Raw genomic sequence first — 448351 nt, 5'->3', positions numbered from 1 at the left:
CGATGACCTATACCGCCGAGCAGCTGTACTTCGGCCCGCTGCAAATGCAGGCGCGTAGCCCGGAATTCCTGGCGAAGTGGCAACGTATAGTGCGCGAGAAACGCAAGACATTGGCCAGCCTCGAACAAGCGCGGCAGGTGGTGCCCGAGCAGAAGGTGCAGGAGATCGCGCAACAGGTGAAGTGGATCGATCAGTTGCTCGCCTGAGCGACATTCGCGGCACTTCACCGCTACGCTGTAGTCTTCTCTTAAATCCCCCAAGGTGTTGCCTCGATGATCACTGTTCACCACCTCAACAACTCCCGCTCGCAACGTATCCTGTGGGCGCTTGAAGAACTGGGCCTGCCCTACGACATAAAGCGCTACCAGCGCGACGCCAAGACCAACCTGGCGCCGCCTGAACTCAAGGCCATCCACCCGCTGGGTAAGTCCCCGGTGATCGAAGACGGTTCCCGCGTGCTGATCGAATCTGCTGCAATCATCGACTACCTCATCCGCCGCCACGGCAACGGCCAACTGCAACCCGACCCGGCCACCGACGCCTACGATAGCTATGTGCAATGGCTGCATTTTGCTGAAGGCTCGGCCATGTTGCCGTTGATGCTCAACCTCTACGTCGGCCGCCTGGGTGAAGCGGGCGCACCGCTGCATCCGCGGATTGAATCGGAGCTGGCCAATTACCTGGGTTATCTGAACGACGTGCTGGGGCAGACGCTGTATCTGGTGGGCGACGACCTCACCGGTGCGGATATCCAGATGAGCTTTATCGGCGAAATCGCCCAGGCCCAAGGCAAATTACAGGCCTACCCGAACCTGGCCGCGTGGCTGCAAAAGCTCCAGGCACGCCCGGCATACCGCAAGGCGGTGGAGCGGGGCGGGGAATACGCGTTCGCCAAATAGCGGGCCCACCGACACACCGCCCCCTGTAGGAGCGAGCTTGCTCGCGAAAAACGTCAACGATAACGCGGGCTTCCTGGATGAACGCGGCGCCTTTGGGTTTTTCGCGAGCAAGCTCGCTCCTACAAAAGGTGACCAGGGTTCCCCTCTTGCCGGTTTTACAACCCGCTTCGCCAGGTGAACCTTCGAGTCTCCCGGTGCTCACTTAAAAGGTGGCACTGGCTTTTCTCGAAAGGAATCTGCATGCACTCCACCTCCTCAAGCGTCCCCGTAGAGCGCGAACTGAGCCTGCGGGCAGTCATCACCGGGATTGTGCTGGGTATCCTGCTCACCCCTTCCAACGTGTACGCGGGCTTGAAGATCGGCTGGTCGTTCAATATGTCGATCATCGCCTTGCTGATTGGCTATGGCATCTGGCAAGGCCTGGCCCGGCGCTCCGGTGAACACCTGCCGTGGACCCTCCACGAAAGCAATATCAACCAGACCGTGGCCTCGGCCGCAGCGTCGATTATTTCCGGCGGGTTGGTAGCGCCCATCCCGGCGTATACCTTGCTCACCGGCAACCAACTGGCGGCGCTGCCGATGATCGCCTGGGTGTTCTCGGTGAGTTTTCTGGGGATCTGGATCGCCTGGTACCTGCGGCCTTCATTGCTCAATGACAAGGCGCTGAAATTTCCCGAAGGCATGGCCACCCTGGAAACCCTGCTGCACATCTACAACCATGGCCGCGAAGCCGCCACGCGTTTAAAAGTACTGCTCGGCGCGGCATTATTGTCCGGCTTGGTCAAGTGGGTGGATACCTTCATGTGGGCCTTCCCGCGCTGGTCGCCGAACGCCCAGTTGGAGCGCCTGACCTTCACCGCAGACCCTTCGCTGCTGTTGCTGGGGTTTGGCGGCATTATTGGCATTCGCGTAGGCCTGACCCTGCTGCTCGGCGCCTTGCTGGCCTGGGGCGGGCTGGGGCCGTGGCTGTTGGCCAATGGATTGGTGAGCCTGCCCGCCGACAGCAGCGGCCCGCAATTTGCCGCGCTGGTGGAATGGCTGCTGTGGCCGGGAGTAAGCCTTATGGTGTGTTCCACCCTGGCGTCCCTGGCGATTCGCTTGTGGGCGTTGCATCGCTCAACCCGAGCGGCTGGCGGCACGCCCTGGGCGGTTCCCAAGCCTGGGCCTGCCGCCGGTTTTGCCCTGGCGATCGTGCTGGTGGTGAGCCTGCAAGCGCTGTTGTTCGGTATCAACCTCGGGATGGCGCTGCTGACCATTCCCCTGGCGATCTGCCTGGCCGCCGTGGCGGCGCGGGTGGTGGGGGCAACCGGTATTCCGCCGATTGGCGCCATCGGGCAACTGTCCCAGCTGAGCTTTGGCATCGTTGCGCCGGGCCAGGTGCCGATCAACCTGATGAGCGCCAACACCGCCGGCGGTTCGGCGGGGCAATGTACGGACCTGATGAATGACTTCAAGGTGGGCAAGGCGATTGGCGCTACGCCTCATAAGCAGGTCATCGCGCAAATCCTGGGGATTTTCGTCGGCAGTATTGTCGGTGTATTCGCCTACCTGGCGTTGATCCCCGACCCTCAAACCATGCTGCTCACCGAACAATGGCCAGCCCCGGCCGTCGCCACCTGGAAAGCCGTGGCCCAAACCCTGACCCACGGTTTGGATTCACTGTCCCCAAGCATCCGCTGGGCCATCGGCATTGCAAGCTTGTTCGGTGTGCTGCTGGGCATACTCGACAGCACATTACCTACCCATCGCGCCCGCTACCTGCCGAGTGCGGCAGCCTTGGGACTGGCGTTTGTTTTGCCAGCGTCGGTGTCGCTGATGATGGCCCTTGGCGCGATCATGACCTGGGCGGTGAGCTGTCGCTGGCCGAGCGTGACGCAGCGCTTTGCGATCACGGCAGCGGCGGGGCTGATCGCCGGTGAGAGCATTACCGGAGTAGGCGCGTCGTTGTGGCAGATGCTGGGCGTTGGGTGAGGCTACATGCGGCGCTCAATCGGCATCACCCATGTCGATATCAGACTCGATGATGGCGTAACCAGGCTACTTGTGCCTGGCCTCGGGCACTTAAGGTGAGGGTCATTGGCCGCCCGAGAACAACAAAAACAATGACTAGCCTCAACTGCAACGATTCCAACGGTCAGCTGGCGCAGGGCTTCAAGCCGCGCCATGTGACCATGTTGTCCATCGCTGGCATCATCGGCGCGGGGTTGTTTGTCGGCTCCGGTCATGCGATTGCCGCCGCCGGGCCTGCAGTGTTGTTGGCCTATCTGTTCTCCGGCCTGCTGGTGGTACTGGTCATGCGCATGCTGGGGGAAATGGCGGTGGCACGCCCGGACACCGGTTCGTTTTCCACCTACGCCGACCAGGCCATCGGCCCTTGGGCGGGGTTCACCATTGGCTGGTTGTACTGGTGGTTCTGGGTGCTGGTTATTCCCATTGAGGCGTTGGCCGCCGGGCATGTGCTCAACCAGTGGTTCCCTCAGGTGGATGCGTGGCTGTTTGCGTTGATCTCAATCGTTTTGCTGGTGATCACCAATCTGTTCAGCGTGGCCAAATACGGCGAATTCGAATTCTGGTTCGCCATGGCCAAGGTGATTGCCATCGTCGGTTTTATCGGCCTGGGCTTCAGCGTACTCATGGGCTGGATCCCGGATCGCGAAGCCAGCGGCTTGAGCCGCTTGATGGCGGAACACGGCGGCTTTGCCCCCAACGGCTTGTCTGCGGTGGTGGGGGCGTTTATCACCATCATGTTCAGCTTCATCGGCACTGAGGCGGTGACCATCGCCGCAGCCGAATCGAGCAACCCCGCGCAGAACATCGCCAAGGCCACCCGCTCGGTGATCTGGCGCATTGGCGTGTTCTACCTGCTGTCGATCTCCGTCGTGATTTCCGTGGTGCCCTGGAACGACCCACTGTTGGCCTCTGTGGGTTCCTATCAGCGCGCACTGGAAATTATGAACATCCCCAACGCCAAATTCATGGTCGATGTGGTGGTGTTGATTGCGGTGGCCAGTTGCATGAACTCTTCAATCTACATTTCCTCGCGCATGTTGTTCTCCCTCGGCAAGCGCGGTGATGCGCCAGCGGCGCTTAAAATCACCTCGAAGGCGGGCGTGCCCCGGGCGGCGGTGATCGCCAGCACCATCATCGGTGCGGGAGTTACGTTGCTGAGCTACTTCATGCCTGCCGGGTTGTTCCAGTTCCTGCTCGCCAGCTCCGGGGCGATTGCGTTGTTGGTGTACCTGGTCATCGCTATCTCGCAACTGCGCATGCGTCGGTTGCTGGTGCGGCAAAAGGTTGAGCTGACCTTTCGCATGTGGCTGTTTCCGTGGCTGACTTACCTGGTAATCGTGTTCATCTGCCTGGCCCTGGGGGTGATGATGGTGACGCCCGAGCACCGCACCGAAGTGTCCTCGACCATTGGCCTAGCGTTGGTGATTTCCTTTATCGGCCTGGTCACGGCGCGTCAGCACAACCGGGCACCCAAGCCGGTGGCGCTGGAACATTCCTGATCACGCCTGTGGGGTAGCGGTGATGGAAACCGAGGCACCTGTTTGCCAGACCATCGGCTTTTTGCTGTTGGACCAGTTCACCCTGATATCGCTGTCGTGTGCGGTCGAGCCGCTGCGCATGGCCAATCAATTGGCGGGCGAAGAACTCTACCGTTGGCAAACACTCAGCCTGGACGGCCAGCCGGTGTGGGCCAGCGATGGCGTGTCGGTGACCCCGGATGCGTGCGCGCAGGACCAGCGCGGCTTCGATGCGGTGATCGTGTGCGGCGGCGTGGGCATTCAACAGGCTATCAGCCCTGCGCTCATCGCCTGGTTACGCAGCCAGGCGCGCTTGTACTGCAAACGCCTCGGCGCGGTGTGCACCGGCAGTTGGGCACTGGCCCAGGCGGGGTTGCTCGATGGCTTCCAGTGCAGCGTGCATTGGGAGCTGATGGCGTCGATGCAGGAGGCGTTTACCCGCGTCAAAGTCAGCTCCAGCGTATTCACGCTCGATGGCAACCGCTTTACCAGCTCTGGCGGCACTGCGCCGCTGGACATGATGCTGCACCTGATCGGCCGCGATCACGGGCACACGCTGTCGGCGGCGATTTCCCAGATGTTCGTGTACGAGCGCATTCGCAACGAGCGCGACCACCAACGCGTGCCGCTCAAACACCTGCTCGGCACGCAACAGCCCAAGCTGCAAGAAGTGGTCGCCCTGATGGAAGCCAACCTGGAAGAACCCATCGACCTCGACGAACTGGCCGCCTACGTGCACGTGTCCCGACGCCAGTTGGAGCGCATGTTCCAGAAGCACCTGTACTGCACGCCATCGCGCTATTACCTCAAACTGCGCCTGACCCGTGCTCGCCAGTTGCTGATGCAGACGCCCATTTCGATTGTCGAGCTGGCGGTGATTTGCGGCTTTGTGTCCACGCCGCATTTTTCCAAGTGCTATCGGGATTTCTTCGGCGTCGCGCCCAGCGATGAGCGTTCGGACATGCGCCTGCATCCGCCGCCTGCGTTACGGCCAGAGGGGCAATCCCGGGCCCCGCAACAGCCCAGGAATGCACTGGAGCAGGCGCGTGATGAGCCGACGTTTGCCACGGTGCAGATTCAGAGGCGATAGGGCTTGCCCGCTTGCCCCCTGTAGGAGCGAGCTTGCTCGCGAAAAATTCACAGGCGCCGCGTTCATTCAGGCAGCACGCGTTATCGTTGCCGTTTTTCGCGAGCAAGCTCGCTCCTACAGGGTTCAGCGGCATACTCAAATCCACTGGTCATTCAACGCGGTACGCTCACCGCCTTCATGCCCGGTATTCAGAATGCCCCGTGGCTCAATCATCATCAGCTTGGCCTCTCCCTCGGCCGCCGTCCTGTGCTCAATGCCACGCGGCACCACATACAACTCACCCGGCTTCACATACACCGGGCCGTCCGGCAGGTCGATGCGCAGCGTGCCTTCGAGCACCAGGAAGGCTTCATCGGTTTCCGGGTGCGAGTGCCAAATGAATTCGCCCTCGATGCGCACCACCTTGAACTGGTAGTCGTTCATTTCGGCGACCACTCTTGGGCTCCATTGCTGGTCGATGAGCGAGGCTTTTTGCGCGAGGTTTATCGGTTGTGCGGGTTGCTGTACGTGAGTCATGCTGAGCCTTCCTGTCGGTGAGAAGGCCAGACTATCTGGGCCGACGGGCCAGAGGCTTGTACGATCCTGCAACCTCTCCACTCGTACGCCCCCGCATTCCCCACGGGAATGCAGCACATAAAATTAATGCATTTTTCTTACTGCCACGGTTAACGTAATTTGCGTCAAGGCCACGGAGAATCGCCTTGAACTCATCCTCACCCAACCCTGCTGACAAATTCGATACCTCAAGAGCCAACGAATACGCGCGACAAAGTCGTATCGCGCTGGCGGGCTATGACGCGTGCCAGGATCTGGCAGCTTGCATGCTCGCGGCGAGCCTTGGCGATGCCCCTTCGGCCAAGGTACTTGTGGTCGGCGCCGGCGGTACGGCGCAGGAGATCATCGCCATGGCCAGCCTTGAACCGGGCTGGCGTTTTATGGCGGTTGATCCCTCCCAGCCGATGCTCGACGCGGCAAGGCAGCAGTTGGAAGCCAACCACTTGCTTGATAGAACCACCCTGCATCTCGGGCAGCTCGAAGACCTGGCAGCAGACGCTTCATACGACGCCGCCACCTTGATCGGTGTGCTCCACCATCTGGAGGGCGACGGCGCCAAGGATCGGATGCTGAGATCGATTCGGGCGCACCTGAAACCTGGGGCACCGCTGATCGTCGCGGGCAATCACTATGCGTATGCCAGCCAGCCGTTGCTGCTGGCGGCATGGGGCCAACGCTGGCGTCAGCATGGCGCCACCCCGGACGAAGTGACGGCCAAGCTCGGCAAAATCCTTCAAGGCGCTGACCCTCCACATTCCGAGGCCGCAGTGCAGAAGCTGTTGCACGACGCTGGCTTCGGCGACGCGACCCGTTTCTTCAGCAGCCTGTTCTGGGGGGCTTGGCTGACGTGTAAGGTGCAATAGCGAAGTCAGCAACCCGTGGCACGATTCAGATCGCCCGGAGAGTAGCCAGCCGCCGACGCCAATCGCCGGCATGCCGAAGGTGGCATTCCTCTTCGGAGTCGAAACTGACGCAGCGGGCGATGTTCGGGACGTGCACGTCAACGTCATCCAGCGCGGCGGTAGTCAGCTCGCGCATACGGGCGTCCGCCCCGGTCGCGAGGGCGTGAGCCTTGCTCGCGACGCTGTCGAACACCCAGATCACCCGCAGGCTTTGGGGGAAGGCGCGGTAGTCGACGGTGTGCGTCAGCCATTCGAAGCCCGGGATTTCAGCTTTTGCGATCTCGCAGGCGTCGGTCAGGGCTGCGATGAGATGGCGTTCGATACGGGCGTGGTCGCGTGAGGCAGGTGGCATAAAGGAGTCCTGGGAGTGGGTTGGGGCGCTGATCAGAGCATAGCTATCTACACAACTTCGGCACGACGCTAAATCTGTGGCGAGGGAGCTTGCTCCCGTGACGGCCTGACAGTCGGCGCATATCCATCTGACGCTCCGAAATTCAAATGTGTGTGTGGCTTGCCTGCGATGGGGGCCTGCCAGCCGACACCAATCTACCTGACACTCAGCGATCCAACTGTGGGAGCTGGCTTGCCTGCGATGGCGGCCTGCCAGCCGACGCCAATCTACCTGACACCCCGCAATCAAACTGTGGGAGCGGGCTTGCTCGCGAAGGCGGCCTTCTTATAGGCGACACAGCTATACCGAGTACATATCCATTCCTGCGGTAACGGCCACTTAGGGTTCCGCCCTGACGGCGGCTCACTTTGCAAAAGCGGCAAAGTAAGCAAAACGCTCTTGCCCCACCACTCGGCACCTCGCCTAGGCTCGGTGTGCCCGAACACAGTCTTGAATCCGTGGGCCGCCGCCACGCGCCATCCATGGCGCGGGGCGGCTAACCCGGCGTCCTGCCGGGTTACCCACGAATTCAAGCCTGCGTTCGGCCAGCGTGGTTTAACGGGGCGCCTGAGATCAAGATCAAAAGCAGATCAAGATCAACAGCGGCTCGCTTCGCATCGTGGTTACCGTTGAGCGCTACAGAGTTGTGTAGATACCTATGCTGATCAGAGCGGGCGCTATTGAAGCGAGGGACGCAAGCGTTGCCACTCATTCCAGCAATCCTCGGCAACGATATCCGGGTAACCCCGCTCTTGTTCCATCGCCAGCGCAGTGGAGAAGGTTACCGCAATGCAAGTGGCCTGGTCGCGGATATCGCACACTTCGACTTCGCAGAGTGGGGCGCCATTTTTCGATTCGGCGGCTGTCAGCACGGCTGCCAGGGAGGGTACGAAAACCAGGCAGAGGGGGTCGGTAGGCATCAGCTTTTTCCCGAGTGCGGTGGATGGCGCGCTTATTCTCCAGGGTTGATCAATGATCTCAACGTATGGTCCTCCCAAACGCCAGCAATCTTCAGATAGGCCCGCGCATGTCCCTCCTTCTCAAACCCCAGCGATTCCAGGAGACGTTCACTGCGCACATTGTGAGGTAAATGATTGGCCATGATCCGATGAAGACCCAACTGCTCAAAGCAGTGACGGTTAGTGACCTGAAGTGTTCTTTTCATCAGGCCACGGCCTTGGGCAGATTCCGCTAACGAGAAGCCAAGATGACAGGCCTGAAAAACGCCTCTCACAATGTTCGTGTAGTTACAACGCGCTAGAACCTCTCCGCTCTCGGGTTCAAGCAAGAGGAAACACAGAGCGTTGCCAGCCTGCATATTGTTGACCTGCTGCTCCACCCTGGCCTTGGCGCTGCCAATGCTGAAATACTCCTCATCCCTGAGCGGCTCCCAGGGTTGCAGATGCCTGCGATTGACCCGCTCGTAACGGCTGACCCTCTCGAAATCGTCGCCCCGCAATGGCCGAAGGCAGTAGCCCTCAACGCAATACTCCATAAACCCCTCCAGATTTACCAATGGCCCATCTGCCTGCGTAGCCGCAAAGAATAGCGCCGCTGCGCGTAAAGCGACCCCTTTCAAGGCAAACAGGTCTACCATGCCAGCCCCGGCAGTGGTTTCACTCGCTCCCGAACTTCATTTTTCAAGGTAGCGATAATGTCCATCGACCAGATCTCCCTCCCCAAAGGCGTCGGCCCCCACGCCGCCAAGCTGCTTGACGCTATTACTGGCGCCTCCACCCATGAAGAACTCAACCGAGCCGGCGGTAAAGCCGAGGGTTTTGTGCTGGGTTTGGAGTCTACCAAGGCGATCAAAAGCCAAATCGCAGAGTCGTTGTATGTGGCGTATGACGACGCGGCGAGCAATCGGGCTGGTGAACTGAAGGGCTAGTACCAGTCAGCCCATGGTTCCGGAATGAGCGCCAATCGCCGGAATAGGCTGGCGAACATAATAATTGTCGAAGTCACTGCTTTCGATGAACTGGAAGCCATGGCGGGTATAAAAGCGATTCGAAGCGCTTTCTTTGAGAGCCCCTACTTTGATAGGCAGCGCAGCCGCATCCGCCTCTTTGAAAATCTGAGAGAGAACAGCAGACCCTACCCCTGACCCTTGCGCGCTCGGCCTGACATACAAGTGGTCGAGCAAGAGTTCATGGTGGTGACGTTTCACCACTACGAAACCCACCCGCTCTCCAGCTGCCTCGATATAGCGTGTGTCGCGAGCTTCAAAGCCGCCAACAAACCGCTCCCGCGCACGGGCTGGATCAAATCGCCCAACACGCTCCAGGCTTTCGCGCATGGCCTCAATTCGAATGGCTACCAGATTATCCAAGTCGCTTTGTTGAGCAGGGACCAAAATGATGGGGGAGTTTTGATTGGGTGCGACGGGCATATTGGGTGCTCCAACTACCATCCTGGGGGCTCAGTATAGAGAGCCTGATACTGATGAAGCGACCCGCATTATATGTTCACGGCATACATGGAGTAACGGACCCTAGGAAGGAAAGTGCAATGCCAGTGGATACCCACCCAATCCGTATTCTCTCGCAACGCCTGAGCATCGAGCCCTTCTGCGAGCAGGACGCTGTTGAGTCTTTCGCTTGTATCACACCGTCTTTGACTCGCTACATGTCCTGGGAACCGCCTGCCTCACTGGAAGAGTACGCGCAAGTCTGGGGGCAGTGGCTGCCTGCGATAGCGGATGGCAGCGACATCGTGTTCACAGTCAGGGAGCGGGTAGGTGCTCGTTTTATCGGCTTGGTCGGGCTGCATCATACCGGCAGTGAAACGCCGGAGTTGGGGATCTGGATCCGTGAAGATAAACACGGGCTGGGCTTTGGTGGTGAAGCGGTGCGGGCGGTTGTTCAATGGGCTAGCCAGTGGGTGGCAGCCAAGCACTTCATTTACCCTGTTGCGACGCAGAACCGTGCGAGTCGACGTATTGCTGAAGCTCTGGGGGGAGTCGTCATCGAAAGGCGGACGGCGGAAAAATATGATTCGGTTGTGTATCAGATACCGGGGGGTTAGCTCTGGGCATCGGGTTTGCGATTGCTGGCCTGCACGAACGGCAGAAATCGGCCATTAGCGGACGTTGAACTACGTCCGCTGAACCCCAAACCTGAATATCGGCTTGGCTCAGATTCAAATTCAGATTGAGCAAATCCGCCTCTCACCCAACCGCTCTACCAACCTGATGAGATAACCGTCGGGATCCTGGACGATGAATTCGCGCTGGCCCACTCCAAGATGGGTTAGATGCACCAACTATAGTTCGGTGCCACGAGGGGATCGTGGCGAGCATCATGATGCAAGGGCGGGAATTATAGTGACGCGTTGATGGCTGCTATTGGTCGAAGAGATTCTTGCACGCAGCTCACCTTTAGGCCGGTGGGCATCGATCAGACACGCTCGGGTGAGCTGCGATCGAAGCGCGTCAGGTCATAAAACATTTTTGGGGTGAACCTGCCAGCGGTTCGAATACGCATATACTGTGCGTATTGCGAATGGTAGCAGTTTGATATTGCCGGCTAAAGGTTGTGTAACTTCGATGAACAAGACTGATCTGCTTGAGTATTTGAAAGAGACCAGTTCGGAAATGACCCGAGACAATATAGATGAAGCTGTTCTGCTGCATTTCGATTTGGTCATGGAAAGCTATCGAGAAAAGCCTTCGTTTTATAAAAATTTGTTGAAATATGACCGATTCATGGTTGCCCTGTCTTTATTGAGCTTCAGCTACAAAGACGAGAAAGTTCCTTTGTCCAGAGTAAAGGCATTCTGCTACGAACGTGGCTATATGTCTCGAAATAGCCTGGATTCTTATTGTTCATTTTTGTCCATTGCCGGATATCTGGATGTTCGGTTACATGTGCAGGACGGGCGTCAACGTAGTTTCCGACCTACGGAAAAAGCGCTAAGCAATACCGTGCAGCTAATTAAATCTTATTTGCTGCCTTCGCAGATGATCTCTCCATACGACAGTGGGTTATCGGTTGTGGGGAAGAATGTTGATCTATTGCGCGTATTTTTTCGAGGGTTTGCCAAGATACTTGAAGGGGACTTCCTGCTCGACAAGCTGTTGCCTGAAGCGAAATGGATTCTCAATCGGGACGGCGGTCATCTGCCGATGCTCGCACTCTATGCCGATGCCCTGCGCACCGGCTCGTTAGAGACCGGCTACAACGTATCCTCTTACGTGGAGCTTTCATCGCGTCTGGGCGTGTCCAAAACACACATGCAGCGCATGATCAAAGAAGGCCAGTTACAGGGCTATTTCAAATGCGACAAACGTTTGGTGGGGTTGAGTCCGGCCTTTCTCGAATTGATGCGGCGGGCCATGTCAATCTACTTTGCAATTGCCCGTGTCAGCATGGAGTTGGGAGTTGATAAGAGCGAAGTAGGAAACGAGCCTGGCGGTATTCGCTGTGTGTGTGAGCGTTAGCGCGAGTTCGCTTGTTATTCTGGGGAGCGATTTAATCACTAAGCAATGTCCTTTTTGTTGTAATTTTTATGCCGGAGTTTAGCGTGTTTAATCGCCAGTTGAAGAATGCTCTTTTTACCTGCCAAGAGCAATTGTGCCTGGCGCTCGGGACAGTCGCTGACGTCGAAGCGGTGTTTCTTTCAGTACGTGTCGATGGAGCTGGTCGGATTATCTCGGCCAACCAGCAGTTTGCGCAAACGCTGGGATACTCGCTGGAACAGCTTTCAAAAATGGTAATGAGTGACATCAACGCGCAACCGCAGAATGATTTTGCACCCAACCTGTGCGCCATCGAACGGCAACGCTATCGTGCCTCCGACGGCCGTGCTGTGACACTCAATATAGGCTGGATCGCTGCAGCGAACCGGACGTTTCAAGGCTACGGCATGGTTGCACCTCCGCTGGCGCGGGACGAACAGGAGGTTATCGAAATGTTCAGCGCACTGAACCGCTCGATGGCGATGATCCAGTTCAGTCTCGCGGGTGAGGTCGTCTACGCCAACGAATCGTTCGTCCAGGCGATGGGTTACAGCCTTGCGGAGATACAGGGCAAGCATCACCGTCTGTTCTGCCTGGCGGAGGACGTGGCGTCGGCGCATTACGACGAATTCTGGAAGAGTCTGAACAAGGGCGTGTTTAACGCTGGTCGCTTTCGCCGGGTAGATAAAAGCGGAAAAGTGGTTTGGCTGGAGGCCACTTACAATCCCATCAGAGACGCTTCCGGTCGGGTTTATAAAATTGCCAAATTCGCCAGCGTAGTGACCGAGCAAGTTGAAAAAGCCGACGGAATCAAACAAGCAGCGACCATGGCTTACGACGTGTCGCTAGATACCGATGTGAAAGCTAACCGAGGGATGGAACTGGTCGCCGACTCCGTGCTCGGCACACAGAATATTTCCCAACAGATGGCCTTGGTGACCGACAGCATGACCGCGCTTGAATCGCAGTCGCAGTTGATCGCTTCCATCGTCGACACGATCGGCGCCATTGCCACCCAGACAAATCTCTTGGCGCTTAACGCCGCTATCGAAGCTGCACGCGCTGGAGTGCATGGACGAGGATTCGCTGTCGTGGCGGATGAAGTGCGCAAGCTCGCCGGCCGTACCAGTGCGGCCACCCAGGAGATTAACGGTGTGGTCAGGCAAAATCGAGAATTGGCCGGCGAAGCCGCGTTGCATGTCCAGTGCAGCAGAGACCAAGCCAACGTTTTATTGGAACTGTCCGAACAGGCAGGTATGGCGATGGCAGCTATCCAGTCAGGCGCAAAGCAAGTAGTGAAAGCCATTGGTAGAGTCACCAGCGATCTGCATTGAACGCTTTATCTGCGTCGCGGTAACGCCTCCTCCTTTGGTGAAAGCAATATGGAAGTTTTTGCGTACGGTTTTTCCGATTGATAACAGGAATTTGGATGCCAAAGCACACTTAATTCATTGATTAGGTATTGCCCAGACGTTGACATCACATTCAGGCCGTTTCGGAAAAGGAGTTTAGGGATGCCGGCGAATTTCAAAATCAGACCAAGAATGCGAACACTGCTGTCACCAGCGGTAACCAAGATTGAAATGGCGGGAATTGTTTCCTGGCTTTGTGTGTTGCTGATTGAGCCTGCGACAACGTTAAATCTGTTAAATATGTTGGTTACAGCATCGTTGTTGATTATATGGTACGTTCATCGCGTAGTTGCTGATTTTCGCATATGGAGAATACTCGGCGGCGTGTATATATTGATTTTATCACTCGGCTTTGCGCATGTGATTGACACCAATGTGCAGCTGCGCGTCTTTACGCTGCCCCTAGCTGTGATCATCGTGGTAAGCAGTGCTATCTTATTCGTCACGGTTCAGGACTATCTTCTCTCTACATTGCTGGTCTGGATACTGATGTGGCCCAATTTGGACGTTGGCTTTTACCGGGAACTGGAAGTTTATCTGGTCATTTTTTGCGTTGCTTCCATGTCCATAGGGTTTACTCTCAGCTTTACCTATCTAAGAAACATGCGCTCAGTGTTGTTGGTCGAAAGTGAATTCAGGACATTGGCGGAGACGGATTTTCTCACATCCTTACTTAATCGACGGGCCTTTATGGGGTTCTTCCAAAATGCATTGGCAGAAGGCCGCAGCGGCTACTTTATAATGTTGGACATTGACGAATTTAAATTAAAAAACGATCAGTACGGTCACGATGTCGGTGACAAGATTTTGTGTGCCATGGCCGCGTGCCTGAAATCCACCCCTGGCAGCCACAGTGTCGGGCGGATTGGAGGTGAGGAATTCGGTGTCTTGTTGTTGGGCGAAGATGATGCGGTTGCTCATGAGTACGCATTGCGCCTGCTGGGCAACATCCGTTGCAGTGTATTGCCTCCGCATCAGTTCACTTGCAGCGCGGGCGTCGCGCAGTTCCGAGCGACATCGGACATGTCCGCAGTGCTCAAATGCGCCGACAGCAATATGTATAAAGCGAAGCATGATGGTAAGGATCGGGTGTTTCAGGATGGAAGGCAGGTCAAACCGCTACGTCCTGTAACTACGTAATTAAGGTTTGACTGGAGGACGTCTGTGAAAATCGTTTTCGAAGAAATCGAATCTCCCCCTTGCTGCTTGCTTACTCTGGGCACCTTCACTTTAATGTTCCAGAACCGCTCAGAGGCTGAAAGCTTTCTCAAGCTCCTGATGGGGGCGCAGACATCGTTTAGCCCCAATCGCTGAACGTCTGCTTCGGCCGATTGCTGCCCTTCGTGGAGGGCAGGTTAGCGTCGGATGCTCTCCTTTGCCTCGTAGCATTCGATCACCGCCCAACTCAGTTTGTGACGGTGATCGTCGCAATCGTTATTCCTTCTCCAGCTCTGCAATACCTCTCACCGGATAGATCACTTCATGGGTGTCCAGATTTCGAATCTCGGATTCGATAGTAATGGTCGAGACCTGACGCCCCGGGGGCCCATTGATGTCGTCGCGGGTGGTGAAGTCCACGACATATCGCTGGCCTGCGCGGAATTCCACATCGCGAGCAACGAAGCCGCACTTGGCGCCACCGGTACCCAAGGCATTCATCGATACCCAACACCAGCTCAAGGAGTGTTTGCCTGGGGTCAAGCGCAGTGCCTGCTTGCCGGAAACGTCAAGGATTGAGCGCCGCCCGGAACCCTCTAGTAGTTGGTCGTCCACATGCGTGGCCAGCAGCAATCGATGGAATTTTACTCCCAATCCGCGAAAACGGGTGGTGGCGAAATACACCACTGGCGCATTGGCCGCGTTATTGGACAGGTCATATGGCGTCATCAACTCCGGTGCCCAATCGCCTTGGTAATCCTTGTAGTGGTAGTTGGAACAAGCGGTTGTGAGACCGGCAATCAGCAGAACAGCTGGGAGTTTGAGATACGACAGAAATGACGACGAGCGCATTATTCTTCCTTGTTTAACGAGTTGGTTAGGATACCGCATCGCGAAGCCAGCTAGTACTTGAGCGGATTAGCAAACTCATCGCCCATCAGTTTCGAGCCAGCGAAAGTACAAGCGCACTTTTAAAGCAGTCGTCGCTCTCGTCATCGCAGAGGGCTTTGTGCTGAGGCTGAATCCACCAAAGCCATCAAGCGCCAAATCGTCGAGTCGTTGTATGTGGCTTACAACGACGCGACGAGTCATCGGTTTAATGAGTCGAAGAGCTGATCATCAGCCAGCTCGGGGCGCTTCGCGGTCCAGGAGCCTAGCGGTGAGGAGTACGCCCAGCTCACTCAGTTGGTGGATGGCCAGGGCGATGTCGCGGTGTTTGCCGTTGAGGTCTTCGGACAGGTCGAGCAGCAGGGTGCTGACGCTGGTGAAGGTTTCGTAGCTGTTGGTGATGAGGGTTTCGTTGCTGGCGTTGGGGGCGACGGTGAAGAGGGTGGTTGAATCTGCTTTTAACATGAGTAGACATCCTGAGTGATGCCAGCACCTCGCTGCTACTAAACAGTGGGTGGCAGCTGTACGCAGGTTAGTAGACCGGTGGATATCTAAAGCCGGCGCGCCCGAAGACGCCCTACGCACAGCCACCATCGAGCACAGACGCACTGTCTGATTGGTGACGCTCATGCACTTATAGATACCCAAATTCAGGCTACTAAACCCGAATCACTGAACAATTCAGCGACTGAGCCACCTTAGAGACGGCCACCTCAGCGCACAAGCCGGCGGATTCTGACGCAGGCGTAGGCAATGGAGCAAGGTGCGGCAGGGGAATCGGATTTTGCCTTCAGGCACTGCGTGATCGTTTGGGGTTTTCGTGAGCAAGCTCGCTCCTACAGGAGTGTTCATCACCTCAAACGAGATTGTTAGCATTGAACGCGTTTCATATTGGAGGCAGGGATGGAATGAAACGATATGAGGTTCAACCAATCACATACCTTCCGCGCCAGATACAGGCGCTGGAAAAGGAAGCCGTTGGGGAGGGTTTCAGGTTTCTCACTCGTCTGATTAACGAATGGCACTCTGGAGCAAACCGCTTTGATGCACCCGGCGAGTGTCTGATGGCGGCCTATTTGAATCAGCAACTGATCGGCATTGGCGGTCTTTCAGTTGATCCCTATGCTGACAATAATGTGGCCAGACTGCGGCGGGTGTATGTCGCAGCTTCCTCAAGGGGGCAACACGTCGGGCAGGCGCTGGTAAAGGCGCTTGTTGAACGTGCCGCTCTCAGGTTTCAGGTCGTGCGTCTTTTCACGGATACGGCTCAAGGAAGCGCCTTTTATGAGCGCTGTGGCTTCAAGCGAACAGATGATGCCCAGGCGACTCATATCATGCAGCTTGGCGGTTTCTGAGGCGGGTAGCTGCACCAGTGGACTGCGGAGTCGAGATGAACGTGTTTTTGCTTTTCAGCTATGAAGGGCGTATCGAGCGTGCCCAGCGCTATCGACACCCAGTCGGCGAATTCCCCTTGAGACCGCGACCAGAACAATGCCGAGCCGCAGTGCGTGCAAAATTCGCGCAACACCGCCTCTGAGGATGCATAGGTTTTGATGCTGTTGGCACCGGAAAGTAGGCGTAATGCGTTACGGGGAACACTGCCGTAAGAAGCGAATGCGGCCCCGTGACTCTTGCGGCACTGGCGGCAATGGCAATGGCTCACTGATTTGGGCGTGGCGGATAGCTCGTAAGTGACGGCTGCGCATAAGCAGCTTCCTAGGTACACCTCTTTCATACGCTTTCCAGTCATGCGAAAAGCGTTAGCCTAACCGTCCCACGCTAGCCAGTCGACTGACAACTTCTGGTCGAAAGCAATCACCGCTCTCGTTACCCGGTTATTGGCTTTAAGGGCAAACTGAATATTCAACTGTTTTCAACAGGCTCGGCGGATTGTTAGCTAGTGCTCTCCCGTTTGTGCGCGCGGTGCATGACTTCTCTTAGTGCATCCAATAGAGCCGATGCAGCAGGTGATAATGTAGCGTCTCTTAATCGTGAAACACCGATTTGCTCAAGAATAAGAGGTTCGAAAGCGGGGAGGCGAACTAGCTCATTACTGTGCGCGGGGTCAGAAATAATTGATTGAGGTAATATGCCAAGAAGATCGGTTTGTTTTAATAACCAAAGTATATTGAAGAATGAGGCTGTTTCTATCGTTGCATGGGGTGGTTCAATTCCCTTTTGATGAAAGACACTATCGAACTGCTTGCGTAAAGTCGTTTCTATTGGCGGCAGAATCCATGCTTGGCGCGCGAGCTCTTCCAGTTTAACCCCAGGTTGCTGAGCAAGAGCGTGGTCGCGGCGCGCAACGATGATGGCGTTTTCGCTGAAGAGCGCCTCCTGAGTAACAACGACGCTTGAGCTGACATCAGAAAGTCTTCCAATCAAGAAGTCCAACTCGCCTGAGATAAGCCGAGGTACCAGTTCTGCGCTCACACCCTCGACAATTTTGATGCGGATGCTTGGTCGGCTTGCCTGGAGTCGCGCGATGGCGGCAGGCACAAGATAACTTGACCCCGTTAACACGCTTCCTATGGCAACACGCCCGGCATGCCCTTTTCCCAGCGCGTCGATCGCTTGGGATACATGATCCAGCTGGGCAAGGATCATCCGGCTGCGCTGCACAAAGTCCCGGCCAAGCTCTGTAGGTGTGACCCCCCTGCGATTGCGAGTGTAGAGCTGAGCCTCTACCGCCTCCTCCAGATCTTGTAGCAGTTTGCTCGCTGTAGGTTGTGAGAGGTGCAGCGAGCGTGCGGCGTGCAAAATGCTGCCATATTCAAACAATGCAATCGCCAAGCGGAAGTGCCTCACTGTCGCCCACTTTTCCAACCGTTCCAGACTCATGTGGTATTCCTATCGCCGATATCACATGCACTATATTATAGATTTACGAATATCAGAACCTCTTTTAGACTGTGCTTGACCGCTGGGTTGTTCCCATTAAACACATGTGAAGTGTGCGAGAGAGTTCTGTCCGTATTGATGGGTTTTCACAGGGTATGACTTCTTTTAAGTGGGGCAGTCTTTTATAAGATGGTTGTAATGGTTGCATATTATCAATGCAAGAGGAGTAAGTTGCGTATGAACTTAAAAAATCTAGAGACGGTAAAAAATTATTTTAAGCACTGTGTGGATGGTAAGGATGTTGAGCGGGTTTCTGAGTATTTCGATGTCGATGTAGTCGTGCATCGACCGGACTGCGATGCCCCGATAGGCGGGTTGGAAAATTTCAAGCGAGCCTTGAGCGCAAATGTAGTTGAGCGATATGAGACAATTAAAACTTCCTTCAGTAAGGAAGTTGTTACAGATGACGTTGTTGTCGTTGCGTTGACACACTGTGCAACGGGCTCCAATACATGGCACGGTTTTAACGTAGAAGGCAAGAGCTTGACGTGGACGGCCTTGACATATTTTCGGTTCAACAAGGAGGGTAAGGTGATCGAGGAGATCGTTGAACGGAACGAACTGTTTATGGCAAAACAACTTGGAATCATCAGCTACGGGTAACAATCAGGTAATTCTCACCAAGGCTCTCTAAAAGCCAACTCGCCGAGGCGTTATACGTGGTTTATGACGACGCGGCGAGTTATCGAAATATTGAATGAAGGGCTGATCATCAGCCAGGGCAGGGCGCTTCGCGGTCCAGGAGCCTGGCGGTGAGGAAGGGGAATCGGATTTTGCCTTCAGGCGCTGCGTGATCGTTTGAGTTTTTCGCGAGCAAGCTCGCTCCTACAGGAGTGGGTCAAGAGTGGGTTGTTATCAAGGGGCGGGTAGCCGGACAATAGATGCCGACGAGCCAGCAACGAAGCATCAGATGTGCGAACTTTTGGTTCGCTCCGCTGGGCTATACGAACTGCAAGATTACTGATCGGAAAAAAGACCAATGCTAGGGAAAGTCAGCAGTAAACATCTCGTCTGGGCCGCGATCGCACTTTGCGCGACGCTTCTGTCCGGGTGCGCTACGTCACGCTACGACGGCAAGCACGCACCGGACCCAAGTAAGGCGATCATCGTGGGTTCGGTTGGTGAGAGCTTTCCGATGATGCAGCCTCATGGGCTGGTGGTTGAGATCAAGCAACAGGGAGCCCCAGGCACCGCATTACGGCTGACGACGCTGGGCAATGAAGATGATCAGCCATCCCCCTCTGTGCTGGGCCATTACTTCATGTATGAAGTGCCGCCGGGTGAGTATGAGTACACGCAGTGGCATTACGTATATTACGCGGGTAAGTCGATGCCGCGCCCGGTGCCTGCGGTTTTCTCGGTGAAGGCCGGGGAAACCCTTTATATCGGCGATCTGCGCGTCGATGCCCTGCGCTTTTGCCTGTCCAACGTGAACAATGCTGAGGACACGGTGCCGGCGCTCAAGCGCAAGTACCCGATGCTCAAGGACCGGAACATCGTGAATCTGACGCCGAAGAGCGGTTTTGCGCCTTGGCCGAGTTCTGATGCCACTGACTTCGGTAAAGGGCTGTGCACGATCTGAATCCGGTAACGGTGACAGTCGTCGCCCCCGCCGCCCATTGATCCACGTTCAAGGAGTTTCATGCCATGCGCTGTACGCTACTCTGGGCCAGCCTGTTCGCAGGCCTGGTCTCACTGACCGGCTGCATCAGCGGTCCGGACCTCAAAGGCCAACCATTCTTCACATCACCGGCAGAGCCCCGTGCGGATGAGGCCACGGTTTACTTTTATCGCACGGCGGCGAGCATCGGTGGCGGGGTCGCCCCGACTATTCAGGTCGATGGCCGTACTGTCGGCAGCTTGCCTTCCGGTAGTTTTTTCAAGGCCGGCATTCCCGCCGGCAAACACAGCGTCGCCTCCACCTCGCCACCGATCATCAGCGGTATGGTTAACCAGCGTTTCGATATCACCGTCGAGAATGGCAAGGTGTATTACATCGCCGACCAACTCAGCACCTCTGACTACAAGGATGGGCAGACCTTGGGTGAAGTCGACGGCCGTCGTTTCAGTGGAACCATGTTTTACTCGCGCTACGCGCTTGTGCCTGCCGAGGAAGCGCTGCGTTCTATCAAGTGGTGCCAGGAGTTGCCGGCAACCGCACGGTAACCACGCGTCCAACTTCATCAAAAGCCAACTTGCCGACAGAAAACAACCCCACAATACCGCGGCATTGTGGGGTTGCTACGCCAGCGCCTACACCGCCCCGAAACGCACCTCCACCGACAGGCTGCCCTGGTTATCGCTCAGGCCAGCCCCGTAACGCCCGGCCAGGTCGTCATTGATGCACAACTGCAACTCCCCCTGCTGGCCACGCGGCAATTGCGCCTGGTTGCCCACCAGGAACGGCGCGCCGCTGGGGCCGATACGCCCGATCAACGCGCCTTCCGGTTGACCGGGCAGGGTATAGCCGGGCTTGGCGGTCAGGCCTGGGTGGCCTGCCGCGCCGACCATCCCGGTGCCCGGGTTGGCCGTCCACTGCCCACCGGTGCACACCGCCAGTTGCCAGCTCTGTCCGTTGACCTGCACGCCTGTGCCCTGCCAGGGGTCTCTGGCCTGCACCTGCACGGTACGCTTGAGCAGGTCGCTGGCGACCACGTCGGCGGCCTGAAAAGTCAGCGCGGTGATGGTCAAGGTCGGGTTGGCGGTGCCGGTGGAGGGGAACACGCCGTCGCCGACCAGGAACAGGTTGGGGTGGTCCCAGCTGCGCTGGTCTTTGTCCACCACCGACTTGTTGCGGTCCGAGCCCATGCGGTAGGTGCCCATCAGGTGGCCAGCGCCGTAGAAGGCGTAGTTCTGGTGATCGTAGTTGAACACCGTTTGCGAGCCGAGCGTGGGGTCGAGCGTGGGGTTCAGGTTGGTCAGCTCGGTGGCACCCATCAGTTTGGTGATGATATGAGTGGCGGCCAGGCGCGCCTGCTTGAAGCCCTCCTTGGTGTAGTCGGACAGTTCGTAGGCGATCTGTGGCCGAGGCAGGCCCAAGCCGTCGGTGAAATGCTTGCTACTCTCCACCCGGCACAGCGCTTCGTCGGGCTCTTTCTCCACCTGCTCAATCAAGAAGCCCAGGCGGAATTGGCGGGTCAGCACGCTGTTGAGCTGCTGCACCAGCGCCACGCCGGACAACGCCTTTTTACCAGGGTTGGCGCCGCCTTCGTTGGTGCCGTCGATGAAGTCGCATACGGCAGCGTACGGATCATTCGCCGACCAATTCCAGCCCTCGTTGCCGATCTCGATACGCCAGGCGGCACGCGTGCTGCGGAACGCACCATCGCGCATGTCCTCGATCCCCGAGGTGGACAATGGCCCACGGAACGGGAACACCGGCTTGCCTTCAGGCATCAGGCCCCAGGCCAGGTACACCGGATGGTCGGCCAGCGACTTGCCGACCTGGCCGCTGCTATTGGCCACGCCGTTGGGGCTGTGCGGGCCGATGGAGTTAAGCAGCAGCTTCGGCGTTTCGATCGCGTGGGCGGCGATCACGTAGCGCTTACCCTGAGCCGTGCCGTTCTGGCGGGTGCCATCGTTCTGGTACTGGATGAAATCGATCCCCGCGACCCCATTGGCATCGACCTGCACCTGGCTCGCCACACATTGATAGAGGATACGCACGTTGCCGGTATCCAGCGCCTTGGCCATGGTCACGGTGGCGTCATACTTGGCCTGGATCGGGCAGATCGGCGTGCAGCTGGTGTTGCCGGCGCATACCCGGCGGCCGTTGTCGTTCTGCGAGTTACGCCCGGCTGGCGTTTGCCGCACGTTGAGGGTGATGCCCTGGTACTGCGTGCCATTGATGGCCTTGCCCACACCCTGATCGACCAACGACGCAGGAATGCCGTGCATGCTGTATTGGTAGCCCTGGGGGAAGGTCACGCCCAGGTAGGTCTGTGACGCCACATCGGCAGAGACGCACATCTCTTCCTCGGCGCGGCAGTAGGCGGTCTGCAGGTCGTCGTAGCTGATCGGCCAGTCGACCCCGACCTTGTACTTGGTCTGCATACGAAAGTCGTTGGGTAACAGGCGCAGGGCCGTGCCCATCCAGTGCCACATGGTACCGCCGCCTACCCGCTCGTAGGTGCTGGCGAACAGTTGCGGCCCGTTCTGTACCAGATAGCTCTTCTGCACCTTGTCCTTGTCGTGGCTGCCGGCGGTGATCAAGTCCTGGATAGTCGCTCGCGGTGCGAACTGTTTGGCCGGGGTCTGCTCACTCTGCTCCGGTGGGTAGGGCGACTCGGGCGCCTTGAGCACGGCGGTATAGAAACGCTCCAGGTACTCGCTGCGGTTAGGCGGTATCGCCGGGCCCGACTCGAGCACCAGCACTTTCAAGCCGGCCAGGCCCAACTGATAGGCCATGACGCTACCAGCCATGCCGGCGCCCACGACGATTACATCGGCGGTTTCAATGTTCTGGGTGTTTAGAGTGCTCATGGCTGCTGCCCTTCCTTGGCGTCGACACCGGTGAATTGCTTGAGGGTCGGTGGTTGCTCGGCCCAGTAGCCGAAGTGGTACTCGCTGTAGCCCATGGGGTGGGATTGGGCGATCTTCCACGCCCAGCTTTCCTTGTAAGCCTGGTCGGAGACCACACGGATGTCACCCTTGTGGGCGGTGCCCTGGTCATAAGGTTGGTACCAGCTGCCCAGCAGCCACAGCTTCATGATCGAGCGGGCGCCCTGGGTGATTTGCGGGTCTGAGTTGCCGAGCACGGTGCTGGCGATTTGCTCAGGCGGTTGGCTCTTGATGCTGGCGTACAGCCCCAGCAGGTTGTTCAACGCTGCGGTACCCATGCCTTGCTGGGCTGTGGCCAAGAACAGCGGCGGCAGTTTGATCGGGTCGAGGGAGGGCGCCAGCAGTTTGGCTGACAGGCCAGTGAGCACGGCGGACAGGTCGACGAAGTCTTGCAGGTTCGGGTCGCTCATGGCATCACTCCTTGGCACCGGTGGATTGGGCACGTTCAAGCAGAAAGGTGAAATCGGCGAAGCTGGTGCGCGGTGACTGGGTCACCCGGGTGGTCGCGTTGTTGTGGCACTCCATGCAACTGGATGAAGCCTGCGGCGTAGTGCCCTGGTTGTAGGTTTCCAGCGTGGCGTTGGCCAGAAAGTTCGGCGCAGGCGTACCCAGCGGGTTGGTTGGCGACGGCACCAGGCAGTCATCGGCGGGGGCGGTTGGCCATTGAGTACTGATCAGTTGGTAGTTGGCCCACACCGTGCCCTTGAGCGCGCCTTGCCACTGCGCGTTGAGCTGGTGGGTTGCGGCGGTGAGCGGTATTTCTCGCACAATCTGCGAGGGCGTGGCTTTCTTCGACGGGTCCCACGGCTGTGCGGGCGGCTCGTTCACCGGGAGGTTGCTGGCTTGGGCGTTGTAGAACAGGTAGGGGCCCTTGCGCTCGTTCATGGGGGTGGTTTTTTCCGGCACGTTGCGCACGTGCTCGAAGCTGGACCACACCCACTGGGGCGCATCTTTGGTCTTGTGCACGATGTGCAGGCCGACCAGCCCGACCTTCTGCGCGTTGCACGATTCGGGGATCACCGCGCCCTTGCTCGGGTCGGCGTTGCCTGGGGTGTAGACCAGCGCGTCGATGGCGTGGAAGTCCTGCGGGTTGTCATTGCCGCCGAGTACCTTCCAGGCCGACTTGACCATGATCGCGCCGACCTGCTTGTCCTTCACGCCGCAGGAGAAGGCGATGCGGTTGTCGGCCTTGCTCAGGAACGCTTGCTGGCCTTCCTTGCTATAGAGGCCATTGTTGACGATGTTGTCGAACATTGGCTGGTTGACCATGATCGCGTTGCGCGTGTAAGTGCCGCTCTGGTCCACCAGTGGGCCGGTCTTGAACGGCTGGATGAATTCGTCGAGCACACCGGCAACCTTGCCCATCTGTTGCAATACGGGCAGGTCACCCTTGCCTTGGCAGGCGGCGGGTGGCGGCGTGTGCTGGTCCCAGGCGAGCGGCTTCTGGCCTTGGGGCAGGAAAATCGCGTAGCTCTCCTTCCACGACTCCCACACCGTCTGCCCCGGCGCGCCGATCTGCGCCGAGGTGTTGGCGCTGCCGTCGGCGTTGGCGGGCCAGTTCAGGGCGACGAAGGTCTGCCACGACAGCACGTCGAAATCGTGTTGCAGGTTGTCCAGGGTGAAGGGGGCATTGGCGGTGACGTCGAAGGGAATCGCAGGTGACAGCACTGGCGGGCTGGCCGCATCGGCCATGGCGAGCACGCTGGTGAAGCTTGCACCCAGGCACGCCAACCGTTTCAAGGTTATTTTCATTATCGTCTCCTCAGCAGATAAAGCGTCGGGACGACGAGGCGTACTGGCCCTTCATGGACCGATAGTTCAGCGTTATCCCTTACGATAGGCTGAAGGCTAGCCGTTGCGCTAAAACCCTCAGCAATATCCGACTAAAGGTAGGGATAAGCAGTATCGGCGCCCGGCGGCAGATGCACGTGTAGGCAATGGAGCAAGGTGCGGCAAGGGAATCGGATTTTGCCTTCAGGCGCTGCGTGATCGTTTGGGGTTTTCGCGAGCGAGCTCGCTCCTACAGGAGTGCCATATTCCGGTGTTATGGTTGGCGCTGACGATGGAGGATTGAACATGACATTGAGTGTCGACACCCTGCTTGAATTGGCGATGGCCAATCCGATCAATGCGCAAATCACGGCGCGGCTGCCGGAGCTTGGTGTGCAGCAGTGCATGCTCACGGCGGGCTGTTTGTTCCAGGCGGTGTGGAATCATCAGGCGAATCTGCCGGCGGCTCAGGGCGTGAAGGACTACGACGTTTTTTACTTTGACGAGGACCTGTCCTACGAGGCGGAAGACGCGGTAATTCGTGCGGCGCAGGTGCTATTCCAAGACCTGGGCGTGAACGTGGAGGTCAGGAATCAGGCGCGGGTTCACCTTTGGTACGGCCAGCGGTTTGGCCGGCCTTACCCGCAGTTACATTCGGCCCGGCAAGGGGTTGACCGTTACCTGGTGGCGGGTACGTGCATTGCGTTGGATATTGCCTCGGGCGAGGTGTATGCGCCTTATGGCTTGGAGGATGTGGAGCAGGGGCTGTTGCGTATCAACCCTTTGCATCCGGAGCCGGAGCTGTTTTTGCACAAGGCCAGGAGTTATCAGGCGCGTTGGCCGTGGCTCAAGATTGTAGCCCCAATACTGTAGGAGCGAGCTTGCTCGCGAAAAACTGACAGGCGCCGCGTTTATTCAGGAGGAGCGCGTTTTCGTTGACGTTTTTCGCGAGCAAGCTCGCTCCTACAAGTTCGGTAACGTGCCGAGTAGGCCGCCACTTATCACTACCAGCCAGGGCGGCAGTTTCCACACCATCAACGCCACCAGTGCCAGCAACGCCAGGGCGAGGTCGTAGCCGTTGAAGATCGCGCTGGTCCAGACTGGTCGATACAGCGCTGCCAACAGCAGGCCGACCACCGCCGCATTGACACCGGCCAGCGCCGCCTGGGTACGCGGGCTTTTGCGCAGGCTGGCCCAGAAGGGCAGCGCGCCAAAGATCAGCAGAAACGACGGCGCGAAGATCGCCAGCAGGGCGATCACCCCGCCAAGCCAGCCGCTCGGGGCGTGGCTCATGGAGGCGCCAAGGAACGCGGCGAAGGTGAACAGCGGGCCCGGCACGGCTTGGGTGGCGCCGTAGCCGGCCAGGAACACGTCGTTGCTCACCCATTGGCTGGGCACCACTTCGGCTTGCAGCAAGGGCAACACCACGTGGCCGCCGCCGAACACCAGTGAGCCGGTGCGGTAGAAGGCGTCTACCAGTGCCAGCGTGGGGTTGGACACCCAGCCGGCGAGGATCGGCAAGCCCATCAGCAACAGCACAAACAGCATCAACCACAAGGCGCCAGCACGGCGGCTGATGGCGATGGGCAGGGCGTCGGCTTCGGCACGGGTCTCGTACTTGAACAACAACAGGCCGGCCACGCCTGCGACGATCATGACCCCGACTTGAGCCCAGGCGGAGGGTGCCAGCAGCACCACGCTTGCGGCAATCAACATCAACGCCACCCGCAAAGCGCCTCGGCACAAACTGCGCGCCATGCCCCACACTGCTTGGGCCACCACGGCCACGGCGACAACTTTGAGACCATGCAGCGCGCCATTGGGCAGGGCGCCGCCGTAGTGGGCCAGCCCCAAGGCAAACAGAATCAGAGCGATGGCCGACGGCAAGGTGAACCCGGCCCAGGCCGCCAGGGCGCCGCCATAACCCGCCCGTGAAAGGCCCAGCGCGATGCCGACCTGGCTGCTGGCCGGGCCGGGGAGGAATTGGCACAGGGCGACCAGTTCGGCGTAGCTGCGCTCGCTCAGCCACTGGCGCCGAATGACGAACGCTTCGCGAAAATAACCCAGGTGTGCGATCGGGCCGCCAAAGGAGGTGAGGCCCAGGCGCAGGAAGATCAGAAATACTGACCAGGGGCTGCTACGGTGATCGGCGATAGGGGGCAAGGGATGCCTCGGGGCGAGCTGTTCAATCCAGCGCAGAGCGATAGGTTTCAGAACCTTAACCATTTTTTATGACGCGTAGAAGAGGCCGCCCGCATGTCATTTTTGCGCCCCACATTGAATTTATGCGCGCTGATTTGAGTCACTGAAAGCAGAGCGTTGTTTTCCACCCACTCGACCTCAAGGACCGACCATGACTTTCTTCATCTTCCTGCTTGCCTGCGCCGCTGCCGCCAGTACCGGGGTGATCTTCAAACCCGGCGCCTGGTACGAATCCCTGGTCAAGCCCAGTTTCACGCCACCCAATTGGCTGTTCCCAGTGGCCTGGACGATCATCTACCTGCTGCTGGCCTGGGCCGGTTACCGCTTGACCCTGATCCCAGGCAGCGAAATGGTATTGGCCCTGTGGGCGGCGCAGATTGCATTGAACACGCTGTGGACGCCGGTGTTCTTCGGCGCCCATCGGTTGCTCGCCGGGATGGTGATTATCGTGCTGCTGTGGCTGACCGTAGCAGCGATGGTGCTGCTGGCCGTGCGCCTGGACCTGATTACCGGCCTGATCCTGTTCCCGTATCTGGTGTGGCTGTGCATGGCCGCAGCGTTGAACTTCTCGATCCTGCGTAATAACCGCTGATGGCCTACCAGCATTGGCCCGCCAGCGAGCCCGAACTGGCACAGATGCGCCGCTTCAATCAGAAACTGGCGTGGACGCCGCGGTTCAAGATCCGCAACCGCGTCACGCCGCGCCTGATCCAGGCGCTGCTGCGCGCCAGCCAGACGTTCAAAAAGGCGCCTGTGGCGGAGCTGAAAAAGGTAGGCACGGTGCCCGTGCGCATCCTGCGCCCCAGCGGCAAGCCCAAAGGCGTGGTGTTGGATATCCACGGCGGTGGCTGGGTGATCGGCAATGCGCAAATGGATGACGACTTGAACCTCGGCATGGTCAACGCCTGTGACGTCGCGGTGGTGTCGGTGGATTACCGGCTGGCGGTCGATACACCGATTGAGGGGCTGCTGGACGACTGCCTGGTGGCGGCGCGTTGGCTGTTGGCCGACTGCCCGGAGTTTGCCGGCCTGCCGGTGATTGTTGTCGGTGAGTCGGCCGGCGGGCACTTGGCGGCGGCCACTTTGTTGGCGCTCAAGCAATGGCCCGAGTTGCTGCAACGGGTGAGCGGGGCGGTGTTGTATTACGGCGTCTACGACTTGACCGGCACTCCGAGCGTGCGCACCGCCGGGCCGGACACCTTGTTGTTGGACGGGCCAGGCATGGTCGACGCGCTGCGCCTGCTGACGCCGGGGCTCACCGATGAAGCGCGCCAGCAAGCGCCGTTGTCGCCCTTGTATGGGGACTTTGAAGGGTTGCCGCCTGCGCTGATGTTTGTGGGCGAGTTGGACCCGCTCAAGGATGACACCCTGCTGATCGCCGAGCGATGGGCGGGCGTTGAGGCGCACCTGCTGCCGGAGGCGGCTCATGGGTTTATTCATTTTCCGGTGGCGATGGCCGACAGGGTGTTGGCGTACAGCCGCCAGTGGATAACAGGTCGAATCCTTGGCAATGGGCGTTAGCATTCAGGCGGCCAAAGCCGCTGACATTCCCGAGGTGCTGAGCTTCGCTTTGCAGGCTCGCGATGAGCTGTTTCCAACGCTCAGCGCAACCGGAATGCCCCATGATCTGGCGCAGTTCGAAGCCGTTTACCTTCAGGGTGGCGGGCAGTTTCTGATTGCCCGCGCCGACGGCCAAATCGTGGCTGCGGTGGGCTATCGGCCTTATGACAGTCGTTTTCCCCAGTTGGACTACCGGGGCTGCAAGACAGTGGAAGTGGTGCGCCTGTATGTGCGCCCGGCGTTCCGTCGCTTGGGCCTGGCGGGCCAGTTATACCGCTCGTTGGAGGCGCTGGCGCGGGAGGCGGATGTGAAAGTGGTTTACCTGCACACCCATCCGTTTCTGCCCGGGGCGATTGATTTCTGGCGGCGGCAGGGCTTCGAGGTGGTGGATGTCGAGGCAGACCCGCTCTGGCAAACCACCCATATGCACCGCCTTCTGTAGGAGCGAGCTCGCTCGCGAAAAACGTCAACGATAACGCGTATTTCCTGGATGAACGCGGCGCCTGTGGGTTTTTCGCGAGCAAGCTCGCTCCTACAGGTTCAGTTTCAGTTGGAGCGCAGGCGCAGGATTTTTGCGCCGTCGAACGGGTCCGTCAGGTAATGCCCCTGCACTCCGAACGTTTCTTGCAAACGCTGTGGCGTCAGCACTTCCAGTGGCGTACCCAGCGCCACCAGTCGCCCACGATCCAGCACGGCCAGGCGATCACAGGTCAGTGCCTGGTTCAGGTCGTGCAGCGCAATCAAAGTGGTCACCGGCAAGCCTTGCACGCCTTTGAGGATCGCCAGTTGATGCTGGATATCCAGGTGATTGGTCGGCTCATCCAGCAACAAAATCTGCGGGCGCTGCGCCAGGGCGCGGGCGATGTGCACGCGTTGGCGTTCGCCGCCAGAGAGGCTGCGCCAGGCGCGTTGGCTCAGGTGGGTAGCGTCTACGTCGTGCAGCGCCTGATGCACGATGGCGTCGTCTTCACGCGACCACGGGCTCAACGCCGACAGCCATGGCGTGCGGCCCAGGGCCACGGCGTCGAACACGCGGATGGCGTCGTCGGTGTCGGCCTGTTGCTCCACGACCGCCAGCTGTTGCGCGATGGTGCGGCGCGACAACTCACCGAGGCGCTTGCCACCCAGGCGCACTTCGCCGCTGGCCGGCGGGCGCAAACCGGCGAGCAGTTTGAGCAGGGTGGACTTGCCCGAGCCGTTCGGCCCGACGATGCCCAGGGTCTCGCCCGCCTGCACGTCCAGGTCGATACCGTGCAGTAACTGCGCCTCACGCACCTTGAAACCCAGGCCGCTGCAACTGAGCACGCTCATCGGGCGTTCCTCCGGCCAATCAAAATCAACGCAAATACCGGCGCGCCTACCAGCGCCGTGACCACCCCAACGGGAATCACTTGGCCCTTGATCAGGGTGCGTGAGAGCACATCGGCGGCGATCAGAAACAGCGCGCCGCCCAAGGCACTGGCCGGTAGTAACCGCGAATGCCCGGTGCCGAGCAACAGGCGCGCAGCGTGGGGAATCACCAGCCCGACAAAACCAATGGAGCCGACGATAGACACCATCACCGCCGTGACCAACGCGGCGCAGGCCACCAGCACAAATTGCACGCGGCGCACCGGAATGCCCAGGGAGGCCGCCGAGTCGCTGCCGAAGGTGAACGCATCCAATGCACGGCGATGCCACAAGCACACCGCCAGCCCTAGCGCCGCCACCGGCACCGCCAGCCACACCGACGGCCAGCGCACGCCGCTGAGGTTACCCAGCAGCCAGAACATAATGCCGCGGGCTTGTTCGGAACTGGCCGACTTGGTGATGAGGAACGCGGTCAGGGCATTGAACAATTGCGAACCGGCGATGCCCGCGAGGATGATCTGCCCGGTGCCGCTGGACGATCCGCTGGCGCGGGCGAGCAGAATCACCAGCGCAAACGCGGCCATGGCGCCGACAAACGCCCCTGCCGACAGCGACACCAGCCCACCGCCCACACCGATCAGCACGACGAGCACGGCCCCGGTGGAGGCGCCAGCGCTGATGCCCAACAGGTACGGGTCTGCCAGCGGGTTACGCAGCAACGATTGCAGGATCACCCCGCAGGTCGCCAGCCCGGCACCGCAGGCTGCGGCCACCAGGGTGCGGGTCAGGCGGTAGTTCCACACCACGCCTTCATCGATCGGGTCCAGCGCGTAGCCTGCGGCCCAGAGCTTATTGGCGAGCACCTGCAGCACCACCTGCGGTTCGATGGCGGTTTCGCCGATGGCCACGCCGGCGAGCAGGGCGAGCAACAGCAGGGCGAGGGCAATGAGGGTGCGCATCATTGGCCCAGGTCGTAGCCGTCGATGGCCGTAGCGAGTTGTTCAAGGCCGTCGAACGTGCGCAGGCTGGCCTGCAGTGCCAGGGCGTCGAGGATGATGATGCGGTTGTGTTTCACCGCGTCCATGTTGCGGGTGACGGGGTCGCTGCGCAGGAAGGCGAGTTTTTTCTCGTGGTCGTCGGCGGGGTAGCGGCGACGGTCCATGCGTGCAATCACCAGGAAGGTGGGGTTGGCCTTGGCGATGGTTTCCCAGCCGACGGCGGGCCATTCTTCATCGGACTGCACCACGTTGTGCAGGCCCAGGGTTTGCAGCATGAATTGCGGCACGCCTTTATGGCCGGCCACATAAGGGTCGCTGGCCATCTCGGCGCTGGAGAACCACACCAGTGCGCTGGCCTGCTTCAAACCTTTGCCCTGGGCGGTGGCGATGGATGTGGCCAGGCGCGCCTTGAGCTCATCGTTCAACTGTTGGCCGCGCGCCTGCACGTCGAAAATCTGCGCAAGCTGGTGGATGCTCTGGTAAATCGTCTCGATGCGAAACGGTTGCAACCGCGTGCCGTCGGCGCCGACCAGATTGTCCTTGGCTTCGCAGTCAGAGGGCAGCACATAGGTGGGGATTTTCAACTCATGAAATTGCTCACGGGTGCCGACCACGCCTTGCGGGCCCACCACCCATTCCAGTTCGGCGGCCACCAGTTGCGGGCGCTTGGCGATCACAGCTTCAAAGCTTGGCTCGTTGTTGGCCAGGCGCTCGATGCGGTCGTTCTGTGCTTTGTACTGTGGCAACACGTTGTTGAACCACAGCGAGGTGCCTACCACTTTATCGCCCACGCCCAAGGCATAAAGCATCTCGGTGGCGGCCTGGCCGATGCTCACGCTGCGAGCGGGTGCTTGCTGGAAGGTCAGGCTGCTGCCGCAGTTTTCCACGATCAGCGGGTAGTGGCTTGGCGTGGCGTGGGCCAGGGCGCAGGCACTCAAGCCTGCGAGCAGGGCGGTAACACGTGGCAGCATGGGGCGATCTCCGAGTGAACCAGGGGTGCAGCTGGGGAGTTACGGCTCGGAAATACGCCCTGGGACGCTACAGGTGCGCAGGGCCAGGATGTCCTTCCCGGACACCCCGCCGGTTAGTGATGTTGCTGGGCCGGCAGGTCTCCTGACTGATGCGTCATCGCCACGCCCCCGCCTTCCCGGACGAGGTCCAGTGGCATTCAGGGGCAGGCTCAGCACCTACAGTTGCGGGGGCAGTTTCGATTGACGCCTGGGCGGCGTTTCGAATTCCCTATTAGTCCCACGTGGGAACCGGCGCCGGTATGGTAAGCGATCACGCCCTGTAGGAGCGAGCTTGCTCGCGAAGAACTTGAGAACACCGCGGGCCATCAGGCGCCCCTGCGTTATCGTTGACGGTCTTCGCGAGCAAGCTCGCTCCTACAGGCGGAGTGGTTAGAGTCGAATGTCTTGGGGGCCGCGGATCAGGGCTTCGATGCGCGTGCCGGTAGCGCGCTCTTCGTTGCTGAAGCCGTCGTAGTCAGCCAGTTGGCCGAAGCGAATGCCGGTCAATTGTTCGATCGCAATCACACTGCGTTGGTAGGTCCTGAGCTGGCCGAACACCAGGTCCAATTGGTCCAGCTCGCGGCGCTGGTCAATCATGTAGGCGCTGGCGGACGGTTTGCCGTCGTCGCTGAGGTAGGCCACCACTTTCCAGAACGCCTGGGGGATTTTTACCCCGCGATACACGCGGTCGTTGTCGCTGAACACCGGGCCGCTGAACACCGTGGCCCGGGCTTTCCAGCGCTGGGTGTTGTCGAGGATATAGTCCTCGAGTTCCAGCCAGGTCTTCTGATTGAAGCCGCTCATCTGTGGCGAGCAGTTGGTGAAGTGGAAGGTGTCGAGGTTGGCCGTGGTCGCGTCGTCGCCCCAGTTGGGGTCCTGGCGGCGCACCAGGTGGCCGCGGTCCAGGCCGTTGCCGGCGTACAGGTCTTCACCGACCTGCGCGTCGGTGGGCAGGCGGCCATCGTAGGCCCAGGAGTCGTTGCTGCGCACGATGTCCACATGCTTGGCGCCGTCGATATTTACCCCCACGTACAGCGCCAGTCGTCGAGAGCGCGACATGGTGATGGAGAAATGCGTGTAGTCCAGGCGCTTGGGTTGCACGTCGCCCGCCAGTGGCTCGCCAACCGTGGGCCATGGCACCACGAAGTCACTGAGGAAATCGTCGACGTAGCCAACGCGGTTTTTGAGGTCCTTGGCCGCTGTGACACGCGACGTCGCGGCTCTGGCTTCCAGCAGGGTGGGGCTGGGCGCGATCAACGGTCGCAGATCGGCGAGCCTGGGGCGGTGCGACAGGTCGATTTTGACTGTGCGGGCGGGCATGGGCATGTTCCTTATGGGCCTCGGATAAACACCACTGCAACACAAACTCATGACAATTTGGCCCGGGTGGCGATCCCAGGGCTATCCTGAAAAACGTTACCCGGACGTTCATCACACGCCAAAAAGGAGCCAGCTCATGTGTGTTCGCCAACCACGCAATCCGATTTTCTGCCTGATTCCGCCGTACATGCTCGACCAGATCGCACGCCACGGCGACAAAGCGCAACGGGAGGTCGCGTTACGCACGCGTGCCAAGGACAGCACGTTCCGCTCGTTGCGCATGGTCGCCGAACCCGCCAAAAGCCCCGCGCGGATGGCATTGGCGGCGGGCAGCGAAAAACAGCGCTCGATCTACAGCGCCAACAACACCGACAGCCTGCCCGGAAAACTGATCCGTGGCGAAGGGCAGCCCGCCAGTGGCGATGCTGCGGTGGATGAGGCCTATGACGGCCTGGGCGCAACCTTCGACTTTTTCGACCAAGTGTTCGACCGCAATTCCATCGACGACGCGGGCATGGCCCTGGATGCCACTGTGCACTTCGGCCAGGACTACAACAATGCATTCTGGAATTCGACCCAGATGGTGTTTGGCGATGGCGACCAGCAGTTGTTCAACCGCTTCACGGTGGCGCTCGATGTCATCGGCCATGAGTTGGCCCATGGCGTGACCGAGGATGAGGCCAAGCTCATGTACTTCAACCAGTCCGGCGCGCTGAACGAGTCGTTGTCGGACGTCTTCGGCTCGTTGATCAAGCAGTACGCGTTAAAGCAAAAGGCCGAGGACGCCGACTGGTTGATCGGCAAGGGGCTGTTTACCAAAAAGATCAAAGGCACCGCCCTGCGCTCGATGAAAGCGCCAGGCACCGCCTTTGATGACAAGCTGCTGGGCAAAGACCCGCAGCCGGGGCATATGGATGATTTTGTACAGACTTACGAGGACAATGGTGGGGTGCATATCAATTCCGGCATTCCCAACCATGCGTTCTATCAGGTGGCGATCAATATAGGCGGGTTCGCCTGGGAGCGTGCCGGGCGTATCTGGTACGACGCACTGCGCGATTCGCGGCTGCGGCCCAACTCCGGGTTTTTGCGTTTTGCGCGCATCACCCACGACATTGCCGGCCAGCTTTATGGCGTGAACAAGGATGAACAGAAGGCGGTCAAGGCAGGCTGGAAAGCGGTGGGCATAAACGTTTGACGAAGCCGCCTGGGCGGCGAGGAACAGCCATGCGAATTTCAATCAAGGAAAGCGGCGGGGCGGCGTATTTTCCGGGGCTGGCCAAGCCGCGTACGGTGGAACTGGACTCGCTGCCCGAACCCGACCAGCAGGAGTTACGGCAACTGATCGAAGCTGCCGATTTTTTCAAGTTGCCACAAAGTACCGATCCCGAGCCTGGCAACCCAGGCCGGGTGCATTACACCCTGACAGTCGCGGAGGGCAAGCGTGAGCACACGGTCTGTGTGCTCGCGCCGGTGAATCCCCCGGCACTGGACGGGTTGGTGCAGTGCGTGCGGCGGCACATAAATTGTTGAAGTGCGCCAAGGCTGATTTGTGGCTCTTGGCGAGCTACTTACGATCCAGCCACACCGTCTGCGCATTGCAAAACTCGCGTATGCCGAAGTGCGACAGCTCGCGACCGAACCCACTCTTCTTCACGCCGCCAAATGCCACCCGAGGGTCTGACACGCTGAACGAATTGACGAAGACCCCACCGGTTTCCAACTGATCGGCGATACCCCGCGCCTTTGCCGCGTCGCTGGTGAAGATGCTCGCAGTCAGGCCAAACTCGCTGTCGTTGGCCAGGGCGACGGCATGCTCGGCATCGCGGGCGGTGATGATCGACGCCACAGGGCCGAACAGTTCCTGTTTGAACGAGGTCATCTGGTCGGTGACGTTCGCTAACACGGTCGGCTCGTAGTAATTGCCAGCGCCAACGACTTTGTTGCCGCCCAGCAACAGGGTAGCGCCTTCTTCCAGCGTGGCCTGCACTTGGCCATGCAGCTCGTCGCGCAGGTCGAAGCGAGCCATCGGGCCCACATAGGTGTTGGCTGACACTGGGTCGCCCATCACCAGGGCGCGGGTGGCCTCAACGAATTTGGCGGTGAAGGCGTCCACCACACCGGCCTCAATGATCAGGCGCTTGGCGGCGGCGCAGACTTGGCCGCTGTTCTGGAAACGGCCGATCACGGCGGCTTGCACAGCGGCGTCGAGGTCGGCGTCGTTGAGCACGATAAACGGGTCGGAGCCGCCCAGTTCCAGTACACACTTCTTCAGGGCGGCGCCGGCCTGGGAGCCGATGGCGATACCGGCGCGCACGCTGCCGGTGAGCGTCACGGCGGCGATGCGTGGGTCGGCGATGGCGGTGGACACGCCGTCCTGGGTGACGTTGATTACTTCAAATACGCCTTCAGCAAAACCAGCTTTGCGCAGCGCCTGCTGGATCAGGTAGGCGCTGCCCATCACGTTGGGCGCATGCTTGAGCACATAGGTGTTGCCGGCAAGCAGGGTCGGCACCGCGCCGCGCAGCACTTGCCACACCGGGAAATTCCACGGCATCACCGCGAGGATCGGGCCCAGTGGGCGGTATTCGATGTGCGCGCTGCCGTTGTCCACCAGGGTGCGCTCCGGGGCGAGCATCGCCGGGCCATGGGCGGCGTACCACTCGCTCAGTTGTGCACACTTTTCGATCTCGGCGCGGGCCTGGGCGATGGGTTTGCCCATTTCCAGGGTGATCATTTGCGCCATGTCTTCAGCCTGTTCACGCAGGGCAGCGGCCAGGGCCAGCAGGTATTCGGCGCGCTGGTTTACCGAAGTGCGGCGCCAGGTACGGAAGGCCTCGGTCGCGCGGGTGAGGGCGGCATCCAGTTGTTCTGCGCTTTCATAGGGGTAGCTGCCGACTGTTTCACCGTTGGCGGGGTTGATCGACAGGGCGTGGGTCTGGTGGGAAATAGGGTTGTTCATGGCACCGTCCGGCTGAATGAGTGGAATGGGGCCAGCGTACGGGGCTGCATGTTTTCTGAAAACTGAATAATATTAAGCAATACATTCATGAATGGAGAATGATTTGGATCTGGTGCAGCTGGAAATTTTCAAGGCCGTTGCCGAGCAAGGCAGCATCAGCGCCGCCGCGCAGTTGATTCATCGCGTGCCATCGAACCTCACCACGCGCATCAAACAACTGGAGCAGGATTTGAGCGTGGAGTTATTCATCCGAGAGAAGAGTCGCTTGCGTTTGTCTCCGGCGGGGTGGAATTTCCTCGGCTACACGCGGCGCATTCTCGATCTGGTACAGGAAGCCCGCGCCACGGTGGCGGGGGAGGAGCCCCAGGGCGCCTTTGCCCTGGGCTCGCTGGAGAGCACGGCGGCGGTGCGTATCCCGGCGTTACTGGCGGCGTATAACCAGCAATACACCAAGGTCGAGCTGGACCTGAGCACCGGCCCCTCGGGCACCATGATCGAAGGCGTGCTGTCGGGCCGGCTGACGGCGGCCTTTGTCGATGGGCCAGTGCTGCATTCCACGCTAGAGGGTGTGGCAGTGTTCGAGGAGGAGATGGTGGTGATTGCACCGCTGCATCACGCGCCGATCACCCGTGGCCAGGATGTGAATGGCGAGAACATCTATACGTTCCGCTCCAACTGCTCGTATCGGCATCACTTCGAACGCTGGTTCTCACAGGATGGCGCGGTGCCGGGCAGGATCTTCGAGATCGAGTCGTACCACGGCATGTTGGCCTGTGTCAGCGCCGGGGCCGGGCTGGCGCTGATGCCGTGCAGTATGCTGGAGAGTATGCCGGGGTGTGCGGCGGTGAGTGTGTGGCCGCTGCCCGACACGTTTCGTATTTTGAATACCTGGCTGATCTGGCGGCGGGGCACGGTGTCGCAGAGTTTGAATAGTTTCGTAAAGCTACTGGAAGAACGCGATCTGGTGGCAACCTAAATCCAATGTGAAAGGGGCAAGCCCTGATACCTGTAGGAGCGAGCTTGCTCGCGAAAAACGTCAACGATTACGCGTGCTTCCTGAATAAACGCGGCGTCTGTGAGTTTTTCGCGAGCAAGCTCGCTCCTACAGGTATAGGGGCTTGAACTTCATCAGCCGCCAAATTGCAGGGTGCCCATGGCCAGCTTGGCCATGATCGCCGTTGCACCCAACTGCACCAGCCACAAGGCCAGCCCACCCAGAAATACCCCCAACGCCACTTGCAACACCAGGCTCTTCTGGCGCTTGGCTTGCGGTGCACGTGGGGCGTAGTCATGCAGTTCGTCGCGGTCGGCGCGCAGGTCCAGGTCGTCGTTTCTCATAAAGCTCTCACAGCAAGGGGCAGTCGGTGTTCAGTCTAGGTGTTCGTATCCAGTCCTGAAACAGGTTTTCACCCATTTCAGCCTAAAAACGCCCGGTGAGGCCGTTCGCTGTTATGTATTTGCACCGATTCTCCACCATTTGTTTGGTTTGAGCAGAGTCCTGAGTTCGATAGATTGCCTTTTTCTCGTGTTCATTACTCCCTCCGGGAAATGTGTCGGAAGGTATAAACCTTGTTCAGGGTGACATAGCTGAAATATAGAGTGGGCAGCTGTTCAAGGCTGTCGTTCGGAATAAGGCTTATAGCGAAAAGGTTGGAGAACCTGTCAAGGTTCACAGTTGTTGAAAGTTGTTTGCCAGGGGAAAGTATGGGCATCAGATCTTGGTTGTATAGTCATTCAGTCGTCAAATAATAATCCGTGAGCCAGGGCGGCTGAGCCTCATGTGCGCTTTCGGATTCTACCGAGGAGTATCACGATGAAGCACCAGTTGAGTAAGTTTGATAGGGGTATGAGTGAAATTGCGTACTCATGCATGTATAAAAAATCGTGGGTGGGTAAAGGCGTTTTAAATGTAGTGGCGTCGATTGTATTTGTAATTTCTACGGCTGCAAGCGCTGCGCCAGAATATCATGATCTGCATCTTCCTACTGCTCGCCCTGGACAACCTTATAACCAGCTACCCAATGCGCAAGCTAACCTGCAAGCCACAGGAACGGGGCCGGGATTTACCGTTCAGCTGGATCGTCATCACGTGATTCCAAATGAACTATTAACTCGATTTTACAATACCGTAATTGATCGAGCTGAAATTAGTAGGCTTTCTGGTTTTCTGACTGTGTTTGCTAATAATTTAGCGTACTATGGCGGGCCGGGTGGGGCGGGTGCGAGCTGTACTTTCCGTAATGAGCAGGACAATCATCATACGAGCGTCGTTTTGGCTGGAATGGCGAACGGTGGAGTTGTGCATAATGTTGTGCCTGGTGCACCCATGGAAGATCTGCTTGATACGTTTCGTCAGTTTTTTGCCTATATGCCTGGCAATTTATTTATTGGCCCCACAGGTGCTGTACGCTCAGATGATCCGCATAGTAGCTTTGAAGAAAATGCGGGAACAATTATAGGTCCAAATAGGCTGCATCAACTTCAAAATATTTATAATGATATGCATACTTATCTAAATAGTCCGCCGTCGAGCGAGGAGGCGCAGGCCGCATTAGGCCGTTTAAGTGAGCGCTTGGCTCGCGTGGCTGCTCGAAGAAGTATTACTCAATTAAATGCAGATGATTGGGTTTTTGAAAATGGTCGTTATCATATTAAGGTGCAAAGTCTTGAAGGTGAACATGCACGAAATGCACGTGAGGCGGAACATGAATATGCAGCTGCTAATGAAACTAATATCGACTGTATTTTGCCTGAGCCTTTCGAACGGCAGTTGGTTATAGATGAAAGTTTGTCCCGTTGTCTAGATAATGGAGTGGACGGGCGAGGAATTATAGCTTGGACGATCAAAGGAGGGGATCTTCCTAGCGATGCTATGGTTCATATCGCAACCGAAGATCCGGCAGTGGCCAAGTTAACTATTCAGGCCCAAGTTGGATCTGCGCCCGTGTCTTGGCAGTACAACGGTTGGGGGAGTAAGGAAGTGACCTTTTATTACCCGGTCTTATCTTGGGCGCCTGCGGGTATGGAGCGAATCATTTCTAATCGTCCAGCGTTGAAAATTATTCATGATGGGAAAAGTTGCAAAGTTGTTGAGTTGAAAACATAGCAGAGTGTTGCCTTTTCTTCGCTGGGCATGCAAACAGGCGGCAGCGAAAGTGCATGTGTGAGCAGTTGCCGATAAATCATCGCCAATAAAAAGGTGGAAGCCCATGACTTCCACCTTTCGTATAACGCTTGCCGGCTTGCTTACAGCACCTCGACAATCGCCTTGGTCACTGCACCAATGTTCGATTGGTTCAGTGCCGCCACACAGATACGCCCGGTATCCAGTGCGTAGATGCCAAACTCGGTGCGCAGGCGGGTGACTTGCTCAACGGTCAGGCCGGAGTAGGAGAACATCCCGCGCTGGCGGCCGACGAAGCTGAAATCATGACCTGGAGCCGCCTTGGCCAGCTCAGCCACCATCTGTTCGCGCATGCCGCGGATGCGCAAGCGCATTTCAGCCAGTTCGGCTTCCCACTGGGCGCGCAGCTCAGGGTTGTTCAACACGGCGGCAACGATGGCTGCGCCGTGGGTGGGCGGGTTGGAGTAGTTGGTGCGGATCACACGCTTGACCTGGGACAGGATGCGCGCGCTTTCTTCCTTGGACTCGCTGACAATCGACAGCGCGCCAACACGTTCGCCGTACAGGGAGAACGACTTGGAGAACGAGCTGGACACGAAGAAGGTCAGGCCCGATTCCGCGAACAGGCGCACCGCGGCGGCGTCTTCGTGGATGCCGTCGCCGAAGCCCTGGTAGGCCATGTCGAGGAACGGGACCAGGTTCTTGGCCTTGACCACGTCCAGCACGTCTTGCCAGTCGGCCGGGCTGAGGTCGACGCCGGTCGGGTTATGGCAGCAGGCGTGCAGCACCACGATGGACTGTGGCGGCAGGGCGTTGAGGTCTTCGAGCAGGCCGGCACGGTTTACGTCGTGGGTGGCGGCTTCGTAGTAGCGGTAGGTCTGTACCGGGAAACCGGCTTTTTCAAACAGCGCCTGGTGGTTTTCCCAGCTCGGGTCGCTGATGGCGACGACGGCGTTGGGCAGCAGTTGCTTGAGGAAGTCGGCGCCGATTTTCAGCGCGCCCGTGCCGCCCACGGCCTGGGCAGTAATCACACGGCCTTCGCTCAACAGCGGCGACTCAGCGCCAAACAGCAGTTTTTGCACGGCCTGGTCGTACGCCACGATGCCGTCGATCGGCAAGTAGCCACGGGCGGCGTGTTGCGCCACACGAATGGCTTCCGCTTCGGCAACGGCACGCAAGAGTGGAATCTTCCCCTCCTCGTTGCAGTAAACGCCCACGCCAAGGTTCACCTTGGTGGTTCGTGTATCGGCGTTGAATGCTTCGTTGAGGCCCAGGATTGGATCGCGTGGTGCCATTTCGACAGCGGAGAACAGGCTCATTTTTGCGGCAGCTCTATGGGGGGTAGGAGGGACGTGTCGCGCTCCAGCCGAATGCACTAGAGCGGTGCACAAACGGGGAGCTAGTATAGAGGCCATCACGGCTGAGAGCGACAACGGAAACGGCTTTTCGGCCATGTTTTTCGGTTTATTTGCTGACCGTTAGTCTTATTGCAACATTGACGAGAAAGGTCGTGTAGGACGACGGCCTTGAAACCCGTCACATTCGACACCACTTCTACAGCTATCATGGTTTTTTCCTGCAACCTGCGATGATTATTCGCGGGTTGCTGAGCTATTTCGTCCCTGGCGGTGTCGAGTCTGGGGTGACTTCACGAGGTACGTTATGTCGGATTTCCAGCTCGTTACCCGTTTTGAACCCGCCGGCGATCAACCGGAAGCCATTCGTCAGATGGTCGAAGGCATCGAAGCCGGCCTGGCGCACCAGACGCTGCTTGGGGTGACCGGTTCCGGCAAGACCTTCAGCATCGCCAACGTGATCGCCCAGACCAACCGCCCAACCCTGGTGCTGGCGCCGAACAAGACCCTGGCGGCGCAGCTCTATGGCGAGTTCAAGGCGTTCTTCCCGAACAACGCGGTGGAGTACTTCGTTTCCTACTACGACTACTACCAGCCCGAAGCCTATGTGCCGTCCTCCGATACCTTTATCGAGAAGGATGCATCGATCAACGACCACATCGAGCAGATGCGCCTCTCGGCCACCAAGGCGTTGCTTGAGCGCAAGGACGCGATCATCGTCACCACGGTGTCGTGCATCTACGGCTTGGGCAGCCCGGAAACCTATCTGAAGATGGTGTTGCACGTCGACCGTGGCGACAAACTCGACCAGCGCGAACTGTTGCGCCGCCTGGCGAGCCTGCAGTACACCCGTAACGACATGGACTTCGCCCGCGCCACCTTCCGAGTGCGCGGCGATGTGATCGACATCTACCCGGCCGAATCCGACCTGGAAGCCATCCGCATCGAACTGTTCGATGATGAAGTCGAAAGCCTGTCAGCCTTCGACCCGTTGACCGGTGAGGTGATCCGCAAGCTGCCACGCTTCACCTTCTACCCCAAAAGCCACTACGTAACCCCGCGCGAAACCCTGATGGGCGCCATCGAGGGCATCAAGGTCGAGCTGGCCGAGCGCCTGGAATACCTGCGCTCCAACAATAAGCTGGTGGAAGCCCAGCGCCTGGAGCAGCGCACCCGCTTCGACTTGGAGATGATCCTGGAGCTGGGCTACTGCAACGGCATCGAAAACTACTCGCGTTACCTCTCGGGCCGTGACTCCGGGGCGCCGCCGCCGACGCTCTATGACTACCTGCCACCGGACGCCTTGCTGGTGATCGACGAATCCCACGTCAGCGTGCCGCAAGTGGGCGCTATGTATAAGGGCGACCGTTCACGCAAGGAAACCCTGGTGGAGTACGGTTTTCGCCTGCCGTCGGCGCTGGACAACCGGCCGATGCGCTTTGACGAGTGGGAAGCCATCAGCCCGCAGACCATCTTCGTCTCCGCCACGCCGGGCAACTATGAAGCCGAGCACGCGGGCCGCGTTATCGAGCAACTGGTACGCCCCACAGGCCTGGTGGACCCGGAAATCGAAATTCGCCCGGCCTTGACCCAGGTCGACGACTTGCTGTCGGAGATCAACAAGCGCGTGGCCCTGGAAGAGCGGGTGCTGGTTACCACCCTGACCAAGCGCATGTCCGAAGACTTGACCGACTACCTGGCCGACCACGGCGTACGCGTGCGTTACCTGCACTCGGACATCGACACCGTGGAACGCGTGGAGATCATCCGCGACCTGCGCCTGGGCACCTTCGATGTGCTGGTGGGGATCAACCTGCTGCGTGAGGGCCTGGACATGCCGGAAGTGTCGCTGGTGGCGATTCTGGATGCGGACAAGGAGGGCTTCCTGCGCTCCGAGCGTTCATTGATCCAGACCATCGGCCGAGCAGCGCGTAACCTCAATGGCCGCGCAATTCTCTATGCCGACCGCATCACCGGCTCCATGGAGCGGGCGATTGGCGAGACCCAGCGTCGTCGCGACAAGCAGATCGCGTTCAACCTGGAGCACGGCATTACCCCCAAAGGTGTGTTCAAGGACGTTGCCGACATCATGGAAGGCGCCACCGTGCCCGGCTCGCGCAGCAAGAAGCGCAAGGGCATGGCCAAGGCCGCCGAGGAGAGCGCCAAGTACGAGAACGAACTGCGCTCACCGAGTGAGATCACCAAGCGGATTCGGCAACTGGAAGAGAAGATGTACCAGTTGGCGCGGGATCTGGAGTTTGAGGCGGCGGCGCAGACGCGCGATGAGATTGGCAAGTTGCGTGAGCGCCTGCTGGCTGTTTGATTTGTATTGATTGGGCTGGCGCTCATCGCGGCATAGGTATCTACACAACTCTGTGGGCGGTAAGCGCAGACGGTAACCACGATGCGAAGCGAGCCGCTCTTGATCTTGATCTGCTTTTGATCTTGATCTCAGGCGCCCCGTTAAACCACGCTGGCCGAACGCAGGCTTGAATTCGTGGGTAACCCGGCAGGACGCCGGGTTAGCCGCCCCGCGCCATGGATGGCGCGTGGCGGCGGCCCACGGATTCAAGCCTGTGTTCGGGCACACCGAGCCTAAGCGAGGTGCCGAGTGGTGGGGCAAGAGCGTTTTGCTTACTTTTGCGCTTTTCAAAAGTGAGCCGCCGTCAGGGCGGAACCCTAAGTGGCCGTTACCTAAATAACGGATATGTACCCGGTCCAACGGTGTTGACTGTCAGGCCGCCATCGCAGGCAAGCCAGCTCCCACATTCGGACTGCGGCGCGTCAGGTAGATAAGCGTCGGCTGTCAGGCCGCCACGGGAGCAAGCTCCCTCGCCACAGGTTCGGCGTCATCCCCAAAGTTATGTAGATACCTATGCTCATCGCGGGCAACCGGCTCCCACATTGATCTGTGAATGCGCTCAAAATGTGGGAGCTGGCTTGCCTGCGATGGCCGCGCCTCGGTTTTCCAGATATCCCCCAGGCTGTTACCATTCGCCCCTTGTTTGAATTTTCAGTTATATCGCCCATTCGAGACCTGCCATGACCACCGTCCGCACGCGCATTGCGCCATCGCCCACTGGGGATCCCCACGTCGGTACTGCTTACATCGCCCTGTTCAACTACTGCTTTGCCAAGCAGCATGGCGGTGAGTTCATCCTGCGGATCGAAGACACCGATCAACTGCGCTCCACCCGTGAGTCCGAACAGCAGATTTTCGATGCCCTGCGCTGGTTGGGCATTACCTGGGCTGAAGGCCCGGACGTGGGCGGCCCTCACGGCCCGTATCGCCAGAGCGAGCGCAGCGACATCTACAAGCAGTACACCCAGCAACTGGTCGATATGGGCCATGCCTTCCCGTGCTTCTGCACCGCCGAAGAGCTGGACCAGATGCGCGCCGAGCAACAGGCCCGTGGCGAGACCCCGCGCTACGATGGCCGTGCGTTGCTGTTGTCCAAGGAAGAAGTGGCTGCGCGCCTGGCGGCTGGTGAGCCCCACGTCATCCGTATGAAGGTGCCAAGCGAAGGCGTGTGCGTGGTGCCGGACATGCTGCGCGGTGACGTCGAGATCCCGTGGGACCGCATGGACATGCAGGTGCTGATGAAGACCGACGGCTTGCCGACGTACTTCCTGGCCAACGTGGTCGATGACCACCTGATGGGCATCACCCACGTGCTGCGCGGCGAAGAGTGGCTGCCATCGGCACCCAAGCTCATCCTGCTGTACGAATACTTCGGCTGGGAGCAACCGCAGCTGTGCTACATGCCGCTGCTGCGTAACCCGGACAAGAGCAAGCTGTCCAAGCGCAAGAACCCTACGTCGGTGACGTTCTACGAGCGCATGGGCTTCATGCCAGAGGCGATGCTCAACTACCTGGGCCGCATGGGCTGGTCGATGCCGGACGAGCGCGAGAAGTTCTCGCTGCAGGAAATGGTCGACAACTTCGACCTGTCCCGCGTCTCCCTCGGCGGGCCGATCTTCGATATCGAGAAACTCTCGTGGCTCAACGGCCAGTGGCTGCGTGACCTGCCGGTGGAGGAGTTTGCCAGCCGTGTGCAGCAGTGGGCGTTGAACCCCGAGTACATGATGAAGATCGCGCCGCTGGTGCAGGGCAGGGTAGAGACCTTCAGCCAGGTCGCCCCCTTGGCCAGTTTCTTCTTTGCTGGTGGCGTGAATCCCGATCCCAAGCTGTTCGAGTCCAAGAAGCTTTCCGGTGACCAGGTTCGCCAGCTGATGCAGTTGATCCTGTGGAAGCTTGAAAGCCTGCGTCAGTGGGAGAAGGATGCGATCACCGCGACCATCCAGGCGGTAGTGGAATCCCTTGAGCTGAAACTGCGCGATGCCATGCCGCTGATGTTTGCCGCAATCACCGGGCAGGCCAGTTCGGTGTCGGTGCTGGATGCGATGGAAATTCTCGGCCCGGACCTGACCCGTTTCCGCCTGCGCCAAGCCCTTGATTTGCTTGGTGGTGTGTCGAAGAAAGAAAACAAGGAATGGGAAAAGCTGCTGGGCGCTATCGCTTAAGCAGGCCGCTTGCGGCACGAAACCCCGGTTTTCCGGGGTTTCGTCGGTAAGTGATTGTTATCCCGGCAAAAAATTTTGGAAATTGTTGAAAATAAATTTGACACGTTTCCAAACCGCCATTAAGATTCGCCCCGTCCTCACCGATGAGGGGCTATAGCTCAGCTGGGAGAGCGCTTGCATGGCATGCAAGAGGTCAACGGTTCGATCCCGTTTAGCTCCACCAATTTACAGGTTCAAGGTTCCGGCCACACCGTCCTTGAATTGATCAGGTCTCAGCTCTGATCAGATGTACAGAAGGTTTTGTCCCCTTCGTCTAGTGGCCTAGGACACCGCCCTTTCACGGCGGTAACAGGGGTTCGAGTCCCCTAGGGGACGCCAGTTTCAACAAGCAGCTCGAAAGGTCTGCTGCGTCGCGAGACGAAAAATCCGGGGCTATAGCTCAGCTGGGAGAGCGCTTGCATGGCATGCAAGAGGTCAACGGTTCGATCCCGTTTAGCTCCACCAATTTTACAGGTTCAAGGTTCCGGCCACACCGTCCTTGAATCGATCAGTTCTCAGCGCTGATCAGTTGTATAGAAGGTTTGTGTCCCCTTCGTCTAGTGGCCTAGGACACCGCCCTTTCACGGCGGTAACAGGGGTTCGAGTCCCCTAGGGGACGCCACGATTACCCGCTCTGCGGGATTTTTAAGGGTCATTCAATTATTGAATGGCCCTTTTGTTTGTCTGGCGTTTGGCCAATTCCCTCCTTATTACTCATTTTTCTGTTCTGACCGGCGGTCGTGCTTGTCGCTTGCCAAATATTATTATGGTAATAATATTCAACCCATGAGAGACGGAGGCTTCGATGAGCGATAAAAAAGCGCAAACCCGCGAACGTATTTTGCAGGCTGCCAGCGCGGCGTTGATCCAGCGTGGCCCGGCTGAGCCTAGTGTGGGTGAAGTGATGGGGGCGGCTGGGCTGACGGTCGGAGGCTTCTACGCGCACTTTGAAAGCAAAGACGCCTTGATGTTGGAAGCGTTCAACCAGTTGTTGGCGCAGCGCCGCGCCTCCATCGATGACTTGGACGAACAGCTGACCGGCGAAGAGCGCCGCACGCTGGTCGCCGCGTTTTATCTGTCACGCAAGCACCGCGACTCCACGACCCAGGCCTGCCCGTTGCCCGCGACAGTGGGGGAGATGGGGCGCTTGCCGGACGCTTTTCGCGAGGTCTTGAACGAACACGTCGAGTTGATGGCCGCGCAATTGGCCGGCAGCCCCGAAGAGATCGATAAGGCCCTGGCGGACATGGCCTTGATGGTAGGAGGGCTGACCCTGGCGCGGGCGCTGGGGCCGGGCGAGTTATCGGATCGGGTGATACGTGCGGCCAAGTCGGCGGTACGCTGAAAAAGGGGACGCAAGATGGGCGCATTGACCTGGGTTCGTGGTTTCAATGGCACGGTGGGGCGCCTTGCGCCGCATGCGGTCGCCAGCAAGATGCGTCGCACCTTCATGACCCCGCGCGATCTGCCGCCGCGTGACTGGGAGCTGCCGTTGTTGGCGCAATCGGAGCGCATTACCCTGCGTTTCGGCCTGTCGGCGTTGCGATGGGGGCATGGCCCGGCGGTGCTGCTGATGCATGGCTGGGAAGGCCGGCCCACTCAATTCGCCAGCTTGATCACAGCGTTGGTCGACAACGGCTATTCGGTAATTGCCCTGGACGGTCCCGCCCACGGCCGTTCCCCGGGGCGTGAAGCCCATGTGCTGCTGTTTGCCCGCGCCATGCTTGAGGCGGCGGCCGAGTTGCCGCCGCTGTACGCGGTGGTCGGCCATTCCATGGGCGGCGCCAGTGCGATGTTGGCGGTGCAGTTGGGGTTGCGTACACAGGCATTGGTCAGCATTGCCGCGCCGTCGCGCTTTCTGGATGTGTTGCGCGGGTTCACCCGTATGGTCGGCTTGCCACCACGGGCGCGCTCAGCCTTTATCCAGGAAGTGGAGTTGAGCATGGGCATGCCGCTCAAGCACCTGGACGTGGCCCACTACCAAATGAACATTCCCGGCCTGATCGTCCACGCCGAAGACGACACCTTCGTTCCGGTCAGGGCGGCTCAAGCCATTCACGAAGCCTGGTTCGACAGCCGCCTGCTGCGCCTGGAGCAGGGCGGCCACCAGAAAGTGCTCGCCGACCCGCAGGTGATCGACGCTGTACTCGCCCTATTGGCCGGCTGCCGTCTACAGGAGCGCCAGAGCGCCTGATACACTGCCCCGCCGACATCAATCGACTGGAGCAAGGCATGGGCTGGGATTTGGCAACGCCGTTCATCATCGATCTGCAGGTTGCGGCTGAGGACATCGACGGCCTGGGGCACGCCAATAATGCGGTGTATGTCTCATGGCTGGAGCGTTGCGCCTGGCGCCACTCCCAGCGCCTGGGGCTGGACCTCACCGAATACCGCCGCCTGGACCGCGCCATGGCCGTGGTGCGCCATGAAATCGACTACCTGGCGGCAGGCTATGAGGGCGACGAATTACAACTGGCCACCTGGATCGTCGATTGGGACCAACGCCTGAAAATGACCCGTCGTTTCCAGCTGGTACGCCCCCGTGATGGTGCGACCCTGCTGCGTGCGCAAACCACCTTCGTGTGCATTGAATTGTCCAGCGGCAAGCCCAAGCGCATGCCCGCCGAGTTTATCGACGGTTACGGCCCCGCCCTGACAGGGGGTTAACGGTTGTCGCTGGAAACCCAGTAAACTGCGCCACGATTTTTGTTGAGTGTTTTCCATGCAAATTGCTTTGGCGCCCATGGAGGGGTTGGTCGACAACATCCTGCGGGACGTGTTGACCCACGTGGGCGGTATCGACTGGTGCGTGACCGAATTTATCCGGGTCAACGACCGCCTGCTCACGCCTGCCTATTTCCACAAGCTCGCGCCTGAACTGCTGCACGGTGCCCACACGGCGGCCGGTGTGCCGTTGCGGGTGCAGTTGCTCGGCTCCGATCCAGTGTGCCTGGCGGAAAATGCCGCCCTGGCCTGTGAATTGGGTTCTGAGGTGATTGACCTTAACTTCGGTTGCCCGGCCAAAACCGTGAATAAATCCCGAGGTGGCGCGGTGCTGCTCAAGGAGCCAGAGCTGCTCAACCAGATCGTCGAGCACGTGCGCCGCGCCGTACCCGCGCATATTCCCGTAACCGCCAAGATGCGCCTGGGCTTCGACAGCCCGGATGGTGCATTGGTGTGCGCCACGGCCCTGGCCGAGGGCGGCGCGGCGCATATCGTGGTGCATGCGCGCACCAAGGCCGATGGCTACAAGCCGCCGGCCCATTGGGAGTGGATCCCGAGGGTGCAGGACGTGGTCAAGGTGCCGGTGTTTGCCAATGGCGATATCTGGAGCGTCGAAGACTGGAAGCGCTGCCGCGAAATCAGCGGCGCCGAAGACATCATGCTGGGCCGTGGCCTGGTAGCGCGGCCCGACCTGGCACGGCAGATTGTGGCGGCCAAAGCCGGCGAAGAGGTGGTCGAGATGACTTGGGCGCAGATGCAGCCCATGCTTCAGGAGTTCTGGCGCCAGTCGGTGGCGCAACTCACGGAAAAGCAGGCGCCCGGCCGCTTGAAGCAGTGGCTGGCGATGCTCACGCGTAACTACCCGGAGGCAGTGGAGTTGTTCACCGCCCTGCGCCGCGAGACGGACTTGAACCAAGTCAGCCGCCTGCTGGGTATGCCGCATCCAGCAGCCGCCTGAACCCCTCGATTGGCAGCGGTCGGCTGTGCAAATACCCCTGGAATAAGTGGCAGCCGAGCTTTTGCAGGAACGCCAACTGCTCCAGGGTTTCCACCCCCTCGGCGATGACTTCCAGGTTCAGGCTGCGGGCCATGGCCACAATGGCGCGGATGATTTCCGCATCATTGGGGTCGTGGGTCGCATCGCGCACGAACGATTGATCGATCTTCAGCGCGTCCACCGGCAGGCGCTTGAGGTAAGTCAGGGATGAATAGCCGGTGCCGAAATCATCCATCGCAAAGCTCACGCCGAGTTTTTTCAGGCGACGCATCTTCACCACGGTATCGTCGAGGTTCTGGATCACGATGCCTTCGGTAATTTCCAGTTTCAGCAGGCTGAACGGCAAGCCGTGTTGCTTGAGGCTGTGCTCCACCCGTTCCACAAAGTCGTTCTGGCGAAACTGCCGGGGGCTGATGTTCACGCACAGGCTGAAATTGAGCGGGTCCACCAAGCCGTCGGCAATCAACTGGGCAAAGGCGCCGCAGGCTTCATCGAGAATCCAAGTACCCACCTCCAGGATCAGGCCGCTGTCTTCCAATACCTTGATAAATTCCGTCGGCGACTGCGCGCCCAATTGTGGATGCTGCCAGCGCACCAGAGCCTCGGCGCCGATTATCCTGTCGCCGCGCGCATCCACCTGGGGCTGGTAGTGCACGCTGAATTCGCCGCGGGACAAGGCCAGGCGCAAGTCGGTTTCCATGCGCAGGCGCTCGCTGGCGGTTTTTTGCATGCTGTTGTGGAACATCTGCGTGGTGTTGCGCCCGGAGTCCTTGGCGCGGTACAGGGCGATGTCGGCGCGCTTGAGCAAATCGGCAGGGGTGGTGCCGTGGTCGGGGATCAACGCCACGCCGATGCTCGGCGTGACCTGCAGCCGATGGCCGTCGAGAAACATCGGCTCCGAGAGCAATTCGCGCAGGGTATCGGCCAGCGCTTGCACCTGGCTGCTGACCGTCTGGCGGGTGCCCTCCAGGCCGCTGAGCAATACCACAAACTCATCGCCGCCCAGGCGCGCCACGGTGTCCTCCATGCGCACGCTGGCTTCCAGGCGCGCGGTGACGATTTTCAGCACGGTGTCGCCAACGGGGTGGCCGAGGGAGTCGTTGATGTGCTTGAAGTGGTCCAGGTCCAGAAACAGCAGGGCGCCGCGCAGGTTGTGGCGCTTGAGCAGGGCGATCTGCTGGCTCAGGCGGTCCATCAGCAGTGCCCGGTTTGGCAGGTTGGTCAGCGGGTCGTGATAGGCCAGGTGACGGATCTGCGCCTGGGCATTCTTCAATAGGCTTACATCCCGTGCGGTCAGCAGCAGGCAGGGGGTTTCATTCAGGGTGATCGGCTCCACCGAGACCTCCACCGCCAGCACCTCGCCACGCTTGTTGCGCCAGAGCATTTCCAGGTGGTGAATGCGCCCCTTGATCTGTAACTCGGCCAACAGTGCGGCGCGCTGGTTCTCGTCGGCCCAGATGCCGATCTGGTACAAGGTCAGGCCGATGGCCTCTTCGGTGCGGTAACCGGTCAGGCGGCAAAAGCCGTCGTTGACCTCTACATAACGGCCGGTGTCGCGTTCGGTGATGGATATCGCATCGGGGCTGGAGTGGAACGCCTTGGCGAACTTCTCTTCACTGGCCTTGAGTGCGGCTTCCGAGCGTTGCTGCTGGGTGATATCGCGCAGCGTAGTGACGATGCACGGCTGGTCGCTGACCTTGATCAAGCGGCTGGAAATCATGCAGGTCAGGCTTTGGCCGTCCTTGTGATGCACCACGATCGCCACATTGCTCAGGGCCTGTTCGCGTATCACCTGCTCGATGCGCTGCAGGCGCTTGCTGGAGTCGTCCCACAGGCCGATTTGTTCGGCGCTTTTGTCCAGCACTTCGGCGGCTGTAAAGCCAAACGTCTGGGTAAACGCCGGGTTGATCTCGATAAACGCGCCGCTCTCCAGGCAGGTGACGCAGATCGGGTCGGGGCTGGCCTGGAACAGGCTGGCGAACTTTTCTTCCGAGGCGGTCAGCCGTTGCTCGCGCTCGACCTGGTCGGTGATGTCCAGCAAGGTGCCGGCCATGCGCAGGGGCTTGCCCGACTCATCGCGATACAGGCGTGCGCGGCTCTCCAGGTAGCGCGGGCTGCCGTCTTCCATTTGCACGCGATAGGTCAGCTGATAGTTGCCCTCCGGGCCTTCGCGCAAGCTGCGGTACGCATGGCGCATGCCCTCGCGGTCCTCATCGGACATGCCTTCAAAAAATGCCTCGAAAGACTCATGGAACGGCGCTGGCTCCAGCCCATGCAGCTGGGCGGCACGCGCTGAGCCGTAAAGCATGCCGCTGGGGATGTGCCAATCCCAGGTGCCCAGTTGCGCGGAGTCCAGGGCCAGGTCCAGGCGCTCCTGGCTGTCCTTGAGTGCTTGCTCGGCGTTTTTACGTTCGGTGGTGTCCAGGAACGTGCTGATCAGGTACGCCTCGCCGTCCAGTTCGACCTTTTGCGCGCTGAGGGTGCCGTCATGGATCTGGCCGTTGCTGGCGCAGAACTGCACTTCCATGGTGATGGGTTCACCCTTGCGCTGCGTGGCTTTGACCAGCAGCGCACGCTGTTCCGGGTGGCGCCACAAGCCCAGTTCCAGGGTGGTGCGGCCGATGGCATCGGCCACTGGCCAACCGAACAGCATCTCGAAATACTGGTTGGCTTCGCTGATCAAGCCGTCAGCCTGGCGCGTCAGCAGTACCATGTTCGGGCACAGGTGGAACAGGGTGGCGAAGCGTTTTTCCGAATGGCTGAGGGCGTGTTCACGGTCGCGTTGGTGAGTGATCTCGCGGATCACCCCGATCATGCGCCGCCGCCCGGCCTTGTCGGGAACCAGGCTGCCGCTGATTTCCAGCCAGTGCTGGCTGCCATCCGGCCATTGGATGCGGTGATGCATGGCGCGGTCGAGCGGCTCTCCGGCGAGCACCGCATGAAAGCCGCGCACCACCCGCGCACTGTCTTGCGGGGCCAGCAGGTCGAGGTAGTCGAGGTCCTTGGGCAGAGGCTGGCGCGGGTCAAAGCCGAATAACGCCTGGGTACCCCGCGACCAGCTGATTCTTCCCGTGTCGATTTCCCAGGACCAGGCACCCAGCCGCGCGGCATTGAGGGCCGTCAGCAGTTGCGGGGCGCTGTCCCAGCTCTGTTCCGCCGCTTGGGGGTCCAGGGCATAGATGCGGGGCAGGGGTGGAACCGGGTCAACGGGGTTGCGCATTATCAAAGGGCCTTGGCTCATTGAGAAAATCGCGCGGTTTGACCTAAACCCCTGGCCCACACAGTGTCATGCCGGTAACCCTGGCAGATCGACCTGTGCATCCAACAGGCTCATGAAAGCCCGCGCAGCGTTCGACAGCGTCCTTTCGGTGTGCACGATATAGCCTAGCTGGCGACTGAGCTGTATGCCCGGCAAAGCGATACTTGCCACCTGATCGTCGAGCATGGTGCGCGGTAGCACGCTCCAGGCCAGGCCGATGGAGACCATCATCTTGATGGTTTCCAGGTAGTTAGTGCTCATCGCGATATTGGGCGTGAGGCCCTGGGCCTCGAACAGGCGGCTGACAATATGGTGGGTAAAGGTGTTGCCGCCGGGAAACACCGCCGGATGCCCGGCGATATCGGCCAGGCTGACGGAGCCGTTGCTGATCAGGCTGTGTTCTGGCGCCACTACAAAATCCAGGGGGTCGTCCCACACGCGGGTAGCGCGTACCAGGTTGTGGGGCTCTGGCGCCAGGGTGATCACCGCGACTTCCGCACGGCCGTGGAGGATTTCTTCGTAGGCCACTTCTGAATCCAGAAACTGAATATCCAGCGCCACATTCGGATATTGCCGCGTGAAAGTGCGAAGGACTGGTGGCAGGCGGTGCAGGCCGATATGGTGGCTGGTGGCCAGGGTCAGGCGCCCGCTGACCTCGCCGGTGAGGTTGGTGAGGGCGCGGCGGGTGTCGTCCAGCACGTTGAGGATTTGATAGGCGCGGGGCAGCAAGGCCCGTCCGGCCTCGGTCAAACCGACTTCGCGGCCCAGGCGGTCGAACAACCGTACCTTCAATTGTTGCTCCAGGCCGGCGATGCGCTTGCTGATGGCCGGCTGGGTCAGGTGCAAGCGTTCGCCGGCACCGGAGAAGCTGCCGGTCTCGGCGATGGCGATAAAGGCGTTGAGGTTGGCCAGGTCCATGGTGCTATTCCAGTTGGTAATCCAAAGCATAAAAAATATGAATTTGAGTTATTTAATGTAGCGCCATACCATCAGCCTCACAAGCCAAAGGGTTATTGAAAAGCCCGGCGTATAGAAGCACCGCTGATGAGGACCGACTGATGGCCGGCAAAACGCTTTACGACAAGCTTTGGGATTCCCATGAAGTGAAACGTCGCGATGATGGATCGTCGCTGATCTATATCGACCGTCACATCATCCATGAAGTGACCTCGCCCCAAGCGTTCGAAGGCCTGCGACTGGCCGGGCGCAAGCCTTGGCGCGTCGACTCCATCATCGCCACGCCGGACCACAACGTGCCCACCACGCCTGAGCGCAAGGGCGGTATCGAAGCCATTGCCGACCAGGTCTCGCGTTTGCAGGTGCAGACCCTCGACGACTATTGCGACGAATACGGCATCACCGAATTCAAGATGAATGACGTGCGCCAAGGCATCGTCCACGTCATTGGCCCGGAGCAGGGCGCCACCTTGCCGGGCATGACCGTGGTCTGCGGTGACTCCCATACCTCCACCCATGGTGCGTTCGGCGCTCTGGCCCATGGCATCGGCACTTCCGAGGTGGAACATGTGTTCGCCACCCAGTGTCTGGTGGCCAAGAAAATGAAGAACATGCTGGTGCGTGTCGAAGGCCAATTGCCGTTTGGCGTGACCGCCAAAGACATCGTGCTCGCCGTGATCGGCAAGATCGGCACCGCCGGCGGTAACGGCCATGCCATCGAGTTCGCCGGCAGCGCGATTCGCGACCTGTCCATCGAAGGCCGCATGACTATCTGCAACATGTCCATCGAAGCCGGTGCCCGCGTGGGCATGGTGGCGGCGGACGAAAAGACCGTCGAATACGTCAAGGGTCGCCCGTTCGCGCCGCAAGGCGCCGATTGGGACGCCGCTGTCGAAGCCTGGAAAGACCTGGTCTCCGACGCCGACGCGGTGTTCGACACCGTGGTCGAACTCGACGCTGCGCAGATCAAGCCGCAAGTCAGCTGGGGCACTTCGCCGGAAATGGTCTTGGCCGTTGACCAGAACGTGCCGGACCCGGCCAAAGAGGCCGACCTGGTCAAGCGCGGCTCCATCGAGCGCGCCTTGAAATACATGGGGTTGACCGCTAATCAGGCGATCACTGATATCCAGTTGGACCGCGTATTTATCGGCTCCTGCACCAACTCGCGGATCGAAGACCTGCGCGCTGCGGCGGTGATCGCCAAGGGCCGCAAGGTGGCCTCGACCATCAAGCAAGCCATTGTGGTACCAGGTTCCGGGCTGGTTAAAGCCCAGGCGGAAGCCGAAGGCCTGGACAAGATCTTCCTCGAAGCCGGTTTTGAATGGCGTGAGCCGGGCTGCTCGATGTGCCTGGCGATGAACCCGGACCGCCTGGAGTCGGGCGAGCATTGCGCCTCGACCTCCAACCGTAACTTCGAAGGGCGCCAAGGCGCGGGTGGGCGTACTCACCTGGTGAGCCCGGCCATGGCCGCCGCTGCTGCCGTCAACGGTCGTTTCATCGACGTTCGCGAATTGATCTGAGGAAAACCCGATGAGAGCTTTTACCCAACACACAGGCCTTGTAGCGCCGTTGGACCGTGCCAACGTAGACACCGACCAGATCATCCCCAAGCAATTCTTGAAGTCGATCAAGCGCACCGGTTTCGGCCCTAACTTGTTCGACGAGTGGCGCTACCTGGACGTGGGCTACGCCTACCAGGACAACTCCAAGCGCCCGCTGAACAAGGACTTTGTGCTCAACGCCGAGCGCTACCAGGGCGCCAGCGTGTTGCTGGCCCGGGAAAACTTCGGCTGCGGCTCCAGCCGCGAGCACGCGCCTTGGGCCCTGGAAGAGTACGGCTTTCGCAGCATCATCGCGCCGAGCTACGCCGATATCTTCTTCAACAACAGCTTCAAGAACGGCCTGTTGCCGATCATCTTGAGCGACGCTGAAGTGGACGAGTTGTTCCAGCAAGTGGAGGCCAATGTCGGCTACCAGTTGACGGTCGACCTGGCCGCACAAACCGTGACCCGCCCGGATGGCAAGGTGTACCACTTTGAAGTGGATGCCTTCCGTAAGCACTGCCTGATCAACGGCCTGGACGACATCGGCCTGACCTTGCAGGACGGCGATGCAATTGCTGCGTTTGAAACCCGGCACCGGGCGAGCCAGCCTTGGCTGTTTCGCGATGCCTGACGTTATGTAGGCCGCACTGGCCCCTTCGCGAGCAAGCCCGCTCCCACATTCGAACGAGTTTCTTCAGTTGAAATGCAATCAAATGTGGGAGCGGGCTTGCTCGCGAAGGCGGCAGTACAAGCAACACAACTCTCAAGGAAAGCCACCATGACCACCACCGCCCACACCCAAGTCGTGCAAAAACAATTCGGCGAGCAAGCCTCGGCCTACCTGAGCAGTGCCGTACACGCCCAGGGCACCGAATTCGCTGTGCTACAGGCCGAGCTGGCCGGGCAGGGCGCTGCGCGACTGCTGGACTTGGGCTGCGGTGCCGGTCATGTCAGCTTCCACGTGGCGCCTCTGGTCAAAGAGGTGGTGGCCTACGACCTGTCCCAGCCTATGCTCGACGTGGTGGCCGCTGCCGCCAAAGACCGCAACCTGACCAACATCCGCACCGTGCACGGCGCCGCTGAGCGCCTGCCCTTCGCTGACGGTGAATTCGACTTCGTATTCAGCCGTTATTCGGCCCATCACTGGAGCGACCTCGGCCTGGCCCTGCGTGAAGTGCGCCGGGTGCTCAAGCCGGGCGGCGTGGCGGCATTTGTGGATGTCTTGTCACCGGGCAGCCCACTGTTGGACACTTACCTGCAAACCGTCGAAGTGCTGCGCGACACCAGCCACGTGCGTGATTACTCCGGCGCCGAGTGGATGCGCCAATTAAGTGAGGCCGGCCTGCACGTACGCAACAGCAGCCGCCAGCGCTTGCGCCTGGAATACACCTCGTGGGTCGAGCGCATGCGCACGCCAGAGGTACTGCGGGCAGCAATCCTTGAGCTGCAAAAGGCGATGGGCCAGGAAGTACGCGATTATTACGAAATTCAAGCCGACGGCACCTTCAGCACCGATGTGCTGGTGGTCTTCGCCGAACGCTGATTGATTTTTCCCGACCTGCCCACGGGCGGGTCGCTTGATGAAATGAGGAACGCATGAGCAAGCAGATTCTGATTCTCCCTGGCGACGGTATTGGTCCGGAAATCATGGCCGAAGCGGTCAAGGTCCTTGAGCTTGCCAACAGCAAGTACAGCCTGGGCTTCGAGCTGAGCCACGACGTGATCGGCGGCGCGGCCATCGACAAGCACGGCGTGCCCTTGGCCGACGAGACCCTGGACCGTGCCCGGGCTGCCGATGCCGTGCTGCTCGGCGCCGTGGGTGGGCCGAAATGGGACAAGATCGAGCGTGACATCCGCCCTGAGCGCGGCTTGCTGAAAATTCGTGCGCAACTGGGCCTGTTCGGTAACCTGCGCCCGGCCATCCTCTACCCGCAACTGGCTGACGCGTCGAGCCTCAAGCCGGAAGTGGTAGCGGGCCTGGATATCCTCATCGTGCGTGAGCTGACCGGCGGTATTTACTTCGGCTCGCCACGGGGCGTGCGCGAGTTGGAAAATGGTGAGCGTCAGGCCTATGACACACTGCCATACAGCGAGAGCGAAATCCGCCGTATCGCCCGTGTCGGTTTCGACATGGCGCGCGTGCGCGGCAAAAAAGTCTGCTCGGTGGACAAGGCCAATGTGCTGGCTTCCAGCCAACTGTGGCGTGAAATTGTCGAAGAAGTCGCCAAGGATTATCCGGACGTCGAACTGAGCCACATGTACGTCGACAACGCCGCCATGCAACTGGTGCGCGCACCCAAGCAGTTCGACGTGATTGTCACCGACAACCTGTTCGGCGACATCCTGTCCGACCAGGCGTCGATGCTCACCGGTTCCATCGGCATGCTGCCGTCGGCGTCCCTGGACACCAACAACAAAGGTATGTACGAGCCGTGCCACGGTTCGGCGCCAGACATCGCGGGGCAGGGCATTGCCAACCCGCTGGCGACGATTTTGTCGGTGTCGATGATGCTGCGCTACAGCTTCAACCTGGGCGATGCGGCGGACGCAATCGAGAAGGCCGTCAGCCTGGTGCTGGATCAGGGCTTGCGCACCGGCGATATCTGGTCCCAGGGTTGCACCAAGGTCGGGACGCAAGAAATGGGCGACGCAGTAGTCGCCGCGCTGCGGAATCTGTAATCTCTCGGGCCCGCTTGCAGTTGTTGCTGCAAGGCGGCCCACTTTTTAACAAGGTGTAGTTGCGATGAAACGTGTAGGTCTGATCGGTTGGCGCGGTATGGTCGGTTCCGTGCTCATGCAGCGGATGCTGGAAGAGCAGGATTTCGATCTTATTGAGCCGGTGTTTTTCACCACTTCGAACGTAGGTGGCCAAGGGCCGTCCGTGGGCAAGGATATTGCCCCGCTCAAGGATGCCTACAGCATTGAAGAGTTGAAGAGCCTCGACGTGATCCTGACCTGCCAGGGTGGCGACTACACCAGCGAAGTCTTCCCCAAGCTGCGCGAAGCCGGCTGGCAGGGTTACTGGATCGACGCCGCCTCGAGCCTGCGCATGCAGGACGACGCAGTGATCATCCTCGACCCGGTCAACCGCAAGGTCATCGACCAGCAACTGGACGCCGGCACCAAGAACTACGTAGGCGGCAACTGCACCGTCAGCCTGATGCTGATGGGCCTGGGCGGCCTGTTCGAAGCGGGCCTGGTGGAGTGGATGAGCGCCATGACCTATCAGGCGGCCTCCGGCGCCGGCGCGCAGAACATGCGCGAGCTGATCAAGCAGATGGGCGCGACCCACGCCGCTGTCGCCGATCAACTGGCTGACCCGGCCAGCGCGATCCTCGACATCGACCGCCGTGTGGCCGAGGCCATGCGCAGCGACGCTTACCCGACCGAGAACTTTGGCGTGCCATTGGCCGGTAGCTTGATCCCGTGGATCGACAAGGAACTGCCTAACGGCCAGAGCCGCGAAGAGTGGAAGGCCCAGGCCGAAACCAACAAGATCCTGGGTCGCTTCAAGAACCCGATCCCGGTGGATGGTATCTGCGTGCGCATTGGCGCCATGCGTTGCCACAGCCAGGCGCTGACTATCAAGCTGAACAAAGACGTGCCGATCGCCGATATCGAAGGGCTGATCAGCCAGCACAACCCTTGGGTCAAGCTGGTGCCGAACAACCGTGATATCAGCATGCAGGAGCTGAGCCCGACCAAGGTCACCGGCACCCTGAATGTACCGGTGGGCCGTCTGCGCAAGCTGAACATGGGCAGCCAGTTCCTCGGCGCGTTCACCGTCGGCGACCAACTGCTGTGGGGCGCGGCTGAGCCGTTGCGTCGCATGTTGCGGATTTTGCTGGAGCGTTGATCGCTTGAGGCAATAACAGAAACCCGCGTTCTGGTGACAGGCGCGGGTTTTTTTGTTGCCTTTGTGATCGTTCCCACGCTCTGCGTGGGAACGCAGCTCTGGACGCTCTGCGTCGGCTTTAGATGCGTGACGCGGAGCGTCACAGGAGGCGTTCCCACGCAGAGCGTGGGAACGATCTGGGGAGCTGTAATTGCCTCACCCTCTACCACCCGGTAAAGTGCCGCTCCCCCGTAATGCCCGAGGCAATCCCATGACCCAGACCTTTGAAATCGCCGTGATCGGCGCCACCGGTACCGTTGGCGAAACCCTGGTGCAGATCCTCGAAGAGCTGGAGTTCCCGGTGGGCACCTTGTACCTGCTGGCGGGCAGCAACTCGGCGGGGGCTTCGGTGCCGTTTCGGGGCAAGAACGTGCGGGTCAAAGAGGTCGACACGTTTGACTTCAGCAAGGTGCAGTTGGCGTTCTTCGCCGCAGGCCCGGCGGTGACCCTGAGCTTCGCCCCGCGTGCCACCGCCGCTGGCTGCGCGGTGATCGACTTGTCTGGCGCATTGCCCGCCGAGCAGGCGCCGCAAGTGGTACCCCAGGCCAACGCCCATGTGCTGAAAGCGTTGAAGAAACCTTTTCAGCTCGGCAGTCCGAGCCCCTGTGCCACCTACCTCGCGGTGGTGCTGGCGCCGTTGCGGAGTGTGGTGGACATCCAGCGCGTCAGCGTCACCGCCAACCTGGCGATTTCTGCCCAGGGCCGCGAGGCCGTCAGCGAGTTGGCGCGCCAGACCGCCGAACTGTTGAACGTGCGCCCCTTGGAGCCGGCGTTCTTCGATCGGCAAGTGGCGTTCAACCTGCTGGCGCAAGTCGGCACGCCGGATGCCCAAGGTCATACCGCCCTGGAGAAACGTCTCGTACACGAACTGCGTGCCGTGCTGGAAACACCTTTACTAAAGATTTCCGCCACCTGCGTTCAAGCCCCGGTGTTTTTCGGCGATAGCCTGACTGTGTCGCTGCAACTGGCCGCGCCGGTCGACCTGGCCGCAGTGAACCGCGCCCTCGAGGCTGCGCCGGGCATCGAGCTGGTCGAGGAGGGCGATTACCCCACGGCCGTAGGCGATGCCGTTGGCCAAGACGTAGTGTACGTAGGGCGAGTTCGCGCGGGTATCGACGACCCGGCGGAACTAAATCTTTGGCTGACGTCAGATAACGTACGCAAAGGCTCGGCCCTGAACGCCGTGGAGCTGGCGCAGTTGTTGATAAAAGGCCTTGTGTAAAAGATACTTGGCGGCAATTTGTAGATTGATTCTAACCAGGCGCTATGCTTGGTCCCAAGTGAAACACAAGCGCGTCGGTGACCTATCGGCTCGCCATGCCTAATGGCAGCGGTTACCAACCTTCTCGCAGGGCGGGAAGCGTTCAAACAAAGGATGAGGCTATGGTTCAAGTTCGCAAACTGGTGTTAGCAATAGCGGCCGCCTCGGCGCTGTCCTCCGGTATGGCGCAGGCGCTGCAACTTGGGGAGATGACCCTCAAGTCGAAGTTGAACCAGCCGCTGTCGGTGGAAATCGAATTGCGCGATGTGGGCGGGCTCACGGCGTCCGAGATCACGCCCAGCCTGGCGTCGGCCCAGGCCTTCGTGGACGCGGGTGTCGATCGCCAGGCATTCCTCGATGACCTGACGTTCACCCCGGTGATCAACCCCGAAGGTCGCAGCGTGGTGCGCGTGACCTCCAGCAAGCCGCTGCCCGATTCCTATGTGCGCTTCCTCATGCAGGTGCAATGGCCCAATGGCCGTTTGATGCGTGACTACAGCGTGCTGCTCGACCCGGCCAAGTTCGACCAGCCGGCCCCGACGGCGAGTGCGCCGGCCAGCACCGCGCCGGCCAGTACTGCACCTGCCGCCAGCACGCCTGCCCAGCACACCACCACATCCCGCGACACCTTGTGGGAAATTGCCGCCAAGAACCGCAATGGCGCCTCGGTCCAGCAAACGATGCTGGCCATTCAGGCGCTTAACCCGGATGCCTTTCTTGACGGCAACATCAACCGCCTGAAAACCGGCCAGGTCCTGCGCCTGCCGGACGCTACGCAAAGCACCGCCCTGGCGCAGCCGCAAGCGATTGCCGAAGTGAGCGCGCAGAACGCCGCCTGGCGCCAGGGCCGCCGTGGCCCTCAGAGCCAAGTGGCCGGCAAGCCGCAGTTGGATGCGACCAAACGCACCCAGGCCGGCAATGCGCCGTCGAGCACCCAGGCCAAGGACAACTTGAGCCTGGTGTCGGCAGAGGCCGCCAAAAAAGGCGCGAAGGGCACCGTCGGTGACAGCCGCGCCCTGAGCGACAAGCTGGCGATGACCCAGGAAGAGCTCGACACCACGCGGCGCGACAACGAAGAACTGAAAAGCCGTGCCGCCGACTTGCAAAGCCAGTTGGACAAGCTGCAAAAGCTGATCCAACTGAAGAATGACCAGTTGGCTCGTTTGCAGGCGCAAACGGGTGAGCCACAGACCGCCGCGATGCCCGTGCAGTTACCGGGTGAACCTGCAGCCGAGCCTGCGGCTCCCGCTGCAACACCCGCGCCAGCGCCTGAGCCGGTTAAGCCAGCTGCCGCGCCGGCCAGCACTGAAGGCAAGTTCAACGACCTGCTGACCAACCCGATTGTGCTCGGCATCCTTGGTGGTGCGGCCCTGCTGGTGGTGCTGTTGCTTCTGCTGCTGTGGGCGCGCCATCGCAATGCTCGCCGTGAAGAAGAGAAGCATCTGCGCATGGCGCGGGCGTTGGCCGAAGAGCCTGGGTTCGTTTCCAATATCGATCAAGACCTGCCGCCTGACAGCTTCGAGGGCCTTGAAGTGCCGCCGCCGAGCGTCAAGCTCGACACCGCAACGCCGCCAGCACCTGCGCCTGCACCGGTGGTTGAGACGGTTGTGGCACCGACGGTCGCCTCCGTGCTGGCGCCGTTGGCGGTTGCCGTGGCTCAGGAAAACTCCAGCGACGCCCTGGCCCAGGCCCAATCCCATATTGATCGTGGCCACCTGAACCAGGCGGCGGATGTGCTTGAACAAGCCATCAAGCGCGAGCCCAAGCGCAGCGACCTGCGTTTGAAGCTGATGGAAGTCTATGGTCTGCAGAACAACAAGGACGGGTTCGTCACCCAGGAGCGCCAGTTGGTGGCCAACGGTGAGAACCATGCCCAGGTCGAGCAGCTCAAGGCGCGCTTCCCGGCCATGGCCGTGTTGGCGGCGGGTGTCAGTGCCGCAGTGGCCGCCGCAGCCCTGGATGCGCAGTACGTCAAGGACCTGCTCGACGACAAGCCGGCCCCGCAGGCAGATACCTTCGACACCGATTTCGACCTGAGCCTGGATGACCTGGAAGCCGCCTCACCGGCCGAGATCGCGCAAGACCAGCAAACCTTTGAATCGCTGCTCAAACAACAGACCGAGCCCAAGGCCGATGCGCCGGACCTGTCGGACTTTGACCTGGATCTGCAGTTGGACCCGCCCGCGTCGCAATCTGATGACGACTTCCTGTCGGGCCTGGAAGGGCAGATCAAGGATGTGCCGCCGGTAGAGCCGCCGACCCTGACGCCGGCCGCGCTGGACGAATTCGATCTGCCGGAAGATTTTGACCTGTCGCTGGCGGACGAGCCGAGCGCGCCTGCGGCCAAGCCCGATGCCTTCGCTTCGGAGCTGGACGACGTCAACGCTGAGCTGGATCGCTTGTCCCAGAGCCTGGAACATCCGCCGATCGAGCCTTCCTTCACGGCTGAAGATGCCGCGCTGGGTGCTGAGGATGAGCCGGATTTCGACTTCCTCTCGGGCACCAATGAAGTGGCCACCAAGCTTGACCTGGCCCAGGCCTACATCGACATGGGCGATCCTGACGGCGCGCGTGACATCCTGTCCGAAGTGCTGACCGAAGGCGACGAGGGTCAGCGTAGCGAAGCCAAGGAAATGCTCGGCCGAATCTAACGGCCGACGCAGAAAATGTGGGAGCGGGCTTGTTGTGGCGAGGGAGCTTGCTCCCGCTGGGGTGCGCAGCGCCCCTGAAAAGCCGGCTCCAGCTGCGCTGTCGGACGGGAGCAAGCTCCCTCGCCACAAAAACCCCAGATTAAAGCCCCCTCTCATGCACCCTGACGCCCTATAATGCCCGCCTTTGCGCAACTCATCAGGCTCACAGTTCTTGGCAAATATAGATAACGCGGCTGCCGAAATGGCGGCCGCAGGCTTTTACCGCATCGCCCTGGGCGTGGAATACAAAGGCTCGCGCTATCGCGGCTGGCAGCGTCAGGCCTCCGGGGTGCTGACGGTGCAGGAAACCCTGGAAAACGCCCTGTCCAAAGTCGCCAACTCGCCGGTGTCGCTGATGTGCGCCGGGCGTACCGACGCTGGTGTACACGCGTGTGGCCAAGTGGTGCACTTCGACACCCAGGCCGAGCGTTCGATGAAGGCGTGGGTGATGGGGGCTAATATCAATTTGCCCCATGACGTCAGTGTCAGCTGGGCCAAGGTCATGCCGGCGCATTTCCACGCGCGTTTCAAGGCCATCGCCCGGCGTTACCGCTACGTGATCTACAACGATCAGATCCGCCCGGCGCACCTCAATGAAGAAATCACCTGGAACCACCGCCCGCTGGATGCCGAGCGTATGGCCGAAGCCGCGCAGCATCTGGTGGGGGTGCATGACTTCAGCGCCTTCCGTGCCGGCCAGTGCCAGGCCAAGTCGCCGATCAAGGAAGTCCACCACCTGCGGGTGACGCGCCACGGCAAGATGATTGTGTTGGATATCCGTGCCGGGGCCTTCCTGCATCATATGGTGCGCAATATCGCTGGGGTGCTGATGACCATCGGCACCGGTGAGCGCCCGGTGGAGTGGGCCAAGGAAGTGCTGGAAAGCCGCATCCGCCGCACGGGCGGGGTCACGGCACATCCGTTCGGTCTTTACCTGGTGGATGTGGAGTACCGCGATGAGTTCGAACTGCCGGAACGCTTTATCGGGCCGCACTTCCTCACCGGTTTCAGCGAACTTGGCGGCTGACGCCCGGAAAAGCTTTTGTTACCATCCGGGACTTTCTCGGTCCAACCCTGAGGTTCCTACGACATGTCAGCCGTTCGCAGCAAAATTTGCGGGATTACCCGCATAGAAGACGCGCTGGCGGCAGTCGAAGCGGGGGCGGATGCCATTGGCCTGGTGTTTTATGCCAAGAGCCCACGGGCGGTGAATGTGCTGCAGGCGCGGGCGATTATCGCTGCGTTGCCGCCCTTCGTGACCACCGTAGGGTTGTTCGTCAACGCCAGCCGCTGTGAGCTCAACGAAACCCTGGATGCGGTGCCGCTGGATATGCTGCAGTTTCACGGCGACGAGTCGCCTGAGGAATGCGAAAGCTATCAGCGCCCGTACATCAAGGCGTTGCGGGTCAAGGCCGGGGACGATATTGCCGCAGCCTGCGCCGCCTATACCGGCGCTCGCGGGATTCTGCTGGACACCTACGTCGAAGGTGTACCCGGTGGTACGGGCGAGGCGTTCGACTGGTCGCTGATTCCCGAGGGTTTGAGCAAGCCGGTTATTCTCGCGGGTGGGCTCACCCCGGGGAATGTCCAGGCGGCCATCGAGCAGGTCCGGCCGTATGCCGTGGACGTCAGCGGTGGGGTGGAGCAGGGCAAGGGGATCAAGGACCCGAGCAAGATTCGCGCGTTCATGCAGGCCGTGCGCAACAGCAGGGGTGGGATGTGACGGCTGGCAGTCTGCCGCCGTCCATAACTACCACTGTGTAAAACAGCCCGGCGCCGCCTGTGGGTGGCCCGGAAACGAAGTGGCAACCCTGCGCTGGCAGGTTGTCTGGAAGGCTGAGGATACGGGCGGGAAATGGCAGGTCCAACGTCTGACCCCGTCCCGCCTGTGTCATCGCCACATATGAATTTAGCTCAAGGGCATACGCGGGGCTGTGTTCAAGCCACCGGTACTGGAGAAAAGAAAGCATGAGCAACTGGTTAGTAGACAAACTGATCCCTTCGATCATGCGTTCCGAGGTGAAGAAAAGCTCGGTTCCTGAAGGTCTGTGGCACAAATGCCCATCCTGCGACGCGGTGCTGTATCGCCCGGAGCTGGAAAAGACCCTGGACGTTTGCCCCAAGTGCAACCACCACATGCGTATTGGCGCACGCGCCCGTATCGACATCTTCCTGGATGCCGACGGCCGTAATGAGCTGGGCGCCGACCTGGAGCCGGTTGACCGTCTCAAGTTCCGCGACAGCAAGAAGTACAAGGACCGTCTGGTCGGCGCGCAGAAGCAGACTGGCGAGAAAGACGCGCTGATTTCGGTCAGCGGCAAGCTGCTGGGCATGCCAGTGGTGGTCTCGGCCTTCGAATTCTCCTTCATGGGCGGTTCCATGGGCGCCATCGTCGGTGAGCGCTTTGTTCGCGCTGCCAACTATGCCCTGGAAAACCGTTGCCCGATGATCTGCTTCGCCGCCTCCGGTGGTGCGCGTATGCAGGAAGCCCTGATTTCCCTGATGCAAATGGCCAAGACCTCGGCGGTACTGGCGCGTCTGCGTGAAGAAGGCATCCCGTTTATCTCCGTACTGACCGACCCGGTCTACGGCGGCGTATCCGCCAGCCTGGCAATGTTGGGCGATGTGATCGTTGGCGAGCCAAAAGCGCTGATCGGCTTTGCTGGCCCACGTGTGATCGAGCAGACCGTGCGGGAAAAACTGCCGGAAGGCTTCCAGCGCAGCGAGTTCCTGCTGGAGCACGGTGCGATCGACCTGATCATCCCGCGTGGCGAACTGCGCCCGCGCCTGGGCAGCTTGCTTGCGCAAATGATGGGCCTGCCGACGCCTGTGTACATTGCGCCTAAGGTCGAGCCGATCGTCGTGCCGCCGGTGCCTGCAAACCTATGACCCAACGAACCCTGGGCGAATGGCTCGCCTACCTTGAGCAGTTGCATCCGTCCGCCATCGACATGGGCCTGGAGCGCTCGCAACAGGTAGCGGCCCGCCTCGGGTTGGGCCGGCCGGCACCGCGTGTGATCACGGTCACCGGCACCAACGGCAAAGGCTCCACCTGTGCCTTTGTCGCCGCGCTGTTGCAGGCCCAGGGCCTCAAAGTCGGCGTGTACAGCTCGCCGCACCTGCTGCGCTACAACGAGCGGGTGCAACTCAATGGCGTAGAAGCCACTGATGCCCAGCTGTGCGAAGCCTTTGCTGCGCTGGAGGCCGGGCGTGGCGACACTTCCCTGACCTATTTCGAGATGGGCACCCTGGCGGCGTTCTGGCTGTTCGAGCGTGCGCAACTGGATGTGGTCGTGCTGGAAGTCGGCCTCGGCGGGCGCCTGGATACGGTCAACGTGGTGGATGCCGACCTGGCCCTGGTGACCAGCATTGGTGTCGATCACGCTGACTACCTGGGCAATACCCGCGAATCGGTGTCTTTTGAAAAGGCCGGGATCTTCCGCCAGGGCCGTCCGGCGCTGTGCGGTGACCTGGACCCGCCGCAACCCTTGCTCGACAAGGCGCGTGAACTCGATTGCCCGTTCTACCTGCGCGGTCGCGAATTCACTCTGGACATCGGCGAGACCCATTGGCAATGGCGTGGGCAGGATGCACGTGGCCAACGGGTCGAGCTGCTTGATTTACCGTTGCTGAACCTGCCGATGGAAAACGCCGCGCTCGCGCTGCAAGCCTATCTGTTGCTGGGCCTGCCGTGGGATGCCGCGCAGATTGCCGCGACCTTGCTGGCAACCAAAGTGGTGGGCCGCCTGGATCGCCGAACCTTCGACTGGCAAGGCAAGCGCCTGAGCCTGATGTTGGACGTAGGCCATAACCCCCATGCTGCGCAGTACCTGGCGCAGCGTCTGGCGCGTAGCCCGCTGGCGGGGAATCGCCTGGCGGTGTTCGGGTTATTGGTCGACAAGGACCTGGACGGCGTGGTTGCGCCACTGCTGGCCAACGTCCAGTCGTGGGCCGTTGCGCCGCTGGATACGCCGCGCAGCCGTCCTGCGGTTGAGTTGGAAACGGCCTTGCAGAACCTTGGCGCGCCGGTGACGTCGTATGCAAGCGTCACTGCCGCCCTGGAGGCGCAGTGCGCAGTAGCGACGGCCGAGGACGAAATCCTGTTGTTCGGATCATTTTATTGTGTTGCCGAGGCGCTTGAATGGCTGGCCCGGCGCTCCACGGAGGAAGCTGCACATGGCATTACTGGATAGCGCATACAAGCAGCGAATGGTCGGGGCCCTGGTGCTGGTGGCGTTGGCGGTAATCTTTCTGCCGATGTTGTTTTCCCGCCAGGACGAACAGCGCCAGGTGGTGGTTGAAGCCCCCGCCGCGCCCCAGGCACCTGTGGTGCCGCAGGTTCAGGTCGAGCCGGTGGTGGTGCCTGAGCCCCAGGCGTTGCCGCAAGAGCCTGTGCCCACCGATGAGGAGGTTGCCGCGCAAGAGGCGCCTTCGATGCCGGTGCAGCCAAGTGTCCCGGTGGTCAAGCCGGCGCCAGCACCGGCCGTTGCTGCCAAGCCGGCCGCACCGGCACCAGCGCCCAAACCGGTAGCGCCGCAGCCTGCGGCACCGGGCAAGCCGGATGTGGGCCAGAGCCGCATCGACCCTAATGGCCTGCCGATCAGTTGGTCGATCCAACTGGCCAGCCTGGCCAATCGCGAAAGTGCCGACGCCTTGCAGAAAAAGCTGCGTGCCCAAGGCTATAACGCTTATATCCGCAGCGCCGACGGCAAGAACCGTGTGTTTGTCGGGCCGCTGATCGAGCGTGCCGAGGCAGATCGCCTGCGCGACTTGTTGGGTCGCCAGCAGAACCTCAACGGTTTTGTGGTGCGTTTCCAGCCCGAGCGCGGCTGAACCACTGCCGGCTTTGGCTGCAATACGGCCTGAATGTGGGAGCTGGCCTGCCTGCGATCCAGTCAACTCGGTGATTCAGGTACACCGAGTCGATACCTTCGCAGGCAAGCCAGCTCCCACAGTCGACCGCGCCCGGCACACACTCCACGATGCGAAGCGAGCCGCTCTTGATCTTGACCTGCTTTTGATCTTAGGCGCCCCGTTAAACCACGCTGGCCGGAATTCGACAGGGATTTGGGGGGTAAACCGGCAGGGATGCCGGTTTAGCCGCCCCGCGCCATGGATGGCGCGTGGCGGCGACCCCCCAAATCACTGGCGGATTACGGGCACACCGAGCCTAAGCGAGGTGCCGAGTGGTGGGGCAAGAGCCCTTTTGGTTACTTTTGGGGCTCTTTTCCAAAAGTGACCCGCTGTCAGAGCGGAACCCTAAGTGGCCGTTACCGCAGCAATGGATATGTACACAATCCAACTGTGTTGACTGCTAGGCCGCCTTCGCGAGCAAGCCCGCTCCCACAGTTGGATCGTGGGGTGTCAGCTGTCGGTTCGTCACGGGCGGGAGCAAGCTCCCTCGCCACAGCTTCAGCCTCGGCCCTAAGCTATGTAGATACCGCTCCCACATTGGTTTGTGCCGGGGTTGAAATCCGATCGCCCCGTCACAATCTATTGATTTGCAAAGCACCCGCAATCACCGCTTACCGATAGCCCGGCGCTCTGCTAAAATGCGCCGCCTTATCCGTACGTAGGCTGCACTGTGCCATTTACCTGGGTTGATTGGGCGATCGTTGCAATCGTCGCCATCTCCGCTTTGATCAGTCTGAGCCGCGGCTTCGTAAAAGAAGCACTGTCGTTGCTGACCTGGATCATCGCAGGAGTCGTAGCCTGGATGTTCGGTGGTTCACTGTCGGTCTACCTGGCCGGGTACATAGAGACACCTTCGGCTCGCGTCATCGCGGGCTGCGCCATCATGTTCATCGCCACGCTGCTGGTGGGGGCAATGGTCAATTATCTTATTGGCGAGTTGATACGTGTCACCGGCCTCTCCGGGACCGATCGATTTCTCGGCATGGCCTTCGGGGCTGCGCGTGGCGCGCTGCTGGTGGTCGTGGCGGTCGGGTTGTTGAGCCTGGGGCCGGTACAGCAGGATTCGTGGTGGCAGGAGTCGGTACTCGTGCCAAAATTTCTATTGGTTGCAGACTGGTCCAAGAACCTCATATTGGGGTGGAGCAGTCAGTGGCTGGCCAGCGGAATCAGCGTACCCGCTGATCTTCCGTTCAAGGAACATCTCTTGCCGGCCAAAACGCCTCAGTAAGTTGTGTTCAGTCAAGATTCATTAAGTAGGGGTTGCGTCGCATGTGTGGCATCGTCGGTATCGTCGGTAAGTCGAACGTCAATCAGGCGCTGTATGACGCGCTAACCGTCCTCCAGCACCGCGGCCAGGACGCTGCCGGTATTGTGACCAGCCACGACGGCCGGTTATTCCTGCGCAAGGACAATGGCCTGGTGCGTGACGTGTTCCATCAGCGTCACATGCAGCGCCTCGTCGGGCACATGGGCATTGGCCATGTGCGTTACCCGACCGCTGGTAGCTCGACCTCGGCCGAAGCTCAACCGTTCTACGTCAACTCGCCTTACGGCATTACCTTGGCGCACAACGGTAACCTGACCAACGTTGAACAACTGGCCAAGGAGATCTACGAATCTGACCTGCGCCACGTCAACACCAGCTCCGATTCGGAAGTGCTGCTCAACGTGTTCGCTCACGAGCTGGCCCAGCGCGGCAAGCTGCAGCCGACCGAAGAAGACGTGTTCGCTGCCGTGATCGACGTGCACAACCGTTGCGTCGGTGGTTATGCGGTGGTGGCGATGATCACCGGTTACGGCATCGTCGGTTTCCGCGACCCCCACGGCATTCGCCCGATCGTGTTCGGCCAGCGTCACACCGACGAAGGCGTCGAGTACATGATCGCTTCCGAAAGCGTGTCCCTGGACGTGCTGGGCTTCACCCTGATCCGCGACCTGGCGCCGGGCGAGGCTGTCTACATCACTGAAGACGGCAAGCTGCACACCCGTCAGTGCGCCGTAGCGCCGAAACTCACTCCATGCATCTTCGAACACGTCTACCTGGCGCGTCCGGATTCGATCATCGACGGCGTCTCGGTCTACAAGGCGCGCCTGCGCATGGGCGAGAAGCTGGCCGAGAAGATCCTGCGCGAGCGTCCCGAGCACGACATCGACGTGGTCATCCCGATCCCGGACACCAGCCGTACCGCTGCGCTGGAGCTGGCCAACCATCTGGGCGTCAAGTTCCGCGAAGGCTTCGTGAAGAACCGCTACATCGGCCGTACCTTCATCATGCCCGGCCAGGCGGCGCGCAAGAAGTCGGTACGCCAGAAGCTCAACGCCATTGAGCTTGAGTTCCGCGGCAAGAACGTGATGCTGGTGGATGACTCCATCGTGCGCGGCACCACCTGCAAGCAGATCATCCAGATGGCCCGCGAAGCCGGGGCGAAGAACGTGTACTTCTGTTCCGCCGCGCCTGCAGTGCGTTATCCGAACGTGTACGGTATCGACATGCCGAGCGCCCATGAGCTGATCGCCCATAACCGTTCGACCCAGGACGTGGCCGACCTGATCGGCGCCGACTGGCTGATCTACCAGGACCTGCCGGACCTGATCGAAGCGGTTGGCGGTGGCAAGATCAAGATCGAGCAGTTCGACTGCGCCGTGTTCGACGGCAAGTACGTGACTGGCGATGTGGACGAGGCCTACCTGAACAAGATCGAACAGGCGCGCAACGACTCGTCGAAGATCAAGACCCAGGCGGTCAGCGCGATCATCGATCTGTATAACAACTGAGTAAACACCGGCCCTGAGGGGCCGGTTTTGTATCTTAAATAAAGAATTGAATAAGGAGTCGCAGCATGAGTCAGGAATGGGATGCCGGTCGGTTGGACAGCGACCTCGACGGCGTAGCTTTCGATACCCTGGCTGTGCGCGCCGGCCAGCACCGTACCCCGGAAGGTGAGCACGGCGACCCGATGTTCTTCACTTCCAGCTACGTATTCCGTACTGCCGCCGACGCCGCTGCGCGCTTTGCCGGCGAAGTGCCGGGCAACGTGTATTCGCGCTACACCAACCCGACCGTGCGCGCGTTCGAAGAGCGCATTGCGGCCCTGGAAGGTGCCGAGCAGGCCGTGGCGACCGCCACCGGCATGGCGGCCATCCTGGCCGTGGTGATGAGCCTGTGCAGCGCCGGCGACCATGTGCTGGTATCGCGCAGCGTGTTTGGCTCGACCATCAGCCTGTTCGAGAAGTACTTCAAGCGTTTCGGTATTGAAGTGGACTACGTGCCCCTGGCGGACCTGTCCGGCTGGGAAGCGGCCATCAAGGCCAATACCAAGCTGTTGTTCGTCGAATCGCCGTCCAACCCGCTGGCTGAGCTGGTGGATATCGCCGCGCTGTCGGAAGTCGCGCATGCCAAGGGCGCGATGCTGGTGGTGGACAACTGCTTCTGCACCCCGGCCTTGCAGCAACCGCTGAAGCTGGGTGCGGACATCGTGGTGCACTCGGCAACCAAGTTCATCGACGGCCAGGGCCGTTGCATGGGCGGCGTGGTGGCCGGTCGCAGCGAGCAGATGAAGGAAGTGGTGGGCTTTTTGCGCACCGCCGGCCCGACCCTGAGCCCGTTCAACGCCTGGATCTTCCTCAAAGGCCTGGAAACCCTCAGCCTGCGCATGAAAGCCCATTGCGCCAACGCCCAGGCCCTGGCCGAGTGGCTGGAGCAGCAGGACGGTATCGAGAAGGTGCATTACGCCGGCCTCAAGAGCCACCCGCAACACGCCTTGGCTCAGCGCCAGCAGCGTGGTTTCGGTGCGGTGGTGAGCTTTGAAGTGAAGGGCGGCAAAGACGGCGCCTGGCGCTTTATCGACGCGACGCGCTTGATCTCCATCACCGCCAACCTGGGTGACAGCAAAACCACCATCACCCACCCGAGCACCACCTCCCACGGCCGCCTGGCGCCGCAGGAGCGGGAAGCGGCCGGCATCCGTGACAGCCTGATCCGCATTGCGGTGGGCCTGGAAGACGTTGCTGACTTGCAGGCAGACCTGGCCCGCGGGCTGGCGGCCTTGTGATCGAGTGGTCCATGGAGGCCGCGGGGGCCAGTAACGGGCGCGTGGCGTTGGTGACGGGCGCGGCGCGAGGCATTGGCCTCGGGATTGCCGCGTGGCTGATCAGTGAAGGCTGGCAGGTGGTGCTGACCGACCTGGACCGCGAGCGCGGTGCCAAGGTGTCCAAGGTGCTGGGCGACAATGCCTGGTTTATCACCATGGACGTGGCCGACGAGAAACAAGTGGCCCAGGGTGTTGCCGAGGTGCTGGGGCAGTTCGGGCGCCTGGATGCGTTGGTGTGCAATGCGGCGGTGGCCGACCCGCGCAACATCACCCTGGAAAGCCTCGACCTGGCGTACTGGAATCGGGTGCTGGCGGTCAACCTCAGTGGGCCGATGCTACTGGCCAAGCACTGCGCGCCTTACCTGCGTGCCCATGGCGGTGCCATCGTCAATCTGGCCTCGACCCGGGCGCGCCAATCCGAGCCCGACACCGAAGCCTATGCGGCCAGCAAAGGCGGGTTGTTGGCCCTGACCCACGCCCTGGCCATGAGCCTGGGGCCTGAAGTGCGAGTCAATGCGGTCAGCCCTGGCTGGATCGACGCGCGTGACCCGGCGGCGCGGCGTGCAGAGCCGCTCACCGACGCCGACCATGCCCAGCATCCGGCGGGCAGGGTGGGGACGGTGGAGGACGTGGCCGCGATGGTGGCCTGGTTGCTGTCACGCCAGGCCGGGTTCGTCACCGGGCAAGAGTTCGTGGTGGACGGTGGCATGAGCAAGAAGATGATTTACAGCGAGTAGAGCCGGTGGCCGTCTTGAAGTCATTTTGTCTTTTTCAGAAAAACTTCAAGCAGGCTATTGACTTAGGTCCGCTACCTGCGTAAATTTCGCGGCCTCAACGAAGCAAAGGGTGATTAGCTCAGCTGGGAGAGCATCTGCCTTACAAGCAGAGGGTCGGCGGTTCGATCCCGTCATCACCCACCACTTCTTGAGAGTTTTGCCTTAGGGCAAGACGCAACGTTAAAGGTTGCACCGACGCGCAGCGGTAGTTCAGTCGGTTAGAATACCGGCCTGTCACGCCGGGGGTCGCGGGTTCGAGTCCCGTCCGCTGCGCCATATTTTCCAGGTTCGACATGTCGGGCTTGAGATTGAACAGCCAAGGCTGATCGGTCAGATGTTTAAAGGTGGTTGAGGGTTCATGCTCAATCAGCCAAGCGATACGCAGCGGTAGTTCAGTCGGTTAGAATACCGGCCTGTCACGCCGGGGGTCGCGGGTTCGAGTCCCGTCCGCTGCGCCATATCTGCCTCAAGGCCCACTGAACGCCTTGAAGCACAAGGAAAGCCACTGGCTCACCTTGATCCGATAGCAAAGACCCTGGTCGAAAGACCGGGGTTTTTTGTGTCTGGGGTTTGGAAAAAACCTCATCTTCTTCGCTGCCACCAGTGCTCATTATCGGCAAACGGCCGACAGATCTTTTCGATTCTGTCGGCCGTTTTGCGTTCTTGTGTCAAAAAATTTCAATGTGGTTATTTGCCGCAGGCGCAGAAACCTTTAAAGTTAACCCTTCGGTCAACTTTGCGCTGTCATCATGGCCTTTTGATTCGTCGAGAAAGGCTTCTGCAAGTCTCCAGATTCGGTGTACTTAACCATAAGGGCGGATTTATAACCGCTCAGAGGATGATCTATGTCCAACCGTGAAATAACCCGGCGCTCGTTCCTCCAGGGCGGGCTGGTAGCGGGTGTGAGTGTCACGCTCACGCCGCTCAGCACCCAGGCGCTGGCTGCCTTGATGGAAAACAGCGTGACCGTGCCGTCTGAAAAGTGGCTCGGCCATAACGGCAAGGCGCGCCAGCGTAACGATGCCTTGTCGAAAGTCTGCGGCAGCAAGGTGTTTGCCCGCGACATTCGATCCAAGGACATGCCGGGCTGGCCCCAGCAGCAAGGCCACGCCATGTTGCTCAAAACCATCAAGGCCGACCACATCTATGCAGGCTACGACCTGTCGTGGCTTGGCGCCGAGCTGCAGCCGGACCGTATCGTCACCGCTGCCGACCTGGACAAGGACGGTATCGTCTTTCCGGAAGAACATGCGCCGGACCCGTTGCTGCCCGAGGGCAAAGTGCCGATGTTCATCGGTCACCCGGTGGCGATCCTGATCTGGAACGACTTCGAGCGTTTCCGTCAGGCCAAGAACAAGCTCAAGTTCAATGACAAGGCGATTCGTTACGGTGCCAAAGTGCCGTATTACGAAGGTGACCCCTACGGCAGCTTCCGTTATGTGCGCGTGGGTGGCGCGACCTCGGCCGATGAAGACGAATTCGCCAGCCTCAAGGATTCGATCCTGTTCCCGATGCTGAAAAACCGTCGCCCGGTGTGGAATTCCCAGCCGAACCTGCACGGCAACCTGACTGAGCGCGGGTTGTTCTACGCCGAGCGCATGAAGAGCCAGATCAGCACGCCGCCGGACAACTGGCTGGTGTTTGACGAGCGCTACAAAACCCCATCGATCGAACCGGCCGCCATGGAGCCGGACAACGGCAACGGTTGGTACGATCCGGCGACCAAGACCCTGCACTTTGTGGTGGCCACCCAGTGCCCATTGGAAGTGGCGACCGAGACCGCCAAGATGATCTCGCCGTCGCGCTTCGGCCTGGCCCATCTGAACATGCACCCGGGTTACACCGTGGGTTACGGTTCCAAAGACCACAATATTTTCGTCTACTACGCCGCCCTCGCTGCGTTGTATGGCGCTGGTGTGCCGGTGCGTCTGGCCAATGACCGTTACGAGCAATTCCAGAGCGGCATCAAGCGCCACCCGTTCGATATCCGCTATCAGTTGGCGGTCGACAAAAACGACCACAGCTTCAAAATCTTCCTCGCCGACATGAGCGTCGACGGCGGTGGCCGTATCAACTACAGCCCATCGGTGGCTGCGGTCGGCGCCACGGCGGCGCAGTCGATCTACTACATGCCGCAGAATGACCTGCAAGTGACCGCGTACCACTCCCGTGGCGTTGAAGCCGGTTCGATGCGTGGCTACGGCACCCTGCAAAGCATGGCGGCGACCGAAATGATGGTCGACGAAATCGCCGGTCGCCTCGGTGTGGATGCCATTGAATTGCGGCGCAAGAACGCACTGCGTTCGGGCATGAAGAACACCCAGGGCGCGATCCCTGCCGGTGCGTTGCGCCTGCACGAAATTCTCGACAAGGCCGCTGTGCATGAGGTATGGAAAAACCGCGACGCGATCAAGCAACAACGCGAAGCCGCAGACCCGGATAACTGGTATGGCGTTGGTTTCGCCATCTGCCAGAAAGACTTCGGCACCGGTTCCGAAGCGCCGATGGCCAGTGTCGAATTCAGCGCTGACGGTCGTATCAGCCTGCGTCATATCGGGATCGAAATCGGCACCGGCATGTCCACTTCGCAATCGCTGGTGGTCGCCGATTTTCTCGGCAGCCCGGCCCACGAAGTGAAGACTGGCGAAACAGAGTGGCAGGAAATGCAGCTGGTCACCGGCGGCAACCCTTACACCATGAGCCAGGCCGAGCAGGACAACCTGCTGCGCAACCCGCGTTGGGTGGGCAAGCTCGCGTCGGCGTCTTCGGCGACCAACTCGGCGTACTACTTCAGCCATGCCACCCGTGAAGCGGCGCGTGTGCTGTTCAACCACGGCCTGTGGCCAGCAGCGCTGGAGATCTGGCGCCAGGGCCCGTTCGGCGGCCAGGCCAACCCCTACGTGGTGCGCCGCGAAGACGCGCATTGGGTGGACGGCAAGCTCACCGCCAACGGTATGCAGCCGTTGAGCTTTGAAGAACTGGCCAAGCGCGCGCACGAGCGCGGCCTGGTCACCGCTGCCACGGTCCACGGGTTCAACCGCTGGAGCTGGGCCGAAGCCGAATACAGCATCGACGGCGTGCGCGAGCGCCTGCCGCTCGACGGTCTGGCGGTGAAGTACGGCGACGGCGCACCGAAAGCCAAGCAGGCGCTGATGAGCACGGCCGGTTTCCACCTGCTCGATCGCCAGAACATCAGCTATCCCGCCACCCAGTTGAACAACGCTGCGGTGACGTACTACAGCCCCGTCGCCACGTTGGTGGAGTTGAAGGTCAACAAGGGTTCGGCGCAGGTCGAAGTGCTCAATCACCATTCGTGGATCGAGTGCGGGCGGGTGCTGGTTGAAGAGTTGGTCAAGGGCCAGCTCGAAGGTGGTGTGGCCATGGGCATCGGTCACGCCTTGATGGAAGAAATGCCGCTGTACGAGGGCGGGCCGGGGGAGGGTGACTGGAACTTCAACCGCTACCGCCTGCCAATGGCGCGTCACGTTGCCGTGTGGAAACAGACCTCGGAGATTCTGCCGGCGCTGTCGCCAAGCGACCCGTCCAAAGGTATCGCTGAAGTGGTGATGATCCCGATTGTCGGGGCCATTGGTAATGCGGTGGCGCACGCCATCGGTAAACGTGTTCGCGACCTGCCAATCACGGCTGCCCGCATCAAGGAGGCCCTCAATGGCTAACCGTCCGCTTCAACTGACCCTCAATGGTCAATCCGTCGGCCCGGTGGACATCCCTGATGACCTGCCGATGATCGACTACCTGCACGAATACAAAAACCTCACTGGCTCGCGGCTGGGCTGCGGCCAAGGCATTTGCCACGCCTGCGTGGTGATCGTCGACAACCCGGACGGCACCAGCGAAGAAGTGCGCACCTGCATCACCGGCGCGCATTACTTTGAAGGCAAAAAAGTGCGCACTATCGAAGGCCACGCCAAGCGCGATGAGTCGGGCCAGGTCACTGAGCTCAACCCGATCCAGCAGCGCTTCGTGGATGAGTTCGCCTTTCAGTGCAGTTACTGCGCGCCGGGCTTCGTCAATGCGGCCACCGTGTTGGTGGAGAAACTGCAACGCCAGCCGACCGTGCACAGCAAGCTGGAACAAGTCATCGAGGACAGCCTCGGTCATCATGTCTGCCGTTGTACCGGGTACGTGCGTTATTACAACGCCACCCGCAACGTGCTGACCGATCTCGGCCTGGTCAAGGAGGGTTAAGCATGAAGCTTTTTCTGACCCGCCTGGCCTTGGCGGTCGGCCTGGCTGCGCCGGTATTGTTTGCCCACGCTGATGATCAAGCCAAGCGCGGCGAATACCTCGCCCGCGCCGCTGACTGCATGGCCTGCCACACGGCACCGGGCGGCGCGCCGTTTGCGGGCGGCCTGCCGATTGTCTCGCCGTTCGGCACCATCTACGGCACCAACATCACGCCAAGCAAAGAGCACGGCATCGGCTTGTACAACGATGACGAATTCTTCGCCGCGTTGACTGAAGGCAAGCGTCGCGACGGCGCGTACTTGTATCCGGCGATGCCCTACACCTCGTACCACCTGATGCCGCGTGAAGACTCGGACGCGATTCATGCGTACCTCAAGACCATCGAGCCGATCGAGCGCGCAGCGCCGGTGACGAGCCTGAGCTTTCCGTTCAACGTGCGCCTGGGCCTGATGGGCTGGAACGTGCTGTACGGCAAAGCGCTGAAATTGGAACCGGCCCAAGGCAAGAGCGAAGCCTGGAAGCGCGGCCAATACATGGTCGAAGTGCTCGGCCACTGCGGCGAATGCCACACGCCACGCGGCCTGCCCGGTGCGATGGAGCTGGACAAGCGCCTGACCGGCGGCATCCTCAATGGCTATCTGGCGCCCAGCCTGCTCGCCACGGACCTGGCCGCACGCGGCTGGAATGAGCAGGACCTGAGCACCTTCCTCAAGCACGGCATGAGCGCTCAAGGCACGATGTTCAACGAGATGTTCCCGGTGTTCCACAACAGCACCCAGGGCCTGAGCGATACGGATCTGGCTGCGATGGCGACCTTCCTGCTCGGCGATAAATCGCCGGCAGCCAAGGCGTTGGTCGAAGTGCCGGTGGACAAGCTTGGCCCGAGCGCCCAGCGCGGTCGTCAGGAATACTTGAACGTCTGTGCCGGTTGTCATGCGGCAGGTGGCGAAGGCAAGCCGCACATCGCGGTGGCGATGCGCGGCAACACCACGCTGCGTCTGGAAGACCCGCGCAACCTGGTGCGGGTGATCGAGGACGGGATCGGCGAGCAGAAGTTCTCCGGGTTCGAGCACATGCAACCGATGCCGGGCTTCGCTGGAAAACTCAGCTCGGAGCAACTCACCGACCTGGTCAATTACCTGCGCCAAGGCTGGGGCGGGCAATCGGCGGAGCTGGCGGTGAGCGACGTGCAGAAGCTGCAGGCTGAGGCGCCGTCCATCGAGCACAAGGCGCACTGACATGCAGCATCTGGATCTGCAAGTGGTGCGACGGGCGCTGGAGTGGTCGGTGGCCGGGCAGCGCATCTGGCTCTGTACGGTGCTGGCCACCTACGGCTCGGCGCCGCGTGCGCCGGGTTCGCTGCTGGCGGTGAACGTCGCTGGGCAGTGGATTGGCTCGTTGTCGGGTGGTTGCGTCGAGGAAGACTTTCTCGAGCGCGTCGCCGACGGTGCGTTTCTCGATGCGGTCAACGTGGTGCGCTATGGCGCAGGGGACGATCCGCGCTCGCGGGTCAGCCTGCCCTGTGGCGGCATTCTCGATGTCCTGGTTGAGAAGCTCGAGCCAGACTGCGAGGTGCAGGCGCACCTGCGTGAAGTGGAGTCGGCGCTGCTCGGGCAGCGCCGCTTGATTCGCGAGGTGGGCCTGGCCAGCGAGGCGCGCAGCCTGTTTGTTGACCGCAAGCAGGGCGCGCGCATCGAGCGTGACAGTGAGCGGGTGCGCATCCGTGTTGGTGCGGCTCAGCGTCTGTTGCTGGCCGGGTACTCCAGTGTGGCACAGGCATGTGCCGAGTTTGCGGTGGGCCTCGGTTTTGAGGTGATCCTCTGCGATCCGCGCGATGAAGTGCTGGAAGGTGTGGTGCTCAATGGCGTGGAGATTCGTCGCCAGTTGCCGTCGGTGTTTATTGCCGACGGCGGCTGTCACCGTGATACGGCGGTGGTGGCGCTGACCCATGACCCGCGTATCGACGATCTGGCGATGATGGAAGCGGTGCGTACCGACGCGTTCTACATTGGCGTGATGGGGTCGTTGCAGACCTCGCAGAAACGCTTTGAGCGACTGCGCCGTATCGGTGGGTTAGGGGAGGCTGAATTGGCGCGGATACACGCGCCCATCGGGCTTAACCTGGGCAGCAGGACGCCATCGGAAATTGCGCTGGCAGTATTGGCCGATATCGTACGGATTCGTAGCGGGATTGCCCGCGACCAGCTCTGAAGCGCAGCCCTGTAGGTGTAGGAGCGAGCTTGCTCGCGAAAAACTTCAACGATAACGCGTTTATTCTGAATGAATGCGGCGGCTGTGAGTTTTTCGCGAGCAAGCTCGCTCCTACAGTGGTTACATCCCGAATTTATCCCGCAACCCGTAGTACCAAGCCCCCAACGCCGCAAACGGCGTGCGCAACATCTGCCCACCTGGGAACGGGTAATGCGGTAAGCCCGCAAACGCATCAAAACGCTCAGCCTGACCCCGCAAGGCCTCCGCCAGCACTTTGCCCGCCAGGTGCGTGTAGGTCACGCCATGGCCGCTACAGCCTTGTGAGTAATAGATGTTGTCGCCCAGGCGACCGACCTGGGGTAAGCGCGACAGGGTCAGCAGGAAATTGCCGGTCCAGGCGTAGTCGATCTTCACGTCCTTGAGTTGTGGAAATGCCTTGAGCATTTTTGGCCGGATGATCGCTTCGATATTCGCCGGGTCCCGCGCGCCATACACCACGCCGCCGCCGAAGATCAGGCGCTTGTCGCTGGTGAGGCGGTAGTAGTCGAGCAGGTAGTTGCAGTCTTCGACACAGTAATCCTGAGGCAACAGCGTCTTGGCCACTTCATCGCCCAGTGGCGCTGTGGTGATCACTTGGGTGCCGCACGGCATCGACTTGGCCGCCAGTTCCGGCACCAGGTTGCCCAGGTAAGCGTTGCCCGCGACGATAATGAACTTGGCCCTGACCCTGCCTTCAGCAGTGTGCACCACCGGATTGGCACCGCGCTCAATGCGCACTGCTGCCGATTGCTCATAAATCGTACCGCCCAGGGATTCCACGGCCGCGGCTTCACCGAGCGCCAGGTTGAGCGGGTGGATATGGCCGCCGCTCATGTCCAGCAGGCCGCCCACATAGTTGTCACAGGCCACCACTTCGCGGATGCGGCGCTCGTCCAGCAACTCCAGTTGCGTATGGCCGTAGCGTTCCCACAGGCGCTTCTGCGACTCCAGGTGGCCCATGTGCTTGCTGTTGAGGGCGGCGAACACGCCGCCGTCTTTCAAGTCGCACTGGATCTGATACTTGGCCACGCGCTCACGGATGATCCTGCCGCCTTCAAACGCCATCTGCCCCAACAACTGCGCCTGCTGAGGCCCGACACTGCGCTCGATCACATCGATATCGCGGCTGTAACTGTTGACGATCTGCCCGCCGTTGCGGCCCGAAGCACCAAAACCCACCTTGGCGGCTTCCAGCACCGTGACGCGAAAGCCGTTCTCCAGCAAAAACAGCGCACTGGAAAGCCCGGTATAGCCAGCCCCGATCACACACACATCGGTCTCGACTTCACCTTGCAACACAGGACGGGGCGCAACTGCATTCGCAGAAGCTGCGTAATACGACTGGGGGTAGGGGGTGTTCGCCATCCTGGAACCTCTGTTTTATATTTTTTACGAGTGCGCCGATCCTACCTGAGTTGAAAATTGCCTGCCAGCCACCCGTAAATCACGGGTGGACCCGTCGAAAATAAAAAATTCGCATATTCATAGGGTTAGCTGCAAAAAAGATGTTGACACCCCTTCGGAATTCCGTAGAATGCCGCCTCACAGCAGGCACGTAGCTCAGTTGGTTAGAGCACCACCTTGACATGGTGGGGGTCGTTGGTTCGAGTCCAATCGCGCCTACCAAACAAAATCCGCTCTGCTGGGCGGTCTAGAAGGGCTCACCGAAAGGTGGGCCCTTTTTTGTGCTTCGGATTTCATGCAGAACGTTCACAAAATATCGGGTTCGTTCACACTGGGCAATGTGAACGGCGAAAATGTCCTTTCAGCGGGGCGGCTCTGCCTCTGTATGACCAATCCTTCCAATCATCAGTTTTGCATTGCGTGGGCGCCAATACTCCGGTTTGTGCTGTGTGCGTGCGTCGTTCTGTATGTGTTGATGACGGCGAGCCGATCGAGGCGGTAAGCTCAAGCGATCTACGAATAGGACTCCCTCAATGAAGGCATGGATGGCGATAGCTGGGTTGGTGGGTTTGATCGTGTGCGAGAGTGCAATGGCTGAGGCAATGACGTACGGCCTTGGCACAACGACATGCGGTTTATTTGTTACGGCTGCTGAGGAAGCGCGGGCAGGCCAGCAATACGGAATTCAAGCTTACATGACGTGGTTTTCAGGTTACGCCACCATGGCAAGCGGTCAATCCAATATCGACTATTTCAAAGGCACTGACACAAAAAGCGTCCAGTTGTGGCTGGAGAATTACTGCCGAGCAAATCCGTTGAATACATTCAATGCTGCCGCTGTGAGTGCTATGGTCGAACTCCATAGGAAACAAAAGCAATGAGCGTCGAGGCGGCGATAACGATTGCACTGATTACATCTTGGGGTAGAGGTAATTGTAATGGCTGATGAGTACCTTGCGAACGCATTTGAAGTACTTGCAACCAAGATCAATAAACTTAACCAGTTCAAGAATGTAGCGAGCGAGGTATTCAGTGCCCAGCATGAGGAAGTTGTCAGGGTTCACGAGGCTCTGCCTGAATGGAGCTTGAAGCGCACAGAAGGCAGTTCGTATTTTCTTCATTATCAATCTCCCTCGACGGGCAGTGATCTTCTGGTTCCCCCGAAGTCATATCAGATCAAAGACGAGATTGAGCTTAACTCGTTGCAAAAGCTCAAAACGTACCAATGGCTTTTGGTTGATGCATATGAGGTCTTTGAGGATTTCGTCGAGGGGGCTTATGCCTATTGCGGCCTGAAAGGCCTGAGTATTTGGGTGCAGCCCGATGGTTGGGTGCGTGACGATAAAAAGGATATAGACGCTTACATCAAGGCGCCGTTTAAAGGGAAAGTGAGGACTCCTCATAGGCAGTTGAAGGCATTCCGGCAAGGTTCTCAACACTTTGCACAGTACGAAACAGAGAACCTGAACGGCAGAAACTATCGGGTGGTTCTTGTAATTATCGAAAAACTTCGTCATGCAATTGTTCACTTTGGTGGGTACTGCGAAGACCTCCAAAGTTTGCAGAACAAAGTGCAGGCGGACCTTGCTGATATGGATATCAAAGCTGTCAGAAAATATATTGATTCCCACTTCATGCCACATGAAGGTAATAATCTTGTCGATCTTTTTGAGTTCCCGGCATACGATATAAATGGCAATCCTAATGGTGGATATCATGATCCAATGTTAGGTTACTTTCGTACACTCGTAGAATATGCACAGCTTATTAAAGAGAGTATTCAAGTGCATCCTAAATTTGATTAGTCGTGATTTCTCGCTCATGCGTTAATGCCTTTTCGGCATGATTTTCCAAATCCCGCGAAAATCGGGATGGCACTTCTGATTAAGTTTCCCCAAATCCCGCCAAAAATAATGGATCCGAGTTTGGGAGGTTCCCCCCTTCTGAAAATGGCCGGCATGTCCCAGGTGCTAAGCACGTCACGAGTAGGCCAAATGGCAAGCTGCGGGAAATAGAAATAAGTTGGGCGGCTCTGAAGCTCTCACGGCCTCAGAATGAGACGTTGAAGGCGAGCATAAGGCGACGTACTGCTGTTGGGGTGAACGTGGCGCCACGGGCCGTACGCAAGCCTTTGGTATTGAGGCAATCAGCTACGGCCTGAAGCGTATTCAACTTGTTGTACAGGCAAGCCAGTAGGTGGGGCTGTACCGCCGCTTGATGCGCGTTCATGTTCTTCATGCGTTGATCATTGGCGACTGTAATATCAGCGACAGCACGGCCTTTGGCGAGCGCCTGAGAGCGGTTGTTGATCTTCTGTACTGCAACGGCATCACCATCGTCAGCACGCTTCTGAAGGGACGCCAGAGCCTCACGGGTACGGCTAGCGATGAACTCACGTTCTTGCTGTGCCAATGCGGCGAATAGGTGGAGTTCAAAGGTCTTGGCTTGCGGCATGGTGGCGACTTTGAATTCTGTCTGCTCCATCAGTCTTGCGATATGGTGGACCGAGCGTGAGAGTCGATCCAGCTTGGCTACCACCAACTGTGCGTTCTGTTCCTTGCACAGAGCCAGAGCCTTAGCACCTTCAGGGCGATCCTCGATTGCCAGCTTGCCCGATACCACGTCGATGAACTCGCCAACAATGTGCCATCCATTCTGTTCAGCAGCACGAGTGATGTAGTCGCGTTGTGCATCCAGGCCCAGACCACTATCACCTTGGCCTTTTGTAGAGACTCGAATGTAGGCGACGACTTTCATTTTCTGATCCTTGGCTCGCTGGCTGAGGTTCCATTGTCAGACTGAGGTCCATATTTGTCAATTCGAAGAACGACCATTCCAGCAAATGATAATTTTCGGCTGCACACCGATTCGGACAAAACTTGAATGTGCGAGTCAACAGAGTTGGTTTTTTCTGGTTGTATGCCTTCGATATTCTCCCTTAGGAGGGATAAGGGAGTTAAGAGCTGTTGTGGAGTAGTGCTCTGTATCGGTAAGGCATGTGGTGTCAGGCTTGCCGGCGGTTCGAGAGGGAGGCGGGATTACGATGGTAGATCATGTCACTATGGCATCAAGCTCCCTGTGTGTGTAACGATAGCTGTTGGACGCCTTGCCTTTGGCGAAATCTTGCACCCATTCAGGGACTGATGAAAAATATGAAGCCCATAAATGTATTTATTTCTTACAGTTGGGATGGCGAAGATCATCGCGCTTGGGTGCAGAAATTAGCAAATGATCTAGACCAATTTCAGGAGTTGCATGTCACTTTTGATATGTTCGATCTCGACAACTTTTCTGATAAAAACTTATTTATGGAGAAGGCTGTTCAAGAGGCGGACGTAATCATTGTTGTGACAACTGAGATTTATCGGCAGAAAGCAGATAATCGTACAGGTGGTGTGGGTATAGAAACCTATCTTACGGCTATTAGACATTGGGAAGAGTCTGAAGGTGGCGGAGCAAGCAAGATTTTGGTTGCTTCTCGAGAAAAATACAGTACGCCATTTTATCTCAAGGGTAAAATTAGGATCGACTTTCATGAAGATGACTTATATCAAAAAAGCGTTAGCTTTCTTCTAAAATCTTTAACGATGACCTCGAAGACTGCAAGGCCAGAAAAGAATAAATCAATCGAGCAAGGTGCTCAAAATTATACTTTTACTCGTGCTGAAGATATCTTAAAGCTTAATTACTCTAAGCGAACGGCCATTATTGATTCAGCAGCAGGGACGGATTATTCGGTTGGTAATAGAGTAAAGTTTGAATTGTGGGAAGCTAAAAATCCCTTCAGTTCCTATTTTTTAATACTATACCCCAATATCACAATTGGTCAGACCATTGGGCGATTCTGCGAGATTGTAAAGCAGAAGAATATAAAAATTAACGAGCTAGTGCTGCTGCGACCCTCGAGAGGGGACGAGTCACTTGTCCAACGCACAATTCAGAAAAACAACTTAGACATCAAGGTTGCGGAGTTGACGTACTCTGAATTTGTTTGGGAGTACTGTATAGATGAAAGTCTGAGAACCTCTTCTCTAGTTAGAGCAAATAAATTTTACACTGATCAGACTATCTTGCATATGAAAGATGCATCTGGCGAGGTAGCGAAAAGTGATTCTGCAATAACATATTTAGTCGACAAACTTTCCTCGGAGAGCATTTCTTCCGGGCAGTTGGTTATCGCAACTGGCGGAATGGGAAAAAGCACTTTGTGCCACGAGGTGGCAATTGCTCTTAATAAAAAGTTGGATGGGGGAAGCTCAGTAATTCTCATTAAGGCTGAGTCGCTTCGAAATAATCTCTCTGTCGAGTTGCTATCTAATATTGAGATTAAAAGCGTCTACGATCTTTACGAGCTTTATACACAGATCGGAAAGATGGAGGCCGTGTATGACCGCAATCAGTTTGAGTTATGTTTGCTCTGCGGGCGGATTATTATTGTTATCGATGGGCTGGATGAGTTTGTATCTATTCTGCAAGAGAGATTCGATTTGTCAGCGTTTTTGACTTCGATTCATGAGTCACACCAGCAAATGGGTAGAAGCCAAGTTCTGCTTACGTCACGAAATATGGCGTTTATTGAAAGTATCGCTTTGGATGAGGTTGGTATTCATTGTCATGAGTTGCTGGGATTTGATGAGAGCGCAAGGGAAAAATATATTAGAAAGCGATTTGGTCGATATCATAAGGCTGAAGAAATTGCTGAAATGTTTAGTAAGTATATTCAGCAGATGGAAAAGTTTGGGGACAGACACAAACGTATCGTTCCGTTTTTCATTGATATTATTTCCACGATTTTTGAAGAACAACTGGAAAATAGTGAGAGAGTATCTTTTGAGATAGCATCGGAAGATAAGGATTATGCTTGTAATTCTACGCTAACTGACTTAATGATATTTTCAGTATTAAGGAGGGAGAAAACCCGCCATGATATTGAGTTAGAAACCAAAGAGTTCATCGACCTTTTCTCAGAGCTTGCTGTTGAGTATGGTGAATCCATGCCAGTTGAGAAGCTTCGTGAAAAGCTTATGATTTATTTTGATGATAGCGCCGATACGTTGTTTTCAAAAGTTGTCGTGAATCCTTTACTTGTACAGGATGGTGATATTCTCAGGTTTCGATATCATTTCCTAAATGACTATTTTAAATCATTGTACGTAATTGCGGGGATACTGAGGGCGTCTTTCAGTAAGGATATGATCCAGTGTTTAGCCAGTTCAAAATCGGCAGATCATCAATCTATTTCTGAAGTGGTTAACTATTTTTGTCGCAGAATGGATAAGTTTCACAGCTCAGCAAAAGAGATGATTAGGCTAGCACGAAGCGTTTTGGTCCGGAAGGAAGTAGAGCCAAAAGAGATAGAGTCAATCAAGAAAGCCATCGGTTCGCTGTTAAGTTTGTACGCTAAAAGTGGGCAGTTTTCTAGAAAAGACTTGTCTAGGAAAATTAGAGATATATATCAGCTTGCTCCAGATCTAGAGACGACTGGGAAATTAGAGAGCCTATTTATATATGGTGACTTTCCCTCGCTGGATTTTTCAAATATGCAAGTTTGGAACAGTGGCTTCTTCAGTTATGAGAATTTTGTGACCTCGAAATTTACAAGTTCAAAATTTTATTACAGTGAATTTTCGAGTACCGGTGGTACGTATACGTCTGAAAGCTTTGATCCACAAATGTTTGATAGTACATGTAAGCTTGGTGACCTAAATGAAACTGTGGCTTATGTGACTGGGTCAGCGAAGAGTAATAAGGCGCTTTGTGAGTCGGAGCTTAAAAGGTTTTTGAGGAGCTTCTACAAGGGGTCGTCATTTGTTGATCAAAAAATGATCTACATGACGTTTTCTGATCGCGTAGAAAAGCTAGGGAAACGAAATTTTAATTTGTTGCTTAAGTATGGTTTGATTGAAGTGCTGGTTGAAAAGAATGTTGATAAGTTCTATGTCATAACTTCAGAGTATCAGGATAGTGTATTCAGATTTCTGACTGATAATTTTGCTGATGGAAAAATTCGATCACTGATTGACTATATAAAAACTTGATTATTTTTGAGTTATAGGATTTTATTTTTAGATACGTTATTTTGAGGAGGAGCTGCACAGGTAACTCATCTTCTGTGCAGCTCCTTACGAAGTAGTTAACTTAAGTCGACTTGTACCGTCTCAGCGGTACTTATTGACGGAGTTTGAGTATTCCAGCGGTGATGGCGGATGCGTTCGCATCGAGAGCCTCCATAGCTGCGATGGTGCGCTCATGGGCTTCGCTTGAGCCACTGGCTTTCGCCCACAGGGCTACTTCTTCGATTGCAGCGGCTAACGCATACTGGTTATGCAGTAATAGGGTTAGAACGTCCGCTGTGGCTATATGGGCTTCTGTATTTTCTGACACGGCTCATTCCTTGATTTGGTTTTTGGCGATCCCTAGAGCCCTTGTAGCAGCTCTGACAAGGTCATTCCCAATCCATCGGCAAGCACCTTTGCCGCATCTAGGCTGGGGTTGGCTGTGCCCGTCTCAATTCGCGACATATACGTTCGAACGAACCCGCACCGATCAGCGAAAGCCTCCTGACTGAAGCCCTGACTGTTGCGTAGCTCTCGGATTCTTTGGCCGAAGCCCTTTCGTAGATTCTGATTTGGTTGCATCGCCGAATGATGGTCGGTTGTATCTTGATCGTGAACACACTGGGTGATGACACACCAACTGATACATTGGTATCCTCAGCGTTTGCTAGCAAGCAACCCAGAAGGATGCCCCGTGAACGAAGAACTATTTGTACTCACCACCCAGAAAAAGAAAACTAATCACATCCTGCATGTGATCATGACTGTGCTGACTGGAGGGATTTGGTTGATCGTGTGGGGCATCATCATGCGAAGCAATGACGCCCACAACAAGAAACTCGACAAGCAGATCAATCGGATCATGCACTATAAGACTCAAGGGTTGAGTGATGCCGAAACTTACCAACAGATTAAGAGCGACGAACTGAACGCTGATGTATTTCAAGGTCGGGTGATTTTTGTCGTTCTGGTGGTCGTATTCCTTTATTTCTACCTGCGATAGTCGTTGCACACCGAAAGCAGTACCTCCTCAACCGAAACAAGGAATACGTAATATGAAGTCAGTAAAAGCATTGGTTTTTTCTACACTGATTATCTTTGGAGTTGCTGGGGGTTCAGTTGCTCAAGCTCAGACCACTGCTGGCTATTATCGGACGTGTGCAAGTTACAATCCAGACTACCAAGAGGTGTATGATAACTCTCAAGCTCTTCCATTTGCCGAACGCCGAAGTGATGATTTAACAAAGTATCTTCGAGACAGCGGGTGTCGCAAGCAAGTCATTAGAGCCGTAGATGTCATTAGAGACAAGAGCAAGAACTGCACAATTCCTCGTCACCCTGATTATGACACCTATCAACGTACTCTGATTGACTATTTAAAAGGGGATGGTTTCCAGAGCAATGATGCACTAATGAATACTTCGATTGAAATGGTTGCACCGGAAGTCATGAAGTATGTACTGAAGTGTTCGTAACTCCTCACTGGACTGCTCGCACCGAAAACGGCTGCGATCATGAGCTAGTACGGAGAATGGCAACGCCATAGATTTAGCACGGTACAGCGGCAAGCTGTAGTACTGAATCGCCCTTCAGGATTCCCTATCGAATTTTTAAAACAGGAATTAATGAACGTTAGTGAATCCTGTATTTGGAGTAGTAATTTTCAGACTTCGTCTGACTTGTGCTAATCGTGAACATGCGTTCACAAATATGATCAGCATCTAAGGCTAGCCTTTTGTAGTAACAACTTTATTTGGGCCATTCATTTCATTCATTAAATGGCCCTTACTATCTTGTTAGAATCAATTTTAAACTGTGCGTGACATCCGGCTTTCAGCCATGTTGAAGTTCGAATCGAGAAGTTCCTTCTTCGGTGCTCAGGCTGAAAGCTCACGCTTTCGCCCTGCATACTGTCTCGCCTGTCCGGCTCTAAAGTATGGTGGTCGCGGGCTGGACAAACGAAACTAATTCTCAATTATGCAAGCCTGCCTTCAACTTCTTTCATCCAGCCTTGAGATGCGACGAAATCGAGGAACGGGTCAGTACGTGACGGCTCCGGGTAATACTTCAGAGCGTCTGCATCAGGTCTGTAATGACCATCAGACTCCTTTGCTCGTACTTGGGGGATAAGTGAGTCAGGTGTCCCTTCAAGAGCGTCAGTGAGAGCTACAGAGCGTTCCAGCAGCTTGTCCAGTGGTTCTTTACTATAACCCTGAATAGCCAACTTCAGCAGGTGGTGCCTTGCCGCATACAGTTGCTTGCGTTGGGCATGGCCGGCTTCCTCGCTGTCTTCTCTCCAGCGTGTGGCGTGGCGTTCCATGTACTCGTTGACGTAGTCTTCAATTCGGCTCATTAAGTCGCCAGCGGCAGCTTCTAGAAACTCCCTACCCGCAGTCGGTGCTTCTTCATCTACCCAATCCATTACGAACAGGGCATTGCAACCTTCTTTGGCTGCTCGGAGTCTCACATTCTCTCGGACGCGCTTGATGACGTTGTTGTCGTAGTCGCTGACGTACCGGCCTGTAGTGGTGTCCCAGGTACTGCCATACTCGCGGTGCAAGATGTCACGTAGTTCGTAGTCACGAATACCACACGGCCTTACAGCCAAAGTGAACACGCATTCCGCTGCCTTAGCAAATGGTGTAACGATCTGCTTAACCTTGGCGACTCCCTTGGTTAACGCCTTGACTTGTCGTTCTGGCAGTCCGGTAGCTTTCATGATGTTGGCATAGGACATGCCTGCTTGGCGTAGCTCGACAGCTTTTTGTTCGATTGCGTTGCTCATTGTTCATTCTCCTTGTTCAAGTTGTTTTCATTGGCGTTACCTCGGGTATTGCCGGTTAGTGTTGGTAAATGACGCCCACAAAAAAGCCTCTTCTAAAACGCTGTCGTAACAGTGTTCGTGAGAGGCTATTCGAGGTGTCGGTCTGTCCGTCGAGACAGGCGAACATCATACACTTTCTAGGTAAAAAGTCAATCCACTCTATTGACTTTCTCAGTTGTTAAGTACTTCGAAAACCGGTTTTGAGCGGGAGAGAACGCCCCCTGCTTAGTCCATGCACCCATGCAAGCCCGTAAACACTAGGTAGAACAGAAGTGCTCGTCGAGAGCAGGCGAATCTAGAGCTGGTTTTGACGTGGTTTTCGGGGGTATTGGGTAAGTTTCTAGAGCTGGCAACCCTAAGTTCGTCAAGGTTGGCAGTCTGTTCGGTTGATCAGTCGATGAGGTGCAGTACGTCCCTGACGTTCAGGTGCGAGTATCGTGCGACGGATCGAGTATCCCTGTGGCCCGATACGATCATGATCTGTGCGTTGTTGAATCCTTTCTTCGCCACATTAGTGATTCTGGTATGCCTGAGCTGGTGCAGCCTTACGCTGCTATCAAGTCCAGCCTTTACACGCGCCAGACGTACAGCCTGTGATACTGCGTGTGGAGTAACTTGGAAGAGTATGCCGTGTGGGTAGCGTTCCACAGTGGCACATAGTTGGGCGAGTTCAAGAATCTCAACGGCTCGGCGGGTGAGAGGGACTGATCGTGTGCCGTTCTTTCCGTCGATAACATCGGCAATACGATCTTTGAGGTGTAAGCAGTCTTTCGTCAGTTTCAGGATTTCAGATCGTCGCATGGCAGTTTCATATGCCAGTTCAACAATCAGCTTCATGGTTGGTGATAGTTTCTCAAGCAGTCGTTCAAGCTCACTCGCACGGATCACCTTGTCAGAAGACCGATCAGGCTTTGGGAGTGCGATATCACTCACGGGGTTGTGAATGTCGATCAGCAATCCGCGTTTAGCGAATCGATAGAAACGTGACATGAATGCGAGCTGCGTTCTGCACGTGGACGGCTTGACCTTCTTCAATCGCATGATCTTGATGTTAATGGCCAATTAAACTGACCCACCTCTGGCCAACAATTTTGACCCACCCATAGTGGCATTGGCCACCGACCATGTAGCGTCACCCGCCTTATGCACAGGCCGGGGACAGATCATTGAAGGAGTGGGTTGTGATTCACAAGATCAAGGGGTTGTATGACCAGGGCCGAGGCCTGTCGGTCCGTGCCATCAGTCGTGAGCTGGGGATTTCCCGGAACACCGTACGCAAGTATCTCCACCTGGATGAGATGCAGATCAGCGCTACCATTGCTGACCCTTCACGCACCAAGGTGCTCGACGAGCACCGCGATTATCTGATTAATCAGTTGGGTCAGTTTCCAGCCCTGAGCGCAGTCAAGCTGGCCCGTCGCCTGAGGGAGCGCACCACCGAGCTGGCGGTGTCAGACCGGAGCATTCGCCGCTATGTGCAAGCGCTCAAGCAGCAGGTTGCCAGTGGCCAGTTGCGCTATTACGAGCCGGTCGTTGAGTCAGTGCCTGGCGTGCAGTGTCAGGTCGACCCCGGTGAGCTGCGAGGCGTCATGATTGGCGGCCTGGAGCGTGTCGTTCATTTTGTGGTGTTTGTGCTGTCCTGTTCACGGCTGATGTATGTCGGTCTGAACTTCCGGCCGCTGGATACCGAACGGTTTATCCAGATGCACGACGAGGCCTTCCGCTACTTCGGCGGCGTCACCGAGGAGTGCATCTACGATCAGACCAAGATGGTGGTGATCAACGAGCAGTACCGTGAGCTGACGCTGAACCAGCGCTTCCACCAGTATGCGACTACCGTCGGGTACCGCATCCATGCCTGCGAGGGCTATGACCCGGAGAGCAAGGGCAAGGTGGAGGCCGGGGTCAAGTACGTCAAGCGTGACTGCTTCTACGGCGAGCACTTCCAGGACGAGGCCGCCGTCCGACAGCACCTGAATGATTGGCTCGAGACTGTCGCCAACGCACGCGTGCACGGCACGACGGGGCAGCATCCAAGAGCGCATTTCGAGGCACTGGAGCGTAGTCAGCTCAAGCCCTATCTCGTCCCGCAGAACCTGCTGCACGTGGCGCCGACAAGGGAGACCCGCAAGGTCGACAAGACCGGCTTGATCTCATGGCAGGCCAACAAGTACTCGGTACCCATGGCCTGGCAGCAAGCCCGTGTCGGTGTCAGCGCACAGGACAACCAGTTGCTGATCCATGACCTGGAGAGCGGTGAACTCATAGCCACCCATGACCTGTGCAAGGCCAAGGGCCGGATGATCAAGAACAACAACCATTACCGAGACCATGCCCAGCGCATTACCGACCTGGAGCGCGGCATCGACTCGATCCTGCCCGATGCCCTTGGGGCAACCCTGTGCCAACTGCTCAAGCGTACTTCGCCGCGTATCTACAAGGATCAGCTGGTTGCTGCACGCGACCTGCTCATGGCCCATGCGCCGGTTGATACGGCGTTGCTCGGCGAGTTGTGCGAGCGCAGTGAACTGACCGCCACCGGGCTCAAGCGCTACCTCGAAGCATGGCAGCAAGCCAAGGCGCGGGGCCGGATCATCGGCGACCATGACTATGCGCCAGAGGCCGGTAGCCAGGTTAGTCACGCCGACCTGAACGCTTATGCCCGCATTGGCCAGTCGACTGGCCACGGGGTGACCCAATGAGCCTGCTCGACAGCACTATCGCGCAGTACCGAAGCCTGCGCCTCAGCGCGACCGCGGGTGAGCTGGCCACCCTGCTGGCCAGAGCCGAAGCCAATGAACTGTCCTACCTGAGCTTCGCCCAGTCACTGGTCGAGCATGAGCTTAACGCCCGCTCCAGTAGCCGCGTAAGCCGCAACCTCAAGCAGGCGCAGTTCCCCTCGGAGAAGCATCTGGAGGCCTTCGATTACCGGCACCAGACCACCATCACCAAGCGCCAGGTCAGCACCTTGCTGGACTTCAGCTTTATCGACAACCGCGACAACCTGGTGTTCATCGGACCACCGGGTGTGGGCAAGACCCACTTGGCCATTGGGATTGGCCACAAGGCGGTTCAGGCGGGCTACAAGGTGCTGTTCCGCACGGCTCTGGCGTTGGTCGAGGATCTGGAGCTGGCGGAAATGAAGGGCGAGCTGAAGAAGCGCCTTAATCAGCTGAGCAAATACGACGTGCTGATCATCGATGAGCTGGGCTACCTGCCGATGACGCGCCAAGCCCGGTACAACCTGTTCCAGTTAATCAACAACCTGTACGAGTACCGCTCGGTCATCCTGACCACCAACAAGGACTTCACCAGCTGGGGCGAGTTCTTCCATGACGACAACGTGGCCGTGCCCATCATCGACCGCGTGATCCACCATTCACACATCTTTATGCTGGGAGGTGAGAGCTATCGTTTGAAGCAGAAAACCGGCGGTTAGCGGTGAGCAAGTGGGTCAATTCTATTGGCCAAAAGTGGGTCAAAATTAATGGCCATTGACAATCTTGAAGTCATTGATCAACTGCGGCGTGATCTCATGAATAGGCTGGGTGAAATACCTGCCTAGGTGCTCAACGATCTTTAGGGCGTGGTTGTAGCTGCCTTTACCCTTGAGCATGGTTTCGCAGTAAATCATCCCGAGCGTATAGATAGTGTGGTGCTTGCGATCCAACGTCACGGCTTCGATTTGTTTCGCCCATGACTCTGCTTCGGCCTTGGTGCTGAAGGTTTTCGACTGGGGGGATTTGCCTTTAACCCGTACCTGAGCATTCCAGTTGCCGGACGGAAGTAAGCGGAAATTTGCCATTGTTGACGCCTCATAGATGTGAATGGGCGTTCTGTGAAGTCCAAGAGCAGCAGGGCTAGGAGCCTACTCCTAGCAGACCTTGACATGGTGGGGGTCGTTGGTTCGAGTCCAATCGCGCCTACCAAACAAAATCCGCTCTGCTGGGCGGTCTAGAGGGGTCATCGGAAACGGTGACCCCTTTTTGCTTTCTGCGATTTGCAAAACTTTTGCAAAACTTTTGCAAAACCCCCACCTCAAAACGCCAACTCGGCGCCCACCGGTTGCGAGATCGTCAGTACTTCCCGTTCGGGTAGGCTTGTCGGAAACTTTCTGTTTTGCAGCGCGCGGGGCCGGGCAGCCATCACCCAATCTCCAGCATCTTGGTCCGCTGTGGGGCACTCGATCTAATGACCGCCGCCTGCACGTCGACGAAATACATACAGCCTTTACCTGTCGGCCTCCATGATGTGTGGAAGCTCGACCGTAATTTGCGCCAGGACCTTTGCCATAGCTACCTCCCGCCGGCCGTGGACTGCACTGTCTTGATGATGTGGATAGCCAGGCCAAAGGTGATCAGCAGCCAGGCGCAACTCCCGGAAAATGTGTACAGCAGTTATTCCACGGTTCCGTTTTCCAGCAAGTCAGGAACCCTTATGGCGAACCAGCCGAGCGTTCCTAGCAGATACAGCAAAGCACCAAGTACTATCAGGGTGAGTGTCATAGCGAACATTGGTGTCCTTCCTTGCCGCGTTGGGCGGCAGTAGGAGGCCTCCCGCTTTTTGGCAGGCTTATTAAGAAGGATCAGCTTTTACATAGATGTGGCGAAATATGCCCCTGCAATTTGCCGCCGCAGATTTTGGCGTTCTTCAAGATCTATCAAGCCCAGCCGAAGCAGACGGTCGGACCATCGGTCGTATTCTCGAAAGAAGCGATTCCTAGACTTGCGAGTGCGTGTAGGGGCGACTGCGATGAGTACTTCTGCAAAATATCTCATGAGGCATTCCTAGTTAGATGAGCCTCAATAGTTCATGTACCGGAGTGTCGGTTTCCCGACTATTTTTTCCTCCCCCTCTTCATGAACGTGATCCAGTGAGTTTTCTCGCGCTTCCCGAACTTGTGGCCAAACAGCGGTTGTTCTTCGTGATGGGTACCGCCTGCGCTGCTGGCCGATACGGATTCATCCACGCCATGTGTGCTTGTGTGCCCACTAGTGGCTTTCAGTGGGTAACCTCTTACACGTCGGCTACGTAATGCGCTGTGTTTGGGTGGTTGGCGATGCACAGCCAGGGCGATTTGGTTGTGGTTCACGGCCACGTCCGGCTCCGGTATGTCCGTGCGATGCCGGTGTCGGTGCCGGCATTGCCGGCGGACAGGCCGACTAGCAGTTCCTTTTCGAACGGCAGGCCCATGCTCGGCTGGTCATGGATGAACTGAGGTAATTTCTGTTGTGCGGACATAGGGGACCCTCGCCGGTTATAGTTCCGAGATTTGCAGGAGAGCGGGCGATGAGCTGGGAAAGTATTTCTTTTTGGATCGAACATCACCCAGGATTAGCGTCATGGGTTCAGGCGATTGGATCGCTCTTGGCATTGGGTGTTGCTATAGGCGTTGCACGGCAGCAAGGACGCCAGTCGCAAAAGTTGTTTCGAGACCAGGTGAACCACGTATCGGAAGAAGCAAGGCTTCAGCGTATTGCGTCGCTGAGGGCTACAGTCGAGGTTGCTGAAATTGTTGCCAGGCGCGTCATTGAGGTAGCCAGGAAGATGCCAGACATCATCATTGAGGGGAGTGCACCCCTACATAGGGAAGCTCTTGAGGCCGCAGCGCTATGGATTGCAAGGCTTCCTATTTACGAACTCCCTGGAGCTTTGGTCGCTAGGGAAGTGCAGAACATAGCCCTGTACGCAAATCGAATGCACAAAGTTCTAGATCAAATATCCACTCAAGGGTATCAGTCTGATGAAAGCCTAAAGTCTTTGTGGATACTCCACGGCGCCCCCGAAAAGGCTTTAGTGAGCTTAACTTCTTTTGCAGACGAATATAGTGGCGGGGTCGAGGTAATCAGGGCTGCTGATTTTTAAGCTGCGCTCAGCGCAATCGGTGGCGGCTGATCAGGCAGCTGACTGCTCGGCGATGAAGTAGTCCCAGGCTGTTTTATCGCCTTGGGCCAGATACCATTTTAGCTCTGCGCTTTGTTCCGTATCAGTGACTGATCTGCACTGAGCCAAGCGGCCGGCGGACGCTACTGAACCGCGATACGTCCGGTTTACGCATGCGTCCGCCTCCATACGCACCGAGCAGGACGCAGTTTGCCGATTACCTAATCATGCGAGGATTGCAGGTTGTCGTATAGAGTAGTGGCGATTTGATTGTATTGTTTGATATAAATGCCTTCTACCTAAGGAGGGTTTATGCATTGGAAGACGGTGACAGGGGTTTGCATCGGAGGGGCGCTTTTTGCCCTCTTAGGGTTGGTTGTCGGTATTAATATGAACCCTCAATCAACAGTTCGTTTTGTTCCTAATTTGGGCAGTTTGGGTGATTGGTTGGCGGCAGCAGGCACATTCGCAGCAGTTTGGGTGGCTCTTTCTCAATCATCGAAACAGGCTGAAAAGGAGCGGCCGCGCGCTAAGGTTTATCAAGAATATGAGGGTAGTTCTTGGTCCGTGCGAGTGCTATCTGAAGGACTTGTGCCATTCACCGTCCTAAGTTCTGAACTCAAATACGATGGGCTGTCTCGCTCGCTAGATCTTTCAGCTTGGCTGCCAGCCGGTAAGTCCCTGCCTCAGAAGCTCGAGAGAGGAGACGTTCTTAATCTCATGGAGATGAGCGAACGGGATTTTGCCTCGCTCGCTCGATGTGTTGCTGATCCTGTCATCAAAGAACTTGGTGAAAAGGGGATTACTCCTAATGATCATGATTTGGGGGTTAACGAAGCGTTCTTTGATGACCTAAAAGCTTCTTCGGAAGGAGAGGCTAAATTATCAATTCGCAGCGGGCACAGTGACGACGAGCATCAGCTTCCGGACGGGCTTGTTGCCAAATTATTCGCGTTGATTGCAGAGGAAGAGCGAAACGATCGGCTTTACGAAATTACAAGAGCCAAGAAAGATCTTGCCGAGCTAAAAAAACTGTTCGACCTCGCGAGCTCTAACAACGGGAAGTCCCCGGAATAGAGGAAACTCGATCTATTTCCTGGATCGCTTATATCAAAGAAAAACCAACCTCGGCCATGCCGAAGTTTTTTATGGTGCGCCAGGCATGGAGCGTTGCGCGCAAGCGCAACCAGCTTGGCTGTGGTGGCCTCGCTGGTGACTTGGAGGTGAAAGTCCTCTACACACCCGGCAAGAGGGGAGTGTTAGCCAGAGGCAAGGGGGGGGCGCGGGTGAACTGCGAACATGAGGGAAGCCCGAGACAAAATGCTGGCCTGACGAACAGGAAGCGGATGAGGCGGCACGGCGTGGTGTCGCCAAAGCCCAATACTTGCACGGAACGCTGTGACGTAAATCCGACAGGCATAAGCAGGAAGGTCGAGCGAATTACCCTGGGAGATTTGGAGTTTTGCCGTTGTGCTACCAAGTGCCGAGAGGCGACGAGATGAACCTGCAGAAGTCAGCCGAAGCCGTAGTAAGTGGCGAATAACCACGCCATCAAGAGCCGAATAGGTTGTGCCGCCAGTGGGCGTCAGAGTCTCGTCGAAATTTGGGCACAACAAAGCCAAGACGCCTGGCGGCGTCCTTTCAGGGCTAGAAAGTCCAATCATGCGAACAGCGTCGCCACCGCCAGCAGGCAAATTACCTGGGCGAACAGTTGGCAGCGTATCTCGCCAAGCGTGGTCGCCATATTACTCATTTGTCCGGCATACATAGCGGGAACCCCTCATTGTCGGCATGACGCCGTGAATGAACTGCAAGTACACACAGCTGCATCGTGGAGTATAGGTGCTGATCAGGAATTTTCACTTCCGACGCCATAGCGAGCTCACCCACGCGATTTGTCCAAAAAAAACTGGGTTCAATTCCTTCCAGGCACCGTACCGCACAGTGTCTTCCCCCCACAAAAATTATTGGTTTGCAGCAACAATTTTTCTTGTTGGACACCCCAAGGCCCCAGGCAGCAAAGTTGCCGCCACTGACGCTCGACCTTCCAGGTCAACAATAAAAAACCGAGCCGACTGCACGCCACTTTCAAGCTGTGAGCCCTTTGCCCACATCCTGCTGTAATGGCGCCGCAGCGCGCACTAAAGGACCTCCCCGCCATGCAAACTGTTGTGAACTTATGGCCGTTGATCGGCGTACTTGTCATCGTGGTCGGCTTTGTATTGCGCTTCAATCCGCTGTTGGTGGTCACCGCGGCCGCCATCGCCACCGGGCTTGCCGCCCAGTTCCCGCTGGAAAAAATTCTCGCCACCATGGGTGATGGCTTCCTTCAGACCCGTGCCCTGCAACTGATTCTGTTATTGCCGCTGGCGGTGATTGGCCTGTTGGAGCGCCATGGCCTGCGTCTGCATGCGCAGAACTGGATCGCCCGCTTCGAACGCGCCACGGTCGGGCGCTTGTTGATCATCTATTTGTTTGTGCGTGAGTCCACAGCGGCCATGGGGTTGACCAGCCTGGGTGGGCATCCGCAGATGGTACGGCCGCTGCTGGCGCCGATGGCCGAGGGCGCGGCGGAAAAACGCTATGGCAAGCTGCCGGACAAGCTGCGTCACAAGGTACTGGCCATGTGCGCTGCTACCGACAATGTCGGGTTGTTTTTTGGTGAGGACATCTTCGTGGCCTTTGGTGCGATTGCGTTGATGCACACCTTCCTGCTCGGCTCGGGGATTGATGTGGAACCGCTGCACATTGCGGTGTGGGGCATCCCGACGGCGATCTGTGCTTTTATCATTCACGCTATCCGGTTGCATCGTTTCGACCGGCGCCTGACCCGCGAAATGAGTTCGGCCACCACCCCGGTGGAGGTCGCTCAATGATTATTTCCATTCAATACCTGTACTGGCTGGCGGGCGTGCTGTTGCTGATCACCGCCGGCATGATCCTGCTCGACCGTACCCACCCCAAGCGTTGGTCTAGTGCGCTGTTCTGGTTGTTGTTTGCGGTGCCGTTCCTTATAGGTGAGCGCCTGCCTTCGGTGGTCATCGGGGTGGGTGTGGTGGTGATGGCATTGATTGCGGGCTTGGGCGGCGTAGGTCGTGGCCAGCACGCCGAATTGCACGACAAGGCGTCTCGCGCCAGTGCTGGGCGCCTGGGCCATAAATTGTTCATCCCGGCGTTGGCGATTCCGCTGACCACGGTGATTGGTTCGGTGTTGCTCAAACACACCGAAATCGGCGGTGTACCGCTGCTGGACCCGAAGAACACCACCTTTGTCTCCCTCGGCATCGGTTGCCTGATCGCCCTTGGCCTGGTCTGCTGGCTGACCCGTGATACGCCGGTGCAAGCGTTGCGCGAATCCCGGCGCCTGACCGAAGCCCTGGGGTGGGCCATGGTGCTCCCGCAAATGCTGGCGATGCTCGGGCTGTTGTTTAATGAGGCCGGGGTGGGTACGGCGGTCGCTCATGTCACCACCACTTACATCAACCTGGACTACAAGTTGGTGGCGGTGATGGTTTATGTGCTGGGCATGGCCTTGTTTACCGTGATCATGGGCAATGGTTTTGCGGCCTTTCCAGTGATGACCGGTGGCGTCGGCGTGCCGGTGCTGGTGGGAATTTACGGTGGCAACCCTGCGGTGATGGCGGCCATTGGTATGTTCTCGGGCTATTGCGGTACGTTGATGACGCCGATGGCGGCCAACTTCAATATCGTACCGGCGGCGCTGCTGGAACTGCCGGACAAAAACGCGGTGATCAAGGCCCAGATACCCACGGCGCTGATGATGCTGGTGGTCAATATCGTGCTGCTTTACCTGTTGATGTGAGGTCATTGTGCAAAGCGTATTGCTGACGGGCTTCGAGCCCTTTGATAAGGCGGCGGTAAACCCCTCTTGGGAGGCCGTGCGCCAGTTGGACGGTGTGCCATTGAGCGAGGGCGTGACGATGGTTGCGCGTTGCTTGCCCTGCGCATTTGCCACCGCTGCCGAGACCTTGCTGCAGTTGATCAACGAACTGCAGCCAGCAATGGTCATCGCCACGGGCCTGGGGCCTGGGCGCAGTGATATTTCCATCGAGCGCGTTGCGATCAACGTTAACGATGCGCGTATTCCCGACAACCTGGGCGCGCAGCCGATTGATACCGCGGTGGTGGAGGGCGGCCCGGCGGCGTACTTTTCGACGCTGCCGATCAAGGGCATGGTCAAGGCAGTGCGTGACGCGGGCATTGCGGCCTCGGTGTCGCAGACGGCGGGGACGTTTGTGTGTAACCAGGTGTTTTACCGCTTGCAGCATGCGTTGGCGGGGACTGGGGTGCGCAGTGGGTTTATTCATGTACCTGGCTTGCCTGAGTCGGGCGAGCCTTCGATGGCGTTATTGACGACCGTGGAGGGGTTGCGGGTTGCGGCGCTGGCCGCCTGGCAAACCCAGGCGGATGTCGTCCTTGCCGGTGGCCAGATCAGCTGAGGCTATACGCTGTGTTGCAATTTCAACTACAGTTCCAGCACACCCTCGCCTTGGAAAGTCGCCATGCTAAAGCGTACGAAATTCGTATCGATTGCGTTGTCGCTTGCACTGTCTGTCACCAGTGGCCTTGCATTTGCAGATCCAGGTAATGGCAAAGGCCAAGGCAACAACAAAGGTGATGCCTATGGTGGGCAGGACACCGGCAAAGGTCACGGTAATAACAAAGGTAATGCCCAGGGTGGGCAAGGTAAGGGCAAAGACAAGGGCGGCCCATCCAGCAATGACTTCAGCGTTGATCGAGGTCGTGTGCTAAATGTGTTGGGCGGCCACCGCGATTATTGGCGCCCGGGCCCTGCCTTGCCGCCTGGCATTCAGAAAAACCTGGCACGCGGAAAGCCACTGCCGCCGGGTATTGCCAAGAAACTCGATGGCCGCTTGCTGGGGCAGTTGCCTCGCTACGACGGTTACGAGTGGCAGCAAGCGGGAACCGATTTGATATTGGTGACCATTGCGACCGGCATCATCTACGAAGTCCTTAACGGCGCGTTTGATTGAGTTGCAGCATCCTCAGGCTTCACGGCCAGGAAAAAACAACTCAAAACAGGTCACGCCATCTTCACTGCTGACGCGGTACCGCCCGTTATGCAGCTGCATGATGGTCGCCACGATCGAGAGTCCCAGTCCGTTGGACTGGGACGACCGCTCGCGGGACTCATCCACCCGGTAAAACCGTTCGAATAGTCGTGGCAGGTGCTCGGCTGGGATCGTCTGGCCTTGGTTACTGACTCTCAGGTTGATACCCGCGCCATCCGGCACTGCCTTGATACTCAGCTCCGAGCCCGGCGCGCCATACTTGATGGCGTTGGCACACAGGTTGGCCAAGGCGCGGCGCAGCAGCATCGGTTCAGCCCAGATCACCCCTTCACCCAGGGCGGTGATGTGCATGTCCACATCACCGGCCAGCCCTTCGAAGTAATCCGCGATGCGTTCCACTTCATCCGCCGCGTCCAGCGCCTGGCGTTGGCGCAGTGCGCTGGCGGGGTCGGTGCGGGCCAGGAACAGCATGTTGTCGAGCATCCGCGCCAGACGTTCCAGCTCTTCGACATTGGAGGCCAGCAGTTGCTGGTAGCTCTCGATGCTGCGCTGCTGTTGCAGGGCCACCTGGGTTTCGCCGAGCAGGTTGTTGATCGGGGTGCGCAGTTCATGGGCCATGTCGGTGGACACTTGGCCCAGTTGTACAAAGCCTTTGGCCAGGCGTTCAAGCATGGTGTTGAACGAGTCGATCATGGGCAGCAATTCTTTCGGTGCGCCGTGGCTGTCGAGCCGTTCGGCCAGATTGCTGACGCCGATCCCATGGGCATGCCGGGCCAGGCGGCGCAACGGCAACAAGCCACGATGGACCAGCAAGTAACCCACCAGCGCCAGGATAATCGCGGCGATACTCGCCAGGATGTATACGCTGAGTCGGTAACTGGCGAGCACCGCGGTGCGCTCGGTCATCAGCCGGCCGCTGGTGATTTGCAGGCTGCCCAGGTCGCCGGAGTCGATGGCCACGGCCACCATCGAGAAGGGAATACCGTTCAGGCCGGGTAAATGTTGTACGTCGTTCAACATGAGCTTGTGATCCTTGGGCAGCGGCTGGATCGACGGCAGCGCAATGTTCCCGGGGTTTACCAGCAGCAGCGGCTGTTGGCCGGGTGCGGCGATGCTCAGCACCGATTCGCGGTTGCCCAACATGTTCTGGAACAGCTCTGGCTTGGTCTTGATCAGGTCCAGGGTATTGCTGTCGTTGAGCAAGTTGCGTAGCTGATCCACTCGGGATATCAGCGCGGCGTCATCGCGGCGGATCAGTTCGCGCTCCAGTTCCCGGTACAGCGCCACGCCCAGGGTTGCCAGCAGGGCGAAGGCGAGCAGGGCGAAGATCAGCGCCAGGCGCAGGGTCAGGGAGTAAGGATGCCCGCGGTTCATGGCTGGGTATCGAAGCGGTAGCCAATGCCGCGCACGCTGTGAATCAGCTTGAGCTGGAACGGGTCGTCGATTTTCAGGCGCAGGCGGCGCACGGCGACGTCCACCACGTTGGTGTCGCTGTCGAAATTCATGTCCCACACCCGCGAAGCAATCAGCGAGCGGGACAGCACCTGGTCCTGGTGCGTGGCGAACAGATGCAGCAGGGCGAATTCTTTATTAGTCAGGGTAATGCGCGTGCCGGCGCGGGTCACTCGGCGTTTGAGTACGTCAATGTGCAGGTCGGCGATTTGTAGTTGTTCTTCATCCCGGCTCGGGCCGCGTCGGTTGAGGGTGCGCAGGCGCGCCACCAGTTCGGCGAACGAAAAGGGCTTGATCAAGTAGTCGTCGGCCCCCAGCTCAAGGCCTTTGATGCGGTCGGCGATGTCATCGCGGGCGGTGAGGAACAGCACCGGGGTATCGGCTTCTTTGCGCAGGCGGCGCAGTACTTCCCAGCCATCCATTTTCGGCATCATCACGTCCAGTACGATCACGTCGAACGGCGTCTCCAGGGCCTGGTGCAAACCGTCCACGCCATCGCGGGCCAGGCTCACGCAATGCCCCAGCTCCTGCAGGCCGTTGAGCAGATAATTGCCGGCCTTGGGTTCGTCTTCGACTACAAGGATGTTCATGGGAAGTGCTCTGCTTCAATAAGTTGCGCCAGTGTAGCCCGATCAATTGTCATTGGTGCAACCGGTGCCCTGGACTTGGTAATCCAGCACATGTTCGCGGTCTTGGTGGTCCAGGTAGCGCAGTTGCGCCGGCACAACCCCGCATTGGCCGTAGGTGTCGGTGCTCGACAGCACCTTGGCGACATCCAGATGGACGAAGAAGCCGGTTTTGTCATGGATCACGTTGGCAGCAGGGGCGGCGTCGGCAGCGAATACCGAGCCAGTGACGAGCAAAGCGGCGAAGCCTAAGGCGAACAGTTTCATGGTGGTGTCTCACGTTCCGGGTTGGTAGTGAGTTCACGGTAACCAGGCGACCCCAACAGCCAACCAACAGGATGATGACAAGTTCGTCATTTTTGCCTTGGCGCTGACGGGCCAGGTCTCGGCGTTTACAAGCGGCGAGGTGATCCGTAGATTGCAGGGGCCCAGCCCATGAGGAAGCCGCGCAGTGTCCAGTCCAAATCCAAGTGTATTTAGCCGCCGTTACCGCGCCTTCCTGTTTGATATGGACGGGACTCTGCTCAACTCCATTGCCGCTGCGGAGCGTGTCTGGGGTATCTGGGCTGCTCGGCATGGCTTGGATATGGAAGCGTTTCTGCACACCATTCATGGTGCCCGCGCGATTGATACGATCACCCGCCAGGCATTGCCGGGTGTCGATCCACAGATAGAAGCCCAATGGATCACCGAGGCTGAACTGCGCGATGTCGAAGGCATCGTGGCAGTTCCTGGCGCGGTGGCGTTTTTGGCCAGCCTGCCCGCCGATCAATGGGCGTTGGTCACTTCTGCGCCAAAAGCGTTGGCCGTGCGCCGGCTGCAAGCGGCGGGTATCCCCGTGCCGGCGGTACTGGTGACAGCCGAAGATGTGAAGACGGGTAAGCCCGATCCGGCCTGTTACGTGCTGGGTGCCAAGCGCCTGGGCGTGCCGGTGCAAGACTGCCTGGTGTTCGAGGACGCCACAGTGGGCATTCAGGCTGGGGAAGCGGCGGGGGCGGATATCCTGGTGGTGACCTCGACACACTTGGCGCCGATGGTGACGGCCCATGCTTGCATCGAGCAATACGGTGCGTTGAAAGCCGAGCGGGGGGCTGATGGCTTGCTGTCCCTGAGTCGGTTAGCGCCGTGACACGTGGAAGGCCGAGCCTGTTACCGGTCTCGGCCTTCCAGGCAGTCGATGGGATCGGACAACGCCTGCAGCCGGCTGTTTTTCATACCCTGACGCGACAACACCATTTCCCTGAGGATCTCGGTGGCGAGCCGGTTGATGGCTTCTGTACCGTGATAGTGCGCACGCACGATGCCGGTAACCGCGAAGTGATCGGTCCCTGGGCCGCTGAGAACGGCTGATAGCGTACCGTCGGCATGCAGTGTGCACTCAACGGTATAGCTGGGCAGGCGCGCTGCCAGTGCCGATTCGATTTGGGTTTTGCTGAGGGTGTCCATCTGTCTCTGCCCCTTTGACTGACTGCGCAAGCCCAATGATAGGTGGTGTGGCGGCGCTGTAAATACCGGTGATCCGATAACAGGCAGCAGCGCTCAGCGTGCGGCGTTCCCGCGGGCGCGATGGGCGGCGCGCTGGCGCAACTTGCGCAAGATCACCTTCTGGATGGGCTTGAGGCAGAACACAAGCAGGTAGCCGCAGAGCAGAAGCGCCAGATCCACCCAGGAATGAGTGTCGGGATCGGCCCCTTCAACTTCCATTCTCAACCCACACCCGAGTGCCACGAAGACCAGCCCTATCAGCAGGGCAAGCATCCAGGATCTTGAAACAAGGGGTTGCGACGCAGCTGGCCTCATCGACGTGTTCCTGAAATGCACTCGGATGGCAGGATAAAGTGTCAGAAATTGGGCTGCCAATAGCGCGACAAGTTCCGGATGCCCAGACAGTTTCATCTTGCAGCGAAGGGAAGACTCAAGGCGCGCTGGTCACGCGGGGGACGCGAACAGGCCAATGGGGTTTTCGCCAGCCGTTACAGTGAACGAAAAGGCTGGCTACTGGAGGCGTTTCAAGGCGTCTGGTTTTTGTCGGGTGCAGTCAGGCCGGCCTGGATACGTTGGTAAATCTCTTCGCGATGCACGGCAACATCCTTAGGGGCGTTGATGCCGATTCGTACTTGCTGGCCGCTAACGCCCAGGATGGTGATCGTAATGTCATCACCGATGTTTATGCTTTCACCAACTTTGCGGGTGAGTATAAGCATGGACTTCTCCTTGAATTACTTTTAAGGACACATGTTTCAGACAGGGCAGGTGTCGGATGTGTGTAGCTTACTGCGAAGCGCTTCCCTGTGACTGCCTCTTTTAGGACGCGTAGAGGCGACATTAATTCCCATGGCGGTATCATACAGGTCGCGATACATGATTCGCATTGTTTAAGCCAACGTTTATGACGGCCAGAATAGACAGTGAATGGTAAAGTTGCCTCTTTGATCCTCAAAGGAGCAGGGCAGTGCGTAAAGTAGCGATGGCAATTGTGGTGTTGGCGTTGGCCGGATGCGGTGAAGGTAAGTCGGTCGATACCCCCAAGGCCAAGCCTGCCGTGACCGAAAGCCTGCCGCAAGCCGGTGCGATTGCCGCCCAGGAATGGGATATCCGGGTCGGCCCGCCGGACCACAAGTTGCAGGCGATCACCGACCTGACCGCCTGGTTGCTGGAGCATGGCTTCAATTTCTATATCGTGAAAGTCGACGGCAAGGATGAGGTGCTGTTGGGGCCGTTTGCGACCAAAGCCGAGGCCGAAGCCAAGCAGGCGCTGCTAAACGAAAAAATGGCGCGGGCCAAGAAAAACGACACCGTGTCGGAGATTATCGAACACAAGGCTGCGCAGTAGCAGGCCAGGTGGGCGGGCACCCCCGCCCACGTTCAGCCGCAGGCCTTGAGGTTGACCGGGCCGACGAACTCATTACCACGCCCCATCACGCAAGCCACGGTCTGGTTGCGCTGGCGTTCCCAGGTTTGCACCGGGTAGGTCTTGTTCCAGGCTTCATACAATTGCCGGTCCTGCTTCGACAGGCGCAGGCCGTATTGCTTGCTCATATAAAAATACGTGCGCGCGATCATTCCGCGAATGGACGGGCGCGGCATGACCTTCTTCGCCTTGAAGTCCACCTGGGTCAGGCATGAGCCGTACTGCCCGCTTTGCACCGGCAGCCAGCCAAAGCTGAAGTTGTTACGGTCGCCATTCACTTCACCGATGCTCGGCACCAGGTTGTGCAGGTCGGCCTCGGCGCGCTTGAACACCTCATCATGGCGCGTGCAGTTTTTTCGCCCCCCATTTTGCCAGCATTGACGCAGATGCCCGATTTGCCAGGCCGGCACGATGTGTTCCCACTCGATGCGCGCGGCGCGGTTGGCGTTTTTGCGCGGGATGTAACCGCAGGCTTTCAAATTCACGCGGTTACCGGTGTATTTGCAGCCGCAATAGAATTCCGTGGATTGCGGCGCGTAGAGCTTCCAGGCGACTTTCTTGGCTTCGCTGAAGGTTCGAGGGGCCTGGGCGTTGGCGGTGACGGTAAAAAACAGACAGCACACAGCAATAAAACGGGCACTCATTGAATCAATCTTCCTTCGGCACAACCCAGAAAATCTGCACGCCACCGTCATCTCGATAGGCGAGGGTGACGTTGTCGTTTTCCGCAATCTCTTCCAGTAAACGTTGCCAATCGTTCTCCGGCTCATCAGGTAAACGGAAGATCAGCGCTGCCTTGGCTTTCTGCGCGTTGGTCGAATTGATGATTTTTTGCACGCGAATGGCCAGACGCTGATAGGCGTCAGGCGCTGCAGGTGCTGCGGAAGAGGGCTTTGCCACAGAGCATTCCTTAATTGGCTGTACGCACATACAGTATTTAACTGTAGGCAATTTCGCAACTGCTTAAATTTCAAGAAGTTCGTCTGACAGCGAATCAGGAAGTTTGTTAAGGGGGGCAAAGGAACTGTAGGAGCGAGCTTGCTCGCGAAAAACGTGATAGCGCCGCAGTGACTCAGGCTTTGCGCGTTATCGTTAGCGTTCTTCGCGAGCAAGCTCGCTCCTACAGGTAGATCAGCAGGGATCAGTACTCCCAGAAGATCCGTTGCAGTTCCTTGCTGTCCTGGGTCTTGGTCAGGGCGACCATCGCCAGGATGCGGGCTTTCTGCGGGTTCAGGTCAAGGGCGGCGACCCAGTCGTATTTGTCGTCTGGCTGTTCGGCGTTACGCAGAACCATGCCACCGGCGTTGACGTGGGAAGAGCGAATGATCTGCACGCCTTGTTTACGCAGTTCCACCAACGCTGGAACCACCTTGGACGATACCGACCCGTTGCCAGTGCCGGCGTGAATGATCGCTTTGGCGCCCGCTTGGGCCAGTGCCTTGTAGGCGGTGTCGCTCACGTTGCCGTAGCCGTAGGCAATTTCAACGTCAGGCAGGCTTTTGATGGTTTTGATGTCGAACTCAGAATCCATGGTGTGACGCTTGGCCGGCAGGCGGAACCAGTAGGATTTTCCTTCAACGACCATGCCCATTGGGCCCCATGGGCTCTTGAAGGCTTCGGTTTTGATGTTGATCATCTTGCTGACGTCGCGACCCGATTGGATCTCGTCGTTCATGGTCACCAGCACGCCTTTGCCGCGGGCTTCCTTGCTACCCGCGACCGCAACCGCGTTGTACAGGTTGAGCATGCCGTCTGCCGACATCGCGGTGCCTGGGCGCATGGAGCCGACCACCACGATAGGCTTGTCGGTTTTTTCTACCAGGTTCAGGAAGTAGGCGGTTTCTTCAAGAGTATCGGTACCGTGGGTGATCACGATGCCATCCACGTCCTTGTTGTCGGCCAGTTCGGCGACACGGCGACCCAGTTGCAGCAGGTTTTCGTTGTTGATGCTTTCCGACGCAATTTGCATCACTTGTTCGCCGCGAACATTGGCGATCTGGCTAAGCTCAGGAACGCCGGCGATCAGTTGTTCGATGCCGACTTTGGCCGCCTGGTAGGTGGCACTGTTGGCCGCACTGGCGCCGGCGCCAGCGATGGTACCGCCTGTGGCGAGGATGACTACGTTGGACAGTTTGGTCTTGCTTTCAACTTCCTTTGCCTGGGCGGCAACGGGGAATAGCAGCAGAAGGGCCAGGGCGCCCGGAATAACGTTCTTCAATGCAGATTTCATTATTTTTCTCTCTGGTTTTTGATGAGTGCTGTAGCAGGTTCATCTAGAACACCCGGGCGGTTCTGAACGCCGCGAGGTGCTGAGAAAGAGCAGGATTTGTACCAGGCTGAGCATGTTGGGTTTTTTAAATTAACTTATTGATTTAAAACAACTTAAAGTGAGGTTTCGGTTTGATGGGGCGGGGCGCTGTCCGGCTTTCCGAACGCGAAGGGCTGTGGTGTTCGGTTGTCCGAAAGCGTTCTCGATTTGTCCGGGCACCCTGTGTGATCATTCGCCGCACAGTCTGTCGTTTCAGAGAACGGTCAGGCAGGGCGAATTTGCTTAAACGTATCAGCGGTCAGTAGCTAAAGGGTGAGCTTGGAGGGCGCCCATGAAAGGCTTGCTGCTACCGTTGACAAATCTCGACAAGGTTCTCATAGTTTGCTCAACGCAAACGTTTGCGAGATGTTTCACTGCGCCCTTGGCACATCGTCACAACTCGTATCAGCCGCCCAGGTGGGAGGGCTGCCGGAGGGCTCTTCGGTGCAAGCGTTGCTCACAATAATCATAAGATCGGAGTGAACCCATGAAGCTGCCATTTGCTGGACGTCTTCTTGCTGTTGCTGTGCTTGCTGCCGCATCCGCCGCTTTGCCTCTCTCCTCTGCATTTGCTGATGACGCCGCTGCCAAACCCAAGGTTGGCCTGGTGATGAAGTCGCTCGCCAATGAGTTCTTCGTGACCATGCAGGACGGCGCCAAACAGTACCAGAAAGACCACGCCGCCGACTTTGACATGATCACCAACGGTATCAAGAACGAAACCGATACCGCTGCGCAGATCGATATCGTCAATCAGATGATTCTGTCCAAGGTCAATGCCATTGTCATTGCGCCCGCCGACTCCAAGGCCCTGGTCACGGTGTTGAAGAAGGCCTCCGATGCCGGTATCAAAGTCGTCAACATCGACAACCGCCTGGACCCGGATGTCCTCAAAAGCAAAAAACTCGATATCCCGTTCGTAGGCCCGGATAACCGCAAAGGCTCCAAGCTGGTGGGCGACTACCTGGCCAAGCAACTGGCCGCCGGTGACAAGGTCGGCATCATCGAGGGCGTACCCACGACCACCAACGCCCAGCAGCGCACCGCAGGCTTCAAGGATGCGATGGACGCGGCGGGCATGAAGATTGTTTCCACCCAATCCGGTAACTGGGAAATCGACCAAGGCAACAAGATCGCCGCAGCGATGCTGAGCGAAACGCCAGATATCAAGGCGCTGTTGGCCGGTAACGACAACATGGCCCTGGGCGCTGTCTCCGCCGTGCGTGCGGCAGGCAAGGCCGGCAAGGTGTTGGTGGTGGGTTACGACAACATTGATGCGATCAAACCAATGCTCAAGGACGGCCGCGTGTTGGCCACCGCTGACCAGGCCGCTGCCCAGCAAGCCGTGTTCGGTATCCAGAATGCGCTGAAGCTGGTCAAGGGTGAGAAAGTCGATGCCAAAGATGGCGTGATCGAAACCCCGGTCGAACTCGTCATCAAGCAGTAATCCTGGCAGTACCCAACAGCGCCCGCTCGTCCTGGGCGGGCGCCTGGAGATTTTCCTATGTCATCTTCCGCCCCGAACGCTGTCCTCTCGGTCAGCGGTATCGGTAAGACCTATGCCCAACCGGTTCTGTCCGACATCACCCTGACGCTCAATCGCGGGGAAGTGCTGGCGCTGACCGGTGAAAACGGCGCAGGCAAAAGTACCTTGTCGAAGATCATCGGCGGCCTGGTCACGCCCACCACCGGGCACATGCAATTCAACGGTCAGGATTACGCCCCCGCCAGCCGCACCCAGGCCGAAGCCTTGGGCGTGCGCATGGTCATGCAGGAGCTCAACCTGCTGCCGACGCTGACCGTGGCTGAAAACCTGTTCCTGGATAACCTGCCAAGCCGCTGTGGCTGGATCAGCCGCAAACAACTGCGCAAAGCCGCGATCGAAGCCATGGCCCAAGTCGGCCTGGACGCGATCGACCCGGACACGCTGGTGGGCAGCCTGGGCATTGGTCACCAGCAGATGGTCGAGATCGCCCGTAACCTGATCGGCGACTGCCATGTGCTGATCCTCGACGAGCCCACGGCGATGCTCACCGCCCGTGAAGTCGAGATGCTGTTCGAACAAATCACGCGCCTGCAGGCCCGAGGCGTGGCGATCATTTATATTTCGCACCGGCTCGAAGAGCTGGCCCGTGTCGCCCAGCGCATTGCGGTATTGCGCGACGGCAAGCTGGTCTGCGTCGAGCCGATGGCCAATTACAACAGTGAGCAGTTGGTGACCTTGATGGTCGGTCGCGAACTGGGCGAGCACATTGACCTGGGCCCGCGCACCATCGGTGGTCCGGCCTTGACGGTGACGGGCCTGACCCGTTCGGACAAGGTTCGCGATGTGTCCTTTGAAGTGCGCGCCGGTGAGATCTATGGCATTTCCGGCCTGATTGGCGCCGGCCGCACCGAATTGCTGCGCCTGATCTTCGGCGCCGACCCGGCCGACAGCGGTACCGTGGCCCTGGGTTCGCCGGCCAAGGTGGTGAGCATTCGCTCGCCGGTAGACGCGGTCGGTCACGGTATTGCCCTGATCACCGAAGACCGCAAGGGCGAGGGCCTGCTGCTGACCCAATCCATCAGCGCCAACATCGCCCTGGGCAACATGCCGGAAATTTCCGGCGGTGGCGTCGTCAACAGCCGCAACGAAACCGCTCTGGCCAAGCGCCAGATCGATGCCATGCGTATCCGCAGTTCCAGCCCCACGCAACTGGTGTCCGAGCTGTCGGGCGGTAACCAGCAAAAGGTGGTGATTGGCCGCTGGCTGGAGCGCGATTGCGCGGTGATGTTGTTCGATGAGCCCACCCGCGGCATCGACGTCGGTGCCAAGTTCGACATCTATGCCTTGCTCGGTGAACTGACCCGCCAGGGCAAGGCGCTGGTGGTGGTGTCCAGTGACCTGCGTGAGCTGATGCTGATCTGTGACCGCATCGGTGTGTTGTCCGCCGGGCGCCTGATCGAGACCTTCGAGCGTGACAGTTGGACCCAGGATGAATTGCTCGCCGCCGCCTTTGCCGGCTATCAGAAACGTGATGCGCTGCTCAACGAAGCAGCGCCTAGGAATACCCCATGAAAACAAGCATTTCCCCCGGTAAAACTGGCGGCAACTTCTATGGCCTGGGTACCTACCTGGGGCTGGCGGGTGCGTTGCTGGCGATGATTGCGCTGTTCTCGGTGCTCAGCGATCACTTCCTGTCCTATGACACCTTCAGCACCCTGGCCAACCAGATTCCAGACCTGATGGTGCTGGCGGTGGGCATGACCTTCATCCTGATCATTGGCGGCATCGACCTGTCCGTGGGCTCGGTACTGGCATTGGCGGCCTCGGCAGTCAGCGTGGCGATCCTGGGCTGGGGCTGGAGCGTGTTGCCCGCTGCTCTGCTGGGCATGGGTTGCGCGGCGTTGGCCGGCACTATCACCGGCTCCATCACGGTGGCCTGGCGCATTCCGTCATTTATCGTATCCCTCGGCGTGCTGGAGATGGCCCGCGGCGTGGCCTACCAGATGACGGGCTCGCGCACCGCTTATATCGGAGACTCGTTTGCCTGGCTGTCCAACCCGATTGCCTTCGGTATTTCCCCGTCGTTTATCATCGCGCTGCTGGTGATCATCGCGGCCCAATTGGTACTGACCCGTACGGTCTTCGGTCGTTACCTGATCGGCATCGGCACCAACGAAGAAGCGGTGCGCCTGGCGGGCATCAATCCCAAGCCTTACAAGATCCTGGTGTTCAGCCTGATGGGGCTGTTGGCCGGTGTGGCGGCGCTGTTTCAGATTTCGCGCCTGGAAGCGGCGGACCCGAATGCCGGTTCGGGCCTGGAGCTGCAAGTGATCGCTGCCGTGGTGATCGGTGGCACCAGCCTGATGGGCGGGCGTGGCTCGGTCATCAGCACGTTCTTCGGCGTGTTGATCATTTCGGTCTTGGCGGCCGGGCTGGCGCAGATCGGTGCGACGGAGCCGACTAAACGCATCATTACCGGTGCTGTGATCGTGATTGCCGTGGTCCTTGACACTTACCGCAGCCAGCGCGCCAGTCGGCGGGGCTGAACCATGGCAACGATCAAGGATGTGGCAGCGCTTGCAGGTATTTCCTACACCACCGTGTCCCATGTGGTGAACAAGACGCGCCCAGTGAGCGAGCCGGTACGCATCAAGGTCGAGGCGGCGATCAAGCAGTTGGACTACGTGCCCAGTGCCGTCGCACGCTCGCTCAAGGCCAAGACCACGGCGACCATCGGCCTGCTGGTGCCCAACAGCCTCAACCCGTATTTTGCCGAACTGGCCCGGGGTATCGAGGATTACTGCGAGCGTAATGGCTATTGCGTGATCCTTTGCAACTCGGATGACGACGCAGAGAAACAGCGCAGTTACTTGCGCGTGTTGCTGGAAAAACGCGTCGACGGCTTGATCGTGACCTCCGTGGGCGGCGATGACAGTGGCCTTGCGGCGGGCTTGAGTGCCGTGCGCACGCCCATGGTGATTGTCGACCGGGCGCTGGATGGGATTGATGTGGACCTGGTGCGCATCGATCACGAAGAGGGCGCTTACCTGGCGACCCGGCACTTATTGGAATTGGGCCACCGCGACATCGCCTGTATCGGCGGCCCGGGGCATACCCGCGTGGCGCAGATGCGCCTGGCGGGTTACCAGCGTGCATTGCGCGAGGCGGGTATCGAGGTGTTGGCCAGTCGTACCCTGGAGAGCGATTTCACCAGCACGGGCGGGTATGCCGCAGCCGTACAGTTATTATCGCAACACCCACCCAGCGCGATTTTCGCCAGCAACGATATGATTGGGTTTGGCGTGCTGCGCGCCGCCGCCGAGCGCAATGTGCGGGTGCCGGGCGAGCTGTCGGTCATCGGTTTCGATGACATTCAGATGGGGCGCTACGTCTACCCGGCGCTGACAACGGTCGGCCAGTCGATCCTGCAATTGGGTGAGACGGCCGCCGAATTATTACTGCAACGAATAGCAACACCCCAACTGCCGATCGATCAACGTATCGTGACGCCCAGTATTGTTTTGCGTGAGTCGACCGCGCCATTGGCTGATGTGTTCGCCCAATACCGCTGAACCGAATTGATGAGTACTGATGTATGCCAGCAAAAGTAGTGGTAATAGGCAGCTTGAACATGGACCTGGTCACCCGCGCCAGTCGCCTGCCGCGTGCCGGTGAAACCCTGATCGGCCAGACGTTCTCCACTGTGCCCGGTGGTAAGGGCGCCAACCAGGCCGTCGCCTCGGCACGCCTGGGCGCCAGTGTCGCAATGGTGGGGTGCATCGGTACCGACGCCTACGGCAGCCAATTGCGCGATGCGCTGCTGGTCGAAGGCATCGATTGCCAGGCAGTCAGCACGGTGGAGGGCTCCAGCGGTGTGGCGTTGATCGTGGTCGATGACAGCAGCCAGAACGCCATTGTCATTGTGGCCGGCAGCAACGGTGAGTTGACGCCTGCGTCGCTGCGAACGTGCGACGCTGTGCTGCAGACGGCAGACGTGATCATCTGCCAGCTTGAGGTGCCAATGGAGACCGTTGGGTATGCGCTCAAGCGGGCGCGCGAGCTGGGCAAGACGGTCATCCTCAATCCGGCCCCGGCAAGCGGACCGTTGCCCGCTGATTGGTATGCCTCGATCGATTATCTGATCCCCAATGAAAGCGAGGCCAGCGCCCTGAGCGGCGTGACGGTCGACTGCCTCGACAGCGCCAAGGTCGCCGCGACCGCGCTGATCCGGGCAGGTGCTGGCAAGGTCATCATCACCCTGGGTGCCCAGGGCGCGCTGTTTGCCGACGGCAAGAGCTTTGAGCACCTGGTGGCGCCGAAGGTCAAGGCGGTGGATACCACCGCTGCTGGCGATACCTTTGTCGGTGGCTTTGCCGCCGCGCTGGCCGCGGGCCAGAGCGAAGCTGAGGCGATCCGTTTTGGTCAGGTGGCGGCGGCGTTGTCGGTGACCCGTGCTGGCGCTCAGCCTTCCATTCCTACGCTGCACGACGTACAAGGTTTTGTGCCCGCATGAAAAAGACACCTTTGCTGAATATCGCCCTGTCGCGTGTGATCGCGTCCCTGGGCCACGGTGACATCCTGGTCATCGGCGATGCCGGCCTGCCCGTACCTCCTGGCGTCGAATTGATCGACCTGGCACTGACCCAGGGCATCCCGGACTTCATCAGCACCTTGCGCATCGTGCTTAGCGAAATGCAGGTGGAAAGCCATGTGCTGGCGCAAGAGATCCTGCTGAAACAACCGTCTGCGCTGACCGCGCTAAATGCGCTCACAGAGCAGGCTGCACTGGGCGAACGACGCCTGCTCAGCCATGACCAATTCAAGCAATTGAGCCGCAATGCCCGCGCCGTGGTGCGCACTGGCGAGTGCCAGCCGTACTGCAATATCGCGCTGGTGTCCGGCGTAACGTTCTAGCGTCCCCCCTATGACAAGGAGTGCTTTATGCAACGTGGTCTACCTACCCTGAAAAACCTGTTCCGGAGTGTTCTGCTTTTGTCCGCGCTCACTGCTGCAAGCGCCCAAGCGGCGGAAAAAATCGACCTGATCATCGACACCGACCCGGGTGCCGACGATGTGGTGGCCTTGCTGTTTGCCATGGCTTCGCCGCAGGAGTTGAGCATTCGTGCGCTGACCACCGTCGCCGGCAATGTGCGCCTGGACAAGACCTCGCGCAACGCGCGCCTGGCGCGTGAGTGGGCAGGGCGCGAGGACATCCCGGTGTACGCCGGTGCGCCAGCGCCGTTGTTGCGCAAACCGATCTACGCCGAGAATATCCATGGCAAGGAAGGCATCTCGGGCGTCACGGTGCATGAACCGAAAAAAGGCCTGGCCGAAGGCAATGCCGTTGACTACCTGATCAAGACCCTGAGCAGCGCCAAGCCGCACAGCATCACCATCGCCATGCTCGGCCCGCAGACCAACCTGGCACTGGCCCTGACCCAAGCGCCCGAAATCACCCAGGGCATCAAGGAAGTGGTCGTGATGGGCGGCGCGCACTTCAATGGTGGCAATATCACCCCTGTGGCTGAGTTCAACCTGTTCGCCGATCCGGTGGCGGCTGAGATCGTGCTCAAAAGCGGTGTGAAATTGACTTACCTGCCGTTGGACGTGACCCATAAAGTCCTCACCAGCGACGCCCGCCTGAAGAAGATTGCCGACCTGAACAACAACGCGAGCAAGGTGGTCAGCAGTATTCTGAATGAGTACGTCAAAGGCGATATGGAGCACTACGGCATTCCCGGTGGCCCGGTCCATGACGCTACCGTGGTGGCGTACCTGCTCAAGCCTTCGCTGTTCAGCGGTCGTGAGGCCAACATGGTGGTCGACAGCCGCGAAGGCCCGACCTTCGGCCAGACCATCGTCGATTGGTACGACGGCCTCAAGCAGCCCAAGAATGTGTTCTGGGTTGAGAATGGCGACGCCCAGGGCTTCTTCGATCTGCTGACCGAGCGCCTGGCGCGTCTGAAGTAAGGTGTTTTGCCGGGCGGCGCTCGTCGCCCGGTTCTTATTCGCGCCCTTGGGCGCCCCCGTAATCGGCCGGGTATTTCTCAAATATCTGGCCGATGAACGCTTGCGCCGCCTGGGTGCCCAGTTCCTTGACCAGCAGGTCGATACCAATGATCGCCAGTTCTTCCGGGCTTCCGGGGCTGTAGGAACTTTGCCCTTGGGGCCACTTGGCTTTGATGTCGGCTTGAAGCGTTACGGTGGTCATGGAAATCTCACGGGCTGAAAATGCGGGGCAGTGCACTGGAACGCTGTTCCAGAGGGGCGCAGTTAAGCATTTTGTACGGCATTTGGCACTGCTACTTAGGCATGACGTAGCGGCTGTGCGACACTGTCGGTCTGTTAAATGGCCGGGAAACACCGCGTGCAAATCGATTTGAGCAAGCCCGACAACCTGACGCTGGACGCCGTGCGCCAACTGCTTGGCAGCGCCAGTGACGACGAACATACCCAGCTGCGGGTGACCAAAAAAGGCGTGGCCTACATTTCGTCCGGCGTAGTCGGGGGTGCCGATATCGATGGCCTGCTGTTTCGCCTGGAGACCTGGGCCAAGGGTTCCGGCTATGTCGGCAAGGTGGCAGCCAGTGACGAAGTCTGGGTTATGCAGATTTTCAACGCGCTGAAGCAGAATTGGCCTACGCCTTCGTCGGACTACATCGACATCTACTGAATACGTTCATATCTAGTCACGATTCACCGAGCGATTGCAGGCCGGGACTCAGGCAGACTTGCCTACAGGCGGTTAACGTCTTGAAACCAATCGCTTTGACTGCTGTCGCACGATCTCTGTCCACTTTTTATCATAGGAGGCTTCATGCCTTGGAAGCTCGCATCATTCGGTACTTTGTTGGCTGCGCTCGCGTTGGCAGGTTGCAGCACCCCGGGTGCCTCTGAGCCAGGCAAAGCTGCCACCGCGACCGATGCCGGTCATAGCCGCTGTGAGTCGAAGGCTGCAGAGTTCGCCATCGGCCAGAAAGCCTCGCCTCAATTGCTGGAACAGGCCCGCACGCGTGCCGGCGCGCAGAATGCGCGCATTCTCAAGCCTAACGACATGATCACGCTGGAGTATCGCTCCGACCGCTTGAACCTGAACACCGACAACAATCTGGTGATCAACCGGGTTAACTGCGGCTGATGCGGCTTTTGCATCACCCATAAAAAACCCCGTCACATGGACGGGGTTTTTTTAGCTCAGCGGAGAATTACTCGCCGCGAACCTGTGCAGCTTGCATACCCTTTTGGCCTTTCTCAGCCACGAAGGAAACGGTTTGGCCTTCTTTCAGGCTTTTGAAACCGTCGCTTTCGATAGCTTTGAAGTGTACGAACAGGTCGTCACCGCCACCTTGAGGAGTGATGAAGCCGAAGCCTTTTTCATCGTTGAACCATTTAACGGTGCCGGTTTGGCGATTAGACATGGTGTATCTCCAAGAAACATATATTTTCAGTAGTGCTGTGCTGCTCAGGCCAACTGGGCACACAGGGCTATCATAGTCGAAATGTTCGGCTTGGGAGCCCCCCCAAGGCACTGTTTGCTAATCAATCGCTTTGCGTTTGATCCGTCTTCAGGCTGAAAGCCCCGATTTACGGGGCTTTGCGACGAAATATCAGCTGTTAAAAAAAGCCGTAAAACCTGCATAATTTGTGCGAAATGGCAGTTTTCAGGCTGTTTTTCCAGCGAAATGGCCGTCGAATCGTCAGCCATTCTTACTTTTTCTTCACCACTTTGCAGGACGAAATAGCCGCGACCGCTTTGTTTTTAAGCTCCGGGCTGGCGTTCTGGTTGGTCATCAATTCCTTGATCTCGGCAGTGCTCAATTCGGCATTGATCTTGTCAGCGCCACATTCACAGTGGGCTTTGGCAGTTTTGACGTCTACGTTCTGGCTGGCGGCGGCACTGCAGTCGTTGACGAAGGCGTCACGGGCGCCCGCTGGCCAGTTGGAAGGGGCTGCAGCCTGCGCGCCGAGGGAAAGGAGGCTCAGGGTAGCGGCGACAGCGAGGGTAGAGGTAAAACGCATCATGGGATGCTCCTTTGGGTCGAGGACGAACGGCGATTCTCAGTGGCTTTGAGGCCTCACGTACAGCTCAAGTTCACTTTCGCAGCTATAAAGCCATGAATTGCTCTTTACCCAGCGCTTGGCCGACGCGATGACCGTTCATCTGTGCTAGCATCCCTGCCTGGCTATTTCCCGGCGCGCCATTTGCCGCCTTGCCAGGTTCTTTTTGTTCACTCCAGTCACTCTGGTTCGATTATCGGTTGGCCGAAAGGCTCCTGCCGCTGTAAGGCAGGCGTTCAGCATTGAACGGCCTGGTGTTGGATCTTGTACTGGCTCATCCCAACCCACGTGACCTTTGGTAGGGGTCACCACTAGGAGAGGAGGCGCCATGCCAACTATTACTCTTCCCGACGGCAGTCAACGTTCATTCGATCATCCGGTTTCCGTAGCCGAGGTCGCCGCATCCATTGGTGCAGGCCTGGCCAAGGCCACCGTGGCCGGCAAGGTCGACGGCAAGCTGGTTGACGCCAGCGACCTGATCACCAGCGACGCCAGCCTGCAAATCATCACGCCCAAGGATCAAGAGGGGCTGGAGATCATTCGCCACTCTTGTGCGCACTTGATTGGCCATGCGGTCAAGCAACTGTACCCAACCGCCAAGATGGTGATCGGCCCGGTCATTGAAGAAGGCTTCTATTACGACATCGCCTATGAGCGTCCTTTTACTCCGGACGACCTGGCGGCCATCGAGCAGCGCATGCACGCGCTGATCGAAAAAGATTACGACGTCATCAAGAAAGTCACCCCGCGTGCCGAAGTGATCGATGTGTTTACCGCGCGTGGCGAGGACTACAAGCTGCGCCTGGTGGAAGACATGCCGGACGAGCAGGCCATGGGCCTGTACTACCACGAAGAATATGTCGACATGTGCCGCGGCCCGCACGTGCCGAACACGCGCTTTCTCAAGTCGTTCAAGCTGACCAAGCTGTCCGGTGCCTACTGGCGCGGTGATGCGAAGAACGAACAACTGCAACGGATCTACGGCACGGCCTGGGCTGACAAGAAGCAGCTGGCCGCCTATATCCAGCGCATCGAAGAAGCCGAAAAACGCGACCACCGCAAGATCGGCAAGCGCCTGAACCTGTTCCACCTTCAGGAAGAAGCGCCGGGCATGGTGTTCTGGCACCCGAATGGCTGGACCCTGTACCAGGTGCTTGAGCAGTACATGCGCAAGGTGCAGCGCGAAAACGGTTACCTGGAGATCAAGACCCCGCAAGTGGTCGATCGCAGCCTGTGGGAGAAATCCGGGCACTGGGCCAACTATGCCGACAACATGTTCACCACCCAGTCGGAAAACCGCGACTACGCCATCAAGCCGATGAACTGCCCGTGCCACGTGCAGGTCTTCAACCAGGGCCTGAAGAGCTACCGCGAGTTGCCGATGCGCCTGGCCGAGTTCGGTGCCTGCCACCGTAACGAGCCATCCGGTGCGCTGCACGGCATCATGCGCGTGCGTGGCTTCACCCAGGACGACGCCCACATCTTCTGCACCGAAGAGCAGATGCAGGCCGAGTCCGCAGCGTTCATCAAGCTGACCATGGATGTTTATCGCGATTTCGGCTTTACCGAAGTCGAAATGAAGCTGTCCACTCGTCCGGAAAAACGCGTTGGTTCCGACGAACTGTGGGACCGCGCCGAAGCGGCACTGGCGGCAGCACTCGACAGTGCGGGCCTTGCATACGATCTGCAGCCGGGTGAGGGCGCCTTCTACGGTCCCAAGATCGAGTTCTCGCTCAAAGATTGCCTTGGCCGTGTCTGGCAGTGTGGTACCCTGCAGCTCGATTTTAACCTGCCGATCCGTCTGGGAGCCGAATACGTCTCCGAAGACAACAGCCGTAAACACCCGGTTATGCTGCACCGGGCGATCCTCGGCTCGTTCGAACGGTTCGTCGGTATCCTGATCGAGCACTACGAGGGCGCGTTCCCTGCGTGGCTGGCTCCGACCCAGGCAGTGATCATGAATATCACTGATAAACAGGCAGATTTTGCCGCTGAAGTTGAAAAAACTCTCAACGAAAGCGGGTTTCGTGCCAAGTCCGACTTGAGAAATGAAAAGATCGGCTTTAAAATCCGCGAGCATACCTTGCTCAAGGTTCCCTATCTCTTGGTTATCGGAGATCGGGAAGTCGAGATGCAGACTGTCGCTGTGCGTACTCGTGAAGGTGCTGACCTGGGCTCGATGCCCGTCGCCCAGTTCGCTGAGTTCCTCGCGCAAGCGGTTTCCCGGCGTGGTCGCCCAGATTCGGAGTAATTATTATTAAGCGTGAAATGAGACAAGATAAACGAGCTGCACCGAAAGCCCCGATCAACGAGAATATCTCGGCACGCGAGGTTCGGTTAATTGGCGCTGATGGCGAGCAGATTGGCATCGTCTCGATTGATGAAGCGCTTCGTATTGCAGAAGAGTCCAAGCTGGACCTGGTGGAAATCTCCGCCGATGCAATCCCACCTGTTTGTCGGGTGATGGACTACGGCAAATCGATCTTCGAAAAGAAGAAGCAGGTTGCCGCAGCGAAGAAGAACCAGAAGCAGATTCAAGTAAAAGAAATCAAGTTTCGTCCAGGGACGGAGGAAGGGGATTACCAGGTAAAACTGCGCAACCTGGTACGTTTCCTGAGTGATGGGGACAGGGCCAAGGTATCCTTGCGATTCCGCGGCCGTGAGATGGCCCACCAGGAGCTGGGGATGGAACTCCTCAAGCGGGTTGAAGCTGACCTGCTCGAGTACGGTTCGGTCGAACAGCATCCTAAGATGGAAGGACGCCAGCTTATTATGGTCATCGCCCCGAAAAAGAAGAAGTAATCAACAGGGCACGGCAGGCCTTCTGATTATGTTTATCAACTGAATGCGGAGTACCGAACATGCCAAAGATGAAAACTAAAAGTGGTGCTGCTAAGCGGTTTCTGAAAACTGCTAACGGCATCAAGCACAAGCACGCTTTCAAGAGCCACATCCTGACCAAAATGTCGACCAAGCGTAAGCGTCAACTGCGCGGTAGCAGCTTGCTGCATCCGTCTGACGTGGCAAAAGTCGAGCGCATGCTGCGCCTTCGTTAATTTTGGTTCAAGAATAGAGGAAGTAACTCATGGCTCGTGTAAAGCGTGGCGTCATGGCCCGTAAGCGTCACAAAAAAATTCTGAAACTTGCTAAAGGCTACTACGGCGCGCGTTCACGCGTATTCCGTGTTGCCAAGCAAGCGGTAATCAAGGCAGGCCAATACGCCTACCGTGACCGTCGTCAGAAAAAACGTCAGTTCCGCGCTCTGTGGATCGCTCGTATCAACGCCGGTGCACGTGTTAACGGTCTGTCCTACAGCCGTTTCATCGCTGGCCTGAAAAAAGCGTCCATCGAAATCGACCGTAAGGTTCTGGCTGAACTGGCCGTGAACGAAAAAGCGGTGTTTGCTGCGATTGTCGAGAAAGCTAAAGCCTCCTTGGCTTAAGTACCCCCGACAGTCACCCTGGGCTACTCCTGTGGCCCAAGGTGGTAAACGTCATAAATAGGGGAAGAGCCTTCAAGCTCTTCCCCTATTTTGTATCTGGAGTCTGTACATGGAAAACCTGGACGCGCTCGTCGCCCAAGCCCTTGAGGCTGTGCAAAGCGCTGAAGATGTAAATGCCCTGGAGCAAATCCGGGTTCACTACCTTGGCAAGAAAGGTGAATTGACTCAGGTGATGAAGACCCTGGGAAATCTGCCTGCTGAAGAGCGTCCGCAAGTCGGTGCGCTGATCAACGTCGCCAAGGAGCGTGTCACAGAGGTTCTCAATGCGCGCAAGGCGTCGCTCGAGGAGGCCGATCTTGCGGCCAAGCTCGCCGCCGAGTCCATTGACGTGACCTTGCCTGGTCGTGGCCAGGCCTCGGGCGGTCTGCATCCGATCACCCGGACTCTGGAACGTATCGAACAGTTCTTTACCCACATCGGCTACGGCATTGCCGAAGGCCCTGAGGTCGAAGACGACTACCACAACTTCGAGGCGCTCAACATCCCAGGCCATCACCCGGCCCGGTCGATGCACGACACCTTCTATTTCAACGCCAACATGCTGCTGCGCACCCATACCTCGCCGGTACAGGTCCGCACCATGGAAGCGAACAAGCCGCCGATCCGCATTGTCTGCCCAGGCCGTGTGTACCGTAGCGACTCGGATATCACCCATTCGCCGATGTTCCACCAGGTCGAAGGCCTGCTGGTTGATCGCGATATCAATTTCGCCGACCTCAAAGGCACCATCGAAGAGTTCCTGCGGGTGTTCTTCGAAAAAGAGTTGGCGGTACGTTTCCGTCCTTCGTTCTTCCCGTTCACCGAGCCATCGGCTGAAGTCGACATGGAATGCGTGATGTGCAGCGGTAAAGGCTGCCGCGTGTGCAAGCAGACCGGCTGGCTGGAAGTGATGGGCTGCGGCATGGTTCACCCCAACGTGCTGCGCATGTCCGGGATCGACCCGGAAGAGTTCTCGGGCTTTGCCTTCGGCATGGGCGTTGAGCGTCTGGCCATGCTGCGTTACGGCGTGAACGACTTGCGTCTGTTCTTCGACAACGACTTGCGGTTCCTCGCGCAATTTCGCTAGTCGTAACGAATCTTTAGGAGAGCAGGATGAAATTCAGTGAACAATGGCTGCGTGGCTGGGTAAGCCCGCAGGTAGATCGCGACGAGCTGGTTGCTCGTCTGTCGATGGCCGGTCTTGAGGTCGATAGCGTTACGCCGGCCGCCGGTGTTTTCAGTGGCGTGGTGGTGGGCGAGGTGTTGAGCACCGAGCAGCACCCGGATGCCGACAAATTGCGTGTGTGCCAGGTCAGCAACGGCTCGGAAACCTTTCAGGTCGTGTGCGGAGCGCCTAACGTGCGCCCGGGCCTGAAGATCCCGTTCGCCATGATCGGCGCCCAGTTGCCGGGCGACTTCAAGATCAAGAAGGCCAAGCTGCGTGGCGTTGAATCCAACGGCATGCTGTGCTCCCAGGCCGAGCTGCAAGTAGGTGAGGGCAATGATGGCCTGATGGAACTGCCTGCCGACGCGCCAGTGGGTCAGGACATCCGTGTTTACCTGGAGCTGGAAGACGCCAGCATCGAGGTCGACCTGACCCCCAACCGCGGCGACTGCCTGTCCCTGGCTGGCCTGGCCCGTGAAGTGGGTGCGCTGTACAACGCGCCTGTCACTCGTCCAGTGGTTGCTGCCGTGCCGGCGGTACACGACGAAGTCCGCTCGATTGAAGTATTGGCGCCCAACGCTTGCCCGCGTTACCTGGGGCGTGTGATCCGTAACGTCGACCTGTCCAAGCCAACTCCGCTGTGGATGGTCGAGCGCCTGCGTCGTGCCGACGTGCGCAGCATCGACGCCGCCGTCGACATCACCAACTACGTGATGCTCGAACTGGGCCAGCCGTTGCACGCGTTTGATCTCGCCGAAATCAACGGCGGCATCCGCGTGCGTATGGCCGAAGAGGGCGAAAAGCTGGTGCTGCTCGATGGCCAGGAAGTCAGCCTGCGTGCCGACACCTTGGTGATCGCCGACCACGCTCGCGCCCTGGCAATTGCTGGCGTGATGGGTGGCGAGCACAGCGGTGTATCCGCGACCACTCGTGACGTGTTCCTTGAAAGCGCGTTCTTCGACCAGATCGCGATCGCTGGCAAGGCCCGTTCCTATGGCCTGCACACCGATGCGTCGCACCGCTATGAGCGCGGCGTGGACTGGAAACTCGCCCGTGAAGCCATGGAGCGCGCCACCGGCCTGCTGCTGGAAATCACCGGTGGCGAAGCCGGCCCGATCACCGAGACCGTCAGCGAACAGTACCTGCCGTCGATTGCGCCGATCACCTTGCGTGCCAAAAGCGTTGAGCAGATGCTCGGCCTGGTCATCGAGCCGGCTGAAATCGAGCAACTGCTGTCTGCGCTCGGCCTGGGTATTTCTGCGGGTGGGGAAGGGCAGTGGCAGGTTGCAGTACCTAGCCATCGCTTCGACATCAGCCTGGAAGTCGACCTGATCGAAGAGCTGGCACGTCTGTACGGCTACAACCGCCTGCCGGTTCGCTATCCGCAAGCACGCCTGGCACCGCAACCCAAGGCCGAAGCGCGTGCGCACCTGCCTGAACTGCGTCGTTTGCTGGTTGCCCGTGGTTACCAGGAAGCCGTGACCTATAGCTTCATTGATCCAAAACAGTTCGAACTGTTCAACCCTGGCGTCGAGCCGTTGCTGCTGGCCAACCCGATCTCCAACGATATGGCCGCCATGCGTTCCTCGTTGTGGCCGGGCCTGGTGAAGGCACTTTCCCACAACCTGAACCGCCAGCAAGACCGCGTGCGCCTGTTCGAAAGCGGCTTGCGTTTCGTCGGCCAACTCGATGGCTTGAAGCAAGAGCCAATGCTGGCGGGTGTTGTCTGCGGCAGCCGTCTGCCGGAAGGCTGGGCGCAAGGCCGTGAGGTCGTGGACTTCTTCGACGTCAAGGCTGACGTGGAAGCGGTGCTGGGCTTTGCCGGTGCGCTGGACGCCTTTACGTTTGTACCGGGCAGCCACCCAGCCTTGCATCCAGGCCAGACAGCACGTATCGAGCGTGAAGGTCGCCTGGTGGGCTTCGTCGGCGCCATTCACCCAGAACTGTCGAAAACCTTGGGTCTGGACCGTCCAGTCTTCGTGTTTGAGCTAGTCTTGGCTGAAGTTGCGTCGGGCAAGATGCCTAAATTCAGCGAGTTGTCGCGCTTCCCTGAAGTGCGTCGCGACCTGGCCCTGATCGCCGACCGCGAAGTCGCCGCCACTGCGGTTCTGGATGTAATCCGTGAAAATGCAGGGGAATGGCTGACAGACCTCAGGCTATTTGACGTCTATCAGGGTAAAGGCATTGATCCGCATAGAAAAAGCCTTGCAGTTGGCTTGACCTGGCAGCATCCATCGCGCACTCTTAATGACGATGAGGTGAATACCACGACGCAAAATATCCTCACCTCGCTCGAACAAAGGTTGAACGCCACGTTAAGGAAGTGACGTATGGGGGCTTTGACGAAAGCTGAGATGGCGGAACGTCTGTACGAAGAGTTGGGTCTGAACAAGCGCGAGGCCAAGGAATTGGTCGAGCTGTTTTTTGAAGAGATCAGACACGCTCTGGAAGACAACGAACAGGTCAAATTGTCCGGTTTCGGCAATTTTGACCTGCGAGACAAACGCCAGCGGCCTGGCCGCAATCCAAAAACGGGAGAAGAAATCCCGATCACGGCTCGCCGTGTGGTCACCTTTCGTCCAGGGCAGAAGTTGAAGGCCCGAGTTGAGGCTTATGCTGGAACCAAGTCATAACGACGAGCTACCCGTCATCCCAGGCAAACGCTACTTCACCATTGGTGAAGTCAGCGAGCTGTGTGCGGTAAAACCGCACGTGCTGCGCTATTGGGAGCAGGAATTTCCTCAACTCAACCCCGTCAAACGCACCGGGAACCGTCGGTATTATCAGCGCCAGGACGTGCTGATGATCCGACAGATCCGTGCGTTGCTGTACGACCAGGGGTTCACCATCAGCGGCGCACGCCAGCGTATGTCCGGTGATGAAGCCAAAGACGACACCACCCAATACAAGCAACTGATCCGCCAGATGATCTCCGAATTGGAAGATGTACTGGTGGTGCTGAAAAAATGATTCAAGCTTTAAAAATACTTCCACATTTCAAAAGCTTGCGGTATATTCCGGTTCGCTTCGTTAAGAAGCAAACCCAGTAACACGCCTAGTCGGGGCGTAGCGCAGTCCGGTAGCGCACTAGCATGGGGTGCTAGGGGTCGAGTGTTCGAATCACTCCGTCCCGACCATATTTTTCAATGACTTAGGCCAATGTTCACAGCATTGGCCTTTTTCATGTGCGTGACATTTGCGTGACTTCTCGTTTTTTCACGCCTGCTTCCTCTTCAAGATTGTCAGTATCGGTCCGCGAGAATCGGTTGCTGATACCATGTTCGCAGCTTCAATCAGATGCCCGAGCTCAGCGCCCGAGTAGTGACTGGTGATGCTGCCGTTCTTGTGCCCCAAAAGGGCCTTACGGTCTTCCTCGGTTACGCCTGCGGCGCGCAGCCGACGGCCAAACGTGTGTTTAAGGTCATGGATCCTGATGGATGCATACCCAGGGTGAGCGGGGCGAAGGTTTTCCTCCTGCCAGAGTTTCGCCGCTCTCACCCGCGCCTTCTTCCAGGCCGAGTCGTTCATGCGGTGCATCGCGGTGCCGTTGTATGGGAAAACCCATTCCTTGCTGATGCCGCGCTGCTTCTCGATGATCGACCTGGCCACGCTGTTCAGCACCACCAGCCTCTCGTCACCGTTCTTCACGCCAGAGCGCTCATGCCTGCCACCAAAGTCGGCCGGTATCAGAAAAACGCTGGTGCCCAGTTCCGGTACCGCGATCTCCCAATCCCACCTCAGCTTGCAGACCTCCTGCTCCCGCGTTCCGGTGTTCACCTTGAACAGCGCCATCGTTTGCAGGTGAGCCGGCAACTCGCCAAAAAGAATCGACTGCTCCGGCCATGACATCGGGTACGGCTTGCGGCTCGACTTCTTCTCTTCCAGTTTCGTGAGCATCGGCACGCTATCCAGCCACGGCCTGCGCTCATCGTCTCGCCACTTCCTGGCACACAACGACAAAACACGAACCACACGCTCGATCGAGATATTCACCGTTCTGTTGCTGACACCTTTCTTTGCCTTCCCGCATTCCAGCTTCTTTGTCGCCAGCCTGTCCTTGATGAAAGGCACCAGGGCCTGGTCATCGATGTGGGTCAGCGGCATGTCGCCAATGAATGGGTCGAGCTGTGAAAGGTGGTGCGCGGATAGCTTGATTGAAGGCTGATCCTTGAATTCCAGCAGGAAGCGAGTCGCCGCCTCCCGCCAGGTCCTGACCTTCTTCACACCGTACACCTTCTGCTGCCGGATCTGCTCCAATCTGAAGATCAGGTAGCGCTCCGCTTCTTCCCGGTCACCAGTTCCAGTGCTTTCGTAAAGTCGTTCTCCGTTGATTTTCTTGTCGATATGCCAGATACCTTTCCTTTGGGAGAGGCCTGTGATCGATTTTCGCGCCATGATTTATCTCCTTTCTGGCGCTCGCTGCGGGGCGATTGTTGCTCCGTTGCGCCTTTTTTATCAATCGCCTTTGCCTCGACGTACGCCGTGGCCCAGTCGTCAAGCTCCTGTCGATCAAAGCCAACGCCGCGCCCGCCGATGGGGAACTCGCTGACGAAGGGCCTGACGGTCTCGTCGAAAATTGCCCGGCACATGCCCAGGTACCCAGGCGCTTCCTTTGCTCGGATGAATCGAGGTATCAGTTGTTGCGCGCCCATACCTACCTCCCGCCCACCGTGGGCCGCGCTGTCTTGATGATGTGGATTGCCAGGCCGAAGCTGATCAGCAGCCAGGCGCAGGTACCGGCGAAGGCGTAGAGCAGTGCCTCGGTGGTGCCGGTGTCCAGCAGGTCGAGTCCGAGCCAACCAAACCAGCCGATGGTTCCTACCAGGTACAGAAAAGCGCCCAGCAGTATCAGGGTGGATTTCATAGCGAACATGGGGTGTCCTTGCCGCGCTGGGCGGAAGAAGGTGGGTTAGGGTTCGGCGGGGAACCACTCGGTGTCGTATTCGTGCGGGGTCACCAGTTCCGGGGCGAGGCTGGGGAGTTGTCGCTCGAACACCAGATATCCGTATGGCTTTTCAATCCAGGCTGGTGCCTCCTCCATAAACTTGGCCTTAAATATCCGAAGCAGGTGGTCAGCGGCTTTCTCAAATTCCTCTTCGCGATAGTTGCCTTCGCAAATGCTTCCGTTGCTGACACGCCAGACGGTTCGCTTCGACTGAGCCTCGGCAGCCTTGATCTTTTCCGCCATCCGGTCGCGGGCGTACCGCATCTGGTCCAGGGTCAGGGCTGCCACCCAATCATCTGTACCGATACTCATTGAGCAGCCGTGGTGACACTTTATTTCAGGCATGTGCGTAGCTCCGCCCGCCGCTCACCGGCAGGCATGTAGGGGGATTGGGGTTAGGGTGCTGCGGCGAGGTCGGCCTCTGCCATCTCGCAGAAGAACGAACAAGACGGGATTTTCTCGTTACGACGCACCGGGCCGTCGCCCAGCTCGCGGAGGGAAAACCGCACGTTGGTGGTGCGGTTGCGAAACAGATATGAACCCTCGCCGAGGTCGTCCTGCACCCGACACAGCGCTTCGAACTGCTCCGGGAAATCTTGCCTTATCGCGCGGAAATAGCCTTCACCACCTTTCACGCAGCCAATGCAGTTCGCATTGTCGTAGCCCAGGCGGTACATCAGCGGCAACTTGATACCTGCGCGCAGAACCATTGCCTTGCAATCCTCCTTTCCCAGACCGGCATCAATCAGCGGCGCAATCACCGGCCGGTCTGGGTTTCGGTCGCGGAAGTCCTCAAGGCGTTCAACCTCTTCGGCGGTGTAACCGAACACCATCACGTCTCCCGGCTGCTTCCAGGCATCCAGCAGGCGCCGCTTCAACAACTTGGTGCAGGGCGCGCCGTTCCGTCCCTTCATGAATCGCTCGCGGTGGAATACTTGAAGGATGTCGGCGCCGTACTTTTCATCTCGAAGCACAGTTACAGGGCGCCCGAACCAAGCTTCACAGTCCAGGGCGAATCGGCGGTTGTCTTCGTGCTCATTGGCCAGGAAGGCGTTGATTATCTGCACGTCGTGGGTTGCGCCATATTCGGCCAGAGCCAGCTTGGTAGCCACCGCCGAAGCAGCACCGCAGCTGAACTGGCAAACGATTCGATTGCTCATGGCCTTGGCCCCTTGTAGATGAAGACGTAGGCGAACCAGAGGGTGGCGATCATCAATAATCACCCCAGTTCAAGCCCTGAATGTATTCGCTTGGGATGGTCACGGCCTCGGCCGGTATGGTGCTTTCCACCTCATGGTTGCCGAAGTAGCCGATTGCTGCTTTGGCGCGCTCCATAGATAACTGGGCATGCTTCATCTGCCAGGACTTTCGGGCTTTGTACGAGCGCAGCGCTAGCGCCTTGTCGGTGTAGGCGAAGCGCCGGGCCCACTCGCCACCTTCTTTCAGCACGCGCTTGCGACGTTTCTTGATCGCCTCAGCAGTCCAGCTATATTGAGGACCTTTGACCAGGTCGCAGGTATGGGTATCGCCGATGTAGAAACACTGCGCCGTCTCGCCGATCACCTGATAGGTGATGCAGTGCACCTCCAGGCCTTCCGGGCCAATGGTGTCGATATAGCGGAAGTGGTCCGGCCAGGCTTTGTTGATCTCTTCAGGCATGACTTCGTCCTTGCCGCCATAGCGGCTATCAAATTCATAGAGGGGAGAGGTATCGTTGCCTCCTTAGAAATGGAGGTGAGATGTGGTCGTACACGGAATTGAATACCGTTTTTGCCGTGCCTCAAGCATCGTCGAAGGTCACGATGGCTTGGCTTTAGAGTGCTGGGAAGGTGACAGAACGCAGATGTTCGAGATCTTTCGGAATGACGAAACGTTGCGCTTTGAAGTAAGCCTCTTTGAGCAAAGTGTTCCCCTAGAATTGCTTGAGTACGCAGTAAAAATTGCCCGGGATAGCCTTGGAGACTTTTGCCCGTACCCGTGATGAGGTGTCCTTGCCGCTATAGCGGCTGACTTTGAAGGGGGAGGGGTTACAGGTTTTGCGGGTGGAGTACGGATGTACTCCTATCGGGATTTGGCGGCACGCTTGCGGAACTCGTAAACCATGCTGCGCAGATCTACCAGTGACTCCTGCAGGTCGCCGCGGGTTGAGTCGATATTTTCGAGCAACTCACCTTCACCATCGTCGCCGCCCTCATCGACGGCCAGAAGGGCCAGGCCGTATGCCTGGAACTTCGCCAGCACATCATCGGCTGACTTGGCCATGTACTCGGCATGCTCAATGGCATAGTCCTTGTCGGAACGCTCATTGGTGACAGGCGCTTCCGGAGCGGCGGCGAGCATGGCGGCCCAGCACAGTTTCGCGCGGAGCGCCGCTTGCTGGCAGCCGCTCATCTCTTGGTACTGCTCCCAGACTTCTTCATCGGAAAAGCACTCGTCCGGCTCCGACTCGAAGCCGTTTATCACCATGGTTTCGGTCGGTTCAACCGGCACCAGTTTCCATTGACTGCTCATATAGCCTCCCTCGTTACCAGATCATGGGCATCCACAACGGTCATGCCGAGCTTCTCGGCGATCAGGACTTCCAGTTTTGCGCCCTTTGAATTCTCCCAGCCGGGCAGGGTGGCCACGGTGTCGCAGTCCATCAGGGCGGCAATGTCGCGGCGCATACAGTCGGTCCAAGTGCCACCTTCAGGATTGATCTCGGCGGGGTTGGTGACTGTGTGGCCGCTGGCGCGGAGGCTAGCGGTCATGCTGTGGAAGGTGGGGAAGTTCAGCCCGGGCAAGCCGCTCATGGGCCCGCTGAGGTAAATTCGTTTCACGGGGAGTCCTTGCCGGGCCATGCCCGGGCGGTGGAGTGGGGGAGTTACAAGGCCATTTCGACCTGGGTTTCTCGCTGCCAGATAGGCGAGCTGTTGTGCGCCTCGATTCTGTCGGCGATGACGTTGGCGCGCTGACCGGCGGTCGGCGGGGCGTACATGCCGAAGCGACTGATGCTGCCGCCGTTTACCGCGGCGTTTGTAGAGTCGGCGGACGCGAAGGGCAGGTGCTGGAATATTGCAGGGTCGAGCATTCGCAGGCCATGAAGCCTGCAGGCCGGGCGCCCTTGGTCATCGCAGATGGCATCCATCGCGACGCCCATCCGCTTCCACCATGCTCCAGTGCCCGGTGAAGCCCATTGCCCAGAACTGCCCAGGGCGACCGTACGCCAACACCTTGCCAGACGCTGCAACCGCTCAAGCGATTCGTGCAAATGCCAGACAGGCACGCCGCGAAGCTCCTCTGGCCACTGCCGAACAAGGTCATCATTGGCCTCTTCATCACCATCGATGACATCTGGAATGAGCGCCCAGGTGAATCCAGGGTGTCGATGCCAGTCTTCTACCCAGCGCGTGTAGCCCTCGACGTCTACCTGGCCACCTTTTTTCCACACCGTGAACGCGCCGTTATCGAAAACAAACGATTTGCACACATCGGCGACGATCCCAAGATCGTCCTTGCGCGGGAATGGCACCAGCGCGTGCCGGCCCGTCAGGAACTTTGCCGCATCCTCTCGTTTACCGCCGACAGGCGTGCCGTGGTAATGGATCATCCGCTAAGCCTCACTGTTTCGATCTCGACGCCCTGGTGGGTAGCAATGATGGTTTGGTCGCCGCCCAGGGATTCCGCCAGACGATCGGCGATCTGTTCATGCCAGCCTTTTTTAATCAGCGCGGTGGCCGCCCGGATATGCTCGACATGGATCATCGACAAGGATTTCAACTCAAGGCGATAAACAATGGTTTCGCCGTCAGACGGGCATACCGCGGCGAACGTGTGTCGATACGTGTTCATAGGGGATCCTCGCCGTCTGGCGCTGTTCAGTGATATGGGTTATTACGGGTGACCGGCATGGAGCCGGATCAGGCGGGCTCTATGATCTCGTCGCCCGGGTCTTTCTGGATGGCGAGAAGGCTTTTATTGCGGAATTCCCGCGCCACGTTTTGCGATATCTCGATTTCGTGGCGCGGCGGATTCAGCAGCGGCTGGCACTTCGCGGAGCCCATCGCATGCAGGTGATGAATCATCAGCGTCATCGCCTCGCCTTGCTCAGTAATGCCTGACCACTCCATCAGGTCGGCCAGGGCCTGGCGCGTTCCGGGGCGAACCCTGAGCCTCAATTCCTCTTCGGCAAGTGCCACACGCTTTCTGGCAGACTTGGCCGAGCGTTCTTTCTGCGGTACTGCTGCCATGGCCTACCTCTTCTATTCCGCTGGCCGGCAGTGCGAGCCAGGTTTGACGTTTGCGTTGCTGGGTGCGGGCTATGCGGAGCATGAATCGACCTTCACCTGGTGCCAGGCGCCGACGGCTTCGAAGATCATCGCGGCGTGCGCCTCATCGAGCGACATCGCTTCAGGTATGGCAATCCAACCTGAAGCCACCATCTGGCTTTGATTGGCCTCGTCGCGCAGCTTCTTGTAGCAATGCTCGATCACGTCTTCCAGGTGGTCGGAGAGGTAAACGCCATCGGGCGCCACCTCCACCGATTTGCTGTACCGGTCGCCACGGGCGTCGATGCAGAGGGCGCTGAGGTAGATCGTCCACCGGTGGGGAATGCCGCAGACGGCCTGGCCAATCTCTCCCGGCGCGATGTTCTTCAGCGACTTGTAATTGACCATGCCCTGGCGGCCGCTGGGATCGATGTTCACCACCGCGACGTGGTTGGCAGCCAGCAGCGACCGGCATGACCGGTCAATGCGTGCTTTGAGATTGTGGGGTTTGCGCTTGCTCATAAAGCCTCCGCAAGTTTGCGCAGCGCTTCACGCTCGGCCCGGGTGATGAGCGGCTTGCGGCGCTTGAGAATGGTTGTCGGGTCGATGAATTCCGAACGCTTCGCCGGCGCTGGATTGATCGCCGGGCTATCACCGATTGTGAGCTTGCCGCCGGCGGCCAGGTGCCGAAGGACCTGACTGGAAAGCTCCAGCGCTTTCCCGCGCCGAAACTCGATGTCTGATCGGAGGTTGCTGATCATGCTGCCGCCTTGGCCAGCGTCACACCGGCCATGCTGAAGGTTGATCCCTGCGCCTCGACCATCGCGTCGAGCGCTTCCCAGTTGACCAAGAGGACGGTCATCGGCGCCTGACCATATGCCACGGCTTTCACCAGGGCCTCGAAGTCCGTCACGTTGGCCTGCAGCGCTACCTGCTCGACCACGTGGCTCGTTACTGGCTTTGTAGCCTGGGCGACGGGTGCCGTTGTCTCAACTGGCGTGGCGCGGACAGGCTCGGGCGCCGCCACTTTCTCCACGACTGGCTCTGGCTTGATGGCTGCCAGTCGCTGGGCTTCCTGCTCTTCGGCGATGCGCTTCGCGTCGGCCTTTGCCTGCTCCGCCTTCTGGTGTTCGGATATTCGGAATTTGATCAGCGTCACAAGGTCATCATTGGCCTTGGTAACCAGTTGCTGCACGTCACTGAACAGGAAGGCATGATCAACGGCGAGCTCCGCCAGACTGGTCAGGTTCAAGCGAATACTGTCCGCCGCCTGACTGGCATCGATCTTCGCCCGGGCCAGCTCGGTATCAACTGCGTCCTGGAGACTGGCGATGGTGCGCTTGTTCTTCATGGCGCCGGCGAAGTCGACGTGCACATTAGGCAGCGCCACCTGTCCCAAGGTCCTGTTGATCCCGGCAATATGCTCCGCCAGGGCGAGCTCGGCCTTTTGCTTGATGGAGGTCTTCACCAGCAGCTCTTGAGCCTTCACCAGCTTATCGACCTTCAGACGTGTCTCGCGGGCATGGGCGCTGATGCGATCCAGCGACGAAAATAGCTCGTCGATGCTTTGGGTCTGCGACAGCGCCTGCTTCTTGGCAGCCGCTACAGCCTCTTCAACATCGCCACACCACTTGACCGCCTTCTTGGCGTCGGCGAAGTCCTGGTCGGTGGAGAGCGTGGTTTTCACTGAGTCGATGACAGCCAGCGCGGAATCTTCAAACACCTTCAGATTGCTGGCGGTGACCATGCCGGTAAGTTCTATGCGCAGCGCTGGCAGCTCGTCCGGGGCTTTGCCGACGACGATTGAAGGGGCGTCGGCCATCTCGAAGTTGGCCAGGTCTGACTCGAACTGTTTCCAACCCTCGACCAACTGGGCCGCGCGACCGGCGACGGGCCGGTACTCCATGTGCACGAAGTTTTCTGGCGTCCCGTCTGAGCAAACAAAGATCACTCGCTCAGCGCCGCTTACCAGCAGTTGCTGCTCAAGCTGCCAGTAGTAGTGCGGAGCCAGGTCGCCAGCCTTCACCTGAGCCACGACCGACTCATTCCACAGCTTATGCTCGAACAGGGTCTCGCCGAGCATCGTGGTGCCGTCCATAGAGGCGAGCAGGTTGCCCTCGGTAACAACGACTGGATAAAGCTCTTCGCCGATCAAGGCCTCAGTCAGCGGGCGCGCCAGGGCTTCAGTAGCGTGGCCCTTCTCGAAGATAAACTGCTGAGAGGGCGTGACGTCCGGTGTAATGCCGGTCTTCTTGGCGATCAGCAGGTCGGTGCGGGATTGATACTTCGAGGCGCCCATCATCGCCGGGGCTTCGGAAGCGGTGCGGTACTGGGCGCGAAGGGCTAGCCACTCGGCGGAGCCTTGAGCTACGTTGTGAATTTTCATGCTGAATCTCCATCGAGGGCTTTGAGGTTTGTGATTTTTTCAATCTGCGCCGGGCTCAGCGTGTACTTGCTGCTGATGGTCGCAATGAGGTGTTCTGGGCTGGTGCGGTTCGAGTCGATCAGTGGCTGCCACTTCGCGATGTTCTCGGTCAGCAGGTCGTCGGAGTAGGCGGGCAGCGCTTCCTGCTCAGGCTGGGCGTGCTGCCGAGGGGTGACGTCGCGCGCTGGTTCCTCGAATGCCTTGCCTTCCATCTCGTCAGCCGTTGGCGCTGATCCAACTTCAGGGAAAGCTTTGCGCAGGGCTTGGGCCTCGGCGCATTTGGCGAGCTGGGCAAATGCCCGGCGCTTCCACATGGCGTTGGGCGCCGCACTGTCCTTGCTGGCTGTTGCGTAGTTTTCGATCCAGCGCTCGTTGGCCGTGTATTCGGCCACCAGGCCGTTGCTCATCTGCCGCTTGACCGTCACGCGGCACCATTCTGGATACGTGACTTCTACACCGCTCAACTTTGCCGTTACTGGAGGGCCGTATTCCGGCTCACTGATTCCGGCGTACTGGCCGGTGCGCGCCGCCTGAATGCGGTACAAGCCGATGCCAGGCATCACTGTGTCCTGCATCTTTTTCGTCTTCGAGTTCCAGATCGGGACGATGTGCACCGGCTTCAACATTGGGTCAAGGTGCGCGGCCTGGCAGTAAGCCAACACCATCACTACAGAGTTCTTTTCGGCGCCGGGGTAGAGGCTGCTGCTCAGTACTTCAACAAGCGCGGCCTCCGACATCGCAGGCGTGTTGTCGTCCTGCTTCATTACTGCGGACATGAGGAATCCTTGCCGCGATGCTCGCAGCGATTGAAGGTGTTGGTTAGTTGGTGATCAGGCCGCCAATGGCTGGGCCCAGTAGAACGATGGTGAGGAAGGTCAGGCCAACGATGGCCGACAGAGCGCGGATGGCGCGGCGCCGGTGCCGCTGGTGGGTGGTCATGGCGTCGCAGGCAGTGAGGCGGCTGCAACAGCCTCATCAAGCCGCTGCTTTGCCCGTTCGAATTCCTTTTGCGCAGATTCGATAATGCGCTTACGGCCCTCTACTTCGCTCTTGGCGACCTTCTCTCGCAGCTCATCGGATACAGGAATTCCGTACTTCATCGCTGACCTCGCCAGACTGATAACTACGTGATCCTGATTGTTGCGAGCGCAAGATGCGACCTCTTTGGCGTACCACTTTGCTGCAACCTGCCGAGCCTCTTCCTCTGAAGTTGCCAGGAGAACCTCGGTATTTGAACCGCTACCATCGGAGTAGGCGGCCATTTTCCAGCGGTAGTGATTTTTCGTGCCACCATAGATCGAGAGCAGGCGCATTTCCTTGTCGCTGTCATAGCCCAGGATCGACTCGACTGTGCCGATTAAGAAGCCGCTGTAGTGGTCGATCTTGACCAAGTGCGTCACCGCGCCGGAAATCCACAGGTCCAAGTTCCGCAGTTGGTCGTTCTCTTCATGGCGCTTGCGCATGCTGGCAAGATCGCTCTCCATGGTGCGCTTTTCGCTGGAAAGATCGTTCAGCTCTTTGCGCCGCTCATTGATTCGGGCTTCCAGCTCCTGGACCTTGCCGTGCAGCTTTGCAACCGGCGGTTCTGCGTACACTTCGGGCCACGACTTAACCGGGCCGTAGTGCGGCTCACCGTCTTCGTGTTCATAAATCGGCTCAACCGCATAACCGCTTGAGGTCTGCGCGACGAAAGACGCCGATTCGCCGTGGATGCTGTAGACCGTCTGACCTGCTTCAAATTGATTATTCATTACGCTTTCACCTCATAAGCGACAGTCCATTCACCGCACAGGCAGGCCCGGCGGCTCCAGGCGTGGACGTTTTCGATACCAGCGTCATAGGCCAGCGACAGGGCTCCGAGCCAGGACTTGTGGGTGAAAGCCAGGGTCATGCTGTTCATGCGGTCTCCTTGCGCGAAACCTTGTTGAGGCGTGCGCAGTAGTGGTTGAACTCTTCGATGGTGATCACATTGCCCTTGAGCATGTTGATGATCATCCGCTGTACGACTGCCTCGGCGCCGGGCTCGCTGGCAGGATGCGCCAGGGCCTCCAGCGCCTCATCGATCAGGATGTGCGGGCTCATAGGTCCGCATCCACGTCGCCTTCTGCCTCTTCCCGCTCGGCTGCAACCGCGTCGGCGGCGTAGGGCTTGAGAAGGGTCATGGCGATACGCTCGGCGGATTCAATGGGGCGTTGCTCGCCAATCAGGTCTGCGGCGTGGCCGCGTGAGTCGGCCTGGCTGCCCAGGATCGACGACAGGAATAACCGGGCGAATGAGTCGCGCTGGTCCAGGCTGTCGATCTGGCGCTGATTCAAGATGCCTTGCAGGTACGTGCAGTACCGGTCGAACGTGACGACCTGCGGACGACCGAAGCGACGCTTCCACTTGATGTCGACACCGCACACCAACTGTTCCGCCGAGTGTTCCAGCCACTCCTGTTCTGGGCTCGCCTCGCTGACCTCTGGAGGCAACTGGGCGTCGTACATCGCCTGACAAATCTTCAATGCTGCGTTCATAGTCGCCTCCAGGGTGGCGTTAGTCGGTGTAAGCGATGTATTTGAAGTGTCCGGTATCTTTGTTGAAGCGCTCAAACCTGCCGCCGAACGTTCCGCGCACCTTCTCCTCGACTTCCTTGGCCTCGGTGCCGATAGGGAAAACTCCCTCCTTAATCATCGAGCTGCTGCTGTGGAGCTTGTCCACCCAGTCGATCTTGGTGGGGTCTAGCACGCGAGGCTTTGTTTGGATGTATGGAACCGGGCCGCCCATGCTGATAGACGAGATATCGCGAACGCACAGCGGGTCATCAGCGGCGCGCCACCCACAGTCATGACAGTGCATGTCGGCGCTCTCATGTCGCCAGCACGGCGCTGATATGTGGCAACTACAATCCTTGACTGGCTCCAGCTCGATTACACCTTGGCAGCCATCACGGGCGCACACGTCGCCCTCGGAATATCCGAAATCGCTCATGGCGACCTCCAGTGTTTGGGGTTAGGCGGTGTGCAGGAAGGCGCGAGAAGCGAGCATTGCGTCCGCCATCTTGTAAGCGGCTTTGGCCGTGTGATGCTCGGCGTCGTCAAGGCCGAAAAGGCATGGCGCTGCAGCGGTGGAGATAAGTGCCTGCATAGCCTTGGCCGCGAAATAATCACGAACGGTTACGCCGTACTCGCGGCCAGACTGGTGGTCCGGAGCAGAAGGGAAGGCCGCTGCTCGGCCTGCCTCAAGCGCCTCGTCGTATGCGAGCTGAGCGCCTTCGATCTGGCGATCCATTTGAGCTGCCATGTATTCCATTGCTGATTCCTCAGTGGTTGGTTCACCTGTATTCGTGAACACTCATGCCTCCCGCTGGTTTCCGATTGGCGCGTGGGAGGAGTGCTGACGGGTAGAGGCGCGTAAAAAAGCCCAGTCGAAACCGGGCTTTTCCCTCTTTACGTACAAGCCTGCCGGGCGCATGTGGCGTCGGGCCGGGAATTTATCTACCAAGCAATCTACCAACCGCGCCCCACGTACAATTTATGGGAGGCCCTGACCAAGACTTACGTGCGCGCTTGGTGTCTGAGGTGGTGCGGGTGTCGGCGGGATGCCAGCCCGTCGAGATATGTGGAAGCCCTCCGTTGTTCGCTCACTGGGTTGGCAGTGGCCACCTATTGAATAAATCCGCATGTGCGGGCTGCTGCTACCTTTCGGCTCCCTCCCGGCGGGATGTGCAGTGGGCCCCGGGGCTTCCAAATACCTCCAGGGGGACTAGAGGCATTTGTGAAACCAGATGGCTACCTGAATCAGCAGGGAGCCATCTGCGCACGATCCAGCTACTGGCTACGGATCGTGGTAGGTCTTCATAGGTGTGATGCAGGGGACGGCATTGCGCCGCGTGTATTGGTCATCCGCATCGGGGTGTGCAATCGGCGGAGTCGAACCGCCACCTCAGGGGGATTTCTCGAAACAGTGATCAGTTGATCGCCGGCATCTAGTCAGCGGAGCAACCCGCCTAGTCAATGCCGCTGCCTCCAAGGTTGCATCCTGCGATTGCACACCCCGATGCGCTCTCATAGAGAGGATCGGGCAGTTAACGTCAGTGCTGACGTGGGTCAGGTCCATACATTCCGTTTCAAGTGCTGCCAATGACAGCTACGCGGACTGCAGCGGGGCCTGATCCTCTCTCAGCATCAGCCCTTTCTCGCGGCAGAACTGGATCTCTGCGTCGTATCCGGCTCGTTTCAGAACCTGCTGACCGCTCCGATCGTAGATCGCTCGGTGGTGGCCGGCTCCACTCTTGCGTGGCGTGCGCTCGACGTTATAACCGTGGCGCTGGAAGCAGCCGTTGGGGCTGTTTGGGTCTGCCATCGTCTTGCCCTCGGTGATTTTCAGGTTTTTGCGAGTTTGTTTGCTCGATCCATCAAGGCGGCGCAGACGCGCTCGTCGTATCGGTCAGTCGTTCGGTACCTATCAATCGCCTCGGCTATTACAACCGACTTAGCCTTGGCCCATGCCCGATGTGCATCTTCGGCAGTGTCAAATACTCCAAGTCCCACCTTTTCAGCGCCCAGCACGCGAATCATCGCCATGTAAGGACGACCTCTAAGCGTTCTTACGACCCCGACAGGTAGGCCTGCGAGGCTTGAAGGCTTTTCGCTCATCAACGTGTTGATGTACTGCGGAACAAACACGGACGTTTCTGGGCAGTAGAGTTTTTCCCATGGACGGAGAATGTCTTTATCCAAATGGTTGCCTTGCCAAGGCTGCTCAACCATCCAGGCCCGAAAGGCGCTGAACCTAAGCCACTCGTCTACCACGCGGCAGCCTTTGTATGAGTCAGGTACATCTCCGCTTTTGCTGTAGCAGCGCCTTAGAACTCCTTTCCATCGACTGTAAATCTGACATCCGTGATGGCTAGGCCAATCATTGATTCCTATGCCAAGAACTAAACCTCTTCCCATTACTGGCCCTCCGTATCACCAAAAACTTCTGCGAAAAGGCTTTGGTGATGACCCTGTCGCCAAGGTCATCGAGGAAATCTGTTCGCCGTGATCAGCTACTGGCTGCACTCACTGGCTTGAATCGAATGTGCCCGGTCTCACTACTGGTGACGGACCGGGTTTGTTGCGTCATCGGTGGCTCCCTCTTCGCTAGGGCGGCGCCGCGTATCCCGCCGCTGATTGCAGGGCTGGCCGTTCGTCTTCGTGGTTGGGCTTCGAGCTTCCTACTCACAGCGTCAAACAGCATCTATTCGCCGTGGATCACAGGTCCTTACAACATGCACGCTACAGCTCTGAGTGCCCGGCTGAGTGGGGCAGGGTGCATGAGGTCCGGCGATCCCAGCCGAGGCTATCGGGACCGCTAATTCGATTCGGTGTCTCTCCCTTCTGCCGCTGGGATTCGCGGGGCGCATTGCTTGCCGGGTCATTCGTGCCTACTGGGCATACACGGTTCTGGCGTTTCGCCATCGAGCAGTCGTCCAGGTTGTTCCTGTCGTTGGCAGGCTTTCGGGCCTGTCTGCTCGCCGGTCGCCGGTAGAGGCAATGCGGTCTGTTGTTTGTTGCGCTGACTGTTAAAGAGCGGGTCAGGCCCTGAGGCCCTGGCGAGTCCCTGTTGGGTGACTCGATGGAGTGAATATAAGCCAGCTTATCTAACCAGTCAATAAGCACGCTTATATTTTTTTAGGTGGGCGTAAAAAAGCCCGCAGGACGGCGGGCTCAGTCATTTCAATGGGCGGGGGGGGGCTAGAAGGGTTGTGTGTTCTGCTTTGATAGGCGGCTAGCGCAGGCGACAAATTCTTTAAAAGCTGCCGAAGACCCCTTCAAGGGTATCGTCCAGGTGGGCTCTGACCCTTTGGGAAACCCAATCTGCAAGAAATTCGAATCGCGTACGAGCGACAGGAACACATAGGTTACTTGCTCAGGGATCTGCATGTCGACAATTTTTCCATCACCATATGCAGGCAAGCTCAACGGCTGGTTATCCATGAAATCAATTGTGGTTGCTATCGTTTTGCCGCGAGGAATATCCCAAGAGTCCTTATAAAGCGTTGCGCTTACACGCCTACCCCCTCCGGCCCACTTGATAGAAATATTGTTGACGCCAGAGCTCAAGATGGGGCCGGCCGACATCGCGCAGATTGGCTTTCCACCTTTTGTTGGGGATTCAGAAAAAACCCACTGCGCCATGGTCGGATTTCCAGCATTAGTACCAGCCGCCGCCATTGATGCCAATAGAGCCAGTAGAACGCCAGGTAATTTGTATGCAGCCATGAGCCCCAGACCTACATCAGGAAAACAGATTTTGGCATTTTACCATCAACCACCGTGCCTATGATCTCCCAGGTGTCATCGACAGGCTTGGTCGGGTAGGCGGGGTTCAGTGGCTTCAGGTAAAGCTCTCCGGCATCCCTGACTAACTGCTTAAAAGTTGCCTCATTGGTATCGATCATCCTGGCTACTACGAACTGGTTAGGTCGTGGCTCTATGTCAGGCGCAACCAAAATCAGGAAGCCTTCAGGAAAGGAATGTCCGGAGGTGGAGCTCATGGAGTTGCCGACGACCTTGAGCCAAAACGCGTCCTCTCCAGCCCATACGTCCGAGTTATGCCGCGGGCATAGGGCCACGTTACCCATATCGATCGCCTCCTTGGCGCTCCCTGCCTGTACCCAGCTGATCTCTGGATAGCTAAATGATCTCGTGGGTTGCAGCGCCGACTCAACGTTCGACTGCTCTTCATCGAGCGCACTGATCTGCGCTTCGGAAGTATAGCTTCCGGTCATTGGGCCAATTTCTTCGGAAAGCCATATGGAATTAACCCGGCACGCATGAGCGATCTTGCTCAAGTGCGCGCTCTGAAGGTTCTTCCCGGTCTCCAGCTGAGAAATCACAGGCTGCTCAACACCCACCCGAGAGGCGAGGGCTCGCTGCGTGAGCTTTGCGTATTTACGTGCTTCTTTGATGCGTTCGGCGAGTGTCGTCATGAGAATAATTTATAAGTTCGCTTATCTGCTTGCAAATAAGCCTGCTTCTACATAGCATATAAGCAGGCTTATCAGGAGGGTTCTTGTATGACCCCTATCGAAAGGCTCGTCGACCACTTCGGCGGGCAGACCAAAACAGCATTGGCTCTCGGTGTATCCCAGGCTGCGGTTTCGTACTGGGTGTCCGGGATCCACTTTATGGGCGCGGAAAAGGCATTCAAAGCCGAAGAGCTAACTGGCGGCGCCGTAACGGCCCGCGAGCTTTGCGTGCGCCCCGCATCTCAATCAGCCGCTTAACCATTTCGAACAACCAAGGAGCCTCACCAATGGCATATGACGACACCCGCCACCTGAAAGACCGGGAGATCAAGTCCCGTTACGACGATGAGACCTACGAAGCGTTAAAGGCTGTTGCACGCCTGCACAAGCTGCAACTGGCCGTATTTGTACGCATGTGCGTTGAGGAGAAGTTGGAAAGCATCGTCGAGCCGAATGCTACCGGTAAACACATGCAGGCCTGAAGGCCCTGAAAGGAGGCTCTGTGCCTGAAACCACGATCTGCCATGGGATCGATGGGCGCCTCTACGAAAAGCTTGAACGGTTGGCAGCAGCGGCAGGGATGACCCCTGACGAGTACGCCGCAAAGCTTGGAGCAGAACGCTTTTTCGAGAAGACAAGGCCAAAAGGGGCTGGAAAGATCCGGCATCTACCAACAACAAGGCGAGAACCGCCGAAGCCCGGAATAGGGCCTGAAAAAGGAGGGCCTGATGAAGACCTCAACCAATAAACATAAATCGCAGGCACAAAAAAGCCGGGGTGCGATCCCGGCTTCTTTAACTGCGTACTGCAAAACAATCTGTGAGGCCGATTATGCATACCTCTAACACTGATGTACAGGCCCTGAATAATACCGCGCCACGATTTTCGATATCTGAAAACGTGGCGCGGACAATGTCATCGCGAGAAATCGCTGAGCTTGTCGAGGCTCGACACAACGATGTGATTGCCACGATTGAGCGGCTCTTCACCAAAAACCTTTTACGATCAATTCGTAAAAGCCGTCGCGAGTCCACTGGCGGCCGCCCGATCGACGTTTACGACCTCATTGAGCGCGATACGCACTTGGTGGTGGCCGGGTACAGCGACGAGCATCGCGCCAAGGTCATCGACCGCTGGCAGGAACTTGAATCGAGCGCGGGCCGGGTCATTGCAACCTTGCCCAACTTCGCTGACCCGGTAGCCGCCGCCAGAGCCTGGGCCGACCAGGTTGAGCAGAAGAACCAGCTGTCGATCGAGGTGCAGACCCAGGCCACGAAGATCCACTCCTTGGAGAACCTGTTCAAGGAAGGCATGACCCACACGCAATTCTGCAAGGGCCTCAATGGGGTCAACGTCATGCAGGTGGGCAATTACTTGGAAGGTCGTAGCTGGCTCTACAACGAGAGCAAGTCCGGTACCCGTCACCGTGTTGGGTCGTACGCCCGCGACAAGTACATGACCGAGCACCAACACGAAGTCACCCCGCACGGCAAAGACCCGTTTATCTCCTACACACCCATCCTGCTGAAGAAGGGCGCCGCACGCCTGTACGACCTGTACCTGGCTGGCGAGCTGCCCATGAAGAAGACCTGGGACGGCATGTTCACCCACGACAAGGCTATGCGGGGTGCAGCGTGAGTATGGAGTTGATGGTAAAGGCCATGAAGACCAAGGTCGGCAACCCTCTGCGCAAGCTGGTGCTGATCAAGCTGGCCGACAACGCTAACGACGTTGGCGAGTGCTGGCCGTCCTACCAGCACATTGCCGACCAATGCGAGATCGACCGCAGCACTGTTCGCCGCCATATCAAGCACTTGGAAGAGCAGCGCCTGCTGAAAATTGAGAACCGCGATGGCCCGAAAGGCAACTCATCGAACCTCTATTTGCTGACCATTGGTGGTATGGGCACAGAAAGCACACCTGTAGGCCCAAAAAGCACAGGTGTAGGCACACAGCCTACACCCCCTGTAGGCCCAGAAAGCACCAGAACCAGTCACTCTTTTGAACCAGTCAAGGAACCAGTAAAGCAGCCGGTCGCTGACGCTCCCTCGGCGAAGAAGAAGGCGACCAAGTTCGACCCGCTCACCTGCAAGCCGGCAAACGTCAGCGAACAGGTTTGGGCTGACTGGTGCCAGCACCGTAAAGAGATCCGCAAGCCGCTGACCAAAACCACCTGCGAACGCCAAGCCAAGACCCTAACCGGCCACCACTGGGCTGACGCTGTGATCATCCAGTCCATCAGCAACGGCTGGACCGGCCTGTTCCCGGACAAGGTGGTGCCTGGCGGCAAAACTGTCAGCAACGGCCCGGACTTCTACGATCAGTCGTGGCGCGCCGATACGAGTGATGACCTATGAAGAACGTCACTCAGATGATCCCAGGTGCAGCGCGGGCCCTGGCCACCACCACCCCTTATCAGGCCCCGGCGCAGACCGGAACCCAGCTGGGCGTTGTGGATGACGCCACCGGTGAAGTGGTCGAGCGCCTGTTTCGGCAGTTGCAGGCCATCTTCCCGGCCCACAAGCAGGCATGGCCGGACGACAAGGCCAAGGCTGCAGCGATGCGCAACTGGACAATGGGGTTCATGGCCGCCGGCATCCGCACGCTGGAGCAGATCCGTTATGGAATCGAGCAGTGCCGCAAAAGCGGCTCACCGTTCGCTCCCAGCGTCGGCCAGTTCATAGGCTGGTGCACGCCTGGGCCGGAGGCTTTCGGCTTGCCAGCGAGCGCTGACGCATGGGTGGAGGCATTGATGGGCGTCTACAGCCACGAAGGCGTGCGCATCGCTGCCAACGAGACCGGAATCTTCGACCTGCGCACCGCCAAGCAGGAAGACAAGGGCCTTCGTCAGCGCTTCGACCACAACTACGCCGTGGTGATCCGACGGGCCCAGGAAGGCCAGCCGCTTGACGGGAAGATCCTCACCGGGATCGGCCACGACAGCCAGAAGACGGCCTTCGAGCTCGCCAACGAGCTGGCCGACCAGCAGGTCCAGGCAAAAATCATTCAGCAGGGCATCCCGGCTGACGGCAAATCAGCGCGTGCGCTGCTGCTGGCAAAAATGAACATCAAGCGCGAGCCGGCGTGCGGCGCGGAGAAACGGACATGACCGTAACCAGCATTCGATACAGCAGCGCACAGACCAAGCCAAAGCCGCAGGCCGGGGACGAGCGTTTCCTCAAGGGCCGAGGCGTCCAGCAAATCCGCCAGCAGCAGTACAGCAAGCTGTACCGGGCCTACATGGTCAGCAACGGCCGTCCGGTGTGGGAGTGGGTCGACAAGGGCAGCGAGAAAGATCGCATGTCTGAGGCCTGGCTCCAGGCGCGCAAGTCGGAGCGCCTGGCATTGATCGCAGAAGCAGCGGAGAAGCAGACATGAACGAATTCGTAGAAGTGAAGACGCAGGACTTGTTGGGCTCGGCGCTGGATTGGGCTCTTGGGTATGCGGTGCGCTGGCATGACCCTGATAGTCGGGAAGCCTGGGCGCATGACTGGCTTCGTTGCTATTGCCCGTCAACCGACTGGAGCGATGGTGGTCCGCTTATCGAGAAGTACAAGCTCGACATCGGCGCGCCAATGGAAAACAACAACGGGCCATGGAATGCCGCTACCGAGTGGGGCCACCCGAATGGCTACAAGGGCGACACCCCGCTGATCGCTGCCTGCCGCGCCATCGTTGCCTCAGTTCTTGGCGAAACCGTAAGCGTGCCAAAGGAGCTGCTGTCATGACCGACAACGCCGAACTGAAGCGGCTGGCCGAGGCTTTCCCTGCCGACCTGGATTGGGACAGCAACACCGAACCGTTCTTCAACGGCCCATCAGGCGAATCGCTGGGTGGCGGATCAACTGGTTTCTACTGCGTCTATGGCGCCCCCTTCGAAATTGATGGCGAACAATACGACGGGCATACGTACGTCGAAACCTGCAAGGCCGACTTTGCCAAGTTCGTGGTCGCAGCACGCGATGGAGTCCTGGCCCTGATCGCCGAGAACGATCGTCTTGTTCCGTTTGAAGAGGCGTATGCCACAGCCTGCAATGTCCGCAATCGTCTGATCAAAGAAAATGAGTTGCTGGATCGGCTCGTCGTAACGAATAAGGCGCTCAGCGATTCGTTCCGCGCCGAACGCGACCAGCTCAAGGCTGAGAACGATGCTCTGAAAGGCCCGCATGACTGGCTGGCCGAAGACCTGATCAAGGAGCTGGTCGATAACGCGCAGGCGATTCAGGAAAACGCTGACGATGGTGAAGAAGATCGATTTGTCATCGTTCTCCTTGCTTCGGCATCACGCATCCGTAGGCAGGAAGCGAACATCGACCAGCTCCGCGCCGAAGTCGCCGGCCTCAAGGCCGGCTACGAAGCCTACGAGCGGGTGAATGCTGAGCTGAAGGCTGAGGTGGAGCGTCTGGACAAACTTTTGATAGACGCCTCAGGCACGCTGAGAAAGGCATCTAGCTGGATATGCCGAGAGGTAGAGGCAGAAACAAAGTCTGCAACTCACTGGGCAATTCGTCGGCGCGAGACGGCTGATCAGATCGACACATCCCTGGGCCAGGGAGAGCAGTCATGACTGACTTGAATCAGCTTTCGTCGGCGGCCCGATCCGCAGCAATGCGAGGCGGTACCGCTGGCTGGGGTCAGGTCGGTGGCCTGGCTGAGCATATTCGATACATGGAGCTGCGCCCAAAGCGCCCGGGCCGCAAGCCTAAATGCAGCTGCGGCTGCGGCACTCCGAAAACACACACGGGGTTCGCCAACGGCGTCTGCTTAACGAGTGGCTGCGAGATGTCCATGCGCCGCTGGGTAAAAGCCGCTGGAGTCAGGAGGGTCGCGCCATGACGGACAAGATCAGCGTCAACTGCCAGGCCAAGCTTTCCGAGGCAATCACCAGCCTGACCGCCATGTATCGCGACAAGAAGTACGTCGTGGTCTCTCTGCGCCCTGGAAAGGACCGCACCCTGGATCAGAACGCCCTGTGGTTCGCGATGTACAAGCGGATTGCCGAGATGACCCAGATCGGTGACGCCGCCGACGCCCGCCGGTACTGCAAGTTGCACTTCGGCGTGCAGATCCTGCTGAACGAAGACGCCGGGTTCCAAGCTGACTGGTACCAGGTCATGCGCCACCTGACCTACGAGACCAAGCTGGCCTTGATGGGCGGCTGCAAGCTGTTCGGCCCAGACGGTATGCCGGTGACCAGCCTGTTCAATCGCGCCCAGGGCATCCAGTACACCGACCTCATCGCTCACTACTTCACCGGCCAAGGTGTTGTGTTCAATGACCTGCTTAGCCAGGAGGCCGCATGAGCTATTGCCGATGGAGCAGTGAAGACTTCCAGTGCGATGTATACGCATATGAGTCTGTACACGGCGGATTCTCGGTTCATGTTGCTGGGAATCGGGTGGTATTTACCGAGCCTCTGCCTGAACAAGTTCTGCTCGAAAAGGAAAACATCCTGGCGTTAGTGGAGCGCAATCACAAAGTCATGAAGATGGTAGATGAGGCCAAGCGCCTACCGATAGGTCTTCCACATGATGGTGAGGATTTCTTCGAAGGCGATGCATCAGCCTGCGCGGATCGCCTTGAGTCTTTAAAAACGCTCGGGTATCGAGTTCCGCAATACGCCATCGACTCACTGCGTGAAGAAGCGGCAGAGGGTGACCAGCAATGAGCCTCCCAGCTAAACAGCCCCGTCCAAAGACCTGCAAGAACCCAGCGTGCAGGTCCTCATTCATCCCGCAGCGCCTCGGTCAGGCGGTGTGCAGTCCTAAGTGTGCGCTGGCCACCGTAGAGGTGCAGAAGGCGAAGGAGAAGAAGTCGCTGGCCCAGGCCGGGCGCCGGGATATCAAGGTGCGCAAGGAGAAGCTGAAGAGCAGGGCGGACCACCTCAAAGATACCCAGCACGCATTCAACGCCTGGATACGTGCCCGTGACGCCGGGCAGCCATGCATCTCATGCGGCACCACAGCGGACGTCCAGTACTGCGCTGGCCACTACAGAACAACCGCCGCAAGCCCAGAGCTCCGCTTCGAACCGCTCAACGTACACCTTCAGTGCAATCGCAACTGCAACATGGGTAAGTCCGGAAACCTCCTTGGGTATCGGCCCGGTCTGATCGAGAAGATCGGCATCCATGCCGTGGAATGGCTAGAAGGGCCGCACGAACCCAAGAAGTACACCGTCGAGCAACTGAAGGCGATGACCGCAGAATACCGGGCAAAGACCAGAGAACTCAAGAAGGGGCAGGCAGCATGAAACTGATCAACGCACGTCAAGCGTGGACTGATGCGCAGCACGAATCGAATGCCTCAATCAGTGCTGCGGCGGCTGATCGGGCCAAGTCCGCAACCGTAGTCAGGAAGGAAAAGGCAGCACTGCGCGAGATCATCTTCGCTGCCCAGGGCGAGGATAAGGAAGAGCGCATCATGGCCGTGCGCCAGAAGATCAGCATTGCCGAAACGCGGCGCGCACCGATTGGCCGCTCCACACATCGTGCAGCCCACCTTCTCACCATGGGCAAGGTGCAGAAGGCAATCGAGTCGCTGCCGTTCCAGGTGCAGCAGCTGGGGCATTATCTCTACCACCCGTGCATGACCGTCGTGCACATGCTCAACGCCGAAAAGCTCATTTGGGCGGATACGGACTTTGGCGCGCTTACCGACGCCAAAGCGGTGAAGGTTCATTGCCTCATCACGTGCGCCCTGCAGTCCTACAAGGTGGAGGTGAGCGGCGGTGACGCGTGGGGCCCAGCTCGAGTGTCCGACGCCATGATCAAGCTGTATGGGATCACCATCGAACCCAAGCACTGGGACCGCGACTGGCTCGACATCTGGAATTTCCTGCGAAAGGCAATCGAGGAAGTTGATATTCAGGCGCAAGAGCCAGTTTGGCAGGTGATACACGCGGAAAATTCAGAGGATGCGGCATAAATATGTTGCCATGGTGGGGAATTCGATGTACTTTTCCCACACTGCGCAACTTACCTCCAGCGCACGACCACATCGAAACCCGGCCACAGCGCCGGGTTTTTTATTGCCTTAATTCTACTGCCGGTAGGTGCGCATGAAGCTAAAAGCCAAAAGCAATCTGCTGGAGCGCGCCAGAACGGCATGGGAGGCGGTCGCACGCCAAGTTGGCGAGACCGATTTCTCGCGCCATCCGCGCACCGGCGAGTATCTGCACCCCGGTGTCGCCATGGGTTGGCGGATCCACAAAAAGAATCTGTAGTTTCACCTGTAGCCAGGACAGCCCTCGGGAAGGCCTGGACGTCGATAGCCGGATAGTGCGACGTACGGAATCAACACCGGCAGCCCGTGCACTCTGACCTCACATGCTTGTGGAGTGGCGCGAGACAGGAATGGCGAGATCGATGCATTGGGGCGTCGACGCTGGGATTGTCTTTGGCTGGCAGCGTGGGAAGACACGCGTACCTATTCAGGGCCTCGACATTGTGCGGGGCCTTTCAGTTTTCGGCCCCGCCACACTGTTCGCACTGAGAAGGGAGTGCTGCTGGAGCCGGATTTATCAATCTCCCCGAGGGGAGGCAACCCGGATGCCTACCATGCCTGACAAGCCAGACACATGGGCCAAGATCTGGCTGGCGTTGAGCAATCCGCTCTGGCAGGGCGCAATCATGGCCATCACAGTATCGTTGCTTCGAGTCATGTACGACGCGAAGGAAACCAGTAAGCGTCGGATCTTGTTCGAATCGCTGATCTGCGGATCGCTGAGCCTTGTTGCGTCCAGCGTGATTGAGTGGATGACCTGGCCGCCCAGCCTATCGGTTGCTGCTGGAGGGACTATTGGGTTCCTCGGCGTGACCGCCATCCGCGAACTGGTGACCCGCTTCCTGGGCCGCAAGGCGGATGCATCATGAAGGCCATCGCTGCTGCAATCATCATCGCCCTGGTCGGCCTGCTGCTCGTTGGCATTCAGCAGTCACGTGTCGTCGCCCTGCGCGGGGAGGTGGCCTTCGAAGCCGGCGAGAAGAAGAAGGCGGTCGACGCCAACCTCGAAAGCCAGGCGACCATCACTACGCTGCGCGCTGAAGCAAAGCGCAATGCTGAATACCAGGCAGACCTGGCAAAGCGCCTCAGGGCCAGCCAGGACAAAGCCAAGAAGGCGGAGAAGAACTTTGAAAACCTCAAGCGCAACAGCAAGCCTGTTCGTGACTGGGCTGCTCAGCCTCTTCCTGACGGCCTGCGCGGCAAAGCCGGCGGCAGTGACAAAGACACAGGCCGTAAGAATTGAAGCACCTGAGCTGATCCCATGCGAGCGCATCGACGACAGCGACGAAGACCTTCGTCTCAATGGAGATGTGTGGGAGCTGAAAGACAAGGCGGTCCGGCTGTTGGACACCTGCGCAGATCAGGTAGACGCCCAGATCCTCCGCAGCCAGAGCAAGTAACCCGCGCCACGTTTTCGAATGCGCCAAATCGTGGCGCGAGACAGGTCACATGAAAGTAATCGTCACCAAGCTACTGGGATCGGCTGAAGTCGAGTTCCTGCGTGAGGGTGTGGTCGTTCACCGCGAGCGGTTCACCGGTAAGGTCACCTCCGAGTACCGCCGCACCATTGCGTTCAATGAGGCGTTCGATACTCACAGGTGCCGGTTCGTGACGGCCATGCCTGCTGATCGGGCGTTCCAGTATGAGGTATCACCATGAGCGACCAGTCAGGCGAACATGTGCATTGGGCCGATGATGGTCGAGGGCGGCGCGAGGTCTTCCTTGGCGGAGAGCGCCTTGAGTGTGTGACCTACTGCGACACCATGTCGGGTATCGCTGTTGTTGCTGACCAGCCCATCAAGTCATCCGATGGCGAGCATGTCGACTTCCGACCCGTATGGGGTGAGATCAAGGTTATAGGCATCGAATGATCATTGAATGACGTTCGAATGCATTGAATGAATCGTTCTGCGAAAACCAACCCCATGAATGAGGCTGACTATGGCCCTATGCGGCGCATCCAAGCGCGGCAACGGGGAACCATGCAAGCGTCACGCGATACCGGGTTCCTCTCGCTGCAAGCTACACGGCGGCAAGAGTTCGGGCCCCAAGGAACAGAGGGGCAACAAGAACGCTGCAAAGCCCGGCTCGATCTACAGCCGATTCCTGACTGACGAAGAGAACGACATGCTTGCCAGCATCGAGCTGGGGCGCGTGGACGATGAGTTGCGGCTGACGAGAGTGCGCTTGATGCGTGCGCTGGCCAGGGAGAACGAATTCGGCAACACGCTGGAAGTGGAGTCGGAGAAGGAAGAGCCGATCCTGGTCAGCGGCAAAGAGACCGCGCTCGCATCGATAACGACTACGAGCAAGGTTCGCGATTACTCCAGCCTGATCGACCGCCTCACTGCACGCGTCGAGAGCCTGGAGCGGACAAAGGAAGACCTGGAGACGCGCCGCCTCACCAACGAGAAGCTGCGCCGCGAACTGGAAGACCCGAATAAGGGCCTGCCCGAGCCTAAGCAAGTAATCATCGGGGTAGAAGATGCAAGCGACCCTGAAGCTGAATAAGCCCCAGTTCGAGTTCATCAGTCACCCCAAGAAGTTTTCAGCATTTGTCGGCGGCTACCGTAGCGGCAAGACTTTCGTGGGCTGTGTTCGGATGTGCATCAACGCACTGGAGCATCCAGGCATTCCTCAGGGCTACTTCGCGCCGACCTATCCGCAGATCGCGGACATCTTCTACGACACCATGCCGGTGGTGGCCGAGGCTTTCGGTCTGTTCGCCGACATCGTGCCGAGCAAGAAGCGCGTGTACCTGCGCGACAACCGAGGCCGGTGCCTGTCGACGATCGTCTGCAAGAGCATGGAGCACCCGCACCGCATCGTCGGCTTCAACATCGCTCATGCGTTGGTCGACGAGATCGACTGCATGGCGATCAAGAAGGCTGACAGCGCTTGGAAGAAAATCATCGCGCGGATGTCCACGGTGTGGCCAACCCGAGCCATGAACACCATCGACGTCACTACGACGCCGGAGGGCTTCAACTGGGTCTATCGCAAGTTCGTCAAGGAGTTGGCCGCCAACCCAAGTCAGCGCCCTCTGTACGGCATCGTGCACGCCTCGACGCGGCAGAACGCGAAGAACCTGCCGAAGGACTACATCAAGTCGCTGCGGGAGTCGTACCCGGCCAACCTGGTGGACGCGTACATCGATGGCCTGTTCGTCAACCTGACGTCGGGCAGCGTGTACCCGAACTTCTGCCGCAAGCAGAACCACACGGACGCGACTATTCGCCCTGGCGAGCAGTTGCACGTCGGCATGGACTTCAACATCAGCCGGATGGCCGCGACGGTGCATGTCATTCGTGACGGTCTCCCGCTGCTACTCGAAGAAGCCACGCACCTTTTCGACACGCCGGCGATGATCGTCGAGCTGAAGCGCCGCTTCTCGGGGCACAGCATCACGGTCTATCCGGACGCCAGCGGTAAGAACCGCAAGAGCGTGAACGGCAGCGAGTCGGATCACAGCCTACTTCGTGCTGCCGGCTTCATGGTGATGGCGAACCCGTCGAACCCAGCGGTTCGCGACCGGGTACTGGCCGTGAACGCCATGTTCCTGAATATCGACCATAAGCGCCGCTACCTGGTGAACACCGACAACTGTCCAGTAACCACCCAGGTGCTGGAGCAGCAGGCATACACCGAAAACGGCGAACCCAACAAGGACGGCACTGAAGACCCGGTCGACGCACTCGGTTACTTCATTGTCCAGCGCTTCCCGATTGCGGGCAGCTATACACTCGCAAACGTGAGCAACTCATGAGCGCATTCAGCTACCTGAAAGACAGCCTGCAGAACCTGGTCGCAGGACTGGGTACTGCGCGCGACAAGGCATCTCACTCGCACTATGCGCTTCCGGTGATGGACGACCAGCAACTGCTGAACGCCTTCCGTGGTTCGTGGACAGCACAGAAGGGCGTGACCATCCCAGCGGTGGACGCGTGCCGTAACTGGCGCAACTGGCAGGCTGACAAGGACCAGATCGGGCTGATCGAGGCCGAAGAGGACCGCCTGAACGTCAAGGGCAAGATCCTTGAGGCCCTATTGAAGGCCCGTCTGTTTGGTGGTGCTGCTGTATTCATCGGCACCGGCGAGCGTGACACGGCATCCGAGCTGAACCCTGAGCGCGTCAAGCAGGGGGGCGTGAAGTACCTCACTGTCATGACCCGCCGGCAGCTGAGCGCAACCGAGATCGAGCAAGACCCGCAGAGCCCGCGCTTCGGAAAGCCCAAGGCGTACCGGCTGCCGGGCAGCGTGGTCGAGATCCACCCGTCGCGCTTGGTGATCTTCATCGGCGCCGCCCACCCCGACCCTGAGTTGGCGGTGGGCACCGGCTTCGGTTGGGGCGACTCGGTGCTGCTGGCCGCTATGCCCGCAGTGCGTCACTACGACGAGACAGTGGCCAACGTGGTCAGCCTGGTCTACGAGGCCAAGATCGACGTCATCAACATCCCGAACCTGATGTCGAGCATGCAGGACAAGAATTACGAGCGCTTGCTGTTGGAGCGCCTGCGCCTGGCCGCTACCGCCAAGGGTATCAACGGCACACTGATCCTCGACGGGCAAGAGACCCATAGTTCCAAGTCGGCGAGCTTCGGCAACCTGCCGGAGGTTATCGCCAAGACAGAGCAGGGCGTCGCCGGCGCGTTCGATATCCCCGGCACCCGCATGTTCGGTCAGTCGTCGACGGGGCTCGGCGCCAATGGCGAAGAGAACACCCGCAACTACTACGACAACGTCGCGTCACGCCAGAAGCTGGAGATCAAGCCAGCCATGAGCGTGCTGGATGAGGGTTTGATCCGCTCCGCGCTCGGCAGTCGGCCGAAAGAGGTGCACTACACCTGGGCGCCACTCTGGCAGGCCACGGCGAAAGAGCGGGCCGATATCGGCAAGACCACGGCTGACACCATCAAGGCGCTGAAAGACTCCGGGCTGTTCCCTGAGGATGCGCTCTCGACCGCCGCAGTGAACCTGCTGGTCGAGCTGAGCGTTATGCCGGGTCTGGAAGCGGCTATCGAGAAGTTCGGCGCCGAACTGTCCGATGACGATGATGACCTGCCGAGCACCGGTGCGGATCAGCCGGTGGCGAAGAAAGCGATCACTGACGCCGCGCCTCGCTCCCTGTACGTGTCCCGCAAGGTCATCAACGGCGCCGAGATCATCGAGTGGGCCAAGTCGCAGGGCTTTGAATCCACCGTCCCGGCTGCTGACCTGCACGTCACTGTCGCCTACAGCCGCAACCCGGTGGATTGGATGAAGGTCGGCGAGTCGTGGTCGGGCGATGGCAAGGGCCAGCTCAAGATTGCACCAGGTGGCGCACGGCTGATCGACAAGTTCGGCGAAGGCGCGGTGGTGCTGCTGTTCAACAGCTCCGAGCTGGCTTGGAGGCATGTCTCCATCGTTGAGGCTGGCGCCTCTTGGGACTGGCCGGACTATCAGCCCCACATCACCTTCACCTACGAACCCGGCAGCGTCGATGTCGACAAGGTCGAGCCATACCGTGGCGCGATTGAGCTGGGTCCAGAGATCTTCGAGGAGCTCGCCCCATGATCTTCACCGACTCCGTGCCAGTCACGGGAGTGCGGCGCACCGAGGACGGCTATCTGGTGGCCGAGGCTCGAGTCGCGCGCACCGGCATCCAGGACTATCTGGGTACCGAGATCGACCCGGACAACGAACACGGCCTGCGGGATAAGCCAATCGTTCGTGTGTACCGGCCGGAAAGCGCGGTCTTCCACGCTGACGCCATGCACTCGTACGCCTACCGACCAATGACCAACGGCCATCCGGGCGGGGACGGCGTCAACTCCAAGAACTGGAAAGATGTCGCTATCGGCCAAACCGGCGGCGAAGTCGTCCGCGACGGCCAGTTCGTCAAGGTGCCGCTGGTGCTGATGGACGCCAAGGCGATCGAGGACTACGAGTCCGGCAAGCGCGAGCTGTCCATGGGCTACGGCGCCGAAGTCGTGTTTCAGGATGGCGTTTCCCCCGATGGCGAGCAGTACGACTGCTTCCTCGGCCCTATGAAAATGAATCACCTAAGCCTTGAGCATCGCGCTCGGGGTGGCGAGCACCTTCGCATCGGTGACCATAAACCACACACCCCCCAAGGAGGCCATGACATGGCTGATTCACTGCGTACGGTCATCGTTGATGGCCTGTCCGTCCAGACGACCGACCAAGGCGCCCAGGCGATCGACAAGCTGACCAAGCAGCTGGCCGATGCCGGGGTAAACATCAAATCCCTGACCGACGCGCATACCGCTGCGCTGGCGCTGAAGGATGGCGAACTGGCGAAGAAAGACGCCGAGATCGACGCCCTCAAGGTCAAGCAGCTCAGCGATGCCGATATCGACAAGCGCGTCACCGCCCGCGCTGACCTGATCAGCAAGGCCAAGTTGATCGCTGACGCCGACTACACCGGCAAGACCGACGCTGACATCCGCAAGGCTGTTGTGGTCGCGAAGCTGGGTGATGCGGCCGTGGCCGGTAAGGCTGACGCTTACATCGATGCGCGCTTCGAGATCCTGGTCGAAGACGCCGCCAAGAACCCGGCAAATGACCCGTTCCGGCAGCACATGATCCATCAGGACAGTAAGCCAGGCGAAAACCCGGCTGAAGCCGCCCGCGCGAAGATGCTGGCCGACTTCAACTCCACTCAGCCCGCCAAGTAAGGAGCCATCATGGCCGCTTATCAAACGACTTACCCTGATCGTCCAGCCAAGGGCCTTCATGGCGCCTCGGCGAACGAAGAGATCAAGAACGACATCAGCCGCACCATCGAAAACGCTGCCGGCGTCCGCTTCGGCGAGCCAGTCCAGCGCGGCGCCGGCGACCATGGCGTTGTTCCATTCGCAGCCGGCGGCAAGTTCGTCGGTATTGCCAAGCTGACACCGGCCGTCCCTGCCGTGAAGGCAGGATCGACTCTGGTCGACGGCTACCCGCAGTACTTCACCGCGTCCATTCGTGAGCGCGGCCAGATGTACGTGACGGTGAGCACGCCGGTGGTCGATGGCGATCCGGTCTACTACGTGACCGCCACCAACACCTACACCAACGCTGCCGGCGCCGGCATTGTTGGTCCGATCCCGAGCGCGTTCTTCGACACCACTGGTGCCGCCGGCGACATCGTGGAAATCTCCCTCAAGAACCGGAGCGCATAACATGCGACAAGCATTCGCAGACGCTCAAGCAGCGTTGCCATTCGTTGTAGCCCAAGGCCGCAACATCGAAACCGCGATCTATGAAGCTCGCTACCCGGAATACAGCTACCGCGACCTGATGCCTGTCGTAACCGAAGGCAATCAGTGGGGGATCGGGACCCAGTTCTACAGCATGCAACTCGCGGGCGAAGCCAAGTTCCTGTCCGGCGCCGCCAATGACATGCCGTTCAACAACGTTTCGTGGGGCGAAGGCTCGCACGACTACGCCATGATCGGCTCCGGCTGGGAGTGGAATCTGGAAGAGGTCAATCAGGCCGCTCTGTATGGCCGCAACCTGAACGACCTGAAAGCCATGTCGGCAAGTCGCTCCACCGAGCGCCTGCTCTACGACATCGCCACCACCGGTAGCACCGAGAAAAACTGGCGTGGCTTTGTCAACCAGTCCAACGTGCAGACCATCACCGCTGCGGCCACCGGCACTGGCAGCTCCAAGCTCTTCGTCGACAAGACACCGCAACAGGTTCTGAACGACCTCAACACCTTGCTCAAGGTGGTGCCGCAGGCGTCGAACAACGTAGAGCTGGCCGATACCCTGGCCTTGCCTCTCGAGGTGATGGACTACATCTCGACCGTCTTCGTCGGTACCGAAGCGAATAGTCCGACCATCCTGGAGCGCTTCCGCACTTCCAACGTCTACACCGCGCGCACCGGTCGCCCGCTGACCATCCTGACGGCCGACTCGCTGTCGACCGCAGGCACTGGTGGCGGTGGTCGTATCGCCGCGTACCGTCGCGCTCTGGACGTGATCCGCTTCCACCTGCCAATGCCTCGCATGGTGCTGCCGGTTCATCAGAAGACCATCATGGGCTTCGAGACCGGCATCATCGCGCGCACCGGCGGTGTTGAAGTTCGTCTGCCAGGCGCCATGGCGTACATGGACGGCGTGTCCGAGCCTGCATAAGGGGGTTGTCATGAAAGTGAAAGTCACGAACAGCGGGACCTGCCCGCGCGGCCTCTGGTCCATGGGTGCGATCAAGATGATCGGCATCGGTGCAAGCCGGGAACTGACCCTGACCGAGGCAGAGCTCGAGCAGGCCAAGAAAATCGATGTCCTCAGTTTTGAGGCTGTCGAGGCTCCGTCCGGCGACGAAAAGGCTGAGCTGCTCGCCAAGCTGAAGGCGCTGGGCATCGATGCCGCTGGCAACAGCAAAGTCGAAACCCTGCGCAAGAAGCTGGAAGAAGCCGAGGCTGCTGCCGCTGCCGAAAAGCAGAAGGTCATCGACGAGCTGAAGGCGCTGAACGTTGAGTTCGACGCCGAAGCAAATCTGGAAGCCCTGCAGGCCGCACTGGCCGCCGCCAAGGCGTAATACCCCGCAAAACCGGAGCGCATGCCGCTCCACCTATTCGAGAATGATGATGGCTGACTACTACGGTACCGTGGCGGGCGCTGACGCTTACCACTCGGCCCGTGGCAATGCCGCTTGGGCGGCTGCCACAGAGCAGGCCAAAGAAGAAGCCCTGGCGCGAGCATCAGCCTACATCGATGGCATTGGCACTCAGTTGCCTACGACTGGATGCGTACTGTCATTCCCTGGCCGTAAGGCTGGTGGTAGGGCGCAAGCCCTGCAATGGCCGCGTACTGGAGCAGTCGATCGGTCTGGCGACCCTATCCTAGATGGCGAGGTGCCGCGCGAGATTGAGCAGGCTACCTATGAGGGGGCGCTGCGTGAGCTGGTCAAGCCTGGGAGCCTGAATCCGGACTACATCGCGTCCATGGCCATCAAGCGCGCTAAGGTTGGTCCGCTGGAAACCGAGTTCTTCGGGCCGGAGGATGGAGACGAACAGCCAAACAAGCCGGTGATCGGTATGATCAACAGCATCCTTGGCCCGATCATGATCCTTCGTTGCCCATTGCCTTTCGTGGTGACCGTGTGAATCAGACAGACATCCTGCGCCAGATCGAGGGTATGGAGCCCAAGATGCAGCGGGCTTACCTTGAGCAGGTGCGCGGTGTAGTCGATGCGGCGGTGATAGCGGAAATCGAGCGATACATCGAGTCGAATAGTCAGAGCGCCCTGGATGATGCTCTGACTCTTGGTGTGTTTGGGCTTCTGTTTGAGCTGATCCGGTCGGGATACATGGCCGGCGGCGCTTACGAAACCAAGCAAGTGCCAAAGGCGACCGGGAGACCTGAATTCGATGTTAGGGCGCCAGCCGCCGAGTCATGGCTTGGCGATCACATCGCGTCGCTCAAGGCTCAGATGGATCGTGACCTGGTTGACTCGGTGCGAGTAACGGTTTCGGCTGGATTGCAGGCTGGTAGGTCGCCCAGGCAGATCGCGCTGGACTTGGCTGGCAGAGTTAGCAAGCAGACGGGCAAGCGGACTGGTGGCTCTGTAGGTCTCCCAGGAAACTTCGCTCAGTACGTCGCCGATGCGCGCACCCAGTTACTGAGCGGTGATCGCGAGCAGTTGAAGAAGTACCTGACTCGCACCCGCCGTGACCGCCGATTCGACTCGATGGTTCTTCGGGCGCTAAAGGCAGGGAAGGCCGTCAACAAGGTCGATGTGGAGCGCATTGCTGGCCGCTACTCCGACCGCCTACTTCAAACCCATGCGGAAATGATCGCCAGGACTGAGGCGCTCGAGTCGTTCAGTGCCGGACGTGACCGTGTCTATCAGCAGTTGGTGGAGCGCGGTCTACCTATAGAGGCCATAACCAAGGACTGGGACACGCGTCGTGACGAGAAGGTCAGGCACAGTCACTCAGGCATGCAAGGGCAAAAGCGCCAACTTGGAGAGCCCTTTGTGAGTACCGCCGGAGCTCTATTGAATTATCCAGGTGACCGTTCGCTGGGCGCGGGATACGACGAAACCGCTAACTGCCGCTGCCAGGCCAGATATTCCATAAGGGCTAACTATGCGCGACGAGATGCAGGAAATCTTCGGGGCGTTATTCGATAGCGTATTCGCTGAGTCCGTGACCTCCTTTACCGGTGAGTATATGGGTCCAGGTGTTCGCGATACGATAACCGAAGAGACGACCTCCCAGCCCGTCACCTACACCGGTCGCGGCGTTCTGGACAGGTACGACAGCCGGCGCATCGACAACATCAACATCAAGGTCGGCGATGTACTGCTGATTTGCCTGGCCAACGAAACAACCGATATTCCTGCTGTTGGCCACAAGATCACGGCTCCCGACTTGCTCACCGGCGCGCAGGTCGCTTACCAGGTGGTTAGCCCTGGCATCGATCCAGCAAAAGCGCATTACGAAATTCAGCTGAGGAAATAGCCATGGCTGGCGGATGGAGTACCCCACCGGCGCTGTTCGCTGACGTGGTTGAACAGAACATCGTCAAGAGAGTGCGGATCATCGCCATGGCCATGCTGGGCGAAGTGGTTCTCCGGTCGCCGGTGGACACTGGGCGTTTCCGTGGAAGCCACACAATCAGCATCGGCAGTCCGGTTTATTCAGATTCCGGGCGACTGGACCGCAGCGGCGGGAGCACCACCAGTGCTGGGTTATCTGCCTTAACTGGGCTTGAGCCATTCACCCAGGTGTTCATCCAGACCAATCTGCCTTATGCCCAAAAGCTCGAGGATGGTCATTCCAAGCAAGCGCCCGCCGGTATCTACAGGGTGGCTTTCCATGGCGTTTCACAGGCGTACAGCTGATGACCTTTGAACAGATTCGCGGCATCGTCATAGGCCGCATGACAGCGTGGGCAGGAATTCCAGCAAGTTCCGTCGATTATCCGAACGCCCCGCAGCCTTTTGACCCAGCGGGTAAAACGATCTGGGCCAGACTCGCAGACGTACCGGGCCTATCCAGTGCCCCAGAGGTAGGGTTAGGCCCGAGCGTTCGTCGAACAGGGATCATCGTCATTCAGTTATTCGTTCCGGCCTACAAGGGCACTCTTGCCATCACGCGAGCCGCTGACACGCTTGTGCAGCACTTCGAGTACTACAGCGACCCATCTGGTCCTTTTGATTGCTTCGCCGCCTCTGCACAGGTTGTAGGCGACGACGGCCTTGGCTGGTACCAGGTCAACTTGCAAATCCCATACAGGGCTTATTGAGCCCGCCACACTCACCGCCACATGGCGGTTTTTTTACGCCTATTGATAGGAGAAACACCCCATGTCCAGTGGTGCCAAGGTCTCAACCGCGTGGAAGCGCGAGATCACCCCAGGAATCACCCCGCCCGGCGACTGGAATGTCCTGACCCGGGTCAGCTTCGGCCTGTTGCCGACTTACAACTCGGAAGAGAATAACGAAATCGGCGCTGACCGGATGGCCCAGGGCACAGCCCAGACCACCGTGGACGTGGGTGGCGACGTTGAGACCAAGCTGCGTTTCGGCGCGCTGGACGACTTCATGGCCTCCTGCTTCGGCAAGGATTGGGTCGGTAACGTCCTTACCATGGGCAATGACCGGATTTCGTTCTCGATTGGCTCGTACGCGAGCGATGTCGGCATTGCTGCCATTGCCCGAGGCGCCCAAGTGGCGACGATGAATTTCGAGATCCCGAACGACAACGAGATCAACGTAACCACCACCTTTGCCGCGATCGCCTGGGACGACAAGGCTGACAACACGTCTTTCATTGTCAACCCACTGTCGGAAGTCAGCCAGCGGCGCTACGGCTTCAAGGACGTGACTGGTCTGAAGATCAACGGCGTGCAGCTGGGCGAGGACAATGCCTGCGTCGACAGCTTCAACCTGCAGTTCGACAACAGCGTCCAGACTCAGCGCTGCATCGGTAACGGCAACCCGTTCCCGGGCAACATCATCCCGACCACCTTCACCCCGTCTGGCTCTATCACCATGAGCTGGTCGAAAGCCGCATACAACTACTGGAAGTCGCAGCAGGCCGGCGACGCACTGAGCTTCGAGTTCACGCTGAACAACGCTGACGGCGGCTACACCTTCCTCCTGCCAGAAATGGAAGTAAGCGGTGATTGGCCGGACGGTGGCTCGACCGACATCATCCAGGTTGAGCTGAGCTACACCGGTCGCCGCGTGCCGCCGAGCATCACCCGTCTGCCAGCGCCAATCGTCATCGCCGCCGTAGATATCAGCCCTGGCACCGCCAGCGTTGCCGTGGGCGCCACGGTGGACCTGGAGGCTGCCGTAACTCCTGTGGGCGCAAGCCAGCTGGTTACCTGGACCACTTCCGACGCAACCAAGGCAAGCGTCAGCGCCACCGGCCTGGTCAAAGGTGTGGCCGTTGGTACCGCGACCATCACCGCCACCAGTAAAGCGGATGTCACCAAAACCGACACCGCAACAATCACCATAACCGCTTAAACCCTTTGCCTGGTGCGCCCTGCGGTGCGCGCCGGGCCTTTTACCGCAGAGGAATTTATGGCTCTCGTCATTACTCAGGCTCCAAAGCTGGACCTTGAAGGCACGCGCTGGGTCGATATCGACAAGGGTGTGAAGATCAAGATCGGGTCAGCCGGCAACCCAAAGTTCAAATCTCACCACGCGCTGATCCAGCGGCACCAGGCGGTGGTGGATTCTCGCTACGGTGTCGGCACGGATGGTTTTGATCCAGCGAACACTGAAATATCCGAGATTGAGAGCATGGATGACATGCTGGTCGATCTAGTTTGCAAGCACCTGATTCTTGATTGGGAGGGAGTGGAGGAGGCCGAAGCGCCAGGTGTCGACACTCCATACACTCAGGAGCGCGGCAAGCTTCTCATCGCTGTGCGCCCTGACGTGTATTTCATCGCCCTCAAGGTTGCCAGCGACATCGCCACGCGTGCCGAAGAGAAGGTAGCCGGAACCGTGGGAAAGCCCTCGCGGCGTACCAGTGGGGGCGCGACTGGGCAGGCCAATCAAACGAGAAAAAGCGCTGGAAAGAAGAGCGCTTAGGGGGTGGCGTTCCAGAAGCGCCTGTAATTGATGGCGTGACCGCCGAAATACTTCAGGCCTACGCAATCATAGGCCGCTCTCGGCAGTACGTGGGAATGATGGGGGCGCCAGCTCCAATCGGTCCAGCCGCCATCGGCGACTACTTAGTCAGGTACCCATCTGCGATCAATCGCGAAGAGTTCGACTCCGCCATTTTTGCCCTTGACGATGACTTCCGCAAAAGCTGGGAGGCACAGCAGGAAAATGACGCGCCGAAGCCGCCGAAGAAATAATGTACATTGTGTCGTAACCGCCTGCCGAGGACACGAAATGAACTCCACTCAAGTAGCCGCGCTTTTAACCATGCAGCAATTGGTAGCAGACAGGGCGCTGGCCATCGCCAGATCGCTACAGCCGGAAATCCCTGGCGCAAAAGAATGGATTGTCCAGCCGAAAAAAGGCCGGCAGCAAGGCGCTGGTGAGTTGATGATCAAGGTCAACCCAGAGCCATAGCGCCAAAATAAACACCACAAACCCGCCACCGAGCGGGTTTTTTTACGCCTGGAGAAAGTTATGGCGCAGGAATCCCGGCTCGCGATAATCATCGACTCGCGAAGCGCTCAACAGCAGGTCGACGCGCTCAGAGGTAGCCTGAACAGCCTGCAAAACTCTGGTTCCCAGGCTACGGTCAGTGTTCGCGGGCTTGGATCGGCTGCAAAGGCTGCGGCAGGCGCATTGGCTGGGATCGGTGTTGGTCGCCTAGCCAGCAGCCTGCTGGAGATGACTGATCGATTCAAGACCATGTCCGGCCAAATCAACCTGGTCAGCACCTCGACCGCCGAGGCAGCCCGCACTTTCGAAACACTGAAGGCGATGGCGAACTCCACAGGCTCAAGCCTGGAAAGCACCGTAACGCTGTTCACCCGGATGTCGAACGCCACCCGTGGTGCAGGCTTCTCCCAGGAGCAGCTGCTCAAGGCGACGGACGCGGTCAACAAGGCGTTCCTGGTGTCGAGCGCTACCCAGGCTGAGGCTACAGCCGCAAGTGTTCAGCTTTCCCAGGCTATGGCCTCCGGCGTTCTGCGCGGCGAAGAGCTGAACAGCGTAATGGAACAGGCGCCGCGTATCACTCGCGCTCTGTCCGAGTACCTGGGCGTGTCCAATGGACAGATCCGCGCTATGGCTGCCGAGGGCAAGATCACATCCGAAATCGTGATGAACTCCCTGCTGCGCTCGCTTTCGTCCCTGAACAAAGAAGTGGCCACCATGCCGCCTTTGTTCGAGCGTGCATCGCAGGTGCTGAAGAACAACTTTCTCGCCGCAATTGGTCAGGTTGATACCCAGCCGGCCATTGATTCCGTGAAATCTCTGGGAGAGGCGTTTGCCTCTCCGGAGATCATCAGCAACATCAAGACCCTATCTACCTCCCTGTCGAGCATCGCAAGCATTGGGGTTCAAGGGTTCCAGGGCCTGGTGTCAAATATTGACGCCCTTATTGCAGTTACCGGCGCCTACGCCGCCCGGGTTGGTACCGGGCTGTTCATTTCTTTGGCGGCAGCAGCAAAGGCCCGCTATGACGCGATAGTTGCCACGCAAGCGCAGATAGTCGCAGAACGTCAAGCAACGCTTTCGGCAGCAGACGCTGCCGCACAGGCAAGCCGTAGCGCTGTCGCCGATCAGGCCGCGGCGTTGGCGACTGCGCAGCGGACATTGGTGGAAACAGCGGCAGCCAGAGCATTCCAGGCTAATGCGCTGGCGCAGATCCAGGCGGTTCAGGCCCAGCTTGTCGCAGATCGAACCCTTGAGCAGCAGCGTCTGCGTTCACAGATTACCGATGTTGGTCGTCAGCAATCCTTGGCTCGCCTGGCTGAAATCCGTTTGGCGGAGGCGGCAGTAACCACTCAGCAAACGGCAGCTCAGTCTGCACATAACCAATCCTTGAGCGCCGAGACCATCGCTCAATCTCGAGTGACTGCCGCAAACGTGGCATTGGTTGCCTCGCGAGAAGCTGACACCGCTGCAGTCGCGGCACAAAGTGCAGCACAATTACGCCTTAATGCTGCGCAAAGTACCGGCGCTCGAGCTTCTTCCGCATTGCTCGGCCTGGCAGGTGGCCCTATTGGCTTGCTGACCACGGCCATCACGGTCGCCGCCGGCGCCGCACTGTACTTCGCCACTAGCAGTGATAGCGCGACACAATCGCTAATCGACCAAAACCTCACGCTTGACGATTCGATTGATAAGTATCGCAAGCTGACAGCCGAGCAGCAGCGTTACCAGTCCGCAACGTGGATGGAGTCTGAGCGTAAAGCTCTGGAGTTGGCCACCAGTGCACTTAACGACTATTTCAATCGCGCACAGGCTGGCCTGTCTTCAGTTGGCGCATCCGGCGTCGAGTCTGTCGGCGAATTTCAGCGGATGTTCGATGAGGTTAAATCTGGACAACGCTCTCTTGACTCGCTTACAGGGTGGATTAGCAGCAACACGCAGGTATCCGCCGTTTACCGTGAAGAGTTGGTCAAGCTTGCTGCTTCGTACTCAAGCAGCAGCCAGAAGGCAGCCGATTTCCAGGCCTTGCTTGGGAAGAGCAAGGAGCCTCTTGACAAGGCGGCGGCGGGTGCGCGAGCTCTAGCTGATTCTCAGTCTGCAACCTCTGCCGCGGTATCGGGTGGGGCACAGGCATGGGATAAATACATCTCCCAGCTGACCCAGACCCGAGACCTGATTGGGGCGAACGCCGCCCAGGAGGCCGCTTATAGCGCTGCGAAGGCCGGCTTCAATACTCAGCAAATCGAATATGCGCGCCTGATTGGACAGCAGACTGACCTTCTGAAGAAGTATGAGCAGGCAGTCAAGGACGGCAAAGCCGAGGAGCAGTCGCGCCTCAAAGTCCAGCTGACAGCTTCTATAACTGCTTCGGAGGCGATAAAGGCTCAGACCGAAAGCCAAGCACAGTCCATGAAGAAGATGGCAGAGCAGGCGGAGTCGAGCGCGAAGCGCCAGGTTGATGCAATCCAGACGGTTATTGACCAGACGGTTCGCTATGCCAAGGGTCTATCGCTCGTAGAGACCTATCAGCCCAAGCAAAACCTTCAGGGCTCTTCGCTGCTTACCTTCGGCCAGGCTCAGCCACCGAAGCAGGAAGCAAAAGCGCAGACCAAAACTGTCGCGCAGATGGTCCAGGATGTTCTGGACCAGATCGACGGCAACACAGACACAAAGACCAAAAAGCCAAAGGCTGAAAGTGGCCTTGCCAGCAAACTAAGCGCCGCTCAAACGGCGTTTGATGGGCTGTATAAGGCAGCACAGCCAGCCAAGTTTGCGCTTCAGGAGTACGTAGAGAAGCAGGGGCAGTTGGCTCTTCTGCTGTCGAAAGGGAAAATCACTCAAGACGAATACAACCAGGCCCTGGCCCAGGTATCCATCAACTACGCCGCAGCCATCAAGGGTGCCCAGGGCCTGACCCAGGCCGAGCAATACCGGGCGGCGCTGGAGAAAAAGCGCAGTACCGAGAGTGAAGGGTATGCGCTCGACGCGGCCTCTGTAGGAATGGGCGATCAGCAATCCGAGCGGATGCGAAAACGCATCGAACTGGAGAAGCAGACAAACGACACGATCATTGCCCTGCAAACGGAGTTGTCGAATGCCACCACAGAGAAGCAGCGTCAGGACCTGCAAGGGCAAATTGACCTGCAGCGCGAGTTCCTTCCTCTACGCATAGCAGATATGCAAGCAGGTTGGGCTCAGATGGACCAGGCCATGCTCAACCCTATCAACGGGTGGACAGCGGCCATGCAGAACTTTGGCACGCAGGCGATGAACATCGCAGGACAGACTCAATCGATCTTCTCTGGGGCGTTCAGCAGTATCTCAACGAGCATTACCACGGCGCTGGCGAGTGGTTCGTTGTCGCTCAGCACGCTTGGTGATATCGGTCGCACGGTTGTCAGCGAGATCCTTTCCGGATTCATTCGGATGGGTGTGCAGATCGGCATCAACTCTGCTCTCAGTGCGGCCTTTTCCGCCAAGGAGATCGCCCAGTCAACCACCGAAACCAGCATCAAGGTCGGCGGCGCTGCAGCAGTCGCAACTGCCAAGGTCGCAGCTGACGGCGTAGCTACTGCCTCCAGCCTGGCAGCTACAGCAACCGTTCAAACCGCCCAGGTGGCAGCTGCAGGCAGCACGCTTGCCGCATGGTTGCCTGCCGCGCTCGTGGCCTCTGTTGGCTCCTTTGGTGCCGCTGCAATCGTCGGCGGGACTGCTTTGCTGGCTGCGTTCGCGCTAACCAGGGGCTTCAGCACTGGCGGTCACGTTTCCGGTCCTGGCACCGGAACATCAGACAGCATCCCTGCGCGCCTGAGTGATGGCGAGTTCGTTGTGAATGCTGCGGCAACAAAGCGTAACCGTGGACTGCTGGAGGCGATCAACTCAAATGAGCGGGTTTCCGTATCAGGTGGCAGCGGAGGTGGTGGCGTTTCACTCACTCAGTCTGCCGGGGTCGTGGTGAACATTCATGAGGATGCATCGCGTGGTGGACAGGTTCAAAGCCGAAACGAAGGTGGTCGGGATATCGTGGATATCTGGGTTGCCAGCGTTATGAGCGATGGCCCGGCGCACCAGGCCATGGCTGAAAAATATGGTTTAAGCACGGTGGGCTCATGATTAAGTACCCGAAAGAACTGCCGTTGCCACTCCAGGACGGATACAAGCTCAGCACTGAAAACCCAAAGATGGAGACTCAGTTAGAGTCAGGTCGATACAGGGAGCGCCGAAAGTTCACCTATGTCCCAACAACCATACGTGCGCGTTGGAACATGGATGAGGCGCAAATGGCGTTCTTCGAATCATGGTTTGCGCGGACGCTTGTCGACGGCACGCTATGGTTTGAGGCAGCGCTTAAAACCCCTGTGGGGTTTAAGGATTACATCTGCAAAATCAAAGGGATGTATGACGGTCCCGAGCTTGTCCAGGTGAACCGATACGAGATATCGGGCACGCTTCTTCTGCGCGACAGGCCATTGATAGAGCCAGGTTGGGAAAACTTCCCTGAGCTCTGGTTCGGCAAGAACATCATCGACATGGCGATAAACAGGGAGTGGCCCGAGGCATGAATCCACTCGACGTTTGCTACGCATCGCCAGGTAGCGAGGTTCTAATTCCGGCATTTGAACTGTTTAGCGATTCCTGGACTGAGCCGGTACTCATAACTGCTGGCTTTGAAAATCTTTTGCTTGGAACCGAAGATGGAAGGATGCTTTTGCACGAGGCCGGAGGTATTGATGTTTCATACCCCACGAAGGACAACACCGGCAGCCAGACGGTAACGTTTGCGATTGACGGTGTTACAGGGCGCGGCCAAAACCTTTTACGGCAGGCAATGGACGCCGACACAATCATCCGTGCCACGCTCCGGCTTTACCTGAGTACAAACCTCAGTCAGCCGGCGCAAAGGCCCTATTACCTGGTCGTGAGCGGCGGAAGCTTCGAAGGCGCGACAATCCGTGTTGACGGTGGCTACTTCAACCTCATCGACACGAACTTCAACCGCGAAACCTTCAACGCCCTCAACGCCCCCTGCATTAAGTACCTATAACCATGCCATCACGATACCTAACTGCCATCTACCAAGACGGCGGTCGCGAACTGCCGTCCGTAGATTGCTGGGGCCTGACGACGATAGCCAGGTCGGAGCTATATGGCCTGCCCGGGCTATCCAAGTTTGGAGAGGTGACGCGCCTGGGCATTCACGCATTCCAGCGCTCATACAGGGCTGAGGTTGGCAGGGCTCTTGAGCGTTGCGAACCTTTCCCGGGAGCAATCGCCGCCGCAATGAAGGGTGACATCTGCGCCCACGTTGCCCTGGTGGTGCTCAAAGACGACCGCCTGCAGGTGCTGGAGATCAACCCCGGCAGCGGGGCCAGGATCATCCGGCTTCAGGAATTCAAAGATAACTACATGACGGTGGTGTTCTATCGTGATCGAGTTCTATGGGAACAAGGCTGACCCGGTTGCTTTAAGAACTTATCGGGTGAGTTCGCCTACCACCGTTGAGCGGTGGCTCATCGAAAACATGAAGGCATACGAGCGCCGGGACGTGCCCCCAGTGAGCATATCGGTCAATGGGTGCCCAAGCACTCATCATTCCTGGCCTGAATTGCAGTTTGGTCCTGACGACTTCGTGCAGATCTGGTACGAGCCGAAGGGTACAGACCCGATCTCAATCACCATCGCCGCCATCAAGGGCGTGCAAGCGGTGATGAAGCTCATCACGCCGCGGGTGAAGCTTCCCAAAACCGGATCGCCGCAGCAGGGCAGCACGTTATCCAGTGCCAACGCCAAGGCAAACCAGGTGCGCTACGGCGACCCGGTGCGCGAGATATTCGGTGAGGACGAGATATTTCCTGACTATATAGTAGAGCCGCGCCGATACTTCAAAGGCCCGCGGGATGAGTGGCAGCACATGCTGTTGTGCATTACCCGTGGTGAATGCCAGGTCAACCCGAGCGATATCAAGATCGGGAACACTGCGGTCATATCGCTGGGTGCCAACGCGACCGCCAGGGTATACGGTCCAGGTGAAGACCTGAGCAACGAGCCAGCCGCCAAGTGGTGGTATCAGGCCCCAGAGGTGGGCGTAACCGCTACCGGTACGTCTGGCATCGAGCTGAAGACCACTGTCACGGTTCCACCGGTTCCAGGTGCCCAGGCTTATCAGTTCAACGGTGATTTGGTCGCCGTCCCAACTGCCGCCGGTGCATTCCCCGCTGGCTGGGCTGTTGGCATGATCCTGCGCATCGAGGTAATGTACCAATACATGGTCACTGCGGGCGGTGGCGCTGGTGGTCGTGATGTGATTTCCGGCCCGCTGGAGCAGCTTGGCGCCTTCCCTGGAATGCAGATCGAGGTGGTGGGGGCTAACGCTGGCCGCTATATCGTGAATGACTTCACGCCAGCGGCCGGCGGCGATCCGGCCCACATGACACTCAACACCACCAGCGGCGCGCCGGTATCTGGCCTCTTAGCCGGCATTGGCTGGGCTTGCATTGGGTATGCTGGCCTTCGGTACCGCCTCACGGCGGCGAGTACGTCTCAGATTGCCGTAGACCGCCTGACTGACGCTGGCGTTACAGACAATGACTGGCCAGGATTTGACTTCATCGAAAGCAACTCAGCTGTTCTAAGGCTGGACAATTCTAACCTTGAAGGCGACTGGGCTGGACCGTTTGCTCTGTGCCCGCCAGGCCTCAAGGCAACCAAGCTCTCCTTCACAGTCCTGTTTCCAAGCGGGTTGGCAGGGGTAAACAACAAGGGCGACCTTGAGCCTTGGAGTGTCACCTACGAGTTTCAGTACCGGGATAGAACAACCGCAGGCGCCTGGGTTTCGTTCACTGAAACGATCAGTGATCGAACGCTGGACCAGATCGGCTTCACGCGAGAGCTGACAACAGCGTCTGCTATTGAGCCGGAAGGCCGTATGCGCCGAATCGGTGCAAAGTCCACGCTGACCAACGTGCAGGACAATATCCAGTGGTATGACGTTCGGGCATTGCTTCCCAGCCCTACGAGTTACCCAGGCTGGACGATTCTGGCGCTATCGGCGGCCGGCGGCGGCAAGCTCTCAAGCCAAAGCGAGAACAAGGTTTCGGTCGTGGCCACGCGCAAGCTGCCGATCTTGGTAAATGGAGCCTGGACGCCAGACAACCGCGTAACCCGTGACATTGCTCCTGCGTTCAACTACATCGCCAAGGCGCCCGGCTATCAGGACGCCGACATAGATACCGAAGAACTGGCCGCATTTGACGCGGTATGCAAGGCCAGAGGCGACACCTTCAACCTGTCGATCGATTCGCTCATGACCGTCAAGGAGGCACTGAACACTGCGCTCGCCCCAGGCTTCGCAGAGTTCACCATCAGTCGTGGTCGGCTTCGCCCTGTGCGAGACCAGAAGAGGGAAGGCTTCGATACAGAGTATTTCCCTCCCGGCACGCAAGGTTACTCGGCCCAGAACATGAAGGGGCCGCTGCGCATCAGCTTCAAGTCTCCAGACCCAGGGTCAGAGCACGACGGCGTGGATGTTGAGTACAAGGATCGGCGCACCCGCCAAACCGAGACGGTTAAGTGTCGACTGCCTGGTCAGCAGGGCCTGAAAGCCGAGAAGGTCCAGGCTCTCGGAATCGGTGACCGTAACCGGGCATATCGCCTGGGAATGCGCCGAGCAAGCGAGACCAGGTACCGCCGATGGAGCTATTCGTTCGAGACCGAACTGGACGGAAACAACAGCGATTACATGGGCCTTGCAGGCGTTTCGGACGATACGCCAGGAAGAGGGCAGAGCGCCTTGCTGCTTGGCATATCCCTTGGCTCTGGCAGCTACATCCTCGAAAGTTCGGAAGCTTTCATATGGGAGCCCGGCGTATCCCACACGGTCGGCATAAGGCGTCAAGACGGCACGCTCAGCGGTCCATGGACGGCCACAAGGATGGGCGACTACCACCTTAGCATTCCGACGCTCGACTTCGTCCCTGACACAAGCTGGGACAGGGAGCCGCCACATCTGCTGTTCGGCCCTGTAACCAGGGAATGCCATCGCGTCCTGATCAGCAAAGTGACACCTAAAGGGAGCGAAAGCGTTTCGGTTCAAGGCTTCAACTATGACGACAGGGTTTACCTGTACGACAACGCGACTGCGCCCGACTAAATAACCAAAACCACACAAGCCCGCCACTGCGCGGGCTTTTTTTGTGCCTGGAGAAAACATGCGATATAACACGGGCAACCCTGTAGGGCCGGACGGTTCCAGCGCTCCTGAAGACCTCTATGACAACTCCGGCATCATCGACTTGGTGGTAACCGGACAAGAAAATACGACTGAAGACCGACTTGGCCGGGTTATTCTGACTCTGAAGGGCATGTCCAGTGCTGCCGGCGATGCAACAATTGCTATCGGTGCCGCCCAGGAAGCCTTGGCGTCTTCACAGAAGTCGAAAGTGTCAGCCGATCAATCTGCAGCTTCCGCGGCGGAAGCGGCAGCGTCTGCTGCCATCGTAGATGCTACTAACATTCAGGGCTATGTGGCAGAGGCCGAGGCTGCAGCTGACCGGGCTGAGCAGGCTGCAGCAACTGCTGGAATTTTTACTACGGTAGCCGCCGGCCTGGCAGCAACTACTACTGGCAAATATTTTAGCGTGCCGAGCGCTGACGATGGTGAGTACACCATTCTCTACCTTAATGAGTCTGGCGTAGCTCAGGAAGTTAAGCGCTACCCGAGCAAAAAAGCAGTAGACAGAGTCAGGCTTAGCTCCGGAGAAAAGTTACTAAGCGTGGAGTACTCAACACTTGCAGAGGCCATTAGTGGAGCGACCTTTTTAAAGCGTGGGGGTAAAGTAGTTGGGTTAAACTTTCCCGTCGGTTCGTCAGGCGCTAACTCGTATGTGATCCACTGGATTGAGCTTGACGCGGCCACGCAACAGGCGCTCGCCGGGTCAACAATTCGCTTAAAACTGGTAGCGGACTGCAGCGTTAACTTCTCAGCAAAAGTAACTACAGATTTTGTAGGTTTTGTTTGGAGAAACGGTGCAGGGGTTCAGGTCGGGACTTTAGCATCTCAATCAATTGTTAATTCAAGGTTTGTCAGAGAGGTTACCTATACGGTGACCGCTCAAGATGAAAAAATCGGATTAGTTGTGCAGATTGCAGGCGGGTCAACTACGGGTCACTTCTACAATGCCGCTAGTCTCTCTTACTCAATTGACAATTGGATCGACGGCACCACAAGCGCGGCCGATTTCTTAGTTGAGCAAGGTTTCGAGCCACAAAAACAGCAGCTTCTAGTTCGTCCAGATGGCACTGGTGATTACCTTACCCCGCTTGCAGCTACGAGCGTCATAACTTCAGCTGGTCGTATTAAAGAATACGACATTCTGGTAGGGCCTGGCACTTACACCGACAGGAACTGGTACGTAAAAAACCGCACTAACCTGATTGGGCAGCAGCGCATTGCGTCAATCATAGCCTCTGAGCTGCCGGATAACGTCAATCCTGTGACTATACAAGACGTACAAACGCTATGGGTTAACGGTACTACGCGCCTCTCCAACCTCAGTGTAACGGGTCGAAATGTCCGTTATCCGATCCATTCAGAGGGTGCAGGCTCCAATAAAAATACAGAGATGGTGATCGAGAACTGCCATATTGAGCACCTCGGTAATGATGGTGCTCGGCAGTACCAGATCGACAACGGAGGTAACCCTGATTTGGTGTGGCCGTTCACTACAGCCTGGGGCTGGGGCGCAGCTTCCGGACAACGATTTACGGCAATTCGTAGCACTTTTCGAAGCCCGACCGTTGCTTGGTACATACACACAAACTCTTATTTCGATAAAGCCTGCGTTAGCGTATTGGAAAACTGCGAATGCATAGCCGCTAACGCCGACGGCAAATCTATTCGCTTGCAACCACTTGGCTCGCTTCAAAGTGACCTGGTACAAGTCAATAATTGCCTTTTGGTTGGTGATATCGATTACATTCCTAGCCCATGGATACCAACCGCGTTAGCTGACCAACCTGCTGACCACTCGGAAATTTCCCTTATCGGATCAGGTAACAGCCCTGCTGTTTTTACGGTGTCTGACTTCGGGAGAGCTTTTAGGATTGATAGCGCCCTAGCTGGGCCAGGCTCTGCGATTTCTGCAAACGGATCGGCGGCCGACGCACTTTTCGGGCAGCAGAACTATGCCAAGAATGGGGTGCCTGGATTTGCAGGGTATCGTTATGGGTGGGCCGATATTTCAGGTGTTGGCGTAGGGCAGCTGGGTAACGTTTTTGTTACGAGCATGGGCAAGCGCTTGGGAGACTGCACTGGAACACCGAAAACCCTATCGGTGTTCGTCAATTTCAGCGCTACTCCGGTGAATATCGTGTTCAACCAGAACTACACGAACGCCACCAATGCCTCGATTCTGTCTACGATCAATGCCGCCCTTGCAGGGTCTGCGATAGCAAGTGAATACGCTGTTGGCGAGAGATACAGGCCGCGCTTTACAGACGAAGAGATGCTTCTGAAGAACGCCTCTTCCGAAGGCGTTCCCATGGGCGCAGCACTGGCGTTTAGCGGCAGTAACAAGCAGGTAAGAAAAATGACGTCTGTGGACGCGCCAGCGCTTTTCGCCGGTATCGCCTGGGAGGACATTTACCCAGGTCAGTTTGGGCGCGTAAAAACCAAAGGCTACCTGTCGGTGAAGGACGTGCTTGGCACCCTGTCTGGGCTTTCATATGGGCAGGCTCTGTATGTTGACCCTGCGTCGCCTGGAAGGGTCGTTACAGCGACAGGTACAAACCCAATTATGACGGCTATCCGAGCAGACGCGGTGCAGGTGTCACGTAAGTGATGGAGGTTATCTAGACAGGGAGGTACAATCCGCGCATTGAAAATGGAGAGTTTAATGCGCGGATTATTTTTATTACTGGCCTTGGTGCTTTCGTCATCGGCTTTCGCCGAAAAAAGCCAACTGGATGAGTCGGTATACTGCCCTAAGGCTGTGAAGGGTACTTACCGTATTTTATTTATTGGCGATAGCATTACTCGCCACGCAGTAAATCCAGGGACTATAAAAGACCTTAACTGGACTCACGTATCTGGAATGGCCGCGTCAACGCCGAAAACTGATTTTGTAAGCCTTCTGGTCTCAAAGATTTCTAAAGAACGAAAGCAGAAAGTAGTTGCTTGCTTTCACACGTATGGCGGTGGCGGATCAGTTGCAAGCAGAGTCGCAGGAATGCCGATGGTTCAAACCACAAGCCCTGACTTGGTTGTAATCCAAATCGGCGAGCATGACAGCGCTCTAAGCGATCCAGTCCTATTTCATCGCCAATACGCCACGCTTGTTCGAATGTCCAGAGCGTTGCCCAGCAACCCAAAGGTGATCGCTGTTGGACCATGGGCATTAGTGCCTCTCAACAAAAACGGGGAGTATTCTGACCCAGATGCTGCTGCGGTTGATCGAGAAATGTATAACGTCGCCATTGAAGAGTCGCTCGAGTATCTGTCGGTCCGGGATATCGCACAAATTCCCGAGGCGCATGGATATGGTACTGATGCTGGCGTGCAGTGGCACCCTAACGATCTTGGGCACGCAATGTACGCCGCCCGCTTGTTCAGACTCTATAAAGCAGTCGAGCAGTAAATAAACGAAAGCACCGAGCCCGGCCAGTGAGCCGGGCTTTTTTTCGCCTGGAGAAAAGCATGAACGCAACCGAGAAAGACCGGGACATCCTGGCGCGCACGCTGTACGGCGAAGCCCGCGGCGAGGGATTGGCCGGCCAGATCGCCGTGGCCTGGACCATCCGCAACCGTGTGTTCGACGGCAAGGCCAAGTCGTGGTGGGGTGAGGGCTACGCCGGCGTGTGCCTGAAGCCGTGGCAGTTCAGCTGCTGGAACCAGAACGACCCGAACTACGCCTACCTGAGCGGCGCCAAGCAGATCCCGGCTGCGCAGTTTGCCCAGGCCCAGCGTGCGGCTGATCAGGTTATGTCGGCTGCGGTACCGGATCCAACCGGCGGTGCCACGCACTACTACGCAACCACGATGCCCAAGGCCCCGGCCTGGGCGGCGAAGGCCAAGCAGACGCTGCGCCTTGGTCACCATGTGTTCTTCAAGGATGTGCCGTGATGACGCCGGTACAGAAGCTGATCGGCCTGGGGCTGGCAATCCTGCTGGCGCTGGGCATCGGATTTGGCGGGGCGTGGCAGGTTCAGGACTGGCGCCTAGGCAAGAAGCTGGCAGAGCGTATCGCGGAGCAGGGTGCCAGGCACCAGAAGGAATTGGATGCAATCACTGGCGAGGCCTGGCTTCAGCAGTCGGCCGAGCTGGATAAGCGCCTGGCCACCGAGGAAAAACTCGCGCTCCAGGACCAACAACACACAAAGGAATTATCAGATGAGCAACGCAAGCAAGCTATTGTCCGTGATCGCCTTGCCACTTCTGATTTGCGGTTGTCAGTCCTCCTCGAGGATTCAGCCAGTAGCTGCAACGTGCCTGCCGCCCCCGGCGCCGTCGGCGTGGTTTATGCAGCCCGTCGAGCCCAACTTGACCCAGCGCATGCGCAACGAATTGTCGCCATCACCGACGACGGGGATAACGCCATAATCGCGCTGCGCGCATGCCAGGCGTACGTCAGGGCTGTGGCTCCTTGAGTGCCCGCAGCTCTTCCAGCAATCGCTGGTTTTCCCTGAGAAGGTGGTCTCTCTGCTCCGTGATTATCGCCAACCCGTTTAGCTTGCGGCCCTGGCCTGAGTTTTCCAGGTTCAAGTCAGCAACTTGGGACAGTGCGGATTTCAGGGCGGCCTCGGCTTGATCCTTTCCGGTCATTAGCAGGTCATTCATCTGCACCAGCCCGGCGATATTTGCCCGCGCTCGACGCAGCATGCGCTCGGTCTGCACCAGTTCATCCACAAGGATCGAGCATTGGTGCTGGTACATCTCCAGCGGAGTGGGGCAGCCGAGCCAATCATCGGTGTCCATGTCTACGTTCATAGCGTGAATCTCAAGTACTGTATGTGCGTACAGTAATCGAGGTGGTGCAGGTTTGGGGAGTGGTGTTCGTCGGCAGGACGCCGGGGCGGGTGCGTGACATTTGCGTGACTCTCTCACGCGCTTGTAAGCTCTTGTGGGCATTCGATTGCAGCGAGCGCCAGTAAAAACGGCCATTTCACAAGGTCTTACGGTGTTACTGCGTGCATGGGGTGCTAGGGGTCGAGTGTTCGAATCACTCCGTCCCGACCATATTTATATTGAAAATCCAACTACTTAGCGGTGGTTGGATTTTTTTATAGGTTTTGGTTTTTGGTATAAATGAGTTTTGACCCCACTTTTTGCCCCACCGCTGATTTTTCCTCGGGGATTTTGAGAAAGTAGCGTTTCACATGTCCGATTTGCACTTCAGCCTGTTTGTTTGAACTGGTCGGTTTGGCTCAAGCCAAGAAAATCCTGTTCACAGGGCAAAGGCTGAACGCTGCTGAGGCGCAGAAGATTGGCCTGGTGGATGAGGTGTGTGAGGGGGAGTTAAGTCTGGCGCATCGGATGGGGCAGGTTCTCTCGGGCAATGCACCGAGGTCTATCAGTGGCGCCAAGACAATGCTCAACAGTCTGTGTGCTAATGTTGCCCCACTTGCTCCTGTTCAAGTGGCAGCAATCTTGGATCAGGCGGCAAGCAGTGAGGATTACGCATGTTTGGGAGTTAGCTGAGACTCAGCTCAGTTTCTAGGGGCTGTTGACGTTTCACATCGGTAGCCAGAGAAATCCGCAAGCCATGGCTACCACGCTTTCGTAATTTCGTTTCAGCTTGTCGTACCTAAACGCCACAGCCCGGTAATGTTTCAGACGCGTAAAGGCGTTCTCGACCAAGTGCCGGTAGAGGTAGAGACCCCTGTCCAAATCGGCACTTCCCTTGATCGAGTTGCTCTTTCGCGGGATCACCGAACGAGCGCCCTGAGCTTCGATTTGTTCGCGGATTCGCTCACTGTCATAGCCTCACCAGTAGCTGAAATGACGAGACTCTATGCGTCAAATAAGTCAGGCCCAAACACTTCGTAATGGATGTGCGTTTCGTTAACCCCGAGGTTCATCAATAAGTCATGCTGTATACGCATGAAGGGAATTGGCCCACAGATGTAGTAATCAGCATCTGGCAACAGAATTTCAACGCTGATGCCACGGGCAGCTGCTTCTCGGTCACCCAAAAATCAGCCTCGAAGAAGTTCGTACCCGCCGCGTTGAGGTGCGTGCGCTAGTCGCCCAAGGCATCAACGTCAATGGGCACTAGACGACGCTTGCCGTGCTCTGAGTAAAACTATCGTGCTGCGCCGAAGTAATGGCTAGAATCCAGGATGGCTTGAGCGGGCTACATGACACTGCTGACAGCGTACCGTCACAGGAGGTGGCTAGTAGAAGATAGCCATTCACCTGGTCGTTGCCCTTCAACGCCGTGCCTTGCCCAGTTCGGGCCAGAGCCCAAAACTTGCGACCGCCTTTGAGCACTCCAGCGGTTTCCAGCTCGTAGCCCGAGACCTCAGTCAGATCCCGGTAGAACTCCAGCACCTCGCGGGGCTGCACAACCTGGTAACGATTGGAAACCACCGACAAGGGGGCCTTGGTGTCGGAGCGGTACAGTACCTTCTGTTCCGGAAAGGAATGAATCGTGCCTAGATTGCCGACAGTGTCGGCCTTGAAGTGAACTGGACTTTCCTGAATCTGCCAGTTCATGCCAGCTTCGCGCTGCCAAACTTCCAGCGGTTGTTTTTGCGTCAGGCGGTTACCCAGCAGACCATGCCAAGGGGTACCGCCAATGTATGCCATTTGTTCGACGAAATGAGCCATGGGAGTGATTCCTTTGGGTGCGTACCGGCATAAATGCTGCGCATCGCGCAGCACTGGCCGAAGAATTTTGTAAGAGGATTAGGCTGGTAGGTTGAAGCGATGATTACAGGCGAGGCAGAGGTTGTTGGTGAACACATGGCGATCGAGTTTTTCGCCAAGCTGAGCACCGAGGGCGCAGCCGCCTGCACCTCCAGCGAGCCCGCCGAGGATGGCACCAGAGACTGTGCCCAGGGTGATGCCAAGCGGGCCGGCAATAGCGCTGACAGCAGCTCCCATCTGGCCTCCTGCCAGAGCGCTGCTCGCACCACGAGCGGCTCCGCCGACGGTTCCAACAGCTGCCCCAATCTTCATGGCTGTTTGTAACGATGCGATCTTGGGGGAGTTACACAGAGGACATTGCAATGACATGGTTCTGAGTTCCATGGGGTGGATGTCATGGCAGTGATGTAGGACTGAATTTTTTTTGAGTCAAATCGTAATTGGGCTCTATGACGATAAGGTGCAGCAATCGGCCAGATGCGTACACTGGTCACCTTGATGGCCACTCGATACTATTTATGTGTCTCAACGAGCGGCGAGCCAAAGGATAGGCAGCCGCCGCCAAAGTTACGCAGCAGGGGCAGGCGTCGATTGACATCAGCGGTCGGCGCATTCGGAAAATTTACTCGGGTAATACCTTGGGCGACGATGCTACATCTACGATGAGTGCATGAGCAGTGGCTATGCGCTTTTGGGCTGGGGTGATCAGGTGGGCTTCACCGGTTGTAAAGATTGGCAAGCCATACATCAACGCTTTGTTGAGGCCGGCTACAAGCTTGCCCCGGATACCTACAGCATCACGGCGGAAGCTTTTTTTGCTGAAAGTTAAACCAAGCAGACAAAAAATAAGTGGCTCGAAGGGGTTACCGATGACCGCCCAGGCATCAGCCCCCCCGCTTTAAACCAGCCTCAATAAAGCTGAACGAAAGGAGCTGGGCCGCGGATTAATTGCTAGCCCAACTCCCCGTCAGACAGATGACTCAGCCCTCTTGCAAGGCTCTTGGACGATTGCTGCGTTGTTCGGCTTCAGGGCTCGGCGCACGTTGCAACTGGAAGTCGAATTCAAGTTCAGCGTGATGCCCCACGATGCCAAGCTGTTCGGCCTGTGCACTACCCTCAACAAAGTTCACCTGACCGACCAGACCATCACGGGTGGCATAGGCAAAGTCGTCCCACAGGTACTTGTCCCCGGAGAGGTTGATCTGAGTCGTCAGATGACGGTGGCCTGGCGCAGAGATGAAGTAATGAATATGCGCCGGCCGCTGACCATGGCGGCCCAACTGGTCCAGGCATTCCTGGGTCGGACCCTGAGGGTTGCAGCCATAACCCGACGGTACGATGGAGCGTGCCCGATAGCGGCCTTCGGAATCGGTGACGATACGGCGACGCAAGTTGTACTCCGACTGACGCGAGTCGAAGTAGGAGTAAGCCCCTTGGGTATTGGCGTGCCAAACGTCAACCACAGCACCCGGCACAGGATTGCCATCGGCATCGCGCACCACGCCTTGCAGAAACATCGCAGTGGCGACACCATCTTCACTGCCGTCATCCATCCGGGCTTGTCCTTGGGACAGCGGAGCACCGGCCACATAGAGAGGACCTTCGATCGTACGCGGAGTACCACCGACAAGACCAACCTGCTCATCCTTGGCATCTTGAAGCAAGTCCAGGAAGTGCTCGATACCTAGGCCTGCCACCAACAAGCCTGCCTCGTTATTGCCTCCCAAGCGATTCAGATAGTCAACCAGTACCCAAAACTCGTCATCGGTGACGTCCAGGTCCTCGACGATTTTCGCGATTTCATTGACGACCCGAAACATCAGCTGCTTCAGGCGCGGGCTGCCTTGGTCATTACCCAAGCCGCTCACTTCCTTGAAGAAGGCCTGGACTTCGGGAGTATGGGTAATCTTCACGTTCATGCTGGTCAACCTCTCTTATCGGTCTTATGAATCAACGGTTTTTTCAATACTGGCCAAACGTCAACAGCGCTGACTCATGTCACGGGTGGGTATTGAGCCCAGGTCACCACCACCCAGCCGGCATCGGCCACGGTTTGATTAGGCGCGGCATCGATGAAACGGGTAATCCCGCCCTCAAAGCTCAATGCAATCTTGTGGTTCATGGCGACCTCGCAGAACCGCATTCAAAATGCCAATTCCGCAGTTGGCGGCATGCAGCAAAACGGCATGACACCCAGCGAAGACAACAGCTGAATACGGCCTCATTCACATGTGATAGATATCGATGACCTGGCGAACGTAGTCGTTCTTCAGTACCACTTTCTTGGCCTTGATCAGCGGCTGTTCGCCACTGACATCCAAGGTGTAGAAGCAGGTGCCGAAGTAGCTGTCGACCGTCTTGTAGCGAAAACTCAGGGTGTGCCAGTTGAAACGTACCCGGCAGGTACCTTCGCCATGCTCGATGATCTCGATATTGCTCAAATTATGTGAGGTACGGGTGTCGGGAATGCTGGCACTGGAGCGCTCGGTTTTGATCCGGAACACCCGATCTTCGAGACCCTCACGGCTCCCGTACCAGATCAACGAAATTTCTTTCTGCGGATCTTGTGTCAGCTCGTCATCGTCGTCCCAGGACGGCATCCAGAAACTCGCATCGACGGCGTAGAGTTCCAGCCAGTTGTCCCAGTCCTTGTCGTCCAGGTAGCGCGCTTCGCGGGAGAGGAAGTCGCACACTGTTTCGTAGGAAACGCTCATTGTGCCTCCTCCAACCGAATCAACCGGGACTGCTCGGCCGCTAGCGCCTTGAGCATGGTTTCCTGCCAGTACTTGTGTTGCAACACAAACAGGCCTTCGTCTTCGGTGCGTACGCCGCTGAGCAACGGATGCAGGTCGATTTCGCGAGCAGCATCGTCGGCGCCTTCAACCCAGTGTTCGGCGCCACGGGACATGTCGTTCCAGGCGGTCGTACTGCCCTGATAGCCCATCTGGCAAGACCGGAACTCTTCCAGGTCATCGGGCGTGGCCATGCCACTGACGTTGAAGAAATCCTCGTACTGGCGAATGCGCTTGGAACGAGCGTCGTCGCTCTCGCCTTTGGGCGCGATGCAATAAATGGTGATTTCGGTCTGGTTGACCGAGATCGGCCGGGCGATACGGATCTGCGAGCTGAACTGATCCATCAAGTACACGTTGGGGTACAGGCACAGATTGCGCGAGTTACCGATCATCCAGTCAGCGCGAGCCTGTCCGAAGCCACCGACCAGCTCATCGCGACGCTCGTACAACGGACGGTCTTCCGGGTTCGCCCAACGGGTCCACAACAGCATGTGACCTTTATCGAAGGAATAGAAACCACCCCCATTCTTGGCCCAACCGCCGGCGCTCATCGTCGGGTTGTTGTCGCCCGCCAGGCGCTCCTTGCGCTGGTTCTGGGTAGCCGCGTAGTTCCAGTGCACGGAACTGACGTGGTAGCCATCAGCACCGTTTTCGGCGGTCAGCTTCCAGTTCCCTTCGTAGATGTAGCTGGACGATCCGCGCAGCACTTCCAGGCCATCGGCGGATTGATCGACGATCATGTCGATGATCTTCGCCGACTCTCCGAGATGCTCGGCCAAAGGAACCACATCAGGGTTCAGGCTGCCGAACAGAAAGCCGCGATAGGACTCGAACCGCGCGACCTTGGTCAGGTCGTGGGAGCCTTCGCAGTTGAAACTCGACGGGTAGCCCGCTTCGGACGGATCTTTGACCTTGAGCAGCTTGCCGGAGTTGTTGAAGGTCCAGCCATGGAACGGGCAGGTATAGGACGCTTTGTTGCCGGTCTTGTGTCGGCACAACATCGCTCCGCGGTGACTGCAGGCGTTGATGAAGGCGTTGAGTACACCATCCTTGTTCCGCGCGATAAAGATCGACTGACGGCCCATGGTGGTGGTGTAGAAATCGTTGATGTTCGGGACCTGGCTCTCGTGGGCCAGATAGAGCCAATTGCCCTCGAAAATGTGCTTCATCTCGAGATCGAACAGGCGAGGGTCGGTGAACATTTCCCGCTTGCAGCGGTAAACGCCTTTTTCACGGTTTTCTTCAAGCAAAGAATTGAGATACTCGATGCCGATGGACATGGTCTGAGACTCCATTGTTGTTATTAGGTATCCACAGCGTGGAGAGTCGGCGGGCCGGCCAATATCCTATCCGTGCAGACCTGTATCCGTTTCATGCAGCTCCAGGAATCCCAGAGTGAAGCGAATAGTGATGAGTTTCACTTGGTAGGTGGAAAACCATAGGATCAGCTTCAACATTGATTTGAATCAATAAAACGACACGGACGGTGGTGTAAACAGCGCATCAACCTTGTGGGGATGCAGTTTTATGCACGAGTCCAACCAGACAGCCCGAATTATCTGCAACGATCGTGAGCTAGCCGATCAATTGCGCCAACTGTTGGTTCACATTGGGGATTCCATGCGCACTTGGACACCCATTCCACGAACACTTGGACAGCGATTCCACGCTGACTTGGACACTCATTCCACGGCCACTTGGACACTGATTCCACGAGCACTTGGACAGTGATCTCTCACTGATCCGACCCAAGCTCAGGCAAGCAGCAACGCAGGATTATTCACTACCATCGACCTCTTTTCTCGAAGCGAAGAGGTCGTCGTGGAGCGTATATCCATGCGTAAAATCCGAGAGGTACTACGCCTAAAGTTCGACGCCGGCCTGTCCGTGCGCAAAATTGCTACCAGCCTGCGCATTAGCAGCGGCAGTGCCGGCAATTACCTGCACCGCTTCAACGCTTGCGGGCTGACTTGGCCCACGCAGTTGTCGGACGCCGAACTGGAGCGATGTCTGTTCCCGCCAGCGCCGACGGTTCCCAGCGATCAACGTCCGATGCCGGACTGGGCTCATGTCCATGCCGAGTTACGTCGCCCCGGCGTCACCTTGGCCCTGCTCTGGCAAGAGTATCGGCTCACCCATCCGCAAGGCTTCCAATACAGCTGGTTCTGCGAGCACTACCGCCTCTGGGCTGCCAAGGTCGACGTGGTCATGCGCCAGGAACACCGTGCTGGCGAAAAGCTGTTTGTCGATTACGCCGGCCAGACCGTGCCGGTCATTGATCGGCGAACCGGCGAGATCCGCCAGACGCAGATCTTCGTCGCCGTCCTCGGCGCGTCCAGCTACACCTTCGCCGAGGCCACCTGGTCGCAGAAACTGCCTGACTGGCTGGGCTCGCACGTACGCTGCTTCGCCTTTTTCGGCGGTACATCGCAGATCCTGGTCTGCGGTTATGTGGCGCGCCACATAATCCGGCTTATGTTCCCTTCGCCGTTATGTGCCCGGCGCGGGCGTTTGGCCGTACCTGAAGGCGACTGTGCCGGTAAACGCCACATAACGTTTCACCTTAGTCGGATGATGACCTTCCACCCTGTTTCCTGGAATGGAGGTTGTCATGCTGGAACATTATTTCTTGAAACCGCAAACCGTCGATCGGATTCGCGGCAATTGGCTTGGCTCGGCAATCGAGCGTTACGTGGAGTGGCTGGAGGAGGAAGGCTATGCCGTTCGAAACGTCTATCGGCGCCTGCCCATGCTGTGCCATTTTGGCCAATTCTCCCAAGAGCACGGTGCCCAAACCCTGACACAGGCTGCAGCCTTGGTCGATGACTTCGCCCAGCATTGGCTCAGCGAACATGCGAAAGCAGGCGTGAGCAAGGAGGCCAGGGTCAAGATAGAGGAAGATGCCCGCAATCCGGTCAACCAGATGCTCAGGCTGGTCCTTCCCGAGCACCACGGCGGGGGCCGTCACCCGCAGCCTGAGCCATTTCTGGCAGAAGCCCCCGGGTTCTTTGCCTACTTGCGCGAAGAGCGTGGTCTCAAAGAGACATCGGTTCGACACTACCGGCACTATCTCAACCGCTTTGCGGCATTCCTTGCCCGACAAGAGGTGACATCGCTCAAACAGCTTTCGACCGCAATCCTGGCCGCTTTCGTTGTTGATAGCGCGCCCGAGCTCTCCCCCAATTCGCGCGTGGCCTGTGCGCAGTGTTGAAGGTGTTTCTGCGCTACTGCCAGCGGGAGCAGATTCTGACGCATGACCTCAGCCAGGCCGTCGAGATGCCTCAAGCCTATCGGTTGGCCGAGTTGCCGAGATCGATCAGTTGGGACGATGTCCGGCGGATGCTGGCCGTGGTCGATAGACGAACAGTGCGCGGCCGCCGGGACTACGCGATCTTGCTGTTGCTTGTCACCTATGGGCTGCGCGCCCACGAAGTCGCATCGCTCACCCTGGACGACATTGATTGGCAGCGTGACCGGTTGCAAGTACCGCAGCGCAAGGCTGGCCACTGGACAGCCTATCCGTTGGCCAACGTGGTCGGAACGGCCATACTGGAGTATTTGCAGCATGGACGGCCGCAGACCGCGGATCGGCATCTATTCTTCCGTACTCTGGCCCCCAGACTGCCACTGCGCGCCAGCGCCATCTCGTAGAGAGCAGGATTCTATCTGCGCCAAACCGGGATCACGGTACGGCGGGCAGGCGCCCATACGCTCCGGCACACCTGCGTCCAGCGCCTCGTCGACGCAGAATTTTCGCTCAAGGTCATCGGCGACTATGTTGGGCATCGCTCCCCATCATCCACTGAAATCTACGCCAAGGTCGCCACCGAAGCTTTGCGTGAAGTCGCTCTTGGCGATGGGGAGGCGCTATGAATACCCCTTTGGTTCCTGTCGGCGCCTCGGTGCATCAAGTGATCAATGCTTTCCTGACCTACAAGCGCTCTCTCAATCGCAAGTACAATACGGAAGAAGCCGCCCTGCACCTGCTGGAGCGATTTCTGGCCACCTCCGGAATCGAGGATCTGGCGGCCGTGACCACCCAGGACATCGAGCGCTTCCTCGCATCCCGCCCGCGATCAAGGCCTCGTAGTTACAACCATCTGCTTGGCGTACTGCAGCGCTTCTTCGGCTGGCTGGTGATGCAGGAGCTGATGACGAAGATGCCGGTGAGCGCTGGCCCGCGGCGGAACACCGGGCAACGCATCCCGTATATCTTCAACCTCGTCCAGGCACGTCGGCTGCTGGAAACGGCACGGCAGTTGCCCGATCGTCCAAAAGGCCGGCACCGCGGCTTGATTTATGAAACCGTGTTTGCGCTGCTTTACGGCCTGGGGCTGCGGGTTGGGTAAGTTGCTCGGCTCAAGGTCGGTGATGTGGACCTGTCCTGCGATGTGCTCATGATCCGGCAGACCAAGTTCGCAAAGGATCGCCTTGTACCGTTTGGCCCGCATATGGCAGCGCGGTTACAGCGCTATCTCGCCGAGCATTTTGGCACCTCGCCTCCCGATGCAACCCAGCCCCTGTTAGGCTTCACTCAGGGGCAGGCAGTGAGTTCGGGCACCATCAGTCAGACCTTTCACGCACTGGTGCCGAAACTGGCGCTGGAAAGTCGGCCTGGCGTCGCTGCGCCAAGGCTCCATGACCTACGTCATTCCTTTGCCGTCGGCACCTTGTTGCGTTGGTATCGGGAAGGGATTGATCCCAACCGCCGACTGCTTCACCTGGCCACTTTCCTCGGGCATGTCGATCCGGCCTCGACCGCCGTGTATCTGACGATCACGAGTGAACTTCTGGGGGAGGCCAGTGCACGGTTCAGGGACTACGCGCACCTGTCACCACCGGCCGGAGAACAGCCATGAACGAGCTCGGTACGGTGGTCAGGTCCTTCTTCGAGGACATCTGAAGGTGCAGAAAGGTCTGCGCCCCAGCTCGATCCGCAGCTATCGTGATGTCCTGAAACTGTTTCTCAAGCAGACTGCAGATCGGCGTCAATGTCCCATCACCCGCCTCAAACTCACGGATCTGGTGCCGACGAGGTGCTCGCTTTTCTCCGAAGCCTCGAGGCGCAGCGCGGCAACCAAGTGCGCACCCGCAATCAGCGGCTGGCCGCGCTACGCACCTTCTTTCGCTACCTTGCAAGTCGTGCACCGGAGATGCTGGCCGAGGCAGAACGGGTTGAGGCCATTCCCACCAAGCGCTGTCCACCACCACCGACCTATTACCTCGAGCGTGACGAAGTTGATCAATTGCTCGCGGCGATTCCGACGACGGCCGCCGGTCTGCGCGATCGCGCCATCCTGACCTTGATGTACAACACCGGCGCCCGAGTGCAGGAAATCGCCGATTTGCGCGTCCAAGATATCGATCTCGATGGCACTCATCGAGTGAGGCTCCACGGCAAGGGGGACAAGTGGCGCGCCTGTCCGATTTGGCCCGAGACCGCACAGTTGCTCAAGCAGCTCGAGTCGGTCCATGAAGGTAAACCCGACGCCCCATTGTTCTATTCTCGGCTTCACGCCCCCCTGACACGCTTTGGCCTGTACAAGCTCGTCAAACGGTACGCGGCGAATCTACCGCAAGCCTCACCCAATAGCGGCGAGGCTCGGCGCATCTCTCCGCATGTGTTCCGGCATACCGCAGCGATGCACCTGCTTGAGGCCGGAGTTGAAATCAACGTCATTCGGGCCTGGCTGGGTCACGTCGGTCTGGAAACGACGAACCGTTATGCTGAGATCAACATCCGGACCAAGGAGGCTGCCGTCGCCCTGTGCGCTCCACCCGATCAATCCTCGGCGGCATTTTCCCAAGCAGGCGCTTGGCACCGGGACGTCGACTTGCTGAAATGGCTCGATTCCCTTTGATTCTTATGTGCCCCTCGGCTCGAGCGCCACCCATCATTCCTGGGGCTGCCGAGCCAGTGCCACATAACGGCGAAGGGAACATAAACCGGACAATCTGCGCAGCGGCGTCACCAAGGCGCATCGCTACGAGCCGGATATCAACCCCAGTTACCGCGATCTCGCCGAGCATTACGGCGTAGCCGTGCTGCCCGCGCGCTCGCGTAAACCCAAGGACAAAGCCAAGGTTGAAGTCGGCGTACAGGTCGTCGAGCGGTGGATCCTGGCGGTGCTGCGCAACCGCCAGTTCTTCTCCTTGGGCGAACTCAACACAGCCATCGCGCTGCTGCTGGATCGCCTCAATCAGAAGCCCTTCAAGAAGCTGCCCGGCTCACGCCGCTCGGCCTTCGAGACCATCGACCAACCCGCACTGCAACCGCTACCAGAACATCCGTATGTCTACGCCGAATGGAAAAAGGTGCGGGTGCACATCGACTACCACGTCGAGGTCGACGGCCATTACTACTCGGTGCCGTACCAGCTGGTAAAACACCAACTCGAAGTGCGGCTAACCGCGAAGACCGTCGAGTGCTTCCACGCCAACCAGCGTGTGGCCAGCCATCTGCGCTCGCCGCACAAAGGCCGCCACACCACCCAAACCGAGCACATGCCCAAAAGTCACCGCGAACATGCTGAATGGACGCCGCAGCGACTGATCCACTGGGCTGAGCAGACCGGGCCGAACACCGCTGGTGTCATCGCTCATATCCTCGAACGCCGAATCCATCCGCAGCACGGCTTCCGCGCCTGCCTGGGGATCCTGCGCCTGAGCAAACAGCACGGCGAAGAGCGGCTGGAAGCCGCTTGCCAGCGAGCGCTGGCACTGGGCGCGTGCAGCTATAAAAGCCTGGAATCGATCCTGCGCCAAGGGCTGGAACGGCTGCCGCTTGCCCAGCAAAACCTGCCGTTACTGCCCGAAGAACACATCAACCTGCGCGGCCCTGGCTACTACCACTGACCTGAAAAAGGAGCACCAAAATGCTGCCCAACCCGACACTCGACAAGCTACAAACCCTGCGCCTGCACGGCATGATCAAGGCGCTTGGCGAACAACACGCAACGCCTGACATCAACGATCTTAGCTTCGACGAACGCCTCGGTCTGATGGTCGACCGCGAGCTGACCGAGCGCGAAGACGCACGCCTGACTACTCGTCTTAAGGCCGCACGACTGCGCCATAACGCCTGCCTGGAAGACATCGACTACCGCAGCCCGCGCGGCCTGGACAAATCTCTGATCCTGCAACTGGGTAGCGGCCAGTGGCTGCGCGACGGCCTGAACCTGATCATCGGCGGCCCAACTGGCGTAGGCAAAACCTGGCTCGCCTGCGCGCTGGCTCATAAGGCCTGCCGCGACGGTTACAGCGTGCGTTATCTGCGCTTGCCGCGCTTGATGGAAGAACTAGGCCTGGCCCACGGCGACGGCCGCTTCGCGAAACTGATGGCGGGTTATGCCAAGACCGACTTGCTGATCCTGGACTTATGTTACGTACCCCGTTATGTGGAGTTGAGCAGCAAACATGGCGCGTTGCGCCGACTCCAACCGCCCAAACTCCACATAACCACTCACAGCCGTTTCAGCCAATCGACCACATCGACCGCGGCCGGCGACAGATGGCCGGCACGTGGCGACGCCAACACGTCGGGGAACACCTGGGCAAGCGCTTGGCGTTTGATGTCCAAATCCACCCGGGCATAGACCATGGTCGTGTTCAGCGTCGCATGGCCCAGCCACTGGCTAATTGTGGCGAAGTCAACGCCAGCCTTGAGCAAATGAACCGCTGTGGCGTGTCGAAGCGAATGCGGATGAAGTCGCTTCTCTCGCATGGTGTTGGCCACCGGTGTGCCCGCTGCCACATATTTCTTGAGTAGGTAGCGAACACCGAACCGCGTGAGCTTGGCACCGTGGTGGTTGGTGAACAGAAACGCCTCCGGCGCGATGGTCTGTGCCGACTGCTGAGCCAGTTCCCGCAGCAGCGCCGCGGTATGCGGCCAGATGGGGCATAAACGAATCTTCCCGCCCTTGCCACGCAGACGTACTTGGTGCGGCGGCTCGGTTCTCACGTCGCGTACCTGCAGATCGAGTACCTCCTGCACGCGAGCACCGGTATTGAACATCAGCGCAAACAACGCATAGTCGCGCCGCCCCGAGTCGGTAGTGCGATCAATGCTATTGAGCATTGCGTCGACTTCATCAGACTCGAAATACGCTATTGGTGCGCTGCGGGCGCCGCGCTTGAATGGCAGCCCAAGCACCCGCTGCAACTCGGCTAGATGCTCCGGGTGTTCGCTGGCCAGGAATCGGGCAAAGGTGTGGATAGCCGCCAGCCGTGCATTGCGCGTCGCAACACCATTGTGACGCTCCTGTTCCAAATGCGTCAGGAATTGGCTGACCTGCTCTGCCGTAAAATCGTCGAGTTCCAAATCCTCGACGCCCCGTTTGCTGCGAGCCGAGGCAAATCGCAAGAACAGCACGACGGCATCGCGATAACTGCGAATCGTGTGCAGGCTCATGCCACGGAGCTCGGGCAGATATTCCCGGAAGAAGTGCGTGATGCAATTGCCAAGCGAGTTGGGCCGAGCGGGCTTCATGGCGCACCTCCAGCAATCAAATGGCCGAAGTGGGTCTGGAAGCGATCACTGGCCGCTGCCGCAATATCCGGCATCCAACGCAGGTAATAAGCGGTAGAGACGATCGACACGTGCCCCATATAAAGCGCTAGTTTCGGCAAGTTGGATTGCACATCGGCGCCTTGCCGATACCAACGCAGCAGTGCCTGGACGGCAAAGCTATGCCGAAAGTCATGAATCCGCGGCCGTCGGCCATCGCTACTGTGAACATCTGCAGCTTGGAATAGCGTTTGTATGCCACCTCTTATCCCTGTCCCCGTATAGCCGCGCAAGCCTCTGGCGCAGTTGCACAGCAAGGGAGAATTCGGCGTGATGCTGAAGGGCGGCGCCAGCCGCTGCTTGAGATAGGCGCGCAGCTCACGATGGGCGTCCTGCGATAGTGGAACGAAGCGGGATTTGTGGAACTTCGATTCGCGGATATGCAATACGCCTTTCGCCGAATCGGCATCGGCCAGGGTCAGCCGTAGCAGTTCGCCGCGACGTAGTCCTGCGGTATAGAGGAGCACGACGGCCAGCTGCAGGACCGCTGGCCGCAGAGGCGAGGTGGGCACCGGACCCAATTGCTCGGCAGCCGCGAGCATACTCGCGACCTCGCTCGAACCGAAGATGACGGGAGTAACAGCGGGACAGGGTCGCGGAAAGTGGTTGGGGTCGGGCACAAAGCACTGCGGTTCGGTGCGCTGTCGATACAGACAAAAGTTGCGCACGATGCGCTGCCGTTTGCGTCGCCCCGTGGCGCTAAGCCCGGCGTGCGTGTTGCACCACCCAAGGAAGCGATCGTAGTCCAGATCCGTACATGTCGCCGCCACCAGAAACTGGCGGACCGACGCGAGGACACGCTCTTCATTTCCATAAGCTCGACCAAGCGATCGCCGAAGTTGCAGATAGCGCGCAATGGTCAAGTCGAGTGAGGTCTCAGTGGGGAACATGGTGGTCTCCCTTCTGCGCAGCATGCCGGCATGGAAGGGGTAGTGCCACGTCACGTAACGACTCGGTTTGCAGCCGAAGGTAAACGCAGGTGCTTTCCAGCGAGCGATGCCCAAGCAAATCGCCGATCGCCTTGACGCCCACACCGCGCTCAAGCAGTCGCATGGCGAAAGCGTGGCGCAGGCAATAGGAAGAGCTGCCATCGAGCGGCAGTCCGCTTTGCCGCGCGCGCTTCTCGTAGAGTTCGCAGACCGCATAATGCTGTATCGGAGCCAGCGGTGTTCTTACACGCAGGAACAATTCCGGCCGAGTGCTGCCAGGCCGACCGCAATGCAAATACCGCTTGAGCAGGCGCAGTGTTGGATCGGATAGCGGCAGGATCAAATTCGAGCGGGTCTTACGCTGATCGACACGCAACGTTCGGGCTGTCCAATCTATCGATGCCACGGTGAGCGCCACGATCTCCGATGGCCGCAATCCGTAGTAAGCCATCAAGTGCAGGATGGCGTAGTCGCGCCAGCCGGCTTTGCTGTTGCGATCGACTGACTGCAATAGTTGCTGCACCAAATGCCAGGCAAGGGCACGCGGCGGGGCTTCGCCGCGATAGGTGCGCGGCGTGTCGATCGTATAGAGGCGCTCCCGGAGATGGCCGTGGTCGAAGCAGTAGCGGAGAAAGGCACGCAATCTGGCGATGGAATGCTGCAGGCTCTGGCGCCTGATCAGTTGGCCCTTGGTAATGACAAACTGTTCTACGGCCAGCGCCGACAGATCCAGAAGCGCCGCCTCGTGTGGCACGGACTGCGTCAGAAAGTCGGCAATGGTCGAGATATGCTGGCTTACCGTCGGCGGCGCCAAGCCGCGAACCTCAATAAGGTGATGGCGGTATGCCTTGAGTAGCGGGGCAAACCGATCGACATCGGGTTCTACGGTCAGAAGCCTGCGAGCAGCCAGGAAGCGTTCAAAGGCACGCCGGGTAGCACGGTATCGAGGTCGCGTTCGGACCGAAGTGAATATCGTATCGAGCCGGTGTACCGAGAAATTGGCATCCGGTGCGATCGATTCGACGCGCTCAAGCACCAGTTTAAGTCTGCGAACATGGTGGCAAGTGGGACTGCGTGCGTAGCCGACGGACATTAGCCAGTCCGCAAAGCCTTCGAGCCAGCAGCCAACGGGCGACTCGATATAGCGCCGATGTGTCTTGGGGAAGATTCGAGTGAGCATGATGTCCTCCATTGCGTTCGATGGAGAAATCCACGCTACCCCTGGGACTAGTTATGTTGAGTACGGACGCTCCAAAGTCAGACCAATGGCGGGCTGGAAGTCGCTACTCCACATAACGGGGTGCGCAACATAAGTCCAGTAATGTTGAGCTCAACATTACTGGACGACTGGGGCCTGGCACCGTTTACCGCTCAACAACGGCGCGACATGCTGGAACTGCTGGGCGACCGCTACGGGCATCGCTCGACGCTGGTGACCAGCCAGATGCCGGTGGACAAATGGCATGCGCTGATCGGCGATCCGACCTTGGGCGATGCGATCCTCGACCGGCTGGTGCACAACGCTTACCGGATCGAACTGAAGGGCGAATCGATGCGCAGGCGCTCGACGAAAATTGACGGCAACGGGGACTTCAGACTAACAATGCGAACCTGCGTCGCTGCGCTCCGACTGCCTGTCCAAGTGGACGTGGATCAGGTGTCCAAGTGAGCATGGAACGAGTGTCCAAATGATCGTGGGCTGAGTGTCCAAGTGTCGTGGAATCCGCAGAGGGACTCTTCCATCGCCGGGTCGCTGTAGCCGAACCAGTTTTGCATCAGATGAACCCGCAGCATGGCCATCAACGGATACGCCGGACGACCGCCTTCACCCTTCGGATAATGCGGCTCGATCAACGCAATCAGGCCTTTCCAGGGCACGACCTGATCCATCTCAATCAGGAAACGCTCACGGCGGGTCTGCTTACGTTTGCCTGCGTACTCGGCATCAGCGAAAGACATTTGCTTCATCGGGGCTCAACCGTTCAGTTCGTGGGACAGGCGTATTTCACCAGATTTGGAAGTCTTTTTCAGATGGTATGGACGCCTCCCCCCGGCAGCGGGCCGACCGCCGCACTGTGCACGACAAGCGGATCTCGCGGCCCCGATATACAAGTGTCAAAGTAACGCGTGTGAACAGCAAGAACACCTCTAACAGGAGGATCCACCATGAAACAGAGTGTGATTGGTATGGACATCGCCAAGAAGGTTTTCCAACTGCATACCGTCGATCAGCGCTCCGGAAAAATCGAACGTTTCAAGCTGCGGCGTGAAGAGGTTTTGGCGTTTTTCGCCGAGCGTCAGCCCTACTTGGTAGCGATGGAGGCTTGTGGCAGTGCGCACTGGTGGGCGCGCCAGCTTCAGCAGTTGGGGCATGAGGTGCGCTTACTGGCTCCTCGCTCGGTACGCCCATTCGTACTCAGGAACAAGACCGATGCGGCTGATGCCCAAGCGATATGGACAGCAGTGCAGCAGCCCGACGCCCACCAAGTCGCAATCAAACAAGCTGATCAGCAGGCCATCCTCTCGCTGCACCGCATCCGCGCTCAACTGCTGAAATTTCGCATTATGCAAAGCAATGCATTGCGCGGCTTGTTCTATGAGTTCGGGATTGTGTTGCCGGAAGGCTACACCCCGCTGACCAAGGCGGTGCCTAACGCCTTCGTCGATGCGGAAAATCAAGTACCCCATGTGCTGTTGGAAAGTCTGCGCGAGCAGTGGGCACGGGTAATCCGGCTGGACGAAGAAATCCAAGCGATTGAACTCCGTTTGAAACACTGCATGCGTGAGCGTCTCGATTGTCAAAAAATTGCAGAAATCCCCGGAGTAGGCTTGTTGACGGCCACAGCCGCAGTTGCCTCGCTGGGCGATGCCAAAACCTTTCGCTCCGGTCGGCAGTTTGCCGCTTGGGTGGGACTGGTTCCTCGACAGACAGGCACAGGTGGTCGAGTTCGGCAACTGGGGCTGAGCAAGCGCGGTGACACCTATCTGCGAACACTGTTTATGCATGGTGCCCGCTCAATCATTGCCAGGGGGCAGAAGTCTGAGTGGGTTGAGCGCTTGCTTGCCAGGCGACCGTATAACGTGGTGGTGGCCGCAGTTGCCAATAAACTCGCGAGAACCGTTTGGGCTGTGCTGGTCAAAGGCTCCCGATATCGCGCAGAACTCTTTACGGCATGCCCTGTAGGGCATTGAAAAAGCTTATAGACAAAAGGCTTCACAAGGAGCGCACGCGGTAGATACGTGATGGCGAAATAGGTCAGACCGTGACGAGGTAAACCTGGTAGGGAATATGAGCTATGGGCACACCATCAGCTCGATTTTCAGATGAGGGCCTCGTCAGCGGATTCCATCAGGGCCAGTAGGCTTGTCGGCCTGCACAAACAGGCCGGATATAAGACTGCTCCTACCTATACGTCAGCATGACTACCCCATTGAGCTTCGGGAGGCGTCCATATAAGTTTCCTTAGGTTTTCTCATTTGTTGTTGGGCAATTTTTAATCTCTTAGTGTCAAAAATGGATTGTCCACCAGAGTTTGATCGATGGCTAAGTATGTGTCGTGTAATAAATAACCTTTAAGGGTTCCATTTTTTCTCGGTCCCCTCACGTCGCAGGTCCAGATATTAAGGCCTTCAGGTTTTTTTTGATGTGCCTTCAATTTTTCAAAGTTTCTTTGAACGCTTCTCCATGTGTTTTCATGTTTTTCGTTTGGCTCATCGGCAACCCCAGGAAACTCCTGAACATAGCGTTGAAAAATGCCTGGGGTCACGAGAAACACAGCCCCCTTCACTATGTGCACCTTCGCTTTGCTGTCGTTGATGATCAACTTATGGCTCTGCATACCTTCCTTGACCCAATCCAAGAAAGCTTGGCCAGGGTTCTCCGAAGGGGGATTTGAGCTTTCGAGAGTTCTTTCTGATGGTGCTTCACTGGTCCTGGGCTCCACCGATTCGAACATGTCCAGCAACGTTCCGAGGTAGTCGGCATCCTCCATCGCCAGTGGATCGGGTTGCGATGGACTTTGAGTCGAGCTTGGGCTGACAACCTCGGACGATACTGGTGATGCCGGTTTGTTAGTCGACTGGTCCTCGACGGCCACGTTCACCGTGCCGCTGAAAGCTTCGGGGCGATCTTCGCTCCCCCAAATCAACGCCGGTTGAAGCCGGAGAAAAGTGAAACTCTGCCGCCAATCGCCCTGTGCCACCAGTGCGCTCCAGATGGCTTTGCCTTCCGGAGTGGACTCGACCAGCCCATGGGATTGCAGCTCGTCGAACACCGCGATATTGGACGAGGGGATGCCCTCGATCGACTGCGACAGCAGATACGCCCGCAACTTGTCGGTGACGACCTTGCTGACCAGCCACAGAGCGTCCTGAGTCAACCAACCCGCGGCACCCGGCTGGTTGAGTTTCAGTTCGCGTTGAACCAGATGCCGCAGTCCGCTGATCAAGTGATGCTGCAGGGCATGAATCGGCGCTTGCTGCGCCTTGCTTGCGTTGCCACCGATGTTCTGTGCGGTGGAGACCCGGTCGGCCTGAATGACCAACTCGCCCAGCACGCCGGCATGCTCGTACTGACCGGCTAGGACATACAGCAAGCTGGCCCACAGCGACGGAAATCCACTGAGCCAATCGAGAATCGGCCGGTCGAGAATCTGGGTGTAGAGCAAGCCGGCGGCGGCGCCGTGCAGGTGGTAGTCCCGACCCTTGAGGTAGCGAAAACGGTAGGGCTGATCCAAGGAACCCTGCCAAGGATGCCAAACACAGCCATCCTGGCGTTCGACCCGCAGGTCCACGGCGATCTTGCCGATGTCATGCAGCAGGGCACCATAAGCGATTCCGGCGGACCAGGCATCAGTCTGGGCGGCTTGGTCTTCGGGCGCGGCGCCGGTCGGAAGCAGATAAGACTGACGCAGTTTCAAACTACAAGCGACCAGTTCCAGTCCATGGTCGAGCATGCCGCCGAGATACGCATGGTGGTGCGCTTCACTGGCCGGGAGCTGCTGGACCTGTTCGGCGTAGCGCTGGATCGGCTGCAAGTAGAGCTGATTGAATTGCGCGTGGGAGAGGGCGGTGTACTGCCAGATGCGATCGAGCAACTGGCGGCGGTGCTCCGCGGCTAACAGGGTGTGGGCGGACTCGATGGGCAGGTAGCCTTCGGCGACGCTCACGGTCGGCGGCGGAGGGGGCTTCTGCTTTTTGTGGCGAAACAGACTGAACATCGTGACCTCCGGGAAGTGGCTGGGTCAGTGGCCTTTTAGCCTTTTCGGATAGAGCTCTTACCCTTGACTCCCCATTCCCTTCCAACCCTTACCCGTCCTTTTGGCTCGTGTCTCTTTGTGCGGCAATCGGAATATCGATACTGCAACGCATCGTTTTGTTGGGGGGGCTGGTACGAAAAAGAAAAGAGTCGGTACACTGCGGTGCATATTTTTTGGGTCTTGCCATGAACCTCACTGACGCCACGCTCGTGCTGCTGCTCGCGGCACGTATCCATGGGACCGACGAAGCCGTCAGGGCCTCGGCGAAGAGCGTGGTCAAGAAGTTGCCGCGCAGTAAACGCGATCTGATCTACAAGGTGATCGATAGCCAAAGCCCGCTCGAGCTGGTGGATTTTCTGGCGCAGAACTTGGATGACTAACCGCTAACCGCTAACCGCAAGCGCGTGACCATCTATTGCCCATTGTGTCAGGGTCCCGTAACGCGAGGCCCTCTGTGGTTCAGGGTAGAAAAAGGGCCCAACTCGCGTTGGGCCCTGTGAAGCGGTTGTAGCGGTGAGATCACGGTTAAGCTTCATCGTTCATGCACAGCGGGTCATCCAAGACCGCTGGTTTCAATGGCCGCTCCAGGTTGAACACATACTCTGATGCCGTTCGGGCTTGGCCACTGGCCCGAAAGATCGCGCGCTTGTCTGCCTTGAGCAGGCTGAGCCAGGACTCAATGTAACCCTCATGGCGCAGCTCTCCCTGAATGCCGCAATGAGCGCACAAGAATGCCGCCCCCATTTCAGCCACCAGTTCCTCGAAGGCATAACCTGGCGTACCGAATGGGCTAGGTGAAACCACCCCTTTGCGTTGCAGACGCGAGGCATGTCCGGTCCAGTGCGTCAGCTCATGCAACGCGGTGGCGTAGTAGCCGCATTCGTCGTGAAATTGGGCTTTTGTGGGCAGTTGGATGAAATCCCTGAGCGGGTGGTAAAAGGCTTGGTCGGCAGATCGATGAACGATCTTGGCACCAGACAGTAACAGCAGATTTTCTGCAGCGCTGTTGGCCTGAAAAGGATCGCTAGGCTCCGTTTCGATCAGGGTTTCATTGAAGGCTCTGAGCTCCTCCGTTTGCTCGATATTGAACAGGAAATGCGTCCGAAGAATGCCAAAGTGAGCGACCTTGGGCTCACCATTCTCATCGAGAACGGGTTGGCCTGATTCAGTCTGTTCTTCGCGTTCCATCGGCTTGTAAAGAACTGCCAGGGTGCTGTGCTCACCCTTACGGATGTGCCCACCGGCTTTTTTGGCTTGGTTGAAGGTCAGCCAACGATCTTGCGTGAATCCCTGCAACCGGGCCTCGGCCCAGAGCAACGGTAAATTGATACCCGAATAGGGACGATGCGTGATTGCATTGATGGGGTAGGGTTGATGACCGATGTAAGCTGAGCCACTTGAGGACCAGGGTTTGATCCAGGGCGCAACGCCTTGGTCCAAAGCGGTCACGATCTTGTCAGTCACGTCTTGGTAGATATCGCGCATGGCATTTTCCTCGAGAGAAAACGGAGGAACGCCTTGCCCGTCGGGGAGGGTTCCCCGGTGGGTGGTGGGTTGGATTGATGCAGGACTTGCATGCCGTCTGAGTGTGGATCTGAGTGCCGAGTACGGCCGTATGCGTTTAGCGTTGATGTTCTCCTGCAAGCGCTATCAGCAAGGCGCCAGGCTGACCTGGTTCTTGGAGTAGGCTGAGACTCAATCGCAGCAACGGGTCGTGGGCTAAGTGATCTGTTGGTTCAATGTGGACTACATCGAATAGCACATAGGGCTCGTGTGGATAGGCTAGGTGGGCTTCGAAGGCTGCGAGCAATACGTCGCTCAGCCGATCGACCTGCAGCTTCTCAGGATGACCTGAGCGCTCGAGTAGTACTGCGCGTTGCCACGCGCCAGGAGTGAACACAATGGGCAACCGAAGGGTGTTCAGAGCTTCCGGTGTAAGTGAGTTGGACATGGTTTGCCTCCGTTGAAAGCACGAAGAAACCTGTCCCGTGGAGGAAGAATTTCCCCGCAGTGGGTTGAAGAAAAACAAGAAGGTTTGCCTGGCGAGCAGAGCTCGAAAGGCGCTCAGGAGAGCAGTAGGCGTTCATCACCGTAGAAACGGTCACCGTGCGAGCTACCGAACGCTAATCGCACTTGGGGACAACCATCACCGAAGTGACATAGTCTTGAAGGTCCTGACTATCTGGGTAGGGTGCTGTCGGTCGCAGCGATCCGTACCTAGTATTTAGCCGGACGATTTATATGGGTCAACCACTGTAGAGACGCTGTTTCACGGGGTTTGTCTTCTGTCTTCCAGTGAAGATATTTCGGCTGGGAAAACTGATAAACGGTCAGATACGGGCCGTTTTCAGTAGTAGGCTGTTATCCTGTATCAACCATGAAAACGCTCAGAAGAGGGCGAGGCCATGCCGACTCAGCAACCTGTTCAGAAGTCACGTGCCCACCGCTGGGCGTACGCCTGTGGCATGTCGGTAAAGCGTGGTTATCGTAGGTTAAAAACGTTCGAGTCTCGCGTGGCCGAGCGTGCGGTGTCGGCAGGTATACCCGCAGGTAAAGGCATTGTTTGCGGAAGCTTTCTGGTTGCCAAACTGGCATTGATCGGAGGATTGCTCTTTGTCAGTGCTTGGCTGGTTACTTTCATTGTGATGATGCTGGCTGTCATTACTTTGCTATGGCTCAGGGCTTTTATTGGTGCCGATCAACAAGAGAAAAATCCAGGGCCAGACTATCTAGGTGCTGACCTCTACATCGGTGACTTCGACGACAACGGGCATTATATAGGCGACTGCAAGTCATCTAATTGAGCGCTTAGCAGCACCCAATATTTGATCTGTACCTTTGCTCGCTGAGTCACTTGCTGTTTTGCTACCGTTCGCCAACATGCCTTGAATCCCATTGCCGACTGAATACCCGGCCCAGCTCATTGCCCCCAGAAACAACATCGGCAGCACGATGAACATCGCCCCCATCACATACTCAATCACCTGAGCTGTGATCGTTCCATCCATGACGCCGGATGTCGGCAGCGACAACAACACCTTGTCGGACGCCGAAACCTGGTGGTACAGGGTATCGAGCATGCTGGAGTCGACCCAGCGTGCCAGCTCCCACCAGAAGGTCATCATGTGCAAGGTGAACAGCGCGAAGGTCACCGTCATAACGGTTTTCAACTGGTAGGTACTGACCAACAGAACCAGCGGCAAGCTGATGATGACGCCCATGATCAGGAACGCCTGCACCATCGGCAGGGCGGCGCGCAGTGCATTCAGTGCCGGAAAGTTGCTGAAGGAACCCAGGGCCAACCCGGTGTTGGTGGCCAGGTTGTTGAGCCCCTGATTGATCGAACCGCCGCGGGCGCTGGAGCCATAGTCCTGAAACACCTGTCCGGGCGACATGGACCTAGACTGCTGGCGCGGGCTGACCAGTTCACGCAGGGTGGCATCCTCGATCTCGTTGTTCGAGCGGCCAGTCAGCCAGCCTTTTAGCTGAGTCAGCAACGAAGGATCGACCTCTTTGATCAAGCGCTCGCGTAATCCGCCCCCGCTATCGCTCCACCACTGCTTGCAGGTGGGGTAGCCCGCGCCATTCTCCAGCCGCGGCAAGGACACATCGCGGTTGTCGTCATACGGCCAACTGACTCGCGGTGTACGTGAGCGATCGGTGTCGTAGTAGCCGGGCGTGTCGAGAAAATAGCTTGAGCCGATCCAGGACGCCTCATGACTTTGCGCCTTGCCCAGTTGTGGGCGGTTGGTGAACAGCCGAGAGCGGGAATAGCCGTAGCAGTCGCGGGTGAAGTCGGCGACTTCCTGCAGCAGCACCTGGCTGTCAATCCGTGAGCTGTCGATCTCCATGCGCATCTGCCGGATATCTGGGGCGCAGGGGATGGCGGCGGTGGCCGCCGCGGTCACGCCTTTGCTCACAGCATGCACCAGAAACCACCAGACCGGCACGTTGGCGGAGCGTTCACCGATGGTGTTAAAGGTGGCGCCCCAGGCGGTTTCCGCCGGCTTGGCAGCGCTAATGCCGCAGCGCTGGCTGGCCGCCGCGTCGAGCGTCATGGAGGCGAGGCTCAAGGGAGAGGCCGGCGCACAGCCGAACAACACGACGATGTAGGCCAGCCACAACCGGTTCTCGATTCGTGGCACCGAAAACAGTCCCTTGTTGCCTTCGTCCGCGCCTTGCTGACGGGCTGCCAGCCATTCTTGCAGGATGATGGCGCTGAAGGGCGCGGCGAACAGTCCGGTGTCGGACAAGACGCTCCAGATACCGTTGTTGATGATCCAGGCCAGCAAGGAGAGGTAAAACTCCAAGTAGCTGTTGGTGCTCATGAGCATAGCGGTGACCTCACAATCGGGAGAGTTCGACGAAGGTAAAGAGCACGAGCCCCATGGCGCCGACGCGCTGTACGCGAAGTCGATCCAGTGGCTGCTGGCGGTAGCGGCGAAGCAGATCCCACCAGAGCGCAAACAGCATGCTGTAGAGCAGGCCCCGCCATACCCGCAGATAAGGCCGTGCCGATTCGAGCGCCTGCTGCCAGACCTCAACGCTGCCCAGCGCCGTGCTGCCGAGCTGTGTGAGCAGTGCGGCGACCAGGAGCATCACCGCGGCAACTCCCAACGCCGAAAGCAACGTGAACAGCCGTGAGCGGTTCATGGCGTCACTGGCGCGCCGGTACCGGCGTGATTGAGTCGACCTGGCTCGGGGTCGCCTTGCTCAATGGTGCGCGAGGCATCGGCACCCCCGGCATGCCGATCGAGTACCAAGCTGGCGGTGTTGGTGGTCAGCATTTGCCGGACCTGCAGCTCGGTTTGCAGCAGGCGGATTTCACGCTCCAGGGCGTCGATATTTTTCGTCAAGGCGGTTTGGGCGGGCTCGGCGGAAGCGATGTTTGGTTCATGACTGCCGGCCAGCAGGGTGCGTAGCAGTAAGAGGGCTTTGTCGAGCACGCTGGACAAGGCTGTCTCGCTGGCCAAGCGCCGTGCCAGCAGATCCTGGTCGGGATCGTCACGCAGGGCTTCGATGACTCGGCGGGTGACCGGCAGCATCGGACTGGAGGCTTTGACCAAGTTGTCAGGGTTAGTCGGGAGTGAGCCCGACAGCAGCTGTTGCAAGGCTTTCAGCCGCTCGCTGTAGGCCTCCTGAATCAGCGGTGTCAATCCGCTGCCGGCGGTCGCCCGCAGGGTTTCGCAGCTGTCGCAGGTCGCCACTTCAGTCTCGCCCAGTACGCGGACGGCCCACTCGGACTGTTCCTGGGGCGACGCCCAGGTCTGGCAAATGGCGCCGCCCTGGCAGTCGTGGCTACTGATCGAAGCACTGTCATCCACCGTACGGTTATGCAGCAGGTTATAGCCGGCGCGCACCACGTCGGCGGTCAAACGAATGGGTGTCTGCCCGTTACCTCCGGCCCTTGAGCCGCCGACCCAGGAGACGCCTTTGTTGCCGTTATGGGTCTCGGTGTTTTTCACCGCCGCCACCGCATCACCGCCGGTTTTCTCCAGATTGCCCTGCATCTCCTGGTTCTTGGCCAGCGCGCCCCAGCCGGCTTGACCGACTTTGTCCGCCATCTTGTCGGCCATGGCTTGGCAGGTTAGCTTGGAGCGATCGAAGTCGATACGCCCTTGCATCACGCCGTTGCTGAGCAACTCATAGAGGCCAGGGTTGGCACGTTGGATGATCAACGCCGGCAGCGACATCACGGCTTGGGTCGCGTTCTGCACAATACTCCCCATGATCTGCTGGAAACCCTCGGTGACGCCGTTCAACTGGTTTTGCAGGGTATTATTGAGGCTCATGTTTCCGCACATCAGGTTCGCTCGCCAGGACCCGCCGACCCCGAGTCCGCTGGGGCGGTAGAACGAGCTCGGTGAGCCCACCGCCGAGCCGCCACCGATGGTGTACATCACCCGGTCATCGAGTACATCGCCTTGAGTGCCCAGACGGTAATCGTCCTCGGCGGCACGGGCATGCATAGCCATCACCAACAACCCGCAGAGCAACAGACGCATCCCCCCCAACCATGGTCGCGTGAAAAACTGACTCATGACGCACCTCCTTCGAAATCGATGCTGAATAGGAAGGTCTGCCCCTCACGTTTGCAGCAGCTATAGGGACGCCACAACGACCAGGCGTAGCCGCCATCCGCGCTCTGTAGCGGATCGCTGGGGAAGAGGGCGCAGGTGGGCTGAATCTGGGGGTAGAGCAATTGCCATTTGTGGGTTGAAGCATCGTTTTCAACGATCGGGCCAGGCGGCCAGTAGCCGTCGCGTTGCGCGGGCGTGAGCGGTAAGTACACATGCGGCTGCCCGTTACGGGTAATCACATCGCCGGCCCGTTGCGCCATGACTGCGGCTGCCTTGAAATCGTCGGGTTGTACCAGAAAACCCTGGCGGGGATAGACGTTGCCCCACATGTTTCCCGACGTCTGACTACCGATTTCACGGATCCCCGGTATGAGGGCTTCGGGATAGACACTTTCCGGGATGCCATGGCGCCAGGCCAGTGTGTCCAGGGTGCTCAGGTAGTAAGGCTTGAACGCGGTTGCGCCGCTGGCGCAGGCATAGCCGGATTGCGCCGCCAACTGTGTAGCGGCCGAGCCACCGGGGTGGCCGATGCCATCGACATTTTTGAAACGGGGCAGGTTGTAACGTCGGGTGTTGGGGGTGATTAGGTTGCCGCCGCCCTCCGCGCCGCTAATCGGGCTAGAGAGGGCAGCCATCTCGGTCCAGGGGCTATTGCCCGTGGTGGCGTAGCTCGAGACCACCAGTTCAGGAATGAAATGACGAACCTTGGTCGAGGTTTTGACTTTGCAGCCGAAGGGCGTGCAAAGAAGCCAGAAACAAATGCCGACGACCCGGTATGCGAGGCAATTTGGCGACAACACAGAGGACGTGATGCTGCCGGTATCCAGCGCCATGCTTGGGCCGCACGCCAGCAGGATGCTCAGCGCCAAGGGCCGAAGCTTTAGGGACGTGATTGACGAGCAGGCAGCAGGCATGATCCAGGCTCTCGGTGTATGGCCTGGGCAGGTTCGGTTACGGGCTGAAGACTGTCAGTGGAAAAAATGAAGGTGGATCTATCGGATTTGTGAGATGTGAGACTATTATTTGACGTGAAGGGCGCGGCGAAGGATATCGGGTTCTGTAAGTAGCTGATCTGCGGTTATTTCAAAAATATTGGCGAGCTTGCACAGGACCAGCAGTGACGGATTGCCCGTGCACCGTTCGATTTGACTGACGTAGGTACGGTCCACCTCGGCCATGAGCGCCAGCTGCTCTTGGGTCAGGTTTTTCACGCGCCGCATCAAGCGGATGTTCTCCGCCAGTTGCAGGCGAAGCTGTTCGTAGTCTTGAGCCATGCGCGCAAATTGCGCCTTGAGGGACTCTCAATCCACGGGATATAGTCTACATTTGCATTGAGCTAGGCTATTTGATGCTGATGCCTGTTATCGAGCGTTCATTTGGTTCCTTAAAGATGTCGAGGCTGGGTTCGGCGTTTAACAATAAATTAGAAATATTAGGGTGGGTATGGACGAAAACTACATTTCAATCCCGGCTGCAGACGGTTGCTCAAGCATTCTGACTCCGTGGGGCCGCGAATTTGCACCGATGATCGAGCGTGGCGTGCAATGTGCCCAAGCTTGGCTTGATACAACCGATGAGATTCCGCTGTGGTGGGAGTTAACGCAAGCCCGCAAGACTTTTCCTCAGGGTGATTGCCAGGATGCTTTTGAAGCCGGTTTTCTGTTGAGGATTCAGCAACGGCTGCGGGGCGTACGGCAATAGTCCGTTGTTCAGGTTCAACGGCGAGACGCCTGAATAAACCTTCCTATGTTGGATCTATGCCTCGGGTGCGATCGATCCGTTCCGCGACCTGATAGGCCGCGTCCAACTCCGAGCAACCGTTTTCCTGCATCAGGGTCCAGCGCTCAGCCTTTTCCTCGGGCTCGGTCATGGCTAAGGCTAGGTAGAGGCTGGGTGGAACCACCCGGAACAGGGTTTCAACCTTCTTCGACAGCACCACGCCTTCGGTGTATTTGCCTGGCTCCTTGCTGGCGGAGAGCAACAAGGCTTTCTGCGCCGGCGTGAGTTTTTTGAACCGTGCGATCTCCTCGATCTCCGCGGGCGGCATATTCAAACAAATCCACCACTCGATCATGTTGAGCATGGTCTGCGCGGCATTCGGGAAGTCGGCCAGATTTTGCGTGGCCAACCAGAACCAGGCGCCGAGCTTGCGCCACATCTTCGTGCCCTTGACCACGAATGGCGCCAGCAACGGGTTTTTGGTGATGATGTGGCCTTCGTCGGTGACCATGATGATGGGCCGGCCCAGGTACTGATCGCGCTCGGCGAGGTTGTTCACTGTGTTCATCAAGCTGATGTAGCTGATGGACAGCTGGGCTTCGTAACCTTCACGGGCGTAAGTGGCGAGATCAACAATGGTCACATCGCTCTCGGGCCAGGGTGTACCCACGCGATCAAACAGTTCGCCCTCGAAACCTTGGCAGAACAGGTCGATGGACTCGCCCATTTCCTGGGCGCGTTCGCGACGCTTCTCCGGTAGATGCGGATCGGCCGCGACCCCTAGCAAGGCGTTGCGTACGTCGCGGGTCAGTACCTGCCGGCCCGCGGCGACGCAGCCCTGTGCGGCATCGAGAATGCACTCGCGGATCAAGCTACGATCGGCTCGACTCAGGCGAGCGTCTTCCTTGGCTTCGCCGCCCGTGATCATCAGGCGGGCAGTGATTTCCAATTCGCCGAGCACATCGCGCTGGTCTTCGCGATTGCTGGCTGCCTCATCGTCCAACTCGTCGACCGACAGACTCGCCACCTGATCCGGTTGCTCGACCAGACGCCAGGCATCGGCAAAGGGCGCGAGGCTCACCGCGGCGCCAGGTTTCAATTGGACTTTGTTGACCGACAGGCCTTGCGTGGAAAAGTAGTCGCCTTGCAAGCCGAATGAGTTGCCAGCCTCGACAATAAACAGGCGAGGGCGGTACACGGCCATGACCTGCATCAGCAGGCTGACCAGAGTGGCCGACTTCCCAGCACCGGTCGGGCCGAACAACAGCAGGTGGCCGTTCATAGCCCGGTCCAGGCGGGACAGCGGGTCGAAGCTCAGCGGCGCCCCGCCTCGATTGAACAGGGTGATGCCCGGATGGCCGGTACCCGTGCTGCGGCCCCAGACCGGCGCCAGGTTTGCCAGGTGCTGGGCAAACATCAGGCGAGTGTACCAGTGGCGTTTATCACGCGCGGGGTTGTAGGCCATTGGCAGCCAGCGCAGGTAGCTGTTACAGGCGGCGACCTCATCCCCGTCACGTACAGGCTGCAGCCCCGCGCCCAGCAGTGCGTTGGCCAGGCTGACCGAGCGCTGGTGCAATTGCGGTTCGTCGTGACCGCGTAGGTAGAACGCCAACGTACCCCGGTACAGCTTGTGCTGGCGGCCGATGATCGTCCGGGCCTCTTCGACATCCTGGCGGGTCTGGGTCGAGGCCAGGTTTTCACCGATGGCTTTTCGGGCCAACCGGCTCAACTGATCCTCCAGGACATCCTGTGGTTTGACCACCAGGGTCAGGCTCATCACCGTACCTTCTGGCAACTGGTCGAACAGCGCGTTCACCGCATCGCCCTTGCGGGTTTCGCCCGTGAGTTGGCCAATCAACGGTGCGCGGCGCAATTTATCCACCACCATCACCCGGTGGGGCTGATCGTCGAAATACCAGAGTCCGCGCTGGGCATCCGAACGCGGCTCATTGAAGAACAGCCGCTCGGCGAAATCGTGATCGAAGGGCAGTTCCAGCGACTCGCCGTCGCCCGATTCCGGGTAGGCCACACGTTGGTAGAACGCCTCGGGCGCCTCATCGGTGAGCCTGGGCCCCGGGTTGAACCACGGCAGCAACCAGGCATACAGACCCCGACCGTCGACTCGCACCGTTTGTACCCCGCAGGCCTGCAGGGAGGCGCCGATCCGTTCGCAGGCCTGTTGCAGGGATTGCACCGACGTGAGCCCCGTCTCCTCAGCGTCCGACTCGAGCCAGCGATAGACCACCAGCCGCACCCGCCGGTTATTGCCGAGCCAGGGCAGGCGCGTGACCACTTTATCCTCGAATAGACCACCGGGTTTGGCGATGGCCTGCAGATGGCGGCGGCTGAGTTCTAGGTAGGCCTCGGTGAAGACCGTGCCGCGTGCGCTGTCCCGAATATAGTCCGTGAGCCGGTTCAGGTAGGGGGTGAAGTCATGGTCGTCCTGACAGAAAAACTGCGCCACCCACGGCGCCTGATCCCGTTCGTCAAAACTGTCCTGCAGGGCATCTTCGAGGGCGTCGCGGGCTGCCATTAGCCAATCGGGTTCGCGCCCTTCGGTGCCGATAGGCAGCAATTCGAACACTGCACCCACCGAGCGATTGTCATCCAGCAGAAAGCACTGCTCGGTATGGAGGTATTCAATCCAGGGCAAATGATCGGTGAAGCTGGGGTTGTGTGCGTAGAGCGCGGCTTCATCTGCCACGGTAGCGCGAGGACGCAAGGGGTTACGCCAGGCTTTCCACCTATGAGCGCGGTTGTCCGCTTCGTCGCTGCACATTACAAGTCTTCCTGACGTTCACCGGGCAACGCGTATTGCACGCGCTGGTAGAACGGAAACACCGTCGAGTACCCCGGAACCGGCGCCTGCTCGGTGCCACTCAAATGCGGATAGACGTACAGCAGCAGATCGGGGTTCGGCAGGCGAGGAAACAGACTACGAATCTCGCTTTCAGCCGTACGGGTGTAAGGCTCCTGCACGGTTGCAGAAAGCTCCACCTGAGTCAGCGGGCGGCGTAATTGCTGCCGGGCCTCCAGCAGTTGCTGCTGCGTGCCCTGTGAGCCGGCGCCATTCCAAATGTCGAGCATGGTCTGCTCGCCATGGGGCAGTAGCGTCTCCTTGTCGGTGGAACACCCGACCAGGACCACGCAGAACAGACTAATCCAAATCAGGCAGGGAGGCATGTGGTGGTTCATGGCGAACGCTCCGGCCGTTGGGCTCGTAGTCAATGGTGATTTCATGGTCGAGGTGCAGGGCGACCTGAGCGGCGGGGGGGACGTAAACCGCGGCGAAGGCCTCGCCATAGAGTTTTTTGACCCACTCGCGCATATCACTGACGCCACCACTGAGGATGGAATTCAGCGCACTGTTCCCCGTGCTGCTGGTGACTCCGAGCGTACTGCCGCCCGAATTGATCACGCTGGTGTTGTTTCGCTCATTCCCGAGCAGGGTAGCGACCCCCGCACCGGCGGCGGTGATCAGGCTCTGACTGCCGAGGTACTGCTGGGCATTTGAGCGGCGTTCGCCGGCAATGCACGGGATGCCATACGGATCGGACAGATAGCCGAGCCCTCCGCGGATTTTGTCGGTGTTCGTGCTCTGGGTGGAGGAGGCATTGCGACCGGCCACCGCCTGTGGCTGCGGCACGGTGCGGATGGTACCGTCGGTGAAGACAAAGGTGATCGACTCGACTTGCCCGCGTACGCAGGACAGCGTCCAGTCACCGGACGCCGTGCCACTCATCACGGCACCGGCTACCTCCGGCAGGTCGATGCCGTTGGCGGTCAGGTTCTCGGGGCCGACCAGCACCTTGAAGGGGTAGGGGTCATTTACCGTGCCGTCCACCGGGACCCGGCCGATCAGCGCGGTCATGGCGACCGAACCCATCAATGTAGCGTTCTCGGGAATGGTGTAGATCGGTTTTGCACCTTCGTTACGCTCGACGGAACGTGCCAGGTCACGCTCACCCTTAGTGACCGCGCGCAACTGTTTCTGGCTGCGATCGATGGTGCTGTCCTTCAGGCCTCCCAGCGCGTTAAAGGCGCTGGGCAGATTCAGCGCGGAGGTTGTTTTGCCTTTGTTATTGGTGTCGGCGGGCAGCGTATCCGAGGGTTCAATCCACTGCATCGCCTCACCGGCCGGACGATGCCCGTCGAACTGCTCCCCATCGCCCGGCTGCAGCCCCAGCCCGACCGGTAGATCCTGGCCTTTGCTGGTCAGCCCAGATAACTGCGTCTGCAGTTGGCTCAGCAAACCATGGGCCTGACGGCTGTCTTGTTCCGCTTTGAGTCGGGCGTCGTTGGCTTGTCGGCGACCTTCGTCGACCTGCTGGGTCACGCTGCCGAGAGTGGCCTGGATACGCGAGTCGACACTGCTTTCTCGTTCCCGCAGACGGTTGTTTTCGGTCTGCAACGAGTCATTGTTCTTCTTCAGGCTGAGCATGTCGCTGCGCATCGCTTTCACCTGGCCGACCAGGGTGGCCACCGTGTCGCGCGGGGTATCGCCCGCGATGCCGAGCGACTTGGCTTGTTCGGCGGACAGTTGGAGGTTGTCCTGATCAACCGAACTCTCCGGAGCGGGCGTGCTCCCCCCCGCGACCCAGGTTTTCAGGATGATCAGCACCACGGCCAGCAGCGCACCCGGTACCAGCCACTTGAGCAGCGCATTAGCTTTCATTGTCATCACCTCGCGTAGCGGGTGGCGGCAACACAATGGCGTGTTCGAGGCCCGCGCCGCGGGTGATGAGGTAGGCGACCGTGGTGTCTTCCGCACTGCCGACCGGACCGAGGAAGGCATGCTGGAAGGACGCGCCAAACAGCTGGGCCTGAAGCCGGCGCGGATCGAGTTGCACCGTCTCGGCACCCCGGTTGCGCAGCTTCACCGCCGTCACCCAGTAATCCCCAAGTCGCCAGGCGGCGAGGGGCGTGCTGGACACGTTTTCGCTCGGCAGCAGGGTCGGCAGCGTGCTGCGCCGCTTGAGCGGAACCCGCCGTACGCCGGGCAGAGACTCCACGGTGCGCAGCGGCGCGTACAGACTTTGTGCGGCATAGCGGGTCAAGGCCACCGGGATCGGCGTGCGTTCTGCAACGCGGGCGCTGCTCGGTTCACCTTCGCTGACTTGCCTCTCAGCGTTTTTGAGGATCCGCACGGGCTCTAGCGGTTGGTCATTCTGGGTCGTCGCGATATCTAGCAGGATGATCTCGCCCGTCGCCACCGATTGCAGTTGTAATCGGGTCGGTGCAATCGCTTCCGACGCTCGCAGGTACAGCGTGCCACCAGTGGATTGCACACGCAGTTTACCGGTCAGCGTTGAGGGCAGGCCGACGCGAACAGCCTCGTCGATAAAGACCACCCGTTCCTGATCGATCACCAACGGCACGGCGAGAGGCAGGCGCTCCCAGCGTATCAGCTCGATAGCCTGAGCCAGGCCCCCGTACATCGCCAAGACCATGGCTGGTCCGATCACTAACATTCGCTTCATGGTTCACCTCCGGGCAGGGAGAGTTTTTGCGGTGTACCCTGGTAACAATCCAGCGCCAACCCCCACTTGTTGCGCTCGGGATCAAGGTCAAAACGCACCACGCGCAATGGATAACGCACCACCACACGTTTCACCGGTTCGGCGGCGTAATACTCATCGGCATTGAGGTCGAGTTTGACCAGCCAGCTGTCGTGGTCGAGTTGTTTGACCCGTAAGGTCGGATCCTCGCTGTAGCCGCGACCGAGCACTTCATAGACCCCACGCACGCGCTGACGCAGCTCGCCGGCGGCCTTGCGGTACTCGTAGTCGCCATCGAGGAAGGTCTTGCAGGCGGGTGTCAGGTAGGACTGCAAGCTATAGATGGCACGGCGATAGTCCTGCTCGCCATCCGAAGGCCAGCGGTTGAGTTGGCCGAAGATGTATAGGGCAAAGGTATAGATATTTTCCGGGGGCACATCCCACCATTTGCGGGTACTGCCCGAGCGTAAATCGGGGGGGACATGCACGGTCAGGTCGGTCGGTGCTGAACGCCAGCCATACCAGAGCCCGGCACAGATCAGTGCCAGAACCCCTACCGCCAGACGTAGGCTGACGATATGCGCTTGTTGGGCATCGACCTTGTTCCGAAAACGGCTCATGGCTGCCACCGGGACAGGGCAGGGCACAGTCGACGCGAGCGACGAACCGTCCAGGCGCCGGAGTGGAGGATCAAGCTCCCACGGCCCAAGCGCCAGCGACTGGCCAGGACCCATTCGAGCTTGCGGTATAACCAGGTCTCGGGGCGGGCCCGTTTGGCCCGACGCAGGAGCGTGCCACCGGCCAAGAGCACCAGCGCCATGCCCGCGATCATGCCGGTCGGTGCCACGGCAATCGAGGCAGTGGCGATAGCCAGGGGGACGCCCAGCATCAGTCCAAGGACTGCGCCGGTACCTAAGGCGAGCCACATCTCATCATTGGTCAAGCCGCGCAGTACCGCCGGATCCCGGTTGAGCCGCTCCGGCAGAAAGACCAAGGTGCCGTCGGCGAGGCATTCGATAGTGTCGTTCATATCGACCTCACAGAATCGCCGCCGCCTTGGTCAGGAACCAGATGATGATCACCACCAGCAGGGCACCGATGCCGACCACCGCGCCGAGGTCCTTCCAAGTCTTGCGCTGGTTCTGCACGTCGGCATACACGGTCAGCGAATGCCAGGCCACGCCCAAGAAGGCGAGCAGGGCGATTAGCAGGCCGAGCAGGATGCCGCCGTCATAGGCGTAGTTTTTGATCGTCTCGATCAAACCGGTGCCTTCACCGCGGGAGGGGGCTTCCATGGTCGGTAGTTCGGCAAAGGCCAGGCTTGGGCTGAGTACCAGTAACAAACCGATCAGGCGTTGGTTGGCCCGGTCACGCAGGTTGTTTTTCAGGACGGCAAAGCACTTGAGCATGACGGCGATCTCCTGGATTAGGACAGGGTAAAGAACATCAGGATCAGCAACACCAGCAGGACGCGGGCGGCACTGCCGCCAAACGCGCCGAAGCGCACGCTGCCAGCCGCCCACCCCCGGTACGCCGTCCACATCACCCAGGTGCACCAGAGCAACGCCAGGACGAGCGTCAGGGAGATCCACAGCGACGAACTGCTCTGCGCTGAGAAACCGGAGGCGTTTTGGAACGCGGATGTCTGAGCGTCAGTCATGCTCATGGCGAGGGCTCCACGGGCGGCGTGTCGAGGCGGTAGTCGCCGACCAGTTCAGCGGGATCGCGCGGTTGGGCGCGGGAAGGGGACAGGTAACCTTGCACCCCTTGGCGGATGCGCTGGATGTCCTGGGTCAGGCGGGGATAGTCGAAGCGATAACGCTCGTCGGGTTCAGACGTGCTGGCGGCCTCGGCTCGTGTCGCAAGGCGTTCGACAGTGTCGAGTTGCTGCAGGATCAGACTGAACTGAGTCTGCTCATGGGCCGGTGCGGCATAGCTGCTGCCATGGACGATGGCCAGTGATAGCAGTAACCAGCAGCGAAAGGCGGTAGTCGGCATGATCCTGCCCCATGTGGGTATGGGCACAGAATCGAGCTAACGGTAGGAGTTGTTCAGTAAGAAAAGCGAGTTACGGTGGATCGCTTTTTCTGGGGGAAACGCTTGAGATGTTTACTTACAGCTATGTGGCCCTTCGGCCTTTGGTGGAAAGTGGCTGGGGCCCTTGGGAGACACCACTTGTTGGCGCCGACGCCGAATTGACCCAGTTGCCGAGATGTCACTGCCCCAGTCTGTTCCTCGCGAACCATTGCCTTTGCTGGATTTGTGCAGATTTGGAGATAGGTCAGTCTTTGCTTCAGCACGTGGGTCAATTCGGCGTCGGCGTCAACAAAAAGCAGTCACTCAGATGCCACAATTCAGCCGAGTTCGTATAAGCCAACGAAACCTCTAGCATCGGTTTTTGCCCAGGTTGCAGTTCCTACCTCGTACAGCCGCTATTGTTTCCGACAGTTTTAGCCTTCGTGAAATCGTTCTTGATCAGCGCGGGTGCGGTGCTCGCATACCTTCAGCGAGTGTGTCCCCCGAGGGGCGATGTGCAGTGGTTTAATAAACCGCCCCCCCTTCAGAAAGCCAAGCCTTACGGCTTCGGCAACCTTCAAATAGTTTGGGTAGAGGCCAACTGATGTTTTTACACAGTCTCGGCCAGAAGGGCGGTTCGAGTGGCAGCGGCGCCGGGACGGGAGCTGGTTCAAGCGCTGGCGGTGGCAGCAGCGGACAATGACCACCATGGCTCGACAAACTCCAGACTACCGGCTGCACGTTATTGATAGCTACCCCGGCACCGAGGATTTTTGCGCAGCCACACTGCCCGCCCTACCGGCGACTGCAAGTGCCACGCAACAAGCCAGTAACGAGAATGCGGCGAATGCGCCCATCACATGTAGATAAGGCAACACGTGATTCCAGGCTCGAGCCACCCCCAGGAAAGCGGTGAATAGCCAACCGCTCATGGAAAGCGCACCCAACAAGGCGAGCCGCGTGCGGCCTGCACTGCGCAGTGCGACGAATGGAGCCTTTTGCAGCAGCGGGAAGCCGACTCGATGCAATAATGCACCGTTCAGGCTAAGCAGCGCGACGACAGTCACCTTGGCCCAGAGTTTCTGATTGAGCAGATACGCGTCGCCTTCATTGAGATAACCCTGAAGCACCAGCAACAGTCCGCTTGCCCAAAGGGCCAGCAGTGCGAGGCTGACGATCCTCTGAGTTTCATCAAGGTACTCAAGCCTCGCCTGGTCCAGTATTTCCTTGCGCCAACTCCAAAGCTTGTGATCCGCCTGCAACACCCTCCCCAGGGCAATACACGTAGCGAGCAGATGACCGTATACGAGAAGCATTTTGAGCATTGCCTTGACCTATTATTGTTTTGGCGCTGCGTTCCCTGCTTCGCTGAATTGAAAACGAATGATACAAATTTGCAATTGCATTTTCAAGATGAGCATTCACTCATAGGTGCTGGCACCGACCGCGATACAACTGTCGTCACACATAGAGGCGGTCATTCCTGTGGCGGATGAATGTAGCCGGTCGGCAACCACCACAACACTGTTGTTCGAATGCAGGTCTCTGCCACAAAATTTCATCACGGCCCCCTCACAGCAAAAGTCTAAGTTCGCACCTTGAATTTTGCGCCACCTCTGTGAGGTGGGAAGGCCGGCCAGATGATTCTCAGATTTGTTTCGATTGCCTGACGCATGCGCCATTTTGAAGTCTGCGTTGCTACGTAAAATCTGCCAGCGTTTGGTTGTTCAGTTCGTAAAAGCGCGATTTTCATCGCGGTTCCGACAATCAAATTTGCGCTAAACGTTTTTCACACAGCATGGGTCGATATCAGACTGCCGAGAATGGCTGCTCGTGGCCCAGAGTGTGTAAAAACGCCTTTGCGAACACTTGCTATGATTTCTGAGGATTTCATCGCAGGGATCGCCCATGAAGCGCTTTATTCAAGGTGAACATCGAGGCCAAGGCACCTTACTTCCCGAGAGCCTCGACGACTACGTCAGCGATACCAATCCGGTGCGCGTAGTCGACGTCTTCGTCGACGAACTAGACCTGGTCAATCTGGGTTTTGAAGGTGCCATTCCAGCCGATACTGGCCGGCCTGCTTACCACCCCGCGATCCTCCTGAAGATCTACATCTACGGCTATCTCAACCGCATTCAGTCGAGCCGGCGCCTGGAGCGAGAAGCCCAGCGTAACGTCGAATTGATGTGGCTAACCGGCCGCTTGATGCCGGACTTCAAGACCATCGCCAACTTCCGAAAAGACAATAGCAAGGCCATCCGAGGCGTCTGTCGCCAATTCGTGGTGCTGTGTCAGCAGTTGGGACTGTTCGGAGAACATCTGGTTGCCATCGACGGCAGTAAATTCAAAGCAGTCAACAACCGCGACCGCAATTTCACCAGCGCCAAACTGAAGCGGCGAATGGAAGAAATTGAATCGAGTATCAACCGTTACCTGACGGCACTCGATGCTGCCGATCGGCAAGAACCAACAGCTTCCGAGCCCAGTGTCGTGCGGCTGGAAGAGAAAATCGCCAAGCTCAAAACTCAAATGAAAGAGCTTCAGGCGATCGAAATCCAGCTCAATGAATCGCCGGATAAACAGGTCTCACTGACCGATCCAGACAGCCGCTCCATGATGACGCGCGGCACGGGAATCGTCGGCTACAACGTGCAGACAGCGGTCGATACTCAGCACCATTTGATCGTTGCGCACGAGGTGACTAACGTCGGTTCCGACCGAGATCAACTCAGCTCGATGGCCAAGCAGGCCCGCGAGGCGATGGCGTCAGATACGTTGTCGGTAGTGGCTGACCGAGGTTACTTCAAAAGCGAACAAATCCTGGCTTGTCACGATGCAGGCATCACAGCCTATGTGCCCAAGCCGATGACCTCTGGAGCCAAGGCTGACGGGCGTTTCAATAACGATGCCTTCATCTATGACGCGGCAAAAAACCAATACATTTGCCCGGCTGGAGAGGCGCTGATCTGGCACTACTCCTACGTTGAAAAAGGCCTGAAGTTGCACCGTTACTGGAGTTCGAAATGCCAGGGCTGCGCGTTGAAATCGCAGTGCACACCGAGCACGGAACGACGAGTTCGACGCTGGGAGCATGAAGCCGTATTGGAGGAGATGCAGCTTCGGCTGAGCAAAGCACCAGAGATGATGCGAATCCGAAAACGGACTGTTGAGCATCCCTTCGGGACGCTCAAACAATGGATGGGTGCGACGCACTTCCTGACCCGAAAGCTGGCCGGGGTGAGTGCGGAGATGAGTTTGAATGTGCTCGCCTATAACATGAAACGGGTCATGAAAATCATTGGTGCTAACGGTTTAATGAAGGCGCTGTCGGCATTAAAAAGGCTGGTTTTGGCCCATCCCAGAGGCTGTAAAAACAGCGTTACGTGTTCCAGGTCGCGACCGATGCGACTCGGAGCATTGACCGTGCGATCGCTCAGCCAACAAACGTCGATGACCCAAGACGATGAGGTTATGAGCGTTTTTACACACTCTGGGCCGATAGCTGCCCGTCACGAACCCCCGCCAAAAAGATCGCTTAATGCTTGCGGTCCGGCATAACTCAGTTGTCGGCCATAACCAAATTGCGCCCATCTCGTCTACTAACCAATGCCATGATCAAACTCCTCTCGAAGCCAAACTCTTGAAACTTTCCCCACGTCATCCCGTCATGGATGTTGAGTATTATCAGGGAGCAAGGCCCCTGCGACCTGTGAGGGGTGTCCACTAACGCGGGACTGATGGCTACTCACGCCCGGGAGCTTGGGCATCTCATTAGCTCCGCTCCTGAACGCTTCAGCAGATAGCATTCGTGTCGCACTCAGAGATATTTTTTGAATGTCGCCGCCGTGATTGCCATGGCCACCCCGAGCATCACAGCGCAAGGCAAAAAAACGGCCATGGGATTGAGCGAAAAGGGCAGGGACAGGTAAATGATCCAGGGCACAAGCAGTAGTGGGGTTACCGCTCGCTTGGCACGGTGATAGACAAAGCTGCTTTCTCGGCCCGCACCGAATTTTCGCAGGTCGCGGCGCATCAGGCCGTCGATAAAGCCGGTGAACATGGCCAGCAGAAACAGGGGAGTCGCCAAGGCCAGAATGGTCAGGCGCACCACAAAGGTGAAAGTGACATATACCGCGGCCAGGGCAAAATCCTCAATGCTCACGTAAATCTGATTGATCCCACCCCACAAACCGTTGTCCTGGCTCGACACCCGCGCCTGCTGGGCGAATTCCGTAAAACCGGTCTTGACCAACAACCATTGGTTGAGGAAGTCCAGCCACTGGACAATCGTCTGCCCAGGCTGTTGGAGGATCAGTGACGATGTGAAGTGCTCACTGAGCCAGCCCAGTTCGCTGCTCAGCATCGCCTGACTGTGTCGCCAGCCCTGATCGCCCCAGAACAGCAGCAGACCGGCGAACTCGATCAGAATCGAAAACAGTAACGAGGCGATCAGCAAACCGATGATGCGCAAAACCAAGCCAATCGCCGAGACGAGCAGGCCAGGGCGTTGGATCGGTTGCGGTGGTGGGCGCTGCACTGACGTCACTATCCGCTACTCCTCGATGCGCACTGCCGGGCCGACGTCATCACGGCGCTGTTTGAGTGGGAGCAGGCGAATCCACCGCTACAGAGGTGCGGGGTGGCGTGACTCGATCCGGATCAAAGTCGAGCGTCGGTCCGCCACCGCTCGCACTCCACCAGTGTCCCGCTTGCTCGTTGTAGCTGGCGCGCATCCGCTGAGTCAGCTCCTGCAGATCCTTGGGCATGGCATCGTCCGGCGAAGGTTTGGGCAGTGGCATGCGGACTTTCCAGAGCTGACCACCCACCTGGAAGGAGAACATTTGCCCCTTGGGCAAGCTGACGATGTGAGCCGGCTCGATCAGCGGCACGCTGGTGCTGCTGACCCGGTCTTGGGAGGACGAGGTGAAGTCCGTGTTGGCCTCCGGGTCGGAGGTGTCGGTGGCCCCCGAGACCAGGGTTTTCGTCAGCACGTTGATCTTGGGCAACTGTTGGGTGAGCAGCTCAGCGGTGGCGGTTTCGCGCACCCGAAGCATCTGCAGGGTGTTGAAGTTACCGATGACCTGGCCGGCTTTGGCCCGGTTGCCGATGCGCGCCTCGATATCGCTGAGGGTTTGGGTGTATGCCGTCACCTGGATGCCCGCGCCGCCGCCCTTGTTGATCAGCGGAATAAATTCATCGCCCATCAACTCGTTGAACTCATCGGCGTGCAGGTTGATCGGTAGCTTGTCGGCGCTGCTGGCCGCGGCAGGCAAGCCATGGTCGATGCCATGCTTGTAAATGTGCCCAGCGACCGAGACCAGATCGGCGAACATGGAGTTGCCCACGGCGGCGGCCACTTCCGCGTCGGTCAGCGCATCCAAACCGACATAGACGATACCGCGTTTGCGGATGATCTGCATCCAGTCGAAGATTGGCCGTGGGTCATCCAGATCGGTGTAATTGGGGGCGAGCAACTGTGCGGTCTTGCCGGTGGTGAGTTTTTCCAACAGCGGCAGCAGCGAGGCAACGATCTTGTCAAAGTAGGTGCGGTCGTAGCGCACCGCCGAGCGCAGTCCATCCAGCACCGGATCGAAGACCCGTTTCGCCGCCAGGTATTGCTCGATGGCCACCACGCGTTTTTCGCGGCCGACCATATGCCGCGGAATATTCTTATCGTTGAGCTTGCCTTCGAGCTGGACGATGACTTCCCACGCCTGTGGGTCGGTCTTGGCGAAAAACTGCTGGGCGTATTCGATAAACAGCGCGTCGATGTTGACCACATGCCGTTGGATCTGCAGGTAGTCCGGGCGCCGGCCCAGCTCGATCAGGGCACGGGCGATGATGTTGACGAAACGCCAGGCGAACTCGCGAAAAGCGGCGGAGTTACCTTCGCTGCTGAGTTGCCCAGCGATGCGCGAGGCCACCTCTGAGATCCGTCCGAACCGTCCTACCGCGTTGTAGCGGGCCGAAATCTCCGGCCAGCCTAAATGAAAAACATAAAACTCCTTTTCCCGACCGGCCCGTTTGGCTTCGACGTACATGCGTTTAAGCAGGTCGGCATCGCCTTTGGGATCGAAGACAATCACCACCTCAGGTTCGACGCGGTGGATGTCTTGGGTGATGTACACCTCGGCCAGGCGTGTTTTACCGACGCGAGTCGTGCCCAGCACCAAGGTATGTCCGACCCGTTCGCCCAGCGGCAAGCTAACTTCCATTTCGTCGGGCTCGACCCCATGCAGCAGCGGCGAACCACCTACGGGGGACAACGGCCGCAACGGATTGAAGGCGCTGTCCCACGCGGTGATCCGCGCCAATATCGAGAGCGGAAACGGCGCATGCTCCAGATGTCGCTCAAGCCCGCGGGCCAGGCGGTAGCGGGTCGGCGGATCGACATAACGGGCCACGGCCGGTTCCTGGGCCTCGACCAGACGCTGGGTATGTAAGCGAGTCCAGCGAAAGCCGCGGCCCATGAACAAGCGCTGGCGGCTGACGGGAATCAGCCGACTGGTCAGTTCGTAGCGGGGTAGGCGCCGGATATTGCGCCGATAGCGCAGCACGTCCCAGGCTTGGCGCAAGCGGATGAAGCCGAACAAGGTATAGGCCAGCGCCGCGACCAGGCCGATTTCGGGTGATAGGGCTACGGCCCAGGGTGAATACAGACACAGCATCGCGGCGGCGATGCAGATTGCTACCGTGTACAGCTCCACCGCTGGCCGAAGCTTGGACTCCATTGCATGCTCGGCCATGGTCGGGACTCACTGTTCCAGTGCCGTGGCGTTGATCAAGACGGGGTAGTGCTCGATCTGCAAGCGGATGGCGATCTCGTTACCATTGACCGGGAGGATGGTGAGGCCCGGCGCCGCCGCTCGGATTCGGAGCAAGGCTTCAGTATCGGCGACTTCGACGGCCAGGCCGGCGGCGCCCATTTCGCGCAATCCAGCCGCGTGTTGACGCAACCAGGTCAGCGACAGAGGGTCGCCACCCACCAGGAAGAAGGGCTGTAGGCCTGGCATGTTTAAGGTTCGTGACGTGATCGGGCCGGGGCTCAATCGGGAACTGCTGATTGGCAGTAGCCAGGTCTCATCGGTAAACGTGGATAAATCTGCATGAGTGGTCCGATCAGGTTGAACCCTATTATTTATCGGCAACCCCTTCGCTCGAAAATAGGGCAGGGTGACGTCGTCAGGCGAATCGCCGACCACGGTCAAATTCGCTTGGGCGAAAGGTACCCAAAGCAGGATGCAATAACAGATGAGGGGTATGCGCTTCATGGTGGTGTGACCTCGTCGAAGGAAATCAGCAGTCGTTCGAGTTGCCGGGAAAACCCCGCGCGGTAGCGCGCAGCCGGTGCACCGCCCGCAGGACGGTGATAGCGCCCCGCAGCCAACCCCCAATCACCGGTGACGGCGTGATGCTCACTTAGCAGCGTGGCGGTCACGGCGAGATTGCGGTAGGGGTCGAGGGCTTCGCAGGGGCTGGAAAAGCGTTGTCCCTGGTAACCCCAATTGGTTTGCCCGAGCCCGACATCAATCCGTTTGGCGTCATGCTGGGCGAGCGCCTGGAGCAAGGCCTGGCACGCCGCTTGGCGAGTGGCGAATCGGTAAGGGGCCCCGGCAATATTCAGGGTCCAGGGCCAGGGCAGCAGTCGATCACGGACGCGGATGCCACTCTCCTGCAAGGCAATGGCAAACAGCACCGTCGAAGGGATGTCGGCGCCCTGTGCCGCCAACTGATAGGCGGGTGGCGGGAGCTCAGTAGCCTGGGCCACCAGCGTTATCGCCATGAGAACCAGGCCATTCAGTCGAGGCGTTGCCATTGTCCATTCACCTGTTGAAACGTGGCAGGCAATGACCCAGGCGCGCCCAGGCTGAACCAGTGACCCCGGTCATGGTTCAGGGTGATCTGCCGGCGTTGAACCCGGGCCGGGTCAATGCCGGCTTGTCGAGCCCAGGTGCGCACGCGCTCATCCTCACCTTGGCTGCCCACCAAGTAGAGATCGAATGCCACGTCACCGCTTTGCAGGCGCTGCGCTTCGGCGGTACACGCTGGGCATTGGTCTTCCACAAACAAGGCTGGGCGGGGGGCGACCGGTGAGCTGGTCGGGGGCGACGAAGCCATGCCCTGGATGGGCAGCAGCCCGGGAAACAGCTTGGCCCAGGCGGCGTTGTAAGCGTTTTGGTAGGCCAGTTCGCGCTCGGCCCGTTTGGCCTCCAGGGTGACTTGTAATTCGGCATAACGCTGGCGTGCCTGGTCGGTCTCGGCTTCGATCCCGAGTGCGGTCAACGGATCGAGGTTCGGGCTCCAGAAACCGCGCGGCCCGGCTTGGATGTACTCGAAGCGCGACCACTCCTGTTCGGTCAGTCCCCAGTTTGCCGCTTGCGCGGTGCGGGAGCGCTCCAAGGGAGTCGACGGCGTATCCTGAATCAATGACTGGGTCGTGACGGTATCGCCGACCGCAGCGCCAGTGGCAAGCAGCGAAACGAGGACGATGGCGGGCAGCAGCGTTCTGTTCATGATCGCTCCTCATGGCAGTGGCACGGTCTGATCCGGTTGATCCTTTACCGCGAAGATGGCGGATCTTGGCTCCAGTACTTTCAAACGCCAGGCGCCCATTTGCTCGCCGCTATGCAACAGCCGGATATCCGCGAGAGAGCGACTGCCATGCGGTGCGGTAGCCAGAAAACGCTCGCCCGCACGGGACTCGACAGCCAGCACCGAGAACGGTGGCGAGAGTGGGACAGGCTGGGGGCGAGCGGTGTTTTTCCGTTTGGCCGCCGAAGGTGCCAATGGAGGGGCTGACGGCGGAGTCTTGAACTGCAGAAACTGCTTTTCGACCTGTTCAAGGCGTGCGCGCAACGCCGTCATGTCAGTTTCGGTGGCGCGGGCGGCTAAACCCTTGCGCAGTTCCTGGAGCTCTTGCGCCCACTGATCCAACAGGGGGTCGAGGGTATTGGCTGTCTGCTCACCGGTATCGACTGCCAGCTTCAAGTCGTTCACCGCGTACTGCAGCTTTTCTTGAGCGTCCTGCAGTGCACTTACATCGCGTTGCAGGATGTCCAGGGTCTGCTGGCGTTGGGTGCTCGTGCTTTGCAGTTCGTTCAGACGCTGGCATTGGTTATATAACCCAGCGCTCAGGCCGGCGATCGCTAGGCAAAGCCCCCCAACGATGAGGGTTTGAAAGGTCGAGGCTTTCATGGGCGCGCCTCCGGTGAGCTGGACAGTACAGGCGGCGGGGTGGCGACATCGGTTTTTTGTTGGGTGAGGCAGACCGAGCGACTGACTTCGTCGACCGTGAGTGGCCAGGCTGGACCGACTAGCACTTGCAACGCATTCCGCAAGGTGATTGGGCCAAGCCGGTAATGGGCTGCCGGCAGCGGCCGAGTAAAGAGCACTTGAACCGATGGATTGGCCGGGCAGAGCGAATAACCCGAACGCTGTAGCACGTGGAGCAGGGCGTCCTGTACCGAGGGGCTCAGGTTGGAGGGGATGGTTACCTCGATGATTTGCGCGAGAAGATCCTGCTGCTCCGTGGTCGGCGTGGTGCTGACCAGCGTATAGCGGCCGTAACGAAGCGCTGTCTGATGACGTTCTGAGGCTACGCCGATCATGGCCTGGGCCCGATTGGCACCACTGTCGATCAGTGGCGGGGGTGGTGATGTGTTGGGTGCTTGCGCGGTGCAGGCGCTCAGCAGGCCCAGCAGGCAGACAGGCGTGAAGAAACGGCCCATGGAAAGATCCTCATGTCAGATTCAGTGCAGAACCTGACATGAGGAGCGGGACGATTCAGTGAGAAAGCCGACTCAGAGCGGGTCGTTTTAATACAGCCACTTTATGTCGTTACTCATCAAAAACGGCGAGTCCGGCCAAGACAGCGGCGTCGGGATCGAAGATTAGTAATCGCACATCGGCCAACGCCGCGAGGTGCAGCACTTTGATCAAGGCTTCCGGCGTGCCGGCATCGCGTTGCTCTTGTTTGAGGGCGGAATAAAGTTTGCCCTCAATGTTCAACAAGTTTTTGTCCGTCCATGGCGTGCCGATCAGCTTGCAACCGATACCGTTGCAATCCGGCAAGGTGAACAGTTCGAACAAGAGGCCGGTCAACTTGGGCGCGGAGTTATCTATCCACCTTTCCAGAAAACGCATCGCCTCTTCGGGCAAATGTGCGGTACTGATTTCCCAGGCTCGACTGTAGTGTCCTGTTTCGAAGCTCAGACGATGAATCACTGCTTGGGCTGCTTCCAGGGAGTACAGGTCACCGATGTGATGTCGTTCGTTGAGCGTTTCGTTGGTCACGGCGTAGAGCACTTGGCGCACCAGTCCGGTGGACTGGCAGTGTTCTTCCAATGCATCTGGGATGGATTGGCCTTCGCTAATCAGGGCGAAATCGTCATTGAACAGGCAGGGAAACAGTTGCAGCTCATCGTCAGGCAGATGGGCTTGCGAGTGATGGACAGGGCGAACGCAGGGCGGACAGTCGTTTTCATAGGTGATCAGCAACAGCCGTTCAATGCACAGATTGTCGTAGCCGCGAGCAAAAGGATTTTGGCCTGCCAGCAGGGTTGGGGCTTGGTGTATGGGGTTCATGAGGCTTCTCCAGGGTGAAATGAACAAGGCGCCCGAAGGCGCCTGTGAGGGTTAAAGCCAGCCATATTCGGCCAGGGAGAGGGAACGGCCTTCGCCCACGATGAAGTGGTCCAGTACACGTACCTCGACCAAGGCCAGGGTTTCCTTCAGGCGTGCGGTCAGGAGGCGATCTGCCTGGCTGGGTTCCGTACAACCTGAGGGGTGGTTATGAACCTTATGTGCCCCGTTTTCTTATGTGCCCGAAGGTAGCCACACCGGCGTAGATCAAGGGTTTCGGCCCAGCATCAGGGCACATAACCGCAAGCCAAGCGCAGCATGACATCTCCTTCGCTTTTCTAGAGAGGTGGTTGTCATGTTGGAACATCACTTTCGGTCGTTCAAGGCGATTGACCGCATCAAGGCCCTGTGGCTGGGCCCGCAGATCGAGCGTTACGTCCAGTCGCTCGATGAGCAGCACACGTCCAATGACACGGTTCGGCAGCATGTCCGGGCGCTCGCGCACTTCAACAATTTCGCCATCGCAAGAGGCGCTACGCAGTTGCAGGAACTTCCCGATCATGTCGATCCTTTCGTCGAACGATGGAAGGCCGAACATGGCGGCTGGTGCAAGAACGCCCAGGACAGGGCGGCAGTTGTCGCGCAAAGCCGTATTCCCGTGGAGCGGATGTTGTGCGTGGCCTTGTCCGGCTACACGCGACCGAGCAATAAGCCCGCCATGCCGTTTTCCATCTCCGTCCCGGGCTTCTTCACCTTTCTGGTGGAGGAGAAGGGGTTGCTCCGTACTACGCTGCACAACTACATCTACACGCTGCGTCCATTCGAGTCGTACCTAGCGCAAGCCGGTATCGCCTTGGCCGGACTGACGCCTGCTTGCATCACCGATTTCCTCAGCGAGCGCGCAAAAACCCTACACAAATCCGGCATGCTCAACAGCGCAGGGGCCTTGCGTGTCTTTCTCCGCTATCTGCACCGAGAGGGCATCGTGGTCACGGATCTCGTGCGCAGTGTGCCGCGCGGGCGCAGCTACAGGCAGGCCTCCATTCCTCGCGCCATTCGCTGGGAGGATGTCAAGCGACTGCTTGCCAGCATCGATCGGCGCTCGGACCTGGGCAAGCGCGACTATGCCATTCTGGTGCTGCTGGCCAGCTATGGGCTGCGTGCCAGGGAGATCGCGGCCCTCTGCCTGGACGACTTTGACTGGAAGCACGCCCAGGTCAGCATTCCCATGCGCAAAGGCGGGCACTCGACCCGCTATCCACTCTCGGCGACAGCCGGCGAAGCGGTCATTGAGTATCTGCAGGTTCGACGCACCGACGTGGTACATCGCCAAGCCTTTCTCACGGCCAGATCGCCCTACGCGCCCATGCAGCACACCACGGTTTCATCGATGGTCGGCATCCGACTACGAGCCGCCAACATCCAGGTGTCCCGAGCGGGATCACACACCCTGCGCCACGCCTGTGTGCAGCATCTCGTCGAGGCCGACGTCCCGTTCAAGGTCATCGGCGACTACGTCGGCCACCGCAACCCGGCCTCCACACTGGTCTACGGCAAGGTGGCGCTGCACAAGCTGCGCGAACTGGTCATCGCAACCGCGGAGGACGTGTTATGACCGCCCACTGGAATGGTTTTCACAGCCCCCTCGCATCTCACATCGAACAGTACTTGCGCGCCAAGCGGGCCATGGGATGCAAGTTCGCCAACGAAGACCGCCAACTGCGTCTGCTCGACCGGTTCCTGGATGAGCAAGACATCGACAGCATTGAGGCGATCGATGCCGGATGCCTGCAGGTCTTCCTGGTCTCCCGTCATCGCACCAACCCACGCAGCTACAACAACTTGCTGGGCAATGTGCGACGGCTGTTCGACTGGATCGTCAGTCAGCAGTTGCTCGCGGCGTCCCCTGTACAAGCCAAGGCGCAGCCGCAGACGGCCCGGCGGCTGCCTTTCCTGTTCCCGCCCGAGGCCATCCGACAACTGCTGGTCCATGCCAAGGCATTGCAGGACAACTCACGCGCGCCGCTGCGGGGCGCCACCTACGAGATGATCTTCGCCTTGCTGGCCGGCCTCGGCCTTCGGGTTAGCGAGGTAGCCCGCCTGCAATGGGGCGACGTGGACCCGGAGCGCGAAGTCCTGGAGATCCGAAACACCAAGTTTGGCAAGGACAGGCTGGTGCCATTCGGCCCCAAACTGGCCGCCAGGCTGCGCGGCTATTTGGCCCTACGCGAGGCGCGAGGTTATGCCTGCGCGGGTGCCTGCTTCCTGTTCTCCTGGAATGGACGAGATCCCATCAGCACGAACAGCATCCGCAATACGTTCCGCGATGACCTCCTGCCGCAATTGGCTCTGGATGTCCCGGCCGGCGTCTTCGGACCGCATGTCCACGGACTGCGTCATTCGTTTGCAGTCCGAACGCTGCTGAGGTGGTATCGCCAGGGGATTGCGCCTGCCGATCGCCTGCATCACCTGTCGACCTTCCTCGGACACCTCAACCCAGCCAGCACGGCCGTGTACCTGACTATCACCAGTGACCTGCTCAGTGCTGCCAACCAGCGCTTCGAGGCCTTTGCACCGTTGCTTGCCGAAGAGGTGGAGCCATGAAACTCCAGAGTTTTTCATCGGTCATCCATGGCTACATCCTAGACTACCTTCCCCGGCACAAGGGCTTGCAGCCCAGCACTATCCGCAGTTACCGCGAGAGCCTGCGCCTGTTTCTGGTCTTCGTCGCCGGAGCGCATCACCGGGGCGTAAGTGAACTGGAGCTGGAACATCTGGACTACCACGCGGTGCTAGCTTTCCTGCGCAACATGGAGGTCGAACGTGGCAACGCCATCAGCACGCGCAACCAGCGCCTGGCGGCGCTGCACGCGCTCTACGAGTACATCGGCCGCACAGTCCCCGAGAGGCTACCGTCCTGCGCAAAGGTCGCGGCCATTCCGATGAAGCGCTGCCCGCTGCCGGAGATGAAGTTCCTGGCACGCGATGAAGTCGAAGCCTTGTTCGCCAGCATCCCCGCTCAGGACAGGCTTTCGATACGCGATCGCGCGCTCTTGATGCTGCTGTACAACACGGGGGCACGGGTCTCCGAAGTAGCCCAGTTGACGGTCGGCCAGCTCGATTTGCAGTCGCCCGCCCAGGTTCGATTGCTGGGCAAAGGCTTGAAGTGGCGGACCTGCCCCTTGTGGAGCCAGACGGCGAAGGCCTTGCAAGCCATGCTGGACGAACGCGCCGCCTCCTTGGGGCCAACCGAGCCGGTGTTCGTTGGGACGGGCGGAGCGCCGATGACCCGCTTCGGTATCTACAAGCGCATCCGCCACCTTGCGCAGGCCTGGGAGGCCTCGGCCAAGCCCTTTTCGCAGGTCCGGGTCACGCCGCATGTGTTTCGGCATACCACCGCGGTTCATCTGCTCGAAGCTGGCGTCGAGGTGAATGTCATTCGGGGCTGGCTGGGGCACGTCAGGCTGGAGACGACCAACCGGTATGCCGAGATCACCATCCGCATGAAGACCGATGCTCTGGAGCTGTGCGAGCCCGTCGCTGCAAGCCTGGAACGCTCGCGAAAACCCACGTGGCAGGACGATGCCGCAATGCTGGCCTGGCTGTCGTCCTTGTAGTCGCTACCCGCTGCCGGGCTGGGCGATCTGCTTTCGCTTCGCTTGATCGTCCAGCCTCACAACAACCATCTATCTACCGATCGGGCGGGGATTCGCCGTCTTGGCGGCTCGCCCGTTATGTCTCCTACGACTGGGCAGAAATCCTTGATCTACGCCGGTGTCACCGCCTTCGGGCACATAAGAAAACGGGGCACATAAGTGTCATTTTGTGGCGCGCCACAAAATGAACCAAAATGGCAGCTGCCGCGTTATGCGCCATGGATCGCTTAACAACCTGTCGCGGGTAAACGCTGGCGCCGTCAATGCTGCCGTAAAACAGGATTTCGAACGCCAGCACCCGGTGCTTGGCATCGAGAAAAATCACCCCGAAAACTTCGTGCTCTTGTTGCGCAAGATGCAGTTTGAGATAGGCCGCCACGGCGTTAGGTGAGGCCAGGTCGGGACCGCGGGAGAACAGTCGACGATCCAGAATATGCAGGGCTTCGTCGACCACCCGGTTTTTCCTGGGCAATACGATCGGCCTCGAAATCCGTGTGTTCAATCAGCATGAGTTGTGTGCCCATGATAGTGCCTCCGATGGGATAATCAGGGGAGGCACTCCAGGGGAGTGGTCTCCCCAGGTGGGTATGAAGTCGCGGGCGTTAGCCGATGTCGCGTCGTTTACAACCGAGTGTATCGGTGCCGTTGACCCGACCGGGGCGAACCACAACCATCACAAGGCAGCGAGGAAAAGCTGTTGATCCCCCAGCCGGCCTCGGCATCGAAGTCGGCACTGAGGGGCATCAAGTGCATCAGTCCCCGTTGGATAACGGCGAGGCGTTTTTCGACTTCATCCGTCGTGTAGTAGAGCGATAACGCGCTGTAGTCCTCGTAAGCAGCAGCGAACAGGCAGTCGTCGCAAAGCCAGAAGGATTCCATGGCGGTGCTCCTGTGCTGAGTGAAGAACAGGCGCTCGACGGAGCGCCTGGGTGAGGAACATCGTGCACTGTTCAGACGGACTGAACGGTGTGGGTAGCGTCACGGCCAGCGGTGTGTGGAGTGGGTTGGGTTTCAGGTTCGAGCTGAGCCTCGGTTGGGATTTCGCTGACTTCAGCTTCAGCATCGGCCGACGTTGGAGAAGACTCATGATTGGGCGCGTGCTCAGCAGGGACTGTGGCTTCCTGCCGGACGGATGCTTTGTACTCGAGTGTGCCGTTGACCTTGATCCAGTCGATGAAGAGCAAACGACCTTTCAGACTCGCGCCCGGCTGGCCCTGTCTCTCACCTTTCTCGTAGAGAAATGGATCGATCCACAGATCACCGATACGAAACGACAGCAACACCTTTTTCTCGGCGTTGACGGCGTCCATATAGAGACGAATCAAGCGTTCAGCTTCGCCGCCAGCGACCTTGCAATCGAAGCGGGTGTATTCCACCGCATCGGTGGCACCGTGTAGGGCGGCGATATCGCAGGCCATGAACGGCTGGCCGCGGCGGACTTGTACTTCACGAACACGGTTGAGGTAGCCAATACCGACGGTGTGCAGGTTGAAGTAGGTGGTGGCTTCTTGGGGTTGGTTGGTGTGGGCCATGATGGTTCTCCTGTTTCAAGGAAAAACGGCGACGCACACTCCCTGGGCGGGAACGTGAGCCCCCGTCAGGGTGGGTTAACTAAAAGTCAGCAATGAACGACCCGCCACCGGCAAGCCGATGAAGAGCAGGACACTGCATCTGGGAATAGCGGTACGGCAGAAGAGCGTCCGCGGGAAAAGTCCGAGGACTTGGGGGAGTGGGCATTCATCACCGCTGAAGCGGTAACCGTGTGAGCTTCCGAACGCTGATCGCACTTGGGTCAACCACCACGAACGTGGCGTAGCCTTGAAGGTTTCGGCTACCTGGGCTGGGCTGTCAACGACAGCGAACCATACCCTTTCTATAAACCTGGCAATGTAGCGCGTCAAGACGCTGCAAGCCGATTTTTGACACCTGGAATACCGCGGTAATCACTGGAATGAAAAAAGTGAAGAGGGGGCCTGGCAGGGCGCCAGGCGCGGAACAGAAAAGCCACCTTTGACGGTCTTGCGCAGTCAACAGCTCCTCGCAAAGCTTGGTTTCACTGCGTCACGATTCGCCAACCAACCCTTGTCGTGGCCTGGGTCGGAACCTGCTGGCACGCATCCGCGCACAAAGGGTGCCCAGTGTTTCCCCGGTGGGCTCCGGGGCTGAATACGATCGCTGAAGCGGATGACCGCTATTGCCTGGCAGCGGCAACAGTGGTCATCCGCCACCACGATCAGGTCGAGCATGAAGTGGGAACATTATTCCACTGAGAAGAAGGCCCCGAACTCTGAGAGTCCGACCGAGCTGCCCGGAGCTAATCGGTCTTGGGTCGCCATTGGCGATGCACCGGAGTTACTACAGCAGAGACGGCGCGACAGCGTCAAGTCTGAGGCTAACACCGAGGTACCGCCGAGCGGTACGGTCAATCGTTCCACCCTTTCCCCAAGAACAATCCTGATACCTTGATGGCGCATCATTGGCGATTCTTGTCTTTTTTGAGGGGTAAAGTCCCCTTGCATGCGGGGTACTGGCAACACGACCAGAACAGTCCCGATTTCCCCTTACGCTGATGCATCGCCTCATTGCAAACCGGGCATGCCGGACCGGCTTCGACAGACACCGCCAAGGTGAGCGTCCCACAGTGTTCGATCAGTTGCGCAATCCAGCTCGCCTGCTTGGCAACGAACGCCTCGAGGGTCAGGCGTCCCGCTTCGATTTCGTCCAGGGCCTGCTCCCAGATCGCGGTCATCCCCGGATCGGCGACTGCTGCCGGTACGGCCTCGATCAGGGTGTGGGCCGCTGCTGAGGCCATGAGGGCGCGTTTGTTTTTTAGCAAATAACCACGGTCGATCAAACCCTTGATGATACTGGCGCGCGTGGCTTCGGTGCCGATGCCCGTGGTGTCGCGCAGTTTCTGTTTCAGGCGGGGATCGTTGACCAACTTGGCCACGTTTTTCATGGCCTTGATCAGCTCGCCCTCGGTGAGGGGTTTGGGGGCGGTGGTGCGCAGGGCCTTGAGTTCGACGTCGCTCACGGGGCACTGGGTGCCCTGTTGTACGGCGGGTAATACCTGGGTCTTCTGACGGGGCTCATCATCTTCGGCGCTGTCGTCGAGCAAGCTTTTCCAGCCGTGGACCAGGATCTGTTTACCAACGGCTCTTAACCGCTGGTCACCGCACTCCAGTTCGACCTGGGTGCGATCAAACTCATGATGCGGGAGAAATTGCGCCAGGTAATGGCTGCGGATCAGCTCGTAGACCTGGCGCTCTGGCTCGGACATCCGCGCCAGGTTGGCCGGTTCGGTGGTGGGGATGATGCCGTGATGCGCGGTGACCTTGGCATCGTTCCACGCCCGTGAGCGCAACGAGCGATCAAGTCTTCCGAATGCGGCCTGCAACGCTGGATCGGTGGTGAGCAGGGCCTCAAGGACTGCAGGTACCTCGTCAAACATACTCTCCGGCAAAAAGCGGCAATCACTGCGCGGATAGGTGGTGGCTTTGTGGGTTTCATACAGGGCCTGGGCAATATTCAGGACTTCCTGAACACCGAGCCCCAGCTTGCGCGAGCAGACTTCCTGCAGCGTGCTCAGGTCGAAGGGCAGGGGTGGCGCTTCGCGGCAATGCTCGGTCTGCAGCGAGAGCACCGTGGCGATCTTGCCGGCAGTGATCGCTTGGACCGCCTGACGGGCAAGTGCCTGCTGCAGGCAACGACCCGCTTCATCCCGTTCTGAGCTGGGCGGTACCCAGGACGAGCTGAAGCGCTGCTCCATCGAGGACAGGTGCACGGCCACGTCCCAATAAGGCACCGGGGCAAAACTGGCAATCGCACGATCCCGATCGACCACCAGGCGTAGGGTCGGAGTTTGCACCCGTCCCACCGACAGCACTCCGTCGTAACCCGCGCGCCGGCCGAGGAGGGTGAACAGCCGACTCAAGTTCATGCCGATTAGCCAGTCGGCGCGGCTGCGGGCGAGGGCTGCGTGGTAGAGCGAAAAGGTCTCCTCGCCGGACTTCAGTGCGGCGAGTGCCTTGCGAATCGACGCCTCGTTGAGCGCCGACAACCAGAGGCGCTGAAGGGGCCCTTGATAGTGGCAGAGCTCCAGTAACTCGCGGGCAATCATCTCACCCTCACGGTCGGCGTCAGTCGCGATGACGACGCAGGAGGCTTCGCTGAGCAGGCGCTTGATGACGTTGAACTGTGCGGCAGTTTTGGGCTTGACCACAACCTTCCATTGCGCGGGAATGATGGGTAGCTGATCCAGCGACCAGCTCTTGTACTGCGCGCCATAGGCTTCGGGCGAAGCAGCCTCGAGCAGGTGGCCGATGCACCAGGTGACGGTGGTGTCGGTGCTGATCAGGCAACCATCACCGCGCCGGTTGGCACCGAGCACTTTGGCAATGTCTCGACCTTGAGAGGGTTTTTCGCAGAGGAATAAACGCATAACACTGCTCCAGATGGGGTCCAGAGCAGCGTCATGGGAAACAGCTGGGGCGGGCTATGAGAAACCTGAATCCCAGGCTTCCCGCATTAGTCATGGCGGGAAGCCAGGCATCGGAGGGTGATTGTCAGGCTCACGAGAGACGAAGCACCACTGTCGCGGGGTGTCGCGCAGAGGAGCAAATGGCATGCCGGTCTCTATCAATACTGACCGATTACGCCTTGCGTTTCCTGGGTTTTGCGGCGGGTGAAGTACTCTGGCCATTGGCCGGCTCAGGGCTTTGCTCAACGTGTTTTCCAGGCGTTGCCTGTTCACTGGAACGTTCCCGCATGACCACACTTTGCACGCGGTGCGGCAGAATGCCGACGCGCCGGGCCTCGATCTTGAAGGTCACCCGCGCGTTGTCTTCGCTGTCCTCCCACTCGTCCTTGATCGTGCGGCCCTCGACCAGAATGCGCATACCTTTCTGGTACAGCGAGCTCCAGTGTTTGGCCTCGCGGTGCCAGAGTTCAACCGGTGCCCAGTACCCGCCGCGGTCTTCATAGCTGCCATCGCGGGGTACGGGGTTGTCGAAATACACATTCAGCCGGAGCAAACGGCGTGGTTCGTCATTGCCCGAGGTAAACTCCTGGAATTCTGGCGCACTGCCGATGTTGCCTTCGCCGACGAAAAAAGTACTCATCGTGATACCTCCACTGCGGTTGTGAGTTGGCGCAGCAACTGCTCGGCGCTGGCCATTTTGATCGCGCAGGTGCTGGCCTGGCGAAAGAGCGAATGCACCACGCTCATCTGTAGGTTCAGGGCAATGCGCTCGCATTCAAATCGGTGCAGCCCTTCGCGCATGGTCTGTGGCAGGGCTGGGTTGGCCATTTGCTGCTCCCAGACCGCAACGCCCATGCGGGCAAAGTCACGGGTGCGCCAGCGTAGAAAGGTGCTGCCAGCGCTGGTATTTTGCAGCACCAGACGCATATCCAGCAGTGAGTAAGGCGCACGTCCGGCCTGCTGCATGAAGGCCTCCATCAACCGGCATAACTGCGCCTCGATGTCCCTCGCTACCTGCGCCAGGTGTTCCAACTCCCCCTTACCCTTAAAAGGTTTTAAAAGGCCTTTTAGGGAGGCTGCGTGTTCGAGCTGTCGATAGGCATCCGGTGTCAGCACGTCGAGGGGCATCGATTGCGCCGGGGTCATGGGATTCATGCTTCACCCTCCGGCTCAGGCATGCTCGCTGGCGGATCTTCCGCGTCCTCTATTCGTGTCTCAGTGTCAGTCATGGGTACAGCACTGCCGCGAACGATCGGCGGAGCAAACTGCGAGCGACGCAGGCCTTCGAGAATGTCCTGCGGCGGCAGGCCGAACTTATCGATGGCCTCATGGGCTCGGGCGTTGTTCGCTGCCATGTCATCCCGGGTGACGCCGGCATGCCGAAAGCGTTGCGCCAGGCCGAACAGGCTGCGCAGCAGATGGGCACCGTTGTCGATCCAGGCTTCCAGGTCGACGCGTCCGATCAGCGCGGTGTGATGGGCCAGTAGGGTGCGGCGCACCAGGGTGTCGTAGTCAGTCAACAGGTAGACCGCCAGAAAACCCAGCTGACTGCCGATGTACAGCGGTAAGGTCACCGGATGGATGTTGAGGTTGTCACTCATGTCGATCTGGGTCGGCAGGTCCTGTTTGACTTGATCCAATTGCTGAGTCAGTTCCAGCATTCCGACCTTGGCCTGCAGCAGTTTTTCTTCGAGTTGCAACATGGCCCAGTCGGCGTAGGGATCGTCGTGAGCCGACGTCTGTTTGATCAGGTTGGTGACACTGATATAGCCGGCCATGCCCATGATCGGGTGAACGCCTTCGCGTGCCGTCCGGCCTTGCCAGATACGCGCGGCATGGTGGGTGTGCAGGGTCAGGGTGATGCTGCTGCGCAATGAGCCCAGGTTGAGTTGGTAGTGGTCGGCCACGGTATTGTCCTCGCAGGTGCTTGGGCGAAAGCATTGCGTCGGATGCTGTGCAAGGGCAGCCCAAAAGCTGAATGCGGTCTGTTCGGTTTGCCGAAGGTAGATGGATGCCGCTGATCGCTTACGGGCGTGATGCCTGTGGCATCAAATCCATTGAGGTCCAGGGTCGGCACGGGGCCACTGTCCTCCAAAGGATCTGGGGCCTCAGGGCGGCATCCGTCTTGATGCCAGTGGCATCAAATCCACTGATGTCCATGATCGGTTCGGGGCAACTGTCTCCCAAACGATCCGTTCCCCAGGGTGGAATCCGCCTTGATGCCACTGGCATCAAATCCACCAACGTCCACGATCAGCCCGATGACCTAACGAGTCGCTGAGTCGGTTGCTTTCCACGAGTGAAATGGGGCGCGCGGCGAGCTTGATTTGATGCCAGTGGCATCAAATCTACTAACCGCCAAGGTGTTTCGTGGGGAGCTGGCGCAACTCATCCAGGCAGGCTTGCACCAAGGGTGATAGGGGCTCGCCCGGTTTTCTGGATCGCGGTGATGGTGGTGGTGGTGGTGGTGGTGGTGGTGGTGGTGGTGCAGTCAGGCCTGAGCTGACGACGGGTGACGGTGCTGACTGACCCGCCCAAGGATGGAATTCACCGCGTAGCGCACGCTGGATCAGCCCCATCAGGTACGCGGTGGGTTTGCGGATGCCGCCGGCCGCGCAGCGGGCCCCCGCCTCGTTCAACACCGCCTGGCGATCACTGGGCTCCAGTTTGTTCAGCGCAATGAGCGCGGCCTGTTGCTCGTCTGGGCTCAGATGCAACGCAGAGGGCCACTGCAAGGTCGGCTTTTCCATAGCGGAGCTCACGTGCAGTACAGTACTAATACTTTCTTTTAATACAGTACAGGCGGCGTTCGGATTCCCAACGCTGCCGTGAATGTTGGGTTGCAGACCTGGTTCGGACTCCGAACTGGGGGTCGCACGAATCCGAACGGCGGAGACGTTGCCCAGTTCGGATTCGTGCAGGGGGACGTCGGGTACGGATGTATCCAATGCGTGCTGTGCCAAGCGTTCACCCAAGACATCCAGTCGTGTGGGCAGCCGGTGCTGATCTATATCGGTATCCCGCTGAACTTCCTCCAGAACGTGCTGGGCAACGATACGGACGTTCTTGGCGGCGTGCCCGAGGCAATGCCCGACCAGTTCTAAATAGTCCGGATCCAGTTCCATGGCTTCGGCAGGGGTCAGCGGCTCGTCGTGCAGCACATACAGCGAACCTTGCAGGCGCCCAGTGGTGGGATCGCGTCCACGCGCCACCAAACTGAGCCAGCGGGTGAGCCGGAGCACGGTGAGCACGCGGGCGATGGTCTCGCGGGAAGCCACTGGGCCATAGGGAACGGTTGACAAATAAGGCTGCAAATCCTGGTAGCGGGGGGTGGCCAAGCCCCGACCGTCCAATAACAAGCGAGACACCTGCCAGGCGTTGCGCTCTAGCGGCGTCAAGCGACTGTCCAGCAGCAGGCGACGTGGCACAGTATCGAGGGATTGGCCGCTGTACAGAAAGCCGGCCTGCAGGCCGTAGACGGAAGGTTTGGGGGACGGAGGACGGGCAGGCCACTGATCTTCTAACTGTCGGGCGCACTGTTGCAGCACCCGTCGCCAACGAGAGGTCGCCATAGCATTCACGGCTGAGGGCTGTGTTGCGCGATTTGCTGCCAGACCATCACCAGACTGATCTGTTGTTCTTCGGCCAGCATCATCATCGCGTCGAGTTGATCCTCGGCACCTTCCTGCTCACGCAACTGGCACCAGCGCCGCCAGAGCGCATGCTCTTGCGCTTCGCTGAGGTGATGAGGACGGCCCTTACGGGTTTCGATCTTCAGCAGTCGGCGACGCATGGCGGTTTCCGAATGGGCTAAGCCGAAGCACTGATACATGATGGTGCTGCTAGCACCCAGTTTGAGGGCCCGGTTGATCAGTCGTTCGTTCCGTTCGTCGCGCTCGGCTTGCTCAATCAGGCGCCGCAGCACCGGTGAATCAATGCGGATTTCGACCCAGGACACGCTGGCATGGGCCAGTCGCGACAAGGTGGTGGGCGGTAAGGCTTGCAACAGGGTGAGATCGTCTTCGCCCAAGCCTAACGCTTTGCAGCGCTGCAGGTTGCCCTGACGCAGCTCATGCAGCACTTGAGTCAGCATGGCCTGATTGAGCAGGTTGAAGGACAGGCTCATGACAGTTCCTCCGAAGGGGCGAGCGAAGGCTCAAGCGTCTGATCGATCAGGCATCGGGCCAGGCGGATAAGACGAAAGAGCTGGATCAACTGTTCGTCAGCCAGCCGCTCCAAGCCCACGTTCAGGGCGGGGCGATCATTCAGCGGGACCTCGTAGACACCAATGAGCAACTGTCCAAACAGAGCCGCTGGCAGTTGTTGACGATCCTCCCACTGGACGTCGTCATGAGCTCGCAACAGGGCGGTCAGCAGCAGCTGAATGCCGGTGGCCCGGGGTGAACTCCGCTCAAGCGGTTCCATTCGCAGGGCATAGCCGAGCCCGTCCAGCTGCTCGACCACGCTGTCGGCCTGTCCGGCGTACCTCGCCAGGTCCCGTGCCAGGTTGAAGATGGCGGTGCGTAACTGTTCGGGTGTGTCGTGCGCGGGTGTGATGTGCCAGAGATCACCTACCGAGTGAAACCCGTCAGCCTGGACCGGAGCGGGGGCACCGGCAGGTTGTTCAAGGTCTGACAACGGCTCGTTCATGGTCTCGCGAGCGATCAGCTCGCGGATGTTCTGTACCCGTGAAAGGGGATTGGGCGACGGCGCTATCTGGGCGTCCGTCTGCGCAGATGACTTCGCTGTTGTTTCGTCATCGGGAAGCTGAGAGTCAGGGGAGGAGGGGCGAGATTCGAGAGCGGGTGGGGCTGACGCGGGCTGGTTCGAGGATCGGCCGAGTTCGGGCGACGGGCTGACCACGATGCCTGGTAGTGGCTGGGGGCGTTGGCTGTCGGTCAGTTCCAACGCCAGCATGCGATAGGACTGCCCGAGCAATTGGCTCATCCGCTCAAGGAGTTCATCCTGAACACGCTCGACATCAAAGCCCTCCGGTTCGGCATCGAAACTGCTCAAGGTGTCGAGCCAGAACTCGTTGAATGCATAGGCGGTCGACGGGTAGCGGCTCCAGGTCTGCTCGGCCTGGCTGCGGAGGCCCATCAGGCGCTCGACCTGGGGTTTTCCCAAACCGGCATAGAGCACTTGTGGAATGGCCGGCAGCAGGTGTTCCAGAGTGCCGAGCATCCGGCTGAGGTGCGACTGTGAAATCGGATAACCGCCTGCTGCTAGGCGGGTGGCCAATTCGCGTTGGGGCAGCGAGGCGCCATCTTGTTCGAACATGGCCTTGAGTTTGGCGACCGCCAGCGCCCGTTCGATAAAGGTGAGCTGACCGTGCAGATCACTTTCGGCCAGATGGCCGATCAGGGCGGTGATTTCATTGCTCCAGGGTTTGAACAGGCAGTGAATGCGAAAAAAACGTTCGTCACGGCTCTCATGCCACAGCTCGCCGAGAATCGCCAGGCGGGTATTACCGCCATTGCGAATGATGAAGGACGTCTCGCCGGGACGACGGGTGATCGGGGGAGGCTGATCCAAACCACGTTCGCGGATGGAGGCCTTCAGATCGTCGTACAGGGGATTACGAAGGAAACGCGGGTTGTGTTCATACGGCCGTAGCTGCTCCAGAGTCACCAGCATAGGCGTATCGACGATAGGGTCGACGGCTTGATCCACCTCAAGGCGGTGCCCGAAGTGGCCGGCCAGCAGCTTGCCGGTGATGTCCTCCTGAGTCGGCTTTTTCATTCTGCTAGCCTCATGAGTGTGGGTGGCCCAAGGAATCACCGACTTGGAATCGGACTATTTCGACCGTCCCTGAGCGTTCAACGTGCTGGGACAGTTCGAGCAGAAACTCACTCATGGTCGGGCGCCCGCCTCGCAGGCGAAACACCACGGTGCAGTATTCTTCGTTCACAACATTCAGCGCCGGATGCTGAGTCGGTAGGCAGGTTTGTGAAAGGGCTTGACGCATCAGGAGGCTCCTTGCCAAACGCTGTTGGCATGCAGGGAGGTAAAGCGGGTTTGCTCGGCCATGAACAGGACTCGCAGGAAACCGGTCGGACCATTACGGTGCTTGCCGATGATCAGTTCGGCGGTGCCGCGATCGGCGCTCTCGGGGTGGTACACCTCATCGCGGTAGACGAAGATGATCAGGTCGGCATCCTGCTCGATGGCACCCGATTCGCGCAGGTCAGCCAGTACCGGGCGCTTGTTGCTGCGCTGCTCCAATGATCGGTTGAGCTGGGAGAGGGCGATGACCGGGCAATTCAGCTCCTTGGCCAGCGCCTTGAGACCTGCGGATATCTCGGCGATCTCCAGATTGCGAGTCTCGCGCCCCGGTGACCGCATCAATTGCAGGTAATCGACCATCACCAGGGCCGGCGGACCAAAGCGGCGAGCCGCGCGCCGGGCACGGGAGCGCAACGCCATGCAGGTCAAGGCCGGGCTGTCGTCGATGATCAAGCGCTCCCCATAGCCCTGCAGTTTGGCTGCGGCAGCCGTCAGGTGTGGCCAATCGTTGTCGCTCAGTTGGCCTTTCATGAGATTGGCCAGCGAGAGATGCCCCAGAATGGCCAATAGCCGATACACCAGCGCCCGAGCCGGCATTTCCAGGCTGTAGATCTGCACCGAAGCGCCGAGGCGAGCCGCGAGGGCGGTTTCGACAAAGTTCAGCACCAAACTGGTTTTACCCATCGATGGGCGTGCCGCGACCACCACCAGGTCGGCCGACTGAAAGCCGGCGGTCTTGAGGTCCAGCTCAACCAGCCCACTGGGGACGCCGGTGGTGATCTCGCCACTGTTGAAGTGCTGGTCGATCTCCTCGATCACCCCCAGTAGGCAGTGATTCAGATCGACGAATTCTTGCCGTTGTTGCGCCTGACCCAGCGCGAACAGCCGTTGCTCAAACAGCTCCTGGACCAATTGGCTGTTGGCTTGCGGTTCGGCGGCTTCGCGGCTGCAAGCGAAACCGAGCTGGATCAGTCGGCGCAGGTGGGCCCGTTCGCGAACAATCTCGGCGTAGGTCTTGATATTGGCCACTGAGGGCGTGTTTTTGGCCAGCTCGCCCAAGTAGGCGAGACCACCCCATTCGGGCTGATCGGTGAGTTGTTCGGACAGGGTCACCACGTCGAAAGGTTTGTTTTGCTGCGCCAGGACCGCGATGGCTTTGAAGATCGCCCGATGCTCGGAGCGGAAAAAGTCCTCGGCCATCAGCCGATCGGCCAGCAAATCCCACGTGCTGTTGTCCAGCATCAGCCCGCCGAGTACACCTTGCTCCGCTTCGAGTGAGTAGGGGGGCGTCAGGTTGGCGATGGTCATAACGGCCTCTCCGCACTGGGGCCGACCGTCGAGATAACGGCCTGCCATTCGGGGAACAGCTCGATGGCCAGGGCTTGCAGGGTTTCCAGTGCTGAGGGCGAGCGTCGACCGCTCGGACGTTGCGTTTCGACCCGGTGAACCGGCAGGCCCAGTGAGGCGGCATTCACGTAGACCACCCGATTGGGGATGACGGTGTTCAGCACTGCAATCGAGGTGGCTGCTGGGAAGCTTTCCCGTAATCCACGTACGATCATCCGCGCATCCAGCCTGACCAAGTCCACTTGGTTCAGCAGCAGGCGCAACGGAGGCACGGGGATGCCGAGGTGGCGGAAGGGCTCCAGGTCACCGAGGAGTTTCAGTGTGCCGCGACTCAGTTCACGGGCAGCGAGCATTTCCGGGTTGATCGGGGTGAGCGCCAGGTCAGAGGCGAGGACCGCCATTTCCAACAGCACGCTACGCGCGCCCTGCGTGTCAATCAGCAGTAGGTCATAATGATCGCGAAATCCATCCAGCAGGTGGCGCAGACGCAAGCGTCCATCCGGAGCATGCAACAACAACGTGTTGAGTTGTCCCTGATGGTCGTTGGAGAGAATCAGGTCGAGGTTATCCAGCCTTGTGCGGGAAATGATCTGGGGGGGATCAGTCAGGTTGAGCGCTATCAGCTCATAGGCCCCCGCTGGTGCGGCATGGCCCAACGGGTAGTAATTGGACAGCGTGGGCTGGCTGTCCAGATCCAGCAATAGCACGCGTAGGCCGGCATCGGCCAGGAGGCCGCCGAGATTGGCGGTCACCGTGGTTTTGCCCACCCCCCCTTTGGTGGATATTACCGACACCACGCGCATGGTCATCTCTCCTGCGGCGCCAGCCGTTCGGTAATCCAGCGCTCGATCTCCAACGAGTCCCAGCCCACGGCACGCAGGCCAATGCGCTTGGCTTGGGGGAAGCGCCCCTCCTTCATCAGGTTGTAGATGTGTGCTCGTTTAAACCCGGTTTTTCGCTCCACTTCATCGCGGCGCATGATGTGGCGTTCGGTCGGTGGTTGAGCGATGTCAGCGAGCGGGGTGGATGAATTGGACATGCTGGTCACTCCTGGCGCCGCCTGGCGCGTGATGGGAAGTGACCTGAATTGAATAGCAGAAATGGGATGGCGTCATTGCACTGCAATTGAGGGGATTGCAGTACAATGCGATGGTTTAGGTGTTTTTTTTGAGGGCGCGATTGGCCGCCGCGAATTTTGCGTCTAACGTTCGTTTGCTGAGACCGGGAGTGTCTGTAAAACGCGCGGTTACGGCATCGACGATCGCGGTTTGATTTTCGAACACGGACAGGGGCTTGCCGGCCGGTGATGAATCCAAGACGGTGTAGGTCAAGGCGCCAATGATCTGCAAGTAGGTGTGTTCGCTGCGCTCGCTGAGTTGCCCCTGCGACTTCACTAACGCGTTGAGGCTTTCCTGTTCCAGTCCCAGCGCTTGGAGGTCAGCTGTAACGTCCTGAAGCTGGCGTTGCAGCGTATTGCATTCTTGCACGAGGGCATCACGCTCTGCCTGGAGGGAAAGGTAAGCCGCAGGGCTTATTTGTTCACGGGTGTCATTGACGGACTCGAACAGAAATCCCGGCCGCTGATCGGGATAGTAACGTTGCATCCAGAGACGTAAGTCAGAATGGCGCACCGTTATCTGACCAGGCTCCAAGGGACTGCCCATTGGCACCGAAACACCAAGGTAGCCGTAAGGTAATTCGCCGTTACGCATCGCATCGTAAATTTTTTCGGTATTGGCGTGAAGGCAGGGCCATTGAGGGAATAAGGTCCCGAGCCTCTCCGGGCAGTGCCAGGCTGCTTGTAATATTTCTGCCTCATAACGTACGAGGCCGCACCATCGCAAGGCGGCATCGATCGGACGATAGAAGGTTTTAGCCTGCGGATTGAAATTGTCGGCGTACATGTGCGGATGGACCTCCATTTCTGATGGATAGGCCTCCCGCGGAACATCCCTGCATCGCCCACCTGCTGGGAAACTGCTGGCAGTGGTTGCTTTATTCGGATTTCTAACTCGGTGAGGTCATTCCATTTACCTACAATCCAAAGTGACTGTCTTCGATCTTCGTTCGACGTTCCGCCCCAAGCAGACGGATTGGGATCTCACTGCTTATCTCTGCGTCGTCCAATTGGCTCTGGAAAGGCAGGTTTTTAACCTGTCGATGCTATGAGGTCCAGTATGAAGATAGCCGGTTTCAGGATGAGTTCAATCCGTTAGCCGCGATTTATAGGGAGTCGATCGATTAGTTTGGAGGGCCTATTGGACTGCTGCCTGAAGGCAGATTGGAGATCTCAGAATGCCAATGAACCATTCAGTGAGCGAATTGCATGGTCTCAAAATTTTCAACATCGATCGGCGGGCGAGCCGCAATCCTCTTACCCAACCCTTGCCCGAACCGTCGGAGATTTACCATGTGCCTGGATGACTTCACTCACACACGTCGTGACTTCCTCAAACTCAGCGCCTAGCTGACCGCCGGCGGCGCCTTGCCCCTGCTCAACAGCCTGCAGGCCCGCGCCGCCTCAGAGCCCAATGCCCCGGTGCGGATCGGATACTTGCCGATCACCGATGCCACGCCCTTGCTGGTGGCCCATAACAACGGCCTGTTCGAAGCCGAAGGCATCCAGGCTGAACGACCGGTGTTGTTGCGCAGTTGGGCCCAAGTGGTCGAAGCGTTCATTTCCGGGCAGGTCAACGTGATTCACCTGCTGTCGCCGATGACGGTCTGGGCTCGTTATGGCAGCAAGATCCCGGCCAAAGTCGTGGCCTGGAACCATGTCGGCGGCTCGGGCCTGACCGTATCCTCGGGCATTACCGAGATCAAGCAACTGGGCGGGCAATCGGCGGCGATTCCGTTCTGGTACTCGATTCATAACGTGGTCGTGCAGCAGCTGTTTTGCGATAACGGACTTATGCCGGTGAGCAAGTCGGCCAGCAGCGTTTTGGCGCCGAATGAGGTTAATCTGCTGGTGCTGCCACCGTCGGACATGCCGCCTGCGCTGGCGAGTAAACGCATCGCCGGCTACATTGTTGCCGAACCCTTCAACGCCCTGGCCGAAGAGCTGAAGGTTGGCCGGGTGCAACGCTTCAGCGGCGGTATCTGGCGCAATCACGCTTGCTGCGTGGTGTTCATGCATGAGCAGGATCTGAACAATCGTCCCGAGTGTCGCAGAAGGTGGTCAACGCCATCGTCAAGGCCCAGATGTGGACCCGCGACAACCGCGCCGAGGCTGCAAAACTGCTGTCGAAGGACGGCAACAACCGTTACACGCCGCATGCCCAACAGGTTTTGAACCGGGTGCTGGCGCCGGAGGCAGCGGATCGCGAGCAATACCTGGCCAGCGACGCGATCCAGCACAGTCATTGGGACGAGCAGCGCATCGACTTCCAGGCATACCCGTTCCCCAGTTACACCGAAGAATTGGTCAGGCGCCTCAAGGACACCCTGATCGAAGGCGACAAAGGCTTTCTCGCAAGTCTCGACACGCAGCACACCGCCCGTGATCTGGTGGACGACCGCTTTGTGCGTAACTCCATCGCCGCCGTCGGTGGGATGAAGGCTTTCGGGCTGCCGGAGAGTTTCGAGCGCAGCGAGGAGTTCAGTCTCTGATGAGCAAGCAAACCTCATCGATCCTGTATTGGGTGTTGGGAGCGGCAGGGCTGTTGTGCCTGCTGTTTCTGTGGTGGCTGGGTGTGCGCTTGTTTGGCAGCGCCGACGGGCTGGCGGCGCGCTTTTCCCCTGAGGCGACGCTGGTCAGTCTGGTGGAGTTGCTGGGCCGTCCCGAGCTCTATGAGCATGTACTGGTCAGCCTCAAACGCATTCTGGTGGGCCTGTTGCTGGCCTTGCTGATCGGCGTGCCTTTGGGGCTGATGATTGGCAGCTACCGACACCTGGAAGCCGCGACCACTCCGGCGTTTCAGTTCCTGCGGATGATCTCGCCGCTGTCCTGGATGCCGGTGGTGGTGATGCTGATGGGTGTGGGTGTGGGTGACCAGCCAATCTACTTTCTGCTGACCTTTGCTGCGATCTGGCCGATCCTGCTCAACACCGTTGCTGGCGTACGCCAGCTCGATCCGCGCTGGATGCAGCTGAGCCGCAGCCTCAGCGCAACTCGCTGGGAAACCCTGCTCAAGGTGATCCTGCCCGGTGTGCTCGGCCACGTGCTGACCGGTGTGCGACTGTCCATCGGCATCCTGTGGATCGTGCTGGTGCCCTGCGAAATGCTTGGAGTCAGCGCAGGGTTAGGCTACTTCATCCTCGACACCCGTGATCGACTAGCCTAATCGGACCTGATGGCGATGGTGCTGCTGATCGGCGTGCTGGGGATTGCCCTAGATGCCCTGGCGCGAGGGTTACATCATCGCTGGGCCGGTACAAACCTGGCATAGAGGCTAACGCCAGATTTGAAAGTGCTTGTTGTAATGGCTCATCGCGTGAATCTGTGTCTGTACGTGGCGCAGTTCGTCGATCGCCTGCATCTGACAGGCGACTCGCGCACCTGCACCGCTGAACTGCCGACCGGCCCGGGAGTAACCCTGGAACGCGCCGTACTCCAGCGGCGAAACGCCAGCGAGGAAGAGTTTCGGGGTGTCGACGTGATCAACCCCGAAGCCTGGCCACGCAACCTTGAAGGTATGCGCGCATTGCGTTTCCATCACGAAGCGAGCCGGGTTTTTAGGGCGCCGTTACTCCGTTGCGTCAGCGAGCAGCGGCGCCAATGTTATTGACCATGTTGATCAGGCGAGGCCCGATATCGTCCACGAGCTGCTCACGGGGAAGCTGAAAGCTCGGTCCACCGCAGTTGAAGGTCAGCAACCCGTACTGCGGGTGCAGCAACGGCACTGCAACGGAGTTGACGTCGCGGTGCCACTCACCGACCGACAGGCAGAAGCCGTAGTCGGCGTAATCCCTGAACGCTCTGTCCAGGCCCTTGCGGATGGCTGGCCATTGCTCCGTTTCACGCTGGCGAATGTGGTCGAGCAGAAATTCCCGCTCGGTTTCCGGCATCGCCGCCAGGCACGCCCGGCCCACCGAACTCTGTGCCAGCGGCAAGTAGCTGCCGATCTGCCGGCGCATGGTCATGTTGCCCTGACCCTGAACCACATCCAGGTACACCATCTGCAGTCGATCGCGGGCAGCCATGGCGACGGCCGCCTGAGCGTGATTTGCCAATTCCTCCATCAAGGGATGAGCCACCGTGCGAATCGCCAGATTCGACAACATGGCGTAACCAAAGCCGAGCACACCGACGTCCAGCTGGTACTTGCCTGAATGCACTTCACGCTTGAGGCAGCCCAGCCGCATCAGCGTATTGGTCAGACGCGTCACAGTCGGTTTGGGCAGCCCGGTCATTCGAGCCAGGTCCTGATTGCCGAGAACATTGTCACGCGGCGTGAAGCACCTCATCAGCTCCAGCCCGCGTGCCAACGCAGTTACGAATTGGCCACTGCTTTCGTCTTCGCTCAGCGCACTGGCGGGATCGAGCATGCCCATCTTCAGCAAGCCGATTTCATCCGTTCCTTTTGTCTTTTCCGCGGCCTGGTGATCTGCATTGTCGCGACCCATGGTAGAACCTCATTTTTGAGAAATTCAAGTGAATAGAATGCAGTTTCGTCTAGCGAAATTGTATTCGCTGGTTTATGAAAAGCCAATTTATTTATTTTGATCTATTAACTTATTGTTATTAAAGGAATTTAACAGAATTTTTAGTTTTCTTGTTTACAGGGATTTGTCTGCGTACCTATGATTGGTTGTAATTATGGTATTAGGTTTCGCACAGCGAAACAAAAATAAGAGGTAGGTATGGGCTCCCAGCATAAATCTGTAGTGGATCTGCAAATCCGCGATGATGCCGTCGCTGTCGTACGGATTGAGCGGCCCGAGGTAAAGAACGCGCTTAACCGTGCAATGCGCGAACAACTGGCAGAAATCTTTCGCGCTCTGGCCGGCAATGACCGGGTGCGTGCGATCGTTCTTACCGGTGGTGAACAGTGCTTTGTAGCCGGTGCCGACATCCGCGAGTTCGCCGAAGCCAGCCCCATCGAGATGTATCTTCGACATACCGAATACCTGTGGGAAGCCATCAGTCGGTGTCCGAAGCCGGTGATTGCTGCGGTGAATGGTTTTGCTCTTGGGGGCGGCTGCGAACTGGCAATGCACTGCGACATCATCGTTGCAGGGCAATCGGCACGCTTCGGTCAGCCGGAGGTCAAGCTTGGCCTGATGCCGGGAGCCGGTGGCACTCAGCGCTTGATCCGCGCTGTCGGCAAATTCCAGGCGATGCGTATCGCACTAACGGGCTGTCTGGTCACGGCCCCCGAAGCCCTTGCCATGGGCATGGTCAGTGAGGTGGTGAGTGACGAGCGTACAGTGCCGCGAGCACTTGAACTGGCGACTGAAATAGCCGCCTTGCCGCCACTGGCTGTAGCGCAGATCAAGGAAGTGATGTTGCTCGGTGCCGATTTGCCCTTGGACAGCGCCTTGGCGTTAGAACGAAAGGCGTTTCAGTTGCTGTTCGACTCCAGGGACCAGAAAGAGGGTGCCAGTGCCTTTCTGGAAAAACGCAAAGCCACCTTCTTGGGGGAGTGATTCATGACACATGAGATCAACCATATGGCCGTTGTTGGTGCTGGCATCATGGGCACCGGTATTGCCCAGATTGCGGCCCAGGCTGGTATTCAGGTACTGCTGTTTGACAACCGCGAAGGCGCCGCCCAGGCCGCTCGCGATAATTTGAAGCAGACGCTGGACAAGCTCGTGACTAAGGGCAAGGTTCTCGGCACCGACGCCCAGGCCACCCTCGATCGTCTGCGGGTAGCGACCTCGTTGACTGAGCTCAAGGACGTCGACTTGGTGGTCGAAGCCATTATTGAGCGCCTGGATGCCAAGCAGGCATTGCTCGCCCAGCTTGAAGCGGTCGTCGGCGACGATTGCATTCTGGCAACCAATACCTCGTCACTGTCCGTGACCAGCATCGCCCGAGGATGTCGGCACCCAGAACGTGTCGCGGGGTTCCATTTCTTCAACCCGGTGCCGCTGATGAAAGTGGTGGAGGTGATCGACGGCTTGGCCAGCGATCCGCAGGTCGGCGACTGCCTGCAGGCGTTGGCGGCGCGCATGGGCCACCGCGGTATTCGGGCCAAGGACACGCCTGGTTTCATCATTAACCATGCGGGGCGAGCCTATAGCACCGAAGCCCTGCAAATCCTCAAGGAAGGCGTTGCCGAGCCAGCCGAGATTGACCGCATCCTGCGTGAGGGCCTGGGCTTTCGCATGGGGCCGCTGGAGTTGTTTGACCTTACGGCTCTGGACGTCTCTCATCCGGTGATCGAGTCGATCTATAACCAGTTTTACCAGGAGCCGCGCTATCGTCCGTCGGCGCTGACTCGGCAGATGCTGGAGGCCGGGTATGTCGGGCGTAAAGTCGGGCGTGGGTTTTACCGGTACGCCAACGGTCAAATGATTAATCCACCGTCGGCGCAGTCAGTGCCGGTAGTCGAGACTCTGCCGCCGGTATGGCTCGGTACCGAGAACGAGGATGATCGGGCCACCTTGAGCGCTCTGCTGGAGACGTTGGGCGCGCGGGTGGAGCAGGGCATCACACCGACCAGCGAGGCGCTGTGCTTGCTCGCGCCTTACGGCCTGGATGCCACCACTGCCGCTGGCTGCTTTGCCACCGACCCGGCGCGCACGGTGTGCATTGACCCGCTGCTTGACAGTCGCCGCTACCGCACGCTGATGCCGACACCGGCGACGCGAGTCGATATGCGCGATGCCGCTCATGCTTTGCTGGCCCGCGACGGAGTCGGCGTCAGTGTGATCAATGACAGCGTTGGTTTCGTCGCCCAGCGCGTGCTGGCCATGATCGTCAATCTGGCTGGCGACATCGTCCAACAACGCATTGCCAGTGTCGACGACCTGGATGAGGGCGTCCGCCGTGGCCTGGGTTATCCGCAGGGGCCGCTGGCCTGGGGCGATAGTCTCGGGGCCAAACGCTTGCTGACCATTCTCGAACGGATGACCGAGCTGACACGGGATCCTCGTTACCGCCCGGGCCCCTGGTTGCGCCGTCGAGCAGCCCTCGGCCTATCGCTGCGTCACATTGAACCGACGCTCAACTGACCTCTGACATTCAGGAATTTTCCATGCTCGACGCCTATATCTTCGCAGGTCTGCGTACCCCCTTCGGTCGTCACGGCGGCGCACTTGCGCCGGTACGTCCGGACGATCTCATTGCTCACGTCATCCGCGAACTGCTCGCCCGCCATGCCATCCCGGGTGATGCTATCGAGGACGTGATCCTCGGCAACACCAACCAAGCGGGAGAGGACAGCCGTAACATCGCGCGCCATGCCGCGCTGCTCGCCGGACTGCCGGTGACGGTACCGGGGCAGACGGTCAACCGCCTGTGCGCCAGTGGCTTGGCGGCGGTGATCGACGCTGCACGTGCGGTCACCTGCCGGGAAGGGGATCTGTTCGTCGCTGGCGGCGTGGAAAGCATGTCCCGCGCGCCATTTGTCATGGCCAAGGCCGAGGCGGCCTACAGCCGCGAATTCACGGTATTTGACAGCACCATCGGCGCACGCTTCCCGAACCCGAAAATCGTCGCCGAGTTTGGCAACGAAAGCATGCCGCAGACCGGTGACAACGTAGCCTACGTATATGGCATCGACCGCGCGCAAGCGGACCTTTTCGCCGCAGGTTCCCAGGCCCGTTACGAAGCAGCGCGACAGTCCGGTTTCTTCGCGGGCGAATTGCTCGCGGTAAGCGTACCCACCGGTCGCAAGACACCGCCCAACGTAATATCGGAGGACGAACACCCCCGCCCGCAATCTGATCTGGCGGCCTTGGCGCGGTTGAAACCTCTGTCCGAGGGCGGTGTGGTCACTGCTGGCAACGCCTCGGGCATCAATGATGGGGCTGCCGCGTTGCTGGTTGGCTCAATGGCTGCAGGCGAACGTCATGGCCTGGTGCCGATGGTCCGCATTCTATCTGCCGCCGCGGTGGGCGTAGCCCCTCGCATCATGGGCGTCGGCCCGGTCGAAGCGATCAATAAAGCGTTGGCTCGCGCCGGGCTGAGTCTGGCGGATATGGATATTATCGAGATCAACGAAGCTTTCGCCAGCCAAGTCCTTGGCTGCCTCAAGGGCCTCGGTCTGGCCTTCGATGACCCGCGTGTCAATCCCAATGGCGGCGCCATTGCGGTCGGCCATCCTTTGGGGGCTTCGGGCGCGCGTCTGGCGCTAAGTACCGCCCGCGCGCTGCAAGTGAGCGGCAAGCGCTACGCAGTGGTCAGTCTGTGCATTGGTGTCGGCCAAGGGCTGGCGATGGTTATCGAGCGCGTATGAACGCGGCAAACAAAGGTGAAATGAAATGGGTGCTTTGACTGGATACCGCGTGCTCGACCTGAGCCGTGTGCTGGCCGGTCCCTGGTGTGGCCAGACGTTGGCTGACCTCGGGGCCGAAGTGATCAAGATCGAACGGCCTGGCGTGGGCGATGATACCCGTGGCTGGGGACCGCCGTGGATGAACGATGAGAACGACGAGCCGACCCAGGAAGCCTCTTATTACCAGTCCACCAACCGCGGCAAGCTATCGGTGGCGCTTAACCTGGCCACACCCGCGGGTCAGGAAATGGTGCGCGCTTTGGCCGCCAGCTGTGACGTGCTGATCGAAAATTATAAGGCCGGCTCACTGGCCAAATACGGGCTGGACTATGCAAGCTTGTCCAGGATCAACCCACGCCTGGTCTACTGCTCGGTGACGGGCTTCGGCCAGACCGGTCCGCGGGCTGCCGAGCCGGGCTATGACTTCATCATCCAGGGGATCGGCGGGCTGATGAGTATCACTGGTGAGCGCGATGACCTACCTGGGGGCGGTCCGCAGAAAGTGGGAGTGGCGTTCTCCGATTTGATGACCGGTCTGTACTCCACCGTCGCCATTCAGGCTGCATTGCTCAGTCGCGAAAAAACCGGCCTGGGCCAGCACGTCGACATGGCCTTGCTGGATGTGCAGGTTGCCACCCTGTGCAACCAAAGCCAGAACTATCTGGCCTCCGGGAAGCCGCCGGGGCGTTATGGCAACGCTCACGCGAACATCGTTCCGTATCAGGTGTTCCGTGCCAATGATCGCGATTTCATCATCGCTTGCGGAAATGACAGCCAGTTCATCGCCCTGTGCGAGGCCATTGATCTTCCTGAGTTGCCCAAAGACCCGCGTTTTGCCCGCAACGCGGATCGGGTGACCAACCGCGAGGAGATCGTCAGGATTCTGTCGCAACATTTCCTCGGTGGCTGTGCCGATGAGTGGGTGCAACGGATCCACCCGCAGGGCGTGCCCGTGGGCGCGATAAACAGCATCGCCCAGGCACTGGACGAACCGCAGGTGAAGGCGCGCGACATGCTGGTGACCATTCCTCACCCGCTGAAGCCAGACTTCGTCACGGTTGGCAGCCCCATCAAGCTGTCCGGCACACCGGTGGAGTACCTGCGCCCCGCGCCGATGCTGGGGGAGCATACGGATGAGGTGCTCAAGCGCCAATTGGGGCTCGATGATGCACGCCTGGCCGAATTGAAGGCCCAAGGCGTGATCGAGCAGCTTGGCGACCGCTGAATGTGCGTCACCCCGAGCACGATCAGGTGCTGTCGGGTCAATCTTTCTGAATGGAGCCAGCCATGAAAGTCCTCGTAGCCATCAAGCGCGTGGTCGATTACAACGTCAAGGTTCGCGTCAAAGCGGACAACTCCGGCGTCGACCTCGCTAACGTCAAGATGTCGATGAACCCGTTCTGCGAAATCGCCGTGGAAGAAGCCGTACGCCTGAAAGAGAAAGGTGTTGCGACTGAAATCGTCGTCGTCTCCATTGGTCCGTCCACTGCTCAAGAGCAGCTGCGTACCGCCCTGGCGCTGGGTGCCGATCGGGCCATCCTCGTCGAATCCGCTGATGAATTGAACTCCCTGGCCGTGGCCAAGTTGCTCAAGGCTGTAGTCGACAAGGAACAGCCACAACTGGTGATCCTTGGCAAACAAGCCATCGACAGCGACAACAACCAGACTGGCCAGATGCTGGCTGCACTGACCGGCTACGGTCAGGGCACGTTCGCCTCGAAAGTCGAAGTCAGCGGCGACAGCGTTGCCGTGACTCGCGAAGTCGACGGCGGCGGCCAGACAGTTTCCTTGAAACTGCCAGCCATCGTCACCACCGACCTGCGTTTGAACGAGCCGCGTTATGCGTCCCTGCCAAACATCATGAAAGCCAAGAAGAAGCCTCTCGAAGTGCTGACTGCGCACGCTTTGGGCGTTTCCACCGCCTCCACCACCAAGACCCTGAAAGTCGAAGCGCCGGCTGCCCGCAGCGCGGGTATCAAGGTCAAGTCGGTGGCTGAACTGGTCGAGAAACTGAAAAACGAAGCGAAGGTAATCTAAATGACGATCCTGGTTATTGCTGACTATTCAACCGACCAGCAAGACAACAAAGTGCTGGCTCCGGCCACGCTGAACACCGTGGCTGCTGCCGCGAACATCGGTGGCGACATCCACGTGCTGGTTGCAGGTCAGGGCGCTGGCGCCGTGGCTGAAGCCGCGGCGAAAATCGCTGGCGTGACTAAAGTGCTGGTGGCCGACAACGCCGCCTACGCGCACCAACTGCCGGAAAACGTTGCGCCTCTGATCGCTGCTCTTGCTCAAGAGGCGGGGGGCTACAGCCACATCCTGGCTGCTGCCACCTCCAACGGCAAAAACATCCTGCCACGCGTCGCCGCGCAGCTGGACGTCGACCAGATCTCCGAGATCATCTCGGTCGAAAGCGCTGACACCTTCAAGCGTCCGATCTATGCCGGTAACGCCATCGCTACCGTGCAGTCTTCGGCTGCCATCAAAGTGATCACCGTGCGTGCCACCGGTTTCGACCCGGTTGCCGCTGTTGGCGGTTCGGCGGCTGTTGAAGTGGTCGCTGCTGTCCACGACGCGGATACCTCCAGCTTCGTCGGCGAAGAGCTTGCAAAATCTGATCGTCCGGAACTGACCGCTGCCAGGATCGTCGTTTCCGGCGGTCGCGGCATGCAGAACGGCGACAACTTCAAGCACCTGTACGCCCTGGCCGACAAGCTGGGCGCGGCAGTCGGCGCTTCTCGCGCCGCGGTCGACGCAGGTTTCGTACCGAACGACATGCAAGTCGGTCAGACCGGCAAAATCGTTGCGCCACAGCTGTACATCGCGGTCGGTATCTCCGGCGCGATCCAGCACCTGGCCGGCATGAAAGACTCCAAGGTGATCGTTGCGATCAACAAGGACGAAGAAGCACCGATCTTCCAGGTGGCTGATTACGGCCTGGTCGCGGACTTGTTCGAGGCGGTACCGGAACTGCAGCAATCGATCTGAAACGTCAACGCAATAAGGTCGGGCGCTATGTTCATTGCTTCAACATCAGCAACTACAGCTATTTTGTCAGCGGGCCGGTTTCGGCCCTTGAGGAACGCATATGATTCGTGACCCAGAAACCCTGCAACTTTTGCTGGATTCGATCCGCCAGTTTGTTAACGAGGCGTTGATCCCACGCGAAAATGAAGTAGCTGAAACCGACAATATTCCGGCTGACATCATCGTTCAAATGCAGGAAATGGGGCTGTTCGGACTGACCATTCCGGAAGAGTTCGATGGCTTGGGCGTGACCATGGAAGAGGAGGTGAGCATCGCCTTCGAACTGGGTCGCACCTCGCCGGCCTTTCGCTCCTACATCGGCACCAACAACGGCATCGGTTCCAGCGCTCTGGTCATCGATGGCACCGCCGAGCAGAAATCCCACTACCTGCCGAAACTGGCCAGCGGTGAGCTGATCAGCTCGTTCTGCCTGACCGAGCCGGATTCGGGCTCCGATGCCGCCTCGCTGAAAACCACCGCCGTACGCGATGGCGATCACTTCGTGATCAACGGCACCAAGCGCTTCATCACCAACGCCCCGCACGCCGGAATCTTCACGGTGATGGCGCGAACCAATCCCGAGATCAAGGGCGCGGGCGGCATCAGCGCCTTCGTCGTGGAACGCGCCACGCCCGGCATCAGCCTGGGTAAGTGCGACCACAAAATGGGTCAGAAAGGCGCCCACACCAGCGACGTGATCTTCGACAACGTCCGGGTCCCGGTCAGCGCGCTGATCGGCGGCGTGGAAGGGGTCGGCTTCAAGACCGCGATGAAGGTGCTGGACAAGGGGCGTCTGCACATTGCCGCGCTATCGGTAGGTGCCGCCGAGCGTATGTTGGCCGACGCCCTGCAGTACGCCATCGAGCGTAAGCAGTTCGGTAAACCCATCGCCGAATTTCAACTCATCCAGGCCATGCTCTCCGACAGCAAGGCGGAGATATACGCAGCCCGCTGCATGGTGCTGGATGCCGCACGCCAACGTGATGAGGGGCGCAACGTCAGCACCGAAGCTTCCTGCGCCAAGATGTTCGCCACTGAAATGTGCGGCCGCGTCGCAGATCGCTGCGTACAGATTCATGGCGGTGCCGGCTATGTCAGCGAGTACGCCATCGAGCGCTTCTACCGCGATGTGCGCCTGTTCCGTCTGTACGAGGGTACTACCCAGATTCAGCAGGTAATCATCGCGCGGAACATGATCCGCGAGGCGAAATCCTGAGTCGGATCAAGATCTGCCGGCCACGTTGAGAACCTCTCCAGCGCCCACAAATACAACAAGGTATGACTCATGAGTGTTAATGTTTCGGCTGCTGCTGACGCGTCAGTGAAAAACAATGTTTGGATTCTGGTCTTCGCTTTCTGCTTCCTCGGGTTGCTGATCGACGGTGCCGACCTGATGTTGCTGTCCTACAGCCTGACCAGCTTGAAAGCAGAGTTCGGTCTGACTAACGTCCAGGCCGGGAGTCTGGGCAGTTTCACCCTGGCCGGTATGGCCTTGGGCGGCATCTACGGCGGTTGGGCCTGTGACCGTTTCGGCCGGGTCAAGACCGTGGTCTGGACCATCGTCCTGTTCTCGTTCGGCACCGCCGTGCTGGGCATGACCCAGAACTACTGGCAGTTCGCGCTGTTCCGCTTTATCTCCTCGCTGGGTCTGGGCGCGCTCTATGTGGCCTGTAACACCCTGATGGCGGAATACGTGCCGACCAAGTACCGTACCACGGTGCTGGGCACGTTACAGGCTGGCTGGTCGGTGGGCTATATCGTCGCCACCTTGTTGGCGGGCTGGTTGCTGCCGATCTACGGCTGGCGAGTGCTGTTCTACGTGGCGATTGTTCCGGTGGTACTGGCGATCCTGATGCAGCGCCTGGTGCCCGAGCCGGCAGCCTGGGTCAAGGCCAAGGCTGAACAGGCCAAGGAACTGGCTGAAGGCCTGAAGAACCCCAGCGCCACGCCGGTCAAACGCGAAGGCGCCTACAAGATGATCTTTGGCGACCCGCGTGCGCGCAGCATGTTCATCTTCTGGTGTCTGACCGCAGGCTTCCTGCAGTTCGGCTACTACGGCGTGAACAACTGGATGCCGGCTTACCTGCAGACCGAAATGGGCATGGACTTCAAGTCCATGACCGCGTACCTGGTGGGTACCTATACCGCGATGATTCTGGGCAAGGTGCTGGCCGGTGTGGCCGCCGACAAGTTCGGCCGCCGCGTGGTGTACTCCTTCGGCGCCATCGGCACCGCGATGTTCCTGCCGGTCATCGTGCTGTTCCACAGCCCTGAGTCCATCCTCTGGATGCTGGTGGTGTTCGGCTTCCTGTATGGCATTCCGTACGGCGTCAACGCGACCTACATGACCGAGAGCTTCCAGGCCAAGTACCGCGGCACCGCCGTGGGTGGCGCATACAACATTGGCCGCATCGGTGCGGCCATCGCCCCGATTGCCATTGGCTTCCTGGCTACCCAGTACTCCATCGGTGTGGGCTTCCTGGTGATGGGCGCTGCCTACTTCATCTGCGGGGTGATTCCGGCGCTGTTGATCAAGGACAAGCAGTTCGATCCACAGAAGCAATAAATCCCTCGGCGCTCCCGCGTCTGTTACACCAGCCACGCCCCGTTTCCTGGGCGTGGCTGCGCATGGACGTGTGCTTTCGCAATATGTCACTTAGGTAAATCACAATGAAAAAAACAGCACTGGCATATGCCGTCGGCCTCAGCACTCTGAGCGCTGGTCTGGTGACATCAACTGCTACCCGGGCGGAATTCTTCGAGGACAGCAAAGCTTCGTTGCAAATGCGTAACTTCTACATGGGCCGTGACTATCGTCAGGATGACAGCGGCCGCCAGCCAGCCGTCCCCGGCAGTGGCCGCATGAGCGAGTGGGCACAGGGCTTCATCCTGCGTTACGAGTCGGGCTTCACCGAGGGGCCGGTCGGCTTCGGGGTCGATGCCATTGGCACCCTGGGCATCAAACTGGACTCCGGTCGTGGCTCGAGCGGCACCGGCCTTCTGCTGCGTGACGCCGAGACCAAGCGCGCCCAGGACTCCTACGGCGATCTGCACGCCGCCGCGAAAATCCGCTACTCGAAAACCACCCTGCGCCTGGGCAGCTACGACAAGCGCCTGCCGATGCTGCAAGGCAATGACTCGCGCCTGCTGCCCACAGTCTTCCAGGGCACCATGGTCCATTCCCAGGAAATTGCAGGCCTGGATCTGGACGCCGGGCGCATCAGCCGGGTCAACGCCCGTGACTCCCAGGATTACGAAGCGCTCAGCGTCACCAGCGGCAACCGCCGTAACATCAAAGTGTCGGACGGTAATGAGTCCACCGAATTCAACATCGCCCAGAGCGCTTACCGCTGGAACGATCAACTGAGCACCACCCTGGCCCTTGGCGAATTGCAAGGCCTGTATCGCCAGACCATGCTCAATGCCTTACACACCTTGCCGCTGGGCGATAAGCGCAGCCTGGTGACGGATATCCGTTATGCGCGCTCCACCGACGATGGCAACAGTAACGTCGACAATAACGCCTTCGGGATCATGTCGACCTACAAGATAGGCTTCCACGCTGTGGGTCTGGGCTATCAGGCCATGACCGGTGAAACCGGCTTCGCCTACCTGGGTGGCACCGACCCGTTCCTTCTGAACTTTGTGCAGGTCAACGACTTTGCCAACAAGGACGAAAAAAGCTGGCAGGTCCGTTACGACTACAACTTCACCGGGATCGGCCTGCCGGGTCTGACCTTCATGACCCGCTACCTGTCGGGTGACAACGTCGACCTGGGCGCCAGCCGTTCCGAAGGCCGCGAGTGGGAGCGCGACATCGACATCGCCTACTTTGTGCAGGATGGCCCGCTGAAGAACGTCAGTCTGCGCTGGCGCAACGCGGCGACCCGTTCCAACTTTGCCAACAGCACGGACGAGAACCGCCTGATCCTGAGCTACAGCCTGCCGATCTGGTAAGCCTCAGCGGTCAGACGCGCGATCTGTCGTAATGTGATCTCGACTTACGGTGGCCAAAATTCTCAAACCAAGGAAACAACGTAATGAAAAGCTTTGACGCGAAGGTTGTTCTCGTTACGGGCGGATCCAAAGGCATCGGCTTGGCATGTGCTCAACAATTCGTGGCAGAAGGGGCCCGCGTTGTGATCAGCTCGCGCTTGCAGACAAACATTGACAACGCACTTGCCTCATTGCCAGGCGCGATTGGTTTTGCCTCGGATCTTACTGACGATGCCTCGGCTTCTGCACTGGTCCAGCGCGTTGAGCAGGAGGTCGGCCCTATTGACGTGTTGGTCAACTCAGCGGGGGCGGCGAAGCGATTGCCACCTGAAGACCTCACACCAGCGTTCTGGCGCGCGGCGATGGATGCCAAATTCTTCTCTACGATTAATGTCCTTGATCCTGTGGTAAAGCTAATGGCTGCGCGCGGCAAAGGGGTGATCGTCAATATTATCGGTGCCGGTGGCAAGGTTGCGAAGCCAATCCATCTCGCTGGCGGATCAGCCAATGCCGCTCTGATGCTCGCCACAGCTGGTCTTGGAAATGCCTACGCTTCGTCCGGTGTGAGGGTGGTGGGTGTAAACCCGGGATTGACGGAAACAGGCCGCGTCGCGGAAGGAATGGCGGCAGATGCTCGTCACTCAGGCATCACGTTGGATGCGGCGATCCAGCGTAGCGTTCAAAAGATTCCAATGGGGCGAATGGCGAAGCCGGAGGAGATTGCCGACCTGGTACTGTTCCTTGCCTCCAAAAAGGCGAGCTATATCACCGGCACAACCGTCACTATGGATGGGGCGGAACATCCAGTCGTTGTGTAGGTATAGAATCGACCCCCGCATCGGTCTGCCATTGCTTGTGTAGACCGATGGCCCGGCTTTGCAAGGTCACTCAGAATTATCAGAGCGTAGCGGAGCCATTCCCCAAGCCCAACGCTCAGTTGTAGGAACCTTTGCCCGGCATTTTGATGCCATGCAGGTTCACTTTGCGATAGAGGGTGGCACGTGAAATACCCAGCTCCTGTGCTGCCAGTACGGGTTTCCACCGATTGCGCACCAATGTGTCGATCAAGGCCTGACGTTCCGGGCTTCCAGGTACCGTTTCCTGACCCTTTGCCGGGGCACTGATGCCGAGGGTGGCAGGCAGGTCCTCCACACCAATTACGTGGCTTGTACAGACTGCGCACGCGTAGCGCAGTACGTGGTGCAACTGGCGCATGTTGCCTGGCCAGCTGTAGTTCAAGAGCATTTCCAGCGCCGCTTCGCTCAGATCGAGCCGCTCGCCCGAACGCTGACACTCTTCGTCCAGCAGCTTGTTGATCAGCGCGAGCTTGTCTTTGCGCTCACGTAGCGGCGGTATGTCGAAGCGCGCCCCACTCAAACGAAAATACAGGTCTTCACGAAAGCCGCCGGTTTTTATCAGCGTAGAAATATCACGGTGGCTGGCGCAAATGACCTGGATATCGATGGACTGCGGCCGGGCACCTCCCAGCGGCGCCACCTCACCCTCACTCAGGACCGTGAGCAGGCGTGTTTGCAAGGTCAGCGGCATATCCCCGATTTCATCAAGGAACAGCGTGCCACCGTCGGCTTGCTGCAGCAGGCCGCGCATGCCTTTGCTGGATGCGCCGGTGAACGCGCCGGCGGCATAGCCGAACAATTCACTCTCAATGAGATTCTCGGGTATCGCCGCGCAGTTAACCGCGACGAAGGGCTTGTCACGTCGCTTGCTCGCGGCATGCAGTTGCAAGGCGAAGTGTTCTTTGCCCGCTCCGGTCTCGCCATGAATCAGAACAGGCAGCCCGCGGTCCTTGACGCGCACGGCCAGGTCCAGCGCTTGAGCTACCTTCGGATCAAGTGCCGAAACGACACTGCTTGCCGCGGGCACCCCGGTTGGTCTGCGTGGAGCCTTGAGGCGAACATGCAGGCCCATCGAAGGCAGGTAGTGGATGCTGTCATCGCCGGAGGCTGGAAGTCGTGCCGAGGCGAAGGCTTCATGAATACTAGTGGGAATCCCGCTGCAACGCTGCAACAGGAGCCGTCGTGCGGCGGGGTTGAGCGCCTGAATCACGCCATCGCGGTCCTAGGCAAACAGGCATTGTGGCTGGCTGTCGATGTAGCCGGGTAGGGGGTGCGCGCGCAACACCCACAGATCCTGGGTGCTGTACATGAAGTAGGCATTCTCGATTTCAGTGGCACTCTGGATGACCATCTGACGAATCAAGTGCTGGCTGCGCCGATCATCGGGAGAGCGGATCGAAGAGGCATCCAGAACAGCCAGGATCTCGCCGTTCGGCGAAAACACTGGAGCAGCGGAGCAGGTGATGCCGATAAAAGCCGCGCGGAAATGATCGTGCTTGTGCACCGTGACCGGGTGTTTGTTGATCAGGACCGCGCAGACGCCCGTCGTCCCTTCTTCGCTTTCGGACCAACAGGTCCCCACGTCCATGCCGGAGCGGCGGTATTCCCCGCGTATCGTCGACTCGATGCGGTAGTCGACTGTGCAGCCCAACGTATCGGTGAGCATCACGCAGTAGTCGGCGTCACGTACTCGATTGTGCAGGCGCGACATCTCATCACCCGCAAGATGCAGGAAGTCGTCGACGCGCTCACGGTGCTCATGGAGCTGGTGAGCCTCAAGAATCCTTGGTCCCTGCAATGAACCAGGGTCGAGTTTGTGATGCTGTACCGAGCGACGCCAGGAGTCGAGGATGACGTTGGGCACCGGCAGGGTCGGAGCACTTTCGGCAGTGCGTAATACTCGACTCACATGTTCGACGTGAGTCTTTGAGTAGCCAGAGGACATGGTACCTCCGAGGGTTGGATCTAATTTTTGTAGGTCCCATTAAATGCGTGTTGGGCAGCCCCCACAAGCCGAATCGATCAGCAGTCCGGGGGTGAGACATTACATCTCAGCATTCGCAGCCTGGCGTGAGGGACGAGAGCCATTATGTCTTAGCACAACGCCTTGACTCGATACGTGCCTTTAACGTTAAACCGCCCTATTTCAATGCTTTCAGGTCATTTTTCGGATCTTGGCATTCGACTTGCTCTGACTGTCTCAGTGGGCCGCGTCAGACGGCCGCATTCCAACAACAATAATGATTAGAGGCATCACATGAGCGAATCTACCGCTGTCGATTTCTCCCTTAAAGGCAAGGTTGCCCTGGTCACGGGGGCCGGACGAGGTATCGGGCAGGGCATCGCGCTGAGTCTGGCTCGGGCTGGCGCTGACCTGGTACTCGCCGATTATGACTTGAGTATCGCAGAAGAGGCCGCCGCGAAAATTCGCGCGGTGGGTTGGCGCGCAATCGCCCTGCAAGTTGATGTGAGCCAGGCCGACAGCGTTGCAACCATGATCGAACAGGTGAGACATGAGTTCGGTCGCCTCGATGTGGCGGTCAACAACGCGGGCGTCGTCAGCCTCGGCAAGGTCGACGAACTGCCGGTCAGCGAATGGGACCGAATCATGAACATCAACGCTCGCGGTGTATTCCTGTGCTGCCAGGCCGAACTCAAGCTGATGCGTGAGCATCAATTCGGCCGAATCATCAACCTGGCCTCGATCGCCGGCAAAGTCGGATTTCCGGACCTGGCACATTACAGCACATCCAAATTTGCCGTGATCGGTTTCTCCAACGCGAAGAGGGGCTTTGCGGACGGTGGCGCCAGCCAGGAGAAACGGAAGAGCAATCCTGGGAACGGCAGCAGTCAAGCCTCTTGCCCCAAGGGGAAGCGCAAACCGTCGAAGACATGGGCCAACTGGCGGTTTACCTGGCCTGTGCACCGCATGTCACTGGACAGGCGATAGCCGTGGATGCCGACTGCGCACGTATATTCGGCCTCTGACTTCGGCATCGATTCGATGCAGGGCCATGATGGGCTATTCGCGCGTCGGCTCCCAATCGCTTCTACGTGCTTTACGCACCTGGACACTTGAGGGTTTTGCCGACGCCGGTTCGACCGGCTCAGGCGGGCGTATTGGTCAGCTTCGCTTTGCACACCAAGTCAGTTTGAACTGGCGCGAGGGCCCTGGATTATTTCGTCCGAGGTTTTGAAATAGTTACAGCTGATGATGCGTAAGCAAGATAAGCGGCCGCAAGACGTTCCTCCTTACACTGGGCCAGCCTTGGTCCAGGCCCGAGATCGTGCGTCACCTGCTTGGCGCGATGCGCTCTGATCAGGACTATTTATTGCTCGCCGTGGCGGTCCGATTAAACCAATCGGTGAGAACTTCGTGCCCTTGGCTCGGCGCATATATTTACGGTCAGCTTAAACCCGTGACAGGGGCTGCCAAATCAAGGCTACTTCACTACACACTCTCGGAGTGTTGGCCAGTAGTTAGAATGGCCTCGATGCGTTCCCCAAGGAGTCGCCATGCTTCAGTCTTTTCTTTCGCGTAGTCGTGGTGAAGATAGTGCCGGCGAACCTTGGATCCGCCCAGGAGGTGATTCTGACAGCGGTCGATAATTTCTAGAGTAACGCCGAGCATCTGCATCATCGTCGCGCCGGTACGTCGCAAGTCATGAGGGGTCCACTCACCCTTTGTTCCTTTGCTCAGGACCAGCGAGTCGTTATGGTGACGTCCTGCCGGGGGCTTGCTGCGGTTCTTGAAGCGGCACTGGCGGTCACCGATCAGTTTGCTGATTGTCTTAGTGTCGACATGGTTTTTCTCGTCCTTGCCGGGAAAGCAGAAAGGGGTTTGCCCAGTTTCTTCTTTGAGGCGCTTGAACTCTCCCAGGGCAAAGACAGACAGAAACACGTGGTGATCCTGGCGTTTACCTTTGTGCCCCTTGGTAGCTTCAGCGGGGATGAACCAGGTCGCGTTGTCCAAATCGACATGACGCCATTCGGCTTTGAGTAGTTCGCCGATGCGGCACAGGGTGCTAAGGCAGATCCACACGGCACATTGCACGCGCTGATTGACCGGTCGGGTCCCGAAGTATTTATGTCCAGGCGGTAGCGCGAGGTAATCACGCTCTAGGCGAGCAAAGATATCGCGCAGTTCGAGGATCTCGTCAGGGGAAAGTAAGCGATCTCGCTGTTCTTGGTAGTCGTGGTCTAGCAGTTGTGTCACATCTACCAAGTCGGCCGGATTGCCGTCGGCCATCAGGGTGCGCCATGGTTTGCGCTTTTCAGCCCAGCGCAACATTTGCCCGATGTCTTTACTTCGGATCACCACAGCACGGTTAAGTCCGCGGGATTTGATCGATCGTAGAACAACCAACAGGTTTTTTTCGGTTAGATTCCGCAAATGCGTGGTGCCGATGATAGGCAGAACGTCTTTGGCAAAGCTGCGGCGCAGTTCGGCATTGCCATCCAGACGCGATACGCCGTCACGTAGCCACTCCTCGAAAAGGTCAGCTACAGTTTTGTTTTCGGCAGCCTGGCGTTCGGCTTCCGCAATGGTGGCTGCGATAGCAGCTTGAGCTTCTATTTTGGACGCTTTCCGCGCTTCGCTGGGGTCGATACCCTTCGATGCAGTTGAACGTATTTCTTCGCGTTCGGCCCGTATCAAAGCTAGTGATTTCTTGGGCCATGTGCCAAGGCGGTAGTCACGCTTGATTCCGCCCAGCTTGAACTCGTAGCGGAATTGCACCGTCACCCCGCGTACACCTGCTCGAACTTTGGCCACGATTCCACCATCCTCACGCATTTTCTTGCCGTCATCCGCAGCGGACAGTGATTCCAGCTGCTTGATAGTAAGCTTTGCCACTTCCGACTCCTTGTATCCCTTAGGCTTTCAGAATTTTGCCCCCACTTTTGCCCCACCGAATTGCCTGGCTATTGGTGAGCGCTGGTGGACGGCTGTGGATACTAAAGTAGCCTAAAGGTCACGGTTTTTGTAGGGTTTAGGAGTCTTTTGAAGTTTATGATCCTCCATGAAGATCCATTGAAAAAGTGCATGGGGTGCTAGGGGTCGAGTGTTCGAATCACTCCGTCCCGACCATATAATTCAAGGGGTTGCGAGATTTTATCTCGCGACCCTTTTTTGTTTTCAGGTGTTTTTACCCCCACAAAACGCCCGGCTCTTGATGGACATTTCGATGTGATACCACTATCGGAGTTTGCCCAGTGGACTTCGATCCTTTTTCGATATTGAGCTGTGTCGGTCGTAGTATGTGACGTTCGATGATGGGCTGAGAAATCAGTGACGACCAAAGGCACATTACGTTTGTCGCTATAAGAGATATCATCCCGCCATCAGCTCAAGAGGGGCTCCCTGGCCGCTCAGTTTCTGCACTCCCTTGAGCATAACGACAAGGATTGTTGCGCATGGACGATATCGTTCAGCCCCTCACACCCCAAGAAGAAGCCCCGCCTAAGGAAGTAAAGGTCCTTGCCACCTTGGTAGCAAAGCTAAATCTTGCAGATTTCCAGAACGCTATCCCTGTGATTCGCGAGCTTCGTATCTCGAACGAAACGAATAATCGTTTCGTCAATGCCACTCTTACGCTTAGCTCGGCCCCCGAGGTATTTAAGTCCAAGATCTGGCGGATCGACGAGATCGCTGCGGATAGCTTCCGGGTCATACCTGGGCTTGATCTTGTCTTGGACGGCCCGTTGTTGAGTCGCCTGACAGAGTCAGAAATGTCGACCTTTACGTTTGTCCTCGAAGCCGATGACAAGGAGGCGGAGAGCGGTCGCAAGGAAGTTGCTCGGCTTGAACAGGTCGTAGACCTTTTGCCCAGAAACCAGTGGGGCGGATTGCGGCATATACCAGATATGACTGCGGCTTTTGTTCAGCCGAATGATGCAGCAGTTGAGCGGTTGCTCAAACAGGCGGCCGAGTTGCTTCGTCTTAGCGATAAGCCGTCGGCACTTGATGGATATGAGGGTGGCCCCAAAAGAGCTTGGCAGTTGGCGTCGGCAGTGTGGGGCGCGGTGGCGCGCATGAAGCTCGACTATGCGTTGCCGCCGGCTAGCTTTGAACAATCAGGACAGAAGATTCGTAGCCCCAGTCAGATTGCTGACTCCGGGTTGGCTACTTGTCTCGATCTGACTCTGCTTTTCTGCGCAGCATTGGAGCAGATCGGTCTTAACCCTGTGATCGTATTCACCCATGGTCATGCCTTTGCTGGTTTGTGGCTTAAGCCAGAAGAGTTTACGACTGCCGTGGTGGATGATGTCACTGCAGTACGTAAGCGGGTGAAGCTTCAGGAGCTCGTGCTGTTTGAGGCCACTCTCATTACCCACGCCTCGATACCGTCATTCTCTTATGCGGTAGAGATGGGCACGAAACAGGTAGCCGAAGACGCCGAAAGTGTTTTCGAGATGCTGCTAGATATCCGTCGCGCCCGTTTGCAACGTATAAAACCGCTCGCCAGCTCAGAGGCTCAGATTACACGCGTCGCCGTTGCTGAGTCTGATGAAGCCCCATCGATTCTTGTGGAGGACGGGATCGGCATCTCCGATGACAATATTAAGGCACAGGTTGAGGATCTGTCTAAGCTCGACCCAGCAGATCGCCTCGGCCGATGGCAGCGAAAGCTTCTGGATCTGTCGCTTCGAAATAACTTGCTCAATTTCAAAATGGGTAAGCGAGCGCTGAAGCTTGAATCTCCTGATCCTGGTGCTCTCGAGGACATACTTGCAAGTGGACAGTCTCTAAAGCTGCTTACCAGGCCTGACCTAATGGATGGCGCAGATCCGCGTGAGCGCGCACTCTATGAGCAGCGTGAGCGAGAAGATGTTCGCCGCCGTCATGCTGAAGATGCTCTCAAACGTAGGGACGTATTCGTTGCGCTGACGTCCGCCGAAATGGATGTCCGGTTAACCGAGTTATATCGAAGCGCTCGTACTGCTTTGCAGGAAGGTGGCTCCAACACGCTTTTCCTGGCCATCGGTTTTCTAAGCTGGACGCGTGAGGATAGGGCCGGGCAGAAGTACAAAGCGCCACTGGTCTTGGTTCCTGTCACTTTGGAGCGTAAGAGTGCGCGTTCTGGATTCACCATGGTGCTGCACGATGATGAGCCTCGTTTTAACCCGACTCTGATCGAGATGCTGCGTCAAGACTTTGAACTGGGCTTGGGTTCACTGGAGCAGGAGCTGCCTCGGGACGACTCCGGTCTGGATATCGCGGCCATTTGGAACAAAGTTGGCCATGCTATCAAGGATATCCCTGGCTGGGAGCTGAACGAGGACGTTGTGCTCTCGATGTTCTCGTTTGCCAAGTATCTTATGTGGAAGGATCTTGCCGAGAATGCAGAGCACCTTAGACAGAGCCCTGTAGTCCAGCACCTTCTGGATACGCCACGTGATTCGTTCATCTCCGATACCCCGTTTCCGGAGGCGGAGTCACTGGACCGTGATTATGGTCCGACTGATGTGTTCTGCCCATTGCCATCTGATTCATCTCAGCTTGCTGCTGTGATGGCAGCAGCAAAGGGAAAAGATTTCGTTCTCATAGGTCCACCGGGTACGGGTAAAAGCCAAACGATTTCCAACATGATCGCCCAGTCCATCGCTCAAGGGCGCCGGGTACTGTTCGTATCTGAGAAAATTGCTGCCCTGGATGTCGTGTACCGCCGCTTGCGTGAAATCGGTCTGGGTGAGTTTTGCCTTGAACTTCACTCCAGTAAGGCTCGAAAAACGGATGTCCTTGCTCAGTTGCAGTCGGCTTGGGAAGCGAAAGGGGAGGTAGATGCTTCCGCTTGGGAGGTGGAAGCGCAGCGGCTGGCTTCCCTGCGTGACAGCCTTAATATTTATGTCGAGCGTCTGCATCGTCGGCACCGCAATGGCTATACGATTTACGATGCTATCGGGGCTGTGACATCGGGTGTTGATGAGGCAGTTGCTGCGCTTTCTTGGTCATCCCCGGACACTCATGATCAGAAGGCCATGCTTGCGCTTCGAGAGCTGGGCGACCGCCTTGAAGTGAACGCTCAGGCTGTGGGTTACAGTCAGCTGGCAGGCAACGCTTTGTCCGGGGTCGGCCAAGCAGAGTGGTCGCCTCATTGGCAGCAACAATTCGTGCAGGCGGCTCGTGACGTGCTTCCTGCTGTGCTTGAAGTCCATCGAGCTGCCGATCGCTTCGTTGAGCTGTCAGGGCTTCCTGTTACGGAGTACACCCCAACAGCGCTTGAGGGGTTGTCGATTCTTTCTCGAGTACTTCCCGCTGCCGCTGGGCATGATTGGCGGTTCGCACTGCGCCCCGATGCTCGCTCGATTTCTAAACGCCTGAGTGACGGCTGCACTTGGGTAGACGAACACCGGAACATTAACTCCAGACTCTCATCCTTCTGGTCCTCTCGTATTACTGCTGAAGCTAAACAAGGCATTGATCTGCTGCAGCAACGCCGCGCTACATTCGTTGATCTAGGCTCGGCCTGGCCAGTAAATGTCACTGACGTTCTCGGGCAAGCTGTCACATTGCTGCGTCAGATAGACGACCTCAAGCACCAGCTAACGGCGTCCTACGGGGATGCGATTGAAGTACTTGATACCGAACTCCTACTGCGCGAATGGAAAGAAGCGGAGGAGTCTTTCTGGCCTAAGTCCTGGTTCGGAAAACGCCGCATTGCTGGGCTATTGGCGCCGACGCAGACATCAACAGGTGAAATCGACAATGGCAAGGATCTCGCTACTTGGGAAGAGATTCGGTCGGTGCGTCGAGCAATCGATGAGCTGGAGCCAGGTCATGAGTGTGTTGCTGTTTGGCAAGGTGCCAAATCCGAAGCAATGCATCTCGCGACAGCGATCAAGCTGCAGGAGGCTATGCGGCTTCAGAAAAGTAATTCTGCTTGGATCGATGACGGCTTGCAGTTGGTTGAGCAGGGCCAGCTAGGTGATGAGCTGAAGGAGGAACTCCGCCGGCTGCGTGCGCTGACTCGTCTCGATGCTGGGTTAGATGAGCTGGTTGATCTCAGCTTAGCAACTAGCTCTCTCTGGAGCGGTTTGGCCACTGATATTGACGTGCTGACTGCAGCGCTACGTTTCCAGGCTGAACGACGTGACATTGAAGAACGTGGTCGGCTTGTCGACGATCATCCTCATGTGGAGGAAGGGCGTTGTGGCTCGTCGTTCAAAGCTGATTTTGAGCTGCTCAAGAAAAGAGCAGCAGTTGAACGAGAGTTGGTGGATCTGGCTGATCTGCGAGAAATCGTTCCTGTCTGGAATGACTTAAAAACGAAGGTTGACGTCGCACTTATGGCGGTAGCCTTCCAAGGGGAGATGGCTACCGCGGTAGCGAAGCTAGCACTCAATCCTGAGCAGGTCGCGGCCTACAAAGCGCCGCTTCAAACTTTGCTGGGTGATGGTAACGCATTACTTGAGCCGGAGGCTGCTATAGCCATTGCCGGCGCTACCCTTCGTGAAAAGCTCGAGCTGCTCCAGGAGCGAGCAACGCACCTGACTGCCGTCGGTCATTTCACCGAAATGGGCGTCATCGAAACTGCCAACCTGGCACTAAGTGATATCAAGAAAAACTGCGAAACTGTCGTTTCGTCTGAATCGCGCCTGAAGGCATGGTGCGCTTGGCGGAAGGTTCGCGATGAGGCCTACGCTGTCGGCCTGGCTCCGATTGTTCAATCTATGGAAACAGGAGCCATCAGCTCTGGAAAAGTCCGTCGTGTATTGGAAGTAAATTATGCCCGCTGGTGGCTGAACACGACGGTCGACAACGAAGAGGTGATCCGGACGTTCGTCAGCGTGGAGCATGAACAGCGCATTCGTGATTTCCGGGCTTTGGATGACAAGTTCACCGAGTTGACCAAGGACTGGCTCCGGGCTCGGCTATGTTCCGACCCTACCAAGCCAAGACAGTGTGAGTCGCTCTTCAGAGTGGGGAGTCCTGCGAAAGCCAGATGAGGATGTCCTGGCTTTTGCTCGTCCCCTTGAATATTTGATTTATAAAGAATCCGACCCTCGTCAGGCGGTAGGGTTGGTCGATCCAGATCAGTTCTTTGAGGCGAGTTACACGGAAACGTTGGAGCAGATGATTGCTCATGTCGTGGCGGAAGAGGGGCCGGTTCTGGACACGGCGCTTGCAAAGCGCATTGCCCGTGCTCATGGCTGGGTACGAACCGGCTCACGGATACGTGATCGGGTTGACCAAATTGCCCGGGCGCGATTCCGCTCACATGAAGAGGAGCAGACAGGAGTCTTTTTCTGGCCGACTCATATCGAGTCGGATGCCAGTGTAGTCTTTCGTAAGCCCGGCGATGAAGACACCACGAGAGGGCTATCTGAAATCTGCCTGCCAGAACTATGTGCTTTGGTTGACGAGATGGTGCAGCGGGGGCACGAAGGGGAGGCCCTAATATATGCGGTTGCGAAGGAAGCTGGTGTAAGCAAGCTTGCTCATGCGGGACGCCAGCGGATTGAGAGGGCCGTACGTCAAATGGCGGAGTAAGCAAGAAACAAGGGGGCCGTGAAGGTCCTCTGTAAGCGTCTAGGCAAAACACCTGGGCGAGGCCTTCGCGTCATTCGGTTTCGATGATGGCTTGCTTCCTCTATGCTTCCCGACTTGCCTAAGGATTAGTTGAAACAGGAAAAGGTGTGACGGCATGAGAGCAGATAAATCTTGTCCTGTGGTTCTGCGAGTCCGTGAAACGCTGGAGATCTTGGCATTTGAGCATCCATTGGCAGGGCTACAACTGGTCAAGGGCAGTGTGGAACCAGATGAGTCAACCGACTTGGCTGCCGTACGAGAGCTGATAGAAGAGGCAGGGATTCAATCCGCAGTAGGGCGAAATTTGGGTGAGTGGCGTGCCATTGAAACAGGTCACACGTGGGTATTTCATGAGTGTCATGTTGCCCAAGACCTTCCCGATACTTGGGTGCATTTTGCAGAAGATGATGGAGGCCATGAGTTCAGATTTTTTTGGCATCCACTAATGAGTGAGCCTTCTGAAAGATGGCATCAGGTTTTCAAGGATGCTTTAAGCTTTCTCAGGACTACCCTTGTTGAAGTCTAAGTGTGTATTCAGCTCTTCTTGAGTCAGTCAGGCCGGCGCCCACCTATGAGGTAGCAGTTGACCGATTTCACTCGCCCGCTGTGTCGGCAGCCGTGTCAGCACATCTTTCAGATAAACATACGGATCATGTCCGTTCATGCGTGCCGACTGGATCAGACTCATGGTCGCTGCCGCCCGTTTGCCACTGCGAAGCGACCCGGCAAACAACCAGTTTGAGCGCGCAAGGGCCCATGGTCTGATCTGGTTCTCCACTGGGTTGTTGTCGATGGGCACGGCCCCGTCTTCTAGGTAGCGCGTCAGCGCTACCCAGCGTTTAAGGCTGTAATCGAGGGCTTTGGCCGTTGCTGAGCCATTGGGCACAAGAGCGCGCTGGGTCGACATCCAGTCATGCAACGTTTTGATGATTGGAGCTGCCTTGTCCTGGCGTATTCGCCAGCGATCCTCATCGCTCATGTTTCGAGCTTGACGTTCGACTTCGTACAAGCCGCCAATCGACTACAGCGCTTGTTCAGCCAGTTGGCTTTTGTTCGCCACGTGCAGATCGAAGAACTTGCGGCGGGCGTGGGCCATGCAGCCAATTTCGGTGATGTCTTTCTCGAAACCGGCTTTGTAGCCAGCGAAATCGTCGCAGACTAGCTTGCCGCTCCACTGCGCAAGGAAGTTGCGCGCATGCTCGCCTGCACGGCTGGGACTGAAGTCATAAACCACAGCTTTGAGTACCGAAAACGGCGTGGTGCAGTAGGTCCAGACGTAAGCGCGGTGAGTTTTCTTCTCGCCTGGCGCAAGCATCTGAACCGGAGTCTCATCGGCGTGGATCACTCCCTGGGCCAACACTTGTTCACGCAGCGCATCGACCAGAGGCTGGAGTTGCACACCGGTCTGTCCGATCCATTGCGCCAGTGTTGAGCGGGCAATCGCCAGCCCGGCCCGACCAAAAATCTTCTCTTGCCGATACAGCGGTAAATGGTCGGCAAACTTCGCCACCATCACATGGGCCAACAGGCCTGCGGTCGGGATGCCCTTGTCGATCACTTGGGCCGGTACAGGCGCCTGGATTAGTGCTTCGCACTGGCGGCAGGCCCATTTTCCACGCACATGCTGTTCGACGGTGAACACGCCGGGTGTGTGATCGAGCTTCTCGCTGACGTCTTCGCCAATGCGCTGAAGTTGGCAGCCGCAGACGCACTGGGTGTTTTCTGGCTCGTGACGGATCACTGTACGTGGGAACTGCGGTGGCAGCGACGCACGCTTGGGTTTCTGACGTAGCTCGTCCGGTGCAGGTGGCGGATTGACCGCCTTCAACTCGGCCTCGATGGCCGCGATATCAGTGTCGAGCAGGTCGTCGAGCAAGCTTCCTTGGTCAGGGCTAAGCTGTTCGCTGCGCTTGGCGAACTTGTGTCGCTTGAGGATGGCGATCTCATGAGCGAGTTGCTCGTTGACCGTTTCAAGGCGGTGGATTTTCTGGCCCATCGAGTCGACTTGGTGCAGCAACTGCAAGGCCTGTTCGGCCAAGGCACGTAGCTGTTTCGGTGTCATTTGATCGAGATTGGGCGAGGAAGTCATGCCGCTGATTGTGCCAGAGCCGAAAGTCAGCAGCGATAAACCGATGGGCTAATGGCCGGCGTTACAACACTGTGATCAAGCCGCCAGCACCGACCCGTTGCCATGGCAAGCCCAGTACCAAAGCCTGAAGTTGCTCGTTATCGAGTTCGACCTCCGAGCCCTGCTGGCTGGTAGCCCGGCCCCGCGCCGTAATGCCGTTCAGTTAAGCGTATCGCCCTCTGTAGGAGCGAGCTTGCTCCTACAAAAAGCCTTAACTGACCGGCATCACGGCCCAGCTCCGGGCTATTTGTTTCGCCTCAAGGTTGCGTGGTTTAAGGCCGAGTAAAGTGTTAGTTTTTGGAAAACGAATTTCGAGCCACCAATGACCCCTGAAGAAATAGAGCTGGAAGAGGCTGCTTTTCAGTTTGCCATCGCGCACCGCCGGTCTCTGGCAAAGCAGATTGTCGACACCGAGGTTTTTATTCCAGAGCGCGCTCCGCTTACTGTCTTTATGGCAGGCTCCCCTGGTGCTGGAAAAACAGAGATTTCCATGGCAATGGTGGAGGCTTTGGAGAAAGGGCATCCGGAAGGCGAGGGGCGTCGAGTTCTCCGAATTGATCCGGATGATTTTCGAGAGCTCATCCCAGGTTATTCCGGTGGGAACTCTTACCTTTTCCAGCGAGCTGTTACCAAGATCCTCGAAAAGGTCTTGGATCGAGCCTTTGAGAAGCGTGTTTCGTTCATCCTTGACGGAACAATGTCGAATCTAGGTGTCGCGAAGCGGAATATTGATAGGGTTTTGAAGGGGAGTAGGACTGCGCAGATAATGTACGTCTATCAGCGGCCAGAACTCGCTTGGGAGTTCGTGAAAGCACGAGAAATAGCCGAGGGACGAAACATACCTATGGAGAAATTCGCTCAGCAATTCTTGGCAGTGCGTCGGAATATTGTTGAGTTAAGACAATCCTATGGACAGAATCTGCACATAGATTTGCTTGTAAAAAACACAGATTGCTCCGAAGAGTTCTATGAGGAAGGGGTGACAGTGGAGCAGATTGACGCCCTAATTCCAGAGACCTATGATTACCAGCAGCTCATTGAGCTACTGACTGAGGCAGATCATCATGCGTAAAACTAATACCGAAGAATCCAGCCTATTGGCGGATTTCTTCAGTAACGCCTCCTATGAAACCAAGCGTGAGGTTTTCCGGGAGGTACTTCACAAGGCAAGCGCTTCCCAGCGTGAGGTGGTTGCACGCGCGGCAAAAATCAAAGGCTCACTCTCCGCTGGTGACTCTGTCAGAAATAAAACGTCTGACGCCTAGTTTTGAGTAACCAGTAAAAGCCCGGCTTGTCTGCTGAGCTTTTTCGTTTTGCGCATCCGTTGGCGCAAAGTTGAAAAATGAGGTGAGAATTGAAACGCAGCCTGTTTGCCGAGCTGGTGCAAGGTGTGGAGGATATGAGCGAGCACCGCAAGGGAAATATTACTCTTCGTCAGTACGAAATGAGCAAAAGTGCTTGTCAGGCGGGTCAGGATGACGCGGGGTACGCTGAAGAGCTTGTAGTAGTCGAAGTCCAACCCAAATTCCCAGGCTGCGCTGCTGATTAAGTGGTCAGCGCGTCCCTGAAACCTTGAAGCCCGGCCATGCGCCGGGCTTTTTGCATCTGGCTCAAGGCTTTTCAGCGTTGGCCTTTTCAAGCTGGGCAGCTATGCCCTCAAGCAGCACCAAGTCTGACTCCTTAAGTCTTCCTGATGGGTGTACTCACCCTCGATCAATACCGGCCCGTACCATTCGGGTTGACCAGCACGCCAAGCGTGAGCTCTATTTTCTTCTCAAGGTTGAGCGCCGCCTTCTTACCCAATGAGCGGTGCCCACTTGGAAAGGCAAGATAGAATCCCCCGCATCAAAAACAAAGGAGGGTCGCGGATGTTCAGTCACATCACTGTTGGAACAAATAATCTTGATCAGGCTGCCGCTTTTTACGACGCCGTACTGATCCCCCTGGGGCTGTGTCGCCGTACCGTAACTCCTGATGGTGGACCGACGTCGGCATGCTGGGTCAAGCCAGATAGCGCTCTTCCTCGGTTTTATGTGTACAGCCCTTATGATCGCAACGAAGCCAGGGCAGGGAATGGCAGCATGGTCGCTTTCTCAGCTCCCTCTCCAGATGCGGTAGACGTTGCCTATGCCGCCGGGCTTCATGCGGGCGGATCGGATGAGGGAATGCCCGGCTTACGTCCGCAGTATGGTGAAGGTTACTACGGCGCATACTTGCGTGATCCAGATGGCAATAAGGTACATGTCGTTCATCGTGGAGATTTGTAAGTTCGGCACATTCTGGCTTGTACGGGGTGTTTGCGGCAGTGCCGTTCTGGCTGCCGCCTTACCTGGGGCTTCATGATCGCGTCTTCTTGGAACGGCTGACCGGGCGCGCCAACCCAAGGTTTTCACGCAGTGTAGTGCCGGTATATTCGCGACGAAACAAGCCACGCCGCTGTAACTCAGGAACGACCAAGCCGGCAAAATCCTCCAGCCCACCCGGCAAGTGCGGTACCAATATATTGAAGCCATCCGCCGCACCTTCTTCAAACCATCGCTGCAGTTCATCAGCGATCTGCATCGGTGTGCCGATCACACTGTAATGACCGCGTCCACCGGCAATGCGTCGGCCCAGTTGCGCCAGCGTCAGTCGTTCGCGTTGGGCCAGTTCGCTCAGCAGTTGCTGACGGCTGCGCTGTCCGCTGTCGGTCAAGGGTAGATCGGGCAGCGGCCCGTCCAGCGGGTAGCCGGACAGGTCGAAATTACCCAGCATGCGCCCCAGCAACGCCACTCCCACCTCGGGTTCGACCAACGCCTGGAACGCTTCGAATTTGGCCTGGGCCAAGGCTTCGGTTTGCCCCACCACCACAAACACGCCCGGCATGATTTTCAGCGAATCGGCTTCGCGCCCGTATTGGCCCAGGCGAGCTTTGAGGTCACTGTAGAAGGCCTGCGCGTCGGCCAATGAGGTCTGCGCGGTAAACACCACTTCGGCGGTCTGCGCGGCCAGTTCACGGCCGGTTTCCGAGGAGCCGGCCTGCACGATCACCGGCTGGCCCTGGGGCGAGCGCGCCACGTTCAGGGGGCCTTTGACCTGGAAGTGTTCGCCCACATGGTCCAGTACATGGCGTTTACTTGGCTCGTAATAGCGCCCGCTGGCCTTGTCGCGTACGAAGGCGTCGTCGTCCCAGCTGTCCCACAGCCCCGTCACTACCTGATGAAATTCCCGTGCGCGGCTGTAGCGTTCGGCATGCCCCAGGTGTTCGTCGCGACCGAAATTCAGCGCCTCGGCCGCGTTGTCCGAGGTCACCAGGTTCCAGCCTGCGCGGCCGCCGGAGAGGTGATCCAGGGAGGCGAATTTGCGCGCCACGTGGTACGGCTCGTTATAGCTGGTGGTGGCGGTGGCGATCAGGCCGATATGCTCGGTCACGGCACTGAGGGCCGAGAGCAGGGTGAGCGGCTCGAAATGATCTGAGCGCGCCATGTGGCTGGCGACCTCACCGGTGGCGGCGGCAATGCTGTCGGCCACGAACAGGGCGTCGAACTTCGCCGCTTCCGCCATCTGTGCCAAATGCTTGTAGTGGGCGAAGTCCAGGCCAGCGTTCGCCGGTACGTCGGGGTGGCGCCAGGCGGCCACGTGGTGCCCGGTAGCCATTAGGAAGGCGCCGAGTTTGAGTTGACGGCTCATGCTAGAAATCCTTGCGCAGTTGCACGCCGAAGTAACGCTCATCGTCACGAGGCACGGCGCGGTAGATGTAATTGCCGCCGCTGGCCAGCAGGGGGGAGTAGGATTTGTCGGCGAGGTTCTTCGCCAATAGCGCCACGCGCCAGCCGTTGGTGTAGTCAGCCAGGGCCACGCTGGCGTTCCAGATGCCGTAGGCGCCTTGTTTGGTGTCCAGGTTCTGGCTGATGTCGTACTGCACTTCGCTCTGCCAGCTGTAGTCAGTGCCCAGTTCGATATCCAGGCCGTTATCCAAGGGGATGCTGTAGTCGGCGCGCACGTAGCTTTTCCAGTCCGGGCTGAAGGGCAGTGGCTTGCCATTGACGTTGCAGGTCGCCGCCGCGCCCGGCGGGCACGCGAACTGATCGATGCGCGCCCGGGTGTAGGCCAGGGCACCGGAAAGCTTGAGTTGCTGGGTGGCTTGCAGGGCGTAATCGAGCTCGACGCCTTCGGTGCTGACGGTGCCGGCGTTAATCAGGCGCGTCACGACTTGGCCGGCGACGGTGTCGAAAAAGTTGGCCTGGTAGTTGTCGTAGTCACTGTGGAACACCGCCAGGTTGGTGGTCAGGCGGTTGTTCCAGGCCGTGGCCTTGATTCCGGCTTCCCAGGTATTGGAGGTCTCTGGCTTGAGCGCGTCGGTGTCGCGCGGCTGCATGTTGAAGAACACGTTATAGGCCGGGCCTTTGTAGCCACGCGAGTAGGTGAGGTAGCTGGTCACGGTGTCGCTGATGTCGTACTGCACACCCAGGCGACCGGACCAACCATCCTCGTCTACCGAACCAGAACTCGACGTCGCCGGTTGAATGCCGCTGACGGTAGTGGCAGAGCTGGACACGCGGCGATGGTCGTACTTCAAGTCGTCATGGGTGTAACGCAACCCGGCGATGCCGCGAAAGCGCGAGGTGAAGTTGAGCGTGGTCTCGCCGAACGCCGCGTAGCTGTCGCTGGTGGTGCTGTAGTCGGCAATGCCTCGATCGACCCGCGTCGTGGTGGTGAGGGTGCGCTGATAGGTTTCTTCATCCTTGCCATGCATGTAGAACAGGCCGCCGACGTACTCCAGAAACTCACCTTTGGGCGATGCCAGGCGCAGCTCCTGGGAGTACTGGTCGAACGCCAGGTCGCCTTTGTCGGCGGTACCGGGGAACGCCGCGGTGACCGTGCCCAGGCGGTCGCCATCCTGATATTGAGTGTTGTCCCAGCCACGCCAGGCGGTGATCGAGGTCAACGTATAGTCGCCCAGGTTCCAGTCCAACTGCGCCGACAAACCCTTGTTGGTATCTTCCACATGGCTGCGGGTATCGGTGTTGATATCGCGGTTGTCACTTGAGGCGCGCACCGGCCTCAAGGCATTGCTGAACGCCGGGCTCAGGGATTTGCTGACCACGCCATTGGGCGCGTCATCGTGGGATTGCATGTAGTCGGCGATCAGGGTCAGTGTCACGTCATCGTTGGGTGTGAATTCCAGCTTGCCGCGAATGCCCTTGTGGTTGTAGCCGTTGACCTCTTGACCGTTGTGGCGGTTGTCGACGTTACCGTCGTAGCTGCCGAACAAGGTGCTGACCGAACCCTTGAGCACCTCCGGCACCAGGCTGCCGCCGATGCCGAAGCGCGTGCGGCTTTCATTACCGCTGTAGAACGACTGGTCGATAAAGCCGTGGGTCTGGGCGGTCGGCGCCTTACTGGTGATATTCAGCACACCGGCCGACGCGTTCTTGCCAAACAGCGTGCCTTGCGGGCCACGCAGCACTTCGATGCGCTCCAAATCCAACAGGTCGAGTGTGGCCTGGCCGGGGCGTGCATAGACCACGCCATCGATCACCGTAGCCACCGTTGGCTCAACGCCCGGCGAGGTTGAAATGGTGCCCACGCCGCGCACGAACAATGAGGTGTCCTTGTTCGAAGCGCCGGTGCGAAAGTTCAGCGATGGCACCTGCTGCGCGATGCTCGCCACCCCGTTGCGATTGTCACGCTCCAGTTGCTCGCCATCGAGCACCGAGACGGCCACCGGGACTTTTTGCAGCGATTCTTTGCGGCGGGTGGCGGTGACTGTCACGGATTGAAGCGTGGGTTCCTGTTCGTCAGCCGCAACAGCGCCGCAGACGGGCAGGGCGCAGAGGCCAGCCAGAAGCAACAATTGGGTGTGCCGTGGAAAGTTATGCATGCTGTGCCCGCTCGAAAAAATACCCTGGTCCGCTGCGGTTCTGCGACCGTCAGCGCCTATGAAAATGTCTTGGGCATTCGCTCGAGCGAGTAGCAGACAGTGCGCTTTGTTAGCGCTAACATCTGGATTATTGAAGGCGACCGTTTAGAGCGTCAAATACTAAAAAATTAGTTTTATATTCCTTTTTGAGGATTGTGCCGTGGACGAACACAAACCGCGCAAGCGCCGGGGCGCCGGCCGCGTCACCCTCAACACCGTGGCGCGCCAGGCCGGGGTGTCGGCCATTACCGTGTCGCGTTACTTCAACCAACCTGAACAGGTTTCGCCCGAGCGCCGTGAACGTATCGCCGAGGTAGTTGCGCAGTTGGGGTATGTGCCGAATCTGGTGGCCGGTGGATTGGCCTCCGCGCGAGGCAAAATCGTTGCGATGGTGATTCCGAATATCTCGGGGCCGATTTTTGCCAATACGCTGCAGGGCTTCAGCGACACCCTCAGTCGTCACGGCTACCAGCTGTTGCTGGCCTCCAGCTATTTCAGCGTCGAGCAGGAAGAAAGCGCGGTGCGTGCCTTTCTCGGTTGGTCGCCGGCAGCGCTGGTGCTGACCAGCCGCTTTCACAGCCCTGGCACCGAGAAGATGATCGCCGAGGCAGATATACCGATCGTCGAAACCTGGGACTACGTGCCGGAACGCGCGCCGTTGCAAGTGGGTTTTTCCCATTATGAAGTGGGCGTCAGCGCCGCGCGCTACTTGCACGGCAAGGGCTATCGGCGCATCGCCTTCGTACAGAACAGCGCAGTAGGCGACTTCAGCGCGTTGGAGCGCCGCGATGGGTTTACCGCGACCCTCGCCGAGCTGGGTGTGCAGCCCTGGGTCTTTGTGCCGGACGCCGACCGCGCCCCCTTCGACGCCGGCAAGCAGGCCATGGAAGCGCTGATGGGGCAGGCGATCACGCCCGACGCGATTTTCTTCGCCAATGACAACCTCGCCGCCGGCGGTTTGCTGGCCGCTCAACGCGCGGGGCTGAGCATCCCCCAGGACTGCGCCATATTGGGATTTGGCGACTACCCGTTTGCCCCCATGTTGCTGCCCAGCCTCAGCACCCTCCAGCCACCCGCGTTGGAGATCGGGGTACTCGCTGCCACACGCGTTCTGCAAAGTCTGGGTGTATTAGCCACCGATGAGGAAGTTAAGCGCTTGAATCTTTTGCACTGTCAGTTAATTGAAAGAGAGAGCACCTGAACAGCCCTTCGTTATGGCTAAGTGCAACTAGTGGCTATTGGCTGCTAACGCTCTAAATCAGTGCATTTGGCAATGTTTTGTATTTAATTACCCCCTCATCCGGAACTAGGGCTATAACTTCCAGTCGATACACCCGGCTAACGCCTGCCTGGGCTATGGCGAACTAATGGCATTGTTCGGTAGTTCTAAATAGCCATACTTTTCGCAACGTTAGATGTTCCTCAATGATGTCGTCAGCGCCCATCGATGCTTGCAAAATGCAGATCCCGCACACCGACCAAGTGTGCGCGTGGTTGATGCAGCACGCCGGGCTCAAAACCGCTGATCTGGAACGCGCCCAGCGTTTATCCACTGAGCCTGGCGACCTGCTCGGTTTACTCACGCGCCTGGGCTTGGTGTCCGAAGTCGAGTTGGCTCGCGCCTGGGCCGATTTGCTGGACGCCCCCTTGCTGTTGGCCGACGCCGCGCCGCCGTTGCTTGACCCGCTTCCCGTGCTCACCGAGCGCTTCATGCGTCACTACCAGGTTGTGCCCATGGGGTGGCATCAGGGCGGGTTGCGCGTAATGGCCGCCAACCCCGCGCAGTTATATCCGTTCCAGACCCTGGCGTATGCCTGTGAGGTGCCGGTGTGGCTGGCCATCGGTTCGCGGACTGAAGTCGACACACTGATCGAGCGCTATTACGGCCAGGGCCGTTCCGCCATGGGCAGCCTGATCGAAAACCTCGATGAGCAGGGGGGCGCCCTCGAAGATATCGAACACCTCAAGGACATGGCTTCCGAAGCACCGGTGATTCGCCTAGTCAACCTGATCCTGCAGCGCGCGGTGGAACAGCGCGCTTCGGATATCCATATCGAACCCTTCGAAAACCAACTCAAGGTGCGCTACCGCATCGACGGTGTGCTGCACGACGCTGAAGCGCCGCCTGCCAGTTCGTCGGCGGCGGTGATCTCGCGGGTGAAGATCATGGCGCGCCTGGACATTGCCGAACGACGCCTGCCCCAGGACGGGCGCATCATGCTGCGCATTCAGGGCAAGGCGCTGGATTTGCGGGTGTCCACGGTGCCCACCAGCTTTGGCGAGTCGGTGGTGATGCGCCTGTTGGACCGGCAAACCGTGCAGTTCGACTTCCCCAGCCTGGGCTTTGATGGCCCACGCCTGGCGGCCTTTCTGGACCTGTTGGCGCGGCCCCACGGCATCCTGTTGGTCACCGGGCCTACGGGCTCGGGCAAAACCACCACGCTCTATACCGCGTTGTCGCAGCTCAACACCGCCGAGCGCAAGATCATCACCGTGGAAGACCCGGTGGAATACCAGCTTGAAGGCATCAACCAGATCCAGGTCAAGCCGGCCATCGGCCTGGACTTTGCCGGAGCGCTGCGCGCCATCGTGCGCCAGGACCCGGACGTGATCATGATCGGCGAAATCCGCGACCTGGAAACCTGCCGTATCGCCGTGCAGTCCTCCCTCACGGGTCACTTGGTGCTCTCGACCCTGCACACCAACAGCGCCGCAGCGAGCATCACGCGCTTGCTGGACATGGGCGTGGAAAGCTACCTGATTGCCTCCACGGTCAGCGGTATCCTCGCCCAGCGCCTGGTGCGCCGCCTGGACCCTGCCACGCGCGTGGCCTTCCAGGCCCCGCCGGAATTGATCCAGGAGCACGGCCTGGATCGCCTGACCGAGCAGCGCCCGATCCTGCTTTACCGCGGCGATTATCACGGTCGCAGCGCCCTCACTGAATTGTTGGTAATGAACGATGAGTTGCGGGGCCTGCTGATGGGCCGCGCCGACGCCGCCAGCCTCGAACACGCCGCCCGCCGCGCCGGTTTGCGCACCTTGTATGAAGACGGTTTGCGCCAGGCCCTGGCCGGTGTCACGTCCCTGGAAGAAGTGCTGCGCGTCACCCGTGGAGATGAGGTGTGAGCCTATTCAAGTTCCGCGCGTTGGACAGCCAGGGCGTGGCCCAGAGCGGCACGCTGCAAGCCATTGACCAGGCGGCCGCTGTCGCCGTCTTGCATCAGCGTGGCTGGTTGCTGCTGCACATCGAAACGGCCAGCGGCCCCTTGTTGCGCCAGGCACGCGGGCAGTTGAAGGGCGCAGCGCTGGTGAGTTTCACCCAGCAATTGGCTACGCTACTGGGCGCCGGCCAGCCCCTCGAACGCGCTTTAAACCTGTTGCTCAAGCAAGCCCGCCATCCCCAGGTGCGGGCCTTGATCGAGCGCATCTGCGACCAGGTCAAGGCCGGCAAACCGCTCTCGGCTGCGCTGGAGGAGGAGGGCGGCACGTTTTCCCCGCTGTACCTGAGCATGGTGCGCGCCGGTGAAGCCGGCGGGGCGTTGGAGGGCACCCTGCGACAGCTCAGCGACTACCTGGAGCGCAGCCAGTTGCTGCGCGGCGAGGTGATCAATGCGCTGATCTACCCGGCGTTCCTGGTGGTGGGCGTACTGGGTTCCCTGGCGTTGTTGCTGGCCTATGTGGTGCCGCAATTCGTGCCGATTTTCCAGGACCTGGGCGTACCGATTCCACTGATCACCCAGGTGATCCTGGCGCTTGGCGAGTTCCTCGGCGCCTATGGCCTGGTGGTGCTGGCCGGGTTGTCGATCAGTGGATGGGTCCTGGCTGCGCGCCTGCGCGACCCCCTGCGCCGTGAGCGTTACGACCGTCACCTGCTGGGCATCCGCGTGATCGGCCCGCTGTTGCAACGGGTGCAAGCCGCCCGCCTGGCCCGCACCCTCGGCACGCTGCTCAGCAATGGCGTGGCGCTGCTGCCCGCGCTGGTGATCGCCCGGCAGGTCTGCAGCAACCGTGCACTCCAGGCGCAAGTGGCGCTGGCGGCGCAACGGGTCAAGGGCGGCGGCACCCTGGCCGATGCGTTCGGCCGCCAGCCGCTGCTACCTGAGTTGGCACTGCACATGATCGAAGTCGGTGAACAGGCCGGTGAACTGGACAGCATGCTGCTCAAGGTCGCCGACATCTTCGACGTCGAGGCCAAGCGCGCCATCGAACGCTTGCTCGCGGCAATGGTGCCGACCCTGACCGTGGTCATGGCGGTACTGGTGGCGGTGATCATGCTCGCGATCATGCTGCCGCTGATGAGCCTCACCAGTCATATATGAACTTTCAAGGAGCAGAACCGATGAAAAACCGACACCGCCAAGGCGGCTTCACCCTCTTGGAAATGCTGGCGGTGATCGTGCTGCTGGGCATCGTCGCGACCATTGTGGTGCGCCAGGTCGGTGGCAATGTGGACAAGGGCAAGTACGGCGCGGGCAAGGCGCAACTGGCCAGTTTGAGCATGAAGATCGACAGCTACGCCCTGGACGTGGGCGCACCGCCCAACGACCTGCAACAGCTGCTCGACAAGCCAGCCAGTGCGTCCAACTGGGCCGGCCCCTACGCCAAACCTTCGGAGTTGAAAGACCCGTTCGGCCATGGGTTCGGCTATCGCTTCCCCGGTGAGCACGGCGCCTTCGACCTGATCTTCTACGGCCAGGACGGCCAACCCGGCGGCGAGGGCTACAGTGCCGACCTGGGCAACTGGGAATAACCCGCCCATGGCCCAGCGAGGCTTTACCCTGCTGGAGATGCTGGTGGTCATTCTATTGATCGGCATCGCTGCCGGGTTGTTGGGGCTGGGTGTACGACAAGGGTTGCAGGTGGCCAAGGAGCGGCGGGTGGTCGCGCAGATGGTCGAGGCCCTGCGCGCTACGCGCGCGAGCGCGATCGTCAGCGGCGAGGCGGCGCACACTCAATTCGACCTCCAGGGCCGCACGTTCCAGGCGCCAGGGCGTGCGTCTCAGCAGTGGCCAGCGCAGGTGCAAGTGACCTTGCACAGTGCCGAACAGGCCGGGGCCGCCGTGGTGTTCTATCCCGACGGCAGTTCTACCGGCGGCAACCTGCTGCTGGCCAACGGTAGCCGGCGTTGGCGCATCGACATCGGCTGGCTCACCGGCAGTGTGCAATCCAAGGCGCTGCCATGAAGCACCAGGCCGGTTTCACCTTGCTGGAAATGCTCGCCGCCCTGACGTTGATGGCGGTGTGCAGCAGCGTGTTGCTGGTTGCCTTCGGCCAGAGCGCGCGTTCGTTGTCCCAGGTGGCCCACAGCGACCGCCTCACCCATGCCGCGCTTACGCTGCTGGACCAGGAAGCTGCCGGCCCGCTGATTGAAGGAACCCGCCAAGGCCAACTCGACGGCATCCATTGGCAACTGACCAGCACCCGCCAACAGCCGCACCTGTTTCGTCTTGATCTGAACGTGCGTGAAGGCGTGCATCAGGCGCACTTCAGCACCTTGAAGGCGTGCCTGTGAAGCGCCGTGAGCAGGGCTTCACGTTGCTGGAAGTGCTCGTGGTGCTCAGCTTGCTGTCGGTGTTGTTGCTGCTGGTGAGCGCAGCGTTGCTGGGAGCCAATCGGGCGGTGGCCAAGGCTCAGGCCTACACCGCCAGCCTGGATGAAATGCGCGCCGCCCAACAGTTTTTGCGCACCTCGATCAGCGAGGCGCTGCCGTTAAAGCTCACTGACGACGACAGCCAGGCCGAGGGTTTCTTGATCGGCACGCCGGAGCGGCTGCAGTTTGTGGCGACCTTGCCCGGTGTGCTGGGCGGCGGTATCCAGCGCTTTACCCTGCAACGGGTCGGGCAGGACCTGCAGGTGGCTTTTTCACAGAGGGCCTCCCACGCCAACGCGCAGCGCGATGAGCCGCAGGTGCTTTTGCACAATGTCGAGGCGCTGCAGTTCAGCTATCGCGGTATATCGCCACTGGGCCAGCCCACCGACTGGTTGAGCCCGTGGCCCTGGCTCCGGCGCCTGCCCACCGCGGTGCGTATCGATGCCACCGTCGACGGGCCGGTGCCGTGGGTTACCCAGGTGGTTGCGCTGCGCCTGAACCTGTCCAGCGCGAGCAGCGAAGAATGAAGCGCCAACGCGGCGCGGCCCTGTTGCTGGTGCTGTGGGTGCTGGCCTTGCTCAGCGTATTGCTGGGTGGCCTGGCCGGGTGGGTGCAACTGCAAAGTCGCCAGGCGCTGTGGCTGCGCCAGCACAGCCAGACAGTGTTGGCCGCCCAGGCCGGTATCGCTCAGGTCATGGCTCAAGGGCATTGGGTAGCGGACGGGCGTTCTATTGCGCTGACCTTCGACGATGCGCGCTTGCAGGTCAGTGTGCGCAGTGAGCGCGGCAAGCTGTACCTGGTCAACGCCGCTTTCCAAGACCTCACGCGCCTGGCCCTGGCCTGCGGCGCTACAGCGGCCCAGGCCCAGCAGTTGGCCAAGGCCCTTGAGACTCGCCGTCATCAGGGCCTGGCGCCGTTTCGGGTGCTGGAGGAGGTGCGTCAACTGCCTGGTATGACCCAGGCGCTCTACAGCCAATTGCTGCCAGAAATCACCTTGTGGAGCGACCTCGACCGGCCCGCTCCGGCATTCGCCAGCCCTTTGATGCGCAAGGCGTTGAACCTGCCACGCCAGGACGCCGAGGGCGCCGACCCCGGGCAGGTCGTGGAAATCGACAGCCGCGCCGAGCGCCCCGGCGGCTATCAGGCACGCCTGCGACTGACCCTTTTATTGAGCCCTGCGGAGGACAGCGCACAGCCCTACCGGGTAGTGCGGTGGCAAGAATGATTCAACTCGAACCGATTGCCCGCTATTGGCGCGGCAGCCTGCTGCAACAAGGTTGGCGCCTGTGGCTCACGGAGCTGCGCGGTTGTGTGCCGAAGTGGTTGGCGTTTCAGGAACCGCCTGAGCAGGTTCATCACTGGCCGCTGACGGCGGCGGTGGTGCCAGGCAATGCGCGTCAGGTGCTGATACTTGCCCCCGACGCGGTGTTACAGCAAAGCGTGCAACTGCCTCTGGCCGCTGCACGTAACCTCATGGAAGTGGTTGGCTATGAACTGGACCGCTACACCCCGTTTGACGCCGAGCAGCTCTACTTCGTCGCCCGTCAGGAGCGGCGTACACCTAGCCATCTTGAGGTGAGGGTGGTGGCGATCCTGCGCGAGCGCCTGGACCAGATTCTCACCGACTGCGCTGCCCTCGGCCTGTACCCGCACCGCGTGGATGTGGCGGGCTTGGGTATTGATCTGCTGCCCGCGCCGTTACGCCCGCGTTCGCGTTCCGCCGGCAAGCAATTGCAGCGCAGCCTGCCGTGGTTGTGCGGCGCGTTGCTGATCGCGGCGATGCTGTTGTGGCTCAACGACCGCCAGCGGGTACTCGACAGCATGCGCGCCACTGTCCAACAGCAAAAAGCCGAGGTCGCCCAGGTGCACGCCCTGCGCCAGCAACTGCTCAATACCCGTGGCGCGGCGCAGTACCTCAGCCAGCGCAAACGGGCGCAACCGCCGTTGGCCGCGCTGCTGAATGACTTGACCAGCTGCCTGCCCGCCGACACCTGGCTCGACCAATTGGACGTCAAGGACGGCGAGGTGAGTTTCTCCGGCCAGAGCGCCAAGGCCAGTGGCCTGATCAGCCGCATCAAAGGCTGCCAGCGCTTGGACAACGCGCAGTTCGAAGGGGTGATCCAACCCGACGCACGCACCGGCAAGGACCAGTTTGCCTTGCGTGCCCACTTACGCCAGGAGGCCGCCGATGCGCCGACCCCTCACACCCCGTGAACGCCGCGGCGCCGCCTTGTTGACCCTGGCTTTGGTGCTCGGCGCGGCCTATTGGCTGTTGATCGACAGCTGGTTCGCCGGGCCGCTGCGGGCCATGGGTGAACAGGCCGAACAGTTGCGTGAACAGCAGCAGCGCTATGCCAGCGTCATACGCCAGGGCGATGCCTTGCGCGAACAGCTGGCGCAAGCACAGCAAGACCCGGCCAGCAGCGCCAGCCTGTTGCCGGGGGACGACCCGGACGTGGTCGCCGCCGACCTGATGCAGCGTCTTGCCGACCTGATCAACAGCCACGCCAACCTCGGCGGCGGCTGCAACCTCACCCAGCGCAAGCCGATCACGCCCGAACAGGACGACAGCGAACCCTATCGTCAGGTCAAGGTCAGCCTCACGCTCAATTGCGCCATCGAACCGCTGACCGCAATCCTGCATGGGCTGGAATATCAGCCGCCTTTTTTGTTCGTCGATGAGTTGCATATTCGTCGCGACAAACAGGCGCCGGCCAATGGCGGGGCAGGCAAGCTGGCGGTGCAACTGCTGGTGCGCGGCTACCTGCAACCGGCGCGGGTGGCACCATGATCGGCCCCTTGCGTCCTCTTGAATGGGGCTGGCTCGGCGTGGCCGGGCTCTTGGGGCTGTTGATGGCGATGATCCTCAGCAGCATCGGCGATGCCCCGCGGTGGTTACCCGATGCGCCGGTGCACGCGCCACCCTCGTTCCAGCTGCAGGCCGCTCCCACGCCGGCGTTGCAAGACCTTGCCGGCATCTGGCAAGAGCCGCTGTTCAGCCCGGATCGCCGCCCAGACCGGGAGGTGGGTAAAACCCAGGTGGCAAGCCTGGCCAACCTGACCCTCAGCGGCATCATGATCACCGGCAACCTGCAAATGGCCATGCTCAAGCAAGCCGGTGGCCCGACGCTCACGGTGCGCTTGGGCCAGGCGTTGCCCAACGGCTGGCGCCTGGAACACCTGACCCCGCAATACGCCCGTTTTGCCCTGGACGGGCGCACCCAAACCCTGAGCCTCTACGGTAAGCGGTTACCCCTGATCTCACATCCCCGCGAGTCTCTCCCTTGATCGATATGCGCACTTCGCTGTTTTGCCTGGCTACCGCCGTCTCCCTGGGCGGCTGTGGCTCTTTGCCCGACACCCTCGACCCGGACGACGACCTGCTGCACGAGGCCCTGCAGGGCACCGGCGCACAACGCCCGCCGCTTGAGGCACCAGTGGCCGAAAGCCCCCCACCTGCCACCCAGGCCCCGCCACAGCGCCAGTTGATTCGCGGCAATCAAGCGTTCGTGCGCCAGCCCAAGGCGCCTGTAAACGTGCCGGAGCAGGGCGGTGACATCGTGTTCAACTTCGCCGGCCAGCCCATCGAGGCCGTGATCAACAGTGTGATGGGCGACCTGCTGCACGAGAACTACAGCATCGCCGAGGGCGTGAAAGGTATTGTCAGCTTCTCCACTTCCAAACCCGTGGACAAACAGCAGGCGCTGTCGATTCTCGAAACCCTGCTGTCCTGGACCGACAACGCCATGATCAAACAGGGCAACCGCTATGTGATCCTGCCGGCCAACCAGGCAGTGGCGGGCAAGTTGGTGCCGCAGATGCGCGTGGAGCAACCGGCCAGCGGCCTCTCGGCACGTCTGTTTTCACTGCGCTATATCTCGGCCATCGAGATGCAGAAACTGCTCAAACCCTTCGCCCGTGAAAACGCATTCTTGTTAGTGGATCCGGCGCGCAATGTCCTGAGCCTGGCCGGTACGCCTGAAGAACTGGCCAACTACCAGGACACCATCGACACCTTCGACGTGGACTGGCTCAAGGGCATGTCGGTGGCGGTGTTCGGCCTGCAACGCGCCTCGGTGGCCGAGCTGATGCCCGAGCTGCAAGCCATGTTCGGCGCGGACAGTGGCACACCCCTGGCCGGCATGCTGCGGTTCTTGCCGGTGGAGCGCACCAACTCGGTGGTGGCGATTTCTTCCCAGCCCCAGTACCTCAGCGAAGTGGGCGACTGGATCCGCACCATCGACGAGGGCGGCGGCAACGAGCCGCAGATGTATGTGTACGACGTGCGCAATATGAAGGCCGCTGATCTGGCCAAGTACCTGCGGCAGATCTACGGCAACGGCGCGATCAAGGATGACGCCCCGGCGAAGGTAGCGCCGGGCTTGCGTACCACCACCTTGTCCTCGTCCACCAGTGCCGGTTTGCAGGCCAACGCGCCCGTGCCCGCAGCCGAAGAGCCTGAAGCCGAGCCTGCCGAAAACACCCCGGCATCGCCCACGAGCGACCTCGAAGCCGGCACGCGCATCACCGCGCAAAAGAGCAGCAACCAACTGCTGGTGCGCACCCGCCCGGCGCAATGGAAAGAGATCGAAGCGGCGATCAAACGCCTCGACAACCCACCGCTGCAAGTGCAGATCGAAACTCGCATCCTGGAGGTCAAGCTCACCGGCGAACTGGACCTGGGCGTGCAGTGGTACCTGGGCCGCCTGGCCGGTAATTCCACCAGCACCACGGTGGCCAACGCCTCCGGCAGCCAAGGCGCCCTGGGCGGTGGCGGGGCAGGGCTGGGCGCGGCAGACTCCTTGTTCTATTCCTTCGTCAGTTCCAACCTGCAAGTGGCCCTGCACGCCCTGGAAACCAACGGGCGCACCCAGGTGCTGTCGGCGCCATCGCTGGTGGTGATGAACAACCAGCCGGCGCAGATCCAGGTGGGGGACAACATTCCCATCAGCCAGACCACCGTCAATACCGGCGACGCCGACACCACCTTGAGCAGCGTCGAATATGTGCAGACGGGGGTGATTCTGGATGTGGTGCCGCGCATCAATCCGGGCGGGCTGGTGTACATGGATATCCAGCAACAGGTCAGTGATGCCCAGAACCCGACAGGTAACAGTGAGACGCCGGTGAACCCGCGCATCTCCACACGCTCGGTGTCCACCCAGGTAGCGGTGCAGAGTGGCCAGACGGTGTTGCTGGGCGGGTTGATCAAGCAGGACAACGCTGAGAGTGTCAGCGCCGTGCCTTACCTGGGGAAGATTCCGGGGTTGCGCTGGTTGTTTGGCAATACCGGCAGGTCCAAGGACCGCACGGAGCTGATTGTGCTGATTACGCCGAGGGTGATTACCAGTAGCAGCCAGGCGCGGCAGGTGACGGATGATTATCGCCAGCAGATGCAGCTGTTGCGACCGGCTCAGTGATCCGGGCTGTACCGAGTACCAATGTGGGAGGGGTCTCGCTCCCGATGGTGGCCTGACAGCCCGCAATCAAAAATGTGGGAGCTGGCTTGCCTGCGATGGCGGCCTGCCAGCCGGCACTTCCCTACCTGACCCCCCCACAATCCAATTGTGGGAGCTGGCTTGCCTGCGATGGCGGCCTACTAGCCGACGCCTATCAACCTGACACTCCGCAATTAAACTGTGGGAGCGGGCTTGCTCGCGAAGGCGGCCTAACAGGCGACGCAGTTATACCGGGTACATATCCATTGCTGCGGTAACGGCCACTTAGGGTTCCGCCCTGACGGCGGCTCACTTTTGAAAAGCGCAAAAGTAAGCAAAACGCTCTTGCCCCACCACTCGGCACCTCGCTTAGGCTCGGTGTGCCCGAACACAGTCTTGAATCCGTGGGCCGCCGCCACGCGCCATCCATGGCGCGGGGCGGCTAACCCGGCGTCCTGCCGGGTTACCCACGAATTCAAGCCTGCGTTCGGCCAGCGTGGTTTAACGGGGCGCCTGAGATCAAGATCAAGAGCAGATCAAGAGCGGCTCGCTTCGCATCGTAGTTACCGTTGCGGGGGGGGGCGTGTCAGTAAATGCATTTTGGCTGGTCCACTGTCATCGGTAGTACGCCCCCTCCTACATTTTGAGCGTTTTGCGCGCTCATATGAAAAATCATTTTTATGAATAATTTTTTTTAAAAATAATGAAAGTAGAGAATATTAGCTTATGCCCAAATAGCATTATATTTTTAAAATCCATTCCGTTATGTTTGATCCCAACAGCCTACCCCTGACCTCGGATGGTACCCAGCGTGATTCAGATTCTGCGCGCCTGACCGGGTAATCCTCCCGCCGCCGCAGAGTCGTTGGACGGGAGCTCAACGTATGTTGCCACTTCAAACCCCTCGCTTACCCCACACCTAGCCCACGCCGTATCGCCCCTTTGAACATCGGCTCCGCCGCGCCCGGCGCGTGCCTGCTCGACTTTGCGATTTGGAAAAAGCTGGGAATGGATATGAAGCACATTCTGCAACCTACTGCTGCCCTGACCCTGTCGCTGTTCGCCGCAGCTTCACAGGCCCAGGAAGACAGCACTTTGTCTACGGTCGTTGTGACCGGCAACCGTGGCGCCGAGCAGCGCACGGTCACCAGCAGCCCGGTGCCGATTGACGTGGTCAGCGCCCGGCAATTGCAAAACACCGGCAAGCCCGGGTTGATGGAGGCGCTGAGCGCGGTGATCCCGTCGCTGACCCTGCCGGAAAAAACCGGTTGGGACGCCAGCGGCATTGCCCGGGCACCGAACCTGCGGGGCTTGAGCGCCGCCGAAGTGTTGGTGCTGGTCAACGGCAAGCGCCGCCACACCAGTGCCACCTTGAATATCAACGGCATCAACACCGGCGCGGCGCCGGCTGACCTGGACCTGATACCCATCAGCGCCATCGACCATGTCGAAGTGCTGCGCGATGGCGCGGCTGCCCAATATGGGTCCGACGCCATCGCCGGGGTGATCAACGTGATCCTCAAGGCCGACACCCGCGGTACCTCGGTGACCAACGCCGGCCTTGGCTACGACGGCAAGAAACAGACCGTGCAGCAAAGCCTCAACAAGGGCTTCGAAATCGGCAACGGCGGCATCGTGCAACTGGCCCTGGATGCGCGCAGCCAGAACGATGACAACAAGGCCAGCGCCAACGGCTACACCTATGAGCAAGCCTATGGCCTGGCGGGCAAGTCCACCTATGGCGGCTACGGCACACCCAAGACCAACCTGCTGACCCTGGGCTACAACGCCGAGTTGCCGATCGACGACAGCCTCAGCCTCTACTCCTTCACCACCTACTCGCGACGCAAGGCCGAGCAGGGGCAGAACTTCCGCCTGCCGACCATCACCAACACCATCACTAGCGGGCCCAACGGTTACCCGGCCGGGTACACCCCCATCTGGTACATCGACGAGGACGACTTCCAGGCGGCGTTCGGTGGCAAGGGCACTGTGGGTGAGTGGGACTGGGACTTGTCTACCACCTACGGGCGCAACGAAGCGGAGCAGGGCACCACCCACAACCAGAACCCTTCCCTGGGCCAAGCCACGCCGAACAGCTTCACCTACGGCACCTGGATTTCCACCGAGCTGACCACCAACCTGGACTTCAAGCGTGGCTTCGACATCGGACTGCAAAAACCCTTGGACCTGTCCTACGGCTTCGAACATCGGCGCGACACCTACGAGGTGCAAGCCGGCGATTACGCGTCCTATGCCAATGGCGGTTACTGCGTGGCGCCAGGTAACTGCGCATCGTCCGGGGCGCAGGTCACCAATGGTATTTCATCGGACGAAGAGAGCAGCGCCTCGCGCAACAGCCTGGCCGGTTATGTGGACGTGGGGTTCAACCCCTTGCCTAACTGGTACGTCGGCACAGCGGTGCGTTATGAGCATTACAACGAGGGCGTGGGCGCTACCCGCAGCGGCAAGCTGACCACCCGCTACGACTTCACCCCGCAGTTCGCGGTGCGCGCCACGGTGAGCAATGGCTTTCGGGCGCCGTCCCTGGCCAACAGCCTGTTCAGTGCGCGCTCCACCACCTATGGCGTCGTCGATGGGGTGTATCAGTCGATCAACTATGGCGTGCTGCCGGTGGGTTCGGCGGCGGCCCAGGCACTAGGCGCGCAGGAGCTCAAGCCCGAGCGTTCTACCAACTTCAGCCTCGGTTTCACGCTCACACCCACCGACCGCCTGAGCTTCACCGCCGATGCCTACGTGATCAACCTGCGTGACCGCATCACCCTAACCGGCACCTTACTGGGCCCTGAGGTCACCCAGGTATTGCAGAACAACGGTATCAACTCCACCTCTGGCGGCCAGTACTTTATCAACGGAGCCGACACTCGCACCAAAGGCCTGGACCTGGTCAGCAGCTATAACCAGGACCTGGGCGCGTTCGGCGCGCTGAAGTGGACCGCCGCGTTCAACTGGAACCAGACCAAAATCCTCAACTACAAGGAATCTACCGACATCCTCGGCACCTCCTACGACCTGATGGACCGCCAGGCGCGCAACCTGATCACCGGCGTGCAACCCAACACCAAGCTGATCCTGGGCGGTGACTGGCGCATCGAGCGCTTCAATCTCAACCTGGCCCTGACCCGCTACGGCTCGTACAAGGAAGTGAACTCATCGGCCAATCGTGATCTGGACCGGGTCTACAACGCCCGCTGGATCACCGACCTCGACCTTGGCTACAGCCTCACCAAAGACCTGAACATCGCCATCGGCGCCAAGAACCTGTTCGACCTCTATCCCAAGAAACAAGGGGTGCCGAGCAGCACCATGGTTGCCAGCTACGGCACCTATTCGCCCTACGGTTTTACCGGCGGGTATTACTACACCCGGCTGACTTACGCCTTCTGAGGCCTGCGAGGAAAAGAACATGCCCATTGTTGCCAAACCCTATGACCTGCTGGATGAAGTCAGCGCCCAACCGCTGCGCAAGCGCCGTGCCGCCACGCCGATCAAGGCGTTGCGCGTGGTGCCGGCCCGGCACCCCTGGCGCTGGGCCGGGTCGATTTTCGCCGCGCTGGTATTACTCGGCATTGTGCACTCCCTGGCCACCAACCCGCGCTGGGAATGGGGCGTGTTCGGCCAGTGGTTCTTCTCGCCCTCGGTGCTGCGCGGGCTGGGCCAGACGTTGCTGCTGACGCTGCTGAGCACAGTGTTCAGCATCCTGCTGGGCACCGCGCTGGCCCTGGCGCGGCTGTCGGGTTCGCCGTTGCTGGCGGCGTTGGCCTGGGGCTATATCTGGTTCTTCCGCTCGATGCCGGCCCTGCTGGTGCTGATCATCCTCTACAACTTTGCCTACCTGTACGACCACATCGTGCTAGGCGTGCCGTTCACCGACCTGGTGTTCGTCGAGTGGTCGACGGTGGATGTGCTCAGCCAATTTACCGTGGCCGTCCTGGGCTTGAGCCTGATGCAGGCGGCCTACGCGGCGGAGATCATTCGCGGTGGGCTGATCGGCGTGGATGCCGGCCAGCATGAAGCCGCGGCGGCCTTGGGGTTGCCGGCCTCTCGACGCATCTTCCGGATCATTTTGCCCCAGGCGCTGCGCTCGATCTTGCCGTCGGGGTTCAATGAAATCATCGGCCTGGTCAAGGGCACCTCGATTGTCTACGTACTGGCCTTGCCCGAGCTGTTCTATACCGTGCAAGTCATCTATAACCGCACCCAGGCGGTGATCCCGTTGCTGATCGTCGCCACGGTCTGGTACCTGATCATCACCACCGTGCTCACCAGCGCCCAGTACTACGTCGAGCGCCACTTCGCCCGGGGCACCGCGCGGGTGCTGCCACCCACGCCGTTGCAGCGCGCGCGCCGCTGGTTCAAGGAGAAGGCCCATGCCTGAAGCACGCGCCGGGCGCATTCAGATCCAGGGCGTGGGCAAGCGCTTTGGCAACCAGCAGGTACTCGATCATATCGACCTGAGCATCGACCCAGGCAAGGTCACGGTGATCCTCGGGCCGTCCGGCTCGGGCAAGTCCACCTTGCTGCGCACCATCAACCACTTGGAGAAGATCGACAGCGGGCATATCACCATCGACGGTGAATACGTCGGCTATCGGCGCAAAGGCGACCTGCTTTTTGAACTCACCGAGCGCGAGATTCTCAAGCGCCGTATCGACGTGGGCTTCGTGTTCCAGAACTTCAACCTGTTTCCCCACCTCACTGCCTGGGAAAACATCGCCGAAGCGCCCCTGGCGCACAAGCGCTGGAGCCGGGTGCAGGCCCGTGACAAGGCCGATGAATTACTCGCCAAGGTCGGCCTGGCGGACAAGGCCGACGCCTACCCGCGCCAGCTCTCCGGCGGCCAACAGCAACGCGTCGCCATCGCCCGGGCCTTGGCGCTCGACCCCAAAGTGCTGCTGTTCGACGAGCCCACCTCGGCCCTCGACCCGGAACTGGTGGGCGAGGTGCTGGACGTGATCAAGGGCTTGACCCAACTGGGTGTGACCCTGGTGATTGTCACCCATGAGATCGGCTTTGCCCGCGAAGTGGCCGACCACGTGGTGTTCCTCTGCGACGGTCAACTGATCGAAGAAGGCCCGCCCGAACAGATTTTGCGCCAACCCCGACATCCCCGCACCCAGGCCTTTCTCGGCAAAGTGCTTTAGTTCAAGGAGTGACTGCCCATGTTTATCGCCACTGCCCGTGTCGCCCTGTTGGCAATTGCCGGGGCCACTGCCCACAGCGCATTCGCCGTGCAACAGGTGGACCTCAGCCCCGACCGCCCGCGCATCCATGCGCCACGCAATGAAGCCGCCATCGCGCAGATCCCGCCGGGCTTCAAGTTCGCCCAGCCGGGCAAGTTCACCGTGGCCGTGTCAGGCGTAGCCGGGCCACCGCTGGCGCTGCTGGCCAGTGACGACAAGACCACCATCGGCAGCGAGGCCGACACCGCCCAATTGGTGGCCGACAGCCTTGGCCTGCAACTCAATGTGGTGCAGACCAGCTGGGAAGACTGGCCCCTGGGCGTCAGCTCGGGCAAATACGACGCGGTGATCAGCAACGTCACCGTGACCGAGGCGCGCAAAAAGCGTTTCGACTTCGCCACCTACCGCCAGGATGTGCTCGGGTTTTACGTCAAGAGCACCAGCACGATCACTGAGATCAAGCAGGCGGCGGACATTGCCGGGCTGAAAATCATTGTCGGCTCTGGCACCAATCAGGAAAAAGTCCTGCTGGGCTGGAACGAGGCCAATGAGAAAGCCGGCCTAAAACCTGCGCTGTTGCAGTACTTCGACGACCAGGCCGCCGCGCAACTGGCGGTGCAGTCGGGGCGCAGCGACGCACTGTTCGGGCCGAACTCGGTGTACGCCTATTCGGCGGCGATCACCGGCGGCATCAAGCGCGTCGGCACCGTCAACGGTGGTTGGCCGTTGCAGGCGGATATCGCGGTGACCACGCGCAAGGACAACGGCCTGGTCAAACCGATTCACACCGCCCTGCAAGGCGCGATTGCCGGGGGGCAATACGCACAGGTGCTGCAACGTTGGGGCCTGGATGTGGAACGGGTCGACCAGTCGCTGATCAACCCGCCCGGGCTGCCGGATTAAGGAGGCACAGACATGGGACTGACACGACGTGAAGCGCTGTCGAGTATCGCAGCGGTGGGCGGTGAGAAAGCGGTCAAGGATGCACTGGCGGTGTTGGGGCTGGGCCCATCGTCACACCGCCGACCGCAACCGCTGAAACTCAAGGACGGCCTGGGGCAGGGCACCCGTGTACTGGTGCTGGGCGCCGGGATTGCCGGGTTGGTCACTGCGCTGGAGTTGACGCGCGCGGGCTTCAGCGTGCAGGTGCTGGAGGCCCGTGAGCGCGTGGGTGGCCGCACCTGGACCCTGCGTAACGGCGACCGCGTGGACTATAAGGACGGTCGCTCGCAGACGGTGGGGTTTGACCCAGGCCAGTATTTCAACGCCGGGCCGGCACGCATTCCCAGCCAGCACCGCACGATCCTCGACTATTGCAGTGAGCTTGGCGTGCCGTTGGAAGTGCTGGTCAACAGCAGTCATGGTGCCCAGGTGCGACCGGACCTGAGCCAGGCGGCGTTCAGCGTCGGCCAGGCGCTCAACGATACGCGTGGGCATTTATCCGGCTTGTTGGCCAAGGCGGTGCAACGCGATGCCCTTGACGATGTACTGAGTGGCGAAGAGCGCATGCGCCTGCTGGCTTTTTTGCAGGTCTATGGCGACCTGTCCCAGGCGTTGGCGTTTGAGGGCACCCTGCGTTCGGGGCACCTTGAATCCGCCGCTCACCCTGGCGCCTTGCCCGCCCGCCGCAGCCCGTTGACGTTGGAGTGCTTGCTGCACCCGGAACTGTGGGGGGCTTTACTGCACACCGAGTTCCCGGAATTTTCAGCCACCATGTTCCAGCCGGTGGGCGGCATGGACCGTATCACCGAGGCCTTCTACCGACGCGTGCAGGAGCAGGTGCAACTGGGCGCCCAGGTGCGGCAGATCCGCCAGCTGGAGGACGGCGTGGCGGTGACCTACCACGACCAGCGCAGTGGCCGTGATCAGGTGGTGCGTGGCGATTTTTTGGTCTCCACCGTGCCGCTGCCCCTGCTGGCCAAGCTCGATACCGACTTCAGCGCGCCGGTCAAGGCGGCCTTGCTCAGCACCCGCAGCGACCAGGCGACCAAGGTGGCCTGGCAATCCCCGCGCTTTTGGGAGACCGACTACCGTACCTACGGCGGCTTGTCGTGGATCGAGCATCCGGCGCGCCTGCTGTGGTACCCCAGCAACGACCTCAACACCCGCGAAGGCGTGCTGGTGGCCGGTTACGTGACCGGCGAAGGTGCCGACGTGTTTGGCGCCCAACCGCTCGATCAGCAGTACGCTGCTTCCCGGCAAGCCGTGGAGCTGTTGCATCCAGGTTATGCCAGGCATTTGCGCCATCCACTGGCGGTTTCCTGGGAGCAGATCCCCTACAGCGAAGGCCCGTGGTTGCAACGCGAACACTTCCCCGCCCAGGCCCACGCCTTGCTTGAACAGCCCCATGGCCGGGTGTACTTCGCCGGCGACGGCCTGGTGCAAAGCGGCGTAGGCATCTGGCAGGAATCGGCAGCCAACTCGGCGCGCCATGTGGTCGCACAACTGGCCGAGCGCATCACCCAACAACACCAACTCGCGGCGTTGGCCGCATCCTGAGGAGCCTCACCATGAGCGACAGCATCCAACGCACCAGCGTCGGCGAATTCCCCATCTCGCAAACCGTCACCGTGCCGGCCTCGGCCAGCCTGGTGTTTGTCAGCGGCACGCTACCGGACCCCGCCGACCCGAAGGTACCTGGGGTGTATGGCGACACTGAAGTGCAGAGCGTTTCAGTGTTCAACAAACTGCGCCAGATACTGCGTCAACACGACTTGGACCTGGGCGACATCTTGCAGTTACGGGTGTTTCTGGTCGGCGCCGAAGAGACCGATGGCAAACTGGATTTTGCCGGGTTGCAGCGCGGTTATACCCAGTTCTTTGGCACGCCCGAACAGCCGAACAAACCGGCGCGCACCGCGTTGCAAGTAGTGGCGTTGCCATTGCCGGGGGCGTTGGTGGAGGTGGAGGCGATTGCGGCCAGGGCGGTGTGAGTACGCTCTGCGTGGGAACGATCATCATGGCAGGGCTTCACCCTATTCCTGCAACAGCAACGCCCCCTGCTTGAGCCTGCGTTTGTGCGCAAACGGCAAGCTCTCATCGTCACCATACGGCGCGCTATACCAGTTGCCGTAGCTCGGGTTGGGCAGCAGAAACCAACGCTGGCCTAGCCAGTTCACATAGGGTTCGACGGCCTTGCGCTGCGCATCCAGGGTGTTGTGTTCGGCTTGCACGAAATCTCCCAGCGAGTCTCCGGCCATCAACAGCACGCGGGCATGGCTGGCGACCCACTGGCGGCGGCACTGCTTGCCGTAGCCTGCGCTTTCGCAGTGGCCGGTGGGGGTGCTGGCCGCCAGGATCTGTGCGTCGCTCTCAATCGGGAAACCGCGCAAACGCAGGTTTTTGCCCGTGGCCGCGACTTGGCTGTGTTCTCGGTTGGTGAGGTAGTAAACCTGGATGCCTTTTTGCCGGGCTGCCTGCAGGAACGCCACCGAGCCTGGCAATGCCTGGGCCTTGGCCTGCTCGACCCAGGTGTTCCAGCGGTCATAGGAATAGACCTGATTGTTGATGATGTCGCGGGCGTTGAGGGGCACGTTGTCCAGCAGGGTTTCGTCGATGTCCACCACCACCGCCGGGGGCAGGCCGGCCAGGTTGCGTGGGGCAAAGGGCAGGGCGTCCCAGCTCGGGTCGGCCAGGGCGACATCCAGTTGGCGGGTGGCATTGGCGAAGAGCTGGCGGTAGATCAACTCGTGCTCGATGGAAGTCTGGGTCCAGAGCACGGCGTCGAGTTGGTCATTGGCCGGCGGGTGTTGCTGGCAGCCTGCGAGGGCGGTAGTGAGCAAGCAGAGGCTGGCGAGGAACAGGTTGCGCATGGGCTGGGTCTCGAAGAACGGGGTGGCGTGGTCTGCACGCCAGTCTAATCACTTGCGAGGCTCGCGGCTCGTTGCCGTTTCGGAATCGTCTTAAAGCCAGGCTTCAGCCTTGGCGGGTAATGTAGCGAGCGTTGAAGGATCGTCGTCGCTGCCCATCTGCCAGGTTTGCCTATGTCCAATAAAGCGTTACGTTTTCTGATCGCCGATGGAGAGCATTTGCAGCGGGTCAAGATCGAGAAGATGCTCAACCAGTTGGGCTACTACCGCATCGCCCCCTTGAGCTCGTTCGACGAGGTGCAGGCGTTGACGCGTTCGAATGGTGTGATGTTCGACCTGTTGATTATCAACACCGCGCTGGTGCGTTCGCGCCAGGTCGACCTGCTGAAGTTCTGCCGGGAAAACCCGATGATCCGGCATGCACTGATCTATGACGGGCAGTGCGCGCAGCGGTCGGTGGTGCCGGTGTCGGCCAGCCAGACGTTGCATCTGTCGTTGTCGCAATCGCCGGATTTCAATTCCTTGTGCCGGTGCCTGGAAATGCTCGACCCGGCGGCGATGGCGTGCGTTGCCGGGATGCCCACCAAGCATTGAGCCTCAGCCACCCCAGGTGAGCAGGTTGTCATTGCTCATTCGCCAATGGGGCTGCCGAGGCCTCAGGCACACTCCGCCGACCCAACGCTCATGGCTGGCGTGGTCCATCCAATGGGCGTCGCCATTTATGACGGCGTACCCCAGTGGCGTCAATGCCAAGGGACGCTTAGGCCATGGTTGATCAATCTCGGTTTCCACCAGCAACGGCTGCTCGCCATCGATCAACGGCCGCATCAGCGCATGAAACATCAGGTCGCCCAGGAACGGCAGCGGTTCGCGCTTGGCCATCAACTCCGCGAAGACGCGGGCAAACGCCACTGGCCCGCTTTCAGCGAGATACCTCAGCGCCAAGCGCTCGGTCAGTGAGAGTCCATCCTCAACTCCTGGCAACTCCTGTAATTGGCGGCGTAGCGCCGGCGCAAGCATCGGCAGGCTCGGGTGAGCAGTTTTGGCCAGTTCTGCCAGCTTGATTGGCGAGGGGTCGCAGTAAGCCGACCAGGCTTGTTTGGCCAGGTGCACCGCCGCGTCGTCGATCAAGCGTCGCTGCGGCCACAGCCAGGCAAGCACGTCGGGCGCCAGTTGCCCGATGCCGATAAACCGTTCGACGCCAGGTATGCGGTCGACCTCGATCAACTCTAGTGTTTTCGGCGCGCACTCAAGGCTTGAGAGTGCGCGAATCAGGAACAGTTGGTCATAGGCATCCGCTTCGCACCACAGCACGCTATGTTCGGCGCCGGCCAGTGAGTCCAATTGGGTGTATTCATCGTCAACGCGGCGGTCTACATCGGCAGGGGCCAGGGCAAAGGCCTGGCTGATAAAAGCGCTGCGCAGGCGACGGAATTCGGCGCTGGGAAGGTCGCGTACCGGGCCCATGCACAGTGGGTCGCTGAGCATCTGAAAGCGGCCCTTGAACCCCGCCACTTGCAGGCTGTGGGCAATATCATTGCCACAGCGCCAATGGCGAGTGCGTGCCTCGTCGCTGGCCTCGAAACCTTGGTGGCGCGCAGCAAAGTCCAGGGCATCGATATGCGCCTTGAGCTTGGGCCAACTGGCAAACCCCAATTGCTTGGCGAGCTGCCACTGGGCCTGGGCCAAGGTGGCACTGGGGTCTTGGTTTTTCAGGTGCGACAACAGTTCCCTGGCACGTTTGCGCTGCTGCTCAAGGTTGAGGCGACCGTTGGTGGTGGAGGCTAAAGGGCGTTGCGACATACGAGCTCCTTGCACAAACCTTTTCCGCTTTAAGGTTGGGAGTCGTAGAAATGAGGTGCAGCTGGGATGTCTTGGGCGCAGCCCTTTCCGCGGAAGGTGGCGTAGAGAGCGCCAGGCGGGAAATATAGGCAGCATTGCCATTGCATGCAACCCCAAAAATGTAGGAGCGAGCTTGCTCGCGAAAAACGTCAACGATAACGCGTGCTTCCTGAATAAACGCGGCGCCTGTGAGTTTTTCGCGAGCAAGCTCGCTCCTACAGAAAAGCCTGCACCAAGAGGGCTTTTTTACCTGTCCTTGCGCGCATCCAGAGTCTTTTGATGCTCGGCCAGGAACGGTTGCTCCGCGGGGTCAAAACGATCAATCCCGGCGGTGAAGCGGTGCCAATAGGGGTACAACGGCTGACGGCGAGTGACGGCTTCGATGCGCGCCGACTGCGCTTCGGTGAGTTTCAGTTCGGTGGCCGCCAGGTTGTCGCGCAGGTGTGCTTCGGTACGGGCGCCGACAATCAGCGAGGTGATCCCGGGGCGATCCTTGAGCCAGGCCAGGCAGGTGCGGGCGACCGAGACGCCGTGTTCATCACCGACGGCGGCGAGGGTCTCGATAATGTCCAGCGCACGTTCCTGGTCGTGGACATAGGGTTCCGGCCAACCGCTGCCCTGGCGGGTATTGGCCGGCGGCTTGTGCCCGCGTCGGGTGGTGCCGGTCAGCAAGCCTTCGCCCATCGGCCCCCATACCAGCGTGCCGATTTGCTGATCCAGGGCCAGGGGCAGCAACTCGTACTCGGCCTCGCGGGATTCCGGGGTGTAGTAGATCTGCTGGGTAATCGGCTTGAGCATCCCGTGCAGTTCAGCCTTGCCCAGGGTTTTCATCATCTGCCAGGCGGTGAAGTTGCTGGTGCCGAAGTAGCGGATCTTGCCCGAGCCCACCAAAAGGCGCAGGGCTTCCAGGGTCTCTTCGATTGGCGTCATGCCGTCCCAGTTGTGCAGTTGGTACAAGTCGATGTGGTCGGTGCCCAGGCGCTTGAGGCTGGCTTCGCACGCGCGGATCAAGTGGTAGCGCGACGAGCCGGAGTTGTTGGGGTTGTCGTCCACCGGGCTGCGGCCTTTGGTGGCCAGCAGAATGTCGTTGCGCTTGTCGCCCAGCGCCTTGCCCACCACTTCTTCGGCCAGGCCGTGGGAATAGAGGTCGGCGGTGTCGACCATATTCACCCCGGCGTCGAACGCCATATCGAACATGCGCTTGGCCAGGGGCACGTCCACCGCACCGCATTTTTCAAACTCTGCGCGACCGCCAAAGGGCACGGTGCCCAGGATGATTTCCGATACCAGCAGGCCGGAATGACCCAGTTGTCGGTACTGCATGTTGCCTCCTACTTAACGTTGCACGTGAAGGTGTGAACGATGGGGAAGGCGATAGTTTGAATTTTTTCATGAAAGGCTCGCGGCAGGCTTGGCTGCGACGTGCACGAGGGATTGTTTCGCTGGATGAAATGCTGGATTGTGAATCCTGGTCATTCCGCCAGACAGGGCAGCGGTAGAACATCCCTGGCATCGATACCCACTCATTTGGAGCCTGTCATGACCCGGCCTGCGATCAAACTCTATGGTTTTCCCCTGTCTGGCCACTCCCACCGGGTCGAGCTGATGTTGTCCCTGCTGGGGCTGGCGAGTGAATTTGTCCTGGTGGACCTCAAGCAAGGTGCGCATAAAACGCCTGAGTTTCTCACCACCTTGAACAGCTTCGGCCAGGTGCCGGTGATTGATGACGGCGGCACGGTACTGGCCGACTCCAATGCCATCCTGCTTTACCTGGCCAGCACCTATGGCAACGGCCAATGGCTGCCCAGTGACCTTGTCGGGCAAGCGCGGGTGCAGCGTTGGCTCTCGGCCGCCGCCGGCCCACTCCATGCCGGGCCTGCCACGGCTCGTTTGGCCACGGTGTTTGGCGCCGAGGTGGACACTGTGAGCGCAATCAACCGCGCCCATGCCTTGCTGAGCGTGATGGAGCAGCAACTGAACCAGAGCCGTTTCCTCGCCAGTGAGCAGCCCAGCATTGCCGATATCGCCTTCTACACCTACGTGGCCCATGCGCCGGAAGGCAATGTGTCCCTGGCCGACTACCCTAAGGTACGCGCCTGGCTGGCCAGCATCGAAGCACTGCCGGGTTTCGTTGGCATGCCGCGTACGGCGGTGGGGCTGCAATCGCAATAACAACCGAGGGGCGCCGATGGACCGATTTCATGAAATGCAGGTGTTCCTGGCCGTGGCCGAGGAGGAGGGCTTCGCCGCTGCTGCACGCCGCCTGAACACGTCGCCGCCCAGCGTGACTCGGGCCATTGCCGCCATGGAACAACGCATCGGCACTCAGTTGCTGGCGCGCACCACCCGCAGCCTGCACTTGACCGAAGCCGGCCAGCGTTACCTGGAAGATTGCCGACGCATCCTTGCCGAGCTGGATGAGGCCGAGGAAGCGGCGGCGGGCAGTTACTCCATTCCGGGCGGTCAGTTGACGGTGACCGCACCGGTACTGTTTGGCGAGCTGTATGTGGCGCCGGTTCTAGGGGATTATCTGGACCGTTTTCCGTTGGTGAGTATCAACGCCTTGCTGGTCGACAGGGTGGTCAATATGACCGACGAAGGTGTGGATGTAGCGGTGCGTATCGGCCACCTGCACCAATCCGGACAGCAAGCGATCAAGGTCGGCGAAGTACGCCGGGTGGTGTGCGCATCGCCGGCTTATCTTGACCAACACGGGCGGCCCCAGCGCCCCGAGCAGTTGCGTGAGGCCAAGCTCGTCACGTCATCGTCCAGCCAACTGGTCAGTGAGTGGACATTTATCGACGCCGGCCAGCCGCTGAAGGTACCGATCGATCCACGCCTGGTGGTCACCGCCAACAATGCCGCGATCAACCTGGCCCGCCTGGGCTGGGGGATGACGCGGGTACTGTCTTATCAAGTCGCGGCAGCGGTGGCGGCGGGTGAGCTGGAGCTGGTGCTGGAGGATTTCGAACCGGCGCCGCTGCCGATCCACGTGGTGTTCCAGCAAAACGGCCGCGTGCCGGCCAAGGTCAATACGTTTGTGGATTTCCTCAGCCAGCGCCTCGGGCAGGACCCGGCCCTGAACGCGGCGACCAAGCGGCGCGCCTGATGGAGCGTTTTCGCGATATGCAGCTGTTTACCGCGCTGGCCGGGCAACCCAGCCTGGCGTCGGCGGCACGCCATGCGCAGGTCTCCGGCCCGACCCTGGTACGTGCGGTTGCGCGCCTGGAGGCACGCCTGCGTGTGGTGTTGCTGCATCGCAGCACCCGCGGCGTCAGCCTGAGCGACGCAGGCCAGGCTTACCTTGCCGACTGCGTGCGCCTGCTGGCAGCGGTGGACGCCGCCGAGGCTTCGGCCAACGGTTTGCATGTGCAGGCCCAGGGCGACCTGCGGATATTCCTGCCGTTGCTGTTCAGCCGCTATGTCATGGCGCCGCTGTTGGCCGGCTATGCGGATCGCTACCCGGCGGTGCGTGTGATCGCGCATTACCACGACTATTACCCGAACCTGCACGTAGAAGGGCTGGACGTGGCGGTGCTGGTCGGCGAATTGCCCAGTTCGTCGCTGATTGCGCGGCAGGTCGGGCAGGTGGGCACTGTCCTTTGCGCCAGCCCCGCTTACCTGGCGACCCGGGGCGAACCCCGGCATCCGGCTGAACTCAAGCAGCATCATCTGATTGCCAGCGCCGACCCGGTGCACTGGGATTTCCTGCATTACACCCTCAAGGCTCGCGCCCGGCTGAGTTGCGCCACTGTCCAAGGCGCGATCAATGCGGCGGTGCAGGGGGCGGGCGTGATTCGAACCTTGAGTTACCCGCTGCACGAACACCTGGCGAGCGGCCAGTTGCAGCGCCTGTTGCCTACCTTCGAGTTGCCGCCGCAGCCGGTGCATGTGGTCTACCGCGAAGGCCGCCATGCGTCGATGCGCGTGCGCAGCTTTGTCGACTACTGCGTCAGTGCGTTGCGCGAGCATCCGGCGTTTCAGTTGGCGTAATAGTGGATTGCCCAGGGTGGGCATTCTCTCCATCGCGACGTGGGCGCAGCATCTGCAGTCTCTAACCGGAGGTGAGCGCCATGCACTCGATTGAAGCAACCCCTTGGCATGTCGGCGAACGGCACATGCAGGAAAGTGCCGGCGTTTCTGAACGCATGGCCATGATCGGGCCCAAGGTCATTCGTGATCATTTGCCTGAGCAGCACCGCGATTTTTACCCGCTACTGCCGTACCTGATCGCGGGTGTGGTGGACGAACAGGGCATCCCCTGGGCGACGATGCTGGAGGGCGCACCAGGCTTCGCGCACTCACCAGATCCGCACACGCTGCAGATCGACAGCCTGCCTTCCAGAACTGATCCCGCCTGGGCTGGAATAACGGATGGCTCGGCCATTGGCCTGCTGGGCATCGACCTCAACACCCGCCGCCGCAACCGCATGAATGGGCGCATTGGAACGCTTGAGCAGGAGGGCTTCACCGTCGACGTGGTACACACCTTCGGCAACTGCCCCAAGTACATCCAACTGCGCCCCGTCGCCGGCATTGCGCGCAAACCCGGCAACCTGGCCGAGCGCAGCAACCGCCTGGATGACGCGGCTCAAGCACTGATCCACCACGCCGACACCTTCTTCGTCGCCAGCTACGTCGACCTGCACGGCGAACGCTCGGTGGACGTCTCTCATCGAGGCGGCAATACGGGATTTGTGCGGGTGCAAGGCAACGTGCTGACCATCCCGGATTTTGCCGGCAACCTGTTCTTCAACACCCTCGGCAACCTGCACGCCAACCCGGTGGCGGGGTTGTTGTTTGTGGATTTCGAGACGGGCGACGTGCTGCAAGTGGCCGGGCGTACTTCGTTGATCCTGGGTGGGCCGCAAGTGGCTGAGTTCGAAGGCGCGCAGCGCTTGTGGACGGTGACGGTGGAACATGTGGTCCGCCGCCCTGCAGCGTTGGCCTTGCGTTGGCAGTTCGCTGAGTTTTCACCGCACAGCCTGGCGATGGGCACCTGGTAGCCTGGCACGATAATGCCCTGTAGGAGCGAGCTTGCTCGCGAAAAACGTCAACGATAACGCGTGCTTCCTGAGTAAGCGCGGCGCCTGTGGATTTTTCGCGAGCAAGCTCGCTCCTACAGGGAATGTCATTGCCTGTTGGGTTTGCGCGTTTTCATCAGGCCGCCGGACACTCACGGTTCAGCGCTTCATCTACCAGCAACTGCGCAATCTCGATCATCTGCACCACCGCCAGCACCTGCTTGCGGGCGTGACCGTCAAGCTGTTCGGCACAGTCGTAGGCGCAGACGGTCGCGGACTCCAGCATTTCACTGGCATTGCTCAAGGCGGCTTCAGTGCTGAGTCCGGGGCGGACGGTGAAGATGACATCGGGGGATAGTTGCGGGTTGTCATCCGAGGGGGATGGTGGGGGATTGGGTGTGACTTTTTTCATGGCGAAGCTCCTATGAATGAGCACCTCCATTTCGCTACCACACGAAGTAAGGAGGCGACTGTACACGGGGTGGTAGACCGGTCATAGAAACCCGGCAGGCCGAAGCCTCCCATGCACAGCCGCCACAAAGCAGCCCGCATAAAAAAACGCCCTTGAGCGTTTTTGGGGTCTATGAAAGAACTGGGCTACCACACCCATTCGCTGATTTTGCAGCGACCCGCGAAGGTTAGCGGCGAGGTTCATCGGACGCAACCCGAAAGTTGTGTAAGAGCGGTCCGACAACCGCGCCATTGCGGGTACGCCGAATACCCCATGTAGGAGCGAGCTTGCTCGCGAAAAACGTCAACGATAACGCGCGCTTCCTGAGTAAGCGCGGCGCCTGTGGGGTTTTCGCGAGCAAGCTCGCTCCTACAGGGGATGTGATTGCCTGTTGGGTTTGCGCGTTTTCATCAGGCCACCGGGCACTCAAGGTTCAGCGCTTGACCCACGAACATGTTGCTGGATGTTGAACCATCATCCTGAGCGGTTTCTTTGGGTTAGCCTTGTTTTCCTACTGACAACAAGGATTGGTCATGCAACGAAACGTTATTAATCCCACGACGGTATTCAACTCCCTGCAATACGGTTTCAGCCAGGCCATGGAAGTGCCAGAGGGCCGGCGAATCATGCTGTCGGGGCAGGTGGGCGTGGATGCTCAAGAGCGTACGGTGGGCCCAGGGGTTGCCGAACAAACGGCCACGGCGTTGGACAATGTCGAAAAGGTGCTAGCCGCGGTGGGCGGTGATCTGTCTCATGTGATCATGCTGCGCTTGTATATTGTCGAATCTGCCCGAGAGCAGCAGGAGCCGATTGCCGAGGCTCTGCGCCAGCGCTTCGCGCACAACCCGCCACCGTCTTCGTGGATTATCGTCAGCGGGTTATCGTTGCCGCAGTGGTTGATTGAGATCGAGGCGGAGGCGGTGGTTCCGTTCAGTTAGGGCTTTTGTAGGAGCGAGCTTGCTCGCGAAAAAACCAGAGCCGCCGCCTTTATTCAGGATGCACGCGTTATCGTTGACGGTTTTCGCGAGCAAGCTCGCTCCTACAGCCATTCAATACCGAATCATCACCGACTTAAGCTCGGTGTAATCCTCAATAAACGCACTGCCAAACTCCCGCCCTAATCCCGAAGACCGGCTGCCCCCAAACGGCACTGCCGGGTCGAGCAAGGTGTGCATGTTCACCCACACCGTGCCCGCCTTGATCGCGGGGATCATGCGCAGGGCCTTGCCCAGGTCATTGGTCCACAGGCTGGCGCTCAACCCGTAGGCCCCGTGGTTCATCATCGCCAGCAGTTCGTCTTCATCGTCGTAGGGCAGGAAGGTGGCGATGGGGCCGAAGGTCTCTTCGTTGAGCAGGGTGTCGTGCAGGTGGTTGGCGAGGATTACGGTGGGTTCGACGTAGCAGCCGGGGCGGTCGATGAGGTGGCCGCCGTGGATGATCGTGTTGTTTTCGGCGCGGGCCTGGTTGAAGTAGCCGAGCAGTTTGTGTTGGTGTTGCTGGTGGGTCACTGGGCCGAATTCGGTGTGTTCGTCCAGGGGCGAGCCGATGGTCAGGCGGCTGAGACGTGCCGTGAGCTTTTCCAGCACGGCGTCGATCTGCGAGCGGTGCACGAAGAAGCGTTCGGCCGCCGCGCAGATTTGCCCTGAGTGCAAGAAGCCCGCTTCGATGATGCCATCTACCGCTTTGTCTACATCCATGTCGCGCAGGAAGCCGGCGGCGTTCTTGCCGCCCAGCTCCAGGGTCGCGCGGGTGAGGCCTGCGCCCATGGCACTGCGGCCCACCGCAATACCGGTGGGCACTGAGCCGGTGAACGACACCTTGTGGGTGCCAGGGTGTTCCACCAGCCCCTTGCCGACATGGCCGCCGCCGGTCAGCACGTTGAGCACCCCCGCCGGCAACCCGGCGTCGATGGCCAGCTCGGCGATGCGCAGCAGGGTCAGCGGCGTGAATTCGCTGGGCTTGATGATGATGCTGCAGCCGGTTACCAGCGCCGAGGCGAGCTTCCAGATGGCGATCATGGTCGAGAAATTCCACGGCACAATGCCCACCACCACGCCCACCGGTTCGCGCAAAGTGAAGGCGGTGTAGCGCTCGCCATTGAACGAAGGCAGCGACGGCGTGAGGGTCTGGCCGCTGAGCTTGGTGGCCCAGCCTGCGTAGTAGCGCAGGAAGTGCGCGGCCTGATCGACCTCAAAGGCGCGGGAAACCTGGATGATCTTGCCCGACTGGCAGGTTTCGATCTGCGCCAGTTCTTCGCGGTGGCGTTCCAGCAGGTCGGCCAGTTTCAGCAGCACGTTGCCACGAATGGCCGGTGCGGTCTGTGACCACAACTGGAAACCCCGGTTGGCGCAAGCGACCGCAGCGTCGATATCCGCCAAGTCAGCGTCGGCCACATCGGCGATCACCTGGCCGGTGGCGGGGTTGGTCACGCTCAGGCGTGCATCGGCGTGGCTGCGCACACTGGCGCCGTCGATGAATAGCCCATGACGGCGACGCAAAAAGGCTTCGACGTGAGGCAGCAGCGGGATATCGCTCATGGCAGGTTCCTGGCAGTTCACAAAAGAAAACTCGAGGTTAACCAACGCGCAGGTACGCGGCTTGACTGTGCCTGCCAGGTTTTATGCCTGTGCCTGCCGTGCCTGTGAAAAGTACAACCTTGCCTGCCGAACGTGCATGTTGTGCCGGCGCAAGCCGGTCGATACTGGCCCTGCATCCCGCGCCGTTCCACGATTTGGAGCGCCTGCCGGACTTCCAATAATAAGCAGGGCCGTCCATGAAAAAGCCAAACCCGCTCCTCGAAGACCTCAAGCCTCTTCTGCCTGCCATTGCCGCCAACGCCAGCCGTGCCGAACAGCTGCGCCGAGTGCCGGATGAGAATATCGCGCTGCTCAAAAGCATCGGCCTGCACCGCGCCTTCCAGCCCAAGGCATTCGGTGGCCTGGAACTGTCGCTGCCCGAATTCGCCGATTGCATCGCCTTGCTTGCCGGCAGTTGCGCCAGCACCGCCTGGGCCATGAGTTTGTTGTGCACCCACAGCCATCAACTGGCGCTGTTCTCGGCGCAGTTGCAGGAGGAGATCTGGGGCGCCAACCCGGATGCCACGGCCAGCAGCAGTATTGCGCCGTTCGGCCGGGTGACCGAGGGTGAGGGCGGCGTGTACTTCAGCGGCGAGATGGGCTGGAGCAGCGGCTGTGACCATGGTGAATGGGCGATTGTCGGCTGCCGTCGCCAGAATGTCGAAGGCACCCAGGACTACTGCTTTGCCGTGCTGCCGCGCAGTGACTATCAGATCCGCGATGACTGGTTTGCAGCCGGCATGAAAGGCAGCGGCACCAAGACCCTGATCATCGACAACGCCTGGGTGCCCGAGCACCGGATCCAGAAGGCCAAGGACATGATGGAAGGCAAGTCCGCAGGCTTTGGTCTGTACCCTGACAGCCAGATTTTCTACGCGCCGTATCGGCCGTATTTCGCCAGTGGTTTTTCCACCGTCAGCCTCGGTGTGGCCGAGCGCATGCTGGAGGTGTTCCGCGAAAAAACCAAAAACCGCGTGCGCGCCTACACCGGTGCCGCCGTCGGCGCCGCGACCCCGGCGCTGATGCGCCTGGCCGAGTCTACCCACCAAGTGGCCGCCGCCCGGGCGTTTTTGGAAAAGACCTGGCAAGACCACGCCGAACACAGCGCCGCCCACCGCTACCCAACGCTAGAAACCCTGGCGTTCTGGCGCACCAACCAGGCCTACGCCACCAAGATGTGTATCGAAGCGGTAGACCGGCTGTTCGCCGCCGCCGGTGGCAATGCCTGGTTCGAACACAACGAAATGCAGCGCCTGTTCCGCGATTCCCATATGACCGGCGCCCATGCCTACACCGACTATGACGTGTGCGCGCAGATCCTCGGCCGTGAGCTGATGGGCCTGGAACCCGACCCGAGCATGGTGTAGCCGCGTTTTCCCTACAACAATCAGGGCGGCCCATAGAGGCCACCCGGGAGTCTTGCATGTCTGACGTATTCGACCCACGAGCCTTTCGTCGCGCCTTGGGCAACTTTGCCACTGGCGTGACCGTGGTCACCGCCGCCACCGCTTCAGGGCGCAAGGTGGGCGTGACGGCCAACAGTTTCAACTCGGTGTCCCTCGACCCGCCGCTGGTGCTGTGGAGCATCGACAAACGCTCCAACAGCCATGCGGTGTTCGAGGAGGCCAGCCACTTTGCGGTGAATGTGTTGGCGGCGGACCAGGTGCATCTATCCAACAATTTCGCGCGCCCCCGTGAAGACCGCTTCGCCCTGATCGAATACGAGCCGGGGGAGGGTGGCTCGCCGGTGTTCGCCGATTGCTCGGCGCGTTTTCATTGTGAGAAATACCAGCAGGTGGACGGCGGCGACCATTGGATCATGATCGGCAAGGTGGTGGCCTTTGATGACTTTGGCCGTGCGCCGCTGCTCTATCATCAGGGCGCGTATGCCGAGGTCCGGGCGCTGCCTCCTTGCGCGCCCGAGGCGGTTTAGAACGGCACGGCGACCACCAGTTGGCTGTAGACATTGGTGCCGTTGCCGCCGACCTGGTTGCCGCCGTTGTCGGCTGATTTATTCGGTTTGTACAGGCCGAGCAGCGGCGTGATGATCAGGTGCTCGTTGACGGCCCATTCGGCATACAGGTCCAATTCGCGGCCATCCAGATTGGGCTGGTCACGGGTACTCACGGTGTTGTAGTCGAAGAACAGCGCCCCAAGGGTGACGTTCTCCAAGGGCTTGACCTTGAGCGCCACGTGCTGCACGGCGGTATTGCTGTTGAAGGGGCCGGAATAGTTGCCCGCCACTTCGCCCTGCACCCAGGTGCCGTAGCCACGGTTGAAGCCTGAGAACATGCCGTCCCAGTTCTTTGAATAGCGTGCATAACGATAGGTCAGGTCCGGTGACCACGGCAGGTTGGCAAAGGTGTAGCCGGCTTCGGCGTAGCCGGCATTTTCCTGGCCGTCGCGACGGCTTTGGCGCGCCAGTTCGAAGGCGAAGTGCGCGTTGTCGATACCGGCACTGCCGGCGCCGCGCAGGCTGTAGAGGTTCATGCCTTTGCGCTGGCGCTGCAGGTCGGTGGCGAAGCGCTCATCCACGTCGATGCCGTGAATGTAGGTCAGCCCCAGGGTGCCCGGCGCGGCAGTGTATTCCAGGGTGCCGGCGGCCATTTCGGTGAGGGCCTGGGCGCGGTTGTCGGACTTGATCCACATCAGGCTGCCGTGCACACCGTCCTTGCCGCCCAGGCGAATCACCGCCGTTTTATCGAAGGCATGGCGCGCGGCGATGTAGTAGGCGCCGCCGCGATTGAACTCGCCGTCGCCCACGCCATTGCCCAGGTTGGGGCCGTCGTCGTTAAGGATAAAACCGTCGCCGAGCATGATGATCTGGCGACCGAACGACAGGTCCAGGCCATCCTTGCCCAGCGCCGGTAACAACTCGCCAGACCGCCAGCCCGCAAAGGCCTCGTCAAACTTGGTGGTGCGCTCGGTGCCGTTGGTGAGCCCTGCCGCATCGCCATCGCCCCAGGTACCGGAACTCACCAGGTTGGCCGTGCCATACACGCCGCCCAGGTGGCCCAGGCTTTGTTCGACGCTCAAGCCGTACTTGATGAACGCCTCGCGCCAGGTGGAGCCGCCGCTGCGCCCATCGTAGTTCTTCGGGCTGTTGAACATACCGTACACGGCGAGGAAGTTGCCGGTGACCTGGGTGTCGGCGTCGGCATATAACTCGATGGCCTGCGCCTGGCCCACCAGCAGTGCCACGCCCAGGCAGACCGCCTGGCGCAGGCGGCGGTTTTTCAGTGTGTGCTCCATTGTTATTGCCCCCATCTTGGTTAAGAGTGAGGGCGCATTAGGGCGAGCGGTATGAGGCCAAGTCTTTTCCCTGCGTGCCAGGCAATTGACTCTGGCCGCCAGGCCACACGCCCTGGCAGGCAGCAACAAAACCGGCGGCAGACAGGGGCAAGACGATCAACGGGAGTGGGGCGCAGAGTGCCGACACATTAAAAAAAACCGCTTCGAGGACCCCTCCATGTCGATCAACGACCGACTCACCGCACACCTCAACCGGGGCACGGTAGGTTTTCCCACTGCGTTGGCCAGCACCATCGGCCTGATCATGGCCAGCCCGGTAATTCTCACCGCCACCATGGGTTTTGGCATCGGTGGCAGCGCGTTTGCCCTGGCGATGCTGATCGCCGTGGTGATGATGCTGGCCCAGGCCACCACCTTTGCCGAGGCGGCGTCGATACTGCCCACCACCGGTTCGGTGTACGACTACATCAACTGCGGTATGGGCCGGTTCTTTGCGATCACCGGGACCTTGTCGGCCTATCTGATCGTGCATGTGTTCGCCGGCACGGCCGAAACCATCCTCGCCGGGGTCATGGCCTTGGTGAACTTCGAACACCTCAATACTCTGGCAGAGTCGGCCGGCGGCTCATGGCTGCTGGGCGTCGGTTTCGTACTGGTGTTCGGCGTGCTGAATGCCTTTGGCGTCAGCGCATTTGGCCGCGCGGAGATCATCCTGACCTTCGGCATGTGGACCACCCTGATGGTGTTTGGTGTACTGGGCCTGATCGCCGCGCCCGCGGTGCAGTTGGATGGCTGGTTCGGTGAGTCGCTGGTGGGCACCGACCTGGTCACCGTCCTGTCGCTGGTGGGCATGGCGATGTTCATGTTCGTGGGCTGCGAGTTCGTCACCCCGCTGGCGCCGGACCTGCGCCAATCGGCCAAGGTGATGCCACGGGCGATGATGCTCGGGCTGATGGGCGTGGCCACGTGCATGTTCATCTATGGCGCGGCGATGAAGCGCCAGGTGGAAAACGTGGTGCTCGATGCGGCTTCCGGTGTGCACTTGCTGGACACGCCCATGGCCATCCCCCGGTTCGCCGAACAGGTGATGGGGCAGATCGGCCCGTTGTGGCTGGGCATCGGCTTTCTGTTCGCTGGCGCTGCGACCATCAATACCTTGATGGCCGGCGTGCCGCGCATTCTCTACGGCATGGCGGTGGATGGCGCCTTGCCCAAGCTGTTCACCTACCTGCACCCGCGTTTCAAGACGCCGCTGTTGTGCATCCTGGTGGCCATGTTGATTCCGTGCTTGCACGCGCTGTACCTGGGCGGCAACACTGACAACATCATGCACCTGGTGCTGGCGGCGGTGTGCGCCTGGAGTTTTGCCTACCTGTTGGTGACGCTGTCGGTGGTGATCCTGCGCATTCGGCGTCCGGACTTGCCTCGGGCCTATCGCTCGCCGTGGTTCCCGCTGCCGCAGATCGTCTCCAGCATCGGCATCCTGTTGGGCATGTGGTTTATCACCCCGCCCGGCATGAACCCGGCGGACATCTACGTGCCGTTTGGCGTGATGCTCGGTGTGACGGCCACCTACGCGCTGTTCTGGACCCTGGTGGTGCAGAAGGTCAACCCCTTCAAGCCCGCCTGCGTGGAAGAGGTGTTGGCCAGGGAATTCAATCATGAACCGGGGCACGCCCATGCCAGTTATAGCGACCTTGCGGCAAAAACTGTTTGAGCTGTTTCGTGCCGACCGCGCACCCAGCGGGTACCGGCCGGGGGTGACCCTGGCGCATCTGCGGCGTGATCTGGGCCTGGCCACCCTTGAAGTGGATGGTGTGGCCTTCGAGATTGTCGAGCGCACCGAGTCGCAGCTGTTGATGCACCTGGTGCTGACCGAATGTGTCCTGCGCGTTCCTGCTGCAGCGGGTGGCACCGCTCGCTTTGAGGTGCACCATGGCGGCGCGATCCGTCGCAGTGGCATTCATGTGCGGCGCCGCGCTGGCAACCAGGCACTGGGCCGTGAATTGCAGGCGCGTTTACAGGCTGACAGCGTGTTGTTCCAGGCGTTGATGCCGCTGGATTTCAAGCGCCTGCGCATCGAGCTGCACGACCAGCAATGGTGCGTGCGCCTGGAGCATATGGGTGGCAGCGAGGTGGTCAACCGCATGCCGGCGTTTCGGCGCTACATTGCGGTGAGCGCCGAGCAACGCGGGTACCTCTTGGCAACCCTGGCCGGGTTGCGGCGGGTACTGTCGGGTCTCTGATTGGCACCATTAGTGCTTCTGCAAAGGGCAAACAGGTTTGTTGTTGCGTGCATATAGATAACATGTTAACTATTGCACCAGAACAACAAGAATAACGCCACTGCGGAGACACCCCATGAGCATCCCACAGCATGCACCCGACGGGCTCGACAGCTGGAACCGCGAACTGCGCGCCGCGTGCGGCCACTTCGATACCGAACTGGCTTTCAACCGTTCGCTGTTTATCGGCGAGATCCACAACCTGTCGCGTGGCCTGGCCATCCTGCGCACCAATGCCGGGCTGATCAAGCGCCCGACGCACCACGCCGACCATGACAACGACCAGGAATGTTTCCTGGTCAGCCAGCGCAGCGGCTATTCGCAAATCACCCAGAACGACCAGACGGTGCAACTGGCCCCCGGCGAAATGCTGTTGATGGATTCGGTGGGCGCCATCGAAATTACCCCCTTTGGCCTGATCGAACACGCCTCGCTGTCCTTGCCGCGCACTGCGGTGTGCAAGCACCTGGGTGGCCAGGCGCGGGCCTTCGGCAAGATCTCCTCGACCAAAGCCTGTGGGCGCATGCTGCATGTGCTGATGGACCAATTGTGCAAGGACGATACCGACGAAGACGCCACGCAAGTGGAAGCGCTGCAAGCGGCGTTCGTCTCGCTGTTGGGTTCGGCGTTGGAGCAGGGCGATGAGTGCCGCGAAGGCGTGGCCGCGTTGCAGGGCAATAACCTGCGCAGTTATGTGCAGAAGGTCATCGACGAGTCGCTGAGCCAGCCAGGCTTGAGCCCGATCGGCCTGGCCAACCGCCTGAATATCTCGGTGCGACACCTGTACCGTTTGTTTGAAGAACAGGACGACAGCGTCTGCCGCTATATCCAGCGCGCGCGGCTCAAGCGCAGTGCGGATGACTTGACCAACCCGTTTCTGCGCAGTGAGTCGATTACTTCGATTGCCTACAAATGGGGCTTTACCGACTCGGCGCATTTCAGCCGGTCGTTCAAGAAACAGTTCGAGGTATCGCCCAAGGACTTTCGTTCGAGCCGGTTGCAGGCGGTGGGGGTGTAAACAGGTTCTTCAAGCTGCATGAGATCCAATGTGGGAGCTGGCAAGGCATTTTGTAGGAGCGAGCTTGCTCGCGAAAGACCCACAGGCGCCGCGTTCATTCAGGAAGCACGCATTATCGTTGACGTTTTTCGCGAGCAAGCTCGCTCCTACAGGGCATTGTGACAAGCCCCACAGTTAGTTCGGGTTTCAGGTTTCGGGAAGGGTAGCGCCGCCGTCCACCACCAGCGTCTGCCCGGTGATATAGCCCGCCAGGTCGGAAGCCAGAAACACCATCGCCCCGGCAATATCCGCCGCTGCGCCCAGGCGTCCCAGCGGCACACGGCGGGCGATGCTGTCATTCACGGCCGCATCGCCCAGGTTATCCATCGCCGGGGTGGCGATCATGCCGGGCTCCACGCCGTTGACCCGCACATTCAACGGCGCCAGCTCCAGCGCCGCATTGCGGATAAACCCATTCACCCCGGCCTTGGACGCCGCATAGTGGCTCAGCCCCGGATAACCGACACGGTTGCCGGTAACCGAAGACGTCACCAGCACGCAGCCCCCGCCTTGGGCGCGAAACCTCGGCAACGCCGCCTGGGTCAGCCAGAACAGCGCCGACAGGTTCACCGCCAAAGTACGCTCCAGAATCGCTGGGGTGATGTCGGCAAAGGCGGTCAGCGGAAAGTACCCGGCGTTGTGCACCAGCACATCCAGTTGCGCCAAGCCTTGGACGCAAGCAAACACCGCTTCGGCATCCGCCAGGTCAACGCCAACGGCTTCCACTTGATAGCCCTGCGCGCACAACTCGGCAGCCACGGCTTCAGCCTGTTCAAGCAGGCGGTCGGCAATCACCACCCGCGCACCGCGTTCGGCAAAGGCTTGGACGATGCCCAGGCCAATGCCCTGGGCGCCGCCGGTGACCAGCACGAGCTGGCCGCTGAAATCCAGGTCATTCGTCATGGGCAGGCTCCAGGCGCGTGAACGCCAGCGTCGGCACGTCGACGATGCTGGAGCCACCGTCCGCCACCAAGGTGGCACCGGTAATGATCGAGGCGTCGTCGCTGGCCAGGAAGCGGCACACCTTGGCGATCTCGTCGGCGCGGGCGGCGCGCCGCAGCGGTACATCGGCACACACACGCGCATAGGCCTGCTGCAAGGTCTCGCCGTACGCCTCCATCAACGGCTGCATCTCGGCGTCGGCCATCGGCGTGTGCACCCAGCCTGGGCACACCGCGTTCACCCGTACGCCATGGGGCCCATAGTCACGGGCCAGCGAGCGGTTGAGCCCGAGCAGCGCATGCTTGGCGGTGGTGTAGCCACACACCTCGGGGCCTGCCGCCAATGAGGCGATGGAGCCAATCAGCACCATGTTCCCGGCGCTTTCCTGTAACAGCGGCAGGCAGGCGCGAGCGCTGTAGAACGCACTGTCGAGGTTGCTGCGCAGTGCGCCTTCCCAGGTGGCTGGGCTGGTCTGGGTCGCGCTGCCCAGGCCATGGCCACCGGCACAGGCCAGCAGCACATCGAGGCGCCCGAAGTGGGTGCGGATTTGTTGGATGAAACCGTCCCAGGTGTCCGGGCAGGCGGCATCGCCCACCAGGATCAGCCCGCCGGTGTCCTGCGCCACCTGTTCCAGCGGCTCGCGACGCCGACCGATCAGCACCAGCCGTGCGCCTTCCTGTGCGTACAACCGTGCGCAGGCGGCGCCGATGCCGGTGCCGGCCCCGGTGATCACCACCGTGCGCGGCTCAGTCACGGGGGTACTCCGTGTGGTTGAGCACCTGGCAATAGGAACTGATCGGGAAGTTCGACAGCGCGTCGAAAGACGCCCCGGCATAGCCGAAGATCTTGCCGTCGCTGCGGTGCTGTTGCAGGTCGATCAGCACCAGGCCGAGGGTCGGCACGATCTTCTCTTGCCAGACGAACAGGTACAGCTGTTCGGCGATCTTGTAGTAATGGCAGCGGTCGGTGTCGCACAGGCCTTTCTCCACGCCCTCAAGGCATTGCCAGGCGTAGAACCGCGGGTTGAGGTAGATGTGTTCGTAGACCTCGCTGGGGCTGTAGCGATACTGGTTGCGCAGGCCGACCAACTCGTCGGTGGGGGCGTGCAGGCAGAGGCCGTCCTGCCACGGCCGGTCGAGGCTGCCGTGGAGGAAGTCGACCTGTACCGAGGTCAGCGGTTTGCCGGCCAGGGCACGGTGGTACAGGCCTTCGTGGGTCTCTGCCGGTTCTGGCATACGGCCAATCACGGCGGTAAAGGAGGCAGTTGGTGTGTCCAGCACCAGGCTGATCGACCAGCTTTGCCCGGCCTCGTGCTTGATAAAGTCCACCAGGTACAGGCCTGGGCGAATCGAGCTGGCGCGGTAGGCGGCGCTGCCGCTGGAGTGGCCATCGGCGGCGTGCCAGGCCAGGCGCTCCTGTTCGAAGCGGTGTTCGATCTGCCAGCCATTGGCAAAGTGCAGGGTGAAGGTCTGGCCGGCCAGGTCGGCCAGGTTCGGCAGAATGAACGCTTCAGGCGCAAACCCCTCAGCCAGGGCGCCTACGGTGATCCAGTCAGATGAATTCGACATGGCAACGCCTCCCTTACACGACGGCGAAGTAGTGTTTGACGAAACTCTCGCTGACCACTTCCCACAGCACAGGCGTGCCCTTGGTCACGAACCAGCTGTCACCGGCCTTGTAGCGGGTGGACTGGCCGGTGGATTCATCGGTGAGTACCACTTCGCCGGTGACTATCGTGGCCTGTTCGGCAAACGGGTAAACCATGCGGAACTTGCCCTGGGTGGTGCCGAAGTACGCACTGCTGACCGCATCGGTGGGCGCGCCGAAGGTCATCTTGCCGAAGGCGCGTACTTCGCCTTCGAGGATTTGCGAGCCGAGGTCGGCCACGGTGCCCCAGGCGTCGAGTTCCGACAGCTGGACGTTGTGTTTGATAGCGGTAAGGGTCATGGCAGATGCTCCTGATAAATACGAGATTTTTGTAGGAGCGAGCTTGCTCGCGAAGAACGTCATGGCAGCGCGATTTACCTGAAGGCCCGCGTTATCGTTGACGTTTTTCGCGGGCAAGCCCGCTCCTACAGGGGTTAGCGGCGACCGTTCCAGTAGCCGGAAAGTTGGTGCCAGGATTTGCCCGCCGTCAGCAGCAGGGGGCGGATCGCGTCCTTGCCGATGATGGTGGGGCGGGGGATCGAGCTGACCAGGTCATAGCGCGCCGAGCCCTCGCTCATGCCTTCGGCCAGCACCTTGCAGATGACGTGGCTGGGGGTGACGCCAAAGCCGGAATAGCCCTGCACGAAAAACGCATTGCTGCGCCCCGGCAAGGTGCCCACCTGCGGGAACAGGTTCGGGCTGCACGCCATCGGGCCGCCCCAGGCCAGGTCGATTTTCACGTCCTTGAGGTAGGGGAAAATCTTCAGCATCAGCTGGCGGTTCCAGGCTTTCAGGTCGCCGGGGATGTGCTCCACCAACGGCGTGGCGGCGCCGAACAGCAAGCGGTTTTCATTGGTCACGCGGTAGTAGTCGATCACCGGGCGGATATCGCTGTAGGCCCCACGGATCGGGCTGATGCGCTGGATCAACTCCTCGGACAACGGCTCGGTCATCATCTGGAACGCGTAGGTGTTGATGGTCGAGCGGTGCAGTTCCGGCTCCAGCTTGTTGAGGAAGCTGTCACAGGCCCACAGCAACTTGCTGGCGCGTACCGAACCGCGACCGGTGCGCACGGTGATGCGCTCGCCATAGCTGACTTCCAGGGCCGGGCTGTTTTCGAAGATCTTCACACCATGGCTGGCCAGCGCGGTGGCTTCGCCCAGCAGCAGGTTGAGTGAATGCACATGCCCGCCGCCCATGTGCAGCAGGGCGCTGGTGTAGGCGGTGGAGCCGATGATCTGCTGCACGTCGGAGCCGCCGAGAAAGCGGATTTCGTGCTGGCTGTTGATCGACTTGAAGTCCTTCTCCCAGGCGCGCAGGGTTTTTTCCTGGCGGGCGTTGAAGCCCATGTAGCCGTAGCCGTGGCAAAAGTCGGCGTCGATGTTGTACTTGGCGATGCGGTTCTTGATGATGTCGGCGCCCAGGTCGCTGATCTCGAACACCTGGCGCAGGCCGTCTTCGCCCACGTCCTTCTTGATCTTCTCCAGGTCATGGCCGATGCCCGCCATGATCTGCCCGCCGTTGCGACCCGTGCCGCCAAAGCCCAGGTAGCGCGCTTCGAGCACCACAATGTTGGTGATGCCTTTTTCCGCCAGCTCAAGGGCCGTGTTGATCCCGGAAAAGCCGCCGCCGATGACCACGACGTCTGCGTCGATATCCTGTTCCAGGGTGGGGAAGCTGAGGTTGTATTTCTTGGTGGCGGTGTAGTACGTGGGGGTTTCGATGTTGATCATGGCGCAGCCTGAAAAAGTGAAGGAAGGCGCTAAAGCGGATGCCTCCATTAGGGCCCTTGGCGGGCTGGAAGTCTTGATCCTGCGTGCCCGGTTTTTTGATTCAGCGCGCCACGGGCGAGGGCACCTATAAGTTATAGCGCGCTCGCCGGCCGGGAATGTTAGAGTTTCGTTAAACTATTAACTAAATACTTCGTGACCCTGAGCCCTATGTCCACACCTCGACAATCCCTGACCCTGGCCTTGCTGCAAGCGCGCGAGGCCGCGATGAGTTTTTTCCGTCCTTCCCTGAATGAACACGGCCTGACCGAACAGCAATGGCGCATCATCCGCATCCTTGAACAGCACGGTGAGTTGGAGATCTACCAACTGGCGGAACTGGCCTGCATCCTTAAGCCGAGCATGACCGGCGTGTTGGTGCGCATGGAAGCGGCTGGCATGGTGCACCGGCGCAAGGCCGAACAGGACCAGCGCCGGGTGCTGATTACCCTGGCGGACAAGGGCAAGGCGAGTTTCGAGTCCATGAGCCAGTGCATGGAGGCCAACTACCAGCGTTTGCAGGATCAGTTTGGTGAAGAGAAATTCCAGATGCTGTTAGGGTTGCTGGATGACTTGAAGAACATCAAGCGATAAACCAACAGCTGAATCACCACCGATCAAAATGTGGGAGCGGGCTTGCTCGCGAATGCGGCGTGTCAGTCAGCAGATTCATTGACGGATATACCGCATTCGCGAGCAAGCCCGCTCCCACAGGGGATCTCAATACACTGCGCCAGTGGTGGTGGCCTGTGGAATATCTTTGAACTTCCCGGCCAGGCTTTGCAGCCCCCGCATCAACACCGTGGTATCGACCCCCACCGCCACGAACGTCGCCCCCAACGCGATATAGCGCCGTGCGAGATTTTCATCCGCACTGAGAATCCCTGCCGCCTTACCCGCCTTGACGATACGCACGATGGCGTCCTCTATCGCGGCTTGTACCTCGGGATGCCCCGGATTGCCACGGTGGCCCATGGACGCGCTCAAATCTGCCGGGCCGATAAACACCCCGTCCACACCTTCGACGGCGGCGATGGCGTCTAGGTTGGTCAGGCCCTCGGCGTTCTCTATCTGCACCAGCAGGCACATCTGCGCATCGGCCTGGTCGAGGTAATCAGCGATGCTGTTCCAGCGCGAAGCGCGGGCCAGGGCGCTGCCGACCCCGCGAATACCCTGGGGCGGGTAGCGCAGGGCGCGCACCAGTTCCCGGGCCTGTTCGGCGCTTTCCACCATCGGCACCAACAGCGTCTGCGCGCCGATATCCAGCAGCTGCTTGATCAGCGCCGTGTCGCCGATCACCGGGCGAATCAACGCCTGGCTGGGGTAGGGCGCGATGGCCTGTAATTGCGCGAGCATGTCTCCCAGTTGATTGGGCGCATGTTCGCCGTCGATCAGCAGCCAGTCGAAACCGGCGTTGGCGGCCAGTTCCGCGCAGTAGGCGTTGGCAAGGCCGAGCCACAGGCCGATCTGTACCTCGCCGTGGTGCAGGCGTTGCTTGAAGCGGTTGACAGGCATGTCCATGACAGCACTCCTGGGTTCAGACGAAGCGGCAGGCAATCGAGCCGAGCAGGTCGTAATCGACGTGGAAGGTATCGCCAGGGCGGGCCGCCACCGGGCGGGTAAACGAGCCGCCGAGAATCACCTGGCCGGGCAGCAGGGTGACGTCATAGGGCGCCAGCTTGTTGGCCAGCCACGCCACGCCTTTGGCCGGGTGGTTGAGCACCGCCGCCGACACCCCGGACTCCTCGATCACGCCATTGCGATACAACACCGCCGGTACTTTGCGCAGGTCGATCTCGGTGGGGCGCACTGCGCGGCCGCCGAGCACCACACCGGCATTGGCGGCGTTGTCGGAGATGGTGTCGAACACCTTGCGGGTCGCGTTGGTGTGGGGGTCGACCTGCTGGATGCGGGCGTCGATGATTTCCAGCGCCGGGATCACCCATTCAGTGGCGTCGAGCACATCGAACACCGTGCAGTTGGGGCCCTTGAGCGGCTTGCCGAGGATGAAGGCCAGTTCCACTTCCACCCGTGGCACGATGAAACGCTCGAAGGGGATGTCGCTGCCTTCTTCGAAAAACATGTCGTCGAGCAAGGCGCCGTAATCGGGTTCGGTGATATTCGACGACACCTGCATGGCCCGTGAGGTCAGGCCGATCTTGTGGCCCTTGAGCGTGCGCCCGGCCTTGATCTTTTGCGCGACCCATTCACGCTGGATGGCGTAGGCATCCTCGATCGTCATGCCGGGGTAGTCGAGGGAAAACTGACGCACCTGTTCGCGGCTGCGTTCGGCGCGGTCAAGGTTTGCGGCGGCCGCGAGGATTTGCTGGGAGTCGAGCATGGCAACGGTCTCTAGTGTGGGTTGACGATGGCGGCCTGGGTGCGCAGCACCAGCAAGCCACCCAGGGCGATAAACAGGGCAAGTACGTACAGGGCCAGGCTGGCGCTCTGGGTGGCGTCGCGCATCCAGCCGATCAGGTACGGCGCGAGGAACGCCGCGATGCTGCCAAACGAGCTGATCATGGCGATGCCCGCCGCCTGGGTGGTGTGGGAGAGAAACGCCGGCGGCAGTTGCCAGAACATCGGCAGCGCGGCACTGGCGCCCATGCCGGCAACCACCAGCCCGCTCATCACCAGCAGCGCATTGCCGGGCGCCAGGCCCGCCACGGCGATACCGAGCGCCGCCATCAGCAACGGCACGCACAGGTGCCAGCGGCGCTCGCGGTGACGGTCGGACGAACGCCCGCAGCCGAGCATGAAGAAGCAGCCGGCCAGGTACGGCACGGCGCTGAGCAAGCCGACCTGGCTGTCACGGCCGATGCCGGCGCCGTGGATCAGGGTGGGCATCCAGAACGCCAGGGTGTTGACCGCCAGCATCACCGCAAAGTACACGGCCACCAGCAGCCACACCTGCGGGTCTCGCAGGATGCCGCCGAACGAGGTGATGGTCTTGCGCTGTTCCTCGTTGCTCAATTGGGTGCGCAGTTGCTGTTTTTGCTCGGCAGTCAGCCAGTGCACCGACTCGAAGCTGTCCGGCAACCACTTGAGCACCACCAGCCCCAGCAGCACCACGGGCGCGCCTTCGATCAGGAACATCCACTGCCAGCCTCGCAGGCTGCCGACGTCGTGGAAGTTCTCCAGGATCGCCCCCGAAATCGGCCCGCCAAGCACCCCGGCCATGGGCACCGCAATGGCAAACAAGGCAGTGACCTGGGCGCGACGGCGTGCCGGGTACCAGCGGTTGAGGAATACCAGGATCCCCGGGAAAAACCCGGCCTCGGCCACCCCCAGCAAAAAGCGCAGCACGTAGAACCCGCGCGCACTCTCCACCCACAACATGCCGGTGGAGAGCAGGCCCCACACCACCATCAGGCAGGCGATCCAGCGCCGTGGACCGACGCGGTCCAGGGCGATGTTGCTGGGCACGCCGAACAGCGCGTAGGCGATGAAAAACAGGCCGGCACCGAAGCCGTACACGGTGTCGCTGAAGTGCAGGTCGCTGCTCATCTGCATCTTGGCAAAGCCGATGTTGATGCGGTCCAGATGGGCGAACAGGTAACACACCAGCAACAAGGGCATCAGGCGCCAAGTCACCAAACGATGGGTGCGGTCGTGCTCGGCAAGCTGCAGGCTTGCAGTGGAATGGGCTGTGCTCATGGTGGTGTTCTTTTTGTTGTTGTAGGAGCGAGCTTGCTCGCGAAAAACGTTAACGAAAACGCAGCGCGCTTGGATCCGCGGGGCCTGGAGGTTTTTCGCGAGCAAGCTCGCTCCTACAGGGGAGAGGCGGGGCCGTTTCAGTTCGCCGGGTTGTTCAAAAACGCGTGCACATTGTTCTGCTTGAAGTTGAGCTGCGGGTGCAGCTCGATCATCTCGAACGACAGCGCCAACAAGCGCTGCGCCTGCAGCTGGGCGAAGTGCTCGGTAATCACCGCGAACACTGCTTGGGCGACTGCTTCGCGGGTTGCCAGGTCGCGGCCGTGGCCGACCTTGAGGGTCATGTGCACAAAGGCATAGTCGTGCTTGCCGTCGGCCATGCGCCAAGTGTCCAGGCGCACGCCTCGACTGCGAATGCCGCCCAACGGAAACACGCCGCTGTCGCCCAGCACGCGGTGGACTTTTTCAAACAGGCCGGGCAAATCGGCCTGCGATTCGAGGTTGTCGGTGTACTCAGCGATAAAGTGCGGCATGGGGCTCTCCCAGGTTTAAAGCGGGAAAATCGCGTTGATCTGGCCGGTGCCCGAACTGCCGAACGGCGGCGTGATGATCTCGGCTGGCTTGGCATAATCCGGCCCACCCAGCAGGCCCAGGAGCATGGCGGTGTCGTGCATCTTGCCTTCGCCAAAACAGTGTTCGGCGTAGTCGGGTAGCATGGCGCAGAACTCCTTGAAGCGGCCTTGCTTCCACATTTGCACGACATGCAGGTCCACCTGCTTGTCGAATTCGCGGGTCCAGTTGTGGATATTCGCCTCAGCCTCGCGGTCGTCCGAGAACCGATGGGACAGCGAGCCGGAAGCGAGCACCAGCACCTTGCGGTCGCTCTTTTCGATCGCGCGGCGCACGGCGGCGCCGAAGGCGAAGCTGTCCTCCAGGCGATGCCAGGCGCACCAGGCGGCGATGGAAATCACCTTGAATTTCTCTGCGTCGGGTACGCCCATGTGCATGTAGCGCATGGGCACCAGGGTGCCGTATTCCAGCTCCAGGCTCGGGATGTTATGGGCCATGCTGCGCACGCCGGCCAGGTTGGCTTCGGCGGCGATCAGCTCGCCCAGTTCGGGGCAGCCGGGGTAGGCGTAGTCCATGTTCTTGATGAAGTGCGGCAGCTCGTTGCTGGTGTAGGTGCCCTGGAACTGTTCACCGCAATTGACGTGATAACCGCTGTTGACCAGCCAGTGCACGTCGAACACCACCGCAGTGTCGGCCCCCAGTTCGCGGGCACGCCGGCCGATTTCCTTGTGCCCGGCAATCGCCGCTTCGCGACAGCCGTGATGCTTGCCGGGCAGTTCCGACAGGTACATCGACGGTACGTGGCAGATCTTCGCTGCCAGAACCACTTCGCCCATGATGACTCTCCTGAATATTATTCTTTTGTAGGAGCGAGCTCGCTCGCGAAAAACGTCAACGATAACGCAGCGCTTCAATTAGCCAGCGGTGCCTGTGGGTGCTTCGCGAGCAAGCTCGCTCCTACAGGCAATGCGGGCTTCAGACGCCCCAGCGCGGAATATGATGACTGCCCATGGAAATACACACGTTCTTGATCTCAGCAAACACTTCAAAGCTGTACTGGCCACCTTCACGCCCGGTGCCCGAGCCTTTGACCCCGCCGAACGGCTGGCGCAAATCCCGCACGTTCTGGCTGTTGATAAATACCATGCCCGCTTCGATACCGCGCGCCAGGCGGTGGGCCTTGCCGATGTCCTGGGTCCAGATGTAGGAGGCCAGCCCGTATTCGGTGTCGTTGGCCAGTTGCAGGGCCTCGGCTTCATCCTTGAACGGAATCAGGCACACCACCGGCCCGAAGATTTCTTCCTGGGCGATGCGCATCCGGTTATTCACGTCGGCAAACACCGTCGGCTGGATAAACTGGCCGCGGCTCAAGTGCGCAGGCAAGTTCGCCGGGCGCTCCAGGCCACCGGCCAGCAGCGTGGCGCCTTCCTCCAGGCCGATCTTGATATAGCCGGTGACCTTGTCGTAATGGGCCTGGGTGATCATCGAGCCGACCTGGGTCTTGGGATCCTGAGGGTCGCCCACGATCAGGCGCTTGGCCCGCGCCGCGAACTCGGCGACAAACTGCGGGTAGACGCTTTCCTGGATAAAGATCCGACTGCCAGCGGTGCAACGCTCGCCGTTGAGGGAAAAGATCGTGAACAACGCAGCGTCGAGCGCGCGTTCCAGGTCGGCGTCTTCGAAAATCAGCACCGGCGACTTGCCGCCCAGTTCCATGGAGTACTTTTTCAGGCCGGCGGTCTGCATGATTTTCTTTCCGGTGGCGGTGCCGCCGGTAAAGGAAATCGCCCGCACGTCGGGGTGGCGCACCAGTGCATCGCCAGCGGTGGCGCCGTAGCCCTGGATCACATTGAGCACGCCGTTGGGGATTCCGGCTTCCACCGCCAGGCGTCCCAGTTCATTGGCGGTCAGCGGCGACAGCTCCGACATCTTCAACACCGCCGTATTGCCCAGCGCCAGGCAAGGCGCGGTCTTCCAGGTGGCGGTCATGAACGGCACGTTCCAGGGCGACACCAGCGCGCACACGCCTACCGGCTGGTACAGGGTGTAGTTGAGCATCTGGTCGTCCACCGGGTAGGTGTGGCCGTCCATGCGCGTGCAGACTTCCGCGAAGAAATCGAAGTTGTGCGAGGCACGCGGGATCAACACGTTCTTGGTCTGGTGGATCGGCAGGCCGGTGTCCAGGGTTTCCAGCTCGGCCAGGTGGGGCACGTTCTGTTCGATCAACTCGCCCAGTTTGCGCATCAAGCGTGCGCGCTCCTTGGCTGGCGTATTGGCCCACTTGGGAAACGCCGCCTTGGCCGCCGCCACGGCTTGCGCGACTTCTTCGGCGCCGCCGCTGGCCACTTCGCCGATGGCCTCGCCGGTGGCCGGGTTGTAGTTGATAAAGGTGACTTTGCTTTCGACCTCACGGCCGTTGATCCAGTGTTTGATCATGGTGCTCAAGCCTCTTTGCGCGCGGAGAAAAACTCCGTCTCACTGACAATACGGTTGACCAGGCGGCCCACGCCTTCGACTTCCACCACCACTTCATCCCCCGGCACCACATCGGCCAGGCCCTCGGGCGTGCCGGTGGCGATCATGTCGCCCGGTTGCAGAGTCATGAAGCTGGACAGGTATTCGATGAGGTAGGGGATATCGAAAATCATGTCTTTCGTGCTGCCTTCCTGGCGCAGTTCGCCGTTGATCCAGGTGCGCAGCTTAAGGTTGCCTGGGTCGGGCACATCGGCCACGTCGACGATCCATGGGCCGACCGGGGTGGTGGCGTCGCGGTTTTTCACGCGAAGGTTGGGGCGGTAGTAATTCTCGAGGTAGTCGCGGATCGCATAGTCGTTGCACACCGTGTAACCGGCCAGGTAGTCCAGGGCGTCGGCGCGCTTGACGTTGCGCGCGGTCTTGCCGATCACCGCCACCAGCTCGCACTCGTAGTGCATGTAGGCGACGTTGTCCGGGCGCCAGGTGACCTGGCGGTGGCCGGTGTAGGTGCCCACCGATTTGATAAAGGCCAGCGGTTCGGTCGGCGGCGTAAAGGCCAGTTCGGCGGCGTGGTCGGCGTAGTTCAAACCCAGGGCGAACATGTTGCCGGTGGCGGGTGGCAGCCATTGCACCTGGTGTTCGGCCAGCAACCGCCCATCCTCCAGGCGTACGCTGCAGTCGGCTTGCACCAGCACGTTGTGGGTTGCACCTTCAAAACGGATACGTGCGCGTTTCATGCCGATGCCTCCGCTGCAATGGTGTTGCTCAGGCGGCCAATGCCGGTGATGTCGACCTCGACCTGATCGCCTGGCTGTACATCCACGCGGCCTTCCGGGGTGCCGGTGATCAGCACATCGCCGGGGTACAGGGTCATGAACTCGCTGATCTCGGCGATCAATTGCGGGATGTCCCGTACCCAGTCAGCGGTGGAGCTTTCTTGGCGCAGCTCGCCATTGACGAACAGCTTGAGGCTCAGTTGGTTGGGGTTGTCGACTTGATCCCGCGCAATCACCTGCGGGCCCAGGGCGCAAAACCCATCGCGGCATTTGGCTTTGACGGCGGGGCGGTAGTAGCTGTCTTCCGGCAGGCTGAATTCATTCACCACCACATACCCGGCCACATGGGCCATGGCGTTCTCCAGGCTGACACGGCTGGCGCGCTGGCCGATCACCACGCCCAGCGCCGGGCCCGGTTGCAGGCGCTCGCCCGCAGGCTGCAGCACGACGCCGCCATGGGCATTGCGGGTGTTGGGCGTCTTGATAAACAACACCGGCTTGGTCGGCGGCTTCTGGTAGGGCGCCTGTTGGAAGGCGGCGAGATGCTGGTCCAGCAGGCCCTGGTAGTTCAGCGCAACGCCGAACAGGGTGCCGCTGGCAACATCATGCAGGGTACGGCTCATGCGTTTCTCCTGGCGGTGACGACGGCTGCATAGGCAGTTCGTTAAGTTGTTAACGTTATAATTAATATGTTAACTACCGTCAAGCGTGGCACACTGCGTTGGCCTCAAAACAACAAGAAGTGAACCCCGTGAAGCCGATCCCCAACATCAACATCGGGCAGGTCTACGACCAGCGCTACAGCGACGCCGAGGTGCATTACGACAAGCTCGGCAACCTGGCGGGTTTTTTCGGGCGCAACATGGCGGTGCATCGCCATGACCGGTTTTTCCAGGTGCATTACGTCAAGAGTGGCGCGGTGCGGGTTTATCTGGATGACCGCCAGTACGTTGAATCGGGGCCGATGTTTTTTCTCACGCCGCCTACGGTGGCTCACGCTTTTGTCACCGAAGCGGATGCCGATGGGCATGTGTTGACGGTGCGCCAGCAGTTGGTGTGGAGTTTGATCGACGCCGACCCCAGCCTTGCCTCCGGTGCGGCCTGCGTGGCCTTGACCGGGGATGCAGAGGGGCTGGAGCAACTCTTCGAGGCGCTGTGCAGTGAGATCAACGCTGAACGGGCAGGGCGCGCCGCCGCCCTCGACAGCCTCACAAGGCTGATCATGATCCGCCTGCTGCGCCTGTGCGCCCACGCCCAGCCGGCACGCCCGACAGCCCATGAAGACCTGCGCATCTTCCATCGTTTCAATGAGCTGATCGAAGCCCACTACCTGGAACATTGGCCGTTGGCGCGTTATGCCGAAAGTATTGGCGTGACCCAGGCGCGGCTCAATGAAGTGTGCCGGCGCATTGCCGACCTGCCCTCCAAGCGCCTGATCCTTGAGCGGCTGATGCAGGAGGCCAAGCGCCTGCTGTTGTTTACCGGCAGTTCGGCAAATGAAATCTGCTACCAACTGGGGTTCAAGGACCCGGCGTATTTCAGCCGGTTTTTCTTGCGGTATGCGCAGATGACGCCGGGGGAGTATCGGGTACGGCAGGCGGGGATGCGCTGATAAGGGATCGGACAAAAAATGCAACGTTGAGGAATTGGCTGATAGTGGTCCGTTGAACGAGAAGGATGGTGTTACCTGTCGAGCCGGAACTTTTCTGACCGTCTGGCCACGCAAGAGTACTTGTTCAGTGCAGGGTTAGGCAGTGGGCAAGTAGTGCTAGACAGTCCGCGATTATTCTCCTTCGATCATATGAGACTCCCTTCAATGCTCACGCACACTCAGCCTGCTTATTCTCCTGCGCACTCAACGTTTACACCGCCGGATAAAACTCTTGAGCCGGCAGTTACCCGTCAACTCAATCACGTTGGCAAGTTAGCGGCACATCCTCCGATTGGCCAAAGCGCTAACTCGCACCGTGATGCAGAACTGAGAGAGCTGTTGAAGTTGCTGGGCACGTTAGTCGTGGCACTTAAAACATGGATGAGCAAGGACGCTGAGACTGCAAAACCACAACCGCCCATGACGGCTCGTCCAACCCCTTCTGTGAGTTCGCCGCATCGGCCACTGGTTAATACCTTGCCTGTGCCGAACACCGTGTCCACCACCAAAAATGAATGGAAAGAACAATTGGCACCGTTCATGAACAGGCCGAACCTGGCCAGTACCCGCAACGCGTTTGATACCGAACTTATTGAGATGTTCTCAGATAAAAACCATGAGCCAATCACTGCGTTTATGTCTGAAAAAACCAAAGGTCAAAAGCCTGACGATCTGCGCAATGGATTGCGTGCCACGTATGAGAACTTCCCTTACTTGGGCACCCGGGGGCGAGAGGAGCACGTAGCCGCGATCAAGGTTGCCATGGCCACGTTCGGGCAAAGTCCGGCCGGGATTTTCAAGCACGTCGTCAAACACGGTGACCACTATGACGTGACGATGCGAGACGGCTTCAAGCTGACAATCACCGTTGAAGAACTTGAACTGGCGGCCAAGGCGGCAAAGTTCAGTGGCGGCGATGAAGGCATGGTCAAGGACGCACAATTTCTGTTTGCTGTGATGAGCAAGCGTCAATACCTGGAGCTTGAGCACGACAGCGCGACGGACCCCTTCATGAGCCTGTACGGCAAAGACAGTGCGTACCACGCCCATCGCACTTATCCCGGTGTGCTGTCGGGGGCCGGAGGCGGTATCGACGGTGACACGGCGCTGTCCTATCTGGGGCTTGAAGAACATTTGCAGGTCATCGATGCCCGTGCATTGGGCACGCAGGTCGGTGTGCCGTTGGACAAGGGCGCAAGAAACAAGAACGGCGTGATTATTGAGGGCGTGATGGAGGGGCAGTTATATAACACGCCGGTTTCACCGTCATTGAAGGTGGTCACGCTTCGCGGGTGATTTAAAGTGTTTAGTGAATAATAGGGGTTATTCAACATGTTAGTGTCTTCTGTTAACACTGCTGCTTTTGGTCATGCCAGGGCAAACGATGCCGTCATTTCTCCACATGTTTTGCCCTCCGCCAACGCATCTGCCCCAACTGGAACTTCTGAACAACTCAGTCGCCTGGTCGGCGAATTGGAGCGCTTGTTGGCGCTGTTATCTGCGCGGTTAAAGCCCGACGTCGATTCAACAACTGTGCCTGCGCAGGTGCCCGATAACCGCACCATCAGACGTGACGAGTTCTTGAAAGGTACGCCTGCAAATACGGGCATCAAGCCCGGTGATATTTTCAAAGACTTTTACCAATTGGCCGAAGGTAATTGCGTGACGATATCCGCGATTAAAGCCGCGATGATGAGGTTCGGCCATAACCCTTATGGTATTTACAAAACCATTGAAGACACCGATAGCGGCTATCGCATTGTCATGCGCGATGGGTTCAAGCTGCACATCACCCATGACGAACTGAAGCAGGCCAAGGCCGGCGCCAACTTCGGCACCGACCGGCCCAACGATGTTCTGGTCAATGCGCATTTCCTATATGCCGTCAGTGCCAAACGCGCCTACCTCGAAAATAACGACGGGGAGGCCAACAAGAGTTTTGCCGCCGCCATACGCAGCCTCAATGATGGCGAGTATCCGGGGCAGGCGTTGCGTCGCCTGGGCTTGAAAGACTTCGTGGCGCCCGCAACCCTCCAGGACTTCCTCAACGGCGCCATCGGCACGGTCAACAGCGGGTTTCATTCGATGGCCGCTGTGGGCGGCTTCGTGGACAGTTATGGGCACAAACAGCCGCTGGATAACCGCGACGCGAACCGTTACGCCGCGGCTGGGCTCAAGTTGCTCTAACGCGCAGCCGCCAGGTTTGGCCACTCACTCCACGCACCACCCAGCGCCGTATACAGATTCACCTCGGCGACCAACTGCGCCAGTCGGTCCACGATCAGTGCCTGTTTGCTGAGGCTGCGCACGCGGCCGAACAAATCCAGTTCCTAGGCGCTCAGCCCCAAGGTGGCGGAATAGTTGGAGGTGATCGCTGACTTGCCGGTGCCGGTCACGCTCCCTGGCACCTTCTGGCGGTTGCCGGCGCCGCTGGCCGCTGGTACTCGGGGATCAGCGAGCAACCGCCGAGCATCCAGGCCATGCCGAGGGGGCACAGCGTCTGTTTGTTCATCAGGCGCCCACCATCCATTTGGCCAGGCCATGCCGGCCGCTCACGCCCAGCTTGGCGGCGGCGCGCTTGAGGTAGGTCTCGATCGAGCTGTTTTTGACACTGAGTTTCTGTGCGATTTGCGGCACGGTGCCGCCAGTCAGCAGGCCAAGGCACACCTCCTGTTCCCGCGCCGAAAGGGTGATGTCGCTCAAAGACAAGCGCTTGTAGAACTCACGCTGCAACTGCGATTGTTCCAGCAGGGTATGGGCCGGCTCAGTCTCGGGGTGTGGCGCCTGGCGCAGACACTGGGCGTGCCGCTCCATCAACGGCAACAGCGTGTCCGACAGGCACTTGAGAAACGACAGCTCAGCCAGGGAAAACCCCTGCTGGGTCGGCGGGCGGTAGAACGAAATCACACAGCGTCGATTGCCTTGGCGTGATACCAGGTTGCACTGGTGCGAGGTGCCGCGCGGGTGCGCGCTGTTGGCCTTGGCGTTCATCTGGATCAGCAGCGGGTCTTGCATGTGCAGCATCTGCCGCAACAACGGGTGGTCGTTCAGCGCATGCAGGGTCTGGGGCACAGACAAATCCTTCTTCACCCCGGCGCTGCCCAGTAACTTGATGTCCAGCACGCGGTCGCGCAGTTCATCCAGGGTCCACTCGCTGAGGTCCACCAGGTGAATCGGTACCCACTTGCCCACCAGCTGCAACATGGTGGCGGCGAAATGTTCGTCGCCGCTGTTTGAAATCAACTCGCCCATTTCGGCGTAAAAATGCGGGCCGCAGGTGCCGCCAATACTTGGGGTCAGACTCATAGCCATCTCATCCTTGATGTCGAAAACCGTCAACGGTTGCCCAGGGCCTGTGCAGGGCGCTCCGTACTGCTTGAACGTAACTCGGCGTTCGAGATTTTATTTAGCCACAGGGATTTGTCCTACGTATGTAGCGGAAACGAGGGACACAAGCTGCCATAAAAACTGCGCCATTAAATCGACGTTTCTCGTGAATTAAGCCGGTTACGTACAGGCGTAAGTTATTTTTAGCTTTGGTTAACTTATTGATGTAAATGATGAATTTATAAAATAAAGAGGTTGCCCAGAGGCTCGGGATGGATCCGATGTAGCCAATCTCCTACAACGCTTTAATCGTTTCAGTCATGAACCTTCAGCCCAGGCCTATCCATCCATTTGAATATCCGGGTTTCGGGTGTCAGACAACAGCGGCTCACTTTTGAAAAGCCGGAATGCCGGCCCAGACAAAAGTAAGCAAAACGCTCATGCCACCACTCGGCACCTCGCTTAGGCTCGATGTGCCCGTAATCCGCCAGTGATTTGGGGGGGGCCTAAGATCAAAAGCAGATCAAGAGCGGCTCGCTTCGCATCGTGGTTACCGTCCATTGTTACAGCCCACAAAGTTGTGTAGATACCTATGCTGCGATGGCATCGACTCGGTTCGCCTGAACTACCAAGGTATTTGCATCAATACCACTGTAGGAGCGATCTACCGTCGTCTTGGCAATCTCCAACAAATGCCACACCGCCAGAATCTTCGCCCGCCCTGGGTTATCCAGCAGCTCGCCGCAATCGAGCGCCGTTGCCGGAGCGCTGTCGAGCAAGCTGGCGGTGTAGAGCAAGGCATCTTCAAAACTCAGGTCGTCGTTGACGTTGTGGAAACCCTGGCTGGGTAGGTAATGGTCGATGCCGCGGTTAAAGGCGGCACGGTCGTTTGCGGGATCGAGGGGTGGATTGGGTAGGACTTTATTCATGGTGTAGCTCCGCGCTGGATTAGGGGAAGACACCCGTCGCGACTAAACCAGGGACACGGCTTGCTGGCCTTTAAAGTTGTTTCAAGGCGCTAACTCGGCGGACCGCTTGTCGGATTTATTACCGTTTTTTTGAAGTTTCACGCCGCTTCCTACGTAGAACTCGCCAGAGAACGGTTGTTGGATTCCGAAGTTGGTAACTTCTAAGATGTTATTTTGTGAAGGAATAATTTGGTGTGTGAAAGTTGATTCATTGCCTCTTTTTTCTGACAATTATTGGTTTTCTGAATTTAATGAGTGAAATTTCCTAATCAGATGTAACTGAATTCCTACAAGGAAAAATTATTTTCGTTGCAAGTTTCTTCTTGTCTACTAAATTGTGAGTGTCACTTCAGTTTAGTGGCGATACACGACAATATGAGGAACTTGAAAATGAAAAAATCAGAATATGGCGAAGTTATCTGCGATTTCGACGATGACTATGGATTTAACCCGTATGCTGGCAATGCTGGCGCTTCAGGAAGTCAGGGGGGATGTGGTGGAAGTGGAGGGTGTGGAGGTGGCGGTGGATGTAATGGAGGAAGTGGTGGCTCCGGTGGATGTGGTCACAACTCGATAGAAGAACAATCACTTGCCAAAGAATAGGTTTATTTACCCACTTGACGGGGTTTCTTAGGCAGCGCCTGAAACCCCTACAGGGGATCACATAATGAATATAGCCATTCCCAACTATCAGATTCTAAATTTTGAAACGGAAAGTTTAGTAATATCCGATGCGGGTATCTCTAAGGTGCATTCACAACCGATCTTGAAGGCGTTGCGACAGATACAAATGTCTCGTGCGCTGACGAAGGATGAGTTGGATGAAATACTCGCCGATAATGGCTTGAATGCAGCCAGTGCATTTGAGTTTCTGGAGAAAATAATTCCGTTCACGGCGGCTAAGGAGCTTTATTTTGAAAAGACTATAGTTGTGCATTCGTGGGAAGGGGCTGCCGGGATTGAAGACTTATTTAGACAAGAGTTATCGGGTGTCGTAGAGTTTAAAGATTTTTCAAGCGATATAGTAAGTTCTGTTGCGGGGGTTAGATGTTTTATTGTGTTGTTATGCCATTCTTATGATTATGAGGGCCTGAAAGAAATACATTTTGACTTGGCAAAAATATCACCAGCTAGCGCTATTAGCGTTTGTTGGCCGATGGGCGGTTTTTTTTGCATCGGGCAACCTTATATCTCGGAGGTCGGAAACCCTTGTCATTTTTGTACCGTTGATAGACTTATTCATAATGAGTCAGTCAAGCGGGTGAAAAACAACTGGGCATCGGCATTGGCGTTTTGTAAAAATGAACATGTCAATGTGCCCTTTAAGAAGTTAAGTTTTTATCAAGAGTTGGTGGTGATTGGTGCAATTATTAGAAATGTGAAGTTTTTTACTGAAAACGGCGTATTGCGCAAGTATCATGATGATGTGTTGTGCTCCTCGTATGTGCAATTAAGTGACGGCAGAATATTTCAAGAGCCCAATTCCCACTGGTATATCTGCGATTGCCTGGAGGTAAGGAAGTGAAAAATATTCCGCATGACTATTATCTTAGATTTATAGACCCTGCCGTCTATGAGGCAGTGCTTGATTTTCATAGTAAAGGCAACTTCACATTTTATACAGCGTTTCAACATTGCACTGGCCTCCATACACTGGACGAAGAACATCTGAGCCAGTTAACCGGGAATGAGCTGGTGCTCTATCCTGATATGGGGCTAACGGTCAGCCTTGGATTGTCCGAGGAAGATAGGGCTGAATGTTTATACAGAAATGAATCATGCGAGAAGTTTTTGTCAGCGTCTCTGAACTTTGAAGTGCTTGAAAAGCTGGTGTCACCTCTTGTCTCTAGGAGTGTCGGAGCACACAAACGTGGGTATCCGAGTGCAGGAGCACTTTACCCTGTTGAGATCTTCATTTGTTCACTCGCTGAGAGTAATGCAGACTGGCCCATTAAAGAACGCATTTTGCACTTGCTTCCTAGTTCTAGGAGGTTTGAAGTAATGCAAGCGGATGTGGATTTTGAATATGTGAAGGCGGCTATAATGGGTTCGTCTGGAGAACAGCTTGGTTTTCCGAGTTTGGCTATTGTTTATTCAGTCTATATGCCTAAAAATATTTTCAAATATAGGTATCGTGGTTATCGCATGGCGCTTATGGAAGTGGGTTCTATTTATATGCTTGTGGAGGTTCAAGCAAAAAAAATAGGACTTGCCTGCCGCCCATGGTCTGCTTATACGGACTCCATGGTATGTAAGTTGCTGGGGGTTAACCCCGCTCTGTTTTTTCCTGTATGTATTCACTTAATAGGTAAGCAGCATGAAACTTGTTAATGCAATGCAGAAGCCGGATCTTCCTGGAGCATTATTGTTTCAACCTGCCGGACTGCTCTATTTACCAAATTCTGTAGAGGTGTCAGACGCTCTTTCAGTTAACGGGTCAGGGGTGGGCGGGGGCGCACGCTCTATCAAAACTGCCTTGGGAGAGTATTTTGAAAGGCGTCATTTTTATAGAGAGGTTTTGTCGATAAAGCGCGGCTTTCTTAGTGACTCGCTGACGAGAGCTGAAGTTGATAGTTTTGCCAGCGCTCTTACACAGACGGCTTCAAGGCTGATATCAATTGAAGAGGTTAAAAAACATCACTTCTCACTGACGCAAGTCATGAGAACTTCTGATTTTTCTGAGTGCTTAATTCCCACTATATGTATTTCTCTTTCTGCGCACGGCCTCGAAAAGGATAATTTTTTATATCCGCTGAGAGACACCTGTGGGTGCAGCTTTTACTGGAACGTAGATGTTGCGTTTTTAGGAGCTGTAAAAGAGTATCTTGAACGACAATTTCTACTGAGGTTTTGGCTGACTAAGCAATGCCAAGCACTTTTCTCGCTCGGTAAAGTTGAGTGTCTGTTACGAGGGAGGAATGTTAAATATTTATATGATGCGCTAATATTTTCCGGTGAGATTTCCATTTTCGATATTTCTGACAATCGTTTTCCTGGGGTTTGTGTGTTGGCGGTTTATGGCCAAAACGATGGTGATCGACATGTGAAGTATTGTGCGGGTATGTCCTATTCAGGTGATGTCGGCGAAGCGTTGGAAAAAGCGCTGCTTGAGCTGTGGCAAACTTATCGTTTTATGGATTTGTTTAAATCGATCGGGTCTGATGAGCGAAAAGTGGAGGATGACTATCTTCGCTATTTTATGACCTGTAATGAGTATGGTACCTATCGTGAAATAACCGATTATGTGGTTGCTGATGGTGACGATAGGGAGACTTCTTTGGAGTTTTCATTGGAGGTTTTTCTGTCGGTACTTAATGGTTTGGGTGTGTCGGGTTATTTTTATTCTCGGCGCGCCAGGATTAATGGGGTTAATTGCGTCTTTGCAAAGTATGTTTCACCTGATTTGTTTCTTCATATGAATAATTCAAGAAACATAAATCTGAAAAATAGTTATTCCAAAAATTTTGAATTCTTAATGTTTTCGTCTCGTCTGAATAGAATGGTACCGTTTCCATGAGGTGAGTTATGAATATTTACCCCTTATTTAAACCTTTCTTGCTGGCGAAGCTTTTTATCAAGGAACAGTTGAAGGAGCCGGTCGCCCTGTTGTGGGTCGTAATATCCCCTGTGGTAACCTTCTACTTGATTACTTACGTCGGGTACTCTGGCGGAGAATCTTTACGTGACTACGCATCTGCCACTTCATGGTTTTACGCTTTCATCTCTTCAAGCGTGGCACTTTTTGGTTTGGCGTTTTATATAGTGGGGCGAAGGGAGAGTGGTTTTTTGCGTTCTTTTGTGTATACAAAACGTACCAAGATCACCTTTCTCGCTGGGCAGTTTTTAGCGTACTCATTTATGTCGGTGATTTATTGCTCAGTGTTTTATGTGCTGACGCGGGGCTATTTTGGTTTGATGGCCCTGGAAGAGTGGTTGGTTATTGTTGGTCGTTTCTATATGTGTTTTTTGCTTTTTTCTACGCCATCCTTATTGTTGACGCTGGTGCCCATAGGCTTTCAAAATACTAATACTCTTTTCTCCATATTATCAGTCTCTATGTTGGCACTGGGTATCGGTAGCCTTAACACCTCGTATTCACTATTTAACGTAATCGGTCTTTTTAATCCGATGGGGTGGGCCAATCGCCTGATGTTGGTGGGGGTGACCGGGTCCGCTACGTTGGTAGCGTCGATTTTAGGAATGATCATTGTCACCGGGTGGTTTGTGTTCCGATTTTTACTCATCAACCCCGTTTGGAGTCGGTACTGATGAAACGGCTAATCGTGGATGCACTGGACGTTAGGTATGGTCAGCATATTTTATTCAAGAGTGCCTCATTGGAAGTCGAGGCTGGCACAATGACAGGTTTGTTGGGGCCTAATGGTTCCGGAAAAACTACGTTTTTTGACGTAATCTGTGGCCTGAAGAAATTGAATGGCGGTGAAGTGCAACATTCATTTTCCAAGCTACTTTACCTGTCACAGATCATCGCAACGCCTCCCGTATTTCGAATGTTCGATGTCTTTAACATGATGATGCTTTTTTGCTCCGATACGCGCGTTACCCAGCGGCACGCCTTGGAAAAAATTGGAAAGTGGAGCCCTGGTATCGCTGAACGCTATTGCGAAATCTGGAAGAAGAAATCATCCCTTTGCAGCTATGGCGAAAAGCGTTGGTTTTTCACCTTGTCGTTATTGTCCGTTAACGCAGACCTTGTGATTTTGGATGAGCCCACTGCGGGGGTTGACCCGGAATTTCGGTACCACATTTGGCGGTGTCTGGAGGGCGCGGCGGCGGAAGGTGTGGCGATACTCGTGTCGTCGCATAACATTGACGAGATCGTCACTCACTGCGATGACTTTTACATGCTAAGCCAACAACGCTTTAATCGGTTTTCCAATGCCGAGGGATTTTTGAGCAGGTACGGCGGCAGTACTTTGGATGAGGCATTTATTCACGCGGCGAGTCTGCCCAGAACTTGAGATGCTGGTAGCTGTGTCTGAACGCTTGCGGGATGGGAACGGGTTTCTCCGCGATATTGATTCGATTGATGCCCTGCGAACCCATGTGGGAACTGGCTTGCCCTCGATGGCATCGACTCGGTTCGCCTGAACTACCAAGGTATTTGCATCAATACCACTGTAGGAGCGAGCTTGCTCGCGAAAAACTCACAGGCGCGGCGTTTATTCAGGAGGCGCGCGTTATCGTTGAGGTTTTTCGCGAGCAAGCTCGCTCCTACAAAATGGGGCTAAGCCCGCTTTTACATTTTAAGTTGTTGGCTTCAAAGGCTTCACGCACTCAATAGAGCGATCTACCGTCGTCTTGGCAATCTCCAACAAATGCCACACCGCCAGAATCTTCGCCCGCCCTGGGTTATCCAGCAGCTCGCCACAATCGAGCGCCGTTGCCGAAGCGCTGTCGAGCAAGCTGGCGGTGTAGAGCAAAGCATCTTCAAAACTCAGGTCGTCGTTGACGTTGTGGAAACCCTGGCTTGGCAGGTAATGGTCGATGGCGCGGTTAAAGGCGGCACGGTCTTTTGCAGGATCGAGGGGTGGATCGGGTAGGACTTTATTCATGGTGTAGCTCCGCGTTGGATTAGGAGACGACACCCGTCGCGACTAAACGAGGGTGGCGGCTGTACGCAGGTTAGTCGACCGGCCCAACACGAAACATCCGGCGCACCCGAAGGTGCCCTACGCACAGCCACCATAAAACTCATGGAGACCATGCCGTGTTGGAAGATACGAGCGACTAAACCCGATCACTGATGAGCAGTGACAGACCGCAGACTAGCCACCGATTCCAACCGGCACAAGGCGGCGGGGATTGTCTCGGAAACGTCCTGCAATTTAAAGGGACACGGCTTGCTGGCCCTTTACAAACCATGACAAAAGGCCAGCAAACACAGTGCCTCAGCGCCTCCCCGGAACAAACGCCACACTCCCACCCTCACGCGCCTTGAACAACCGCTCCCCATTATCCGGCTGGGTCGTCACCACCTGATGATCCTCCCCCAGAAACGCCAACGGTGTCGGCTCGTCCTTGGAATACTGCGCGACGATGATCGTGCGTTGCGGATCAAAGCCCTGGCCGCTGGTTTTTTCCAGCCAGGCCATGAACGCGGCGCTGTCGCCTTGGCGCGGGAAGTCCTGGGTTTCGCTGACGTAGTAGAAGGGCGTGCCGTGGTTTTGCAGGTACATGGGCAGTTTGTTGTCGACCTCCACCAGCACCAGTTGCCATTGGTTCCAGGGCGCGCTTTTTTCTGCCTGGGCTTGCAGGTCGGTGGCGAAGCGGGTGACGCCGCCGTTGCCGTTGGTCCAGGGGTAGATCACGCCCAGCACCAGCAAGAGCAGGCCGGCGCTGAGGCCAAAGCCTGTTTGCCAGCGTGGCCAGCTCGAAGGTTTTTTGTGCAGGCGCTCACTCAGCCACCAGGCGCCGAGCAGTTGGGCAAAGGGCACCAGCGGCAACACGTAGTAGCTGCGGCGGCTGCCGCTGGCGGTGAAGAATACAAACAACAGGCCCAGGCCCCACACCAGCCAGCGTACGTTGGGCGGCGCCCTGCGCCAGTTGCGCACGGCCAGCCACAGGCCGAGTAACCAGCAGGGTGCCCAGGGCAGGGTGTAGGCCGGCAGGTAGATCAGGTAGGTGTAGATCGGCCCCATATGGTCGAAGGGGTCGAAGAAGCGCACCACGTTTTCGCGGAACACCAGCTCCAGGCCGCTCTCTCCATAAGTGGGGGCGCCGTAGCGATGGGACAGCACAAAGGGAATCGCATACACGATGCCTGCGATGAGCAAGGCCAGCGCCAGGCGCAGGTTGAGGTGGCGTTTGTAGCGGTGTTCGCTGAGCAGGTGTGGCAACAGCACCAGGCCCGGCAGCACCACACCGATCAAACCCTTGAACAGCGAGGTGGCGGCCAGCAACAGGAAAAACACCGTGTAGCGCCCCAGCCGTGTGTCATCCGGCCCGCGCCAATACCACCACACCGCGGCCAGCACGCCGCACACGGTGAGTACATCGGCGGTGGCCACGCGGGCCCAGAACAGGAAGTAGAAGGTGGTGGCGAGCATCCACCCGGCGATCAGCCCGGTGCCTTTGCGAAACAGGCGTTCACCGATCAGGTACACCAGCCAGATGCTCAACCACGCGGCAATCACCGATGACAGGCGCAGCGACCACGGGCCGAGGCCGCCCAGCAGGTGGGCAAACCCGGTGATCAGCCAGTAGGAGGGCAGGGGTTTGTCGTAATACGGCGTGCCTTTGAGGTACGGGTCGAAATAGTCACCGCTTTGCAGCATCTGCAAGGCGATATTCGCCCAGCGCGTTTCCGGCCCCCACAGGTCGCGGCTGCCCAGGCCTAGCAAGAGCAGCAAGGCCGAGACGCCCAGCAGTAACACCAGGGCGCCGCGTTCGGTTTTCCAGAAACTCATGGGTTGTTCCCTGTGGCAGGCGCTGCATTCAAGGGTGTTGGGGGTAAATCGTCAGCACCAGGTCGCCCTTGCGATAACGTTTTCCACCGGGAGGCAATTGCCCTTCTTCGCGGTGTTCGCTGGTGCTCTTGACCTGCATCAGCACGCCGACCGAACCCTGCTGGCGAGCCTCGGCCAACCAGGCCTGGACGCTGTCCGGCGTGACCTTGCGCTGCGCTGCGTCTTGGTAGTTCAAGCCGTAGCGCAGCTCGCCCTGGGTGTTATAAAACGCCACGTCGGGCCGGCGCAGGCGCCAGGTCAAGGCCGATGCCAGGCCCAGGTCATTGCTCAGCAAAGCACGGACAGGTTGCAGTTCGTCCAGATGCTCCTGCACGAATTGGTCGGGCATTTCGTTATCTTCGATCAGGGCCGGCATGCCCGCCGGTAGCAGTGCCACCAGCAAGCCAATGCCGAGGGCGGGCATCGCCCATAACGTCAGCGGGCGCACCGCTTGCAGCAAGTTGGCGAGGATCCAGCCCAGCAGCACGATAAACGTCAGCGACAGGTTGAACATCTCTGCGTGGCTATTGGCGTACAGCGGGCGGGTGATTTGCAGGTAAATCAGCGCCACCATGGCCGTCATGCCAAGCACGAAATTGAGCGCGCCGTTGATGACCAGCGGGCGCGGCTTGCCTTGCTTGATCAGGTCGATCAAGCCGTGGCCCATCAACAGCGCCAGGGGCAACAGGCACGGCATGATGTAGGTCGGCAACTTGCCTTTGCTCAGGCTGAAAAAGCCCAGGGGCAGCAGCAGCCATAGGGCGAGAAAGGCAATCGCCGGCTGGCGCCTTTCCTGCCAGGTCTTGAGCAGGGTGCCAGGTAACAAGGCAGCCCACGGCAGGCACGCCACCACCATGATCGGCAGGAAGAACCACACCGGCCGTGCATGCTGTGCATCGTCGGCGGCAAAGCGGCGGATGTGCTCATGCCAGAAAAAGAAATGCCAGTAATCCGGTTCGCGCAGGTGGATCGCCAGGGCCCATGGCAGGCATACCAGCACGGCAACCAGCACCGCCAACGGCCCGTAGCGCATCAACTCACCGACGCGACGCTGCCAGATGAGGTAGGGCACGGCGATCAAGACCGGCAGCAGCCAGGCCAGGAAGCCCTTGGTCATGAACCCCATGGCGCAGGCCACGCCCAACACTGCCCAGGCACCCAGGCGTTCCCGTGGCGTGCGACAGTCCAGGGCAAACCACAACGCCACCAGGCTCAGGTTCACCCACAGGGTGAATTGCGGGTCGAGGTTGGCATACCCGGCTTGCCCGGCTACCAGGCCAAAACTCAGGTAGAGCAGGGCGCAGGCAAAGCTCTTGCGCGGGTCGTTCCACACGCGCCGGGCGAGCAGGTAGGCCAGCACTACACTCAGGCACGTACTCAGCACTGAGGCGATGCGCACACCGAAGAGGTTTTCACCGAACACCGCCTGGCCGAGGGCGATGAGCCAATAGCCGGCGGCGGGCTTCTCGAAATAACGCACGCCCATGAAGTGCGGCGCTACCCAGTTGCCGCTCATCAGCATTTCCTGGCTGACCTGGGCGTAGCGGGTTTCGTCTGGCGTCCATAAACCGTGAAAGCCCAGGGGCAACAAGATGAACACGGCCACGCCCAGCAATAGCCAGGCCAGAGGGTTTATGCGGGGCATGCTCACATCGCTCCATAACGTTCAAGTACGGGCAATGGCGGTATTAACTTAATAGGGTGAAGCATCGTAAGGGTCACTAAGTAGTTGTAGGAAAACATAACTAACAGGCGCGACTAAACATGCCAGAACGGGGCTGTCGTTTTGCTGAACACGTTGTGGCTTAATATGTAAACAAGTGTAATTAAAGTTGTTTGAGTGCGGCGCTCCACTCTTCGATATTCATGGTGCCCATGGCCTTGAAGGTGCCGTTGGGCAGCACCTTGACGAACAGTGCGCTGCCGTACTCGGCGGCGGCCGCATGGGGGAAGCCCAGGCTGGTCTGGAAGTCGCTCATGCAGGCGCTGTGGGTGATCAGCATCAGGTTGCGTCCCGGCTGTTTGTGGCCGAGGATTTCATCGCCCATGGCGTCGCCGCAGATGGCGAGTGGGCCGGGGGACAGCTCGGTCTTGCCGAACATGAACAGTGACGTCTGGGCGGTTCGCGTGGTGGGGCTGCTGAGCACGTCGGTAAGAGCCATGCCCAGTGAATCAAAGGCTTTGCCCAGTTCGACGGCGCGTTCAGTACCGTTGATGGTCAGGCCATCGGCAGGGCCGAAGCAGGGGTTGGCCGAGCGGTCGCAGCGCTCTTCATGGCGCACCAGCACCACCAGTTCACCCTCGCGCCAGCTGGCGAGCACCCCGGAGGTCAGCAGGCGATTGCCCACGCCCAGATCCAGCGGCGAGCTGGGCCAGAATAAAAAGCCCACGAACAATAAGGCGGCAACGCAGATGCCAAGCAGGTGCAGGCGGTATTTTCTCAGGCGTTTTAACCTAGACCTTTTAGGTTGGCGGTTGGCCAGGATCATGTCTGCCACGCGGTTCACCCTCGGCACTGTTTATTGTGTTTATAAAAAGGTTGCATGACGGGGCAGTTGCCCTTAGTGAGGCAGGAGACTGTCACAGCACTGCTGTCTTTTTGCTGAACACGTGCATGTTAAGAGTGTCACTTGGGTTAACTAAGAAAGTTGTGGGTTACCACGAGTTGGCGGGCACTTTAAAGTACGGTGGATGGGCAGGCGGTGAAATCCATGTGAAAAATTTGCGTGGGCAGGAGCGTCAGCCGTTATTCTCATTGCGGGTCCTTCAGATGAGCGTTCTTATGTTGCAGGTGCAAGGTGTTGTAAAAAACTACGCGACCCCGCAAGGTCCGCTGGCCGTCCTGGCCGGCGTCGACCTGCACCTGGGCGAGCGCAGCAGCCTGGCGCTGATGGGTGAATCGGGCAGCGGCAAAAGCACCTTGCTGCACCTGGTGGCTGGGCTGGACCGAGTGGACGGCGGCAGCATCCGCATCGGCGAGCAGCGCCTCGACCAACTCAACGAAGGGCAACTGGCCCATTGGCGGCGTACGCAAATCGGCTTGGTCTTCCAACAGTTCAACCTGATCGGCAGCTTGCGCGTGGAAGACAACCTGGCGTTCCAGGCGCGGCTGGCCGGGCGTTTTGACCCGCACTGGCAAGCGCAATTGGTGGAGCGCCTGGGGCTGGGCGACTTGCTGCGGCGTTACCCCGAACAACTCTCCGGTGGCCAGCAGCAACGGGTTGCCGTCGGGCGGGCGCTGGCCTCGCGGCCGGGTTTGTTGTTGGCCGACGAGCCCACCGGCAACCTCGACGAAGCCACCAGCGATGAAGTGCTGCAACTGCTGTTGGACCTGCTGCGAGACAGCCCCACCAGCCTGCTGATGGTCACCCACAGCCCGCGCCTGGCTGCACGGCTTGACCGGCAGGTGGTGCTGCATCGTGGGCGTGTCGTGTCGATGGACGCTCGCTGAGATGGCGCTGTTTTACTGGACGCTGCGCGCATTGCTGAGCCACTGGCGGCGTCACCCGGTGCAATTTTTCAGCGTGCTCACCGGCCTGTGGCTGGCCACCGCGCTCCTCACCGGCGTGCAGGCCCTCAACAGCCAGGCGCGGGACAGCTACGCACGCGCCAGCCAACTGATCGGTGGTGAACCCCAAGCCAGCCTGGTTGCGCCGGACGCCGCCAGTTTCCCCCAAGCACTGTTTGCCGAGTTGCGCCGCGCCGGTTGGCCGGTCTCCCCGGTGGTGCAGGGGCGGGTGGTGCTCCTGGGGCGTGAGCAACAGCGCCTGCAATTGATGGGCATCGAGCCGGTGTCGTTGCCCGGCAGCGGCAGCGTGGCAGGGCAACGCTTGAGCCAGGCGCAGATGCTGGCGTTTTTCGAGCCGCCGGGGCGTACCTGGGTCGCTGCGCAAACGTTAGAGGCGCTGGGGTTGCAGGCGGGCGAGCAGCCGCTGACGTCCACCGGGCAGCGCCTGCCACCGTTGCAGGTACAGGCCGATATGGCGCCCGGTCTGCTGCTGACCGATATCAGTTTTGCCCAACCTCTGCTCAACATGCCTGGGCGCCTGTCGCGCTTACTGGTGGACAACACCTTCGCCGCCCGCCATCCCCCGCCACCCGCTGCGTTGCAACTCAAGCAGGGCGAAGACAATAACCTTTCACGCCTGACCGAAAGCTTTCACCTGAACCTGGATGCGGTAGGCTTTTTATCCTTTGTGGTGGGGCTGTTTATTGTGCATGCGGCCATCGGCCTGGCCCTGGAACAGCGCCGTGGCCTGCTGCGAACCTTGCGCGCCTGTGGGGTCAGCGCACGCCTGTTGATCTTGAGTCTGGGCGTCGAATTGGGCGCTTTGGCGGTGCTGAGCGGTGTGCTCGGTATCGCCAGCGGTTACTTGCTGGCCAGCCTGTTACTGCCGGATGTCGCCGCCAGTTTGCGCGGCCTGTACGGCGCCGAAGTCGCCGGCCAATTGAACTTGAGCCCCTGGTGGTGGCTGGCCGGCCTGGGCGTGAGCCTGCTCGGCGCGTTGCTCGCCGGGGCCAGCAGCCTGTGGCGCGCGGCGCGTTTGCCGTTACTGGCGCTGGCCAACGCCCAGGCCTGGCATCAAGCCCATGGGCGCTGGCTGCGGCGCCAGGGCTGGGTGGCATCCGCCGCCTTGCTGATCGCGTTGCTGGCACTGTGGCTGGGCGATAGCCTGGCCGCCGGGTTTGTGCTGATGGCGACCTTGCTATTGGGTGCGGCGTTGGCGTTACCGGTGCTGCTCAACGGGTTATTGAAAGCGGTGCTGGGGCGCAGCCGCTCGGTGCTGGGCCAGTGGTTCCTGGCCGATTGCCGCCAACAACTGCCAGCCTTGAGCCTGGCGCTGATGGCGTTGCTGTTGGCCCTGGCGGCGAATATCGGTGCCGGTTCCATGACCTCGGGCTTTCGCCAGACCTTCACCCATTGGCTGGAGCAACGCCTCACCGCCGAGCTGTACCTCAACCCGCAAAATCCGCAGCAGGCCGAGCAACTCAAAGCATGGTTGAGTCGCCAGCCCCTGGTGCAGGCCGTATTGCCCGCCTGGCAGGTATCGGTGCAACTGCAAGGCTGGCCCGCGGAGGTGTTCGGCGTGGTCGACAACCCCACTTATCGTCAACACTGGCCGCTGCTGGAGGCGGCGGACGCGCCTTGGGATCGCTTGCTGCAAGACGACAGCCTGATGCTCAGCGAACAACTGGCGCGACGCCTGAAGGTGCAACTGGGCGACACGGTTTCCATCCCCACCCCACAGGGCACCTGGGCGCCGAAGATCGTCGGCATCTACGCCGACTATGGCAACCCCAAGGGCCACCTGCTGGTCAATGCCCAGCACCTGTTGGCGCATTGGCCGACGCTCTCACCGGCACGCTTCAACCTGCGGGTGGCGCCCGCCGACGTGCCGCCGCTGATCCGTGAAGTGCAGCGTGAGTTTGCCCTGGAAGACAGCCGCATCGTCGACCAGCAGCAACTCAAGGGCTGGTCCAGCCAGGTCTTCGAACGCACCTTTGCCGCCACCGCTGCGTTGAACAGCCTGACCCTTGGCGTCGCCGGGGTGGCGTTGTTCATCAGCCTGCTGACCCAGAGCCAAAGCCGTCTCGGCCAACTCGCGCCGTTGTGGGCGCTGGGCGTGACGCGCCGACAATTGATGCTGCTCAACCTCGGCCAGACCTGGCTGCTGGCGGTACTCACGTTGATCCTGGCGTTGCCGCTGGGGCTGTTGCTGGCGTGGTGCCTGGATGCGGTGATCAACGTGCAGGCCTTCGGCTGGCGCCTGCCGCTGCAGGTGTTCCCCGGCCAGCTTGCGCAATTGCTGGGGCTGGCGATGCTCGCCACCTTGCTCGCGTCGGCCTGGCCGTTATGGCAGTTGTACCGCAGCCGCCCGGCGGATTTGTTGAGGACGTTCGCCCATGAAGATTAAGGCATTGGCGTGCATCGCCTGGTTACTGCTGAGCGGCTGCGACCAGGCGCCCGCACCCGAGGACAGTTTCGCCGGGCTGGGCAGCGATGCGGCGGACTTTGCCCAGGTAGTGCCCGGCAAAGTCTTCAGTTTTCCCGAGGACCACGGGCCCCACGACGGCTTTCGTATCGAATGGTGGTACGTCACCGCCAACCTCAAGGACGCCCAGGGCAATGTCTTCGGCGTGCAATGGACGCTGTTTCGCAACGCGTTGAAGGCCGGCCCTGTTGAACCTGGATGGCGCGACTCAACCGTGTGGCTCGGCCACGCCGCCGTCACCTCGGCCACCCGCCACTACGCCGCCGAACGCCTGGCCCGGGGTGGCGTCGGCCAGGCTGGGGCTCAGGCAGAGCCGTTCAACGCCTGGATCGACGACTGGAACTTCGCCACCCGCCCCGGCGCCGCCAGCCCCCTGGCCGACATGCAACTCAAGGCCAGCGGCGCGCAATTTGCCTACGACCTGCACCTCACCTCCAGCCGTCCATTGGTACTGCAAGGCGATGGCGGTTACAGTCGCAAATCCGACCAGGGCCAGGCGTCGTACTACTACAGCCAACCGTTTTTCACCGCCAGTGGCAGCGTCAGCCTCGACGGCCACACCTACCAAGTCATCGGCCCGGCCTGGCTCGACCGCGAATGGAGCAGCCAACCCCTGGCCGCCAGCCAGACCGGCTGGGACTGGTTCTCCCTGCACCTGGACCGCGGCGCGCAACTGATGCTGTTTCGCGTGCGGGAGAAAGACAGCAACGGTTACCTCACCGGCACCTGGATCGACGCCCAGGGCCACACCCAGACCTTGCACAACAACGATATCCAACTCACACCGCTGACCACTACGGCCATCGACGGGCGCAACATTCCCACACGCTGGTCGCTGAAAATTCCCGGTAAACAGCTGGATATCACCACCGAGGCCGTCAACCCGAAGGCGTGGATGGACCTGGGTATTCCGTACTGGGAAGGGCCGGTGCGGTTTGAGGGTGGGGTGGGGTATTTGGAGATGACGGGGTATTAGGGGCGCTTTCTGTAGGCGTTCATCTTTTGCTGTGTAGGCAACTTCCCAAACGTACTTTTTAACCCCCGCCTGCTTGTGTCCGGGCTGTAGGCGCTTGCTTATATTTCGATGCCATCTCTCTCGGTATCGGAACCCAGGACATGGCGTACGGCTACATCAATCAACAGGCTACACCCTACTCATTTTTGAAATCACAGCTATGGCACGCAGGCTTGTTGCAGGGCCCAGATCATTTTGATGTGCTGAATAAACATCTGAGCCAAGGAATGGTGAGGCCGGGTGAGTTGGTGATCGTTCCAGAAATGTCCAGTGCCTATTGCTCAATCGAAGAAGCCTGGTTGATGCGCCACGCTGAAGAGATTAGTCGCCAACTGGACCAGAATGTGCCGCTCGATAGAGCAGGAAACACAAATTACGACTTGGCGCAGAGCATTCTGGGGGATGGCTCGATAGGCATCGGCAGTGCGACGTCGGCTTGGAGCCGGCACCTGCAGGCGGTTGCACAGACTTTGATGGAAATCGAGCAACTGCATCGCCAATTGAAGGACGGTGGTTTGGACAGAGAGTCATTCATACGACAGCGCCAAAGGATGTTTGGCGTTTTGGATATGCAACTGCAAGGGGCTGCACGATTTGGCTCGGGGTTGCGTGGCAATCAGCCGCTGAAGGGAGCGCTCGGGATCTCGACCAACAGCTATCTGCATCAAGGCGAAATTGTGGGGTATGCGCAGCGGGTTCAAACGATTACGCAGATGTCGAAATGGTTAAAGCAAGGAACATATCTGGGGTTGGCGTTGGATGTGGGCGTCGCGGGTTTGGAAATGAAGGAGGCGTGTGTGGTGGGAAGGGAGGCGCAATGCAACAGAGCGAAGTATGTGGAGACTGGGAGGTTGGTGGGGGGTGTGGCAGGGGCGGCTGGCGCAGGGGTAATAGGGGCTGAATTAACACGCCGGGCATGCCACATTTTCCTAGGTGTCGCCACGAGAGGATCCGGTGCTCTGACCTGCGGAATAATTGGAGGGGCGACGGTAGGGTATATAGGCGGTAAGAAGGGCGGGGATGGCGGGGCGTTTCTCGGCGGAAAAATTGTAGAGCACAACGGTGATTTGATATTCCAGTCAGAGGGGGCTTAAGCGTGGATTTTTTTGTCGCCTATACCGCTGTGATGATCATCGGGACGTTTGTGGTTTTAGGACTGATACTTTTTGTCGAACGAACAAAACTCGACGCGTTGGAAGGTTACTTCATTGAAAACGTGCAGGTGCGTAAATATCAGCAACGCTGGGGACGAAACCAGCGGTTCGTCAGGTTTCATCGCATGTGTCTCATGATTGATATCCTCCGCGCGCCAGAACGCTCCGTCAAAGAAGGTTACATGACCGAGGCAGAGTTAGCCGTCATTCCGCCAGCGCTCAAGCGTTGGGCTGTATGGCCCTATCGGCTCGCGATGATTTGGGCGATCAGTTGGGGCTATTGGTGTACCTGGCTTTAGAGGTGCTCTCGCTTCCTGAACCTGCATTTCTGGGCTCACATTTTTTAAAAAATACTGTACATGCATACAGTATTGTCCTACAGTCCATCCCAGGTGACCGGATGTCACCGGTTACCTGAGCTTCAATTTTTTAACTATGGATGGATAAAAAATGAAATCGAAAAAAGCCTTCATTCTGGGCGCGGCCATGGCGGCCTCTTGCTTCGTTTCGGCCTTTGCCCTGGCCGAGCAAAACCCGGCAAAACTCAGCGCGCAGGCGGTCAAGCAGGCCGTGGACAAAGCATTGAAACCTGGCGGTACGCTGGTAAAGGCCAGCGTTTCGGGCGAGCTCAAGCAAAAGCTCAATGCTGCCAAGGCCGGGCAGTCCAACGTCGTCAAAAAAAGCAAGGCGGCCGTCGGTAATGTGGCGATTGACTCCCCGGTTAGCCAGCTGGAAAAACCTGACTCGGCGCACATGAAACAGGCCGCGGTTGCAGCCTTCACGCCGTTGTTTCCCACCCTGGATATCAACACTCTTTACACCCTCACCGGTGTGGAGACCGGCGCGCAAATCGCTTATCACTTCAACCTGCCGAAAAACGCGCGAATCCAGGTACAGCTGCTGAACCAGAGTGCCGGCACGGATATGTCGTTGACGCTGTTCCATGACGACGGCCAAGGCAACCTGACGCCGCTGGGCACCTCGGATAACCCCGGCAGTGCCGATGAATACCTCAACGGCGTGTTGCCGGCCGGTGACTACTACTGGTTCATGGTGGCCAATGCCGCGAGCAACTCGCAGTTCAGTTTTGGTGTGGCGGTGGACAGCAATGTGGATGCCTACGAGCCTAACGACACCGAGCAAGCCGCGTTCGCGCTGCCGGATGCCTTGAACCAGGTGACCGGTAACCTCGACAGCGTCAATGACGTGGATTACTTCTCCTTCGTCTCGTTGCGTGGCCAAGGTGTGGGCATGTTCCTGGGCGATGACGGTGCGGGCACGCGTAACCAGTGGATCTTCGAACGGTTCGATGGCACCCAGTGGGTGGAAGTCCCGCAGGGCTCCACCTCCACCTATCCCAACCTGACGCCAGGCTACACGGTCAAGGTGCGTGTACGGGCTAACCCGGCGGTGGCATTGAACCCTCAGGCTCAATACAAGCTGACCCTCGGCTCGGCGCCACGCCTGAACCAGCACAATGTGAACGGCGATAACGTGGTGCGCATCCCCAGCTCGATCTTCCAACTGGCCACCCAGGCGGCCCGCAATCTGAGCTGGAGCACCCAGTGGTCAGACAGCACCGGCGAACCCCTGCGCGGCGTCACCCCTGTGCTGCGGGTCGACAAGCATTTTGGCGGCACTTACAACTGGGTCGACTATGAGGCCAAGACCGGCATCACCGGCGCAGCCTCGGGGAATGTCGCGCTGGGCACCTGCTCTGGCGACTACAAAGTGCGCTACCCGGACAGCGCCTCGGGCCAGACCTACAACTGGGAAACCTGGTTCAACGAGGGCGGCTGGCGCATCGAACTCAGGGAGTTCCCAGGTGTGGGCGTGGGTGGCAATAACGTCCAGTACGTCAGCCTCGGCCACATCTGCAGCCAGACCATCGTGCGCTGATTGATCTATGTGTGTGAAGCGGGGGGCAGTCCAGTTGGACTGCCCCTTTTTTTTTCCGTGGGTTCCCAATGCAAAGTGCCAAACAGATAGTCCATCAACGGCAGCACGATATTGAAATTACGCCCCTGCATCAGCTCACGACGGTGGTGCAAGGCGTGCAGGCGATGCATCTGGCGAATCCATGGCAGGCGTGCCACCGGGTGTTCGTCAGGCAGGTGTTCGCAGGCATGGAACACTTCGTAGAGCAGGTAGCCAAGGATCATGCAGCCTGCAAACAGCCCGGCAACGTTGGGGCTCAGTTGGCTGAGCAGCCACCAGGCGGGGAGGGTGATGGCCAGGCTGTGCAGCACGATCAGCCAGGCCGGAAACAGGATGACGCGCCAGTCCCGGGGGCTGTGGTAGGTCATGTGATCGGGGGTGAAAAAACTGTGGTGATCGCCAGTGTGGCGTGCGTAGAACAGCCGGGCGAATGCGTGTTTGTGATGGCCCAGGTGGCGGTGCACGAGGTAGATGCACAGGTTGAAGAACAGTAGGGTCAGGGGCACGGTCAGCCACTGCAGGGCGGTGATATCGGCGGTGGACGACCAGGCCAGCGTGATGCAGGCGATGCCGTAGCCAAGCACGAACGCGGCGTGCAGCCAGGGGTTGTAATGCGGGTTGACGCTTGCGCGGTAACGGGCGCGAAAGGTCTCGGTGGGATGGGGCATGGCTGGCTGCTCGCTGTGTTTTTATTTGAGGCTGAGCTTAGTTGCCATGGGCGGATGTGCGAGTTTTTACTGGCAACTCTTGCCCCCTGTAGGAGCGAGCTTGCTCGCGAAAAATATCAACGATAACGCGGGCTTCCTGAATAAACGCGGCGCCTGTGAGTTTTTCGCGAGCAAGCTCGCTCCTACAACAGGGCACGTCCGCGCCCACATTTTTGCCCGAGACCGACCAGTGGAGGCTTGCACAGGTCTGATTTACTTGTTAGTTTCTGACAAAATGTTAACGATAACATTTGCTCTAAAAATAAAAACAAAACAGAGACCCACGCCATGAAAATGCTCCCAAAAACCCTGTGTTTACTGGCTGCCAGCATCACCCTGGGCAGCGCGAGCCCCGCGTTTGCCGACGCTGCCAAGCCCATCCGCATCGGCGCCTCGTTCCAGGAAATCAACAACCCTTATTTCGTCACCATGAATAACGCCCTGGAGGAAGCCGGCGCGACCATCGGTGCCAAGCTGATCATCACCGACGCCCGCCACGACGTATCCAAGCAGGTCAGTGACGTTGAAGACATGCTGCAAAAAGGCATCGATATTCTGCTAATCAACCCCACTGATTCGGTCGGCGTGCAATCGGCCGTCAAGTCGGCCCATGCTGCCGGCGTCGTAGTGGTGGCGGTGGATGCCCAGGCAGATGGCCCGTTGGATTCGTTCGTCGGCTCGAAGAACTTCGACGCCGGTTTCCAGGCCTGTGAGTACCTGGCTAAAACCATCGGTGACAAAGGCAATATCGCCATCCTCGACGGCATCGCCGTGGTGCCGATCCTCGAACGTGTGCGCGGCTGCAAAGAGGCGGTGGCCAAACACCCGGATATCAAGATTGTCAGCATCCAGAACGGCAAACAGGAGCGTGACCAGGCCCTGACCGTCACCGAAAACATGTTGCAGGCCCAGCCCACCCTCAAGGGCATTTTCAGCGTGAATGACAATGGCTCCCTCGGCGCACTCTCGGCCATCGAAGCCAGCGGCATGGACGTGAAGCTGGTAAGCGTCGACGGCGCGCCGGAAGCGATCAAGGCGATCCAGAAACCCGGCAGCCATTTCATCGCCACCTCGGCCCAATATCCCCGCGACCAGATCCGTCTCGCCCTGGGCATTGCCCTGGCCAAGAAGTGGGGCGCCCAAGTACCGGCCAGCGTGCCGGTGGACATCACTTTGATCGATCAGGCCAAGGCCAAGGACTTCAGCTGGTAAATCCCCCAGGCCCCACGCAGTGCGTGGGGCCCAGGTCTTCCTTCTGAGTGCGAGGTCGGCGGTATGAGCAGTCTTCTGAAGCTGGAAAACATCTGTAAGCGTTACCCGGGGGTACAGGCCCTCAAGGCCATCAACCTGCAAGTGGAGCGCGGCGAAATCCACGCGTTGCTCGGGGAAAATGGCGCGGGCAAATCCACCCTGATGAAGATTCTGGGCGGTGTCGAGCATCAGGACGAAGGGCAGATCCTTATCGACGGGCAGGCCCGGAAATTTGCGACCTATCGGGATGCGATTGCCGCCGGGATTGGCATCGTGTTCCAGGAGTTCAGCCTGATTCCCTACCTCACGGCGGTAGAAAATATCTTCCTCGGCCATGAGCTGAGCAACCGCTTCGGCCTGTTGCGCAAGCGCGAAATGGCCGAGGCCGCGCAGGCGTTGTTCGAGCGCCTCGGGGTCAGCATCGACCTGCACTGCGCGGTCAAGCACCTGAGCGTGGCCGAGCAGCAGTTTGTCGAAATCGCCAAGGCCCTGGCCCTGGACGCACGCCTGCTGGTGCTCGATGAGCCGACCGCGACGCTGACACCCAGTGAAGCCGAGTTGCTGTTCGAGATCATGCGCGAACTCAAGCGCCAGGGCGTGGCGGTGATTTTTATCTCGCATCACCTGGAAGAGATTTTCCAGGTCTGCGACCGCATCAGCGTACTGCGCGACGGCGGCAATGCAGGCGTCACCGAGGTGGCCGACAGCGATATCGATCACCTGGTCGAGATGATGGTTGGCCGCCGCCTGGAATGCAGTTTTCCGCCCAAACCCAGCAGCGAACCCGGCCCCTTGCTGTTAGAGGTCAAGGACATCCAGTTGGTGCGCAATGGCCCCCGCAACCGTTTCAATTTGCACAAAGGCGAGATCCTGGGCTTCGCCGGCCTGGTGGGTTCGGGCCGCACCGAGCTGGCCCTGGGCATGATGGGCGCGCTGCCCACGGTGAGCAAGGATGTATGGCTGCGCGGGGAAAAAGTCAGCCTCGATGACCCGGCCCAAGCCCTGGCCCACGGCATCGGCCTGCTGCCGGAAAGCCGCAAGAGCGAAGGGCTGATCACCGCCTTCAGCATTCGCGAAAATATCTCGCTGAACAATTTGCCCAAGTATCAGAACGCCTCGGGCCTGATCGACAAGGTCAAGGAATGCGCCAGCGTCGACGCGCTGATGCGCCAGCTGTCGATCAAGGCGCCCAGCGGCGAAAGCCTTGTGGTGAACCTCAGCGGCGGCAACCAGCAAAAAGTCGTGATCGCCCGCTGGATCAACCATCACTGCGACGTGCTGGTGTTCGACGAACCCACGCGCGGCATCGACGTCGGTGCCAAGGCGCAGATCTACGCGTTGATGCGCAGCCTCACCGAACAGGGCTACGCGATCATCATGATTTCCTCCGAGCTGCCCGAAGTCATCGGCATGTGCGACCGCGTCGCCGTGTTCCACAAGGGCGCGATCGTCAAGGTACTGGAAGCGTCCGCCGTCAATCCTCAAGAGGTCATGCGCCATGCAACAGGGGGCTCAAGTGAATACGTCCATTAACACCGCTGGCACCGGCCGGTTGCGCCTGAACCTGGCGCGGCTGCTGCGTTCGCCCGCGTTTTATCCCTTTGTCGGGCTGGTGGTGGTGACCCTGGTGATGATCCTCGCCAGCGACACTTTCCTCACCGCCAGCAACCTCTCCAACATCGCCCGCCAGGTGTCGATCAACGCAATCATCGCGGTGGGCATGACCTGCGTGATTCTCACCGGTGGCATCGACTTGTCGGTGGGGCCAGTGATGGCGTTGTCCGGCACCTTGACTGCCGGGCTGATGGTCGCCGGGTTGCCGCCGGGCCTGGCGATTGGCGTCGGGCTGCTGGTGGGCGTGGCCTTCGGCATCGGCAACGGGCTGTTCGTGGCGTACCTGCACATGCCGCCGATCATCGTCACCCTGGCGACCATGGGCATCGCCCGTGGGTTCGGGCTGATGTACACCGACGGCTACCCGATTTCCGGGTTGCCAGAGTGGTTCGCGTTCTTCGGTCGCGCCAGTGTGTTTGGCCTGCAGGTGCCGATCCTGATCATGCTGATCACTTACCTGGCGGCCTATGTGCTGCTGCAGCACACGCGAATCGGTCGCTACATCTACGCCATCGGCGGCAATGAAGAAGCGGTGCGCTTGTCCGGGGTGCGTGCGGCGCGTTTCAAGCTGCTGGTGTACGGCATCAGCGGCTTCACCGCCGCGATTGCCGGGCTGGTGCTTACCTCCCGCCTGATGAGCGGCCAGCCGAATGCCGGCGTGTCGTTCGAGCTGGATGCGATTGCCGCCGTGGTACTGGGTGGCGCGTCGATTGCTGGCGGGCGCGGGGTGATCATCGGCACCTTGCTCGGCGCCATGCTGCTGGGCGTCTTGAACAACGGTTTGAACATGCTTGGCGTGTCGCCCTACGTGCAGAGCGTGATCAAGGGCGGGATCATTTTGCTGGCGATTTTCATCAGCCGTCAGCGCCATCGTTAATACCTCACCACACAGGACCGAACACCATGGACAAGCACACTCACATGCAAGCCGTCGTCTGCCACGGCCCGAAAGACTACCGCCTGGAGCGCATCGGCAAACCCCAGGCGCGTGCCAATGAACTGGTGATCCGCATCGCCGCCTGCGGCATCTGCGCCAGTGACTGCAAGTGCCACTCGGGCGCGGCGATGTTCTGGGGCGGCGACAACCCCTGGGTCAAGGCACCGGTAGTACCGGGCCATGAATTTTTCGGCTACGTGGTCGAAGCCGGCGAGGGCGCCGAGGAGCACTTTGAGGTCAAGGTGGGTGACAAGGTCATCGCCGAACAGATCGTGCCGTGTGGCAAGTGCCGCTTCTGCAAGTCGGGTAAATACTGGATGTGCGAAGTGCACAACATCTTCGGCTTCCAGCGCGAAGTGGCCGAAGGCGGCATGGCCCAATACATGCGCATTCCCAAGACCGCTATCGTGCACAAGATTCCCGAGTCGGTGTCCCTGGAAGACTCGGCGCTGGTGGAGCCAATGGCCTGTTCGATCCACACCGTCAACCGTGGCGATATCCAGCTCGACGACGTAGTGGTGATTGCCGGCGCGGGTACCCTGGGCCTGTGCATGGTTCAGGTGGCGGCGCTGAAGACCCCGAAAAAACTCGTGGTGATCGACATGGTCGACGAGCGCCTGGAGCTGGCGAAAAAGTTCGGCGCCGATGTGGTGATCAACCCCGCCCGTGACAACGCCCGCGAGATCATCAACGGCCTTACGGAGAATTACGGCTGCGACGTCTATATCGAAACCACCGGCGTACCGGCCGGCGTCACCCAGGGCCTGGACCTGATCCGCAAGCTCGGGCGCTTTGTCGAGTTCAGCGTGTTTGGTGCCGAGACCAGCGTGGACTGGTCGATCATCGGTGACCGCAAGGAACTCGACGTGCGCGGCGCGCACCTGGGCCCGTATTGCTACCCGATCGCCATCGACCTGTTTGAGCGCGGCCTGGTCACCTCCCAAGGCATCGTCACCCATGATTTCCCGCTGGACGACTGGGCCGAGGCGTTTGAACTGGCCAATTCGACCAAGTCGATCAAGGTGCTGTTGAAGCCGGTGCTCTGAGATGGACTACGTCATCGGTGTAGACATTGGCACCCAAAGCACCAAGGCGCTGCTGGTGGATGCCCAGGGCACGATCATCGCCCAGCACAGCCACGGCTACCGGGTAGACACCCCGAAAGTGCGCTGGGCCGAGCAGTGGCCGCAGGTGTGGCTGGATGCCGTCCAAACCTGCGTGGCCCAGTGCATGGCCAAGGCCGGGGTGCCGGCGCCGCAGGTCAAGGCGCTGTGCATCAGCAGTTTGTACGGTGGTTCGGGCATTGCCGTGGATGCACAGATGACGCCGCTGCACCCGTGCCTGATCTGGATGGACCGCCGCGCCGGCGAGCAGGTGGCCTGGGTACGCGAGCATGTGGACCTGGAGCGCTTGTTCGCCATCACCGGCAACTCGGTGGACAGCTACTACGGCTTCACCAAGATGCTCTGGCTCAAGCAGCACCAGCCCCAGGTGTGGGCGAATACCCGTTACCTGCTGCCGCCCAACAGCTACATCAACTGGTGCCTGACCGGCGAGTTGGCGGTGGACCACAGCAGCGCCGGGAATATCGGCGGTGTCTACGACGTGGCGGCGCGCAACTGGTCAGGCGAGATGCTGGAGGCGCTAGGTATCGCGCAGTCGATGATGCCCGAGCGGTTGCTGTATTCCGGCGAAGTGGTGGGTGGTTTACGCGCAGACTGGGCCGCACGCCTGGGCCTGCAGGCGGGCACGCCGATCCTCGCTGGGGGCGTGGACGCGGCCATGGCGACCCTGGCGGCGGGTGTCACCCAGCCAGGCAATCATGTGGCGATGATCGGCACCAGCATGTGCTGGGGCTACCTGAACCAGCAGGTGGATGCACACCACGGTTTGGTGAGCATGCCCCATGTCTACAACGGCCACCGCGACCTGTACATCTTCGGCGGTGCGATCACCGCCGGAGCCTCGGTCAGCTGGTTTCGCGAGCAGTTTTGCCAGGCCGAAGAACAGCAGGCCAAGGCCATGGGGCAAGACAGCCTGGCGCTGCTGGAGCAGAGCGCGATGAAGATTCCGGCCGGTAGCGAAGGCGTGGTGTTTTTGCCCTACCTGATGGGTGAACGCAGCCCGGTGTGGGATGACCGCGCCAGCGGCAGTTTTGTCGGGCTCAACCTGTACCACAGCCGCTTTCACCTGTACCGCGCGGTGCTGGAGGGCGTGAGTTTTGCCCTGCGCCACAATATCGAAGCGGGCACCCAAGGCGCGCATTCCCTGGACCCACGCCTGATTGTGGTGGGCGGGGCGAGCCATTCGGACCTGTGGATGCAGATCATCGCCGATGTCACACGCTACCCGGTGTACACCATCGTGCAGGAGGTAGAAGCGGCCCTGGGCGCGGCGTTGCTGGCGGCGCATACGGTGGGGCTGGTGAGTGATGAGGCAATGGACACCGGCTGGGTGCAGTTGCAATTGCGGGCGCAGCCCAAGCGGGAGAATGTCATGACCTATGACCGGGCGTTTGCCGAGTACCTGAAGCTGTACCCGGCCCTGAAACCGGTCATGCACAACCTGCAAACCACCTGATTCAACACGATCCAAAACTGTGGGAGCTGGCTTGCCTGCGATAGCGGAGTTTCAGTCTCCTTATTGGGTGCTGATACACCGCTATCGCAGGCAAGCCAGCTCCCACAGTGGATCTTCATTGGTTTTGAGATCTTTATTTATGATCACCACCTTCGACTTCTCTCACCAGCGCATCCTCGTCACCGGTGCCAGCAGCGGCATCGGTCGCGAAATCGCCCGGCAACTGATCGCCAGCGGCGCTGAAGTCTTCGCCCTTGGTCGCGACGCCCAGGCGTTGGCGGCATTGGGGTGCCACACCCTGTGCGTGGACATCGCTGACAGCATCGCCCTCGACAAAGCCCTGCAAGATTTGCCGCCCCTGCACGGCCTGGTCAACTGTGCCGGCATCTCACGCCTGGAACCCGCCGCTGCCATCAGCGCCGACGCCTTCGATCAGGTGATGGGCGTTAACGCCCGCGCCGCTGCGCAAGTGGCCAGCCGGGTCGCGGCGAAGATGATCGAGGCGGACATTGCCGGCAGCATCGTCAACGTCTCCAGCCAGGCATCGTTGGTGGCGCTGGACGATCACCTGAGCTACTGCGCCTCCAAGGCCGCGTTGGATGCGATTACCCGCGTGCAATGCGCCGAGTGGGGCCGTTTTGGCATACGCGTCAACAGCGTCAACCCCACCGTGACCTTGACGCCAATGGCGGCCATGGCCTGGTCCGACCCGGCCAAGCGCGACCCGGCGTTGGCTGCGATTCCGTTGGGGCGTTTTGCGCAACCGGCGGAAGTCGCGCTGCCGGTGCTGTTCCTGCTCAGTGACGCGGCGAGCATGATCAGTGGCGTCAGCCTGCCGGTCGACGGCGGCTACACCAGCCGCTAGCCGTTTTCCAACTGCCCGGCGATCACCACTTTGTCCCGTGGCTTGTGCGGGTCTTGCAGGCGGTCGAGCAGCAGGCGCACGGCACTGCTGCCGGCCAGGGACGCGTCATGGGCCACGCAGGCGATGGGCACGCCAAAGATATCGGCGAAGGGCAGGCGGTCGATGCCGCAGATGGTCAGGCTGTCATGGGCGATGTTGTGCATGCGCAACGCGCGCAGGGCCCCCAGGGTGATCAACTGGTTGAAACCCATGATCGCGTCCGGCGCCGAGTGTGCGGCCAGGTAATCGAGGGTATGCAGGTAAGCCGGCATCAGCGTGTAGTCGCCCGCCTGCACCTCGACCTGAATGTCGGGGTGTTCGGCCAGCACTTCCCGCAGGCCTTTGAGGCGCTCCACGCTGATGCGCGAGTGCTCGGGGCCGGTCAGCACCAGCAGGCGCTTGAGGTTGGGCGTTTGGCGTAACAGGTAGTGCGCGGCTTGCAGGCCGCTGTGGTAGTTGTCGAGCACCACGCGGCTGAACGGGCTGTCGTGGATCGTACGATCGAGCAGCACCACCGGGGTTTTGCCGTTGCTCAGGCGCTCCAGATAGTCGGGTTGATAGCTCGGTTCATCGGAGACCGGCGACAGGATGATACCGGCCACGCGGTAGCCCAGCAGGGTATCCACCGCCTTGCTTTCGAGTTCCTCCAGCTCATCGGTGTCCACCAGCATGATGGTGTAGCCGTGCTGTTTGGCCTCGCGGGAAATCGCCTTGATCATCTCGCTGTAGAACGGGTTGTCCACCGAAGCGGTGATGACCCCGATGATCAGGCTTTCACTGCGCTTGAGCCCACGGGCGAAGGCGTTGGGCACGTAGTCCAGCTCGCGGGCCACTTCCAGAATGCGCGCCAGGGTGGCGGGTTTGACCAGGTCGGGTTTGCTCAAGGCCCGGGACACCGTAATGGTGGTCATGCCGACCCGTTTGGCAATGTCGCTGATGGTGACGGACTTTTTCTTGTTCATCGGTAAGGCTGCGAGGGGAAACACCAGCAGGCTAGCATGTGCGCAGGCGTAGAGTGATTCAAATCAGCGGGTCCCAGCGTTGCGACCAGTCGCCTTCGGCCTTCACCACTGTGCGTAGCAGCTCCAAAGCCTGTTGCAACACCGCTGAATCCCGCGCCCGCGAATACACCAGGTAGGTCGGGAAGCTGAATTCCGGCGCCTTGGGCACGCGCTGCATCACGCCGCTGTCCAGGTAGCTCTGCACCACCCGTGTGCGGAAGTAGCCAGCACCGCCATTCTCCAATATGTACTGCAACGCCAGCGGCCCCAGGTTGAAATTCACCGCAGCACGCGCACGGTCGGGCAGGGCGGCGTCGTGCTGCTGGCGAAAACCCTGGCCCCAGTCGATATACACGTAAGGCTCGGGTTTACTCGCCAGTTGCACCAGAATCAGTTTTTCTTCCAGCACCTGTTCCACCTGCAAGCCCGGCCAGTATTGCGGCTGGAACACCAAGGCGGCGTCGAGCACACCCAGCTCCAGTTGGCGTAGCAGGTACTCGCCTTCACGCACTTCGGTGCGCAGCGCGTGGCCTGGTATGTGCTCGCGCAACGCCTTGGCCCAGCCGAGCATCAACGGGTTGCACAGGCTGACTTCACCGCCGATATGCAGCACGTTGCGATAGCCGTCTGGCAATGGCAGGTCACGGCGCGCCGCTTCCCAGGTTTGCAGCAACTGGTTGGCGTACACCACGAAGGCCTCGCCGTCGGCGGTCAGCCGCGCACCGGCACGGTTGCGCACGAACAGTGTGCAGCCCAGTTGGCTTTCCAGATTCTTCACCCGGGCGGTGATGGCGGTCTGGGTGACGTGCAGTTTCTCGGCCGCTGCGGCCAGGCTGCCGCAGCGGGTGATTTCGAGGAAGGTGCGTGCCAGTTCGATGTCCATGGATGTCAGCCGCCGAGGAAAGTGGCGGTTATTGTAGAGTCATCGGCGCCTGGACTTGCACTCATTCGTGCAGCAAAAACGCCGGGTCCTGTGGTTCGGTCGTTGTGCTGATGGTCACCGATTTTGGCGCTGGCGGATATTCGGTCCAGTACAGACTATTGTTGGGTTGACGGGTAAGGCTTTTACCCACTTCCTGTTTGTCTGCACGCAGTAGTCGGTAGGTGTAGCTGATCAGGTACACTGCCACGGCTTTATAGGCGCCCAACGTGCACCAGACGGTAGAGCTTTTTGTGGTGGTCCAACCTTGGGTGATGGCATTGCTTTGACTGATGCTGGAGCCGACTTTGACGCTGGTCTTGAAGTAGCCGGCAAAGGTGGCTTCTGCTAACGCTTCTGCGGTCTTGATATCTGTCTCGGTTTGCGTGGTGCTGGTGGACGTGCTGGACTGGAACATCAAACTGTAGCGTTGAATGTCACCTGTGTTGTTATACGCATGGCGTACCAGCTTATAGGTTTCGGTGGTCTCTAACTTATATTGGGGCGATTGAAGGAACTGTTGATCCTGCGTCAAATCAGGGTCAGAGATGACAAACCAGGGCAGCAAGGTTGTATACGTCGCAGTGTCGGAGGTGAGTGCCGTGGGATGCGCATAATTGTGCAGTACGGGGGCGTGCGATGGCTCGGTGGGAGGCTCAATGGAGAGGTGAGTGCGAAGGGCGTAGGTGGGCGTTACCGGTGAAGGCGCTTGGTAGTGGTCGTGACCGATGAAGGTGCCGGTGCTGAAAAACACTTCTGCTGGCATGGGAGACGGCGGCGAAATGCTCCAGGCCGAGAAGTTCGTGCCTGCGTGTGTACCCCTGTCGTTCCAGACCTCCTGATTGATCCTGGCTTCAGTGACCAGGTCTGCGCGGATGCATTTGACCGTTCCGATGTCCGGTGCGCGCAGTGAGTTGCTGCAGACCAGGCCCATGCACACGTACCCGGGCGGTGGCTGCGGGCGCCAGATGGACAGGGTGAGCTCGGCTCTTTGTATCTCCCATACCCAGGTAAAGCCGGTCGGTGGTTTGAGCGCTGTACCTGTCGAGCCCTGTGCATCCGCCACGATCGGCACCACTTTCAGGCCATGGATATCGGTAAAGTTGGGCTCCAGTACATCGCCGAGTATCGAATATTCGGCAAGTGCCGGCGTGACTCGGGGGCGATAGAGCGTGAAGGCGGCGTCACCGAAGTGCCCGGATTCGCCGGTACGGTTGTTGCCGTAATAGGTGAAGTTAGAGGTGAAGTTAATAAGCAGGTCTTTGTATCGGATCGATTCCACGGTGGGAACTCCTTCAAGGTTGAGGCGCTGAAATACCCTGAAGATTTGATCGCTGAAACGACCTGGTAGAGCGGTACATAGCTGTCCCAGGCCATTTATCTGAACGCTGGTCAGCTCGAGTGTTTCGGTGCTTTCAGAAGCGGCATCGGGAACGCCTTGGCATACCTTCAACACCTGCTCATCGGCCACACCCGCGCCGCGTTGAAGAGGCAGGATTGGAATGCGATCAATGTGGGAGCTGGCTTGCGATAACCATAGGTATCTACACAACTTTGGTGCGACGCCGGACCTGTGGCGAGGGAGCTTGCTCCCGTGACGGCCCTGCAGCCGACGCTGATCTAACTGACGCGCCGCGATCCAAATGTGGGAGCTGGCTTGCCTGCGAAGACGGCCTGACAGCCGACACAGTTGGATTGTGTACATATCCATTCCTGCGGTAACGGCCACTTAGGGTTCCGCCCTGACGGCGGCTCACTTTTGAAAAGCGCAAAAGTAAGCAAAACGCTCTTGCCCCACCACTCGGCACCTCGCTTAGGCTCGGTGTGCCCGTAATCCGCCAGTGATTTGGGGGGGGCGCCGCCACGCGCCATCCATGGCGCGGGGCGGCTAAACCGGCATCCCTGCCGGTTTACCCCCCAAATCCCTGTCGAATTCCGGCCTGCGTGGTTTAACGGGGCACCTGAGATCAAGATCAAAAGCAGATCAAGAGCTAGAGCGGCTCGCTTCGCATCGTGGTTACCGTTGGCTGCTATAACCTACAAAATTGTGTAGAAGCTGCGACGGCGGTGTGTCAGAGGCCAATGTGCTGACTGAACCTGTGCTATCGCAGGCAAGCCAGCTCCCACAGTAGAGTCGTATGTCAGGTCGGGCTTCTCGGTGTGTGCAAGTGTTCTGTGGGGAATGCTTTGGCATACGCGTGACACACCCTCAACACCTGCTCATCGGCAAACCGCGCACCCACCACATGCAAGCCCACCGGTAGGCCATTCGCTGCCAACCCGCACGGCACTGACGCCGCTGGTTGTTGGGTGAGGTTGAAGGGGTAGGTGAACGGCGTCCATTGCATCCACTCAGTCATCCCTGAGCCCGGCGGTACGTTGTGCCCGGCTTCGAATGCGGTGATCGGCATCATCGGCGACACCAGCACATCGTAATGCTCATGGAACGCGGCCATCCGTGCAACCAGCGCCGCTCGGGCTTCCAGGGCTGCGTTGAAATCATCCAGGCTCAAGCGTTCGCCTCGCTGTGCAATACGCAGCAACCCGGGGTCGAGCTGTTGCTTTTGCGCCTCGCTCATTGTGCCGGTCAGGCGTGCTGCGCCGGCAGCCCATAGGGTGCTGAACACCTCCAGTGGGTCGCTGAAGCCAGGGTCGATTTGTTCGACCTGGGCGCCCAGTTGCACCAGGCCCTGCACAGCTTGATCCACCACCTGGGCGACCTGCGGGTCGACCTTCGCATAGCCGAACGTGGGGCTGTAGGCGACACGCAACCCCTTTAAGTCCGCTCCTGGAGCGAGCCAGGGCGTGGTTCGCGGCGCGCCGATCAGGCCGTCCCGCGCATCCGGCTGCGCCACGGTTTGCAGCATCAGCACGCTGTCTTCCACGGTGCGTGTCATCGGCCCCAGGTGCGACAGGATCGTCATGGAGCTGGCCGGCCATTGCGGCACGTAGCCGAAGGTCGGCTTGATCCCGAAGGTGCCGGTAAACGCACAGGGAATACGGATCGAACCACCGGCGTCGCTGCCCTGGTGCAGTACGCCGAGGTTCAACGCCGCTGCCGCACCGGCGCCTCCGGAGGAACCGCCGGCGGTGGTGCGCGTATCCCACGGGTTGCGGGTGATGCCGTACAGCGGGTTGTCGGTCACGCCTTTCCAGCCGAATTCTGGGGTGGTGGTCTTGCCCAGCAGCACCGCGCCGGCCTTGCGCATGAAGGCCGGGAAGGGGGCGTCCACGTCCCATGGGCCGTCGGCGGACGAGGTGCGTGAGCCTTTGCGCGTGGGCATGCCGACCGTCAGCGTCAGGTCTTTGATCGACGCCGGCACGCCATCCAGCGCGCCGCAGGGTTCACCTTTCAACCAGCGTTGTTCCGACGTTCGCGCAGCCTCCAGCGCGCCTTGCGGGTCGACATGGCAGTAGGCATTCACCACCGGGTTATAGCGCTCGATGCGCAGCAAAGCATCTTCAGTAACCTCCACGGGGGACAAGCTTTTGTCGCGAAAATGCTGCAATAGCTGCACCGCCGTCAGTTGGCCAATCTCACTCATGCCAGATCCCCCTGGGCCGCGTTCACCATGGCGCGCAACAACACCGCGCAGCCTGCGGCCAGATCATCCGGCGCGGCGTTTTCGATTTCGTTATGGCTGATGCCGCCTTCGCACGGCACAAAGATCATCCCGGCCGGGCCCAGTTCGGCGACGAAGATCGCGTCATGCCCGGCGCCGCTGACGATGTCCATATGGCTCAGGCCCAATGCCTTGGCACCTTCACGCACGGCGTTGACGCAGGTCGGGTGGAAGTCCAGTGGCGGGAAGTCGGCGGTGGGCGTTAGTTCAAACGTCAAGCCGTGGCGGGCGGCCGAGTCTTCGATCACTGCGCGCACTTCATCGACCATGGCTTGCAGCTTGTCGGCATGCAGGTGGCGCAGGTCGATGGTCATGTGCACTTGGCCGGGGATCACGTTACGCGAGCCAGGGTGCAGGTTCAGGCAGCCAACGGTGCCGCAGGCGTGAGGCTGGTGTTGATGGGCGATTCGGTTGACCGCACTGACCACCTCGGCAGCGCCCACCAGGGCGTCCTTGCGCAGGTGCATGGGCGTAGGGCCCGCATGTGCCTCTACGCCAGTGAGGGTCAGGTCGAACCACTTCTGGCCCAGGCAGCCCATCACCACGCCCAGGGTAATCGCCTGGTCTTCCAGCACCGGGCCTTGCTCGATATGCGCTTCAAAATACGCCCCCACTGGGTGGCCCAGCACCGCACGCGAACCGGCATAGCCGATGCGCTGCAATTCAGCGCCCACCGACAGGCCCTGGTCGTCGCACTTGTCGAGGGTGTCCTGCAAGTCGAACTTCCCGGCAAATACCCCGGAGCCCATCATGCACGGCGGGAAGCGTGAGCCTTCTTCGTTGGTCCACACCACCACTTCGATCGGTGCCTGGGTTTCGATCTGCAGGTCATTGAGCGTGCGGATCACTTCCAGTCCGGCCATCACCCCGTAGCAACCGTCGAACTTGCCGCCGGTGGGCTGGGTGTCGATATGGCTGCCGGTCATCACCGGGGGCAGGTCAGGATTGCGGCCAGGGCGCCGCGCGAAAATATTGCCGATGGCATCCACACTGACGCTGCACCCGGCGGCTTCGCACCACTGCACGAACAGGTCGCGGGCCTGGCGGTCCAGGTCGGTGAGGGCCAGGCGACACACGCCGCCCTTGGCCGTGGCGCCGAGCTGGGCCAGGTCCATCAGCGACTGCCACAAGCGGTTGCGGTTGATCAGTGGGGCATTGCTCTGGAGCGGTTGCGCAAGACTGTTCATCAGGAATCTCCACTCAGGCACTCAAGGCCAGGTAACGGTTTTTGATCGTCGGGTCGGCGCGGAAGTCAGCGGCGCTGCCTTCGTACACCACGCGGCCCTGTTCGAGCACGTAATGGCGGTCGGCGAGCTTGTCGCAGACCATCAGGTTCTGCTCCACCAGCAATACCGGCAGGCCCTCGTCCTTGACCTTGCGCAGGATCTTCACCAGTTCGTCGACGATCACCGGGGCCAGGCCTTCAGTGGGTTCGTCGAGGATCAGCAGCTTGGGGTCGTTAAGCAGGGCGCGGGCGATGGCGAGCATCTGCTGTTCGCCGCCGGACAACGCATGGCCGGCGTTTTTGCGCCGCTCCTTGAGGCGCGGGAACATGGCGTACACGTCCTCCAGTTGCCAGCGACTGTGCTTGCGGGCGGCGATGCGCAGGTTTTCCTCCACCGTCAGCAGGCGGAAAATCCCGCGGTTTTCCGGCACCAGCGCCAAGCCTTGGCGCGCAATTTCAAAGATCTTTTGCCCCACCAGCGCCTGGCCGTTGAAGTGGATCTGGCCCTGGCGCGGGCAGATGATACCGAGGATGCTGCGCAGGGTGGTGGTCTTGCCGGCACCGTTACGGCCCAGCAGGGTCACCAGTTCGCCGGGGTTGACGCTCAGCGACACACCCTCCAGCACATGGCTTTTGTCGTAGTAGGAATGGATATTCTCGACGATCAGCATCAGGCAGCCTCCCCAAGATAGGCAGTGCGCACGCGTTCATCGGCGCGCACGAATTCCGGCGTGCCTTCCACCAGGATCTGCCCGTGGCTCATCACCGTGATGCGTTGGCTGATGGACATGACGATGCTCATGTTGTGTTCGATCAACAGCACCGTATGGTCGCGGCCAAGGTCGCTGATCAGTTGGGTCATGATCGGGATATCGTCGATGCCCATGCCCGAGGTGGGCTCGTCGAGCATCAACAGTTTGGGTTTGGAGCAGATCGACATGCCCACCTCCAGCACCCGTTGCTGGCCGTGGGACAACTCACCGGCCAGGGTGTCGGCGCGGGCGGTGAGTTGCAGGCGCTCCAGCACTTGGTCGGCCATCTCCAGATGCTCGCGCTTGCTGTCGACCCGGCGCCAGAAATTCAAGGCGCGCACGCCGTCGCGGCCTTGGGCGGCCAGGCGCAGGTTCTCGCGCACGCTGAGGTTCTGGAACAGGCTGGTGAGCTGGAACGAGCGCGCCATGCCCAGGCCGACGCGGCCGTGGGCCGGCTTGCGCATCAGGTTCTTGCCATCGAAATGAATCGCGCCGGCGGTGGCCTGGCGCTCACCCGTCAGGCAATGGAACAGGCTGGTCTTGCCGGCGCCGTTGGGGCCGATGATGGTGTGGATGGTGCCGGCTTCAACCTTCAGGTTGACGCCATTGACCGCATGGAACGCGCCGTAGGCCAGCTCCAGGTTTGTGGTTTCCAGCAAGATACTCATAGCCCGTCCTCCTTGGCGACGACCACGGTTTTGCGCGTGCCGCGCAGCTTTTCGAACAGCGACGCGAGGCCGCCCCACAACCCGCCGCGCATGAAGATCACCACCAGGATCAGGATCACCCCCAGCAGCATCAGCCAGCGCGGCCACAGGTCGGAGAGAAAGTCCCCCAACAGCACTATGGAACCGGCGCCCAGCAGTGAGCCGAACAGCGAGCCGGTGCCGCCGACGATGGTCATGATCAGGATGTTCTCGGACATCGCCAGGTCGATATTCGACAGCGGCACAAAGTGCAGCAGCATGGCGTACAGCGCCCCGGCAATCCCGGTGACCGCGCCGGACAGCACGAACACCAGGATCTTGAAGTGGCGCGTGTCGTAGCCGATGGCCGAGGCGCGGGTTTCATTCTCGCGGATCGCCATCAACGTGCTGCCAAACGGTGAGGCGATCACCCGGCGTGCACCGATGAAGATCAGCAGGAACAGCACCGCGACAAAACCATAGAAGGCGCGGGCATCGGCCAGGGACAGCAGCACGGTGTCACCCACCCGGATTTCCGGGCGCGGCACGCTGAGCAGGCCGTTGTCGCCGCCGGTCCAGTCGCTCAAGGTGTAGGCGACAAAGTAAGCCATCTGGCTGAACGCTAACGTGAGCATCACGAAGTAAATGCCCGTGCGGCGAATCGCCAGGGCGCCCACCAGCAAGGCCAGCACGCCACCGGCCAGCGCTGCGCCCAGCAACGCCATGAACAGGCCCAGTTGCAGGTGGATCATCAACAGCGCCGCACAATAAGCACCGGCACCAAAGAAGATGCCTTGGCCGAAGGACAGCAGCCCGGTATAGCCCAGCAGCAGGTTGCAGGCCAGGGCGGCCATGGCAAAGATCAGGATCTCGGTGGCCAGGGTCGCCGAGGGCAACACCAACGGCAGGCCGATCAGCACGGCCAGCACCCACAGCAACATGGCTTTGGATTGGGTCTTGGCGAACGGCAGGGGGTTTTTCTCGCTCATATCAGGCTCTCCCGAACAGGCCGTAAGGGCGCACCAGAATCACCACGGCCATGGCGCCGTAGATCATCAGGCTCGCACCCTGGGGCCAGAGTGTGGTCATCAGGCTTTGCACCACGCCCACCAGTAAACCGCCGACCAGCGCACCGCTGAACGAGCCCATGCCGCCGATCACCACCACCACGAAGGCGATGCCCAGAATCTCCGGGCCGACGAAGGGCTGGGCGCCGCGCAAGGGCGCGAATAACACCCCGGCGACACCGGCCAGGGCAACGCCGAGGGCGAAGGTCATGGAGAACAAACGGAAAATATTGGTGCCCAGCAGCGACACGGTTTCAGTGCTTTCACTGCCGGCGCGCACCAGGGCACCGAAGCGCGTGCGTTCCAGCAGCAGCCACAGGCCCAGGCCCACTAGCCCGGAAAACACGATGAGGAACAGGCGGTAGTAGGGATAGACAAAGTCACCCACCACCAGCACGCCGCGCAACAGTTCCGGCACGGCGACGCTTTTGCCCACCGGGCCCCAGATCATCACGCTGGCTTCCTGGATGATCAGAGCGATGCCCAAGGTCACCAGAATCTGGAACATGTGCGGCAAGTGGTAGATGCGCTGGATCAGCAAGCGCTCGATCACCCAGGCCAGTGCGGCCACCACCAGCGGCGCGATCAGCAGCGCCAGCCAGAAGTTGCCGGTAAGGCTCACCGCGGTGTAGCAGATGTAGGCGCCGAGCAGGAAGAACGCGCCGTGGGCGAAGTTGACGAAGTTGAGCAGGCCGAAAATGATCGTCAGCCCCACCGCGATCAGGAAGTAGATCATCCCCAACCCGAGGCCGTTGAGAATCTGGAACAGGTACAGATTAAGCATGCAGGCACCCTCCGCAGACGGCCGCTTGCACGGCCCTGCGCGACAAAGTTAAACGGTCAGCCGAGCGTGCAGCCCGTCGCCTCGACCGCAGGGAACGACTGGCCAGCGCTGAGCACTTTGGCCAGGTCGTCCTTGTCGGCCATGTCGCCGCTGGCCTTGCCGATCAGCAGGTAGTAATCCTTGATCACCTGGTGGTCGCCGGCGCGGATCGACTCCTTGCCGGTTGGGCCTTCGTAGCTCAAGCCCTGCATGGCCTTGGCCACGGTCGGGCCGTCGAAGCTGCCGGTGGCAATGATGGTGTCGAGCATGACTTTGGTGCTGATGTAATCGGCGGCCAGCGGGTAGGTGGGGTTGATGCCGTAGGTGGCCTGGGTGAGCTTGACCAGTTCGCGGTTGAGCGGGGTGTCGACCTGGTGCCAGTACTGCGCGCCGAGGTACACGCCTTCGAGCACATCGCTGCCCAGTTCCTGGAACTGATCCAGGCCGGCAGACCACACCAGCAAGACCTTCATGCGCTCCTTGATGCCAAAGTTTACGGCCTGGCGCAGGGTGTTGGACGATTGGCTGCCAAAGTTGAGCAGCACCAGCACATCGGGTTTGGTAGAAATGGCGTTGGTCAGATAGCCGGAGAATTCCTGTTCCTGCAGCGAGTGGTAGCTGTTGCCCACGTGTTCCAGGCCATGTTCCTTGAGCACGTTTTTGGCGCCTTCAAGCAAGGCTTCGCCGAACACGTATTGTGGGGTGATGGTGTACCAGCGCTTGGCGTCCGGCAGCAGCTTGATCAGCGGCACCATGGTCTCGCGGATCGCGCCGTAGGTGGGCACCGACCAGCGGAAGGTCGCCTTGTTGCAGTCCTTGCCTGTGACTTCATCGGCGCCCACCGGGGTCATGAACACACCGCTGGCCTTGTCCACTTCCTTGGCCACTGCCAGGGCGGAAGACGACAAGGTGCAGCCCTGGAAGAACCGTGCGCCGTCCTGCGCGATGGCCTCCTGCACCTTGCGCACCGCCTTGCCGGCGTTGCCTTCGGTGTCGATGACCTTGTAGTTCAGCGGGCGGCCGAGCAACTGGGCGTGTTGTTGCACCGCCAGGCGCGAACCCATGTCGGCAAATTTGCCATAGCTGGCAAAGGCGCCAGACATGGACTTGAGGCCGTAAAAGGTAAAGGGCTCGGCGGCGAATGTCGAACGCACGCTCAGCGGAAGGCTGAGGGCGGCGGCCGCGGTGAGGCTGGCTTTCAATAACGTACGACGCTGCATGGGGTGACTCCCTGGTTTAGTTATTGGCAGGAGCGGCAAGGGCGATACGGTGGAGCAAGGGCCTGTGGGCAGGCTTGTTATTGGTTAACTCGACTCAACAGATGAACGCGGTCAAATGTGGGAGCTGGCTTGCCTGCGATGCAGGCGCCTCGGTATTACGGGGAGGGCCGAGTCGATGCCATCGCAGGCAAGCCAGCTCCCACACTGTTCGGGTTCCCAGATTGGATTTTTGGTGTGCTTATGAGTGGTCGAACTCCAGTAGGAAGTGCGGGCTTACCTGGCCTTCCAGCGCGGTCATATGGTGTTCGGCATCGCACATGTGTTCATGCATCAAGCTGCGCACCGCGCTTTCATCCCCGGCGCGAAAGGCGATCAGCAGTTGTTTGTGATAGTCCAGGTTGGCCGCGTCGAATTGCTTGCGCTTGGGCTTGTAGGCTTTTTTCAGCACCACCAGGTCGCGCAGCAAGTCGTTGAGAAACTGCGCCATGAAGCTCAGCAGCGGGTTGGGGCAGGCCTGGGCCAGCAGGTTGTGGAACTCCAGTTCTGCCAGGCGCTGTTCGCGCTGGCCGGCTTCGCTGTCTTCGGGGGCGCTGCAAAAATCCACGTTGGCTTGCAGGGCGATGTAATCGTCTTCGCTCAAACGCCCGAGCACCGACACCGCCAGTTCCACTTCGATGACCTTGCGCAGTTGGTAGACCTGCTCGCCGTCCAGGTGCTGGAAGTGCAGGTAATTGCGCAAGGCGCGGCTGGCCGGTTCAGTGCCGGCCTGGTTCAAGTACGCCCCGCCGCTGGGGCCGGTGCGTGTGCTCACCAGGCCTTCGACCTCCAGCGCCTTGAGCGCTTCGCGCGCCGAGCCCTTGGAGCACTGGAAACTTTCCATCAGCTCGCGTTCGGTGGGCAGGCGGTCGCCGGGCTTCAAGGCGTCGGTGACGATCGAGCGCTTGACCGACTCGACAATCACATCAGACAGCTTCTGGCGTTTGCGGCGTAGCGGTCGACTCAGCATGGCGGTGATTTATCGTATTAATGCGGATAAATAGCACTTAATAACGATTGGGCAGGGGCGTCAACGCAAGGGGTCGTTTTCGGTGAATAGGGGTCGTAAATGCGCAGGTTATTCCCAGGCGCCCAAGTCCAGGCAGCGTGCTGACGCCGGCGGCTGCTTGCCGTAAGCGAGGAAGTCCCCCAGCCAACGGCTCACACAGCCGTCAGCGCCTGCGTGTGCCGACTCCTTGAGCAAAAGTTGCTCTACACCGGTGGCGAGTGGTTCGCCAGGCTCGGTATTGATCAGCACCATGCGCCCGACGCGCTCGGGAAACAGCGTGCCATAGCGGCTGCCCAGGCGGGTGGCCGTGGCGTTGCCCAGGTAGTTGAGGCGCGCCTCGCCCAGTTGCCCGCGCACGAATTCCATATCCTGCGCGGCCTGTTCCACGCCATTGCCTTGGCGCAGGTCGCGGGTGCTCAACTCGATTACGTCATAACGGTCGACCAGGGTGCGATAGGCCTGGGTGGCAAGCGACTCCCAGCGACTGGCCAGGTGAAGGACGAACGGCGCGCCTTTGGCCTGTTGGGGGTCGCCGGCCTGGATGAACACCACACCTTCACGGTTGAGCGGCTGCCGTGCGCCTACCCGTGTCACGCTCAGGCGTATGCGGCCGCGCTGGGGTGCGGCATGGTCGCGGGGCACGCTGACCAGGCCGCATTGGGTGCGGCCAACCACTTCCGGGTCCAGGCGCGCGGTTGCAGTGAGGGGGCAGTCCAGCAGCCAGTCGATCGCGGTGGGCGCGATCAAGGGCTCGGCCAGCGCCAGGTGTGTGATCAGCCAGCCGCCAACGCAGGCCAGGCCTTTTACAACAACGCTGGGTTTCATCATGAGGTCCCGGGCATCCGTGTGATAACGGCTTTTTTACCAAGGACCTTGGGGTGGAAAATGTAAGGTGAAGAAACAACTCATGTATGAAATATGAGTTTCGTTTATCAGATACCGGTGCTCCAGCCACCGCCTAACGCCTTGTACAGGGCGATGCTGGCTTGCAGGCGCGACAGGCGCAGCAGCACGTTCTGGTCCTGGGCGTCGTACAGGGTGCGTTGGGTTTCCAGTACCGTGAGCAGGTCTTCGGCGCCGGCCTCATAGCGGCTTTGGGCAATCTGGAAGGCGGTCTGCGCCTGTTGCAGCTCCTCGGTTTGCCACTGGCGTTGCTGGTCCAGGCGGGTGATGCTGCTGAGGGCTTTTTCTACATCGGCAAAGCCGTTGATGATCGCCCCGCGATAGGTTTGCAGCAGTTCATCCTGGCGCGCCCGAGCCTTGTCGCGCTCGGCGCTCAGCCGGCCATTGTTGAAGATCGGCGCCATCAGGCCCGAGGTCAGGGTGTAGAAGGGGCTGCGCAGGATCTCTTCGGCCTTGGACGCGCCCGAGCCGAGCGTTGCGCCCAACGTCACCGTCGGCAGCATGGCCGCACGGGCCACCGTGACGTCGGCACTGGCCGCCGCCAACTGGGCCTCGGCCTGGGCGAGGTCGGGGCGCCGGCTCAATAACTGGCTGGGCACGCCGGGCCCGATACTCGGCCAGCTCAGTGCCTGGAAGGGTTCTGTGCCCAGCTCCAGGGCCTGCACGGGCTGGCCGAGCAAGGCGGCGAGGGTGATTTGCGATTCTTCCGCCGATTGCTGGATCAGTGGCAGTTGCCGTTGCTGACCGGCCACCAGGCTTTTCTGTTGCGCCAGTTCCAAGGCCGTGGCGGAACCGGCATCAAAGCGGGTCTGCACTAGGTTCAGTACATTGCGCGCATTCGCCAGGTTGAGCTCGGCAATCTGCAAGCGCTGGCGTGCGGCCAGGGTTTGCGCGTAGCGGTCGGCCACGTTGCTGAGCAGGGTCAGCTCCACGTTGGCCTGATCGAACTCACTGGCCTGCAGGCTGTGCACGGCGCTGTCGCGGGCAGCGGCGCGGCCACCCCAGAAGTCGATTTCGTAGCTGGCCGTGAGGTTGGCGTCATAGTTGGTGACGGTCCTGTTGCTCTCGGTGGCGTCCAGCTCCGAGTTGCCGCTGCCGCGCAACAGCCGTTGGCGGCTGGCGCCGAGGTTGAACTTCAGCTCCGGCAACAACGGTGCACCGGCAATCACCGCCGTGGCCTGGGCCTGGCGGACACGCGCCATGGCGGCCGCCACGTCGAAGCTGTCGCGGCGGGCCTGGTCGATCAGGCGGTTCAACGCCGGGCTGCCAAACTGCGTCCACCAGCGTTGATTGGCGGCTTGGTTTGCCTCGCGCCCGGCATAGTGCCAGGCGGCGGGCGCAGCGATGCCGCTGTCGATGGCGGGCGGGTTAGCGCCACAGGCCGTGAGCAACAGGCACACACTGAGCGCTGACAGTTGTGGAGTGAGAGATCGTTTATTCACTGGTCAACGCCTTAACCGGATCGAGCCGGGCAGCTTTACGGGCCGGCATAAAGCCGAATACGACACCGGTGACCAGCGCACAGCCAAACGCACCGAGCACCGCCACCAGGGAAAACTGCACCGCCACTTCAGCCAGCACCAGCACGCCGCCCACCAGCAAGGCCAGGGCGATACCGAACAGGCCACCGACCACCGAGAGCATCACCGCCTCGGTGAGGAATTGGCGCAGGATGTCGCGCTGGCGTGCCCCGGTGGCCATGCGGATGCCGATTTCACGGGTGCGTTCGCGCACGGTCATCAACATGATATTCATCACGCCGATGCCGCCCACCAGCAGGGAGATCGCCGCAATCGAGCCGAGCATCAGCGACAGGGTGTTCTGGGTACGCGCTTCGGCCTGGATCATTGCGGCGTTGTTGGTCAGCTCGTAGTCGCGCTTGCCGTTGTGCAACTTCAACATCAACTGGTCGATGGCGCGTTCGGCTTCATGCACCTTGCGCGCATCGGTGGTGGCAATCGCCACGTATTCGGGGTTGTAGCTGCCGAACAGGCGGACACTGGCGGCGCTGTAGGGAATGGCGACACGGTCGTCACTGTCCTTGTTGCCCGAGCTGGAACCTTTTTCCGCGAGCACGCCGACCACCTGGAAGGGTACGTTCTCGATCAGGATGTACTGGCCGATGGGGTTGGCCACGTCCTTGAACAACTTTTGGCGGATGCGCGCGCCGATCACGGCGACCGTGGCGGCGGCGCGTTCGTCGGCCTCGGTGAAATAGCTGCCCTCGACCACCGGCCAGTTGAAAATCTCCGGGAAGTTGGTGTCGTTGCCCCCCACGTAGGCCATGTAGTCGACGTTGCCGAAGCGCACACCCGCGTCGGTGCCGTTGACCGGCATGATGCGCTTGACCTGAGGCAGCGTCGCCAGGGCGGCGACGTCGTTGAGGGACACAATCCCCAGCGGCGTACGCGGGTTGGGCGAAGAACCGCTGAGGTAGATGATATTGGAACCGAACGCGCCCATCTGCGCCATGACCTGGCGCTTGCTGCCTTCGCCCACCGCCAGCATTACCACCACCGACGCGACGCCGATGATAATGCCCAGCAGCGTCAGCGCCGTGCGAAAACGGTTGATCCACATCACCCGCCAGGCGGCCTGCACCGCGTCCACCAATTCGGCTTTCCAGGCACCATTGTGCTCGGCGCCGTCGGCCAGGCGTTGGCGCAGGTCTACGGCGTGCAGGGCTCCCGACGCCACGCTGGGGGTGGCCGCGCGGGTGTCTGCAGAGTCGCTGATGATCTGGCCGTCGCGAATCTCGATGATGCGGTTGGCTCGCGCCGCCACTTCACGGTCGTGGGTAATCAGGATGACCACATGGCCCTGGCTCGCCAGTTCGTCGAGCAAGGCCATGACCTCGGCCCCGCTGTGGCTGTCGAGGGCGCCGGTGGGTTCGTCGGCGAGGATGATATGGCCGCCGTTCATCAGTGCGCGGGCGATGGACACCCGTTGCTGTTGCCCACCGGACAGTTGGTGCGGCCGATTGCCGGTGCGCTCGGCCAGGCCCAGGCGGGTGAGCAGGGCGCTGGCGCGAGCATGGCGCTCGGCGGCGCTGATGCCGGCATAGATCGCCGGCATCTCGACATTTTCCTGGGCAGAGCCTGAGGGAATCAAATGGTAGCCCTGGAACACAAAACCGAAGGCTTCGCGGCGCAGCCAGGCCAGTTCGTCGCTGCCCAGGTGGGCGACGTTTTCCCCGGCGAACAGGTAGTCACCCTCGGTGGGGCGGTCGAGGCAGCCGAGAATGTTCATCAGCGTCGATTTACCCGAGCCCGACGCGCCGACAATGGCGACGAACTCGCCGGCATGGATCGACAGGTCGATGCCGCGCAACACATCGACCTGTGGGCTGTCGCCGCCGCCGTAGGATTTGCGCAGGCCTTTGAGTTCAATCAGGGGCGTGGTCAATTCAGCCCCCATGGCTGTCAGCCGGGCCGATCAACAGGTGGTCGCCCTCGTTCAGCCCGCCGAGCACTTCGACGCGCAGGCGGTCGCTGATGCCCAGGCGCACTTCGCGGTCTTCGATGGCACCGTTCTTGGCCACCACTCGGGCGATTTGCGCCTCTGAACCTGGCGTGCCTTGCAAGGCGGCGACCGGCACGGTGAGGGCATTCTTGACTTGGCTGGCGACGAAAAAGACTTGGGTGGTCATCTCGGCCATCAGCGCGTTGTCGGCGTTGTCTACGTCGAGCAGCACCGTGTACAGCACCACTCGGCCAGTGCCGCTCTTGCTGGTGCTGCTCGGGCTGCCGTTGCTCTGGGTTTCGTTCAAGGGCTTGGGCGGGATCGGCAGGATCTGGCGCACGGTGCTGGTCCAGCGCCGGCTGCCACCGCTCAGGGTGGTGAAGTACGCGCTCATGCCGGGTTTGACATGGCCGATGTCGGCTTCGGAGACTTCCGCCCACACCGTCATGGGCGACAGCTTGGCGATGCGCAGGATCAGCGGGGTTTGCTGTTGCGCGTTGAGGGTCTGGCCGACGCGCGCGTCCACGGCCACCACGGTGCCGGTCATTGGCGCGTAGATGCGCGTGTATCCCAACTCGGCCTCGTCGCTGCGCAGGCTGGCCTGGGCCTGGCGGATCTGTGCCTGGAACATCTCGACCCGCGCCTGGGTCGCGCGCAGTTCAGCCTGGGCGGTCTGCACGTCTTCTTCGCGGGTGGCGTTGCCGGCACTCAGGCGCTGCTGGCGCTGGTACTTCTGGCGGGCCAGTTGATGCTGGGCTTTCTGCTCCTGCAACTGGGCCTGCAGGTTTTCGATGGCATAGCGGCTGGCGTCGAGCTTGGCTTTTTGCGTGGCGGGGTCGATCTCCACCAGCAACTGGCCCTCTTGGACCTGGTCGCCGGCCTCGACGTGGATCTTGCGGATCTGCCCGGAGGCCTGGGCGCCGACGTCTACGTAACGTCGCGGTTGCAGGGTGCCCAGGGCGGTGACGCTGTTTTCGATGTCGGCGCGGGTCACGGTGACGGTGGCCAGGGCATCGCGGCCCGGCGTCAGGCCCTGCCAGGTGGCAAACGCAACGATGGGAATCAGGCACGCCACCACAAGCAGGGCGCGTCGGGCAGGTCGAGGGCGTTTCATCGGTAGCTTCCAGCCAGGAAAGTTCGGGGCGCAGTCGCGCAGAGCTGACAGGTAAACGAGGAAAATGCCCGGGAATTTAGGCTGTTACATAAGTAGTTACAGCTCAGTGGGAGAAAAAATTCGACCGCTGACGAGAGAGTTCTTTAAAAGTAGATGAGAATTACTATAAATTGCACACGCTCAAACTGCCATCATCGGTGATGGCAACACCGCCATTGGTTGCGGGTGCATTCAGGTAAGGGGATGTGCTCTCGGGTTTTTCGCGAGCAAGCTCGCTCCTACAGGGTGGGCGTCGTTGGTATTAAGGCCGTGGGGTCAGGAGTCATGGTGGAAAACTACTATCGCGAGCTGGTGTGTTTCCTCAACGCCAAGCTGGGCAACCGTCAGGTGGCCGAAGATGTGGTGCATGACGCTTATGTGCGGGTGCTGGAGCGCGTAAGCGACACCCCGATCGAACAACCCCGCGCCTTCCTGTACCGCACCGCCTTGAACCTGGTGATCGACGGCCATCGGCGCAACGCCTTGCGCCAGGCCGAGCCCCTGGAGGTGCTGGACAGCGAAGAACGCTTCGCCGCCTGTTCGCCCCAGGCCAGCCACGACCAGGGCCAGCGCCTGGAGATGCTCGAACGCGCCCTGGCCGAGTTGCCGGCGGCCTGTCGCGACAGTTTCCTGTTGCGCAAACTCGAAGGCCTGTCCCACCTGCAAATCGCTGAACGCCTGAGCATTTCCCGCAGCCTGGTGGAAAAACACATCGTCAACGCAATGAAGCACTGCCGGGTGCGTATGCGTGAGTGGGAAGCGCACTGATCGCCAGTTAGTTAAATTTTATTTCACTGTCCTCGTTTCCTATCAACACACGGCCTGTTGTTCAGGCCATGAAGGTATTCCCGCCCCACCGCCATGGGGCTTATCCAGAGGACACTGGAATGACACAGGCAATTGCTTCGCCCGCGGTTCATGACCTGATCGGGATCGGTTTCGGCCCTTCGAACCTTGCGCTGGCCATCGCCCTGCAGGAGCGTGAAAAGGCCCAGGGCAAGCTGGACGTGCTGTTTCTCGACAAACAAGCCGACTACCGCTGGCACGGCAATACCCTGGTCACCCAGAGTGAACTGCAGATTTCCTTCCTCAAGGACCTGGTGACCCTGCGCAACCCCACCAGCCCGTATTCCTTCGTCAACTACCTCAAGGCCCACGACCGCCTGGTGGACTTCATCAACCTGGGCACCTTCTACCCCTGCCGCATGGAGTACAACGACTACCTGCGCTGGGTGGCGGGGCAGTTCCAGGCCCAGGCCAACTACGGTGAAGAAGTGCTGGCCATCGAGCCGATCCTGCATCAGCAGCAGGTCGAGGCCTTGCGCGTGATCTCCCGCGATGCCCAGGGCGAGCAGCATGTGCGCACCACCCGTTCGGTGGTGGTCAGCGCCGGTGGCACGCCGCGCGTCCCCGATGCGTTCAAGGCGCTCAAGGGCGACAGCCGGGTGTTCCACCATTCCCAGTACCTGGAGCGCATGGCCAACCAGCCGTGCGTAGACGGCAAGCCGATGCGCATCGCCGTGATCGGCGGTGGCCAGAGCGCGGCCGAAGCCTTTATCGACCTCAATGACAGCTTCCCGTCGGTGCAGGTCGACATGATCCTGCGCGGCTCGGCGCTCAAGCCTGCCGACGACAGCCCGTTCGTCAACGAAGTGTTCTCGCCGGCCTTTACGGACCTGGTATTCCAGCAAGTCGGTGCCGAGCGTGAGCGTTTGGTCGCCGAGTACCAGAACACCAACTACTCGGTGGTGGACCTGGACCTGATCGAGCGCATCTACGGGATTTTCTACCGCCAGAAAGTCTCCGGCATCGCCCGCCAGGCGTTCCGTACCCTCACCGTGGTAGAGAAAGCCACCCCGGGCCCGCTGGGCATCGAACTGGCCCTGCGCAATACCGCCACTGGCGAAACCAGCGTCAACCATTACGATGCGGTGATCCTCGCCACCGGCTACGAGCGCCAGATGCACCGTGAACTGCTGGCGCCGCTGGAGGCCTACATGGGCGACTTTGAGGTGGCCCGCGACTACCGCATCGTCACCGACGAACGCTGCAAGGCGGGCATCTACATCCAGGGCTTCAGCCAGGCCAGTCATGGCTTGAGCGATACCTTGCTGTCGGTGCTGCCGATTCGCGCGGATGAGATTGCGGCGTCGCTGTATGCGCTGGACCATCACCGTGGCAAAGCGCGTTCGGTGCAGGACTTGCTACTGGCAACCGCCAGCTGACCGATCCCCTGTAGGAGCGAGCTTGCTCGCGAAGCACGTCAACGCTAACGCGCCTCTTCTGAATGAACGCGGCGCTCTCGCGTTCTTCGCGAGCAAGCTCGCTCCTACAGACGGCACTTGTGACAAGGTGTGGCTATTGGTACTGTACAAAAAACCAGTATCGGTAGCCCTCCATGCAGTTGATCGAAAAACTCAGCATCCTCGCCGACGCCGCCAAGTACGACGCGTCCTGCGCCAGCAGTGGCGCGCCCAAGCGCAGTTCCGAGGGCAAGGCGGGGCTGGGTTCCACCAATGGCATGGGCATCTGCCACAGTTACACGCCCGATGGCCGTTGCGTGTCGTTGCTCAAGGTGCTGCTCACCAACTTCTGCCTCTACGACTGCCAATACTGCGTCAACCGCCGCTCCAGCGACGTGCCCCGTGCGCGCTTCAGCCCGGAGGAGGTGGTCACCCTGACCCTGGATTTCTACAAGCGCAATTGCGTCAGCGGGCTGTTCCTCAGTTCCGGCATCATCCGTTCGTCGGACTACACCATGGAGCAATTGGTGCGGGTCGCCAAGCTGCTGCGCGAAGAGCATGACTTTCGCGGCTATATCCACCTCAAGACCATCCCCGATGCCGACCCGGCCCTGATCGCCGAGGCTGGCCGTTATGCCGATCGCCTCAGCGTGAATATCGAACTGCCCACCGACGCCAGCCTGCAAACCCTGGCGCCCGAGAAGCAGATCGGCTCGATCAAACAGGCCATGCAGACCATCTACACTGGCGAGCAGACGGTGCTCAACGAACCCCGCGCGCCACGTTTCGCCCCGGCCGGGCAAAGCACGCAGATGATTGTCGGCGCCGACGACACCGACGACAGCACCATCTTGCACGGTGCCGAGGCGTTGTACGGTAATTTCAAGTTGCGCCGAGTGTATTACTCAGCGTTCAGCCCCATCCCCAACAGCCCGAAAAGCGTACCCCTGGCCGCGCCGCCCTTGATGCGCGAGCACCGCTTGTACCAGGCGGACTTCCTGCTGCGCAGTTACGGTTTCCGCGCCAATGAGCTGTTCGCTGGCCCCGGTGACCTGGCACTGGATATCGACCCCAAACTGGCCTGGGCCCTGGAGCATCGCGAGGTGTTCCCCCTGGACCTGAACCGCGCCGAGCCCACCCTGATCGCACGTATCCCCGGCATCGGCTTGCGCACCACCCAGCGCCTGGTCGACCTGCGCCGTGAACGCAAGATCCGCTTCGAAGACCTGGCGCGCATGCGCTGCGTGTTGGCCAAGGCCAAGCCGTTTTTCATCACCAGCGACTACCACCCGCAACAGGCCGACAGCACCAGTGTGTTGCTGCGTGAACAACTGCGTGATCGACCGCAGCCGCAACAGATGGGGCTATGGGGATGATCAGCCTGGAATGCGACAACCTGTTCAGCACCTGGCGCGAACAGGCACGCTGGTTGCTCAGCCATCAGGTCGACCCTAGCCAGGTCAGCTGGGGCCAGATGCAGGCGGCGGACCTGTTCGCCACCGATGAACCGATCCCGCCAGGGTTGGGGCCGTTTCAGGCACGCATACCCAAGGCGCTGTTGCAATTACTGGAGTCCGCCGCCTGTTATCACGGTGATCAACGCTGGAGCCTGTTGTATGAAGTGCTGTGGCGGGTCAGCCATGGTGATCGCACGGCCATGCTCGCGGGTGACAAGCTTGGCAGCGAATTGCAGCGGCGCATCAAGCAAGTCAGCCGCGAAGCCCACCACTTGCATGCGTTTGTGCGCTTCATCGCACTGCCGGCCGAGGCTGGCCCGGAACTGCCGGAGTACGTGGCCTGGCATGAGCCGGCCCATGACATTCTCAAGAGCGCCAGCGAGCATTTCATCGGGCGCATGGGCCGCCATCGCTGGATGATCGCCACGCCCCTTGACGGGGTGTATTACGACGGCGAACAACTGATTCACCAGCGCCAGTGCCCCGAGGCCTGGCAGCAACTGGCACAGAATGTCGAAGACCCCCACAGCGCCATGTGGCTGACCTACTACAGCCACATCTTCAACCCGGCGCGGCTGAATCCCAAAGTGATGGAAGGGCATTTGCCCAGCCGCTTCTGGAAGAACTTGCCGGAGGGCAAGTTGATCCCGGGGCTGATCAGCGAAGCGCGTACGGGCAAGCAGAAGGATGGGCAGGCGAAGCTGGTGGGGGCCAAGCCAGGCAAAAGAATTGCAAACCCGGTCAATGTGGGAGCTGGCTTGCCTGCGATGGCGGTCGAGCAGTCAGAGGTGGGGTGACTGATGCACTGCTATCGCACATAGGTATCTACACAACGCTGTAGCGCCCAAAGGTAACCACGATGCGAAGCGAGCCGCTCTTGCTCTGCTTTTGATCTGCTTTTGATCTTGATCTTAGGCGCCCCGTCAAACCACGCTGGCCGGAATTCGACAGGGATTTGGGGGGTAAACCGGCAGGGATGCCGGTTTAGCCGCCCCGCGCCATGGATGGCGCGTGGCGGCGGCCCCCCAAATCACTGGCGGATTACGGGCACACCGAGCCTAGGCGAGGTGCCGAGTGGTGGGGCAAGAGCGTTTTGCTTACTTTTGCGCTGTTCAAAAGTGAGCCGCCGTCAGGGCGGAACCCTAAGTGGCCGTTACCGCAACAATGGATATGTACACAGTCCAGCTGGGTTGACTGTCAGGCCGCCTTCGCGAGCAAGCCCGCTCCCACAGTTTGATCGTGGTGGGTCAGATAGATAGGCGTCGGCTCTCAGGCCGTCATCGCAGGCAAGCCAGCTCCCACACAAACCAACTGGATCAGGCCAGTTCGGTCGCAGTGTTCTTGACCACCGCCAACTCCGGATGCGCCACCAACTTATCAATGTGCAACTCATCATTGTTCAACCAGGTCTCGGTCAGCACCCGGTAATGCTCCATGTCGCGGCAACGCATGCGCAGGCTGTAATCGAACGGCCCGCTGATCAACTGGCATTCGAACACCTGCGGGCAGGCTTTCACGCAGGCTTCGAAGGCCTTTTGCGCCGAGCGCCCGCTTTGGTTGGACAAGGCCACCAGCACCAGCAGTGACAGCCCCGGTGAGACCATCTGCACATCGATGATCGCCCCATACCCACGGATCACCCCGCGTCGCTCCAGCTTGCGCACCCGTTCCAGACAGGGCCTGGGGGTGAGGTGCACCAGCGACGAAAGCTTTTCGTAGGTGATACGCCCCTGATGCCTGAGTACGTCGATGATCGCTTCGTCGATGCGATCCAGCGTAGGGGAAGAATGGGGTCCGTTGGCCTTGGTATCCATGAGTTCACTTCAAACGGTTGGAAAGAAATTGCTGCAAGCGTTCGCTGGTGGGATGGTCGAGGATCTCGGCGCCGCCGTGTTCCTCGACTCGGCCCTGGTGCAGGAACAGCACTTGGCTGGACACCTGGCGGGCAAAGCCCATTTCGTGGGTGACCATCAGCATGGTACGACCTTCCTCGGCCAACGTCTGTATGACTTTTAGCACTTCTCCTACAAGCTCCGGGTCCAGGGCCGAGGTGGGTTCATCAAACAGGATAATCTCCGGTTCCATCGCCAGTGCCCGTGCAATCGCCACGCGCTGCTGCTGGCCGCCGGACAGGAACGCCGGGTATTGGTCCGCCACGCGGCTGGGCAGGCCGACCTTGTCCAGGTACAGCCGCGCACGTTTCTCGGCTTCGGCAGCGCTCACGTTCAGCACCCGGCGCGGGGCCATGGTGATGTTTTCCAGCACGGTCATGTGGCTCCACAGGTTGAAGTGCTGGAACACCATGGCCAGGCGCGTGCGCAGGTTTTGCAGTTGCGCCTGGTGCGGCGCGCGGGTGCCGGCGCGGCCTGGTTGCATTTCGATGCTGATGCCGTCCAGGGTGATCACCCCGGCGTCAGGCTGTTCCAGGAAGTTGATGCACCGCAGCATCGTGCTTTTGCCCGAGCCGCTGGCGCCGATCAGGCTGATCACATCGCCCTGGCGGGCATTGAGGGACACGCCCTTGAGCACTTCGTGTTCGCCGTAGCGTTTATGGATACCTTCGACTTGCAGCTTGATGGCCGCCGTGGCGGTTTTGCCGACGGGTACATCCAGCGAATAAGCGGCCAGGGCCTGCGCGGACTGATTCATGGGTTAGCCTCGGGTAGGAACAAGAAAACGCATCCAGCGACGTTCGGCCAGCCTGAACAGGCCCACCAGTGCAAAGGACAGCAGCATGTAGAGCAGGGCGGCGATGCCAAAGGCCTGGAAGGTCAGGAACGTCTCGGCATTCGCATCGCGGGCGACCTTGAGGATGTCGGCGACGGTGGCAGTGAACGCCAGCGACGTGGCGTGCAGCATCAGGATCATTTCATTGCTGTAGGCCGGCAGGGCGCGACGCAAGGCGGCGGGCACGATCACAAACAGGTTCAGCCGCCAGCCGTGCAGGCCATAGGCGCGTGCCGCTTCGATCTCGCCATGGGGGATGTTGCGGATCGCCCCGGCGAAGATTTCCACGGTGTAGGCGCAGGTGTTGAGCACAAACGCCAACAGCGTGCAGTTCAGTGCATTGCGGAAAAACTGGTTGAGCAGGGCGTTGTCCTGCACCACCTCCAGGCTGTACAACCCGGTGTAGCAAATCAGCAGTTGGATATACAGCGGCGTGCCACGGAACAGGTAGGTGTAGACCTCCACCGGCCAGCGCAGCCAGAAGTGCTCTGACACGCGTGCCAGCGCCAGGGGGATCGACAGGCCAAAGCCCAGCACCACCGAGATAATGAACAGCCACAAGGTCATGGCGACACCGGACAGGCCGCTGCCATCGCTGAACAGGTAGGCCAGGCCGTATTGCTGGAACAGTTCGATCATCGCGCCATCCCCTTGATGCCCAGGTTATAGCGCCGTTCCAGGCGCTTGAAGATGCGGTTGGAGAGTGTGGTAATCACCAGGTACACCAGGCCGGCGAGGATCAGGAAGTACAGCGGCTCGCTGGTGGACTTGCCGGCGTTCTGCGCGGCCTTGACCAGGTCTGACAGGCCGATGATCGACACCAGCGCCGTGGACTTGAGCAGCACCAGCCAGTTATTGCCCAGGCCCGGCAGGGCAAAGCGCATCAGTTGCGGGAACAGCACCAGCTGAAAGCGCTGCCAGCGGCTCAGGCCGTAGGCGGTGGCGGCTTCCAGTTGGCCCGCCGGCACGCTGAGGATCGCGCCCCGGAAGTTCTCGGTGAAATATGCGCCGTAGATAAACCCCAGGGTGATCACCCCGGCGGTAAACGGGTCGATTTCAACGTAGTTCCAGCCGAACGCTTCGGTCAGGTCGTTGAGCCACAGTTGCAGGCTGTAGAAGATCAGCAGGATCAGCACCAGGTCCGGCACGCTGCGGATCAACGTGGTGTAGAGCGTGGCCGGCACGCGCAGCCATTTTGCGCTGGAGAGTTTGGCGCCCGCGGCGACCAGGCCCAGGGTAAGGCTCAGGGCCAGGGCGAGGAACGCCAGCTTGAGCGTCATCCAGGCACCCTGGGCCAGCATGGGGCCGTAGCCTTGCAGGTTGAGGAGGTCGTTCATGGAAAGGAGATCTCTTTTTATGTAGGAGCGAGCTTGCTCGCGAAAAACTCAAGGGCGGCGCGTTCATGCTGGTTTAACGCGTTATCGTTGACGATTTTCGCGAGCAAGCTCGCTCCTACAGGGGGTTTTGCTAGCGCGGGTATTACTCGTTGTAGATGTCCTGATCGCCAAAGTATTTCTTCTGGATCTGGGCGTAGGTGCCATCGGCCTGGACGGCGGCGATGCCCTTGTTGATCAGCTCACGCAATGCCTGGTCGTTCTTGCGCATGCCCATGGCGATGTCCAGGGGCAGGGTCGGGTCCTTGAAGGCCGGGCCGGTCTTGAAGTCGGCGCCTTCGGGCTTGGACAGGAAGTTGAGCTGGGCTTCGAGCTTGTCCGTGAGGGTGGCGTCGAGGCGGCCGTTTTGCAGGTCGGCGTAGTTCTGTTCCTGGGACTGGTACGCCTTGATCTGTGCCCCGAGTTTGGCCAGGTGCGCGCGGGCATAGGCTTCCTGCAACGAGCCTTGCAGCACGCCAACTTGCTTGCCGTTAAGCGATTCGGGAGTATCACCGAAGGTGGCGTTTTTGCGGGTGATCACCGAGGTGGGGCTGAGGAACAGGCGGTCGGTGAAGTCTATGACTTTCTCGCGGGCCGGGGTCACGGCCATGGAAGACATGATCGCGTCGAACTTGCGCGCACGCAGTGCCGGGATCATGCCGTCGAATTCGTTGTGCACCCAGGTGCATTTCACTTCGAGTTTGGCGCAGATAGCGTTGCCCAATTCGATATCGAAACCTTGCAGGCTGCCGTCGGCGGCAACGGATTCGAAGGGCGGGTATTCGGGGAACACGCCAAACCGGATTTCTTTCCAGTCTTGGGCGTGGGCAGCAGTGGCGCACAGTGGCAACAGCAACGCAGCGAAGAGTGATCGCAGAGGAGTCATGTGTCGGTCCCTATATTTTGTAATTGATGTCAGGGGCAGTGAATAACTGGGAGCAGAGAATGCTTCATGATGGTGCGTTTTTTGTGTCGTTTACCCCCTGCGCAAAGCGCAAATTGCGCTGTTAAAACAAGCAATGCAGCGGAATCGGCTGCGGCACCGGCAAAATCGGCTTTAAGCCCATCAAAATCTGGCCTGCCCTGGGCGCAAAGCGGCAGGCCAGAGCGGTTTCAGGCGCGCTTTTTGTGCTGTACAACCGGTTGCTGGGCCAGGCGTGCAAACAGGTCTTTCGGGTCGGCCAGGTCTGGCACCAGTTCCAGCTCACTGCCCACATCCAGCGCCTTGGCCACGTCCAGTACGTAGCGCAGGGCCGAGTAGTCTTCGATGGCAAAACCCACCGAGTCGAACAGGGTGATTTGGCGGTCATTCTCGCGGCCGGGCTGTTGGCCATTGATCACTTGCCACAGCTCGGTGACCGGCGAATCTTCGGGCATCTGCTGGATTTCGCCTTCGATGCGGCTTTGCGGTTCGTACTCGACGATCACCCGGGCGCGCTCGACGATACGGCGGTCCAGCTCGGTCTTGCCCGGGCAGTCACCGCCCACGGCATTGAGGTGCATGCCCGGCTCGATCATCTCGTCAGTCAGGATGGTGGCGTAGGCCTTGTCCGCAGTCACAGTGGTAACAATGTCCGCGCCTTTGACCGCCTCGGCGACGCTGGCGGCCAGGATCACCTTGATCGCCGGGAACGCCTTGAGGTTGGCGGCGAGCTTGGCGGTGGCCTGGGGGTCGATGTCGAACAGGCGGATTTCAGTAATGCCAAGCATGGCGTGGAAGGCCAGGGCCTGGAACTCGCTCTGGCAGCCGTTGCCGATCAGCGCCATGCTGCGGCTGTTGGCGCGGGCCAGGTAGCGGGCGACCAGGGCCGAGGTGGCAGCGGTGCGGATCGCGGTGGTGAGGGTCATTTCCGCCAGCAGCACCGGTTTGCCGGTGTCGACGTCGCCCAAGGCACCGAACGCCATCACGGTGAGCATGCCGGCCAGGGTGTTTTTCGGGTGGCCGTTGACGTATTTGAAGGCGTACAGCGAGGCGTCGGATACCGGCATCAGCTCAATCACGCCATCCGGTGAGTGGTTGGCCAGGCGCGCGCATTTCTCGAACTCCTGCCAGCGTAGGTAGTCGGCGCGAATGTAGTCGGCCATCTCGGTGATGCAGGTTTGCAGGCCTTTTTGCGAAACCAGGTAGCTGAGGTCGTTGACGTCGATATAACGGGTCATGGCAAGACTCCTTATTGAAATGAGGGACGGGCCGGAAGATGCACTTCGGCCAGCATGCAGCGGGCACTGCCGCCGCCGATGCGTTCGATGTTGTCGATATTCACCACCACTGGCCGCGTATGGCGCTCCACGTGCTGGCGCTGCGCCGGATGCAGGGCGCCCCAGGCGCTGGCGGACATCACCAGCAACGGCTGGCCGTCCCGGTCGTGGACCTCCAGCATGTTGCCGGCGAAGGCTTCCAGCTGGTCGAAGTCCAGGCTGAGGATGTCCTTGCCGGTGTCACGCAGGGAGCGTTCCAGGGCCAGGCGCTCGCTGTCGTCGGGCAGGGCTTGCAGGCACACCACCGCGAGGTCGCGGCCAACGCTCATCATCACGTTGCTGTGGTAGATGGGGGCCTGGTGGCGGTCCAGGGCGTGGAACACGCAGAGTTGGTAGTCGAGGCGTTCAGCAAACTGGCGCAGCGCCGCGTGGTGGGTGCGCCCCGAATGGCAGGCGTAGCTGATGCGGTGCTGGCGGTCGAGCACCATGCTGCCGGTGCCTTCCAGGAAGATGTTCTGTTGTTCCAGGTGGCTGAGGTCGATGGTGGTGTTGATCGCAAAGCGTTGCTCCAGGACTTGCAGCACGCCCTTGTTGCGCTCCAGTCGGCGGTTCTGGCCCTCCATGGGGTACAGCACCAGGCTGCCGTCGGCATGGCTGCTCCACCAGTTGTTAGGGAAGATCGAGTCGGGCGTGTGGGGCGCCGGCGTGTCCTGCACCACCAGTACCTCCACGCCGTGCTGGCGCAGGGTGTCGACATAACCGTCGAACTCCTCCAGCGCTTTGTGCTGTGCACTGAGCGGGTCCAGCGGCGGGCGTTGGAAACGGTTGTTGATCGCGGTATCCGGGTTGAAGGCAAAGCGCGCCGGGCGGATCATCAGGACGGTGTTGGTGGTTTGCATGGGGGCACGGGTCCGTTGGGGATCTTGTGCCGCTATTTTGTCCGTTGTGGGGAAAGGATCCCGGCTGAAACAGCGGGGTGGCTCAGCCAAGAAAGCTGAAAACGGGAGTGGCGCAGCCGAATCGGCTGCCAAGTTGAAATGCAATCAAACTGTGGGAGCTGGCTTGCCTGCGATAGCGGTGTGTCAGCCCCATTTATCTGGCTGACACACCGCTATCGCAGGCAAGCCAGCTCCCACATTGGTATTGTGGTGATTGTTATCGCTGTCAGCCAGGAGGAACCATGTCTACCGCTGTTCGCCTTGCCCAACCTTCAGATGCCGAGGGCATTAGCCAGGTCATCCTGGCCGCCTTGCACAGCAGCAATGCGCAGGACTACCCGGCGGATGTGATTGCTCGAGTGGCACGTAACTTTACACCCGACGCCGTGCTGGAACTGCTCAAGCGCCGTGTGGTGTTAGTGGCAACTCAGGCTCAACTGATCGTCGCTACGGCGGCGCTTGATGGCAATGTGGTGCGCTCGGTGTTCGTCAACCCGGCGCTGCAAGGGCAGGGCATCGGCCGGTTATTGATGATCGAGATCGAACTGCGCGCCCGTGAAGCCGGCGTGACGGTCTTGAGCGTGCCGTCCTCGCTGACGGCGCAAGCCTTCTACGCCAAGCTGGGCTTTCACAACGTGCGTGACGTGTACCACGGCAACGAGCGCACGTTGGTGATGGAAAAGGTGCTGTTGTCCCGGCACCCCATCGGGCCGTATCGCGACCGTGAGCATCGTGCCCAAGTGATTGAGTTATGGCAGCAGGCGTTTGGCTATGACACGGCCCATAACCTGCCGAGCCTGGCGATTGATAAGAAACTGGCGGTCAATGACGGGTTGTTCTTTGTTGCCACCGACAACAAAGCTGTGATCGGTACCATCCTCGCCGGCTATGACGGCCATCGTGGCTGGTTGTATTCGGTGGCGGTACATGCCGACTATCGGCGCCATGGCCTGGGATCGTCGCTGGTGCGCTATGCCGAACAGGCGTTGACGGCGCTGGGTTGCATGAAGATCAACCTGCAGATCACCGGCGGCAATGACGTGGTGGTGGGGTTTTATGAGGCGCTGGGGTATGGGGTGGAGCCGAGGATCAGTATGGGCAAGAAGATTGCCGAGAATATTGCGCCACGCTCTTGAAGGCGCAGAAACCAGTGTGGGAGCTGGCTTGCCTGCGATAGCGGTGTGTCTGTGGCCAATATGCTGGCTGACAGATCGCTATCGCAGGCAAGCCAGCTCCCACAGGGTTTTGTGGTGTAGCTGGCTTTTGTGGCTATCAGACCTTGACGATCCAACCCGCTGGCGCTTCCACGTCACCGGTCTGTACACCGGTCAGCTCTTTGTAGAGCTTCTGGGTGATCGGGCCCACTTCGGTCTCGCTGTGGAACACGTGCAGCTTGCCGTTGTACTGGATGCCACCGATAGGCGAGATCACGGCAGCGGTACCGCAGGCGCCGGCTTCCTTGAATTGGTCCAGCTTGTCGATGAACACTTCGCCTTCTACCACTTCCAGGCCCAGGCGGGTCTGGGCCAATTCGATCAGCGACAGGCGGGTGATGCCTGGCAATACCGAAGGCGACTTCGGTGTGATGAACTGGTTGTCGTGGGTGATCCCGAAGAAGTTGGCCGAGCCGACTTCTTCGATTTTCGAGTGGGTCATCGGGTCCAGGTAGATCGCGTCGGCGAAGCCGGATTTCTTCGCTTCTGAACCTGGCATCAGGCTGGCGGCGTAGTTGCCACCAACCTTGGCGGCACCGGTGCCTTGCGGCGCGGCGCGGTCGTAGCCGGAGATCTGGAAGTTGTGCGGCACCAGGCCGCCCTTGAAGTAGGCACCGACCGGGATGCAGAACACCGAGAAGATGAATTCCGGCGCGGTACGCACGCCGATGTTGTCACCGGTGCCGATCACGAACGGGCGCAGGTACAGCGCGCCGCCACTGCCGTACGGCGGGATGAAGCGCTCGTTGGCCTTGACCACTTGTTTGCACGCGTCGATGAACGCGTCGGTCGGCACTTGTGGCATCAGCAGGCGGCCACAGCTGCGCTGCATGCGGGCGGCGTTCTGGTCCGGGCGGAACAGGTTGATCGAACCGTCCTTGCAACGGTAGGCCTTCAGGCCCTCGAAGCATTGCTGGCCATAATGCAGGGCAGTGGAGCCCTCGCTGATGTGCAGCACATTGTCGTCGGTCAGGGTGCCTGCTTGCCATTCGCCGTTTTTCCAGACCTGGAGAAACCGCTTGTCGGTCTTGATGTAGTCAAAACCCAGCTTGTCCCAATTGATGCTCTCGTTACCCATGACACCCTCTATCTCTGGTCAAGTCGGATTTTTTTCTGGATGGGCGAACAATACTGCATTCACAGGGCTGTTCGCATCCCCTGTAGGAGCGAGCTTGCTCGCGAAGAACGCAAAGGCGCCGCGTTTAATCTGCTGGCCCGCGTTATCGTTGGCGATTTTCGCGAGCAAGCTCGCTCCTACAGGGGTTGTGTTTTTACAGGTGCAACGCGTGGCCCAACGCCCGCAGCGCGGCTTCCTGCACCGCTTCACCCAGGGTCGGGTGGGCATGGATGGTGCCGGCCACGTCTTCCAGGCGCGCGCCCATTTCCAGGCTCAGGCCGAACGCGGTCGACAGCTCGGATACCCCAGCCCCCACGGCTTGCCAGCCCACAATCAGGTGATTGTCACGCCGCGCCACCACCCGCACGAAGCCGGCTTTGGACTCCAGCGTCATGGCCCGGCCATTGGCGGCGAACGGGAAGCTCGACACGATGCAGTCCAGGCCGGCAGCTTTGGCCTCGTCCGGGGTCTGGCCGACCACCACCAGTTCCGGGTCGGTAAAGCACACCGCGGGTATTGCCGCCGGGTTGAATTCGCGGGCTTTGCCGCTGATCAGTTCGGCAACCATTTCGCCCTGGGCCATGGCCCGGTGCGCCAGCATCGGCTCGCCACTGAGGTCACCGATGGCGTACACGTTGCGCATGCTGGTCTGGCAGCGGCTGTCGATCTTGATCGCCGCACCGTTCATATCCAAGTTCAGCGCTTCGAGGTTCCAGCCATGGGTGTTGGGTTTGCGCCCTACGGCTACCAGCACCTGGTCGGTGTCCAGTGCCAAGGTGTCGCCGCTGGGCGCACGCACTTGCAGTTTGCCGTCGGTAAAACCGGTGACGCTGTGTTCCAGGTACAGCTTCACGCCGAGTTTCTTCAGGGATTCAGCCACCGGCAGGGTCAGTTCGGCGTCGTAGGCCGGCAGGATGTGGGCCTGAGCCTCGACCACACTGACCTCGACACCGAGCTTGCGGTAGGCGATACCCAGCTCCAGGCCGATATAACCACCGCCCACCACGATCAGGCGCTTGGGCACGTGTGTCGGTGCCAGGGCTTCGGTGGAGGAGATGATCGGCCCGCCAATCGGCAGCATCGGCAGGTTGACGCTCTTCGAGCCGGTGGCCAGCAGCAGGTGTTCGCACTGGATGCGCTGCTCGCCCACCTCGACGGTCTTGCCGTCGATGACCTTGGCCCAGCCATGGATCACCTGCACCTTGTGTTTTTTCAGCAGGGCGGCGACGCCGGTGGTGAGGCGGTCGACGATGCCGTCTTTCCATTCCACGCTCTTGCGGATGTCCAGGGTCGGCACATCCACTTCAATGCCCAGCTGCGAGCCCTGGCTATGGTGCACGGTTTGCTGGAACTGCTCGGCCACATGAATCAGCGCCTTGGAGGGAATGCAGCCGATGTTCAGGCAGGTGCCGCCCAGTGCCTGGCCTTCCACCAGGATGGTCGGGATGCCCAACTGGCCTGCGCGAATCGCCGCCACATAACCGCCAGGGCCGCCGCCGATAATCAGCAGCGTGGTATGCAATGTCTGAGTCATGCCCTTACTCCAGGAACAGGCTGGCGGGTTGTTCGAGCAGGCCGCGAATGGCCTGGATGAATTGCGCCGCGTCCATGCCATCGACCACGCGGTGATCGAAGGAGCTGGAGAGGTTCATCATCTTGCGCACCACGATCTGGCCCTTGATCACCATCGGCCGCTCAACAATGCGGTTGACGCCGACGATGGCCACTTCCGGCAGGTTCAGCACCGGCGTGCTGACGATGCCGCCCAGAGCGCCAAGGCTGGTCAGGGTGATGCTCGAACCGGACAGCTCTTCACGGCTGGCCTTGCCTGTACGTGCGGCATTGGCCAAACGTGCGATTTCTTCGGCAGTGCCCCACAGGCTGCGAGCTTCGGCGTGGCGCACCACCGGCACCATCAGGCCCACGTCGCTCTGGGTGGCGACGCCCACGTGCACGGCGCCGAGGCGCGTGATGACTTGGGCTTCGTCGTCGTAACGGGCGTTGATCTGCGGGAAGTCGCGCAAGGCGACAACCATGGCCCGCACGATAAACGGCAGCAGGGTCAGCTTGCCGCGTGTCGCACCGTGCTTCTCGTTGAGGTGCACGCGCAACTCGTCGAGGGCGGTGACGTCGATCTCTTCCACGTAGCTGAAATGCGCGGCGCGGCGGGTGGCGTCCTGCATGCGCTGGGCGATCTTGCGGCGCATGCCGATCACCGGGATCTGGTGTTCGTCAGTACGCTCGGCATACGGGTTGGCGGCGCTGGCACCCGTTGCCGGGTCCTGGCGCAAGTAAGCCTCCAGGTCTTCATGCAGAATCCGCCCCGCAGGCCCGGTGCCCTGCACCAGGCGCAGTTGAATCCCGGCATCCAGCGCGTGTTTGCGCACGGCAGGCGAGGCCAATGGGCGTTCGCTGGCTTCACGGGCCACGGGGGCTTGCGGTGCTTTCACTACTGCTGCGGGCTTGCTTTCTACCGGCGCTTGTACCGGTTTGGCTTCTGCCACAGGCGGGGCGACCTTCGCAGGTTCGGCAACCACCGGCACATCCTTGGTATTGCCTGCGCCTTCCACTTCAATGCTGATCAAAATACTGCCCACTGCCATGACCTCACCCGGCTCACCGCCCAGAGAAATCACCTTGCCATGGACCGGCGACGGAATATCCACCATCGCCTTGTCGGTCATTACGTCCGCCAGCACCTGGTCTTCAACCACCAGGTCGCCGACCTTTACATGCCATACCGACAATTCAACTTCCGCGATGCCTTCGCCAATGTCCGGCATCTTGATAACGTGCGTGCCCATTCAGACCTCCATGACCCGTTTCAACGCCGCGCCCACTCGGGACGGCCCTGGGAAATACGCCCACTCCTGCGCGTGCGGGTAGGGGGTGTCCCAACCGGTGACGCGTTCGATCGGCGCTTCCAGGTGGTGGAAGCAATGCTCTTGCACCAGCGAGACCAACTCGGCACCAAAGCCGCAGGTGCGCGTGGCTTCATGCACCACCACGCAACGGCCGGTCTTTTTCACCGACTTGACGATGGTCTCCAGGTCCAGCGGCCACAGGCTGCGCAGGTCGATGACCTCGGCGTCGATGCCGCTTTCTTCAGCGGCGACTTGCGACACATACACGGTGGTGCCGTAGGTCAGCACGGTCACAGCCGAGCCTGGACGCACGATGGCGGCCACGTCCAGAGGCACGGTGTAGTAACCGTCCGGCACCTGGGCTTGGGGGTGTTTGGACCACGGCGTTACTGGGCGGTCGTGGTGGCCGTCGAACGGGCCGTTATACAGGCGCTTGGGCTCGAGGAAGATCACCGGGTCATCGTTCTCGATGGAGGCAATCAGCAGGCCCTTGGCGTCATAGGGGTTGGACGGCATCACCGTGCGCAGGCCGCAAACCTGGGTGAACACCGCTTCGATACTCTGGCTGTGGGTCTGGCCGCCATAGATACCGCCGCCGCAGGGCATGCGCATGGTCAGTGGTGCGGTGAATTGACCGGCCGAACGATAACGCAGGCGCGCCGCCTCGGAAATGATCTGGTCGGTGGCGGGGTAGACGTAGTCGGCGAACTGGATTTCCGCCACCGGGCGCAAACCATAGGCGCCCATGCCCACGGCCACACCGACGATGCCGCTTTCCGAGATGGGCGCGTCAAACACCCGCGAGCTGCCGTACTTGGTCTGCAAGCCTTCGGTACAACGGAACACGCCGCCGAAGTAGCCGACGTCCTGGCCGAACACCACCACGTTGTCGTCACGCTCAAGCATCACATCCATGGCCGAGCGCAGGGCCTGGATCATGGTCATGGTGGTGGTGGTCATGGCGGTTTCCAGTTCAATACTGTTGTTGTGGTCGTTCATGTCACACCCCCAGCTCTTGACGCTGGCGCTTCAAGTGCTCCGGCATCTCTTTATAGACATCCTCGAACATGGTCGCGGCGCTTGGAATCTGGCCACCGGCCAGGGTGCCGTACTGTTCGGCTTCCTTCTGCGCCTTGACCACTTCGGTTTCAAGTTCGGCACTGACCGCCGCGTGTTCCTCTTCGGACCACTGGCCAATCTTGATCAGGTGCTGCTTGAGGCGGGCAATCGGGTCGCCCAGGGGGAAGTGGCTCCAGTCGTCGGCGGGGCGATACTTGGACGGGTCATCGGAGGTGGAGTGCGGGCCGGCGCGGTAGGTGACCCATTCGATCAGGGTGGGCCCCAGGTTGCGGCGCGCACGCTCGGCAGCCCAGGCCGAGGCCGCATACACGGCGATAAAGTCGTTGCCGTCCACGCGCAGGGAAGCGATGCCGCACCCCACGCCGCGTCCGGCGAAGGTGGTGGCTTCACCGCCAGCGATGGCCTGGAAGGTGGAAATTGCCCACTGGTTGTTGACCACGTTGAGGATCACCGGCGCGCGGTACACGTGGGCGAAGGTGAGGGCGGTGTGGAAGTCCGATTCAGCAGTGGCGCCGTCACCGATCCAGGCCGAGGCGATCTTGGTATCGCCCTTGATGGCGGAGGCCATGCCCCAGCCCACGCCCTGGACGAATTGGGTGGCAAGGTTGCCGGAAATGGTGAAGAAACCCGCCTCCTTGACCGAATACATGATTGGCAACTGGCGGCCTTTGAGCGGGTCGCGCTCGTTGGACAGCAGTTGGCAGATCAGGTCTACCAGCGGCACCTCGCGGGCCATCAGGATGCTTTGCTGGCGATAGGTGGGGAAGCACATGTCGTCGATGTTCAAGGCCAGGGCCTGGGCGCTGCCGATGGCTTCTTCGCCAAGGCTTTGCATGTAGAACGACATTTTTTTCTGACGCTGGGCGACCACCATGCGGTTGTCGAAGATGCGCGTCTTGAGCATGGCGCGCATGCCGCGGCGCATGATCTCGGTGGAGACACCCTCGGCCCACGGCCCGAGCGCCTGGCCCTGGTCGTCGAGCACGCGGATCAGGCCCTTGGCCAGGTCGGCGGTGTCGGCCGGCTCTACGTCGATGGCGGGTTTGCGTACCAGGCCGGCGTCGGTCAAACGCAGGTAGGTAAAATCGGTCTTGCAGCCTGGGCGGCCCGAGGGTTCGGGAACGTGCAGGCGCAGCGGTGCATACGGCTGGGTCATGGCTTTCTACGCTCTATCTTGTGAATTTCTTGTAGTGGGCGCGCTAGCTGACAGTCAGTCTTCGGGTAGAAGAAATCTTGCCCTACAACAATCATAGGCGTGGCGTAGAAGAATATTTATCTCTGTTTCATTGCGTCGCCGGCCATTTGCGGATAAAAAAACTGCATAAACATAATAAGCAGGTGATTTTGTCTCATGCGCAAACTGGACCGTACCGATATCGGCATTCTCAACGCCTTGCAGGAGAATGCGCGGATCACCAATGCCGACCTGGCCCGCTCGGTCAACCTGTCGCCCACGCCGTGTTTCAACCGGGTCAAGGCGATGGAAGAACTGGGGTTGATTCGGGAGCAGGTCACGCTGCTGGACGCTGATTTACTGGGGCTGCACGTGAATGTGTTTATCCATGTAAGCCTGGAGAAACAGAACGAGCTGGCGCTGCAGCAATTTGAAGGGGCGATTTCGGACCGGCCGGAGGTGATGGAGTGTTACCTGATGGCGGGTGACCCGGACTATTTGATCCGCGTGTTGGTGCCCACGATTCAGTCGCTGGAGCGTTTCATGATGGATTTTTTGACCAAGGTGCCGGGGGTGGCGAACATTCGCTCCAGCTTTGCCTTGAAGCAGGTGCGCTACAAAACGGCGTTGCCGTTGCCAGCCAACGGCATCAGTCTGGGTTCCTGATTCAATACGGGGCAAAATGTGGGGCTTGCCTGCGTGCCAGCCGACGTCAATCTACCTGACACTCCACGATCCAACTGTGGGAGCTGGCTTGCCTGCGATGACGGCCTGCCAGCCGACACCTATGTACCTGACACCCCCGCAATCCAACTGTGGGAGCGGGCTTGCTCGCGAAGGCGGCTTAACAGTCAACACGGTTGGATTGTGTACATATCCATTGCTGCGGTAACGGCCACTTAGGGTTCCGCTCTGACAGCGGGTCACTTTTGGAAGGACCCAAAAGTAACCAAAAGGTCCTCGCCCCACCACTCGGCACCTCGCTTAGGCTCGGTGTGCCCGTAATCCGCCAGTGACTTGGGGGGCCGCCGCCACGCGCCATCCATGGCGCGGGGCGGCTAAACCGGCATCCCTGCCGGTTTACCCCCCAAATCCCTGTCGAATTCCGGCCAGCGTGGTTTGACGGGGCGCCTAAGATCAAAAGCAGAGCAAGAGCGACTCGCTTCGCATCGTGGTTACCGTTGATCGCTACAACGCTGTGCTTCTAGAGTTGGTTGAGGGGGATTTTCAGGTAGGTCACGCCGTTCTCTTCTGCCGGCGGCATATTTCCCGCTCGCACATTCACCTGTATCGCCGGCAGCAACAACGTCGGCATGCCCAATCCAGCATCGCGCTGGGTGCGCATCTCTACAAACTCCGCTTCATCCACGCCGTCATGCACATGGATATTGCTCGCCCGCTGTTCCGCCACGGTGGTCTGGCACTTCGCCTCTCGACCTTCGGGTGGGTAGTCATGACATACGTACAGCTTGGTGTCTGAAGGGAACGCCAGCAGCTTGCGCATCGACGCGTACAACTGCCGTGCGTCACCACCAGGGAAGTCGCAACGGGCGGTGCCGACGTCGGGCATGAACAGGGTGTCGCCCACCAGGATCAAGCGGCCGTCGATCAGATAGGCCATGTCGGCGGGGGTGTGTCCGGGCACGTGCAGTGCCTGGGCCTGCAAGTTGCCGATGTGAAAGATTTCATCCGGCGCAAACAGGTGATCGAACTGCGAGCCGTCCACGCGAAATTCCGGCTCCAGGTTGAACAGGTTCTTGAACACACCCTGCACCTTGCTGATGGATTCGCCGATCGCGATCTTGCCGCCCAAAGTGCGGCGCAGGTAGGGCGCGGCGGACAGGTGGTCAGCATGGGCGTGGGTTTCCAGCAGCCACTGCACGTGCAGGCCATGCTCTCGCACAAAGGCAATCACCTTGTCGGCCTGGACGGTGTCGGTGCGCCCGGACGCCGGGTCGTAATTGAGCACCGAGTCGACAATGGCGCAAGGGCCGCCATCGGCTTCATAGACGATGTAGGTGTAGGTCGACGATGCGTCATCCAGAAAGGCTTGAATCAACGCTGGCATGGCGGCCGCCTCTGTTAGGAAAAAGTGCTGAAGAAAAAAGTGGTTACAATCAGTTTACGTTTACACATAATGTTTTGAGCTTAAGTGACATAAAGGACCCGAGGCAAATGGAATCTACGTTGAGTGAGGGCGAGGTCGCCCAGTTGCGTGCGTCGGCGTCCAAGGCCTGTGCCTTGCTCAAGGCCCTGGCCAATGAAGACCGCTTGTTGATCCTGTGCCAGTTGACCCAAGGCGAGCGCAACGTCGGCGAGCTGGAAGCCTTGACCGGCGTACGCCAGCCCACCCTGTCACAACAGTTGGGCATCTTGCGCGATGAAGGGTTGGTCGCCACCCGTCGGGAAGGCAAATACATTTTTTACGGGCTGGCCAGCCACGAAGTGATTCAAGTGATGAAGACCCTGTCCGGGCTGTATTGCGGCGCGGTCATAAAAAGCTGGGCGTGACGCCATCCGGCAGCGACCCTTGTGTGCATTGACTCAAAAAGGCAGTAGACAATGACCGAACAACACTGGGGACCCACCATCAGTGGCGATATCGTAGTCATCGGCGGCGGCTCGGCAGGCATCGGCCTGCTGGCCAGCCTGCTCAAGCGCGACCCGCACCTGAACATCACCCTGATCGAACCTAGCGACTACCACTGCTACCAGCCGGCCTGGACCCTCGTCGGCGGCGGCGCCTATGACCTGCAAAAGACCCGCCGGCCCCTGGCCGATGTGCTACCCAATGGCGTCAGCTGGGTGCAGGCCGCCGTCAGCGAAGTGCTGCCCGATGAAAACACCCTGGTGCTCGACAGTGGCCAGCGCGTCACCTGGAAGAACCTCATCGTCTGCCCCGGTCTGCGCCTGGCCTGGGAAAGAATCGAAGGCCTGCAAGACACCCTCGGCCAACACGGTGTCACCTCCAACTACAGCTATGAACACGCCGCGTACACCTGGCAGTTGGTGCAGCAGCTCAAGGGCGGCAAGGCGTTGTTCACCCAGCCGGCCATGCCGATCAAATGCGCCGGCGCGCCGCAAAAAGCCATGTACCTGTCCTGCGACCACTGGCTCAAGCAGGGCAACCTCAAACACATCGACGTCGAATTCAACCTGGCCGGTGCCGCGTTGTTTGGTGTGCCGACCTTTGTGCCGCCCTTGATGAAGTACGTGGAAAAATACAACGCGCGCCTGGCGTTCAATTCCAACCTGGTGAAAGTCGATGGCCCGGCGCGCAAAGCCTGGTTTGAAGTCAAGGACGCCGAAGGCAACGCGACGGTCGAAGAGAAAACCTTCGACATGCTCCACGTCGTACCGCCGCAGGTCGCCCCGGATTTTATCCGCGAAAGCCTGCTCGCCGATGCCGCCGGCTGGTGCGAAGTGAACCCCCACAGCCTGCAGCACCTGCGCTACCCGCACGTCTTTGGCCTGGGCGATGTATGCGGCACCACCAACGCCAAGACGGCGGCAGCGGTGCGCAAGCAAATCGTGGTGGTGGCCGAAAACCTGTTGGCCCTGCGCAAGCAGGCGCCATTGCCGCTCAAGTACGACGGCTACGGTTCCTGCCCACTGACGGTGGAGAAGGGCAAGGTGGTGCTGGCCGAGTTCGGCTACGGCGGCAAGTTGCTGCCGACTTTTCCTCTCGATCCAACTCGGGCACGCCGTTCGATGTGGTTCCTCAAGGCCACACTGCTGCCGTGGTTCTACTGGAACGGCATGCTCAAGGGCCGCGAGTGGCTGACCCGCCTGAGCAAGGTGGACTGAATGCTGCTCGCCAGTCTGTTAGGGGTATTGATGGGCCTGGTCATGGGCCTGACCGGCGCGGGCGGCGGCATCCTCGGGGTGCCGGCGCTGGTGCTGGGGCTGGGCTTGACCATGACCCAGGCCGCGCCCGTGTCATTGCTCGCGGTGGGTGCGGCGGCAGCGGTCGGGGCCATCGATGGTTTACGCCATGGCCTGGTGCGTTACCGCGCGGCACTACTGATCGCCTTGCTCGGTGCACTGTTTTCGCCGTTGGGCGTGTTCGTCGCCCACCAACTCTCGGAACCGGTGCTGATGGGCCTGTTCAGCGCGCTGATGGTGCTGGTGGCCTGGCGCATGCTGCAACGGGAAAAGCGCGAAGCCGGGCCGAGTGACCATGGCGCGGCGTCGTGGGGCCAGAAGAATTGCATGCTCAACCAGCAGACCGGGCGCCTGGCCTGGACCGCCAAATGCAGCGCCACCCTCGCAGCGTTGGGCTCGGTGACCGGCGCCGTGTCGGGTTTGCTGGGCGTGGGCGGCGGCTTCCTGATCGTGCCAGCGTTCAAGCAACTGACCGACGTACAGATGCGTGGGATCGTCGCCACTTCCTTGATGGTGGTCAGCCTGCTGTCGCTGATCGGCGTGGCCGGTGCGTTTCATGCGGGCGTGAGCATCGAGCCGGTGGGCTGGGTGTTTATTGGCGCGAGTGTCGTCGGCATGTTAGCGGGACGGCGGTTGTGTTCGGTGATTCCCGCGCGGGTGTTGCAAGTGGGGTTCGCCAGCTTGTGTGGGGTGGTGGCGATTGGGATGCTAGCCAGCGCGTTGCTCTGACGCTGCCCCTGTGGGCTGTCACGAAATCTTGTACTTGGTCAGGAACCTCCTCATTGAGCGCTGACACTCAGTGAACGGCCGTAAGCGCAGAAACGCGCTTTTGCCTGGATGATTCTTCGACTTTGCACAGGCGCTTTATGACAATTACTGCAGCACATACGCATTTTTCGCTTCCCTTGCCAGCAGCTGAAAAACGGCCATCGCTCGTGGCCGATGACCTTGAACCGTCGAAAACGCCCCAGCGTCCCAGCCAGAATTTGCCATTACCCAACAGTCCTGCCTTCACACTGGGCCATTTGGGCGGGGCATTATCCTGGCCAATTCCCTTGAGTGCAGACGAGCAGCGGCGCTTGCGTCTTGTGACGATGAATTACGCACACCCTCTGGGCGACCAGCCGTTGGTGATTGAAACCAAAGGTGGCGTACTGGAGTTCCTGCGGTATCGCCAGCCACTGCCGGCAGAAGGGGGGAACGACCCGGCCAAAATACTCGAAGCGCTGGTCAATTCCCCGCAAGGGCAACGGATGGGCAACGCGCTGCAGCAAACAATGCAGGGCATTGACAGCGAAAGCAGCGCGAGCGATTACCTACTGGCCGCTATCGCACTGCAGATGGACCCTGAGTCGATCACCGCACCCGATTGCAATAGCGTCGCCGGGTTTGATCTGGACAGTGAAACGCATGGGGGGCACCACGCAGCCACGGTGGTGGCCGGCTTGGCCGAACATTTGAGTCGTACTGGCAAAACCAGCGCTGCACTGGCAAATGTCGGCGCGTACCTGTTGCTTGCCAAGTCGGCGCCGCAGTTTCTGATCAAAGACATTCCTGCGACGGTGAAAGTTGGCAGCCAGGCATGGGCCAGCCTGGCGATTGCTGCGATGACGATTGAGGCGCAGAAGCCGGGCAAAGTCTCAGGCATGACGTTTGCCCAGGTCATGAGCGAGGCGCAAGAAGCGCGGCGGGTTGATCCAGGAGTTACCCAAGCGGCAGAGGCGGTGGCGTTGCTGGACTGGGCCGTGGCCAGTGGCGTGCTCACAAAAAGACAGAATGACGACTATCCGCCCGCGCAACTTGAATCGGCAAGGGCCGCATTCAACGCGCAGCTGGACACCCGGCTCGCTGCCTCCCATGCATTGGATAAGGCGTTGCCCACGCGAAAAGAGATCGCCCTGACCAAGCTCAAGGAGCGATTTGGCGACCTTGGCGCGTTTTTCGAAGAAAAAGTATTTGCTGTCGATCAGCACTACGTGAAGATTGAAGGGGGAGGGATTTCGCTCTTGGATGTCGCCATGGACGACTGGCGGGAGTCCCGGCCTTTCAAGGCGCACGAACCCAGCAGCTCACTCAAGGGCAACGACCTGCAAAGGGTACTGACGGGTTTGAACGCCAACCGGCAATTTGGCGTGCCGGCAGAATTCGAACGGCAGTTCAGCCGTGCAATCGAGGAAAAAAAGGCCGCCGTCAATACAACGGTCAGGCACATGATCTCGCAACTGCCCTTACCGGATCGAAAGCATTTCGAGTTTGGAAAAGTCAGTTTTTTCCAGGAAGGCTCATACGTCATGGATGGGCATTTCAATAATACGTATGGTCAAAATAAACCGGGGCTGCTGGTCAAAACCGAGCTGCAAGGCACGTCGCACGCCTACGTCATCGACTTCAATAAAGGCACGATTGAAAGGGCGAGCCTTTACGATGCCAGGAACAAGGAGGACAGGAACGGCAACAGGGTTTCGACGACCAAAACACTCATCCCCAGTCATAAAGCCGATGAGCTGGGGCGTGAGCGACCGTTGAATAACTCACCCTGGGATAGCTTTACCAGCGCTCGATCCCATGCGATCGGCACGGCCTTCGTGGAACATCTGAAACTCGATGATCCGGCCATCAAGCAGCAAGCCCGCGGGCAGACCGCCCGGGACACGGCGAATGAGCAGTTGAGCGAGTTTTTGTTGAACCTGATCCCGTTCAGGTCCGCCATCGTCAATTTTCAGAACGGTCAGTACGGCGCAGGCACATTCGATCTCTTGCTGGACGTCTTCGGCTTTCTGACCACCGGCGCCGCCACCGCCGGAAAACTGCTGAAGGTCGGGCGCTCTGCACTGTCCACCGGCACCAAGGCATTGCGGGCGGCGAAGGCCATCGGTGTGGCGGCCATCGAGGTGCTCAACCCCGTGGGCGGGGTGGGTGATTTGCCGCGGTTGGTGGCCAGCGGTGGTCTTTATGTGCTGTCCAAAGGCGTCAAGGCCGTCAACACGCTCAGGGGCGGCACGGGCAGTTACGACGTGTTGAAAAGCATCAGCAAACAGTATGACGCTGCCGCAACCGGCACCCTCAAGGTGGCGGGCCAGACGGTGGAGGGGGCTGCGGTACTCAAGGGTGGCAAGTGGTATTCATTCGATGCCGACACGATGCGGCCTTATGGTAGCCCGCTCGAAGAGTTCAAGGCCGCGACACAGGCTGTCGCCGGTGAGGTGGACACTGGGCACCTCGATGAGCTGAGCGAGCTGAGCCATGAGCTGTTCGGGCACTTCAAAGTGCCAGACAGCAAAATCGCCGGGCTTTCACGCAACAGTCAAGGTGTGTATGTGGGTGCCGATGGGCACGTGTCGCACATACGCCATACCGACAGCCAGGGTGAAACCGCGGTGTACGAGGTGCGGCAGGTCTCCCGAACGGAGGACGGCGCTGTGCAGGCGCGGATCTATCACAACAACCGGCAGACCGAGTTGCTGGTCCAGCATGTGCAGGGTGACGAATGGCAACGCCTGGGGGCGCCCGGTGGCGGGCAGATCACTGCTGAACACCTGAAGGCCTGGGAAGCGTTGTCACCTGCGGAAAAGGCAAGCCTGACTCGCAAGGGCTTTGCCAAAAACAATAGCCTGCCCCAGAAAACCTTTGAGTTTTTTGTAAAGCCTGACGGTCAGTTGAGTGATAGCGGTGTGGTCGTGCGTGACCGCCCCTCCAACGCATTCACCGATAGGGTGACCGAAACACATGTGCGTGATTGGCAAAACATGACACAAGCACAGCGTGACGAAATGACCCAGGACGGATTTGCCCTTCTGCATAACCTTCGCCCCGGCACGTTCAAAACCTATGTGCGCAAGGACGGCATCCTGATGAGCAGAGGGGAAACGTTGGGCAAAGCCTCCATTCGCACCAAAAACAACCAGCTTACCGATGAGCATTTACGTCAGTGGGATGAGCTTTTCAGGCAACCAGGCAACTCATTGACCGCAGCGCAGTTCGTGAGCCAGCACGGGCTCAGCCAGCGTAGCTGGGCGCAATACGTCAACGCGGATGGGTCGTTGAAGGGGGCTGGCACGCAGCGTCTGGAACGTGCCCGGCAAAACGCCGAGCGGGCGTCCGCTACTCAGGCTCCGCCCCCCATGGCTGATCATTTGCGCGCTTGGCAGGCGTTGTCATTGGAGCAGCAGCAAAGCCTTACCCCCGCAGGCTTTGCCCGGCAGCAACATCTCCACCCCAAAGTGTTCAAGCGCTATGTAAAACCAGATGGCCAGTTGACCGCTACCGGCGTGGCGGTGCGCGACCGTGCACCTAATACGCCATTTTATGCCGTGACTGAAACCCATATCCGTGATTGGCAAGACATGCCACAGACGGAGCGTGACGAAATGACTCTCGAGGGGTTTTCCGAGCTTTATCACGTTAATCCAGGCTCATTCAAAACCCATGTGCGGCGAGACGGTACATTGGGGCCGGTCGGTCGGGAACTGATGGACAGGGTGGCCGGTGTTGCCCCTAACAGGATTACCGACGACCACCTTCGCCAGTGGAAAGCCTATTTCGAGGACCCCAATAACGCGGTCACGCAGGCGCAGTTCACGAGCGAGAACAGAATCCATCCAGCCACTTGGAGAGACTGGATCAACGTTGATGGTTCCTTGAAAAAGACCGCCAGCGAACGTCTTGAGCGCGCCGCACTGGGCCCGATCGCCCATGTTCCGAGGGCGCCCATGGAGTTGATCACGGCTGGGCATTTGCGCGAGTGGGAGGCTTTGCCGCCTGCGCAGCAACGGAGCCTTACACGCAGGGGCTTTGCTCGCCAGAAACACATATCCCCGAGAACCTTTGAGTATTACGTGCAGCCTGACGGCAAACTGAGCCCTGCCGGCGTGACGGTGCGCGACCGCTCTTCCAATATGGCGGCGGGTAGGGTGACCGAAACGCATATCGATAGGTGGCAAAAGATGACACAGCAGGCGCGTGACACCATGACCATGGAGGGGTTCGCCGCTCAGCATAACCTGAGTGTGCATTCGTTCAGAGCGTATGTGCGCACTGATGGTGGCCTGTCGGCGGCCGGCGAAGCCCTGATGAAGCATGCAACCGATGGCTCCTATTGCAAGATCACCGGTGAACTTTTGCGTCAGTGGCAAGCACTTGCCGAGCGCGCAGATAACGCTGTCACACAGGCGCAATTCGTGCAGCAGCACAGGCTTAGCCCAGACCTTTGGGGTAAGTACGTGAGAGTGGACGGCTCGTTTACAGCGATCGCCTCGCAACGTCTCGGACGGTTACAGCAAGGCACTGGGCCGCGCCCGGTTCCTGAGCAACCGGTTACGAATACCCCACGAAAACGCCCCGCATCAGAGCCCTTGGACTCGCCCCAAGCAAAGGTCGGCGCCGGCACAACGCAAGGCCTGGAGGCCCCAGCCCCCTCTTCGACAGTCCAGCCCGTGGTGATCAAGGTTGAACCCAGCGACTTCCCGACATTACCTCCTCATCAAATCGACAACACGCTGCCGATTCTTCAGGACCCGGTGAACCCCAGAATCAGCTTGACCCAATCACTTGAAGGCCCGATCGAGGACATCCGCATCTCGTACTGGAACGGCGTGCTCGATGGGCTTGATAGCCCGACCAAGGCGAGGGTTTCAGCACAGATCAAGGCGTCGATCAAAGACTGGCTGCGCACCGAAGGCCAGCATCAGGCCCGATTTGATGATGCCCTGGAGGTGGTCACGCCGCTGGACGATGGGGGGCCGGCTCGCGGCGCTTCGGTATGGGCGCGGCGCGACATCCCCCAATATGAAGTGCTTGGCCCTTATGCAGGCAAATACCATGCAGATGAAGCGTCACTGTTCGAGGAGCAGCGCAAGCAAGGTTCGCGGGCTGTAATGACTTACCTGTTCGGTACGCGCTCGGGTACGCGGACGGTGAGCGGCCTGCACACAGGCAACACCCTGAGCCTGATCAATACCTCGCAACTGGGCGAGGGGCCTGCGTGGATGTCCAACAATGTCGTGTCCATCGCGGTCGGGAAAAACCTGACGTTCTATGTGGCGTTCAAGGACATCAAGAAAGGCGAGGAGTTACTGCTGGACTATGGCCCGTTCTATAAGCCGGTGCCTGATATAGCGATCAAGCCGGACCCTGATCGCTGAGCTCAAGCGCTGGGCATATAGCCCGAACGATGGGGCAAGGCAAATGATCCCTGACAGTGGACCCCATTTGACTGTGCCCCATTGACGATCAATTGCGTCCTCAAGATGGCAACATGAACGCCTCTCAGGTTACTGTTCCTCTGTGTAACGGATTCACCGGCCTTGCACCCCGGCTTACCAAGGTCACCGAATGGATAAATACACCCCCCACACCTGGAAACCCCACGAGCGGCCGAGCCTGCCTGGCTCGCCGTCGACGCCGCTGCACCCTACGCGTAAGCGCTGGCTCTTCGCGATGGTCGGCGTGTTGGTGGCAATTACCGGCGGCCTGGGTAACGCCCTGGTTATCGCCAACCTGCAATACCTGCAAGGGGCCCTGGGCGCGACCACCGCGGAAATGGCCTGGCTGCCCGCCGCCTATGTGATGACCAACGTGTGCATGAACCTGCTGCTGGTGAAGTTTCGCCAGCAGTTCGGCCTGCGCGCGTTTACCGAGGTGTTCCTGGTGCTCTACGCGCTGGTGACCTTCGGGCATTTGTTCGTCAATGACCTCAGCTCGGCGATTGCGGTACGGGCCGCCCATGGCATGGTGGGCGCGGCGCTGAGTTCGTTGGGCTTGTACTACATGATCCAGGCATTCCCGGCCAAGTGGCGGTTGAAAGCTTTGGTGTTGGGGCTGGGCACCGCGCAATTGGCGCTGCCCCTGGCGCGGCTGTTTTCCGAAGACTTGCTGCAAATCGCTGAATGGCGCGGGTTGTATTTGTTCGAGCTGGGCCTGGCGCTGATCTGCCTGGGTTGTGTGTTCCTGCTCAAGCTGCCGCCGGGCGACCGCTTCAAGACCTTTGAAAAACTCGATTTTCTCACCTTCGCCATCCTCGCCAGCGGCGTGGCCTTGCTCTGCGCGGTGCTGTCTTTGGGGCGCATTGACTGGTGGCTGGAAGCGCCGTGGATCGGCGTAGCCTCGGCCTGCTCCCTGGTGCTGATCATGGCGGGGCTGGCCATCGAGCATAACCGTAGCAACCCCATGCTGATGACGCGCTGGCTGGGCAGCGGCGTGATGATCCGCCTGGCGTTGGCGGTGGTGCTGATTCGCATGGTGCTGTCCGAGCAATCCACCGGTGCGGTGGGGTTCATGCAGATGCTGAACATGAGCTACCAGCAGATGCATACCCTGTACGTGGTGATGCTGGCCGGCGCGATTGCCGGGCTGGTGGTCAGCGCGCTGACGATCAACCCGGCGCATTTGCTGATGCCGCTGATCATCTCCCTGGCGCTGATGGCGACAGGTTCGGTGATGGATAGTTTTTCCAGCAACCTGACCCGCCCGCAGAACCTCTATATCAGCCAGTTCCTGCTAGGCTTCGGCGGTACGTTCTTCTTGGGGCCGACCATGGTGCTGGGCACCAAGAATGTGCTGACCAACCCGCGCAACCTGGTGAGCTTCTCGGTGATGTTCGGGATCTGCCAGAACCTTGGCGGCCTGATCGGCGCGGCGTTGCTGGGCACCTTCCAGATCGTGCGCGAGAAGTACCATTCGAGCATGATCGTCGAGCACCTGACCCTGATCGATCCGCTTGTGGCGGCGCGGGTGCAGAGTGGTGGGGCGGCCTATGGCAAGATCGTCGCCGACCCGGAACTGCGCAACCTCATGGGCATCCGCAGCCTGGCCACGGCGGCCACCCGTGAGGCGAACGTCATGGCTTACAACGATGTCTTCATGCTGATCGCGATTATCGCGATCCTGACCATGCTGTGGATCTTCACCCGCAGCCTGTGGCTGATGAGTACCACCAAGGCAACTCCTCCTGTTCAACCCAGCGGCGCGACTTCATGACTGAACCTTCAACCACCACCACGACCGCCATTGCCGCCACACCGGAAGGCAGCACGCCACCGGGCGCGGTGCCCACCCAGTTACGGCCTTTGCGCGTGCGTATCATCTCGTCCCTGGGCTTTGCCGCCATCGCCATCATCGGGGTGCTGATCGTGTTGTACGCCTGGCAGTTGCCGCCGTTCAGCAGCGCGGTGGAAACCACCGAGAACGCCTTGGTGCGGGGGCAGGTGACGATTATCGGCCCGCAGCTCAGCGGTTATGTATTCGAAGTGCCGGTGCAGGACTTCCAGTACGTCAAGACCGGCGATCTGCTGGTGCGCCTGGACGACCGCATCTACAAGCAGCGCCTCGACCAGGCCCTGGCGCAACTGGCGGTGCAAAAGGCCTCGTTGGCCAATGTGGTGCAGCAACGCAACAGTGCCGAAGCGACCATCAAGCTGCGTCAGGCCGCGCTGGTCGACAGCCAGGCTCAGGCTCGCAAGAGCACCGCGGATTTGCGCCGCAATGAAGAGTTGATCAGTGACGGTTCGGTCTCCAAACGCGAACTGGACGTGACCCGTGCCGCCAATGCCCAGACCATCGCCGCCGTGGCCCAGGCCCAGGCCAGCCTGGAAATTGCCCGCCAGGATTTGCAGACGGTGATCGTCAATCGTGGCTCCCTGGAGGCCGCTGTCGCGAGCGCCGAGGCGGCGGTGGAGCTGGCGCGCATCGACCTGTCCAATACCCGCATCACGGCGCCACGGGATGGCCAGCTCGGGCAGATCGGCGTGCGCCTGGGCGCTTACGTCAATTCCGGCGCGCAACTGATGGCGCTGGTGCCCAAGCAGTTGTGGGTGATTGCCAATATGAAAGAAACCCAGATGGACAACGTGCAGGTCGGCCAGCCAGTGACCTTCACCGTGGACGCGCTGAACCACCGCAAATTCCATGGCACGGTGCAGCATATTTCCCCGGCGACCGGTTCCGAGTTCAGCCTGTTGCAGGCGGACAACGCCACCGGCAACTTCGTCAAGATCGCCCAGCGGGTGCCCGTGCGCATCACCGTAGACCCGGACCAGGCCGAGAGCGAGCGCTTGCGGCCGGGGTTGTCGGTGGTGGTGAGTATCGACACGGCCGGGCGCCTGAAAAACAGCCCACCCTGACACTGACGCATGTCCCAACTGTAGGAGCGAGCTTGCTCGCGAAGAACGTCAACGATAACGCGTGTTTTCTGAATGAACGCGGCGCCTGAGTTTTTCGCGAGCAAGCTCGCTCCTACAGTTCAGGCATTTGGAGTGTATTTCAGGTTGAATGCCAGGTGGGTTGACTGGCCTTGTTCCAGCAGTTTCAGGCCAGGCCTGCCTGGCAGGTGATGGGCATTCACCGGATGGCTCACCGGCTCGATGCAAAAAAAATCCAACCCCGGCGGGCAGTACAACAGGAAGTAATCGGCACCGCTGGCCTGGCATTCAAGGTGATAGCCAAGCTCCGGTTGTTCGATCAGGCAGTTCCCATCCCAGCCGCAAAAGCCGTTATCCACCAGCCCCTGGGGCAGTTCCTTCAGTTGCCGGAAATCCCAATCCTCGGGAACTGGTGCCAACCCTGTGGGCAGCTTGGCTGCATCACTCCTCCACACCTGCCCAGCCCTGGCCTGCAGCCGCGTACCCGGCCGGCGCGGCAAGTACGGATGCAAACCCAACCCATGCCACGCTGATTGCTCGGCCAGATGAGTCACGCACAAGTCGATATTCAACTCACCGTTGTTCAAGCGCACCCGCTGGCGGGCGTGATAGGCGAAGGGTGTGTCGCATTCCAATTCCAGCACCACTTCCTGCGTGGTATGGCTCACCACCTGCCATGCCTGCTGCCAGGCCGAGCCGTGAATCGGCAGGGGATCAGTGAGGCTATTGGCTGCCAGTGCCAGCCAGCCATCGGGGTTGTCGAACCCACCTTGGGCGATTCGGTTGGACCAGGGTGCCAAGGGATAGCAGCCCAGCTTGCCCGGCAGCCCGGTATTGATCGCCTGTGCATCGCTGTGCCGTAACAGCGGTTGCCCGGTGGCGCGTACCGTCCAGTTGACGAGGCTGCCACCGATGGCCGGGGCGAGCACCAAATGGGTGAGTTGATCCCAAAGCTCAATCACGATTGACCTGCCCTCTGTAGTCAAAACAAACAGCGCGGATCAAATGTGGGAGCGGGCTTGCTCGCGAATGCTGAGTGTCAGTCACCGAATCTTCCAACTGAAACACCGCATTCGCGAGCAAGCCCGCTCCCACATTTTGATTTTTTGTGATCTTAAGGTCGGGTTTACAGCACCAAATGGGGCAACCACAGCGACAAAGCCGGGATGTAGGTCACTGCAATCAGCACCAAGAACAACACCGCATAAAACGGCAACAGTGCCTTCACGGTTTTCTCGATACTGGTCTTGCCCACCGCCGCCCCGACGAACAGCACCGCGCCCACCGGCGGGGTAATCAGGCCGATGCCCAGGTTCACCAGCATGATCATGCCGAAGTGCACCGGGTCGACGCCGATGCCCAGGATCACCGGCATCAGAATAGGCGTGAGGATCAGAATCAGCGGTGCCATGTCCATCACCGTGCCGAGCAGCAACAGCATGACGTTGATGCACATCAGGATCACGTAGCGGTTGTCCGACAGAGTCAGGAACAGCGTGGTGATCTTCGCCGGGATCTGCATCAGGGTCATGATGTAGCCGAAGCTGGCGGCGAAGGCGATCAGGATCATCACGATGGAAATGGTGCGCACCGTGCGATGCATCAGCTTGGGCAATTCGCGCCATTTGTAGTCGCGGTAGATGAACATGGTCACGAAGAACGCCCACAACACCGCAATCGCCGCCGACTCGGTGGCGGTGAAGATCCCCGAGAGGATGCCGCCGAGGATGATCACCATCGCCATCAAGCCCCAGAGCGCATCGGCGGCGATTTTCAGCGCCTGCTTCAAGGGGATGACTTCGCCTTTGGGGTAGTCGCGCTTTTTCGCGAAGATCAGGCACAGCACCATCAGGCACGCGCTCATCATCAGGCCCGGCACCACACCGGCCATAAACAGCGAGGCGATGGAAACCGTGCCGCCCGCTGCCAAGGAGTACAGCACCGAGTTGTGGCTGGGCGGCGTCAACAGCGCCTGCACCGAACCGCTGACGGTCACTGCGGTGGCGAATTCGCGCGGATAACCACGGCGTTCCATTTCTGGGATCAGCACCGAACCGACCGAGGCGGTATCGGCAACGGATGAACCGGAAATCGCACCGAAAAACGTCGAGGCCATGATGTTGACCAAGGACAACCCACCGCGCACAAAACCCACCAACACCCCGGCAAAGGCCACCAGGCGCCGCGACATGCCGCCCTCGGCCATGATCGCCCCGGCCAGCACGAAGAACGGAATCGCCATCAGCGAAAACTTGTTCACCCCACCGGCAATCTGAATCATCAGGGCCTGGAACGGAATGTCGATCCACCACGCGCCAATCAACGCCGACAGCCCCAACGCATAGGCCACCGGCATGCCAATCAGGATCAAGGCTACAAAGCTGCCCAACAGAATCAATGCGTCCATATCAGGCGGCCCCTTCGTTTTCTTCAACCAGGTCGAAACGCACCACCTTGCGGTTGCTCTGGTCACCGAACAGCAGCTTTTCGACCACGAACACCAGGGTCAGCACGCCGCCAATCGGGATCGGCATATAGGTAATGCCCACGCGCAGGGTAGGGATGGCGCTCATGAACTGGTTCCAGGTGGACAGGCACAGCTTGGCGCCCCAAATCGTCATGAATACGCAGATGGTGCCCATCAGCAGTTGCGAGAGGATGCCGACGAGGCGGCGTTGGGCGGGCGGTAAGCGGTCAGTGATCATCGCCACCGACATGTGCGCACCGGCACGATAACTGGCAGCGGCGCCGATAAAGGTGAACACCAGCATCAGCAGGATGGCGGTGGGCTCCGGCCAGCTGGAACCGGTGCCGAGGGCGTAGCGGGTGAAGATACCCCAGGGGATGATCAAGGCGACCCCCAATACCGACAGGCCGGCGACCCAGATGCAGGTCATGTAGAGGCGGTCATTGAAGCGCAGCAGTAAAGTCTTCATGGCGTTCACCGTGACCGGGCGCGTCGATACCGACCGCGCCGGGCCTTATGCAGGGGCAGGGGAGGTTATTGAACCGCGTCGATGCGCTTGATCATGTCTGCATACGGCGCACCGTACTTGGCACGCACCGCGGCGGTGGCCTCATAGAAGGGCTTTTTATCGACCGTGATGAACTCCACGCCGGCCTTCTTGAGTTTCTCTTCACTGCTGGCGGACTTGGCGTCCCAGAGCACGCGCTCATCGGCCTGGGCGGCTTTGGCGGCGGCCTTGACCATGTCCTGTTGGGCGGGATTGAGCTTGTTCCAGGTGATTTTCGACATCACGATAGGTTCAGGCAGGATCAGGTGTTCGGTGAGGGTGTAGTACTTGGCGTTCTGGAAATGGTTGTGTTCCAGCAAGGTCGGCGGGTTGTTTTCCGCGCCGTCGATGACCCCGGTCTGCAGGGCGCTGAAGATCTCGCCGGTGTCCATGGCAATGCCGTTGGCGCCCATGGCGTTGAAGGCCTCGATGAAAATCGGGTTGCCTTGCACGCGGATCTTCATGCCCTTGAGGTCTTCGATCTTGCGCACCGGTTTCTTGGTGTAGAGGTTGCGCGTGCCGCCATCCATCCAGGCCAGGGCCACCAGGCCGAACTCGGAGTTGGTGATCTTGGCGAGGATCTCGTCGCCGATCTCGCCGTCGATGACCTTGCGCATATGCGCCTGATCGCGGAACACGAACGGCAGGTTGAACACGTTCACGTCCGGCACCACCGGGCCGACGATACCGAGGCTGACGCGGGTCATCTGCACGGCACCGACCTGGGCCTGTTCGACCACTTCCTTCTCGGAGCCCAGCACACCGCCGGGGAAGTACTTGAAGGTCAGCTCGCCGTTGCTCGCCTTGGTCAGGGCCTTGCCCATGTTCTCTTCGGCGACCACGGTGGGGTAGCCGGCGGGGTGGATGTCGGCGAACTTGATTTCCAGCGCGTGGGCGGCGCTGCTGAGGGTGAAGATTGCAGCGGCGAGCAAGGTGCGTTTGAAGTCCATGGAAGTCACTCCTGTCTTGTTATTGTTGTATTCAAGGCACAGCGATTAAACGATGAAGCGGGGTTCGGGCAGCCCTTGGACGCCGGGGTTGAGGGCGAACACGCCACCGGACAGCGACTGTTCACTCGGGTCGTCACGGATAGACGTGACGTACAAAGTGTCCAGGCGACTGCCACCGAAGGCGCACATGGTGGGTTTTTTCACCGGCACGCTCAGGGAGCGGTCCAGGCGACCGTCGGGGGTGAAACGGTGAATCAGCCCGGCGTCGTTGGCGCAAATCCAGTAGCCACCCTCGGCATCCACGGCCGCACCGTCGGGACGTCCGGGGAAGCTATTCATATCAATGAATACGCGGCGATTGGACGGTGTGCCGGTCTCGATGTCGTAGTCGAACGCCCAGACCTGTTGCACCTTCGGGTGCGAATCGGAGGCGTACATCGTGCGGCCATCGGGGCTGAAGGCCAGGCCGTTGAGGGTGATGAACCCGTCCAGTTGCGCGTGGGGCGCAGCCCCGGACGCATAGCGATAAAGGACGCCCTCGGCGGCGTTCAAGCCCATGTCCAGCACCATGCTGCCGGCCCAGAAACGGCCTTGGCGATCGCAGCGGCCGTCGTTCAAACGCATGTCCGGGCGTGAATGCTCGATGCTGGCCAGCGGCGTGGTGTCGAGGCTGCCGTCGTTATGGGGCGTGAGCTGGAAGAAGCCAGTTTCCATGCCAGCCACCCAGTTACCCGTGTTGGTGCGGGCAATACAGGCGAGCATTTGCGGGGCTTTCCACGCCGCCAGATGGCCGGTGGCGGCGTTCCAGCGTTGCAGGCCGCCGTTGGGGATATCCACCCAATACAGCGCGTTTTCTTCCACTACCCATACCGGGCATTCGCCCACGGCGTTACGGGCGTCGACAATCAATTCAGCACGCATGGTCATTCCCTTGGGTTGCTGGGCACTCAGTCACCGAACGGCCCCGCCGCGCAGAACGCGCCGCCCTGGTAGACCTTGGCCGGGTCATCGGCGGCCACGGGCGGTTGGGCTTCAACCTCGGCGCGGAACACTTCGGAGCTGTCCTTGGGCGCAAAGCCCAGGTGCGCGGCGTAGCGGTTGTCCCACCAGGTATCGAGGTTGGCCGACATGCCGTACACCACGGTATGGCCGACGTTGGGCGTGTAAAGCGCGCGTTCGAGCAGTTGAGTCAGGTCGTCGAAGCTCAGCCAGGTGTGCATCATCCGGCGGTTCTGCGGTTGCGGGAACGAGGAGCCGATACGGATGCTCACGGTCTCGATGCCGTAGCGGTCGAAGTAGAAGCTGGCCATGTCTTCGCCGTAGGATTTGGACAGGCCGTAGTAACTGTCCGGACGGCGAGGGGAGTGGGCGTCGAGTTGTTCACCCTGTTTGTAGAAACCGATCACGTGGTTGGAACTGGCGAAGATCACCCGCTTGACCCCGTGGCGGCGGGCGGCTTCGTAGATATGGAAAATGCCACTGATGTTCGCGCCCAGCACCTCTTCGAACGAGCGCTCCACCGACACACCGCCAAAATGCAGGATGGCGTCAACGCCTTCTACCAACTGATGCACGGCGTGTTTGTCGGCCAGGTCGCAGGTTTGCACTTCTTCGCGAGCATCGGTGGCGGGGGCCATTTCAGCGATATCCGAAAGGCGCAGCACCTGGGCATAGGGCCGCATGCGTTCACGCAGGACTTTGCCCAGGCCGCCGGCGGCACCGGTAAGCAGCAGGCGGTTGAAAGGAGTGGGAGTGGTGATGGTCATGGGCCTTCCAGATTTTTGTTGTAGGTTGTCGTATGACTATAGGGAAATAGTGTTAGGGATTCCTGGTGTTGTCAACTTCCGGCCCTCTGTAGGAGCGAGCTTGCTCGCGAAAAACGCCAACGATAACGCGTATTCCTGATTAAACGCGGCGCCCATGGGTTTCTCGCGAGCAAGCTCGCTCCTACAAAAAACTGACCAAGCCCTCAGAGCAACGAAATCGGATAGCTGATAAAAATCCGGTTCTCATCGAACTCGTTATTGCTGAAGTCCCGGCGCATGGTCGAGTTGCGCCACTTCACATTGAGATTCTTCAGCGCACCGCTCTGCACGGTGTAGGCCAGCTCCGACTCACGTCCCCACTCTTTGCCGTCGGTGATCGCCCCGGTGTGTACGTTGCTGCCGCTGATATAGCGGTTCATCAGGGTCAGCCCCGGAACCCCGAGCACCACAAAGTTAAAGTCATGGCGCACCTGCCAGGACTTTTCCTTGGCGTTGTCGTAGCTGGCGTTGTAGCTGTCGTTGGCCAGGGTGCCGCCGCTGGTGCCGTTGATGCGCATCCAGGCGCTGTCGCCGCTGAGTTTCTGCAGGCCGACGTAGAAGGTGTGGCCGTTGTATTTGGCTGAGAGCAGGGCGAACAGGGTTTTGTTATCGAGGTCGCCGGCCAGGGCGCTGCCGTCTTCCTTGCCATTGAAGAAACCGAGGTTGGCGCCCAGAGTCCAGTCGCCCACTGGCTGGCTGTGGGTGAGGTTGAGGTACTGCTGCTGGTAGATATCAGTCAGTTCGGCGTACCACAGGCCGACCTGGGTACGCTTATCGTTGAAGGTGTATTCGCCGCCGCCGAAGTTGAAGCGGTCCGAAGTGAACGCAGCTTTGCCGTTCATGAACATGTCTTCCATGCTCGCGTCGTTGCGTGGGCTGTTACCGCGAAACTGACCGCCATAGAGGGTTAGCCCGGCAATCTCATTGGAGGTGATTTGTCCGCCACGAAAGGTCTGGGGCAGGGAACGGCCATCATCGGAACGCAGGATCGGCAGCACCGGCATCCATTCGCCAACCTTCAACTCGGTTTTCGACAGCCTGGTTTTCAGCGCGACACCCAGGCGCCCGAAATTGTCGGCGGGGCGGCCATCGTCATGTACCGGTAGCAGTTGCGTGCCGGCGGTGCCTTTGCCGCCATCGAGCTTTTGCGAATACAGGCCCAACACGTCTATCCCGAAGCCGACCGTGCCCTGAGTAAAGCCGGACTTGGCATCGAGGATAAAATTCTGCGTCCACTCTTCGGCCTTGCCCTGGGGGTTGGTGGGGTTGGTGAAGTTGCGGTTGAAGTAGGCATTACGCAGATTGAGCGTGGCCTTGGCGTCGTCGATAAAGCCTTCGGCATGGGCACCCAGCGGCAGGGTGACGGCCAGGCTGCCGAGGCCGAGAAGGCCCAGGCGCGTGCAGGAATGGCGGGCGGATTGACTCACAGTGAGGCTCCCTTTGTTTTGTTGTTTTTATTATTTGTTATACGTCGTCGTACAACATTGAGCGCGATATTTGCGAGGTTTTCAGGGCGTGTCAAGCAGAAGTTATACGATGACTTCGGTGAAACGATTCAACGCAGCGGCACGGTTGCTCTCTGTAGGAGCGAGCTTGTTCGCGAAAAACGTCAACGATAACGCGTGCTTCCTGAATGAGCGCGGCGCCTGTGATTTTTTCGCGAGCAAGCTCGCTCCTACATGGATTGCATTGCAACGCAGGTTTCAGCCAGCCATGACCATCGGCGGCAGGGTGCCAAGCAGGGAAACCGCAGCCACCGCTGCAAGGCCCAACAGCCACTCCATCATCACGCTGGTTCTCAAACTGCCCAGGCGTTGCTCGCAGCGTTTGATACGCAACCGGTTCAGCAGCGCCAACCCCAGCATGCCCAGCACCAGTCCCATCTTGATCAGCAAAATCAAGGCAAACCCTTGGAAGAGCGGCGTGGGCCACAGCTGCCCGGTGAGCACGCGCACGTTGATCAAACCGGTTACCAGCAGGCCGACGACCAGGCCATATCCCACACCACTGAAGCGGCGCAAAATCGGCTCCAAGCGATGGTCTTGCGCATGCCTGAGGATCAGCACCAACACCAGCAACCCACCGAGCCAGGCCCCAACGCACAGCAGGTGCACCACTTGGTTGAGAATCAGCAACTGCCCATTCAGCCCATCGAGCATGGCGCCGTGACCTACGGGTGCCAGGGTTGCCAGCAGCAGGGCGAGCAGCGGTAAGCGTAAGGCTGGCCAGGGCTTGATCAGCACGATCACCAGCAGCAGGTTCAGCAGCAGATGCCAGGCCCATACCTGGCCAAAAAAGGTCTTGCCCAGCACCAACTGAAGGGTGGCCGGTTGCAGCGCCGCGTCCCAACTGCCGGCCATGCTGGCGGTGATCAACAGCAACCACACAACCCCGGTGACGAGCCCCAACCCGGCCAGGCCACGGGTGATGCGCAGCAGTTGCCGGTCCAGTGTCGGTTGCACATGAGCGCCGAGCAGCCAGGGCCTGAACACCCAGGCCCCGAACATCAACAGCACGACGATGAAATGCAGGAAGCGGCACAGCACCAGCAGGGTTGCCATGGGTTATTGGCCGACCTTGAAGCTGTATTCACCGCTGCTCTTGTGGGTGTCGACCGACACCGCGTTCCATACCACTTTGTAATTGCCAGCCGCGAGCGGTGCAGCGGGTGTCACCACCAGGACTTTCTTGTCGGCGTCCGGGGTTTCCAGGCCTTTGATCGCAATTTCGGTGCCGTCCTTGCTCAGGGACACCTTGGTGAAGGTGGCTTCGACGCCTTCGCTGAAGGTCAGGCGCAGGTCTTTCGGCGCCGCGACGGTGCTGTCAGCCGCAGGCTCCGCGCTCTTGAGGTGGGCGTGGGCAAACGCCGTGGAGGCACCCAGCAGGGCAGTGAACAGGACAGCAGCGGTCAGGGACTTCTTGAGCAACATTGTTCAATACCGATCAGAGGATAGGAGCCGGCAGTGTACGAAGTTTCGGCTTGGCCTGTCGCCCCGATCTAGAGCCGGTGGTAGTCTTTAGGCCGTGTTGTTGTCAGGGAGCCCTTATGGGCAATCACAAGATCGGAATTCGTCGGGTCAACGTCGAGAAAATCCTGCTGGCGGCGGAGAAGGTCTTCGCCAACAAGGGCTATGGCAGCACCGCCATGGCCGACATCGCCGAAGAAGCGCAACTGCCGCGCTCCAACCTGCATTACTACTTCACCACCAAAAGCGAGCTCTACAGCGCGGTGCTGTTCGATCTGCTGGAATTGTGGAAGCAGGACGCCCTGAGCTTTGAAACCTTCGACGACCCCCGTGTGGTGCTCAGCAGCTACATCCGCGCCAAGATGCAGCGCTCGCGCACGCGGCCGTATGGCTCCAAGGTCTGGGCCAATGAAATCATCCACGGCGCGCCCACACTCGGTGAAGCCCTGGATGAAAGCCTGTACGACTGGGCCAAGATGAAGGAAGCGAAGATTCGCCAATGGGTGCAAGACAAACGCATCCTGCCGGTGGAACCGTCGAGCCTGCTGTACATGATCTGGGCCTCGACCCAGCACTATGCCGACTTCGACCACCAAGTGAAGATTTTGAATGACCACCAGCCGTTGTCGGACAGGCAGTTCGAGAAGGCCATTCAGACCGTGACCGGTGTGATTTTGCGCGGGATTGGCTTGGAGCCTTGAGCTGATCGTTCCCACGCTCTGCGTGATCGTTCCCACGCTCTGCGTGGGAATGCCACCCTGGACGCTCCGCGTCCGCTCTTGCCAGTGTGACGCGGAGCGTCACAGGATGCGTTCCCACGCGGAGCGTGGGAACGAGGGGCAAGGGTTACACCGCCTCCCGGTAAGGATTGCGCGGGTCCTGCGTCCAGTTCAAAAACGGCTTGCCGGTATCGATCGGCACCATCTCGATGCAGTCGGCCACCGGGCAGGTGATCTGGCACAGGTTGCAGCCCACGCACTCATCGTCGATCACCTCATACAGATGCGTGCCATCAGGCTGCTTCAAGCTGGCAATGGCCTGATGCGAGGTGTCCTCGCAGGCAATATGGCAACGCCCACAGCCAATGCACGCCTCTTGGTCTATCTTGGCGATAACCTGGTAGTTGATGTCCAGGTACTTCCAGTCCGTGGTATTGCCCACCGCACGCCCCGAAAACGCTTGCAGGTTGGCGTGGCCCTGGCTGTCCATCCAGCGCGACAAGCCATCCTTCATTTCTTCAACGATGCGAAACCCATGCAGCATCGCCGCCGTGCACACCTGCACCGCGCCGCAGCCCAGGGCAACAAACTCCGCCGCATCCCGCCAGGTACCGATACCGCCGATGCCGCAGATCGGCAGGCCGTGGGTCTGTGGGTCGCGGGCAATTTCGGCGACCATATTCAACGCAATCGGTTTGACCGCCGAGCCGCAGTAACCGCCATGGGTGCTCTGGGTGCCGACCACCGGCAGCGCGACCAGACGCTCCAGGTCTACGCTGGTGATGGAGTTGATGGTGTTGATCAGCGACACCGCATCGGCGCCGCCGCGATAGGCCGCCCGTGCCGCCACGCGGATGTCGGTGATGTTCGGCGTGAGCTTGACGATCACCGGCAGTGAGCAATACGTCTTGCACCAGCGTGTCACTTGCTCCACGTACTCCGGTACTTGGCCGACGGCGGCGCCCATGCCCCGTTCGGGCATGCCGTGGGGGCAGCCGAAGTTAAGCTCGATGCCGTCGCAGCCGGTCGCCTCCACCAAGGGCAGGATATTTTTCCAGGATTCTTCGACACAGGGCACCATCAGCGAGACGATCAGCGCGCGGTCCGGCCAGTCCTTTTTCACCTGGGTGATTTCCCGTAGGTTGATCTCCAGGGACCGGTCGGTGATCAGTTCGATATTGTTGATGCCCAGCACTTCGCGGTTGGCGCCGTAGTGCGCGGAGTAGCGCGATGACACATTCACTGCCGCCGGGTCTTCCCCCAGGGTTTTCCACACGACGCCACCCCAGCCGGCCTCGAAGGCGCGCACCACGTTGTAGGCTTTGTCGGTGGGCGGCGCGGAGGCCAGCCAGAACGGATTGGGCGCTTTGATACCGGCGAATACAATCGAGAGATCGGCCATTACGCAGCCTCCACAGTCAGCATGAGTTGGGCGTGCATGGCTTCGGCAGCCCGCTTGCCATGTTGTACCGCCTGCACGGTGAGGTCCTGGCCGAGGCTGACGCAGTCGCCGCCGGCATACACCCCTGGAATGTTGGTGCGCAGTTGCTCATCGACGAAGATGCGCTCGCCGACGCGGTGCAGTTGCTGGGCCAGCGGATCGTGCAGGGCGTCGTTGTCGAAGCCTTGCCCGATCGCCTTGAAGATCGCATCGGCGGCCAGTTCGAAGGTTTCCCCGGTCGGCAGCAGGCGACCGTTTTCCAGGCGGGTGCGGGCAAAGCGCATGCCGCGCACGCGGCCTTGGTCGTCGAGTAGCACCTCGTCGGGTTGGGCCCAGGTCAACAGCCGGACTTGATTGGCTTTGGCGATGTCCTGTTCGTGGTGGGTCGCGCCCATGTCGGCCAGGCCACGTCGGTACACCAGGTTGACATCGCGGGCACCGAGGCGGGCCATTTGCACGGCCATGTCGATGGCGGTGTTGCCGGCGCCGAGTACGATGCAACGGTCGGCCAGGGGCAGTTGGGTGAGGTCGTCGGCCTGGCGCAGTTCGCGGATATAGTCGGTGGCGGCGAGCAGGCCGGGGGCGTCCTCACAGGGCAGGCCCAGCCGTTTGCTGGCAGCAAGACCCAGGCCGAGGAATACCGAATCGAATTGCTGGTGCAGCTCGCTCAAGGTCAGGTTGCCGCCCAGGCGCTGGCCGTGGCGAACCTCGATGCCGCCAATCTGCAGGAGAAAATCCAGTTCCTTCTGGGCGAAGTCGTCCACCAGTTTGTATTTGGCGATTCCGTATTCATTCAGGCCGCCGGCTTTTTCCCGGGCTTCGAATATCACCACGTCATGGCCGTGCAAGGCGGCGCGGTGAGCGCAGGCCAAACCGGCGGGCCCGGCGCCGACCACGGCGATGCGCTTGCCGGTGGGGGCGGCGCGTTGGAACGGGTGTTCGCTGAAGTGCGCGTTGTCGATGGCGTAGCGTTGCAACAGGCCGATCAACACGGGGGCGCATTCTTCGGCGTTATTGCGTACGCAGGCTTGCTGGCAAAGGATTTCCGTCGGGCATACCCGTGCACAGCTGCCACCGAGGATGTTGGCCGAGAGGATTTTCTGCGCGGCGCCTTGTACGTTGTCGGTGTGGATATTGCGGATAAATGACGGGATATCGATCTCGCTGGGGCACGCATTCACGCAGGGCGCGTCGTAGCAGTACAGGCAGCGCGAGGCTTCCAGCTGGGCCTGTCGGGCGTTGAGCGGCGGTGCCAGGTCGGTGAACTGGCTGGCGAGGGTGGCCCCGTCTTCGCGGGGGTGGGGGAGGTGGGTCAGGGTCTGGATCACGGTGTTGGCCTCACGGTTATTGAGGTGGGCGATCGTTCCCACGCTCTGCGTGGGAATGCCTCACTGGACGCTCCGCGTCCGCTTTTTTTGGACTCAGCGGTTCACAGCCACTGGCTTGGAAAGCGCTGCCCGCTTGCTCAACTGCTCGAACACCGACGGATACGCCGGCCGCTGCACATACCGTCCGGCCCCTCGCTCGGCGCGCAGGTCGCCATCGGCCCACACCAGCTTGCCCTGGCTGATGGTGTGGCTGGGCACGCCGCGCACGGTCTTGCCTTCGAAGATGTTGAAGTCCACCTGCTGGTGGTGGGTCTTGGCGGAAATGGTCCGCGTGCCCTCGGGGTCCCATAGCACCAGGTCGGCATCGGCGCCTACGCGTATCGCGCCTTTGCGTGGGTAGAGGTTGAAGATTTTCGCGGTGTTGGTGGAGGTCAGCGCGACAAACTCCTGCATCGACAAACGCCCGGTATTGACGCCTTCGTGCCACAGCAGCGCCATGCGATCTTCAATGCCGGCGGTACCGTTGGGGATCTTGCTGAAGTCATCACGCCCGGCGGCTTTTTGCTCGGCGCAGAAACAGCAGTGGTCGGTGGCGGTGGTGTGCAGGTTGCCCGCTTGCAGGCCATGCCACAGTGCCTCCTGGTGCCCGCGCGGGCGGAACGGCGGGCTCATCACATAGCCAGCGGCGGTCTGCCAGTCGGGGTGTTGGTACACACTGTCATCGAGCAACAGGTGGCCGGCGAGCACTTCGCCGTACACCGCCTGGCCCTTGCCTCGGGCGTAGGTGATTTCATCCAGGGCTTCCTTCGTCGACACATGCACCAGGTACAGCGGCGTGCCGATGGTCTCGGCAATCCGGATGGCACGGCTGGCCGCCTCGCCTTCCACCTGGGAGGGGCGCGACAGCGGATGGGCTTCCGGCCCGGTGATGCCCTGGGCCATCAGCTTGCGTTGCAGGTGATACACCAGCTCGCCATTTTCGGCATGCACGGTGGGCACCGCGCCGAGTTCCAGGCAGCGTTCGAAACTGGCAACCAAGGTGTCGTCGGCGGCCATGATCGCGTTCTTGTAGGCCATGAAATGCTTGAAGCTGTTGATGCCGTGGTGGCTGACCAACTCGGCCATTTCCTCGCGTACCTGCTCGCTCCACCAGGTGATCGCGACATGAAACCCGTAGTCGGCGGCAGACTTTTCGGCCCAGCCGCGCCACTGGTGGAAAGCTTCCATCAGCGATTGCTGCGGGTTGGGAATCACGAAGTCGATGATCGACGTGGTGCCACCGGCCAAGCCTGCAGCCGTACCGCTGAAAAAGTCTTCACTGGCCACGGTGCCCATGAAGGGCAGTTGCATATGGGTATGGGGGTCGATGCCCCCCGGCATCAAGTATTGGCCACTGCCATCGAGTATTTCGCAGCCTGCGGGAATATCCAGATTCGTGCCAATGGCGCGAATTAGACCCTCTGCGCATAACACGTCGGCGCGGTAACTTTCATCATGGGTAATAACGGTGGCGCCACGGATCAACAGCGACATGTCGAGTTCCTCACAGGCTTGACCGGCTTGTGCCAGTTCTAAGTGTTGTAATACTGCGTACCGATGACGGGTTAATTCCTGTCATCGGTGACAGGAATAGAAACTAGCCCGAGTTTTTCGAATGAGCAAGAAGATTTTTCGCAAGCCTTTATAGTTTTTATCTTATTGATATATATAAGAAAAATACTGGTTTCACCAAAATGAAGCACGCTCACCCTGTTTTGACGCACTTGACAGGTTCTTGATCTGATCAATATTTCTTATTGCAAATCAGGCGCTTGAGATATGCCGCTTGACGGCGTCGAGAAATAAAAATAATTGTGATGCACCAGATTGAGACCTGAGGGTTCGAGCAACTTGCGTATTGTTTAGCCTGACGCATACGGCAAGTACCGCAGGTTCAATTGGAAAGCTGATAAACATCAGCACGTTATATAAGCGGTGCGGGTTCAGAGGCGGTTGTCGGCACGGTTATTGAGTGCACGGGCAGTTGGCCGGAACCCTGGATGTCATGTTGTTGATGCGGTACTCCGGCCACCTGAACCTAGCGTGCAGGTGAGCAACAATAATTTTAAAAAACCCGTGGAGCGGCCATGCAACAGAACAGATCGCAAGTCATCGAGCGCAACGGCCTGTACGAACTCGACGCCGGCCCCGACGTCCTCGACAGCCCTCGCTACAACCACGACATGGCACCTACCAAAGTGCACGAGCGCACCTGGAACAAATGGCACATCACGGCGCTATGGGTCGGTATGTCGATCTGCGTGCCCACCTACACCCTGGGTGGGGTGCTCACAGCGTATTTCGGGCTGTCGGTGGGGGAGGCGCTGGTAGCGATCCTGCTGGCCAATATCGTGGTGTTGATCCCGCTGACCCTCAACGCGTTTCCCGGCACCAAGTACGGCATTCCGTTTCCGGTGCTGTTGCGTTCGTCCTTCGGCATCCTCGGTTCCAACGTACCGTGCCTGATCCGTGCGCTGGTGGCTTGCGGCTGGTTTGGTATCCAGACGATGTTCGGCGGGCTGGCGATCCACCTGTTTCTGGGCTCGATTTTCGATGGCTGGAAAGCCCTCGGCGGCACTGGCGAGGTGATCGGTTTCATGCTGTTCTGGTGCCTGAACCTGTGGGTGGTGCTGCGCGGCGCCGAGTCGATCAAGCGCCTGGAAACCTTGTCGGCGCCGCTGCTGGTGGCGGTGGGCGTTGGGCTGTTGGTATGGGCGATGCCGAATGTGTCCCTCAGCGAGTTGATGGCGATCCCACCCAAGCGCCCCGAAGGCGCCAGCCTCACCGGTTACTTCATGGCGGGGCTTACGGCGATGGTGGGTTTCTGGGCCACGTTATCGCTGAATATTCCCGACTTCAGCCGCTACGCCAACAGCCAGAAAGACCAGATTCTGGGGCAGATCTTCGGCTTGCCGCTGACCATGTTCCTGTTCGCCGCCCTCGGCGTGGTCATGACCGCCGCCTCGGTGAAACTGGTGGGGGTGAGCGTCTCCGACCCGGTGAGCCTGATCGGTCATATCCAGAGCCCGGTGTGGGTGGCCATCGCCATGGCGCTGATCATCGTCGCGACCTTGTCCACCAACACCGCGGCGAACATCGTCTCGCCCACCAACGACTTCCAGAACATCGCGCCCAAGCTGATCAACCGCACCACGGCGGTGATTCTCACCGGCCTGGTAGGGCTGGCATTGATGGCCCATGAGCTACTGAAAAAACTCGGGCTGATCGTCTCGGACGTGAGTCTTGAAACCGTGTATTCCAATTGGCTGCTGGGTTATTCGAGCCTGCTGGGGCCGATTGCCGGGATCATGGTGGTGGACTACTTCATTACTCGAAAACAGCAGCTGGACCTGGCCGGCCTGTACCGCGACGACGTGTACCCGGCCTGGAACTGGAGCGGCTTTGTCGCCTTTGGCGTACCGGTGGTGCTGACGCTGCTGTCGCTGGGCAGCGATGCGTTCAGCTGGTTCTACAGCTACGGCTGGTTTACCGGTTCGGCGTTGGGCGGGGTGTTGTATTACGGCTTGAACGCCAAGCGCGGGGCGAGCCCGATCACCGCCAAGGCCCCGTTGTAATGCGTTGAAATGCAATCCAAAGGTGGGAGCGGGCTTGCTCGCGAAAGCGGTGTGTCAGTCACCGAAAATGTCGCTTGGACTACCGCTTTCGCGAGCAAGCCCGCTCCCACATGTTTGACTTCTTTACACAGTTGGATCGAGCCGACTCATAAGAAAATCAGCCTGAGGAGACCCCCATGAACGCTGCCCTCGACGTTCTGCAATCGACCCATCAGCACATCAACCGCGACCGTCTGTGGCAGTCGCTGATGGACCTGGCCAAACTCGGTGCCACCCCCAAGGGCGGTGTGTGCCGCCTGGCCCTCACCGACCTCGACCGCAAGGCTCGCGATCTCTTCGTGCAGTGGTGCGAAGCGGCCGGTTGCACCGTGACCATCGACGGCATCGGCAATATCTTTGCGCGTCGCCCCGGCCGCAATCCCGACCTGCCGCCAGTGATGACCGGCAGCCATATCGACACCCAGCCCACGGGCGGCAAGTTCGACGGTTGCTTCGGCGTGCTGGCCGGTGTGGAAGTGCTGCGCACCCTTAACGACCTCAAGGTGGAAACCGAGGCGCCGCTGGAAGTGGTGGTATGGACCAACGAAGAAGGCTCGCGCTTCCCGCCGTGCATGATGGGCTCAGGGGTGTTTGCCGAGAAGTTCACCCTGGCCGATACCCTGGCCAAAGTGGATGCCGATGGGGTCAGCGTGGGGGAGGCGTTGAACGCGATTGGCTATGCGGGAACGCGGCCGGTCAGCGGGCATAAGGTCGGCGCGTATTTCGAGGCCCATATCGAACAAGGGCCGATTCTGGAGGATGAACACAAAACCATCGGCGTGGTGCTCGGCGCCCTCGGGCAAAAGTGGTTTGACCTGAAGCTGCGCGGTGTTGAGGCCCATGCGGGCCCTACGCCCATGCACTTGCGCAAGGACGCCTTGGTAGGTGCGGCGGCGGTGGTGGCCGCCGTGAACGCGGCGGCGTTGGCGCACCAGCCCCACGCATGCGGCACGGTGGGTTGCCTGCAAGCGTATCCGGGATCGCGCAACGTGATTCCCGGTGAAGTACGCATGACCCTGGATTTTCGTCACCTGGAACCGGCACGGCTGGACTCGATGATTGCCCAGGTGCGCCAGGTGATCGAGGACACCTGCGCCAAACATGGCTTGAGTTTCGACCTGCAGCCCACGGCGGACTTCCCGCCGCTGTACTTTGACAAAGGCTGTGTGGATGCAGTGCGCGATGCCGCCAATGGCTTGGGCTTGTCGAACCTGGACATCGTCAGCGGGGCAGGGCACGACGCGATCTTCGTGGCTGAACTGGGCCCGGCGGGGATGATCTTTGTGCCGTGTGAAGGCGGCATCAGCCACAACGAAATCGAAAATGCCGCGCCGGATGACCTGGCGGCAGGGTGTGCGGTGTTGTTGCGCGCCATGCTGGCCGCTTCAGCGGCCATCGCCAGCGGCAAACTCGCGGCCTGATCGTTCCCACGCTCCGCGTGGGAATGCACCCTGTGACGCTCCGCGTCACGATTTTAAGGGCAGACGCAGAGCGTCCTGAGCGGCGTTCCCACGCAGAGCGTGGGAACGATCAGTGGGTATTAGCCCGGCTGCCAGCCGCCGCCGAGTGCGGTCAACAGTCCCACGCTTGCTTGCAACTGCCGGGTCTGCACCGCCTGCAACGTTCGCTGTGCCTGCAACGCGGCGGTTTGGGCGGTGACCACATCCAGGTAACTCACCGCCCCGGCCTGATAGCTGTTCATCGCCAAGGCCTGGGTATGTTGCGCTGCCTCTGCCGCCGCTTGCTCGTCCTCGGCTTGCTGCTGCAAATCCCGCAGTTGCGCGAGGTTATCTTCCACCTCGCGCACGGCTTTCAATACGTGGCTACGGTACTGTGCCGAGGCCTCCTCGAACTCGGCCTTGGCCTGGCGCTCATTGGCGCTCAAGCGCCCGCCGTCGAAGATCGGCAGGTTCATCAGTGGCCCCAGCGCCCAGTACCGGTTGCCGGCGGACAGCAGGTTGCCGACGCCTTGGGTCTGCCCGCCCAGCACACCGGTCAAACTGAAATCCGGAAACCATGCCGCCTTGGCCACGCCGATCGTCGCGTTGGCTGCAAACACGCGACGTTCAGCGGCGGCAATGTCCGGGCGACGCTGCAGCAGGTGGCTGGGCAACTGCGCTGGAATGCCGGGCAACGCCATTAACTGCGAGCTGGGCGGCAGTGAAAAATCACTGGCCGTCACGCCCACCAATTCGCCGATGGCATGCTCGGCGAGGTTGCGTTGACCACGCACTTCATCCAGCTGCGCCTTGGCTTCGGCCAGTTGGTTTTGTGCGCGGGTCAGGTCCAGTTCCGACGCAATCTGGCCTTCATAACGGCTGCGGGTCAGTTGCAGCGCTTTGCTGAAGTCCTGCAACGACGTGTTGAGGATTCGGCCCTGTGCATCCAGCCCATTGAGCTGCACATACAGGCTCGCCAACTGCTGTTGCAGGCTCAAGCGCACCACCGCCAGATCATCAAAGGACGCTTGCGCCTGGGCATCGCCCGCAGCGACCTGATTGCGGATTCTGCCCCACAGGTCGAGGTCGTAACCCAGGGAGAACCCAGCGGTATTGCTGTTGTACACCGACGGCTGTGTAGTGCCGCGCAACGGTCGTGAATCCGATTGGCGTTGGCGCAGCGGTTGCGCGCTGGCGGTGATTTGCGGAAAAAGGCCCGCGTGCAGTTGACTGGCATAGGCCTGGGACGCATCGAAGTGCGCCAGCGCCGCGGCCAGGTCCGGGTTGGCCTTGAGCAGTTGCTGTTGCAGCCCGTTCAGGCGCGAATCGTTGTAAAGCTGCCACCACTGGGGCGCCAGTTGGTCCGACGGTTGCGCGCTGTGCCAGGGGCCATCGCTGGTTTGTTCACGGTAGTTCGCGGGCAGGTCAACCGACGGCACTGTATAGGTGGGCGCCATCGAGCAACCCTGCAACGCCAGCAGCATCAACGCTGCCAGCGATTTAAGCCTTGGGCGCATGGGCACCTCCCGAGGCGTCAGCCAGTTGCACCGGGTCGCCTTCACGCAGGGCGTCGGGCGGGTTGTCGATGATACGGTCAGCAGGCTTCAGGCCCTGGTCGATCACCAGGCGCTCGCCGAGGTCCAGGCCTATATGAATGTCTTGCAGATGCACATGGTTGCGCCCGTCCAGCACGGCAACCTGGGTACCCTGGGCACGGAAGATCAAGGCGCTGGCCGGGATGCTCACGCCATGGGTGTCGGCCGGAATCGGCAGGGTGACTTCGGCGTAATCGCCCGGCAGCAGTTCGCCGTTGGGGTTGTCGGCGACGAACTGGGCGAGCAGGGTGCCGGAGCGGCGGTCGATGGCGGTGGAGTCACCGATCAGGCGCGCCTTGAAATGCTCACCGGGGTGCTCGGGGACGGTCAGTTCGGCCTCAAGGCCTGTATGGATGACCGCTGCATAGTTCTGCGGCACCGGCACATACAAACGCAGTTGGTGGGTGTCGGCAATGTTGAACAGTTCCGGATCGCTGGCGTTATCGGCCTTGATCAACTGGCCGATGTCCGTGTTGCGGGCGGTGATGGTGCCGGCGAACGGCGCGCGAAGGGTCTTGTAGCTTTCCAGGGCGCACAGTCGCGCATAGTCTGCTGCGGCAGCTTCGGTGTCGGCCTTGGCGGCTGCGGCATTGGAGGTTTTCTCATCGGCGTCCTGGCGCGATACCGAATGGCTCGCCAGCAGGTTTTGCCAGCGGGTCGCCGTGGTGGCTGCCAGGTGTGCATTGGCTTGTTGCTGGATCAGGCGCGCATGGGCCTGGGCCAGTTGTTGGTCGAGGTCGGGGCTGTCGATTTCGGCGAGGAGTTGCCCGGCCTTGACCTGGGCGCCGATGTCGACTTTCCAGTCCTTCAAGTAGCCGCTGACCCGTGCATGGATCGCCGCCTGGCTCCATGCCTCCAGGTGGGCGGGCAGGCGCAGGGTGTCGCCGGCGGCGTTTGGCTTGGGTTGGAACACCATCACCTGGGGGACGGCGGCGGCTTCGGTCCAGGCAGTGACTGATTGCTCGTGCAGCGTACGCGCGTGCAGGCCGCTGGCGACCAACAGGGCAGCCAACGTCAGGCCACCGACACCCAGGAGCATCAGGCGCTTGCGCGAGGGTTTTTGATCAGGCGACATGGGGCGTTTCTCCAGCAGTTGCGCGAGTAGGATGACGGCCGTGGACCAGGCTGAAGACCACGGGAACAAACAACAAAGTGGCGATGGTGGCGAAGATCAAGCCGCCGATGACCGCCCGGCCGAGCGGGGCGTTCTGTTCCTCGGAAATCGCCAGGGGCAGCATGCCGATGATCATTGCCAGGGCGGTCATGCACACCGGACGAAAGCGCGTATAGCCGGCTTCCAGCGCGGCTTTCAACGCATCACCATGTTCGGCCAGGCGCTCTCGGCAGAAGCTCACCACCAGGATCGAGTTGGCGGTCGCCACGCCCATGCACAAGATGGCACCGGTGAGTGCTGGCACCGACAACGAGGTGCCGCTGAGGAACAGCATCCATACGATGCCCGCCAATGCAGCCGGCAGCGCCGTGATGATCACGAAGGGGTCGGCCCACGACTGGAAGTTGACCACGATCAGCAGATAGATCAGCACCACCGCGCCGAGCAACCCGAAGCTCAAACCACTGAACGCCTCATGCAGCGCATCGATCTGCCCGTGCAGGCTGATGGTCGCGCCTTTGGGGCGCATGGACGCCGTGTCATCCAGCACTTTTTGCACATCGCGGGCCACACCGCCGAGGTCGCGACCTTGCACGTTGGCGTACAGGTCCAGGGTCGGTTCGATGTTGTAGTGGGTCACCACGGCGGGGCTTTGTACCCGGGAGATGGTTGCCACGCCGCCGAGGATTTGCGCCTGCCCATTGGCCCCCGTCACCGGCAGCGCTTCCAGGGACGGCAGGCTGTCGAGGCGGTATTGCGGGGTGGCCGCGACGATGGAGTAAGACACGCCGTTGGCCGGGTTGAGCCAGAAGGTCGGCGCGGTTTGTGAGCTGCCGGCGAGGGAGGCGACCATGCTGTTGGTGACGTCACGCTCGGTGATACCCAGGCCATTGGCGCGCATACGGTCCACGTTTACTTGCAGCGAGGGGTAGCCGGTGGACTGCTGGATCCGCAGGTCGGCAATGCCCGGTACATGCTGCAGGCGCCGTTCAAGCTCGACGGCATAGGCGCGGTTGTCTGCGTCACTGCGCCCGGAGATTTTGACGTCCAGCGGGGCGGGGGCGCCGAAGTTGAGGATCTGGCTGCTGATGTCAGCGGGCAGGAACGCAAAGTGGCTGCCGGGGAAACTTTGCGGCAGGGCTTCGCGCAGTTTTTTCACATAGTCGGCGGTGGGTGCGTGGTGCGTTTTCAAGCTGACTTGAATATCGCCATCCTGCGGGCCGATGGTGCCGCTGCTGCTGTAGGCCATGTCGATGCCGCTGAGCGGAATGCCGATATTGTCGACAATGGTGTCCAGTTCTTCGGCGGGGATGACCTCGCGGATCCGCGCTTCGATGCGGTCGAACGCCGCGGCGCTTTCCTCGATGCGTGTGCCCAGGGGCAAGCGCACATGCAGCGCCAAGGCACCCGCATCGGTGGCCGGGAAAAAGTCTTGGCCCAGGCTCGGCAACAGCAGGAACGACGCCAATACGCACGCCAGGAACCCGACAATGAAGCGCTTGCGTGCGCCCAATGCCAGCGTCAGCAGGCCATGGTAGGTGTCGCGGACATTGGAAAAGTGCCGCTCGAACCCCTGCTGAAAATTAAGCACCGATTGCAGCAACGCATTGCGCGGTTTCGGGTGCTGTTCACCCTCGTGGTGGTTGATGAATGCATCTTCCGGATGATGCCCCGCGCCAGGCTCGGGCCTATGCGGTTTGAGCAAAAACATCGCCAGTGTCGGCACCAGGGTGCGCGAGAGGATGAACGAACTGGCCATGGCGAAGATCACCGCCAGCGCCATGGGCCGGAACAGGTAACCGGCGATGCCTTGCAGCAAAAACATCGGCACGAACACGATGCAAATGCACAGCAGCGAGACGAACGCCGGGCCGACGATTTGCGCGGCGCCGTCGAGAATCGCGGTCTTCACCGCCTTGCCTTGTTCCAGGTGCCAGTTGATGTTTTCGATGGTCACCGTGGCGTCATCCACCAGGATGCCCACGGCCAACGCCAGCCCGCCCAGCGTCATGACGTTGAGGGTTTGCCCACTGACGGCCAATAGCGCGATGGCCGAAAGCACCGCCAGGGGAATCGAGGCGGCGATGATTAAGGTCGAGCGCCAACTGCCGAGAAACAGCAGGATCATCGCACTGGTGAGCAATGCGGCAATGATGCCTTCCTGGGCCACGCTGCCCACCGACTGTTTGACAAATACCGAGGCATCGCCCAGCAGCGAGGTTTTCAATGACGGCGGCAGGGTTTCGTTGATGCGCGGCAGCATCTGGCGGATACCGTCGATGATCGACAGCGTGGAGATGCTGCCGTTTTTCAGCGCCGGCATCAGCACGGCGCGATGGCCGTCGACCCGCACGATGTTGGTTTGCGGCGGTGAACCGTCGCGCACATGGGCCACTTGGCCGATGGTGATCAGCGCACCGTCGACGGTCTTGATCGGCAAGTCGTTGAGCTCATCGATGGCCTTGGGGCTGTTGTTGAGCAGGATCGTGTATTCGTTGGGCCCCAGCTTGGCGGTGCCCACCGGGATGATCTGGTTCTGCAACGCCAAGGCATTGCCCACATCCTGGGCCGACAAGCCTTTGGCGGCGAGGGCTTGGGGGTCGAGGTCCAGCGTAATCTGCCGTTGCTTGCCGCCCATCGGTGTAGGCATGGCCAGGCCGGGCAGGGCGCTCAAGGGCAGGCGGATGTTGTTTTGCACCAGGTCGCGAATTCTGGCTTCCGAAAGGCTGGGGCTGGAGAACGCCATTTGCAGGATCGGCACCGTGGAGGCGCTGTAGTTGAGGATCAGCGGCGGGGTGATGCCCGGTGGCATTTGCTTGAGCACGGTTTGTGACACCGCCGTGACCTGGGCATTGGCGGTACGGATATCCACGCCAGGTTGGAAGAAGATTTTGACGATGCCCATGCCGGGCAACGATTGCGACTCGATATGTTCGATGTCGTTGACGGTGGTGCTCAGGGAGCGTTCGTAGGTGTAGATCACCCGGCCGGCCATGGCGTCCGGGGACAGGCCGTTGTACTGCCAAACCACGGCGACCACGGGAATGCCGATATCGGGAAAAACATCCGTGGGCGTGCGCAGGGCCGCCATCGGCCCGATGATGCAGATGAATATAGCCAGCACGATGAAGGTGTACGGCTTGTGCAGTGCGGTCTTTACCAGCCCGAGCATGCGTGAGTCTCCGAGAAGAGCAGAATTGCAACCCCCGGCAGTCTTGCCCGACCCACCTAACACGCACCTTTCAGCCAGGTGAAGGAAGTTTTAGTTAACGGCTGAAGATCCTTTCATAGGGATTCATTTGTTCCAGGAAGGGCGGCTGATCAAGCTTGTCAGCCATCGGATACGACCTTTTCATTCATGCCCTTTGGAGTCCTGTCATGTCACTTAAACCACTGTTGTTAGTTCCCGTTCTTGGCTTTGTCTGCTTACTGTCGGCATGCGCTGGCCCAATCCCCAAGGCGGACCCCAGCCAAGCCTGGATCGGCTTGCAGGAAGAAGCGCCGAATGACCTGATGGCCGAGCGTGTCGATGGCAAGCGCGTGGACGATGGGCGCTATTTTGAAGTGACCCCGGGGGACCATCGCCTGGACGTGACCTTATTTGAAGACGAACCGGGTGACGACAACCAGCAGGACTGCCAGGGCCGCATCGAGTACAAGCATTTCAAAGCGGGTGAGCACTACACCCTGGTGGAGTCGAGCCTGGGCACCACGGTGCGCGCGTCCCTTGAGGACGGCCACGCCAAGGAAATTGCCGCAACCCAGGACTTCAATTGCATGCCTGGCTAGGCGTGATGCGCCGTCGCCTTGCGCGGCTCGGCGGGTTCAGCAGGTTTGACGTGGGGGTGATGATGCCGGCGCGTCACGCGCATGACCCCCCACAGCATGGCGGCGGCGACGGCCAGCCAACCACAGATCAACAGGAAAATCGTTGTCGCAAGGCTCATTCGGGCCTCCTTTCGCCCACTTGGGGCACACACAGTCTTCTCAATGGACAGTCTAGTCAGCTGACGGTTGCCTGCTATTGACCAATGGTCGAGTCTGTCCAACTTGTTTGCTCTATCGTCACCGCTTTATTGCACGCGTCGGATATAGACGTCTTGCGCGACCCCGCTCGCGAAAAACGTCAACGATGACGCAGGCTTCCTGAATAAACGCGGCGCCCCCAAGTTTTTCGCGAGCAAGCTCGCTCCTACGGGATAGAGAAAGCGCGATTGGGCTATGATCGGGGCCTTTACTGGCAGTTGATCAAGAGAGTGAAAAAATTGCGCTTACGGTCGAACCTTAAAACTTCCTTGCTACTGGCCGTTGCCCTCGGGTTGGCGGCCTGTTCCAGCAACACACCGTCGAAACTGCCAGGCTTGCCGGAGCGCGTTGAACTCAATGGCGTGCCGACCTTTCGCAGCGAGGCGTATCAGAGCGGTCCTACAGCACTTGCCAGCATGCTGTCGCAACAAGGCATTGTCATGACACCGGGTTTGCTTGATAAGCCGCTGCGCCTGCCCGGTGCCGAGGCCGACCTTGAGCGCAATATGCAGGTGCTGGCGCGCGAGTACGGGCTGATGGTGTACCCATTGGACGCCAAGCTGACCGCCGTGCTGGCCCAGGTAGCGGCGGGTTACCCGGTGATGGCGCGGATCAACGCCGGCTATTGGTCCGGAGCGCGTTATGTCGTGGTGGTGGGGTTCAACCAGCAGAAGAGTACGGTGCTGTTGCGCTCAGGCAATGAGCGCCGCCTGAGCATGAGCTTCAGCGACTTTGAGTCGGCGTGGAAGGGCGCGGGCCATTGGGCCATCCTGACCCAGCGCCCGAGCCAGTTGCCCGCCAATGTGGACGCGCAACGCTGGCGCGATGCGGCCAATGCCACGGCGCAGGCGGGGCAGGAGCAGGCAGCAGCCCAAGCGCTCAAGGTGTTGGCAGAGAAGAAGTGAAACTCAAATAATGTGGGAGCGGGCTTGCTCGCGAATGCGGTGGGTCAGCCTAAGCATTCAGCGACTGACACTGCGCATTCGCGAGCAAGCCCGCTCCCACACTAAAATCGCTGTTTATCGACGTACTTCCGCAGCGGTCGCTCGATTCTTGAGGTTTTTATCAGCCTTGTAACGCAGCGCCACATCCGGCACTGCGCCGCCTTTGCCAGTTTCGACCCAACTACGAATACGGCTGGCATCGGCAAAATGGGTGAACTTGCCAAAGGCATCCAGAATCACCAGCGACACCGGGCGATTGCCCATGCTCGTCACCAGCACCAGGCAGTGGCCGGCCTGGTTGGTGAAGCCGGTCTTGGTCAGCTTGATATCCCAGTTGGCGCGGTTGATCAGGTGGTCGGTGTTGGAGAAGCCCAGGGTGTAGTTGGGCTTGCGGAACGACACGGTCTTTTCCTTGGTGGTGCTCAACTGGCTGAGCATCGGGAATTTGCGCGCATAGGCCAGCAGCTTGCTCAGGTCGCGGGCGGTCGAGACGTTATGGATCGACAGGCCGGTGGGCTCCACGTAGTGGGTGCTGGTCATGCCCAGGGATTTGGCCTTGGCGTTCATCGCCGCGATAAAGGCCGCATAACCGCCAGGATAATGGTGGGCCAGGCTCGCAGCGGCGCGGTTTTCCGAGGACATCAGCGCGATCAGCAGCATTTCCTTGCGCGGCATCTGGCTGCCGATCTTCACCCGGGAGAACACGCCTTTCATCTCGGGCGTGTCGGTGATGTTGATGTCGATGTACTCGTCCATATTCTGCTTGGCTTCGAGGACGATCAGGCCGGTCATCAGCTTGCTCACCGAGGCGATAGGTACCACCACGTCGGGGTTGCTGGAATAAATGACTTTATTGGTCTGCAAATCGACCAGCATGGCGCTGCCGGAGGCGATCTGCAGCTTGGAGGCGTCACGCGGGGCCAGGGTGGTTTCGGCGGCGTGGGCGAAGGTGCCTGTCAAAGCAAAAAACAGGCTGACAATAGAAAGACGAATTTTCACGCGGATGAACTCGCTAAAAAGTAAGGAAATGCCGTTGTAGAACGGATCTTGTGACAAATGACGTTACATTTTAGGAGTATGGATCAGAAAGCGATAGAGAGCCTTTAAATAAAGGCTCTAAGCCGATGATTGGTTGAGGTTGTAGCGATTTTGTACCCATCACTGCGCGCTCAAGCTTTCCAACTTCTGATGGCCCGTGGTTGCCGAAAGCCATTTTGCATCTGGCCTCAACCGAGGAGCTCAGACATTGGCAAGGCCCAAGCGTTCGCCATCACCACCTGCGGCGATCCCGCTGCTGCCCAGCGAGGCGCGTCAGTCACCCGCGCCGCTATGGTGCTCTCCGAGACGCCTTTAGCTTAGGGCGCGAATAAAGCCTATGCATTGTAGCCGCAGGCTAGCATCGGAGAGCGAAAAAAAGGTGCAGATTGTATAGCTGGATCTAGAAAGGGCTGCAAATTTAAGGATCATCTTATGTCGCAGGTGAAATTATCGTGGTGATATGCGCGTCTGAAATGTAAGTGGAGTTATTATGAAGAAGTGCGAGTGGTTTGTAAGCTCTATGTTTAGGGGGGTAGGCGCACGGGTATCAAATATAATGTTGGTGTCGTTGCTAGTGTTATCTGATTTGTCATTTGGGGGCGAAACTCCTAGGTGTGGAAATAACCCAGTGAGCGTGCCGTTGGAATTGGCATTTAATGGTCCAAACAATCTTCAGGTAGGCAGAGATGTACCTTTGGGGACAGTTATCTATGAGGAAACGATTTCTGCCGGAGAGGTTCTTTTTCTATGTAAAAACATAACTCATTCAATCGGGATTCAGGATGGTCCTGCGTCTATGCATGGGAACGAAAACACCTTCCCTCTATTGGGGAGCAAAAGTTTATCATGGAGAATTCGTTTGTCCGGCTCTCCGGAGGTTGAAGGCATTGCAACTCGCCCTTATGGCCCAGGCTTGATGTCAAATACTATCTACTCGCTGGGGCCTGGGGTATTTACTCTATACTTGGTCAAGGCTGGAGAGTTTACTAATGATACTGTTGTGCCGACAGGCATTATTGGTACGGTGCGCGGTGGCTCTGGGTATGGGAATACGCTCGGATTGCTCGCCAATATTAAAATTAGAAATGGAAGTCGCCCTATTGTTTCGTCTTGCAGCACTCCAGAGTTTATAGCGGTGAATATGGGGACGTATGTTTCATCGGATTTTGACAGTGGAGAAAGTAAAGCAGTTCCGTTTAGTATTAAGTTGAGTGAGTGTGATGATAGTGTGGCTATTGTTAAATACAGTTTTTTGCCAGCTACCCCAGTGCTCGATCAAAGTAAAGGCGTGGTTTCACTTAATCGAGGATCTACTGCCCGAGGAGTTGGACTAAGGATTACACGGGAGAATGGCGGTGCTGTTATTTTTGGCAACAGCTATCGTGTAGATGGCTTTACTTCTGGTCTTACAAATTTCGATATCCCGTTTCATGCGACGTATTCTCGATTAATAGGTGAGACATTAATATCGGGTACGGCTGATACTGAGTTGACATTTGTCATGACGTATCTATGAAAGTATGAATTCTTGGCTCGGACGGTGGGAGGGGGCGCCCTCTGTAATTGGATGGACTCGCCCAAGCCGAGGCGTCTATGCGCCACGGTGGCATTCTTATAGAAGCCAACGACAGCGAGGGCGAGCCCATGAAAAAGCATACGATGATCAATCAGTCTTTGTCAGCCGATGTATCTACTTGCGTAAACGTCGCGGTAGACCTTGCCAAAAAGGTCTTCCAAGTGGCCGGTGAGAATGCGCTCGGCCAGGTCATATTCGAGGATCGGATTAAGTCACGAGAGGCCTTTCAAACCTTTTTTCTTAAGCTTCCAGCAAACGTGACGGTGCTGGTGGAAACCGGGCCAGGTGCTCAGGCATGGACGCGATTACTGCAAGCACAGGGCAATTCTGTTCGCATCCTACCCTCTCAGCATGTGGCCAATCATCGCAGCGGCCCGAAAAATGATCGCAACGATGCATTGGCGATCCTGCGCGCCGGACGCGACTGTGCGATATCAGCCGTACCGGTCAAAAGGCCTGCGGCGCTTGCAATGCAAGCGTTGCATCGGGCTCGGCAGGGATATATAGGGCGACGTACGGCGGTCGGTAATCAGATGCGTGGCTTACTCCTGGAGCAGGAAGTTTCCATGCCCCAAGGCGAAATGGCCATCAGCCAACGTATCCTCGAATACTGGAAGACGCCACTCAGCCATTACCCGATTTACTGCGCGAACTAATCGCCGAACTGTTAGTTGAATGTGGTCATTTGGGCGAACGCGTCAACGTGTTGACCGGTCGGCTCGAAACAGCGGCGAAGAACGATGAGACAGCCAAGCGATTGATGACGGTGCGCGGAGTTGGCCCGATCATGGTCACAGCACTGTTGGCCAAGCAGGCTGAGCCTGAACGCTTCGCAAATGCTCGACAGTTCGCTGCCTACTTCGGGCTGGTGCCCAGCCAGCACAGCAGCGGAGAAAAAATCCGGCTCGGCAAGATGGGCAAGAACGGTGATGCGTATCTGCGCAGCCTGGCGGTCCAGGGAGCCCGCGCCGTGTTAAGACAGGTGCGACCGGATTCAGAGCAGTCCGACGACCAGCGGCTACAGCGTTGGGTATCTCGCCTAGGGCGCAAGGAGGTGGCGGTGCGTTTGGCCAACCGCAACCTGCGTATCCTCTGGCGGCTTTTGCAAAACGACCAGACTTTTCGACGTCAGCCAGGTAATAGTCAGGAGGCTGAGATGAGCCACGGATTTACAGAGTTCTGCCACCGGGGCGTTTAGCCGCTCCAACCCGTGCTGACGAACATTGACCCCTGGTCAGACCGGCGTGAATTGATGCCTGCGCTCCTACCGGCCCTTGAGGCCTTTTTGTAATGGGCAGATCGCGAGCTGATCCAATGTTGGCCAGAAGCTGTTTGGAGCTTCCTCGGATAGGCCTGATACATAGAAGCAACCGGGTACCAATGTTTTAAAGCGGGTTGAAAGTGGGGGCGAGTCCATACATAGGAGCGAGCTTGCTCGCTCCTACAAAAAGCCTTAACTGAACGGCATTATGCGCTAAGGCAGGGCTTTTTCATTACGCCTGGTTATTAACCGTGCAGGGTTTCCGCTGCATATAAGGTGTTTTCCAACAGGCACGCCCGGGTCATCGGCCCGACACCGCCTGGCACCGGCGTGATCCAGCCAGCGCGGGGCAGGGCGGTTTCATACACCACGTCACCCACCAACTTGCCGTCTTCCTGGCGGTTGATGCCCACGTCGATGACGATGGCGCCTTCCTTGATCCATTCACCTTTGACCAACCCCGGCTTGCCAGCAGCGACCACCACCAGGTCGGCGCGGCCAACGTGGCCGGCCAGGTCCTTGGTGAAGCGGTGGGTTACGGTCACGGTGCAGCCGGCCAGCAGCAGTTCCATGGCCATCGGGCGACCGACGATGTTCGATGCGCCCACCACGACAGCGTCCAGACCATATAGATCGACACCGGTGCTTTCCAGCAGCGTCATGATGCCTTTGGGTGTGCATGGGCGCAGCAGGGGAATGCGTTGGGCCAGGCGGCCGACGTTATAAGGGTGGAAACCGTCGACGTCTTTGTCCGGGCGGATGCGTTCCAGCAGCTTGGAGGCGTCCAGGTGCTCAGGCAGCGGCAATTGCAGGAGGATGCCGTCCATGCCCGGGTCATCGTTGAGGCTGTCAATCAGGTCGGTCAGGGCCTGTTGAGTGGTGTCCGAAGGCAAGTCGTAGGCCTTGGAAATAAAGCCGACCTCTTCACAGTCTTTACGCTTGTGCGAGACATAAACCTGAGAGGCAGGATCGCTGCCGACCAGGATCACCGCGAGGCCAGGCGTGCGCAGGCCTTGCTGGCTGCGCTCGGTGACTCGTTTGGCGATCTGCTGGCGCAGGCTGGCGGCGATTGATTTGCCGTCGATAAGTTGTGCAGTCATTACGCGTGATTAACCATCGAGAGGGGGAAGAAAAGTGCGCGCATTCTCGCATGCCAAGGCGCGAGGGCAAAGGCGCTTGGTCTGCAAATTGCCCTAACCCCTTAAATAAAATCAGTTTTTTTCAAAAAAGATTTGACGGGTTTCCGGGGCATCTATACTATTCGTCGCACTTGTCGGGCACAGCCTAGCACTGGTTAAGAAGGTCGAGCAGAATAGTTGTACTGCAAGGCTGGAAGCACTTAGTTTGTAATCCTCCAAGAGTACAGATTAATAAGGCGCCCGTAGCTCAGCTGGATAGAGCATCCGCCTTCTAAGCGGATGGTCGCAGGTTCGAGTCCTGCCGGGTGCGCCATTAGGCAGCTTTGGCACAAGTAGCGCTATATGGTGGGCGTAGCTCAGTTGGTAGAGCACGGGATTGTGACTCCCGTTGTCGAGGGTTCGATCCCCTTCGTCCACCCCATATTCTGAAAGGCGCCAGATTTAACAGTCTGGCGCCTTTGCTTTAAGAGCTTCAAGCGCGGATGTGGTGGAATTGGTAGACACACTGGATTTAGGTTCCAGCGCCGCGAGGCGTAAGAGTTCGAGTCTCTTCATCCGCACCAATTAAAGCTTTTCCCGGTCGTCAGGCGGGGCAGGGCTCAACAAAGAAGTGGTTTGGTTTCTTTGTTAACGCAATATGGTGGGCGTAGCTCAGTTGGTAGAGCACGGGATTGTGACTCCCGTTGTCGAGGGTTCGATCCCCTTCGTCCACCCCATATTCGAAAGGCGCCAGATTTAACAGTCTGGCGCCTTTTTTGGTTTTGGCGGTTTGAGATTGGGTGGTCGCAGGTGCTGGGCTGCCCCGGCAGGGCGTGTCGTCGTATTTGTGTATCTCGATGATGCCGCGCTGCTTGCCTGTTCTGTTCGCAGGGCGGGCCGTCAGGGAGATGAATGGTTGTTCCTTCTATATATAGAGAGGAGCGGCGCAGAGCCCTGGCGCAATTTGGCTGTATTTGTCACCGGGGCGAGGTACTTCAGTGCTTTCGTACCGATAAATTGCCGGCTGTTTTCCGCTGTGTTTTCAGTAGGGTGACTTCTTGAGTTTGACCCACTAGAATGCATGCCCTTGATTGGGGTCGGAAATGGCCGGCTAATGTCTGTGCAACGAGGAATATCCATGCAAGTTTCTGTTGAAAATACTACTGCTCTCGAGCGCCGCCTGAGCATCACCGTGCCGGCAGAGCGTATCGAGACTGCGGTCAACAAGCGTCTGCAGCAGACTGCCCAAAAGGCCAAGATCGCTGGTTTCCGTCCAGGCAAAGTGCCGATGAGCGAAATCAAGCGTCGTTTTGGTGCCGATGCGCGCCAGGAAGCTGTAGGTGACGTGATCCAGGCTTCTTTCTACGAAGCTGTTGTCGAGCAAAAGCTGAACCCGGCTGGCTCGCCTTCGATCGAGCCTAAGTCCCTGGAAGCAGGCAAGGACCTGGAATACGTTGCCGTATTCGAAGTGTTCCCGGAATTTGAAGTGGCCGGTTTCGACGGTATCGAAATCGAGCGTCTGAGCGCCGAAGTGGCGGATTCGGACCTGGACAACATGCTGGAAATCCTGCGCAAGCAGAACACCCGTTTCGAAGTGGCCGACCGTGCCGCCCAGAACGAAGACCAACTGAACATCGATTTCGTTGGCAAGGTTGACGGCGAAGTCTTCGCTGGCGGCTCCGCCAAGGGCACTCAGCTGGTGCTGGGTTCCAATCGCATGATCCCTGGTTTCGAAGACGGCCTGGTTGGCGCCAAAGCCGGCGAAGAGCGCGTTCTGAACCTGACGTTCCCTGCTGACTACCAGAACCTGGACCTGGCTGGCAAAGCCGCCGAGTTCACCGTGACCGTCAACAGCGTTTCCGAGCCTAAGCTGCCAGAGCTGAACGAAGAGTTCTTCGCCCAGTTCGGCATCAAGGAAACCGGCATCGAAGGCTTCCGCACCGAAGTTCGCAAGAACATGGAGCGTGAGCTGCGCCAGGCCATCAAGTCCAAGGTCAAGAACCAGGTCATGGACGGTCTGCTGGCCGCCAACCCGATCGAAGTGCCTAAGGCCCTGCTGTCCAACGAAGTGGACCGCCTGCGCGTTCAAGCGGTTCAGCAGTTTGGTGGCAACATCAAGCCTGACCAGCTGCCGGCCGAGCTGTTCGAAGAGCAAGCCAAGCGCCGCGTTGTGCTGGGCCTGATCGTGGCTGAAGTGGTCAAGCAGTTCGACCTCAAGCCAGACGAAGACCGTGTTCGCGAAATGATCCAGGAAATGGCTTCGGCCTACCAGGAGCCTGAGCAGGTCGTGGCTTGGTACTACAAGAATGAGCAGCAGATGAACGAAGTACGTTCGGTTGTGCTGGAAGAACAAGTTGTGGATACTGTTCTGCAGAAGGCTAAGGTGACCGATAAAGCGGTCTCTTACGAAGAAGCAGTCAAACCGGCGGAAGCAGCACAAGCCGACTGATTGTCCAACTCGTTGGAAATTCAACCATAAGCCAGCCTCGCGCTGGCTTATGCGTTTTCAAGACATGACTATTTGGGAGTAACTGCAGAGCATGTTCCGTAATTCCTATATTCAGCAGAACTCTGATATCCAGGCCGCAGGCGGCCTGGTCCCGATGGTTGTCGAGCAGTCCGCTCGTGGCGAACGCGCCTACGACATCTACTCGCGCCTGCTCAAGGAGCGAGTGATCTTTCTGGTTGGCCCGGTAGAGGACTACATGGCCAACCTGATCTGTGCGCAGCTGCTGTTCCTTGAAGCGGAAAACCCGGACAAGGACATCCATCTCTACATCAACTCGCCGGGTGGTTCGGTGACTGCGGGCATGTCGATTTACGACACCATGCAGTTCATCAAGCCAAACGTGTCGACCACCTGTATTGGCCAGGCGTGCAGCATGGGCGCCTTCCTGCTGACCGCGGGTGCCGAAGGCAAGCGTTTCTGCCTGCCGAACTCGCGCGTGATGATTCACCAGCCACTGGGCGGTTTCCAGGGTCAGGCGTCGGACATCGAAATCCACGCCAAGGAAATCCTCTTCATTCGTGAGCGTCTCAACACGCTGATGGCCAAGCACAGCGGGCGCACCCTGGAAGAAATCGAGCGCGATACCAACCGTGACAATTTCATGAGCGCTGAAGCCGCCAAGGAATACGGGTTGATCGACGCAGTGATCGACAAGCGCCCCGCATAATATAAGCCGCTCAAAATAGGGCTGGTCGGCATGTCCGACCACTGGCGGGCTTGAAAAAGCCCGCATAAGCCTTCATCTTGTGTTGCAAGCCTATCGGATTTGGATCGAACGAATGACTGACACCCGCAACGGCGAGGACAACGGCAAGCTGCTCTATTGCTCCTTCTGTGGCAAAAGCCAGCATGAAGTACGCAAATTGATTGCCGGCCCCTCGGTGTTTATCTGCGACGAATGCGTCGACCTGTGCAATGACATCATCCGTGAGGAGGTGCAGGAAGCCCAGGCCGAGAGCAGTGCGCATAAATTACCTTCGCCTAAAGAAATCAGCGGCATCCTTGACCAATACGTCATTGGTCAAGAGCGTGCAAAAAAGGTTCTGGCCGTAGCGGTGTACAACCACTACAAGCGCCTGAACCAGCGTGACAAGAAAGGTGACGAGGTTGAGCTGGGCAAGAGCAACATCTTGCTGATCGGTCCTACAGGCTCGGGTAAAACCCTGCTTGCAGAAACCCTCGCTCGCCTGCTGAACGTTCCGTTCACCATCGCCGACGCCACCACCCTCACCGAGGCTGGCTACGTGGGTGAAGATGTCGAGAACATCATTCAGAAACTGCTGCAGAAGTGCGACTACGACGTAGAGAAAGCCCAGATGGGTATTGTCTACATCGATGAGATCGACAAGATCTCGCGTAAGTCGGACAACCCGTCGATCACCCGGGACGTTTCCGGTGAAGGCGTGCAGCAGGCCCTGTTGAAACTGATCGAAGGCACGGTTGCGTCCGTACCGCCGCAAGGTGGTCGCAAGCACCCGCAGCAGGAATTCCTTCAGGTTGATACGCGCAACATCCTGTTCATTTGTGGCGGTGCGTTCTCGGGTCTCGAGAAGGTGATTCAGCAGCGTTCCACCCGTGGCGGCATTGGTTTCAGTGCGGAAGTGCGTAGCAAGGAAGAAGGCAAGAAGGTGGGCGAGTCCCTGCGTGAAGTCGAGCCTGACGATTTGGTCAAGTTCGGTCTGATCCCGGAATTCGTTGGCCGTCTGCCGGTCCTGGCCACGTTGGACGAGTTGGATGAGGCGGCTCTGATTCAGATCCTCACCGAGCCGAAAAACGCCCTGACCAAGCAATACGGCAAATTGTTCGAGATGGAAGGTGTAGACCTGGAGTTCCGTACCGACGCGCTGAAATCGGTGGCCAAGCGGGCACTGGAGCGCAAGACCGGTGCACGTGGCCTGCGTTCTATCCTCGAAGGCGTGTTGCTCGACACCATGTACGAAATCCCCTCGCAGTCCGAGGTGAGTAAAGTGGTGATCGACGAAAGCGTTATCGAAGGCAAGTCCAAACCACTGTATATCTATGAAAACAGTGAGCCGGCTGCCAAGGCTGCACCCGACGCGTAAGCGTTCAGCAGTTGCGGTACAAGCAAGGGGCCTCTAGGGGCCCCTTGTTTTTTGGGGCGTTTTTTCGAGACGGTGGTTAAATTCGCGTGTATTCATGCGTTTAACTGCTGGCATTGAGCTTGTTTTTTTTGCATGCAACCCCCATCTTGGTTTCAAGCTTATTTTTGAACTGTCATAGAGGCGAAATCATGAAGACAACCATCGAATTGCCTCTCCTGCCGTTGCGTGATGTCGTCGTCTATCCGCACATGGTTATCCCGCTGTTCGTGGGGCGCGAGAAGTCTATCGAAGCCCTCGAGGCCGCGATGACGGGCGACAAGCAAATCCTGCTGTTGGCCCAGAAGAATCCTGCTGATGATGATCCGGGCGAAGACGCCCTGTATCGCGTCGGCACCATTGCCACTGTCCTGCAATTGCTCAAGCTGCCCGATGGCACCGTCAAGGTGTTGGTCGAAGGCGAGCAGCGCGGTGCCGTAGAGCGCTTCATGGAGGTGGACGGCCACCTGCGCGCGGAAGTGGCGCTGATCGAAGAAGTCGAAGCCCCGGAGCGTGAATCCGAGGTGTTCGTACGCAGCCTGCTGTCGCAGTTCGAGCAGTATGTGCAGTTGGGCAAGAAAGTCCCGGCTGAAGTCCTGTCGTCCCTCAACAGCATTGATGAGCCAAGCCGCCTGGTCGACACCATGGCCGCACACATGGCGCTGAAGATCGAGCAGAAGCAAGACATCCTCGAAATCATCGACCTGTCGGCCCGTGTCGAACACGTATTGGCGATGCTGGATGGCGAAATCGACCTGTTGCAGGTTGAAAAACGCATCCGTGGCCGCGTGAAGAAGCAGATGGAGCGTAGCCAGCGCGAGTACTACCTGAATGAGCAGATGAAGGCCATTCAGAAGGAACTCGGCGACGGCGAGGAAGGCCACAACGAAATCGAAGAGCTGAAAAAGCGCATCGATGCTGCTGGCCTGCCCAAAGACGCCCTGACCAAGGCCACCGCCGAGCTGAACAAGCTCAAGCAGATGTCGCCGATGTCGGCTGAAGCCACCGTGGTGCGCTCATACATCGACTGGTTGGTGCAAGTGCCGTGGAAGGCCCAGACCAAGGTGCGCCTTGACCTGGCCCGTGCTGAAGAGATCCTTGACGCTGACCATTACGGCCTGGAAGAGGTCAAGGAGCGCATCCTTGAGTACCTCGCTGTACAAAAACGCGTGAAGAAAATCCGCGGTCCGGTGTTGTGCCTGGTTGGGCCTCCGGGTGTGGGTAAAACCTCCCTGGCGGAATCGATCGCCAGCGCGACCAACCGCAAATTCGTGCGCATGGCCTTGGGTGGCGTGCGTGACGAAGCGGAAATTCGCGGTCATCGCCGTACCTACATCGGTTCGATGCCGGGAAGATTGATTCAAAAGATGACAAAAGTGGGTGTGCGCAACCCGCTGTTCCTGCTCGATGAAATCGACAAGATGGGCAGCGACATGCGTGGCGACCCGGCGTCGGCGTTGCTCGAAGTGCTGGACCCTGAGCAGAACCATAATTTCAACGACCATTACCTGGAAGTCGACTACGACTTGTCTGACGTAATGTTCCTGTGCACCTCCAACTCCATGAACATTCCGCCAGCCTTGCTGGACCGGATGGAGGTGATTCGTCTGCCGGGTTACACCGAAGACGAGAAGATCAACATCGCGGTCAAGTACCTGGCGCCCAAGCAGATTTCGGCCAACGGCCTGAAGAAGGGCGAGATCGAATTCGAGGTCGAGGCGATCCGCGACATCGTGCGTTACTACACCCGCGAGGCCGGTGTACGGGGCCTTGAGCGCCAGATCGCGAAGATCTGCCGCAAAGCGGTGAAGGAACACGCGTTGGAAAAACGCTTCTCGGTGAAAGTGGTTGCCGACTCCCTTGAGCACTTCCTGGGCGTGAAGAAATTCCGCTATGGCTTGGCCGAGCAACAGGACCAGGTCGGCCAGGTGACTGGCCTGGCGTGGACCCAGGTGGGTGGCGAATTGCTCACCATCGAAGCTGCGGTGATTCCGGGCAAAGGCCAGTTGATCAAGACCGGCTCCCTGGGTGACGTGATGGTCGAATCCATTACCGCCGCGCAGACCGTGGTACGCAGCCGCGCCCGCAGCCTGGGCATCCCGCTGGACTTCCACGAGAAGCACGACACCCATATCCACATGCCGGAAGGGGCGACTCCCAAAGACGGCCCTAGCGCTGGCGTAGGCATGTGCACGGCCCTGGTATCGGCATTGACCGGCATTCCCGTGCGCGCCGATGTGGCGATGACCGGGGAAATCACCCTGCGTGGCCAGGTATTGGCGATCGGTGGTCTCAAAGAGAAATTGCTCGCCGCGCACCGGGGTGGAATCAAGACCGTGATCATTCCTGAAGAGAATGTTCGCGACTTGAAGGAAATTCCTGACAACATCAAGCAGGATCTTCAGATTAAACCGGTTAAATGGATTGACGAGGTCCTGCAAATTGCGCTGCAATACGCGCCGGAGCCCTTGCCGGATGTGGCCCCGGAGATTGTCGCGAAGGACGAAAAACGCGAGTCCGATTCCAAGGAAAGAATTAGCACGCATTAATGTGTTGGAGCCTGGGGGCTTCCTTGACAGCTTTTTAGAGCCCTTGTTATAAAGCGGCTCTTAAGTGTCTGTAGGCCATTCAGCACTGGTTTTGCTTTTTACCAAAAAACTTAGAATCATACTCAATAGATATATAAGGGGACTTAGAGTGAACAAGTCGGAACTGATTGATGCTATCGCTGCATCCGCTGATATCCCGAAAGCTGCTGCTGGCCGTGCGCTGGACGCAGTAATCGAATCCGTCACTGGCGCTCTGAAGGCCGGCGACTCCGTGGTACTGGTAGGCTTCGGTACTTTTTCTGTGACTGACCGCCCAGCTCGCACTGGCCGTAACCCACAGACCGGCAAAGCACTGCAAATCGCTGCTGCCAAGAAACCAGGTTTCAAAGCCGGTAAAGCCCTGAAAGAAGCCGTTAACTAAGCTTCGTTCAAGCCTTTGCTTACCCGGGTCGGACGCAGGTCTGGCCTGGCAGCGGAGCGGTAGCTGACCCACGTATCGGGTCGCCACGCCGGGGGTGCAGATTCGAACCCCCGTCCGCTCCGCCAGTTACGAGAAGGCGCATCCTCGGATGCGCCTTTCTTCTATCCGGACTCTACCCACGCTCCACGGTTGCCTAATTTTTGAAGTTCAACCGTTTCTGGGGGACGCATGCTGCAAAATATCAGGGACAATTCACAAGGCTGGATTGCCAAGACCATTATCGGGATCATCGTCGCATTGATGGCGTTCACCGGTATCGAAGCCATTTTCCAGGCTTCGGGTAATAACAAGCAGGACGTGGCCAAGGTCAACGGTGAAGAAATCACCCAGACCGAGCTGAGCCAGGCTGTCGACATGCAACGGCGCCAGCTGATGCAACAGCTGGGCAAGGATTTCGACGCTTCCCTGCTGGACGAAAAGCTGCTGCGCGACGCTGCCCTCAAGGGCCTGATCGACCGTAAGCTGCTGCTGCAAGGCGCTGCTGATTCGAAGTTCGGCTTCTCGGAAGCTGCGCTGGACCAGGTGATCCTGCAGACGCCGGAATTCCAGGTAGACGGCAAGTTCAACGCCGAACGCTTTGACCAGGTGGTTCGTCAGCTGGGCTATAGCCGCATGCAATTCCGTCAGATGCTGACCCAGGAAATGCTGATCGGCCAGGTTCGTGCAGGCATCGCCGGCAGTGGTTTCGTGACCGACGCCGAGGTGCTGGCATTCGCCCGCCTGGAAAAACAGACCCGCGATTTCGCCACCGTCAACATCAAGGCTGACCCTGCGGCGGTGAAACTCACCGACGACGAGGTCAAGGCCTACTACGACCAGCACGCCAAAGAGTTCATGACCCCGGACCAGGTGGTCATCGACTATCTGGAATTGAAGAAGTCGTCCTTCTTCGACCAGGTTACTGTCAAGGACGATGAGCTGCAGGCTGCCTACGAGAAGGAAACCGCCAACCTCGCTGAACAGCGTCGTGCCGCGCACATCCTGATTGAAGTCAACGACAAGGTCACCGAGGCGCAAGCCAAGGCCAAGATCGAAGACATCCAGGCGCGCCTGGCCAAGGGTGAGAAGTTCGAAGCCCTGGCCAAGGAGTTCTCCCAGGATCCAGGTTCGGCCAACAATGGCGGCGACCTCGGTTTTGCCGGCCCTGGTGTTTACGACCCGGACTTCGAAACCGCGCTATACGGCTTGAAGCAAGACCAGGTGTCGGTGCCAGTACGCACCACGTTCGGTTGGCACTTGATCAAGTTGCTGGGCGTTGAAGCGCCTGAGGTGCCATCGTTCGCCAGCCTGAAAGACAAGCTGACCCGCGAACTCAAGGCCCAGCAGGTTGAGCAGCGTTTTGTCGAAGCGACCAAGCAACTGGAAGATGCGGCATTCGAAGCCTCTGACCTGGCCCAGCCAGCGTCCGACTTGAAGCTGACCGTCCACACCTCCGCGCCGTTTGGCCGTGAAGGTGGCGAAGGTGTCGCGGCCAACCGTGCCGTGGTCACTGCAGCCTTCAGCCCGGAAGTGCTGGATGAAGGTGCCAACAGCAGCGCTATCGAGCTGGACCCGGAAACCATCATCGTGCTGCGTGCCAAAGAGCATCTCAAGCCGGCCCAATTGCCGCTGGAGAACGTCGCTGCGGCCATTCGCACCCAGATGACCAAGGAGCGCGCGAGCGCTGCCGCCAAAGCCCGTGCCGACGAGTTGATCGCCAGCCTGCGTGATGGCAAGACCGCGCTGGACCAGCCGGTTGACGGCCAGGCCTGGAAGGTGACTGAGGCGGCTACCCGTGGTCAGGAGTCTATCGACCCGGCCGTGCTGCAAGCCTTGTTCCGCATGCCCAAGCCTGCGGCCAAGGACAAGCCGACCTTCACCACCGTGACCCTGCGCGATGGCAGCCTGATGATCGTGCGCTTGAACGGCGTGAACGAAGCGGCGGCCCCTACGGACGAAGAAAAGGCGCAATACCGCCGCTTCCTCGCTTCCCGTATTGGCCAGCAGGACTTCGCGGCCTACCGCAAGCAGCTGGAAACCCAGGCAGACATCAAGAAGTACTGATGCCGGCCTGAATAAAAAGACCCCGACCTGAAAAGGCCGGGGTCTTTTTTTGCCCGTCATATTGTAGCGAGGGAGCTTGCTCCCGTTGACTGCGCAGCAGTCCCTGCTTTTTGGGGCCGCTTCGCGACCCAGCGGGAGCAAGCTCCCTCGCCACAGGTGTCAGGAATTCCTGGCTGCAAACTTGAGCTTGCCCCACGTCAACCCGATCACCGCCGCCAGGGTTGAAGCCGCCAACACGCTCAGCTTGGCAGCCGACAGCAGGGCCGGGTCGGAGAATGCCAGGGACGAGATAAAGATCGACATGGTAAAACCGATCCCCGCCAACAGGCCGACCAGGCCAACGCCCGTCCAGGTCACACCGTCCGGCAGCTTGCAGATGTTGAGCTTGACCAGCGCCAGGCTCGCCAGCATCACGCCCAGAGGCTTGCCGAGCACCAGGGCGAAGATGACGCCCATGAACACACCGTGGGCCAGCGGGTCATCCAGATTGAAACCGTCCAGGCTTACACCGGCGTTGGCCAAGGCAAACAGCGGCATCACGCCGAAGGCTACCCAGGGGTGCAGCGCTGATTGAACCCGCTGCACCGGCGGCAGTATTTCCCGCTGGGCTTCGCGCAATTGCTTGAGGGGGGCGGCGACTTGCTGGGCCCCTTCGGCTGGCTGCGAGAACCGGTCCATCAGCTCGTTGAAGGTACGTTCGATGGTTTCCAGCGGGCGTTCCCGGGTGGGCTTGGAATTGACCGGGGTCATCAAGCCAAGGATCACCCCGGCCAGCGTTGGGTGCACGCCGGTCTTGAGCAGGCCAAACCACACAATAGCGCCCGGCAGCAGGTAAATCGCCGCCTTGCTGATCCCCATGCGTTGGAACACCAGCACCAGGGCCAGCCCGCCTGCGGCAATCACCAAGCCCATATAGTCGAGGCTGGCGGTGAAGAAGATCGCGATGATCAGGATCGCCACGATGTCGTCGATGATCGCCAAGGCCAGCAGCAGGATACGCACGCCACTGGGGATCGACTTGCCCAGCAGCGCGAGCACGCCCACGGCAAAGGCGATGTCGGTCGCGGTGGGCACCGCCCAGCCACTTGCGGCGGCAGTGCCGTGGTTGAGCAGGGTGTAGATGAGTGCCGGCATCAGTACGCCGCCCAACGCCGCGCCTAACGGCAGCGTGGCCAGTTTCAGGTTGGCGAGGGCGCCGTCTTTGATTTCCTGGCGGATCTCGGCACCGACCACCAGGAAGAAGATGGTCATCAGCCCGTCATTGACCAGAAAATGCAGGGAGCGCGACACGCTGTAGTCGCCCAGCCCGAGGGTGATGGGCGTGTTCCAGAAATGCTCGTAGGTCGCGGCGGCGGGGCTGTTGGCCCACACCAGCGCAACGATGGCGGCCAGCAACAGCACGATACCGCTGACGGCTTCAATATGTGAAAAGCGCTCAAGGGCGGACAGCGCGCCCTCAGTCAAACGCTGGGGGCGGGGGATGGCGGGGCGTTTATCAGGCACGACAAATCTCCATTGGCGGCCCGACCAATGCTTGGCTTTTAACCTGCGCCGTACTTTATGCAGCAACGCACCCAGGGACGATGATAGAAAGGTGAGGAATAAGTTGTAAACAAACTTGTCATAGAACCGCGCACATTACGGATCTTTATCGATCCTATGTGCCCCAGGCTTTTTCCTACTGACGCTGCTGTCTAAGCCTGAGATGTTTTACCGACAGGAATCGCGCTTCAATGTCGTGTTCTGTTGCACAATACCGTCCGGACCGTTTTCTTCAGGATTTTCAATGTCGACATCATTTCACTTGCGCACTCTCGGGTTGGCGCTGGTGCTGGCGGGCGCTGCGGGCTGCTCGTCACCCAAGACCGCTATCTACGAACATGAGAACTTCGACGACTCCGGTACGTTTTCCCGCGATTACCCGGTCAGCGATGTGGCCGCCTGTGAAGCTGCGCGCCGTGCCCTGCTGAGTCAGGGCTACATCATTACCAGTAGCGACCCGAAGTTGGTGGCCGGCAACAAGAGCTTCCAGCAGACCGGCGAGACCCACCTGCAGATCAGTTTCAATGTGGTGTGCGCCGCTGATGGCAAGGGCAGCAATCACTCGACGATGTTTGCCAACGCCTTGCAGGACCGCTATGCGCTGAAGAAGGTCAACAACTCCGCAAGCCTCGGTGTGGGCGTGCTGGGCTCGGTGTCGATGCCGATTGGCTCCACCGACGACTCGATGGTGAAAGTGGCCAGCGAGACCGTCTCGGCCCCCAAGTTCTACGAGCGATACTTCGCGTTGGTGGACGTGTTCCTGCCACAGGAAGTAAAGCAGGCCGAGCATATTCCCGAGCAGCCCAAGGCCGACCTGGGAGTGCCCGAGCCCAAGGCCGCTCCGGCACCCGAGAAGGTCGAAGCACCGAAGGAGGTGCCTGTAGCGCCCGCCGCTGCAGAGCCGCTTGCGCCGCCACCTGAGGCTGCACCGATTGCACCGGTGACAGAGCCGGCTCCAGTGGCGCCGGCGCCGACTGATCCTGCCTTGCCAGCGCCGACGGAAGCGATTCCACCGCTGCCGATGCCTGCGCAATAACGCAATGCTCGAATGTGTAGGGTGTCAGGTAGAGAAGCGTCGGCTGACAGGCCGCCTTCGCAGCATAGGTAGCTACACAACGTCGGTACGAGGCTGACCCTGTGGCGAGGGAGCTTGCTCCCGTGACGGCCTGATAGCCGACGCTTATCTACCTGACGCGCCGCAGTCCAAATGTGGGAGCGGGCTTGCTCGCGAAGGCAGCCTGACAGTCAACACAGTTGGATTGTGGACATATCCATTCCTGCGGTAACGGCTACTTAGGGTTCCGCCCTGACGGCGGCTCACTTTTGAAAAGCGCAAAAGTAAGCAAAACGCTCTTGCCCCACCACTCGGCACCTCGCTTAGGCTCGGTGTGCCCGTAATCCGCCAGTGATTTGGGGGGGCGCCGCCACGCGCCATCCATGGCGCGGGGCGGCTAAACCGGCATCCCTGCCGGTTTACCCCCCAAATCCCTGTCGAATTCCGGCCAGCGTGGTTTAACGGGGCGCCTAAGATCAAAAGCAGATCAAGATCAAGAGCGGCTCGCTTCGCATCGTGGTTACCGTCTGCTGCTACAGCCCAAAAGTTGTGTAGATACCTATGGCCATCGCAGGCAAGCCCACATGTTGTCCGAGGCTGCGGTTAAGTTAAATCCAGTGATCGCCGCTACGTTTAATCCTGAAGAGCAGGAATGTCACGACGTCGACATTTTTTCGTCATGACGGCACTTTAGGCTGAGTTCGCAGGTCATTAATCTGCAACCGCTTTCAACATGAAGAAGGAGTCCACCATGGACGATTACCAGGAAGAACTGCTGGAGTACCAGGCATTCGAGCTAGACCCACTGGACCCAGCCGACGATGCCACCGAGCTGTAACACCGACTTCAGGCGGAGTGGCGCTGACTGCGGCGAAATTCCCCTGGGGTCTGGTTGTTCCAGCGCCTGAAGGCCCTTTGGAAGGCTTGGGCTGAAGCAAAACCGAGCAAGTAAGCGATCTCGCCGAACGCCAGTTCCGTATCGCGAATGTAGGTCATGGCCAGGTCGCGACGGGTGTCATTGAGAATCGCGCGAAACTGCGTGCCTTCCTCGGCCAGTTTGCGCCGCAATGTCCAGGTTGGCAGCTTCAAGCGTGCCGCCACTTCTTCCAGGTCGGGTTCCCGGCCGCCATTGAGCATCGGCCCGAGCAAGCGGGTAATGCGCTCGCGCAGGCTGCGGGTGCGAGTCAGTTGCTCTAACTCCCTTTCACACAGCTGTAGCAACAGGTGCCAGGTGCTTGGGCAATGCTGTGGGTTGCGAAGCGCCAGGGTGGGTTGGCTGAGGCGCAGTTGATTGACCTCGGCGCCGAAGTGCACCACACCCTCTCCCAGCATCCTGTAGTGGTCGTGGTAGTCCGGCGCGTCGAATTCGATTTCAATCCGCTGGGCCTGCACCGGCTGTTGCGCCAGGCCCGACAGTTGCTGCAGCCAGCCGGCGATGATCGAATCCACCACGAAGCGGTTATAGGCGTTATAGGGGCTGATGGAATAAAACCGCAGCCACGCGCCTTCAGCGTCTTCATGAAAGCTTGATTGCCCACGATAGTTGGAACCGTACAGCGCTTCAAAGCGTGTGAGCGTCCGCGCGGCTTCGCGCACCGTGGGCGCTTGGGCGGCGGTGACGCCGGCAAGGCCGGCCTGGCTCAAGCGGCTGAGCTGGCCCATGCGCAAGCCCAGGCCGGGGTTGCCGGTCAGCTGAATGGCCGCGTGGCCCAGGCGCATATAGCGCGGGATCGACAAGCGTGCGCTGGCTTCAGCCAGGCGCGCCGGGTCGAGGCCGTATTGCAGCAGCAGGGGCTGTGGGTCCAGGCCGTGGCTGTGGATGGCGTCGGCCAGGGTGTGCACGAAGCCCACCGACAGATCCCCCAGGCGCACCGGCTTCAAGGCGCTACAGCCAGATATTCAGCAGGCGCGCACCACGGGCATCGCCATCGGCGAAGACTTGCCCGTTGCGGCTGAGAAAACTCTGGCCGGCGCTGCCCAGGTCCCAGAACTGCCCGCGCAGAAAGACGCTCATGCCTGCGGTGGCTTGGCTGACGGGTGGCTGGCTGATCAGGGTGAGGCGACGCCAGGCTGCGCCCTCGCTGGTTTCTTCAGGCTTGAGGCTCACTTCAGAGGGCGTGGAAACGCTCTTGAAGCCACGCCACGGACGCTCCCAGGTGTCGCGGCCGGTGACAAAGGCCGGCACCGCGATCAATTGCGCGCCTTGCTCGTTGAGCTTGCGATAGTTGTCCGGGTACCAGCTGTCACTGCCCACCAGGATGCCCAGGCGCCCGGCTGGGGTATCGACAACGTTGACGACATGCTCATCGCCCGGCTCGATAAAGCCCCGCTCATCGTAGATCGGGTAAAGCTGGCGCTGCGGTTGGCCCAGCGGCAAGCCGTCGGCGGCAAACACCACGCTGGCGTTGTACAGCGCGCCGTGGCCGATCTCCAGTTGCCCCTGGATCACGCTCGGGTTGGGCAGGGCGATGGAGCCGGCCACCAGGGTCACGCCAAATTCTTTGGCGAGGCCGCCAAACAACACTTGATAGTCGCGGGCCATGGCCGGGGCTTTCATGCGCAGGTAGGCATCATCCATACGGTTGTCGCCGGTGGCGCTGATCCAGGCTTTGGCAAATTGCAGCGGGTTGCTGATCGACAGCCAGTTCATGGCGTCCTTGAGATGCGCGGCCTGGTACAGCTCATTCTTTTCGCCGCCGAGCATCAGCCAGGTGCCGATATGCTCCGGCAGCACCACCACGGTCTTGGCATTGATCAGCCCCAGGTCCCGAGCGTTTTGCAGATAGGCCGACAGCTTCAGGTGCAGGCGTTCCAGGCTCTGGTAATCGGCAGGGAACAGCTCCGGCTGGATGCCCAGCAGGTTGCCCCGGTCGGCCGGTTCGCCCTCATTGACGGCGAGAGTGATGCGCAGGTCGGACAGGTAATGCGCCACGGGGCGCTCCTGGGTCCAGACCAGATACGCGGCGAGGGAGGCAACCAGGGCCATGATGACGGTGAACGCTAGAAGTTTACGCATGGGGCAACAGACAACAGACCAGGTGCAGGGTTCGCGACTAGGGTAGGGCCCATGGCGCGGCTTGCCAAGGGGCGCTGTGCATTTGGATCAATAACTTGTCAGTTTCAGTCATTGAGCCGTGGTCCACCGCCTCTTAGTCTGTGGGACATAAACCGATGGCACGCCGTTCGAGTGCGCCACGTCCCGTGATGATCCGTTGTGGAGCTGTACCATGACCGCTGCTGCCTACCCGCACCTGCTGGCCCCGTTGGACCTGGGTTTTACCACCTTGCGCAACCGTACCCTGATGGGCTCGATGCACACAGGCCTTGAAGAAAAGCCCGGCGGTTTCGAGCGCATGGCCGCTTACTTTGCCGAGCGCGCCCGTGGCGGCGTGGGCCTGATGGTCACCGGCGGCATTGGCCCCAATGATGAAGGCGGCGTGTACGCCGGTGCGGCCAAGCTGACCACCGAAGACGAGGCGCGCAAGCACAAGATCGTCACCCAGGCAGTGCACGACGCGGGTGGCAAGATCTGCATGCAGATCCTCCACGCCGGGCGTTACGCCTACAGCCCCAAGCAGGTGGCGCCGAGCGCTATCCAGGCACCGATCAACCCGTTCAAGCCCAAGGAATTGGATGAAGAGGGCATCGAAAAGCAGATCCAGGATTTTGTCACCTGCTCGCTGCTGGCCCAGGTCGCCGAGTATGACGGCGTCGAAATCATGGGTTCCGAAGGCTACTTCATTAACCAGTTCCTCGCTGCCCACACCAACCATCGCACCGACCGTTGGGGCGGCAGCTTTGAAAATCGCATGCGCCTGGCGGTGGAAATCGTGCGCCGTGTACGCGAAGCCGTAGGCCCGAACTTCATTATCATCTTCCGCCTGTCGATGCTCGACCTGGTAGAAGGCGGCAGCGTCTGGGAAGAAATCGTGCAGTTGGCCAAGGCCATCGAACAAGCCGGCGCGACGATCATCAACACCGGTATCGGCTGGCACGAAGCCCGTATCCCGACCATCGCCACCAAAGTGCCCCGCGGTGCGTTCAGTAAAGTCACGGCCAAATTGCGCGGTTCGGTACAGATTCCGCTGATCACCACCAACCGCATCAACACTCCGGAAATCGCCGAGCAGATCCTGGCCGAAGGTGACGCCGATATGGTCTCGATGGCGCGGCCGTTTCTCGCCGACCCCGAGTTCGTCAACAAGGCCGCCGCCGGGCGCGCCGATGAGATCAATACTTGCATTGGCTGCAACCAGGCCTGCCTGGACCACACCTTTGGCGGCAAGCTCACCACCTGCCTGGTCAACCCGCGAGCGTGCTACGAAACCGAACTCAATTACCTGCCGGTCAAGCAGATCAAAAAGGTCGCGGTGGTCGGCGCCGGCCCCGCGGGTCTGGCCGCTGCCACCGTGGCCGCCGAGCGCGGGCATCAGGTGACGTTGTTCGACTCCGCCAGCGAGATCGGCGGCCAGTTCAATATTGCCAAGCGCGTGCCGGGCAAGGAAGAGTTCTTCGAGACCCTGCGTTATTTCAAGCGCAAATTGCAGACCACCCACGTCGAGCTGTGCCTCAACACCCGTGTGGACGTTGCGCAATTGGTAGCGGGCGGTTATGACGAGGTGATCCTGGCCACCGGCATCGCACCGCGTACCCCGGCGATTCCCGGTGTCGACAACGCCAAGGTCCTGAGTTACCTGGACGTGATCCTCGAACGCAAGCCGGTGGGCAAGCGCGTGGCGGTGATCGGCGCCGGAGGCATCGGCTTTGACGTGTCTGAATTCCTCGTGCACCAAGGCGTCTCCACCAGCCTGGATCGCGAGGCGTTCTGGAAAGAGTGGGGCATCGACACTCAGCTGCAAGCCCGTGGTGGCGTGGCCGGGATCAAACCCGAGCGCCATGCGCCGGCCCGTGAAGTGTTCCTGCTGCAACGCAAGGCTTCCAAGGTGGGCGATGGCCTGGGCAAGACCACGGGCTGGATCCACCGCACCGGCTTGAAGAACAAGCAGGTGCAGATGCTCAACAGTGTCGAGTACCTGAAGATCGACGATGAAGGCTTGCATATCCGCATCGGCGCCGAGGGCGAGCCGCAGGTCCTGGCGGTGGACAATATCGTCATCTGCGCCGGCCAGGACCCGCTGCGCGAATTGCACGACGGCCTGGTGGCTGCCGGCCAGAACGTGCACCTGATCGGCGGCGCCGATGTGGCGGCCGAACTGGACGCCAAGCGCGCCATTAACCAGGGCTCGCGCCTGGCGGCAGAGCTGTAAGGCAACAAGCGGGGCGGTGTTAGACTACCGCCCCTTTTTCATTTCGATACCTGCCGATGGGCCCTTTCGACTGGCTTCCCCACGCGCCCCTTGAACCCTTGCAGCTGGACTGGCTGAACGGGGTCGAGTTGGCCGTGCTGCGCCTGGACTGTATCGACCCGCTGATCAGCGGCAACAAGTGGTTCAAACTCACCGAGCACCTGGCCCAGGCGCGACACGCTGGGGCCACGGGGGTGATCAGTCTCGGCGGCGCTTACTCCAACCATCTGCATGCACTGGCGGCGGCGGGCAAGCGCTTTGGTTTTCCCACGGTCGGCCTGCTGCGCGGCCATCCTCAAGACACCCCCACGGTTCTCGACCTTAAAGCCTTCGGCATGCAGCTGCATTGGCTGGGTTATGGCGGTTATCGGGCGCGGCATGAACCGGGTTTCTGGTTGCCTTGGCGCGAGCAGTATCCCGACTTTCATCCGATACCCGAAGGCGGCGGTGGGCTGGCCGGGGCGCGGGGTTGTGGCGTGTTGGTCGAGCAGGCGCGGGCACAGTTGGGCAAGCTCGGTTGGAGCGATTACGACGCCTGGTGGTTGGCGGCGGGTACCGGCACGACGGTGGCCGGGCTGGCGCTGGCGGAGGCGGGCGCGCACACGGTGTATGGCGCCATGGCGGTGCCGGATGACCACGGTGTGGCGCAGAACGTGAGTGCTATCGTGCGGGACGGTTATACCGTGCTGGACGCCTGTCGCGGTGGCTTTGCCAAGGTCGATCCGCTGTTGCTGGACTTCATTGAGCGCACCGAACAAGCGTGCGGCCTACCGCTGGAGCCGCTCTACACCGGCAAGGCGCTGTTAGCGTTGAAACAGCAGGTCGAGGCCGGATGCTTCGCCCCCGGCACGCGCCTGATCTTCATCCACACCGGCGGCCTGCAAGGCCGCCGAGGCTTCCTGTAGGAGCGAGCTTGCTCGCGAAGAACCTGAACGATAACGCGTGCATTCTGAATGATCGCGTTGCCTGGGAGTTCTTCGCGAGCAAGCTCGCTCCTACAGGGTAGCGGTTATCAGATGATGCGTTTTTGCCTACCCGGCATCATGCGCAGCGCGGTGTTATCGCGCATCACGTAATGATGAAAGATCCCCGCCAGCGCGTGCAGCCCGATCAGCCAGTAACCGACCTGGGCGAACAGCACATGCCAGCCTTCAATTTCCTCGGCCAGCGCCTTGTTTTCCGCGATCAGCGGCGGCAATTCCATTCCATAGAACATCACCGAATGCCCTTTGGCACTGACGATCAACCAACCGGCAATCGGCAACCCGATCATCAACGCATACAGCGCCCAGTGCATCAGCTTCGCCAGCAGGCTCTGCCATTGCGGCGGTGCCGGCACTATCTTCGGCGCCACCCCCAGGCTGCGGGCAAACAGGCGCAGCCATACCAGCACAAACACGGTCAGGCCGAGCATAAAGTGCATTTCAACAATCAAGGTGCGCGCACCGCTGCCTTTAGGGAATTGGCCGCGCAGTTCAATGCAGGCGTAAACCACCGCCAGCAGCACCACCATCAACCAGTGCAACGCAATCGACATGGTGCTGTAGCGCGTATCGGAATTTTTCCACGGCATTGC

Annotated in this window: 427 protein-coding genes, 13 tRNA genes, 28 pseudogenes and 1 riboswitch (1 of these 469 running past the window's edge); of the genes and pseudogenes, 259 read left to right on the top strand and 209 right to left on the bottom strand. The window is 59.5% G+C overall.

The window, feature by feature from the left end; translation table 11 throughout:
• The 6 genes from ACWHXD_RS20695 to gbdR form a co-directional block, all read left to right on the top strand.
• On the top strand, window positions 1–206 hold the 3' portion of the coding sequence (locus ACWHXD_RS20695) for a tRNA (adenine(22)-N(1))-methyltransferase (protein WP_138762955.1). 490 nt of this gene lie to the left of the window's left edge; only the last 206 of its 696 coding nucleotides appear in the window; the start codon falls outside the window, past its left edge; it ends in the stop codon at window positions 204–206.
• Between the two features lie 66 nt (window positions 207–272).
• Window positions 273–899: a glutathione S-transferase family protein gene (locus ACWHXD_RS20690; protein WP_138762954.1), complete on the top strand. Its 627-nt coding sequence runs from the start codon at window positions 273–275 to the stop codon at window positions 897–899.
• A 37-nt stretch (window positions 900–936) separates the two neighbouring features.
• Window positions 937–1077, top strand: coding sequence for a hypothetical protein (locus tag ACWHXD_RS20685; RefSeq protein ID WP_440462624.1), 141 nt, complete (start codon window positions 937–939; stop codon window positions 1075–1077).
• Between the two features lie 62 nt (window positions 1078–1139).
• A complete protein-coding gene (locus tag ACWHXD_RS20680) occupies window positions 1140–2870 on the top strand; it encodes an OPT family oligopeptide transporter (RefSeq protein ID WP_138762953.1) in 1731 nt (576 codons plus the stop codon).
• Between the two features lie 131 nt (window positions 2871–3001).
• On the top strand, window positions 3002–4408 hold the full coding sequence (locus tag ACWHXD_RS20675; RefSeq protein WP_138762952.1) for an amino acid permease: 1407 nt from the start codon (window positions 3002–3004) through the stop codon (window positions 4406–4408).
• Between the two features lie 22 nt (window positions 4409–4430).
• Complete coding sequence (gene gbdR, locus ACWHXD_RS20670) at window positions 4431–5516, top strand: choline metabolism transcriptional regulator GbdR (protein WP_138762951.1); 1086 nt, start codon at window positions 4431–4433, stop codon at window positions 5514–5516.
• Between the two features lie 135 nt (window positions 5517–5651).
• On the opposite strand, the gene ACWHXD_RS20665 is transcribed toward gbdR, so the two are convergent.
• The gene (locus ACWHXD_RS20665; protein WP_138762950.1) at window positions 5652–6032 is read right to left on the bottom strand and encodes a cupin domain-containing protein; all 381 of its coding nucleotides are present in this window, start codon (window positions 6030–6032) and stop codon (window positions 5652–5654) included.
• A 185-nt stretch (window positions 6033–6217) separates the two neighbouring features.
• Between ACWHXD_RS20665 and ACWHXD_RS20660 the strand changes: the two genes are divergently transcribed.
• Window positions 6218–6934, top strand: a complete 717-nt coding sequence (locus tag ACWHXD_RS20660) for a class I SAM-dependent methyltransferase (RefSeq protein ID WP_138762949.1) — start codon at window positions 6218–6220, stop codon at window positions 6932–6934.
• A 25-nt stretch (window positions 6935–6959) separates the two neighbouring features.
• Here ACWHXD_RS20660 and ACWHXD_RS20655 read toward each other — a convergent pair whose 3' ends face one another.
• The 3 genes from ACWHXD_RS20655 to ACWHXD_RS20645 form a co-directional block, all read right to left on the bottom strand.
• Window positions 6960–7325 (bottom strand): hypothetical protein, encoded by a 366-nt coding sequence (locus ACWHXD_RS20655; RefSeq protein ID WP_032896097.1) that lies wholly within the window; start codon window positions 7323–7325, stop codon window positions 6960–6962.
• Between the two features lie 716 nt (window positions 7326–8041).
• Entirely contained in the window at window positions 8042–8284 is a 243-nt protein-coding gene (locus tag ACWHXD_RS20650) for a hypothetical protein (protein ID WP_138762947.1), read from the bottom strand.
• 32 nt (window positions 8285–8316) lie between these two features.
• A complete protein-coding gene (locus ACWHXD_RS20645; protein ID WP_138762974.1) occupies window positions 8317–8859 on the bottom strand; it encodes a GNAT family N-acetyltransferase in 543 nt (180 codons plus the stop codon).
• A gap of 159 nt (window positions 8860–9018) precedes the next feature.
• Between ACWHXD_RS20645 and ACWHXD_RS20640 the strand changes: the two genes are divergently transcribed.
• Complete coding sequence (locus ACWHXD_RS20640) at window positions 9019–9252, top strand: hypothetical protein (RefSeq protein WP_034136025.1); 234 nt, start codon at window positions 9019–9021, stop codon at window positions 9250–9252.
• A 6-nt stretch (window positions 9253–9258) separates the two neighbouring features.
• On the opposite strand, the gene ACWHXD_RS20635 is transcribed toward ACWHXD_RS20640, so the two are convergent.
• A complete protein-coding gene (locus ACWHXD_RS20635) occupies window positions 9259–9753 on the bottom strand; it encodes a GNAT family N-acetyltransferase (protein WP_122299336.1) in 495 nt (164 codons plus the stop codon).
• A 119-nt stretch (window positions 9754–9872) separates the two neighbouring features.
• Here ACWHXD_RS20635 and ACWHXD_RS20630 point away from each other — a divergent pair, with 119 nt between their 5' ends.
• Window positions 9873–10388, top strand: a complete 516-nt coding sequence (locus tag ACWHXD_RS20630; RefSeq protein WP_138762946.1) for a GNAT family N-acetyltransferase — start codon at window positions 9873–9875, stop codon at window positions 10386–10388.
• A 120-nt stretch (window positions 10389–10508) separates the two neighbouring features.
• Here ACWHXD_RS20630 and ACWHXD_RS20625 read toward each other — a convergent pair.
• A pseudogene (locus ACWHXD_RS20625) lies at window positions 10509–10601 on the bottom strand (VOC family protein); the annotation flags it as partial.
• A 307-nt stretch (window positions 10602–10908) separates the two neighbouring features.
• Between ACWHXD_RS20625 and ACWHXD_RS20620 the strand changes: the two are divergent.
• The 4 genes and pseudogenes from ACWHXD_RS20620 to ACWHXD_RS20605 all read left to right on the top strand — a co-directional run bounded on the left by ACWHXD_RS20620 (window position 10909) and on the right by ACWHXD_RS20605 (window position 14372).
• Window positions 10909–11802: a hypothetical protein gene (locus ACWHXD_RS20620; RefSeq protein ID WP_138762945.1), complete on the top strand. Its 894-nt coding sequence runs from the start codon at window positions 10909–10911 to the stop codon at window positions 11800–11802.
• Between the two features lie 68 nt (window positions 11803–11870).
• A pseudogene (locus tag ACWHXD_RS20615) lies at window positions 11871–12602 on the top strand (PAS domain-containing protein); the annotation flags it as partial.
• A gap of 45 nt (window positions 12603–12647) precedes the next feature.
• Window positions 12648–13154: a methyl-accepting chemotaxis protein gene (locus ACWHXD_RS20610; RefSeq protein WP_370706276.1), complete on the top strand. Its 507-nt coding sequence runs from the start codon at window positions 12648–12650 to the stop codon at window positions 13152–13154.
• A gap of 180 nt (window positions 13155–13334) precedes the next feature.
• The gene (locus ACWHXD_RS20605; protein WP_138762943.1) at window positions 13335–14372 is read left to right on the top strand and encodes a GGDEF domain-containing protein; all 1038 of its coding nucleotides are present in this window, start codon (window positions 13335–13337) and stop codon (window positions 14370–14372) included.
• A gap of 294 nt (window positions 14373–14666) precedes the next feature.
• On the opposite strand, the gene ACWHXD_RS20600 is transcribed toward ACWHXD_RS20605, so the two are convergent.
• Both ACWHXD_RS20600 and ACWHXD_RS20595 read right to left on the bottom strand, forming a co-directional pair.
• Entirely contained in the window at window positions 14667–15242 is a 576-nt protein-coding gene (locus tag ACWHXD_RS20600; protein ID WP_032896105.1) for a hypothetical protein, read from the bottom strand.
• 267 nt (window positions 15243–15509) lie between these two features.
• Window positions 15510–15743, bottom strand: a complete 234-nt coding sequence (locus ACWHXD_RS20595; protein WP_138762942.1) for a DUF6124 family protein — start codon at window positions 15741–15743, stop codon at window positions 15510–15512.
• Window positions 15744–16186: 443 nt separating this feature from the next.
• Here ACWHXD_RS20595 and ACWHXD_RS20590 point away from each other — a divergent pair, with 443 nt between their 5' ends.
• A complete protein-coding gene (locus tag ACWHXD_RS20590) occupies window positions 16187–16633 on the top strand; it encodes a GNAT family N-acetyltransferase (protein ID WP_032896107.1) in 447 nt (148 codons plus the stop codon).
• Here ACWHXD_RS20590 and ACWHXD_RS20585 read toward each other — a convergent pair.
• On the bottom strand, window positions 16606–17013 hold the full coding sequence (locus ACWHXD_RS20585) for a GFA family protein (protein WP_138762941.1): 408 nt from the start codon (window positions 17011–17013) through the stop codon (window positions 16606–16608). The genes ACWHXD_RS20590 and ACWHXD_RS20585 overlap by 28 nt on opposite strands.
• Before the next feature lie 158 nt (window positions 17014–17171).
• The gene (locus ACWHXD_RS20580) at window positions 17172–18119 is read right to left on the bottom strand and encodes a LysR family transcriptional regulator (protein WP_138762940.1); all 948 of its coding nucleotides are present in this window, start codon (window positions 18117–18119) and stop codon (window positions 17172–17174) included.
• Between the two features lie 237 nt (window positions 18120–18356).
• On the opposite strand from ACWHXD_RS20580, the gene ACWHXD_RS20575 reads away from it, so the two are divergent.
• The 3 genes from ACWHXD_RS20575 (at window position 18357) to ACWHXD_RS20565 (ending at window position 20345) form a co-directional block, all read left to right on the top strand.
• Complete coding sequence (locus ACWHXD_RS20575; protein WP_032896108.1) at window positions 18357–18782, top strand: ester cyclase; 426 nt, start codon at window positions 18357–18359, stop codon at window positions 18780–18782.
• Window positions 18783–19158: 376 nt separating this feature from the next.
• Entirely contained in the window at window positions 19159–19761 is a 603-nt protein-coding gene (locus ACWHXD_RS20570; RefSeq protein ID WP_138762939.1) for a hypothetical protein, read from the top strand.
• A gap of 65 nt (window positions 19762–19826) precedes the next feature.
• The gene (locus ACWHXD_RS20565; protein ID WP_138762938.1) at window positions 19827–20345 is read left to right on the top strand and encodes a DUF2846 domain-containing protein; all 519 of its coding nucleotides are present in this window, start codon (window positions 19827–19829) and stop codon (window positions 20343–20345) included.
• An 87-nt stretch (window positions 20346–20432) separates the two neighbouring features.
• Here ACWHXD_RS20565 and ACWHXD_RS20560 read toward each other — a convergent pair whose 3' ends face one another.
• Genes ACWHXD_RS20560 through ACWHXD_RS20550 form a run of 3 tightly spaced genes read right to left on the bottom strand, consistent with a single transcriptional unit; the run spans window position 20433 to window position 24491 of the window.
• A complete protein-coding gene (locus ACWHXD_RS20560; protein ID WP_138762937.1) occupies window positions 20433–22661 on the bottom strand; it encodes a GMC oxidoreductase in 2229 nt (742 codons plus the stop codon).
• Window positions 22658–23149 carry a sorbitol dehydrogenase gene (locus tag ACWHXD_RS20555; protein WP_138762936.1) on the bottom strand — a complete coding sequence of 164 codons (492 nt, stop codon included), beginning with the start codon at window positions 23147–23149 and terminating at the stop codon, window positions 22658–22660. Before ACWHXD_RS20555 ends, ACWHXD_RS20560 begins: the two co-directional genes overlap by 4 nt.
• 4 nt (window positions 23150–23153) lie before the next feature.
• Complete coding sequence (locus ACWHXD_RS20550) at window positions 23154–24491, bottom strand: cytochrome C (RefSeq protein WP_138762935.1); 1338 nt, start codon at window positions 24489–24491, stop codon at window positions 23154–23156.
• Window positions 24492–24815: 324 nt separating this feature from the next.
• Between ACWHXD_RS20550 and ACWHXD_RS20545 the strand changes: the two genes are divergently transcribed.
• On the top strand, window positions 24816–25382 hold the full coding sequence (locus ACWHXD_RS20545) for a nucleotidyltransferase family protein (protein WP_138762934.1): 567 nt from the start codon (window positions 24816–24818) through the stop codon (window positions 25380–25382).
• A gap of 90 nt (window positions 25383–25472) precedes the next feature.
• Here ACWHXD_RS20545 and chrA read toward each other — a convergent pair whose 3' ends face one another.
• Window positions 25473–26672 (bottom strand): chromate efflux transporter, encoded by a 1200-nt coding sequence (gene chrA / locus ACWHXD_RS20540; RefSeq protein ID WP_138762933.1) that lies wholly within the window; start codon window positions 26670–26672, stop codon window positions 25473–25475.
• A 190-nt stretch (window positions 26673–26862) separates the two neighbouring features.
• Here chrA and tspO point away from each other — a divergent pair, with 190 nt between their 5' ends.
• Genes tspO through ACWHXD_RS20525 form a run of 3 tightly spaced genes read left to right on the top strand, consistent with a single transcriptional unit; the run spans window position 26863 to window position 28713 of the window.
• Window positions 26863–27303, top strand: a complete 441-nt coding sequence (gene tspO, locus ACWHXD_RS20535) for a tryptophan-rich sensory protein TspO (RefSeq protein WP_138762932.1) — start codon at window positions 26863–26865, stop codon at window positions 27301–27303.
• Complete coding sequence (locus ACWHXD_RS20530; RefSeq protein ID WP_138762931.1) at window positions 27303–28232, top strand: alpha/beta hydrolase fold domain-containing protein; 930 nt, start codon at window positions 27303–27305, stop codon at window positions 28230–28232. Before tspO ends, ACWHXD_RS20530 begins: the two co-directional genes overlap by 1 nt.
• The gene (locus ACWHXD_RS20525; RefSeq protein ID WP_098950831.1) at window positions 28222–28713 is read left to right on the top strand and encodes a GNAT family N-acetyltransferase; all 492 of its coding nucleotides are present in this window, start codon (window positions 28222–28224) and stop codon (window positions 28711–28713) included. Before ACWHXD_RS20530 ends, ACWHXD_RS20525 begins: the two co-directional genes overlap by 11 nt.
• A gap of 104 nt (window positions 28714–28817) precedes the next feature.
• On the opposite strand, the gene ACWHXD_RS20520 is transcribed toward ACWHXD_RS20525, so the two are convergent.
• From ACWHXD_RS20520 to ACWHXD_RS20505, 4 genes are all read right to left on the bottom strand, one after another.
• Window positions 28818–29582, bottom strand: coding sequence for an ABC transporter ATP-binding protein (locus tag ACWHXD_RS20520; RefSeq protein ID WP_098950832.1), 765 nt, complete (start codon window positions 29580–29582; stop codon window positions 28818–28820).
• Window positions 29579–30583 carry a FecCD family ABC transporter permease gene (locus tag ACWHXD_RS20515; RefSeq protein ID WP_138762930.1) on the bottom strand — a complete coding sequence of 335 codons (1005 nt, stop codon included), beginning with the start codon at window positions 30581–30583 and terminating at the stop codon, window positions 29579–29581. The genes ACWHXD_RS20520 and ACWHXD_RS20515 overlap by 4 nt, the downstream gene beginning before the upstream one ends.
• Complete coding sequence (locus tag ACWHXD_RS20510) at window positions 30580–31590, bottom strand: ABC transporter substrate-binding protein (protein ID WP_138762929.1); 1011 nt, start codon at window positions 31588–31590, stop codon at window positions 30580–30582. Before ACWHXD_RS20510 ends, ACWHXD_RS20515 begins: the two co-directional genes overlap by 4 nt.
• A gap of 115 nt (window positions 31591–31705) precedes the next feature.
• Window positions 31706–31898, bottom strand: a riboswitch (cobalamin riboswitch).
• A gap of 121 nt (window positions 31899–32019) precedes the next feature.
• Entirely contained in the window at window positions 32020–32949 is a 930-nt protein-coding gene (locus tag ACWHXD_RS20505; protein WP_138762928.1) for a DNA/RNA non-specific endonuclease, read from the bottom strand.
• A gap of 136 nt (window positions 32950–33085) precedes the next feature.
• Here ACWHXD_RS20505 and ACWHXD_RS20500 point away from each other — a divergent pair, with 136 nt between their 5' ends.
• Together ACWHXD_RS20500 and ACWHXD_RS20495 are read left to right on the top strand one after the other, a co-directional pair.
• Window positions 33086–34147, top strand: coding sequence for a M4 family metallopeptidase (locus ACWHXD_RS20500; RefSeq protein ID WP_138762927.1), 1062 nt, complete (start codon window positions 33086–33088; stop codon window positions 34145–34147).
• 29 nt (window positions 34148–34176) lie between these two features.
• Window positions 34177–34482: a protealysin inhibitor emfourin gene (locus ACWHXD_RS20495; protein WP_032896129.1), complete on the top strand. Its 306-nt coding sequence runs from the start codon at window positions 34177–34179 to the stop codon at window positions 34480–34482.
• Between the two features lie 34 nt (window positions 34483–34516).
• Here the strand turns inward: ACWHXD_RS20495 and ACWHXD_RS20490 are convergent, their stop codons facing one another.
• Window positions 34517–35911: an aldehyde dehydrogenase family protein gene (locus tag ACWHXD_RS20490; protein WP_138762926.1), complete on the bottom strand. Its 1395-nt coding sequence runs from the start codon at window positions 35909–35911 to the stop codon at window positions 34517–34519.
• Window positions 35912–36014: 103 nt separating this feature from the next.
• On the opposite strand from ACWHXD_RS20490, the gene ptrR reads away from it, so the two are divergent.
• Window positions 36015–36887, top strand: coding sequence for a putrescine utilization regulator PtrR (gene ptrR / locus ACWHXD_RS20485; RefSeq protein ID WP_138762925.1), 873 nt, complete (start codon window positions 36015–36017; stop codon window positions 36885–36887).
• A gap of 152 nt (window positions 36888–37039) precedes the next feature.
• Here the strand turns inward: ptrR and ACWHXD_RS20480 are convergent, their stop codons facing one another.
• Window positions 37040–37249, bottom strand: coding sequence for a hypothetical protein (locus ACWHXD_RS20480; RefSeq protein WP_005789784.1), 210 nt, complete (start codon window positions 37247–37249; stop codon window positions 37040–37042).
• Window positions 37250–37724: 475 nt separating this feature from the next.
• On the opposite strand from ACWHXD_RS20480, the gene ACWHXD_RS20475 reads away from it, so the two are divergent.
• Window positions 37725–39017, top strand: a complete 1293-nt coding sequence (locus ACWHXD_RS20475; protein WP_138762924.1) for a hypothetical protein — start codon at window positions 37725–37727, stop codon at window positions 39015–39017.
• 140 nt (window positions 39018–39157) lie between these two features.
• Here ACWHXD_RS20475 and ACWHXD_RS20470 read toward each other — a convergent pair whose 3' ends face one another.
• Window positions 39158–40354 carry an amino acid aminotransferase gene (locus ACWHXD_RS20470; protein WP_138762923.1) on the bottom strand — a complete coding sequence of 399 codons (1197 nt, stop codon included), beginning with the start codon at window positions 40352–40354 and terminating at the stop codon, window positions 39158–39160.
• A gap of 343 nt (window positions 40355–40697) precedes the next feature.
• Between ACWHXD_RS20470 and uvrB the strand changes: the two genes are divergently transcribed.
• From uvrB to ACWHXD_RS20420, 10 genes are all read left to right on the top strand, one after another.
• A complete protein-coding gene (gene uvrB, locus ACWHXD_RS20465) occupies window positions 40698–42713 on the top strand; it encodes an excinuclease ABC subunit UvrB (protein ID WP_003192575.1) in 2016 nt (671 codons plus the stop codon).
• Between the two features lie 719 nt (window positions 42714–43432).
• Window positions 43433–44914, top strand: coding sequence for a glutamate--tRNA ligase (gene gltX, locus ACWHXD_RS20460; RefSeq protein WP_019820852.1), 1482 nt, complete (start codon window positions 43433–43435; stop codon window positions 44912–44914).
• A gap of 147 nt (window positions 44915–45061) precedes the next feature.
• Window positions 45062–45137, top strand: a tRNA-Ala gene (locus ACWHXD_RS20455).
• A 79-nt stretch (window positions 45138–45216) separates the two neighbouring features.
• Window positions 45217–45292, top strand: a tRNA-Glu gene (locus tag ACWHXD_RS20450).
• Between the two features lie 50 nt (window positions 45293–45342).
• A tRNA-Ala gene (locus tag ACWHXD_RS20445) sits at window positions 45343–45418 on the top strand.
• Between the two features lie 81 nt (window positions 45419–45499).
• A tRNA-Glu gene (locus ACWHXD_RS20440) sits at window positions 45500–45575 on the top strand.
• A 183-nt stretch (window positions 45576–45758) separates the two neighbouring features.
• Window positions 45759–46298 carry a TetR/AcrR family transcriptional regulator gene (locus tag ACWHXD_RS20435; RefSeq protein ID WP_003192571.1) on the top strand — a complete coding sequence of 180 codons (540 nt, stop codon included), beginning with the start codon at window positions 45759–45761 and terminating at the stop codon, window positions 46296–46298.
• Window positions 46299–46313: 15 nt separating this feature from the next.
• Window positions 46314–47147, top strand: a complete 834-nt coding sequence (locus ACWHXD_RS20430) for an alpha/beta hydrolase (protein WP_003192569.1) — start codon at window positions 46314–46316, stop codon at window positions 47145–47147.
• Between the two features lie 38 nt (window positions 47148–47185).
• A complete protein-coding gene (locus ACWHXD_RS20425; protein ID WP_003192568.1) occupies window positions 47186–47620 on the top strand; it encodes an acyl-CoA thioesterase in 435 nt (144 codons plus the stop codon).
• Between the two features lie 55 nt (window positions 47621–47675).
• Window positions 47676–48635, top strand: coding sequence for a tRNA dihydrouridine synthase (locus ACWHXD_RS20420; RefSeq protein ID WP_032896135.1), 960 nt, complete (start codon window positions 47676–47678; stop codon window positions 48633–48635).
• Here the strand turns inward: ACWHXD_RS20420 and ACWHXD_RS20415 are convergent.
• A complete protein-coding gene (locus ACWHXD_RS20415; RefSeq protein ID WP_499084623.1) occupies window positions 48595–51894 on the bottom strand; it encodes an EAL domain-containing protein in 3300 nt (1099 codons plus the stop codon). The two genes, ACWHXD_RS20420 and ACWHXD_RS20415, sit on opposite strands and share 41 nt — an antisense overlap.
• Window positions 51895–51960: 66 nt before the next feature.
• Window positions 51961–52851 (bottom strand): LysR family transcriptional regulator, encoded by an 891-nt coding sequence (locus ACWHXD_RS20410; protein WP_138762921.1) that lies wholly within the window; start codon window positions 52849–52851, stop codon window positions 51961–51963.
• 140 nt (window positions 52852–52991) lie between these two features.
• On the opposite strand from ACWHXD_RS20410, the gene leuC reads away from it, so the two are divergent.
• The 23 genes from leuC (at window position 52992) to ACWHXD_RS20295 (ending at window position 78481) form a co-directional block, all read left to right on the top strand.
• The gene (leuC, locus tag ACWHXD_RS20405) at window positions 52992–54410 is read left to right on the top strand and encodes a 3-isopropylmalate dehydratase large subunit (RefSeq protein ID WP_003192562.1); all 1419 of its coding nucleotides are present in this window, start codon (window positions 52992–52994) and stop codon (window positions 54408–54410) included.
• A gap of 10 nt (window positions 54411–54420) precedes the next feature.
• Window positions 54421–55065 (top strand): 3-isopropylmalate dehydratase small subunit, encoded by a 645-nt coding sequence (gene leuD, locus ACWHXD_RS20400; protein WP_014719160.1) that lies wholly within the window; start codon window positions 54421–54423, stop codon window positions 55063–55065.
• 147 nt (window positions 55066–55212) lie between these two features.
• Window positions 55213–55977 (top strand): class I SAM-dependent methyltransferase, encoded by a 765-nt coding sequence (locus ACWHXD_RS20395; protein WP_138762920.1) that lies wholly within the window; start codon window positions 55213–55215, stop codon window positions 55975–55977.
• A 53-nt stretch (window positions 55978–56030) separates the two neighbouring features.
• Entirely contained in the window at window positions 56031–57113 is a 1083-nt protein-coding gene (gene leuB, locus ACWHXD_RS20390; protein WP_003192555.1) for a 3-isopropylmalate dehydrogenase, read from the top strand.
• Window positions 57114–57177: 64 nt separating this feature from the next.
• On the top strand, window positions 57178–58290 hold the full coding sequence (asd, locus tag ACWHXD_RS20385) for an aspartate-semialdehyde dehydrogenase (protein ID WP_003192554.1): 1113 nt from the start codon (window positions 57178–57180) through the stop codon (window positions 58288–58290).
• A 250-nt stretch (window positions 58291–58540) separates the two neighbouring features.
• Window positions 58541–59551: an aspartate-semialdehyde dehydrogenase gene (locus ACWHXD_RS20380; protein WP_138762919.1), complete on the top strand. Its 1011-nt coding sequence runs from the start codon at window positions 58541–58543 to the stop codon at window positions 59549–59551.
• A gap of 161 nt (window positions 59552–59712) precedes the next feature.
• Complete coding sequence (locus ACWHXD_RS20375) at window positions 59713–62241, top strand: FimV/HubP family polar landmark protein (RefSeq protein WP_138762918.1); 2529 nt, start codon at window positions 59713–59715, stop codon at window positions 62239–62241.
• Between the two features lie 241 nt (window positions 62242–62482).
• Window positions 62483–63307: a tRNA pseudouridine(38-40) synthase TruA gene (gene truA, locus ACWHXD_RS20370; RefSeq protein WP_003192549.1), complete on the top strand. Its 825-nt coding sequence runs from the start codon at window positions 62483–62485 to the stop codon at window positions 63305–63307.
• A 63-nt stretch (window positions 63308–63370) separates the two neighbouring features.
• Entirely contained in the window at window positions 63371–64003 is a 633-nt protein-coding gene (locus tag ACWHXD_RS20365; RefSeq protein ID WP_138762917.1) for a phosphoribosylanthranilate isomerase, read from the top strand.
• A gap of 245 nt (window positions 64004–64248) precedes the next feature.
• Window positions 64249–65169 carry an acetyl-CoA carboxylase, carboxyltransferase subunit beta gene (gene accD, locus ACWHXD_RS20360; RefSeq protein ID WP_003192545.1) on the top strand — a complete coding sequence of 307 codons (921 nt, stop codon included), beginning with the start codon at window positions 64249–64251 and terminating at the stop codon, window positions 65167–65169.
• On the top strand, window positions 65166–66473 hold the full coding sequence (folC, locus tag ACWHXD_RS20355) for a bifunctional tetrahydrofolate synthase/dihydrofolate synthase (RefSeq protein WP_032896147.1): 1308 nt from the start codon (window positions 65166–65168) through the stop codon (window positions 66471–66473). Before accD ends, folC begins: the two co-directional genes overlap by 4 nt.
• Window positions 66457–67113 (top strand): SPOR domain-containing protein, encoded by a 657-nt coding sequence (locus ACWHXD_RS20350; RefSeq protein ID WP_138762916.1) that lies wholly within the window; start codon window positions 66457–66459, stop codon window positions 67111–67113. The genes folC and ACWHXD_RS20350 overlap by 17 nt, the downstream gene beginning before the upstream one ends.
• Window positions 67114–67864: 751 nt before the next feature.
• Window positions 67865–68422: a CvpA family protein gene (locus tag ACWHXD_RS20345; protein ID WP_003192538.1), complete on the top strand. Its 558-nt coding sequence runs from the start codon at window positions 67865–67867 to the stop codon at window positions 68420–68422.
• Between the two features lie 41 nt (window positions 68423–68463).
• A complete protein-coding gene (purF, locus tag ACWHXD_RS20340) occupies window positions 68464–69969 on the top strand; it encodes an amidophosphoribosyltransferase (protein WP_003192537.1) in 1506 nt (501 codons plus the stop codon).
• A gap of 65 nt (window positions 69970–70034) precedes the next feature.
• On the top strand, window positions 70035–71246 hold the full coding sequence (locus ACWHXD_RS20335) for an O-succinylhomoserine sulfhydrylase (RefSeq protein WP_014719150.1): 1212 nt from the start codon (window positions 70035–70037) through the stop codon (window positions 71244–71246).
• Between the two features lie 11 nt (window positions 71247–71257).
• The gene (locus ACWHXD_RS20330) at window positions 71258–72022 is read left to right on the top strand and encodes an SDR family oxidoreductase (protein ID WP_044274697.1); all 765 of its coding nucleotides are present in this window, start codon (window positions 71258–71260) and stop codon (window positions 72020–72022) included.
• A gap of 107 nt (window positions 72023–72129) precedes the next feature.
• Window positions 72130–72205, top strand: a tRNA-Val gene (locus ACWHXD_RS20325).
• Window positions 72206–72260: 55 nt separating this feature from the next.
• Window positions 72261–72337, top strand: a tRNA-Asp gene (locus ACWHXD_RS20320).
• Window positions 72338–72442: 105 nt separating this feature from the next.
• Window positions 72443–72519 (top strand) — tRNA-Asp (locus ACWHXD_RS20315).
• A 387-nt stretch (window positions 72520–72906) separates the two neighbouring features.
• Complete coding sequence (locus ACWHXD_RS20310) at window positions 72907–75738, top strand: xanthine dehydrogenase family protein molybdopterin-binding subunit (RefSeq protein WP_138762915.1); 2832 nt, start codon at window positions 72907–72909, stop codon at window positions 75736–75738.
• A complete protein-coding gene (locus ACWHXD_RS20305; protein WP_044275296.1) occupies window positions 75731–76270 on the top strand; it encodes a (2Fe-2S)-binding protein in 540 nt (179 codons plus the stop codon). Before ACWHXD_RS20310 ends, ACWHXD_RS20305 begins: the two co-directional genes overlap by 8 nt.
• 2 nt (window positions 76271–76272) lie before the next feature.
• Complete coding sequence (locus tag ACWHXD_RS20300) at window positions 76273–77508, top strand: c-type cytochrome (RefSeq protein WP_138762914.1); 1236 nt, start codon at window positions 76273–76275, stop codon at window positions 77506–77508.
• Window position 77509: 1 nt separating this feature from the next.
• Window positions 77510–78481 (top strand): XdhC family protein, encoded by a 972-nt coding sequence (locus ACWHXD_RS20295; protein ID WP_138762913.1) that lies wholly within the window; start codon window positions 77510–77512, stop codon window positions 78479–78481.
• 120 nt (window positions 78482–78601) lie between these two features.
• Here the strand turns inward: ACWHXD_RS20295 and ACWHXD_RS20290 are convergent, their stop codons facing one another.
• Window positions 78602–79885: an NAD(P)/FAD-dependent oxidoreductase gene (locus tag ACWHXD_RS20290; RefSeq protein WP_056785797.1), complete on the bottom strand. Its 1284-nt coding sequence runs from the start codon at window positions 79883–79885 to the stop codon at window positions 78602–78604.
• Between the two features lie 184 nt (window positions 79886–80069).
• Here ACWHXD_RS20290 and ACWHXD_RS20285 point away from each other — a divergent pair.
• From ACWHXD_RS20285 to ACWHXD_RS20275, 3 genes are all read left to right on the top strand, one after another.
• A tRNA-Val gene (locus ACWHXD_RS20285) sits at window positions 80070–80146 on the top strand.
• A gap of 311 nt (window positions 80147–80457) precedes the next feature.
• Complete coding sequence (locus ACWHXD_RS20280; protein ID WP_499084620.1) at window positions 80458–80805, top strand: hypothetical protein; 348 nt, start codon at window positions 80458–80460, stop codon at window positions 80803–80805.
• 57 nt (window positions 80806–80862) lie between these two features.
• Window positions 80863–81729 (top strand): hypothetical protein, encoded by an 867-nt coding sequence (locus ACWHXD_RS20275; RefSeq protein ID WP_499084618.1) that lies wholly within the window; start codon window positions 80863–80865, stop codon window positions 81727–81729.
• A gap of 244 nt (window positions 81730–81973) precedes the next feature.
• Here ACWHXD_RS20275 and ACWHXD_RS20270 read toward each other — a convergent pair whose 3' ends face one another.
• Window positions 81974–82681 carry a recombinase family protein gene (locus ACWHXD_RS20270; protein ID WP_499084616.1) on the bottom strand — a complete coding sequence of 236 codons (708 nt, stop codon included), beginning with the start codon at window positions 82679–82681 and terminating at the stop codon, window positions 81974–81976.
• A gap of 386 nt (window positions 82682–83067) precedes the next feature.
• On the opposite strand from ACWHXD_RS20270, the gene ACWHXD_RS20265 reads away from it, so the two are divergent.
• On the top strand, window positions 83068–85962 hold the full coding sequence (locus tag ACWHXD_RS20265) for an SEFIR domain-containing protein (protein WP_499084615.1): 2895 nt from the start codon (window positions 83068–83070) through the stop codon (window positions 85960–85962).
• 130 nt (window positions 85963–86092) lie between these two features.
• Here the strand turns inward: ACWHXD_RS20265 and ACWHXD_RS20260 are convergent, their stop codons facing one another.
• Together ACWHXD_RS20260 and ACWHXD_RS20255 are read right to left on the bottom strand one after the other, a co-directional pair.
• Window positions 86093–86308 (bottom strand): hypothetical protein, encoded by a 216-nt coding sequence (locus ACWHXD_RS20260; RefSeq protein ID WP_499084613.1) that lies wholly within the window; start codon window positions 86306–86308, stop codon window positions 86093–86095.
• A 32-nt stretch (window positions 86309–86340) separates the two neighbouring features.
• A complete protein-coding gene (locus tag ACWHXD_RS20255; protein ID WP_232966929.1) occupies window positions 86341–86562 on the bottom strand; it encodes a helix-turn-helix domain-containing protein in 222 nt (73 codons plus the stop codon).
• A gap of 112 nt (window positions 86563–86674) precedes the next feature.
• On the opposite strand from ACWHXD_RS20255, the gene ACWHXD_RS20250 reads away from it, so the two are divergent.
• Both ACWHXD_RS20250 and ACWHXD_RS20245 read left to right on the top strand, forming a co-directional pair.
• Window positions 86675–86983, top strand: a complete 309-nt coding sequence (locus ACWHXD_RS20250; RefSeq protein ID WP_499084612.1) for a hypothetical protein — start codon at window positions 86675–86677, stop codon at window positions 86981–86983.
• 52 nt (window positions 86984–87035) lie between these two features.
• Complete coding sequence (locus ACWHXD_RS20245; protein ID WP_499084611.1) at window positions 87036–87455, top strand: hypothetical protein; 420 nt, start codon at window positions 87036–87038, stop codon at window positions 87453–87455.
• 500 nt (window positions 87456–87955) lie between these two features.
• Here the strand turns inward: ACWHXD_RS20245 and ACWHXD_RS20240 are convergent, their stop codons facing one another.
• Window positions 87956–88765: a hypothetical protein gene (locus tag ACWHXD_RS20240; protein ID WP_499084610.1), complete on the bottom strand. Its 810-nt coding sequence runs from the start codon at window positions 88763–88765 to the stop codon at window positions 87956–87958.
• Between the two features lie 429 nt (window positions 88766–89194).
• Window positions 89195–89857 (bottom strand): annotated as a pseudogene (locus tag ACWHXD_RS20235) (tyrosine-type recombinase/integrase); the annotation flags it as partial.
• A 128-nt stretch (window positions 89858–89985) separates the two neighbouring features.
• Between ACWHXD_RS20235 and istA (ACWHXD_RS20230) the strand changes: the two are divergent.
• Complete coding sequence (gene istA / locus ACWHXD_RS20230) at window positions 89986–91506, top strand: IS21 family transposase (RefSeq protein ID WP_081273177.1); 1521 nt, start codon at window positions 89986–89988, stop codon at window positions 91504–91506.
• On the top strand, window positions 91503–92243 hold the full coding sequence (gene istB / locus ACWHXD_RS20225; protein WP_064491510.1) for an IS21-like element helper ATPase IstB: 741 nt from the start codon (window positions 91503–91505) through the stop codon (window positions 92241–92243). Before istA (ACWHXD_RS20230) ends, istB (ACWHXD_RS20225) begins: the two co-directional genes overlap by 4 nt.
• Window positions 92244–92300: 57 nt before the next feature.
• Here the strand turns inward: istB (ACWHXD_RS20225) and ACWHXD_RS20220 are convergent.
• The 3 genes and pseudogenes from ACWHXD_RS20220 to ACWHXD_RS20210 all read right to left on the bottom strand — a co-directional run.
• Window positions 92301–92609: pseudogene (locus ACWHXD_RS20220) on the bottom strand (tyrosine-type recombinase/integrase); the annotation flags it as partial.
• A gap of 490 nt (window positions 92610–93099) precedes the next feature.
• A pseudogene (locus ACWHXD_RS20215) lies at window positions 93100–93318 on the bottom strand (hypothetical protein).
• A gap of 574 nt (window positions 93319–93892) precedes the next feature.
• The gene (locus ACWHXD_RS20210; protein ID WP_238344581.1) at window positions 93893–94045 is read right to left on the bottom strand and encodes a hypothetical protein; all 153 of its coding nucleotides are present in this window, start codon (window positions 94043–94045) and stop codon (window positions 93893–93895) included.
• Between the two features lie 48 nt (window positions 94046–94093).
• Between ACWHXD_RS20210 and ACWHXD_RS20205 the strand changes: the two genes are divergently transcribed.
• The 6 genes from ACWHXD_RS20205 (at window position 94094) to ACWHXD_RS20180 (ending at window position 99702) form a co-directional block, all read left to right on the top strand.
• Window positions 94094–94669 carry a hypothetical protein gene (locus ACWHXD_RS20205; RefSeq protein WP_032896165.1) on the top strand — a complete coding sequence of 192 codons (576 nt, stop codon included), beginning with the start codon at window positions 94094–94096 and terminating at the stop codon, window positions 94667–94669.
• Between the two features lie 330 nt (window positions 94670–94999).
• On the top strand, window positions 95000–95764 hold the full coding sequence (locus ACWHXD_RS20200) for a hypothetical protein (protein WP_032896168.1): 765 nt from the start codon (window positions 95000–95002) through the stop codon (window positions 95762–95764).
• A gap of 1082 nt (window positions 95765–96846) precedes the next feature.
• The gene (locus tag ACWHXD_RS20195; protein WP_305493929.1) at window positions 96847–97563 is read left to right on the top strand and encodes a DUF969 domain-containing protein; all 717 of its coding nucleotides are present in this window, start codon (window positions 96847–96849) and stop codon (window positions 97561–97563) included.
• Window positions 97560–98510, top strand: a complete 951-nt coding sequence (locus tag ACWHXD_RS20190) for a DUF979 domain-containing protein (RefSeq protein WP_138762911.1) — start codon at window positions 97560–97562, stop codon at window positions 98508–98510. The genes ACWHXD_RS20195 and ACWHXD_RS20190 overlap by 4 nt, the downstream gene beginning before the upstream one ends.
• 7 nt (window positions 98511–98517) lie before the next feature.
• Window positions 98518–99147 (top strand): pyroglutamyl-peptidase I, encoded by a 630-nt coding sequence (pcp, locus tag ACWHXD_RS20185; RefSeq protein ID WP_138762910.1) that lies wholly within the window; start codon window positions 98518–98520, stop codon window positions 99145–99147.
• A 63-nt stretch (window positions 99148–99210) separates the two neighbouring features.
• On the top strand, window positions 99211–99702 hold the full coding sequence (locus tag ACWHXD_RS20180) for an anti-virulence regulator CigR family protein (RefSeq protein ID WP_138762909.1): 492 nt from the start codon (window positions 99211–99213) through the stop codon (window positions 99700–99702).
• Between the two features lie 12 nt (window positions 99703–99714).
• On the opposite strand, the gene ACWHXD_RS20175 is transcribed toward ACWHXD_RS20180, so the two are convergent.
• The 3 genes from ACWHXD_RS20175 to ACWHXD_RS20165 are packed head-to-tail and all read right to left on the bottom strand — an operon-like array spanning window position 99715 to window position 102086.
• Window positions 99715–101115 carry a heavy metal sensor histidine kinase gene (locus ACWHXD_RS20175; protein WP_138762908.1) on the bottom strand — a complete coding sequence of 467 codons (1401 nt, stop codon included), beginning with the start codon at window positions 101113–101115 and terminating at the stop codon, window positions 99715–99717.
• Window positions 101112–101783, bottom strand: coding sequence for a heavy metal response regulator transcription factor (locus ACWHXD_RS20170; protein WP_032896183.1), 672 nt, complete (start codon window positions 101781–101783; stop codon window positions 101112–101114). Before ACWHXD_RS20170 ends, ACWHXD_RS20175 begins: the two co-directional genes overlap by 4 nt.
• A gap of 42 nt (window positions 101784–101825) precedes the next feature.
• Complete coding sequence (locus ACWHXD_RS20165; RefSeq protein ID WP_138762907.1) at window positions 101826–102086, bottom strand: DUF2790 domain-containing protein; 261 nt, start codon at window positions 102084–102086, stop codon at window positions 101826–101828.
• A gap of 241 nt (window positions 102087–102327) precedes the next feature.
• On the opposite strand from ACWHXD_RS20165, the gene ACWHXD_RS20160 reads away from it, so the two are divergent.
• Window positions 102328–102948: an HAD-IA family hydrolase gene (locus ACWHXD_RS20160; protein ID WP_414478941.1), complete on the top strand. Its 621-nt coding sequence runs from the start codon at window positions 102328–102330 to the stop codon at window positions 102946–102948.
• A gap of 20 nt (window positions 102949–102968) precedes the next feature.
• Here ACWHXD_RS20160 and ACWHXD_RS20155 read toward each other — a convergent pair whose 3' ends face one another.
• From ACWHXD_RS20155 to csrA, 3 genes are all read right to left on the bottom strand, one after another.
• On the bottom strand, window positions 102969–103265 hold the full coding sequence (locus ACWHXD_RS20155; RefSeq protein ID WP_138762905.1) for a hypothetical protein: 297 nt from the start codon (window positions 103263–103265) through the stop codon (window positions 102969–102971).
• Window positions 103266–103358: 93 nt separating this feature from the next.
• Window positions 103359–103619 (bottom strand): hypothetical protein, encoded by a 261-nt coding sequence (locus tag ACWHXD_RS20150; RefSeq protein ID WP_138762904.1) that lies wholly within the window; start codon window positions 103617–103619, stop codon window positions 103359–103361.
• A gap of 209 nt (window positions 103620–103828) precedes the next feature.
• The gene (csrA, locus tag ACWHXD_RS20145; protein ID WP_003192511.1) at window positions 103829–104023 is read right to left on the bottom strand and encodes a carbon storage regulator CsrA; all 195 of its coding nucleotides are present in this window, start codon (window positions 104021–104023) and stop codon (window positions 103829–103831) included.
• Between the two features lie 263 nt (window positions 104024–104286).
• Between csrA and ACWHXD_RS20140 the strand changes: the two genes are divergently transcribed.
• Complete coding sequence (locus ACWHXD_RS20140) at window positions 104287–104652, top strand: SPOR domain-containing protein (RefSeq protein WP_044275175.1); 366 nt, start codon at window positions 104287–104289, stop codon at window positions 104650–104652.
• A gap of 32 nt (window positions 104653–104684) precedes the next feature.
• Here ACWHXD_RS20140 and ACWHXD_RS20135 read toward each other — a convergent pair whose 3' ends face one another.
• The 3 genes from ACWHXD_RS20135 to ACWHXD_RS20125 form a co-directional block, all read right to left on the bottom strand.
• Entirely contained in the window at window positions 104685–105374 is a 690-nt protein-coding gene (locus ACWHXD_RS20135) for an endonuclease (RefSeq protein WP_138762903.1), read from the bottom strand.
• A gap of 4 nt (window positions 105375–105378) precedes the next feature.
• Window positions 105379–105630 (bottom strand): DUF1654 domain-containing protein, encoded by a 252-nt coding sequence (locus ACWHXD_RS20130; RefSeq protein ID WP_032896197.1) that lies wholly within the window; start codon window positions 105628–105630, stop codon window positions 105379–105381.
• Between the two features lie 241 nt (window positions 105631–105871).
• Window positions 105872–106960, bottom strand: coding sequence for an asparaginase (locus ACWHXD_RS20125; protein ID WP_032896200.1), 1089 nt, complete (start codon window positions 106958–106960; stop codon window positions 105872–105874).
• 565 nt (window positions 106961–107525) lie between these two features.
• Here ACWHXD_RS20125 and ACWHXD_RS20120 point away from each other — a divergent pair.
• The 7 genes from ACWHXD_RS20120 to ACWHXD_RS20090 are packed head-to-tail and all read left to right on the top strand — an operon-like array spanning window position 107526 to window position 114494.
• The gene (locus ACWHXD_RS20120) at window positions 107526–108485 is read left to right on the top strand and encodes a sugar ABC transporter substrate-binding protein (RefSeq protein ID WP_032896202.1); all 960 of its coding nucleotides are present in this window, start codon (window positions 107526–107528) and stop codon (window positions 108483–108485) included.
• 57 nt (window positions 108486–108542) lie between these two features.
• A complete protein-coding gene (locus tag ACWHXD_RS20115) occupies window positions 108543–110096 on the top strand; it encodes a sugar ABC transporter ATP-binding protein (protein WP_032896204.1) in 1554 nt (517 codons plus the stop codon).
• Window positions 110093–111070, top strand: a complete 978-nt coding sequence (locus ACWHXD_RS20110; RefSeq protein ID WP_003192502.1) for an ABC transporter permease — start codon at window positions 110093–110095, stop codon at window positions 111068–111070. The genes ACWHXD_RS20115 and ACWHXD_RS20110 overlap by 4 nt, the downstream gene beginning before the upstream one ends.
• Window positions 111071–111073: 3 nt before the next feature.
• Window positions 111074–112096: a LacI family DNA-binding transcriptional regulator gene (locus ACWHXD_RS20105; protein ID WP_003192500.1), complete on the top strand. Its 1023-nt coding sequence runs from the start codon at window positions 111074–111076 to the stop codon at window positions 112094–112096.
• A gap of 23 nt (window positions 112097–112119) precedes the next feature.
• Complete coding sequence (gene rbsK, locus ACWHXD_RS20100; RefSeq protein WP_138762901.1) at window positions 112120–113037, top strand: ribokinase; 918 nt, start codon at window positions 112120–112122, stop codon at window positions 113035–113037.
• Window positions 113034–113438 carry a D-ribose pyranase gene (gene rbsD, locus ACWHXD_RS20095; RefSeq protein WP_138762900.1) on the top strand — a complete coding sequence of 135 codons (405 nt, stop codon included), beginning with the start codon at window positions 113034–113036 and terminating at the stop codon, window positions 113436–113438. The genes rbsK and rbsD overlap by 4 nt, the downstream gene beginning before the upstream one ends.
• 27 nt (window positions 113439–113465) lie before the next feature.
• The gene (locus ACWHXD_RS20090) at window positions 113466–114494 is read left to right on the top strand and encodes a nucleoside hydrolase (RefSeq protein ID WP_032896207.1); all 1029 of its coding nucleotides are present in this window, start codon (window positions 113466–113468) and stop codon (window positions 114492–114494) included.
• A 34-nt stretch (window positions 114495–114528) separates the two neighbouring features.
• Here ACWHXD_RS20090 and ACWHXD_RS20085 read toward each other — a convergent pair whose 3' ends face one another.
• A complete protein-coding gene (locus ACWHXD_RS20085) occupies window positions 114529–114735 on the bottom strand; it encodes a hypothetical protein (RefSeq protein WP_032896210.1) in 207 nt (68 codons plus the stop codon).
• 156 nt (window positions 114736–114891) lie between these two features.
• On the opposite strand from ACWHXD_RS20085, the gene ACWHXD_RS20080 reads away from it, so the two are divergent.
• The gene (locus ACWHXD_RS20080) at window positions 114892–115197 is read left to right on the top strand and encodes a hypothetical protein (protein ID WP_044275308.1); all 306 of its coding nucleotides are present in this window, start codon (window positions 114892–114894) and stop codon (window positions 115195–115197) included.
• Window positions 115198–115341: 144 nt separating this feature from the next.
• Complete coding sequence (locus ACWHXD_RS20075; RefSeq protein WP_003192494.1) at window positions 115342–115662, top strand: I78 family peptidase inhibitor; 321 nt, start codon at window positions 115342–115344, stop codon at window positions 115660–115662.
• Window positions 115663–115729: 67 nt separating this feature from the next.
• Here the strand turns inward: ACWHXD_RS20075 and ACWHXD_RS20070 are convergent, their stop codons facing one another.
• Genes ACWHXD_RS20070 through ACWHXD_RS20060 form a run of 3 tightly spaced genes read right to left on the bottom strand, consistent with a single transcriptional unit; the run spans window position 115730 to window position 116546 of the window.
• Window positions 115730–115942: a cold-shock protein gene (locus ACWHXD_RS20070; RefSeq protein ID WP_003234260.1), complete on the bottom strand. Its 213-nt coding sequence runs from the start codon at window positions 115940–115942 to the stop codon at window positions 115730–115732.
• Window positions 115943–115986: 44 nt separating this feature from the next.
• Window positions 115987–116229, bottom strand: a complete 243-nt coding sequence (locus tag ACWHXD_RS20065; protein ID WP_138762899.1) for a hypothetical protein — start codon at window positions 116227–116229, stop codon at window positions 115987–115989.
• A gap of 2 nt (window positions 116230–116231) precedes the next feature.
• Window positions 116232–116546, bottom strand: a complete 315-nt coding sequence (locus tag ACWHXD_RS20060) for a hypothetical protein (RefSeq protein WP_019820908.1) — start codon at window positions 116544–116546, stop codon at window positions 116232–116234.
• Between the two features lie 364 nt (window positions 116547–116910).
• Between ACWHXD_RS20060 and thrS the strand changes: the two genes are divergently transcribed.
• The 9 genes from thrS to ACWHXD_RS20015 all read left to right on the top strand — a co-directional run bounded on the left by thrS (window position 116911) and on the right by ACWHXD_RS20015 (window position 124365).
• Window positions 116911–118833 carry a threonine--tRNA ligase gene (thrS, locus tag ACWHXD_RS20055; RefSeq protein ID WP_003192490.1) on the top strand — a complete coding sequence of 641 codons (1923 nt, stop codon included), beginning with the start codon at window positions 116911–116913 and terminating at the stop codon, window positions 118831–118833.
• Window positions 118833–119384, top strand: coding sequence for a translation initiation factor IF-3 (gene infC / locus ACWHXD_RS20050; RefSeq protein ID WP_015884933.1), 552 nt, complete (start codon window positions 118833–118835; stop codon window positions 119382–119384). Before thrS ends, infC begins: the two co-directional genes overlap by 1 nt.
• 59 nt (window positions 119385–119443) lie before the next feature.
• Entirely contained in the window at window positions 119444–119638 is a 195-nt protein-coding gene (gene rpmI, locus ACWHXD_RS20045) for a 50S ribosomal protein L35 (RefSeq protein WP_002553160.1), read from the top strand.
• A gap of 29 nt (window positions 119639–119667) precedes the next feature.
• Window positions 119668–120024, top strand: coding sequence for a 50S ribosomal protein L20 (rplT, locus tag ACWHXD_RS20040; protein WP_003192488.1), 357 nt, complete (start codon window positions 119668–119670; stop codon window positions 120022–120024).
• 109 nt (window positions 120025–120133) lie between these two features.
• Entirely contained in the window at window positions 120134–121150 is a 1017-nt protein-coding gene (gene pheS / locus ACWHXD_RS20035) for a phenylalanine--tRNA ligase subunit alpha (RefSeq protein WP_003192486.1), read from the top strand.
• A gap of 26 nt (window positions 121151–121176) precedes the next feature.
• Complete coding sequence (gene pheT / locus ACWHXD_RS20030; protein WP_094773839.1) at window positions 121177–123555, top strand: phenylalanine--tRNA ligase subunit beta; 2379 nt, start codon at window positions 121177–121179, stop codon at window positions 123553–123555.
• Window positions 123556–123558: 3 nt separating this feature from the next.
• On the top strand, window positions 123559–123861 hold the full coding sequence (gene ihfA, locus ACWHXD_RS20025) for an integration host factor subunit alpha (RefSeq protein ID WP_002553164.1): 303 nt from the start codon (window positions 123559–123561) through the stop codon (window positions 123859–123861).
• The gene (locus ACWHXD_RS20020; RefSeq protein ID WP_003174972.1) at window positions 123842–124198 is read left to right on the top strand and encodes a MerR family transcriptional regulator; all 357 of its coding nucleotides are present in this window, start codon (window positions 123842–123844) and stop codon (window positions 124196–124198) included. The genes ihfA and ACWHXD_RS20020 overlap by 20 nt, the downstream gene beginning before the upstream one ends.
• 90 nt (window positions 124199–124288) lie before the next feature.
• Window positions 124289–124365: transfer RNA gene (locus ACWHXD_RS20015), tRNA-Pro, on the top strand.
• Between the two features lie 79 nt (window positions 124366–124444).
• Here the strand turns inward: ACWHXD_RS20015 and ACWHXD_RS20010 are convergent.
• The 24 genes from ACWHXD_RS20010 to ACWHXD_RS19895 all read right to left on the bottom strand — a co-directional run bounded on the left by ACWHXD_RS20010 (window position 124445) and on the right by ACWHXD_RS19895 (window position 139803).
• The gene (locus tag ACWHXD_RS20010; RefSeq protein WP_325167367.1) at window positions 124445–125608 is read right to left on the bottom strand and encodes a tyrosine-type recombinase/integrase; all 1164 of its coding nucleotides are present in this window, start codon (window positions 125606–125608) and stop codon (window positions 124445–124447) included.
• The gene (locus tag ACWHXD_RS20005; protein WP_223817938.1) at window positions 125494–125880 is read right to left on the bottom strand and encodes a hypothetical protein; all 387 of its coding nucleotides are present in this window, start codon (window positions 125878–125880) and stop codon (window positions 125494–125496) included. Before ACWHXD_RS20005 ends, ACWHXD_RS20010 begins: the two co-directional genes overlap by 115 nt.
• A gap of 2 nt (window positions 125881–125882) precedes the next feature.
• The gene (locus tag ACWHXD_RS20000) at window positions 125883–126101 is read right to left on the bottom strand and encodes a hypothetical protein (protein WP_499084601.1); all 219 of its coding nucleotides are present in this window, start codon (window positions 126099–126101) and stop codon (window positions 125883–125885) included.
• 36 nt (window positions 126102–126137) lie between these two features.
• The gene (locus tag ACWHXD_RS19995; protein WP_499084600.1) at window positions 126138–126518 is read right to left on the bottom strand and encodes a hypothetical protein; all 381 of its coding nucleotides are present in this window, start codon (window positions 126516–126518) and stop codon (window positions 126138–126140) included.
• Between the two features lie 50 nt (window positions 126519–126568).
• A complete protein-coding gene (locus ACWHXD_RS19990) occupies window positions 126569–127333 on the bottom strand; it encodes a hypothetical protein (protein ID WP_019816725.1) in 765 nt (254 codons plus the stop codon).
• A gap of 52 nt (window positions 127334–127385) precedes the next feature.
• The gene (locus tag ACWHXD_RS19985; RefSeq protein WP_186931856.1) at window positions 127386–127832 is read right to left on the bottom strand and encodes a hypothetical protein; all 447 of its coding nucleotides are present in this window, start codon (window positions 127830–127832) and stop codon (window positions 127386–127388) included.
• A 402-nt stretch (window positions 127833–128234) separates the two neighbouring features.
• Window positions 128235–128684: a hypothetical protein gene (locus tag ACWHXD_RS19980; protein WP_220381742.1), complete on the bottom strand. Its 450-nt coding sequence runs from the start codon at window positions 128682–128684 to the stop codon at window positions 128235–128237.
• The gene (locus tag ACWHXD_RS19975) at window positions 128681–128992 is read right to left on the bottom strand and encodes a DUF4406 domain-containing protein (RefSeq protein ID WP_220381741.1); all 312 of its coding nucleotides are present in this window, start codon (window positions 128990–128992) and stop codon (window positions 128681–128683) included. The genes ACWHXD_RS19980 and ACWHXD_RS19975 overlap by 4 nt, the downstream gene beginning before the upstream one ends.
• A 44-nt stretch (window positions 128993–129036) precedes the next feature.
• Complete coding sequence (locus tag ACWHXD_RS19970) at window positions 129037–129762, bottom strand: hypothetical protein (RefSeq protein WP_499084599.1); 726 nt, start codon at window positions 129760–129762, stop codon at window positions 129037–129039.
• Window positions 129759–130004: a hypothetical protein gene (locus ACWHXD_RS19965; protein ID WP_065927266.1), complete on the bottom strand. Its 246-nt coding sequence runs from the start codon at window positions 130002–130004 to the stop codon at window positions 129759–129761. The genes ACWHXD_RS19970 and ACWHXD_RS19965 overlap by 4 nt, the downstream gene beginning before the upstream one ends.
• A 68-nt stretch (window positions 130005–130072) precedes the next feature.
• Window positions 130073–130402 (bottom strand): hypothetical protein, encoded by a 330-nt coding sequence (locus ACWHXD_RS19960; RefSeq protein WP_463866159.1) that lies wholly within the window; start codon window positions 130400–130402, stop codon window positions 130073–130075.
• Window positions 130403–130471: 69 nt separating this feature from the next.
• Window positions 130472–130942 (bottom strand): hypothetical protein, encoded by a 471-nt coding sequence (locus ACWHXD_RS19955; protein ID WP_499084597.1) that lies wholly within the window; start codon window positions 130940–130942, stop codon window positions 130472–130474.
• Window positions 130939–131181: a hypothetical protein gene (locus ACWHXD_RS19950; RefSeq protein WP_200656474.1), complete on the bottom strand. Its 243-nt coding sequence runs from the start codon at window positions 131179–131181 to the stop codon at window positions 130939–130941. The genes ACWHXD_RS19955 and ACWHXD_RS19950 overlap by 4 nt, the downstream gene beginning before the upstream one ends.
• Window positions 131178–132806, bottom strand: a complete 1629-nt coding sequence (locus tag ACWHXD_RS19945; RefSeq protein WP_499084595.1) for a YqaJ viral recombinase family protein — start codon at window positions 132804–132806, stop codon at window positions 131178–131180. Before ACWHXD_RS19945 ends, ACWHXD_RS19950 begins: the two co-directional genes overlap by 4 nt.
• The gene (gene bet / locus ACWHXD_RS19940) at window positions 132803–133609 is read right to left on the bottom strand and encodes a phage recombination protein Bet (RefSeq protein WP_499084593.1); all 807 of its coding nucleotides are present in this window, start codon (window positions 133607–133609) and stop codon (window positions 132803–132805) included. The genes ACWHXD_RS19945 and bet overlap by 4 nt, the downstream gene beginning before the upstream one ends.
• Window positions 133610–133780: 171 nt before the next feature.
• A complete protein-coding gene (locus ACWHXD_RS19935; RefSeq protein ID WP_499084592.1) occupies window positions 133781–134596 on the bottom strand; it encodes a hypothetical protein in 816 nt (271 codons plus the stop codon).
• Window positions 134596–134745 carry a hypothetical protein gene (locus ACWHXD_RS19930; RefSeq protein ID WP_010566434.1) on the bottom strand — a complete coding sequence of 50 codons (150 nt, stop codon included), beginning with the start codon at window positions 134743–134745 and terminating at the stop codon, window positions 134596–134598. The genes ACWHXD_RS19935 and ACWHXD_RS19930 overlap by 1 nt, the downstream gene beginning before the upstream one ends.
• Window positions 134742–134927, bottom strand: a complete 186-nt coding sequence (locus ACWHXD_RS19925; protein WP_499084590.1) for a hypothetical protein — start codon at window positions 134925–134927, stop codon at window positions 134742–134744. The genes ACWHXD_RS19930 and ACWHXD_RS19925 overlap by 4 nt, the downstream gene beginning before the upstream one ends.
• The gene (locus ACWHXD_RS19920) at window positions 134924–135361 is read right to left on the bottom strand and encodes a hypothetical protein (RefSeq protein WP_499084589.1); all 438 of its coding nucleotides are present in this window, start codon (window positions 135359–135361) and stop codon (window positions 134924–134926) included. The genes ACWHXD_RS19925 and ACWHXD_RS19920 overlap by 4 nt, the downstream gene beginning before the upstream one ends.
• 19 nt (window positions 135362–135380) lie before the next feature.
• Window positions 135381–135815, bottom strand: a complete 435-nt coding sequence (locus ACWHXD_RS19915; RefSeq protein WP_141123435.1) for a hypothetical protein — start codon at window positions 135813–135815, stop codon at window positions 135381–135383.
• A gap of 21 nt (window positions 135816–135836) precedes the next feature.
• Complete coding sequence (locus ACWHXD_RS19910; protein ID WP_463890653.1) at window positions 135837–136136, bottom strand: hypothetical protein; 300 nt, start codon at window positions 136134–136136, stop codon at window positions 135837–135839.
• Window positions 136137–137209: 1073 nt separating this feature from the next.
• Window positions 137210–137566 (bottom strand): AP2/ERF family transcription factor, encoded by a 357-nt coding sequence (locus ACWHXD_RS19905; RefSeq protein ID WP_499084586.1) that lies wholly within the window; start codon window positions 137564–137566, stop codon window positions 137210–137212.
• Between the two features lie 999 nt (window positions 137567–138565).
• Complete coding sequence (locus ACWHXD_RS19900) at window positions 138566–139093, bottom strand: hypothetical protein (protein WP_463897614.1); 528 nt, start codon at window positions 139091–139093, stop codon at window positions 138566–138568.
• 11 nt (window positions 139094–139104) lie between these two features.
• Window positions 139105–139803 carry a LexA family protein gene (locus tag ACWHXD_RS19895; protein WP_463897615.1) on the bottom strand — a complete coding sequence of 233 codons (699 nt, stop codon included), beginning with the start codon at window positions 139801–139803 and terminating at the stop codon, window positions 139105–139107.
• Window positions 139804–139890: 87 nt separating this feature from the next.
• Between ACWHXD_RS19895 and ACWHXD_RS19890 the strand changes: the two genes are divergently transcribed.
• The 44 genes and pseudogenes from ACWHXD_RS19890 to ACWHXD_RS19675 all read left to right on the top strand — a co-directional run bounded on the left by ACWHXD_RS19890 (window position 139891) and on the right by ACWHXD_RS19675 (window position 173067).
• On the top strand, window positions 139891–140100 hold the full coding sequence (locus ACWHXD_RS19890) for a transcriptional regulator (protein WP_463897616.1): 210 nt from the start codon (window positions 139891–139893) through the stop codon (window positions 140098–140100).
• 29 nt (window positions 140101–140129) lie between these two features.
• Complete coding sequence (locus tag ACWHXD_RS19885; protein ID WP_040267807.1) at window positions 140130–140324, top strand: hypothetical protein; 195 nt, start codon at window positions 140130–140132, stop codon at window positions 140322–140324.
• Between the two features lie 20 nt (window positions 140325–140344).
• Window positions 140345–140590 (top strand): hypothetical protein, encoded by a 246-nt coding sequence (locus ACWHXD_RS19880; RefSeq protein ID WP_499084583.1) that lies wholly within the window; start codon window positions 140345–140347, stop codon window positions 140588–140590.
• 164 nt (window positions 140591–140754) lie between these two features.
• A complete protein-coding gene (locus ACWHXD_RS19875) occupies window positions 140755–141480 on the top strand; it encodes a Rha family transcriptional regulator (protein WP_499084582.1) in 726 nt (241 codons plus the stop codon).
• The gene (locus ACWHXD_RS19870) at window positions 141477–142199 is read left to right on the top strand and encodes a helix-turn-helix domain-containing protein (protein ID WP_499084580.1); all 723 of its coding nucleotides are present in this window, start codon (window positions 141477–141479) and stop codon (window positions 142197–142199) included. Before ACWHXD_RS19875 ends, ACWHXD_RS19870 begins: the two co-directional genes overlap by 4 nt.
• On the top strand, window positions 142196–142951 hold the full coding sequence (locus ACWHXD_RS19865; protein ID WP_499084579.1) for a replication protein P: 756 nt from the start codon (window positions 142196–142198) through the stop codon (window positions 142949–142951). Before ACWHXD_RS19870 ends, ACWHXD_RS19865 begins: the two co-directional genes overlap by 4 nt.
• Complete coding sequence (locus ACWHXD_RS19860; protein ID WP_499084578.1) at window positions 142948–143220, top strand: hypothetical protein; 273 nt, start codon at window positions 142948–142950, stop codon at window positions 143218–143220. Before ACWHXD_RS19865 ends, ACWHXD_RS19860 begins: the two co-directional genes overlap by 4 nt.
• Entirely contained in the window at window positions 143217–143570 is a 354-nt protein-coding gene (locus ACWHXD_RS19855) for a phage protein NinX family protein (protein WP_499084576.1), read from the top strand. Before ACWHXD_RS19860 ends, ACWHXD_RS19855 begins: the two co-directional genes overlap by 4 nt.
• Window positions 143567–144409: a hypothetical protein gene (locus ACWHXD_RS19850; RefSeq protein WP_499084574.1), complete on the top strand. Its 843-nt coding sequence runs from the start codon at window positions 143567–143569 to the stop codon at window positions 144407–144409. The genes ACWHXD_RS19855 and ACWHXD_RS19850 overlap by 4 nt, the downstream gene beginning before the upstream one ends.
• 265 nt (window positions 144410–144674) lie before the next feature.
• Window positions 144675–145145, top strand: coding sequence for a NinB/YbcN family protein (locus ACWHXD_RS19845; protein ID WP_186931881.1), 471 nt, complete (start codon window positions 144675–144677; stop codon window positions 145143–145145).
• Window positions 145142–145510: a hypothetical protein gene (locus ACWHXD_RS19840; RefSeq protein WP_186931882.1), complete on the top strand. Its 369-nt coding sequence runs from the start codon at window positions 145142–145144 to the stop codon at window positions 145508–145510. Before ACWHXD_RS19845 ends, ACWHXD_RS19840 begins: the two co-directional genes overlap by 4 nt.
• Window positions 145507–146094 carry a recombination protein NinG gene (locus tag ACWHXD_RS19835; protein WP_499084573.1) on the top strand — a complete coding sequence of 196 codons (588 nt, stop codon included), beginning with the start codon at window positions 145507–145509 and terminating at the stop codon, window positions 146092–146094. Before ACWHXD_RS19840 ends, ACWHXD_RS19835 begins: the two co-directional genes overlap by 4 nt.
• On the top strand, window positions 146091–146768 hold the full coding sequence (locus tag ACWHXD_RS19830) for a hypothetical protein (RefSeq protein WP_038440804.1): 678 nt from the start codon (window positions 146091–146093) through the stop codon (window positions 146766–146768). Before ACWHXD_RS19835 ends, ACWHXD_RS19830 begins: the two co-directional genes overlap by 4 nt.
• 133 nt (window positions 146769–146901) lie before the next feature.
• Window positions 146902–147066 carry a hypothetical protein gene (locus tag ACWHXD_RS19825; protein ID WP_154220638.1) on the top strand — a complete coding sequence of 55 codons (165 nt, stop codon included), beginning with the start codon at window positions 146902–146904 and terminating at the stop codon, window positions 147064–147066.
• 325 nt (window positions 147067–147391) lie between these two features.
• On the top strand, window positions 147392–147715 hold the full coding sequence (locus tag ACWHXD_RS19820) for a phage holin, lambda family (RefSeq protein ID WP_034112135.1): 324 nt from the start codon (window positions 147392–147394) through the stop codon (window positions 147713–147715).
• Window positions 147712–148089 (top strand): hypothetical protein, encoded by a 378-nt coding sequence (locus tag ACWHXD_RS19815; RefSeq protein ID WP_499084570.1) that lies wholly within the window; start codon window positions 147712–147714, stop codon window positions 148087–148089. Before ACWHXD_RS19820 ends, ACWHXD_RS19815 begins: the two co-directional genes overlap by 4 nt.
• Before the next feature lie 206 nt (window positions 148090–148295).
• Window positions 148296–148505: a hypothetical protein gene (locus tag ACWHXD_RS19810; protein WP_160049470.1), complete on the top strand. Its 210-nt coding sequence runs from the start codon at window positions 148296–148298 to the stop codon at window positions 148503–148505.
• Window positions 148502–148717: a hypothetical protein gene (locus ACWHXD_RS19805; RefSeq protein ID WP_499084569.1), complete on the top strand. Its 216-nt coding sequence runs from the start codon at window positions 148502–148504 to the stop codon at window positions 148715–148717. The genes ACWHXD_RS19810 and ACWHXD_RS19805 overlap by 4 nt, the downstream gene beginning before the upstream one ends.
• Window positions 148718–148775: 58 nt before the next feature.
• Window positions 148776–148859 (top strand): annotated as a pseudogene (locus tag ACWHXD_RS19800) (HGGxSTG domain-containing protein); the annotation flags it as partial.
• Window positions 148860–148973: 114 nt separating this feature from the next.
• A complete protein-coding gene (locus ACWHXD_RS19795) occupies window positions 148974–149357 on the top strand; it encodes a hypothetical protein (protein ID WP_499085070.1) in 384 nt (127 codons plus the stop codon).
• On the top strand, window positions 149332–150612 hold the full coding sequence (locus ACWHXD_RS19790; protein ID WP_499084567.1) for a terminase large subunit domain-containing protein: 1281 nt from the start codon (window positions 149332–149334) through the stop codon (window positions 150610–150612). The genes ACWHXD_RS19795 and ACWHXD_RS19790 overlap by 26 nt, the downstream gene beginning before the upstream one ends.
• A complete protein-coding gene (locus ACWHXD_RS19785) occupies window positions 150609–152399 on the top strand; it encodes an anti-CBASS protein Acb1 family protein (protein ID WP_499084565.1) in 1791 nt (596 codons plus the stop codon). The genes ACWHXD_RS19790 and ACWHXD_RS19785 overlap by 4 nt, the downstream gene beginning before the upstream one ends.
• Window positions 152396–153523, top strand: coding sequence for a DUF2213 domain-containing protein (locus ACWHXD_RS19780; RefSeq protein ID WP_499084563.1), 1128 nt, complete (start codon window positions 152396–152398; stop codon window positions 153521–153523). Before ACWHXD_RS19785 ends, ACWHXD_RS19780 begins: the two co-directional genes overlap by 4 nt.
• Before the next feature lie 9 nt (window positions 153524–153532).
• Window positions 153533–154012: a structural cement protein Gp24 gene (locus ACWHXD_RS19775; protein WP_130887457.1), complete on the top strand. Its 480-nt coding sequence runs from the start codon at window positions 153533–153535 to the stop codon at window positions 154010–154012.
• A 1-nt stretch (window position 154013) separates the two neighbouring features.
• Window positions 154014–154973: a DUF2184 domain-containing protein gene (locus ACWHXD_RS19770; RefSeq protein WP_499084562.1), complete on the top strand. Its 960-nt coding sequence runs from the start codon at window positions 154014–154016 to the stop codon at window positions 154971–154973.
• Window positions 154974–154983: 10 nt separating this feature from the next.
• Window positions 154984–155379, top strand: a complete 396-nt coding sequence (locus ACWHXD_RS19765; protein WP_313872707.1) for a hypothetical protein — start codon at window positions 154984–154986, stop codon at window positions 155377–155379.
• A gap of 49 nt (window positions 155380–155428) precedes the next feature.
• Complete coding sequence (locus ACWHXD_RS19760) at window positions 155429–155947, top strand: DnaT-like ssDNA-binding protein (protein WP_499084559.1); 519 nt, start codon at window positions 155429–155431, stop codon at window positions 155945–155947.
• Window positions 155944–156975 carry a phage minor head protein gene (locus tag ACWHXD_RS19755; protein WP_499084558.1) on the top strand — a complete coding sequence of 344 codons (1032 nt, stop codon included), beginning with the start codon at window positions 155944–155946 and terminating at the stop codon, window positions 156973–156975. Before ACWHXD_RS19760 ends, ACWHXD_RS19755 begins: the two co-directional genes overlap by 4 nt.
• Window positions 156932–157306: a glutamate 5-kinase gene (locus tag ACWHXD_RS19750; protein ID WP_499084556.1), complete on the top strand. Its 375-nt coding sequence runs from the start codon at window positions 156932–156934 to the stop codon at window positions 157304–157306. The genes ACWHXD_RS19755 and ACWHXD_RS19750 overlap by 44 nt, the downstream gene beginning before the upstream one ends.
• 2 nt (window positions 157307–157308) lie before the next feature.
• Window positions 157309–157689, top strand: coding sequence for an HK97 gp10 family phage protein (locus ACWHXD_RS19745; RefSeq protein ID WP_499084553.1), 381 nt, complete (start codon window positions 157309–157311; stop codon window positions 157687–157689).
• Complete coding sequence (locus tag ACWHXD_RS19740) at window positions 157689–158093, top strand: phage tail terminator-like protein (RefSeq protein ID WP_499084552.1); 405 nt, start codon at window positions 157689–157691, stop codon at window positions 158091–158093. The genes ACWHXD_RS19745 and ACWHXD_RS19740 overlap by 1 nt, the downstream gene beginning before the upstream one ends.
• A 61-nt stretch (window positions 158094–158154) precedes the next feature.
• Window positions 158155–159324: a phage tail tube protein gene (locus ACWHXD_RS19735; RefSeq protein ID WP_499084551.1), complete on the top strand. Its 1170-nt coding sequence runs from the start codon at window positions 158155–158157 to the stop codon at window positions 159322–159324.
• A gap of 57 nt (window positions 159325–159381) precedes the next feature.
• Window positions 159382–159897 carry a phage-derived protein YdaY family protein gene (locus ACWHXD_RS19730; RefSeq protein WP_499084549.1) on the top strand — a complete coding sequence of 172 codons (516 nt, stop codon included), beginning with the start codon at window positions 159382–159384 and terminating at the stop codon, window positions 159895–159897.
• A gap of 309 nt (window positions 159898–160206) precedes the next feature.
• A complete protein-coding gene (locus ACWHXD_RS19725; RefSeq protein WP_499084547.1) occupies window positions 160207–160389 on the top strand; it encodes a hypothetical protein in 183 nt (60 codons plus the stop codon).
• Window positions 160390–160449: 60 nt separating this feature from the next.
• A pseudogene (locus tag ACWHXD_RS19720) lies at window positions 160450–161202 on the top strand (tape measure protein); the annotation flags it as partial.
• A gap of 966 nt (window positions 161203–162168) precedes the next feature.
• Window positions 162169–164538, top strand: a complete 2370-nt coding sequence (locus ACWHXD_RS19715) for a phage tail tape measure C-terminal domain-containing protein (protein WP_499085069.1) — start codon at window positions 162169–162171, stop codon at window positions 164536–164538.
• A complete protein-coding gene (locus tag ACWHXD_RS19710) occupies window positions 164535–164987 on the top strand; it encodes a transposase (RefSeq protein ID WP_499084545.1) in 453 nt (150 codons plus the stop codon). The genes ACWHXD_RS19715 and ACWHXD_RS19710 overlap by 4 nt, the downstream gene beginning before the upstream one ends.
• Window positions 164984–165469, top strand: a complete 486-nt coding sequence (locus ACWHXD_RS19705) for a DUF1833 family protein (RefSeq protein WP_499084542.1) — start codon at window positions 164984–164986, stop codon at window positions 165467–165469. Before ACWHXD_RS19710 ends, ACWHXD_RS19705 begins: the two co-directional genes overlap by 4 nt.
• 236 nt (window positions 165470–165705) lie before the next feature.
• On the top strand, window positions 165706–165879 hold the full coding sequence (locus tag ACWHXD_RS19700; RefSeq protein ID WP_238597291.1) for a hypothetical protein: 174 nt from the start codon (window positions 165706–165708) through the stop codon (window positions 165877–165879).
• Window positions 165851–168574 carry a host specificity factor TipJ family phage tail protein gene (locus tag ACWHXD_RS19695; RefSeq protein ID WP_499084541.1) on the top strand — a complete coding sequence of 908 codons (2724 nt, stop codon included), beginning with the start codon at window positions 165851–165853 and terminating at the stop codon, window positions 168572–168574. The genes ACWHXD_RS19700 and ACWHXD_RS19695 overlap by 29 nt, the downstream gene beginning before the upstream one ends.
• 58 nt (window positions 168575–168632) lie before the next feature.
• Window positions 168633–171263, top strand: a complete 2631-nt coding sequence (locus ACWHXD_RS19690; protein ID WP_499084540.1) for a hypothetical protein — start codon at window positions 168633–168635, stop codon at window positions 171261–171263.
• A gap of 54 nt (window positions 171264–171317) precedes the next feature.
• Window positions 171318–172058: an SGNH/GDSL hydrolase family protein gene (locus ACWHXD_RS19685; RefSeq protein ID WP_499084537.1), complete on the top strand. Its 741-nt coding sequence runs from the start codon at window positions 171318–171320 to the stop codon at window positions 172056–172058.
• A 59-nt stretch (window positions 172059–172117) separates the two neighbouring features.
• The gene (locus ACWHXD_RS19680) at window positions 172118–172543 is read left to right on the top strand and encodes a cell wall hydrolase (RefSeq protein ID WP_499084536.1); all 426 of its coding nucleotides are present in this window, start codon (window positions 172118–172120) and stop codon (window positions 172541–172543) included.
• A complete protein-coding gene (locus tag ACWHXD_RS19675; RefSeq protein ID WP_499084535.1) occupies window positions 172543–173067 on the top strand; it encodes a lysis system spanin subunit in 525 nt (174 codons plus the stop codon). Before ACWHXD_RS19680 ends, ACWHXD_RS19675 begins: the two co-directional genes overlap by 1 nt.
• On the opposite strand, the gene ACWHXD_RS19670 is transcribed toward ACWHXD_RS19675, so the two are convergent.
• The gene (locus ACWHXD_RS19670; RefSeq protein ID WP_499084533.1) at window positions 173048–173407 is read right to left on the bottom strand and encodes a hypothetical protein; all 360 of its coding nucleotides are present in this window, start codon (window positions 173405–173407) and stop codon (window positions 173048–173050) included. The genes ACWHXD_RS19675 and ACWHXD_RS19670 overlap by 20 nt on opposite strands.
• 396 nt (window positions 173408–173803) lie before the next feature.
• Here ACWHXD_RS19670 and ACWHXD_RS19665 point away from each other — a divergent pair, with 396 nt between their 5' ends.
• Window positions 173804–174118, top strand: a complete 315-nt coding sequence (locus ACWHXD_RS19665) for an enoyl-CoA hydratase-related protein (protein ID WP_139271928.1) — start codon at window positions 173804–173806, stop codon at window positions 174116–174118.
• 33 nt (window positions 174119–174151) lie between these two features.
• On the opposite strand, the pseudogene ACWHXD_RS19660 reads toward ACWHXD_RS19665, so the two are convergent.
• From ACWHXD_RS19660 to ACWHXD_RS19650, 3 genes and pseudogenes are all read right to left on the bottom strand, one after another.
• Window positions 174152–174403, bottom strand: a pseudogene (locus ACWHXD_RS19660) (transposase); the annotation flags it as partial.
• A 375-nt stretch (window positions 174404–174778) separates the two neighbouring features.
• Window positions 174779–175249: pseudogene (locus tag ACWHXD_RS19655) on the bottom strand (DUF932 domain-containing protein); the annotation flags it as partial.
• Between the two features lie 78 nt (window positions 175250–175327).
• Entirely contained in the window at window positions 175328–175657 is a 330-nt protein-coding gene (locus ACWHXD_RS19650; RefSeq protein ID WP_074059222.1) for a hypothetical protein, read from the bottom strand.
• A gap of 301 nt (window positions 175658–175958) precedes the next feature.
• On the opposite strand from ACWHXD_RS19650, the gene ACWHXD_RS19645 reads away from it, so the two are divergent.
• Entirely contained in the window at window positions 175959–176117 is a 159-nt protein-coding gene (locus tag ACWHXD_RS19645; RefSeq protein WP_019820975.1) for a hypothetical protein, read from the top strand.
• 151 nt (window positions 176118–176268) lie between these two features.
• On the opposite strand, the gene catA is transcribed toward ACWHXD_RS19645, so the two are convergent.
• From catA to benA, 4 genes are all read right to left on the bottom strand, one after another.
• Entirely contained in the window at window positions 176269–177207 is a 939-nt protein-coding gene (gene catA, locus ACWHXD_RS19640) for a catechol 1,2-dioxygenase (protein WP_499084532.1), read from the bottom strand.
• Window positions 177208–177281: 74 nt separating this feature from the next.
• On the bottom strand, window positions 177282–177410 hold the full coding sequence (locus tag ACWHXD_RS19635) for a hypothetical protein (protein WP_499084530.1): 129 nt from the start codon (window positions 177408–177410) through the stop codon (window positions 177282–177284).
• Window positions 177411–177513: 103 nt separating this feature from the next.
• Window positions 177514–178002, bottom strand: a complete 489-nt coding sequence (gene benB, locus ACWHXD_RS19630) for a benzoate 1,2-dioxygenase small subunit (protein ID WP_499084529.1) — start codon at window positions 178000–178002, stop codon at window positions 177514–177516.
• Entirely contained in the window at window positions 177999–179363 is a 1365-nt protein-coding gene (gene benA / locus ACWHXD_RS19625; protein ID WP_499084527.1) for a benzoate 1,2-dioxygenase large subunit, read from the bottom strand. The genes benB and benA overlap by 4 nt, the downstream gene beginning before the upstream one ends.
• A gap of 556 nt (window positions 179364–179919) precedes the next feature.
• Here benA and istA (ACWHXD_RS19620) point away from each other — a divergent pair.
• The 9 genes and pseudogenes from istA (ACWHXD_RS19620) to istB (ACWHXD_RS19580) all read left to right on the top strand — a co-directional run.
• Window positions 179920–180525: pseudogene (gene istA / locus ACWHXD_RS19620) on the top strand (IS21 family transposase); the annotation flags it as partial.
• Between the two features lie 169 nt (window positions 180526–180694).
• A complete protein-coding gene (locus tag ACWHXD_RS19615; RefSeq protein WP_499084526.1) occupies window positions 180695–181294 on the top strand; it encodes a site-specific integrase in 600 nt (199 codons plus the stop codon).
• A gap of 65 nt (window positions 181295–181359) precedes the next feature.
• A pseudogene (locus tag ACWHXD_RS19610) lies at window positions 181360–181956 on the top strand (tyrosine-type recombinase/integrase).
• Window positions 181953–182432, top strand: coding sequence for a site-specific integrase (locus tag ACWHXD_RS19605; RefSeq protein WP_499084525.1), 480 nt, complete (start codon window positions 181953–181955; stop codon window positions 182430–182432). The pseudogene ACWHXD_RS19610 and the gene ACWHXD_RS19605 overlap by 4 nt, the downstream one beginning before the upstream one ends.
• Window positions 182433–182447: 15 nt before the next feature.
• Window positions 182448–182942, top strand: a pseudogene (locus ACWHXD_RS19600) (tyrosine-type recombinase/integrase); the annotation flags it as partial.
• Window positions 182866–183384: a site-specific integrase gene (locus ACWHXD_RS19595; protein ID WP_499084524.1), complete on the top strand. Its 519-nt coding sequence runs from the start codon at window positions 182866–182868 to the stop codon at window positions 183382–183384. The pseudogene ACWHXD_RS19600 and the gene ACWHXD_RS19595, both read left to right, overlap by 77 nt.
• Window positions 183330–183944 carry a tyrosine-type recombinase/integrase gene (locus ACWHXD_RS19590; RefSeq protein ID WP_499084522.1) on the top strand — a complete coding sequence of 205 codons (615 nt, stop codon included), beginning with the start codon at window positions 183330–183332 and terminating at the stop codon, window positions 183942–183944. The genes ACWHXD_RS19595 and ACWHXD_RS19590 overlap by 55 nt, the downstream gene beginning before the upstream one ends.
• An 85-nt stretch (window positions 183945–184029) precedes the next feature.
• A pseudogene (locus tag ACWHXD_RS19585) lies at window positions 184030–184938 on the top strand (Mu transposase domain-containing protein); the annotation flags it as partial.
• Between the two features lie 20 nt (window positions 184939–184958).
• Window positions 184959–185459, top strand: a pseudogene (istB, locus tag ACWHXD_RS19580) (IS21-like element ISPsy14 family helper ATPase IstB); the annotation flags it as partial.
• Between the two features lie 86 nt (window positions 185460–185545).
• On the opposite strand, the gene ACWHXD_RS19575 reads toward istB (ACWHXD_RS19580), so the two are convergent.
• Genes ACWHXD_RS19575 through ACWHXD_RS19565 form a run of 3 tightly spaced genes read right to left on the bottom strand, consistent with a single transcriptional unit; the run spans window position 185546 to window position 188758 of the window.
• Complete coding sequence (locus ACWHXD_RS19575) at window positions 185546–186571, bottom strand: tyrosine-type recombinase/integrase (RefSeq protein ID WP_499084521.1); 1026 nt, start codon at window positions 186569–186571, stop codon at window positions 185546–185548.
• Window positions 186568–187539, bottom strand: coding sequence for a tyrosine-type recombinase/integrase (locus ACWHXD_RS19570; RefSeq protein WP_499084520.1), 972 nt, complete (start codon window positions 187537–187539; stop codon window positions 186568–186570). Before ACWHXD_RS19570 ends, ACWHXD_RS19575 begins: the two co-directional genes overlap by 4 nt.
• The gene (locus tag ACWHXD_RS19565) at window positions 187526–188758 is read right to left on the bottom strand and encodes a site-specific integrase (protein WP_499084517.1); all 1233 of its coding nucleotides are present in this window, start codon (window positions 188756–188758) and stop codon (window positions 187526–187528) included. The genes ACWHXD_RS19570 and ACWHXD_RS19565 overlap by 14 nt, the downstream gene beginning before the upstream one ends.
• Before the next feature lie 156 nt (window positions 188759–188914).
• On the opposite strand from ACWHXD_RS19565, the pseudogene ACWHXD_RS19560 reads away from it, so the two are divergent.
• A pseudogene (locus ACWHXD_RS19560) lies at window positions 188915–189179 on the top strand (ATP-binding protein); the annotation flags it as partial.
• A gap of 127 nt (window positions 189180–189306) precedes the next feature.
• Here ACWHXD_RS19560 and ACWHXD_RS19555 read toward each other — a convergent pair.
• Window positions 189307–189546, bottom strand: a pseudogene (locus tag ACWHXD_RS19555) (transposase); the annotation flags it as partial.
• Window positions 189547–189744: 198 nt separating this feature from the next.
• Between ACWHXD_RS19555 and ACWHXD_RS19550 the strand changes: the two are divergent.
• Window positions 189745–190770: an IS110 family RNA-guided transposase gene (locus tag ACWHXD_RS19550; protein WP_141123344.1), complete on the top strand. Its 1026-nt coding sequence runs from the start codon at window positions 189745–189747 to the stop codon at window positions 190768–190770.
• Window positions 190771–191072: 302 nt separating this feature from the next.
• On the opposite strand, the gene mobH is transcribed toward ACWHXD_RS19550, so the two are convergent.
• Window positions 191073–192797 (bottom strand): MobH family relaxase, encoded by a 1725-nt coding sequence (gene mobH / locus ACWHXD_RS19545; RefSeq protein ID WP_499084515.1) that lies wholly within the window; start codon window positions 192795–192797, stop codon window positions 191073–191075.
• A gap of 224 nt (window positions 192798–193021) precedes the next feature.
• Here mobH and ACWHXD_RS19540 point away from each other — a divergent pair, with 224 nt between their 5' ends.
• Window positions 193022–193216, top strand: coding sequence for a DUF7740 domain-containing protein (locus ACWHXD_RS19540; RefSeq protein WP_499084512.1), 195 nt, complete (start codon window positions 193022–193024; stop codon window positions 193214–193216).
• 145 nt (window positions 193217–193361) lie between these two features.
• Here ACWHXD_RS19540 and ACWHXD_RS19535 read toward each other — a convergent pair whose 3' ends face one another.
• Together ACWHXD_RS19535 and ACWHXD_RS19530 are read right to left on the bottom strand one after the other, a co-directional pair.
• On the bottom strand, window positions 193362–194321 hold the full coding sequence (locus tag ACWHXD_RS19535; RefSeq protein ID WP_499084511.1) for an ArdC family protein: 960 nt from the start codon (window positions 194319–194321) through the stop codon (window positions 193362–193364).
• Window positions 194322–194457: 136 nt separating this feature from the next.
• Window positions 194458–194787, bottom strand: coding sequence for a hypothetical protein (locus ACWHXD_RS19530; protein WP_499084510.1), 330 nt, complete (start codon window positions 194785–194787; stop codon window positions 194458–194460).
• Window positions 194788–195241: 454 nt separating this feature from the next.
• Between ACWHXD_RS19530 and ACWHXD_RS19525 the strand changes: the two genes are divergently transcribed.
• A complete protein-coding gene (locus ACWHXD_RS19525) occupies window positions 195242–195640 on the top strand; it encodes a DUF3742 family protein (protein WP_499084507.1) in 399 nt (132 codons plus the stop codon).
• Here the strand turns inward: ACWHXD_RS19525 and ACWHXD_RS19520 are convergent.
• The 5 genes from ACWHXD_RS19520 to ACWHXD_RS19500 all read right to left on the bottom strand — a co-directional run bounded on the left by ACWHXD_RS19520 (window position 195629) and on the right by ACWHXD_RS19500 (window position 200190).
• Window positions 195629–197170, bottom strand: a complete 1542-nt coding sequence (locus ACWHXD_RS19520; protein ID WP_499084506.1) for a conjugal transfer protein TraG N-terminal domain-containing protein — start codon at window positions 197168–197170, stop codon at window positions 195629–195631. The two genes, ACWHXD_RS19525 and ACWHXD_RS19520, sit on opposite strands and share 12 nt — an antisense overlap.
• Before the next feature lie 10 nt (window positions 197171–197180).
• Window positions 197181–197489, bottom strand: coding sequence for a hypothetical protein (locus ACWHXD_RS19515; RefSeq protein WP_499084505.1), 309 nt, complete (start codon window positions 197487–197489; stop codon window positions 197181–197183).
• Window positions 197486–198841 (bottom strand): integrating conjugative element protein, encoded by a 1356-nt coding sequence (locus ACWHXD_RS19510; RefSeq protein ID WP_499085068.1) that lies wholly within the window; start codon window positions 198839–198841, stop codon window positions 197486–197488. Before ACWHXD_RS19510 ends, ACWHXD_RS19515 begins: the two co-directional genes overlap by 4 nt.
• 32 nt (window positions 198842–198873) lie before the next feature.
• Window positions 198874–199830 carry a TIGR03756 family integrating conjugative element protein gene (locus ACWHXD_RS19505; RefSeq protein ID WP_499084503.1) on the bottom strand — a complete coding sequence of 319 codons (957 nt, stop codon included), beginning with the start codon at window positions 199828–199830 and terminating at the stop codon, window positions 198874–198876.
• A 105-nt stretch (window positions 199831–199935) separates the two neighbouring features.
• Window positions 199936–200190, bottom strand: a complete 255-nt coding sequence (locus tag ACWHXD_RS19500; protein WP_499084501.1) for a helix-turn-helix domain-containing protein — start codon at window positions 200188–200190, stop codon at window positions 199936–199938.
• Window positions 200191–200359: 169 nt separating this feature from the next.
• On the opposite strand from ACWHXD_RS19500, the gene ACWHXD_RS19495 reads away from it, so the two are divergent.
• The gene (locus ACWHXD_RS19495; protein WP_499084500.1) at window positions 200360–200617 is read left to right on the top strand and encodes a LasR-specific antiactivator QslA; all 258 of its coding nucleotides are present in this window, start codon (window positions 200360–200362) and stop codon (window positions 200615–200617) included.
• A gap of 43 nt (window positions 200618–200660) precedes the next feature.
• Here ACWHXD_RS19495 and ACWHXD_RS19490 read toward each other — a convergent pair whose 3' ends face one another.
• From ACWHXD_RS19490 to ACWHXD_RS19445, 10 genes are all read right to left on the bottom strand, one after another.
• Window positions 200661–203414: a conjugative transfer ATPase gene (locus tag ACWHXD_RS19490; RefSeq protein WP_499084498.1), complete on the bottom strand. Its 2754-nt coding sequence runs from the start codon at window positions 203412–203414 to the stop codon at window positions 200661–200663.
• Window positions 203414–203818: a TIGR03751 family conjugal transfer lipoprotein gene (locus ACWHXD_RS19485; protein ID WP_499084497.1), complete on the bottom strand. Its 405-nt coding sequence runs from the start codon at window positions 203816–203818 to the stop codon at window positions 203414–203416. The genes ACWHXD_RS19490 and ACWHXD_RS19485 overlap by 1 nt, the downstream gene beginning before the upstream one ends.
• Window positions 203793–205310, bottom strand: a complete 1518-nt coding sequence (locus tag ACWHXD_RS19480; RefSeq protein WP_499084495.1) for a TIGR03752 family integrating conjugative element protein — start codon at window positions 205308–205310, stop codon at window positions 203793–203795. Before ACWHXD_RS19480 ends, ACWHXD_RS19485 begins: the two co-directional genes overlap by 26 nt.
• A complete protein-coding gene (locus ACWHXD_RS19475) occupies window positions 205300–206115 on the bottom strand; it encodes a TIGR03749 family integrating conjugative element protein (protein WP_499084494.1) in 816 nt (271 codons plus the stop codon). The genes ACWHXD_RS19480 and ACWHXD_RS19475 overlap by 11 nt, the downstream gene beginning before the upstream one ends.
• Window positions 206112–206753 (bottom strand): PFL_4703 family integrating conjugative element protein, encoded by a 642-nt coding sequence (locus ACWHXD_RS19470; protein WP_499084493.1) that lies wholly within the window; start codon window positions 206751–206753, stop codon window positions 206112–206114. Before ACWHXD_RS19470 ends, ACWHXD_RS19475 begins: the two co-directional genes overlap by 4 nt.
• Window positions 206750–207163 (bottom strand): TIGR03750 family conjugal transfer protein, encoded by a 414-nt coding sequence (locus ACWHXD_RS19465; RefSeq protein WP_499084490.1) that lies wholly within the window; start codon window positions 207161–207163, stop codon window positions 206750–206752. Before ACWHXD_RS19465 ends, ACWHXD_RS19470 begins: the two co-directional genes overlap by 4 nt.
• Window positions 207164–207170: 7 nt before the next feature.
• Window positions 207171–207542 (bottom strand): TIGR03745 family integrating conjugative element membrane protein, encoded by a 372-nt coding sequence (locus tag ACWHXD_RS19460; protein WP_499084489.1) that lies wholly within the window; start codon window positions 207540–207542, stop codon window positions 207171–207173.
• Window positions 207543–207559: 17 nt separating this feature from the next.
• On the bottom strand, window positions 207560–207799 hold the full coding sequence (locus ACWHXD_RS19455) for a TIGR03758 family integrating conjugative element protein (protein WP_499084487.1): 240 nt from the start codon (window positions 207797–207799) through the stop codon (window positions 207560–207562).
• Window positions 207796–208131, bottom strand: coding sequence for an integrative conjugative element protein, RAQPRD family (locus ACWHXD_RS19450; RefSeq protein ID WP_499084485.1), 336 nt, complete (start codon window positions 208129–208131; stop codon window positions 207796–207798). The genes ACWHXD_RS19455 and ACWHXD_RS19450 overlap by 4 nt, the downstream gene beginning before the upstream one ends.
• A gap of 770 nt (window positions 208132–208901) precedes the next feature.
• Complete coding sequence (locus tag ACWHXD_RS19445) at window positions 208902–209474, bottom strand: hypothetical protein (RefSeq protein WP_499084483.1); 573 nt, start codon at window positions 209472–209474, stop codon at window positions 208902–208904.
• Window positions 209475–210057: 583 nt separating this feature from the next.
• Here ACWHXD_RS19445 and ACWHXD_RS19440 point away from each other — a divergent pair.
• Window positions 210058–211485 (top strand): annotated as a pseudogene (locus ACWHXD_RS19440) (IS1182 family transposase); the annotation flags it as partial.
• A gap of 182 nt (window positions 211486–211667) precedes the next feature.
• Here ACWHXD_RS19440 and ACWHXD_RS19435 read toward each other — a convergent pair.
• From ACWHXD_RS19435 to ACWHXD_RS19390, 10 genes and pseudogenes are all read right to left on the bottom strand, one after another.
• A pseudogene (locus ACWHXD_RS19435) lies at window positions 211668–211765 on the bottom strand (integrase domain-containing protein); the annotation flags it as partial.
• A gap of 204 nt (window positions 211766–211969) precedes the next feature.
• On the bottom strand, window positions 211970–212701 hold the full coding sequence (locus tag ACWHXD_RS19430) for a TIGR03747 family integrating conjugative element membrane protein (RefSeq protein WP_499085067.1): 732 nt from the start codon (window positions 212699–212701) through the stop codon (window positions 211970–211972).
• Window positions 212702–212738: 37 nt separating this feature from the next.
• The gene (traD, locus tag ACWHXD_RS19425; RefSeq protein WP_499084482.1) at window positions 212739–214898 is read right to left on the bottom strand and encodes a type IV conjugative transfer system coupling protein TraD; all 2160 of its coding nucleotides are present in this window, start codon (window positions 214896–214898) and stop codon (window positions 212739–212741) included.
• A 9-nt stretch (window positions 214899–214907) separates the two neighbouring features.
• Window positions 214908–215423 carry an integrating conjugative element protein gene (locus ACWHXD_RS19420; RefSeq protein WP_499084481.1) on the bottom strand — a complete coding sequence of 172 codons (516 nt, stop codon included), beginning with the start codon at window positions 215421–215423 and terminating at the stop codon, window positions 214908–214910.
• Entirely contained in the window at window positions 215420–215968 is a 549-nt protein-coding gene (locus ACWHXD_RS19415; RefSeq protein ID WP_499084480.1) for a lysozyme family protein, read from the bottom strand. The genes ACWHXD_RS19420 and ACWHXD_RS19415 overlap by 4 nt, the downstream gene beginning before the upstream one ends.
• Window positions 215950–216666 (bottom strand): TIGR03759 family integrating conjugative element protein, encoded by a 717-nt coding sequence (locus ACWHXD_RS19410; protein ID WP_499084478.1) that lies wholly within the window; start codon window positions 216664–216666, stop codon window positions 215950–215952. Before ACWHXD_RS19410 ends, ACWHXD_RS19415 begins: the two co-directional genes overlap by 19 nt.
• Window positions 216667–216675: 9 nt before the next feature.
• Complete coding sequence (locus ACWHXD_RS19405) at window positions 216676–217347, bottom strand: chemotaxis protein (protein ID WP_499084477.1); 672 nt, start codon at window positions 217345–217347, stop codon at window positions 216676–216678.
• Window positions 217344–217880: a PFGI-1 class ICE element type IV pilus protein PilL2 gene (pilL2, locus tag ACWHXD_RS19400; protein ID WP_499084474.1), complete on the bottom strand. Its 537-nt coding sequence runs from the start codon at window positions 217878–217880 to the stop codon at window positions 217344–217346. Before pilL2 ends, ACWHXD_RS19405 begins: the two co-directional genes overlap by 4 nt.
• Before the next feature lie 109 nt (window positions 217881–217989).
• Window positions 217990–218736, bottom strand: a complete 747-nt coding sequence (locus ACWHXD_RS19395) for a DUF5983 family protein (protein WP_499084473.1) — start codon at window positions 218734–218736, stop codon at window positions 217990–217992.
• A 51-nt stretch (window positions 218737–218787) separates the two neighbouring features.
• Window positions 218788–218946: pseudogene (locus tag ACWHXD_RS19390) on the bottom strand (JAB domain-containing protein); the annotation flags it as partial.
• A gap of 142 nt (window positions 218947–219088) precedes the next feature.
• On the opposite strand from ACWHXD_RS19390, the gene ACWHXD_RS19385 reads away from it, so the two are divergent.
• The 3 genes from ACWHXD_RS19385 to ACWHXD_RS19375 are packed head-to-tail and all read left to right on the top strand — an operon-like array spanning window position 219089 to window position 222350.
• Window positions 219089–220348 carry a tyrosine-type recombinase/integrase gene (locus tag ACWHXD_RS19385; protein WP_499084471.1) on the top strand — a complete coding sequence of 420 codons (1260 nt, stop codon included), beginning with the start codon at window positions 219089–219091 and terminating at the stop codon, window positions 220346–220348.
• Entirely contained in the window at window positions 220345–221337 is a 993-nt protein-coding gene (locus ACWHXD_RS19380) for a tyrosine-type recombinase/integrase (protein WP_499084469.1), read from the top strand. Before ACWHXD_RS19385 ends, ACWHXD_RS19380 begins: the two co-directional genes overlap by 4 nt.
• A complete protein-coding gene (locus ACWHXD_RS19375) occupies window positions 221334–222350 on the top strand; it encodes a tyrosine-type recombinase/integrase (protein ID WP_499084468.1) in 1017 nt (338 codons plus the stop codon). Before ACWHXD_RS19380 ends, ACWHXD_RS19375 begins: the two co-directional genes overlap by 4 nt.
• A gap of 223 nt (window positions 222351–222573) precedes the next feature.
• Here the strand turns inward: ACWHXD_RS19375 and ACWHXD_RS19370 are convergent.
• From ACWHXD_RS19370 to ACWHXD_RS19300, 15 genes and pseudogenes are all read right to left on the bottom strand, one after another.
• Window positions 222574–222798: pseudogene (locus tag ACWHXD_RS19370) on the bottom strand (JAB domain-containing protein); the annotation flags it as partial.
• A gap of 212 nt (window positions 222799–223010) precedes the next feature.
• Complete coding sequence (locus tag ACWHXD_RS19365) at window positions 223011–223268, bottom strand: hypothetical protein (RefSeq protein ID WP_499084466.1); 258 nt, start codon at window positions 223266–223268, stop codon at window positions 223011–223013.
• A gap of 71 nt (window positions 223269–223339) precedes the next feature.
• Entirely contained in the window at window positions 223340–223921 is a 582-nt protein-coding gene (locus tag ACWHXD_RS19360) for an STY4534 family ICE replication protein (protein WP_499084465.1), read from the bottom strand.
• A 941-nt stretch (window positions 223922–224862) separates the two neighbouring features.
• Window positions 224863–226830 (bottom strand): DNA topoisomerase III, encoded by a 1968-nt coding sequence (locus ACWHXD_RS19355; protein ID WP_499084463.1) that lies wholly within the window; start codon window positions 226828–226830, stop codon window positions 224863–224865.
• A 211-nt stretch (window positions 226831–227041) separates the two neighbouring features.
• Window positions 227042–227509: a single-stranded DNA-binding protein gene (locus ACWHXD_RS19350; RefSeq protein WP_499084462.1), complete on the bottom strand. Its 468-nt coding sequence runs from the start codon at window positions 227507–227509 to the stop codon at window positions 227042–227044.
• Window positions 227506–228024 carry a DUF3158 family protein gene (locus tag ACWHXD_RS19345; RefSeq protein WP_499084460.1) on the bottom strand — a complete coding sequence of 173 codons (519 nt, stop codon included), beginning with the start codon at window positions 228022–228024 and terminating at the stop codon, window positions 227506–227508. The genes ACWHXD_RS19350 and ACWHXD_RS19345 overlap by 4 nt, the downstream gene beginning before the upstream one ends.
• Entirely contained in the window at window positions 228021–228776 is a 756-nt protein-coding gene (locus ACWHXD_RS19340; protein WP_499084458.1) for a PFL_4669 family integrating conjugative element protein, read from the bottom strand. The genes ACWHXD_RS19345 and ACWHXD_RS19340 overlap by 4 nt, the downstream gene beginning before the upstream one ends.
• A 444-nt stretch (window positions 228777–229220) precedes the next feature.
• Window positions 229221–230450 carry an STY4528 family pathogenicity island replication protein gene (locus ACWHXD_RS19335; protein ID WP_499084455.1) on the bottom strand — a complete coding sequence of 410 codons (1230 nt, stop codon included), beginning with the start codon at window positions 230448–230450 and terminating at the stop codon, window positions 229221–229223.
• A complete protein-coding gene (locus ACWHXD_RS19330) occupies window positions 230447–230995 on the bottom strand; it encodes a DUF2857 domain-containing protein (protein WP_499084454.1) in 549 nt (182 codons plus the stop codon). The genes ACWHXD_RS19335 and ACWHXD_RS19330 overlap by 4 nt, the downstream gene beginning before the upstream one ends.
• Window positions 230992–232611: a ParB family protein gene (locus ACWHXD_RS19325; protein WP_499084452.1), complete on the bottom strand. Its 1620-nt coding sequence runs from the start codon at window positions 232609–232611 to the stop codon at window positions 230992–230994. The genes ACWHXD_RS19330 and ACWHXD_RS19325 overlap by 4 nt, the downstream gene beginning before the upstream one ends.
• Before the next feature lie 10 nt (window positions 232612–232621).
• The gene (locus tag ACWHXD_RS19320) at window positions 232622–232837 is read right to left on the bottom strand and encodes a hypothetical protein (RefSeq protein ID WP_499084451.1); all 216 of its coding nucleotides are present in this window, start codon (window positions 232835–232837) and stop codon (window positions 232622–232624) included.
• Entirely contained in the window at window positions 232837–234183 is a 1347-nt protein-coding gene (gene dnaB, locus ACWHXD_RS19315; protein ID WP_312830519.1) for a replicative DNA helicase, read from the bottom strand. Before dnaB ends, ACWHXD_RS19320 begins: the two co-directional genes overlap by 1 nt.
• Window positions 234180–235025, bottom strand: a complete 846-nt coding sequence (locus ACWHXD_RS19310) for a ParA family protein (RefSeq protein WP_312830520.1) — start codon at window positions 235023–235025, stop codon at window positions 234180–234182. Before ACWHXD_RS19310 ends, dnaB begins: the two co-directional genes overlap by 4 nt.
• A 2-nt stretch (window positions 235026–235027) precedes the next feature.
• Window positions 235028–235261, bottom strand: a complete 234-nt coding sequence (locus tag ACWHXD_RS19305; RefSeq protein WP_312830521.1) for an AlpA family transcriptional regulator — start codon at window positions 235259–235261, stop codon at window positions 235028–235030.
• A gap of 115 nt (window positions 235262–235376) precedes the next feature.
• Entirely contained in the window at window positions 235377–236126 is a 750-nt protein-coding gene (locus ACWHXD_RS19300; RefSeq protein ID WP_312830522.1) for a hypothetical protein, read from the bottom strand.
• 563 nt (window positions 236127–236689) lie between these two features.
• On the opposite strand from ACWHXD_RS19300, the pseudogene ACWHXD_RS19295 reads away from it, so the two are divergent.
• Both ACWHXD_RS19295 and ACWHXD_RS19290 read left to right on the top strand, forming a co-directional pair.
• Window positions 236690–237831, top strand: a pseudogene (locus ACWHXD_RS19295) (ABC transporter substrate-binding protein).
• A pseudogene (locus tag ACWHXD_RS19290) lies at window positions 237831–238610 on the top strand (ABC transporter permease). The pseudogenes ACWHXD_RS19295 and ACWHXD_RS19290 overlap by 1 nt, the downstream one beginning before the upstream one ends.
• Before the next feature lie 18 nt (window positions 238611–238628).
• On the opposite strand, the pseudogene ACWHXD_RS19285 reads toward ACWHXD_RS19290, so the two are convergent.
• Window positions 238629–238820, bottom strand: a pseudogene (locus ACWHXD_RS19285) (phenol 2-monooxygenase); the annotation flags it as partial.
• A gap of 100 nt (window positions 238821–238920) precedes the next feature.
• Entirely contained in the window at window positions 238921–239787 is an 867-nt protein-coding gene (locus ACWHXD_RS19280; RefSeq protein WP_019821085.1) for an IclR family transcriptional regulator, read from the bottom strand.
• A gap of 237 nt (window positions 239788–240024) precedes the next feature.
• Between ACWHXD_RS19280 and ACWHXD_RS19275 the strand changes: the two genes are divergently transcribed.
• The 10 genes from ACWHXD_RS19275 (at window position 240025) to ACWHXD_RS19230 (ending at window position 251452) form a co-directional block, all read left to right on the top strand.
• Window positions 240025–240810, top strand: a complete 786-nt coding sequence (locus ACWHXD_RS19275; RefSeq protein ID WP_019821086.1) for an enoyl-CoA hydratase — start codon at window positions 240025–240027, stop codon at window positions 240808–240810.
• Window positions 240811–240813: 3 nt separating this feature from the next.
• Window positions 240814–242343, top strand: coding sequence for a 3-hydroxyacyl-CoA dehydrogenase (locus ACWHXD_RS19270; protein WP_019821087.1), 1530 nt, complete (start codon window positions 240814–240816; stop codon window positions 242341–242343).
• 23 nt (window positions 242344–242366) lie between these two features.
• Window positions 242367–243569, top strand: coding sequence for a 3-oxoadipyl-CoA thiolase (locus ACWHXD_RS19265; protein ID WP_019821088.1), 1203 nt, complete (start codon window positions 242367–242369; stop codon window positions 243567–243569).
• Window positions 243570–243594: 25 nt separating this feature from the next.
• Window positions 243595–244833: a CaiB/BaiF CoA transferase family protein gene (locus ACWHXD_RS19260; protein ID WP_019821091.1), complete on the top strand. Its 1239-nt coding sequence runs from the start codon at window positions 243595–243597 to the stop codon at window positions 244831–244833.
• 62 nt (window positions 244834–244895) lie between these two features.
• Window positions 244896–245645 (top strand): electron transfer flavoprotein subunit beta/FixA family protein, encoded by a 750-nt coding sequence (locus ACWHXD_RS19255; protein ID WP_019821093.1) that lies wholly within the window; start codon window positions 244896–244898, stop codon window positions 245643–245645.
• Window positions 245646–246599, top strand: coding sequence for an electron transfer flavoprotein subunit alpha/FixB family protein (locus tag ACWHXD_RS19250; protein WP_312830523.1), 954 nt, complete (start codon window positions 245646–245648; stop codon window positions 246597–246599).
• Window positions 246600–246699: 100 nt separating this feature from the next.
• A complete protein-coding gene (locus ACWHXD_RS19245; protein ID WP_019821099.1) occupies window positions 246700–247854 on the top strand; it encodes an acyl-CoA dehydrogenase family protein in 1155 nt (384 codons plus the stop codon).
• 69 nt (window positions 247855–247923) lie between these two features.
• Window positions 247924–249204, top strand: a complete 1281-nt coding sequence (locus tag ACWHXD_RS19240; RefSeq protein ID WP_019821104.1) for an MFS transporter — start codon at window positions 247924–247926, stop codon at window positions 249202–249204.
• A 104-nt stretch (window positions 249205–249308) separates the two neighbouring features.
• Window positions 249309–250595, top strand: a complete 1287-nt coding sequence (locus ACWHXD_RS19235) for an OprD family porin (protein ID WP_019821105.1) — start codon at window positions 249309–249311, stop codon at window positions 250593–250595.
• A gap of 83 nt (window positions 250596–250678) precedes the next feature.
• On the top strand, window positions 250679–251452 hold the full coding sequence (locus ACWHXD_RS19230) for an SDR family oxidoreductase (protein ID WP_019821106.1): 774 nt from the start codon (window positions 250679–250681) through the stop codon (window positions 251450–251452).
• A gap of 115 nt (window positions 251453–251567) precedes the next feature.
• Here ACWHXD_RS19230 and ACWHXD_RS19225 read toward each other — a convergent pair.
• Window positions 251568–253436, bottom strand: a pseudogene (locus ACWHXD_RS19225) (sigma-54-dependent Fis family transcriptional regulator).
• A 312-nt stretch (window positions 253437–253748) separates the two neighbouring features.
• Between ACWHXD_RS19225 and ACWHXD_RS19220 the strand changes: the two are divergent.
• Window positions 253749–254479, top strand: a pseudogene (locus tag ACWHXD_RS19220) (SDR family NAD(P)-dependent oxidoreductase).
• A 463-nt stretch (window positions 254480–254942) separates the two neighbouring features.
• Here the strand turns inward: ACWHXD_RS19220 and ACWHXD_RS19215 are convergent.
• On the bottom strand, window positions 254943–256346 hold the full coding sequence (locus ACWHXD_RS19215; protein ID WP_019821117.1) for a tyrosine-type recombinase/integrase: 1404 nt from the start codon (window positions 256344–256346) through the stop codon (window positions 254943–254945).
• 560 nt (window positions 256347–256906) lie between these two features.
• Here ACWHXD_RS19215 and ACWHXD_RS19210 point away from each other — a divergent pair.
• The 3 genes from ACWHXD_RS19210 (at window position 256907) to ACWHXD_RS19200 (ending at window position 262548) form a co-directional block, all read left to right on the top strand.
• On the top strand, window positions 256907–261439 hold the full coding sequence (locus ACWHXD_RS19210) for a DUF4011 domain-containing protein (protein WP_499084447.1): 4533 nt from the start codon (window positions 256907–256909) through the stop codon (window positions 261437–261439).
• Between the two features lie 73 nt (window positions 261440–261512).
• Window positions 261513–261983, top strand: a complete 471-nt coding sequence (locus ACWHXD_RS19205; protein WP_499084444.1) for a DUF3320 domain-containing protein — start codon at window positions 261513–261515, stop codon at window positions 261981–261983.
• Window positions 261984–262137: 154 nt separating this feature from the next.
• A complete protein-coding gene (locus tag ACWHXD_RS19200) occupies window positions 262138–262548 on the top strand; it encodes an NUDIX hydrolase (RefSeq protein WP_138763336.1) in 411 nt (136 codons plus the stop codon).
• A gap of 27 nt (window positions 262549–262575) precedes the next feature.
• Here the strand turns inward: ACWHXD_RS19200 and tnpC are convergent.
• Window positions 262576–264111, bottom strand: a pseudogene (tnpC, locus tag ACWHXD_RS19195) (IS66 family transposase).
• A 361-nt stretch (window positions 264112–264472) separates the two neighbouring features.
• Between tnpC and ACWHXD_RS19190 the strand changes: the two are divergent.
• From ACWHXD_RS19190 to ACWHXD_RS19175, 4 genes are all read left to right on the top strand, one after another.
• Window positions 264473–265222 (top strand): zeta toxin family protein, encoded by a 750-nt coding sequence (locus tag ACWHXD_RS19190; RefSeq protein WP_138763335.1) that lies wholly within the window; start codon window positions 264473–264475, stop codon window positions 265220–265222.
• Window positions 265215–265415, top strand: a complete 201-nt coding sequence (locus ACWHXD_RS19185) for a hypothetical protein (RefSeq protein WP_138763334.1) — start codon at window positions 265215–265217, stop codon at window positions 265413–265415. Before ACWHXD_RS19190 ends, ACWHXD_RS19185 begins: the two co-directional genes overlap by 8 nt.
• Window positions 265416–265504: 89 nt before the next feature.
• Window positions 265505–265699: a hypothetical protein gene (locus ACWHXD_RS19180; protein WP_138763333.1), complete on the top strand. Its 195-nt coding sequence runs from the start codon at window positions 265505–265507 to the stop codon at window positions 265697–265699.
• 319 nt (window positions 265700–266018) lie between these two features.
• Window positions 266019–266417, top strand: coding sequence for a VOC family protein (locus ACWHXD_RS19175; protein WP_138763332.1), 399 nt, complete (start codon window positions 266019–266021; stop codon window positions 266415–266417).
• Between the two features lie 70 nt (window positions 266418–266487).
• Here the strand turns inward: ACWHXD_RS19175 and ACWHXD_RS19170 are convergent, their stop codons facing one another.
• Window positions 266488–267819 (bottom strand): LLM class flavin-dependent oxidoreductase, encoded by a 1332-nt coding sequence (locus ACWHXD_RS19170; protein WP_138763331.1) that lies wholly within the window; start codon window positions 267817–267819, stop codon window positions 266488–266490.
• A gap of 1 nt (window position 267820) precedes the next feature.
• Window positions 267821–270013 carry a TonB-dependent receptor gene (locus ACWHXD_RS19165; protein WP_138763330.1) on the bottom strand — a complete coding sequence of 731 codons (2193 nt, stop codon included), beginning with the start codon at window positions 270011–270013 and terminating at the stop codon, window positions 267821–267823.
• Between the two features lie 199 nt (window positions 270014–270212).
• On the opposite strand from ACWHXD_RS19165, the gene ACWHXD_RS19160 reads away from it, so the two are divergent.
• The 18 genes from ACWHXD_RS19160 (at window position 270213) to ACWHXD_RS19075 (ending at window position 289217) form a co-directional block, all read left to right on the top strand.
• On the top strand, window positions 270213–271253 hold the full coding sequence (locus ACWHXD_RS19160) for a LacI family DNA-binding transcriptional regulator (RefSeq protein ID WP_138763329.1): 1041 nt from the start codon (window positions 270213–270215) through the stop codon (window positions 271251–271253).
• A 227-nt stretch (window positions 271254–271480) separates the two neighbouring features.
• A complete protein-coding gene (gene gspE, locus ACWHXD_RS19155) occupies window positions 271481–273178 on the top strand; it encodes a type II secretion system ATPase GspE (protein ID WP_192901675.1) in 1698 nt (565 codons plus the stop codon).
• The gene (gene gspF, locus ACWHXD_RS19150) at window positions 273175–274371 is read left to right on the top strand and encodes a type II secretion system inner membrane protein GspF (RefSeq protein ID WP_138763327.1); all 1197 of its coding nucleotides are present in this window, start codon (window positions 273175–273177) and stop codon (window positions 274369–274371) included. The genes gspE and gspF overlap by 4 nt, the downstream gene beginning before the upstream one ends.
• A gap of 20 nt (window positions 274372–274391) precedes the next feature.
• Window positions 274392–274802 (top strand): type II secretion system major pseudopilin GspG, encoded by a 411-nt coding sequence (gene gspG, locus ACWHXD_RS19145; protein ID WP_138763326.1) that lies wholly within the window; start codon window positions 274392–274394, stop codon window positions 274800–274802.
• A 7-nt stretch (window positions 274803–274809) separates the two neighbouring features.
• Window positions 274810–275235, top strand: a complete 426-nt coding sequence (locus ACWHXD_RS19140) for a prepilin-type N-terminal cleavage/methylation domain-containing protein (RefSeq protein ID WP_032896316.1) — start codon at window positions 274810–274812, stop codon at window positions 275233–275235.
• Window positions 275232–275564 (top strand): type II secretion system protein, encoded by a 333-nt coding sequence (locus tag ACWHXD_RS19135; RefSeq protein WP_138763325.1) that lies wholly within the window; start codon window positions 275232–275234, stop codon window positions 275562–275564. The genes ACWHXD_RS19140 and ACWHXD_RS19135 overlap by 4 nt, the downstream gene beginning before the upstream one ends.
• Complete coding sequence (locus ACWHXD_RS19130; RefSeq protein WP_138763324.1) at window positions 275561–276169, top strand: type II secretion system protein GspJ; 609 nt, start codon at window positions 275561–275563, stop codon at window positions 276167–276169. The genes ACWHXD_RS19135 and ACWHXD_RS19130 overlap by 4 nt, the downstream gene beginning before the upstream one ends.
• Window positions 276166–276867, top strand: coding sequence for a general secretion pathway protein GspK (locus tag ACWHXD_RS19125; RefSeq protein ID WP_138763323.1), 702 nt, complete (start codon window positions 276166–276168; stop codon window positions 276865–276867). Before ACWHXD_RS19130 ends, ACWHXD_RS19125 begins: the two co-directional genes overlap by 4 nt.
• Window positions 276864–277856 (top strand): PilN domain-containing protein, encoded by a 993-nt coding sequence (locus tag ACWHXD_RS19120; RefSeq protein WP_138763322.1) that lies wholly within the window; start codon window positions 276864–276866, stop codon window positions 277854–277856. Before ACWHXD_RS19125 ends, ACWHXD_RS19120 begins: the two co-directional genes overlap by 4 nt.
• Window positions 277831–278433, top strand: coding sequence for a type II secretion system protein GspM (gene gspM, locus ACWHXD_RS19115; protein WP_032896326.1), 603 nt, complete (start codon window positions 277831–277833; stop codon window positions 278431–278433). The genes ACWHXD_RS19120 and gspM overlap by 26 nt, the downstream gene beginning before the upstream one ends.
• Complete coding sequence (locus tag ACWHXD_RS19110; RefSeq protein ID WP_499084438.1) at window positions 278430–278930, top strand: type II secretion system protein, XpsN-like; 501 nt, start codon at window positions 278430–278432, stop codon at window positions 278928–278930. The genes gspM and ACWHXD_RS19110 overlap by 4 nt, the downstream gene beginning before the upstream one ends.
• Before the next feature lie 5 nt (window positions 278931–278935).
• On the top strand, window positions 278936–281062 hold the full coding sequence (gene gspD, locus ACWHXD_RS19105) for a type II secretion system secretin GspD (RefSeq protein ID WP_138763357.1): 2127 nt from the start codon (window positions 278936–278938) through the stop codon (window positions 281060–281062).
• Window positions 281063–282094: 1032 nt separating this feature from the next.
• Complete coding sequence (locus tag ACWHXD_RS19100) at window positions 282095–284488, top strand: TonB-dependent receptor plug domain-containing protein (RefSeq protein ID WP_192901674.1); 2394 nt, start codon at window positions 282095–282097, stop codon at window positions 284486–284488.
• Window positions 284489–284507: 19 nt separating this feature from the next.
• Window positions 284508–285479 carry an amino acid ABC transporter permease gene (locus ACWHXD_RS19095; protein WP_032896329.1) on the top strand — a complete coding sequence of 324 codons (972 nt, stop codon included), beginning with the start codon at window positions 284508–284510 and terminating at the stop codon, window positions 285477–285479.
• Window positions 285472–286245, top strand: coding sequence for an amino acid ABC transporter ATP-binding protein (locus ACWHXD_RS19090; protein WP_047711276.1), 774 nt, complete (start codon window positions 285472–285474; stop codon window positions 286243–286245). Before ACWHXD_RS19095 ends, ACWHXD_RS19090 begins: the two co-directional genes overlap by 8 nt.
• Before the next feature lie 18 nt (window positions 286246–286263).
• The gene (locus tag ACWHXD_RS19085; RefSeq protein ID WP_098950878.1) at window positions 286264–287187 is read left to right on the top strand and encodes an ABC transporter substrate-binding protein; all 924 of its coding nucleotides are present in this window, start codon (window positions 286264–286266) and stop codon (window positions 287185–287187) included.
• A gap of 12 nt (window positions 287188–287199) precedes the next feature.
• Window positions 287200–288783, top strand: coding sequence for a flavin monoamine oxidase family protein (locus ACWHXD_RS19080; RefSeq protein WP_138763318.1), 1584 nt, complete (start codon window positions 287200–287202; stop codon window positions 288781–288783).
• Window positions 288784–288794: 11 nt separating this feature from the next.
• Entirely contained in the window at window positions 288795–289217 is a 423-nt protein-coding gene (locus tag ACWHXD_RS19075) for a RidA family protein (RefSeq protein ID WP_138763317.1), read from the top strand.
• Window positions 289218–289259: 42 nt separating this feature from the next.
• Here the strand turns inward: ACWHXD_RS19075 and ACWHXD_RS19070 are convergent, their stop codons facing one another.
• Window positions 289260–290096, bottom strand: coding sequence for an HAD family acid phosphatase (locus ACWHXD_RS19070; RefSeq protein ID WP_138763316.1), 837 nt, complete (start codon window positions 290094–290096; stop codon window positions 289260–289262).
• Between the two features lie 171 nt (window positions 290097–290267).
• Here ACWHXD_RS19070 and ACWHXD_RS19065 point away from each other — a divergent pair, with 171 nt between their 5' ends.
• Window positions 290268–290687, top strand: a complete 420-nt coding sequence (locus tag ACWHXD_RS19065) for a response regulator (protein ID WP_078803443.1) — start codon at window positions 290268–290270, stop codon at window positions 290685–290687.
• Between the two features lie 3 nt (window positions 290688–290690).
• On the opposite strand, the gene ACWHXD_RS19060 is transcribed toward ACWHXD_RS19065, so the two are convergent.
• On the bottom strand, window positions 290691–291896 hold the full coding sequence (locus ACWHXD_RS19060) for a DUF1835 domain-containing protein (RefSeq protein WP_138763315.1): 1206 nt from the start codon (window positions 291894–291896) through the stop codon (window positions 290691–290693).
• A 285-nt stretch (window positions 291897–292181) separates the two neighbouring features.
• On the bottom strand, window positions 292182–293258 hold the full coding sequence (locus ACWHXD_RS19055) for an aldo/keto reductase (protein ID WP_032896341.1): 1077 nt from the start codon (window positions 293256–293258) through the stop codon (window positions 292182–292184).
• A gap of 216 nt (window positions 293259–293474) precedes the next feature.
• On the opposite strand from ACWHXD_RS19055, the gene ACWHXD_RS19050 reads away from it, so the two are divergent.
• The 4 genes from ACWHXD_RS19050 (at window position 293475) to ACWHXD_RS19035 (ending at window position 296941) form a co-directional block, all read left to right on the top strand.
• A complete protein-coding gene (locus ACWHXD_RS19050) occupies window positions 293475–294107 on the top strand; it encodes a glutathione S-transferase family protein (protein ID WP_138763314.1) in 633 nt (210 codons plus the stop codon).
• A 16-nt stretch (window positions 294108–294123) separates the two neighbouring features.
• On the top strand, window positions 294124–295044 hold the full coding sequence (locus ACWHXD_RS19045) for a LysR family transcriptional regulator (RefSeq protein WP_032896344.1): 921 nt from the start codon (window positions 294124–294126) through the stop codon (window positions 295042–295044).
• On the top strand, window positions 295044–295928 hold the full coding sequence (locus ACWHXD_RS19040) for a LysR family transcriptional regulator (RefSeq protein WP_138763313.1): 885 nt from the start codon (window positions 295044–295046) through the stop codon (window positions 295926–295928). The genes ACWHXD_RS19045 and ACWHXD_RS19040 overlap by 1 nt, the downstream gene beginning before the upstream one ends.
• Before the next feature lie 80 nt (window positions 295929–296008).
• Window positions 296009–296941: a pyridoxamine 5'-phosphate oxidase family protein gene (locus ACWHXD_RS19035; protein ID WP_138763312.1), complete on the top strand. Its 933-nt coding sequence runs from the start codon at window positions 296009–296011 to the stop codon at window positions 296939–296941.
• A 154-nt stretch (window positions 296942–297095) separates the two neighbouring features.
• On the opposite strand, the gene ACWHXD_RS19030 is transcribed toward ACWHXD_RS19035, so the two are convergent.
• Window positions 297096–297371, bottom strand: coding sequence for a DUF6124 family protein (locus ACWHXD_RS19030; protein WP_138763310.1), 276 nt, complete (start codon window positions 297369–297371; stop codon window positions 297096–297098).
• Between the two features lie 572 nt (window positions 297372–297943).
• On the opposite strand from ACWHXD_RS19030, the gene ACWHXD_RS19025 reads away from it, so the two are divergent.
• On the top strand, window positions 297944–298348 hold the full coding sequence (locus tag ACWHXD_RS19025) for a RidA family protein (RefSeq protein ID WP_138763308.1): 405 nt from the start codon (window positions 297944–297946) through the stop codon (window positions 298346–298348).
• A gap of 111 nt (window positions 298349–298459) precedes the next feature.
• Here the strand turns inward: ACWHXD_RS19025 and ACWHXD_RS19020 are convergent, their stop codons facing one another.
• Window positions 298460–299947, bottom strand: a complete 1488-nt coding sequence (locus tag ACWHXD_RS19020) for an aldehyde dehydrogenase family protein (protein WP_138763307.1) — start codon at window positions 299945–299947, stop codon at window positions 298460–298462.
• A 236-nt stretch (window positions 299948–300183) separates the two neighbouring features.
• Here ACWHXD_RS19020 and ACWHXD_RS19015 point away from each other — a divergent pair, with 236 nt between their 5' ends.
• Together ACWHXD_RS19015 and ACWHXD_RS19010 are read left to right on the top strand one after the other, a co-directional pair.
• On the top strand, window positions 300184–301353 hold the full coding sequence (locus tag ACWHXD_RS19015) for a p-hydroxyphenylacetate 3-hydroxylase oxygenase component (protein WP_138763306.1): 1170 nt from the start codon (window positions 300184–300186) through the stop codon (window positions 301351–301353).
• 56 nt (window positions 301354–301409) lie between these two features.
• Window positions 301410–301883, top strand: a pseudogene (locus tag ACWHXD_RS19010) (flavin reductase family protein); the annotation flags it as partial.
• A gap of 32 nt (window positions 301884–301915) precedes the next feature.
• Here the strand turns inward: ACWHXD_RS19010 and ACWHXD_RS19005 are convergent.
• Complete coding sequence (locus ACWHXD_RS19005; RefSeq protein WP_138763305.1) at window positions 301916–303238, bottom strand: alginate export family protein; 1323 nt, start codon at window positions 303236–303238, stop codon at window positions 301916–301918.
• A gap of 217 nt (window positions 303239–303455) precedes the next feature.
• Here ACWHXD_RS19005 and ACWHXD_RS19000 point away from each other — a divergent pair, with 217 nt between their 5' ends.
• From ACWHXD_RS19000 to feaR, 3 genes are all read left to right on the top strand, one after another.
• Window positions 303456–304955, top strand: coding sequence for an APC family permease (locus ACWHXD_RS19000; RefSeq protein ID WP_138763304.1), 1500 nt, complete (start codon window positions 303456–303458; stop codon window positions 304953–304955).
• Window positions 304918–305484: a DUF3156 family protein gene (locus ACWHXD_RS18995; RefSeq protein WP_138763303.1), complete on the top strand. Its 567-nt coding sequence runs from the start codon at window positions 304918–304920 to the stop codon at window positions 305482–305484. Before ACWHXD_RS19000 ends, ACWHXD_RS18995 begins: the two co-directional genes overlap by 38 nt.
• Window positions 305485–305599: 115 nt before the next feature.
• Window positions 305600–306541 (top strand): transcriptional regulator FeaR, encoded by a 942-nt coding sequence (feaR, locus tag ACWHXD_RS18990; protein ID WP_138763302.1) that lies wholly within the window; start codon window positions 305600–305602, stop codon window positions 306539–306541.
• 186 nt (window positions 306542–306727) lie between these two features.
• Here the strand turns inward: feaR and ACWHXD_RS18985 are convergent, their stop codons facing one another.
• The 5 genes from ACWHXD_RS18985 to ACWHXD_RS18965 form a co-directional block, all read right to left on the bottom strand.
• Entirely contained in the window at window positions 306728–307483 is a 756-nt protein-coding gene (locus tag ACWHXD_RS18985; protein WP_138763301.1) for an SDR family oxidoreductase, read from the bottom strand.
• Window positions 307473–308276, bottom strand: coding sequence for an SDR family NAD(P)-dependent oxidoreductase (locus ACWHXD_RS18980; protein ID WP_138763300.1), 804 nt, complete (start codon window positions 308274–308276; stop codon window positions 307473–307475). Before ACWHXD_RS18980 ends, ACWHXD_RS18985 begins: the two co-directional genes overlap by 11 nt.
• On the bottom strand, window positions 308269–309090 hold the full coding sequence (locus tag ACWHXD_RS18975) for a molybdenum cofactor biosynthesis F family protein (protein ID WP_098950892.1): 822 nt from the start codon (window positions 309088–309090) through the stop codon (window positions 308269–308271). Before ACWHXD_RS18975 ends, ACWHXD_RS18980 begins: the two co-directional genes overlap by 8 nt.
• A gap of 13 nt (window positions 309091–309103) precedes the next feature.
• Window positions 309104–309469, bottom strand: a complete 366-nt coding sequence (locus ACWHXD_RS18970; protein WP_056787204.1) for a cupin domain-containing protein — start codon at window positions 309467–309469, stop codon at window positions 309104–309106.
• Window positions 309470–309603: 134 nt separating this feature from the next.
• Complete coding sequence (locus tag ACWHXD_RS18965; protein ID WP_138763299.1) at window positions 309604–310902, bottom strand: NAD(P)/FAD-dependent oxidoreductase; 1299 nt, start codon at window positions 310900–310902, stop codon at window positions 309604–309606.
• 207 nt (window positions 310903–311109) lie between these two features.
• On the opposite strand from ACWHXD_RS18965, the gene hpaR reads away from it, so the two are divergent.
• Window positions 311110–311532, top strand: coding sequence for a homoprotocatechuate degradation operon regulator HpaR (gene hpaR, locus ACWHXD_RS18960; RefSeq protein WP_032896376.1), 423 nt, complete (start codon window positions 311110–311112; stop codon window positions 311530–311532).
• A 126-nt stretch (window positions 311533–311658) separates the two neighbouring features.
• Here the strand turns inward: hpaR and hpaI are convergent, their stop codons facing one another.
• From hpaI to ACWHXD_RS18920, 8 genes are all read right to left on the bottom strand, one after another.
• Complete coding sequence (hpaI, locus tag ACWHXD_RS18955) at window positions 311659–312459, bottom strand: 4-hydroxy-2-oxoheptanedioate aldolase (protein ID WP_138763298.1); 801 nt, start codon at window positions 312457–312459, stop codon at window positions 311659–311661.
• Window positions 312460–312475: 16 nt separating this feature from the next.
• Window positions 312476–313279, bottom strand: coding sequence for a 2-oxo-hept-4-ene-1,7-dioate hydratase (hpaH, locus tag ACWHXD_RS18950; RefSeq protein WP_032896381.1), 804 nt, complete (start codon window positions 313277–313279; stop codon window positions 312476–312478).
• An 11-nt stretch (window positions 313280–313290) separates the two neighbouring features.
• Window positions 313291–314595 (bottom strand): MFS transporter, encoded by a 1305-nt coding sequence (locus tag ACWHXD_RS18945; protein ID WP_003192395.1) that lies wholly within the window; start codon window positions 314593–314595, stop codon window positions 313291–313293.
• Window positions 314596–314732: 137 nt separating this feature from the next.
• Window positions 314733–315125: a tautomerase family protein gene (locus ACWHXD_RS18940; protein ID WP_138763297.1), complete on the bottom strand. Its 393-nt coding sequence runs from the start codon at window positions 315123–315125 to the stop codon at window positions 314733–314735.
• A gap of 15 nt (window positions 315126–315140) precedes the next feature.
• Window positions 315141–315998, bottom strand: coding sequence for a 3,4-dihydroxyphenylacetate 2,3-dioxygenase (gene hpaD / locus ACWHXD_RS18935; RefSeq protein ID WP_014719073.1), 858 nt, complete (start codon window positions 315996–315998; stop codon window positions 315141–315143).
• 139 nt (window positions 315999–316137) lie between these two features.
• Window positions 316138–317598: a 5-carboxymethyl-2-hydroxymuconate semialdehyde dehydrogenase gene (gene hpaE / locus ACWHXD_RS18930; protein ID WP_138763295.1), complete on the bottom strand. Its 1461-nt coding sequence runs from the start codon at window positions 317596–317598 to the stop codon at window positions 316138–316140.
• A 5-nt stretch (window positions 317599–317603) separates the two neighbouring features.
• Window positions 317604–318374, bottom strand: coding sequence for a fumarylacetoacetate hydrolase family protein (locus ACWHXD_RS18925; protein WP_125970372.1), 771 nt, complete (start codon window positions 318372–318374; stop codon window positions 317604–317606).
• A complete protein-coding gene (locus tag ACWHXD_RS18920) occupies window positions 318371–319036 on the bottom strand; it encodes a fumarylacetoacetate hydrolase family protein (protein WP_138763294.1) in 666 nt (221 codons plus the stop codon). The genes ACWHXD_RS18925 and ACWHXD_RS18920 overlap by 4 nt, the downstream gene beginning before the upstream one ends.
• Before the next feature lie 128 nt (window positions 319037–319164).
• On the opposite strand from ACWHXD_RS18920, the gene hpaA reads away from it, so the two are divergent.
• From hpaA to ACWHXD_RS18905, 3 genes are all read left to right on the top strand, one after another.
• Entirely contained in the window at window positions 319165–320025 is an 861-nt protein-coding gene (hpaA, locus tag ACWHXD_RS18915; RefSeq protein ID WP_098950896.1) for a 4-hydroxyphenylacetate catabolism regulatory protein HpaA, read from the top strand.
• A gap of 204 nt (window positions 320026–320229) precedes the next feature.
• Window positions 320230–321360: a type III secretion protein gene (locus ACWHXD_RS18910; RefSeq protein WP_192901672.1), complete on the top strand. Its 1131-nt coding sequence runs from the start codon at window positions 320230–320232 to the stop codon at window positions 321358–321360.
• 36 nt (window positions 321361–321396) lie between these two features.
• Window positions 321397–322251, top strand: a complete 855-nt coding sequence (locus ACWHXD_RS18905) for a hypothetical protein (protein WP_238344591.1) — start codon at window positions 321397–321399, stop codon at window positions 322249–322251.
• Here the strand turns inward: ACWHXD_RS18905 and ACWHXD_RS18900 are convergent.
• The 3 genes from ACWHXD_RS18900 to ACWHXD_RS18890 form a co-directional block, all read right to left on the bottom strand.
• On the bottom strand, window positions 322248–322385 hold the full coding sequence (locus ACWHXD_RS18900; protein WP_192901671.1) for a hypothetical protein: 138 nt from the start codon (window positions 322383–322385) through the stop codon (window positions 322248–322250). The genes ACWHXD_RS18905 and ACWHXD_RS18900 overlap by 4 nt on opposite strands.
• A 190-nt stretch (window positions 322386–322575) precedes the next feature.
• Entirely contained in the window at window positions 322576–323370 is a 795-nt protein-coding gene (locus ACWHXD_RS18895; protein ID WP_032896393.1) for a helix-turn-helix transcriptional regulator, read from the bottom strand.
• A 611-nt stretch (window positions 323371–323981) separates the two neighbouring features.
• Window positions 323982–324320: a DUF6124 family protein gene (locus ACWHXD_RS18890; protein ID WP_238344590.1), complete on the bottom strand. Its 339-nt coding sequence runs from the start codon at window positions 324318–324320 to the stop codon at window positions 323982–323984.
• Between the two features lie 472 nt (window positions 324321–324792).
• On the opposite strand from ACWHXD_RS18890, the gene ACWHXD_RS18885 reads away from it, so the two are divergent.
• From ACWHXD_RS18885 to ACWHXD_RS18860, 6 genes are all read left to right on the top strand, one after another.
• Window positions 324793–324936, top strand: a complete 144-nt coding sequence (locus ACWHXD_RS18885; RefSeq protein WP_192901670.1) for a hypothetical protein — start codon at window positions 324793–324795, stop codon at window positions 324934–324936.
• Window positions 324937–325026: 90 nt separating this feature from the next.
• Window positions 325027–325884 (top strand): McbB family protein, encoded by an 858-nt coding sequence (locus tag ACWHXD_RS18880; protein ID WP_138763292.1) that lies wholly within the window; start codon window positions 325027–325029, stop codon window positions 325882–325884.
• Window positions 325881–326690, top strand: a complete 810-nt coding sequence (locus tag ACWHXD_RS18875; RefSeq protein WP_138763291.1) for a SagB/ThcOx family dehydrogenase — start codon at window positions 325881–325883, stop codon at window positions 326688–326690. Before ACWHXD_RS18880 ends, ACWHXD_RS18875 begins: the two co-directional genes overlap by 4 nt.
• Window positions 326677–327876 (top strand): YcaO-like family protein, encoded by a 1200-nt coding sequence (locus ACWHXD_RS18870; protein ID WP_499084423.1) that lies wholly within the window; start codon window positions 326677–326679, stop codon window positions 327874–327876. Before ACWHXD_RS18875 ends, ACWHXD_RS18870 begins: the two co-directional genes overlap by 14 nt.
• Before the next feature lie 8 nt (window positions 327877–327884).
• A complete protein-coding gene (locus tag ACWHXD_RS18865; protein ID WP_138763289.1) occupies window positions 327885–328628 on the top strand; it encodes an ABC transporter permease in 744 nt (247 codons plus the stop codon).
• Window positions 328628–329341, top strand: coding sequence for an AAA family ATPase (locus tag ACWHXD_RS18860; protein ID WP_078468121.1), 714 nt, complete (start codon window positions 328628–328630; stop codon window positions 329339–329341). The genes ACWHXD_RS18865 and ACWHXD_RS18860 overlap by 1 nt, the downstream gene beginning before the upstream one ends.
• A 285-nt stretch (window positions 329342–329626) precedes the next feature.
• Here the strand turns inward: ACWHXD_RS18860 and ACWHXD_RS18855 are convergent, their stop codons facing one another.
• The 4 genes from ACWHXD_RS18855 to pmrG form a co-directional block, all read right to left on the bottom strand.
• Window positions 329627–329935 (bottom strand): DUF6124 family protein, encoded by a 309-nt coding sequence (locus tag ACWHXD_RS18855; protein WP_014719058.1) that lies wholly within the window; start codon window positions 329933–329935, stop codon window positions 329627–329629.
• 336 nt (window positions 329936–330271) lie between these two features.
• Window positions 330272–331789 carry an ArnT family glycosyltransferase gene (locus ACWHXD_RS18850; protein ID WP_138763288.1) on the bottom strand — a complete coding sequence of 506 codons (1518 nt, stop codon included), beginning with the start codon at window positions 331787–331789 and terminating at the stop codon, window positions 330272–330274.
• Window positions 331790–331817: 28 nt separating this feature from the next.
• Window positions 331818–333473: a lipid IV(A) 4-amino-4-deoxy-L-arabinosyltransferase gene (arnT, locus tag ACWHXD_RS18845; RefSeq protein ID WP_138763287.1), complete on the bottom strand. Its 1656-nt coding sequence runs from the start codon at window positions 333471–333473 to the stop codon at window positions 331818–331820.
• Window positions 333474–333654: 181 nt separating this feature from the next.
• Window positions 333655–334335, bottom strand: a complete 681-nt coding sequence (pmrG, locus tag ACWHXD_RS18840; RefSeq protein WP_098950900.1) for a lipopolysaccharide core heptose(II)-phosphate phosphatase PmrG — start codon at window positions 334333–334335, stop codon at window positions 333655–333657.
• Between the two features lie 275 nt (window positions 334336–334610).
• Here pmrG and ACWHXD_RS18835 point away from each other — a divergent pair, with 275 nt between their 5' ends.
• The 6 genes from ACWHXD_RS18835 (at window position 334611) to ACWHXD_RS18810 (ending at window position 341889) form a co-directional block, all read left to right on the top strand.
• Window positions 334611–335279, top strand: coding sequence for an ABC transporter ATP-binding protein (locus ACWHXD_RS18835; RefSeq protein WP_098950901.1), 669 nt, complete (start codon window positions 334611–334613; stop codon window positions 335277–335279).
• Window position 335280: 1 nt separating this feature from the next.
• On the top strand, window positions 335281–337743 hold the full coding sequence (locus ACWHXD_RS18830; protein ID WP_138763286.1) for an ABC transporter permease: 2463 nt from the start codon (window positions 335281–335283) through the stop codon (window positions 337741–337743).
• Window positions 337733–338797, top strand: coding sequence for a lipocalin-like domain-containing protein (locus tag ACWHXD_RS18825; RefSeq protein ID WP_138763285.1), 1065 nt, complete (start codon window positions 337733–337735; stop codon window positions 338795–338797). The genes ACWHXD_RS18830 and ACWHXD_RS18825 overlap by 11 nt, the downstream gene beginning before the upstream one ends.
• Before the next feature lie 140 nt (window positions 338798–338937).
• Window positions 338938–339930, top strand: a complete 993-nt coding sequence (locus tag ACWHXD_RS18820) for a hypothetical protein (protein ID WP_499084419.1) — start codon at window positions 338938–338940, stop codon at window positions 339928–339930.
• Window positions 339931–339932: 2 nt separating this feature from the next.
• On the top strand, window positions 339933–340289 hold the full coding sequence (locus ACWHXD_RS18815; RefSeq protein WP_499084417.1) for a hypothetical protein: 357 nt from the start codon (window positions 339933–339935) through the stop codon (window positions 340287–340289).
• Window positions 340290–340440: 151 nt separating this feature from the next.
• Complete coding sequence (locus ACWHXD_RS18810; protein ID WP_138763060.1) at window positions 340441–341889, top strand: hypothetical protein; 1449 nt, start codon at window positions 340441–340443, stop codon at window positions 341887–341889.
• A gap of 5 nt (window positions 341890–341894) precedes the next feature.
• Here the strand turns inward: ACWHXD_RS18810 and ACWHXD_RS18805 are convergent, their stop codons facing one another.
• Complete coding sequence (locus ACWHXD_RS18805) at window positions 341895–342596, bottom strand: sterol desaturase family protein (protein ID WP_138763061.1); 702 nt, start codon at window positions 342594–342596, stop codon at window positions 341895–341897.
• A gap of 327 nt (window positions 342597–342923) precedes the next feature.
• On the opposite strand from ACWHXD_RS18805, the gene ACWHXD_RS18800 reads away from it, so the two are divergent.
• From ACWHXD_RS18800 to ACWHXD_RS18775, 6 genes are all read left to right on the top strand, one after another.
• Window positions 342924–343847, top strand: a complete 924-nt coding sequence (locus ACWHXD_RS18800) for a substrate-binding domain-containing protein (protein ID WP_499084414.1) — start codon at window positions 342924–342926, stop codon at window positions 343845–343847.
• A 63-nt stretch (window positions 343848–343910) separates the two neighbouring features.
• A complete protein-coding gene (locus tag ACWHXD_RS18795; RefSeq protein ID WP_138763062.1) occupies window positions 343911–345419 on the top strand; it encodes a sugar ABC transporter ATP-binding protein in 1509 nt (502 codons plus the stop codon).
• The gene (locus tag ACWHXD_RS18790; protein WP_014719047.1) at window positions 345385–346377 is read left to right on the top strand and encodes an ABC transporter permease; all 993 of its coding nucleotides are present in this window, start codon (window positions 345385–345387) and stop codon (window positions 346375–346377) included. Before ACWHXD_RS18795 ends, ACWHXD_RS18790 begins: the two co-directional genes overlap by 35 nt.
• 26 nt (window positions 346378–346403) lie before the next feature.
• Window positions 346404–347483 (top strand): erythritol/L-threitol dehydrogenase, encoded by a 1080-nt coding sequence (locus ACWHXD_RS18785; protein ID WP_003192355.1) that lies wholly within the window; start codon window positions 346404–346406, stop codon window positions 347481–347483.
• A 1-nt stretch (window position 347484) separates the two neighbouring features.
• Entirely contained in the window at window positions 347485–349017 is a 1533-nt protein-coding gene (locus ACWHXD_RS18780; RefSeq protein ID WP_138763063.1) for an FGGY-family carbohydrate kinase, read from the top strand.
• A 139-nt stretch (window positions 349018–349156) separates the two neighbouring features.
• On the top strand, window positions 349157–349882 hold the full coding sequence (locus tag ACWHXD_RS18775; protein WP_138763064.1) for an SDR family oxidoreductase: 726 nt from the start codon (window positions 349157–349159) through the stop codon (window positions 349880–349882).
• Here the strand turns inward: ACWHXD_RS18775 and ACWHXD_RS18770 are convergent.
• The 15 genes from ACWHXD_RS18770 to ACWHXD_RS18700 form a co-directional block, all read right to left on the bottom strand.
• Window positions 349879–350883: a LacI family DNA-binding transcriptional regulator gene (locus ACWHXD_RS18770; protein ID WP_032896428.1), complete on the bottom strand. Its 1005-nt coding sequence runs from the start codon at window positions 350881–350883 to the stop codon at window positions 349879–349881. The two genes, ACWHXD_RS18775 and ACWHXD_RS18770, sit on opposite strands and share 4 nt — an antisense overlap.
• A 58-nt stretch (window positions 350884–350941) precedes the next feature.
• Window positions 350942–351805, bottom strand: a complete 864-nt coding sequence (locus ACWHXD_RS18765) for a LysR family transcriptional regulator (protein ID WP_138763065.1) — start codon at window positions 351803–351805, stop codon at window positions 350942–350944.
• A gap of 61 nt (window positions 351806–351866) precedes the next feature.
• Window positions 351867–353312: a Vps62-related protein gene (locus tag ACWHXD_RS18760; RefSeq protein ID WP_192901665.1), complete on the bottom strand. Its 1446-nt coding sequence runs from the start codon at window positions 353310–353312 to the stop codon at window positions 351867–351869.
• A gap of 670 nt (window positions 353313–353982) precedes the next feature.
• Entirely contained in the window at window positions 353983–355386 is a 1404-nt protein-coding gene (locus tag ACWHXD_RS18755; protein ID WP_138763067.1) for an amidase, read from the bottom strand.
• On the bottom strand, window positions 355383–356651 hold the full coding sequence (locus tag ACWHXD_RS18750) for a Zn-dependent hydrolase (protein ID WP_138763068.1): 1269 nt from the start codon (window positions 356649–356651) through the stop codon (window positions 355383–355385). Before ACWHXD_RS18750 ends, ACWHXD_RS18755 begins: the two co-directional genes overlap by 4 nt.
• Before the next feature lie 13 nt (window positions 356652–356664).
• Complete coding sequence (locus ACWHXD_RS18745) at window positions 356665–357360, bottom strand: ABC transporter ATP-binding protein (RefSeq protein WP_003192343.1); 696 nt, start codon at window positions 357358–357360, stop codon at window positions 356665–356667.
• Entirely contained in the window at window positions 357360–358109 is a 750-nt protein-coding gene (locus ACWHXD_RS18740) for an ABC transporter ATP-binding protein (RefSeq protein WP_032896435.1), read from the bottom strand. Before ACWHXD_RS18740 ends, ACWHXD_RS18745 begins: the two co-directional genes overlap by 1 nt.
• Entirely contained in the window at window positions 358106–359116 is a 1011-nt protein-coding gene (locus ACWHXD_RS18735) for a branched-chain amino acid ABC transporter permease (protein WP_098950913.1), read from the bottom strand. The genes ACWHXD_RS18740 and ACWHXD_RS18735 overlap by 4 nt, the downstream gene beginning before the upstream one ends.
• Window position 359117: 1 nt before the next feature.
• Window positions 359118–359978, bottom strand: coding sequence for a branched-chain amino acid ABC transporter permease (locus tag ACWHXD_RS18730; protein WP_003192337.1), 861 nt, complete (start codon window positions 359976–359978; stop codon window positions 359118–359120).
• A 56-nt stretch (window positions 359979–360034) separates the two neighbouring features.
• Window positions 360035–361237: an ABC transporter substrate-binding protein gene (locus ACWHXD_RS18725; RefSeq protein WP_138763069.1), complete on the bottom strand. Its 1203-nt coding sequence runs from the start codon at window positions 361235–361237 to the stop codon at window positions 360035–360037.
• Between the two features lie 238 nt (window positions 361238–361475).
• Complete coding sequence (locus ACWHXD_RS18720; protein ID WP_056787297.1) at window positions 361476–362243, bottom strand: FadR/GntR family transcriptional regulator; 768 nt, start codon at window positions 362241–362243, stop codon at window positions 361476–361478.
• A 108-nt stretch (window positions 362244–362351) separates the two neighbouring features.
• Window positions 362352–363107: an alpha/beta hydrolase gene (locus ACWHXD_RS18715; protein WP_138763070.1), complete on the bottom strand. Its 756-nt coding sequence runs from the start codon at window positions 363105–363107 to the stop codon at window positions 362352–362354.
• Between the two features lie 107 nt (window positions 363108–363214).
• On the bottom strand, window positions 363215–364627 hold the full coding sequence (locus ACWHXD_RS18710; protein ID WP_138763071.1) for an efflux transporter outer membrane subunit: 1413 nt from the start codon (window positions 364625–364627) through the stop codon (window positions 363215–363217).
• The gene (locus ACWHXD_RS18705; RefSeq protein WP_192901666.1) at window positions 364620–366602 is read right to left on the bottom strand and encodes a MacB family efflux pump subunit; all 1983 of its coding nucleotides are present in this window, start codon (window positions 366600–366602) and stop codon (window positions 364620–364622) included. Before ACWHXD_RS18705 ends, ACWHXD_RS18710 begins: the two co-directional genes overlap by 8 nt.
• Entirely contained in the window at window positions 366592–367761 is a 1170-nt protein-coding gene (locus ACWHXD_RS18700) for an efflux RND transporter periplasmic adaptor subunit (RefSeq protein ID WP_138763072.1), read from the bottom strand. Before ACWHXD_RS18700 ends, ACWHXD_RS18705 begins: the two co-directional genes overlap by 11 nt.
• 324 nt (window positions 367762–368085) lie before the next feature.
• Here ACWHXD_RS18700 and ACWHXD_RS18695 point away from each other — a divergent pair, with 324 nt between their 5' ends.
• The 4 genes from ACWHXD_RS18695 (at window position 368086) to ACWHXD_RS18680 (ending at window position 372297) form a co-directional block, all read left to right on the top strand.
• Entirely contained in the window at window positions 368086–368568 is a 483-nt protein-coding gene (locus tag ACWHXD_RS18695; RefSeq protein ID WP_032896446.1) for a sigma-70 family RNA polymerase sigma factor, read from the top strand.
• Between the two features lie 119 nt (window positions 368569–368687).
• Window positions 368688–370025 carry a lysine N(6)-hydroxylase/L-ornithine N(5)-oxygenase family protein gene (locus tag ACWHXD_RS18690; protein ID WP_098950916.1) on the top strand — a complete coding sequence of 446 codons (1338 nt, stop codon included), beginning with the start codon at window positions 368688–368690 and terminating at the stop codon, window positions 370023–370025.
• Between the two features lie 173 nt (window positions 370026–370198).
• Window positions 370199–371419: a putative DNA modification/repair radical SAM protein gene (locus ACWHXD_RS18685; RefSeq protein WP_003192321.1), complete on the top strand. Its 1221-nt coding sequence runs from the start codon at window positions 370199–370201 to the stop codon at window positions 371417–371419.
• A complete protein-coding gene (locus ACWHXD_RS18680; protein ID WP_138763073.1) occupies window positions 371416–372297 on the top strand; it encodes a TIGR03915 family putative DNA repair protein in 882 nt (293 codons plus the stop codon). The genes ACWHXD_RS18685 and ACWHXD_RS18680 overlap by 4 nt, the downstream gene beginning before the upstream one ends.
• 519 nt (window positions 372298–372816) lie before the next feature.
• Here the strand turns inward: ACWHXD_RS18680 and ACWHXD_RS18675 are convergent.
• From ACWHXD_RS18675 to ctlX, 7 genes are all read right to left on the bottom strand, one after another.
• Window positions 372817–373314, bottom strand: a complete 498-nt coding sequence (locus tag ACWHXD_RS18675; protein WP_003192319.1) for an Lrp/AsnC family transcriptional regulator — start codon at window positions 373312–373314, stop codon at window positions 372817–372819.
• A 4-nt stretch (window positions 373315–373318) separates the two neighbouring features.
• The gene (locus ACWHXD_RS18670; RefSeq protein ID WP_238344584.1) at window positions 373319–374149 is read right to left on the bottom strand and encodes an ABC transporter ATP-binding protein; all 831 of its coding nucleotides are present in this window, start codon (window positions 374147–374149) and stop codon (window positions 373319–373321) included.
• Window positions 374150–374152: 3 nt separating this feature from the next.
• Complete coding sequence (locus tag ACWHXD_RS18665; protein WP_014719024.1) at window positions 374153–374866, bottom strand: ABC transporter permease; 714 nt, start codon at window positions 374864–374866, stop codon at window positions 374153–374155.
• On the bottom strand, window positions 374863–375564 hold the full coding sequence (locus ACWHXD_RS18660) for an ABC transporter permease (protein ID WP_098950918.1): 702 nt from the start codon (window positions 375562–375564) through the stop codon (window positions 374863–374865). The genes ACWHXD_RS18665 and ACWHXD_RS18660 overlap by 4 nt, the downstream gene beginning before the upstream one ends.
• A 142-nt stretch (window positions 375565–375706) precedes the next feature.
• A complete protein-coding gene (locus ACWHXD_RS18655; protein ID WP_098950919.1) occupies window positions 375707–376486 on the bottom strand; it encodes an ABC transporter substrate-binding protein in 780 nt (259 codons plus the stop codon).
• A 227-nt stretch (window positions 376487–376713) separates the two neighbouring features.
• A complete protein-coding gene (ocd, locus tag ACWHXD_RS18650) occupies window positions 376714–377760 on the bottom strand; it encodes an ornithine cyclodeaminase (protein ID WP_138763076.1) in 1047 nt (348 codons plus the stop codon).
• A gap of 11 nt (window positions 377761–377771) precedes the next feature.
• Complete coding sequence (ctlX, locus tag ACWHXD_RS18645) at window positions 377772–378698, bottom strand: citrulline utilization hydrolase CtlX (RefSeq protein WP_057974965.1); 927 nt, start codon at window positions 378696–378698, stop codon at window positions 377772–377774.
• 281 nt (window positions 378699–378979) lie between these two features.
• Between ctlX and ACWHXD_RS18640 the strand changes: the two genes are divergently transcribed.
• Entirely contained in the window at window positions 378980–379873 is an 894-nt protein-coding gene (locus tag ACWHXD_RS18640; RefSeq protein ID WP_499084406.1) for a GNAT family acetyltransferase, read from the top strand.
• 136 nt (window positions 379874–380009) lie between these two features.
• Here the strand turns inward: ACWHXD_RS18640 and ACWHXD_RS18635 are convergent, their stop codons facing one another.
• The 6 genes from ACWHXD_RS18635 to ACWHXD_RS18610 are packed head-to-tail and all read right to left on the bottom strand — an operon-like array spanning window position 380010 to window position 386168.
• The gene (locus ACWHXD_RS18635) at window positions 380010–381029 is read right to left on the bottom strand and encodes a branched-chain amino acid aminotransferase (protein WP_003192309.1); all 1020 of its coding nucleotides are present in this window, start codon (window positions 381027–381029) and stop codon (window positions 380010–380012) included.
• An 18-nt stretch (window positions 381030–381047) separates the two neighbouring features.
• A complete protein-coding gene (locus tag ACWHXD_RS18630; RefSeq protein ID WP_161952169.1) occupies window positions 381048–381197 on the bottom strand; it encodes a hypothetical protein in 150 nt (49 codons plus the stop codon).
• Between the two features lie 25 nt (window positions 381198–381222).
• The gene (gene lpdA, locus ACWHXD_RS18625) at window positions 381223–382602 is read right to left on the bottom strand and encodes a dihydrolipoyl dehydrogenase (protein ID WP_138763078.1); all 1380 of its coding nucleotides are present in this window, start codon (window positions 382600–382602) and stop codon (window positions 381223–381225) included.
• A 4-nt stretch (window positions 382603–382606) separates the two neighbouring features.
• On the bottom strand, window positions 382607–383872 hold the full coding sequence (locus ACWHXD_RS18620; RefSeq protein WP_032896467.1) for a dihydrolipoamide acetyltransferase family protein: 1266 nt from the start codon (window positions 383870–383872) through the stop codon (window positions 382607–382609).
• Entirely contained in the window at window positions 383873–384931 is a 1059-nt protein-coding gene (locus tag ACWHXD_RS18615; RefSeq protein ID WP_003192306.1) for an alpha-ketoacid dehydrogenase subunit beta, read from the bottom strand.
• A 1-nt stretch (window position 384932) separates the two neighbouring features.
• The gene (locus ACWHXD_RS18610) at window positions 384933–386168 is read right to left on the bottom strand and encodes a 3-methyl-2-oxobutanoate dehydrogenase (2-methylpropanoyl-transferring) subunit alpha (protein ID WP_032896469.1); all 1236 of its coding nucleotides are present in this window, start codon (window positions 386166–386168) and stop codon (window positions 384933–384935) included.
• A 195-nt stretch (window positions 386169–386363) separates the two neighbouring features.
• Between ACWHXD_RS18610 and bkdR the strand changes: the two genes are divergently transcribed.
• Window positions 386364–386852 (top strand): Bkd operon transcriptional regulator BkdR, encoded by a 489-nt coding sequence (gene bkdR / locus ACWHXD_RS18605; protein WP_003174877.1) that lies wholly within the window; start codon window positions 386364–386366, stop codon window positions 386850–386852.
• A gap of 538 nt (window positions 386853–387390) precedes the next feature.
• Here the strand turns inward: bkdR and ACWHXD_RS18600 are convergent.
• On the bottom strand, window positions 387391–388254 hold the full coding sequence (locus tag ACWHXD_RS18600; RefSeq protein WP_138763079.1) for an MBL fold metallo-hydrolase: 864 nt from the start codon (window positions 388252–388254) through the stop codon (window positions 387391–387393).
• A gap of 107 nt (window positions 388255–388361) precedes the next feature.
• Between ACWHXD_RS18600 and ACWHXD_RS18595 the strand changes: the two genes are divergently transcribed.
• The 6 genes from ACWHXD_RS18595 (at window position 388362) to ACWHXD_RS18570 (ending at window position 399187) form a co-directional block, all read left to right on the top strand.
• Window positions 388362–388697 (top strand): ArsR/SmtB family transcription factor, encoded by a 336-nt coding sequence (locus tag ACWHXD_RS18595; RefSeq protein ID WP_003174875.1) that lies wholly within the window; start codon window positions 388362–388364, stop codon window positions 388695–388697.
• A 51-nt stretch (window positions 388698–388748) separates the two neighbouring features.
• Window positions 388749–389993: an NAD(P)/FAD-dependent oxidoreductase gene (locus tag ACWHXD_RS18590; RefSeq protein WP_138763080.1), complete on the top strand. Its 1245-nt coding sequence runs from the start codon at window positions 388749–388751 to the stop codon at window positions 389991–389993.
• A complete protein-coding gene (locus ACWHXD_RS18585) occupies window positions 389994–390800 on the top strand; it encodes a sulfite exporter TauE/SafE family protein (protein WP_138763081.1) in 807 nt (268 codons plus the stop codon). It abuts the gene before it with no gap.
• A gap of 137 nt (window positions 390801–390937) precedes the next feature.
• Window positions 390938–396211, top strand: coding sequence for an SET domain-containing protein-lysine N-methyltransferase (locus tag ACWHXD_RS18580; RefSeq protein WP_138763082.1), 5274 nt, complete (start codon window positions 390938–390940; stop codon window positions 396209–396211).
• A gap of 190 nt (window positions 396212–396401) precedes the next feature.
• Window positions 396402–398045, top strand: coding sequence for an MFS transporter (locus ACWHXD_RS18575; RefSeq protein WP_138763083.1), 1644 nt, complete (start codon window positions 396402–396404; stop codon window positions 398043–398045).
• The gene (locus tag ACWHXD_RS18570) at window positions 398042–399187 is read left to right on the top strand and encodes an HlyD family secretion protein (protein WP_003192298.1); all 1146 of its coding nucleotides are present in this window, start codon (window positions 398042–398044) and stop codon (window positions 399185–399187) included. Before ACWHXD_RS18575 ends, ACWHXD_RS18570 begins: the two co-directional genes overlap by 4 nt.
• A gap of 119 nt (window positions 399188–399306) precedes the next feature.
• On the opposite strand, the gene ACWHXD_RS18565 is transcribed toward ACWHXD_RS18570, so the two are convergent.
• The 9 genes from ACWHXD_RS18565 to copC form a co-directional block, all read right to left on the bottom strand.
• A complete protein-coding gene (locus ACWHXD_RS18565; RefSeq protein ID WP_138763084.1) occupies window positions 399307–400167 on the bottom strand; it encodes an aldose 1-epimerase in 861 nt (286 codons plus the stop codon).
• A gap of 164 nt (window positions 400168–400331) precedes the next feature.
• Window positions 400332–401612 (bottom strand): TRAP transporter large permease, encoded by a 1281-nt coding sequence (locus ACWHXD_RS18560; protein ID WP_044274643.1) that lies wholly within the window; start codon window positions 401610–401612, stop codon window positions 400332–400334.
• 1 nt (window position 401613) lies between these two features.
• Window positions 401614–402141 (bottom strand): TRAP transporter small permease, encoded by a 528-nt coding sequence (locus ACWHXD_RS18555; protein WP_056788014.1) that lies wholly within the window; start codon window positions 402139–402141, stop codon window positions 401614–401616.
• A gap of 65 nt (window positions 402142–402206) precedes the next feature.
• On the bottom strand, window positions 402207–403169 hold the full coding sequence (locus ACWHXD_RS18550; RefSeq protein WP_098950930.1) for a TRAP transporter substrate-binding protein: 963 nt from the start codon (window positions 403167–403169) through the stop codon (window positions 402207–402209).
• A gap of 45 nt (window positions 403170–403214) precedes the next feature.
• A complete protein-coding gene (locus ACWHXD_RS18545) occupies window positions 403215–404090 on the bottom strand; it encodes an SMP-30/gluconolactonase/LRE family protein (protein ID WP_499084401.1) in 876 nt (291 codons plus the stop codon).
• A 26-nt stretch (window positions 404091–404116) separates the two neighbouring features.
• Window positions 404117–404935: an NAD-dependent epimerase/dehydratase family protein gene (locus tag ACWHXD_RS18540; RefSeq protein ID WP_138763086.1), complete on the bottom strand. Its 819-nt coding sequence runs from the start codon at window positions 404933–404935 to the stop codon at window positions 404117–404119.
• A gap of 203 nt (window positions 404936–405138) precedes the next feature.
• A complete protein-coding gene (locus ACWHXD_RS18535) occupies window positions 405139–406401 on the bottom strand; it encodes an OprD family porin (RefSeq protein WP_032896494.1) in 1263 nt (420 codons plus the stop codon).
• 276 nt (window positions 406402–406677) lie between these two features.
• Complete coding sequence (gene copD, locus ACWHXD_RS18530; protein ID WP_138763087.1) at window positions 406678–407535, bottom strand: copper homeostasis membrane protein CopD; 858 nt, start codon at window positions 407533–407535, stop codon at window positions 406678–406680.
• 3 nt (window positions 407536–407538) lie between these two features.
• On the bottom strand, window positions 407539–407904 hold the full coding sequence (copC, locus tag ACWHXD_RS18525) for a copper homeostasis periplasmic binding protein CopC (protein ID WP_138763088.1): 366 nt from the start codon (window positions 407902–407904) through the stop codon (window positions 407539–407541).
• Between the two features lie 116 nt (window positions 407905–408020).
• On the opposite strand from copC, the gene ACWHXD_RS18520 reads away from it, so the two are divergent.
• The gene (locus ACWHXD_RS18520; protein ID WP_014719000.1) at window positions 408021–408641 is read left to right on the top strand and encodes a TetR/AcrR family transcriptional regulator; all 621 of its coding nucleotides are present in this window, start codon (window positions 408021–408023) and stop codon (window positions 408639–408641) included.
• A 145-nt stretch (window positions 408642–408786) separates the two neighbouring features.
• Here the strand turns inward: ACWHXD_RS18520 and preA are convergent, their stop codons facing one another.
• The 3 genes from preA to hydA form a co-directional block, all read right to left on the bottom strand.
• Window positions 408787–410061 carry an NAD-dependent dihydropyrimidine dehydrogenase subunit PreA gene (gene preA, locus ACWHXD_RS18515; RefSeq protein WP_138763089.1) on the bottom strand — a complete coding sequence of 425 codons (1275 nt, stop codon included), beginning with the start codon at window positions 410059–410061 and terminating at the stop codon, window positions 408787–408789.
• Window positions 410061–411428 (bottom strand): NAD(P)-dependent oxidoreductase, encoded by a 1368-nt coding sequence (locus ACWHXD_RS18510; RefSeq protein ID WP_138763110.1) that lies wholly within the window; start codon window positions 411426–411428, stop codon window positions 410061–410063. Before ACWHXD_RS18510 ends, preA begins: the two co-directional genes overlap by 1 nt.
• Before the next feature lie 93 nt (window positions 411429–411521).
• A complete protein-coding gene (gene hydA / locus ACWHXD_RS18505) occupies window positions 411522–412961 on the bottom strand; it encodes a dihydropyrimidinase (protein ID WP_138763090.1) in 1440 nt (479 codons plus the stop codon).
• A 593-nt stretch (window positions 412962–413554) separates the two neighbouring features.
• Between hydA and ACWHXD_RS18500 the strand changes: the two genes are divergently transcribed.
• Complete coding sequence (locus ACWHXD_RS18500) at window positions 413555–415042, top strand: NCS1 family nucleobase:cation symporter-1 (RefSeq protein WP_032896500.1); 1488 nt, start codon at window positions 413555–413557, stop codon at window positions 415040–415042.
• A gap of 176 nt (window positions 415043–415218) precedes the next feature.
• Complete coding sequence (locus tag ACWHXD_RS18495; protein WP_032896503.1) at window positions 415219–416502, top strand: Zn-dependent hydrolase; 1284 nt, start codon at window positions 415219–415221, stop codon at window positions 416500–416502.
• A 119-nt stretch (window positions 416503–416621) separates the two neighbouring features.
• Here the strand turns inward: ACWHXD_RS18495 and ACWHXD_RS18490 are convergent, their stop codons facing one another.
• From ACWHXD_RS18490 to ACWHXD_RS18480, 3 genes are read right to left on the bottom strand one after another with little or no spacing between them, the layout of a single operon-like run.
• Entirely contained in the window at window positions 416622–418037 is a 1416-nt protein-coding gene (locus ACWHXD_RS18490) for an efflux transporter outer membrane subunit (RefSeq protein ID WP_138763091.1), read from the bottom strand.
• Window positions 418021–419190 (bottom strand): efflux RND transporter periplasmic adaptor subunit, encoded by a 1170-nt coding sequence (locus ACWHXD_RS18485; protein ID WP_032896507.1) that lies wholly within the window; start codon window positions 419188–419190, stop codon window positions 418021–418023. Before ACWHXD_RS18485 ends, ACWHXD_RS18490 begins: the two co-directional genes overlap by 17 nt.
• Window positions 419180–422401, bottom strand: a complete 3222-nt coding sequence (locus ACWHXD_RS18480) for an efflux RND transporter permease subunit (RefSeq protein ID WP_138763092.1) — start codon at window positions 422399–422401, stop codon at window positions 419180–419182. Before ACWHXD_RS18480 ends, ACWHXD_RS18485 begins: the two co-directional genes overlap by 11 nt.
• Window positions 422402–422607: 206 nt before the next feature.
• Between ACWHXD_RS18480 and ACWHXD_RS18475 the strand changes: the two genes are divergently transcribed.
• A complete protein-coding gene (locus tag ACWHXD_RS18475; RefSeq protein ID WP_138763093.1) occupies window positions 422608–423018 on the top strand; it encodes a PA0061/PA0062 family lipoprotein in 411 nt (136 codons plus the stop codon).
• Here ACWHXD_RS18475 and ACWHXD_RS18470 read toward each other — a convergent pair.
• The gene (locus tag ACWHXD_RS18470; protein WP_164692270.1) at window positions 423015–423176 is read right to left on the bottom strand and encodes a hypothetical protein; all 162 of its coding nucleotides are present in this window, start codon (window positions 423174–423176) and stop codon (window positions 423015–423017) included. The two genes, ACWHXD_RS18475 and ACWHXD_RS18470, sit on opposite strands and share 4 nt — an antisense overlap.
• Window positions 423177–423494: 318 nt before the next feature.
• On the opposite strand from ACWHXD_RS18470, the gene ACWHXD_RS18465 reads away from it, so the two are divergent.
• Window positions 423495–424160: a C39 family peptidase gene (locus tag ACWHXD_RS18465; protein ID WP_138763094.1), complete on the top strand. Its 666-nt coding sequence runs from the start codon at window positions 423495–423497 to the stop codon at window positions 424158–424160.
• Between the two features lie 114 nt (window positions 424161–424274).
• On the opposite strand, the gene pbpG is transcribed toward ACWHXD_RS18465, so the two are convergent.
• Complete coding sequence (gene pbpG, locus ACWHXD_RS18460) at window positions 424275–425198, bottom strand: D-alanyl-D-alanine endopeptidase (protein ID WP_098952661.1); 924 nt, start codon at window positions 425196–425198, stop codon at window positions 424275–424277.
• Window positions 425199–425865: 667 nt separating this feature from the next.
• Between pbpG and ACWHXD_RS18455 the strand changes: the two genes are divergently transcribed.
• Both ACWHXD_RS18455 and ACWHXD_RS18450 read left to right on the top strand, forming a co-directional pair.
• On the top strand, window positions 425866–426753 hold the full coding sequence (locus tag ACWHXD_RS18455) for a fimbrial protein (protein WP_161952170.1): 888 nt from the start codon (window positions 425866–425868) through the stop codon (window positions 426751–426753).
• 128 nt (window positions 426754–426881) lie between these two features.
• Window positions 426882–428011, top strand: a pseudogene (locus ACWHXD_RS18450) (IS110 family RNA-guided transposase).
• A 308-nt stretch (window positions 428012–428319) separates the two neighbouring features.
• Here ACWHXD_RS18450 and folD read toward each other — a convergent pair.
• The gene (folD, locus tag ACWHXD_RS18445) at window positions 428320–429174 is read right to left on the bottom strand and encodes a bifunctional methylenetetrahydrofolate dehydrogenase/methenyltetrahydrofolate cyclohydrolase FolD (protein ID WP_003192259.1); all 855 of its coding nucleotides are present in this window, start codon (window positions 429172–429174) and stop codon (window positions 428320–428322) included.
• Window positions 429175–429449: 275 nt separating this feature from the next.
• Between folD and ACWHXD_RS18440 the strand changes: the two genes are divergently transcribed.
• The 10 genes from ACWHXD_RS18440 (at window position 429450) to ACWHXD_RS18395 (ending at window position 438873) form a co-directional block, all read left to right on the top strand.
• A tRNA-Arg gene (locus tag ACWHXD_RS18440) sits at window positions 429450–429526 on the top strand.
• A 32-nt stretch (window positions 429527–429558) separates the two neighbouring features.
• Window positions 429559–429634: transfer RNA gene (locus tag ACWHXD_RS18435), tRNA-His, on the top strand.
• 57 nt (window positions 429635–429691) lie between these two features.
• Window positions 429692–429776, top strand: a tRNA-Leu gene (locus tag ACWHXD_RS18430).
• A 77-nt stretch (window positions 429777–429853) separates the two neighbouring features.
• Window positions 429854–429929, top strand: a tRNA-His gene (locus tag ACWHXD_RS18425).
• A 401-nt stretch (window positions 429930–430330) separates the two neighbouring features.
• A complete protein-coding gene (tig, locus tag ACWHXD_RS18420; RefSeq protein WP_014718988.1) occupies window positions 430331–431641 on the top strand; it encodes a trigger factor in 1311 nt (436 codons plus the stop codon).
• A gap of 91 nt (window positions 431642–431732) precedes the next feature.
• A complete protein-coding gene (clpP, locus tag ACWHXD_RS18415) occupies window positions 431733–432368 on the top strand; it encodes an ATP-dependent Clp endopeptidase proteolytic subunit ClpP (RefSeq protein WP_003192255.1) in 636 nt (211 codons plus the stop codon).
• A gap of 112 nt (window positions 432369–432480) precedes the next feature.
• A complete protein-coding gene (gene clpX / locus ACWHXD_RS18410; RefSeq protein ID WP_003192254.1) occupies window positions 432481–433764 on the top strand; it encodes an ATP-dependent Clp protease ATP-binding subunit ClpX in 1284 nt (427 codons plus the stop codon).
• Between the two features lie 188 nt (window positions 433765–433952).
• A complete protein-coding gene (gene lon / locus ACWHXD_RS18405) occupies window positions 433953–436349 on the top strand; it encodes an endopeptidase La (protein WP_003192252.1) in 2397 nt (798 codons plus the stop codon).
• 148 nt (window positions 436350–436497) lie between these two features.
• The gene (locus ACWHXD_RS18400; protein ID WP_003174819.1) at window positions 436498–436770 is read left to right on the top strand and encodes an HU family DNA-binding protein; all 273 of its coding nucleotides are present in this window, start codon (window positions 436498–436500) and stop codon (window positions 436768–436770) included.
• A 228-nt stretch (window positions 436771–436998) separates the two neighbouring features.
• The gene (locus tag ACWHXD_RS18395; RefSeq protein ID WP_047711204.1) at window positions 436999–438873 is read left to right on the top strand and encodes a SurA N-terminal domain-containing protein; all 1875 of its coding nucleotides are present in this window, start codon (window positions 436999–437001) and stop codon (window positions 438871–438873) included.
• A gap of 159 nt (window positions 438874–439032) precedes the next feature.
• Here the strand turns inward: ACWHXD_RS18395 and nhaA are convergent, their stop codons facing one another.
• Window positions 439033–440376, bottom strand: a complete 1344-nt coding sequence (gene nhaA / locus ACWHXD_RS18390) for a Na+/H+ antiporter NhaA (protein ID WP_138763095.1) — start codon at window positions 440374–440376, stop codon at window positions 439033–439035.
• A 283-nt stretch (window positions 440377–440659) separates the two neighbouring features.
• Between nhaA and ACWHXD_RS18385 the strand changes: the two genes are divergently transcribed.
• On the top strand, window positions 440660–441451 hold the full coding sequence (locus ACWHXD_RS18385) for a DUF2242 domain-containing protein (RefSeq protein ID WP_138763096.1): 792 nt from the start codon (window positions 440660–440662) through the stop codon (window positions 441449–441451).
• Window positions 441452–442315: 864 nt separating this feature from the next.
• On the opposite strand, the gene ACWHXD_RS18380 is transcribed toward ACWHXD_RS18385, so the two are convergent.
• Both ACWHXD_RS18380 and ACWHXD_RS18375 read right to left on the bottom strand, forming a co-directional pair.
• Window positions 442316–443350 (bottom strand): AraC family transcriptional regulator, encoded by a 1035-nt coding sequence (locus ACWHXD_RS18380; protein WP_138763097.1) that lies wholly within the window; start codon window positions 443348–443350, stop codon window positions 442316–442318.
• Window positions 443351–443354: 4 nt separating this feature from the next.
• Entirely contained in the window at window positions 443355–444485 is a 1131-nt protein-coding gene (locus ACWHXD_RS18375) for a carbon-nitrogen hydrolase family protein (RefSeq protein WP_047711200.1), read from the bottom strand.
• Between the two features lie 211 nt (window positions 444486–444696).
• On the opposite strand from ACWHXD_RS18375, the gene ACWHXD_RS18370 reads away from it, so the two are divergent.
• Window positions 444697–446736, top strand: coding sequence for an NADPH-dependent 2,4-dienoyl-CoA reductase (locus ACWHXD_RS18370; protein WP_057711254.1), 2040 nt, complete (start codon window positions 444697–444699; stop codon window positions 446734–446736).
• Window positions 446737–446792: 56 nt separating this feature from the next.
• Window positions 446793–447680 (top strand): 1-aminocyclopropane-1-carboxylate deaminase/D-cysteine desulfhydrase, encoded by an 888-nt coding sequence (locus ACWHXD_RS18365; RefSeq protein ID WP_138763098.1) that lies wholly within the window; start codon window positions 446793–446795, stop codon window positions 447678–447680.
• A 107-nt stretch (window positions 447681–447787) separates the two neighbouring features.
• Here the strand turns inward: ACWHXD_RS18365 and ACWHXD_RS18360 are convergent, their stop codons facing one another.
• A complete protein-coding gene (locus ACWHXD_RS18360) occupies window positions 447788–448348 on the bottom strand; it encodes a cytochrome b (RefSeq protein WP_032896532.1) in 561 nt (186 codons plus the stop codon).
• Window positions 448349–448351: the final 3 nt, after the last annotated feature.

The organism is Pseudomonas fjordensis (assembly GCF_976987115.1).
This window is presented reverse-complemented; position numbering and strand designations above follow the sequence as displayed.

What these genes read in the sequence shown, in the direction of transcription:
- ACWHXD_RS20690 (WP_138762954.1), top strand. Translation starts at nt 273, where the DNA reads ATGATCACTGTTCACCACCTCAACAACTCCCGCTCGCAACGTATCCTG.
- ACWHXD_RS20680 (WP_138762953.1), top strand. Translation starts at nt 1,140, where the DNA reads ATGCACTCCACCTCCTCAAGCGTCCCCGTAGAGCGCGAACTGAGCCTG.
- ACWHXD_RS20675 (WP_138762952.1), top strand. Translation starts at nt 3,002, where the DNA reads ATGACTAGCCTCAACTGCAACGATTCCAACGGTCAGCTGGCGCAGGGC.
- gbdR (WP_138762951.1), top strand. Translation starts at nt 4,431, where the DNA reads ATGGAAACCGAGGCACCTGTTTGCCAGACCATCGGCTTTTTGCTGTTG.
- ACWHXD_RS20665 (WP_138762950.1), bottom strand. Translation starts at nt 6,032, where the DNA reads ATGACTCACGTACAGCAACCCGCACAACCGATAAACCTCGCGCAAAAA.
- ACWHXD_RS20655 (WP_032896097.1), bottom strand. Translation starts at nt 7,325, where the DNA reads ATGCCACCTGCCTCACGCGACCACGCCCGTATCGAACGCCATCTCATC.
- ACWHXD_RS20650 (WP_138762947.1), bottom strand. Translation starts at nt 8,284, where the DNA reads ATGCCTACCGACCCCCTCTGCCTGGTTTTCGTACCCTCCCTGGCAGCC.
- ACWHXD_RS20645 (WP_138762974.1), bottom strand. Translation starts at nt 8,859, where the DNA reads ATGGAGTATTGCGTTGAGGGCTACTGCCTTCGGCCATTGCGGGGCGAC.
- ACWHXD_RS20640 (WP_034136025.1), top strand. Translation starts at nt 9,019, where the DNA reads ATGTCCATCGACCAGATCTCCCTCCCCAAAGGCGTCGGCCCCCACGCC.
- ACWHXD_RS20635 (WP_122299336.1), bottom strand. Translation starts at nt 9,753, where the DNA reads ATGCCCGTCGCACCCAATCAAAACTCCCCCATCATTTTGGTCCCTGCT.
- ACWHXD_RS20630 (WP_138762946.1), top strand. Translation starts at nt 9,873, where the DNA reads ATGCCAGTGGATACCCACCCAATCCGTATTCTCTCGCAACGCCTGAGC.
- ACWHXD_RS20620 (WP_138762945.1), top strand. Translation starts at nt 10,909, where the DNA reads ATGAACAAGACTGATCTGCTTGAGTATTTGAAAGAGACCAGTTCGGAA.
- ACWHXD_RS20610 (WP_370706276.1), top strand. Translation starts at nt 12,648, where the DNA reads ATGGCTTACGACGTGTCGCTAGATACCGATGTGAAAGCTAACCGAGGG.
- ACWHXD_RS20605 (WP_138762943.1), top strand. Translation starts at nt 13,335, where the DNA reads ATGCCGGCGAATTTCAAAATCAGACCAAGAATGCGAACACTGCTGTCA.
- ACWHXD_RS20600 (WP_032896105.1), bottom strand. Translation starts at nt 15,242, where the DNA reads ATGCGCTCGTCGTCATTTCTGTCGTATCTCAAACTCCCAGCTGTTCTG.
- ACWHXD_RS20595 (WP_138762942.1), bottom strand. Translation starts at nt 15,743, where the DNA reads ATGTTAAAAGCAGATTCAACCACCCTCTTCACCGTCGCCCCCAACGCC.
- ACWHXD_RS20590 (WP_032896107.1), top strand. Translation starts at nt 16,187, where the DNA reads ATGAAACGATATGAGGTTCAACCAATCACATACCTTCCGCGCCAGATA.
- ACWHXD_RS20585 (WP_138762941.1), bottom strand. Translation starts at nt 17,013, where the DNA reads ATGAAAGAGGTGTACCTAGGAAGCTGCTTATGCGCAGCCGTCACTTAC.
- ACWHXD_RS20580 (WP_138762940.1), bottom strand. Translation starts at nt 18,119, where the DNA reads ATGAGTCTGGAACGGTTGGAAAAGTGGGCGACAGTGAGGCACTTCCGC.
- ACWHXD_RS20575 (WP_032896108.1), top strand. Translation starts at nt 18,357, where the DNA reads ATGAACTTAAAAAATCTAGAGACGGTAAAAAATTATTTTAAGCACTGT.
- ACWHXD_RS20570 (WP_138762939.1), top strand. Translation starts at nt 19,159, where the DNA reads ATGCTAGGGAAAGTCAGCAGTAAACATCTCGTCTGGGCCGCGATCGCA.
- ACWHXD_RS20565 (WP_138762938.1), top strand. Translation starts at nt 19,827, where the DNA reads ATGCGCTGTACGCTACTCTGGGCCAGCCTGTTCGCAGGCCTGGTCTCA.
- ACWHXD_RS20560 (WP_138762937.1), bottom strand. Translation starts at nt 22,661, where the DNA reads ATGAGCACTCTAAACACCCAGAACATTGAAACCGCCGATGTAATCGTC.
- ACWHXD_RS20555 (WP_138762936.1), bottom strand. Translation starts at nt 23,149, where the DNA reads ATGAGCGACCCGAACCTGCAAGACTTCGTCGACCTGTCCGCCGTGCTC.
- ACWHXD_RS20550 (WP_138762935.1), bottom strand. Translation starts at nt 24,491, where the DNA reads ATGAAAATAACCTTGAAACGGTTGGCGTGCCTGGGTGCAAGCTTCACC.
- ACWHXD_RS20545 (WP_138762934.1), top strand. Translation starts at nt 24,816, where the DNA reads ATGACATTGAGTGTCGACACCCTGCTTGAATTGGCGATGGCCAATCCG.
- tspO (WP_138762932.1), top strand. Translation starts at nt 26,863, where the DNA reads ATGACTTTCTTCATCTTCCTGCTTGCCTGCGCCGCTGCCGCCAGTACC.
- ACWHXD_RS20530 (WP_138762931.1), top strand. Translation starts at nt 27,303, where the DNA reads ATGGCCTACCAGCATTGGCCCGCCAGCGAGCCCGAACTGGCACAGATG.
- ACWHXD_RS20525 (WP_098950831.1), top strand. Translation starts at nt 28,222, where the DNA reads ATGGGCGTTAGCATTCAGGCGGCCAAAGCCGCTGACATTCCCGAGGTG.
- ACWHXD_RS20520 (WP_098950832.1), bottom strand. Translation starts at nt 29,582, where the DNA reads ATGAGCGTGCTCAGTTGCAGCGGCCTGGGTTTCAAGGTGCGTGAGGCG.
- ACWHXD_RS20515 (WP_138762930.1), bottom strand. Translation starts at nt 30,583, where the DNA reads ATGATGCGCACCCTCATTGCCCTCGCCCTGCTGTTGCTCGCCCTGCTC.
- ACWHXD_RS20510 (WP_138762929.1), bottom strand. Translation starts at nt 31,590, where the DNA reads ATGCTGCCACGTGTTACCGCCCTGCTCGCAGGCTTGAGTGCCTGCGCC.
- ACWHXD_RS20505 (WP_138762928.1), bottom strand. Translation starts at nt 32,949, where the DNA reads ATGCCCGCCCGCACAGTCAAAATCGACCTGTCGCACCGCCCCAGGCTC.
- ACWHXD_RS20500 (WP_138762927.1), top strand. Translation starts at nt 33,086, where the DNA reads ATGTGTGTTCGCCAACCACGCAATCCGATTTTCTGCCTGATTCCGCCG.
- ACWHXD_RS20495 (WP_032896129.1), top strand. Translation starts at nt 34,177, where the DNA reads ATGCGAATTTCAATCAAGGAAAGCGGCGGGGCGGCGTATTTTCCGGGG.
- ACWHXD_RS20490 (WP_138762926.1), bottom strand. Translation starts at nt 35,911, where the DNA reads ATGAACAACCCTATTTCCCACCAGACCCACGCCCTGTCGATCAACCCC.
- ACWHXD_RS20480 (WP_005789784.1), bottom strand. Translation starts at nt 37,249, where the DNA reads ATGAGAAACGACGACCTGGACCTGCGCGCCGACCGCGACGAACTGCAT.
- ACWHXD_RS20475 (WP_138762924.1), top strand. Translation starts at nt 37,725, where the DNA reads ATGAAGCACCAGTTGAGTAAGTTTGATAGGGGTATGAGTGAAATTGCG.
- ACWHXD_RS20470 (WP_138762923.1), bottom strand. Translation starts at nt 40,354, where the DNA reads ATGAGCCTGTTCTCCGCTGTCGAAATGGCACCACGCGATCCAATCCTG.
- uvrB (WP_003192575.1), top strand. Translation starts at nt 40,698, where the DNA reads ATGTCGGATTTCCAGCTCGTTACCCGTTTTGAACCCGCCGGCGATCAA.
- gltX (WP_019820852.1), top strand. Translation starts at nt 43,433, where the DNA reads ATGACCACCGTCCGCACGCGCATTGCGCCATCGCCCACTGGGGATCCC.
- ACWHXD_RS20435 (WP_003192571.1), top strand. Translation starts at nt 45,759, where the DNA reads ATGAGCGATAAAAAAGCGCAAACCCGCGAACGTATTTTGCAGGCTGCC.
- ACWHXD_RS20430 (WP_003192569.1), top strand. Translation starts at nt 46,314, where the DNA reads ATGGGCGCATTGACCTGGGTTCGTGGTTTCAATGGCACGGTGGGGCGC.
- ACWHXD_RS20425 (WP_003192568.1), top strand. Translation starts at nt 47,186, where the DNA reads ATGGGCTGGGATTTGGCAACGCCGTTCATCATCGATCTGCAGGTTGCG.
- ACWHXD_RS20420 (WP_032896135.1), top strand. Translation starts at nt 47,676, where the DNA reads ATGCAAATTGCTTTGGCGCCCATGGAGGGGTTGGTCGACAACATCCTG.
- ACWHXD_RS20415 (WP_499084623.1), bottom strand. Translation starts at nt 51,894, where the DNA reads ATGCGCAACCCCGTTGACCCGGTTCCACCCCTGCCCCGCATCTATGCC.
- ACWHXD_RS20410 (WP_138762921.1), bottom strand. Translation starts at nt 52,851, where the DNA reads ATGGACCTGGCCAACCTCAACGCCTTTATCGCCATCGCCGAGACCGGC.
- leuC (WP_003192562.1), top strand. Translation starts at nt 52,992, where the DNA reads ATGGCCGGCAAAACGCTTTACGACAAGCTTTGGGATTCCCATGAAGTG.
- leuD (WP_014719160.1), top strand. Translation starts at nt 54,421, where the DNA reads ATGAGAGCTTTTACCCAACACACAGGCCTTGTAGCGCCGTTGGACCGT.
- ACWHXD_RS20395 (WP_138762920.1), top strand. Translation starts at nt 55,213, where the DNA reads ATGACCACCACCGCCCACACCCAAGTCGTGCAAAAACAATTCGGCGAG.
- leuB (WP_003192555.1), top strand. Translation starts at nt 56,031, where the DNA reads ATGAGCAAGCAGATTCTGATTCTCCCTGGCGACGGTATTGGTCCGGAA.
- asd (WP_003192554.1), top strand. Translation starts at nt 57,178, where the DNA reads ATGAAACGTGTAGGTCTGATCGGTTGGCGCGGTATGGTCGGTTCCGTG.
- ACWHXD_RS20380 (WP_138762919.1), top strand. Translation starts at nt 58,541, where the DNA reads ATGACCCAGACCTTTGAAATCGCCGTGATCGGCGCCACCGGTACCGTT.
- ACWHXD_RS20375 (WP_138762918.1), top strand. Translation starts at nt 59,713, where the DNA reads ATGGTTCAAGTTCGCAAACTGGTGTTAGCAATAGCGGCCGCCTCGGCG.
- truA (WP_003192549.1), top strand. Translation starts at nt 62,483, where the DNA reads ATGGCGGCCGCAGGCTTTTACCGCATCGCCCTGGGCGTGGAATACAAA.
- ACWHXD_RS20365 (WP_138762917.1), top strand. Translation starts at nt 63,371, where the DNA reads ATGTCAGCCGTTCGCAGCAAAATTTGCGGGATTACCCGCATAGAAGAC.
- accD (WP_003192545.1), top strand. Translation starts at nt 64,249, where the DNA reads ATGAGCAACTGGTTAGTAGACAAACTGATCCCTTCGATCATGCGTTCC.
- folC (WP_032896147.1), top strand. Translation starts at nt 65,166, where the DNA reads ATGACCCAACGAACCCTGGGCGAATGGCTCGCCTACCTTGAGCAGTTG.
- ACWHXD_RS20350 (WP_138762916.1), top strand. Translation starts at nt 66,457, where the DNA reads ATGGCATTACTGGATAGCGCATACAAGCAGCGAATGGTCGGGGCCCTG.
- purF (WP_003192537.1), top strand. Translation starts at nt 68,464, where the DNA reads ATGTGTGGCATCGTCGGTATCGTCGGTAAGTCGAACGTCAATCAGGCG.
- ACWHXD_RS20335 (WP_014719150.1), top strand. Translation starts at nt 70,035, where the DNA reads ATGAGTCAGGAATGGGATGCCGGTCGGTTGGACAGCGACCTCGACGGC.
- ACWHXD_RS20330 (WP_044274697.1), top strand. Translation starts at nt 71,258, where the DNA reads ATGGAGGCCGCGGGGGCCAGTAACGGGCGCGTGGCGTTGGTGACGGGC.
- ACWHXD_RS20310 (WP_138762915.1), top strand. Translation starts at nt 72,907, where the DNA reads ATGTCCAACCGTGAAATAACCCGGCGCTCGTTCCTCCAGGGCGGGCTG.
- ACWHXD_RS20305 (WP_044275296.1), top strand. Translation starts at nt 75,731, where the DNA reads ATGGCTAACCGTCCGCTTCAACTGACCCTCAATGGTCAATCCGTCGGC.
- ACWHXD_RS20300 (WP_138762914.1), top strand. Translation starts at nt 76,273, where the DNA reads ATGAAGCTTTTTCTGACCCGCCTGGCCTTGGCGGTCGGCCTGGCTGCG.
- ACWHXD_RS20295 (WP_138762913.1), top strand. Translation starts at nt 77,510, where the DNA reads ATGCAGCATCTGGATCTGCAAGTGGTGCGACGGGCGCTGGAGTGGTCG.
- ACWHXD_RS20290 (WP_056785797.1), bottom strand. Translation starts at nt 79,885, where the DNA reads ATGGCGAACACCCCCTACCCCCAGTCGTATTACGCAGCTTCTGCGAAT.
- ACWHXD_RS20280 (WP_499084620.1), top strand. Translation starts at nt 80,458, where the DNA reads ATGAAGGCATGGATGGCGATAGCTGGGTTGGTGGGTTTGATCGTGTGC.
- ACWHXD_RS20275 (WP_499084618.1), top strand. Translation starts at nt 80,863, where the DNA reads ATGGCTGATGAGTACCTTGCGAACGCATTTGAAGTACTTGCAACCAAG.
- ACWHXD_RS20270 (WP_499084616.1), bottom strand. Translation starts at nt 82,681, where the DNA reads ATGAAAGTCGTCGCCTACATTCGAGTCTCTACAAAAGGCCAAGGTGAT.
- ACWHXD_RS20265 (WP_499084615.1), top strand. Translation starts at nt 83,068, where the DNA reads ATGAAAAATATGAAGCCCATAAATGTATTTATTTCTTACAGTTGGGAT.
- ACWHXD_RS20255 (WP_232966929.1), bottom strand. Translation starts at nt 86,562, where the DNA reads ATGCAACCAAATCAGAATCTACGAAAGGGCTTCGGCCAAAGAATCCGA.
- ACWHXD_RS20245 (WP_499084611.1), top strand. Translation starts at nt 87,036, where the DNA reads ATGAAGTCAGTAAAAGCATTGGTTTTTTCTACACTGATTATCTTTGGA.
- ACWHXD_RS20240 (WP_499084610.1), bottom strand. Translation starts at nt 88,765, where the DNA reads ATGAGCAACGCAATCGAACAAAAAGCTGTCGAGCTACGCCAAGCAGGC.
- istB (WP_064491510.1), top strand. Translation starts at nt 91,503, where the DNA reads ATGAGCCTGCTCGACAGCACTATCGCGCAGTACCGAAGCCTGCGCCTC.
- ACWHXD_RS20210 (WP_238344581.1), bottom strand. Translation starts at nt 94,045, where the DNA reads ATGTCCGCACAACAGAAATTACCTCAGTTCATCCATGACCAGCCGAGC.
- ACWHXD_RS20205 (WP_032896165.1), top strand. Translation starts at nt 94,094, where the DNA reads ATGAGCTGGGAAAGTATTTCTTTTTGGATCGAACATCACCCAGGATTA.
- ACWHXD_RS20200 (WP_032896168.1), top strand. Translation starts at nt 95,000, where the DNA reads ATGCATTGGAAGACGGTGACAGGGGTTTGCATCGGAGGGGCGCTTTTT.
- ACWHXD_RS20195 (WP_305493929.1), top strand. Translation starts at nt 96,847, where the DNA reads ATGCAAACTGTTGTGAACTTATGGCCGTTGATCGGCGTACTTGTCATC.
- ACWHXD_RS20190 (WP_138762911.1), top strand. Translation starts at nt 97,560, where the DNA reads ATGATTATTTCCATTCAATACCTGTACTGGCTGGCGGGCGTGCTGTTG.
- ACWHXD_RS20180 (WP_138762909.1), top strand. Translation starts at nt 99,211, where the DNA reads ATGCTAAAGCGTACGAAATTCGTATCGATTGCGTTGTCGCTTGCACTG.
- ACWHXD_RS20175 (WP_138762908.1), bottom strand. Translation starts at nt 101,115, where the DNA reads ATGAACCGCGGGCATCCTTACTCCCTGACCCTGCGCCTGGCGCTGATC.
- ACWHXD_RS20170 (WP_032896183.1), bottom strand. Translation starts at nt 101,783, where the DNA reads ATGAACATCCTTGTAGTCGAAGACGAACCCAAGGCCGGCAATTATCTG.
- ACWHXD_RS20165 (WP_138762907.1), bottom strand. Translation starts at nt 102,086, where the DNA reads ATGAAACTGTTCGCCTTAGGCTTCGCCGCTTTGCTCGTCACTGGCTCG.
- ACWHXD_RS20160 (WP_414478941.1), top strand. Translation starts at nt 102,328, where the DNA reads ATGGACGGGACTCTGCTCAACTCCATTGCCGCTGCGGAGCGTGTCTGG.
- ACWHXD_RS20155 (WP_138762905.1), bottom strand. Translation starts at nt 103,265, where the DNA reads ATGGACACCCTCAGCAAAACCCAAATCGAATCGGCACTGGCAGCGCGC.
- ACWHXD_RS20150 (WP_138762904.1), bottom strand. Translation starts at nt 103,619, where the DNA reads ATGAGGCCAGCTGCGTCGCAACCCCTTGTTTCAAGATCCTGGATGCTT.
- csrA (WP_003192511.1), bottom strand. Translation starts at nt 104,023, where the DNA reads ATGCTTATACTCACCCGCAAAGTTGGTGAAAGCATAAACATCGGTGAT.
- ACWHXD_RS20140 (WP_044275175.1), top strand. Translation starts at nt 104,287, where the DNA reads ATGGCAATTGTGGTGTTGGCGTTGGCCGGATGCGGTGAAGGTAAGTCG.
- ACWHXD_RS20135 (WP_138762903.1), bottom strand. Translation starts at nt 105,374, where the DNA reads ATGAGTGCCCGTTTTATTGCTGTGTGCTGTCTGTTTTTTACCGTCACC.
- ACWHXD_RS20125 (WP_032896200.1), bottom strand. Translation starts at nt 106,960, where the DNA reads ATGAAATCTGCATTGAAGAACGTTATTCCGGGCGCCCTGGCCCTTCTG.
- ACWHXD_RS20120 (WP_032896202.1), top strand. Translation starts at nt 107,526, where the DNA reads ATGAAGCTGCCATTTGCTGGACGTCTTCTTGCTGTTGCTGTGCTTGCT.
- ACWHXD_RS20115 (WP_032896204.1), top strand. Translation starts at nt 108,543, where the DNA reads ATGTCATCTTCCGCCCCGAACGCTGTCCTCTCGGTCAGCGGTATCGGT.
- ACWHXD_RS20110 (WP_003192502.1), top strand. Translation starts at nt 110,093, where the DNA reads ATGAAAACAAGCATTTCCCCCGGTAAAACTGGCGGCAACTTCTATGGC.
- ACWHXD_RS20105 (WP_003192500.1), top strand. Translation starts at nt 111,074, where the DNA reads ATGGCAACGATCAAGGATGTGGCAGCGCTTGCAGGTATTTCCTACACC.
- rbsK (WP_138762901.1), top strand. Translation starts at nt 112,120, where the DNA reads ATGCCAGCAAAAGTAGTGGTAATAGGCAGCTTGAACATGGACCTGGTC.
- rbsD (WP_138762900.1), top strand. Translation starts at nt 113,034, where the DNA reads ATGAAAAAGACACCTTTGCTGAATATCGCCCTGTCGCGTGTGATCGCG.
- ACWHXD_RS20090 (WP_032896207.1), top strand. Translation starts at nt 113,466, where the DNA reads ATGCAACGTGGTCTACCTACCCTGAAAAACCTGTTCCGGAGTGTTCTG.
- ACWHXD_RS20085 (WP_032896210.1), bottom strand. Translation starts at nt 114,735, where the DNA reads ATGACCACCGTAACGCTTCAAGCCGACATCAAAGCCAAGTGGCCCCAA.
- ACWHXD_RS20075 (WP_003192494.1), top strand. Translation starts at nt 115,342, where the DNA reads ATGCCTTGGAAGCTCGCATCATTCGGTACTTTGTTGGCTGCGCTCGCG.
- ACWHXD_RS20070 (WP_003234260.1), bottom strand. Translation starts at nt 115,942, where the DNA reads ATGTCTAATCGCCAAACCGGCACCGTTAAATGGTTCAACGATGAAAAA.
- ACWHXD_RS20065 (WP_138762899.1), bottom strand. Translation starts at nt 116,229, where the DNA reads ATGGCTGACGATTCGACGGCCATTTCGCTGGAAAAACAGCCTGAAAAC.
- ACWHXD_RS20060 (WP_019820908.1), bottom strand. Translation starts at nt 116,546, where the DNA reads ATGATGCGTTTTACCTCTACCCTCGCTGTCGCCGCTACCCTGAGCCTC.
- thrS (WP_003192490.1), top strand. Translation starts at nt 116,911, where the DNA reads ATGCCAACTATTACTCTTCCCGACGGCAGTCAACGTTCATTCGATCAT.
- rpmI (WP_002553160.1), top strand. Translation starts at nt 119,444, where the DNA reads ATGCCAAAGATGAAAACTAAAAGTGGTGCTGCTAAGCGGTTTCTGAAA.
- rplT (WP_003192488.1), top strand. Translation starts at nt 119,668, where the DNA reads ATGGCTCGTGTAAAGCGTGGCGTCATGGCCCGTAAGCGTCACAAAAAA.
- pheS (WP_003192486.1), top strand. Translation starts at nt 120,134, where the DNA reads ATGGAAAACCTGGACGCGCTCGTCGCCCAAGCCCTTGAGGCTGTGCAA.
- pheT (WP_094773839.1), top strand. Translation starts at nt 121,177, where the DNA reads ATGAAATTCAGTGAACAATGGCTGCGTGGCTGGGTAAGCCCGCAGGTA.
- ihfA (WP_002553164.1), top strand. Translation starts at nt 123,559, where the DNA reads ATGGGGGCTTTGACGAAAGCTGAGATGGCGGAACGTCTGTACGAAGAG.
- ACWHXD_RS20020 (WP_003174972.1), top strand. Translation starts at nt 123,842, where the DNA reads ATGCTGGAACCAAGTCATAACGACGAGCTACCCGTCATCCCAGGCAAA.
- ACWHXD_RS20005 (WP_223817938.1), bottom strand. Translation starts at nt 125,880, where the DNA reads ATGGGCGCGCAACAACTGATACCTCGATTCATCCGAGCAAAGGAAGCG.
- ACWHXD_RS20000 (WP_499084601.1), bottom strand. Translation starts at nt 126,101, where the DNA reads ATGTTCGCTATGAAATCCACCCTGATACTGCTGGGCGCTTTTCTGTAC.
- ACWHXD_RS19995 (WP_499084600.1), bottom strand. Translation starts at nt 126,518, where the DNA reads ATGCCTGAAATAAAGTGTCACCACGGCTGCTCAATGAGTATCGGTACA.
- ACWHXD_RS19990 (WP_019816725.1), bottom strand. Translation starts at nt 127,333, where the DNA reads ATGAGCAATCGAATCGTTTGCCAGTTCAGCTGCGGTGCTGCTTCGGCG.
- ACWHXD_RS19985 (WP_186931856.1), bottom strand. Translation starts at nt 127,832, where the DNA reads ATGCCTGAAGAGATCAACAAAGCCTGGCCGGACCACTTCCGCTATATC.
- ACWHXD_RS19980 (WP_220381742.1), bottom strand. Translation starts at nt 128,684, where the DNA reads ATGAGCAGTCAATGGAAACTGGTGCCGGTTGAACCGACCGAAACCATG.
- ACWHXD_RS19970 (WP_499084599.1), bottom strand. Translation starts at nt 129,762, where the DNA reads ATGATCCATTACCACGGCACGCCTGTCGGCGGTAAACGAGAGGATGCG.
- ACWHXD_RS19965 (WP_065927266.1), bottom strand. Translation starts at nt 130,004, where the DNA reads ATGAACACGTATCGACACACGTTCGCCGCGGTATGCCCGTCTGACGGC.
- ACWHXD_RS19960 (WP_463866159.1), bottom strand. Translation starts at nt 130,402, where the DNA reads ATGGCAGCAGTACCGCAGAAAGAACGCTCGGCCAAGTCTGCCAGAAAG.
- ACWHXD_RS19955 (WP_499084597.1), bottom strand. Translation starts at nt 130,942, where the DNA reads ATGAGCAAGCGCAAACCCCACAATCTCAAAGCACGCATTGACCGGTCA.
- ACWHXD_RS19950 (WP_200656474.1), bottom strand. Translation starts at nt 131,181, where the DNA reads ATGATCAGCAACCTCCGATCAGACATCGAGTTTCGGCGCGGGAAAGCG.
- ACWHXD_RS19945 (WP_499084595.1), bottom strand. Translation starts at nt 132,806, where the DNA reads ATGAAAATTCACAACGTAGCTCAAGGCTCCGCCGAGTGGCTAGCCCTT.
- bet (WP_499084593.1), bottom strand. Translation starts at nt 133,609, where the DNA reads ATGAAGCAGGACGACAACACGCCTGCGATGTCGGAGGCCGCGCTTGTT.
- ACWHXD_RS19935 (WP_499084592.1), bottom strand. Translation starts at nt 134,596, where the DNA reads ATGAATAATCAATTTGAAGCAGGTCAGACGGTCTACAGCATCCACGGC.
- ACWHXD_RS19930 (WP_010566434.1), bottom strand. Translation starts at nt 134,745, where the DNA reads ATGAACAGCATGACCCTGGCTTTCACCCACAAGTCCTGGCTCGGAGCC.
- ACWHXD_RS19925 (WP_499084590.1), bottom strand. Translation starts at nt 134,927, where the DNA reads ATGAGCCCGCACATCCTGATCGATGAGGCGCTGGAGGCCCTGGCGCAT.
- ACWHXD_RS19920 (WP_499084589.1), bottom strand. Translation starts at nt 135,361, where the DNA reads ATGAACGCAGCATTGAAGATTTGTCAGGCGATGTACGACGCCCAGTTG.
- ACWHXD_RS19915 (WP_141123435.1), bottom strand. Translation starts at nt 135,815, where the DNA reads ATGAGCGATTTCGGATATTCCGAGGGCGACGTGTGCGCCCGTGATGGC.
- ACWHXD_RS19910 (WP_463890653.1), bottom strand. Translation starts at nt 136,136, where the DNA reads ATGGAATACATGGCAGCTCAAATGGATCGCCAGATCGAAGGCGCTCAG.
- ACWHXD_RS19900 (WP_463897614.1), bottom strand. Translation starts at nt 139,093, where the DNA reads ATGGCTGCATACAAATTACCTGGCGTTCTACTGGCTCTATTGGCATCA.
- ACWHXD_RS19895 (WP_463897615.1), bottom strand. Translation starts at nt 139,803, where the DNA reads ATGACGACACTCGCCGAACGCATCAAAGAAGCACGTAAATACGCAAAG.
- ACWHXD_RS19890 (WP_463897616.1), top strand. Translation starts at nt 139,891, where the DNA reads ATGACCCCTATCGAAAGGCTCGTCGACCACTTCGGCGGGCAGACCAAA.
- ACWHXD_RS19885 (WP_040267807.1), top strand. Translation starts at nt 140,130, where the DNA reads ATGGCATATGACGACACCCGCCACCTGAAAGACCGGGAGATCAAGTCC.
- ACWHXD_RS19875 (WP_499084582.1), top strand. Translation starts at nt 140,755, where the DNA reads ATGTCATCGCGAGAAATCGCTGAGCTTGTCGAGGCTCGACACAACGAT.
- ACWHXD_RS19865 (WP_499084579.1), top strand. Translation starts at nt 142,196, where the DNA reads ATGAAGAACGTCACTCAGATGATCCCAGGTGCAGCGCGGGCCCTGGCC.
- ACWHXD_RS19860 (WP_499084578.1), top strand. Translation starts at nt 142,948, where the DNA reads ATGACCGTAACCAGCATTCGATACAGCAGCGCACAGACCAAGCCAAAG.
- ACWHXD_RS19855 (WP_499084576.1), top strand. Translation starts at nt 143,217, where the DNA reads ATGAACGAATTCGTAGAAGTGAAGACGCAGGACTTGTTGGGCTCGGCG.
- ACWHXD_RS19850 (WP_499084574.1), top strand. Translation starts at nt 143,567, where the DNA reads ATGACCGACAACGCCGAACTGAAGCGGCTGGCCGAGGCTTTCCCTGCC.
- ACWHXD_RS19845 (WP_186931881.1), top strand. Translation starts at nt 144,675, where the DNA reads ATGACGGACAAGATCAGCGTCAACTGCCAGGCCAAGCTTTCCGAGGCA.
- ACWHXD_RS19840 (WP_186931882.1), top strand. Translation starts at nt 145,142, where the DNA reads ATGAGCTATTGCCGATGGAGCAGTGAAGACTTCCAGTGCGATGTATAC.
- ACWHXD_RS19835 (WP_499084573.1), top strand. Translation starts at nt 145,507, where the DNA reads ATGAGCCTCCCAGCTAAACAGCCCCGTCCAAAGACCTGCAAGAACCCA.
- ACWHXD_RS19830 (WP_038440804.1), top strand. Translation starts at nt 146,091, where the DNA reads ATGAAACTGATCAACGCACGTCAAGCGTGGACTGATGCGCAGCACGAA.
- ACWHXD_RS19825 (WP_154220638.1), top strand. Translation starts at nt 146,902, where the DNA reads ATGAAGCTAAAAGCCAAAAGCAATCTGCTGGAGCGCGCCAGAACGGCA.
- ACWHXD_RS19820 (WP_034112135.1), top strand. Translation starts at nt 147,392, where the DNA reads ATGCCTACCATGCCTGACAAGCCAGACACATGGGCCAAGATCTGGCTG.
- ACWHXD_RS19815 (WP_499084570.1), top strand. Translation starts at nt 147,712, where the DNA reads ATGAAGGCCATCGCTGCTGCAATCATCATCGCCCTGGTCGGCCTGCTG.
- ACWHXD_RS19810 (WP_160049470.1), top strand. Translation starts at nt 148,296, where the DNA reads ATGAAAGTAATCGTCACCAAGCTACTGGGATCGGCTGAAGTCGAGTTC.
- ACWHXD_RS19805 (WP_499084569.1), top strand. Translation starts at nt 148,502, where the DNA reads ATGAGCGACCAGTCAGGCGAACATGTGCATTGGGCCGATGATGGTCGA.
- ACWHXD_RS19795 (WP_499085070.1), top strand. Translation starts at nt 148,974, where the DNA reads ATGCTTGCCAGCATCGAGCTGGGGCGCGTGGACGATGAGTTGCGGCTG.
- ACWHXD_RS19790 (WP_499084567.1), top strand. Translation starts at nt 149,332, where the DNA reads ATGCAAGCGACCCTGAAGCTGAATAAGCCCCAGTTCGAGTTCATCAGT.
- ACWHXD_RS19785 (WP_499084565.1), top strand. Translation starts at nt 150,609, where the DNA reads ATGAGCGCATTCAGCTACCTGAAAGACAGCCTGCAGAACCTGGTCGCA.
- ACWHXD_RS19780 (WP_499084563.1), top strand. Translation starts at nt 152,396, where the DNA reads ATGATCTTCACCGACTCCGTGCCAGTCACGGGAGTGCGGCGCACCGAG.
- ACWHXD_RS19775 (WP_130887457.1), top strand. Translation starts at nt 153,533, where the DNA reads ATGGCCGCTTATCAAACGACTTACCCTGATCGTCCAGCCAAGGGCCTT.
- ACWHXD_RS19770 (WP_499084562.1), top strand. Translation starts at nt 154,014, where the DNA reads ATGCGACAAGCATTCGCAGACGCTCAAGCAGCGTTGCCATTCGTTGTA.
- ACWHXD_RS19765 (WP_313872707.1), top strand. Translation starts at nt 154,984, where the DNA reads ATGAAAGTGAAAGTCACGAACAGCGGGACCTGCCCGCGCGGCCTCTGG.
- ACWHXD_RS19760 (WP_499084559.1), top strand. Translation starts at nt 155,429, where the DNA reads ATGGCTGACTACTACGGTACCGTGGCGGGCGCTGACGCTTACCACTCG.
- ACWHXD_RS19750 (WP_499084556.1), top strand. Translation starts at nt 156,932, where the DNA reads ATGCGCGACGAGATGCAGGAAATCTTCGGGGCGTTATTCGATAGCGTA.
- ACWHXD_RS19745 (WP_499084553.1), top strand. Translation starts at nt 157,309, where the DNA reads ATGGCTGGCGGATGGAGTACCCCACCGGCGCTGTTCGCTGACGTGGTT.
- ACWHXD_RS19740 (WP_499084552.1), top strand. Translation starts at nt 157,689, where the DNA reads ATGACCTTTGAACAGATTCGCGGCATCGTCATAGGCCGCATGACAGCG.
- ACWHXD_RS19735 (WP_499084551.1), top strand. Translation starts at nt 158,155, where the DNA reads ATGTCCAGTGGTGCCAAGGTCTCAACCGCGTGGAAGCGCGAGATCACC.
- ACWHXD_RS19730 (WP_499084549.1), top strand. Translation starts at nt 159,382, where the DNA reads ATGGCTCTCGTCATTACTCAGGCTCCAAAGCTGGACCTTGAAGGCACG.
- ACWHXD_RS19725 (WP_499084547.1), top strand. Translation starts at nt 160,207, where the DNA reads ATGAACTCCACTCAAGTAGCCGCGCTTTTAACCATGCAGCAATTGGTA.
- ACWHXD_RS19715 (WP_499085069.1), top strand. Translation starts at nt 162,169, where the DNA reads ATGGAGTCTGAGCGTAAAGCTCTGGAGTTGGCCACCAGTGCACTTAAC.
- ACWHXD_RS19710 (WP_499084545.1), top strand. Translation starts at nt 164,535, where the DNA reads ATGATTAAGTACCCGAAAGAACTGCCGTTGCCACTCCAGGACGGATAC.
- ACWHXD_RS19705 (WP_499084542.1), top strand. Translation starts at nt 164,984, where the DNA reads ATGAATCCACTCGACGTTTGCTACGCATCGCCAGGTAGCGAGGTTCTA.
- ACWHXD_RS19700 (WP_238597291.1), top strand. Translation starts at nt 165,706, where the DNA reads ATGAAGGGTGACATCTGCGCCCACGTTGCCCTGGTGGTGCTCAAAGAC.
- ACWHXD_RS19690 (WP_499084540.1), top strand. Translation starts at nt 168,633, where the DNA reads ATGCGATATAACACGGGCAACCCTGTAGGGCCGGACGGTTCCAGCGCT.
- ACWHXD_RS19685 (WP_499084537.1), top strand. Translation starts at nt 171,318, where the DNA reads ATGCGCGGATTATTTTTATTACTGGCCTTGGTGCTTTCGTCATCGGCT.
- ACWHXD_RS19680 (WP_499084536.1), top strand. Translation starts at nt 172,118, where the DNA reads ATGAACGCAACCGAGAAAGACCGGGACATCCTGGCGCGCACGCTGTAC.
- ACWHXD_RS19675 (WP_499084535.1), top strand. Translation starts at nt 172,543, where the DNA reads ATGACGCCGGTACAGAAGCTGATCGGCCTGGGGCTGGCAATCCTGCTG.
- ACWHXD_RS19670 (WP_499084533.1), bottom strand. Translation starts at nt 173,407, where the DNA reads ATGAACGTAGACATGGACACCGATGATTGGCTCGGCTGCCCCACTCCG.
- ACWHXD_RS19650 (WP_074059222.1), bottom strand. Translation starts at nt 175,657, where the DNA reads ATGTCATTGCAATGTCCTCTGTGTAACTCCCCCAAGATCGCATCGTTA.
- ACWHXD_RS19645 (WP_019820975.1), top strand. Translation starts at nt 175,959, where the DNA reads ATGAGCAGTGGCTATGCGCTTTTGGGCTGGGGTGATCAGGTGGGCTTC.
- catA (WP_499084532.1), bottom strand. Translation starts at nt 177,207, where the DNA reads ATGAACGTGAAGATTACCCATACTCCCGAAGTCCAGGCCTTCTTCAAG.
- ACWHXD_RS19635 (WP_499084530.1), bottom strand. Translation starts at nt 177,410, where the DNA reads ATGAACCACAAGATTGCATTGAGCTTTGAGGGCGGGATTACCCGTTTC.
- benB (WP_499084529.1), bottom strand. Translation starts at nt 178,002, where the DNA reads ATGAGCGTTTCCTACGAAACAGTGTGCGACTTCCTCTCCCGCGAAGCG.
- benA (WP_499084527.1), bottom strand. Translation starts at nt 179,363, where the DNA reads ATGTCCATCGGCATCGAGTATCTCAATTCTTTGCTTGAAGAAAACCGT.
- ACWHXD_RS19615 (WP_499084526.1), top strand. Translation starts at nt 180,695, where the DNA reads ATGCTGGAACATTATTTCTTGAAACCGCAAACCGTCGATCGGATTCGC.
- ACWHXD_RS19605 (WP_499084525.1), top strand. Translation starts at nt 181,953, where the DNA reads ATGAATACCCCTTTGGTTCCTGTCGGCGCCTCGGTGCATCAAGTGATC.
- ACWHXD_RS19575 (WP_499084521.1), bottom strand. Translation starts at nt 186,571, where the DNA reads ATGAAGCCCGCTCGGCCCAACTCGCTTGGCAATTGCATCACGCACTTC.
- ACWHXD_RS19570 (WP_499084520.1), bottom strand. Translation starts at nt 187,539, where the DNA reads ATGTTCCCCACTGAGACCTCACTCGACTTGACCATTGCGCGCTATCTG.
- ACWHXD_RS19565 (WP_499084517.1), bottom strand. Translation starts at nt 188,758, where the DNA reads ATGCTCACTCGAATCTTCCCCAAGACACATCGGCGCTATATCGAGTCG.
- ACWHXD_RS19550 (WP_141123344.1), top strand. Translation starts at nt 189,745, where the DNA reads ATGAAACAGAGTGTGATTGGTATGGACATCGCCAAGAAGGTTTTCCAA.
- mobH (WP_499084515.1), bottom strand. Translation starts at nt 192,797, where the DNA reads ATGTTCAGTCTGTTTCGCCACAAAAAGCAGAAGCCCCCTCCGCCGCCG.
- ACWHXD_RS19540 (WP_499084512.1), top strand. Translation starts at nt 193,022, where the DNA reads ATGAACCTCACTGACGCCACGCTCGTGCTGCTGCTCGCGGCACGTATC.
- ACWHXD_RS19535 (WP_499084511.1), bottom strand. Translation starts at nt 194,321, where the DNA reads ATGCGCGATATCTACCAAGACGTGACTGACAAGATCGTGACCGCTTTG.
- ACWHXD_RS19530 (WP_499084510.1), bottom strand. Translation starts at nt 194,787, where the DNA reads ATGTCCAACTCACTTACACCGGAAGCTCTGAACACCCTTCGGTTGCCC.
- ACWHXD_RS19525 (WP_499084507.1), top strand. Translation starts at nt 195,242, where the DNA reads ATGCCGACTCAGCAACCTGTTCAGAAGTCACGTGCCCACCGCTGGGCG.
- ACWHXD_RS19520 (WP_499084506.1), bottom strand. Translation starts at nt 197,170, where the DNA reads ATGCTCATGAGCACCAACAGCTACTTGGAGTTTTACCTCTCCTTGCTG.
- ACWHXD_RS19515 (WP_499084505.1), bottom strand. Translation starts at nt 197,489, where the DNA reads ATGAACCGCTCACGGCTGTTCACGTTGCTTTCGGCGTTGGGAGTTGCC.
- ACWHXD_RS19510 (WP_499085068.1), bottom strand. Translation starts at nt 198,841, where the DNA reads ATGCGTCTGTTGCTCTGCGGGTTGTTGGTGATGGCTATGCATGCCCGT.
- ACWHXD_RS19505 (WP_499084503.1), bottom strand. Translation starts at nt 199,830, where the DNA reads ATGCCTGCTGCCTGCTCGTCAATCACGTCCCTAAAGCTTCGGCCCTTG.
- ACWHXD_RS19500 (WP_499084501.1), bottom strand. Translation starts at nt 200,190, where the DNA reads ATGGCTCAAGACTACGAACAGCTTCGCCTGCAACTGGCGGAGAACATC.
- ACWHXD_RS19495 (WP_499084500.1), top strand. Translation starts at nt 200,360, where the DNA reads ATGGACGAAAACTACATTTCAATCCCGGCTGCAGACGGTTGCTCAAGC.
- ACWHXD_RS19490 (WP_499084498.1), bottom strand. Translation starts at nt 203,414, where the DNA reads ATGTGCAGCGACGAAGCGGACAACCGCGCTCATAGGTGGAAAGCCTGG.
- ACWHXD_RS19485 (WP_499084497.1), bottom strand. Translation starts at nt 203,818, where the DNA reads ATGCCTCCCTGCCTGATTTGGATTAGTCTGTTCTGCGTGGTCCTGGTC.
- ACWHXD_RS19480 (WP_499084495.1), bottom strand. Translation starts at nt 205,310, where the DNA reads ATGAAAGCTAATGCGCTGCTCAAGTGGCTGGTACCGGGTGCGCTGCTG.
- ACWHXD_RS19475 (WP_499084494.1), bottom strand. Translation starts at nt 206,115, where the DNA reads ATGAAGCGAATGTTAGTGATCGGACCAGCCATGGTCTTGGCGATGTAC.
- ACWHXD_RS19470 (WP_499084493.1), bottom strand. Translation starts at nt 206,753, where the DNA reads ATGAGCCGTTTTCGGAACAAGGTCGATGCCCAACAAGCGCATATCGTC.
- ACWHXD_RS19465 (WP_499084490.1), bottom strand. Translation starts at nt 207,163, where the DNA reads ATGAACGACACTATCGAATGCCTCGCCGACGGCACCTTGGTCTTTCTG.
- ACWHXD_RS19460 (WP_499084489.1), bottom strand. Translation starts at nt 207,542, where the DNA reads ATGCTCAAGTGCTTTGCCGTCCTGAAAAACAACCTGCGTGACCGGGCC.
- ACWHXD_RS19455 (WP_499084487.1), bottom strand. Translation starts at nt 207,799, where the DNA reads ATGAGCATGACTGACGCTCAGACATCCGCGTTCCAAAACGCCTCCGGT.
- ACWHXD_RS19450 (WP_499084485.1), bottom strand. Translation starts at nt 208,131, where the DNA reads ATGCCGACTACCGCCTTTCGCTGCTGGTTACTGCTATCACTGGCCATC.
- ACWHXD_RS19445 (WP_499084483.1), bottom strand. Translation starts at nt 209,474, where the DNA reads ATGCTCAAAATGCTTCTCGTATACGGTCATCTGCTCGCTACGTGTATT.
- traD (WP_499084482.1), bottom strand. Translation starts at nt 214,898, where the DNA reads ATGGCCGAGCATGCAATGGAGTCCAAGCTTCGGCCAGCGGTGGAGCTG.
- ACWHXD_RS19420 (WP_499084481.1), bottom strand. Translation starts at nt 215,423, where the DNA reads ATGAAGCGCATACCCCTCATCTGTTATTGCATCCTGCTTTGGGTACCT.
- ACWHXD_RS19415 (WP_499084480.1), bottom strand. Translation starts at nt 215,968, where the DNA reads ATGGCAACGCCTCGACTGAATGGCCTGGTTCTCATGGCGATAACGCTG.
- ACWHXD_RS19410 (WP_499084478.1), bottom strand. Translation starts at nt 216,666, where the DNA reads ATGAACAGAACGCTGCTGCCCGCCATCGTCCTCGTTTCGCTGCTTGCC.
- ACWHXD_RS19405 (WP_499084477.1), bottom strand. Translation starts at nt 217,347, where the DNA reads ATGAAAGCCTCGACCTTTCAAACCCTCATCGTTGGGGGGCTTTGCCTA.
- pilL2 (WP_499084474.1), bottom strand. Translation starts at nt 217,880, where the DNA reads ATGGGCCGTTTCTTCACGCCTGTCTGCCTGCTGGGCCTGCTGAGCGCC.
- ACWHXD_RS19395 (WP_499084473.1), bottom strand. Translation starts at nt 218,736, where the DNA reads ATGAACCCCATACACCAAGCCCCAACCCTGCTGGCAGGCCAAAATCCT.
- ACWHXD_RS19385 (WP_499084471.1), top strand. Translation starts at nt 219,089, where the DNA reads ATGTTGGAACATCACTTTCGGTCGTTCAAGGCGATTGACCGCATCAAG.
- ACWHXD_RS19380 (WP_499084469.1), top strand. Translation starts at nt 220,345, where the DNA reads ATGACCGCCCACTGGAATGGTTTTCACAGCCCCCTCGCATCTCACATC.
- ACWHXD_RS19375 (WP_499084468.1), top strand. Translation starts at nt 221,334, where the DNA reads ATGAAACTCCAGAGTTTTTCATCGGTCATCCATGGCTACATCCTAGAC.
- ACWHXD_RS19365 (WP_499084466.1), bottom strand. Translation starts at nt 223,268, where the DNA reads ATGGAATCCTTCTGGCTTTGCGACGACTGCCTGTTCGCTGCTGCTTAC.
- ACWHXD_RS19360 (WP_499084465.1), bottom strand. Translation starts at nt 223,921, where the DNA reads ATGGCCCACACCAACCAACCCCAAGAAGCCACCACCTACTTCAACCTG.
- ACWHXD_RS19355 (WP_499084463.1), bottom strand. Translation starts at nt 226,830, where the DNA reads ATGCGTTTATTCCTCTGCGAAAAACCCTCTCAAGGTCGAGACATTGCC.
- ACWHXD_RS19350 (WP_499084462.1), bottom strand. Translation starts at nt 227,509, where the DNA reads ATGAGTACTTTTTTCGTCGGCGAAGGCAACATCGGCAGTGCGCCAGAA.
- ACWHXD_RS19345 (WP_499084460.1), bottom strand. Translation starts at nt 228,024, where the DNA reads ATGAATCCCATGACCCCGGCGCAATCGATGCCCCTCGACGTGCTGACA.
- ACWHXD_RS19330 (WP_499084454.1), bottom strand. Translation starts at nt 230,995, where the DNA reads ATGAGCCTGTCCTTCAACCTGCTCAATCAGGCCATGCTGACTCAAGTG.
- ACWHXD_RS19325 (WP_499084452.1), bottom strand. Translation starts at nt 232,611, where the DNA reads ATGAAAAAGCCGACTCAGGAGGACATCACCGGCAAGCTGCTGGCCGGC.
- ACWHXD_RS19320 (WP_499084451.1), bottom strand. Translation starts at nt 232,837, where the DNA reads ATGCGTCAAGCCCTTTCACAAACCTGCCTACCGACTCAGCATCCGGCG.
- dnaB (WP_312830519.1), bottom strand. Translation starts at nt 234,183, where the DNA reads ATGACCATCGCCAACCTGACGCCCCCCTACTCACTCGAAGCGGAGCAA.
- ACWHXD_RS19310 (WP_312830520.1), bottom strand. Translation starts at nt 235,025, where the DNA reads ATGCGCGTGGTGTCGGTAATATCCACCAAAGGGGGGGTGGGCAAAACC.
- ACWHXD_RS19305 (WP_312830521.1), bottom strand. Translation starts at nt 235,261, where the DNA reads ATGTCCAATTCATCCACCCCGCTCGCTGACATCGCTCAACCACCGACC.
- ACWHXD_RS19300 (WP_312830522.1), bottom strand. Translation starts at nt 236,126, where the DNA reads ATGTACGCCGACAATTTCAATCCGCAGGCTAAAACCTTCTATCGTCCG.
- ACWHXD_RS19280 (WP_019821085.1), bottom strand. Translation starts at nt 239,787, where the DNA reads ATGGGTCGCGACAATGCAGATCACCAGGCCGCGGAAAAGACAAAAGGA.
- ACWHXD_RS19275 (WP_019821086.1), top strand. Translation starts at nt 240,025, where the DNA reads ATGGGCTCCCAGCATAAATCTGTAGTGGATCTGCAAATCCGCGATGAT.
- ACWHXD_RS19270 (WP_019821087.1), top strand. Translation starts at nt 240,814, where the DNA reads ATGACACATGAGATCAACCATATGGCCGTTGTTGGTGCTGGCATCATG.
- ACWHXD_RS19265 (WP_019821088.1), top strand. Translation starts at nt 242,367, where the DNA reads ATGCTCGACGCCTATATCTTCGCAGGTCTGCGTACCCCCTTCGGTCGT.
- ACWHXD_RS19260 (WP_019821091.1), top strand. Translation starts at nt 243,595, where the DNA reads ATGGGTGCTTTGACTGGATACCGCGTGCTCGACCTGAGCCGTGTGCTG.
- ACWHXD_RS19255 (WP_019821093.1), top strand. Translation starts at nt 244,896, where the DNA reads ATGAAAGTCCTCGTAGCCATCAAGCGCGTGGTCGATTACAACGTCAAG.
- ACWHXD_RS19250 (WP_312830523.1), top strand. Translation starts at nt 245,646, where the DNA reads ATGACGATCCTGGTTATTGCTGACTATTCAACCGACCAGCAAGACAAC.
- ACWHXD_RS19245 (WP_019821099.1), top strand. Translation starts at nt 246,700, where the DNA reads ATGATTCGTGACCCAGAAACCCTGCAACTTTTGCTGGATTCGATCCGC.
- ACWHXD_RS19240 (WP_019821104.1), top strand. Translation starts at nt 247,924, where the DNA reads ATGAGTGTTAATGTTTCGGCTGCTGCTGACGCGTCAGTGAAAAACAAT.
- ACWHXD_RS19235 (WP_019821105.1), top strand. Translation starts at nt 249,309, where the DNA reads ATGAAAAAAACAGCACTGGCATATGCCGTCGGCCTCAGCACTCTGAGC.
- ACWHXD_RS19230 (WP_019821106.1), top strand. Translation starts at nt 250,679, where the DNA reads ATGAAAAGCTTTGACGCGAAGGTTGTTCTCGTTACGGGCGGATCCAAA.
- ACWHXD_RS19210 (WP_499084447.1), top strand. Translation starts at nt 256,907, where the DNA reads ATGGACGATATCGTTCAGCCCCTCACACCCCAAGAAGAAGCCCCGCCT.
- ACWHXD_RS19200 (WP_138763336.1), top strand. Translation starts at nt 262,138, where the DNA reads ATGAGAGCAGATAAATCTTGTCCTGTGGTTCTGCGAGTCCGTGAAACG.
- ACWHXD_RS19190 (WP_138763335.1), top strand. Translation starts at nt 264,473, where the DNA reads ATGACCCCTGAAGAAATAGAGCTGGAAGAGGCTGCTTTTCAGTTTGCC.
- ACWHXD_RS19185 (WP_138763334.1), top strand. Translation starts at nt 265,215, where the DNA reads ATGCGTAAAACTAATACCGAAGAATCCAGCCTATTGGCGGATTTCTTC.
- ACWHXD_RS19175 (WP_138763332.1), top strand. Translation starts at nt 266,019, where the DNA reads ATGTTCAGTCACATCACTGTTGGAACAAATAATCTTGATCAGGCTGCC.
- ACWHXD_RS19170 (WP_138763331.1), bottom strand. Translation starts at nt 267,819, where the DNA reads ATGAGCCGTCAACTCAAACTCGGCGCCTTCCTAATGGCTACCGGGCAC.
- ACWHXD_RS19165 (WP_138763330.1), bottom strand. Translation starts at nt 270,013, where the DNA reads ATGCATAACTTTCCACGGCACACCCAATTGTTGCTTCTGGCTGGCCTC.
- gspE (WP_192901675.1), top strand. Translation starts at nt 271,481, where the DNA reads ATGTCGTCAGCGCCCATCGATGCTTGCAAAATGCAGATCCCGCACACC.
- gspG (WP_138763326.1), top strand. Translation starts at nt 274,392, where the DNA reads ATGAAAAACCGACACCGCCAAGGCGGCTTCACCCTCTTGGAAATGCTG.
- ACWHXD_RS19140 (WP_032896316.1), top strand. Translation starts at nt 274,810, where the DNA reads ATGGCCCAGCGAGGCTTTACCCTGCTGGAGATGCTGGTGGTCATTCTA.
- ACWHXD_RS19135 (WP_138763325.1), top strand. Translation starts at nt 275,232, where the DNA reads ATGAAGCACCAGGCCGGTTTCACCTTGCTGGAAATGCTCGCCGCCCTG.
- ACWHXD_RS19125 (WP_138763323.1), top strand. Translation starts at nt 276,166, where the DNA reads ATGAAGCGCCAACGCGGCGCGGCCCTGTTGCTGGTGCTGTGGGTGCTG.
- ACWHXD_RS19120 (WP_138763322.1), top strand. Translation starts at nt 276,864, where the DNA reads ATGATTCAACTCGAACCGATTGCCCGCTATTGGCGCGGCAGCCTGCTG.
- gspM (WP_032896326.1), top strand. Translation starts at nt 277,831, where the DNA reads ATGCGCCGACCCCTCACACCCCGTGAACGCCGCGGCGCCGCCTTGTTG.
- ACWHXD_RS19110 (WP_499084438.1), top strand. Translation starts at nt 278,430, where the DNA reads ATGATCGGCCCCTTGCGTCCTCTTGAATGGGGCTGGCTCGGCGTGGCC.
- gspD (WP_138763357.1), top strand. Translation starts at nt 278,936, where the DNA reads ATGCGCACTTCGCTGTTTTGCCTGGCTACCGCCGTCTCCCTGGGCGGC.
- ACWHXD_RS19100 (WP_192901674.1), top strand. Translation starts at nt 282,095, where the DNA reads ATGAAGCACATTCTGCAACCTACTGCTGCCCTGACCCTGTCGCTGTTC.
- ACWHXD_RS19095 (WP_032896329.1), top strand. Translation starts at nt 284,508, where the DNA reads ATGCCCATTGTTGCCAAACCCTATGACCTGCTGGATGAAGTCAGCGCC.
- ACWHXD_RS19090 (WP_047711276.1), top strand. Translation starts at nt 285,472, where the DNA reads ATGCCTGAAGCACGCGCCGGGCGCATTCAGATCCAGGGCGTGGGCAAG.
- ACWHXD_RS19085 (WP_098950878.1), top strand. Translation starts at nt 286,264, where the DNA reads ATGTTTATCGCCACTGCCCGTGTCGCCCTGTTGGCAATTGCCGGGGCC.
- ACWHXD_RS19080 (WP_138763318.1), top strand. Translation starts at nt 287,200, where the DNA reads ATGGGACTGACACGACGTGAAGCGCTGTCGAGTATCGCAGCGGTGGGC.
- ACWHXD_RS19075 (WP_138763317.1), top strand. Translation starts at nt 288,795, where the DNA reads ATGAGCGACAGCATCCAACGCACCAGCGTCGGCGAATTCCCCATCTCG.
- ACWHXD_RS19070 (WP_138763316.1), bottom strand. Translation starts at nt 290,096, where the DNA reads ATGCGCAACCTGTTCCTCGCCAGCCTCTGCTTGCTCACTACCGCCCTC.
- ACWHXD_RS19065 (WP_078803443.1), top strand. Translation starts at nt 290,268, where the DNA reads ATGTCCAATAAAGCGTTACGTTTTCTGATCGCCGATGGAGAGCATTTG.
- ACWHXD_RS19060 (WP_138763315.1), bottom strand. Translation starts at nt 291,896, where the DNA reads ATGTCGCAACGCCCTTTAGCCTCCACCACCAACGGTCGCCTCAACCTT.
- ACWHXD_RS19055 (WP_032896341.1), bottom strand. Translation starts at nt 293,258, where the DNA reads ATGCAGTACCGACAACTGGGTCATTCCGGCCTGCTGGTATCGGAAATC.
- ACWHXD_RS19050 (WP_138763314.1), top strand. Translation starts at nt 293,475, where the DNA reads ATGACCCGGCCTGCGATCAAACTCTATGGTTTTCCCCTGTCTGGCCAC.
- ACWHXD_RS19045 (WP_032896344.1), top strand. Translation starts at nt 294,124, where the DNA reads ATGGACCGATTTCATGAAATGCAGGTGTTCCTGGCCGTGGCCGAGGAG.
- ACWHXD_RS19040 (WP_138763313.1), top strand. Translation starts at nt 295,044, where the DNA reads ATGGAGCGTTTTCGCGATATGCAGCTGTTTACCGCGCTGGCCGGGCAA.
- ACWHXD_RS19035 (WP_138763312.1), top strand. Translation starts at nt 296,009, where the DNA reads ATGCACTCGATTGAAGCAACCCCTTGGCATGTCGGCGAACGGCACATG.
- ACWHXD_RS19030 (WP_138763310.1), bottom strand. Translation starts at nt 297,371, where the DNA reads ATGAAAAAAGTCACACCCAATCCCCCACCATCCCCCTCGGATGACAAC.
- ACWHXD_RS19025 (WP_138763308.1), top strand. Translation starts at nt 297,944, where the DNA reads ATGCAACGAAACGTTATTAATCCCACGACGGTATTCAACTCCCTGCAA.
- ACWHXD_RS19020 (WP_138763307.1), bottom strand. Translation starts at nt 299,947, where the DNA reads ATGAGCGATATCCCGCTGCTGCCTCACGTCGAAGCCTTTTTGCGTCGC.
- ACWHXD_RS19015 (WP_138763306.1), top strand. Translation starts at nt 300,184, where the DNA reads ATGAAAAAGCCAAACCCGCTCCTCGAAGACCTCAAGCCTCTTCTGCCT.
- ACWHXD_RS19005 (WP_138763305.1), bottom strand. Translation starts at nt 303,238, where the DNA reads ATGGAGCACACACTGAAAAACCGCCGCCTGCGCCAGGCGGTCTGCCTG.
- ACWHXD_RS19000 (WP_138763304.1), top strand. Translation starts at nt 303,456, where the DNA reads ATGTCGATCAACGACCGACTCACCGCACACCTCAACCGGGGCACGGTA.
- ACWHXD_RS18995 (WP_138763303.1), top strand. Translation starts at nt 304,918, where the DNA reads ATGCCAGTTATAGCGACCTTGCGGCAAAAACTGTTTGAGCTGTTTCGT.
- feaR (WP_138763302.1), top strand. Translation starts at nt 305,600, where the DNA reads ATGAGCATCCCACAGCATGCACCCGACGGGCTCGACAGCTGGAACCGC.
- ACWHXD_RS18985 (WP_138763301.1), bottom strand. Translation starts at nt 307,483, where the DNA reads ATGACGAATGACCTGGATTTCAGCGGCCAGCTCGTGCTGGTCACCGGC.
- ACWHXD_RS18975 (WP_098950892.1), bottom strand. Translation starts at nt 309,090, where the DNA reads ATGTCGAATTCATCTGACTGGATCACCGTAGGCGCCCTGGCTGAGGGG.
- ACWHXD_RS18970 (WP_056787204.1), bottom strand. Translation starts at nt 309,469, where the DNA reads ATGACCCTTACCGCTATCAAACACAACGTCCAGCTGTCGGAACTCGAC.
- ACWHXD_RS18965 (WP_138763299.1), bottom strand. Translation starts at nt 310,902, where the DNA reads ATGATCAACATCGAAACCCCCACGTACTACACCGCCACCAAGAAATAC.
- hpaR (WP_032896376.1), top strand. Translation starts at nt 311,110, where the DNA reads ATGTCCACACCTCGACAATCCCTGACCCTGGCCTTGCTGCAAGCGCGC.
- hpaI (WP_138763298.1), bottom strand. Translation starts at nt 312,459, where the DNA reads ATGGACATGCCTGTCAACCGCTTCAAGCAACGCCTGCACCACGGCGAG.
- hpaH (WP_032896381.1), bottom strand. Translation starts at nt 313,279, where the DNA reads ATGCTCGACTCCCAGCAAATCCTCGCGGCCGCCGCAAACCTTGACCGC.
- ACWHXD_RS18945 (WP_003192395.1), bottom strand. Translation starts at nt 314,595, where the DNA reads ATGAGCACAGCCCATTCCACTGCAAGCCTGCAGCTTGCCGAGCACGAC.
- ACWHXD_RS18940 (WP_138763297.1), bottom strand. Translation starts at nt 315,125, where the DNA reads ATGCCGCACTTTATCGCTGAGTACACCGACAACCTCGAATCGCAGGCC.
- hpaD (WP_014719073.1), bottom strand. Translation starts at nt 315,998, where the DNA reads ATGGGCGAAGTGGTTCTGGCAGCGAAGATCTGCCACGTACCGTCGATG.
- hpaE (WP_138763295.1), bottom strand. Translation starts at nt 317,598, where the DNA reads ATGATCAAACACTGGATCAACGGCCGTGAGGTCGAAAGCAAAGTCACC.
- ACWHXD_RS18925 (WP_125970372.1), bottom strand. Translation starts at nt 318,374, where the DNA reads ATGAAACGCGCACGTATCCGTTTTGAAGGTGCAACCCACAACGTGCTG.
- ACWHXD_RS18920 (WP_138763294.1), bottom strand. Translation starts at nt 319,036, where the DNA reads ATGAGCCGTACCCTGCATGATGTTGCCAGCGGCACCCTGTTCGGCGTT.
- ACWHXD_RS18910 (WP_192901672.1), top strand. Translation starts at nt 320,230, where the DNA reads ATGCTCACGCACACTCAGCCTGCTTATTCTCCTGCGCACTCAACGTTT.
- ACWHXD_RS18905 (WP_238344591.1), top strand. Translation starts at nt 321,397, where the DNA reads ATGTTAGTGTCTTCTGTTAACACTGCTGCTTTTGGTCATGCCAGGGCA.
- ACWHXD_RS18895 (WP_032896393.1), bottom strand. Translation starts at nt 323,370, where the DNA reads ATGAGTCTGACCCCAAGTATTGGCGGCACCTGCGGCCCGCATTTTTAC.
- ACWHXD_RS18890 (WP_238344590.1), bottom strand. Translation starts at nt 324,320, where the DNA reads ATGAATAAAGTCCTACCCAATCCACCCCTCGATCCCGCAAACGACCGT.
- ACWHXD_RS18885 (WP_192901670.1), top strand. Translation starts at nt 324,793, where the DNA reads ATGACTATGGATTTAACCCGTATGCTGGCAATGCTGGCGCTTCAGGAA.
- ACWHXD_RS18880 (WP_138763292.1), top strand. Translation starts at nt 325,027, where the DNA reads ATGAATATAGCCATTCCCAACTATCAGATTCTAAATTTTGAAACGGAA.
- ACWHXD_RS18870 (WP_499084423.1), top strand. Translation starts at nt 326,677, where the DNA reads ATGAAACTTGTTAATGCAATGCAGAAGCCGGATCTTCCTGGAGCATTA.
- ACWHXD_RS18865 (WP_138763289.1), top strand. Translation starts at nt 327,885, where the DNA reads ATGAATATTTACCCCTTATTTAAACCTTTCTTGCTGGCGAAGCTTTTT.
- ACWHXD_RS18860 (WP_078468121.1), top strand. Translation starts at nt 328,628, where the DNA reads ATGAAACGGCTAATCGTGGATGCACTGGACGTTAGGTATGGTCAGCAT.
- ACWHXD_RS18855 (WP_014719058.1), bottom strand. Translation starts at nt 329,935, where the DNA reads ATGAATAAAGTCCTACCCGATCCACCCCTCGATCCTGCAAAAGACCGT.
- ACWHXD_RS18850 (WP_138763288.1), bottom strand. Translation starts at nt 331,789, where the DNA reads ATGAGTTTCTGGAAAACCGAACGCGGCGCCCTGGTGTTACTGCTGGGC.
- arnT (WP_138763287.1), bottom strand. Translation starts at nt 333,473, where the DNA reads ATGCCCCGCATAAACCCTCTGGCCTGGCTATTGCTGGGCGTGGCCGTG.
- ACWHXD_RS18835 (WP_098950901.1), top strand. Translation starts at nt 334,611, where the DNA reads ATGTTGCAGGTGCAAGGTGTTGTAAAAAACTACGCGACCCCGCAAGGT.
- ACWHXD_RS18830 (WP_138763286.1), top strand. Translation starts at nt 335,281, where the DNA reads ATGGCGCTGTTTTACTGGACGCTGCGCGCATTGCTGAGCCACTGGCGG.
- ACWHXD_RS18825 (WP_138763285.1), top strand. Translation starts at nt 337,733, where the DNA reads ATGAAGATTAAGGCATTGGCGTGCATCGCCTGGTTACTGCTGAGCGGC.
- ACWHXD_RS18820 (WP_499084419.1), top strand. Translation starts at nt 338,938, where the DNA reads ATGGCGTACGGCTACATCAATCAACAGGCTACACCCTACTCATTTTTG.
- ACWHXD_RS18810 (WP_138763060.1), top strand. Translation starts at nt 340,441, where the DNA reads ATGAAATCGAAAAAAGCCTTCATTCTGGGCGCGGCCATGGCGGCCTCT.
- ACWHXD_RS18805 (WP_138763061.1), bottom strand. Translation starts at nt 342,596, where the DNA reads ATGCCCCATCCCACCGAGACCTTTCGCGCCCGTTACCGCGCAAGCGTC.
- ACWHXD_RS18800 (WP_499084414.1), top strand. Translation starts at nt 342,924, where the DNA reads ATGAAAATGCTCCCAAAAACCCTGTGTTTACTGGCTGCCAGCATCACC.
- ACWHXD_RS18795 (WP_138763062.1), top strand. Translation starts at nt 343,911, where the DNA reads ATGAGCAGTCTTCTGAAGCTGGAAAACATCTGTAAGCGTTACCCGGGG.
- ACWHXD_RS18790 (WP_014719047.1), top strand. Translation starts at nt 345,385, where the DNA reads ATGCAACAGGGGGCTCAAGTGAATACGTCCATTAACACCGCTGGCACC.
- ACWHXD_RS18785 (WP_003192355.1), top strand. Translation starts at nt 346,404, where the DNA reads ATGGACAAGCACACTCACATGCAAGCCGTCGTCTGCCACGGCCCGAAA.
- ACWHXD_RS18780 (WP_138763063.1), top strand. Translation starts at nt 347,485, where the DNA reads ATGGACTACGTCATCGGTGTAGACATTGGCACCCAAAGCACCAAGGCG.
- ACWHXD_RS18775 (WP_138763064.1), top strand. Translation starts at nt 349,157, where the DNA reads ATGATCACCACCTTCGACTTCTCTCACCAGCGCATCCTCGTCACCGGT.
- ACWHXD_RS18770 (WP_032896428.1), bottom strand. Translation starts at nt 350,883, where the DNA reads ATGAACAAGAAAAAGTCCGTCACCATCAGCGACATTGCCAAACGGGTC.
- ACWHXD_RS18765 (WP_138763065.1), bottom strand. Translation starts at nt 351,805, where the DNA reads ATGGACATCGAACTGGCACGCACCTTCCTCGAAATCACCCGCTGCGGC.
- ACWHXD_RS18755 (WP_138763067.1), bottom strand. Translation starts at nt 355,386, where the DNA reads ATGAGTGAGATTGGCCAACTGACGGCGGTGCAGCTATTGCAGCATTTT.
- ACWHXD_RS18750 (WP_138763068.1), bottom strand. Translation starts at nt 356,651, where the DNA reads ATGAACAGTCTTGCGCAACCGCTCCAGAGCAATGCCCCACTGATCAAC.
- ACWHXD_RS18745 (WP_003192343.1), bottom strand. Translation starts at nt 357,360, where the DNA reads ATGCTGATCGTCGAGAATATCCATTCCTACTACGACAAAAGCCATGTG.
- ACWHXD_RS18740 (WP_032896435.1), bottom strand. Translation starts at nt 358,109, where the DNA reads ATGAGTATCTTGCTGGAAACCACAAACCTGGAGCTGGCCTACGGCGCG.
- ACWHXD_RS18735 (WP_098950913.1), bottom strand. Translation starts at nt 359,116, where the DNA reads ATGAGCGAGAAAAACCCCCTGCCGTTCGCCAAGACCCAATCCAAAGCC.
- ACWHXD_RS18730 (WP_003192337.1), bottom strand. Translation starts at nt 359,978, where the DNA reads ATGCTTAATCTGTACCTGTTCCAGATTCTCAACGGCCTCGGGTTGGGG.
- ACWHXD_RS18725 (WP_138763069.1), bottom strand. Translation starts at nt 361,237, where the DNA reads ATGCAGCGTCGTACGTTATTGAAAGCCAGCCTCACCGCGGCCGCCGCC.
- ACWHXD_RS18720 (WP_056787297.1), bottom strand. Translation starts at nt 362,243, where the DNA reads ATGCTGAGTCGACCGCTACGCCGCAAACGCCAGAAGCTGTCTGATGTG.
- ACWHXD_RS18715 (WP_138763070.1), bottom strand. Translation starts at nt 363,107, where the DNA reads ATGAAACCCAGCGTTGTTGTAAAAGGCCTGGCCTGCGTTGGCGGCTGG.
- ACWHXD_RS18705 (WP_192901666.1), bottom strand. Translation starts at nt 366,602, where the DNA reads ATGGGGGCTGAATTGACCACGCCCCTGATTGAACTCAAAGGCCTGCGC.
- ACWHXD_RS18700 (WP_138763072.1), bottom strand. Translation starts at nt 367,761, where the DNA reads ATGAAACGCCCTCGACCTGCCCGACGCGCCCTGCTTGTGGTGGCGTGC.
- ACWHXD_RS18695 (WP_032896446.1), top strand. Translation starts at nt 368,086, where the DNA reads ATGGTGGAAAACTACTATCGCGAGCTGGTGTGTTTCCTCAACGCCAAG.
- ACWHXD_RS18690 (WP_098950916.1), top strand. Translation starts at nt 368,688, where the DNA reads ATGACACAGGCAATTGCTTCGCCCGCGGTTCATGACCTGATCGGGATC.
- ACWHXD_RS18685 (WP_003192321.1), top strand. Translation starts at nt 370,199, where the DNA reads ATGCAGTTGATCGAAAAACTCAGCATCCTCGCCGACGCCGCCAAGTAC.
- ACWHXD_RS18680 (WP_138763073.1), top strand. Translation starts at nt 371,416, where the DNA reads ATGATCAGCCTGGAATGCGACAACCTGTTCAGCACCTGGCGCGAACAG.
- ACWHXD_RS18675 (WP_003192319.1), bottom strand. Translation starts at nt 373,314, where the DNA reads ATGGATACCAAGGCCAACGGACCCCATTCTTCCCCTACGCTGGATCGC.
- ACWHXD_RS18670 (WP_238344584.1), bottom strand. Translation starts at nt 374,149, where the DNA reads ATGAATCAGTCCGCGCAGGCCCTGGCCGCTTATTCGCTGGATGTACCC.
- ACWHXD_RS18665 (WP_014719024.1), bottom strand. Translation starts at nt 374,866, where the DNA reads ATGATCGAACTGTTCCAGCAATACGGCCTGGCCTACCTGTTCAGCGAT.
- ACWHXD_RS18660 (WP_098950918.1), bottom strand. Translation starts at nt 375,564, where the DNA reads ATGAACGACCTCCTCAACCTGCAAGGCTACGGCCCCATGCTGGCCCAG.
- ACWHXD_RS18655 (WP_098950919.1), bottom strand. Translation starts at nt 376,486, where the DNA reads ATGACTCCTCTGCGATCACTCTTCGCTGCGTTGCTGTTGCCACTGTGC.
- ocd (WP_138763076.1), bottom strand. Translation starts at nt 377,760, where the DNA reads ATGACCCGTTATATCGACGTCAACGACCTCAGCTACCTGGTTTCGCAA.
- ctlX (WP_057974965.1), bottom strand. Translation starts at nt 378,698, where the DNA reads ATGCAAACCACCAACACCGTCCTGATGATCCGCCCGGCGCGCTTTGCC.
- ACWHXD_RS18640 (WP_499084406.1), top strand. Translation starts at nt 378,980, where the DNA reads ATGTCTACCGCTGTTCGCCTTGCCCAACCTTCAGATGCCGAGGGCATT.
- ACWHXD_RS18635 (WP_003192309.1), bottom strand. Translation starts at nt 381,029, where the DNA reads ATGGGTAACGAGAGCATCAATTGGGACAAGCTGGGTTTTGACTACATC.
- lpdA (WP_138763078.1), bottom strand. Translation starts at nt 382,602, where the DNA reads ATGACTCAGACATTGCATACCACGCTGCTGATTATCGGCGGCGGCCCT.
- ACWHXD_RS18620 (WP_032896467.1), bottom strand. Translation starts at nt 383,872, where the DNA reads ATGGGCACGCACGTTATCAAGATGCCGGACATTGGCGAAGGCATCGCG.
- ACWHXD_RS18615 (WP_003192306.1), bottom strand. Translation starts at nt 384,931, where the DNA reads ATGAACGACCACAACAACAGTATTGAACTGGAAACCGCCATGACCACC.
- ACWHXD_RS18610 (WP_032896469.1), bottom strand. Translation starts at nt 386,168, where the DNA reads ATGACCCAGCCGTATGCACCGCTGCGCCTGCACGTTCCCGAACCCTCG.
- bkdR (WP_003174877.1), top strand. Translation starts at nt 386,364, where the DNA reads ATGCGCAAACTGGACCGTACCGATATCGGCATTCTCAACGCCTTGCAG.
- ACWHXD_RS18600 (WP_138763079.1), bottom strand. Translation starts at nt 388,254, where the DNA reads ATGCCAGCGTTGATTCAAGCCTTTCTGGATGACGCATCGTCGACCTAC.
- ACWHXD_RS18595 (WP_003174875.1), top strand. Translation starts at nt 388,362, where the DNA reads ATGGAATCTACGTTGAGTGAGGGCGAGGTCGCCCAGTTGCGTGCGTCG.
- ACWHXD_RS18590 (WP_138763080.1), top strand. Translation starts at nt 388,749, where the DNA reads ATGACCGAACAACACTGGGGACCCACCATCAGTGGCGATATCGTAGTC.
- ACWHXD_RS18585 (WP_138763081.1), top strand. Translation starts at nt 389,994, where the DNA reads ATGCTGCTCGCCAGTCTGTTAGGGGTATTGATGGGCCTGGTCATGGGC.
- ACWHXD_RS18580 (WP_138763082.1), top strand. Translation starts at nt 390,938, where the DNA reads ATGACAATTACTGCAGCACATACGCATTTTTCGCTTCCCTTGCCAGCA.
- ACWHXD_RS18575 (WP_138763083.1), top strand. Translation starts at nt 396,402, where the DNA reads ATGGATAAATACACCCCCCACACCTGGAAACCCCACGAGCGGCCGAGC.
- ACWHXD_RS18570 (WP_003192298.1), top strand. Translation starts at nt 398,042, where the DNA reads ATGACTGAACCTTCAACCACCACCACGACCGCCATTGCCGCCACACCG.
- ACWHXD_RS18560 (WP_044274643.1), bottom strand. Translation starts at nt 401,612, where the DNA reads ATGGACGCATTGATTCTGTTGGGCAGCTTTGTAGCCTTGATCCTGATT.
- ACWHXD_RS18555 (WP_056788014.1), bottom strand. Translation starts at nt 402,141, where the DNA reads ATGAAGACTTTACTGCTGCGCTTCAATGACCGCCTCTACATGACCTGC.
- ACWHXD_RS18550 (WP_098950930.1), bottom strand. Translation starts at nt 403,169, where the DNA reads ATGGACTTCAAACGCACCTTGCTCGCCGCTGCAATCTTCACCCTCAGC.
- ACWHXD_RS18545 (WP_499084401.1), bottom strand. Translation starts at nt 404,090, where the DNA reads ATGCGTGCTGAATTGATTGTCGACGCCCGTAACGCCGTGGGCGAATGC.
- ACWHXD_RS18540 (WP_138763086.1), bottom strand. Translation starts at nt 404,935, where the DNA reads ATGACCATCACCACTCCCACTCCTTTCAACCGCCTGCTGCTTACCGGT.
- copD (WP_138763087.1), bottom strand. Translation starts at nt 407,535, where the DNA reads ATGGCAACCCTGCTGGTGCTGTGCCGCTTCCTGCATTTCATCGTCGTG.
- copC (WP_138763088.1), bottom strand. Translation starts at nt 407,904, where the DNA reads ATGTTGCTCAAGAAGTCCCTGACCGCTGCTGTCCTGTTCACTGCCCTG.
- ACWHXD_RS18520 (WP_014719000.1), top strand. Translation starts at nt 408,021, where the DNA reads ATGGGCAATCACAAGATCGGAATTCGTCGGGTCAACGTCGAGAAAATC.
- preA (WP_138763089.1), bottom strand. Translation starts at nt 410,061, where the DNA reads ATGGCCGATCTCTCGATTGTATTCGCCGGTATCAAAGCGCCCAATCCG.
- hydA (WP_138763090.1), bottom strand. Translation starts at nt 412,961, where the DNA reads ATGTCGCTGTTGATCCGTGGCGCCACCGTTATTACCCATGATGAAAGT.
- ACWHXD_RS18500 (WP_032896500.1), top strand. Translation starts at nt 413,555, where the DNA reads ATGCAACAGAACAGATCGCAAGTCATCGAGCGCAACGGCCTGTACGAA.
- ACWHXD_RS18495 (WP_032896503.1), top strand. Translation starts at nt 415,219, where the DNA reads ATGAACGCTGCCCTCGACGTTCTGCAATCGACCCATCAGCACATCAAC.
- ACWHXD_RS18490 (WP_138763091.1), bottom strand. Translation starts at nt 418,037, where the DNA reads ATGCGCCCAAGGCTTAAATCGCTGGCAGCGTTGATGCTGCTGGCGTTG.
- ACWHXD_RS18485 (WP_032896507.1), bottom strand. Translation starts at nt 419,190, where the DNA reads ATGTCGCCTGATCAAAAACCCTCGCGCAAGCGCCTGATGCTCCTGGGT.
- ACWHXD_RS18480 (WP_138763092.1), bottom strand. Translation starts at nt 422,401, where the DNA reads ATGCTCGGGCTGGTAAAGACCGCACTGCACAAGCCGTACACCTTCATC.
- ACWHXD_RS18475 (WP_138763093.1), top strand. Translation starts at nt 422,608, where the DNA reads ATGTCACTTAAACCACTGTTGTTAGTTCCCGTTCTTGGCTTTGTCTGC.
- ACWHXD_RS18470 (WP_164692270.1), bottom strand. Translation starts at nt 423,176, where the DNA reads ATGAGCCTTGCGACAACGATTTTCCTGTTGATCTGTGGTTGGCTGGCC.
- folD (WP_003192259.1), bottom strand. Translation starts at nt 429,174, where the DNA reads ATGACTGCACAACTTATCGACGGCAAATCAATCGCCGCCAGCCTGCGC.
- tig (WP_014718988.1), top strand. Translation starts at nt 430,331, where the DNA reads ATGCAAGTTTCTGTTGAAAATACTACTGCTCTCGAGCGCCGCCTGAGC.
- clpP (WP_003192255.1), top strand. Translation starts at nt 431,733, where the DNA reads ATGTTCCGTAATTCCTATATTCAGCAGAACTCTGATATCCAGGCCGCA.
- clpX (WP_003192254.1), top strand. Translation starts at nt 432,481, where the DNA reads ATGACTGACACCCGCAACGGCGAGGACAACGGCAAGCTGCTCTATTGC.
- lon (WP_003192252.1), top strand. Translation starts at nt 433,953, where the DNA reads ATGAAGACAACCATCGAATTGCCTCTCCTGCCGTTGCGTGATGTCGTC.
- ACWHXD_RS18395 (WP_047711204.1), top strand. Translation starts at nt 436,999, where the DNA reads ATGCTGCAAAATATCAGGGACAATTCACAAGGCTGGATTGCCAAGACC.
- ACWHXD_RS18385 (WP_138763096.1), top strand. Translation starts at nt 440,660, where the DNA reads ATGTCGACATCATTTCACTTGCGCACTCTCGGGTTGGCGCTGGTGCTG.
- ACWHXD_RS18375 (WP_047711200.1), bottom strand. Translation starts at nt 444,485, where the DNA reads ATGCGTAAACTTCTAGCGTTCACCGTCATCATGGCCCTGGTTGCCTCC.
- ACWHXD_RS18370 (WP_057711254.1), top strand. Translation starts at nt 444,697, where the DNA reads ATGACCGCTGCTGCCTACCCGCACCTGCTGGCCCCGTTGGACCTGGGT.
- ACWHXD_RS18365 (WP_138763098.1), top strand. Translation starts at nt 446,793, where the DNA reads ATGGGCCCTTTCGACTGGCTTCCCCACGCGCCCCTTGAACCCTTGCAG.
- ACWHXD_RS18360 (WP_032896532.1), bottom strand. Translation starts at nt 448,348, where the DNA reads ATGCCGTGGAAAAATTCCGATACGCGCTACAGCACCATGTCGATTGCG.